Origin of the sequence: Streptomyces sp. NPDC058001 (assembly GCF_042886315.1) — a bacterium.
Lineage (GTDB): Bacteria > Actinomycetota > Actinomycetes > Streptomycetales > Streptomycetaceae > Streptomyces.
This window is the reverse complement of the sequence record NZ_JBHVQT010000015.1, coordinates 1-332,892: the sequence shown is the minus strand read 5'-3', so window position 1 is coordinate 332,892 and position 332,892 is coordinate 1. Positions and strand designations below refer to the sequence as shown.

The following is a 332,892-nucleotide window of genomic DNA, read 5'->3' as shown; positions in this document are numbered from 1 at the left end:
ACCCGTCACCCGGCCGCCCCCGCCCCGGGGGCGTGGCCGGCCGTTTCTGTCGCGGTCCGTAGTGCACCGCGCTGACCAGCACGCATGTGCCGATCCCGATAATGATCGTCCGTTGTCGGAGGGGGCGGGTAGGCTCGAAAGCACGATGACAGAGGACCTCTCACCGGCCGAGCGGTACGCGGCGTCACGCCGGCGCGCCGCCGAGCAGGCCACCGCACTCGCCGGATTCCGCGAGATGTACGACTTCGGCCTCGACCCCTTCCAGATCGAGGCGTGCCAGTCACTCGAAGCGGGCAAGGGCGTGCTGGTGGCGGCGCCCACCGGCTCGGGCAAGACGATCGTCGGCGAATTCGCCGTCCATCTGGCGCTCGGCCAGGGCAAGAAGTGCTTCTACACGACGCCCATCAAGGCGCTCTCCAACCAGAAGTACTCCGACCTCTGCCGGAGGTACGGCGCGGACAAGGTCGGCCTTCTCACCGGCGACAACAGCGTCAACTCCGACGCCCCGGTCGTCGTCATGACGACCGAGGTCCTGCGGAACATGCTGTACGCGGGCTCGCACACCCTCCTCGGCCTCGGCTATGTCGTCATGGACGAGGTGCACTACCTCTCCGACCGGTTCCGCGGCGCCGTCTGGGAGGAAGTGATCATCCACCTCCCCGAGTCGGTCACCCTGGTCTCGCTGTCGGCGACCGTGTCCAACGCCGAGGAGTTCGGCGACTGGCTCGACACGGTCCGCGGCGACACCGAGGTCATCGTCTCCGAGCACCGGCCCGTCCCGCTGTTCCAGCACGTCCTCGCGGGCCGCCGGATGTACGACCTGTTCGAGGAGGGCGAGGGCCACAAGAAGGCCGTCAACCCCGACCTCACCCGCATGGCGTCCATGGAGGCGGGACGACCCTCGTACGGCAGGGACAAGCGGCGCGGCAGGAACATGCGCGAGGCCGACCGCGAGCGGGAGCGCCGGCAGCGGTCACGGGTGTGGACGCCCGGCCGTCCCGAGGTCATCGAGCGGCTCGACTCCGAAGGGCTCCTGCCCGCGATCACGTTCATCTTCAGCCGCGCGGCCTGCGAGGCGGCCGTACAGCAGTGTCTGTACGCGGGGCTGCGGCTCAACGACGAGGACGCGCGCGCCACGGTCCGCGAGATCGTGGAGGAGCGCACCGCGTCCATCCCCTCCGAAGACCTCCATGTCCTCGGGTACTACGAATGGCTGGAGGGCCTGGAGCGCGGCATCGCGGCGCACCACGCGGGCATGCTGCCCACCTTCAAGGAAGTGGTCGAGGAACTCTTCGTACGCGGCCTGGTGAAGGCCGTCTTCGCGACCGAGACCCTCGCCCTCGGCATCAACATGCCCGCCCGCTCGGTCATCCTGGAAAAGCTCGTCAAGTGGAACGGTGAGCAGCACGCCGACATCACGCCCGGCGAGTACACCCAGCTCACCGGGCGCGCAGGCCGCCGCGGTATCGACGTCGAGGGCCATGCCGTCGTGCTCTGGCACCGCGGCATGAACCCCGACCACCTCGCGGGGCTCGCCGGCACCCGTACGTATCCGCTGCGCTCCAGCTTCAAGCCCTCGTACAACATGGCCGTCAATCTGGTCGACCAGTTCGGGCGGCACCGCTCCCGTGAACTCCTGGAGACGTCGTTCGCGCAGTTCCAGGCCGACCGGTCGGTCGTCGGGATCTCCCGCCAGGTGCAGCGCAACGAGGAAGGGCTCGACGGCTACAAGGAGTCGATGACCTGCCACCTCGGCGACTTCGAGGACTACGCGCGGCTGCGCCGTGAACTCAAGGACCGTGAGACCGAGTTGGCGCGGCAGGGCGCCACGCAGCGCCGGGTCGCCGCCGCCGCGGCCCTGGAGAAGCTCAAGCCCGGCGACGTCATCCACGTCCCCACCGGGAAGTACGCCGGTCTCGCGCTCGTCCTCGACCCCGGACTGCCCGCCGGGCGGTCCAACGGTCACCGGGGGCTCGACCAGCACGACGGGCCCCGGCCGCTGGTGCTGACCGCCGAGCGGCAGGTCAAGCGGCTGGCCTCGATGGACTTCCCCATCCCCGTCGAGGCGCTGGAGCGGATGCGGATCCCCAAGTCGTTCAACGCGCGCTCGCCGCAGTCCCGTCGTGATCTCGCGTCCGCGCTGCGCACCAAGGCAGGGCACATCGTTCCCGACCGGCACCGCAAGCAGCGGGCCGCCGCCGCGGACGACCGTGAGATCGCCCGGCTGCGGACGGAGATCCGCGCCCATCCCTGCCATGGCTGCTCCGACCGTGAGGACCACGCGCGCTGGGCGGAGCGGTATCACCGGCTGCTGCGGGACACCGGCCAACTGGAGCGGCGGATCGAGGGCCGCACCAACACCATCGCCCGTACCTTCGACCGGATCGTCGCGCTCCTCACCGAACTCGACTATCTGCGCGGCAATGACGTCACCGAGCACGGCAAGCGGCTCGCCCGGCTCTACGGCGAGTTGGACCTGCTGGCCAGCGAATGTCTGCGGGCCGGTGTCTGGGAGGGGCTGAACCCGGCGGAACTCGCCGCGTGCGTCTCCGCGTTGGTCTACGAGGCGCGGGTCGGGGACGACGCGATGGCGCCGAAGCTGCCGTCCGGTCAGGCCAAGGCTGCGCTCGGCGAGATGGTCCGGATCTGGGGGCGGCTCGATGCCCTGGAGGAGGACTTCAAGATCAGCCAGGCCGAGGGGGTCGGGCAGCGCGAGCCCGATCTCGGGTTCGCCTGGGCCGCGTACATGTGGGCGTCGGGCAGTGGCCTGGACGAGGTGTTGCGCGAGGCCGAGATGCCGGCGGGCGACTTCGTCCGCTGGTGCAAGCAGGTCATCGATGTGCTGGGGCAGATCTCGGCGGCGGCGCCGGTGGGTTCGGAGGGGTCGACGGTGGCGAAGAACGCGCGGCGGGCCGTGGATGGGTTGCTGCGGGGTGTGGTGGCGTACTCGTCGGTGGGGTGACGTTGGTTGGGCGGGTGTTGGGCGCCGGGGGTTCGGGGTCCGGGGGGTCCGGGGCGGGGGGAAGGGGCGCCGGGGGCGGCGAGGGAGCGGGGCGGGGGCCGGGGGCAGGGGAGAGCGGCTGGGCTGCGGCGTGCCGGGGAGTTGGTCGGGTGATCGCGGGTTCCGTCAGCGTGGCGAGGGAGGGGCCGGATGAAGGCGGTGGGGATGAGCCGCGCGCAGGCGGTCGGGCTGGTGCGGCGGATCATGAGCGCGGACTGTTCCGACGAGGACGTGAGGCGTTGGCTCGCCGGGCTCGACAGAGCCTTGGTGTGTCCGTCCGGTCATGTCGGGGACTTGATCTATGGGCCGTCGGAGCGAGAGCTTTCCGCTGAGGAAGTCGTTGATCAGGCTCTGGCGTATCAGCCGATCGGTCTGTGAGGCCGGGAGTTCTCGCTCGACGGCCCCGGTCGCTCTTACTTGGCGTCCGGGGCATGCTGTTTCGGGAAATGGCCAGATCGGGGGTAGGTGTTGGCGATCTGGCCATTTTGTGAGGATGGTGCCAGGGCTCAGGTCGGGTCTGTCCGGGGCAGGGTTCGTTCGGCCACCAGTTGGGTGCCGCTTGTTTTGCCTGTGGGGTGGAAGCCGAGGGTGCGGTAGAAGGGTTCGGGGCCGCCCTGGCGAGGGTTGTACGTGACCGTGGCCGTCGTGCCGCCACGGCGGATGATCTCCTCGCACACCGACTCCACGGCGAAACGGCCGTACCCGTTGCCCTGTTGGTCCGCCGCTATGTTCAGGCGCCAGATGCCGTCGCGCGGGGTGTCGGTCGGGTCGTCCGGGTAGAAACGGACACCGAAGAAGCCCATGACGAAGCCCACGAGCCGGTCGCCGTCGAGGATCAGGCGGGGCCAGGCGACATCGGGCTGGGCGTATGCCTCGGCCAGGGACCAGGCGACAGGGGAGACCAGATCCTCCTGGTCGGGGTGTACGGACAGACGGCACGCGGCCTCGACGGTGGCCGGGGTGACCTTCTCCAGGCGGGGTGATGAAGACATGACCGGACCTTAGATTTCCCCGAGAGCGGAACGCCACGGACTTTCCGTCGGGCGCCGCGCTTCTACCCTGGACAGGTGACCCATCACGCGCCGAACCCAGTCCGTGTCGTCCCGCTGCGCCCCGCCCCGGTGGCCGCCGAGCCGGACCCGACGCCCGCCCCGCGAGAACCGCTCTGGAGGGACCTCGTCGGAGACGTCCTGCGGCGCGAACGGCTCGCCCAGGAACGCACGCTCAAGGATGTCGCCGAGGTGGCCCGTATCTCCATGCCGTACCTCTCGGAGCTGGAGCGAGGGCGCAAGGAGGCGTCGTCCGAAGTGCTCGCCGCCGCGGCCCGCGCGCTCGGGCTCGACCTGGCCGATCTGCTGGCCCTGACCCACGGCGAGCTGGTACGCCTCACCGCCGTGAGGCGTACCACGGGCCGCGCACACCAGGGGGTGCGGAACACCTCGCGGTACGGCGGGATGTGCCTGGCCGCATAGGGCCTCGTCCGGGCGAAAGACCCTGGAGGTCAGGCGGGCTGGATGACCCGGCGGCGCAGGACCTCGTCGGCGAGGCCGTAGGCCACGGCCTCCTCGGCGCTGAACACCTTGTCCCGGTCCATGTCCGCACGGAGGGTCGCCACTTCGTGCGGTGTGTGCCGGGACAGCACCTCCTCGACCTGGGCGCGGATACGGAGCATCTCCTTCGCCTGAAGGCTGAGGTCCGAGACGGTGCCCTGCCGGCCACTGCTCGCGGGCTGGCCGAGCAGCACCCGCGCGTGTTCCAGGACGAACCGGCGCCCCGGGTCGCCGCCCGCCAGCAGCACTGCCGCGGTCGAGGCGGCCTGGCCGACGCAGAACGTCGAGATGGGCGCGTGCACGAAGGTCATCGTGTCGTAGATGGCCATCAGCGAAGTGAACGAGCCGCCGGGGGAGTTGATGTAGATGGCGATCTCGGACTCGGGACTGGACGACTCCAGATGGAGGAGCTGGGCGATGACGACGTTCGCGACGCCGTCATCGATCTCGGTGCCGAGGAAGATGATCCGCTCCGAGAGAAGCCGGCTGTAGACGTCGTAGGAGCGTTCGCCCTGGGTGGTCCGCTCGATGACCGTCGGGATCGTGTACTGGCCCATGTCAGAGCCCCATCCGTCGCCGGTCGCCCGCGGGGCGGACCGTGTCGAGTGAGTCGACCACGCGGTCGACCATGCCGTACTCCTTGGCCTGTTCGGGGGTGAACCAGCGGTCGCGGTCGCCGTCGCGGGAGATCGTCTCGACGGACTGGCCGGAGTGTTCGGCGGTGATCCGCTCGATGGACTTCTTCATGAATTCGAGGTTCTCCGCCTGGATCGCGATATCGGCGGTGGTTCCGCCGATGCCGGCGGACGGCTGGTGCATCATGATGCGGGCGTTCGGCAGGGCGAACCGCTTGCCCTTCGCGCCGACTGTGAGCAGGAACTGCCCCATGCTGGCGGCGAATCCCATGGCGAGCGTCGACACGTCGTTCGGGATGAGCTGCATCGTGTCGTAGATCGCGAGACCGGCCGTCACCGAGCCGCCGGGGCTGTTGATGTACAGGCTGATGTCGGTACGGGGGTCCTCGGCGGAGAGCAGCAGCAACTGGGCGCAGACCCGGTTCGCGGAGACCTCGTCGACCTGGGTGCCGAGGAAGACGATCCGCTGGGTGAGGAGTTGCGCGGCGAGGTGGTCGTCGAACCGGGTCGCGGGCGTGTCGCCCTCCTCGGCTCGTGGGTTGTGGGCCGGGTTCCGGCCGGCCGTCAGTGGCGCCATGGGTCCTCCTCGTGGGGGCGCGGCCCCTGATCGCCGCGCGCTCACTCCACTGTTGACCAGGAGGTGCCGTCGGGGGAGGCGTCTCGGCCCGCAGCAGATTCGCCGACGGCAGAGCGGGCGCCGGGGGCGGCCGGGCGGGCGGCGATCAGGGCGGACGCCAGGTCCCGTACCGTCGCCGCGAGTGGGTCGGGGCGGCCGTCCGGGCAGAGGAGACGGACAAGGTCGGCGTCGAAGGAGTGGCGACCTGTTCGCGCTGGGCGCGGCGTGCACCATCAGCTCGTTCGGCGACGCGGGGCGGCCGGGGCCGGACATCGGGATCCTGCTGGAACTCGCGGCGCGGGGCCGGTTGGCGGCCGAGGTGGGGTGGCGCGGGTCCTGGGAGCGGGCGGGGGACGCGTTCCGGGCGCTGCTGGCCCGGGAGGTCGTGGGGAAGGCGGTTCTTGACGTGCGGGCGTCCTGAGCGGGGTCGTCGGGGCGGGTACGAGGGTCACGCCGGCCGGTGTTGTCACGTCGGCCCGTGTCGGAGTGCCGCGCGCCAGCCTCCGTGCGCCGTGATGTCCTCGGCGTCGTCGAGGGCGGCGGGTTCGCAGAGGAAGCCGGGGACGGAGGTGCCGTCGGCGAGTTCGACGCGGCCGATGGTCATCGGGCGGGGGAGCGCGGCGGCCAGTCGGCCGAGCCCTTCGGCGGGCAGCCGCCACACCTCCGCCTCGATCGGCGCACCGCCCGGACCTACGTACACCAGACCCGGCTTGGGCGGTGTGGTGGCGAGGGCGTGCAGGCGGTAGACGGGTGCTGTCCGCGTGGTGCGCTCCCAGCGTGCGCCGAGGGCGAGGAGTTGGGGGTTGAGGGGCTGGCCGGTCAGGTGGGCGCCGACCACCGCGAGCCGCGTGGGTTCCGCCAGCAGTCGGGCGAGGCGCGTGAGGCGTTCGTCGGTGTGGGCGGGGCCGATCAGCATCACGCCGAACGGCAGCCCGCGTACCTCGCCCGCCGGGACCGCCACGGCCGCCAGGTCGAACAGGTTCGTGGAGTTGGTGAAACGGCCCAGGCGGGCATTGGCGCCGAGCGGATCGGCGGCGACCTCGGCGAGCGTCGGATGACCCGGCGCGGTCGGCAGCAGCAGGGCGTCCGCGTCGCCGAGCGAGGCCAGGGCCCGTGCGCGCAGGACGGCGAGGCGGTCCCGGTCGGCGTAGAGGCGGTGTGCGGGGATGGTGCCCGCGCGGGTGATGATCCCGGCGACCGTGGGATCCAGGTCCGCCGATCCCTGGTCGACGAACCGGCCCACCGCCGTGTACCGCTCGGCCACGAACGCGCCCTCGTACAGCAGGAGCGCGGCCTCGGTGAACGGCGCCGGATCGATTGTCCGCACCTCGGCGCCGGCCTCGCGCAGCCGGTCGACCGCCGCCGTGTACGCCTCCGCCCAGCCGTCGTCCAGCTCGCCGAGCCCATCCGGTTCGGCGACGGCCACGCGCCAGGGACCCGGGGTGCGCGGTGGCGGCGCGGGGGTGGGGCCGGTGATCAGATGGGCCAGGGCCTGTTCGGCCTCGGGGAGCGTACGGGCGAGGACGGATACGCAGTCCAGTGACGCGCACGCCGGGACGACGCCGTCCACCGGGACGAGGCCGCGGGTCGGTTTGAGGCCGACGATGCCGTTGAAGGCGGCGGGGACCCGGCCCGAGCCCGCGGTGTCGGTGCCCAGGGCCAGATCGGCGATGCCGAGGGCCACGGCGACCGCCGAACCGGAGCTGGAGCCGCCGCTGACGCGGGTCGGGTCGTGGGCGTTGCGGACGGCGCCGTAGGGGGAGCGGGTGCCTACCAGGCCCGTGGCGAACTGGTCCAGGTTCGTGGTGCCGAGGACCAGGGCGCCGGCCTCGCGGAGTCGGGCCACTGCCGGGGCGTCCGTCGTGGGGCGGTACGCGTAGGAAGGGCAGCCGGCGGTGGTGGGGAGGTCTGCCACGTCGATGTTGCCTTTTACGGCGAGGAGGCTGCCCGCCAGGGGGAGGTGTTCGCCTGCGGCGAGTCGGCTGTCCAGGGATTCCGCTTCCTTGGTCAGGGTGGCTTCGTCGCGGAGGGTGATCCAGATTTCGGGGCGGTTGGCCTCTCGGAGGCGGGTGTAGGCGGCGGTTACTCGGTGAACGGTGCGGCTGGGCATCGCGGGGTCCTTGGCTGAGGTGGGTCTTTCGGGTGCGGGTCGGTGGTCGGTCTGTGCCCACCCGTCCCGCCGTGCGGGACGCCTGCCCACAGACGGGTCACAGATTTATGGGCCGAGGACCATGAGGGGAGTGCCCGGTTCTACCTGGTGGCCTGGGGCTGTCAAGACCTGGGTCACCACGGCTGGGTGGGGGGCGTGGATGTGGGATTCCATTTTCATTGCTTCCAGGGTCAGGAGGGGCTGACCCGCCGTCACCGTGTCGCCGGGCGCCACGTTCACCTGCCAGACCGACGCCGCGAACTCCGCCTCGATCAGCCGGCCGCCCTCCGGCACCGTCACCTCGGCCGTGGGCGGCGCCGGGGCTGTCGCCGAATCGGCGCGCGCGAACTCCCCCGCCGCCTCCCACGCCTCCCGCTCCCTGCCGAACGCGATGGCCTGATCGGCGCGGAAGGCGAGGATCTCGTCCCGATGCGCGGCGAGGAAGCGGTGGTGCTCCGCGAGCGAGAAGGTTCCCTCCTCGATTCGGGGGACGAAACGGCCGGACACCAGGTCGGCGCGCAGGTCGAGGAGTTCGTCGGGGCCTACCGGGTACCACTTGACGCGGTCGAAGAAGCGCAGCAGCCAAGGGGAGCCGGGGACGAAGGCGCCGCGCTGCTGCCACCCGGACCACACCTGCGTGGTCCGGCCGACGAACTGGTAGCCGCCGGGCCCCTCCATCCCGTAGACGCACAGATAGGCGCCGCCGATACCGACGGAGTTCTCGGCGGTCCAGGTGCGTGCCGGGTTGTACTTGGTGGTGACCAGCCGGTGGCGCGGGTCGAGCGGGGTCGCCACCGGAGCGCCCAGGTACACGTCCCCGAGACCGAGGACGAGGTACTCGGCGTCGAAGACCGTGCGGTACACGTCGTCCACGGAGGCGAGACCGTTGACGCGACGGATGAACTCGATGTTCCAGGGGCACCAGGGCGCGTCGTCACGTACGCCCGCCATGTAGCGGGCGATCGCGTCGCGGGTCGCCGGATCGTCCCAGGACAGCGGGAGATGCACGGTCCGCGACGGCACCACGAGCGCGTCGTCCGAGGGCAGCCCGGACACGATCCGCCGTACCGCGTCGAGGAGTTCGGGCTGCGTGACGGCATCCGGGTCGAGCTGGATCTGAAGGGAACGGATCCCGGGCGTGACCTCGGTGACGCCGGGCAGCCGCGCGGCCTCCACGGCCCGCATCAGGGCGTGTACGCGCATCCGCAGGGCGAGGTCCAGTTGCATGGGACCGAACTCGACGAGGAGGTTGTCGTCGCCACTTCGCCGGTACGTGACGTCGTCGTGCCGGGCCAGGATCCCGCCGTCGGTGAGGGCGGCTCGGTCCGCGACGGGCCGGGCGGCGGGTTCGGCGCGCAGCCGGGCCGCCGCGTCGACGGTCACCGGCACGAACCGCACGGTGTCCCCGGGGCGCAACTGCCCCAGCTTCCAGCGCTGCCCCTTGACGACGGTCGCGGGACAGACGAAGCCGCCGAGCGACGGCCCGTCGGGGCCGAGGAGCACCGGCATGTCGCCGGTGTAGTCGACGGCGCCGACCGAGTAGGGCGTGTCATGGATGTTCGACGGGTGCAGGCCCGCCTCGCCGCCGTCGGCACGCGCCCAGCGGGGCTTCGGGCCCACCAGCCGGACCCCGGTGCGGGCCGAGTTGAAGTGGACCTTCCAGTCGGCCGCATAGAAGGCGTGGATGTCGTCCTCGGTGAAGAACTCCGGTGCCGCGTGCGGGCCTTCGACCGCGCCGATCTCCCAGACCGCCCCGAACACGGGCCGCCGGTCGAGCGGTACGGGCGCCCTGGCACCGTCGCGCACACCGTCCCCCGGCAGAAAAGGGCGCAGGACGTCGCCCGTCCGCAGTGCCCGTCCGCCGTGTCCCCCGAACCGGCCCAGCGTGAATGTCGACGCCGACCCCAGGAAGTCCGGCACGTCGAGTCCGCCGCCCGCGAACAGCACATAGGTCCGCAGCCCGTGCTCCGAGGGCGCCCCGACCGCGAGGCTCGCCCCGGCCGGTACCGTCACCGGCTCCCACCGCGCCACCGGCACTCCGTCCACCGTCACCTCGGCCGGGGCGCCCGTGACACACACCGTCGTGGTGTGGGTGAAGCGGAGCGTGGGCCCCTGAAGGGTGCATTCCAGGCCCGGGGCACCCTCGGGATTGCCGAGCGCGCGATTGCCGAGCCGGAACGACAGGTCGTCCATCGGCCCGGACGGCGGAACCCCGACCTGCCAGTACCCCGTACGGCCCGGCCAGTCCTGGACCGTCGTCAGCGTGCCGCCCGCCGTCACCTCGACCCGGGGCGTCGGATCGGTGACGCCCGCCAGGGTCGCCGTCGAGTGCGTGGCCGTACGGAACGAGCCGTCGGCGAGCGCGGCCCGGACCAGACCGAGGTTGGTCTCGACGCCGTCCACACGGGTGGCGGCCAGCGCCGTGTCGAGCCGGGCCAGCGCCTCGGTCCGGTCGGCGCCGTGCGCCACGACCTTCGCGAGCATCGGGTCGTACGCCGTCGTCACCTCGGTGCCCGTCTCGACCCAGCCGTCGACCCGGACGCCCTCGGGGAACGCCACCCGGGTCAGCAGACCCGCGCTCGGGCGGTGGTCGCGTGACGGGTCCTCGGCGTAGATCCGGGCCTCCACGGCGTGCCCGCGCGGCGGACCCGGGTCCCGTACCACGCCGGTGTCGCCCTGGGCGAGGCGCAGCATCCAGGCGACCAGGTCGACGCCGTAGGTCTCCTCGGTCACCGGATGCTCGACCTGGAGCCGGGTGTTGACCTCCAGGAAGTACGCCTCCTCGCGCGCCGCGTCGTACACGAACTCGACGGTCCCCGCGGAGCGGTAGCGCACGCTCGCGCACAAGTCGCGGGCTGCGGTGGTCAGTCGGTCGCGGACCGCTTCGGGCAGGCCGGGGGCCGGGGCCTCCTCGACGACCTTCTGATGGCGCCGCTGGAGCGAGCAGTCGCGGTCCCCGAGGGTGACGACGCGGCCTTCGCCGTCGCCGAACACCTGGACCTCGACATGCCGGGCCCGCTCGACCAGCCGCTCCAGGAACACCCCGGCCGACGCGAAGGAGGCGGCGGCCACCCGGTGCACCCGTTCCCACGCCTGCGCGAGATCGCCGGGGGAGTGGCACGCGGACATCCCGATGCCGCCGCCTCCGCCGGTCGCCTTCAGCATCACGGGGTAACCGATCCGGTCCGCCGCCGCGAGGGCCTGGGGCAGCCCGTCGAGCAGACCGGTGCCCGGGGCGAGGGGCACGCCCGCCGCCTCGGCCGCCGCACGCGCCGTGTGCTTGGCGCCGAACAGCTCCAACTGACCGGGTGTCGGGCCCACGAATACGATCCCGGCGTCCTCGCAGCGCCGTGCGAAACCCGCGTCCTCGGAAAGGAAGCCGTACCCCGGGTGCACGGCCCCCGCACCGGAGTCCTTCGCCGCGCGCAGCACCGAATCGGCGTCCAGATACGACTCCTTGGCGGGCGCGGGACCCAGCCGCACCGCCGTGTCGGCCAGCCGCACGTGCGGGGCGCCGCGATCCGCGTCGGAGTACCCGGCGACCGTACGCAGCCCCAGGTCACGGGCGGTACGCAGCATCCGTACGGCGATCTCACCGCGGTTGGCGACGAGCAGCGTGTCGAAGGTCATGCGATGGCCCCACGGTCGTCGGTGGTCGGGTCGGTGGCGCTCGGGTCGGTGGCGGTCGGATCGGTGGTCGTCCCGGTGGTCGTCTCCGCGGTCACGGTCATCTCCACCGCCGTCGGCTCGAAGCCGTTGCACGGGTTGTTGATCTGGGGGCAGTTGGAGACCAGGACGAGGACATCGGTCTCGGCGCGCAGGGTCAGCCGCAGGCCCGGCGCGGAGATGCCGTCCACGATGCCGAGGGTGCCGTCCTTCTCGACGGGCACGTTCATGTACCAGTTGACATTGGGGACGAGATCGCGGGCGCCGAGCCCGTACCGCGAGCCCTCCGCGAGGAAGTTCTCCACGCACGCGTGCTGGGACCAGGTGTGATGCCCGTACCGGAGCGTGTTCGACTCCTTCGAGCAGGCGCCGCCGACCGTGTCGTGCCGGCCGACCTGGTCCTCGACGACGGTCATCAGCGGCGTGTGCTCGTTCGACATCAGGACGCTGCCGGTGGTGAGGAAGAGGGAGCCCTGCGCCTGGAGGGTGTCGGGGGCGCTGTAGCGGACGGCGGTGTCCAGGACGTCGTACACCAGGAAGTCGACGGCCTGGTTGCCGTGCAGATCGGTGACGGTCAGCGACGCGCCCGCGGGCAGCACGGCCGACCAGGGCGCGCGGGCCGGGACGACGACGGATCGCCGGCTCACGGCGACCGGACGGCCGGTCATGCGATCCCCCTGGCGGCGAGGATCCCGGCGGTATTGAGGAAGGCCCGGCGGCCCTCCGGTGTGGCCTCCCACAGCGGATCGCCGGGCGCGGTCGGCGCGGCCCGCCAGGCGAGCACCTCCAACGGGCCCGCGACATAGGCGGTACGGGGGTCGAGGGGGTGCGGCACATTCGCGAGGAGCACGGTGACGTCCTGTTCGGCGCGGAGCGTGACACTGCCACCGGGCCCCACCGAGCCGGTGAAGTCGAGTGCGCCGTCCTCGCGTACCGTCACGCCCTGGAAGAAGGAGACCGACGGCGGCAGATCACGTGCCGACAAACCGCTCTTGGCCGCCGCCAGCTTGAACAGTTCACGTCCGGCCGGGTAGCCGGACTGCGGCGAACCGTCCCCGTACCGAACGGAGTTGCGGGCCGACGTGGAGGTGCCGCACAGCGCGTCGTGCCGGCCCGAGGTGTCCGTGGTCACCGAGGCGAGGACACGGCCCTGGCCGGAGAGGAGCAGCCGGTTCTCGCCGAGGTAGGCGTTCCACTGCACCTTGACGGTGTCGGCGGTGTTCAGCCGCTCCCAGGGGCGGTCGGCGGCGAACAGCAGCAGATGCGCGCAGGCGTCACCGGTCAGGTCCGTCAGCCGCAGTTCTGTGCCCCGGGCCAGTACCCGGTGTGTGTAGCCGCCGCCCGCGACCGTCTCGGCCCAGACCAGTTGACCGGCCGCGCACGGGGGATCGGGCCAGGCGCTCGCCGGGACGACCGGCATGGCGTCGGCGCGGGCGCCCTCCTGGGCGCGGGCGTGGTCGCGTGCTCCGTGGGTGGTCGCTGTCGCCATCGCGTGACCTTCCGGCTCGGCATTTCTGTCGCTCGACAGAAATTAGGAGCGGGTCGGGTCGCCGCCGTTGCCCCGGCGTTGCCGCTCGGTTACCGATCCCTCACGGGTGCGGCCGGGGGGTCGCCGGTCGTGCGGCGGCACCGTCCTGATGTGCGAGGATCGGCGGCATGGGGACCAGTGACGCGGAGTCCGAAAACACGGGAGCCGAGAACGCGGCGGCCGGAGATTCGGGGACCGGGGACACGGGGACCGGAGATTCGGTGACTGGAGACGCGGGGGCCGCGGTCGGCTCCCGTGGACGTCGCGTCGGCCGCCCCCGCGCCGCGCGGCGCCCCGACACCGGCCTGTCCCCCCGCGATGAACTCCTCACCGCGGCCGCCGAGTTGTTCACCACCCGTGGCTACGCGGCGACCACCACCCGGGCCGTCGCCGAACGCGCGGGCATGCGCCAGGCCACGATGTACCACTACGTGTCCGGCAAGGAGGACCTCCTCGCCGACCTCCTGGACTCCACCGTCACGCCCTCGCTCACCCTGGCCCGGCAGCTCCTCGCCGACGACACCGCACCGGCGGCCGAGCGGTTGAGGCTGCTGTGCCGGTCCGACGTGGAACTGCTGTGCGGCGGCCCGCACAACCTCGGCGGCCTCTATCTGCTGCCCGAAGTGCGCGCCGAACGCTTCGCCGGGTTCCACGCCGTACGGGCCGAACTCAAGGACGCCTACCGGCAGTTGCTCGCCGACACCGGGCCGGGCGGTGCGCTCGCGAAGAGTGAGTTGGAGCTGCGGACCGACCTCGTGTTCGGGCTCATCGAAGGTGTCATCCTGGTCCACCGGTCCGACCCCGAGCGCGCCGTGTCGGCGTTCGCCGAGGCCACGGCGGACGCGGCCCTGCGTATCGCGGGGCTCTGAACGCCCCACCCTTGAACGGCCCCTCAACAGCACTCAGGAGTCACTCAACAGCCCCGCGACATCCCCTCAATTCCCACACAACTCATCCGCACCACCCTTGGTCCCCCCCTTGCTCGCTCACCCGGGGGACCCGCTATCGTACGACCGGACTTCACTACTCCATGTGTGCGATTCGTCTCCCAGCGTGTAAATGGCCCGAGTCTAGTCGCCCGCACACCGGCATTTCAGGCGCTTGCGGAATATGACACGGTGATGATCCGGCGGGACTAAGCTCGCCCGCAGCGCGCTGAGTTGAGAAAAGTTCGCGCGTTGCCAGTGACGCAACCAACCCCCTGAAGCACACCCCTGATGCAACCCCCGATTCCTCCCGTACACCTCCCCCAGCCGACTGTCTTAGAGGGCATACATGGTGAGTGTTCAAGCGCCTCCCGGTGGCCGAGAAGTTCCTTACGCCCGCGTGCTGTTGCTGCCTGCCGTCCTGATGGCCGCGGTGACCGGAGGCTCCGTCGCCGTGGTGACGGAGCCGGCCCGGATCGCCGTCGGACTCTGCGGCGCGATCGGCACGCTCCTGGTCCTCGCGGTCGCCGCCCAGGTCGTACGCCGCGGGCGCGCGCTGCGGGACCTCCGCGCCGAGCACGCCCGGCAGATCGAGCACCTCGAAGGGCGGATCGCCGCCCATGACGCCGAGACCGCCCACCTCGGCCGGCAGCTCATGCCCGACGCGCTGTTCCGGCTCCGCCAGGGCGAGTCGCCCAACGAGGTCATCGCCGCCGTGGTCGACGGCGACCCGGCCTACCGCGACCTTCCCGACGCCCAGCGCCGACTGCTGCGCGACGTCCTGACCATCGTCGACAACGAAGAGGCGATGCGTGAGTCCACCCAGCGCGCCTTCGTCAACGTCGCCCGGCGCGTCCAGGCCATCGTCCACCAGCAGGCCGCGGAACTCCGCGAGATGGAGGAGGACCACGGGCGCAACCCCGAGGTCTTCGACGACCTGCTGCGCATCGACCACGGCACCGCGCTGATCGGTCGGCTCGCCGACTCCATCGCGGTACTCGGCGGCGCCCGCCCCGGCCGTCTGTGGCCCAAGCCCGTACCGCTGTTCAGCGTGTTGCGCGGCGCGATGTCCCGCATCCTCGAATACCGGCGCATCGACCTGCACTCCATCGCCAAGGTCGCCATCAAGGGCACCCATGTGGAACCCCTGATCCACGCCTGCGCGGAACTCCTCGACAACGCGACGCGGTACTCGCCCCCGCAGACCCGGGTACATGTCACCGCCGTCGAGGTGCAGACCGGTATCGCCATCGAGATCGAGGACGGCGGCGTCAGCCTCAGCGAGGAGGCGCGGCTGCGCGCCGAGCGCATGCTCGCCCAGGCCCAGGCAGGTATCGACCTGAAGGACCTCGGCGAGACCCCGCGCCTGGGTATGGCCGTCGTCGGCCGGCTCTCGCAGATGTACAACATGCAGATCTCGCTGCGGCAGTCCGCGTACGGCGGTGTCCGCGCCGTCCTCATCGTGCCGCGCGACATGCTCACCACCGGCCCCGCGCCCGGTCTCGCGCACGGCATCGGCGCCACCGCCGTGCCCCGCGTGAACGACGACGGCTCGCCGATGGAAGAACTCCAGCGCAAGGCCAAGAAGCGCCGTCCCACGACGGGCCCCCGGCGCCCCGTGGACGACCTGCCGATGACGGCGACCATGGACGACGACGTACCCGTCGTCACCGAGTGGACACCCAACGGGCTGCCGCAGCGCCGCAGCCGCGTGAAGACCCCGCTCGCCCAGCGGTACGCGGAGGCCGCCGCCGCCGAGGCCGCGGAGGCCGCCGGTGAACCCAACCCGTGGAATGTGCCGTCGCCCTCGTCGCAGCGGGCGGACGACCCCGAACCTGGCCTGTGGGTCGAGGCGTTCATGAACGGCATCAAGGGTCCCGGTGACATCGGGCGGGACCCATGGGACGACCCGCATGCGCCGGGACGCCCCCAGACCGACGACGTGGTGGACGAGGGGGACCGCAAGTGATCCAGCAGCGAGCCAATTTCGACTGGATGCTCAAGGAACTGGCGGACGGCGTGCCGCAGACCCGGCAGGTCGTGGTGCTCTCCGCCGACGGCCTCCGGATCGCCCGCTACGGCGGCGAACCCGACGCGGCCGACCGGCTCGCCGCCGCCTGCGCCGGGCTCCAGAGCCTCGCCTCCGCGGTCGCCGCGGAGATCCCGGACAGCGACGGCCGGATGCGGATGGTGATCATCGAGGTCAGCGGCGGCTACTTCTATCTCATGGCCGCGGGCGCCGGCGCCTACCTCGCCGTCCTCGCCGACGAAACCGTCGACGCCGGCCTCATGAGCAACCGGATGCGTGATCTCGTCGTCCGGATCGGCGCCCACCTGACGAGCCCGCCGAGGCGTGACGGGCAGACCGTATGACTCCTCCGCAACGCGCACGCCGCACTCCGTTACCCGGTCAGGAAAAAGACCCTGAACGGCTGTACGTCATCACGGGCGGCCCGGAGGGTGCGGAACGGGCAGAACTCGACCTCGTCACCCTGATCGTCGCGCGCGCCGATCCGCCGCCGACCGCCCAGCCCGAGCAGGCCACTGTCCTGAGGCTGTGCAAGTCCCCCTTGTCCGTGGCCGAGTTGTCGGCCTACCTCAATCTGCCGTTCAGCGTGGTGACCGTGCTGCTGACCGAGCTGCTGGCAGCCGAACTGGTCCAGGCGCGCGCCCCCATCGTGCGTTCAGCGCTGCCCGACCGTTCCCTTCTCGAAGCGGTGATGCATGGACTTCAAAGGCTCTGAGACGATCACGGGTCCCCGCGTGGAGGACCATCTGCCGGACACCGCGTCCGCCGCCGTGAAGATCGTGATCGTGGGCGGGTTCGGGGTCGGCAAGACCACCATGGTCGGTGCCGTCAGCGAGATCCGCCCGCTGACCACCGAGGAGACGATGACGCAGGCCGGTATCGGAGTCGACGACAACTACGGCTCCGACACCAAGACGGCGACCACCGTCGCCATGGACTTCGGACGGATCAGCATCACCGACCAGCTGGTGCTGTATCTGTTCGGCACGCCCGGTCAGGAACGCTTCTGGTTCCTGTGGAACGGCCTCTTCGAAGGGGCGCTCGGCGCTGTCGTACTCATCGACACCCGGCGCCTCGAAGTGAGCTTCGACGTCATAGGGCGACTGGAGGAGCGGGGCGTTCCGTTCGTCATCGCGGTCAACGACTTCCCGGACGCGCCGCGGTATCCCGTGGAGGAACTCCGTACCGCGCTCGATCTGTCCCCCGACATCCCCATCGTGAAATGCGACGCCCGGCGCAAGGCGTCCAGCCGGGATGTCCTGATGACGCTGATGCACTTCCTGCACTCGCTGACGGGGACTCCCGCCTGAGCGCCACCCGGATCCCACCGACCCACCCCGAACCACCCTGCCCTGACTCCCCATCCACCGGACCCCGGAACCTCGGAGCGACCCCCGTGACGACTCCCACCCCTCGCTTCCCCGGCATGGACGACACCGGCCAGAGTCCGCCGCCGGGCTGTCCCGCGCACGGCCTGGCCCCCGGCGGCCGGCGCCGGCTGTACGGGCCGGAGGCGGACGCCGACCTGGCCGGCCTCTACGAGAAGCTGCGCGCCGAGCACGGCCAGGTCGCGCCCGTGCTCATCCACAACGACGTCCCGATGTGGGTGGTCCTCGGGCACAGCGAGAACCTCCACATGACCAGTACGCCGTCGACGTTCAACCGCGACGCTCGCACCTGGTCGGCCGTCCTCGACGGCACCGCGGGGCCCACCCACCCGCTGGCGCCCGTCTTCTCCTGGCAGCCGATCTGCAGCTTCGCCGAGGGCGCCGAACACCAGCGGCTGCGCGGCGCGGTCACCGGCGCCATGTCGACGATCGACCACCGGGGCGTACGCCGCTACATCAACCGATACAGCCAGCGCCTCGTCAACGACATCTGCCAGGAGGGACGGGCCGACCTGGTCAGCCAGTTCGCCGAGCAGCTGCCGATGGCCGTCATGTGCGAGATCCTCGGCATGCCCGAGGAGTACAACGAACGCATGGTGCAGGCCGCCCGCGACATGATCAAGGGCACCGAGACCGCCATCGCCAGCAACGAGTACGTGATGGGCGCGATGATGCATCTCGTCGCCCGGCGCCGCGCACGGCCCGAGGAAGACTTCACCAGCGCGCTCATCAGCCACGAGTCCCGCCTCACCGACGACGAGGTGGCCCAGCATCTGCGGCTCGTCCTCATCGCCGCGTACGAGGCGACGGCCAACCTCATCGCCAACGTCCTGCGCATGGTCCTCACCGACCCGCGGTTCCGCGCCCAGCTCAGCGGCGGTCAGATGACGGTGCCCGAGGCGGTGGAGCAGACCCTGTGGGACGAGCCGCCGTTCACCGCGATGGTGGGCTACTTCGCCAAGCAGGACACCGAGTTGGGCGGCCAGCACATCCGCGCGGGCGACGGCCTGATCCTCGGGATCGCGCCCGGCAACGTCGACCCCGCGGTACGGCCCGACCTCGGCGCCAACATGCAGGGCAACCGCTCGCACCTCGCCTTCAGCGGCGGGCCGCACGAGTGCCCCGGGCAGGACATCGGACGCGCCATCGCCGACACCGGTGTCGACGCGCTCCTGATGCGGCTGCCCGACGTGCAACTTGCCGTGGACGAGGACGACTTGACGTGGCGGTCGTCGATCCTCTCGCGGCACCTGGTGGAGCTGCCCGTCACCTTCGCGCCGAAGCCGCCGCAGGACGTGATGACCCGGCCCAGTATCGGCAAGGCGCAGTCCGCCCGCGCCGACTGGCAGGTGTCGAGTTCCGCTCCGGCCGATGTGCCCCGCCAGGAGCAGCCCGCCGCGCCCGCGCCGCTGCCGCCGCAGGCCGCGACGCCCGCGCCCGAGCCCGAGCCCGCACCCCAGGTCCCCGCGCCGCGTGGCGCCTGGGCGCGGCTCGTGCGGTGGTGGCGCGGCTACTGACCGGTGTCCGTCCCCTGGCGCGTGGGCCCCTGGTGCGCGGGCCACGCCGCCAGGGTCCGGCCGCTGACGAACCGGTGGGCCCGCCCCGTGACCGGATCCGTGAACTCCAGTACCCGTGCGAGGAGTTGCAGCGGATGCCGGAAGTCACCGTCCGGCACGGGGCCGGCCACCACCGGGTACACCGGGTCGTCGACGATCGGCACGCCCAGCGCACTCATGTGCACCCGTAGCTGATGGGTGCGCCCGGTGCGGGGCAGCAGCCGGTAGCGGCCCAGTCCCGCGCGGTGCTCCAGCAGCTCGATCCGGCTCTCCGCGTTCGGCTCCCCGGGCACCTCGCGGGCGGCGATCACCCCGCGCTCCTTCTCGATCCGGCTGCGCACGGTACGCGGTAGCGCGAGAGCTTCGTCGTACGGGGCGATCGCCTCGTACTCCTTGTGGATCCGTTTCTCCGCGAACAGGCTCTGGTACGCGCCGCGTTCCCCGGGTCGCACCGTGAACAGGACCAGGCCCGCCGTGAGCCGGTCGAGGCGGTGCGCGGCGCCGATCTCCGGGAGCCCCAGATCGCGCCGGAGCCGGGCAAGCGCCGTCTCGGTGACATGACTGCCGCGCGGTGTGGTGGCGAGGAAGTGCGGCTTGTCCACGACGACGATGTGCCCGTCCTGATGGACGACGTCGAGCGGGAACGGCACCGGCACCTCGGGCGGCACGTCCCGGTGGAACCACAGCCACAGACCGGGCGCGTAGGGCGTGTCGGGCCGGACGGGGCTGCCGTCGGCGGTCACGAACGCGCCGTCCCGCAGCATGCCGTCGATCACCTCGGCGGGCGGCGCGAGCCGCGCCACCAGATGGTCACGGACGGTGTCCCACACCCCGTCGGCCGGAAGCCGCAGCCGGGCGGCGTCGACACCGTCGCGCTGGGCGAGGGGAGCGGGGGGAACACGGCGGGAACGGGTCATCGGGGTCCAGGGTAGTCACCGGGGGCATCCGAAGGCCGGTGCAGGCCGTGCAGGTCGTGCAGGCCGGTGCGGCGTGGTCAGCGCGGAAATTCGGTGTCGGGTGGTCGTGGCCCGGTGGCACGATGCCCGTATGCCGTCCTTGATCCCCGACGTGATCCCCACCGGAACGTTCGCCGCCCGTGAGCAGCCCACGCTGCCCGTGGCGTCGGGACTGCGGGTGCGTCCCTGGGAGCCGAAGGACGCGCCGGCCGTGTTCACGGCCTTCCAGGACCCTGTGATGCAGCAGTGGCACGCGCGCGTGGCGCACTCCGAGGACGAGGTACGCGACTGGATCGAGGAGTGGCGTACGTCGTGGCACGGGGAACGGCACGCGTTCTGGGCCGTCGCCGACGCGGAGTCCGACGAGATCGCCGGCCGGATCGCCTTGCGGGGCATCACCCTGGCGGACGGCGCGGCCGAGATCGCGTACTGGACCATGCCGGCCGCCCGGGGACGCGGTGTCGCCCCGACCGCCGTCACCGCACTGTGCCGCTGGGCCCTCGACGACATCGGTTTCCACCGGATCGAACTCCTGCACGCCACCGGTAACAACGCCTCGTGCCGCGTCGCCGACAAGACCGGCTTCCTCCTGGAGGGCACCAAGCGGTCCGCCCTGCTCCACCCGGACGGCTGGCACGACATGCATCTCCACGCGCGCGTAGGGGCTGACCCGACACCCCCGGTCAACTACGGTGAATCCATGCCAGGTTGACGCTGACACCACGCCTCTGCCCGCCCTCGGGCGCCTCCTGCCCGGTGCACACCACCGACACCCAGGAGACGAACCCGAGAAGGAGCAGCACACATGAACACCGGAACACTGATCCGGCGCATCACCGAGAGCGAGGGGCCCGCCGTGGCCGCGCTCTGGAACCGGATGGTCCAGGAGATCCCGGACGGCGGCCCGCTGCCCCCGGGCGGCGAGGCCCGTATCGGCCGCATGCTCAGCACGGCCGCCTGGCACCACCAGGCGTTCTGCCTGGTCGCCGTCCTGGACGGCGACGTCATCGGCTATGTCAACGGCGCCCTGGACCACGGCGACGGGCTGCTGCCCCCGCCCATGGGCCGCCTCGAATGCCTCTACGTCGTACCCGCGCACCGCGGACACGGCACCGGCCGCGCCCTCGCCCGTGCCGCCTTCGCGCATCTCAAGGCGTGCGGCGCGGGAACCCTGCGGATCGACGTCGGCGCGGACGATCCGCGGGCACGCGCGTACTGGGAGGGGTTCGGCTTCGAGGCGGACACCGTGACCCTGTCGCGCTACGAGGACGACGCCGCCGGGTCCGGGGTACCGGGTGTGGGTCCGGCCGGCCCGGCCGACCCGGCGGAGAGCTGAGGCACCGTAGGCGGACGATGGTCGCCTGAACGGCGGTCGGCGCGGCCCCGGTACATCCGGTAGGCCGCGCCGGCGGCGAGCGTCACGGCCAGGAACAGCACCGTGAACCACTGGAAGTACCAGTGCCCGCCCGCCGGGTCGTACACCTCCGCGCGCGGCCACGCCAGGTTCACGGTCATGAACAGGCCGTACAGCAGGGCGAGTACGTTGACCGGGACGCCCCAGCGGCCCAGGGAGAACAGCGGGCGTCCTGTCTCGTCGGTGCCGTCCGTGCCGCGCCCCGCGTAGTCGCCGCGCAGCCGCCGCAGCAGGAGCGGGCCCGTCACCATCGCGTACGCGAGGTACAGCATCACGATGCAGGTGGTGCCGATGGCCAGGAACGCCTCCGGAGACGCGAAGTTGAGCAGCAGCAGCGCCCCGGCGACCGTGCCGACGGCCAGGGCGGGTCCGCTCGGCATCCCGGTGCGCGGATCGACCTTCGCGAGCAGTCGGGAGCCCGGCAGTTGACCGTCGCGTGCCATCGAGAACAGCATCCGGCACGCGGCGGTCTGCATCGCGAGGGTGCCGACCGTGATCGCCACCACCACATCGGCGAGCAGCACCCGGCCGACGCCGTCGCCCAGACTGCTCGTCAGGACATAGCTCATACCGTCCACGCCGAGCCGACCGTCGGTGAGGCTGGGCGCCGCGAGCAGCCCGCCGAGCACCAGGAGCCCGCCGAGCAGACCCGCCGCGCCGAGCGCGATGAGGATCGTCCGGGGCGCGGTACGACGGGGATGCCGGGTCTCCTCGCTCATCTCGCCCGCGCTGTCGAACCCGATCATCACGTACGCGGCCGTGAACGACCCCACCAACAGCGCCCCGAACAGGCCCGATTGGGCCGCGCCCGAGGTATGGAAGGTGATGCCGGGTGAGCGTTCGGTGTGCGTGAGGAGCAGGGCGGCGATGAGGACGGCGCCGACGATCTCGGCGGTGACCCCGACCCGGTTGATCACGGACATCACGCGGTTGTCGACCACGTTGACCAGCGTCGTCAGCGTCAGCAGCACGACGCCGAGTATCGCCGCGTTCGCCGCTCCCGAGGGCGAGGTCGGCGAGGGATCGCCGCCGACGAACTGGAAGCCGGACCACAGCGGCGGCATCACCATCTGGAGCGCCAGCGCGGCGGCGGCCACCACCACGATCTGCCCGATCACCATGATCCACCCGGCGAACCAGCCGAAGGTGAGGTTCGAGAGCCGGGACGCCCACTGGTAGATGGCGCCCGAGAGCGGATAGCGCGCCGCGAGTTCGGCGAAGCACGCGGCCACCGCCAACTGGCCCACCAGGACGGCCGGCCAGGCCCAGAAGAACACCGGGCCGCCGAACGCGTAGCCGACCGCGAAGAACTGGAACACCGTCGTCAGAACGGAGATGAACGAGAACCCGGCGGCGAACGAGGCATAGCGGCCGAGACTGCGGTGCAACTCCTGGCGGTAGCCGAACGCGCCCAGGGAGCCGTCGTCGTACGCGGCGGCGGCCTTCGCGGGCGCGGACTCGGGCGCGGACTCGGGCGCGGACCCGGGTGCTGACTCGGGCGGGTCGGGGCGTACGTCAAAGGGAGCGGTGGACGTCACGGCGGCACCTGCTTTCGGCGATTCCTGTCGGTTGACAGAAATTAGGGAGACGCTGTTTCGACCGCGTATCCCTTCCGTGTCGGGTCGGCGCCCAAGTCCTCACGCCAGGCGGGCGGCGCGGGCCTCCAGGTAGCGGCGCTCGGCCAGACTGGAGGTGCCGCGGGCAGCACGCCGGTAGAACTCCCGCGCCGCCGCGTCGTCGCCCGCCCGCTCCAGCAGATGCGCGCGGACCGCGTGCAACCGGTGGTGGTCGGTGATCCGTTCGTCCGCTGCCAGTTCGTCAAGGAGGGCCAGGCCGGCCCGTGGCCCGTCGATCATGGCGACCGCCACCGCCCGGTTCAGACCGGCCATCGGGTTCGGTGAGATCCGCTCCAGGATCTTGTACAGCGTGTTGATCTGGCGCCAGTCGGTCTCGCCGGTGCTCGGCGCCTCGTCGTGCAGCGCGGCGATGGCCGCCTGCAACGGGTACGGGCCGAGCGTCGAGCGGGCCATCGCGTCGCTGACCAGCGCGACGCCCTCGGCGATGCGACCCCGGTCCCAGCGCGAGCGGTCCTGCTCGTCCAGCGGGATCAACTCCCCGTCCGGTCCCGTACGGGCGTCCCGGCGGGCGTCGGTGAGCAGCATCAGGGCCAGCAGACCGGTCACCGCGCCGTCGTCCGGCAGCAGCCGGTGCAGCACACGGGCCAGCCGGATCGCCTCGGCGGCCAGGTCGTCGCGGCGCAGCCGGTCACCGGAACTGGCGGTGTACCCCTCGTTGAAGATCACGTACAGCACATGCAGCACGACCCGCAGCCGCTCCGCCCGGTCCTGCCCGACCGGCAGGGTGAACGCGCTGCCGGCGGCCCTGATCCGCTGCTTGGCCCGGCTGATCCGGACCGCCATGGTCGCTTCCGGCACGAAGTAGGCGCGGGCGATCTCCGCGGTGGTCAGACCGCCGACCGCGCGCAGCGTCAAAGCGACCTGCGAGGCGGGGCTCAACGCCGGGTGGCAGCACAGGAACAGCAGCGTGAGCGTGTCGTCCCGGTCCGCCGGGCTGTCCTCGCCGGGACCGGGCGTCGTCGGATCCGGCTCCCGCGCGGCCACCGCGTCCTCGCGCCGGCGCCGGGCCCGTTCGCTGCGCATCTGGTCGACCATGCGGCGGTCGGCGACCGTGGTCAGCCAGCCGCGCGGATTGCCCGGGACACCCTCGGCCGGCCAACGGGTCGCCGCGGTGAGCAACGCCTCCTGTACGGCGTCCTCGCTGAGGTCGAACTGCCCGTACCGGCGCACCAGCACGCCGAGGACCTGCGGCGCGAGCGCGCGCAGCAGGCCCTCGACGGTGGTGCGGTCGGCGCTCAAGCGGACGGGCCGCCGTCGTCGGAGAAGATCACCTGGCGGACCTCGATACCCATGCCGTCGACCCGGGCGTCCGGGATCAACGCGGCCAGTTCCAGGGCGCGGTCCCTGCTCGCGACGTCGACCAGGTAGTAGCCGCCGAGGAACTCCTTGGCCTCCAGATACGGGCCGTCGGTGACGACCGGCACACCGTCGCGGACGCGGACCACCGCGCTCTGGGACGGATCGGCGAGCGCCGCGGTACCGATCATCTCGCCGGACTCGCGGACCGTCTTGATGAAGTCACCGTGACCGTCCATGATCTCCCGTCGCTCGGCCTCGGTCAGCTCCTCCATGATGGCCGGGTTGATGTTCATGATCAGCAGGTACTTCATGTCTGCTCCTCACCTTCGTGGCGCCCGGTCGGGCCCCGTCATCAGGTGGTCGTCGCGGGTCGGCCGTCCTTGACATGCCGGAGGGACTTTACGGCGGGACATCCCGGCGGCGGGTTCGGCGGACCGGCCGAATCCGCCGGGGCGCGTCAAGATCCGCCGATCGGCTCCGACCTCAGGTGACGACCACCTGGAGGAGGCTGCCCCATGACCACGACGAGGACCAAGAAGGCGACCAGGAAGACCGCTGGGAAGGCGGCCAAGAAGGCGACCGAGAAACCGTCCCCGGCCGAGGATCGCGCCGGGCGGCGGGCCTGGTGCGGACTGGCCCTCCTCGCGCTGCCCACGCTGCTGGTCGGTGTGGACATCAACGTCCTGCTCCTGGCACTGCCCAGGCTGACCGCCGAGCTGCGGCCGAGCGGCACCGAGCAGTTGTGGATCACCGACAGCTACGGGTTCATGACGGCCGGGTTCGTGATCACGATGGGCACCCTGGGGGACCGGATCGGCCGGCGCAGGCTGCTGCTGATCGGCGCGGCCGGGTTCGGCGCCGCGTCCGTACTGGCCGCGTTCTCGACGGGCGCGACGATGCTGATCGGGGCGCGGCTGCTGCTCGGACTGGCGGGCGCCGCCCTGATGCCGTCGACGCTGGCGCTGATCACCAGCATGTTCGCCGAGGGCCGGCAGCGCGGGCGGGCCATCTCGATCTGGGCCACCTGCAACTTCACCAGCGCGGCCCTCGGACCGGTGCTCGGCGGGTTCCTGTTGCAGCACTTCTGGTGGGGCTCGGTGTTCCTGGTGGCCGCGCCGGTGATGCTGCTCGTACTGGTGGCCGGTCCTCTACTGCTGCCGGAGTACCGCAACCCGGCCCCGGGCAGGGCGGATCCGGTCAGTGTGGCGCTGTCGCTGGTGGCCGTGCTGCCGATCGTCTACGGGATCAAACGGCTGGCCGTGCCCGAGGGCGGCGGCGGCCCGGCGCTTCCGGTGGCCGCGATCGTGGTCGGCGGCTGCGTCGGCGCGCTGTTCGTCCGGCGGCAACTGCGCCTGCCCACACCGCTGCTGGACCTGCGGCTGTTCCGGAACCCGACCTTCACCGCGGTCCTGTGCGCACTGGTCCTCGCGGGCTTCGCGATGGCCGGCACCGGACTCCTCGGCACCCAGTTCCTACAGAGCGTGCTCGACCTGTCGCCGACCACGGCGGCGCTGTGGTTCGCGCCCATGGGGCTGGCCGTGGGCCTCGGCACGCTGCTGGCGCCGACGCTCGGCCGGAAGCTGCCGCTGCCCGCCGCGATCGCGGCGGGGCTCGCCGTCTCGGTACTGGGCTGCCTGCTGATCACGCGGGTCGGCGCCGGAGGCGGGCCGCTGCCGTTGGCGCTCGGGGTCGCGGTGCTGGCCTTGGGCACCGGTCCGCTGTTCGCGCTCGGTATCGGCGTGGTCCTGGGCGCGGTACCGGCGGAGCGGGCCGGCTCGGCCGCGTCGATGTCGGAGACCGGCAACTTCTTCGGCGCGTCACTCGGCATGGCGGTACTCGGCGCCGCGGGCACCGGCCTCTACCAGCACCGGATGGCAGGCCCGGTGGCGGACGCGACGGCGGCCGGGCTGCCCCCGGGCGCGGCGCACTCGGCCCGGGAGACGCTGGCCGGTGCGGTCGGCGCCGCGCACCGGCTGCCCGAACGGGCCGCGGCCGATCTGCTGCGCGCGGCGCATGACGCGTTCACGGGCGGGCTGCATGTGGCCGGTGTCGCCGGAGCGGTCATTTTCGCGGGCCTGGCGGTGTGGTTCCTGCGGGTGCATCGCCGGTCCCGGCGGGTGTGATCGGCGCGGGTCCCACCGGAGTGGGTCCCACCGGTGTGGGTCCCACCGGTGTGGGTCCCACCGGTGTGGGTCCCACCGGTGTGGGTCCCACCGGTGTGGGTCCGACGGGCGGTCGGAGTGCGTCCTGCGGCGGTCGGGGTGCGTCCTGCGGCGGTCGGGGTGCGTCCCGCGTGACCGCTTCGAGGGTGTCGGGTTCGCTCAGGGTGCGGAGGAGGAGCCAGCCGAGGGCGGGGAGTGCGATCAGCGGGACGAGGGCGGTCTGGAGCGAGGTGGCGTCGGCGGCGGCGCCGATGAGCGGGGTCGCGATGCCGCCGATGCTGACGGTCAGGCCCAGCGTGACGCCACTGGCGGTGCCCACGCGCCGGGGCAGATAGTCCTGGCCGAGGGTGATGTGCAGGGAGAAGGGCAGATACAGCCCGGCCGAGGTCAGCGCGATGAACCCGTAGAGGAGCGGGCCGGGGACAAAGACCGCGCCGGCCACCGCCGGGACGGTCAGGGCGTAGGACCACCGGACGACCGGGAGACGGCCGTAGCGGGTGGCGAGTGTCCCGCCGGCGACGGTGCCCAGCGCGCCGCCGAGGTAGAGCACGACCAGCGCGGCCGTACCGGAGGCTTCTCCGCCGCCGGTGCGTCGGCGCACGTACAGCGAGACGAACGCGCTGAGGCCGACGAAGACGATCGAGCGGCAGACGATGGCCCCCGACAGCTTCAGGAAGGATGTCCAGTCGTCCTGGGCGGGGGGTTGGCCTGCGTGGGGGGTGGCGACTTCGGAGGTGGCTTCGCCCGTGTGAGGGGCGGCGGCCTGGTCTGCGTGAGGGTCGATGGTATGGCCCGTGTGAAGGGTCGCTGTCGTCGTGGTGCGGGCCTTCATTCCCCGTAGCGCCGCCACACTCAGCGCCGCCCCGGCGAGTGCGGGGACGATCAGCAGGGGCGAGGCGCGCAGGCCGCCCACGGCCATGACGCCCCAGACCAGCAGAGGCGCCGCGGCGAAACCGAGGTTGCCGCCGAGGGAGTACCAACCCATCGCGGAGTGACTGCCACGGCTGACGCGTCGTGCCACGCGGGCCGCCTCCGGGTGGTAGGCGGCGACACCGATCCCGGAGATCGCGACGACCACCAGGGTCACGGTGTAGGAATCGCTGACCCCGGCGAGCGCGACCCCGGCGCCGCCCGCCATCGTGCTCACCGGCACCAGCCACGGCATGGCCCACTTGTCGGTGAGGACCCCGAACAACGGCTGCACCACCGAGGACAGCAGGGAAGCGGCCAGGACGACGGTGGACGCGGCGGCGTAGGAGTAGGCGCGCTCGGACACGAAGAACGGCACCAGGGCGGCCACGGCGCCCTGGTAGATGTCCACGCAGGCGTGGCCGAGGGAGAGGGATGTGATGGAACCGGCAGGTGACGTCCGGTTCGTCGGGCCCTCGTGGTTCGTTGACACCTCGTTCGTTGACACCTGGCCATCGTCGCGAGGGCACGATCTGGCGCGCTTCCAATAAAATGCCAAGGTATGACGGACATCCGCCACAGCGCCCGCCACATCCGCCACACCCCCGAGGCGCCCACCCGTACCCAGGCACTGGCGCCCGGGGAGAGCATCGACGCGCACCGTCACGACGACCACCAGATCATCTACGCGGGCTCCGGCGTCCTGGCCGTCACCACCGAGGTCGGCACCTGGTTCGCTCCCGGCAACCGGGCCATCTGGGTACCCGCCGGCTGCGTCCACTCCCATCGCGCCCACGGTCACCTCGCCCTGCATCTGCTCGGCCTGCCCCCCGAGGTCAACCCGCTCGGCCTCGACGCCCCCACGGTCCTCTCCGTCGGCCCCCTGCTGCGCGAGCTGATCCTTGCCTGCACCAGGGACCCGCACGACGACACCCCTGAGCGGATGCGGCTGCGCGCGGTCCTCCTCGACCAACTCCGCGCGTCCCCACAGGAACCCGTTCAGCTGCCCGCCCCCACCGACCCCCGCCTCAGGGCCGTCTGCGACCTGCTGCACGACGACCCCGCCGACCCGCGCACCCTGGCCGCCCTGGCGTCCACCGCGGGCGCGGGCGAGCGCACCCTCAGCCGTCTCTTCCGCCAGGAACTCGGCATGACCTTCCCCCAGTGGCGTACGCAACTGCGCCTCTACCACGCCCTGCGCATGCTGGCCGACGACCTGCCGGTGACCACGGTCGCCCACCGCTGCGGCTGGTCCTCCACCAGCGCCTTCATCGACGTCTTCCGCCGCGCGTTCGGCTACACACCCGGGACCCACAAGCGTCGCGCTTGACGGGTTGCCAATCGATTCATATACGCGATACATCGTGTATTGACGGAAGTCGCGTACTCACGATATGTTCGTTCACGGATATTCGGTTACGAGGGTTCCGTACGGGTGTCAGGTGCCGTGCTGTGTGTCGGGGTGAGGGAGTGAGGTGTCACGGATGGCGTCGAAACGCCGCAAGCTGAGCAATCCACTGGCGCTGACCGTGATGGTCGCGCTCACCGAGCGGCCCATGCATCCCTACGAGATCGCGCAGACCCTGCGGCGCCAGGGCAAGGACCAGAGCACGAAGATCAACTACGGCTCGCTGTACACGGTGGTGCAGAACCTGGAGAAGCACGGCTTCGTCGAGATCACCGACGTACAGCGGCAGGGCAAGCGCCCCGAGCGCACCCTGTACGGCCTCACGGACGCGGGGCGCGAGGAGATGACCGAGTGGCTGTCGGACCTGCTGGCCCTCCCCGCGCGTGAGTACCCGATATTCGAGACCGCCCTCTCGCTGATGGGCGTCATCCAACCCGACGAGGTCGCGCGGCTCTTGCGGGAGCGGCTGGCCAAGCTGGAGGTGGAGGCGGCCGGAGTCCGGGGCGGCCTGGAGAAGCTGTACGAGACAGTGCCGCGACTCTTCCTGGTGGAGGTCGAGTACCAACTCCACATGATCGAGGCGCAGGTGGAGTGGGTCGGCGGATTCCTCAACGAGATCCACACCGGCTCGCTGGACGGCGTCGACGCGTGGCGCCGCTTCCATGAGACCGGCGAACTGCCACCGGAGTTCGCCGAACTCCAGGACCCGACCTGAGGCAGGCTCGCTCCAGGATCCGAGCTGAAGGAGGCCCGGCGAGGCCCAGAGTTTCCAGAGTTTTCAGAGGTCCTTCGGGTCCCGTGAAAAAGACCCCGGCAGGAGCTGTTGCAGCAGTTCCCGCCAGGGTCACGAACCCCGGACCGGACCCACGGTGAAGCAGGCCAGGCGATCGAGGTGCGGCACACCCAGGATAGCCCGGCGCTCTTCCCGCGGTTTCGGCTCGGCCCTTCCGAGACAACCGCTCACACAGGAGAGCCGTCGACATGAGTACCACTGCGCCCGCGGTCGAGGCGCGTCAACTGATCAAGACCTATCCCGGTGAGGTCACCGCCCTGGCCGGGATGGACATCACCGTCGAGCCGGGCACGGTCTTCGGACTCCTCGGGCCCAACGGCGCCGGGAAGTCCACCACCATCAAAATCCTCACCACCCTCGCCCGCCCCGACTCGGGCACGGCCACCGTCGCGGGACACGACGTGCTGCGCCACCCGGACCGGGTGCGTCGCGCGATCGGCGTCGTCGCCCAGAAGTCCGGCGCCGACCCCGTCGCCACCGGCCGGGAGAACCTCCGGTTGCAGGGCAGGCTCTACGGAATGCGGGGCGCCACCCTGAACCACCGCGTCGACGAACTGCTCGACCGCTTCACCCTCGTGGAAGCGGCGCACCGCCAGGTCAAGGGGTACTCCGGTGGCATGCAGCGGCGTCTGGACGTGGCGCTCGGACTGGTCCACCGGCCCGATGTGCTGTTCCTGGACGAGCCGACGACCGGACTCGACCCCGAGGCGCGCACCGCGATGTGGGACGAGATCGCCCGGCTTGCCGGGGACGAGGGGCTGACCATCCTGCTCACCACGCACCACCTCGAAGAGGCCGACCGGCTCGCCGAGCGCATCGCCATCGTGGACCGCGGCCGGGTCGTCGTGGAAGGTACCCCCGACCTCCTCAAGGGCGAACTGCGCGGCGACGCCGTCCACTTGGAACTGCGCGAAGGTGTCGGCGAGGGCGGGGAAACCGTGCTGCGTGGCGCGCTCGGCGGACTGTCCGGGGTGCACGAGGTGCTGATCGACGGGCGCCGGGTCAGCGTCCGCGCCGACGACGGAGCGGCGGCCGTGCCCGCGCTGCTCACCGCACTGGAACGGATCGGTGCCGCCGTCGCCGCGGCCACCGTCGCACGCCCGTCACTGGACGACGTGTATCTGCGGTATGCCGGACGCCGATACTCCGAGGCCGAGGCGGCAGCGGCGGCCGAGGCCGACGGGACCGGAGCCCTCGCCCTGACCCCCGCCGGAGGTGCCCGATGAGCACGGCGACCCTCACCCAGACCTGGTACATGACGCAGCGTCAACTCATGGCGGTGCTACGGCAGCCCGCGTATCTCGTGATGATGCTGATCCAGCCCGCGGTCTGGCTGTTCCTGTTCGGGAACCTCTTCAAGAAGGTCGTCGAACTGGGCGGCTTCGGCACCACCAGCTATCTCGACTATCTGGTGCCCGGCATCGTGGTGATGAGTGCCCTCAGCTCCAACATGTGGGCCGGTATGGGCACTCTGGAGGAGATAGAGCGCGGCACGCTCAACCGTTTTCTGATCACGCCGGTCAGCCGCAGCGCCCTGATGAACGCGAACGTCGTGCAACAGGGCCTCACGACCGCGCTCCAGTCCCTGGTGATCGTGCTGCTCGGCAAACTCGGCGGCGCCGACTACCCGGGCGGGGTCCTCGGCGTGGTGATCCTGATCGTCGCCTCGGTCCTGCTCGGCACGGTGTTCGGCGCGCTCTCCAACGCCATAGGCATGCTGGTGCGGCAGCGCGAGTCGATCATCGGCATCAACACCTTTCTGCTGTTGCCGCTGACGTTCCTGTCGTCCGCGTTCATGGCGCCGTCGCAGATGCCCGGCTGGATGCGGGACACGGCCGACTTCAACCCGCTCAACTGGGCGATGGTCGCCGGGCGTTCGGCGCTGGCCGCCGATGCGGACTGGGGAACCGTCCTCACCAGGGGCGGCGCGCTGCTCGCCCTCGCCGTGGTGGCGGTGTGGCTGTCGACACGGACCTTCCGCTCGTACCAGCGGTCCGTGTAGCGGCCCGGCGGTCCGTGCGGCGCCCGGGTGGTCCGTGCGGCGGCTCGGCGGTCCGTGCGGTGGCCCGGTGCCGGGTGCTGTTCAGGAGGCCGGCTGGTCGGCGGTCTCCTGTTCGGCCTCGACCTGTGCGTTCCAGTCCCGCTTCGACGCCTGCCAGCCGTCCTCGTTGTGCCCGACGCGCCAGTAGCCGGAGATCGACAGGTCCTCGCGGGGTACGCCGTGGTCGATCCGCAGCAGCCGGCGCAGTTCCTTCACGAAGCCGGCCTCGCCGTGCACGAACGCCTGGACCCGGCCCGCCGGGAAGTCCAGGGCACGTACGGCCTCCACCAGGGCCTCGCCGACCGGACGTTCGCCGCGATGCAGCCAGACGACCCCGGCCGCCGAGTCGATCTTCTGCTCCTCCTCAGGCCCGGACACCTCGATGAAGGCGCGGACATCGGCACCCTCCGGCATCGCCTCCAGGGCGGTGGCGATGGCGGGCAGCGCGCTCTCGTCACCGGCGAGCAGATGCCAGTCGGCGTCGGCGTCCGGCGCATAGGCACCACCGGGGCCGAGGAGTCGTACGGTGTCGCCGGGGCGGACGTTCGACGCCCAGGGGCCGGCGAGTCCCTCGTCGCCGTGGACGACGAAGTCGAGGGCGAGTTCCCGGGTGTCGGTGTCCCAGGAGCGCACGGTGTACGTACGGGTCACGGGCCACTGGTCGCGGGGCAGGTCCGCGCGGATGCGCTGGATGTCGAAGGGCTCGGGATAGGTCACGCCCTCCGGCGCGAAGAGCAGCTTCACATAGTGGTCGGTGCACTCGCCCGCCGAGAACTGCGCGAGCCCGTCACCGCCCAGCACCACACGCACCATGTGCGGGGTGAGCCGCTCGGTGCGCACGACCTGTCCCAGATGGGTGGACGGCGCCTTGCGTGCCGGACGCTCTGCCATGCGGCCTCCCCTGATCACGAACAACTTAGGCAAACCTAAGTTAACACCTCAAGCTGTGAGAGGGGAGGGTCAGGGGAGCGCCGGGGCCCGCTGTTACGACTGGAGTGTGGTGAGCAGCCGGTTGAGGGATCCGCCGAGGCCCCAGCGGGCCGCGAGCGCGTCGAGTGCCGCCGGGTCGCGCGGCGCGCGGGGGAGTGCCGTGTCGACCGGGGGCAGCGGCACGTCGTCGGCGACCTTCACGACCTTCGGCGCCACCGCCACATACGGCCGGGCCTCGTGCAGCCGCTTGCGCTGCGACGGGGTGAGCCGGGCCGTGGGTTTGTCGACGGCGGCCATGATCCCGGCCAGGTCGCCGAATTCGGCGAGGAGCTTCGCGGCCGTCTTCTCGCCGATGCCGGGCACCCCGGGCAGACCGTCGCTGGGGTCGCCGCGCAGGGTGGCCAGATCGGCGTACCCCGAGCCGTTCACGCCATATTTCTCGCGGAGGACCGCCTCGTCGGTGAGCTGGAGGGTGCCGACGCCCTTCAGGGGATACAGGACGCGGATGCCCCGCGCGTCGTCGACCAGCTGGTACAGGTCACGGTCGCCGGTGACGATGTCCACCGGGCCCTTGGCCTGGGCGGTGAAGGTGCCGATCACATCGTCCGCCTCGTACTCCGCGACGCCCACCCGGGCGATGCCCAGCGCGTCCAGGACGGCCTCGATGACCGGGACCTGCGGCGACAGGGTGTCCGGGACCTCCTCCGTGTCCGGGCCCGACGCGGTGACCTCGGCGACGCGGTGCGCCTTGTACGACGGGATCAGGTCGACCCGCCACTGCGGGCGCCAGTCGGCGTCCATGCAGGCGACCAGGTCGTCCGGATGGTGGTCCTTGACCAGCCGGTCGATGAATTCGAGCAGCCCGCGCACCGCGTTGACCGGAGTGCCGTCCGGGGCCCGCACGGACTCCGGGACCCCGAAATAGGCCCGGAAGTAGAGGGAAGCGGAGTCGAGGAGCATGAGCCGTCGCGTTCGCTGAGTCACCTCCGCATCATGCCGCAGCCCACTGACAGCCGCCCCCACCTGAGCCCCCACACGGGCCCTCACTCGACAGAACGGGACGAACTGTGAACTGGGCCACTCATGCGTTTGGGCCGGTCAAAGGGGGGCAGGCGCGCACCCGGAGCGAACCAGGACCGTTTTCAACCAAACGCGAGTCCGGTGAGGCGGGCGGAACCCGCGGCTCCACGGCCCGCCGGCGGGGGAGACGGGCCGTCATGGTTCAACCCGAGAGGTTTATGTGTCCAGGCTTGAAGCCGAACACCTGTTCAAGGTGTTCGGGAGACGACCCGATGCCGCCGTGGAGCGGCTCCGCGCAGGCGGAGACCGTGAGGAACTGCGCGCCGAGGGGACCACCGCCGCTGTCATCGACGCGTCCTTCACCGTGGAACCCGGCCAGATCTTCGTCGTCATGGGATTGTCCGGGTCCGGCAAGTCCACACTGCTGCGGATGCTGAACGGACTCCTTGAGCCGACCGCCGGACGCGTCCGCTTCGACGGTCAGGACCTGACGGGACTGAGCCCGCGCGAGCTGCGCGGTGTCCGCTCCCAGAAGATCAGCATGGTCTTCCAGCACTTCGCCCTCTTCCCGCACCGCAGCGTCCTGGAGAACGCCGCGTACGGCCTGGAGGTGCAGGGCGTCGCGCGTGCCCAGCGGGAGAAGCGGGCCACCGAGGCCCTGGAACTCACCGGGCTCGCCGGCTGGGAGAAATCCTGGCCCGACGAACTGTCCGGCGGTATGCAGCAGCGCGTCGGCCTCGCCCGCGCGCTCGCCACGGACGCCGATCTGCTGCTCATGGACGAGTCGTTCAGCGCGCTCGACCCGCTGATCCGGCGCGATATGCAGGACCAGCTCCTGGAACTGCAGAAGCGGCTCAAGAAGACCATCGTGTTCATCACGCACGACCTCAACGAGGCCATGCGCCTGGGCGACCAGATCGCCGTCATGCGCGACGGCCGCATCGTCCAGACCGGCAGCGCCGAAGACATCCTTGTCACCCCGGCCAACGACTACGTCGCCGCGTTCACGCAGGACGTCGACCGGTCCCGGGTGCTGACGGCCGCCTCCGTCATGACGACCGACCTCGTGGGCGACGAGGGCACCTGCGCCTGCGAGACGGCGGCCGTCGACACCCCGTTCGGCGAGCTGTGCGCCATCAGCGCGCGCGTGTCCCACGCCGTCTCGGTCCTCGACAAGGAACGGCACATCGTGGGCGTCGTACCGCAGCGGCGGCTCGTCGGCTTCCTCGGCGACCAGAACGGCGCCCCCAGCCCCTGCGACGCCCCGCGCGACCAGGGCAAGAAGGTGATCGCCGGTGCCTAGGATCCGCCTCGGTGACTGGGTCGACAGCAGCGTCGAATGGCTCGTCACCCATATGTCCTGGCTCTTCGACGCCGTCAAAGCGGTCGTCGAGGGCATGTACGACGGTGCCAACGCGGTGCTCACCGCACCCGAGCCGCTGCTCCTCGCGGGCATTTTCGCGCTGTTCGCCTGGTGGCTGCGCGGTTTGGTAGCGGGTGTCCTAGCCTTCGCCGGATTCGCGTTGATCGACTCGATGGACCTGTGGGAACGGGCGATGTCGACCCTGTCCCTGGTGATCGTCGCCACCGTCATCGCCCTGGTCATATCCGTGCCCCTCGGCATCTGGGCGGCCCGTTCGAAGACCGTCAGCGCCACCGTGCGCCCGGTGCTCGACCTGTTGCAGACGATGCCGTCGATGGTCCTGCTGATCCCGGCGATCCTCTTCTTCGGCATGGGCGTACCGGCCGGTGTCATCGCCACCCTGATCTTCGCGCTGGCGCCCGGTGTCCGGATGACCGAGCTGGGTATCCGGCAGGTCGACGCGGAACTCGTGGAGGCCGCCGACGCCTTCGGTACGACACCCCGTAACACCCTGGTACGGGTCCAACTGCCGCTCGCGCTGCCGACGATCATGGCCGGCGTCAACCAGGTCATCATGCTGGGCCTGTCGATGGTCGTCATCGCCGGCATGGTCGGCACCGGCGGCCTCGGCGGCGCCGTCAACGAGGCCATCGGCCAGCTCGACATCGGTCTCGGCTTCGAGGCGGGCCTCGGCATCGTCGTCCTCGCCATCTACCTGGACCGGATGACCGGCGCGCTCGGCAGCCAGATCTCCCCGCTGGGCCGCCGCGCCGCCGCCAAGGCGCGTGCCGCCGGGGGTCTGAAGATCTGGAACCACCGCCCCCGTCCCGCCGTCGCCGTCGTCGGTGTGATCGTCCTGGCGCTCGTCGCCGGTGGCATGGGCATCTTCGGCTCCAGCCCCTCGGCGACCAGCGAGGCGGCCACGAACGTCGGCAAGGGCAAGCAGATCAAGATCGGTTACATCCCATGGGACGAGGGCATCGCGTCCACGTACCTCTGGAAGGAACTCCTCGAACAGCGCGGCTTCAAGGTCGAGACCACCCAGTACACGGCCGGGCCGCTCTACACCGGTCTCGCCCAGGGGCAGATCGACTTCGAGACGGACTCCTGGCTGCCGGTCACACACGCCGAGTACTGGCAGAAGTATGGCGACAAGCTTGACGACATGGGCTCCTGGTTCGGGCCGACCTCGCTGGAGATCGCCGTGCCCTCCTACGTCGACGGCATCGAGTCGATGGAGGACCTCAAGGGCAAGGCGGACACCTTCAAGGGCCGCATCGTCGGCATCGAGCCGAGCGCCGGCATGATGGGCCTGCTCAAGAGCAAGGTCCTGGGGGATTACGGCCTCGACAAGGAGTACAAGGTCGTGGACGGCTCCACGCCCGCGATGCTCGCCGAACTGAAGCGCGCGTACGCCAAGAAGGAGCCGATCGCGGTCACGCTCTGGTCGCCGCACTGGGCGTACAGCGAATTCGACCTGAAGAAGCTGAAGGACCCGAAGGTCTCCTGGGGCAAGGGCGACGGCGTCCACACGCTCTCGCGCAAGGGATTCGCCAAGGAGAACCCCGAGGTCGGGGCGTGGCTGAAGAACTTCAAGATGACCGAGAAGCAGCTCACCGGTCTGGAGGCGGAGATCCAGAAGGCCGGCAAGGGCAAGGAGCAGGACGCCGTCCGCACCTGGCTGAAGGCGAACCCGGGCCTGGTCGACACGTGGGCGCCGCTGCCCGGCGGTTCGAAGGCGGCGGGCAAGGGCCAGGGCGAGGCGGCCCGCCCGCTGAACGTGGCGTGGTTCCCCTGGGAGGAGGACATCGCCGTCACGTATCTGTGGAAGGCGGTCCTGGAGGAACGCGGCTACCGCATGAACCTGAAGCAGTTCGCGGTCGGCCCGATGTACACGGCACTGGCGGCGGGACAGCTGGACGTCCAGTTCGACGGCTGGCTGCCGTACACACAGAAGAAGTACTGGGACAAGTACGGCGACAAACTCAACGACCTCGGTACGTGGTACAGCCCGACCTCCCTTGAGGTCGCGGTGCCCTCGTATGTGAAGGGCGTGAAGTCGCTCGAAGATCTCAAGGGGCGCGGCGGTGAGTTCAACGGCAGGGTCATCGGGATCGAGCCCGGCACCGAGACCATGAACATCCTCAAGAACAAGGTCCTGCCCGGCTACGGCCTCGACAAGGAGTACAAGGTCGTCGACGGCTCCACGCCCGCGATGCTCGCCGAACTGAAGCGCGCGTACGCCAAGAAGGAGCCGATCGCGGTCATGCTCTGGACCCCGCACTGGGCCTACAACGAGTACGACCTGACCAGGCTGGCGGACGGCAAGGGCCTGTTCGGCAAGGGCGACACCATCCGTACCGTCGCCAGCGAGAAGTTCCCCGAGCAGTATCCGCAGCTCACCGAGTGGTTCAAGAAGTTCAAGCTGAGCGAGGCCGAACTCGCCGGTCTGGAGAACGAGATCCACCAGCGCGGCGCCGGCAAGGAGGAAGAGGCCGTCAGGGCCTGGCTGGACAAGCACCCGGACATGCCGGAACGCATGGCACCGACCGCCTGACCCGCACAGACCCGCAGGGGTGGCCCGCCGCACGGCGGGCCACCCCTCCGCGCTTTTCCCGGGCGCCACCCGGACCGGCCGGAGAGCTGCTGTACTGGCGACGGCTGTTTGCCGAACATGCGTAGGGTGCAGAACACGTGACAGGACCTGACGCGGACCCCACGGCGCGACAGCGGTACGGCGGCAGCGGCACGATGGCAGAGGAGGGAGCCGGAGCGATGGACGACAAAGAGACACCACGGGTGGGCGCGGCCGTGCGGCGGCGGCGCCGGGCCCTGGAACTCACCCTCGCCGTCGTCGCCGCGCGCAGCGGTCTGTCGGTGCCCTTCCTGAGCCAGGTCGAGAACGAGCGGGCGCGCCCGAGCAGGCGCTCCCTGGAGAAGGTCGCCGACGCCCTGGGCACCACGGCTGTCGAACTCCTCGCGGCCGGTGACCCGGCGGCCACGGTCGACGTCGTACGGGACGAGGACCAGGGCACCGCAGGGGACGCCCGCGCCCGTTCCCTGGTGCGCGGCCACCATCAGCTGCAGGCGATGGAGTTCACCGGAGACCACGACGCGGGTCGCGAATTCCAGCACCGCAACGACGAGTTGCTGTACGTGGCCGACGGCGCGGTGGAGATCGAGGCCGAGGGCAGGGCGTACCGGCTCGGGCGCGGTGACACCCTGTATCTCACCGGCGGGGTGCGGCACCGCTGGCGGGCCACGGTCCCGGACACCCGGGTCCTGATCGTCGCGGTCGCCGAGCACATCGACGCGGTGTCCGAGCGTCACCGTCCGTGAACGGCTACCGTGCGTGAACTGTCACCGCTCGTGAATCGTCACCTCGTGAACCGTCACCGTCCGTGAATCGGAGCGCCATGCCCTCGCCGGACCGTCCCCGTGTCGTCTCCCTCGTGCCCTCGCTGACCGAGGCGGTCGCCGTGACCCTGCCGGGCACCCTGGTCGGCGCGACCGACTGGTGCAGTCACCCCTCCGACCTCGACGTGACCCGGATCGGCGGCACCAAGAACCCCGATGTGCCGGGGATCCTCGCGCTCGCCCCGGACCTCGTGATCGCCAACGAGGAGGAGAACCGCGCGCCCGACCTGGACGCCCTGCGCGCGGCCGGGACCGAGGTGCTGGTCACCGAGATCCGCACGCTCCCGCAGGCGTTCCGCGAACTGGAACGGGTGCTGACGGCATGCGGCGCCGACACCCGCCCCGGCTGGCTCGACACCGCCGAGGACGCCTGGGCGCGGCTGCCGGAACCCGCCGGGCGCACCCGCGCGGTGATCCCCGTCTGGCGCCGCCCCTGGATGGTCGTCGGCCGGGACACCTTCACCGGTGACCTCCTGGCCCGGCTCGGCGTCGACAACCTCTACGCGGGCCACGCCGAGCGCTATCCGAAGATCCCGCTGGACGAACTGCGGGCGAGCGGCGCCGAGTTGGTGGTCCTGCCGGACGAGCCGTACCGGTTCACGGCCGAGGACGGTCCGGAGGCGTTCGAGGTGCCCGCCGCGCTCGTCAGTGGACGCCATCTCACCTGGTACGGGCCGTCGTTGACGCGGGCGCCCGATGTCATCCGCGCGGCGCTGCGACCTGCGCTGAGGGCGGCGGCGGAGCGCTGAGCAGCCGGCCGGCCGCCAGCCCCCGCACGGTCTGCACGGCCGCCACCGCCCAGGCCGCCACCAGCGCCGCGTACAGCGCGACCGCGAGCGCGTCGTAGAACGCCAGGCCGGTGTGCGCGCCCAGCGCCTCGGCCCCCGTGACACAGGTGCCGACCGGGAACGTGAACGCCCACCACGTCATCGCGAACCGCATACCGCGCCGCCGCGCCCGCAGCACCAGCGCCGCCGCGAGTGCCAGCCACAGCAGCGCGAATCCCATGACGGGTATCCCGTAGAGCACCGCGAAGACCGAGAACCCCTGCGCGTACGGGCCCGGGACCACGCCCGGCGCCGCGTCGGCGATCTTCTGCACGGCCGTCGTGGACTGCCCCAGCGGCCCCAGGACCAGGAACAGCGTGGGCGTCAGCGCGAGCGGCAGCGGACCCGCCGTCACCAGCCGGGCGAAGATCACCGGAAGCATCACCAGGGTCGCCAGCAGGCTCAGCCCGAACAGCGCGAAGCACGCGAGCAGCAGCGTCTCGCGGGGCTGCCCGGCCGGCAGATACGGCACCAGGAGCGGGCCCAGGGCCGCCGACACCATCGGCGCCACCACCGGGAGCAGCCACACCGGGGTCGCCTGTCCCGGTTCGATCCGGTGCCGCGCCACCATCAGATACGGGATCGCCACCGCCGCCGCCAGACCGATCGCCGTCCCCGCGCCGAACAGCACCATGTCCAGGGCGACCGCGGCCCGCTCCCCGATCCAGTCCCGGCCCACCACCAGGGAGCCGCCGCCGACCGCGAGGAGCGCCATCGCCAGACAGCCGTAGAAGGGCGCCATCGCCGGGTCGAGGAGATGCGCGCGGGCCTGGTCGCGGTGGTGCGCCCAGTGCAGGGCGCGGGCGGTCAGCAGTGCCAGGAGCATCAGCAGGGACAGCGCCCACACCCCGGTGAGTACGGTCCGCAGCCCCGGCACGCTCACCGGCAGGCCCGCCCCTGCGGTGGCGACGATCGCGGTGCCCATGACGGAGGCGTACCAGTTGGGGCCGAGATACCGGACACCGGTGCGCAGCCGGAACAGCGGGCCGGGGGTGACGGCGAGGGCGCGGGGGTGGGCGACGGTGACCATGGACTCCACGGTCCCGCGCGAACGGGACCCGCACCAGGGAGCATGCCGCTATGAGGGCATAACCTGACCTTATGACCGGCCGCCCCGACCCATCACCCGACCCATCACCCGACCCGTCGCCCGCCACGTCACCCGAGCCTGCCCGCGGCACGTCACCTGCCAAGCCACCCGTCCCGGCCTCCGCACCCGCACTCGCACCCGACCGCCCCCCGCTCGCCCATCGCGTGCCCGATCTCGGTGCCCTGGAGCTGCTGCTCGCGGTCGCGCGGCTCGGGAGTCTGGGGCGGGCGGCGCGGGAGCTGGGGATCACCCAACCGGCGGCCAGCGGCCGGATCCGGTCCATGGAGCGGCAGCTCGGCCTGGCCCTGGTCGACCGGTCGCCGCGCGGCTCCCGGCTCACGGACGCGGGCGCCCTGGTCACGGACTGGGCGCGCCGCGTGGTCGAGGCCGCCGAGGTGTTCGACGCGGGCGCCCAGGCGCTGCGGGCCGACCGGGAGTCCCGGCTCCGGGTCGCCGCGAGCATGACGATCGCGGAGTATCTGCTGCCCGGCTGGCTGATCGCCCTGCGCACCGGGCGGCCCGACACGGCCGTCTCGCTGCTCGCGGGCAACTCGGCCGCCGTCGCCGCCCGCGTCCTGTCCGGCGCGGCCGACCTCGGGTTCGTCGAGGGCCTGAGCCTGCCGCCGGGCCTGGACACCGTGGTCATCGCGCACGACCGGCTCGTCGTCGTCACCGCGCCCGGACACCCCTGGGCCCGCCGCGGCCGGATCCTGGACGGTACGGAACTGGCCCGCACCCCGCTGATCCTGCGCGAGGAGGGCTCCGGAACGCGGGAGGTCCTGGACACCGCGCTCGGCGGTCTTGCGCGGCCCCTGATCGAGCTGTCGTCGACCACGGCGGTGAAGTCGGCGGCCGTCGGGGGAGCGGGTCCCGCGGTCCTCAGCGAACTCGCCGTCGGCGAGGAACTGGCGGCCCGCCGACTGGTCAGGATCCCCCTGGAGGGCGTACGCCTCGCCCGGGACCTCAAAGCGGTCTGGCCCACCGGACACCGCCCCACCGGCCCGGCCCGCGACCTGCTGTCGCTGACCCGGCGACGGCCGGGCCCGACCGACCTGGCCTGACCCGCCGACCGGTGGGCCCGACCCGTTCCCGGCGGGCCCAAGGCGGTGCGTCCCGGGCGAAATTCGATTGGCGCGGACCCCGGGGACGAAGGACGATGCGTCCATGACCCCTTCCGCGCCACCGGCCACCGGCGTCCGCATCCCCTGGGAGGATCTCCCGGGCCGGGTCCGGGATGCCGTGGCGGACATCCTCGGTGACCCGGTCGCGACCTCGGTGACCCAGCGCGGCGGTTTCTCGCCGGGCGTCGCCGCGCGGGTGAGCACGGCATCGGGCAGGGCCGCGTTCGTGAAGGCGGTGAGCACGGAGTCCAACCCGATCAGCCCCACCATGCACCGCGCCGAGGCCCGGCACGCCGCGGCGCTCCCCGACGACATCGCGGCGCCCCGGCTGCTCGGTTCCTACGACGACGGCACCTGGGTCGCCCTCGTCTTCGAGGACGTCCCCGGACACCAGCCCCATGTCCCCTGGCGGGACGACGAGTTCGGGCGGGTCCTGGACGCCGTGCACGACCTGTCGGCCGCCCTGACCCCGTCCCCGGTCGACGCCCCGCCGGTCGCCGACCGGGTCGCGGACGACTTCCGGGGCTGGGCCGACCTCACCGGCGCCGACGACATCAGCGGACTCGACCCGTGGGTCGCCCGGCATCTCGGCCCGCTCGCGGAACTCAGCGCGCCGTGGCGCGAGGCGGTGGCCGGCACCACCCTCGCGCACGGCGATCTGCGCGCCGACAACATGCTGCTCACCCACGACCGGGTGGTCTTCGTCGACTGGCCGCACGCCTCGCTCGCCGCGCCCTGGTTCGACCTCCTGGTGATGCTGCCGTGCGTACGCGCCCAGGGCGGGCCCGAACCAGAGGCGACGTTCACCGGGCATCCGCTGGGCCGCGCCGCCGATCCCGACGCGGTCACCACGGCCCTCGCGGCGCTCGCCGGCTTCTTCGTGTCGCACGCCCGCAGGCCCGCCCCGCCGGGGCTGCCGACGGTACGGGCCTTCCAGCACGCCCAGGGCGTCGCCGCCCTGGACTGGCTCAGGACGCGGCTGGCGCGGCGGCCCGTACCAGGGCTCGCATCACTCTGAGGTCCTCGCCCATCTCCGGGTGCCACTGCACACCGAGCACCCAGTGCGCGCCCGGCAGTTCGACCGCCTCCACCGTGCCGTCGAGGGCGTGCGCCGACGCCACCAGACCGGAACCGAGCCGGTCCACGGCTTGGTGGTGATAGGTCGGTATGGCCGACTCCGCCGGTACCAGACCCCCGTACAGCGTGCCCGGGACCGGCGTCACCGGGTGGGTGCCGAAGACGCCGGTGTCCTTGATGTGCCCGTCGAGGTGCTGGACGAGGGTGCCGCCGAGGGCGACGTTCAGCAACTGCATGCCCCGGCAGATCCCCAGGAGCGGAGTCCCCGACGCCAACGCCGCGTCGATCAGGGCGAGTTCCCAGGCGTCACGGTCCCGCGCGGGCGGTCCGGTGCGGGGCTCGGTCGCGGCGCCGTAGCGCACCGGCTCGACATCGGGGCCGCCCGCGATCACCAGGCCGTCGAGCCGTGCCACCGTCGCGGCGGCGGCGTCCGGGTCGTCGGGCGGGAGCAGCGCGGCGAGCCCGCCCGCGGACTGCACGAGCCGTGGATAGCCGATCGGCAGCAGCGCGGCCTCCAGCTCCCACACCCCCCAGCGCGCGTTCTCCCGATACGTGCTGACTCCGATCAGCGGCCTGCTCACGCGGTTCTCCTCCACTCGGCCCTCCACACGGCCCTTCACCCGGCCCTCCCTCAGCGGTCGGTCACCGGTCGCGTGTCAACTCTGCCTCGGCAGCGGCCAGCGCCGCGAACTCTTCCTCCGGGGCGCGCGCCACCAGCCGCTTACGGCTGTACAGGCCGAAGTAGGCGACGGCGACCGCGTACACCCCGAGCGCGATGAACGCGGCCACCACATCCACCAGGAACGTCGCCACCAGCGCCGCACACGCGAGCACCAGCGCCACCGACGAGGTCAGCGCCCCGCCGGGCGTACGGTACGGCCGCGCGAGCCCCGGCTCACGGCGCCGCAGCACGATGTGCGACAGCGACATCAGGGCGTACGAGATGGTCGCGCCGAACACGGCGACGTTCAGCATCCGGGCGCCGTCGCCGGTCGCCGCGGCCAGCGCGAAGCCGATCGCGCCGGGGACCAGGAGCCCGAGCCAGGGTGCCTTGCGGCTGCTCGTCAGGGACAGGAAGCGGGGCAGATAGCCCGCCCGGGAGAGCGCGAAGAGCTGGCGCGAGCCCGCGTAGATGAGCGAGAAGAAGGACGCCACCAGGCCCGCGAGCCCCGCGTAGTTGACGATCCGGCTCAGCACGGTCGCCTCGCCGTCCGGCTGGAGCGCCTCGACCAGCGGATTGCCCGCCTCCTGGAGGGCGTCCGCGCCGCGCGCGCCCGCCGACGCGAGGAACGTGAGCAGCGCCAGGACCACCAGGATGCCCATGGACCAGCGGATCGCGCGGGGCAGTGTCCGCGCCGGATCCTTGGTCTCCTCGGCGGCCAGCGGCACCCCTTCGACGCCCAGGAAGAACCACATGCCGAACGGGAACGCCGCCCAGATCCCGAGCAGCCCCATCGGCAGCCACGAGTTGGCGCCGAACGCGTCCGGCTCCACGGCGATGTCGTTCAGCCGGGACGCGTCGAAGTCCATGAAGGCGCCCACGGCGAAGATGAGCAGCGCCGCCACCGCGATCCCGGTGACCACGAAGCTGAACCGCAGTGCCTCGCCGACACCCCAGAGGTGGATGCCGATGAAGATGACGAAGCACGCCAGATACACCGGCCAGTCCGAGGTGAGCCCGAACAGGCCGAGCGACTCGACGTAGTCACCGATGAAGATGGAGATCGCGGCGGGCGCCAGCACGTACTCGATGAGGATCGCGGTGCCGGTGAGGAAGCCGCCCCAGGGGCCGAGGGCGCGGCGGGCGAAGCCGTAGCCGCCGCCCGCCGTGGGCAGTACCGACGACAGTTCGGCGAGCGAGAACACCATGCACGTGTACATCACGCCCATCAGTGCCATCGCGATCGCCAGGCCGCCGAAACCGCCCTGCGCCAGGCCGAAGTTCCAGCCGGAGTAGTCGCCGGAGACGACATACGCGATGCCCAGGCCGGTCAGGAGCAGCCAGCCGGCGCTGCCGCGGCGCAGGGTTCTGCGGTCCAGATAGTCGTCCGCCGGTTCGGCGGAACGCTCTCGGGTGGAATCCAGAGACATGGCACGACTCCCCATGGGGCGGGCGGTGGACGCGGCTCAATGGAACGGAGCCATACCTTTGCGTCGCCGGACGGCAGAAAGCAAGACCTGTGCGTTACGTCGCCGTAAACCGCCGTTGTGTCGCGTCGTGCCGGGTCAGTCGTACCGGGCCACTCGTACCGGCTCACTCGCATCGCGGCTCAGGTCAGAAAACCCCGCAGCAGTGCCGCCGTCCCCGCGCAGTGCTCCCGCATCATTTCCCGCGCCCCGTCCGCGTCCCCGTCGAGCACCGCCTCGACCAGCGCGGTGTGCTGACGCTGCGAATGCTCCAGGTTCCTTACCAGGAGCGGGATGCAGTCGAGCAGGTCGTTGACCGTCGCCCGTACCGCCGCGTACTGCGCGGTCAGCGTCGGGGACCCGCTCAGCTCGGCCAGCGTGAGATGCAGCAGCGTGTCCAGGCGCCGGTACTCGGCGAGCGGCGCGTCGTGCGTACGGGACAGGGCATCGCGCAGCCGCGCGGCCTGTTCGTCGGTCAGGCCGTGCGTCGCGCACAGCCCCGCCGCGCCGACCTCCAGGACCTCCCGGAAGCGCAGCGCGTCCTCGACGTCGATCTGCCCGGTCCTGCGCCGCAGTTCCTCCTCGCCCGGCGTCTCGGTCCTCGGCAGTACGAACGTCCCTCCGTACCGCCCGCGCCGGGACTCCACCAGGCCCTGGTCCTGTAGCACCTTCAGGACCTCGCGCAGGGTGACCCGGCTGATGCCGAGCCGCTCGGCCAGTTCGCGCTCCGCCGGCAGCCGCTCCCCGCCCGGCACCAGGCCGAGCCGTACGACCTGGAGGATCTGTTCCAGCGCCTCCTCGAAACCGTTCCCGGCGCGCACCGGCCGGAGTATCGGCGTCAAGCGGTCCTCGGCATCCGGACGCATTCGCCCGCACCCCCTTCCCAAGCAAAGGTTCTCGGCAATACCTTATGTTGCCTCGGCTGACCGAAGGAGGCCCGTCCCGTGGCAGACCGCACACCCCCGCTCGGCGTCGAGGAGCTGCACGCCCTCGTCATGAGCGGTGAGATCGACACTGTCGTCCTGGCGTTCCCCGATATGCAAGGGCGACTCCAGGGCAAGCGGTTCGCCGCCCGCTTCTTCCTCGACGAAGTGCTGGAACACGGCACGGAGGGCTGCAACTACCTCCTCGCCGTCGACACCGAGATGAACACCGTCGACGGCTACGCGATGTCGTCCTGGGACCGCGGCTACGGCGACTTCGCCATGCACCCGGACCTCAGCACCCTGCGCCGCGTCCCCTGGAACGAGGGCACCGCGCTGCTCGTCGCGGACCTCGCCTGGAACGACGGCAGCCCCGTCGTCGCCGCCCCGCGCCAGATCCTGCGCCGCCAGCTCGACCGGCTCGCCGCCCTCGGCTGGACCGCGCAGGTCGGCACCGAGCTGGAGTTCATCGTCTTCAAGGACACCTACGAACAGGCGTGGGACACCGGCTACCGCGGCCTCACCCCGGTCAACCAGTACAACGTCGACTACTCCGTCCTGGGCACAGGCCGCGTCGAACCGCTGCTGCGCCGCATCCGCAACGAGATGGCGGCGGCGGGCCTGACCGTCGAGTCCGCCAAGGGCGAGTGCAACCCGGGCCAGCACGAGATCGTGTTCCGCTACGACGAGGCCCTGGTCACCTGCGACCAGCACGCGATCTACAAGACCGGTGCCAAGGAGATCGCCGCCCAGGAAGGTGTCTCACTGACCTTCATGGCGAAGTACAACGAGCGCGAGGGCAACTCCTGCCACATCCACCTCTCGCTCACCGACGCGGACGGCCGCAACGTGATGGCGGGCCACGGGCCGGACGGCATGTCCCGCGTGATGCGTCACTTCCTCGCCGGACAGCTCGCCGCGCTGCGCGACTTCTCCCTGCTGTACGCGCCGAACATCAACTCCTACAAGCGCTTCCAGCCCGGCTCGTTCGCGCCGACCGCCGTCGCCTGGGGCCACGACAACCGCACCTGCGCCCTGCGCGTCGTCGGCCACGGACCCGGCACCCGCTTCGAGAACCGGCTCCCCGGCGGCGACGTCAACCCGCACCTGGCCGTCGCGGGCCTCATCGCGGCCGGTCTGTACGGCGTCGAACAGAAACTGGAACTCCCCGACGCCTGCGCGGGCAACGCGTACGCCGCCGACTACGCGCAGGTCCCCACCACGCTGCGCGAGGCCGCCGACCTCTGGGCGAACAGCCCGGTGGCACGGGCCGCGTTCGGTGACGAGGTCGTCGAGCACTACCGCAACATGGCCCGCGTCGAACTCGACGCCTTCGACGCCGCGATCACCGACTGGGAACTCCGCCGCTCCTTCGAACGCATGTGAGGAACGTCTTGTCGAACCCGTACGACCTCCAGGTGCTCAACCCGGCCACCGAGGAGGTGATCGCGACCGTCGCCGGCGCCACGGCGGCCGATGTCGACGCGGCCGTGGTCCGCGCCACGGCGGCCCAGCGCACCTGGGCCGCCCTCGCCCCCGCCGACCGGGCCCGGCTGCTGCGCCGCTTCGCGGCCACCGTCGACCAGCACATCGAGGAACTGGCCCGTCTTGAGGTCCGCGAGGCCGGCCATCTCATCGGCAACGCCCGCTGGGAGGCCGGCAACGCCCGTGACCTCCTGGACTACGCGGCCGGGGGAGTGGAACGCCTGAACGGTCGTCAGATCCCGGTGCCCGGCGGCCTGGACATCACGATCCTCGAACCCCTCGGCGTGATCGGCGTCATCGCACCCTGGAACTTCCCGCTGCCCATCGCGGCCTGGGGCACCGCGCCCGCGCTCGCCGCCGGAAACGCCGTCCTCCTCAAGCCCGCCGAGACCACCCCGCTCACCGCCCTGCGGCTCGCCGAACTCGGCCTGGAATCAGGGCTTCCCGAGGGACTGTTCCAGGTGCTGCCCGGCACGGGCGACATCGCCGGCGAGGCCCTGGTCGAACACCCCGGCGTCGCCAAGATCGTGTTCACCGGCTCCACCCGCGTCGGCAAGCGGATCATGGCCAAGTGCGCCGACCGCGTGAAGCGCGTGACCCTCGAACTCGGCGGCAAGAGCCCGAACATCGTCTTCGCCGACGCCGACATCGAGGCCGCCGCCACCGCCGCGCCGATGTCCTTCCTCGACAACAGCGGCCAGGACTGCTGCGCCCGCACCCGCATCCTCGTCCAGGCATCGGTGTACGAGCGCTTCCTCGACCTTCTCGCCCCCGGGATCACCTCCGTCGTGGTCGGCGACCCGTCCGACGAGAAGACCCAGATGGGCCCGCTGATCTCCCGCGCCCAACTGGACCGGGTGCGCTCCTATCTCTCCGACGACCAGCCCGCCATCCGGGGCACCGCACCCGACGGCCCCGGCTTCTGGTGCGCCCCGACCGTCCTGACCGGCCTCGGCCCCGACGCGCCCGCCGCCCGCGAAGAGGTCTTCGGCCCGGTCGCCGTCGTCCTGCCCTTCACCGACGAGGACGACGCCGTACGCCTCGCCAACGCCACCGAGTACGGGCTCGCCGGCTCGATCTGGACCCGGGACGTGGGCCGCGCCCTACGGGTCTCCGGGGCCGTCACCGCCGGGAACCTCTCCGTCAACTCGCACTCCAGCGTGCGCTATTGGACCCCCTTCGGCGGTTATAAGCAGTCCGGGCTCGGCCGTGAACTCGGACCCGACGCCCTCACCGCCTTCACCGAAACCAAGAACGTCTTCATCAGCACGGAGGTCTGAACGACCATGACCGAGACCGAGAACATCTGCCGCCGCCTGGTGGGCCGCACCGCCGTCATCACCGGCGCGGGCAGCGGCATCGGCCTGGCCACCGCGCGCCGCCTCGCCGCCGAGGGCGCGCACGTCGTCTGCGGCGACATCGACGAGACGGCGGGCAAGGCCGCCGCCGACGAGGTCGGCGGAACCTTCGTGAAGGTCGACGTCACCTCAGCCGACCAGGTCGAGGCGCTGTTCAAGGCGGCGTACGACACCTACGGCTCGGTCGACATCGCCTTCAACAACGCCGGTATCTCACCGCCCGACGACGACTCCATCCTGGAGACCGGACTCGACGCCTGGAAGCGCGTCCAGGAGGTCAACCTCACCTCCGTGTACCTGTGCTGCAAGGCCGCCCTCCCCTATATGCGCCGCCAGGGCAAGGGCTCCATCATCAACACCGCCTCCTTCGTGGCCCGGATGGGCGCGGCGACCTCGCAGATCTCGTACACCGCGTCCAAGGGCGGCGTCCTCGCGATGTCGCGGGAACTCGGCGTCCAGTTCGCGCGCGAGGGCATCCGCGTCAACGCGCTGTGCCCCGGGCCGGTCAACACCCCTTTGTTGCGGGAACTGTTCGCGAAGGACCCTGAGCGGGCGGCTCGGCGGCTCGTGCACATTCCGGTGGGGCGGTTCGCCGAGGCCACGGAGATCGCTGCCGCGGTGGCCTTTTTGGCCAGTGACGATTCGTCCTTCGTGAACGCGACGGACTTTCTTGTGGACGGGGGGATCTCCGGCGCGTACGTCACTCCGCTGTAGGGCTTTGCCGGGAGGGGTGGTCGGTCGGGTGCGGGCCCGCTGTGGCTGGTCGCGCAGTTCCCCGCGCCCCTGACGGGGCGCGTCCCGCATCGCCTCCCGGCCGTGAACCCTTGACCCGTGTACGGTCCCGGCCCATGCGTAACGGAAAAGTCTTCGCGCTGGTCCTGGCCACGGCCGCCTCGCTGGCGGCCGTGGTTCTCCCGTCATCGGCCGCGGCCGTCGCACGTCACTGCCCCCGCCTGTCCACGGACCTCGCCTGGTACGGGGACAACCGTGACCGGCTCCAGCAGGTGATCGACGAACGGGGGAGCTGCTCCGGTGGCGGACGGAGCCGGCCGGTCGCCGCCTTCGACTGGGACAACACCGTCACCAAGAACGACGTCACCGACGCGACCCTCGGCTGGGCGCTGCGGCACGACAAGATCCTCCGCCCGAAGAGCTGGCGCGACTCCAGCCAGTGGCTCAGCGACGCGGCCGACCGGGCGCTCACCCGGGCCTGCGGCACCTCCGTGCCCGTCGGATCGCCGCTGCCCACCGCGACGAACACCCGCTGCGCCGACGAGATCTGGGAGCTGCGCGAGAACGGCCGCACCATGAGCGGCGCCGCCGGATTCGCGGGCGACTGGAACCACCGGCACACCGTGCCGCAGTACGCCTGGGTGCCGCAGCTCTTCACGGGCCGTACCGTGCGCGAGCTGACCGCGTACACCGAGAAGGCCCGTACCGAGGCGCTGGCCGCGCCCGTCGGGGCCACCCGGACCGTCGGCACCCACGAGATCCCCGGCTATGTCCGCTACTACGACCAGCAGCGCGACCTCATCCGCACGCTCCAGCGCGCCGGGTTCGACGTCTACATCGTGTCGGCCGGTTCGGAACCGGTGACCGAGGTGTGGTCCCGGGGTGTCGGCGTCGACGCGAACCACACCATCGCCATCCGCTCGGTCCTCGACCGCCGGGGCCGCATCACGCCCCGCAACGAGGGCTGCGGCGGGGTACCAGCGGGCCGGGGCGACGCCATCCCGTACATCGACGGGAAGCGGTGCTGGATCAACCAGGAGATCTTCGGGGTCCGCGGCGCCGCCGCCTGGGAGGCGCAGCCGTGGCACCAGCGCATCGCGCTCGGCGCCGGGGACGCCGACACGGACGTCACCTTTGTCGGCGACGCGACCGGCGCGCACCTCGTCCTCAACCGGAACAAGGCCGAGGTGATGTGCCGCGCGTACGACGACGAGGACGGCCGCTGGATCGTCAACCCGATGTTCATCGCACCGCTGCCCCGCAAGTCCGGCACCTATCCGTGCGCCACGACCGCGTACAACGAGCCCCGGGGCGGCGGCGGTCCGCTGCTGCGACGCGACGGCTCCACGGTGCCGGACCAGAGGGACACCGTGCACTGAGGTCGCGTACGGGTACGGGTGCCGTGTACCGGCGCTTGGGCGCACGTCCTAGAGTGCCGGGATGAGCATGACGCCTCCGCCCGGCTGGTACCCGGATCCGTCGGCACCGTCCGTACAGCGCTGGTGGGACGGGACCGGATGGACGGAACACCGTCAGCCACCTGCGGAGGCACCCATTCCGGCGCCGGTGCCCGTGCCCGTGCCGGGTGGTGACGGGTCCGGGCGGCGGGCCAGGCTGGTCGCGCTCACCCTCGCCGGAGTCGTCCTCGTGGCGTCGATCGTCACCGGCGTCGTGGTGCTCGGCGGCGGCGACGGCACCACCGACCCGAAGGCGAGGGACAGCACGTCGGGGGAGCCGTCGTCCTCCGGCGCGTCCCCGCACGAGAACACGCCCTCGCCGTCGGCGACTTCGGAACCCGCGGCCGACGACCCGGCGGTGGTCGTCGACGAACTCAACGGCATCACCCTGCCCCTGCTCGACGGCTGGGTCCGGCCGAAGTTCACCACCGACGACTCCATGGTGATGTCCACCGACGGCACCTACGACTGCCCCGGCGACAGCGGTGTCTGCCGCCACGGCGCGGTGATGTCCCGCACGGTCACCGCCAATGACGAGAAGTCCCCGCGCGTCCTCGCCCTGAAGGACATCGAGGACGCCGCCGACGACTGGTACGACCGCGACAGCATCGACCGCCGCCCGTTCAACGGCATCACCTCGCACCAGCGGGTGAAGGCGGGCCAGGTCGCGGTGGCCGGACGGACCGGCTACTACGTCCGCTGGCGCGTGAAGACCGAGCTGGGGCCCGGCGGTTACGTCCAGTCGCTCGCGTTTCCCTCAAGCGTGGGCACCGAGTCGATGGTCATCGTCCGGTACGTCTTCGACGCCGGATCCGACGGACCGCCGCTCGCCGACATGGACCGGATCACCAAGGGCATCCGGTCCGTGAACGACGCGGACACCGGCGGTGGCGTCGGCCAGAGCATGGAACCCCTGCCGACGCCGTAGCCCCGCCGGGGAGGCCGGGTCAGAGAAAGGTGTGTCCCTCGCCCCGGTACGTCGGCACGGTCGCCGTCACCCGGTCGCCCTCGATCAGCGCCAACTCGTCGAACCGCTCGCACAGTTCGCCGGCCTTCGCATGCCGGAACCACACCTTGTCGCCGATGAGCAGATCGTCCGCGGGCGACCCGATCAGCGGGGTCTGCACCTCACCGGCCCCCTCCTGCGGGTCGTAGCGCAGCCCTTCCGGCAGATACGGCACCGGCAGCCGGTCGGCACCCGCCGCCCCCGACGCCGGATAGCCGCCGCCGAGCACGGTCACCACACCCACGCCCGGCCTGCGGACCACCGGCTGAGCGAAGAGCGCGGCCGGACGCCCGCTGAACGACGTGTAGTTGTCGAACAGTCGCGGCACATACAGCCCCGAGCCCGCCGCGATCTCCGTGACCGCGTCCTCGGCCGCCGTGTGCTGCACACTGCCCGTACCGCCGCCGTTGACGAACTCCAGATCCGGCGCCACGGCCCGCACCGCCCGCACCACCTCCGCCCGCCGCACCGCCAGTTCCCGGCGCGCGGTGGCCTGCATCAGCCGGATCGCGCGCGACCGCAGCGGCCGACCGGCCACCGCGTCACCGACGCCGGCGACATGCCCCTCGTACGCCATGATGCCCACCAGCCGGAAGCCCGGCGTACGGGCCACCGAGCGGGCCAGGTCGGCGAGTTGGGCGGGGGAGCGCAGCGGGGAACGCAGCGCGCCGATCCGGACCCGGCCGCCGAACAGCCGTAGCGAGGTGTCGAGTTCCAGACAGACCCGCACCTCCTCACGCCCGCCGTCACGTGCCGCGTCGATGAACCGCAGATGCGCCGGGTCGTCGATCATCACGGTCACGGCCGCCGCGAGCTTCGGGTCGCCCGCGAGTTCCGCGTACGCGGCGCGGTCGGCCGACGGATAGGCGAGCAGGACGTCCTCGAAGCCGGACCTGGCCAGCCACAGCGACTCGGCCAGCGTGAACGACATGATCCCCGCGAAACCGTCCCGGGCCAGCGCCCGTTCCAACAGGGCGCGGCAGCGCACGGACTTGCTGGCGACCCGGATCGGCTTGCCGCCCGCCCGGTGGACGAGATCCGTGGCATTGGCGTCGAAGGCGTCCAGATCGACGATCGCGACGGGGGCGTCGAGATCGGCGGTGGCCCGGTCGTAGCGGGCCCGATCGGCGGCACGGACAGTCATGAACGCAGCCTGCCAGACGTGATTACCCCAGGGTAGGGGGACGTTCCGGGCAGATCACCCTGGCCTGCGGACTGGTTCCCGCACAGTGGGGCTCAGCCCGTAGAGTGACGCGCACGTGGGAACGGAACCGGCCTGTCGGAGCGGTCCCTCGCGGGCGCGCCACCTTCGCGTCCCGCGTGCGGACGCCCGGACGCGGGAAGCCTTCGACGTGGGGCCCGATCCGGCGCCCGGTACGGGTTCCGGGCAGGGCGCCCGGGGCCAGGAGTCCGGCCGGGTGGAGGCCCGGACGCGAGAAACGGGGGGTGCATGAGTACGGAAGCGCGTCGGCCCCCCTTCCCTCCTCGCCCCGCGACCCCGCCACCGCCGCCCAGGCCACCCCGGGTACCGCCGCCCCCACCACCGTCCCGCACACCCGTCACATCCGTCTCACCCGACACATCCGGTGACACCGATCCGTCCCGCACATCCGGTGACGCGGTCGAGACCGAGCACGGAGACACCCCTTCGGTGCCCCGCTTCCCGACGCTCCTCCCGCGCCCCAGCACCCCGGTCGACGAGACACCCCCCGCGCCCCCCAGGCCGCCCGCCCCGCCCGCTTCGTCCACGGCGCCATCTTCCGCGCCGGTCCCGGGCCCCACCCCGCCCCCGCCGTCGCCCTCGGCCCGCTTCCCCGACCTGCCGCCGCCCGCGCGCCGCCCGGCGGCCGACGCCGCGCCGCCGCGTCCCGTGGTGGCGCCGCGCCGCCCGACCGACGACCGGGTCACCGACAGGCTCACCGGCCGTCCCGTAGGCCGCCCCAGCCCCACACCGCCGAGCGGCACCCCGCTGACCGCTCCGCCCCCGGTCCGTCCCGCCGCCCGCCCGTTCCGCCGTCCCGTCGGATCCGTCGACCTGACCCCGGGCCCCGGCGCCGGACGGCCCTTTGTGACGTTCGCGCCGCCCGAGACCGGACCCGGCGCCCCCACCGACGACGACACCACCCGACTGCGCCCCATCGGGCCCCGGGTGCGCCCCCGCGCTGCCGCAGCCGCTGCCTGCGTCGTCCTCGGGCTGGGGCTCATCGGCGGCGCCGTGACCGGGAGTTGGCTGACCGGCGACAGCACCGCCGCGTCGGACACCCGGAACGCGTACGCCGCCGCCGACAGCCTCTGGCACAGCACCCCCGTCGACCAGCTCTTCCCGCCGGTGCTCAAGGGCGAGGGCGCGGGACCCGGCGGCGCCGACCGCACCTGGACCCGGATCGCCGTCGCGCCGGACAGCACCTGCGAGAAAGCCTTCGACCCGCTGCTGCGCAAGGCACTCGACCCGGCCGGCTGTCTGCGGCTGCTCCGCGCCACGTACACGGACGCGACACGCAGCCATGTCACCACCGTGGGACTGCTGTTCACCAAGGCCGACGCCGACGGGATGCGGACCCTGCGGGAACGCTTCGCCGACGAGGGCCTCGACCGCCGCAAGGATCTGATGCCCCGCCCGTACGCGGCCAAGGGCACCGTGGCCGAAGGATTCGGTGACGAGCAGCGGGCCTCCTGGACGCTGTCCGTACTCACCGACGTCCCCGTCGTCGTCTACGCGATCTCCGGCTTCGCCGACGGACGGACCGTGACCGACCCGCAGCCCGCCGACGACGCCATGAAGGCCGGCGCCGGCACCGCCCCGGCCCAGGCCGGCCTCGGCCACGAGGCCCAGGGCATCGCCGACCGCGTCGAACGCGGCCTGCGCAAAACCGTCGCAGCGGCCACGGAGAAACACACATGACCGTCCTCACCCGTACCGCACGCCGCGCCCGGCCCGCCGTCACCGGCACGGCCGCCGCCCTGCTCGCCACCGTCGTCGCGCTGCTGCCCGCCACGGCCGCGCACGCCGACAGCATCCGCGCCCGCGAATGGGGCCTGGAGGCGCTGCACGCCGAGCAGGCATGGCGGACCACCAAGGGCAAGGGCATCACCGTCGCCGTCCTCGACACCGGCGTGGACGACCAGCATCCCGACCTTGAGGGCAACGTCCTGCCCGGCAAGGACATCGTGGGCTTCGGTGCCTCGCGCGGCGACGCGTCCTGGGCCGGCCACGGCACCGCGATGGCGGGCATCATCGCCGGTCACGGCCATGGCGCCGACGCTGCCGACGGCGTCATGGGTATCGCGCCCGAGGCCAAGATCCTGCCGGTCCGGGTGATCCTGGAAGACGACGATCCGTCCCGCAAGAAAGCCCGCGAAAACCGGGGCGGCGCCCTCGCCGAAGGCATCCGCTGGGCCGCCGACCAGGACGTCGACGTCATCAACCTCTCCCTCGGCGACGACTCCGAGTCCGCCCACCCCGAACCGGCCGAGGACGCCGCCGTCCAGTACGCGCTGAAGAAGGGCATCGTCGTCGTCGCGTCCTCCGGCAACGGCGGCGAGAAGGGCGACCACATCTCGTACCCCGCCGCCTACCCGGGCGTGATCGCCGCGACCGCCGTCGACCGCTACGGCACCCGCGCCTCCTTCTCCACCCGCCGCTGGTACGCGACCGTCAGCGCACCCGGCGTCGACATCGTCCTCGTGGACCCGGACCGCCGCTACTACGAGGGCTGGGGCACCAGCGCGGCGTCCGCCTTCGTGTCCGGCGCGGTCGCCCTGGTCCGCGCGGCCCACCCCGACCTGAACCCGGCACAGATCAAACGGCTCCTGGAGGACACGGCCCGCAACGCCCCCGCCGGCGGCCGTGACGACTCACGCGGCTTCGGGCTCGTCGACCCGGCCGCCGCGATCACCGAGGGCGCCAAGCTGAAACCCGAACTGAAGGCCGCCGCGTACGGCGAGCAGTACTTCGGAGCAGGCCCCGACGACCCGTCCGACGCCTCCGTCACCGGCTGGGCGGGCCCCCTCGCGGGCGGCCTGGGCGTCGCCCTGCTCGCCACGGCGGTCTACCTGTGGCGAGGCCGCCGAGCCCGGCGCTGACCCAACCCGGCACCGCTACCGAACCCAGGGACCGCTACCGGAACCGTCGCCGGGATCCGCCGTCATGCCGCTCGGTCCGGGGAGCCGTCGGACGCGTCAGACCTTCGCCTTCGCCAGCGCACCGACCGCCGTGACCGCCGCCCGCTCGACCAGCGCGACACCCTTGTCCTTCGACGCGTTGCCGTCCGACAGGACCGCCAGCAGATACGGGTGTCCGTTCACCGTCACATGGCCGATGCTGTTGATGTCCCACAGGCCGGTCGTCGTCCGGGGCAGCCAGCCGTTCTTCAGCGCCCAGTCGGTGTCGGCAGCCGCCGAGACCCCCCAGTCCTGGTCCGTCACGATCCGCCCCATCAGATCCTGGACATACACGCGCGACGCCTCACTCAGCACCGTGCCGATCGTCCCGGTCGTTCCGGTCGCGAACACCGCCCGCAGCAGCTTGAGTTGATCGTCCGCCGTGGTCCGCGTCAGCCCCCACCGGCCCGCGTCGCCGCCCTTCGTACCGGTCAGACCGAGCCGCGCGTTCGCCGCGTTCAGGCCCGGCGCCCGGCCGATCGCCTCCCACAGCGCGCTCGCCGACGCGTTGTCGCTGCTGCGGATCATCGCCGTCGCGTACGTCCGCTCCTGGTCGGTGAGCCGGCGCCCCGCGTCCTGCGCCCGCAGCAGAACCGCCGCCAGGATGTCCACCTTCACGATGCTCGCCGTGTCGTACGCCGTCCCGCCCCCGTACCGCGCGACGCCCCCCGCCCCGTCCAGCGACGCCACCGCCACCGAGAACCGGGCGTCCCCCTCGGTCGGCACATCCGCCAGCGCCTTCGCGAGCACCTTGTCCGGATCCACCGCACTCACCTCACCCGCCGCCGTGGTCGCCCCCGCCCCTGCTGGGGCCGACACCCGTGTGACCGCCGACGACGGCGCCATGGAGGTGGCCGCCACCGACTGGGTGCGGTCCATGGCCGAGCAGCCTATGAGGGAGCCGAGAAGAACAGCGAGCGCGCACGCCGCGAGGGGAAACCGGTGACGGTACATGCCCGGATGCTTGGCGGTGTTCCTGTGTAAATGATGAGAGTCGGATCAGGACCGTCTGAGAAAAATGAGGGAGCCACCGGGACAGCTCCCCCGAAATACCCCCGGGCGCCGGCCTCGGTAGGGTCGACCACCGTGGCGAACAAGAACATCCCCGACCCCGGCTTCTCCGACGACGACGGCTCCGCCGACCCCCGGCTGACCTCGGCCCTCGCGGCCTGGTCCGAGGACCGCACGGCCCACGGACCCGTCCTGGCCGCCCTTAGGGGCGCCCGCCTGCTCGTGCCCGTGGTCGCCGTGCTCGGCGAGGTCGAGGAGGACGCGAACGTGCTGCGCCGCGAGAAGACCAGCGACATGGCCGTCCCCACCCTCAAGGCGGGCACCCGCACCGCCCTGCCCGCGTTCACCTCGACCGAGGCACTGGCCCGCTGGGACCCCGAGGCCCGCCCCGTCGCCGTACCGCTGCACCAGGCGCTCCAGGCCGCCGCGCACGAGAAGGCCGACACGGTCGTCCTCGACCTCGCGGGACCCGTCACCTACGAACTCACCGGACCCGCCCTGCTCGCCCTCGCCGAGGGCCGCACCAGCAGCGACCCGCTCGCCGACCCCGCCGTCACCGACGCGGTCCGTGCCGCCGTCGCCGCCGAGCCCGCCGTGCTCCGCGCCCACCTCGGACGCGGAACCGCCGACGGCACCCTGGCCCTCGTCCTCGACCCGACGGCCGCGCCCGCCGAGGCCGTTCACCGCGTCGCCGGGCTGCTCGCCGCCGACGAGACACTGAGGGCCCGCCTGGTACGCGGCCTCGACCTGGCACTCCTGCCGGCCGGCAGCACCCCACCGGGCGAGCCCTTGTATGTCAGATGACGGGTAGGTCGGACGGCGGGCTACCCGTAGAGCGGGCCCGTGTACTTCTCGCCCGGACCCTGACCCGGCGCGTCCGGAACGAGCGACGCCTCACGGAACGCCAACTGGAGCGACTTCAGACCGTCCCGCAGCGGCGCCGCGTGGAACGAGCTGATCTCCGTGCCGCCCGCGTCCATCAGACCGGCGAGCGAGTGGATCAGCTTGCGCGCCTCGTCCAGGTCCTTGTGGGCCGCGCCATCCTCCGCGAGGCCCAGGTTCACCGCGGCGGCGCTCATCAGATGCACCGCCACCGTCGTGATCACCTCGACCGCGGGAACGTCCGCGATGTCACGGGTCATACTGTCGAAGTCGGGGGCCGGACCATCGGTGCCCTCGGTCTGGCTCTCAGGGGTGACGTCACTCATGCCCCACACGATAGGCCCAGCCCCACAGGGCATCCGAGTGAGGTCCTGGCGTACGGGTGAAGGCCCGGCGCCGTCGATTGGCCCGTCCTGACCCGAACTGCTAACCTGGTGTAACGACCGGTCGGACGCCCCAGAAGCATGCCGAGGTGTCCGGCCCACAAGTGGAGGCTCCGCTCTCCCACCTGACGGCCCTCACGGGTGTCGGGTCACCGGTCAGGCGGCCCCGTCCCATGCGACGTGGCCCGCCCGATGTACGCCCCGCGACCGCGCGGCGGTGTTCCGGTAAGCAAGGAGCCCCGCTGTGATCGTCCGGGGCATTTTTCATGCGCCGGCTCGGTCAGGTCTTTTACGAACACAGACGTTACGCGGCTGTCCGCCAGACCGTCGCGTGGTGCTACCGAGGAGGATCCATCAGCGCCGAGCCCCGCATCAACGACCGGATTCGCGTTCCCGAGGTGCGACTTGTCGGTCCCAGCGGCGAGCAGGTCGGGATTGTCCCGCTTGCCAAGGCCCTGGAGCTTGCGCAGGAGTACGACCTGGACCTGGTCGAGGTCGCGGCGACCGCCCGCCCGCCCGTGTGCAAGCTCATGGACTACGGGAAGTTCAAGTACGAGTCGGCCATGAAGGCCCGTGAGGCGCGCAAGAACCAGGCGCACACGGTCATCAAGGAGATGAAGCTCCGGCCGAAGATCGACCCGCACGACTACGACACCAAGAAGGGTCACGTCGTCCGGTTCCTCAAGCAGGGCGACAAGGTCAAGATCACGATCATGTTCCGTGGTCGTGAGCAGTCCCGGCCGGAACTCGGCTACCGACTGCTCCAGCGGCTCGCGGAGGACGTCCAGGACCTCGGCTTCGTGGAGTCGAACCCGAAGCAGGACGGCCGGAACATGATCATGGTTCTCGGTCCGCACAAGAAGAAGACCGAGGCGATGGCCGAGGCCCGTGAGGCTCAGGCGGCCCGCAAGGCGGACGCGAAGGCCCACCCGGGTCGTTCGCAGAACGCCGCCGAAGAGGAGATCGCCGAGGCTTCGGCCGAGGAGATCGCCGAAGCCCCGGCCGAGGCTTCAGCCGACGCATGACCCCGGGGCGCACACCCCGGGTGCCCAGGACGCGAGTCCCGGGAATCCAGGGACATCAGTCCAGGGATGCCCACCGATCCACATGACGTTCCACCGTGCCCGGTTTCACGACCGGGCACCGGAACGCCCCTGACGAGGAGAAACGGCGCCATGCCGAAGAACAAGACGCACAGCGGTGCCAGCAAGCGCTTCAAGGTCACCGGCTCCGGCAAGGTGCTCCGCGAGCGGGCCGGCAAGCGCCACCTGCTTGAGCACAAGTCGTCCCGTGTGACGCGTCGCCTCACCGGCAACGCCGAGATGGCCCCGGGCGACGCCAAGAAGATCAAGAAGCTTCTCGGCAAGTGACGTCGCGGCCCCCGGTGACGGGGGCACCGCGACGCCAGGACCGGGACCCAATCGATACCGGGCCGTGTGACCACCACCACGGCCCCGCTACAAGGAGTTAACAAGTGGCACGCGTCAAGCGGGCAGTCAACGCCCACAAGAAGCGCCGGGCGATCCTCGAAGCCGCCAGCGGCTACCGCGGTCAGCGTTCGCGCCTGTACCGCAAGGCCAAGGAGCAGGTCACCCACTCCCTGGTCTACAACTACAACGACCGCAAGAAGCGCAAGGGCGACTTCCGTCAGCTGTGGATCCAGCGCATCAACGCCGCTGCCCGCGCCAACGGCATCACCTACAACCGCTTCATCCAGGGTCTGAAGGCCGCCAACGTCGAGGTGGACCGCAAGATCCTCGCGGAGCTGGCGGTCAACGACGCCAACGCGTTCGCGGCCCTCGTCGAGGTCGCGCAGAAGGCCCTGCCGTCGGACGTCAACGCCCCCAAGGCTGCCGCCTGACGCTGCGCTGGGCTTCAGCAGAGAAGACGAAGACGTACACGGACCCGTGGGCTCAGTACCTGCGGGTCCGCTGTGTTGTGCGGTGCGGGTTGTCTCGGCACCGTCGAGATCCGCCGTCGTGGCCGACCGCCGTCGCGACGGACACAGTTGAGGTGACTTCCGATGCCCCGCGCCACCCCCGAACTGATCTCCCCCGGCTCCGCCCGGGTGGCCGCCGCCCGGCGGCTGGCCCGGCGGAACTTCCGCGGTAAGGAGCGGCTGTTCCTCGCCGAAGGGCCGCAGTCCATACGGGAGGCCGCCGGGCACACCTCGGCCGCCGGCGCGACGCTCGTCGAACTGTTCACGACCGTCGAGGCCGCCGAACGGTACGCCGACATCGTCACCGCGGCCCGCTCGGCGGGCGCCCGGGTGCACCTCGCCGACGAACACGTGATCGCCGACATCTCCACCACCGTCACCCCGCAGGGACTCGTCGGGGTCTGCCGCTTCCTCGACACCCCGTTCCCCGAGATCGTCGCCGCCCGGCCCCGGCTCGTCGCCGTACTCGCCCATGTCCGCGACCCCGGCAACGCCGGCACCGTACTGCGCTGCGCCGACGCGGCGGGTGCCGACGCCGTCGTCCTCACCGACGCCTCCGTCGACGTCTACAACCCCAAGGCCGTCCGCGCCTCCGTCGGCTCGCTGTTCCATCTGCCCGTCGCCGTAGGCGTCCCCGTCGAGACCGCCGTCCAGCGGCTGAAGGACGCCGGCGTACGGATCCTCGCCGCCGACGGCGCCGGCGAGGACGACCTCGACACCGAACTCGACCGCGGCACCATGGGCGGCCCCACCGCCTGGATCTTCGGCAACGAGGCATGGGGACTGCCCGAGGAGACCCGCGCCCTCGCCGACGCCGTCGTCCGCGTCCCCATCCACGGCCGCGCCGAGAGCCTGAACCTCGCGACCGCCGCCGCCGTATGTCTCTACGCCTCCGCACGCGCCCAGCGCACGGGCGACGGCTGCCGGGCCTGAGCACACCACCGGACCCCACTTCAGGGCCCGTACCGCACCCGGCTACGTGACTGGTAGGAGACGACCGGTGACCAGGGCCTGTCCGGCGGATCATGTCGGAGACGCGGGGTCTGGCACGCACATCTGCGGCGTTGTCGTCGGTTGCCGACGCTCCGCGTCGACGCCCTCCTCCGCCTTGCACCTGCACGCACCAGACCCCGCTCCCCGGCACTACCAGGATGCTGTTACATTCCTCCGACCTGATCCGCCGGACAGACCCTAGTAGGGTGACCAACTCGGGGGCCCACTGCACCGGTTCGAGAGGTGGGGTACGGGAACATGTCAGTCGGCACCAGTGGCGCCACGCAGGCCCACGCTGCCTCCACGGCACTCGGCATCGCGCCGGACGACCTCCCCGACGGACTGGTCGTCGCCGACGAGAGCGGCCGTGTCGTCACCTTCAACGCCGCCGCGGCCCGGATCACCGCCGTCCCCGCCGCCACCGCGCTCGGCACCCTCCTGGAACGCGCCCTCCCGCTGGAGGACCTCGAAGGCCGCCGCTGGTGGCAGCTCACCGACCCCTACGGCGGCCTCGCCATCCGCGTCGGACAGCCCGAACGTAACCTCCTGCTGCCCGGCGGCCGGGAAGTCCTCGTCTCCGCCCGCTACCTCCGCGCCGCGCCCAACGGACCCGTCCACAAGGTCGTCGTCTGCCTGCGGGACACCGAGGCCCGCCGCCGTACCGAACGCAGCCACGCCGAACTCATCGCCACCGTCGCCCACGAACTGCGCTCCCCGCTGACCTCCGTCAAGGGCTTCACCGCGACGCTGCTCGCCAAATGGGAACGGTTCACCGACGCCCAGAAGCGGCTCATGCTGGAGACCGTCGACGCCGACGCCAACCGCGTCACCCGGCTCATCGCCGAACTCCTCGACATCTCCCGCATCGACTCCGGGCGCCTGGAGCTGCGCCGCCAGCCCGTCGACATCGGGACCGCCGTCGGCCGTCACATCCAGGCCCACGTCGCCGCCGGACAGCCCGCCGACCGCTTCCTCGTCCGGCTCCAGCAACCCCTTCCCGACCTGTGGGCCGACCCCGACAAGGTCGACCAGGTACTGAGCAACCTGCTGGAAAACGCGGTGCGCCACGGCGAGGGAACCGTCAGTATCGATGTGGAGCCCGCACCGAGCCCGCGCGAACCCGGCAGCGCCGATACCGCGGTCACGGTCAGCGACGAGGGCCCAGGCATCCCGGAGGAATCCATGAACCGTGTCTTCACCCGCTTCTGGCGGGGCAGCAAGCGCGGCGGCACCGGGCTCGGCCTGTACATCGTCAAGGGCATCGTGGAGGCCCACGGCGGCACCATCACGGTCGGCCGAGGGCCCGCCGGAGGTGCCCAGTTCCGATTTACGCTGCCCGTGAGCGCTCCGGCCTATCTGAGCTGAGCCGCCCACGGGCTTCGTCGTCCACGAGAGAGCCCGCACACCGGGCCCACCCCGCCCGTTCCGTGGGGGCCTCTCACCCCCGTTAGACTCGGCCTTTGGCACCTTGGCGTCCCCAGATCCGAGACGAAGCGTCTCCAGTTCGGGACGGCGCGCCCATGAGCCGGGACGGGGACCATCCGCCAGCCAATCGGAAGCACGGGAAGAGATGTCGGCACCGAACAAGTCGTACGACCCTGTTGAGGTCGAGGCACTGAAACCGGAAGAGATCGAGCGCATGCGGGACGAGGCGCTCGCCGCCTTCGCCGCCGCCGGTGACCTCGAACAGCTCCAGGAGGCCAAGGTCGCCCACACCGGCGGCACCTCCCCGCTGGCCCTCGCCAATCGCGAGATCGGCGCACTGCCCCCGCAGGCCAAGGCCGAGGCGGGCAAGCGCGTCGGACAGGCCCGCGGCGCCGTGAACAAGGCGCTCGCCGCCCGCCAGGTCGAGCTGGAGGCGGAGCGGGACGCCCGCGTCCTCGTCGAGGAGGCCGTCGACGTCACGCTGCCCTACGACCGCGTCCCGGCCGGCGCCCGGCACCCGCTGACCTCGTTCATGGACCGCGTCGCCGACGTCTTCGTCGCCATGGGCTACGAGATCGCCGAAGGCCCCGAGGTCGAGGCCGAGTGGTTCAACTTCGACGCCCTCAACTTCACGCCCGACCACCCCGCCCGGCAGATGCAGGACACCTTCTTCGTCCAGGGCCCGGCGGACACCCACGGCGACGAGTCCGGTGTGGTGCTGCGCACCCACACCTCACCCGTGCAGGCCCGCGCGCTCCTCGACCGCGAGGCGCCCGTCTACATCGTCTGCCCCGGCCGCGTCTACCGCACCGACGAGCTGGACGCCACGCACACCCCGGTCTTCCACCAGATCGAGCTGCTCGCCGTCGACGAGGGCCTGACCATGGCCGACCTCAAGGGCACCCTGGACCACATGGTCCAGTCGCTCTTCGGATCGGACATGAAGACCCGGCTGCGCCCGAACTACTTCCCCTTCACCGAGCCGTCCGCCGAGATGGACATGCTCTGTTACGTGTGCAAGGGCGCCTCCGTCGGCCACCCCGACCGGCCCTGCCGCACCTGCTCCAGCGAGGGCTGGATCGAACTCGGCGGCTGCGGCATGGTCAACCCGCGCGTGCTCGTCGCCTGCGGGGTCGACCCCGAGAAGTACAGCGGATTCGCCTTCGGGTTCGGCATCGAACGGATGCTGATGTTCCGCCACAACGTCGAAGACATGCGAGACATGGTCGAGGGTGACATCCGGTTCACCCGGCCGTTCGGGATGGAGATCTGATGCGGGTCCCGCTTTCCTGGCTGCGGGAGTATGTCGACCTCCCCGCCACCGAGACCGGCCGCGATGTGCAGGCCAAGCTCGTGTCCGCAGGGCTTGAGGTCGAGACCGTCGAGCAGCTCGGCGCCGACCTCAAGGGCCCCCTGGTCGTCGGCCGGGTGCTGACCATCGAGGAGCTGGAGGGCTTCAAGAAGCCGATCCGCTTCTGCACGGTCGACGTGGGCCAGGCCAATGGTTCGGGTGAGCCGCAGGAGATCGTCTGCGGCGCCCGGAACTTCGCCGTCGGCGACAAGGTCGTCGTCGTGCTGCCCGGCGCGGAGCTGCCCGGCGGCTTCGCGATCGCCGAGCGCACGACGTACGGCCATGTCTCGCGCGGCATGATCTGCTCCAGCGACGAGCTGGGCATGGGCGACGACGGCACCAAGGGCATCATCGTGCTGCCGCCCGAGTACGAGGTCGGCGCCGACGCGGTCGAGCGGCTCGAACTGGTCGACGAGGTCCTCGACATCGCCGTCACCCCTGACCGCGGCTACTGCCTGTCACTGCGCGGAGTCGCCCGGGAGATCGCCACCGCGTACGGCCTGCCGCTGCGCGACCCGGCGCTCCTCGACGTGCCGGGCCCGAACGCCTACGGCTACCCGGTCGAGGTCGCCGACCCGCACGGCTGCGACCGCTTCACCGCGCGGACCGTCACCGGACTCGACCCCGAGGCCCGCTCCCCGATCTGGCTCCAGCGGCGCCTCCAGAAGGCCGGGATGCGGCCCCTGTCGCTCGCCGTCGACATCACCAACTACGTGATGCTGGAACTCGGCCAGCCCCTGCACGCCTACGACCGGACCCGGATCCAGGGCACCATCGGGGTGCGCCGCGCCACGCCCGGCGAGCAGCTCACCACCCTCGACGGCACCCGGCGCACCCTCGACCCCGAGGACCTGCTGATCACGGACGACCGCGGCCCGATCGGCCTCGCCGGCGTCATGGGCGGCGCCGACACCGAGATCGCCGACCCGGTCACGGACCCGGAGACCGGTCGGACCACCGGCACCACCGAGGTCGTCATCGAGGCGGCCCACTTCGACCCGATCTCCGTCGCGCGCACGGCCCGCCGCCACAAGCTGGCCTCCGAGGCGTCCAAGCGCTTCGAACGCGGCGTCGACCCGCTCGCCGCGTCGGCCGCCGCCCAGCGCACCGTCGATCTCCTCGTCCTGCTCGCCGGCGGCACCGCCGACGCGGGCGTCACCGAGGTCGCCGCACCCGCCGCGCCGCGCACGCTGACCATCCCGGCCGACCACCCGGACCAGGTCGCGGGCGTCGCGTACGGCCGGGAGACCGTCGTACGCCGACTTCAGCAGGTCGGCTGCGACGTGTACGGGCAGGACGAGCTGGTCGTCACCCCGCCGTCCTGGCGGCCCGATCTGACCGACCCCAACGACCTCGCCGAAGAGGTCATCCGTCTGGAGGGCTACGAGAACCTGCCCTCGACCCTGCCCAAGCCCCCCGCGGGCCGCGGTCTCACCGACCGGCAGCGGCTGCACCGCCGCGTCGGCCGGGCGCTGGCCGGAGCCGGATACGTCGAGGCGCCGAACTACCCCTTCATCGGTACCCGGGTCCTCGACCAGTTCGGCCTGGCGTCCGACGACCCGAACCGCCGGGTCGTCACGCTCGTCAACCCGCTCTCGGACGAGGAGCCCGCCCTCCGTACGACGCTGCTGCCGGGTCTGCTCGGCGCGCTGCGGCGCAACGACGGGCGCGGCAGCCACGACCTCGCGCTGTTCGAGACCGGCCTGGTCTTCCACCCGCGCGAGGAGCAGCGGATCGCGGGGCGGCTGCCCGTGGACCGCCGGCCCACCGACGAGGAGATCGCGTCGCTCACCGCCGCGCTCCCCGACCAGCCCCGGCATGTCGCCGTCGTCCTCGCGGGCGCCCGTGAGCAGGCCGGCTGGTGGGGCAAGGGCCGTCCCGCCGACTGGGCCGACGCCGTCGAGGCGGCGCGGACCGTCGCCGTCGAGGCGGGCGCCGAACTGGTCGTGCGCCAGGGGCAGTACGGTCCGTGGCACCCCGGCCGGTGCGCCGAACTGGCCGTCGTCGTGGACGGCGCCGAGCGGATCGCCGGACACGCGGGCGAACTCCACCCGCGCGTCGTGAAGGCCCTGGGCCTGCCCGACCGCACCTGCGCCATGGAACTCGACCTGGACCTGATCGAGGAGGCGAGCGCCGGTGTCCCGCAGGGGCCCCGGATCTCCACCTTCCCGGTCGCCACCCAGGACGTCGCCCTGGTCGTGGACTCCTCGGTGCCCGCCGCCGACGTCGAGCAGGCGCTGCGCGAGGGCGCCGGTGAACTCCTGGAATCCCTCCGCCTGTTCGACGTCTTCACCGGCGAACAGATCGGCGCCGGCAAGAAGTCCCTGGCCTACGCCCTCCGCTTCCGCGCCCCCGACCGCACCCTGACGGTCGAGGAAGCGACAGCGGCCCGTGACACGGCGATCACGACGGCGACGGACCGCTGCGGCGCGGTACTGCGCGGCGCCTGACCCGACCACACATGAGCGCGCCCCGCACAGCTTGTGCGGGGCGCGCTCACGTTTCGACCAGGGGGATGTGACGGCGGAGCCCTCGAAGCACCGGAATCGCCGCGTGTGAAGGCTGTTCATTCCTTCGGGTGACAAGTCCGGGCGATCTGTCCCGATCGGGGCATGTGGTCGACACAATCGATCCGGCCGTAAGGCTCGGCCTTCGCGCTGTACAGGGCCTACGAGGGGGGCCGGCCGCATGATCCGTATCAGGGCTGGGGCTTTGAGGACACGGACGAGGACCCGGGCCACCTTCCGGGCCCGCGTCCGCGCGGGACCCCTCCGGTTCCTGGCGTTCCCGGGAGACCCCCGGCGGCTGCGCCGAGGAATCTCGCTGGGGCTGCCGACTCTCTGGGGCGCCGTCGCGATCACCTACAAACTGGTCTGCCCACTCGCCCAGGAGACGGGACTCGGCGCCCGTATCGTCACCAGCGCCGTCTTCTTCGCCGTCGGCACCGCCCTCGTCGTCCACATCCGGCACACCCTGCTCAGAGAACTACGGCAGATGCGGAAGATCGCACACGCCGCCCAGAACGTCCTGCTGCGCCCCCTGCCACCCCGCGTCGACGGGCTCGCCGTCGCCGGCGGCCAGCTCTCCGCCGACCCGGGCGCCGGAGTCGGCGGCGATCTGTACGAGGTCCTGACCACCGAGCACGGCGTACGTGTCGTGATGGGCGACGTCCGGGGGCACGGGCTCGGCGCCCTGTCCACCGTCGCCGCCGTACTCGGCAGTTTCCGCGAGGCCGTGCACGACGAGGCCGAACTCGCCGGCGTACTGCGCCGCCTGGAACGCGCGCTCGCCCGGCACCTGCGGGAGCGCTCACGCGCCGAACACCCCGCGGGCGGCGGCGCGGAGCCCGACAGCCCGCTCGCCGAGGAGTTCGTCACCCTGCTGCTCCTGGAGATCCGGCCGGACGGCGAGGTCGTCGCCCTCAACTGCGGCCATCCATGGCCCTATCTGCTGTCGTCCACACCCGGACCGCGCGGCCCGCGCGGACGCGTGGAACGGCTCGACGGGGGCGAACCCCTGCCACCGCTCGGCCCGTTCCCGCTCCCCGCCGACCTGCCCCTGGTGCGCTGCGGACGGCTCCGCCCCGGTGAGGCGCTCGTGCTGCACACCGACGGTGTCGAGGACGCCCGGGACCGGCGCGGCCGGTTCTTCCCGCTGCACACCGCGCTCGCCGAGGCCGTACGGGTCAGGCCCGTCGTCCCGCAGGCCCTGATCCACGCATTGTTCGCCCAACTCCTGCGGCACGCGGGCGGGTTGCCCGCCGACGACGGGGCGCTCCTGGTCCTGGCCAACGACCGCAGACGCCTCGTCGTCCAGCAGGGTGAACCGATACGGCAGCCCGCGCAGCGGGCCACCTGAGGGCGGGGCGCGCCGTCCGCCCGGCCGCGTGTGTCGGGCAGGCGGCGGGGGGCGGACGGCGCGGAGGGCGGGCCGCCGCACTGTACGAGGGGGAGCCGGCGACCCGGCCGGCCTCTCTGACGAGGTGCTTCAGTCAACCGCCCCCGACACCCACCGCGACAGCGTGCGCACGCTGCGGATACGCGCACTCGGTTCACACCCCGTGTGAAGTCCCGTGTGAAGTCCCGTGTGACGTCCTTGTGTGAAGTCCGCTCCGCTCCACGGCGAAGCTCCACTACGCTGTCCGCACCGAGGCACCGGAGGGCATCATGCAGCCCAACACCCTGCTCGACGCCATACTGGACGAGGCCGGTGTCTCGCACGCGGGACTCGCCGCGCACGTCAACCAGGCGGGCCGGGCCAGAGGACTCGCCCTGCGGTACGAACACACCGCCGTCGCCCGGTGGTTGAAGGGCCAGCGGCCCCGGGGCCAGGTGCCCGACCTGATCTGCGAGGTACTCGCCGCCCGGCTGCACCGGCCCGTCACGCTCGACGACATCGGCCTCGGTGTACCCGGCCGGCCGGCCGCCGTGCACGGCTCGACGCTGTCCGGGTTCGTGGAGCGGGCCACCGCGCTGTGGCGCTCCGACGAACAGCAGCGCCCGCATCTCCTCGGCGCCCCCGCCGTCACCGGAACGCCCGCCGTGATGCCGGTGTGGGAGTGGGAGAACCCGCCCGAGGACGTCGATGTGTCCCGGGGCGGACGCCACCCCGTCGGCATGGCCGACATCGAGATGCTGCGCGCCGCCCGCGCCCACTACGAGCAGATGTACCGCAAGGCCGGCGGCATAGCGACCCGCACCCGCATCGTCGGTTTCCTCAACGCCGAGACCGCGCCCCTGCTGCGCGGCGGCTACACCGACTCCACCGGCCGTCAACTCCACCGCGCCACGGGCGGGTTGGTCGCCATCGCCGGGATCTGCGCGTACGACTCCGACGCGCACGGGCTCGCCCAGCGCTACTTCCACCAGGCGTTGCGCCTGGCCAAGGCGAGCGGTGACCGGGGCCTCGGCGCCTATGTCATCGCGCTGCTCGTCAACCAGTCGCTGTTCATGCGTGAGCACCGGCAGGCCGTCGCCTTCGCGGAGGCCGCCCTGCGCGCGGCGGGCCGGCACATCACACCGGCTCTCGCGTCCGACCTGTACGCGATGCAGGCCAAGGCGTACGCGCACCTCGGCGACGGGGCCGGCGCCCTGTCCTGCATCCGGCGCGCCGAGTCGGCGGCCGACCGGATCCGCCGGGGCCATGAACCCGACGAGACCGGATATGTCCAACCCGGCCTGGTCAACGTCCAGGTGGCCGAGGCGCTGCTGAGCCTAGGCGATCTGCGGGCCGCCGCCGAGCACGCCGCCGCGGCCGTGGACACCCCCGCCCATGACCGGGGCCGGGTGCACCGGCTCGCCATGCTCAGCCAGATCGAACTGCGCCAGGGCCACGCGGACAAGGCCGCCGCCACCGCCGTCCACATGACCGAACAGGCCCGGGGCATGGAGTCCCAGCGGCTGCGCGACCGGCTGCGCGAGGTGCGCGCCCAACTCCTGCGCGGCGGCTGCGCGGGCACCGCCGAGGCCGCCGAACTCATCGACAGGGCGCTACGCGTACCCCTGTGATCACGTTCCTGCTGCGATATTGCCACTTACTTCCAGGAAGGTGGCAGAACCGTGCAGTGGACGAAACAAAGCGAACAACCTGTGTATGCGAACCGCTGGTTCAGCGTGAACCTGGCCGACGTCGAACTGCCGGACGGCCGGCATCTGGACCACTTCCTGATACGCCTGCGGCCCGTCGCCGTCGCCACGGTCGTCAATGACGCCAACGAGATCCTGCTGCTGTGGCGGCACCGCTTCATCACCGACAGCTGGGGCTGGGAACTCGCCGCGGGCGTCGTCGAGGACGGCGAGGACATCGCCGTCGCGGCGGCCCGCGAACTGGAGGAGGAGACCGGCTGGCGGCCGGGACCCTTGCGGCATCTGATGAGCGTCGAGCCGTCGAACGGGCTCACCGATGCCCGGCACCACATCTACTGGGCCGACGAGGGGGCGTACGTCGGCCATCCCGTGGACGACTTCGAGTCGGACCGCCGTGAGTGGGTCCCGCTCAAACTCGTCCCGGACATGGTCGCCCGGGGCGAGGTCCCGGCTGCCAACATGGCGGCGGCCCTGCTGCTCCTGCACCATCTGCGCCTGGGTCAGGACAGCGCACCGTCACCAGGGGGCCGGAACACCTAGGGCCTATCGTCACATTCCCGCCGTTCGCCCGGAGGGCGGGCCTCGCGGCGTCTGGTGCGTGCGATCGCAAGGCGCGGGAATGGTCTCGTAGCGGAGCTACTAGGGCATTTCCGTAACGCCGCGAGCGTGCGTGCCAGGCGTCGCGAGGCAGGCGGGAATGTGACGACAGGCCCTACCGGCCGAGGGCCTGCCATACGGTCACGACGAGGGCGCCGAAGGCGGTGAGTGCGGCGATCGCGGGCAGCGGCCATCGGGTGTGCTCCAGGGCGGCGACCCGTACGCTCAGATCGTCCTGGTCCTTGGCGGTCTGTTCATCACGCTGGGTGAGCAAGGCCAGCCGTCCCTCCATATGGGCGAGGCCCACATCGAGACGGCGACGTAATTCCGCCACGTCTTCCGCGGCCAGGGGATGGTCCTGATCGGTGGTCACGAGTCCGCTCCTTTCGGTGGTCGTCACATCCCTTTCACGCACATCGGAAGTCAACACGCCTGGTGGGCACGGCGGGAGCGTGTGCGGAGGGCATATGCGAGCCCGGTGCCCACACCCCGTGCGAACGGCGCGGGCCCGGCACTCGCGAGAGCGCCGGGCCCCAAGGGGTGAGAACTACGGAGCGTGTCCGGAACCGGAGGCCGAAGCCCCGTCAGCCTCCGGGTCAGTCGTCCGGATGGGTCAGGTGTACGGACGGGTCAGGCGTACGGATAGAAACCCGAGCCGGACTTCCGGCCCAGGCGGCCCGCGTCGACCATCCGCTGAAGCAGCGGGGGAGCGGCGTACAACGGCTCCTTGAATTCCTCGTACATGGAGTCCGCGACCGACGCGACCGTGTCCAGACCGATCAGATCGGCCAGCTTCAGCGGGCCCATCGGGTGGGCGCAGCCCAGCTCCATGCCGTTGTCGATGTCCTCGCGGCTCGCGATGCCCGACTCGAACATCCGGATGGCGGAGAGGAGATACGGGATCAGCAGCGCGTTCACGACGAAGCCCGAGCGGTCCTGGGCGCGGATCGCGTGCTTGCCGAGCACCTTCTCGACCAGCGCCTGCGCCCGGCTGATGGTGCCCTCGGACGTGGTGAGCGCCGGGATCAGCTCGACCAGCTTCTGTACCGGGGCCGGATTGAAGAAGTGGATGCCGATCACCTGGTCGGGCCGCGAGGTCGCGACGGCCAGCTTCACCAGCGGGATGGACGAGGTGTTGGAGGCGAGGATCGCGTCCTGCCGGGTCACCACCTGGTCGAGCACCTGGAAGATCTCGGTCTTGACCTGCTCGTTCTCGACGACCGCCTCGATCACCAGATCACGGTCGGCGAACTCGCCCAGGTCGGTCGTGAAGCTGAGCCGCGCCAGCGTCGCGTCCCGCTCGGCCTCGCTGATCTTGCCCCGCTCGGCGGCCTTGGACAGGGAGTTGTGCAGCCGGGTGCGGCCGATCTCCAGGGCTTCGCCGGTGGTCTCGGCGACCTTGACGTCCAGTCCGGCGCGCGCGCAGACCTCCGCGATGCCTGCCCCCATCTGGCCGCAGCCCACCACTCCGACGCGTGTGATGTCGGTGAGAGTGTCGGTCACTTCGTCCCTTTCGTGAACGTGTTAGCAGGCAGGACCCTCGTAGGGTGACCGCGCCTGCCCCGGCCTGCACCGTACTCCGGATCTCCGGGTGGACGTCCCGCCGGGTCGGGCATGCTGTCCGACGGGACCGACGTGAGACCGGGTGAGACCGACGCGAGACGGCAGGAGTGATGTATGGGGTGGCTGACCCGAAGGGGCTTCACGGCGGCGGCGGTGGCGCTGACCGGACTCACGGCCGCCGGGGACGCGGCGGCCGTGAGAACCGCCGTCACGGAGCGGCGACGGGCCAGTCCGGGGGCGGCGGGCGGTGTCCCGCGCGGCGGGGAGCTGCGCGGCATGTGGCTCGCGACCGTCGCCAACCGGGACTGGCCCTCGCGCCCCGGGCTCCCGGCCGCCGAGCAGCGCGCGGAACTCCTGCGCTTCCTCGACGGCGCGGTGGAGCGCCGGCTGAACGCCGTGATCTTCCAGGTCAGACCGACCGCCGACGCGCTGTGGCCCTCGCCGTACGAGCCCTGGTCGCAGTACCTCACCGGGGTCCAGGGCGGTGACCCGGGCTGGGACCCGCTCGGCACCGCCGTCACCGAGGCACACCACCGGGGCCTGGAACTGCACGCCTGGTTCAACCCGTACCGGGTGGCCAACCACACCGATCCCGCACGGCTGATCGCGAGCCACCCCGCACGGGTGCATCCGGACTGGGTGGTGCCGTACGGCGGCAAGCTGTACTACAACCCGGGGCTGCCCGAGGTACGCGGCTTCGTCCAGGACGCGATGCTCGACGCCGTACACCGCTATCCGGTGGACGCCGTGCACTGGGACGACTACTTCTACCCGTATCCGGTCACCGGGCAGGTCTTCGACGACGACGCCGCCTTCGCCGCGTACGGCGCCGGCTTCCCGGACCGGGCGGCCTGGCGGCGCGACAACATCGACCGGCTGGTGACGGAGACGGCGGCCCGGATCCGGCGGATCCGCCCTGGCGTCCAGCTCGGCGTCAGCCCCTTCGGTATCTGGCGCAACGCGTCCACCGACCCGCTCGGCTCGGACACCCGCGCCGGCGTCCAGACCTACGACGACCTGTACGCGGACACCCGAAGCTGGGTCCGTAACGGCTGGATCGACTACATCTGCCCGCAGCTGTACTGGAACATCGGCTTCGACGCCGTCGACTACGCGAAGCTGCTGCCGTGGTGGGCGAAGGTCGCGGACGGCACCGGCGTCGGCCTGTACGTCGGGGAGGCGCTGTACAAGGCGGGCGACCCGGCGCAGCCCGCGCCCTGGCAGGACCCGGCCGAGCTGTCCCGCCATCTCACCCTCGCCGCCCGGCACCCGGAGGTGCGCGGACATGTCTACTTCTCGGGCAAGGAAGTGCTCACCGATCCGAGCGGGGCGATGGCCCGCGTGGTCGCCGACCACTACGGGCGCCGGGCCCGGCCACCGGTCGTAGACTGACGCTTACGGACAGGCCACGGAACACCGGCAACGGGCGGGCCACCCCAGGGCCCCTCGAACGGTACGAGGAGGGCGCTCCGATGCATGCAATCAAGGGTGACCGTCTGCTGGTGCACGGCAGGATCGTGGGCCAGCACGACAAGGTCGCCGAGATCGTCGAGGTCATGGGCAACCAGGGCAATCCGCCGTACCGCGTCCGCTTCCCGGACGGGCACGAAGCGGTCATGTCCCCGGGTCCCGACTGTGTCGTCCAGCACCGGGACACGGCTCAGTAGGACTCCTTCCCTCCGCGTCAGCCGCGCGCCCGCTGGGTGACCGCGATGCACACCAGCACCGCGAGCGCCGTCAGCGGCGCGGCGGGCGTGAGGTCTTCGCCGAGCAGGAACACCGACCACACCAGGGTCAACAGCGGCTGCGCGAGCTGGAGTTGACTCGCTTTGGGGATGCCGATCACGGCCATGCCCCGATACCAGACGAGCAGACCCAGGAACTGTGACCCGGCCGCCACCCAGAGCAGTCCGGCGACACTGTGCGCGGTGAGGTGGACCGGCTCCAGCGAGAGCGCGACCAGCGCACCGGGCAGGGTCAGCGGCAGACACAGCACGAGGGCCCAGGCGATGACCTGCCAGCCCGGTATCTCCCGCGCGAGCCGGCCGCCCTCGGTGTATCCGGCGGCGCAGATCAGCAGCGCCCCGAACAGATAGGCGTCGGCGCCGGTCAGCGCGCCGCCGCTCTGCTGGACCGTGAACGCGATCACGGCTGCGGCGCCCGCGAACGCGGCGATCCAGAAGGTACGGGACGGCCGGGTGCCGATCCGCAGTGCCGAGAACAGCGCCGTGGTCAGCGGCAGCAGTCCCACGACGACCGCCGCGTGCGCGGTGCTGGACGACTCCAGGGCGAGCGTCGTGAGCTGCGGGAAGCCGAGCACCGTACCGGCGGCGACAACGGCGAGCCCGGCCCAGTGCCGTCGTGGCGGTACGGGCACCCGCAGCGCGAGCAGACAGCCGCCCGCGATCAGTGCGGCGAGGACGCTGCGCACGGTGACCAGGGACCAGGGACCGAATCCCTCCAGGCCCCAGGCGGTGGCGGGGAAGGTGAGCGAGAACGCGATGACGCCGAGAGCCGCCAGAACGGTGCCGCCGCGCCGGGACGCGCGGTCGGGGGCTCCGGTGCCGGAGGACCGCGGGCCGACGGGTGCCGCTCCCGCTCCTGCCGTACCGCCGCCACCGTCAACTGCTATCGGCCCGGCGGGAGTAGCGCTATCCTGTGCTGTCATGCAAGAGCGTAGCAGTGTGGCTGAACTGGCGAAACAGCTCCGACAGGAGCTGGACCGCTACTCACCGGACGAGAAGCTGCCGTCGAGCCGGTCCCTGGTCGAACGGTTCCGCGTCAGCCCGGTGACCGTCTCGCGCGCCCTCGCCCGGCTCGCCGCCGAGGGTCTGGTGGTGACACGGCCGGGCGCCGGTGCCTTCCGCGCGGGGCCCCGTACCCCGGTGGCGCGGGGCGGCGACACCTCCTGGCAGGAGGTCGCGCTCAGCGCGGACGCGGCCACCGAGCCGGTACCGCGCACCGTCGACGCGTCCGGGGTGCTGGTCACGCTCGCCGCGCCGCCCGCCGGAGTCGTCGAGTTCAACGGCGGCTATCTGCACCCGTCGCTGCAACCCGAGCGCGCGATGGCCGCCGCCCTGGCCCGCGCCGGACGCCGGCCCGGCGCCTGGGGCCGCCCGCCCGTCGACGGACTGCCCGAGCTGCGCGAATGGTTCGCGCGGGGGATCGGCGGCGCGATCACCGCCGCCGAGGTCCTGATCACCTCGGGCGGCCAGTGCGGACTCACCACCGCCCTGCGGGCCCTGGCACCCCCCGGCGCCCCCGTCCTGGTCGAGTCGCCCACCTACCCCGGCATGCTCGCCATCGCCCGCGCCGCCGGGCTGCGTCCGGTGCCGGTCCCGGTCGACACCGACGGCGTACGGCCACGGCTCCTCGCCGACGCGTTCCGGGCGACCGGCGCACGGCTCTTCGTCTGCCAGCCGCTGTTCCAGAACCCGACCGGCGCCGTCCTCGCGCCGGAGCGCCGGGCCGAGGTCCTGGGGATCGCCCGCGCCGCCGGGGCGTTCGTCGTGGAGGACGACTTCGCACGCCGGCTCGTCCACCGGGACGCCGGGCCGCTACCGCCCCCGCTGGTCGCCGACGACCCCGACGGTGTCGTCGTCCATGTCTGCTCGCTCACCAAGGCGACCTCACCGAGCTTCCGGGTCAGCGCCCTCGCCGCCCGCGGCCCGGTCCTGGAGCGGCTGCGCGCCATCCAGGTTGTCGACCACTTCTTCGTCCCCCGGCCCCTTCAGGAGGCGGCGCTCGAACTCGTCGGCTCGCCCGCCTGGCCCCGCCATCTGCGCGCCGTCTCCGAGGAGTTGCAAGGCCGGCGCGACCGGATCACGGCCGCGCTGCGCATGGCGCTGCCCGACCTCACCGTCCCGCACATCCCGTCCGGCGGCTACCACCTGTGGCTGCGCCTGCCCGACGGCACCGACGAGGCCGCCCTGGCCGCCGCCGCGCTGCGCCGAGGCGTCGCCGTCGCCCCCGGCCGCCCGTACTTCTGCGCCGAACCACCCGCCGCCCACCTCCGGTTGAGCTTCGCGGGTGTCGCGGGGCCCCCGGAGATCACCGAAGGGGTACGGAGGCTGCGCGCGGCATGGGACGACGTACGGGGCGCTCAGGCGCCCGCCCCTTACCATCCGTGAAGCCTTGACCTGGACGTTTCCCCGGCCCCACGATCACCGCATGCAGGTTCGCGTCACACTCATCGCCACCGCCCGCAGTTCCTCGCTGCTCGCGGAACGCTTCGATGACGACCGGCCGCTCGACCAGGCCGGATGGTACGAGGTGCAGGTCGCCGCCCATGCCCTGGTCCCGCTCGGTGTCGCCGAGCTGCGCTACTGCTCACCGACCCCGCGCAGCCGCGCCACCGGCACCGCACTCGGCTTCGCGCCCCTCGTCCAACCCGCCCTGAGCGACTGCGACATGGGCCGCTGGCGCGGCTGCACCCTGGCCGAGGTGACCGTCCATGAACCGGACGCCGTCGACCTGTGGCTGGGCGACCCGCGCGCGGCTCCGCACGGCGGCGAATCGCTCCTTGCCTTCATCTCCCGGATAGGGCACTGGCTGGACACCCGCCCCGCCGAGGACGGGGTCCGTATCGTCGCCGTCGCCGAACCCACGGTGGTCCGGGCGGCCCTCGTCTACGCGCTCAAGGCGGCGCCGACGACGTACTGGAGCATAGACGTGCTGCCCCTGTCGACGGTGACGCTCACGGGGAGCCCGGGGCGGTGGAGTCTGCGGCTGGACGGGGGTCCCTCGATGTAGCGCGGCGGGAGCATTACGCGGTGTCGCGGCGGTACACGGTGCTCAGGACGAGGTCCTTGGCCGGGCCTCGTACCCGCCACTCGGTGCGCCAGTCGTCGTCGCCGTCGACCGTGAACACGCCCCGGTACAGATCCGCCACGCAGGGGTGGTCGGCGACCCAGTGGCCCGTACGCAGGTCCAGGTCGTGGAAGGGGCGTCCGTCGGCGAACTCGACGCGGGCCGTGCCGGACGGTTCGCCCGGCAGAAAGCGGAGGGTGCGCTCGGCGGGGCGGGCGACACCTTGCCAGACGAAGGTGCCGGACTCGTGGTGCAGCAGCCCGCGTACGGTGGCGCCGGTGAGGGCGCCGGGCGTGTCCGTGGCGGCCGGTTCCAGGGGCCGGAAGTCAGTGGTGCCGGTGAACCGGCCCTCCGCCCCGCCCGCCAGATCACGGACCACCCGCTCCACCCGCCACCGCCCGCCGAGATACGCCAGCACATCGGGCACGCCTTGGAACTCGCCCACGATCCCTTCCGTTTCCCCTGCTCGTGCCGCGTAGCGGTGTACGCGGCACGATCGAGCTTACGCACGAGGGTGGCGGGGCGGGACCGGGGCCGGGGATCAGCCCGCGTAGTCGCGGACGACCTGCTGGGCCGACCGGGCGCGTGCGGCGGCCAGTTCACCGGCCACCGCGTCCGCCGTCGCGTCCTCGATCCGGACCAGGCCCGCGCACTGCTCACCCTCGGTGAGGCACCGGCGGCGCAGATGGGTCGGCGGATGTGTCGCGTCCACACTGTGGCCACGCAGGGCACCGACCCGGCGCAGCCGCTCGAACTCGTGCTCCGGCACCGACGCGGTGTGCGCGGCCAGCCGCTCCCACAGTCCGTCGGCCACCTCGGTGCGGCCCCCTGTCCCCCTCCTGGTCTGCGCCGAGACCGACGCGCGCCGCAGCTCGGTGCCGACCGCGCTGCCGAGCAGCAGCACATCCATCACCTCGGTGGCGGCGGCGGCCGAACCGGCGCGGGCGGCCGTCCGGTCGGCGAGGTACTCGGCGCGCTGCGAGGCCCGCAGCGTCAGATGGTCGAGCAGCAGCAGAAGGCCCCGTACCGCACAGCGCGGCAGGAACATCAGGGCGTTGGCGAACCGCTCGATCAGGGTCGGCGACGCGATCGGCGAGAGCATGTGCAGCCACAGCGCGAGCGACCGCAGGGCGCCGCCGATCACCTGCTGGTGCCGGATGTCGCCGTGCGCGTAATGGCCCACCTCGTGCCCGAGTACGGCGACGCGCTGCTCCCAGCTCATCACCTCCCACAGCCCGAGCCCGACCCGCAGCACCCGCCGCTGCCGGATTCCGTACGTGGTGACACTCGCGTTGAACTCGGGGCCGACCGCGACCGCGTCCACGCCACGGGTGCCCGCGACGGCCGCGATCTCGTCGATCAGCGCGAACAGCCGGGGCGCCTCGGCGCGCGAGAGGACGGGGGTGTCGTCGGGCAGCCGTCCGAAACGGGGCCGCAGCGCGAAGGCGACGATCAACAGCACGGCCCCGATGATCGGTTGGATCACCGTGCTCCAGCCCAGGACCACCAGCAGCACCCCGGCAACGGTCAGGACCACCGTGACCAGATGCACGGCCAGCGCGATGCCGTACGCGACGACGCCCGCCGTGTCCCGGCGGGGGCGCGGATCGGTCGCCGTCGTCATCTCGGTCAGCAACTGCTCGCCGTGCCGGTGCGCGAGGCGTCGCCGCACGGCCTCCACCCGGCCCGGCGCCGCGTCCTCGGGACTCGGGTCCACATTCCATCCGCACCCGGCGCACCAGGCGACGAACCGGGGATCCTCCGGCACATCCGCCCCGCACTCCGGGCAGGCTCTCGCCCGTCCCACGGCAACACTCGACTCCGCCACGACAGTCCCCTCCCCTTGAACGGCCCCTTCCCGGAACCGCCCCCCAACAGCCCGCTTGAGCGGCCCCGCAGCGTAGCGCGCCGGTGACCGCCGGGCGGACGGTCCCACCGCGCCGTCCGAACGCCCGTTGTCGTACCCCTGTGGCAGGGTGCCGGGAGGATGCCGACCGAAGGAGCGCACCCATGTCGGGCACCGATTCAGTCCGTACGTCCCTGGCCGCCATGGCGGCCCTGCTGGCGCCCGCGCATCCCGACGTGGCGCAGCGGGTGCTGCGCGCCCATGACGACCCGGAGGGCTATGTGCGCGCGTACGCCGACGAGTTGGCGGACCGGGGTATCGACGAGCCGATCCCGGACCTGGCCTGGATCGCGCTCTGCGACGCCCTCGCGGGGCACCGGCTGCTCGCCGAGTTCGACTGGAAGGAGGATCCGCACGAGATCCGCGCCCAGCTCGGACACCTCGCGTCCCGCCCCTCCGTCGACCCCTGGGTGCTGCTTGAGGACGGCGACACGGAACTGCCGACCTTCGAATTCCTGGAGGTCTGCGGCCGGCACCACCAGGCGATCGGCGCGGCGCTCGCCGTCCTCGACATCGAGTCGGACTGCTATCCGGTGGTGTGCCTGCGCGCCGCCCACGCGAAGGAACTGACCTCGCTCGCGACGAGCGCGGGCTTCCGCGCCTGGACGCTGGGTGACGGCGTCAGCTGATTGCGTCAGGAGTCGGGGGCGGGCTCAGTCGCGCCACGCCTTCGCGGACGCGTCGGCGTACTCGGAGAAGTCGCGTGCCGGTCGGCCGAGGGCGCGCGGCACGCCGTCCGACAGGCCCGCGTCCAGGCCGCGCCGGATCGGGCCCACCGCCTCGGCGTACTCCTCCGCTTCGGCGGCGGACCAGCCAAGGCCGATGAGTTCGGTGACGAACTCCCGGTGCGAGAGCGGGACATAGCGGATCGCGCGGCCCGAGGCCCGGGAGATCTCGGCGACGGCATCGGCCATGGTCAGCGCCCGGGGCCCGGAGAGTTCGTACGTCTGCCCGGTGTGGCCGTCCTCGGTGAGCGCCGCGACCGCGACCTCGGCGATGTCCTCGGCGTCCACGAAGGAGGCCGCGCCGTCTCCGGCGGGCAGCCTCAACTCACCGGCGAGGATCGCGTCCCTGAAGAAACCCTCGCTGAAGTTCTGCGCGAACCACGCGGGGCGCAGGATCGTCCATGCGAGACCGCTGTCGCGCACCGCGCTCTCACCGTCGACGTGCGTGGCACCGGCGGAGTTCGCCTCGCCCGAGTAGCCGGGGACGTCGACGCCGCGCCCCGACAGGAGGACGACGCGTTCGACACCGAGCCGGGCGGCCCGTTCGACGAAGGGGCGGGTGAGCAACTCGCCGTCCAGCGGCACGAGATAGACGGTCCGTACTCCGTCCAGCGCGGCATCCCAGGTGGTGCGGTCCCGCCAGTCGAAGGGCGGTTCGGCGGAGCGGGCGGCGATCCGGACCGGGGTCCCCAGGGCGCGGAGCCGGGACACCACCCGGCGTCCGGACTTGCCGGTACCGCCGGTGACGAGAATCGGGTGCTTGGTCGGGTGCGGGGCTGAGTGGGTGGCCCGGTGCTTGGTCGTGGACGTGGTCGACTGTTCGGTCAGGTGCTTGGTCATGGGTCCAGTCAAGTCGCCCCATGTGAGACGATCCATGGCTGTTCCTCTCACTCCGATGTCCACGCGTCTACAGTGAAGGCGTGGATGTGCTCTCCGAACTGCTGGACGGTGTGCGGGCGCGGGGTGCCCTGTTCCAGCGGACGGTCATGAAGCGGCCATGGTCCCTGCGGTTCGCCAGTGGTTCACCCCTGACGCTCGCCACGATGCTGCGCGGCCGGGCATGGATCGTCCCCGCCGGCGGTGCACCCGTCCCGGTCGGCACCGGGGACATCGCGGTCATCAGCGGCCGGACGCCGTACAAGGTCGCGGACGACCCGGCCACGCCACCGCGCGCCGTGATCCACAGCTCCGACTACTGCGTGCGGGTCGGCGGCGCGACCGGCGATGCCGGAACCGATGGTGGGCCGGAGGGCTCGGCCCTGCTGCTCAGCGGCGCCTACACCGGCCGGGGCGAGATCAGTGAACGGCTGCTCCAGGCGCTGCCCGAGGTCCTGGTGGTCGCCGACGCGGCGTGCCACCGTCCCCTGCGGGATCTGGTGATCGAGCAGATCGTGACCGAGCAGCCCGGACAGCAGGTGATGCGTGACCGGCTTCTCGACCTGATGCTCCTGTCCACGCTGCGCGCCTGGTTCGACCGGCCCGACGTACGGGCGCCGGCATGGTACGGCGTGACCGACGATCCGGTGGTGGCGCGGGCCCTGCGGCTGCTCCACGAGGATCCGGCGCACCCGTGGACCGTGCAGAAACTCGCGGCCGGGGCGGGCGTGTCCCGCGCCGCACTGGCCCGCCGCTTCACCGCGCGGGTCGGCGAACCGCCGATGACGTACCTCACCGCGTGGCGCATCGGTATGGCGTCCGACCTGCTGCGCGCGTCGGACGCCACGGTCGGCTCGATCGCCCGCCGGGTCGGCTACGCGAACACCTTCGCCCTGAGCGTCGCGTTCAAGCGCGTACGGGGCACCACTCCGACCGAGCACCGGGCCGAGCACCAAGCCGAGCACCGCGCCATCGCGCCGGATTCAGAGGTGTGAGTGTCTTTGGGGTGGGGCGTGAGGTGCTAGTGAGCGTCGCGTTCCGCGGCGGCGTGCCACCATCCGGGCGGGGATGAGCCGGTGACCTCGGCGGTGGGCTGGTCGGGACGGAGTCCGAGCCGCCGAAGGGCATCGGCACGTACGCGGACGGTGAACCAGCCGTGCCAGTGGCCGTCGGAACCGATACCGCAGGACAAGTCCCAACGGATCTCGCCCTGTTCGAAGGGCATCCAGTCGATGCCGCGGTCACGCAGTCAGGCGCGTACGGCCGCCATCGGCCGGGGGCGGCCCGGCAGGTTCTCGTAGGCCGCGACGGTGATCCATTCGGCGCTGGGGTTCTGCATGGGGCTCATGATGCCGGGCGGTGGCACGGGTGTCATGGCCATTCATGCGGTCCGCCCGACGGTGTCCAGTGCCGGGGCGATGACGGTGAAGGCCCGGTCGAGCAGGGCGAGGGGGTCCTCGGTGGCGTCGCTGCCGCTCCATCGGTGCAGTACGGCGTCGAAGGCGGTCAGCGCCATTCCGGCGGCCAGCCGCGGGTACAACTCGGCGTCGGGGTCCAGCTCCAGGCGGTGCGCCAACTCCGCCGCCAGATCGTCGCGCCACTGCGCCTGACGCTCCAGGAAACGCGCGAGCAGAGCCGGCGTACGCAGAATCAGCTGGACCACCCGCAGGGCCCGATCGGAATGGTCGGCGCAGGCGGCGACGGGGACCGACACGGCGTGCAGCAGCGCCTGCGACGGCCGCTCCCCGGCGGGCCGGTCCGCCAGTTCCGCGCGCATCCCGGTGCCCATGTCGGCCAGGAACTGGACGACCACGTCCTCCTTGGACGCGAAGTACCGGAAGAACGTGCGCTTGGAGACGCCCGCGGTGGCCACGATCTCGTCCACCGTGACCGTGTCGAACCCTTTCAGGGCCAGCAGTTGCAGCGCCGCCTCGGTCAACTCGTTCGAGACGAACTGGCGTTTGCGCTGGGCGAGGCTCACTTCGGAGCGGGGTTCGGGGCGAGCTTCGGAGCGGGCTTCGGGGTGGACCTCTGAGCGGACCTCTGGGCGGGAGTTCACGGCGTCATGGTAACGCCATGCCTTGCGTGACACCTAGGCGCATGTTGACACCATGTGCCACCGAGGGCAGCATGTGCCGCATGACGCAGCAGCAGTGGACCGTGGACCGGATTCCGGACCAGACCAAGCGGGTGTTCGTCGTCACCGGGGCCAACAGCGGTCTCGGTCTGGCGACCACCCGGGCGCTCGCCCGGCGCGGCGGGCACGTGATCCTCGCCGTGCGCGACGAGAGGAAGGGGCGCCGGGCGGTCGCGGAGATCACCGCCGAACAGCCGGATGCCGACCTGGAGGTACGCCACCTCGACCTGGCCGACCTCGACTCGGTCCGGGCCTTCGCGGACCGCCTGCACACCGACCACCGGCACCTGGACGTGCTCGTCAACAACGCCGGAGTGATGGCGCCGCCCCGCTCGCTGAGCGCACAGGGCCATGAGCTGCAGTTCGCCTGCAACCATCTCGGCCACTTCGCGCTCACCGGGCTACTCCTCGACCTGCTGGCCCTCGGTGACAACCCCCGGGTGGTCACGGTCAGTTCGGTCAACCACCGCTCACGCTCGGCCCGGCTCCGCTTCGACGACCTCCACGGCGAGCGCCGCTACTCGCCCATGGGCCAGTACAACCAGTCGAAGCTCGCCAACGCCGTCTTCGGACAGGAACTCCACCGGCGCCTGACCGAGGCCGGCAGCCCGGTACGCAGCCTGCTCGCCCACCCCGGATATACCGCGACCAACCTTCAGAGCGGCACGCCGGTCGGCCTGTATCGGGTGGTGCTCGGCCGAATCGGCAACCCGCTGTTCGCCCAGCGCCCGGACCGCGGCGCGCTGCCGCAGCTCTACGCGGCGAGTGAACCGGGGCTGGAGGGCGGCCAGTTCATCGGTCCTGACGGTCCGGCCGAACTGCGCGGTGCGCCGACCCAGGTGCGCCCGTCACCCACGGCGTCCGACCCCGAGACGGGCCGCCGTCTGTGGGAGGTGTCGGAGCAACTGACCGACGTACGCTTCACGTTCCCGACCCGGGCCTGAGCGGTACCCGGCCGGGGGAGGGTCAGTCGCGGGCGGCCAGTGCGTCGAAGAGTGGCCAGCCGTCGATCTCCTTCACCCCGCGCGGAACGGGCAGGATCTCCCGTGCCACCGCCTCGTCCACGAACCGGCGGACGACACCCGGCTCGTGGAGGTTGAGTGTGAAGGGGCCGTCGCTGATCGCCCCCGAATGCAGCGGATAGGTCGCGATGGCGCGGCCGGGACCCCCGTAGAAGACGATCCGCAGGGCCGCGTCACTTCCTTCCGCGCGGAGGTACAGCACTTCGCGGCACTCGCGGCACCTGTGCCTCACGGACCACAGCCAGGTCACCTCGCCAACTGTCAGACGGCGCAAGCGGCGTTGATTCCTCACCCTCCCCACCCTACGGGCGAGGCAGGGCGAGGCAGGATGCCTCTGTGAACCATCTCCTGTGCGGGCTCGCCGCCCACCCGGCCCTGCCGTCCGAACTGGTCGACCGTCTCATCGCGGTCGCCGACGCCGACATTGCCTCGGACCTCGCCGCTCGCGCGGACCTCACCCGTGAACAGGCGGTCGCGCTGGCCGCACGCGTCGAGGAGAGCGCCGTACGACTCGTGTACGAGGGCCGGTTGACCGACGCCGACATCGACCCGGCGACACACCCGTACGCCGCTCTCGCGCTGCTCCACGAGGGTGCCGGGCGACCGGAGTGGGCGCGCCTGTTCGCGGCGGATCCGGACGCCGAACGCCGCGAGAAACTGGCGGCCTGCCCCGGCCTCCCGTCCGACGTGGTGCGGACGCTCGCGGCGGACACGGATGTACGGGTGGTCGCGGAACTGGCGCTGTGGACGACGCCGGAGGTGGCTGCCGGACTCGCCGCGCATCCCCACGCCGAGGTCCGCCGCGCGGTGGCCGTCAACGAAGCGACGCCCCCGGACATCCTGGCGGCGCTGATCACCGGCGAGGGGCTGCCTCCCGCCCGGCGATGCCTGGTCTGCGACCGCGAGGAGACACCCTTCACGCACGATCCGTACTGCCCGAGCCTCAACTGCGATTTGCTTCCGGGCGCCGCCTGCGGCGGTTCCCATGAGTCCACCGTGCACGACACGCAGGTCGCGGCCCTGCGGAACCCGGCCACGCCCACCGGGGCCGTCGTCGGATTCGCCGACCACCCTTCGATGATCGTGCGGTGTGCGCTCGCGGGCCGACCCGACCTGCCCCCGGAGGTGGGCGCGCGGCTCGCCAGGGACCCGATGCCCGGTGTCCGGGCCGAACTCGCCGGGAATCCCGCGATCGGCGACGCCCTGATCCGCGTACTGGCAGGCGACCGGGACCACGACGTGCTGCGCGAACTCGCCCACCATCCGCGGGTGCCGCTCGACGTCCTCACCGCGGACCTGGCCGGTGCCGTCAAGATCCGTGCCACCCTGCTGCCGCGGATCGCCGCCGCCTCTCCCGCCGAGGTCGAGACGCTGACCCAGGCACCGAACCCGGCCGTACGGATGCTCGTCGCCCAACGGCGCGACCTGCCCGCCGGAATCCGCGACGCGTTGGCCGGCGACCCCGACGCGAAAGTGGTCAAGTCCGTCGCGCCGCACCCGGGCCTCTCCGAAGCACGGCTGCGCGCCATGGTCGCCCGGCACGGAGCACGGGTCGTGGCCAAGGTGGCGGCCAATCCGGACGCATCTCCGGCGCTCCTTGAGGACCTGACCCGGTACGGGCGGGCGGTACACAAGGCGCTTCGCGAGGTCGCCCGGCACCGCAACGCGACGGCCCCGGCGCTCCTCGCCTGCCTGGCGGACCGCGAGGCAAGGCCGCACGCCGCAGGGCACCCGGCGCTCCCGCCCGAGGTCATCGCGGGGCTGCTGACCGACGCCGACTGGCAGGTGGTGGAATCGGCAGCCGCCAACCCGTCACTGCCGGCCGGTGTGGCGGCGGATCTGATACCCCGCCTGCCTATCCCGCGTGCTTACCCCGGCCGTACTCCACCCGCGTCCGTGAGCGGTGATCTCGCTGAGAGCAGTGATTACAACAGGAGTGGTGCAGGAGGCACCGGTGGGGAGCAGTGATCTCATCGAGAGCGGTGCACCGGATCAGGATCGGAGAAGCGCGGTCGGCCGCCGGCCTCGTAGCCTCGACGGCACACCCTGCACGGTAGGGTCGCGGCCCCGCTGTTCACCTGGACACCGGACCCTCGCGAAGGCGGCCCCGCAGCCACAGATGGAGAGACGATGAGCAAGGCCCAGAGAACGGACCCCCGGTCGCCCGTACGGCACGGCGCCGACAGCCACGATGTGATCCGCGTGCACGGCGCGCGCGTGAACAACCTCAAGGACGTCAGCGTCGAGATCCCGAAGCGCCGGCTGACGGTGTTCACGGGCGTCTCCGGCTCGGGGAAGAGTTCGCTGGTGTTCGACACGGTAGCGGCCGAGTCGCAGCGGCTGATCAATGAGACGTACAGCGCGTTCGTCCAGGGTTTCATGCCGACGCTGGCGCGGCCCGAGGTCGACGTACTCGAAGGGCTCACGACCGCGATCATCGTGGACCAGCAGCGGATGGGCGCCGACCCCCGCTCCACGGTCGGCACCGCCACCGACGCCAACGCGATGCTCCGCATCCTCTTCAGCAGGCTCGGCAAGCCGCACATCGGCCCGCCCAGCGCGTTCGCCTTCAACGTCCCGTCGGTCCGGGCGAGTGGTGCGATCACCGTCGAGCGCGGTGCCAGGAAGGCGGTGCGGGCGACCTTCAACCGCACCGGCGGCATGTGTACGCGCTGCGAAGGCCGTGGCACGGTCTCCGACATCGACCTCACCCAGCTCTACGACGACGCGAAGTCGCTGGCCGACGGCGCGTTCACCATCCCCGGCTGGAAGTCGGACAGCTTCTTCACCGTCCGGGTCTACGCCGAGTCGGGGCTGCTCGACCCGCACAAGCCGATCCGTGAGTTCACCGAGCAGGAGATGCGGGACTTCCTCCACCGGGAGCCGACCAAGGTGAAGGTCGAGGGGGTGAACCTCACCTTCGAGGGGCTGATCCCGAAGATCCAGAAGTCGTTCCTGTCCAAGGACCGGGAGGCGATGCAGCCGCATATCCGGGCGTTCGTGGACCGGGCGGTCACCTTCACCACCTGCCCCGAGTGTGACGGCACCCGGCTCAGCGAGGGGGCCCGCGCGTCGAAGATCAAGCGGATCAGCATCGCCGACGCCTGCGCGATGCAGATCAGTGATCTCGCGGAGTGGGTCCGCGGCCTGGACGAGCCGTCGGTGACACCACTGCTCACGACACTGGGACAGACCCTCGACTCGTTCGTGGAGATCGGCCTCGGCTATCTCTCCCTCGACCGGCCGGCCGGCACCCTGTCGGGCGGTGAGGCGCAACGCGTCAAGATGGTCCGTCACCTGGGCTCCTCGCTCACCGACACCACCTATGTCTTCGACGAGCCCACCGCGGGCCTGCACCCCCATGACATCCAGCGGATGAACAACCTGCTCCTGCGGCTGCGGGACAAGGGGAACACGGTGCTCGTCGTGGAGCACAAGCCGGAGACGATCGTGATCGCCGATCACGTCGTGGACCTCGGTCCCGGGGCCGGTACGGGGGGCGGCACCGTCTGCTTCGAAGGCACCGTCGAGGGGCTGCGGACCAGCGGCACCGTCACCGGCGGCCACTTCGACGACCGGGCCGCGCTCAAGGAGACCGTGCGGAAGCCCACCGGCAGCCTGGAGATCCGCGGTGCGACGACGCACAACCTGCGCGATGTCGACGTCGACATTCCGCTCGGGGTCCTGGTCGTCGTCACGGGTGTCGCCGGGTCCGGCAAGAGTTCGCTCGTCCACGGATCGATTCCCACCGGCGACGACGTGGTGTCGATCGACCAGAGCGCGATCAAGGGCTCACGGCGCAGCAACCCGGCGACGTACACCGGACTGCTCGACCCGATCCGCAAGGCGTTCGCCAAGGCCAACGGTGTGAAGCCGGCCCTGTTCAGCGCCAACTCCGAGGGTGCCTGCCCCACCTGCAACGGCGCCGGTGTCGTCTACACCGACCTGGCGATGATGGCCGGTGTCTCCACCGTCTGTGAGGACTGCGAGGGCAAGCGGTTCGAGGCATCGGTCCTCGACCACCACCTCGGTGGCCGCGACATCAGCGAGGTGCTCGCCATGTCGGTGACCGAAGCGCGGGAGTTCTTCGGCGCGGGCGAGGCGCACACACCGGCCGCGCACCGCGTCCTCGACCGGCTCGCCGACGTCGGGCTCGGCTACGTCAGCCTCGGCCAGCCGCTCACCACGCTGTCCGGCGGCGAGCGGCAGCGGCTCAAACTGGCCGCGCGGATGGCGGAGAAGGGCAGCGTCTACATCCTCGACGAGCCGACCACCGGCCTTCACCTCGCCGATGTCGAGCAACTGCTCGGCCTGCTCGACCGGCTGGTGGACTCCGGCAAGTCGGTCATCGTGGTCGAGCACCACCAGGCGGTCATGGCGCACGCCGACTGGATCATCGATCTCGGACCGGGCGCGGGTCACGACGGCGGCCACATCGTCTTCGAGGGCACCCCCACGGACCTGGTCAAGACCGCTTCCACCTTGACCGCCGAACACCTCGCGACGTACGTGGGCGGCTGACCGGGCGGCGGCCCCGGAAGCCACGGGAGTCGGGGGCGTCCGGGGAGTCCGGGGCCTCGGGGGAGTCCGGGCCCCTGGGTCTGGAGCCTGGAGCCTGGGTTCCGGAGCCCGGGGCTCTGCCGAAAAATGCGCTGCACGCGCGCCGGGCGGGCGTCTAGCCTCACGTCCATCGGCGTGTAGCTCAGCAGGAGAGCACCGGGCTCGGGACCCGGAGGGCGCAGGGGCGGTACCTGCCACGTCGGCGCTATGAAAGACGACGCTGAGCAGCAGCCTTCCGCCGGAATCAACCCGCCCGCCGGAGCCGATACATCCTTCGGGGCCGATCCGTCCTTCGGAGCCGATCCGTCCGCCGGAGTCGATCCATCGGGCGGAATCATTCCATCCGCGAGCTACCCGCAGCGGCTGCCGGCCCGTGCCTTCCTGACCGCGTCGACCCACGCCGACGAAGCGACCCGGCGCCGTGCCGAGACCCGGGTCGCCCGCTGGCGTGCCGTGCTCCCCGGGATGGCCGACGGCCGCCTGACCATCGGCTCGCGTACGCTGGCGTCCGCACCCTGGCGACAGCCGAGATAAACGAGACGCGGCCCCCTGCTCAGGGGCCTCGAACCTCTCCCGGATTCGCGGAGCTGTGCGCCCGCCGGGCCGGCGTGTCCGGAGACTGGTCGGTCGCGGCCAACGGAATGGTCATCGAACAGGCCCAGATCCTCACCACCCACAACCTGGCCACCCTGGTCACCCGGGTCGGCATCGACCCCGAACCCGGCTGGGACGACCTGGCCCGCCGCAGCTTCACCACCGTGTGCCGGACGACGGCCCGCGTACACAACAACCCGTGGCCCCTGCCCACGATCAAGGACGCGGCGTACGCCTGGCGCCAGATGGTGTTCCACCTGTCGCTGTGCGACCCCGAGACGCAGGCCGAGGTGATCGCCGGCCTCTACGAGGAGGCGACCCGTCACCCCACCCATGTCGCGTCCCGCCTCGCCCCGGCCCTGAACGGCCTGCGCCAGACCGCAGCGGGCGGCACCCCGAACACCAAGCCCGGCCGCCGCCTCCTCGCCTGGACCACAACCCACCACTGGCTCCAACCGAACCCCCACCTCTGACCGCCCCCCGCCTTTGGCGTGACACGAGCGCTCCGGTCGGCCCCGCTCACCACCTCACATGCTCAGACCGTTCACGTCAGCGGCCCGTACGCATGCCACGGCTGGTCATCCATCAATGGCCGGGTCACCTTCCAGGGGCAGGCGGTCGCGGTAGTACTCCGATTCCAACCACTCCTCCTTCACGAAGAGCGGACGCGTCAGGCGTGCTTCCCCAACCTGCTGTGAACGCATCAGAAGCCCCAGATCAGTCAGGGAAAGAGAGTCATCGAGGGTGTACAGCAGACAGTTGCCGTGCTGGGCGGCGTGATCAAGGAGGTACTGGTGCGCATGCTCGGGATCACGCCCCGCCAGCGGGAAGCCGGCCAAAGACCTGCGGTCCGGTCATCGCATCCAGCGCGACGCACGCAAGCCTGCCCGCGTCGTAGAACACCTGCACCCCGTCGGGGAAGTCTTCCTGCCCGTACGGGCCGCCGCCCCGTTCCAGCGGCCCAGAGACATGAAGCGCCTCGGCAACCTCTTCCGGGCACATCCCGAACCGGAGAGGTCCCACACCACCTTCGGACAGGATCTCCCAGCGCTCCCGTTCCTCATCTGCACTCACGATCGCCCCTCCTTCGTCCGGCCGGCCCATGGCCGTGTCCACGGTTCTGGCCGGGCACAGCGTGCACGCGACCGGCGCCCAAGTTCCAACTGAGCTGCTCAAGTGCCAGCTACAGTGCTCAGCCGCTCCAGGTCCGCACTCCCACCCGACGGCGTTGCATAAACGTGCATTCCTGCGTATAGTCATGCTCTCCAGGAGGAGGATTCATGGTGGTGCGTGTGGCGGTGGCTGGGGCCAGTGGGTATGCGGGTGGGGAGGTGCTGCGGCTGCTCCTGGGGCATCCCGGGGTCGAGATCGGGGCGCTGACCGGGAACTCCAACGCGGGACAGCGCCTGGGCTCCCTGCAGCCGCATCTGCTCCCGCTCGCCGACCGCGTTCTCGCCGAGACCACCCCCGATGTCCTCGCCGGGCACGACGTCGTGTTCCTGGCGCTGCCGCACGGCGCGTCCGCCGCCGTCGCCGAACAGCTCGGCCCCGATGTCCTCGTCGTGGACATGGGCGCCGACTTCCGGCTGCGCGACGCCGCCGACTGGGAGCGGTTCTACGGCTCGCCGCACGCGGGGACCTGGCCCTACGGCCTGCCCGAACTGCCGGGTGGCCGCGCCGCGCTGGAGGGGTCCAAGCGCATCGCGGTGCCCGGCTGCTACCCCACGGCCGTCTCGCTCGCCCTGTGCCCCGCGTACGCGGCCGGTCTGGTCGAGCCCGACGCGGTGATCGTCGCCGCCTCCGGCACCTCCGGCGCCGGCAAGGCCCCCAAGACCCACCTCCTCGGCAGCGAGGTCATCGGCTCCGTGTCCCCGTACGGAGTCGGCGGAGGGCACCGGCACACGCCCGAGATGATCCAGAACCTCAGCGCGGCGGCCGGCGAACCCGTCACCGTCTCCTTCACGCCGACGCTCGTCCCGATGTCCCGCGGCATCCTCGCCACGTGCAGCGCCAAGCCCCGGGCGGGCGTCACCGCCGAGTCCGTCCGCGCCGCGTACGAGAAGGCGTTCGCCGACGAACCGTTCGTGCGGCTGCTGCCCGAGGGGCAGTGGCCCGCCACCGCGTCCGTGTACGGCTCCAACGCCGCGCAGATCCAGGTCGCGTACGACGCCGCCGCGCACCGCGTCATCGCGATCAGCGCCATCGACAACCTCACCAAGGGCACCGCGGGTGGTGCCGTCCAGAGCATGAACATCGCCCTGGGGATCGAAGAGACCACCGGACTTTCCACGATCGGAGTCGCACCGTGAGCGTCACCGCTGCCAAGGGCTTCACCGCCTCCGGCATCGCCGCCGGGATCAAGCAGAACGGCAACCCGGACCTGGCCCTCGTGGTCAACACCGGGCCCCGCCTGTCCGCCGCGGGCGTCTTCACCTCCAACCGCGTCAAGGCCGCCCCGGTCCTCTGGTCCGAGCAGGTACTCAAGGGCGGCCAGGTCTCCGCCGTGGTCCTCAACTCCGGTGGCGCCAACGCCTGTACGGGACCTCAGGGCTTCCAGGACACCCACGCCACCGCCGAGAAGGTCGCCGAAACCCTCGGCCTGAGCGCCGGTGAGGTCGCCGTCGCCTCGACCGGCCTCATCGGCCTGCTGCTGCCGATGGACAAGCTGCTGCCGGGCGTCGGGACCGCCGCCGCCCAGCTCAGCGAGCACGGCGGCGAGAAGGCCGCCATCGCCATCAAGACCACCGACACCGTCCACAAGACGGCCGTTGTCAGCCGCGACGGGTGGAGCGTCGGCGGTATGGCCAAGGGCGCCGGCATGCTCGCCCCCGGCCTCGCCACCATGCTGGTCGTCCTCACCACCGACGCCGACGTCGACACCCCGGCCCTCGACACGGCCCTGCGCGCCGCCACCAAGGTCACCTTCGACCGCGTCGACTCCGACGGCTGCATGTCCACCAACGACACCGTCCTGCTGCTCGCCTCCGGCGCGTCCGGCGTCACCCCCGACCAGGAAGCGTTCGCCGAGGCGGTACGGGAGGTCTGCGACAACCTCGGCCGGCAGCTCATCGGCGACGCCGAGGGCGCCAGCAAGGACATCCGGATCGACGTGATCAATGCGGCGAGCGAGGACGACGCCGTCGAGGTGGGCCGCTCCATCGCCCGTAACAACCTCCTCAAGTGCGCCCTGCACGGCGAGGACCCGAACTGGGGCCGAGTCCTGTCCGCCATCGGCACCACCTCCGCCGCCTTCGAACCCGACGAGCTGAACGTCGCTATCAACGGCGTCTGGGTCTGCAAGAACGGCGGCGTCGGCGAGGACCGCGACCTGGTCGACATGCGCTACCGGGAGGTCGTCATCACCGCCGACCTCGCCGCCGGCTCCGAGACCGCCACGATCTGGACCAACGACCTCACCGCCGACTACGTCCACGAGAACAGCGCGTACTCCTCATGAGCGCCCGTAAGCACACCGCGCTGCCCAAGGCGCAGATCCTCATCGAGGCGCTGCCCTGGCTGACCCGGCACCACGGCAAGACCGTCGTCGTGAAGTTCGGCGGCAACGCGATGGTCGACGAGGACCTCAAGGCCGCCTTCGCACAGGACGTCGTGTTCCTGCGCCACGCGGGCCTCAAACCGGTCGTCGTGCACGGCGGCGGCCCCCAGATCAGCGCCCAGCTCGACCGGCACGGCCTGGTCAGCGAGTTCAAGGCGGGCCTGCGCGTCACCACACCCGAGGCGATGGACGTCGTACGGATGGTCCTCGCCGGACAGGTCCAGCGCGAACTGGTCGGACTGCTCAACCAGCACGGCCCGTTCGCCGTCGGCCTCACCGGCGAGGACGCCCACACCATCACCGCCGTCCGGCACCGCCCCGAGATCGACGGGGAACGCATCGACATCGGCCGGGTCGGCGAGATCACCCGGATCGAGACCGGCGCGATCACCGCCCTACTCGACGACGGCCGTATCCCCGTCGTCTCGTCCATCGCGCGCTCCGGCGACGACGGACACATCTACAACGTCAACGCCGACACGGCCGCCGCCGCCCTCGCCGCCGCCCTGAACGCCGAGACGCTGATGGTCCTCACCGATGTCGAGGGCCTCTACGAGGACTGGCCGAACAGCGACGAGGTCATCAGCAGGCTCACCGCGAGCCAACTGGAGAAGCTGCTGCCCGAACTGGCCAGCGGCATGGTCCCGAAGATGGAGGGCTGTCTGCACGCCGTCCGTAACGGCGTCCGCACCGCCCGCGTCATCGACGGGCGGGTCCAGCACTCGATCCTGCTGGAGATCTTCACCGACGAGGGCATCGGCACGATGGTCGTGCCGGACGAGGAGGGGGACGCATGACCGGCAACGACAACCTCACCCGGCGCTGGCAGGCCGCGCTCATGGACAACTACGGCACCCCGCGCCTGCCCCTGGTCCGCGGCGAGGGCACCCGTGTGTGGGACGCCGACGGCACCGCGTACCTCGACTTCGTCGGCGGGATCGCCGTGAACGCGCTCGGGCACGCGCATCCCGCGGTCGTCGGGGCCGTCAGCGAGCAGATCGCCTCGCTCGGCCATGTCTCGAACCTGTTCGTCGCTCAGCCCCCCGTCGCCCTCGCCGAACGCCTGCTCCAACTCTTCGGCCGCGAAGGCCGGGTGTACTTCTGCAACTCCGGTGGCGAGGCCAACGAGGCCGCCTTCAAGATCGGGCGGCTGACCGGGCGCCGCCACATGGTCGCCACGCAGGGCGCCTTCCACGGCCGCACCATGGGCGCCCTCGCCCTCACCGGCCAGCCCGCCAAGCAGGAACCTTTCCGCCCGCTGCCCGGCGACGTCACCCATGTCCCGTACGGCGACGTCGAGGCCCTGCGCGCCGCCGTCACCGAGGACACCGCACTGGTGATCATCGAGCCGATCCAGGGCGAGAACGGCGTCGTCGTCCCCCCGGCCGGCTATCTCAGGGCGGCCCGCGAGATCACCCGCGCCACCGGCACCCTGCTCGTCCTGGACGAGGTGCAGACCGGCGTCGGCCGCACCGGACACTGGTTCGCGTACCAGGCGCACGAGGGCGTGGACCCCGATGTCGTCACCCTCGCGAAGGCGCTCGGCGGCGGACTGCCGCTCGCCGCGACCGTCGCCTTCGGGCCGGCGGCCGACCTGCTGAAGCCGGGCCACCACGGCACGACGTTCGGCGGCAACCCCGTCGCGTGCGCCGCCGGACTCGCCGTACTCGACACCGTCGCGGACGACGGCCTGCTGGAGAACGTGAAGCGGACCGGCGAGCGGCTGCGGGGCGGAATCGAGTCCCTGGGGCACCCGTTGATCAGCCATGTCCGGGGCGCGGGCCTCCTGCTGGGTATCGTGCTCACCGAGCCGCTCGCGTCGCAGGCGCAGCAGGCGGCTCAGGACGCCGGCTTCCTCGTCAACGCGCCCGCACCCGATGTCGTACGGCTGATGCCGCCGCTGAACGTCCGCGACGACGAGGTGGACGCGTTCCTGGGGGCCCTGGCCGGCGTTCTCGACACAGTCCACGGGGACGGACGAGCCGGAGAATGAAGCGACGATGAGTCAGGCGCAGCAGGACAACGATCACGCGGGACCCGCCGTGCCGCAGACCCGCACCGCACGGCATCGGCGGATCGTGGACATCCTCAACCGGCAGCCGGTCCGCTCCCAGAGCCAACTCGCGAAGCTCCTCGCCGACGACGGGCTGAACGTCACCCAGGCGACGCTCTCCCGGGACCTGGACGAGCTGAACGCGGTGAAGATCCGCAACAACGACGGCGACCTCATCTACGCGGTGCCGAGCGAGGGTGGTTTCCGCACCCCGCGCGCGCCGCTGGGGGAGTCGGCGAAGGAGGAGCGGATGCGGCGCCTCTCCGGAGAGCTGCTGATCTCGGCAGAGGCATCGGCGAACCTCGTCGTCCTCCGCACACCCCCCGGCGCCGCCCAATTCCTGGCCTCAGCCATCGACCAGGCCGAACTCCACGGAATCCTGGGCACGATCGCAGGCGACGACACGTTGCTGCTGATCAGCAGAGAGGCGACGGGAGGCCAGGCACTCGCCGACCACCTGCTGAGACTGGCGCAGAAGGATCACTGAATATTTCCGGGTGGCCGGGGCGCTCAATACCGGGTCAGCGCCGTCGCGCCAGACCTCGTTCCGATGGCAATATGCGGCGCCCGATCCAACCTCACCCAGGACAGAACCTCCCGCATGGAGCCCAGCGGCAGCGACACGCACCCCGCTGTCGCGCCCTTCCCGTTGACATGGAGGAAGATGCCGGCCCCCCGGCCCCGTACCGGACGGTGGTAGTTGAAGCCGATGACCAGGGCGTGGGCGTACTGGGTCGCGTAGCTGACGAGGTGTTCCGACTCGGTGGCGCGGCAGTCCGCCGGGCGCGGTTCGGTCCAGCGGTTGTACGCGCGCGAGTCGTTGTCCTGGCACCACCAGGAGGTCTCGCGGACCGGCCGGTACGGGATCGCCGTGCCGGCCGGCGCGCGCTTGATGCCGAAGGCGAACGGCAGGTCGTACAGACCGGTGGGCGTCGTGTTGGTGCCCTGTCTGCGGGAGCCGCCCTCGGTGAGCCCCTTGGCGCCGAAGCGTGCCTTCGCCGACCCGGCCGCGACCCACTGTCCGTCGCGCAGGTCCCACCAGGTGACCGTCCCGGTCGTCGCGTCCGCGCGCGCGGCCTGGGCGGTGATCAGCTGGCTGCCGCCGCCGGTGTCCGCCATCCGCGCGGGCAGCGGCACCGGGTGGGACATGGGGCCGGGCGGGGCGGCGCCCAGGGTGAGCAGGGCGGCGGACAGGATCGCGGTGACTGCGAGGCGCATGCCTCAGAACGTACGGCCCGGCAGCGGCAACGGCAGCCCGGGTAGGCCGTCCAGGCTCGTCGCCACATGGTCCTTCTTCTCGAAGTAGGCGCCCAGCGACGCGTCGTCCTCGCGCGCGAACCGCTTGGCGTGCAGATCGCGGTCCTCCTCGTACGCCATGAACGGCACCGCGTATCCGCAGGTGTCGCGGACGAGTTCGGCGGTGACCACGATGACGGCACGCAGTCCGTGCGGGGTGGGGTCGATGTCCGGGAAGTGCCCGACCAGCTCGGGGAAGCGGGGGTCGTCGCGGAAGACGGGCTCCCCCCGGCCATGCACCCGGACGATGTTCGGCGGGCCCTGGAAGGCGCACCACATGAGGGTGATCCGGCCGTTCTCGCGGAGGTGCGCGATGGTCTCCGCGTTGCTCCCCGCGAAGTCGAGATACGCGACCGTGTGCTCGTCGAGGACCACGAAGGAGCCGCTCAGGCCCTTGGGCGAGAGATTGATGGTGCCGTCGCCCGAGAGGGGTGCCGTCGCCGTGAAGAAGACGGGCTGCGCCTCGATGAACGTGCGGAGTCTGCCGTCGATGCGTTCATAAGTCTTTCCCATGTCCACCGATTATCGACGGAGGTCATTCGGAAGTCTAATGATTTGGGCGCCTAAGTATTCGTGTCCCCGGACGCATCCCTCGGGTGAATTGACGAACCATGCAGGGCAGTGCATACTCATGCATATCAGCGAATGCACTTGTAAGGAGAAACCCGTGACCGAGCGCGTCGTACTCGCCTACTCGGGCGGCCTGGACACCTCCGTCGCGATCGGTTGGATCGCCGAGGAGACGGGCGCCGAGGTCATCGCCGTCGCCGTGGACGTCGGCCAGGGCGGCGAAGACCTGGACGTCATCCGCAAGCGCGCGCTCGCCTGCGGTGCCGTCGAGGCCGAGGTCGCGGACGCGAAGGACGAGTTCGCCGAGGAATACTGCCTCCCGGCGATCAAGGCCAACGCCCTCTACATGGACCGCTATCCGCTGGTCTCCGCACTGTCCCGGCCCACCATCGTCAAGCACCTGGTGGCCGCCGCGAAGAAGCACGGCGCGTCGATCGTCGCCCACGGCTGCACCGGCAAGGGCAACGACCAGGTCCGCTTCGAGGCCGGTATCGCCTCCCTCGCGCCCGACCTCAAGTGCATCGCCCCGGTCCGTGACTACGCGATGACGCGTGACAAGGCCATCGCCTTCTGCGAGGAGAAGAACCTCCCGATCGCGACCACCAAGAAGTCCCCGTACTCCATCGACCAGAACGTCTTCGGACGCGCCGTCGAGACGGGCTTCCTGGAGGACATCTGGAACGCGCCGATCGAGGACATCTACGAGTACACGCAGAACCCGGCCGTGCAGCGCGAGGCCGACGAGGTCGTCATCTCCTTCAAGGAGGGCGTCCCGGTCGCGATCGACGGCAGGCCGGTCACCGTGCTCCAGGCGATCCAGCAGCTCAACGAGCGCGCGGGTGCCCAGGGCATCGGCCGGATCGACATGGTCGAGGACCGCCTCGTCGGCATCAAGTCCCGCGAGGTGTACGAGGCGCCGGGCGCCATCGCGCTGATCACCGCCCACCAGGAGCTGGAGAACGTCACCGTCGAGCGTGAACTCGCCCGCTACAAGCGGCAGGTCGAGCAGCGCTGGGGCGAGCTGGTCTACGACGGCCTCTGGTTCTCGCCGCTCAAGCGCGCCCTGGACGGCTTCATCGACGAGGCCAACCAGCACGTCACCGGCGACATCCGGCTGACCCTCAGCGGGGGACGCGCCGTCGTCACCGGTCGCAGGTCCGAGGAGTCGCTGTACGACTTCAACCTCGCCACCTACGACTCGGGCGACACCTTCGACCAGTCCAAGGCGCAGGGCTTCATCGACATCTTCGGCCTGTCGTCGAAGATCGCCGCCAAGCGGGACCTGGCGTAACCGGACCAGGCACCACCGGATCTGGCGTAACCGGTGGAAGCCGGCGCAGCCGATAGCGTTTCCCCCGCCTCCCCGCCGTGCGTCAGCGCCCGGTAGGGGAGGCGGTCGCACATCAACTGCCGTGAGGAGCAGAGCACGTGAGCAGCAACAGCGGTGACGTCCGGCTGTGGGGTGGCCGGTTCGCCGACGGCCCCGCCGAGGCCCTGGCGAAACTCTCCGCCTCCGTCCACTTCGACTGGCGCCTCGCCCCGTACGACATCGCCGGATCCCGTGCCCACGCGCGCGTGCTGCACCGGGCGGGTCTCCTCACCGCCGATGAGCTGGAGCGGATGCTCGACGGACTCGACCGGCTCGAAGCGGACGTCACCGACGGCTCCTTCACCGGGACCGTCGCCGACGAGGACGTGCACACCGCTCTGGAGCGCGGTCTCCTGGAGCGGCTCGGCCCGGACCTCGGCGGCAAGCTGCGCGCGGGCCGCTCCCGCAACGACCAGGTCGCCACCCTCTTCCGGATGTATCTGCGCGACCACGCGCGCGTGATCGGCGCTCTGATCGCCGACCTCCAGGAAGCCCTGGTCGCACTCGCCGACGCCCACCCGGACGTCGCCATGCCGGGCCGCACCCATCTCCAGCACGCCCAGCCCGTGCTGTTCGCGCACCATGTGCTCGCCCATGTGCAGGCTCTCTCCCGGGACGCCGAGCGGCTGCGCCAGTGGGACACGCGGACCGCCGTGTCGCCCTACGGCTCCGGCGCTCTCGCGGGGTCCTCGCTGGGCCTCGACCCCGAGGCCGTCGCCCGTGACCTCGGCTTCGAGCACGGCTCGGCCGCCAACTCCATCGACGGCACCGCATCGCGTGACTTCGCCGCCGAGTTCGCGTTCATCACGGCGATGATCGGCGTCGACCTCTCCCGGATCGCCGAGGAGGTCATCATCTGGAACACGAAGGAGTTCTCCTTCGTCACCCTGCACGACGCCTTCTCCACCGGCTCGTCGATCATGCCGCAGAAGAAGAACCCGGACATCGCCGAGCTGGCGCGCGGCAAGAGCGGCCGGCTCATCGGCAACCTCACGGGCCTGCTCGCCACCCTGAAGGCCCTCCCTCTCGCGTACAACCGCGATCTCCAGGAGGACAAGGAGCCCGTCTTCGACTCCTGCGACCAACTGGAGGTCCTGCTGCCCGCGTTCACCGGCATGATGGCGACGCTCACCGTGCACCGGGAGCGTATGGCGGAGCTGGCGCCCGCCGGGTTCTCGCTCGCCACCGACATCGCCGAGTGGCTGGTCAAGCAGGGCGTCCCGTTCCGTGTCGCGCACGAGGTGGCCGGCGAGTGCGTCAAGGAGTGCGAGGCGCACGGCATCGAGCTGGACCAGCTCACCGACGAGCAGTTCGCGAAGATCTCCCCGCATCTGACCCCCGAGGTCCGCTCGGTCCTCGACGTACCGGGCGCCCTGGCGTCCCGCGACGGGCGCGGCGGTACGGCGCCGTCCGCGGTGGCCGTACAGCTCACCGAGGTCAGGGCCGACCTCGCGGTCCAGCGGACCTGGGCCGACACCCGCCCCGGCCAGAGCACCGCTTCCTGAATTCAGAGATCGTCACCGCGTCCCGAGTTCAGTGATCGCCTAACCGAGGTGCTCGTCGGCCCATCCGGCGAGCACCTCGAAGTCCGTCCGGGTCAGCCCCGTCCCTGGATGCACCCACCGCAGCAGCGCCGCGCCGCCGTGATGGGCCGTGACCCACCCCGTGTCCCGTGCGGTGATCTCGTCGTCCACCCAGGCGAACGGCCGCCCCGCCGCGTACGCCACCACGTACTGCGTCTTCCAGTACGTCCCGTCCGGCGCCGGACCGTGCATCTCCGGCCAGTCGATGAACGGCAGCCGGGGCAGCCCCAGACGCGGTCCGATCCAGTCGTTGGCCTCGTCCTTCCAGGTCGTCGCCCAGGCCAGCTCGAAGTGCGTGGTCAGACCGAGCAGCCGCGCTCCGTGGTCCGGATTGAGCAGCACCGGCAGATACGGCGACTGGGTCCAGCTCTCCGGACGCGTCCGGAACCGCGTGTAGCCGTCCGGCACCGGGCCCGAGAGCGCCAGATAGGGGTTGAGTGGTCCGTCGATGTCGAGCAGCAGCAGCGGTTTCAACGGCTTCATACGCTCAGCATCCCCGCAACAGCCCGGCTCCTCTCCCGCCGGTGCGTAAAACTGATGAGACAAAGATGTCTCATGTGCGTTACCGTTGTCTCATGTCCGTCGATCGCGACCAGATGCTGCGCAACGCCGCCGCCCTGCTCACCCGCAAAGCCACCGCCACCATGGACGAGGTCGCACGGGCCGCCGGGATCAGCCGTGCGACCCTGCACCGGCACTTCGCCGGGCGTGACGCCCTCGTCCGGGCCCTCGAAGACCTGGGAATCCGGGAGTGCGAGGCCGCCCTGGACGCGGCGCGGCTCGACGAGGGGACGGCCGAGGACGCGTTGCGGCGGCTGGTCACCCAGGTGGAACCCGTGGCCGGTCTGGTCGCCTTCCTCATCACCGAGAACCAGCTCTTCGAGGGCGACGCGCAGAACGAGGGCTGGGCCCGGCTCGACGCCCGGATGGCCGCCCTGTTCCAACGCGGCCAGGAATCCGGTGAGTTCCGGATCGATCTGACCCCGGCCTGGCTGACGGACGCGCTCTACGGCCTCATCGGTTCCGCCGCCTGGTCCGTCCAGGACGGACGGGTGGCCGCGAAGGACTTCCCATTCATGATCGCCGAGCTGTTGCTCGGTGGCGCACGACGGAGAGTGACACCATGACCAGCACGCAGCAGCGGACGCCCGGGACGGAGGCGGTGGAGTACCGGCCAGGGCGCTGGCTCGCGCTCTCCGTGCTCGTCCTCGCGGTGCTGCTCGTCGCGGTCGACGCGACCGTACTCGGTCTGGCCACGCCCTACATCAGCGAGGACCTCAAGCCGACCGGCAACCAGCTGCTCTGGATCGGTGACGTCTACTCGTTCGTGATCGCCGGTCTGCTCGTCTCCATGGGTAGCCTCGGCGACCGCATCGGCCGCAAGAAACTGCTGCTCGTCGGCGCGCTCGCGTTCGGTGCCGTCTCCGTGCTCAACGCGTACGCGACCACCCCCGAGATGATGATCCTCGCCCGTGCGCTGCTCGGTGTCGCCGGTGCGACGCTGATGCCGTCCACGCTCGCGCTCATCCGCAACCTCTTCCACGACCCGCGCGAGCGGAGCCTCGCCGTCGGTATCTGGGGCGCCATGGCGTCCGCCGGTACGGCCGTCGGGCCCGTGGTGGGCGGATTCCTGCTCGAACACTTCTGGTGGGGTTCGGTCTTCCTGATCAACCTGCCCGTGATGGCCGTCCTGGTCGTCGTCGGCTTCAAGCTGCTGCCCGAGTCGAAGAACCCGAAGCCGGGCCCGTGGGACCTGATCAGCGTCCTGCTGTCCCTCATCGGCATGGTCGCCGTGGTGTACGCGGTCAAGGAAGCGGCCACACACGGCCCGAACGGGGTCGCCGGGGCGACCGGGCTGCTCGGTGTCGTCGCGCTGGTCTGGTTCGTACGGCGTCAGCTCACGCTGCCGGCGCCGCTGCTCGACATGCGGCTGTTCCGGCACCGGGGCTTCTCCGGAGCGGTGCTCGCCGATCTGCTGACCATTCTCGGTCTGTCCGGCCTTGTCTTCTTCCTCTCGCAGTTCCTGCAACTGGTGCAGGGCAGGCGGCCGTTCGAGGCGGGCCTCGCCGAACTGCCCGCCGCCGTGGGCGCGGTGGTCGCCGGTCTCATCGCGGGCCGGGTGGCGCGGCGGTACTCCGTACGGAGTGTGGTGTCCGCGGGGCTCGCGGCGATCGGGCTCGCGCTGGCCGCCCTGACCGTGCTGAGCAAGTCCACCGGGTACCCGATGCTCGGCGCGGTGCTGCTCATGGTCGGTGTCGGTGCGGGATTCTCCTTCACGGTCACGGCCGATGTGATCCTCTCCAGCGTGCCCAAGGACCAGGCCGGTGCCGCGTCCGCCGTCTCGGAGACGGCGTACGAACTCGGCGCGGCACTCGGTATCGCGCTGCTCGGCTCCATTGTCACCGGTGTGTACCGCGACTTCGCGGTCCCGGCCGGGACACCGGCCGACGTCTCGTCGGCGGCACACGAGTCACTCGGCGGTGCGGTGGAGGCGGTACGAGGTCTTCCCCCGCACACGGCGGAACCTCTCCTGTTCGCGGCCCAGGACGCCTTCGTGAACGGCATGAGAATCGCCGCGGGCGCCGGCGCGGTGGTCCTGCTGGCGACGGCGGTGGCGGCCTGGTTCCTGCTACGGGGCCAGAAGCTGGAGGACAGCGCGGAGCCCGTCGAGCACTGACCCCCACCGTGGCGCTCCGCTCGGGGGCGGGGGTCGTCCCGCTGCCAAACGGAGCAGTGATCTGCCACCCGACCACGACGAAGCCGTGGGCCCCGCCGCAGCGGCGCCGGGCCACGATGGCGAGGGTCCGGCGAAATGGCTCGCGGGCGGAGCGCGTCGGGCGATTCCTTACGGCGTAGCCGTGATCCCGCCGCGATGGCGACAAGCCACCGTGGCGAGGGTCCGGCGGAATCGGGGACGGGTGAAGCGCGTCGGTCGCTTCCTCACGGCGCAGCCGTGGTCCCGCCGCAGCGGCGCTGGGCCACGACGGTGAGGGTTCGGCGGAATGGGGGACGGCCGGGAGTGGACCGGTTCAGGCAGCCTTGGCCTTTGTGGCGTACATGTCCACGTACTCCTGGCCCGACAGGCGCATGACCTCTGTCATGACCGAGTCGGTGACCGCGCGCAGGACATAGCGGTCCCGGTCCATGCCGTCGTATCGGGAGAACTCCATCGGCTCACCGAAGCGAACCGTCACCCGTCCGGGGTGCGGCAACCCACTGCCGCCCGGCTGAAGCTTGTCCGTGCCGATCATCGCGAACGGCACCACCGGCGCCCCCGTCATCAGGGTGAGCCGGGCGATCCCCGTGCGCCCCCGGTACAGCCGCCCGTCGGGGGAGCGCGTGCCCTCCGGGTAGATGCCGAAGATCCGGCCCTCGTCCAGGATGCGACGTCCCGTCATGAGGGCCGCGACCCCGCCCCGTCCACCGTCCCGGTCCACCGGGACCATGCCGACGCCCGTGAAGAACCAGGCCATCAGCCGCCCCTTGAAGCCCTTCCCGGTGACGTACTCGTCCTTGCCGATGAAGAAGACCTGCCGGTCGCACACGAGCGGCAGGATCATCGAGTCGATGAACGTCAGATGATTTCCGGCCAGGATCACCGGACCGGTCGCGGGGATCTTCTCGGCCCCCTCCACCCGGGTACGGAACATCAGGCGCATGATCGGTCCGAGCACTGCCTTGATCAGTGCGAAACGGGACAACGGGCCCTCCGGGGTCGGGTTCGACGGCTGCGCCGGTCGCGGTCTGTCGAAGTCTGTGCAGGTGAGGACGATACTCGCGAGCGCGGGCGGTTTGCACATCGGGTTCACGGAGTGGTTACGCACTGTTGACCTGTTCTCGCACGGCGTCGCGTCCCCGTCACCTCCGTGATATGACGCAGAACCACTACGCCGGATCGGCCGTTGGCGCGTACCTGACCCTCACGCCGTCCCGGGCGTGTCCCCTGGTCGGCGCCGCAGGGCGCGTGCGATGCGCCACACCGCCGACGGATCCCGCATCGGCGAGTTCCGCGAGCGCCACTGACACGCCGTCAACGGGTCCCGCGCACATGGCCGATACATACGGATCGGCCACCTGACATCACCCGTCCGTTCCGGCTCACGTCTCCCTCCGGTCACGCCCCGGCACCTACGATCGCAGCGCAGTCGGCGGAACAGGCGTTCGGGAGGAGTACTCATGGGTACGCAGGGGTCGGACGAGCAGGGGCGGGCGACACGGCGCGCGGTGCTGGGTGCCGCGGCGGCGCTCGGCGCGGCGAGTGCCGTCGCGGGGCTGCCCGCGGTGGCGAGAGCCGACGAACGGCACGACCAGGGCGGCTTCAAGGGCCTGCCGGTGCCGACGATCATCGGGCACCGGGGCGCCAGCGGCTACCGCCCCGAGCACACCCTCGGCTCGTACCAGCTCGCCCTCGACATGGGCGTGCACGTCGTCGAGCAGGACCTCGTCCCCACCAAGGACGGGCATCTGGTGTGCCGTCACGAGAACGACATCACCGGCACCACCGATGTGTCGGCGCACCCCGAGTTCGCGGGGCGCAAGACGACCAAGACGATCGACGGTGTGAAGCTCACCGGCTGGTTCACGGAGGACTTCACGCTCGCCGAGCTGAAGACGCTGCGTGCCAAGGAGCGGATCCCCGGCACCCGTCAGCACAACACCCTCTACGACGGCCGCTGGGAGGTGCCCACGCTGGAGGAGGTCTTCCAGTGGGCCGACCGTGAGGGCCGCAAGCGGGGCAAGCCGGTCTGGCTGCACATCGAGACCAAGCACCCCACCTACTTCCGTGACCTCGGCCTCGGCCTGGAGGAGCCCCTCGCCAAGCTGCTGCGCAAGTACGGCCGTCAGCGCCGCACCGCGCCCAACTTCCTGCAGTCCTTCGAGCCCAGCAGCATCGAGCGCCTGGCCCGCCTGGTGGACGCGCCGGGCGTGGTCCTGCTGTCCGGCGCGGGCAGCAAGCCCTGGGACTTCGTGGTCTCCGGCGACCCCCGCACCACCGACGACCTCGTCAAGCCCGAGGGCCTGAAGTGGATCGCGTCCTACGCCCAGGGCATCGGTCCCACCCTCGACCTGATCATCCCGAAGGACGCGAGCGGCAAGCTCACGCAGCCCACCACGCTGGTACGGGACGCGCACAAGGCCGGGCTGATCCTGCACCCTTACACCCTGCGCAACGAGAACGCCTTCCTGCCCGCCGACTTCCGCAAGGGCACCGACCCCAACGCGTACGGCGACGCCTTCGGCGCCTTCCAGGCGTACTTCGCCACCGGCATCGACGGCATCTTCTCGGACAACGGCGACACGGCACTCCTCGCCCGCGCCGACTTCGTCAACCGCTGAGCACCCACCCCCGATGGGGGTGACGCACCGCCGCCCCGGCAACCTTCTGCCGGGGCGGCGGCGTCCCGCCCGACATGACACCGACGTGCGCACAGACGGTTACTGACGACCCGTACGAGCTGGTCCGCGCCCTGCGCCCGCTGCTCGCCGCCGAGGCGTCCGCCGAGGCCCACGCCTCCGGCACCGAACCGGGCGACCTCGAACAGGCCGTGTGGCTGCGCCTCCTGGAACGCCTCGCGAGCGACGGGCCGCCCACCGACCCGCCCGGCTGGCTCCGCCGCGCTGTCCGCTCCGAGGCCCGCCGGCTGCGCCGCCCGGCCCGGCACGAACAGCCGTACGCGTCCGAGCCCGCCGCCGACATCCGATCGGGGCCCGAGCAGCGCGCCCTGACGGCCGACAGGACGCGTGCCCTGTACGCAGCCGTACGTAGACTGCCCGGCCGCTGTCCCGGACTGGTGGCTGCCTTTCTGTCGCCCAAGGACCTCACCTACCGGGAAATCGCAGGAGAGTTGGGTATGTCACAGGGCAGTCTGGGGCCGGAACGTTCCCGATGCCTGGGATGTCTGCGCAGAATGCTCGCGGCGGAGGTTGCAGCTCCTGAACGACGGGGAAAGGAGCGTTAGACAACCGGTGGAGCAGGTGAGCGGGAGGCATGCACACATGGGCATGAGCGTGACCATCTCTGCGGCGGCCGAGCAGGACGCCGAACAGATCCTCAAACTGCAATATCTGTGCTACCAGCGCGAGGCCGAGCTCTACGGCGACTATTCGATCGAGCCGCTCACGCAGCCGCTCGACTCCATTCGGGCGGAGCTGAGCGGCGGCAGTGTGCTGGTCGCCCGGCTCGGTGACGAAGTGGTCGCCTCGGTGCGCGGCACCCTCGACGCGGACGGCACCGCGCACATCAGCAAGCTCATCGTGCACCCCCGGATGCAGCGGCACGGTCTCGGCGGGCGGCTGCTCGCGGCGATCGAGGACCGGCTGGGATCCATCGGTACGGCCAAGCGCTACCAGCTCTTCACTGGGCACCGCAGCGACCACAACATGCGCCTGTACCGCAAGCACGGGTACGCGCCGGTCGGTTCGCGGCAGGTCGACGAGCGGCTGACCGTGGTCACCCTGTCGAAGACGATCGAGGCACCCGCCTTCGCCGCCAGCGCCTGAGCCGCCCGAGCGGTGCGGGTTCCTACGCGGTGGCGGGGCGGGCGGTGCGGAGCCAGAACATCGCCGTGATGGGGAGGAGTACCGGGATGAACAGGTACCCCATCCCGTAGTCCGACCAGACCGTCGTGTCCGGGAAGGCCGAGGGGTCCGCGAGGGTCCAGGTGCCCACGGTCAGTACGCCCACGAGTTCGGCGGCGCAGCACACCAGCGCCGCCTTCCTCGCCCGCTCACCGCCCCGCACCAGCGAGTACGTGATGAAGCCGTAGACCACGCCGGCCGCCGCCGACAGCGAGTACGCCAGCGGCGCGTGGTCGAACTCCGTCGCGATCTGTACGACGGACCGCGACACGGCGCCGACGACCATCACGCCGTACAGCCACACCAGGAGCGTGCCCGGCCCGGAGATCAGCTTCCGCGCACCGCCCTCGCGCCGCTCCACCTGCTCGTCGTTCGGCGTCACCGTCACCTCAGCCTCCCCAGATGTCGTAGAGCCGTACTTCGAGGACGGCGAGGACGACTCCGCCGGCCGCGACCGTCACCGAGCCCCACCGGGTGCGCTCCCCGAGGGACATGAACCCGGCCGCCGGGACACAGGCGAAGGCGCCGATCAGATACGCCACGAAGATCGTCGTGCCCTGCTCCGGCTTCTCGCCCCGCCCCAATTGGACGATGCCCACGACCAGTTGGACGGCGGCGAGCAGCGACACCACGGCCATGGCGAGGAAGTGCCAGTCCTTGGTCGGCTGGTCCCGGTAGGCGGCGAAGCCGCACCACGCGGCGAGCACGAGCGCGGCCACAGCGGTCGCGATCGTCAGGGCATCAAGCATGCGGCGACCCTATTACGGGCCATACGGATCGAAGCCCTCGGCCCCGGGACCCCCGTCCCGGCGTCCGGGTCGCTCGCTCGCCGGGGCCCTCGATCGCCGTGGCGTTGGCCACACGCTTGATCCACCGGAGCCCGTGGCCGACCCGCTGCCAAGCCCGCCCTTCCCTGTGTCCGCGCAGGTCAGGAGCGGGGGAGCGGGGCCGGTGACGGTGTCCAGATGCTGTCCACGTGTGTCCACGATACGGACAGCGCTGCCGGGTGCCGTACTGACGTCTGCTTTACTTGCCCGCATGACCACAACGAGCAGCCGCACCCTTGCGACCGAGGCGATGACGACGCCCGGTGCTCGCTGTATGTGTCGAATGTGCGCCTTCTGAGGGCCCCCGCACCGCAGCCGACCTCGCGCCCCGAAGCGAGACCGCTGAGCTGTGCCCCGGACCGTACGTCCCCTGACCGGACCCCCGAGGTCCGCCGGGGCTGACAGGTCCGCCCCGACCGCACGGCTCCCCTCCGGTTCACCCGCCCCGTGCGGGATCCGTGCCGTGCCCCGAAGACGAATGCCCCGTGCCCGGTGCTCCACAGAGCGCCGCGCACTCGACAGTGACGGAAACCCAGTGATCACCACTCAGGGCCTCACGAAGGTCTACCGCTCGCGCGACCGCGAGGTCACCGCCCTGGACGGCGTCGACCTCCAGGTACGCGAAGGCGAGGTGTACGGCGTCATCGGCCAGAGCGGCGCCGGCAAGTCCTCGCTCATCCGCTGCGTCAACCTCCTGGAACGCCCCACCTCCGGCACCGTGACCGTGGACGGCCGGGACCTGACCGCCCTCGCCGGGCGCGGCCCCCGCGCGGGCCGCGAACTCCGCGCGGCCCGCAGCCGTATCGGCATGGTGTTCCAGCACTTCAACCTGCTGTCCTCACGCACCGTCCACGACAACGTCGAACTGCCCCTCGAAATCCTTGGCGTCTCAGGGAAGGAACGTTCCCGCAAGGCGCTGGACCTGCTCGACCTCGTCGGACTCGCCGACCAGGCACGGGCCTACCCGGCGCAGCTCTCCGGCGGCCAGAAGCAGCGCGTCGGTATCGCCCGCGCCCTGGCCGGCGACCCCAAGGTGCTGCTCTCCGACGAGGCCACCAGCGCCCTCGACCCCGAGACCACCCGCTCGATCCTGCATCTGCTGCGCGACCTCAACCGGCAACTCGGTCTGACCGTCCTGCTCATCACCCACGAGATGGACGTTGTTAAGACGGTCTGCGACTCGGCCGCCCTCATGGAGGACGGCCGGATCATCGAGTCCGGCACCGTCGGGGAACTCCTGGCCACGCCCGGCTCCCAACTGGCCGAAGCGCTCTTCCCGCTGAGCGGCGAGGCATCCGGCGACGACCGCACGGTGGTCGACGTCACCTTCCACGGCGACGCCGCGACCCAGCCCGTCATCTCGCAGCTCTCCCGCACCTACAACATCGACATCTCGATCCTCGGCGCCGCGATGGACACCGTCGGCGGCAAGCAGGTCGGCCGGATGCGGATCGAACTGCCCGGACGCTACGAGGACAACGTCGTACCGGTCGGCTTCCTGCGCGAACAGGGCCTCCAGATCGACATCGTCGCCCAGCACGCGCTGGTGAAGGAAGGTGCCAAGTGACCTGGTCGGAGATGCGACCGCTGCTGGAGCAGGCGTGTTGGGACACCCTCTACATGGTCGGCTGGTCCACGCTGATCGCCGTCGTCGCCGGACTGCCGCTCGGCATCCTGCTCGTCCTCACCGACCGCGACGGGCTGCTCCAGAACACGGTGGTCAACAAGGTCATCGGGCAGGTCGTGAACGTCGCCCGCTCGATGCCGTTCATCATCCTGATGGTCGCCCTGATGAGCTTCACCCGGCTGATCACCGGCACCACCATCGGCCGCGAGGCCGCCATCGTGCCGCTCGCCATCGGCGCCATCCCGTTCTACGCGCGCTTGGTGGAGACCTCCGTACGCGAGGTGGACGGCGGTCTGGTCGAGGCCGTGCAGGCGATGGGCGGCTCCACCTGGAAGGTCGTCCGCAGCGTCCTCGTACCGGAGTCGCTGCCGTCGCTGATCTCCGGCGCCACCACCACGGTCGTCGCCCTCATCGGCTACTCCGCGATGGCCGGCACCGTCGGCGCGGGCGGACTCGGCGACATCGCCATCCGCTACGGCTACCAGCGCTTCGAGACCGGACTGATGTGGATCACGGTGGGCATCCTCGCCGTCGTCATCTCCGTCATCCAGTTCGCCGGTGACCACGCGGCCCGCAGGCTGCACCGGCGCGGCGGACACTCCGGGCCCGCGCCCCGGCTGCGGCTGCTGCGCGGCCCGGCCCCGGCGAAGACCCCGCCCGCCCCGACCCAGGGCGACGCGGTCGCCGAACCCGACCCGGTGAAGGTCCCCTGAGCACCCTCAGGGCCGCCCCTCACCACACCCCCCGAACTCGCCCCGCACCATCAGCGCGGGGCAGGCACCACCCATGAGAAAGGCACTTTTCGTGCGGAACACCACCAAGATCACCACCGCTGTCCTCGCCGCCGGAGCCCTCACCCTGGGCCTGTCCGCGTGCGGCTCCGACAAGTCGTCATCGACCGGCGCCGGAGCCGACTCCGACGCGGTCCTGACCGTGGCCGCGACCCCCACCCCGCAGGGCGAGATCCTCACCTACGTCAAGGACAACCTGGCGCAGAAGGCGGGCCTCAAGCTGGAGGTCAAGGAGTTCACCGACTACGTCACGCCGAACACCGCCGTGCAGCAGGGCGAGGTCGGTGCGAACTACTTCCAGCACAAGCCCTACCTGGACGACTTCAACAAGAAGAACGGCACCGACATCGTTGCCGTCCCCGGCGCCACGGTCCACCTGGAGCCGCTCGGCGTGTACTCCAAGAACGTCAAGAAGCTCACGGACCTCAAGGACGGCGCCAGCGTCGCCCTGCCGAACGACACCACCAACGAGGCCCGCGCCCTGAAGCTGCTCGCCGACAACGGCGTCATCAAGCTCAAGGACGGCGTCGGCTTCGAAGCGACCCCCAAGGACGTCGTCGACAACCCGAAGAACCTCAAGTTCAAGGAGTTGGAGGCGGCCCTGGTGCCGCGGTCCCTTGAGGACGTCGACGCCGCGGTGATCAACGGCAACTACGCCATCGAGGCCAAGCTCAACCCCGCCAAGGACGCCATCGCCGCCGAAAGCTCCCAGAACAACCCGTACGGCAACTTCCTCGCCGTCAAGAAGGGCAACGAGGACGACCCGCGCGTGCGGAAGCTCGCCAAGCTCCTCACCTCGCCCGAGGTCAAGAAGTTCATCGAGGACAAGTACGACGGCGCCGTCGTACCGGCGTTCTAGTCATGCGCGTTGTCCAGCGCTCCCGGTCACTGACCCTGCTCGCGTCCGGCGTCGCCCTGGCCCTGGGCCTCACCGCCTGCGGCTTCGAGTCGGGCTCCGGCTCGGACTCCGGCTCCTCGGACGGCGGCGGTGACGGCGGCGCACTCGTCGTCGGCGCCACCGCCGTCCCGGCCGGCGAAGTCCTCGCGTACGTCAAGGACCACCTCGCGAAGAAGGCCGGACTCGACCTGGAGATCGAGGAGTTCACGGACTACGTCCTGCCGAACACCGCACTCCAGGAAGGCTCGCTCGACGCCAACCTGTACCAGCACAAGCCGTTCCTTGACGACTTCAACCAGTCCAAGGGCACCGACCTGACAGCGGTCACCGAGGTGTACCTGCCGCCCATGGGCGTGTACTCCAAGAAGACCGGCGACATCACGGCGCTGCGCGACGGGGCCACGGTGGCCGTCCCCAACGACACCACCAACGAGGGCCGCGCCCTCCAACTCCTCGCGGACAAAGGCGTCATCGGGCTGAACAAGGACGCGGGACCGGACGCGAGCCCCGCCGACATCGCGGACAACCCGAAGAAACTCGTCTTCAAGGAACTCGACCCGGCCCAACTGCCGCGCTCCCTCGACGACGTGGACGCCGCCGTGGTGAACAACAACTACGCCCTCGACGCGGGCCTCAGCCCCAAGAAGGACGCCATCCTCCTGGAATCCGTCCAGGGCAATCCCTACAACAACGTCCTCGCCGTCAAGGAGGGCAACCAGGGCGACCCGCGGGTCAAGAAGCTGGCCGAGCTGCTCACTTCACCCGAGGTCGCGCGGTTCATCCGGGACACCTACCAGGGTTCCGTACTGCCCGTCACAGGCACCTGAACCCGCCCGTTCCACGGGGTCCGGCACCGGTCGGTGCCGGACCCCGTGGTGCGATCCGGCGCCCGGATGCTGCATGCTGGGGCATTCAGCAGAGACCTGAAGGTTCCTGAGGGTTACGGAGCGGCGCCATGACTACCACCTTCCCCGACATCTCCATCAGCACGGAGCGGTTGGTGCTGCGCCCCTTCGAGGAAGCGGACGTCCCGGCCCTCACCGAGATGATGAACGACGAACTCGTCACCATGTGGACCACCGTGCCCCAGCCCTACACCGAGGCCGACGCCCGTGCCTGGGTCACCGAACTGGCGCCCGCCGAACGCACCGAGGGCCACGGCATCGTCTTCGCCGTCAGCGAGTTCCTCACCCAGCGCCTCGTCGGCATCGTGCACCTGCGCAACACCGACTGGAGCATCCGCGCCACCGAGATCGCCTATGTCGTCGCTCCCTGGGCACGCGGCGAGGGCTACGCGTCCGAGGGTTCCCTCGCCGTCGCCCACTGGCTCTTCCACGACCAGAAGTTCGAGCGCCTCGAACTGCGGACCGCCGCCGCGAACACCGCGTCCCAGCAGGTCGCCCAGCGCATCGGCTCCATCAGCGAAGGCGTCCTGCGCAACGCCTGGATAGCGCGGGTCAGGACCGACGACGGCGCCTGGGTCCAGACCCGTACCGACCTCATCGTCTGGAGCCTGCTGCCCGAGGACCTGGACGGCGTCCCCGACCACTTCGCCGACGCGGACGGCTTCACCGCCTACGCCGACTGGAACTGAGCACCCCGCCCGTCACCAGGAGATCCGCCCCCGGCCCGAGTGGCGCCCGCCCCTCCCTGCCCCACCACAGCCGCGCCCGGTACCCTCAGGTGCCCGCACGCACCTCCATCACCTGCCGGAACACCCGGCCGAACCCGACCCGGACAGCGGACGACCCGAGACCCCCTGGAGACTGACGACGATGGCGGACCGGGTCACGGTGATCGGCTGGGACGGCTCGCCCCTGACCGACGCGGCACGCTCCGCACTGGGCGCCGCGACCCTGGTCGCCGGAGCCGCCCACCACCTCGCGCTCCCCGAGGTCCCGCCCGCCGCCGAACGCATCCGGCTCGGCAGTGTCGCCCTCGCCGCCCGCCGGATCGCCGCCCACCGCGGCACCGCCGTCGTCGTCGCCGACGGCGATCCCGGCTTCTTCGGTGTCGTCCGCACCCTGCACGGCCCCGAGTTCGGCCTGGAGGTCGAGGTCGTCCCCGCCGTGTCCTCCGTGGCGCAGGCGTTCGCCCGCGCCGGAATGGCCTGGGAGGACGCCGAGGTGGTCGTCGCCCACCGCCGGACCCTGCGGCGCGCCGTGAACGTGTGCCGCGCCCACACCAAGGTCGCCGTCCTCACCTCACCCGGCGCGGGCCCCGCCGAACTCGGCCTCCTCCTCGGAGGCGTTCACCGCACCTTCGTCATCTGCGAGGAACTCGGCACCACCCGCGAGCGCGTCACCGTCGTCACCTCCGACAAGGCCGCCGACCACGCCTGGCGCGACCCCAACGTCGTCATCGTCATGGGCGGCACCCCCACCGCGGCACCCGAACCCGCCTGGATCGCCGGACGCGAACCCGCCACGGCCGCACGCGGCTGGGCCCTGCCGTCCGCCACCTACGGCGCGGACCCGCACGAGGGCGAGAACGACCTGCTGCGCGCCGCCCAACTCGCCCGCACCGGGCCCCGCGTGGGCGACCTCGTCTGGGACATCGGTTCGGCCAGTGGCGCCTTCGCGACCGAGGCGGCCCGCTTCGGCGCCGCCGTCATCGCCGTCGACAGCGACCCCGACGCCTGCGCCCGCACCACGGCGACCGCCCGCCGCTTCGGCGTCCAGCTCCAGATCGTGCACGGCGCGGCCCCGCACATCCTCGAAGACCTGCCCGAACCCGATGTCGTACGCGTCGGGGGCGGGGGAGCCGAGGTCGTCTCGGCCGTCGCTGACCGGCGCCCCGCACGCATCGTCACGCACGCCGCGACGCGCGACGCCGCCGAACTCGTCGGCAGGGGCCTGACCGAACACGGTTACGACGTCGAATGCGCACTCCTCCAGTCCGTCGAACTCGACACCAGGGCCTGGTCCGAGAAGGAACGCACCGTCGCCTTCCTGCTCTGCGGACGCCTGCCGGACCGCGCCCCGTGATCCTCCCCGGGCGGGGCGCGAGGTAGGCTGGCCGATCGTTGTACCGCTCCGGACCACCCAGGGCTTCGTGGCCCAATGTCCGGAAAACCCGCCCGTTTTGGGTGGTGTGTGGTACAGCGGACCGGAGGACGCGCGACGTGGCGCAGTCCACAGTGGACCGTGCCGGAACCGGGTGCCGAGGTGGGGGCGAACCGGGACAATGGCTGTGGCCGGACCTGCCGGCACGGGCGGCGCCGTTCACGGACCGTTCGTGCCGCGTGGCGTGCCCGCTCGTTCTTGAAGAAGGGCGGTCGGTGCGCCGCCCCCGGGCAGGCGGGCCACCCCGGCAAGGCCGGGGACGGTCGAAGAAGCACTACCGATGGGCGAGGGGTACGCATGACCGACACCGGCCAGATCCCGGGCGAGGGACTGCCGGAGAGTGCCGGCGGGGGGGTCGCTGCCGGGTCCGTCCAGGACCTGGGAGCGGGGCAGTCGGGCGTCCAGGCGCCGAGTGCCTACACCTACCTCGACCCCGCCGAGCCTCCCGCCGAAGACGACGACCTCCTGCTGATGCCGGGCGCCCAGGGCGCCTGGAGCGACGGCCCGTCCACCTCGGGCGCCGGCCTGCCCGGCGTACCGGACGGGGCCGTGGCGTACCCGCCGGTGACGCACACGACCGTGGTGCCCTCGATTCCGACCTCGCTGGAGCCCGAGTCGTTCGAACCGGACCCGTTCGAAGCGGATCCGTACGCGGCCCCGCAGGTCACCGGTACGGAGTCGGTCGTCGTGCCGGACCCGGCAGCGGCTGAAGTGGCTTTCGAACCGGCCGTCATGCCCGAACCGGCCGCCGTCGAGCCCCCGGTCACCACCGCCGAGACTCCGGTCACCGGCGACACCTCCGCCGAGACTCCGGCCCCGCAGGAGCCCGCGGCGCAGGAGCCCGTGGCGCAGGAGACGGCCGGACGGGACACCGGTTCCGTCGACCTGGGGGACGTCCGCGCGTCCGGAGCCCCCTCCGGTCCGGCCCGCCGTCCGCTGCATCTCGGCCCGCCCCTGCCCGACGCCGCAGCGAGCCCCGTGCGCTCCCTGTCCGACCGGGGCCCCGCCGGAAGCCGCCGAGGCGCCGTCAAGGTCCGCCGGCAGAGCCCTCCGACCATCGGCCCCGAGTACCTGGACGTCCCGAGCGACGCGACCCCGCTGCCCGGACCGCAGCTCGGCGAGATCCCCGTGCAGGGCGGCGCGCCCTGGTCGCCGCTGCCCCCGAACGGCATGCCCGGCGCCCTCGGTGACGCACCGGCAGAATCGGTCGCTCCCGACCTCGACCCCGCGCCCGCCTCGGCGCCCGCCTCCGCGACCCCTCCCGCGACGGCTTTCCCGCCCGCTCCCGCTCCGGAGCCGGCGTACGCCACGCAGACCATGGACGTCGGACAACTGGGCGACTTCTCGTCCCCGGCGAACGGAGCGCCGTCCGGCGACGGTACGCAGCGACTTCAGGGACCTCAGCAGGTACTGGTCCCCGGGGCCGACGCCCACCTCGGCGCCCCCTCCGACGCACCGTCCGGCGAGACGTCCGGCGCCTCATCCGGCGTCGACTTCACGCGCCCCGCCGAGGCGCCCGACTCCGGCGCCTTCGGCCAGTTCGTACCGGTCGACGGGACCATTCCGACCACGCCCCATCTGGCGCCCACGCCTCCGCACGCGCTACGGGTGCCGCCGGTGCCCGAGAACGGGACCGGCGGCCTGCCGATCGCGCTGCCGCCCGCCGCGGTACCGGTGCCCGAGGCACAGGTACCCGTCACGGAGGCCGGTGCGGAAGCGGGCCTGTCCGAGGAGGCGTTGGCCGAGCAGCCGGTTGCCGAATCGTCGGCTGCCGAGGAAGCGGCGATTGCGGAGGCGGCGGTTGCGGAAGCGGTAGTCGCGGAAGTGCCGCTCGCCGAAGCCGTGGTGACCGAAGCCACGGTGACCGAAGGGCCGGTGACCGAGGAATCCGTCACCGATGTCGCGGTTGCCGAGCAGCCCCTCCCCGAGCCGGTGCCCCTCGCGCCCGCATCGGCAGCGGCGCCCGACGCCCCGGCCGAGGCCACCCCCGACCCGCACGAAGCCGCACCGGACCTGCCCCAGGCGGCACCTGACGCACCCGAGGCGACCGAAGCACCGGAGCGGTCCGACGTACCCGAGGGGACCGACGCACCCGACGTACCCGAGGCGTCCGAAGCACCCCGGACGTCCGAGGCGCCCGACGCCCCCGCACCCCTGGCGGCCTCCGCGCCGCAACCGCCGGCAGATCTCGGGACCCCCGAAGCACCGGACGGCCCGGACCACCCCGACGCACCGGACGCCCTCGAAACCCCCGGCGCCCCCGCCCCGTCGGACCTCGCGGACCCGGCCGACGTATCCCTGCCGGCCCCCCGTACCGGCGAAGCCCCCCTCCCCGCAACGGACCAGGACAACGCCCCGGAACCCCTGGCGGCGCAGTCCCCGGACGGCATGGACACCCGCTTCGCCGACGAGGGCGGCGCGCCCGGAGACGTCTCCGGCGCGGACCCCGACCGGGGCGCCCCCGCCCCGGCCTACGACGACGCCGAGCGCGAAGCCGTCCTCCGCGTGATGCGTGAACGCCGCGACATCCGCAACGGTTTCCGCCCCGACCCGATCCCGCACGAGGTACTGCTGCGGGTCCTGGAGGCCGCCCACACCGCGCCGTCCGTGGGGCACTCGCAGCCCTGGGACTTCGTCGTCATCCGCTCCGCCGACACCCGGCGGGCGATGCACGAGCTCGCGATGCGGCAGCGCGACGCCTACGCCAAGTCCCTGCCCAAGGGCCGCGCGAAGCAGTTCAAGGAACTCAAGATCGAGGCCATCCTCGACACCCCGGTGAACATCGTCGTCACCGCCGACCCCACCCGTGGCGGCCGGCACACCCTCGGCCGGCACACCCAGCCGCAGATGGCGCCGTACTCGTCGGCGCTCGCGGTCGAGAACCTGTGGCTCGCGGCCCGCGCCGAGGGACTGGGCGTCGGCTGGGTCAGCTTCTTCGACGAGCGTGAGATGGTCCGCGCGCTCGACCTCCCGGAGCACCTGGAGGTCGTGGCGTATCTGTGCGTCGGATACGTCGACGAGTTCCCGGAGGAACCCGAGCTGGCGCAGTCCGGCTGGTCCAAGCGGCGCCCGCTGTCCTGGGTCGTCCACGAGGAGACGTACGGACGGCGCGCGCTGCCCGGTGAGGAGCCGCACGATCTGCTCGCCGAGACCATCGCCGGAATCCGGCCGCTGGACGCCAAGGCGCTCGGCGAGGCGTGGGAGCGGCAGAAGCGGATGACCAAGCCGGCCGGTGCGCTCGGCATGCTGGAGATCATCTCCGCGCAGCTCAGCGGCCTGTCCCGGATGTGCCCGCCGCCGATCCCGGAGCCCGCGGCCGTCGCGATCTTCGCGGGCGACCACGGGGTGCACGCCCAGGGCGTCACGCCCTGGCCGCAGGAGGTCACCGGCCAGATGGTCGCCAACTTCCTCGGCGGCGGCGCGGTCTGCAACGCGTTCGCGCACCAGGTCGGCGCCGAGGTCTGCGTCATCGACGTGGGCGTGGCGTCGGAGCTGCCCTCGACCCCGGGGCTGCTGCCGCGCAAGGTCAGGGCCGGTACGGGTGACATGACGACCGGGCCCGCGCTCACCCGCGACGAGGTCAAGGCCGCCATCGAGGTCGGCATCGAGACCGCCCGCGATCTGGTCGCGGCGGGCAACAAGGCGTTGCTCACCGGCGAGATGGGCATCGCCAACACCACCGCGTCCGCCGCGCTCATCGCCGTCTACACGGGCGCCGACCCGGCCGAGGTCACCGGCCGCGGCACCGGCATCAACGACGAGACGCTGGCCCGCAAGACCGAGGTCGTACGGCGCGCCCTGGAGTTGCACCAGCCCGATCCCGCCGACCCGATCGGGGTACTCGCGGCGATCGGCGGCCTCGAACACGCCGCCATCGTCGGCCTGTTGCTGGGCGGCGCGTCGCTGCGCACACCCGTCGTCCTCGACGGGGTCAGCGCCGGTGCGGCGGCCCTGGTCGCCCGCGCCATCGCGCCCGAGGCGCTCGCCGCGTGCATCGCGGGCCACCGCAGCGCCGAGCCCGGCCATGTCGCCGCGCTCAACAAGCTCGGCCTGCGGCCGTTGATCGACCTCGACCTCCGGCTCGGCGAGGGCACCGGCGCCCTGCTCGCCCTCCCGCTGGTGCAGAGCGCGGCCCGCGCGATGCACGAGGTGGCGACCTTCGACTCGGCGGGAGTCACCGAGAAGTAGCCCCGGCCGCCGGCCGGACCACGGACCGCCGCCCGCGCACCCCACGCCGGGTGCCGGGCGGCGCCGTATCGTGGAGACACCGCCACGACATGCCACCACGACACACCGCCACGACACACCGCGACCGCACGCCGCCCCGCCCCCGCACGTCACCCCCGCTCCGGCGCCGCAGCGGGCCGCACGAGGAGCCGCACCGCCATGCCAGCGAACGCCCCGCACCCGCCCTACCCGGTAGGACTCCGCCTCACCGGCCGCCGTGTCGTCGTGCTCGGCGGCGGCCAGGTCGCCAAGCGCCGGCTCCCGGCGCTGATCGCGGCGGGCGCCGACCTCGTCCTCGTCTCCCCGGCGGTCACCCCGTCCGTCGAGGCGATGGCGGACGCGGGCGAGATCACCTGGCTGCGCAGGCCGTACGCGGACGGCGACCTCGCCGACGCCTGGTACGCCCTGATCGCCACCAGCGACCACGCGGCGAACGTCCGCGCGTCCGCCGAGGCCGAGGCCCACCGCGTGTGGTGCGTACGCTCGGACGACGCCGACGCGGCCACCGCCTGGACCCCGGCGACCGGGCACAGCGAGGGCGTCACGGTCGCCGTGCTGACCACCGACGCCCAGGGCCGCGACCCGCGCCACACCGCCGCCGTACGGGACGCCGTGGTCGAGGGCCTGCGCGACGGCACCCTCGTCGCCCCGCACCACCGCACCCGCACCGCCGGGGTCGCCCTCGTCGGCGGCGGTCCCGGCGACCCCGACCTGATCACGGTCCGGGGCCGCAGGCTGCTCGCCGAGGCCGATGTCGTCATCGCCGACCGGCTCGGCCCCCGCGACCTGCTCGCCGAACTCCCGCCGCACGTCGAGGTCATCGACGCCGCGAAGATCCCGTACGGCCGGTACATGGCGCAGGAGGCCATCAACGACGCGCTCGTCGAGCACGCCAAGGCGGGCCGGTCCGTGGTGCGGCTCAAGGGCGGTGACCCGTTCGTCTTCGGCCGGGGCATGGAGGAGGCCGAAGCGCTCGTCGCGGCCGGGATTCCGTACACCGTCGTGCCGGGTATCTCCAGCTCGATCTCCGTGCCGGGCGCCGCGGGCATCCCCGTCACGCATCGCGGGGTCGCCCATGAGTTCACGGTCGTCAGCGGCCATGTGGCACCCGACGACGAGCGCTCCCTGGTCGACTGGCCCGCGCTCGCCCGGCTGCGCGGCACCCTCGTCGTCCTGATGGGCGTCGACAAGATCGGCCGGATCGCCGAGACGCTCATCGCGCACGGCAGGCCCGCCGACACGCCGGTGGCCCTGGTCCAGGAGGGCACCACCGCGGCGCAGCGCCGGGTCGACGCCACCCTCGCGACCGTCGCGGACACCGTCGTCGCCGAGGAGGTACGCCCGCCCGCCGTGATCGTCATCGGCGAGGTCGTCAACGTCGGACCCGCCGCCCCGAACGACCCCGCACGTAACCACGGGTAACACAACCCCCGTCCAGCCGTTGGCACCGCACCCAGGACAAGGCAGTATCACTCTGTGGCCGATCTCATCACCGTCGAGGACCCCGACGACCCGCGCCTGCGTGACTACACAGGTCTGACCGATGTCGAGTTGCGGCGCAAACGCGAGCCCGCCGAGGGACTGTTCATCGCCGAGGGCGAGAAGGTCATCCGCCGTGCCAAGGACGCGGGCTACGAGATGCGGTCGATGCTCCTGTCGTCCAAGTGGGTCGACGTCATGCGCGATGTCATCGACGAACTCCCCGCGCCCGTCTACGCGGTCAGCCCCGAACTCGCCGAGCGGGTCACCGGTTACCACGTGCACCGGGGTGCCCTCGCCTCCATGCAGCGCAAGCCCCTGCCGACCGCCGACGACCTGCTCCGCACCACGCGCCGTGTCGTCGTGATGGAGGCCGTCAACGACCACACCAACATCGGCGCCATCTTCCGTAGCGCCGCCGCCCTCGGCATGGACGCCGTCCTGCTCTCACCGGACTGCGCCGACCCGCTCTACCGCCGTTCCGTGAAGGTCTCCATGGGCGCCGTCTTCGCCGTCCCGTACGCACGTCTGGAGTCCTGGCCCAAGGGCCTGGAGTCGGTGCGCGGCGCAGGCTTCAACCTGCTCGCGCTCACTCCCGACGAGAAGGCGGCGACCCTCGACGAGGCCGCTCCGCATCGGATGGACCGGGTGGCCCTGATGCTCGGCGCCGAGGGGGAAGGGCTCTCCACACAGGCCCTGGTGGCCGCCGACGAGTGGGTCCGTATCCCGATGGCGCACGGCGTCGACTCCCTCAATGTGGGCGCGGCGGCGGCCGTCGCCTTCTACGCGGTGGCGACGGGACGGCCCCGGCTCTAGGCCCTGTCTGACCCCCACCCGTTGCCGCGCCGCAGGTTGGCTCGTTGGGCCGAGGAACTTGGACGCAACAACGGAAAGGGCGTTCATCGGTGCTTCAGGCCCCCATCGCAGAACTGGATGTCGCACCCGGGCGGGTCGTGGAATGGCGACTGCGGTCCACGAGGACCCGCGCCGCCGTGCCCACGACCACCCCCACCGCGACCGCAAAGGCACCGGCATCGGCATCCGCACCGGCATCCGCATCGGCATCCACACCGGCATCCGCACCGGCTCCCGTCCCCGCGCAACAGCGCAGGATCGCCTCGTACAACCAGGAGAAACATTTCACTACCGCCCAGGACTGCCGTACCACCGGTGACCCGATCGCCTCCTATGTCGCCGGCTCCTTCGAGATCGACGGCCCGCTCGACCGCCCGGCCCTGGACGCCGCGCTGCACCACTTCGTACGCCGTCACGAGGTGCTGCGGTGCGAGTTCCGGCAGCTCGCCGGGGATCTCACCTGCGAGCCGCTGGGCCCGGACGAGGTCACCCTCGAACCGTTCGACCTCGGACATGTCGACTGCTCCGACAAGATCCGGACGTATCTGTCCGAGTCCTTCGAACGCATCGACACCCTGTCCTGGCCGCTGTTCGTGATGGGCGCGGTGATCAGGGACACGTCCACGACGGTGTATCTCGCCTTCGACCATCTCGTGTCGGACGGTATGTCGACACCGATCGCCGTGCACGACATCGCGAGCGCGTACGAGGCGTTCTCGTCGGATCGCGAGGCGGAGTTGCCCGAGACCGGCAGCTATCTCACCTTCGGGCAGGAGCAGCGCCGTCTGGGCCGGTCGATCGACGTGGACGACAGCCGCCTCGGCTACTGGAAGACGTTCATGGCGCACAACGGCGGCTTCTTCCCGCCGTTCCCGCTCGACCTGGGCGTCGAGCCGGGCCGGATGTATCCGACGCTCAACGAGACCGACGCGCTGTTGCCCGCCGCTGCCGTCGACGCCCTGGAGGCCCGCTGTCTGGCGGCCGACGGGAGGCTCTACATGGGCGTACTCGCGGCCGTGGCCGTCGCCCTCAGGAAGGAGGGCGGTCCCGATGTGTACCGGGGGCTGATGCCAGTCAGTGAGCGTGGTCGGGGCTCCTACGCGCACGCCATGGGCTGGTTCGTGAACACCTTGCCCATCGAATTCTCGGTCGCGGGCGACGACTTCACGGAGGTCATCGGCCGGGTGCGGGCCGCGTCCACCGAGATGCTCCGCAGTGTCGGCGTCCCGTTCGTCAAGGTGTGGCACCTGCTGGCCCCGGAGTACGCGTCGCTGCGCTCCTGGCCGTTCGCCGTGAACTTCTTCTCGTACCTCGACTTCCGCAAGGCCCCGGGAGCGCGGAACCACACGGCACTGAAGGCGAGAAAACACATCTGGGCGTCCAGCACCAACGGCATCTGCTTCTGGTTCCACTGCAACGACACGGGCCTGTACGTCAATTCGCTGTACGTCGACACCCCGCAGGCCCGGCGGACCAAGGCCGCGTTCGTACGGACCCTGTCCGCGACGATGGCGACCATGGCGCACACCGGAGAGTTCTGACCCGCGGGCTCCGCCTCCCGGCCGGCCGGCGAACGCGGCGCCGCGTCACTCAAGCGGTGCGGCGCCCGCCGCCTGCTGCGACCACGGCAGTACGTCCCGTACGTCACCGTCACCGAGCCCGCGCGCGGGACCCTGGCACCCCTGCGCCGCCGCGATCCCCAGCGCCACGAGCAGCGTCACCACCACGAAGACGATGAGCCGCTGCCGCAGCAGCCTCGGGTTGGCGGGCCGCCGCCCCGTGCCCGTGGTACGCGGCCCCGGGCGCCCGGCACCACTGCGCGGCGCGGGACGGCCGCCGGACCGGGTGGAGCGCGGCGCGGGCGGCCGGGCACCGGACCGCGACGAGGACGACGACGAGGGCGACGACGGGTGGGGCCGCGAGGAACCGGTACGCGGCGGGGGCGTGCCGCCCTGGGTACGCCGCTGGGTGCGCTGCTCCGCGTACTCCTCGGCGAGCCGACCCGTGGGACGGTCGGGCTCGTTGCGCGGATTTGGCGGCCGGGTGTCCGTCAGGCCCTGTGCCTCGCGCGCCGCGATCTCCTTGAGCCGCAGCGACAGTTGGAGGGTGCTGGGTCGCTCCTCGGGGTCCTTCGCGAGGCACGCCCGTACCAGCGGCGCGAGCGCGTCCGGCACGCCCTGCAAGTGCGCCTCCTCGTGCACCACGCGGTACAGCATCACCTCCGAACCGCCGTGCCCGAAGGGCGAGTCGGCGGTCGCCGCGTACGCCAGCGTGGCGCCCAGCGAGAACACGTCCGTCGCCGGCGTCACGGGCGCGCCGCGCACCTGCTCGGGCGCGAGGAAACCGGGGGAGCCGACCGCCGTACCGACATGCGTGAGCGTGCTGGCACCGGTCGCCCAGGCGATACCGAAGTCGATGATCCGCGGCCCCTTCGGGGACAGCAGGATGTTGGACGGCTTGAGGTCCCGGTGGACGACTCCCGCCTCGTGGACCGCGACCAGGCCCTCCGAGAGCGCCGCCCCGATCGAGGCCACGTCGGCGGCCGTCAGCGGACCCTCCTCGGCGACCTTGTCGTGCAGCGACGGGCCCGGCACGTACTGGGTGGCGAACCAGGGACGGTCGGCGTCCAAGTCGGCCGCCACCAGCCGCGCGGTGCAGCCGCCGCGGATCCGCCGTGCCGCCGACACCTCGCGTGCGAAGCGCGACCGGAACTCCTGATCCTCCGCCAGGTCCGGCCGGATCACCTTCAACGCGACCCGCTGGCCACGGCGGTCGGACCCCAGATAGACGACGCCCATGCCGCCCGCGCCGAGCCGCCGGTGAAGCCTGAACGAGCCGACGACACGCGGGTCCTCGCGCCTCAGGCGCATCATCGCCATCTTCATCCCCGCTGCCCGGTCCGTTTGACGAGCCACAGCTTACGTACCGCGGGCCGGGTGCGCGCAGAGGCCGCGCCCTCGCGCTCGGATCGATTGTCAGTGCCAGGTGGGAAACTTGAAGGGTGGTCAGGTGACACGGGGACGGGCCTCCTCACCGAGGTCGTGATTCCCAACCGTCCGTCGCAGAAGGGGGATTGGACCTGTGAAGGGTGACCGGGTGGAGATAGTCGTGGACGCCGGGGACACGACGCGCACGTATGAGGTGGTGGCCAGTCGAGCGGGCCGCAGGGTGGAGACAGCGGTGCGAAGGGGAGTGGTCGAAGTGAGCGAAGTCACGCGTAATGGGAGTGTGGTGCGGACGGCCCGTTTCATGGCGACCCGGGTGCTCGCCCTGGTCGAGCAGCCCGTCCCGAGGGAGGACGGCTCGGAGCGGGCGGCCTCCTAGCGCGTCCCCTCCGGGAAGACCCCGAGACCCGCGCCCGCGTCTCCACCCAGGGGAGTAGGCGGCAGGTGATCGGTCATCCTCCGGGAGGCCCGCCAATCGGTACGAGGGCATGACGACCCCGGCGGCCCGCGCACCTAGATTTGTTGTCAAGCGGCGGGTGCGGTACTCGTCCCCCGAGGTCAGGCACTCGCCGCTGCCAGACAGAAGAGCTGTGACCGGGTGCGTGAGCCCCCGGGAAGAGCTTCGGAAATGACTTGATCAGGAGAGGGATCATGGCGGACACAGCACCGCGGGCACTGATCCGCACCCAAGGACGCAAGGCGTACGCCGCGTTCGGGACCCGCCGATCCGGCCAGCGTCACCCCTTGGTGGCGACGGCCATGGTCCTTCCCCTGGCGGCCCTGCTCGTAGTCGTCTTCGGCGGCTGGGACGCAGTGGTCACACAAGCGTCGTCCGTGGGCGTGATGCTGGGGCGCTGAGCGGCGCCCCAGGCCCGGAAGAGCGGTCCGGGCGGGGACATCCGGCCATGAAACCCCGTGGGGACGGGGGTGCGGCGGACGGCACAAATGCCCGCGCAGCTGGGGAGCTGCGCGGGCATTGCTTTGCCCGGACGTGGCTGCCCGGGACGGTGCGTAGGCTCACGGCATGCCCGGCCGCGCCGGCGCGGGGCATGACCGAGGGGGAGGGATCCGGTGGCCGCAGAGGTGCTGCGCGCGCTCCAGGCCACGGTGCGCGGCGCCGTCCATCGCGAACACGATGTCCGTCGCGAACACGATGTCCGTCGCGGGAACGATGTTCCTCGCGGGGATGACGTCCGTCGCAGGGATGACGGATGCGTCTGCGGGACGGGGGACGCCGTCCTGGCCGACCGTGACGACGCGACCGTGGTCCGGCACGGCGACGCGGTGGCCAAGGCCCACGCCCCCGGCACGGATCCCGCGCCGCTCGCCCTGCGCACCGCCGTCGCCGCCCATCCCTCGCTCGCCGGCGTCCTGCTCCCACCGCTGCGGCCCGACCCGGTCGACCTGCACGGCAGACTCGTCACGCTCTGGCCGTACGGCGCCCCCGTCGACCCGAACGCGCCGGAGCACGCGCCCTGGGCCGAGGCGGGCGCCCTTCTCGCCAGGCTCCACCGCACCGACACGGCCCGCCTCGCTTACGACATCTCGCCCGGCGCCCCTCAACTTCCGGGCGCCGGGGGCCCTTTGCCGCCCATGCGGGGTCCCGTCAAGGCGGCCCGCGCGCTCACCCGGCTCCGGGCGGCGGGCCCGCATCCGGCCGCCGGACCGGTGCGGCGGGCCTGGTCGACGCTGCCGGCGTGGGCGCGCGACGAGGCGCCGATGCCGCCGTCACGGATCCTGTGCCACGGCGATCTGCACCTGGGACAGCTGGTGCGGAGCCCGGTGGGCGGCGGTCCCTGGCTGCTCATCGACATCGACGACATCGGGCTCGGCGACCCGGCGTGGGACCTCGCCCGCCCGGCGGCCTGGCACGCCTGCGGACTGCTGGCCCCCGAGGAGTGGAACCGCTTCCTCACCGCGTATCAGCGGGGACGCGGCCCCGCCGTGCCGGGGATCGGCGAGGGCGACCCGTGGCCCGCGCTGGATGTCGCGGCGCGCGCCCTCACCGTGCAGACCGGTGCCCTCGCCGTCGGCAGGGCGGTCACCGAGGGCCGCGAACTGGACGAGATCGAACAGGCCGTGATCGACACCTGTGTCCGAATGGCCACGGTCCCGGTGGAGTTGGCACGGACCGCCACGAAGTAGGGTGCGGACGACCGGATCCGGGAAAGGTTCCGGCGAAGTCGTACCGACCGGGTGGGAGTTGAGCCGACCATGCAGTGTCCCAAGTGCCATGCGCCGATGCACACGTACAACCGCAATGGCGTCCAGATCGAGCAGTGCAGTGGTTGCCGGGGGATATTCCTCGACTACGGCGAGCTGGAGGCGCTGACCCGTCTGGAGACCCAGTGGTCGCAGCCCGCCCCGCCGCCGGCGGCACCGCAGGCGTACCCGTCGGCTCCCGCGCCCGCCTGGGGCGCCCAGCACGGCGGCCACGGCTCGCACGGCGGCCACTACGGTCACCACCGTCAGAAGAGCTTCGGCCGGATGCTGTTCTCCTCCTGACGCTCATCTCCTCCTGAGCATCCTGAGCACGCGCACGACGAAGCCCCCGGCCGTCTGGGACGACCGGGGGCTCTCGGCTGGTGCGCGATACTGGGATTGAACCAGTGACCTCTTCCGTGTCAGGGAAGCGCTCTCCCGCTGAGCTAATCGCGCAAGGCTGTGACCTGCGGTTCCTACGTGTGCGTGCGCGATACTGGGATTGAACCAGTGACCTCTTCCGTGTCAGGGAAGCGCTCTCCCGCTGAGCTAATCGCGCGGGGACCCCTCGCGGGGTCCAGTGGACGATACTGGGATTGAACCAGTGACCTCTTCCGTGTCAGGGAAGCGCTCTCCCGCTGAGCTAATCGTCCTTGGAGGTGGAGACGGGATTTGAACCCGTGTAGACGGCTTTGCAGGCCGTTGCCTCGCCTCTCGGCCACTCCACCAGGAGTCGCGGGGCCCGGGAAAGATCCCCACTTCCTGAGCGGACGACGAGGTTCGAACTCGCGACCTCAACCTTGGCAAGGTTGCGCTCTACCAACTGAGCTACGTCCGCCTGTCGTTTCGGGTCCGCTCGCGCGGGCCCGGCGACGTGTTGAACTCTAGCGGATTCCGGGGCCAGCACAAAAACGCGTTTACGCAGCGTGCTGCCCTGCGACCGCCCCCGGGCACCCGCAGGTCACCGCCCTAGACTGGCAGCCGTGTCCCACCCCGATCCGATGGCCCGCTTCGGTGGCCTCCTCGCCACCGGCCTTCGCGATGTCACCAGCGACCCCGCCGCACTGGACTCCGCCGGCTTCTGGGCGGTGTCCGCGGACTTCGAAGGGCGCCTGGTGTGCGCGCGGTTCGCCGAGGTCAGGGCGGTGCCGGTGCCCGCTCCGGTGCCGGGCGCGTGGCGTGGACCCGGGGTCGGCGACTGGACGTCGTCGCTCGACCGCGCCGCGTACACGGCCGGTGTTCGGCGGATACGGGAGCACATAGCCGCGGGCGACGTGTACCAGGCCAACCTGTGCCGGGTGCTGTCCGCCCCGGTCGCCCCGGACGCCGACGTCGACGCCCTGACCGCCCTCCTCGCCCGGGGCAACCCGGCACCGTACGCGGGCACGATCCGGCTGCCCGAGCACGGCGTGGAGATCGCCACCGCGTCACCGGAACTCTTTCTGCGCCGGACCGGCAGGACCGTCGAGTCCGGGCCGATCAAGGGCACCGGACGCACCGAGGCGGACCTCCTGGAGAAGGACCACGCCGAGAACGTGATGATCGTGGACCTGGTCCGCAACGACCTCGGAAGGGTTTGCGTGACCGGTTCCGTGACCGTGCCCGACCTGTGCGTGGTCGAGAAACACCCGGGGCTCGTCCATCTCGTCTCGACGGTCCGGGGCGAGCTGCCCGACGGTGCCGGCTGGCCCGAACTCTTCGCCGCGGCCTTTCCGCCCGGCTCCGTCACCGGTGCCCCCAAGTCCAGTGCGCTGCGGATCATCGACGTCCTGGAGACCGCTCCCCGTGGCCCGTACTGCGGAGGCATCGGCTGGGTCGACGCGGATCGCGGCACGGCAGCGCTCGCGGTCGGCATCCGCACCTTCTGGCTCGACCGGGCGGCGGGCCTGCTCCGCTTCGGCACCGGCGCGGGCATCACCTGGGGCTCGGACCCGGAGCGCGAGTGGCGCGAGACCGAGCTGAAGGCGTCCCGGCTGCTGGCGGTAGCGTCGGGAAGGTACACGGAAAACGGCGCGTACGGCGCGTACACAGAAAGCGGAGGGACCCTTTCGTGAAGATCTGGCTCGACGGAGGGCTCCGGGAGTCCGCTTCCGCCCGCGTCTCCGTCTTCGACCACGGACTGACCGTGGGCGACGGCATCTTCGAGACCGTCAAGACGGTCGACGGACGGCCGTTCGCCCTGACCCGGCACCTCGACCGGCTCGCCCGCTCGGCGCGCGGCCTCGGTCTGCCCGAGCCCGACCTCGACGAGGTACGCCGGGCCTGCGCGGCCGTCATCGACGCCAACCCGATATCCCTCGGCCGACTGCGGATCACCTACACCGGCGGCGAGTCACCGCTCGGCTCCGACCGTGGCGCGCACGGCCCGACGCTCCTTGTCGCGCTCGGCGAGACCGCCCGCCGTCCCGACGCGACCGCCGTGATCACCGTCCCGTGGACCCGTAACGAACGCGGTGCGCTGACCGGACTCAAGACGACCTCGTACGCCGAGAACGTCGTCGCGCTCGCGCGCGCCCGTGAACAGGGCGCGTCCGAGGCGCTGTTCGGGAACACCGCAGACCGGCTCTGCGAGGGCACCGGATCCAATGTGTTCGTCGTCCTCGACGGCGAGATCCACACCCCGCCCGTCGCGTCCGGCTGCCTCGCGGGCATCACCCGCGCCCTGACCGTCGACTGGACGGGCGCCAAGGAGACCGATCTGCCGCTGGACGTCCTGGACCGCGCCGACGAGGTCTTCCTCACCTCCACGCTCCGCGACGTCCAGGGTGTGCACCGGGTCGACGGACGTGAACTCCCGGGCGCGCCGGGCCCGGTGACCGCCAAGGCGATGCGGATCTTCGACGAGCGCGCCGGGAACGACCTCGACCCGTGACGCGGTAGGGAAGCGGTGGAAAACACGCCCCCGTAATCAGGATGACGACCGGGGGCACGGCGGGTACAACTCCCCTGATGACCACCACCCTGCGGCCGACCGGGCCGCTCGAACGCGCCGCCGACGGAGCGCTGTCACGCCACTACCAGGTGTGCGTGAACAGCCGTCCCGTGGGAGAGGCGGACCTCAGCACGGACGAGCGGTTCGGGCCCACCGTGGCCCGCGTCGGCAACCTGAGCATCGATGAGCCCGACCGGGGCAGGGGCCGCGGCACGGTCGCCGCGCTCGCCGCCGAAGAGATCGCGCGCGGCTGGGGCTGTACACGGATCGAGGCGTCCGTACCGGCCGGCGCCGAGACCGCGCTGGGCCTCGCCGGCGCCCTCGGCTACGTCGAGCGCAACCGCGGCATGAGCAAACACGTCGGCCCGACCGCTCCCGCCCTGCCGGACGGTGTGCACGCCCGCCCGATGACGGACGCGGAGTTCGAGGTGTGGGAGGCGCGGGCCATCAAGGAGTACGCGCGCTCCTGGATCGCCCGAGGCGTTCCCGAGGCCGAGGCCCGCGCCATGTCCGAGCGCGCTCACGCCCGGTTGTTCCCCGACGGCGCGGGCACCCCCGGCATGGTCGTCAGCGTCCTCGAACAGGACGACGAGCCCGTGGGCACCCTGTGGGTGGCCGTCCGTGACGACGACGCCTATGTCTACGACGTAGAGGTCGCCGAACAGCACCGCGGCAAGGGCCACGGCCGCTCCCTCATGCTGCTCGCCGAGCGCGAGGCCCTGACCGCCGGCCGCACCACCCTCGGCCTCACCGTCTTCGCGGACAACATTCCGGCCCGCCGCCTCTACGACTCGCTCGGCTACGAGACCCGGGTGATCCACCTGTACAAGGCGCTGTTGTAGCGGACCGGGCGGACCAGGCGGACCGGGTGGGGTGGCACGGGCCGTGGTGGGTTCTAGGCGTGCGCCAGCAGGCGGTCCGCGATCGTCTCGATCCGCCCGCGCAGGCCCTCCTGGCTCTTGCCACCGTCGAGCCGCTCCCCGTCGATGACGTACGTGGGGGTGCCGGTGACCCCGATCGCCTTGCCCTCGGCCTGGTCCGCGTCGACGATCAGGATGTGCCGGCCGTCGATGAGCGCGGTCTCGAACTCGTCGGCGTCCAGGCCCAGTTCGCGGGCCACGTCCAGGAGAAGGGCCTCGCCCCGGCGGTCCAGGTCCGCCACCCGGGCCAGCACGGCTTCGACATATGCCCAGCCCTGTCCCTGCTCGGTGGCTTCCTCCGTCGCCTGCGCCGCCGCGAAGGCGTACTTGTGCTTCTCCAGCGGGAAGTGCCGCAGCCTGATCTCCAGCCGGTCCCCGTAGCGGGCGCGCAGGGCGTGGACGTCGTCGAGGGCGGTGGTGCAGTCGGGGCACTGGAGTTCGCACCAGACGTCCAGGACGGGACGGGGTTCGGTGCTCGGGATGCTGGGGTCACTCATGGGGCCAGTCTCCCAGCCCGCCGCGCCGCGCCCCAACCGGGACCTGGGGATGATCCCGTACCCGGAGATCTCCCTGAGCTGTCGCCGGACCGTGGCCCGAGGTGCCCGTGACGGTGCAGGATGGAGGGGGACGAACCGTCCCAGCCCGACCAGCCGCCAGGAGGACCGGATGATTGCCGAGACCGTGTGTTCCGCCGTGGCCGTGGCCGGCCTCGGCATCGCCGCGGTGACCGCCTACCGCAAGCGTTTCCTAGCGGCGACCCGCCTGGCCGCGTATGCGCTGGTTCCCGCCGGTCTGGTGATGACCGGTGCCGTGAAGTGGGTGGTCGACACCGCGTTCAGCCCCACCGCCTGGGCGGGCTTCGGGGTGCTCGCGATCGCCTGGCTGCTGTTCATGACGACCCGCGCCGTCGAGCGCCGCCGTGGCGGTACCCGCAAGGAACGCAGGGCCGCGGCGAAGGCCGCCAAGCGGGAGGCCGTCGCACCCGCCGCCTCCGCGCCCTCGCTGGGCCAGGCCACCGGCCGGTCCCCGGCGACCCGCCCCGAGGCGCAGCCGGCCACGAAACCGGCTTCGAAGCCCACATCGGGCGGCACGGACGACTTCAGCGACATCGAGGCGATCCTGAAGAAGCACGGCATCTGACGAAGCACGGCATCTGAAGAAGCGCGGCGTCTGAGGAAGCCGGGCAAGAGGGTGTGCGTCTCAGTATGTGAGAAGTAGGCGGTTCACTAGGGCCTGTTCTCTCTGCGGCGTCTCACGATACGGTCACGGATACCTGCGAACTCCCTGCCATTCCGGGCGTGTTGATCGCCGAGCGGGGCCGCGCTACGTCATCATCGGCCCGAGATGCTCGACACCACACTTAGCGGCGCCGCCCCCATCGAAACGGCTCCCCACGACACGATTTCCCGGGGCGACGCGGTCACTCGGACCGCCACGGTCCCCCCGCCGCGTACCGCCCCGACGACACGTACCGTCACGCCGACGGATCCCGGTACCCCGCCGCGTACCGTCGCACCTCCGGTCGCCGTGGCCCGGCCGCCCGCGCCCCCGCTGGAAGAGCGGCGAGGGTGTCTGTTCGCCCTCTCGCAACCGCCGCTGATGATCTTCCTGACCGTGATCGGGATCCTGCTGATGATGGGCGCGCTGCACGACCTGTTCCTGCTGTGACCGGACCGGTCAGCCGGCGGCTTCCTTGCGGCGCGCCCGGTACGCGGCCACATGCAGGCGGTTTCCGCAGGTACGGCTGTCGCAGTAGCGGCGCGAACGGTTGCGCGAGAGATCCACGAAGGCCCGCCGGCAGTCCGGCGCCTCGCACCGCCGCAGCCGCTCCTGCTCACCGGCCACCACGAAGAACGCCAGCGCCATCCCGCAGTCGGCCGCGAGGTGGTCGGCGACGGACGCGCCCGGCGCGAAGTAGTGCATGTGCCAGTCGTAGCCGTCGTGGTCGGTGAGCCGGGGCGTGGTGCCCGCCGCCGCGACCAGTTCGTTGATGAGCCCGGCCACCGTCCGCGGATCGGGCTCGACGAACACCTGAGCGAACCGGTCGCGCACCCGGTGCACCCCGGCGAGGTCACGCTCCGTGAGCGTCCCCACATCGCTGAAGTCGTGCTTTCGTACGAACTCGCCCAGGGCCGTCACATCGGCGAGCCCGTCGGTCTTGTCGCTCCCCGACGTGCCGCGGTCGCCGCCGGTCTTGCCCTCCGGTACGGATTCCGGCGCGGACTCCGGTGCGGAGTTCACCAGATCGACCACGATGTCGAGCGCGCACCGGGTGTCGTGGGTGATCAGCACGATTCGCTCCCTGGCATGGGGGTCGGGCGCACGCCCGCCGATGCGAGCCGATGCTAGCGGCTTTGCGACACGCCGTAGGGGCCCGCGTGCGCCGGACCGGCACGACGCACCGGCGCCGCCGCCACGGAAATCCGCGGCGACGGCGCCGGTGTCTGCCGTATTCGGTTGTCGTGGCCCGCGCCGCCTCCCCGAGTCGGGCGGCGTCGGGCTGATCGCGTGGCTGTCCGCAGGCGGTGCCTAGCTTTCGGCCAGGATGTGGGAAAGCTCGGTGTCGAGATCGAAGTGGCGATGCTCCGTGCCGGGTGGCACGGCGGCGTCCGTTCGCTTCAGGAACGATTCCAGGGCCCGCGCCGGGGCCTCGAGCAGAGCCTCGCCTTCCGGGGAGCTGAGGGCGATGCAGACGACGCCCTGGCCGTGGCTACGGGACGGCCAGACACGGACGTCTCCGGTGCCGGTGGGCCGATGGAGGCCCTCGGCGAGGAGGTCGCGGGCGAACACCCACTCGACGGTCTCCTCGGCTCCGGTGTGGAAGGTGGCGTGCACGGCGTAGGGATCGGCCGTGTCATACCGCAGTCCTGCGGGTACAGGCAGTGAGGACTCGCTCGACACAACGAGGCGCAGGTGCAGCTCGCAGCTGACCGTGGTGTTCATAAGCGCCAGGGCCTTTCGCTCAGTGTGCGCTCGGGGATTCGCACGTCGGCGAAATCGACATGCCACCTACGGTGCCGTTGTAAACCCCTCTGGGAGTTTTGCGTGTCTTTAGGTACCTCGTACGGCGGAGTGATTGTTCGTCCTGTGGGACCATTCCGGTGACCGGATTCGCTCCGGTAGGTTTAGGCGTATGAATACGGGGAGTGACGGAACGGGGGAGGTCGCCTTGGCGGTCGACGAAGCCGACGGGACGAAGGCGGAGCGGGAGCTGGGCTCCCGGGCACCGGGGTTCATCCAGGCCCGCAGAACCCTGCACCTGAGCTGGCAGGTCGGGGTGTTCGTCGTCGGCCTCGCGGTGGTGGTCGCGGGCATCGTGATGCTGCCCCTGCCGGGGCCCGGCTGGCTGGTGATCTTCGGGGGCATGGCGATCTGGGCGACCGAGTTCGTCTGGGCGCAGCTCGCGCTCCGGTGGACGAAGCGCAAGGTCACCGAGGCGGCACAGCGTGCGCTCGACCCGAAGGTGCGCCGCCGCAACGTGATCCTCACGACGATCGGTCTGGTCATCGTGGCGGTGCTCGGCGGGATCTATCTCTGGAAGTTCGGCCTGGAGATGCCCTGGAACATCAAGGAGTGATCACCCCCTCGCGGGGGTCCGCTCCGGTGTCCGCGGCCCGCCTCCGACGTGGCTCCGACCCGCCTCGGGGCCGGTCGGAGGCAGCGGCTGACATGCGGTAATGTTCTCCGTGCGTCCGGGCGATTAGCTCAGTGGGAGAGCGCTTCGTTCACACCGAAGAGGTCACTGGTTCGAACCCAGTATCGCCCACCCGGACCTGCGGCCCGGAGGTTTCAAGCCTCCGGGCCGCGGGCTTTTGTGCGGAACTTCCTCGTCCGTGCGGGTAACGAAGCGGGTATCGACGCGGGTGTCGAATAGGCCGGAACTCATTTCCTGTCAATTCTGGAATGGGGAACTTCGGTTACCACCCGGGAATCTGACCGCTAATCAGCTGACCGGTAATCAGCTTGACCACCGGTTCATCCGGACGGGGCACGCGTCAGCGAAGCCTGCCGAGCGCGTCCCGCATCCGCCGTGCGTCCCGCAACCGCTGCTCATAGGTGGCCCCGAGTGCCAGCAGGACCAGACCCGCGACGGCCGGTGGCAGCCAGCGGGGGAGCGCGCCGACCATCTGGACGATGTACGGGGCGAGTTCGTGCAGGGCGACCAGGGCGAGGACACCGCCACCGAGCATCAACGGCGCCTGGAGACGCTGCCGGGCACCGATCAACGTGACCATGAGGGCCGCCGTGCCGAGCAGCAGCGGACGCGGCCAGTCGCCGTCGCCCCAGGCCGCCGCGAGGCTGGGCAGCAGCGTCGCCGCGAGCCCCGGCCCGTACGCCACCCAGGACGACGCCTCGGGATCGCGCCGCCGGCGCAGGACGCCGACCGCCAGCGCCAGGACCGTCACCGGGAGCGTGTACGCCTCCGTGGTCCGCACGTCCCACGCTCCCAGCCGCACCCAGGTCGCCAGGACGAACAGGGCCCCGGCCGCGTACCCGACGCCGCGACGGTCGTCCCGGAGGGCGGTCGCCGCGCAGATGACCCCGCACAGCGCGAGGACGAGGGCCAGCATCGGCGTGTCCTCGGCGGCCAGACCGATCGCGAGGAAACCCGCCACCGCTCCCGCGCACTCCACGACCGGCGTCAGCGGGTGCCCGGCGAACCGTGCCGCGAGCAGTGCGGCGGCCACCGGAACCACCAGCACGAGCAGGGCCGTCGAGGAGGGGGCCCACCCGGCCGAAGCTCCTACGGCACAGGCCAGTCCGGTGGCGTACGCGACCGCGCCGGCCGCCGAGACCTGCGCCGGGCGCGGGTCCGCGCTGCGTCCCGTACGCAGGCACGCGAGGGCGAACAGCACCGTCAGGGCGGCCAGGGTGCCGAGGGTCGCCGCCTCGGTCGCCAGCGCGAGACACGCGACGCTGAGCGAGGTGCCCAGGGCGAGGAGGTGGGCGGTGAGGGGGAGAAGAGGGAGGGAGGGAGTGGTTGCCCGGGGCGGGGAGTTGGGGGGCGTCGGCGCCGTGGCGTCCGTACCGGTACTGGCGCCGGTCGAAGTACCCGTACTCGTGTCCGTGCTCGTCGCGATCGCCAGTACTGCCGCCGTCAGGGCGACCTCCGCCACCACCACCGCCGGGTACGGCAGGGAAAGTGCCGGGGGCAGGAGGAAGAGGGTCGCCCAGGCGAGGGTCAGCGTTCCGGCGGACAGGGCCGGGTGCCAGGCATGTTGCCGTCCGGCGCGGTGCGCGAGGGCGTACAGCACCCCGGCGACGACCGCGAGGGTCACGCACACGGCGGTGCCGTCCGGCAGGGGGACGCCGACCGCCGACCCGTCCAGGAGGTCCGATGGCACACCCGACCACACCGCGTCGGTCAGGTTCACCGGTCCCAGTGCCGTCACGGCGAGCCGGGGCAGCGTCCACAGCACGGCGACCACCTGCACGACGGCCGAAGCGGTGGCGAGGCCGCGCCGGAACGCGCCGTCGGGGAAGGGGAGTTCGGCCGGTGCCCACGGCCGCAGCGCCACCGCGCCCACCGCGAACCCGCAGAGCAGATACACGGGGACCGTCCACGACAGGGCGCCCGTCAGCATCTCGGCCGGTACGCCACCGAGCGCCGCCACCGACAGGAGGCCGCCGGAGAGAGCCGTACCGAAGGCGATGCCCGAGTGCGTCACCCGGTACGCCACCGCGAAAGCGATCACGGCGGCCAGGGCGAGCAGCGCACTGGCACCGGCCGCGTCCGCGAGGTCCGAGGTCACCCAGGACAGCCAACTCGCCGCCAGCACACCCCACGCGCCGGTCACCAGCGCGCCGACGGCCGCCGCGATCCGAGTCGCCCGGTCGTCCGTCCGCAGGGCGAGGGCCGCGTCGAACGCGCAGGTCGCCAGCAGAGCCGCCGTCAGCGTGTGGGCACCGGCCCCGGCCGCCGTACCCCACAGGAACAAGGGGAGTTGGACCGCCGCCACGGCCGAGGGCAACGGCAGCCGCAGCTCCCGCAGCCACAGCCCGTACCCCGCCCACACCACGGCGAGGACGGTCATCGCGGCGGCCGTGAACCCGGTGCCGGACGTTCCGGGCAGTGCCACCTCGTGCAGCGCGTACGCGTCCAGCACGGTCAGGGCGAGGCCGAGCGCCGCCACCGTCTCCGCCGTCGCCCGCAGCCCGCGCTTCAGCAGGAGTACGGGGGCGCCGAGTGCCGCGAGCGTCACCGCGCCGAGCACCGCCGAGCGGCCCGTGATGCCGAGATGGCCCCAGCTCACCACGGTGAAGGCGATCGCCGCGATGGTGAGGAGGCTGCCGCCCAGGGCGAGCAGCAGGTTCTGCACGCTCGGCGCGCCCGCCTCCGGCCGGGCCCCGTCCCGCGTGCCGGGCGCGGGCGCGCCCCACGCGGGCGCCGCCTGCCGCGAGGCAGCCTGGAGGGCGCCGAGCAGCCAGGCCCGGCGGGCCAGCAACTGGGTTCTGCGGACGTCGAGTTGCCGCAGTTCCAGGTCGAGGATCCGCAGCTCCTCGGCCGGTGGCGGAAGGTTCGTCATGCCGAGGAGTGTGGCGCGGGTCACGGCGCGCGGCATGAGCGCGGATACTCAGGGCGTACTCAGATTCCCGCCCCGCGTTCCGGTCCCGGGTCCCGTCCCGCGTTCCGGTCCCACGTTCTCGACCCGCGCGGGTGTCTGCCCCTTGTCGCGCCGTCGGCGGGTCAGACTCGGCGTATGAACTGGAGCCACTACCGCTTCCGCAGCGTCTGGGACCTCCCGGCCGGACCGGCCGCCGTTTACGCCGTCCTGGCGGAGGCCGAGGCGTACCCGGGCTGGTGGCCGCAGGTCCGCGAGGTGACACCCGTCGACGACCGCAGCGGCACCGCCCGCTTCCGCTCCCTGCTGCCGTACGACCTCGTCGTCACCGCCACCGAAACGCGCCGTGACCCGGCCGCCGGCGTCCTGGAGATCGCGATGGGCGGCGATCTGGAGGGCTGGGCCCGCTGGACCGTCCGCGCCGCGGGGACCGGCACCCGCGCGCTCTACGATCAGGAGGTCGAGGTGCGCAAGGCCCTGCTGCGGCGGCTCGCCGTGCCCGGCCGGCCCGTGTTCCTCTTCAACCACGCCTGGATGATGCGCGCGGGCCGCCGTGGGCTCACCACGCGGCTGAAGCGGCTGAAAGCGGTTTGAAGGAAACCCGCCGAGACCTGTATGGTTCAGTCCGTTCCCGGGCGATTAGCTCAGTGGGAGAGCGCTTCGTTCACACCGAAGAGGTCACTGGTTCGAACCCAGTATCGCCCACCGGGACAAGCCGGTCCGTCAGCAGACGGACCGGCTTTCCGCTGTTCGCGCCCCTCCCCAGGACTCAGGCCGCCGCCGGGAGTTCGGGCCGCAGCGGCCACGCCGGATCCACGGCCTCCTGGGTGCCCGAGCGCGCGAACCACGCCTGTAGCCCACGCGCCTGCGCCGCATGCCACACCGCCTGCAAGGTGTGCAGCTCGCCAGGGGCCAGCCGGTCCAGGCGGGTGGCGAAACGGCGGCCCACCGCCCGTACGACATCCAGCGCCGCGAGGGCGTCCGCCGCCGCCTCGTGCGCGCCCCGCAGCTCCACGTCGTAGTGCGCGCACAGGTCGGTCAGGGTGCGGCGGCCCTTGCGGTAGCGGTCCAGATGTTTGTCCAGGACCCGGGGGTCGAGCACCCACATGGGTGACCGCTCGAAATAGTGGGCGAGCGACGACGCCCGGTGGCGGCGCAACTCGCGGTCCAGCAGGGTCAGATCGAACGGAGCGTTCATCACCACGAGCGGGCGGCCCGCCGCGCTGTGCTCGCTCAGTTCCTTGGCTATCTCCTCCATCACGGGCGACGGCCAGCGGCCGTTGCGCCGTAGCTGTTCGTCCGTCAGCCCGTGTACGGCCGTCGCCGCCTCGGGCACCGGCACTCCCGGATTCACCAGCCACCTGCTCACCCGTGGGCGCAGCCCCGCCGCGTCCTGAAAGACGACGGCGGCCGACACGATCCGGTCGGTCTCCACATCCACGCCGGTCGTCTCCGTGTCGAAGGCGACCAGAGGGCCCTCGTACCAGCGCGTCATACCTACACAACTCCTCGTTCACCTCAGGCAGTTGACCTGCCTTCTCTGCCCGTTTCGGTGATACCCGGGCTGTTTGTTCCGTACGCCGCACGGAGACAACACAGATACAGGCCGGAGGAGTTCAAGGGCCCGGCCGCCCAACCACCGGACGCGGAAGGCTTGTTGGATATGGCGATCGCGCAGCCCGAAAGGGGCGGGCTGCTGCCCGAACGGACAGCACGACGTGGCACCCTCGCCGCCACCGCGTGCATGGAGACCTTGCAGGTGGGATATCTGCACGCCGTCGCGGCGGCTGCCGGATGCTCCCTGTCCCAGCCCTTTCCCGACAACGGCATCGACTGGCACGTCAGCCACAGCGCCCCCGGGCACACGGTCGACGACGAAGTCACCATCAAGGTGCAGCTCAAGTGCACCTACCAGATACCGCCGAACCCGCCGGGTCCCGCGTTCTCGTTCACGCTGGACAACGCGCATCTGGCGAAGCTCGCGCGGACACCGGTCTCCGTGCACAAGATCCTTGTCGTGATGCTGGTGCCGCGTTCCCAGGACGACTGGCTGCGCGCCGGCCACGACCGGCTCGACCTGCGGCACTGCTGCTACTGGATCAACCTCGCGGGCCACGCCGTCACCGGCCGGACCAGGACCACCGTGCGCGTGCCGACCTCGCGCATCTTCGACGACCGGGCGCTCTGCGAGATCATGACGCGGGTCGGAACGGGAGGCAGACCGTGACGTACCGACCGCCCGGCGAACCATCCGGACCCCCACCCTTGAAACCCGCGACACCCGTGAAGTCCGCGACGCCCGTGAAAGCCGTGAAGCCCGTGAATGCGGTGCCGCACGCCCTGCCGCACCCCGTCGACCTGGCGAGCGCCTGGTCCCAGCCACCGCCACCCGACCAGGTCGACCCCGCCGTGCTCGGTGCGCTCCTCGACCGGCACGGCTGGCGGCGACGTGGCGGCGACCCCGGTCGGTACGCACGCTGGACCCCGCCAGGACCCGGCGCCGGACGCACCAGCCTGCTCGTGCCGGAGACCCGGGCCTTCCCCGACAGCGACGATCTGCTCGCCGAGGCCCTGGACGCGTTGCAGCGCAGCGGTACGCCCTCCGCGCGCGAGGTGCTCGTCGGCCTCTCCGTGCCCAGCGACGAGATCCGCTGGTGGCGGGATGTGCCGGCAGGGCCCGCGGGCGCCGGCACCTGGCCCGAGGAGGAGCGGTTGCGTACGGCGGCCCGGCTGATGCTTCTCGCGGGCGCGCTCGCCGCACGTGGACGCGCCGGTTACTACGGCGCCCGGCACCGAGGGCCCGCCGCCGCGTCCCTGGACACCGTCCTGGTCGGCGCCGCACCCGGCGGGCGCCGGCTGACCGCCTTCGTGCCGGTGAGTACCGGGCGCCCGCTCTCCGTCCGGCTGCACCAGGCCCTGTACGCGGCCCGCGAGGCCATCGACTACCGGCGGGCGACCGGCGGCATGGACGCCTTCGACGGCGCAGTCGAAGCGGGCGTCAGCCATGAGCTGACCGAGGCCCTGATCGCCCTGGTCCGGGGCACCGAGGGCGCCAGGATCGCCGTCGAATGGGCACCGGCGATCGGCGTGCCCGACGATTGCGCGGCCACCGTCGAACCCGTCGAGTTCTCGCCAGGTGACCTGCCCGCGCTGCGGGCGGCGAGCGAGCGCTATCTGCGCGACGAGCCCTCGGTACCGGTGCGCCTGACCGGCGCCGTGGTGCGGATGCGCCGCTCGGGACCGCGCGGCGAGGGGAACGTACGGCTGCGGGTGCTCGCGGGCGCGGAGGTGCCGCACGTACGGCTGACCCTGGACGAGGAGTCGTACCGGATTGCGGGCCACGCCCATCTGGTGGGGCTGCCGATTCGGGTGCACGGGCGCCTGGAGAGCCGGGGCGGCTTCCGCAGGCTCACCGGGGCGTCCGGCGTCGTCCCCGTCCAGGTGGACGAGGCCGAGCGCGACCGGCTGATGAAGGCGCTCCAGGAGAACCTGGACTTCTTCGAGGAGGCGTGCAGCGGCGACTAGGGGGCTTCTGATGGATCTCCGTGGCGTCGCGACGCCCGGCACGCCCTCTCGCCGCACCGGGCGAAAGCCCAAGTACGCCCAGTACGAGGGCTTCCGCCCGGCACGCCGAGAGCACGCACCGAACGCCGCTCCTTCTTCCACGGAGATCCATCAGAAACCCCCTAGCGCCCAGGGCAGAGGGGCTGCCCGGCCGTTTCGCGGTGGGGTCCTCGCGATCGGTACGATTCCTGGTGCGCGCGCACCAGGGTTCGGTGCCGCGCCCACCTTCAGTCAGGAGAGACCGGTGTCAGACGTCCGCGTGATCATCCAACGCGATTCCGAGCGGGAAGAGCGCGCGGTGACGACGGGCACCACGGCCGCCGACCTCTTCACCGGCGAGCGCACCGTCATCGCCGCGCGTGTGGGCGGCGAGCTGAAGGACCTGGCGTACCCGGTCGCGGACGGCGACGAGGTCGAGCCCGTCGAGATCTCCTCCGAAGACGGCCTGAACATCCTGCGGCACTCCACCGCGCACGTCATGGCGCAGGCCGTCCAGGAACTGTTCCCCGACGCCAAGCTGGGCATCGGGCCGCCGGTCAAGGACGGCTTCTACTACGACTTCGACGTCGAGAAGCCGTTCACGCCCGAGGATCTCAAGGCCGTCGAGAAGAAGATGCAGGAGATCCAGAAGCGCGGACAGCGGTTCGCGCGACGCGTCGTCACCGACGACGACGCGCGCGAGGAACTGGCCGACGAGCCGTACAAGCTGGAACTCATCGGCATCAAGGGCTCCGCGTCGCACGACGACGGCGCCGATGTCGAGGTCGGCTCGGGCGAGCTGACGATCTACGACAACCTCGACCCCAAGACCGGCGACCTGTGCTGGAAGGACCTCTGCCGGGGCCCGCACCTGCCTACCACCCGGAACATCCCGGCGTTCAAGCTGATGCGTAACGCCGCCGCGTACTGGCGCGGCAGCGAGAAGAACCCCATGCTCCAGCGGATCTACGGCACCGCGTGGCCGTCCAAGGACGAGCTGAAGGCCCATCTGGAGTTCCTCGCCGAGGCCGAGAAGCGCGACCACCGCAAGCTCGGCCAGGAGCTGGACCTCTTCTCCATCCCGGAGCAGATCGGCTCGGGCCTCGCCGTCTTCCACCCCAAGGGCGGCATCATCCGCCGGGTCATGGAGGACTACTCGCGCCGCCGCCACGAGGAGGAGGGGTATGACTTCGTCTATACCCCGCACGCCACCAAGGGGAAGCTCTTCGAGACCTCGGGGCACCTCGACTGGTACGCGGACGGCATGTACCCGCCCATGCAGCTCGACGAGGGGGTGGACTACTACCTCAAGCCCATGAACTGCCCGATGCACAACCTGATCTTCGACGCGCGCGGCCGGTCGTACCGTGAACTCCCGCTGCGCCTCTTCGAGTTCGGGACCGTGTACCGGTACGAGAAGTCGGGCGTCGTGCACGGTCTGACCCGCGCGCGCGGCTTCACGCAGGACGACGCGCACATCTACTGCACCAAGGAGCAGATGGCGGACGAGCTGGACTCGACGCTGACCTTCGTGCTGAACCTGCTGCGGGACTACGGTCTGACCGACTTCTATCTGGAGCTGTCCACCAAGGACCCGGAGAAGTTCGTGGGGTCGGACGAGGTGTGGGAAGAGGCCACCGAGACACTGCGGAAGGTCGCCGAGAAGCAGGGGCTCCCGCTCGTCCCGGACCCGGGCGGCGCCGCCTTCTACGGGCCGAAGATCTCCGTCCAGACCAAGGACGCCATCGGCCGGACCTGGCAGATGTCGACCGTGCAGCTCGACTTCAACCTCCCGGAGCGCTTCAACCTGGAGTACACGGGTCCGGACGGCTCCAAGCAGCGGCCCGTCATGATCCACCGTGCGCTGTTCGGCTCGATCGAGCGGTTCTTCGCGGTGCTCCTTGAGCACTACGCGGGCGCGTTCCCGGCCTGGCTGGCGCCGGTGCAGGCGGTCGGTATCCCGGTGGGCGACGCGCACATCCCCTACCTCCAGGAGTTCGCCGCCGAGGCCAAGCGCCAGGGGCTGCGGGTCGAGGTGGACGCGTCGTCGGACCGGATGCAGAAGAAGATCAGGACCCAGCAGAAGCTGAAGGTCCCGTTCATGATCATCGTCGGTGACGAGGACATGCACGCCGGTACGGTCTCCTTCCGCTACCGGGACGGCTCCCAGGAGAACGGCATCCCGCGCGACCAGGCGCTGGCGAAGCTGGTGGACGTGGTGGAGCGGCGCGTCCAGGTGTGACCGGCCGATCGTGCGGGGTGATCGGCTGATCGCGCGCATGCGACCGGCTGATCGCCGTCGGCCCCCGGGAAGCCTCGCCTCCCGGGGGTCATATGCTGCTCAGCATGACGACGAGTGAGCCGGAGCGGCAGAGCGGCGTAGGGACGCCCGACGCGTTCCAGCGGCTGTGGACACCCCATCGGATGGCGTACATCCAGGGGGAGAACAAGCCGACCGGACCGGGAGTCGACGACGGGTGTCCCTTCTGCTCCATCCCGGCCAAGTCCGACGAGGACGGCCTGATCATCCGCCGGGGCGAGCATGTCTACGCGGTGCTCAACCTCTACCCGTACAACGGCGGACATCTGATGGTCGTGCCGTACCGGCATGTCGCCGACTACACCGAACTCACGCCTGTGGAGACCGCCGAACTCGCGCTGCTGACCAAGCAGGCGATGACGACGCTGCGGTCCGCTTCGGGGGCGCACGGCTTCAACATCGGCATGAACCAGGGCACGGTCGCGGGCGCGGGGATCGCCGCGCATCTGCATCAGCACATCGTGCCGCGCTGGGGTGGCGACACGAACTTCATGCCGGTGATCGGCCATACGAAGGTGCTGCCGCAGCTACTCGCGGATACCCGTAAGTTGCTGGCCGACGCCTGGCCCACCGAGGCATAGCGCGGCTCCGAAGGAGCGCCCCCGAAGGGGGCGCGGGGAACTGCGCGGCCAGCCACAGCCGACCCGCAGCTCCTTACGTACCGTTCTCCGCCCCGCTCGCTCCCAGCGGAGCGCTCACGCATCGTAGACGTCTGCCTTCCTAGGTGCCGGGTCCTGGACCGCTCCGCTCAGGAAGCCCGAGCGGGCGCCGAACTTCTCGGTGTCCACGCCGTTCTCTTCGAGGACCTTGATCGCCGCCGTGTGGACGACGCGCAGGACCGGCGTTGCCGCGCGCAGCGCGTCGTCGGCCATGAAGCGGTGCCGCCAGGGCTTGTCCGCCCAGGCGTGCCGCAGTCCGAAGGGCTCGGGCAGCGACAGCGATCCGCCGAGGAAGTCCAGGACCGGCGGATACCAGGTGAAGGGGGCGCGCGCCGCGAGCCGTACCACCTCGTCCGTCTCGACCAGCGGCAGATTGCGGGTCCTGGTCTCCCAGAACTTGATCGCCTTCGGTATGTCCTTGGTCTTGGCCGCGGGGCCGCTGGTGAACAGGGAGTGCACCGGGCCCAGGGCGTGCCCGGTGACCTCGATACGCAGCGTCTGGTGGAGCACGGTGACCGTGATCAGCATCGTGATCACCAACTGGCCGTCCCAGAGGGTGAACTGGACGCCCAGATAGTGGCGGTCGCCGCTGCCGAACTGCTGCTCGTTGCAGATCCGCTGTATCTCGTGGTTCTTGATCTGGAACGCCTCGACGTCCGTGCCCGACGGCCGGGACACCGCTTTCGCGCCCTCCCCGATGGGCGTCACGATCCAGTGCCGGATCGACGGTGTGGGGAAGCCTCCGGTGTGCAGGGGGCCGCGCTCCAGCATCCGGAGCTGGTCGTGCACCGAGCGGATGACGTCCCAGCTGCGGAAGGGGTGGATCTCGGTGCCGGGCTCGCGGGGCAGCAGGTCCTCGGCGAGCTGCCAGCTGCCCCAGCGGGTGCCCATACCGAGAATGCCCTTGGGACCGGCGTAGAAGACCGAGTTGGACTGCTGCTCGGCGCTGAGCCGGGCGAGGCTCTGGCGGAGCTGCTCGGCCGCCGTCTCGTTCGGATGGGTGGGCACCGCCTCCGGGATCTTCGGACCGATGCCGCCGCCCGACAGCAGGCCGTCCCACCGCGCGCGCAGATCGCGCGCGGTGCGCTCGCAGATCTGCTTCGCCCAGACCCAGCCGACGACCGGCATGACGACCGCGCCCCGCGTGTACCACGCCCAGAAACCGCCGAAGGGGAGCCGGATCAGGAAGATCACGGCGAACACGCCCGCGGCCACCAGGACCGCGGTGGCCAGCGCGGACGCCCGCTTGTTGGTGGCCTTGGCGATCATCCTGCGGATCTGGAAGACCAGCAGCCACATCACCAGACCCGGCAGGAAGATCAGCCCGCAGAGCACCATGACGGCGGTCAGCCAGCTGTCGCGCTCCTTGCGGATGCGGTTGGCCGCCAGGCAGTGCTCCACGACCGTCTGCGGCTCGGTCCCGAAGGACTGGATGAGCGGCTTGCGCCCACCGCCGAGCATGCGGAGCTGGACGGCCCGCGCGAACGCCTCACCGAGGTTCGGCTCGAACAGGGTCGCCCACTTGGGACCCTTCGAGACCTTCGACTGATGCCAGTCGCTGTTGGCGTCGAGGATCTTGTCGACCTTGTCGTCCCGGTACGCCGCCGACGCGAGCGCCTGGGTGGCCGCGGTCTGGCCCGCCGAACCCGCGAGCGGAACCTGTGCTCCGGGCCTGAAGTCGAATACGTCCGCCACTGCCGCCCCCATCGCCGCCGTGCACCCGCTGCTGCGGCTCTTCCCGACTTCCCTGGCCCGCACACCTGTTGATCCGGTCATCGAGTTGATCAGGTCATCAGCGTATCCGGGGAGACCGGCATCCGTCAGGGGTACCGGGATCCCGTACCCGGACCGGACCCGCCCGCCGGGTACGGGAGTTCGGCGGGCGGCGCCGGCCATGGGCTCCGGCCACGCACGGGCCGCGGGCCCCGACTACGGGGTGTCCTGCGCCTGTTCGCGGATCCGTTCCGACAGGTGCGCCGGCATCGGCTCGTGCCGTGCGTACGCGCGGCTGAAACGAGCGGTGCCGTGCGACAGCGACCGCAGATCCACCGCGTACCGGCCGATCTCGATCTCCGGGACCTCGGCCCGTACGAGGGTGCGCCCGCCCGGTGTCTGTTCGGTGCCCACGACCCGGCCGCGCCGTCCCGACAGGTCACTCATCACCGAGCCGACGTCCTCGTCGCCGATGAGGACCCGTACCTCCACGACCGGTTCCAGGAGATGGATCGTGGCGTCCCCTGCGGCGTCCCGCAGGGCCAGCGCGCCCGCCGTCTGGAACGCGGCGTCCGACGAGTCCACCGAGTGCGCCTTGCCGTCGAGCAGGGTGACCCGCACATCGATCAGCGGATAGCCCGCCGCGACGCCCTTCGCCGCCTGGGCGCGGATGCCCTTCTCGACGGACGGGATGAACTGCCGCGGCACCGCGCCGCCGACGACCTTGTCCACGAACTCGATGCCGGAACCGCCGGGAAGCGGCTCCACCTCGATCTCGCAGATCGCGAACTGCCCGTGCCCGCCGGACTGTTTGACATGCCGCCCGCGCCCCGGCGACCGGCCCGCGAACGTCTCGCGCAGGGACACCTTGTGCGGCACCACGTCGACCTGGACGCCGTAGCGGTTGCGCAGCCGTTCCAGGGCCACGTCCGCGTGCGCCTCGCCCAGGCACCACAGGACCACCTGATGGGTGTCCTGGTTCTGTTCGAGGCGCATCGTCGGATCCTCGGCGACCAGCCGCGACAGCCCCTGCGACAGCTTGTCCTCGTCGGCCTTGCTGTGCGCCTCGATCGCCAGCGGAAGCAGCGGGTCGGGCATGTCCCACGGCTCCATCAGCAGCGGGGCGTCCTTGGCGGACAGCGTGTCACCGGTCTCGGCGCGGTTCAGCTTGGCCACGCACGCCAGATCGCCCGCCACGCACTGAGTGAGGGAACGCTGCTGCTTCCCGAACGGCGCGGTCAGGGCGCCGACCCGTTCGTCGTGTTCGTGCACGTCCTGCGGGACGTGCGGGTCGCCGTTCGCGTGGACCCGGTCCGTCAGCCCGTGCCCGGAGACATGGACCGTCTCGTCGGGGCGCAGGGTGCCCGAGAACACCCGTACCAGCGAGACCCGGCCCACGTACGGGTCGGACGCCGTCTTCAGGACCTCGGCGACCAGCGGCCCTTCCGGGTCGCAGTCGACGGCCGGGCGGGACGCGCCCTGCGGTGTGAACACGGCCGGAGTCGGGCGTTCCAGCGGGGTCGGGAACCCTCCCGTGACCAGTTCCAGGAGTTCCACCGTGCCGAGCCCCTGCTTGGCGCCGTCCGCCGCCGGCGCCGCCGCGAGGACCGGATGGAACGCCCCGCGCGCGACGGCCCGCTCCAGGTCGTCCACGAGGGTCTTGACGTCGATGTCCTCGCCGCCGAGATACCGGTCCATGAGGGTCTCGTCCTCGCTCTCCGCGATGATCCCCTCGATCAGGCGGTTACGGGCCTCGGCGAGCAGCGGCAGCTGTTCGGGGCCCGGCTCCGACTCCTTGCGCTCCCCGGACGCGTAGTCGAAGAGCCGCTGCGAGAGCAGCCCGATCAGGCCCGTCACGGGCGCGTGCCCGTCCGGCGCCGGATCGCCGTGCAGCGGCAGATACAGCGGCAGCACGGCGTCGGGGTCGTCCCCGCCGAAGGTCTCCGCGCAGACCCGTGTCATCTCCTCGAAGTCGGCGCGGGCCGCCTCCAGGTGCGTCACCACGATGGCGCGCGGCATGCCGACGGCCGCGCACTCCTCCCAGACCATGCGGGTCGAGCCGTCCACACCGTCCGCGGCCGAGACGACGAAGAGGGCCGCGTCCGCGGCGCGCAGACCGGCCCTCAGCTCTCCGACGAAGTCGGCGTATCCGGGGGTATCGAGAATATTGATCTTGTACCCGTCCCAGGCGACGGGCACCAGGGAGAGCTGCACCGAGCGCTGTTGCCGGTGCTCGATCTCGTCGTAGTCCGAGACGGTGCCGCCGTCCTCGACACGGCCCGCCCTGTTCACCGCCCCCGCGGTCAGCGCGAGGGCCTCCACCAGCGTGGTCTTGCCCGATCCGCTGTGGCCGACCAGCACCACATTCCTTACGGACGCGGGGTGGTCGGCCGTTACCGCCCTGCCGGCGGCTCCGGGGTGTGCGTTCGTCTTGTCGCCCATGACTTGCCTCCCGAGTTCGTGCACGGTGAGGTCCCTGTGGGGCGCGGACAGGCGAGGCCGCGTCGACGGCGGCTCCAGCGACGCCCGCGGTGCTTTCGAGCTTTCCACTCCCGTCATGGTGCGTCCATACGTCGTACGCGGCCATACGGTCACGGTGCCCGGCGGTCGCGCCCCCGCGCGCGTGACTACGATGGGCCAGCCGGTGGCCAGTAGGGGCCGCACGGCCCACCGACCCTCGGGAAGGCCATGCTGAACAAGTACGCGCGTGCATTTTTCACGCGTGTCCTCACACCGTTCGCCGCGTTTCTGATCCGCCGGGGGGTGAGCCCCGACACGGTGACCCTCGTCGGCACGGCCGGGGTGGTGGCGGGAGCGCTGGTCTTCTTCCCCCGGGGCGAGTTCTTCTGGGGCACCGTCGTCATCACCCTGTTCGTGTTCTCGGACCTCGTCGACGGCAACATGGCGCGCCAGCTCGGCCGCTCCAGCCGCTGGGGCGCCTTCCTGGACTCCACCCTGGACCGGGTCGCGGACAGCGCCGTCTTCGGCGGCTTCGCGCTCTGGTACGCGGGCACCGGCGACGACAACATCCTGTGCGCGGTGTCGATCTTCTGCCTGGCCAGCGGTCAGGTCGTGTCCTACACCAAGGCGCGCGGTGAGTCGATCGGGCTGCCCGTCGCCGTGAACGGTCTGGTCGAGCGGGCCGAACGGCTGGTGATCTCCCTCGTCGCGGCAGGTCTGGCGGGTCTGCACGCGTTCGGCGTCCCCGGTATCCAGGTGCTGCTGCCGATCGCCCTGTGGGCCGTCGCCGTCGGCAGCCTGGTCACGCTCGTCCAGCGCGTCGTCACCGTCCGCAGGGAGGCCGCGGAGGCCGACGCCGCGACGGCGTCGCCGAGCGGCGGGGCGTCCTCGTGAGCCGTCTCGGTGAGCAGATGACGGACCGGCTGTACGGAATCGGCTGGAGCACCGTCAAGCGACTTCCCGAGCCGGTCGCCGTACGTCTCGGCCGCAGCGTCGCCGACCTCGCCTGGAAGCGGCGCGGCAAGGGCGTGCTGCGCCTGGAGGCCAACCTCGCGCGCGTGGTGCCCGACGCGGGCCCGCAGGAGCTGGCCGCGCTGTCCAAGGCGGGGATGCGCTCGTACGTGCGCTACTGGATGGAGTCGTTCCGGCTGCCCGCGTGGAGCGACGAGCGGATCAGGACCGGTGTCGAGATCAAGGGCCTGTCACACCTGACGGACCAGCTCGCCTCCGGACGCGGTGCCCTCGTCGCGCTGCCGCACCTCGGGAACTGGGACCTCGCGGGCGCCTGGGTCACCAGGGCGCTGGACATCCCCTTCACGACCGTCGCCGAGCGCCTGAAGCCCGAGACGCTGTACGACCGGTTCGTCGCCTACCGCGAGGGACTGGGCATGGAGGTGCTGCCGCACACCGGCGGCTCCGCGTTCGGGACGCTGGCACGGCGCCTGCGCGCGGGCGGCCTGGTCTGTCTCGTCGCCGACCGTGATCTGTCCGCGTCGGGCGTCGAGGTCGACTTCTTCGGGGCGACGGCGCGGATGCCCGCGGGACCCGCGTTGCTCGCGCAGCAGACCGGCGCGGCGCTGCTGCCGGTCACCCTCTGGTTCGACGACTCACCGGTCATGCGGGGCCGGATCCATCCGCCCGTCGACGTACCCGCGTCAGGTACGCGCGCGGAGAAGACGTCTGTCATGACACAGGCGCTGGCCGATGCCTTCGCCACGGGGATCGCTGACCATCCGGAGGACTGGCACATGTTGCAGCGGCTGTGGCTCGCGGACCTCGACCCGGCGAAGGAGCCGGCCGGGGACACCGCGGAGGGGTCGGGCAAGGGGACACCGTGAAGATCGGGATCGTCTGCCCGTACTCCTGGGACGTGCCGGGCGGCGTCCAGTTCCACATCCGTGACCTGGCGGAGCATCTGATCCGCCTCGGGCACGAGGTGTCCGTCCTCGCGCCCGCGGACGACGAGACACCGCTTCCCCCGTACGTCGTCTCGGCGGGCCGGGCCGTCCCGGTGCCCTACAACGGCTCGGTGGCGCGGCTCAACTTCGGGTTCCTGTCGGCCGCGCGGGTACGGCGCTGGCTGCACGACGGGACCTTCGACGTGATCCACATCCACGAGCCGGCCGCGCCGTCGCTCGGGCTGCTGGCGTGCTGGGCGGCCCAGGGACCCATCGTGGCCACCTTCCACACCTCGAACCCGCGCTCCCGCGCGATGGTCGCCGCGTACTCCATCCTGCAAGCCGCCCTGGAGAAGATCAGCGCCCGGATCGCGGTCAGCGAGTACGCCCGCCGGACCCTTGTCGAACACCTGGGCGGGGACGCGGTGGTCATCCCCAACGGCGTCGACGTCGACTTCTTCGCCGACGCCGAGCCCCGCGAGGAGTGGCAGGGCGGCACCATCGGCTTCATCGGCCGGATCGACGAGCCCCGCAAGGGCCTGCCCGTCCTCATGAAGGCGCTGCCCCGCATCCTCGCCGAGCGGCCCGGGACCCGGCTGCTGGTCGCCGGGCGCGGGGACGAGGAGGAGGCCGTCGAGACCCTGCCGCGCGAGATGCGCGCCCGGGTGGAGTTCCTCGGCATGATCAGCGACGTGGACAAGGCGCGGCTGCTGCGCAGCGTCGATCTGTACGTGGCGCCCAACACCGGCGGCGAGAGCTTCGGGATCATCCTGGTCGAGGCGATGTCGGCGGGCGCGCCCGTACTCGCGTCCGACCTGGACGCCTTCGCGCAGGTCCTGGACCAGGGCGCCGCCGGTGAACTCTTCGCCAACGAGGACGCCGACGCCCTCGCGACCGCCGCCGTCGCCCTCCTGGACGACCCGCGGCGCCGCAAGGAACTGCGCGAACGCGGCAGCAAGCACGTCCGCCGCTTCGACTGGTCGACGGTCGGCGCGGACATCCTGTCCGTCTACGAGACGGTCACGGACGGCGCCGCCGCGGTCGCCGCGGACGAACGCACCACGGGCCTGCGGGCCCGCTTCGGCCTGGGACGGGACTGACCGTGACCACCACTCTGATCCTGATCGCGGTCGTCCTGTTCGCGATCGGGCTGTACCTGAGCTGGACCGCCGGGCGGCTCGACCGGCTGCACGCCCGGATCGACGCGGCCCGCGCCGCGCTCGACGCCCAACTGCTGCGCCGCGCCTCCGTCGCCCAGGAACTCGCCACCTCCGGCGTCCTCGACCCGGCCGCCTCGATCGTGCTGTACGAGGCGGCGCACGCGGCCCGGCAGGCCGAGGAGGAGCAACGCGAGGTCGCCGAGAGCGAGTTGAGCCAGGCGCTGCGTGCCGTCTTCGGCGAGGCCCAGCAGGTCGAGGCGGTCCGCGAGGCACCCGGCGGCGAGGCCGCGGCGGGGGAGTTGGCGCAGGCCGTCCGCCGGGTCCCGATGGCACGGCGCTTCCACAACGACTCGGTACGCGCCGCGCGGGCCCTGCGCCGGCACCGCAAGGTGCGCTGGTTCCGGCTCGCCGGACACGCGCCGTTCCCGATGGCCTTCGAGATGGACGACGAGCCGCCGGTGGCCCTCGCGGACCGCGCGGGCGCGTAGCGGGCGGACCGCGTCGGCGCGGCAGGGGGACTGTGACCTGGGCCTCACGCGCGCGTGGGGCGGGACAAAACGATCCACCGGCTGTTCATTGGCCCTTGTAGTGGACTGCCTGGCGAAGGTTTCCTCGGTCGTGCAGCAGCCCTCGTCACAGAGTGAGGTCACCCGTGTCCAGCACGCTTCCCCGTAACGACCAGCCCACCGAGACCCCCGCCACCGGCACCGCGCGCGTGAAGCGCGGTATGGCGGAACAGCTCAAGGGCGGCGTGATCATGGATGTCGTCACCCCGGAGCAGGCGAAGATCGCCGAGGACGCGGGTGCCGTCGCCGTCATGGCCCTGGAGCGGGTCCCGGCGGACATCCGCAAGGACGGCGGCGTGGCCCGTATGTCCGACCCGGACATGATCGAAGGCATCATCGAAGCGGTCTCCATCCCCGTGATGGCGAAGTCCCGCATCGGCCACTTCGTCGAGGCCCAGGTCCTCCAGTCGCTCGGCGTGGACTACATCGACGAGTCCGAGGTGCTGACCCCGGCCGACGAGGTCAACCACGCCGACAAGTGGGCGTTCACCACCCCCTTCGTCTGCGGTGCCACCAACCTCGGCGAGGCCCTGCGCCGTATCGCCGAGGGCGCGGCCATGATCCGCTCCAAGGGCGAGGCCGGCACCGGCAACGTCGTGGAGGCCGTCCGCCATCTGCGACAGATCAAGAACGAGATCGCCCGGCTGCGCGGCTACGACAACAACGAGCTGTACGCCGCCGCCAAGGACCTGCGCGCCCCCTACGAGGTGGTCAAGGAGGTCGCCGAGCTGGGCAAGCTGCCGGTGGTCCTCTTCTCCGCCGGCGGTGTCGCCACCCCGGCCGACGCCGCCCTGATGCGTCAGCTCGGCGCCGAGGGCGTCTTCGTCGGCTCCGGCATCTTCAAGTCCGGTGACCCCGCCAAGCGCGCCGCCGCGATCGTGAAGGCGACCACCTTCTACGACGACCCCAAGATCATCGCGGACGCGTCCCGCGACCTGGGCGAGGCCATGGTCGGCATCAACTGCGACACCCTCCCCGAGGCGGAGCGCTACGCCAACCGCGGCTGGTAGTCCACCCATGACCGACGCACCCGTCATCGGTGTCCTTGCCCTCCAGGGCGACGTACGGGAACACCTGATCGCCCTGGCCGCGGCCGACGCCGTGGCCAGGCAGGTCCGGCGGCCCGAGGAACTCGCCGAGGTCGACGGCCTGGTCATCCCCGGCGGCGAGTCCACCACCATCTCCAAACTGGCCGTCCTCTTCGGCCTGATGGAGCCCCTACGCGCGCGCGTGCGCGAAGGTATGCCCGTCTACGGGACCTGCGCGGGCATGATCATGCTCGCCGACAAGATCCTCGACCCGCGCTCGGGCCAGGAGACAATCGGCGGCATCGACATGATCGTCCGCCGCAACGCCTTCGGACGGCAGAACGAGTCCTTCGAGGCCGCGGTCGACGTCACCGGTGTCGCGGGCGATCCTGTGGAGGGAGTGTTCATCCGCGCCCCCTGGGTGGAGTCGGTCGGCGCCTCGGTCGAGGTGCTCGCCGAGCACGAGGGGCACATCGTGGCCGTACGCCAGGGCACCGCCCTCGCCACCTCGTTCCATCCGGAGCTGACCGGTGACCACCGCGTGCACGGCCTGTTCGTCGCCATGGTGCGCGAGAAGCGGATGCCGCGATCCTTGTAGGATCTCTCGGAGTTCGTACAGAGACGGGTTACGCGAAGGAGACAGGCAGATGTCCGGCCACTCTAAATGGGCCACGACGAAGCACAAGAAGGCCGTGATCGATGCCAAGCGCGGCAAGCTCTTCGCGAAGCTGATCAAGAACGTCGAGGTCGCCGCGCGGATGGGCGGCGTCGACCTCGAAGGCAACCCGACGCTGTACGACGCCGTGCAGAAGGCCAAGAAGCAGTCGGTCCCGAACAAGAACATCGACTCCGCGATCAAGCGCGGCGGCGGACTCGAAGCCGGCGGCGCCGACTACGAGACGATCATGTACGAGGGTTACGGCCCCAACGGGGTCGCGGTGCTCATCGAGTGCCTCACCGACAACCGCAACCGTGCCGCGTCCGACGTCCGGGTCGCGATGACCCGCAACGGCGGCTCGATGGCCGACCCGGGCTCCGTCTCGTACCTCTTCCACCGCAAGGGCGTCGTGATCGTCCCCAAGGGCGAGCTGGCCGAGGACGACGTCCTGGGCGCCGTGCTCGACGCGGGCGCCGAGGAGGTCAACGACCTGGGCGAGTCCTTCGAGGTGCTGAGCGAGGCGTCCGACCTGGTCGCCGTGCGCACCTCCCTCCAGGCCGCCGGGATCGACTACGACTCGGCCGAGGCCAACTTCGTCCCGACCATGCAGGTCGAGCTGGACGAGGACGGCGCCAAGAAGATCTTCAAGCTGATCGACGCCCTGGAGGACAGCGACGACGTGCAGAACGTCTTCGCCAACTTCGACGTCTCGGACGAGATCATGGAGAAGGTCGACGCCTGACGCGGGCTCAAGTCGCGTACCTGGACGGGCCGAAGGGGACACGCCCCCGTCGGCCCGTCCACGCGTTGTCGGTGCGAGCCGATAGCCTGCACAAACAGGTGAGCGAAGGAGGGGTGGGGATGCGCGTCCTTGGCGTGGACCCGGGTCTGACCCGGTGCGGCATCGGCGTCGTCGAGGGGGTTCCCGGCCGTCCGCTGACGATGCTCGGCGTCGGTGTGGTCCGCACCCCGTCGGACGCCGACATCGGCCCCCGCCTCGTCGCCGTCGAAGAGGGCATCGAGCGGTGGCTCGACGAGTACCGGCCCGAATACGTCGCCGTGGAGCGGGTGTTCAGCCAGCACAACGTGCGGACGGTGATGGGCACCGCCCAGGCCAGCGCCGTCGCCATGCTCTGCGCGTCCCGGCGCGGCCTGCCCGTCGCGCTGCACACCCCCAGCGAGGTCAAGGCCGCCGTCACCGGCAGCGGTCGCGCCGACAAGGCACAGGTCGGCGCCATGGTGACCCGGCTGCTGCGGCTCGACGCCCCGCCGAAACCGGCCGACGCCGCCGACGCCCTCGCCCTCGCCATCTGCCACATCTGGCGCGCCCCCACCCTCAACCGCCTCCAGCAGGCGCACGCGGCGGCCCGCAAGGCACCGACATCCGTACGGAAGGTCATCCGATGATCGCGTTCGTCAGCGGCCAGGTCACCGCGCTCGCCCCCGACGCCGCGGTGGTCGAGGTGGGCGGCATCGGCATCGCCGTCCAGTGCGCGCCGAACACGCTCTCCCGCCTGCGCATGGGACAGCCGGCGAAGCTCGCCACCTCACTCGTGGTGCGCGAGGACTCCCTCACCCTCTACGGCTTCGCGGACGACGACGAGCGGGGGACCTTCGAACTGCTCCAGACCGCCAGTGGCGTCGGCCCCCGGCTCGCCCAGGCCATGCTCGCCGTGCACAGCCCCGACGCCCTGCGCCGCGCCGTCAAGACCGCCGACGAGAAGGCCCTCACCGCCGTCCCCGGCATCGGTAAGAAGGGCGCCCAGAAACTCCTCCTGGAGCTGAAGGACCGCCTCGGCGAACCCCTCGGCACGGCCACCGGCGTCGGCGTCCCCGTCACCACCGGCTGGCGCGACCAGCTCCACGCCGCGCTCATCGGCCTCGGGTACGCGACCCGCGAGGCCGACGAAGCGGTCACCGCCGTCACCCCGCAGGCCGAGGCCAGCGACGGCACCCCCCAGGTGGGACAGCTCCTTAAGGCCGCACTCCAGACCCTCAACCGCACCCGCTGACCGGCGACCCTCAACCGAATCCGCTGAGCGCGACCCGCACCGCACCCGCTGACCGGCGACCCGCACCGATCACCGTAAGACCGCAGAACAGACCGCCCACCGACCCGCGAGGCACACCTGATGAACTGGGACGAGACGCCCGCCGACACGGACGGGACGGCCGACGCCGACCGGCTCGTCGGCTCGTCCGCCGACCGCGAGGACCAGGCCGTCGAGGCCGCGCTGCGGCCCAAGGACCTGGACGAGTTCATCGGCCAGGAGAAGGTCCGCGAACAGCTCGACCTCGTCCTGCGGGCCGCCCGCGCGCGGGGGGCCACCGCCGACCATGTCCTGCTCTCCGGCGCCCCCGGCCTCGGCAAGACCACCCTCTCGATGATCATCGCCGCCGAGATGGGCGCCCCGATCCGCATCACCAGCGGCCCGGCCATCCAGCACGCGGGCGACCTCGCCGCCATCCTGTCCTCGCTCCAGGAGGGCGAGGTCCTCTTCCTGGACGAGATCCACCGGATGTCCCGGCCCGCCGAGGAAATGCTCTACATGGCCATGGAGGACTTCCGCGTCGACGTCATCGTCGGCAAAGGCCCCGGCGCCACCGCCATCCCCCTCGAACTGCCCCCCTTCACCCTGGTCGGCGCCACCACGCGCGCGGGACTGCTGCCACCCCCGCTGCGCGACCGGTTCGGCTTCACCGCCCACATGGAGTTCTACGAGCCGGTGGAGCTGGAGCGGGTCGTCCACCGCTCCGCGAGCCTCCTCGACGTGGAGATCGACACCGAAGGCGCCGCCGAGATCGCCGGACGCTCCCGCGGCACCCCCCGTATCGCCAACCGCCTGCTACGCCGCGTGAGGGACTACGCACAGGTGAAGGCCGACGGCGACATCACCCGTGACATCGCCGGCGCCGCCCTCGCCGTGTACGAGGTGGACGCCCGCGGACTCGACCGGCTCGACCGTGGCGTCCTTCAGGCCCTGCTCAAGCTCTTCGGCGGCGGACCCGTCGGCCTGTCCACCCTCGCCGTCGCGGTGGGTGAGGAGCGTGAGACCGTCGAAGAGGTCGCCGAACCGTTCCTCGTCCGCGAGGGCCTGCTCGCCCGCACTCCCCGTGGCCGGGTCGCCACTCCCGCGGCCTGGGCCCACCTCGGCCTCACCCCACCACCCCGGGCCCCGGGCGGAAACGGACAACCGGACCTGTTCGGGGCGTGACGGCCAAGGCACTCGCCGGGTCAGGAACCCCGGTGCCATGCTGAGCGTTGTTCCATCCGTGCGGACTCGCTTAGACTCCGCCGATGCCGCCCTTGCACGACGGTGTACACAACCCCCGACCATCAGGCCGCTCAGCAGCGCGGTCGCTTGAAGGAAGTTCCGACCCGTGAGTCTCGTGACCCTCCTCCCGTTCATCGTGCTCATCGGGGCCATGTTCCTGATGACCCGGTCCGCCAAGCGCAAGCAGCAGCAGGCCGGCCAGATGCGGGACCAGATGCAGCCCGGATCCGGCGTCCGCACGATCGGTGGCATGTACGCCACCGTCAAGGAGGTCAGTGACGAAACGGTCCTCGTCGAGGCGGCCCCGGGCGTCCACCTGATCTTCGCCAAGAACGCCATCGGTGCCGTCCTGGAGGACGACGAGTACAACCGCCTCGTCCACGGCACCACCGAGGACCTCGACGTCGACGGCACCCTCGTGCCGGACGACGCCTCCTCCCTCACGGAGAGCGACGAGCACGCCGACGCTGCCGCCGACCGCGACGACGACGCGCGCATCGACTTCGACAAGAAGGACGACGCCCCCGCGGAGGCCGCCGAAGCCACCGCCGCCGAGAAGGCCACCGCCTCCGACGAGGCCGACGCGGACGAGAAGGCCGACGCGGACAAGACCGCTGACAAGCCCGTCGCCGACAAGGCGGAGCCGAAGAAGACCGACGGCGAGTCCGACGCGAAGTAGTCACGCCCGGAGACCGCGGCGCGCCCGCTCCTGCGCCGTGGTCACCGGATCGTGCGGGTTTCGCGCCGTATCTCCAGACCAGTGACCGGCCGCAGGCGCCCACCCCGCGCGAGGCGGCCGAAGAGGGAGAACGAGAAGGTGGCAGCACCCAAGAAGGGCCGGAGTGCGAGCGCTCAGAGCAGGCCGGGACGCTCACTGGTCCTGATCCTGATCGCCATGGTGGCGCTCACCGGGGGGATGTTCCTTTCGGGGCACCACACCCCGCGCCTCGGCATCGACCTCGCCGGCGGTACGAGCATCACGCTCAAGGCGAAGAACGAGCCGGGCCAGAAGAACGCGGTCAACAAGACCAACATGAACACGGCGGTCGGCATCATCGAGCGCCGTGTCAACGGCCTCGGTGTCTCCGAGGCCGAGGTGCAGACCCAGGGCACCGACAACATCATCGTGAACATCCCCAAGGGGTCGAACGAGAAGCAGGCCCGTCAGCAGGTCGGCACCACGGCCCAGCTCTACTTCCGGCCCGTTCTGACCCTCGCGGCCGGCGAGCCCGCGCCGGACCCCTCCGCCAGCCCGTCCGCCTCCTCGTCGGGCGACAAGGCCACCTCCTCCGAATCGCCGTCGGGGAAGCCGTCCGACTCCGCGTCCCCGTCGACCAGCGCCACCACCCAGGGCCGCGCCGTCACCGGCGCCCTGAAGGCCGACGCCTCGCCGACGCCCGGAGCCTCGGACAGCCCGCCCGCGACGCCGTCGAGCGACCCCGCCGCCGAAGCGGCCTCGGCCAAGCTGGAGCAGGAGTTCACCGCGCTCGACTGCACCGACGCGGCGGCCCGAGCCAAGGCCGGCGAGGGCGTCAAGCCCACCGACCCGACCGTGGCCTGCGGCAAGAACTCGCAGGGCCAGTGGCAGAAGTACATCCTCGGCCCCGCCGAGGTCGAGGGCACCGACGTCAAGGGCGCCAAGGCCGTCTTCGACACGCAGGGTGCCGCGGGCTGGAAGGTCACCATGACCTTCACGGGCAAGGGCTCGGACAAGTTCGCGAAGATCACCGGCGCGCTCGCCGCGAAGCAGTCCCCGCAGAACCAGTTCGCCATCGTCCTGGACCGCGAGGTCGTCTCCGACCCGTACGTCAACCAGGCGCTGACCGGCGGCAACGCCGAGATCTCCGGCAGCTTCGACCAGCAGTCCGCGCAGGACCTGGCCAACATGCTGTCCTACGGCGCCCTGCCCCTGTCCTTCGAGGAGCAGAGCGTCACCACCGTCACCGCGGCCCTCGGCGGCGAGCAGCTGCACGCGGGCCTCATCGCCGGTGCCATCGGCCTCGGGCTCGTCATCATCTACCTGGTGGTGTACTACCGCGGTCTTTCCCTCATCGCGATCGCCTCGCTGCTGGTCTCCGCGGCTCTGACGTACGTCCTGATGGCGCTCCTCGGCCCGACGATCGGCTTCGCGCTGAACCTCCCGGCCGTCTGCGGCGCGATCGTCGCGATCGGTATCACGGCGGACTCGTTCATCGTGTTCTTCGAACGGATCCGGGACGAGATCCGGGAGGGCCGCACCCTGCGGCCAGCCGTCGAGCGCGCCTGGCCGCGCGCGCGGCGCACCATCCTGGTCTCCGACTTCGTGTCGTTCCTCGCCGCCGCGGTGCTGTTCGTCGTCACCGTCGGCAAGGTCCAGGGCTTCGCGTTCACGCTCGGTCTGACCACGCTGCTCGACGTCGTGGTGGTCTTCCTGTTCACGAAGCCGCTGATGACGCTGCTCGCCCGCAAGAAGTTCTTCGCCAGTGGCCACCCGTGGTCCGGTCTCGACCCGAGGCGGCTCGGCGCCAAACCACCGCTGCGCCGGACCCGTACCGCCGCCCCAGCCGCCCCCGCCGACCCGAAGGAGGCGTGACATGTCGCGACTCGGCCACATGGGCGCCAGGCTCTACCGCGGCGAGGTCGGCTACGACTTCGTCGGCAAGCGCAAGATCTGGTACGCGGTCTCGATCCTCATCACCATCACGGCCATCGTCGGCCTGGCGGTGCGCGGCCTGAACATGGGCATCGAGTTCCAGGGCGGCGCCGTCTTCACCACCCCGAAGACCAGCGTCTCGGCCTCCCAGGCCGAGCACACGGCGGCATCGGCCTCCGGGCACGACGCGATCGTGCAGGAGCTGGGCACCGGCGGTCTGCGTATCCAGATCAGTGGTGTCGACCCCGCCGCGTCCGACCAGATCAAGGCCGAGCTGTCCAAGGAACTCGGCGTCAAGTCGGACGACATCAACGCCGACCTGGTCGGCCCCAGCTGGGGTGAGCAGATCGCCAACAAGGCATGGACCGGCCTCGCCGTGTTCATGGTCCTGGTGGTGATCTATCTGGCGATCGCCTTCGAGTGGCGCATGGCCATCGCGGCGCTGATCGCCCTGATCCACGACATCACCATCACGGTCGGGATCTACGCCCTGGTCGGCTTCGAGGTCACACCGGGCACGGTGATCGGTCTGCTGACCATTCTTGGATATTCGCTGTACGACACGGTGGTCGTCTTCGACTCCCTCAAGGAACAGACGAAGGACCTCACCAAACAGACCCGCTGGACCTACAGCGAGGTCGCCAACCGCTCCATCAACAGCACCCTGGTGCGGTCCATCAACACCACGGTCGTGGCGCTGCTCCCGGTCGCCGGTCTGCTGTTCATCGGCGGCGGTGTCCTGGGCGCGGGCATGCTCAACGACATCTCGCTCTCGCTGTTCGTCGGCCTCGCGGCCGGCGCGTACTCGTCGATCTTCATCGCCACACCGCTCGTCGCCGACTTCAAGGAGCGCGAGCCGCAGATGAAGGCCCTCAAGAAGCGGATCCTCGCCAAGCGCGCGGCAGCCGCCAGGGACGCCGAGAGCGCGCGGGTGCGGACGCCGCAGGACGGTGACCCGGAAGGGCCCGAGGACGCCGGTCTCGATGACGACGACGACGCGGCGCCCGCCGTGGTGGGCCCGCGCGCGCAGCGCGCTCAGCCCTCCTCGCGCGGCCGTGGTCGCGGCCGACCGTCGGGGAAGCGTCGATGACCGAGATCAGCGACCTGCTGCTCAGCCGGATCCGTGACGTCGCGGACTATCCCGAGCCGGGCGTGGTGTTCAAGGACATCACGCCGCTGCTCGCGGACCCGGCGGCGTTCACGGCGCTGACCGACGCGCTGGCCGACTTCACCGTGCGCCAGGGCGCCACGAAGATCGTGGGCCTGGAGGCCCGTGGCTTCATCCTGGGCGCCCCGGTCGCCGTCCGCGCGGGCGTCGGCTTCATCCCGGTCCGCAAGGCGGGCAAGCTCCCGGGCGCGACGCTCAGCCAGTCCTACGACCTGGAGTACGGCTCGGCGGAGATCGAGGTGCACGCCGAGGACCTGTCGGCGGGCGACCGTGTCATGGTCATCGACGACGTCCTGGCCACCGGCGGCACCGCCGAGGCGTCGCTGTCCCTGATCCGCCGTGCGGGTGCCGGGGTGGCCGGCGTCGCGGTCCTGATGGAGCTGGGCTTCCTCGGCGGCCGAGCCCGACTGGAACCGGCACTCGGGGGCGCTCCGCTGGAGGCCCTGATCACCCTCTGAGCACATCGCTCACACGCACGCGAGGCGGGTCCCGGAGGAATCCGGGACCCGCCTCCCGCGTTTCACTCGTACGAGGCCGCCAAAGCGGCCCTCAGAGGCCCTGAATCCCGCCCGAGGGGAGCGGGTGGCCCGAGGTCGATACCATGGGCTCTCCGGGGCCTGACCGGTGGACCCGGATCGCGCACGAGGAGCGCTCTTGCCAGACGAGGCCCAGCCAGTTGCCGCCAAGCCCGATCAGCAGGCAGCGGCACCCGTAACCGCCCCCGTCCAGCACGCGGAGAACGCGCAGCACGGGACGTCCGTGGAGCACACACGGAACGGCCAGGCGGTGGAACCGTCACGCCCGAAGCCGGCCGCCGAGCGCCCGTCCGCCGCGACGCCCCCGGCTCCCGAGGCCCCGTCTCCCGCCGCCGCTCCGTCTCCCGCCGCCCCGGCGCCCGCACCCACTCCCGCCACCCCGCCCGCCAAGCCCCCGGTCCGTTCCGGCGGCAGCGGCCAGGCGACGCCCCGCTCCGGCTCGTCCAACCGCGTACGGGCCCGGCTCGCCCGTCTCGGTGTGCAGCGCTCCAACCCGTACAACCCGGTCCTGGAGCCGCTGCTGCGGATAGTGCGCAGCAACGACCCGAAGATCGAGACGGCGACCCTGCGGCAGATCGAGAGCGCCTATCAGGTCGCCGAGCGCTGGCACCGCGGCCAGAAGCGCAAGAGCGGTGACCCGTACATCACGCACCCGCTCGCCGTGACCACCATCCTCGCCGAGCTGGGCATGGACCCGGCGACCCTGATGGCAGGGCTGCTGCACGACACCGTCGAGGACACCGAGTACGGCCTGGACACCCTGCGCCGCGATTTCGGTGACACCGTCGCGCTCCTCGTGGACGGCGTCACCAAGCTCGACAAGGTCAAGTTCGGCGAGGCCGCGCAGGCCGAGACCGTGCGCAAGATGGTCGTTGCCATGGCGAAGGACCCCCGCGTCCTGGTCATCAAGCTCGCCGACCGCCTGCACAACATGCGCACCATGCGCTACCTCAAGCGCGAGAAGCAGGAGAAGAAGGCCCGCGAGACCCTGGAGATCTACGCCCCGCTGGCCCACCGGCTGGGCATGAACACCATCAAGTGGGAGCTGGAGGACCTCGCCTTCGCGATCCTCTACCCGAAGATGTACGACGAGATCGTGCGGCTCGTCGCCGAGCGCGCCCCCAAGCGGGACGAATACCTGGCCATAGTGACCGACGAGGTCCAGGCCGACCTGCGTGCCGCCCGGATCAAGGCGACTGTCACCGGCCGCCCGAAGCACTACTACAGCGTCTACCAGAAGATGATCGTCCGCGGCCGTGACTTCGCGGAGATCTACGACCTGGTGGGCATCCGCGTCCTGGTCGACACCGTCCGCGACTGCTACGCGGCCCTGGGCACCGTCCACGCGCGCTGGAACCCCGTTCCGGGGCGCTTCAAGGACTACATCGCGATGCCCAAGTTCAACATGTACCAGTCGCTGCACACCACGGTGATCGGGCCCAACGGCAAGCCCGTCGAACTCCAGATCCGCACCTTCGACATGCACCGCCGCGCCGAGTACGGCATCGCCGCGCACTGGAAGTACAAGCAGGAAGCGGTCGCCGGGGCCTCCAAGGTGCGTACCGACGCGCCCCGCGGCTCGGCGGGCAAGTCCGGCAAGGACAGCGCCGCCGTCAACGACATGGCGTGGCTGCGGCAGCTCCTCGACTGGCAGAAGGAGACCGAGGACCCCTCCGAGTTCCTGGAGTCCCTGCGCTTCGACCTCTCGCGCAACGAGGTCTTCGTCTTCACCCCCAAGGGCGACGTGATAGCGCTGCCGGCCGGCGCGACGCCCGTCGACTTCGCGTACGCCGTGCACACCGAGGTGGGCCACCGCACCATAGGCGCCCGCGTCAACGGACGCCTGGTCCCCCTCGAATCGACTTTGGACAACGGCGATCTGGTGGAGGTCTTCACCTCCAAGGCACCCGGCGCCGGACCCTCACGTGACTGGCTCGGCTTCGTCAAGTCACCGCGCGCCCGCAACAAGATCCGCGCCTGGTTCTCCAAGGAGCGCCGCGACGAGGCCATCGAGCAGGGCAAGGACGCCATCGCACGGGCGATGCGCAAGCAGAACCTGCCGATCCAGCGCATCCTCACCGGCGACTCCCTGGTCACCCTGGCGCACGAGATGCGCTACCCGGACATCTCGTCCCTGTACGCGGCGATCGGCGAGGGTCATGTCGCCGCGCAGAACGTCGTACAGAAGCTCGTCCAGGCCCTCGGCGGCGAAGAGGCGGCCAACGAGGACATCGCCGAAAGCGCACCTCCCGCGCGCGGGCACGGCCGCAAGCGCCGTTCCAACGCCGACCCGGGCGTCGTCGTCAAGGGCGTCGACGACGTGTGGGTCAAGCTGGCCCGCTGCTGTACGCCGGTGCCGGGCGACCCGATCATCGGGTTCGTCACCCGGGGCAGCGGCGTCTCGGTGCACCGGGCGGACTGCGTCAACGTCGAGTCGCTGTCCAAGCAGCCCGAGCGGATCCTGGACGTCGAGTGGGCGCCGACGCAGTCGTCGGTCTTCCTGGTCGCCATCCAGGTCGAGGCGCTGGACCGCTCCCGGCTCCTGTCGGACGTCACGCGCGTCCTGTCGGACCAGCACGTCAACATCCTGTCCGCGGCCGTCCAGACGTCCCGTGACCGCGTCGCCACGTCCCGCTTCACCTTCGAGATGGGCGACCCCAAGCATCTGGGACACGTCCTGAAGGCGGTCAGGGGCGTGGAGGGCGTGTACGACGTGTACCGGGTGACGTCGGCCCGCAGGCCCTGACCCGCAGGCCCTGACCCGCACGTCGTACCCGGCCTGACGGGCGCCCGAGTCCCGTGTCATGAGGGTGGCCCCGGCGCGTATCGCGCCGGGGCCACCCTCATGAGTCTCAGGAAACCGGCGCGTCAGCCGCCGAACTCCTGGAGGCCCTTCAGCGCCTGGTCCAGCAGGGCCTGGCGGCCCTCCAGCTCCTTCTGGAGCTTGTCGGCCCTGGCGTTGTTCCCCTGGGCGCGGGCCGTCTCGATCTGCCCGCTCAGCTTGTCCACGGCGGCCTGGAGCTGACCGGTCAGACCCTCGGCACGCGCCCGTGCCTCCGGGTTCGTCCGGCGCCACTCGGTCTCCTCGGACTCCTGGAGCGCCCGCTCCACGGCGTGCATCCGGCCCTCGACCTTCGGGCGGGAGTCGCGCGGCACATGACCGATCGCCTCCCACCGCTCGTTGATCGAACGGAACGCGGCACGCGCCGCCTTGAGATCGGAGACCGGGACGAGCTTCTCGGCCTCCTCGGCCAGCTCCTCCTTGAGCTTCAGATTCTCCGACTGCTCGGCGTCACGCTCCGCGAACACCGAGCTGCGGGCCGCGAAGAACACGTCCTGGGCGCCGCGGAAGCGGTTCCACAGATCGTCCTCGTGCTCCCGCTGCGCGCGCCCGGCGGCCTTCCAGTCCGACATCAGCTCGCGATAGCGCGCCGCCGTCGGACCCCAGTCCGTCGATCCGGAGAGCGCCTCGGCCTCGGCGACCAGCTTCTCCTTGGCCTTCCGGGCGTCCTCGCGCTGCGCGTCCAGCGACGCGAAGTGCGCCTTGCGCCGCTTCGAGAACGCCGAGCGCGCGTGCGAGAACCGGTGCCACAGCTCGTCGTCCGACTTGCGGTCCAGGCGCGGCAGCCCCTTCCAGGTGTCCACCAGGGACCGCAGCCGCTCACCGGCCGCCCGCCACTGCTCGCTCTGGGCCAGCTCCTCGGCCTCGACGACCAGGGCGTCCTTCGCGTGCCGTGCCTCGTCGGACTGCTTAGCCTTCTGCGCCTTGCGCTCCTCGCGGCGCGCCTCGACCGACTCCACGAGCTTGTCGAGGCGGGCCCGCAGCGCCGCGAGGTCACCCACGGCGTGGTGCTCGTCGACCTGCTGACGCAGATGGTCGATCGCCGTCTGGGCGTCCTTGGCGGACAGATCGGTGGTCTTCACCCGACGTTCGAGGAGGCCGATCTCCACGACCAGGCCCTCGTACTTGCGCTCGAAGTAGGCCAGTGCCTCGTCGGGAGAACCGGCCTGCCAGGAACCGACGACCTGCTCGCCGTCGGCCGTACGCACGTACACGGTCCCCGTCTCGTCGACGCGGCCCCACGGGTCGCTGCTCACAGCGCCTCCTCCACATGATGCCCGCGGGGACCTCCGCGGCCCCCGGGCATCGTCCACAGTTTCGTCACGGCCAATCTAGGCGACCGGCGGGGCGGCTGTCCGCATCCCGCGCGACCGAAATTGAGCGGTGACCGGTCAGGATTTCGTGACGGTCGCCTTGTCGATGACCACCGTCGCGTTCGGGCCACCGTCGCCCTGGCCGGTGTTCTCACCGGCGTCCGCGATCTTCTTCAGGACCTTCATACCCGAATCGGAAATGGTCCCGAACGGTGTGTAGTCGGGCGGGAGCTGACTGTCCTGGTAGACGAGGAAGAACTGGCTGCCACCGGTGTCGCGGCCCTCCTTCGTCTGGCCGTTGTACTGGTTGGCCATCGCGACCGTGCCCGCCGGGTACACATTGCCCTTCAGACGCGAGTCCTTCAGGTTCTCGTCGGGAATCGTGTAGCCGGGCCCGCCCATGCCGCTGCCCTCGGGGTCACCGCACTGGAGCACGAAGATGCCCGCCGTGGTGAGCCGGTGGCACTTCGTGTGGTCCAAGTACCCCTTGCCGAGCAGGAAGTCGAACGAGTTCACCGTCCGGGGCGCGTCCTTCGCGTTCAGCGCGATGTCGATGTCACCGCACGTCGTCCCCAGCTTCATCGTGTACGAGGCCGACTTGTCGACGGTGAGCGCCGGCTCCTTCTTGTAGCTGAGCTTCTTCACCTCGCCCGGTGCCGCCTTCTCGCACGGGTCCGGAGCTTTGGTCGTCGGACTCGCGCTGGGCTCGGAGCCCGCGGTGTCCTTCTTCTTGTCGGCGTCGAACGCTCCCGCGGCATACGAAGCCGCACCGCCCGCGACGACCACGGCCAGGGCCGCTCCGATCACCGCGTTACGGGTGTGCGCCCTGCGTCGCGCGCCCTCGCGCCGCTGCTGCTGCCGCAAGAACTTCTCCCGGGCGAGCTGCCGCCGCCGCTGATCCTGGCTGACCACCGGGTTGTCTCCTCGTACGTCTCGAAAGCCTGACCGCCTGCTGGTGTCCCGTACCGTATATGGGTTCGCTGTGTAATCGGCAGCGCCGGTAGGCTCTGATCCGCCGCACCCTCTCCGAGAACCGAAGGACGATCGTGCTCATTGCCGGGTTTCCCGCCGGGGCCTGGGGCACCAACTGCTATCTGGTCGCCCCCGCCGCAGGCGAGGAGTGCGTGATCATCGACCCGGGCCATCAGGCCGCCCAGGGAGTCGAGGACGCACTCGCCAAACATCGGCTCAAGCCCGTCGCCGTCCTCCTCACCCATGGCCATATCGACCATGTCGCCTCGGTCGTCCCGGTCTGCGGAGCGCATGACGTCCCGGCCTGGATCCACCCCAGGGACCGGTTCATGATGAGCGATCCCGAGAAGGCACTCGGCCGCTCCATCGGGATGCCGCTGATGGGCGAGCTGACCGTGGGGGAGCCCGACGACGTGCGGGAGCTGTCCGACGGCGCCGCGCTGAAGCTCGCGGGCCTCGACTTCTCCGTCGCGCACGCGCCCGGCCATACCAAGGGGTCGGTGACCTTCCGGATGCCCGAGTCCACGGACGTGCCGTCCGTCTTCTTCTCGGGCGACCTGCTGTTCGCCGGCTCCATCGGACGCACCGACCTCCCCGGTGGTGACATGGACGAGATGGTCGCGTCGCTGGCCCGTGTGTGCCTGCCGCTCGACGACTCGACCGTGGTGCTGCCCGGTCACAACGACCACACGACCATCGGCCGTGAGCGCGCCGCCAACCCGTATCTGCGGCAGGTGGCGGCCGGCCAGGGAGCCGGCGACCCGGCTCCTCGACGAGGAATGTGACGAGACCTTCCGTGAGCACCTTCAAGGCCCCCAAGGGCACGTACGACCTGATCCCGCCGCAGAGCGCCGCCTTCCTCGCGGTCCGCGACGCCATCGCGGCGCCCCTGCGGAACTCGGGATACGGCTACATCGAGACACCCGGCTTCGAGAACGTCGAACTGTTCGCGCGCGGTGTCGGTGAGTCCACCGACATCGTGACCAAGGAGATGTACACCCTCACCACCAAGGGCGGCGACGAACTCGCGCTGCGCCCCGAGGGCACCGCGTCCGTCCTGCGCGCGGCACTGGAGGCCAACCTCCACAAGATCGGCAACCTGCCCGTCAAGCTCTGGTACTCGGGCTCCTACTACCGGTACGAGCGCCCGCAGAAGGGCCGTTACCGCCACTTCTCGCAGGTCGGTGCCGAGGCGATCGGTGCCGAGGACCCCGCACTCGACGCCGAGCTGATCATCCTGGCGGACCAGGCGTACCGCTCGCTTGGCCTCAGGAACTTCCGCATCCTGCTGAACTCGCTCGGCGACCAGGAGTGCCGCCCGGTCTACCGCGCCGCGCTCCAGGAGTTCCTGCGCGGACTCGACCTGGACGAGGACACCCGGCGCCGGATCGAGATCAACCCGCTGCGGGTCCTGGACGACAAGCGCGACGACGTCCAGAAGCAGCTCGTGGGCGTACCGCTCCTTCGGGACTATTTGTGCGACGCGTGCCGCGCCTACCACGACGAGGTCCGCGCGCTCATCACGGCCGCCGGTGTCGCGTACGAGGACGATCCGCGGCTGGTCCGCGGGCTCGACTACTACACGCGCACGACGTTCGAGTTCGTCCACGACGGACTGGGCGCCCAGTCCGCGGTGGGCGGCGGCGGGCGGTACGACGGTCTGTCCGAGATGATCGGCGGCCCCTCGCTGCCGTCCGTCGGCTGGGCGCTCGGCGTGGACCGCACGGTCCTCGCCCTGGAGGCCGAGGGCATCACGCTCGAACTCCCCGCCGCGACCAGCGTGTTCGCGGTACCGCTCGGGGAGGAGGCCCGCCGGGTCCTGTTCGCCACGGTGACGGAGCTGCGCCGGGCCGGGGTCGCCGCCGACTTCTCGTACGGGGGCCGCGGGCTGAAGTCGGCGATGAAGAGCGCCAACCGCAGCGGCGCGCGGTACACCGTCGTGGCCGGTGAGCGGGATCTCGCCGAGGGCGTCGTCCAGCTCAAGGACATGGAGTCCGGGGAGCAGGAAGCGGTCGCGCTGGACGCGGTCGTGGACAAGCTGCGCTCACTGCTTGCCTGAACGGCGTTTTCTGCGAGAGCTGGGCGGCGCGTGCCGCCCGGCCCTTCGCGTACGTGGGTCCGGTCAGAGCAGACCGTGGCGCATGGCGCTGGTCACGGCCGCCGTCCGGTCGTCCACGCCCAACTTGCCGAAGGCGCGCAGCAGATGCGTCTTCACCGTCGACTCGCCGATGTGCAGCCGGCGCCCGATCTCCGCGTTGGTGCAACCCTCGGCGACGAGTTGGAGCACGGCCGTCTCACGCCCCGAGAGCCGGGGCCGCTGCGGTCTGGTGCGGAGCTGGTCCACGAGGCGGGCCGCGACCGACGGCGCGAGAACGGTCTCACCGCGCGCCGCGGCCCGTACCGCGTCGGCGAGTTCACCGCGGGCCATGTCCTTGAGCAGATAGCCCGCGGCCCCGGCCTCCACCGCCCGCAGGATGTCCCGGTCCGACTCGTACGTCGTCAGGACGATCACCCGGCACGGCAGCCCGGCCTCCGACATCCGTACGATCGCGTCGACGCCGTCACCGCCGGGCATCCGCAGATCCATCAGGACGATGTCCGGCCGCAGTTCGGCCGCGAGCGCCTCGGCGCGCGGCCCGTTCGACGCCTCCCCGACGACATCGAGATCGGGCTCGGCGCTCAGCATGGCGCGCAGCCCCTCACGGACGACGGGGTGGTCGTCGGCCAGGACGACACGGATCATGGCGCGCTCCCTTCCGGTGCGGGCTCCGGCGCGGATGTCACGGGAACCGGGAGCCGGACGATCACGGTGGTGCCCTCACCCACCACGCTGAACACATCGGCCCGGCCGCCGACCTCGACGGCGCGGGCCCGCAGCCCCCGCAGACCGTATCCCGCGCGCGTGGCGGCCACTTCGGTGCCGTCGTCGTCCCCGGTGTCGTGGTCGCCGCCGCCCTCGGCGGGTACGAAGCCGCAACCGGTGTCGCGTACGCCGACGGTGAGGGCGTCGTCCGCGTAGTCCAGGGTCAGGGTCACGGCGGCGCCGGCGCCCGCGTGCTTGCGCACATTGGCCAGCGCCTCCTGACAGGACCGCAGCGCCACCACCTCAAGTCCGGCCGGTACGGGACGTGCCCGGCCGGTCACCTCGACCCGGGCCGGGGCCTCGTGCCGGGCGGCGAGGCGGCGCAGCGCGTCCGGCAGGGAGCCCTCGTCCAGGTCGGCGGGGGCCCGGCCGGCGACCAGCGCACGGGCCTCGGCGAGGTTCTGCCGCGCCGTCTCGGCCATCAGCCCCAGATGGCGGCGGGCCTGCGGTACGTCGTGGTCCAGCTCCGCCTCGACGGCCTGCACCAGCATCAGCAGGCTGGTGAACCCCTGCGCGAGCGTGTCATGGATCTCCCGGGACATCCGCTCCCGCTCCGCCAACGCCCCCTGCACCGCCGAGAGCCGCACGATCTCCTCCCGGCTCGCCGCCAACTCGGCGATGAGATCGGCGCGATGGATGCTCTGGTCGATGATCCGGATCACCCAGGCACCCATCACCGCCGAGAAGGTGAGCGCGACCAGCGCGAAGAGCGAGTTGAAGAAGACGGACTCCCACGGCGGGCGCCACAGCAGCGCCCAGCCCGTCACCGGCACCACATTGATGACGGTCACGGCCATCAGTCCCTGACGGAGCGTCAGCAACATGAAGCACTGCGGGCCGAGCGCGAAGGTCGCGAGCCGGGTCTCGCCGACCAACGCCGCCGCGATCACGAACGGGACCACCGCCCCGACGATGTACCGCACCGCGCGCTCCGGGCGCCGCGGGTCGCTGTCCGGCATGCCGAGCGTGCGCCGCCCGGCCACCAGGTACCAGGGCACAAGGAGGGCGAAGAAGCCCAACGCGGCCAGCCGGACCGGAAGATCCGGCTGGGGCGCGCTCAGCGTGAACACCACCGTGGCGAGCCAGACGACGGCGAAGTAGGCGTCCCAGGGCCGCAGACGCAGCCCGTACGCGTCGGGGGCCGGGGGAGCGGCCGGGGCCCCGGCGCATGTCGGTGCCGGGTCCCCGTAGCCGTACCTCTTCCTCTCCCGGTCCTCGGACGTCAGCTCTCGCCCCGGTTCTTCCAGCGGAAGGTCAGTAGACACAGCAGCAATCCTCCGACGCACCAGGCGCCGAGCACCAGAGCGATATGGCCGAACTCCCAACTGCCCGCCGGTTCCAGGACGGCGGCGGTCTCGGGCAGGAACACCCCGCGCAGCCCCTGGACCATCCACTTCAGCGGGAACAGCGCCCCGATCCCCAGCATCCAGTGCGGGAGGGTGTCCACCAGGATGTAGACGCCCGAGATGAACTGGAGCACCAGGAACGGCAGGACGACGACGGAGTTCGCGCTCTTCGCCGACTTGGCCACACTGCTCACCGCGATACCGAGCAGCGCGCACGCGGTAAGACCCAGGACGAAGATCCAGCCGAAGGTCAGCCACTTGTCCGCGGTCGACGGCAGCTCCAGGTCGTACACGGTCGTACCGAACAGCAGCAGCAGCGCCGTCTCCAGGACCCCGGTCACCAGGACCAGCCAGATCTTGCCCAGGAAGTACGCGGCCGGTGGCATCGGCGTACCCCGGAGTCTGCGCAGCACCTTCTCGTCACGCTCCACCGCGATCGAGATGCCGAGCGACTGGAAACTCGTCGCCATGATGCCCGAGGCGATCATCGACGCCACATAGTGCTGGGACGCCGTGGAGCCCGTGTTCTCCATGCTGTCGGCGAAGATCGACGCGAACAGGAACAGGAACACGATCGGGAACGCGAACGTGAACACCACCTGTTCCCGCAGCCGGAAGAACTGCTTCACCTCCAACGCGCCGCGCACCAGACCGAGGCTCCAGGCACTCGGCAGCCGCTCCGTACGGCCGGTACCGGCCGCCGTGTCCATGGCGGTCGTGCTCATGACCGCGCCTCCTGTCCCGTCGGCGCCGCCGCGCCCCCGTCCGTGACCTGTCCGCTCAGCGCCCCGGCGTCCCCGTCCTGTCCCGTGAGCCGCAGATACACGTCCTCCAGCGTGGGACGGCTCACCCGCAGCCCCGGGATCTCCCCGTCGAACCGGCGCGCCAGCTCCGCCACCGTCCGGGTCGGCGTCGTGGTCCGCTCGGCACGCGGTGAGCCGTCGTCCGCCTGCCACTGCACGGTGGCATCCGACCCGTACCGCCGGCGCAACTCGGCCGGCTCGCCCTCGGCGACGACCCGGCCCTTCGCGATCACCGCGAGCCGGTCGGCGAGCGTCTCCGCCTCCTCCAGGTAGTGCGTGGTCAGGACAATGGTGGTGCCCTCGTCAGCGAGCCGCCGGATCAGCTCCCAGAACTGCCGGCGGGCCGCCGGGTCGAACCCGGTCGTCGGCTCGTCGAGCAGCAGCAGATCGGGCCCGCCGATCACCCCGAGCGCCACATCGAGCCGGCGCCGCTGGCCGCCCGAGAGCGCCTTGACACGGCTGCCCGCCTTCGCCTCCAGACCCACCAGCGCGATGACCTCCTCCGGGTCGCGCGGCCGTGGGTAGTAGCGGGCGAAGTGGCGCACGGTCTCGCGGACGGTCAGTTCCGCGGGCGCCGACTCGTCCTGCCAGACGACGCCCACCCGCGAGCGCCACCCCCGGCCCGCCGTCCCCGGATCACTCCCGAGCACACGCACCTGCCCCCCGTCGCGGGTGCGGTTGCCCTGAAGGATCTCGACGGTGGTGCTCTTGCCCGCGCCGTTCGGGCCGAGGATGCCGAACACCTCCCCCTTCCGGATCGCGAGGTCGACGCCGTCCACGGCGGTCACCTCGCCATAGCGTTTGATCAGTCCCCGTACGTCCACCGCGAGGTCCGTCGCGGTCCCTGTGGCGCGCTGCTCGGCGCGCCCAGCGGCGCGTTCCGTGGCGCTTCTCATGGCGCTTTCCGTCATGTCCAGGAGCCTCCCGCCGAACCCGGGGTTCCGGGACCTCCGGTCGTACCTTCTTATGTCCATCGAACGGTGGACACCCGACCGGGTACGGCACAATGACCGTGCCCCGGCCCCCCACTCGAATGACGGAACGGCGTGATGACCAAGACGACGACCGCAGGCAACAACGTCTCCTCCACCTCCGACGGACCGGACACCCCGTCCGGTGCGGTGGGTGGGAGTCGTGCGTTGGCGCTGCTTCTGGTGATCTCGGGGGCGGCGGGGCTGCTCGCGGCCTGGGTGATCACGCTGGACAAGTTCAAGTTGCTTGAGGATCCGAACTTCACGCCGGGGTGCAGTCTGAACCCGGTGGTGTCGTGCGGGAACATCATGAAGAGTGAGCAGGCGTCGGCGTTCGGGTTCCCGAACCCGATGCTGGGTCTGGTCGCCTACGGCATGGTGATCTGTGTCGGCATGAGTCTGCTGGGGCGGGCCCGCTTCCCGCGCTGGTACTGGCTGACGCTGAACGCGGGCACCCTGTTCGGCGTCGGGTTCTGCACCTGGCTCCAGTACCAGTCGCTGTACCGCATCAGCTCCCTGTGCCTGTGGTGCTCCCTGGCGTGGGTCGCCACGATCGTCATGTTCTGGTACGTGACCTCCTTCAACGTCCGCAACGGATTCATCCCGGCACCCCGCTGGCTGCGCAGCTTCTTCGGCGAGTTCACCTGGGTTCTGCCCGTCCTGCACGTCGGGATCATCGGGATGCTGATCCTCACGCGTTGGTGGGACTTCTGGACCAGCTGAGCCGACCGCCCCACGCGCGTGGAACGCCCCGGCCGGGCCCCGAATCCGGGGCCCGGCCGGACTGTCAGTGGGGTGACATAGGGTTCAGGACGTGGAGCCCGATCTGTTCACCGCCGCAGCCGAAGAACGCCAGGAGAAGGACCCGGCGAGCAGCCCCCTGGCCGTGCGTATGCGCCCCCGTGTCCTCGACGAGGTCGTCGGCCAGCAGCATCTGCTCAAGCCCGGAGCCCCCCTGCGCCGTCTCGTCGGCGAAGGCGGCGGCGGCCCCGCCGGACCCTCGTCGGTGATCCTCTGGGGCCCGCCCGGCACCGGCAAGACGACCCTCGCCTATGTCGTCTCCAAGGCCACCCACAAGCGCTTCGTGGAGCTGTCCGCGATCACCGCGGGCGTCAAGGAGGTCCGCGCCGTCATCGAGGGCGCCCGCCGCGCCACGGGTGGGTACGGCAAGGAGACGGTCCTCTTCCTCGACGAGATCCACCGCTTCAGCAAGGCCCAGCAGGACTCCCTGCTGCCCGCCGTCGAGAACCGCTGGGTCACCCTCATCGCCGCGACCACCGAGAACCCGTACTTCTCGGTGATCTCCCCGCTCCTGTCCCGCTCCCTCCTGCTCACCCTCGAACCGCTCACCGACGACGATCTGCGCGGACTGCTCCACCGCGCCCTCTCCGACGAGCGCGGTCTCGGTGACGCCGTCGCACTCGCCGCCGACGCCGAGGCCCACCTCCTGCGCATCGCCGGTGGCGATGCCCGGCGCGCCCTCACCGCCCTGGAGGCCGGCGCCGGAGCCGCACTCGCCAAGGGCGAGCCCGAGATCACCCTCCAGACCCTGGAGGAGTCCGTCGACCGGGCCGCCGTGAAGTACGACCGGGACGGCGACCAGCACTACGACGTGGCGAGCGCCCTCATCAAGTCCATCCGGGGCTCCGACGTCGACGCGGCCCTGCACTACCTGGCCCGCATGATCGAGGCCGGCGAGGACCCCCGGTTCATCGCCCGGCGCCTGATGATCTCCGCCAGCGAGGACATCGGCCTCGCCGACCCCACCGCCCTGCCCACCGCGGTCGCCGCCGCCCAGGCCGTCGCCCTCATCGGCTTCCCTGAAGCGGCACTCACCCTCAGCCACGCGACGATCGCGCTCGCCCTCGCCCCGAAGTCCAACGCCGCGACCCTCGCCATCGGCGCCGCCATGGAAGACGTCCGCAAGGGCCTCGCCGGACCCGTACCGCCCCATCTGCGCGACGGCCACTACAAAGGCGCGGCCAAACTCGGCCACGCCCAGGGCTATGTGTACCCGCACGACGTCCCGGGCGGCATCGCGGCCCAGCGGTACGCCCCCGAGGCCGTCGACGGCAAGCGCTACTACCGGCCCACGCGGTACGGCGCTGAGGCACGGTACGCGGATGTGGTCGAGCGGGTCCGTGACCGCCTCAAGGGTGAGCAGCCCCTCAAGGGCGACCAGTCGGGGACGACGGACGAATGACGGGCACCCGGTCCCCAGCACCCCCGCCGACCCGGTAAACTCTGTTGAAGCGCTGCGTCCCGTGTCCGGTTCCGACCGGCATCACCAGAACGGGACAAGCAGCCGGAGCCCCGGCCTCCGGGCCGGCGATCCAGGAGCGTCGCGCACCGTCGAACGGTGTCGCGGGCAGCCCACCACCCCGTACCCACGGCGGTCGGTGGGCCACTCGCGTGCTGCACGTATGTGCCCAGACCAGGGGAGCGGCTGCCCGCCCGACCGGCCCGAAACGGCAGGTCACGGAGGGTTTCCCCAGGCTGCGGATGCGACCTCCCCTAACCCTGGTGAAGCCGATTTCACAGAGACAGAGAGGTTCGGTAAGTGACGAACCAGTCCCGCCCCAAGGTCAAGAAGTCGCGTGCCCTCGGCATCGCGCTGACCCCGAAGGCCGTCAAGTACTTCGAGGCCCGCCCCTACCCCCCGGGTGAGCACGGCCGTGGCCGCAAGCAGAACTCGGACTACAAGGTCCGTCTGCTGGAGAAGCAGCGCCTTCGCGCCCAGTACGACGTCTCCGAGCGTCAGCTGGTCCGTGCCTACGACCGCGCCAGCAAGGTCCAGGGCAAGACCGGTGAGGCCCTGATCATCGAGCTGGAGCGCCGCCTCGACGCGCTCGTGCTGCGCTCGGGCATCGCCCGCACCATCTACCAGGCCCGCCAGATGGTCGTCCACGGCCACATCGAGGTCAACGGCAAGAAGGTCGACAAGCCGTCCTTCCGCGTCCGCCCCGACGATGTCGTGATGGTCCGCGAGCGGTCCCGCGAGAAGTCGCTGTTCCAGGTCTCCCGCGAGGGCGGCTTCGCCCCCGACGGCGAGACCCCGCGCTACCTCCAGGTCAACCTGCGCGCGCTCGCGTTCCGTCTGGACCGCGACCCGCAGCGCAAGGAGATCCCGGTGATCTGCGACGAGCAGCTCGTCGTCGAGTACTACGCCCGCTGACCCGGACGCGGTACCGGGCCGACAGGCCCCGGCGCCTCAGCCCGTCGTCTCCTCGCTCTTCGGAGCCGGGGAGGCGGCGGGTTCTCGCGTTCCCGGCGGCGTCGGCACCTGCGCACGTGGTCCGGGCAGCCGCTTGCCGCTCCCGCCCAGCGCACGCGCCACCGCCGCGTCCGTACCGAGCCGCGCCCCCGCGCGTACGCACTCCTCGTACCGGACGTCGCCCAGCCGCTCCCGGGCCCGCGCCTCGCACAGTTCGTGCGGCGCGTTGTAGTGCTCCGAGCCGAACAGCGGCAGACCCACCGACGGCCAGATGAGGCCCGCCGCACCCTGGAGCATCGCCGCCTCCGCCGGGTCGCCCTCCGACTCCGTGATCAGCGCGAGCAGTTCCAGGGCCAGGACCGTGCCGAGCAGATCGTGGAACGTGTGGTCGATGACCAGGCACTCCTCAAGCAGCCGCCGGGCCTGCCCCAGGTCGTCCGACGCCCACGCCGCGTACCCGAGGACGAACAGGGCGTACGCGAGGGTCCACCGCTCCCCGTGGTCCTCGCACACCCGCCGCACGTCCTCGCACAGCCCGACCGCCTCGCTGATGTCCCCCTGGAAGACGAGCGACATCGCCAACTCGACCTGCGCCATCAGTACATTGCTGTTGAGTTCGCCGATCTCCCGGTACTGACCGAGAGCCGACCGCAACAGCTCTTCCGCGCGCCGCGCGTCGTCCGTGACCAGCGCCAGGCAACCCGTGCGGTGCTCGGCATACGCGACCGCCGTGGCGTTGCCCGTCAGCTCCGCCTCCGCCCGGCACTCGTGCAGCGCCGCGAGCGCGGGCACCATGTCCCCCTGGAGAATCGCGACATAACCGAGCACCCACAGCGCCTTCAGCCGCGCCTCCGTGTAGTCGTCGGCGCCGGCAGGTCCGGACCCGTCGTCCGGTTCCACACTCCGCTCCAGCCAGTGCCGGCCCTCCGACAGCCGGCCGCAGCCCACCCAGTAGAACCAGAGCGTCCCCGCCAGATGCTGCCCCAGATGCGCCTCGCCCGGCTCGCTCAGCGAGAACTCCAGGGCGATCCGCAGATTCGGCAGCTCCGCCTCCACCCGCGCGGCGATCTCCGCCTGCCGGGGCGAGAACCAGTCCAGCTCGCACCAGGTGGCGAGCCCCATGAACCAGTCCCGGTGCCGGCGCCGCAGCCGGACCGCGTCCCCGGTCGCCTCCAGCCACTCGGCGCCGTACGCGCGCACCGTGTCGAGCATGCCGTAGCGCACCCCCGCCGGACACTCGTCGCGGCTCACCACGGACTGCGCGATCAGCTCGGTCAGCACATCGAGCACCCGGTCCGCGTGCAGCCCGTCACCGCTGCACACGTACTCCACGGCCTCCAGGTCGAACGGCCCCGAGAACACCGAGAGCCGCGCCCACAGCAACCGCTCCTGAGGCGTGCACAGTTCATGGCTCCAGCCGATCGCCGTACGCAGCGTCTGATGCCGCGGCAGTACATCCCGGCCGCCGCCCGTCAGCAGTCGGAACCGGTCGTCGAGGCGGTGCAGCAACTGACCGGGCGACAGCGCCGACAGGCGGCCCGCGGCCAGCTCCACCGCCAGCGGAATGCCGTCGAGGCGACGGCACACGTCCCGTACGTCAGGACCGTTGCCGTCGTTCAACGCGAAACCCGGCACCACCGCCACCGCGCGCCGCACGAACAGCGCGACCGCGTCCCGCTCCGGCAACGGACCCACCGGGAACACCTGCTCGCCGGCGACCGCAAGCGGCCTGCGCCCGGTCGCAAGGACCCGCAGCCCCGGCGCCCGGCTCAGCAACTCCCGCAGCAGCGCCGCGCACGAGTCCACCACATGCTCGAACCCGTCGACGAGGAGCAGCAGTTCACGGTCGGCGAACCAGTCGAGTAGAACCTGACGGGCCGGACGCGACGTGTGATCGGTGAGCCCGAGCCCTTCCAGGACCGCGTACTCCACCAGCTCCGTACCGCGTACCGGCGCCAGTTCGACCAGCCGGACACCGTCTCTCGGAGCGAGGTCGGCCGCCGCGCGCGCGGCCAGCCGCGACTTGCCGACCCCGCCGACCCCGGTGACGGTCACCAGGCGGGAGGCCGTCAGCGCTTCGGCCAGGCCCGCGAGTTCGGTGGAGCGTCCGACAAAGGCGTTGAGTTCCAACGGGAGACCGCTGTTCATCGTGGAGATCCGTGAAGTCCCTGAAAGCCGTGCGGAATCGTTCGTCCGGGAGCCTGGGCGCCGAGAGCGTGGCATGAGGTACGGAGCGTACCCGCGTGTAAACACTCCGTACAATCGCTTCGCGGCAATCCCCGCGCCGACGGACGGTAATCCGGTACGGAGCGGCGGCCCCGGCGCGATAGGCTCGGGAAACACTTTTCGATGTTCGGGGCGCCCTGGATCCCAGGTTCCGGGGCCCATGTCTCAAGGAGCGGTGCACAGTGTCGGGTGGAGAGGTTGCCGGGATCCTGGTGGCCGTCTTCTGGGCGATCCTGGTCTCCTTCCTCGCCGTGGCGCTGGGGAGGCTGGCCCAGACGCTCAGGGCGACCACCCAACTCGTCGCGGACGTGACCGACCAGGCCGTCCCGCTGCTCGCCGACGCCTCCGCGGCCGTGCGCTCCGCACAGACCCAGATCGACCGCGTCGACGCCATCGCGTCCGACGTCCAGGAAGTCACGTCGAACGCCTCCGCGCTCTCCACCACCGTCGCCTCCACCTTCGGCGGCCCACTGGTCAAGGTCGCGGCGTTCGGCTACGGAGTGCGCAGGGCCATCGGCCGCAGGAGCGCGCCCGCGACGAACCCGCCCACCGAGCCGTCCCGGCGTACCGTGATCGTGGGCCGTGCCGTCCCGACCGGGCGGCGGGGCAAGCGGAAGAAGGACTGACGCAGCGATGTTCCGCCGTACGTTCTGGTTCACCGCGGGCGCAGCCGCCGGCGTCTGGGCCACCACCAAGGTGCACAGCAAGCTCCGGCAGCTGACCCCGGAGAGCCTGGCCGCGCAAGCGGCGAACAAGGCGCTCGACGCGGGCCACCGCCTCAAGGACTTCGCCCTCGACATCCGCGACGGCATGGCCCAGCGGGAAGCGGAACTGGGCGAGTCGCTCGGCCTGGACACACCGGTCGACCGCGAACTGCCCTCGCAGCGCGCCACCGCCGCACTCCAGGGCCCGGCCGTCGGAAGCACCGAGCACACCGAGCACGTGGCCAGGGCGACGTACTCGCACAAAGGAACGACCAGAAATGGGGACCACTGATGGAGTCGGCTGAAATCCGCCGCCGCTGGCTGCGCTTCTTCGAGGAGCGCGGGCACACCGTCGTGCCGTCGGCGTCACTGATCGCGGACGACCCGACGCTGCTCCTCGTCCCCGCGGGCATGGTCCCCTTCAAGCCCTACTTCCTCGGCGAGGTCAAGCCGCCCTTCGACCGCGCCACCAGCGTGCAGAAGTGCGTCCGCACCCCGGACATCGAAGAGGTCGGCAGGACCACCCGGCACGGCACCTTCTTCCAGATGTGCGGCAACTTCTCCTTCGGCGACTACTTCAAGGAAGGCGCCATCACCTACGCCTGGGAGCTGCTCACCAGCTCCGTGGCGGACGGCGGGTACGGCCTGGACCCGGAGCGGCTCTGGATCACCGTCTACAAGGACGACGACGAGGCCGAGCGCATCTGGCGTGACGTCATCGGCGTCCCCGCCGAGCGCATCCAGCGCCTCGGCATGGGCCCGAACTTCTGGTCCATGGGCGTCCCCGGCCCCTGCGGCCCCTGTTCCGAGATCAACTACGACCGCGGCCCCGAGTTCGGCGAAGAGGGCGGCCCCGCCGTCAACGACGAGCGGTACGTAGAGATCTGGAACCTCGTCTTCATGCAGTACGAGCGGGGCGAGGGCACCGGCAAGGAGGACTTCGAGATCATCGGGGACCTGCCGAGCAAGAACATCGACACCGGCCTCGGCCTCGAACGCCTCGCGATGATCCTCCAGGGCGTCCAGAACATGTACGAGATCGACACCTCCCGTGTCGTGATCGACAAGGCCACCGCCCTCACCGGTGTGCGGTACGGCGAGAACCACGGCAGCGATGTCTCGCTGCGCGTCGTCTCCGACCACATGCGCACCTCGGTCATGCTCATCGGCGACGGCGTCACCCCCGGCAACGAGGGCCGGGGCTATGTCCTGCGCCGCATCATGCGCCGCGCCATCCGCAACATGCGCCTGCTCGGCGCCACCGGACCCGTCGCCGGCGAGCTGGTCGACACCGTCATCCGGTCGATGAGCGAGCAGTACCCCGAGCTGGAGAGCGAGCGGCCGCGCATCGAGACCGTCGCCCTCGCCGAGGAGGCCGCCTTCCTCAAGACCCTCAAGGCCGGCACCAACATCCTCGACACAGCCGTCACCGACACCAAGGCCGGCGGCGGCAAGGTGCTCGCCGGCGACAAGGCGTTCCTGCTCCACGACACCTGGGGCTTCCCGATCGACCTCACCCTGGAGATGGCCGCCGAACAGGGCCTCTCCGTGGACGAGGACGGCTTCCGGCGCCTGATGAAGGAGCAGCGGGAGCGCGCCAAGGCCGACGCCCTCGCCAAGAAGACCGGCCATGCCGACCTCGGTGCCTACCGCACCATCGCCGACGCCGCCGGCGAGACCGACTTCATCGGGTACGCCGACACGGAGGGCGAGTCCACCGTCGTCGGCATCCTGGTCGACGGTGTCCCCTCGCCCGCCGCCACCGAGGGCGACGAGGTCGAGATCGTCCTCGACCGCACCCCGTTCTACGCCGAGGGCGGTGGCCAGATCGGTGACACCGGCCGTATCCGGCTCGACTCCGGCGCCGTCGTGGAGGTACGCGACTGCCAGAAGCCGGTCCCCGGGGTGTACGTCCACAAGGGCGTCGTCCAGGTCGGCGAGGTCACCGTCGGTGCCTCCGCCCAGGCCACCATCGACACCCGCCGCCGCAAGTCCATCGCCCGCGCCCACTCCGCCACGCACCTCACGCACCAGGCGCTGCGCGACGCCCTCGGCCCGACGGCCGCCCAGGCCGGTTCCGAGAACCAGCCCGGCCGCTTCCGCTTCGACTTCGGCTCCCCGTCCGCCGTGCCGGGCGCGGTCCTCACGGACGTCGAACAGAAGATCAACGAGGTGCTCGCCCGCGACCTGGACGTCCAGGCCGAGGTCATGAGCATCGACGAGGCCAAGAAGCAGGGCGCCATCGCCGAGTTCGGCGAGAAGTACGGCGAGCGGGTGCGGGTCGTCACCATCGGCGACTTCTCCAAGGAGCTGTGCGGCGGTACGCATGTCCACAACACCGCCCAGCTCGGCCTGGTCAAGCTGCTCGGCGAGTCCTCGATCGGCTCCGGAGTGCGCCGGATCGAGGCCCTGGTCGGCGTCGACGCCTACAACTTCCTGGCCCGTGAGCACACGGTCGTCGCCCAGCTCCAGGAGCTGGTGAAGGGCCGCTCCGAGGAACTGCCCGAGAAGATCGCCGGCATGCTCGCCAAGCTGAAGGACGCCGAGAAGGAGATCGAGAAGTTCCGCGCGGAGAAGGTCCTCCAGGCCGCCGCCGGTCTCGCCGACAGCGCCAAGGACGTACGGGGTGTCGCCCTGGTGACCGGCCAGGTCCCCGACGGCACCACCGCCGACGATCTGCGCCGCCTGGTCCTCGACGTCCGCGGCCGTATCCAGGGCGGACGCCCGGCCGTGGTCGCCCTGTTCAGCACGGTGGGCGGCAAGCCGCTGACCGTCATCGCCACCAACGAGGCCGCGCGCGAGCGCGGACTCAAGGCCGGTGACCTGGTCCGTACGGCCGCGAAGACCCTCGGCGGCGGCGGTGGCGGCAAGCCCGACGTCGCCCAGGGCGGCGGCCAGCACCCGGCCGCGATCGGTGAGGCCGTCGACGCCGTCGAACGCCTCGTCGCGGACACCGCCTCCTGATGCGCCGCGGCCGTCGCCTCGCGATCGATGTCGGGGACGCCCGGATCGGCGTCGCCTCGTGCGACCCCGACGGGATCCTCGCCACACCGGTGGAGACCGTGCCGGGACGCGATGTGCCGGCCGCCCACCGGAGGCTGCGCCAACTCGTCGAGGAGTACGAGCCGATCGAAGTCGTGGTCGGACTCCCGCGCTCCCTCAAAGGGGGCGAGGGACCGGCCGCGGTCAAGGTCCGCTCGTTCGCCGGGGAACTCGCCCGGGGGATCGCGCCGGTCGGGGTCCGGCTCGTGGACGAGAGGATGACCACGGTGACGGCCGGCCAGGGACTGCGCGCCTCGGGGGTGAACGCGAAGAAGGGCCGGTCGGTGATCGACCAGGTGGCGGCCGTTGTCATCCTTCAGAGCGCGCTGGAGTCCGAACGGGCGTCAGGCAAGCCGCCGGGTGAGGGCGTCGAAGTGGTCATCTGATCGCGATACGGTAACGTTCCGCGCGATGCGGCGGTGTTCGAACAGCCGCCGCACAGCAAAGAGGTGGATGCGATGCCGTGCCACGAGCCCAGCAGCCGCCGCCTCGCGGCTCTAGGGGATCGATGACTGAGTATGGCCGGGGCTCAGGCCCCGAACCGTGGCATCCGGAGGACCCGTTGTACGGGGACATCGGATGGGGAGGGCAGCAGGTGGCCGACGGCCAGGCGCCCTACGGCGGCCAGCCGCAGCAGCAGTATCCGCAGCAGCCGCAGCAGCCCCAGGGGCAGTACCCGCAGCAGGGGCATGCCCAGCAAGGTCACCCGCAGCAGCAGCCGTACTACCAGCAGCCTCAGCAGCCGGAGCAGTACGACCAGCAGCACTACGGTCAGCAGCCGCATGCCCAGCAGCAGCATGGTCAGCACCAGCAGCCGCAGGGTCAGCAGCCGCATCAACCCCAGCACCCCCAGCAGGCGCAGCACCCCCAGCACCCTCAGCAGCAGTACGACGAGTGGGGCACCGGGCAGCAGCAGGTGCAGGGGCAGCAGCAGGTCCAAGGACAGCAGACCGGGTACGACCAGCAGTACCAGGGCACCTGGGACACCGGAAGCCACGGCCAGCTGCCGTACGGTGCCGACCCCGCCGACCCCTACGGCGGCCGGCACCCCGGGTACACCGGTGAGCACCCCGACTACTACGGCACCCCCGACGCGTACCCGCCGCCCGAGCCGCCCGCCCGGCGTCGAGCCGCTCCCGAACCGAAGCCGGACTGGGATCCGGGACCGGACCAGGGCGAACACGCCTTCTTCTCCGGCGGGGACGATGACGACGACGCCGAGGAAGAGTCCCGCAGTCGGCGCGGCGGACGCGGTGACCGGCGCGGACGCGGCGGCAAAGGGAAGAAGCGCCGCAGCGGCTGTGCGTGCCTGGTCGTCACCCTGGTCTTCGCGGGTGGACTCGGCGGTGTGGGCTATTTCGGCTACCAGTTCTACCAAAACAAGTTCGGCAAGGCCCCGGACTTCGCGGGTGACGGACTCTCCTCGACCGTCATCGTGGAGATCCCCAAGGGTGCGGGCGGCTATGCCATCGGGCAGAAGCTCAAGGAGGCCGGCGTCGTCAAGAGCGTGGACGCGTTCGTGGCCGCGCAGGCGCAGAACGCCAAGGGCAACACGATCCAGGCCGGCGTCTACACGATGAAGAAGCAGATGTCGGCCGACAGTGCTGTCGCGCTGATGCTCAGCCCCAAGAGCCGTAACAACCTCATCATCGCCGAGGGCCGCAGAAACGCCTGGGTGTACGAGCAGATCGACAAGCGGCTCGAATTGCCCGAAGGTACGACGAAGGATGTCGCGAAGAAGGACCTGAAATCTCTCGGGCTGCCTTCCTGGGCGAATACGAACAAGGATATAAAGGATCCGCTGGAAGGATTCCTCTTCCCCGCCAGTTATCCCGTGGCCAAGGGTATGAAGCCTGCCGATGTCCTGAAGAAGATGGTGGCGCAGGCCAAGTCGAAGTACGACGAGTACGACCTGGAGAAGAAGGCCAAGGACCTCAATCTCAAGGATCCGTTGCAGGTCGTCACGGTCGCGAGCCTGGTGCAGGCCGAGGGTATGACGCACGACGACTTCAAGAAGATGGCCGCCGTCGTGTACAACCGCCTCAAGGACACGAACACGGCCACCAACCAGAAGCTCGAATTCGACTCGACCTACAATTACGCCAAGGGTCAGAGCAAGATCGATATTTCGGTGAAGGAAATCCGGAACTTCGACGACCCGTACAACACCTACGTCTACCGGGGCCTGCCGCCGGGGCCGATCGGTAACCCGGGCGATGAAGCGATGAGGGCGGCCATCGAACCCGACGGCGGTGGCTGGATGTTCTTCGTCTCCGTCGACGGAAAGACGACCAAGTTCACGACGGACTTGGCCGAGCACGACAAACTGGTTCAGGAATTCAATGAACGACGGCAGAACGACGGCTGAGCGGGAGCGGGCGCGCGGGCAGGCGCGGGCGGAGAGTCGCCGTGCGGCGGTTCTCGGCTCACCGATCGCGCACTCCCTCTCCCCGGTGCTGCACCGGGCCGCGTACGAGGAACTGGGCCTCGACGGCTGGACGTACGACCGTTTCGAGGTGGACGAGACCGGGCTGCCCGGGTTCTTCGACGGGCTCGGGGACGACTGGGCGGGACTGTCACTGACGATGCCGCTCAAGCGGGCCGTGATACCGCTGCTCGACACGGTCAGCGCGACCGCGGCGTCCGTCGGGGCCGTCAACACCGTCGTCTTCACCGACGACGGGCGCCGGGTCGGAGACAACACCGACGTCCCCGGAATGGTCGCGGCGCTGCGGGAACGCGGGGTCGAGAGCGTGGAGAGTGCCGCCGTGCTCGGGGCGGGGGCCACCGCGTCCTCCGCGCTCGCCGCGCTGGCCCGGATCTGTACGGGCGAGATCGTCGCGTATGTCCGGGGGCCCGAGCGCGCCGCCGAGATGCGGCAGTGGGGCGAGCGCCTCGACCTCGATGTGCGGACGGCGGACTGGGCGGACGCCGGGCGCGCCCTGCGGGCTCCTCTGGTGATCGCGACGACCCCCGCGGGGGCGACGGACGCCCTGGCCCTTGAGGTGCCCGCCCGACCGGCCACCCTCTTCGACGTGCTCTACGAGCCGTGGCCCACGGCGCTCGCGGCACGGTGGTCCGCCCACGGCGGGGCCGTCGTCGGAGGGCTCGACCTCCTGGTCCACCAGGCGGTCCTCCAGGTGGAACAGATGACGGGCGTGTCGACCGGCCCGCTGGCGGCGATGCGGCACGCAGGGGAACGAGCCCTGAAGGACCGCTGACCGGTCCTGACGGGAAGAGGAGTACCGAGGCGAGCGGATCCCGTCCGGCGTCCGCCAGGACCCGGCGCTGTCCGCGTGGTGGACCTTGCGCGTGGGCAATTCGCCGGACGTGGGAGGATCGAAGGGGCGGGGCAGGGGTGCGTACCCCGGCCGCGCCGCCGCACGATCCAGGCGCGAGCAAGAGGAGCACCGTTGAGCAGGTTGCGCTGGCTGACCGCGGGGGAGTCGCACGGCCCCGCACTGGTGGCGACATTGGAGGGACTTCCCGCCGGTGTCCCGATCACCACGGAGATGGTGGCCGACCACCTCGCCCGCCGCCGCCTCGGCTATGGACGCGGCGCCCGGATGAAGTTCGAGCAGGACCAGGTCACCTTCCTCGGCGGCGTCCGGCACGGCCTGACCATCGGCTCCCCGGTCGCCATCATGGTCGGCAACACCGAGTGGCCCAAGTGGGACCAGGTCATGTCCGCCGACCCGGTTGACCCGGCCGAACTCGACCAGCTCGCGCGCAACGCCCCGCTCACCCGCCCCCGCCCCGGCCACGCCGACCTCGCGGGCATGCAGAAGTACGGCTTCGACGAGGCCCGTCCGATCCTGGAACGCGCCTCCGCACGGGAGACCGCGGCCCGGGTCGCCCTCGGCGCGGTGGCCCGCTCCTTCCTCAAGGAGACCGCCGGTATCGAGATCGTCAGCCATGTCGTGGAGCTGGCGTCCGCGAAGGCCCCGTACGGCGTCCTGCCCGTGCCCGGCGATGTCGAGAAGCTCGACGCGGACCCGGTGCGCTGCCTGGACGCCGACGCGTCGAAGGCGATGGTCGCCGAGATCGACCAGGCCCACAAGGACGGCGACACCCTCGGCGGCGTCGTCGAGGTCCTCTCCTACGGTGTGCCGGTCGGCCTCGGCTCGCATGTGCACTGGGACCGGCGCCTGGACGCCCGGCTCGCCGGCGCGCTCATGGGCATCCAGGCCATCAAGGGCGTCGAGGTCGGCGACGGCTTCGGACTGGCCCGGGTCCCCGGCTCGCAGGCGCACGACGAGATCGTCTCCACGGCCGACGGCATCCGGCGCTCGACCGGCCGCTCGGGCGGCACCGAGGGCGGCCTGAGCACCGGCGAACTCCTGCGTGTACGGGCCGCGATGAAGCCCATCGCGACCGTGCCCCGCGCCCTCGCCACCGTCGACGTCTCCACCGGCGAGGCCACCAAGGCCCACCACCAGCGCTCCGACGTGTGCGCCGTGCCGGCGGCCGGCATCGTCGCCGAGGCGATGGTGGCGCTGGTCCTCGCCGACGCGGTCGCCGAGAAGTTCGGCGGCGACAGCGTCCCGGAGACCCGGCGCAACGTCCGCTCGTACCTCGACAACCTGCACATCCGGTGACCGCCGTGACCGGGCCCACCGTCGTCCTCGTCGGGCCGATGGGCGTGGGCAAGTCCACGGTCGGCGCACTCCTCGCCACCTGGCTGGACCGCGCGTACCGCGACACCGACGACGACATCGTGGCCGCCGAGGGCCGCAGCATCTCGGACCTCTTCCTGGACGAGGGCGAGCCCTACTTCCGCGCCGCCGAGAAGGCAGCCGTCCGCACCGCGCTCGCCGAACACCCGGGCGTCCTCTCGCTCGGCGGCGGCGCCGTCCTCGACGCCGACACCCGCGCCCTGCTCGCCAGTCACCCGGTCGTCTATCTGTCGATGGACGTCGAGGAGGCCGTGAAGCGCACCGGCCTGAACGTCGCCCGGCCGCTGCTCGCCGTCAACCCGCGCCGCCAGTGGCGCGAGCTGATGGAAGCCCGCCGCCACCACTACACCGACGTCGCACGGGCCGTCGTCGCCACCGACGGCCGCACCCCCGAAGAGGTCGCCCACGCGGTCCTCGACGCCCTGGAGCTGAAGGCGGCGGGCCCCGGCGGCCGGAGCCCGGACCAGGACCAGGACCCCCGGCAGGAGAAGGCATGAACGAGCAGGCACTCACCCGGATCCAGATCGGCGGCACGGCGGGCACCGAGCCCTACGAGGTGCTCGTCGGACGCCAACTGCTCGGTGAGCTGGGCGCGTTGATCGGCGACCGGGTCAAGCGTGTCGCCGTGATCCACCCTGAGGCGCTCGAAGGCACCGGCGAGGCACTGCGCGCCGACCTCGCCGAGCAGGGCTTCGAAGCCGTCGCCATCCAGGTGCCCAACGCCGAGGAGGCGAAGACCGCCGAGGTCGCCGCGTACTGCTGGAAGGCGCTCGGACAGTCCGGCTTCACCCGCAGCGACGTCATCGTCGGGGTCGGCGGCGGCGCCACCACCGACCTCGCCGGATTCGTCGCGGCGACCTGGCTGCGCGGGGTGCGCTGGATCGCCGTACCGACGACCGTGCTCGCCATGGTGGACGCCGCGGTCGGCGGCAAGACCGGCATCAACACCGCCGAGGGCAAGAACCTCGTCGGCTCCTTCCACCCGCCGGCCGGGGTGCTGTGCGACCTCGCCGCGCTGGACTCGCTCTCCGTGAACGACTACGTGTCCGGGCTCGCCGAGATCATCAAGGCCGGATTCATCGCCGACCCGGTGATCCTCGACCTGATCGAGGAGGACCCGGAGGCCGCCCGCACCCCCTCGGGGCCGCGCACCGCCGAGCTGATCGAACGGTCCATCAGGGTCAAGGCCGAGGTGGTCTCCGGTGACTTGAAGGAGTCCGGGCTGCGGGAGATCCTGAACTACGGTCACACCCTCGCGCACGCCATCGAGAAGAACGAGCGCTACCAGTGGCGGCACGGCGCCGCCGTCGCCGTCGGGATGCACTTCGCCGCCGAACTCGGCCGTCTCGCCGGACGGTTGGACGACGCGACGGCCGACCGGCACCGCACGGTCCTCGAAGCCGTCGGACTGCCCCTCAGTTACCGCTACGACCAGTGGCCCAAGCTCCTGGAGACCATGAAGGTCGACAAGAAGTCCCGGGGCGACCTGCTGCGGTTCATCGTCCTCGACGGTCTCGCCAAGCCCACCGTCCTGGAGGGGCCCGACCCGGCCGTGCTGCTCGCCGCGTACGGCGAGGTGGCCGAGTAACCGGCGGTACGTGACGAATTGACCGACGGTACGTGACGAATTGGCCGACGGCAGGCGACCGAACAGAACGAGCCACCCCGCACCCGGGCACTCCCCGGTCTCCCCGGCCGTTCACACAACGGCGGCCGGGGAAGGTACCGTTCGGTAGCAGACCGGGGCTGTACGGCCCTTCCGCCCAGCGCCAGTCGCCTGTACGAGACGGAGTGGCACCGGATGCAGCACGCAGTGGGGTCTCCGCTGCCGCCGCCCCACCGACCGGGGCACGGACCGGCCGACGGCTGGTCATCGGCCGCGCATCACCCGGGAGGACACCCGGGCCCCGCCCCCGCGGGCCCGCCCCCGGGAGTCGCCGGAGCACCCGGCAGCCCCACGCCACCCCTCTCCCCGGCACCCCAACCGCACGCCCCGACACCGCACCCCCCGGCACCGGGCACCCCGCCGCAGACCCGGGCCCCGCAGCACGCGCCCGCACCCCAGCACGCGCCGCAGCACGCCCCCGGCCGCCCGCCCGCGCCGGGTGCCCCGCCGCAGTCGGCGGCCCCGCAGCAGCACGCGGGCCCGCCGTACGGACCGATACCCCCCTCGCCCGAGACCACCGGGCATATGCGGCTGCCGCCCGGCGGACCCGTCGCCGTGCCGAGCCCGCCACCGGCTCCGGGCGGCACCGACCTGGCCGGGATCACCCTCGCGGTGCTGCTCATCGGGCCCGCGGGCGCCGGCAAGACCAGCGTCGCCAAGTACTGGGCGGACCACCGCCGCGTCCCCACCGCGCACATCAGCCTCGACGACGTCCGCGAATGGGTGCGCTCGGGCTTCGCCGACCCCCAGTCCGGGTGGAACGACCACTCGGAGGCCCAGTACCGCCTGGCCCGTCGCACCTGCGGCTTCGCCGCCCGTAACTTCCTGGCCAACGGCATCTCGTGCATCTTGGACGACGCCGTCTTCCCCGACCGGCCCGTCGTGGGGCTCGGTGGCTGGAAACGGCATGTGGGACCGGGGCTGCTGCCCGTCGTCCTGCTGCCGGGCCTTGAGATCGTCCTGGAGCGCAACGCCGAGCGCAGTGGCAACCGCCGTCTCACCGACGAGGAAGTCGCCCGTATCCACGGCCGGATGGCCGGGTGGTACGGATCGGGGCTGCCGATCATCGACAACTCCCAGCTCGACGTCCCGGCCACCGCCCGCGTCCTCGACGGCGTACTCGCCCGCTCCATCGCCAGCCCCCCGCAGTGGTGACACCGCACCCCTGACCGCCTTCCCGGCCGCACCTCTGAGCGCGCTCCGCACCCCGCTCCACCGCGCTCCCCACGGCACTCGCCGCCGCCCGGTCGGACGCGCTGACCGGGCCGACCTCCGCCCGCGCTCGTACGCTCGGGTCATGTCAGAGGTGTACGCGGTCCGGCGGGAGCGGCTCCGCGAGCGGTGCGCGGCGGGCGGCAGTGCGGCGGCGCTGGTCTCCCGGCCCGCCAATGTCCGCTATCTCGCCGGACCGGCGCCCGAGGGTGCCGTCCTCCTGGTGGGCGGGGGAGAGGACCTGCTGATCTGCGCGGCCCCGCCCTCCGGACAGACCGGGGCCGCCCGTCCCGACGACGCGCTGCGCACCCAGCTGCTGCCCGCGCCCGCCGGTGACCCGGCCGTTGCCGCCGCCGGCGCCGCCGTGTCGCTCGGTGTGGACTCGCTTGCCGTCGAGGAGCACCATCTGACCGTCGCCCGGCACCGCGCCCTCGGCTCCGTCGCGCCCCGGCTCCGCCTCGGCGACCTCGGCGGCGCCGTCGAGCAGCTGCGGCTGGTCAAGGACGAGGAGGAGATCTCGTGTCTGCGGATCGCCGCCGAGATCACCGACCAGGCCCTCGGTGAACTCCTCGAATCGATCCTCGTCGGCCGCACCGAACGCCATCTCGCACTGGAACTGGAGCGCCGTCTGGTCGACCACGGCGCCGACGGCCCGGCCTTCCCCACCGCCGTCGGAACCGGGCCCAACGCGGGACGCGGCGGCCACCGCCCCACCGACCGCCGGGTCGAGGAGGGCGATTTTCTCTCCGTCTGCCTCGGCGCCACCTACCGCGGCTACCGCTGCGAGATCGGCCGTACCTTCGTCATCGGCACCTCGCCCGCGGACTGGCAGATCGAGCTGTACGACCTGGTCTTCGCCGCTCAGCGCGCCGGTCGGGAGGCCCTGGTGCCCGGCGCGGCCTGCCGGGACGTCGACCGCGCGGTCCGCCATGTGCTGGGCTCGGCGGGGCACGGTGAGGGCCTCGCACCCGTCACCGGACATGGTGTCGGACTCGAAATCGACGAGGAGCCGCAGTTCGCCCCCGCGGCCATGGGTAAACTGGACGCTTGTGTGCCGGTCACCGTCGAACCGGGGGTTCACCTCCCTGGCCGGGGCGGAGTCCGGATCGATGACACGCTCGTCGTCCGCCCCGAGGCGGACGGCGGACCCGAGCTACTCACCATCACGACCAAGGAGCTGCTCGCGCTCTAGCCTCAGCCATCGCTGAGGAGCCGGACGCGGGTCCCCGGGTCGTCCACGTCAGTCCAGGAGATTCCGCAACCGTGGCTTCCACGAACGACCTCAAGAACGGCATGGTGCTCAAGCTCGAAGGCGGCCAGCTCTGGTCCGTCGTCGAGTTCCAGCACGTCAAGCCCGGCAAGGGCCCGGCCTTCGTCCGCACCAAGCTGAAGAACGTGCTGTCCGGCAAGGTGGTGGACAAGACGTTCAACGCCGGTGTCAAGGTCGAGGCGGCCACTGTCGACAAGCGCGGGATGCAGTTCTCGTACATGGACGGCGACTACTTCGTCTTCATGGACATGGACACGTACGACCAGCTGCATGTCGACCGCAAGTCCGTCGGCGACTCCGCCAACTTCCTGATCGAGGGCTTCGAGGCCGTCGTCGCCCAGCACGACGGTTCGGTGCTCTACGTCGAGCTGCCCGCCGCCGTCGAACTGGTCATCGCGGAGACCGAGCCCGGTGTCCAGGGCGACCGTTCCACCGGCGGCACCAAGCCCGCCAAGCTGGAGACCGGGTACGAGATCCAGGTCCCGCTCTTCATCACCACCGGCGAGAAGATCAAGGTGGACACGCGCTCGGGCGACTACCTCGGCCGGGTGAACAGCTAACCGTGGCTGCCCGTAACACGGCCCGCAAGCGTGCCTTCCAGATCCTCTTCGAGGGCGACCAGCGCGGTGCCGACGTCGTCACGGTCCTCGGGGACTGGATCCGGCACTCGCGGACCGACACCCGGCAGCCGCCGGTCAGCGAGTACACCATGCAGCTCGTCGAGGGGTACGCCACGCAGGCGGCCCGGATCGACGAGCTGATCGCGCAGTACGCGGTCGGCTGGACGCTGGACCGGATGCCCGTGGTCGACCGCAACATCCTGCGGCTCGGGGCGTACGAGCTGATCTGGGTCGACGAGACCCCCGACGCCGTGGTGCTCGACGAGGCCGTGCAGCTCGCCAAGGAGTTCTCCACGGACGACTCACCCGCCTTCGTCAACGGACTCCTGGGCCGGTTCAAGGACCTCAAGCCGACGCTTCGGCGCGAGGAAGCCTGACCGGGACCACGGGAGAACGACCAGGGAGGGCCCCGCAGCGATGCTGCGGGGCCCTCCCTGGTGGTTACGCCGAACGGGTGACTGGTCTCTCCCGGGCGGCACGTTTCTTCAGTGGTGCGGTGGGGTGTCAGCCCTCCTCGTGGGCCACCGCGCGGCGCGCGTCCGCGTCCAGCACGCCCCAGCTGATGAGCTGCTCGGTGAGGACGGACGGCGACTGGTCGTAGATGACGGCGAGGGTGCGCAGGTCGTCCTGGCGGATCGACAGCACCTTGCCGTTGTAGTCACCGCGCTGGGACTGGATCGTCGCCGCATAACGCTGGAGCGGGCCCGCCTTCTCGGCCGGCACATGCGCCAGCCGCTCCAGGTCCAGGACGAGCTTCGGCGGCGGCTCGGCGGCCCCGCCGGGAGTGGTGCCCGGCAGCAGCTCCTGCACCGGCACACCGTAGAAATCCGCCAGCTCGGCCAGGCGCTGCACGGTGACGGCACGGTCCCCGCGCTCGTACGACCCGACCACGACGGCCTTCCAGCGTCCCTGGGACTTCTCCTCGACGCCGTGGAGTGACAGGCCCTGCTGGGTGCGGATGGCCCGGAGCTTGGCCCCGAGCTGTTTGGCGTATTCGCTGGACATATAGCTCCCGGACACTGTGTCTCGAGCGGCTGTGCCGCGCGGCTGGTGACTCACTGTGAGGTTACGCAGCGTGACTTGCATGCGTCAAGCCGAAGGGTCAGCACCGACTCTTCCCTGCGCGGGCCCGAGGCGCACGGTGAGGGGGGTTGAACAGGGGGAACGGGCGGCCTGCTAATCTGAGTGGCGCAAATCCGACGTCCTTTAAGATCCGTCCCGTGAGGCGGAGAAGGAGGTCTGTTTCCCATGGCTCCCATGGACATGAACAGCCCTGATGCCGCACGCCCCGTTCTGGAGGCCCCCGACATCGCGCGGGTCCTGACCCGCATCGCCCACGAGATCGTCGAACGTGCCAAGGGCGCCGACGACGTGGTGCTTCTCGGCATCCCGACCCGCGGGGTCCACCTCGCGCGACGGCTCGCCGCCAAGCTGGCCGAGATCACCGGTGCCACCGTGCCGGTCGGCTTCCTCGACATCACCATGTACCGCGACGACCTGCGCATGCATCCCCCGCGCGCGCTGGCCCGCACCGAGATCCCCGCCGACGGCATCGACGGCCGCCTGGTCGTCCTCGTCGACGACGTGCTCTTCTCGGGCCGCACCATCCGCGCCGCGCTGGACGCGCTGAACGACATCGGGCGCCCCCGTGCCGTCCAGCTCGCGGTCCTGGTCGACCGCGGCCACCGCGAACTGCCCATCAGAGCCGACTACGTCGGCAAGAACCTCCCCACGTCGCTGCGCGAGACCGTCAAGGTCCAGCTCGCCGAGGAGGACGGCCGCGACACCGTCCTGCTCGGTCTGAAGGCGCCCGCGCCGGTCGGCGAGCAGTAGCTCCGCAGCCGCGCGCGTACGGGCCGCCCGGCCTGTCCCGAGCCGGACCGCTCGCACCGTACGCGCCCGCCGCACGCACTCGCCGCACGCGCCCGTCCGCCGTGCCCCACCGGGGACGCCCCCGGGCCCACGATGTCCTGAACCGTCTTACGGAGCCTGAAAGATGCAGCGTCATCTCATCTCGGCCGCCGACCTCACCCGCGACGACGCCGTCCTGATCCTCGACACCGCCGAGGAGATGGCCCGGGTCGCCGACCGGCCGATCAAGAAACTGCCGACCCTGCGCGGCCGTACCGTCGTCAACCTCTTCTTCGAGGACTCCACCCGTACCCGGATCTCCTTCGAGGCCGCCGAGAAGCGGCTCTCCGCCGATGTCATCAACTTCACCGCCAAGGGCTCGTCGGTCTCCAAGGGCGAGTCCCTCAAGGACACCGCGCAGACCCTGGAGGCGATGGGCGTCGACGCCGTCGTCATCCGGCACGGCGCCTCCGGAGCGCCCTACCGGCTCGCCACCTCCGGCTGGATCGACGCCGTCGTGATCAACGCGGGCGACGGCACCCACCAGCACCCCACGCAGGCCCTGCTCGACGCCTTCACCATGCGGCGCCGGCTCGTCGGCCGGGACGAGGGGATCGGCCAGGACCTCACCGGCAAACGCATCACCCTCGTCGGAGACGTCCTGCACAGCCGCGTCGCCCGGTCCAACGTCGACCTGCTGCACACCCTCGGCGCCGAGGTCACCCTCGTCGCGCCGCCCACCCTGGTGCCGGTCGGCGTCGGCCACTGGCCCTGCCAGGTCTCGTACGACCTCGACGCCGTGCTGCCCAAGTCGGACGCCGTGATGATGCTGCGGGTGCAGCGCGAGCGGATGAACGCCGCGTTCTTCCCCACCGAGCGCGAGTACGCGCGCCGCTACGGGCTCGACGGCGACCGCATGGCCAGGATGCCCGAGCACGCGATCGTGATGCACCCCGGGCCGATGGTCCGCGGCATGGAGATCACCGCCGAGGTCGCCGACTCCCCGCGCTGCACCGTCGTCGAGCAGGTCACCAACGGCGTCTCCATCCGTATGGCGGTCCTCTATCTGCTGCTCGGCGGCAATGAACCCGCCGTCACCCACACCCGTACCGAGGAGAAGTAAGCGACATGAGCAAGACCCTGATCCGTGGTGCGAAGGTGCTCGGCGGCGAGCCTCAGGACGTCCTCATCGACGGCGGGACCATCGCGCGCGTGGGTGACGCCGTCGAGGCCGACGGCGCCACCGTGGTCGAGGCCGAGGGACACGTCCTGCTGCCCGGCCTGGTCGACCTGCACACCCATCTGCGCGAGCCGGGCCGGGAGGACTCCGAGACCGTCCTCACCGGCACCCGGGCCGCCGCCACCGGCGGCTTCACCGCCGTGCACGCCATGGCCAACACCTTCCCCGTCGCGGACACCGCCGGTGTGGTCGAGCAGGTCTGGCGCCTGGGCCGCGAGTACGGCTACTGCGACGTCCAGCCCGTCGGCGCCGTCACCGTCGGCCTGGAGGGCAACAAGCTCGCCGAACTCGGCGCCATGCACGACTCCGCGGCCGGCGTCATGGTCTTCTCGGACGACGGCAAGTGCGTGGACGACGCCGTGATCATGCGGCGCGCCCTGGAGTACGTGAAGGCGTTCGGCGGCGTCGTCGCACAGCACGCGCAGGAGCCCCGGCTGACCGAGGGCGCCCAGATGAACGAGGGCACCGTCTCCGCCGAACTGGGCCTCGGCGGCTGGCCCGCCGTCGCCGAGGAGTCGATCATCGCCCGCGATGTCCTGCTCGCCGCCCATGTCGGCTCCCGCGTCCACATCTGCCATCTCTCCACCGCCGGATCCGTCGAGCTGGTCCGCTGGGCCAAGTCCAAGGGCTGGGACGTCACCGCCGAGGTCACCCCGCACCACCTGCTGCTCACCGACGAACTCGTCCGCAGCTACGACCCCGTGTACAAGGTCAACCCGCCGCTGCGCACCGAGGCCGATGTGATGGCGCTGCGCGAGGCCCTGGCCGACGGCACCATCGACTGCGTCGCCACCGACCACGCCCCGCACCCGCACGAGGACAAGGACTGCGAGTGGGCCGCCGCCGCCATGGGCATGGTCGGTCTGGAGACCGCGCTCTCCGTCGTGCAGCACACCATGGTCGACTCCGGCCTCCTCGACTGGGCGGGCGTCGCCGACCGCATGTCCTTCAGGCCCGCCGAGATCGGCCGCCTGAGCGGACACGGCCGCCCCGTCTCGGAGGGTGAGCCCGCCAACCTGACCCTGGTCGATCCGGCATACCGTGGGGCCGTGGACCCCGCGGGCTTCGCCTCCCGCAGCCGCAACACCCCCTACGCGGGCCGTGAGCTGCCGGGGCGCGTCACCCACACCTGGCTGCGGGGCCGCGCCACGCTCGTCGACGGGAAGCTCGCGTGACACCTCACACACCCCTCCGCACCGTAGAAGCGTTCGCCGCGCTCGCCGCCGAGCAGAAGTCGGCCGATGTCACCGACTGGGCCGCGCGCGTCGGCTGGCTCGTCGGACTCGCCCTCTTCGTCGCGCTCGTCTACTGGCTGATGCGCGAGGGCTGGAAGTGGCGCGGCACCCTCCAGGGCGACCTCCCCGAGCTGCCGACCGTGCCGTCCGAGCCCGGCCCGGTGACACTGGGCATGAGTGGCCGCTACCACGGCTCGACCACCGCCGGGCAGTGGCTCGACCGGATCGTGGCGCACGGCCTCGGCACCCGCTCGCGCGTCGAGCTGACCCTCACCGACGCGGGCCTCGACGTCGTACGCCCCGGCGCCGCCGACTTCTTCGTCCCGGCGGACCGGCTGCGCGGCGCCCGGCTCGACAAGGGCATCGCCGGCAAGGTCCTCACCGAAGGCGGACTCCTCGTCGTCACCTGGGAGCACGGCGACCGGCTGATCGACTCCGGATTCCGCTCCGACCGGGCCGCCGAGCACCCCGCCTGGGTCGAAGCCCTCACCGCCCTGAGTCCCACCACGGACCACACCACGAACCGAACCATGGAAGGCGCCGAACGATGACGCAGCCGACCTCCACCCGAGGAGCCAAGGCTCCCGCCGTACTCGTCCTGGAGGACGGCCGCGTCTTCCGGGGCCGCGCCTACGGAGCCGTCGGCGAGACCTTCGGGGAAGCCGTCTTCAACACCGGCATGACCGGTTACCAGGAGACGCTCACCGACCCCTCGTACCACCGCCAGGTCGTCGTGATGACCGCCCCGCACATCGGCAACACCGGCGTCAACGACGAGGACCCCGAGTCCCGGCGCATCTGGGTCTCCGGCTATGTCGTCCGCGACCCCGCGCGCGTGCCGTCCAACTGGCGCGCCCGGCGCTCCCTGGACGAGGAACTCGCCGCCCAGGGCGTCGTCGGGATCTCCGGCATCGACACCCGCGCCCTCACCCGGCATCTGCGCGAGCGCGGCGCCATGCGCGTCGGCATCTTCTCCGGCAACGCGCTCCCCGACGAGGGCACCATGCTCGCCGAGGTCCGCCAGGCCCCCGAGATGGCGGGCGCCGACCTCGCCGCCGAGGTCGCCACCAAGGAGCCGTACGTCGTCCCGGCGCTCGGCCCCGACGGCGCGCCCCTGCCGCTCGGTACCGCCCGCCTCACCGTCGCCGCCATCGACCTCGGCATCAAGGGCATGACGCCCTACCGCATGGCCGAGCGCGGCATCGAGGTGCACGTCCTGCCCGCCACGGCGACCGCCGACGACGTGTACGCCGTCGCCCCCGACGGTGTGTTCTTCTCCAACGGACCCGGCGACCCCGCCACCGCCGACCACCCCGTCGCCGTCATGCGCGAGGTCCTGGACCGCGGCACCCCGCTGTTCGGCATCTGCTTCGGCAACCAGATCCTCGGCCGCGCCCTCGGCTTCGGCACGTACAAGCTGAAGTACGGGCACCGGGGCATCAACCAGCCCGTGCAGGACCGGACCACCGGCAAGGTGGAGGTCACCGCGCACAACCACGGCTTCGCCGTCGACGCGCCCCTCGACCGGATCAGCGACACCCCCTACGGCCGCGCCGAGGTCTCCCACGTCTGCCTGAACGACCAGGTGGTGGAGGGGCTGCGGCTCCTGGACCGGCCGGCGTTCAGCGTCCAGTACCACCCCGAGGCCGCAGCGGGCCCGCACGACGCGGCCTATCTGTTCGACCGCTTCACGTCTTTGATGGACACCGTCCTGATGGAGGGCCAGCGTGCCTAAGCGCACCGATATCCAGTCCGTCCTGGTCATCGGTTCCGGACCGATCGTCATCGGACAGGCCGCCGAGTTCGACTACTCCGGCACCCAGGCGTGCCGCGTCCTCAAGGCCGAGGGCCTGCGGGTGATCCTCGTCAACTCCAACCCGGCGACGATCATGACCGACCCGGAGATCGCCGACGCCACCTATGTCGAGCCGATCACCCCCGAGTTCGTCGAGAAGATCATCGCCAAGGAGCGGCCCGACGCGCTGCTGCCCACCCTCGGCGGCCAGACCGCCCTGAACACCGCCATCTCGCTGCACGAGGCGGGCACCCTCGACCGGTACGGCGTCGAGCTGATCGGCGCCCATGTCGAGGCCATCAACAAAGGCGAGGACCGCGAGCTGTTCAAGGAGGTCGTGGAAGCCGTCCACGCCAAGATCGGGTACGGCGAGTCCGCCCGCTCGGTGATCTGCCACACCATGGACGACGTCATCGGCGGCGTCGACACACTCGGCGGCTACCCCGTCGTCGTCCGCCCCTCCTTCACCATGGGCGGCGCGGGCTCCGGCTTCGCGCACGACGAGGAGGAACTGCGCCGCATCGCCGGCCAGGGCCTCACCCTGTCGCCGACCACCGAGGTGCTCCTGGAGGAGTCCATCCTCGGCTGGAAGGAGTACGAGCTGGAGCTGATGCGCGACAAGCACGACAACGTCGTGGTCGTCTGCTCCATCGAGAACTTCGACCCGATGGGCGTCCACACCGGCGACTCCATCACGGTCGCCCCGGCGATGACGCTCACCGACCGCGAATACCAGATCCTGCGGGACATCGGCATCGCCGTCATCCGTGAGGTGGGCGTCGACACCGGTGGCTGCAACATCCAGTTCGCGGTCGACCCCGAGGACGGCCGGGTCATCGTCATCGAGATGAACCCGCGGGTCTCGCGCTCGTCGGCGCTCGCGTCGAAGGCCACCGGTTTCCCGATCGCGAAGATCGCCGCGAAGCTCGCCGTCGGCTACACCCTCGATGAGATCCCCAACGACATCACCGAGCAGACCCCGGCCTCCTTCGAACCCACCCTCGACTATGTCGTGGTGAAGGCCCCCCGCTTCGCGTTCGAGAAGTTCCCCTCGGCCGACTCCACGCTGACCACCACCATGAAGTCGGTCGGCGAGGCCATGGCCATCGGCCGTAACTTCACCGAGGCCCTCCAGAAGGCCCTGCGGTCCCTGGAGAAGAAGGGCTCGCAGTTCACGTTCGTGGGCGAGCCGGGTGACAAGCGGCTGCTCCTCGAAGAGGCCGTACGGCCGACCGACGGGCGCATCAACTCCGTCATGCAGGCCATCCGGGCCGGCGCGACAGCCGACGAGGTCTTCGACGCCACCAAGATCGACCCCTGGTTCGTGGACCAGCTCTTCCTGATCAAGGAGATCGCGGACGAGCTGGCCGCCGCCGAGAGACTCGACCCCGAACTGCTCGCCGAGGCCAAGCGGCACGGCTTCTCGGACGCCCAGATCGCCCAGATCCGCGGCCTGCGCGAGGACGTCGTCCGCGAGGTACGGCACGCCCTTGGCGTCCGCCCGGTCTACAAGACGGTCGACACCTGCGCCGCCGAATTCGCCGCGAAGACCCCGTACTTCTACTCCTCCTACGACGAGGAGACCGAGGTCGCGCCCCGCGAGAAGCCCGCGGTGATCATCCTGGGCTCCGGGCCCAACCGCATCGGCCAGGGCATCGAGTTCGACTACTCCTGCGTGCACGCCTCCTTCGCGCTGCACGACGCGGGCTACGAGACCGTGATGGTCAACTGCAACCCGGAGACCGTCTCCACCGACTACGACACCTCCGACCGCCTGTACTTCGAGCCGCTCACCCTCGAAGACGTCCTGGAGATCGTGCACGCCGAGTCCCTCGCCGGACCGATCGCCGGAGTCATCGTCCAACTCGGCGGCCAGACCCCGCTCGGCCTCGCCCAGGCACTCAAGGACAACGGCGTCCCCGTCGTCGGCACCCCGCCCGAGGCCATCCACGCCGCCGAGGACCGCGGCGCCTTCGGCCAGGTGCTCGCCGAGGCGGGCCTGCCCGCGCCCAAGCACGGCACCGCCACCACCTTCGCGGGCGCCAAGGCCATCGCCGACGAGATCGGCTACCCGGTCCTGGTCCGGCCCTCGTACGTGCTCGGCGGACGCGGCATGGAGATCGTCTACGACGAGACCCGTCTGGAGTCGTACATCGCCGAGTCCACCGAGATCTCGCCGATCCGGCCCGTCCTGGTCGACCGTTTCCTGGACGACGCCATCGAGATCGACGTGGACGCCCTCTACGACGGTACGGAGCTGTACCTCGGCGGTGTCATGGAGCACATCGAGGAGGCCGGGATCCACTCCGGCGACTCGGCGTGCGCCCTGCCCCCGATCACCCTCGGCGGCTTCGACATCAAGCGGCTGCGCGCCTCGACCGAGGCCATCGCCCGCGGGGTGGGCGTCCGGGGCCTGATCAACATCCAGTTCGCGCTGGCCGGTGACATCCTCTACGTCCTGGAGGCCAACCCGCGCGCCTCGCGCACCGTCCCCTTCACCTCGAAGGCGACCGCCGTGCCGCTGGCGAAGGCCGCCGCCCGGATCTCGCTGGGCGCCACCGTCGCGGAACTGCGCGCCGAGGGACTCCTGCCGGCCCAGGGCGACGGCGGCACGCTCCCGCTGGACGCGCCGATCTCCGTCAAGGAGGCCGTCATGCCGTGGTCGCGGTTCCGCGACATCTACGGCCGCGGCGTCGACACCGTCCTCGGACCCGAGATGCGCTCGACGGGCGAGGTCATGGGCATCGACTCGGTCTTCGGCACGGCATACGCCAAGTCGCAGGCCGGCGCGTACGGGCCGCTGCCCACCAAGGGCCGCGCCTTCATCTCGGTCGCCAACCGGGACAAGCGCTCGATGATCTTCCCGGCGCGTGAACTCGTCGCCCACGGCTTCGAGTTGCTCGCCACCTCCGGCACCGCCGAGGTTCTCAAGCGCAACGGCATCAACGCCACCGTCGTACGCAAGCACAGCGAGGGCGAGGGGCCGAACGGCGAGCGGACGATCGTCCAGCTCATCCACGAGGGCGAGGTCGACCTCATCGTCAACACGCCCTACGGCACCGGCGGCCGACTCGACGGATACGACATCCGGACGGCCGCCGTGGCGCGCTCCGTACCGTGTCTGACGACCGTGCAGGCGCTCGCCGCGGCCGTCCAGGGCATCGACGCGCTCAACCACGGCGACGTCGGGGTCCGCTCCCTCCAGGAACACGCGGAACGCCTCACCGCGGGCCGCGACTAGCCGTTCCCCAGGGGGACACCGGAAACGGTGTCCCCCTCTCCACGAGGCCCCTCTCCCGAGGCCACCACGAGGCCACCCCTCACGAGGACACCGCCATGTACCGACTCTTCTTCGACCTCGTCTTCCGCCGGATGGACCCCGAGCGCGCCCACCACCTGGCCTTCCGCTGGATCCGGCTCGCCGCCCGCTTCCCCGTGCTGCGCACCCTTCTCGCCGCCGTTCTCGCCCCCCGCCACCGGGAGCTGCGCACCGAGGCGTTCGGGCTGCGGATGCACGGCCCGTTCGGACTCGCCGCCGGCTTCGACAAGAACGCCGTCGCGATCGACGGCATGGCGATGCTCGGCTTCGACCACGTCGAGATCGGCACCGTCACCGGCGAACCGCAGCCCGGCAACCCCCGTACGCGACTGTTCCGGCTGGTCCCCGACCGCGCCCTCGTCAACCGCATGGGCTTCAACAACGAGGGCTCCACCGCCGTCGCCGAACGCCTCGCGAGCCGCGCGCCCGTCTTCCGGACGACGGTCGGCGTCAACATCGGCAAGACCAAGGCCGTCCCCGAACAGGAGGCCACCGCCGACTACGTGAAGTCCACCGAACGTCTCGCGCGCCACGCGGACTACCTCGTCGTCAATGTCTCCTCACCGAACACGCCGGGGCTGCGCGACCTCCAGGCCGTCGACCATCTGCGCCCGCTGCTCACGGCCGTCCGCGAGGCCGCCGACCGCAGTGTGCCGGGCCGCCGCGTACCGCTCCTGGTGAAGATCGCGCCCGACCTCGCGGACGAGGACATCGACGCCGTCGCCGACCTCGCGGTCGACCTCGGCCTGGACGGCATCATCGCCACCAACACCACCATCGCGCGCGAGGGACTCGGTCTGACCTCCGACCCCGCGCTCGTGCGGGAGACGGGCGGGCTCTCCGGCGCCCCCCTCAAGGCCCGCTCCCTGGAGGTCCTGCGCCGCCTCTACGCGCGCGTGGGGGACCGCATCACCCTGGTCGGGGTCGGCGGCATCGGGAACGCCGAGGACGCCTGGCAGCGCATCCTGGCCGGCGCGACCCTCGTCCAGGGCTACAGCGCCTTTGTGTACGAGGGCCCCTTCTGGTCCCGCGCGATCCACCGCGGCCTCGCCGCCCGTCTGCGCACCTCCCCGTACGCCACGCTCGCCGAGGCCGTCGGCGCCGACGTAAGGACCCCGGCATGAGCCCCTTCGACCCCTCCGACCCCTCCGACCCGGCCGGCTCCCCGGACGCCTCCGCGCCGTTCGGTACGCGGCTGCGGCACGCCATGGACGCGCGCGGGCCGCTGTGCGTCGGCATCGACCCGCACGCGTCACTGCTACGCGACTGGGGGCTCGGTGACGACATCGCCGCCCTGGAGCGGTTCAGCCGGACGACGGTCGAGGCACTGGCCGACCGGGTCGCCGCGCTGAAGCCGCAGAGCGCGTTCTACGAGCGGTTCGGCTCCCGTGGCATCGCCGTCCTGGAACGCACCGTCGAGGACGCGCGCGCGGCGGGCGCCCTCGTCGTCCTGGACGCCAAGCGCGGGGACATCGGCTCGACCATGAGCGCCTACGCGGAGACCTTCCTCAGCAAAGGCGCCCCCCTGTTCGCCGACGCGCTCACCGTCTCGCCCTACCTCGGCTACGGCTCGCTGCGGCCCGCCGTCGACCTCGCGCGCGAGAACGGCGCAGGGCTGTTCGTGCTCGCCCTCACCTCCAACCCGGAGGGCGCCGAGGTGCAGCACGCGCGCGGTGCGGACGGCCGGACCGTCGGGGCCGGCGTCCTCGCCCATCTCGCCGCCGAGAACGCCCCCGAGATCGCCGGCGGCGCGCCTTTGGGCTCCTTCGGCGCGGTCGTCGGCGCCACCCTCGGAGATCTGTCCTCGTACGACCTCGCCGTCGACGGACCGCTCCTCGCCCCCGGCATCGGCGCCCAGGGCGCGACCCCGGCCGACCTCCCGGGGGTCTTCGGCCGGGCGGTCCGCAATGTCGTGCCGAGCGTCAGCCGGGGTGTCCTGCGTCACGGTCCGGACGTGACCGCGCTGCGCACGTCGGCCGCCCGGTTCGCGGAGGAGATCCGGGAGGCGCTGGGGGAGGGGTGAGATCCGGGAGGGGCCGGGGGAACGGTGAGACCGGCCTCGGCGGGTCGCGTTTCGGGGGGTTCGGGGGTGGGCAGTCTTCGGAATTCGCGTGCTGTCGGACCCGCTCGGCCCGCGTCGCACGGCTTTCCTGGTCGGATCCCTTCACGAATCCGTGGCTTTTTGCCCCAGAATGTCCAGCTAGATTGAGGCTGACCAGGACTTTTCCGCTGTTCTCGCTGACTCCGAGGGCCCTGGCCGCTAGTCTCCGTCGAGTGGGGGCGCCTCCCACGCCCTTCAGGCAGTGGGGGGTGAGCGGGCAAGCGCGTTGCTCGTTGCTCCCCAGGTGTGGGGCGACTAGGTTCCTCACCGGTCCGTATCCGACAGTTCGACATCCGAGGTGACGTAGGCGTGGCTCTTCCGCCCCTTACCCCTGAACAGCGCGCAGCCGCGCTCGAAAAGGCCGCCGCGGCTCGCCGGGAGCGGGCCGAGGTGAAGAATCGACTCAAGCACTCCGGCGCCTCCCTTCACGAGGTCATCAAGCAGGGCCAGGAGAACGACGTCATCGGAAAGATGAAGGTCTCCGCCCTCCTGGAATCCCTGCCCGGCGTGGGCAAGGTCCGCGCCAAGCAGATCATGGAGCGGCTCGGCATCTCCGAGAGCCGCCGAGTACGGGGCCTCGGCTCCAACCAGATCGCCTCCCTGGAGCGCGAGTTCGGCGGAGGCCCCGCCTGACGTTCCCGGGCACTCCCGAGAACCTGGATAATCGCTCCATGGCTGCAACATCCCGGGGGACGTCCCCCGTACCCCCGGACGCACGTCCGCGGCTGACCGTGCTCTCCGGCCCCTCAGGGGTCGGCAAGAGCACGGTCGTCGCACATCTGCGCAAGGCACACCCCGAGGTATGGCTTTCGGTGTCGGCCACCACCCGTAAGCCCCGCCCCGGTGAGAAGCACGGCGTGCAGTACTTCTTCGTCGCCGACGAAGAGTTCGACAAGCTCATCGCCAATGGCGAACTCCTCGAATGGGCCGAGTTCGCGGGCAACCGCTACGGCACCCCGCGCGGCGCCGTCCACTCACACCTCGACGCCGGCGAGGCCGTCCTCCTGGAGATCGACCTCCAGGGTGCCCGCCTGGTCCGCGAGTCGATGCCCGAGGCCCAGCTCGTCTTCCTCGCGCCGCCCTCCTGGGAGGAACTGGTGCGCCGGCTCACCGGGCGCGGCACCGAGGCGCCCGACGTCATCGAGCGCCGGCTCGCCGCCGCCCGGATCGAGCTGGCCGCCGAATCCGAGTTCGACATCACCCTCGTCAACACCTCCGTCGAGGACGTGGCCCGCGAGCTGCTAGCCTTGATGGACGTAGTGTGATCTTTTCGGATCTCACCCCCCCCTGTCGGAAGGTAGAGCGTGTCCTCTTCCATCACCGCGCCCGAGGGCATCATCAACCCGCCGATCGATGAGCTGCTTGAGGCCACGGACTCGAAGTACAGCCTCGTGATCTACGCGGCCAAGCGTGCGCGTCAGATCAACGCGTATTACTCGCAGCTCGGCGAGGGCCTGCTCGAATACGTCGGTCCGCTCGTCGACACGCATGTCCACGAGAAGCCGCTCTCGATCGCCCTGCGCGAGATCAACGCGGGTCTGCTGACCTCCGAGGCCGTCGAGGGCCCCGCCCAGTAGACAACGCAGCCGACCGCGAGGGTCGGCGGCGAACAGCACCTTCCCACGGGCCCGGCGGCGCGACCGCCGGGCCCGTGGTGTGTCATGGGTAGGTACCGCGTCACCGCGTGCGTACGCGAAGCCGAGTCCGGGGAGAGACGGTGGACCAACCGAAGGTCGTTCTGGGGGTCAGCGGTGGCATCGCCGCGTACAAGGCGTGCGAACTGCTGCGCCGGCTCACCGAGTCGGGCCACGACGTAAGGGTCGTACCGACCGACGCCGCGCTCCACTTCGTCGGCGCCCCGACCTGGTCGGCGCTCTCCGGGCACCCCGTGTCCACCGAGGTCTGGTCCGACGTCCACGAGGTCCCGCACGTCCGCATCGGCCAGGGCGCCGACCTCGTCGTGGTCGCCCCCGCCACCGCCGACCTGCTCGCCAAGGCCGCGCACGGCCTCGCCGACGACCTGCTCACCAACACCCTCCTCACCGCCCGCTGTCCCGTCGTCTTCGCGCCCGCGATGCACACCGAGATGTGGGAACACCCCGCCACCCAGGAGAACGTCGCCACCCTCCGCCGGCGCGGCGCCGTCGTCATCGAGCCCGCCGTCGGCCGCCTCACCGGCGTCGACACAGGCAAGGGCCGCTTCCCCGACCCGGCCGAGATCTTCGAGATCTGCCGCCGGATCCTGGTGCGCGGCGTCCGCGCACCCGACCTCGCGGGCCGCCATGTCGTCATCAGCGCCGGCGGCACCCGCGAACCCCTCGACCCGGTCCGCTTCCTCGGCAACCGCTCGTCGGGCAAACAGGGCTACGCGCTCGCCCGTACCGCCGCCGCCAGGGGCGCCCGCGTCACACTGATCGCCGCCAACACCGCACTGCCCGACCCCGCGGGCGTCGATGTCGTCCCCGTCGCCACCGCCGTCCAACTGCGGGAGGCCGTCCTCAAGGCCGCCGCCGACGCCGACGCCGTGGTGATGGCCGCCGCCGTCGCCGACTTCCGCCCCGCCGCGTACGCCGCCGGGAAGATCAAGAAGAAGGACGGCCAGGAACCCGAAGCCGTCGCGCTGGTCCGCAACCCGGACATCCTCGCCGAGATCTCCGGGGACCGCCCCCGCCCCGGACAGGTCGTCGTCGGATTCGCCGCCGAGACCGACGACGTCCTCGACAACGGCCGCGCCAAACTCCGCCGCAAGGGCTCCGACCTGCTCGTCGTCAACGAGGTGGGGGAGCGCAAGACCTTCGGCGCCGAGGAGAGCGAGGCCGTCGTGCTCGGCGCCGACGGCACCGAGACACCCGTCCCGTACGGGCCCAAGGAAGACCTCGCCGACATCGTCTGGGACCTCGTGGCGCGCCGGCTGCCCGGCGCGCCCGGTGCGTGATCGACCCGTCCTGGGTGAGAATCGTGTCCGCTCCGCCGGATACGGGTGACCCCCCTAGAATCCGGGTTCCGCCCTGGTGGCGGAGTGCGCAGTACCGCAGAATGCCAGTGCCGCAGGTCACAGGGCTCCCACGTGGCGAGACACCTGGTCCGGCGGACGAGCCCGACCGATAAACTGGTGTCGGACCACGCCGGGCGCAGCTCCCGGCCGGTCCGCCAATGAACAGCCAGCAGCCGCTGCAACCTCAGGGAGCGATGTGTCCCGCCGTCTCTTCACCTCGGAGTCCGTGACCGAGGGTCACCCCGACAAGATCGCTGACCAGATCAGCGACACCATTCTCGACGCGCTTCTGCGGGAGGACCCGACCTCCCGGGTCGCCGTGGAGACGCTGATCACCACCGGCCAGGTACATGTGGCCGGTGAGGTCACGACGAAGGCGTACGCGCCGATCGCACAGCTGGTGCGCGACAAGATCCTTGAGATCGGCTACGACTCATCGAAGAAGGGCTTCGACGGCGCCTCCTGCGGCGTGTCGGTGTCCATCGGCTCCCAGTCCCCCGACATCGCCCAGGGCGTCGACACGGCGTACGAGAAGCGGGTCGAGGGGGCCTCCCGCGGCGCGTCATCCCTTGGAGAGGACGACGACGACCTCGACAAGCAGGGCGCCGGCGACCAGGGCCTGATGTTCGGCTACGCGTGCGACGAGACGCCCGAGCTGATGCCGCTCCCGATCCACCTCGCGCACCGCCTCTCGCGGCGCCTGTCCGAGGTCCGCAAGAACGGGACCATCCCCTACCTGCGCCCCGACGGCAAGACCCAGGTCACCATCGAGTACGACGGCGACAAGGCCGTCCGGCTCGACACGGTCGTGGTGTCGTCCCAGCACGCCTCCGACATCGACCTCGACTCGCTGCTCGCGCCCGACATCCGCGAGTTCGTGGTCGAGCCGGAGCTGAAGGCACTCCTGGACGACGGCATCAAGCTGGAGACCGAGGGCTACCGGCTCCTCGTCAACCCGACCGGGCGCTTCGAGATCGGCGGCCCGATGGGCGACGCCGGACTCACCGGACGCAAGATCATCATCGACACCTATGGCGGCATGGCCCGTCACGGTGGCGGCGCATTCTCCGGCAAGGACCCGTCCAAGGTCGACCGCTCCGCCGCGTACGCGATGCGCTGGGTCGCCAAGAACGTCGTCGCCGCCGGTCTCGCGTCCCGCTGCGAGGTCCAGATCGCGTACGCCATCGGCAAGGCCGAGCCCGTGGGCCTGTTCGTGGAGACCTTCGGCACGAACAAGGTCGACACGGAGCGCATCGAGTCCGCGATCACGGATGTCTTCGACCTCCGCCCGGCCGCGATCATCCGCGACCTCGACCTGCTCCGCCCGATCTACGCCCAGACGGCGGCCTACGGCCACTTCGGCCGTGAACTGCCCGACTTCACCTGGGAGAAGACGGACCGCGTGGACGCCCTGCGCAAGGCGGCGGGACTGTAGCCGAAGCGACCACGGTCAGCACGGGAGGCCCGGCAACCCTTGGAGGGGGGCCGGGCCTCTTCGCGTCCCGGGATCAGGCCGTGCGTCTGCGTCGTTCGGCGGGTGGTCGTGGCAGGTCGCGGCAGGTCGTGGTGTCGGAGGGGTCTGGTAGGAATGCTGGTGTGAGCGGTCAGGACGGGGAGGGTGACGGGGGCGGACGGGGTGTGCCCGAGCAGTTGGCGTTGATTCGGGACAGTGTGCGTCAGGCCAAGGTGCCCCGGGCCAAGCCGCGGACCTGGCGGGGTGCCGCGCTCGCCGGTGAGCTGCCCGTCGCGCGGGTGCTCGTGGACAAGGGCGTGCTGCATCTCGACCGGTACTTCGACTATGCCGTCCCCGCCGAGCTGGACGAGCAGGCGCAGCCCGGGGTGCGGGTGCGGGTGCGGTTCGGCGCCGGGCGGCATCAGGTGCGGGACGGGCGCCGCGAGGGCGGCGGTCTGGTCGACGGATTCCTGGTGGAGCGCGTCGCCGAGTCGGAGTACTCCGGGCCGCTGGCCGCGCTCGCCCAGGTGGTGTCGCCCGAGCCGGTGCTCGGGGACGAACTGCTCGGCCTGGCGCGGGCCGTCGCCGACCGGTACGCGGGCAGCCTCGCCGATGTGCTCCAGCTCGCGGTGCCGCCGCGCAACGCCCGCGCGGAGGGCAAGCCGTCGCCCGAGCCCCTGCCGCCGCCCCCCGCCCCTGACCCCGGATCCTGGGTGCGGTACGGACGGGGGCCCGCCTTCCTGGACGCCCTCGCGACGGGGGGTGCGCCACGCGCCGTGTGGAACGCGCTTCCGGGGCCCCTGTGGGCCGACGAACTCGCCCGTGCCGTCGCCGCGACGCTCGCCTCGGGGCGCGGCGCGCTCGTCGTCGTACCGGACGGGCGGGTCGTCGCCCGGGTCGACGCCGCGCTGACCGCGCTGCTCGGGCCGGGACGGCACGCTGTGCTCACGGCCGACGCCGGGCCCGAGAAGCGGTACCGGCAGTGGCTCGCCGTGCGGCGCGGCGCGGTGCGGGCCGTGGTCGGTACCCGCGCCGCGATGTTCGCGCCGGTACGGGACCTCGGCCTGGTCGCGATCTGGGACGACGGCGACTCCAGCCACAGTGAGCCGCACGCGCCCCAACCCCACGCGCGCGAAGTGCTGTTGCTGCGCGCCGCGCACGACCGGAGCGGATTCCTGCTCGGCGACGTGGGCTGCACGGTCGAGGCCGCCCAGCTCGTCGAGAGCGGCTGGGCGGGGCCCCTCGTCGCCGACCGGGAACAGGTGCGGGGCGCCGCGCCGCTGGTACGGACCGTCGGCGACGTCGACCTCGCGCGCGACGAGGCCGCGCGCGCCGCCCGGCTGCCCAGCCTCGCCTGGCAGGTCGCCCGTGAGGGGCTGCGCCATGGGCCCGTACTGGTCCAGGTGCCGAGGCGTGGCTACGTACCTCGGCTGGCCTGCGAGCGGTGCCGGGAGCCCGCCCGGTGCCGACACTGTGCCGGGCCGCTGGAGGCGCGGGACGGCAGCGCGGCGCTGCGGTGCGGGTGGTGCGGGCAGGAGGAGGGCGCCTGGCACTGTCCCGAGTGCGGGGGGTTCCGGCTGCGGGCCCAGGTCGTCGGCGCGCGGCGTACGGCCGAGGAGCTGGGCCGGGCCTTTCCCGCGGTGCCGGTGCGGACGTCGGGGCGTGAACAGATCCTGGACACCGTGCCGGACGCGCCCGCGCTGGTCGTGAGCACACCGGGCGCGGAGCCCGTCGCCGAGGGCGGGTACGCCGCGGCGCTGCTGCTCGACGGGTGGGCGATGCTCGGGCGGCCCGACCTGCGCGCGGGCGAGGAAGCGCTGCGGCACTGGATCGGCGCCGCCGCGCTGGTACGGGACCAGGGCGCGGGCGGCACCGTCGTGGTCGTCGCCGAACCGACGCTGCGGCCCGTACAGGCGCTGGTGCGGTGGGACCCGGTGGGCCACGCGGTACGGGAGTTGGCGGAGCGCGCCGAGCTGGGGTTCCCGCCCGTGTCGCGGATGGCGGCGGTTTCCGGGCCGCCCGACGCGGTGGCCGAATTCCTCGCCTCGGCCGAACTGCCCGGTGACGCCGAGGTGTTGGGGCCGGTGCCGCTGCCCGTCGTGGAGGCCGGGCGCCCCGCGGCCCGGCGGATCGGGGCGCCACCACCGGGGGAGCGATGGGAGCGGGCGTTGATCCGGGTGCCGCGGGGGAGCGGGGCCGCGCTGGCCGGCGCCCTGAAGATCGCCCAGGCCGCGCGAGCGGCGCGGGGCGCCGGGGGCAGTAGAGGAACGGTACGGGTGCGGATCGATCCGCCCGACATCGGGTAACGGCCGCTGCGCGGGGCTTTGGCGGGCGACGGCCGCTGCGCGGTGCTCGGTCGGGTGGGGCTTCAGTGGCCGGTGCGGTCGCTCGGCACCGCCGGGCCGCACCGTCCCGGTTGCTGGCCGTCGCGCCCGTCGCGCCGAGAAGGAAACCCGAACCGGTGGTGGGAGTGGAAACCCGGCGGTGACGCTGACCGTGCGCAGCTGCTGGGCGTCGCTCCCAGCAGCTGCTGCGCGGTGGGGTCAGCCGTTGCGCGGGCCCGGGAAGACTCCCGGTTGGGGGGCGTCGCGGAGGGTGGGGCTGCCGGCCAGGGGCTGGGTCGGCATGGAGCGGGCGGCGGGGACCGTGGGGAGCGGGGACCCGACGCCGACCGGCTGCGAGCCGGACGGCTCGGTGGCCCGCTCGGCCTCCGCCGCCGCCTGCGCCGCGGCCCGCCGTGCCCCGTACCGCCGGTGCACCGCCTGCTTGGTCACGCCGAGCGCCGAACCCACCGCGTCCCACGAGAAGCCCAGCGAGCGGTCGAAGTCCACGGCCGCCGTGACCAGGGTCTCGACGCTGTCCCGGAGTTCCTGGGCGAGCCGGACGGTGGGAGCGGGGGCCCGGCCGTAGACGACGAAGCCCGTGGACGGGCCGGAGCGGCGCGGGCGGTAGACGTTGCCCAGCTGGGCGGTGAGGGTGCGCAGCGCGTCCACCTGCCGGCGGACCCGCTCGATGTCCCGCACCAACAGGTGCAGGCTGGCCCGTGCCTGTGCGTCGTGGGTTGCGTGGTCGGCCATGAACAAGCCTCTCGAACCGGCGGTGAAAGGGGATCGGGCCGCGACCGCGGCCCGCTGTGGTCAACTCTCTCTTGACCAACGCGTCACGCGGTATGTGGTCACGGTGCCGGGGCGCAAGGGCATACGCGCAGGGCGCGCGGGCGCCTGTACGCCCCCGGCGTACCCCGCGTCCGCCGCCCATAGACTGGTGCGCTGCCCGTCACGAACCTTGCCCGAGAGGCCGACAGTCACCGATGAAGCTCGTCTTCGCAGGCACCCCCGAGGTCGCCGTACCCGCCCTGGACGCCCTGATCGCCTCCGACCGGCACGAGGTGGTGGCCGTCGTCACCCGTCCCGACGCACCCGCGGGACGCGGTCGCCATCTGGTCGCGAGCCCCGTCGCGCAGCGCGCCGAGGAGGCCGGGATCGAGGTGCTGCGGCCCGGGAAGCCACGGGACGAGGCGTTCCTCGCGCGCCTGCGGGAGATCGCCCCCGACTGCTGCCCCGTCGTCGCGTACGGTGCCCTGCTGCCCCGCGTCGCCCTCGACATCCCGACGCACGGCTGGGTGAACCTGCACTTCTCGCTGCTGCCCGCCTGGCGCGGCGCGGCGCCCGTGCAGCACGCGGTCATGGCCGGTGACGAGATCACCGGCGCCTCCACCTTCCTGATCGAGGAGGGCCTGGACTCGGGACCGGTGTACGGCACGGTCACCGAGGCGGTCCGGCCCACCGACACCAGCGGCGATCTGCTCACCCGGCTCGCGTTCGCGGGCTCCGGGCTGCTCGCCGCGACCATGGACGGCATCGAGGACGGCACCCTCAAGGCCGTACCGCAGCCCGCCGACGGCATCACGACGGCACCGAAGATCTCCGTCGAGAACGCCCACGTCGACTGGGCGGCGCCCGCGCTGCGGGTGGACCGTGTGGTGCGCGGCTGCACGCCCTCGCCCGGCGCCTGGACGGTGTTCCGGGGCGAGCGGCTCAAGCTCATCCACGTCGCCCTCGCCCCGGACCACACGGATCTCGCGCCCGGTGCGCTGTCCGTCGGCAAGAACCATGTGCACGTGGGCACGGGTTCGTTCGCCGTGGAACTGCTGTGGGTCCAGGCACAGGGCAAGAAGCCGATGCGCGCGGCGGACTGGGCCCGGGGCGTACGCATCGCCGAGGGTGAGGTGCTGGCGGCGCGCTGACGGCTCCGGCCGCCGGGGTGCCCGTAATTGAGTTGCCGGGAAGGGCGGGTCCGGGGTGTCATCGGATTCTGACCCGAACCAGAAGGTGGTGTTGTATGCCCCGGGCCCCACGGGACCGTTCTCGCGTCCGAGGAAGGGAACCCGTCAGCGTGGCGTGAACTCCCCAACTCCCCGGGAGCGAGACGGATTTGAGCATGTGCCGGAAGGCAACTGCCGTGTCCGTTCCGTATCGCCCAGGAGTCGTTTCCACGATGTCCCGCACCACCAGAAGAACCCGAGAGACCTCGGGAAGAGTCCGTAACACCTCAGGAGGAGTGCGTAACACCTCCGCGAGAGCCCGTGCCGAGGGGCGCGCCGAGTCCTTCCGCTGTCTCCACTGCGGTCTCGACGTACCCATGACCGCGGCCGGTACCGATTACCGCAACCACTGCCCGAACTGCCTGTGGAGCCGTCACCTTGACGACGCCCCCGGCGACCGGGCCGCGGACTGCGGCGCCCGGATGGAACCGCTCGCCATATCCGTGCGGGGGACGGCGAGTGGGTGCTCGTGCACCGCTGCACCGGCTGCGGTGTCCTGCACGCCAACCGCACCGCCGGCGACGACAACGCACTGCCGCTGACCCGGCTCGCGGTGCTGCCACTGGCCCGGCCACCGTTCCCGCTGGAGCGGCTGGGCTCGCTGTAGGAAGCAGCAAGTAGGGATTCGGGGGAGAGCGGGCGGTGCCCGGCCACGACGTACGCTGGTCGGTGCACCTCCCTCTCTTCCCCGGAGCACCTTTTCGTGAACGAGCAGCCGCGTCGCCGTCCCGGCAAACCGGGCGGCAAGCCCTACCGCCGCCCCAAGAAGGACCCCGTACGGATCCTCGCCTTCGAGGCGCTGCGGGCCGTCGACGAGCGGGACGCGTACGCCAACCTCGTCCTTCCACCGCTGCTGCGCAGGGCCCGCGAACAGGGCGGTTTCGAGGACCGTGACGCCGCCCTCGCCACCGAGCTGGTGTACGGCACACTGCGCCGCCAGGGCACCTACGACGCCGTGATCGCCGCCTGTGTCGACCGGCCGCTGCGTGAGGTCGACCCACCCGTCCTGGACGTCCTGAGCCTGGGCGCCCACCAGTTGCTCGGCACCCGTATCCCCTCGCACGCCGCCGTCTCCGCCTCCGTCGAGCTGGCCCGGGTCGTCCTCGGCGACGGTCGCGCCAAGTTCGTCAACGCCGTGCTCCGCAAGATCGCGCAGGAGGACCTGGACAGCTGGCTGGAGCGGGTCGCGCCCCCGTACGACGAGGACCCCGAGGACCATCTCTCCGTCGTGCACTCGCATCCGCGCTGGGTCGTGTCGGCGCTGTGGGACGCGCTCGGCGGTGGCCGGGCCGGCATCGAGGAGCTGCTCGAAGCCGACAACGAACGTCCCGAGGTCACCCTCGTCGCCCGGCCCGGCCGAATCGGCGCCGATGCACTGCTCGAAGGGCTCGGCGACCAGGCGCTGCCGGGCCGCTGGTCGCCGTACGCCGTGCGGCTCACCGAGGGCGGGGAGCCCGGCGCGCTCGACGCGGTGCGCGAGGGCCTGGCCGGCGTCCAGGACGAGGGCAGTCAGCTCGTCGCGCTGGCCCTCGCCCATGCGCCCGTCGAAGGCCGCGACGAGCGGTGGCTCGACGGCTGCGCGGGCCCCGGCGGCAAGGCCGCGCTGCTCGCGGGGATCGCCGCCGAGCGCGGCGCCGTCCTGCTCGCCGCCGAGAAGCAGCCGCACCGCGCCGGACTCGTCGCCCAGGCACTCGCGGGGAACCCGGGCCCGTATCAGGTCGTCGTCGCCGACGGGACCCGTCCGCCGTGGCGGCCCGGCTCCTTCGACCGGGTCCTGGTCGATGTGCCGTGCACCGGGCTCGGTGCCCTGCGCCGCCGCCCCGAGGCCCGCTGGCGGCGGCGCCCGGACGACCTCGCCGGGTTCGCGCCGCTTCAGCGGTCCCTCCTGGAGAAGGCGCTGGACGCCGTCCGGGTCGGCGGGGTCGTCGGCTACGCGACCTGCTCCCCGCATCTCGCGGAGACCCGGGCCGTCGTGGACGACGTCCTCGCGCACCGGGGCGGCGCCGAACTTCTCGACGCCCGCCCGCTGCTGCCCGGCGTCCCCGCGCTCGGCGACGGACCCGACATCCAACTGTGGCCGCATCTGCACGGCACGGACGCGATGTACCTGGCCCTGCTGCGCCGCACCGACTGAGCGACGGCGACCGGTGCGGTCCTCTGCGGTGCGGCTCTCCGTGCCGTCCGCTCACCGGTGCTACCAGGTCACCGGCAGTTCTAGGGGGAAGCGGCGGATGGTGTCCGTGTCCCAGCGGATCTCCTCCGGCGGTACCGCGAGCCGCAGCCCCGGGAACCGTTCGATGAGCCGTCCGACGGCCACTTCGAGCTCCGCCATGGCCAGCGGGACGGCGATGCACCGGTGTCCGCCCCAGCCGAAGGTCATGTGCGGGGCGGGCGTCCGCTCCGGGTCGACGGCGTGCGGGTCCGCGTAGCGCGCGGGGTCGTGGTTCGCCGTCAGATACGAGACGTGCACGAAGTCGCCCGCCCGGATCCGTACGCCGTCCAGCTCCACGTCCTCCAGTGCGACGCGGGGAATGCCGACGCCCTTGCGGAACGGGATGACGCGGAGCAGTTCGTTCAGGACGCCCGTCAAGGTCTCCGGCCGGTCCCTGAGGTGCCGCATCAGTTCGGGGCGGGTCAGCAGCACATAGGCGATGTTGCTGATCTGGCAGGTGGCCGTGTCCTGTCCGCTGAGCACCAGCGTCAGGGCCATCACCGCCACCTCCCCGTCATCGAGCGCGTCCTCGCCGTCCCCGGCCGCGGCCAGCGCGCTGATCAGGTCCTTGCCCGGCGAGCGCCGCCGCTGTTCGACCAGTTCGCCGAAGTAACTCCGCAGCTCCGCCTTGGCGTTCGCGGCGCTCTCGCGGCTGCCCGGACCCGTGGCGAGCAACTCATGGGTGTACCGCTGCATCCGTGGCCAGTTGTCCCGGGCGATGCCGAGTACGTCGTAGATCGTCTGCTGCGGGAGTTGGTTCGACAGTTGGCGGGCCAGGTCGGCGGGCGGACCCTGCGCGGCCATCTCGTCCAGGAGGTCGTCGGCGAGCCGGATGATCCCGCGCCGCATCCGGTCCACGTGCCGTGTGGTGAACGCCTGCGCTGCCAGATGCCTGAGGCGGCTGCTGCCCGGCGGGTCCATCACATTGATCGACTCCGGCGAGACGATGGGCTCCGGCGTCAGCCGCGGATAGTCCGAGCCCATGATCCCCGCCCGGCTGAAGCGTGGATCGGTGGTCACCTGGCGCACACCGTCGAACCCGGTGACCAGCCAGGCGTCGCCGTCGCCGTAGGGGAGTCTGATCAGGGGGAGTGAGTCGCGGGCCATCAGCGCCGCGAGCGAGGGATCGAAGTCCAGTCCCTCGCTGAAGTCGAACGGACACGGGGTCGCTTCACTGCTTCGGGGTGTCACGCGGTTCTCCATTTCCAGCGGCCTTCGCTGGCTCATGGATATGCCTTTGGCGACTTGCCGAACCGTCGGGACGCTTCGGCGTGCGCCAATCGGCCGACGGCCGCTGCGCGGGGCTTTGGCGGGGTGGGGGTGTCCGGGGGTGTTGATGGGGTGTTGATGGAGGGGGATGTGGGTGGGGTGGGGTGTTGATGGGGTGCGGTCGCATGGCACCGCCGGGCTGCGCCGTCCCGGCCGGTCGCCGTCGCGGCGGAGAAGGGATCCCGGCGGTGCTGCCGGGTGGTCGCCGTCGTGGTGGAGAGGGAAGCCGGGTGGTGCTACCGGGTGGGTTCTCGGCGGCTGTGGGTCGCTGGGCGGGGCTTTGGCGGGGTGGGATGGGTGCGGTCGCTCGGCACCGCCGGGCCGCTCCGTCCCGGGTGGTCACCGTGGCGGCGGATAGGGAACCCGGCGGTTCTAGCGGGAGGGGTGCTCTGCGATGCCCGAGCGGTTCCGAGGGCCCCGCTTCGCGCTCCGTGGTGGGCGGCCGTTGCGGGGCCCGGGAAGGCTCTGGGGGCGGTGGGGGCGTCCTCTGCTTGCCCGTCACCATCCGCGTGCCCGTCGAGCTTGCCCGTGCACCACCCGCGTACCCGTCGAGCCCGGCGGGCGCCCGTGTTCCGGATTCGGGGCCGACAGGGCCCTGTCGTGAGTGGGTGGGGGTCGGGATATCTTGATGTCGAGCAATGTTGCAGACGTGGAGTGGAGCGGAGCACCCGGTGACTGACTCGACCATCATCTATACGCACACCGACGAGGCCCCGGCCTTGGCGACGTATTCGTTCCTGCCCGTCATTCAGGCGTACGCCTCGACCGCCGGCGTCACGGTGGACAGCCGTGACATCTCGCTGGCGGGGCGGATCATCGCCGGCTTCCCGGAGTACCTCCAGGAAGGGCAGCGTATCGATGACGCTCTCGCCGAGCTGGGCGAGCTGGCCAGGACGCCGCGGGCCAACATCATCAAGCTGCCGAACATCTCGGCGTCGATCCCGCAGCTCAAGGCGGCCGTCGCCGAGCTTCAGACGCAGGGCTACGCGCTGCCGGACTACCCGGACGATCCGAAGACCGACGAGGAGCGCGACATCCGCGCCCGCTACGACAAGGTCAAGGGCAGCGCCGTCAACCCGGTGCTGCGCGAGGGCAACTCCGACCGCCGCGCGCCCGCCTCGGTGAAGAACTACGCCAAGGCGCACCCGCACCGTATGGGTGCCTGGTCGGCCGACTCGAAGACGAACGTCGCCACCATGGGCGCCGACGACTTCCGCTCCACCGAGAAGTCCGCGGTCGTCGCCGAAGCCGGTGCGCTCCGCATCGAGCTGGCCGGGGACGACGGCACCACCACCGTGCTGCGCGAGTCCGTACCGGTACTCGCGGGCGAGGTCGTCGACGCGTCCGTGCTGCGCGTCGCACCGCTGCGTGAGTTCCTCACCGCGCAGATCGCCCGCGCCAAGGCCGAGGGCGTCCTGTTCTCGGTGCACCTCAAGGCGACGATGATGAAGGTCTCCGACCCGATCATCTTCGGCCATGTGGTGCGCGCGTTCTTCCCGAAGACGTTCGCCGCGTACGGCGAGACGTTCGCCGCCGCCGGTCTCTCCCCGAACGACGGCCTCGGCGGCATCCTCAAGGGCCTGGAGTCACTGCCCGACGGCGCCGCGATCAAGGCGTCCTTCGAGGCCGAGATCGCCGAAGGTCCCGACCTCGCGATGGTCGACTCCGACCGCGGCATCACCAACCTGCACGTCCCCAGCGATGTCATCGTGGACGCGTCCATGCCGGCCATGATCCGCACCTCGGGGCACATGTGGGGCCCGGACGGCGAGGAGGCCGACACCCTCGCGGTGCTCCCCGACAGCAGCTACTCCGGGATCTACCAGGCCGTCCTCGACGACTGCCGCGCCCACGGCGCGTACGACCCGTCGACCATGGGCTCGGTGCCGAACGTCGGTCTCATGGCGCAGAAGGCCGAGGAGTACGGCAGCCACGACAAGACCTTCGAGATCGCCACCACCGGCACCGTGCGCGTCGTCGACGCGGCCGGGAACGCCGTCCTGGAGCAGACCGTCGGCGCCGGTGACATCTTCCGGATGTGCCAGACCAAGGACCTGCCGATCCAGGACTGGGTCAAGCTCGCCGTCACCCGCGCCCGCGCGAGCGGCGACCCGGCCGTGTTCTGGCTCGACGCGGGCCGCGCGCACGACGCACGGCTGATCGAGAAGGTCGAGCGCTACCTGCCGGAGCACGACACCGAGGGGCTGCGGATCGAGATCCTGGCCCCGGTCGACGCGATCACGTTCTCCCTGGAGCGCATCCGCCGGGGCGAGGACACGATCTCCGTCACCGGCAATGTGCTGCGTGACTACCTGACCGACCTGTTCCCGATCCTGGAACTGGGCACCAGCGCGAAGATGCTCTCGGTCGTCCCGCTGATGAACGGCGGTGGACTCTTCGAGACCGGTGCCGGCGGCTCCGCGCCCAAGCACGTCCAGCAGCTCGTCAAGGAGGACTACCTGCGCTGGGACAGCCTCGGTGAGTTCCTGGCGCTCGCGGTCAGCTTCGAGCACCTGGCGACCACCACCGGCAACGCCCGCGCCCAGGTCCTCGCCGACACCCTGGACCGCGCGACCGGCACCTTCCTCAACGAGGACAAGTCGCCGAGCCGCAAGCTGGGCGGCATCGACAACCGTGGCAGCCACTTCTACCTCGCCCTGTACTGGGCGCGGGAGCTGGCCGGGCAGACCGGCGACGCCCAGCTCGCCGAGGCGTTCGCGCCGCTCGCCAAGACGCTCGGCGAGCAGGAGAGCACCATCGTCGACGAGCTGATCGCCGTCCAGGGCTCCCCGGTCGACATCGGCGGCTACTACCAGCCCGACCCGGCCAAGGCCGCGGCCGTGATGCGCCCGTCGAAGACGTTCAACCAGGCGATCGACTCGCTCTGATCCTCCTGGGACACCCGATACACGTCCGCCCCGGCCGCGCACCGCCTGACCGGGGCGGACGTGTACCGGCGGCGGCTGGGCCGGAGGCGGATCGGCCACGGCCGGGCGCTCGGTTCCCGACCACCGCACCCCCATCCCCATCCCCATCCCCACCGCCGCCGTCTCCTTCGCCGCCGCGACGGCGACCCGCCGAGACGGCGCATTCCGGCGGTACCGGGCTTGCCATCCGACCAAGGCACCACCCGGCCGGGCCGGAGGCGGATCGTGGCCACGGGGGCTCGGTTCCCCCATCGCCGGGCGCCCCTCCCCACTGCGGCCGTCCTCTTTCTCCGCCGGGGCGGCGTCAAGCATTCCGGGGGTGCCGGGCTTTCCATTCGATCAAGGCGCCACCCGGCCGGGCCGGAGGCGGATCGTGGCTGCGGCCCGGGGACTCGTTTCGCCCATCGCCGGGCGCCCATCCCCACCGCCGGCGTTTCCTTCTCCGCCGCGACGGCGACCAGCCGAAATGGTGCATTCCGGCGGTGCCGAGCGACCGAACCCGCAACAAGCCTTTTACCGCGTTTGCCAGTGCGGCGGCACCCCGTGCCATTCGCCTCGCCATATCTACCCGTACCAGCCGGAGGCCCCGGCACCGCGTGCCTTAGTAAAGGATTGGTACGGACCGACGCCGGTGAGGTCCGTCAGGCATGGCAGGCTTGAGGCATGGCCGCGCAGATCAATCCCAGTATTCTCTCCGCCGACTTCGCCCGTCTCGCCGATGAGGCGCGGGCGGTGGAGGGCGCCGACTGGCTCCATGTCGACGTGATGGACAACCACTTCGTCCCCAATCTGACCCTCGGGGTCCCGGTGGTGGAGTCCCTGGCGCGGGCCACGGACACCCCGCTCGACTGCCATCTGATGATCGAGGACCCCGACCGCTGGGCCCCCCAGTACATCGAGGCGGGCGCCGGGTCGGTCACCTTCCATGTCGAGGCGGCGGCGGCGCCCGTGCGGCTGGCGCGGGAGATCCGCGCCAAGGGCGCGCGCGCCTCGCTGGCACTGAAGCCGGCCACCCCGATCGAACCGTACGAGGATCTGCTCCCGGAACTCGACATGCTCCTGATCATGACGGTGGAGCCGGGCTTCGGCGGGCAGGCGTTCCTCGACATCATGCTGCCGAAGATCCGCCGGACCAGGGAGCTGATCACCAAGCACGGCCTGGAGCTGTGGCTCCAGGTCGACGGAGGAGTCTCGGACTCCACCATCGAGAGGTGCGCCGAGGCGGGCGCGGACGTCTTCGTGGCGGGCTCCGCTGTGTACGGCGCCGCCGATCCCGCCGACGCGGTACGTGCACTGCGCACCCGGGCGGAGACGGCCACGGCCGCCGCGGCCTGGGCATGCGACCACTGAGCCACGGGAACGTGAACGGCCGTCCATCGGGACTGATCAAGTACGCCGGATCTGCAAGGATGAACGGCGAATCCAGGTTGTGAACAGCAGTGAGTGAACAGCAGTGAGGAGAAAGCCGTGACTGGCTTGTCGGCGGGCCGATCAGCTCTGCGGATGGGACCCGCTGAGCTGGTGCAGGCGGCGGCCATGGCCCGCCGCTTCTACCTTGAGGGCAAATCCAAGATCCAGATCGCCGAGGAGTTCGGCGTGAGCCGCTTCAAGGTGGCCCGGGTCCTGGAGACCGCTCTGGAGCGCGATCTCGTACGCATCGAGATCCGTGTGCCCGCCGAGCTGGACGCGGAGCGCTCCGACGCGCTGCGCGCCCGCTACGGTCTGCGGCACGCCGTGGTCGTGGAGTCCCCGGCCGAGGCCGAGGAGTCGCCCGACCCCGAGAACCTCGGCGAGGTCGCCGCCGACCTCCTCGGTGAGCTGGTCGCGGAGGGCGATGTCCTCGGCCTGGCCTGGGGCCGTTCGACCATTCACATGGCGGCGGCGCTCGACCGGCTGCCGCCCTGCACGGTCGTGCAGCTCACGGGTGTGTACGACGCCGGGACCGCCGAGCGCGGCTCCGTCGAGGCGGTCCGCAGGGCCGCCCAGGTGTCCGGCGGCGACGCCCACCCCATCTACGCGCCCATGCTGCTGCCCGATGTGGCCACCGCCACCGCGCTGCGCCGGCAGACCGGGATCGCCCGCGCCTTCGAGTACTTCGACAAGGTGACCGTCGCCTGTGTCTCCATCGGCTCCTGGGAGGCCGGTATCTCCACCGTCCACGACATGCTCACGGACGAGGAGCGCTCCCACTACGCCTCGCTCGGGGTCGCCGCCGAGATGTCGGCGCACCTCTTCGACGCCGAGGGCCGACGGATCGGGCGGGACCTGGGGGAGCGCTGTATAACGGTCGAGGCCGACCGGCTGCGCCGTATCCCCGAGGTCATCGCCATCGCGGGCGGGCAGCGCAAGGCGCCCGCGATCGACGCGGTGCTCCGCTCGGGCCTGGTCACCAGCCTCGTCACGGACACCGCCGCGGCGGACTTCCTGATGGCGGCGGGACCCCCGCCGCGCCCCGCGCTGGCCCGCGAGGACCCCGACGGCGAGGGATGACGGGGGACGACGCGGCGAGGAGTACGGCCCTGGCCGCGACGACAGGCCGGGTGCCGGGGGGCGTGACAGCATCGGTGCCATGCCGCTGACGCCTGTCCGGCGCGCGCTCACCGCGCCGCTCGTCCGTCGCCCTCTCCTCCTGATCCCACTGGGCCCGCTGGTCGCCCTGGTCGCCCTGATCGGTCTGCTCGGCTCCCTCGCCGGGTGCGCCGGCACCGACAGCGGCACGAGTACGCGGCCCACCGTCGCCACTGCCGTCACCACCCCCGGCTGGGCGCACGGCATGGTCACCGTGACCGCCGAGCGGCTGCCCGCCGAGGCCCGTGACACCCTCCGCCTCATCGACCAGGGCGGCCCGTTCCCGTACACCAGGGACGGGGTGGTCTTCGGGAACTTCGAGCGACTGCTGCCGCAGCATCAGCGCGGCTACTACCACGAGTACACGGTCCCCACGCCCGGCTCCCGCGACCGGGGCGCGCGGCGCCTGGTCAGCGGCGACGGCGGCGAGATCTACTACACCGACGACCACTACGCGTCCTTCAAGGCGGTACTGCGATGACGGCCGGGCCCACCCTGACCCAGGCGCTGCGCGCCAGCGGCTGGACCACCACACGGCTCGACCTCCGGGGCGTCGCCGACAAGGCCGCCTTCATGGAGCGCTGCGCCCGCGCCCTGGACCTGCCCGACTGGTTCGGCCGGAACTGGGACGCGCTCGCCGACTGCCTCACCGATCTGTCCTGGGCCCCGCCCGCACAGGGCAGGGTCCTCCTCGTCACGGGCTGGCAGACGTACGCCGGTACCCGGCCCGACGAGTGGGGCACCGCCCAGGAGGTGTTCGCGGACGCCGTCACGTACTGGCGCGGCCGGGACACCGGGATGGAGATCCTGCTCACCATCGGCGATGGAGGATCCGACGACGCCGGGGCCGGGACGCCTGGGTGATCGTCCCGGACCGGGCATTCGCGCCGTCATGGGACACTGAAGTACGTGCTCTTCCCCCCGGCTGACCTGTCCGGGGGCCACCTCTGATCGACTGGGATGAGCGGCACGTGCGTTTCCTCAATGACCTCCAGCCTCCGTACGACCTGACGTACGACGACGTCTTCATGGTGCCGAGCCGTTCCGCGGTGGGCTCGCGGCAGGGCGTCGACCTGGCGTCGCCGGACGGCACGGGCACCACCATCCCGCTTGTCGTGGCGAACATGACCGCGATCGCGGGCCGCCGGATGGCCGAGACCGTCGCCCGGCGCGGTGGCCTCGTCGTCATCCCGCAGGACATCCCGATCGAGGTCGTCACGGACGTCATCTCCTGGGTCAAGCAGCGGCATCTCGTCCTGGACACCCCCATCGTGCTCGCCCCGCACCAGACCGTCGCGGACGCGCTCGCGCTGCTGCCCAAGCGCGCGCACAACGCCGGCGTGGTCGTGGACGGCGACCACCGCCCGATCGGTGTCGTCACCGACGAGGACCTGACCGGGGTGGACCGCTTCACCCAGCTCACCGAGGTCATGTCCCGGGACCTGGTGATCCTCGACGCGGACATCGAGCCCCGCGAGGCGTTCCACCGGCTCGACGGCGCCAACCGCCGCTACACCCCCGCCGTGGACGCCGACGGCCGCCTGGTCGGCATCCTCACCCGCCGGGGCGCGCTGCGCGCGACCCTGTACACACCGGCCACCGACGCCGGAGGCCGGCTGCGGATCGCCGCCGCCGTCGGGATCAACGGCGATGTCGCGGGCAAGGCCGCGCAGCTCCTCGACGCCGGGGTCGACACCCTCGTCGTGGACACCGCGCACGGCCATCAGGAGTCGATGCTCTCCGCGATCAAGGCCGTCCGGGCGCTCGACCCGAAGGTCCCGCTGGTGGCCGGCAACATCGTCGCCGCCGAGGGCGTACGCGACCTGATCGAGGCGGGCGCCGACATCGTCAAGGTCGGCGTCGGTCCCGGTGCCATGTGCACCACGCGCATGATGACCGGGGTCGGCCGCCCGCAGTTCTCGGCGGTCCTGGAGTGCGCGGCCGAGGCGAAGAAGTACGGCAAGCACGTCTGGGCCGACGGCGGGGTGCGGCACCCCAGGGACGTGGCGATGGCGCTGGCCGCCGGGGCGTCCAACGTCATGATCGGCTCCTGGTTCGCCGGTACGTACGAGTCCCCGGGCGACCTTCAGCAGGCCGCCGACGGGCGGCTGTACAAGGAGTCCTTCGGGATGGCGTCGGCGCGGGCGGTCCGTAACCGCACCAGCGAGGAGTCGGGGTACGACCGGGCCCGCAAGGCGCTGTTCGAGGAGGGCATCTCCACCTCGCGGATGTTCCTCGACCCGGGCCGTCCGGGCGTCGAGGACCTGATCGACTCGATCATCGCGGGCGTCCGCTCCGCCTGCACCTACGCCGGCGCGAACTCGCTGGAGGAGTTCGCCGAGAAGGCGATCGTCGGGGTGCAGAGCGCGGCCGGGTACGCCGAGGGGAAGCCGCTGCACGCCAGCTGGAACTGAGTCGCGAGCGCTACCGGCGGACACCGACCGGCAGGTCTGTCAGGGTCGCCTGACGTCAGGTCCTCTTGACGTCAAGTGGCCCTGACGCGATGCTGAGGGCATGACGACACCGCAGAGCATCGAGCCCGCCCACACCCTGCGTACCGCGGTCACCCGCCTCGACGAGCTGCGCGGCCGTGACTCGCTCGCCGACGCCGGTGCGGCCGGCGAGGCACTGAACCGTCAGGAGCTGCTGGAACTCCTCGCCCTCAGCGAGGTCGTGGCCCGCAAGGCGGCCTACGGGCGGCAGCTCTCCGTCCGCGCGGCCCGCGCCGCCGGCGCCTCGTGGACCCAGATCGGCGCGGCCCTCGGCACCAGCAAGCAGGCCGCCTGGGAGGCCCACCACCGCTGGATCGACGAGCAGGCCGCGCGCCACCGCGACGAGGGCCTGGAATTCGACGCGGACATGGAGGCGGCGGCCCGGGGGCTCGCGGACCGGCCCGGCGACGACCCCTCCTGACCACCGGCGACGCGTGTTCTACTTCCTGTACGGGCCACCCCCGCCTCTTCCTGTACGGGCCACTCCCGCGCCCGGCCCGCCTCCGAGAGAAGTGATCCACGCTCCGTGCGACTGAACGATCTCGACGAACGCATCGTGCACGCCCTCGCCGAGGACGCCCGCCGCTCCTTCGCGGACATCGGCCAGCAGGTGGGCCTCTCGGCGCCCGCCGTGAAGCGGCGCGTCGACCGGCTGCGCGCCATCGGCGCCATCACCGGGTTCACCGTGCGCGTGGACCCGGCGGCGCTCGGCTGGGAGACCGAGGGCTTCGTGGAGATCTACTGCCGGGGCAAGACCTCGCCCGAGACCATCCACCGGGGTCTTGAGCGCTATCCGGAGGTCGTGTCGGCGTCCACCGTGACCGGTGAGGCGGACGCGATCGTGCAGGTCTTCGCCTCCGACATGCGGCACTTCGAGCGCGTACTCGAACGGATCGCGGGGGAGCCCTACGTGGAGCGCACCAAGTCCGTGCTCGTACTGTCGCCGCTGCTCAGGCGCTTCTCGTCCGGGGCGCCCGGCTAGGAAGTCCTGCGGGTGCGGGTGCCCGTTCGCGTCAGTCGCCGGTGAGTCCGAGTCCCGGTCCCGTCTGCCGCGCCAGCGCGTTGTTGCCGATCGAGTTGTGGACGCTGAAGGTGACCGTGTCCGACCGGTAGCGGTCGTCGGACCACTCCACCGGGCGGCCCTCGCGGGTCGTGGTGATCCGCCGCACCCGCAGCAGCGGACTCGTCCGGCGCACCCCGAGCAGCTCCGCGTCCCGCGCCCCCGCCGCGACCGCGTCGATGAGATGTTCCCCGTACGCGAACACCAGGCCCGTGTCCTCGAACAGACGCTGTGTCACCGACGGGCAGTCCGGCTCGATCCGCTCCACCGCGGGCGCGATCCAGTCCGCGTACACGGTCCGCTCCAGGAGGACCGGCTCGCCGTCCAGACCGCGCAGCCGCAGTACCGACAGGACCCTTGCCCCGGGCGCCAGTTGGAGGCGCAGCGCGTCCGGTGCCGTGGCCTGGCGGTACTCCGATTCCACCACCCGGCCCGTCGCCGTACGCCCCATCGAGCGGGCCCACTGCGCGAAGCTGCGGAGTTCGGCGAAGCTCTGGCTGCGGCGGCTGGCCAGGACCACGCGGCGCGCGCCCTGCCGGGACCCGATCAGCCCCTCGGCGGTGAGCGCGGCGACGGCCTGCCGGACGGTGCCGCGCGAGACGGCGTACCGGGCCGCGAGTTCCGTCTCGGGCGGCAGCAGTCCGCCCACGGCGTACTCCTCGCGGTCGATCGCCCGGCGCAACTCCTCGGCGATCTCCTCATGTCGGGCCGTCATGCTCCCCCTCCCATCGGCGGCTGTCCCTCGGCGGCTGTCCTTGGCGGCTGTCCCTCAGTGGCTGTGCACACCACGCACCACGCGACCACGATAAACGAGGCCCCGGTGTGCCCCGTACCGAGAACGAGTGTCCGGGGAACAGGCGGGAACGGTTCGCCCGGAGTTAACCGACGAGACATCGCCACCGGGCCTACTGAGGGCAACTTGTTCGAACAAGTTCTCTGTCCCGCCCGTGCCCGCACCGCTGAGCCGGGCAGCACCCCAGGAGAGATCGTGACCGTGTCCCTGCCGAGAAGCGCCGTCCTCGCCGGCGGCCTGGCGGCCGTCGCCGCCCTCACCCTCAGCGCCTGTGGCGCGGCCCCCGACAAGTCGACCTCGGCCGGCGACGGCAAGAGCGCGGCCACCGCGACCTCCGCCGAGGACTTCGGCGGCATGGACGCCCTGGTCACGGCGGCGAAGAAGGAAGGCACGCTCAACGCCATCGCGCTGCCCCGCGACTGGGCCAACTACGGTGCGCTGATCGACGGGTTCACCAAGAAGTACGGCATCAAGATCGAGGTCGAGAACCCCGACGGCAGCAGCCAGGACGAGATCAACGCGGTCACCTCACGCAAGGGCCAGAAGCGTGCCCCCGACGTCCTCGACCTCGGCAGCTCCTTCGCGCTCAGCGCCGCCCAGCAGGACCTGACCGCCCCGTACAAGGTGGCCGCCTTCGGTGACATCCCCGAGGGGCAGAAGGACCCGGAGGGCCGCTGGTTCAACGACTACGGCGGCTATGTCTCCATCGGCTGCGACGCCAAGCGGGTCAAGGTCTGCCCGACCACCTTCAAGGACCTCCTGAAGCCCGAGTACAAGGGCAAGGTCGCCCTCAACGGCAACCCGACCAAGTCCGGCTCCGCGTTCGGCGGCGTCTACGCGGCGGCCCTCGCCAATGGCGGCTCCTTCGACGACATCCAGCCCGGCCTGGACTTCTTCGCGAAGCTGAAGAAGAACGGCAACTACACGCCCGTGGAGTCCACGCCGGCCACCGTCGAGAAGGGCGAGACGCCCATCTCCATCGACTGGGACTACCTCAACGCCGGATACGCCGACGAGTTCAAGAGCAAGGGCGTCGACTGGAAGGTCGCCGTCCCCGAGGACGGCACGTTCGCCCAGTACTACTCGCAGGCCATCAACAAGGACGCCCCGCACCCGGCCGCTGCCCGGCTGTGGCAGGAGTACCTCTACAGCGCCGAGGGCCAGAACCTGTGGCTGAAGGGCTACGCCCGCCCGGCGCTGATGGTCGCCATGGACAAGGCCGGAACGCTCGACAAGGACGCCGCCGCCCGGCTGCCGAAGGTCTCCGGCACGCCGACCTTCCCGACCGAGGCCCAGCAGAACAAGGCCAAGGGCGTCCTCGCCCAGGGCTGGGGCAAGGCTGTCTCCGGGTGACGTCCGACCTGACCGCCGGCTCGCCGCCGCGCCGCGCCGCCGCAGCGCCCGCCGCCCCCTCGGGGCGGCGGCGCCGCGGGGCCGGCGGGCTCGCCGTCGTCCCGCTCCTCGTGTTCGTGGCGCTCGCCTTCGGGATCCCCGCGCTCGCCATGCTCGACGGCGCCTTCACCGTCAAGGACCCGGTCACCGGCGCCGGTTCGTACAGCACCGAGAACCTCAGCGCCTCGCTGCGGGGCGCCTATCTCACCGCCCTGCTCGGCAGCGTCAAGTTGTCCGCCGTCTCCGCGATGATCGCCACCGTCCTCGGACTGCTGCTCGCCCAGGCCGTGGTGACCTCACGCTTCCGCGCCCTGCGCGAGGCGGTCCTCACCGCGTCCGGTGTCCTCGCCAACTTCGGCGGGGTCCCGCTCGCCTTCGCGTTCGTCGCCACGCTCGGCAACTCCGGTGTCCTCACCCGCCATCTGGGCCTCGCCGACAAGGGCTGGAACCTCTACAGCTTCACCGGTCTGACCCTTACCTATCTGTACTTCCTCATCCCGCTGATGGTCCTCACCATCACCCCCGCGCTCGACGGACTGCGCACCCAGTGGCGCGAGGCCGCCCAGAACAACGGCGCCACGCACACCCAGTACTGGCGCCATGTCGCCCTGCCGGTGCTCACGCCCTCGCTCCTCGGCGGCTTCGTCCTGCTCTTCGGCAGCGCCTTCGCCGCGTACGCGACCGCAGCCGCGATGGTCGGCAGCTCCGTCCCGCTGGTGACCCTCCAGATCGCCGACGCCATCTCGGGCAACGTCCTGGTCGGCCAGGAGAACGTGGCGCTGGCCCTCAGCCTCGACATGGTTCTCGTCGCGGCCCTCGTGATGGCCGTGTACCTGCCCCTGCAACGACGGAGCGCGCGATGGCTCGCCTGACCTCCCGGCGGCCCTGGCGCGCAGTCGTCCTCGCCGTCGCCGCCCTGTACTTCCTGCTGCCGCTCGCCGCCTCGGTCGTCTTCACCGTCGACGTGCCGAACCAGGGCGTGAACCTGGACGCCTACGGCCGCATCCTCGGCACCGAGGGCTTCCTCACCAGTCTGCTGCTCTCCCTCGAACTCGCCGCCGCCACCATCGCCGTGGTGCTGCTCCTGATGGTGCCCGCGATGGTCGCGCTGCGGCTCGGCGCGCCCCGGCTGCGGCCCGTGGTCGAGGTCGTCTGCTCGCTGCCGCTGGTCGTCCCGCCGATCGCGTTCGTCGCCGGCATCGGCACCGTCCTCAAGTGGGGACCCGAACACCTCTCCACCACGCCGCTGTTCCAGACCTTCGTGGCGATCCAGGACCCGGACTTCCCCGTCGTGCTCGTCCTCGCGTACGTCGTGATGGCGCTGCCGTTCGTGTACCGGGCACTGGACGCGGGACTGCGCGCCATCGACGTGCGCACCCTGATGGAGGCCGCCCGCAGCTGTGGCGCGAACGGGACGCAGGCCCTCGTCCGCGCGGTACTGCCCAATCTGCGTGGCGCCCTGCTCAACGCCTCCTTCCTCACCCTGGCGCTGGTGCTCGGCGAGTTCACCGTCGCCCAGCTCCTGGGCTTCAGGCCGTTCGCCGTGTGGATCGTCAACATCAGCGGCTCGCAGGCCCAGATGTCCGTCGCCGTGTCCGTGCTCAGCCTGCTCGTGACCTGGGCGCTGCTGCTGGCGCTCGCCGCGTTCGGCGGACGCCGCGCCCCCTCCCTCACCGACTCGCAGAAGTGACCCCACCATGACGCTCACCGCCCCCGCCACCCAGGCCGAACCGGCCGGCACCTCCGCCGCCACCGTCGAATTCCGCGGTCTGCGCCGCGCGTTCGGGAGCACCGTCGCCCTCGACGGGTTCGACCTCACCGCGCGGCCCGGCGAACTCCTCGCCCTGCTCGGCCCGTCCGGCTGCGGCAAGACCACCGCGCTGCGGATGCTCGCCGGGTTCGAACACCCCGACTCCGGCGACATCCTGGTCGACGGCGAGGACGTCACCCGGGTCCCGGCCCACCGCCGCGACGCCGGCATGGTCTTCCAGTCGTACAGCCTCTTCCCGCATCTCAGCGCCCTCGACAACGTCGCCTTCGGGCTGCGGATGCGCAAGATCCGTACCGGCGAGCGGCGGGCCCGCGCCGCGGAACTCCTCGACCTGGTGGGCCTCGCCGACCGGGGCGACCAGTATCCGCACCAGCTCTCCGGCGGCCAGCAGCAGCGGATCGCGCTCGCCCGCGCGCTCGCCCTGCGCCCGCGCGTCCTGCTCCTCGACGAGCCGCTGTCCGCGCTGGACGCCAAGGTCCGGCTGAACCTGCGTGAGGAGATCCGCCGGCTCCAGCAGGAGTTGGGCATCACCACGCTGTTCGTGACCCATGACCAGGAGGAGGCCCTGTCCATGGCGGACCGGGTCGCGGTGATGCGCGCCGGACGTCTGGAGCAGTGCGCGGCGCCCGCCGAGCTGTACGCCCGGCCCACGACGGCGTTCGTCGCCGAGTTCGTCGGCACGATGAGCCGGGTCCCCGGCCGGCTCGCCGAGGCGCGGGACACGGTCGAGGTGCTGGGCCGGCGGCTGCCCCTGGACGGGGACGCGCCCGAAGGCGCCCTCGACGTGGACGTGCTGGTCCGTCCCGAGGCCGTCCGGGTCGCCGCCGACGCCGAGGGCACCGCGCGGGTCGTCGCGACCGCGTTCCTCGGCTCCGCGATCCGGCTCACCGTGCGGCTCGCCGGCGCCACCGAGGTCAAGGCGGACCTGCCCACGCACGAGGCGGCGGCGCTCGCGCCGGGCGCCCCGGTGACGGTGACGCTGCCGGAGCGGCCGGTACTGGTCGCGCCGCGTACCGCCTGACCCCCCGCCCGACGCCCGCCTGATCACCTGCGCGCCGGATCCCGGGGCGGCACACCGCCGCCTCCCTTCCGCGCGCCCTCGCACGCCCCACCCCCCACTTCACCCGCCCGAAAGAAGACCTCCGTGACCCACCGCAGCACCCCGGCCCCGGCCCCGCTCCTGAAGGCCGTTCTGTTCGACATGGACGGGACCCTCGTGGACACCGAGCGGCTGTGGTGGGACGCGGTGGACAAGGTCGCCGTCGGGCTCGGCCGCCCGCTCACCGGCGCCGATCAGCCCGATGTGCTCGGCCGCCCCGTCGAGTACACCGCCGGGGTGCTCAGCCGGGCCACCGGTGCGCCCCTCGACGGCGTCGCCGCCGCGCTGCACCGGGAGTTCGCGGCCCGGGTGCGGTCCGGGGTCGTGCCGCGCCCGGGTGCCGTCGCCCTGCTGCGGGCGCTGCGCCACGAGGGCGTTCCCACGGCCCTGGTCACCGCCTCACCGCGCCAGGTCGCCGACACCGTGCTCGCCGCACTCGACGCCGCGGGCGCGGGCGGCTTCGCGACCACCGTGACGGCCGACGACACCGCCGACACCAAGCCCGCGCCCGATCCCTACCTCGCCGCGTGCCGTGCCCTCGGGGTCGAGCCGGGCGCGTGCGTCGCCGTCGAGGACACCCCGACCGGCGTCGCGTCCGCCGAGGCGGCGGGCTGCCATGTCCTCGCCGTCCCGTCGCTGGCGCCGATTCCCGGGGCCCCCGGCCGTACCGTCCTCGCATCCCTGGAGGAGGCGACGCCGGACCGGCTGCGCGCCCTGATCACCGGTACGACGGGTCCCCGCTTCGTCGTACGGGAGCTGACCACGCGACGGGCCCGGGTGGGCGAGGAGTTCACGGCGACGGTTCGAGGGCTGGTGCGCGGGCTGGTACGAGGGCCGGTGGGGGAGACGCACCCGGGTCACGGATTCACCTTCGCCAAGGCTGAGGGGCCCGACTGGGTCCGGGTGTCCGCCGACGGCCGTCTCTCCGGTACGCCGACCGGCCCCGGCAGCGCCAGGGTCACCGTCACCGCCGCCGACCCCGAGGGCCGTACCGCCCGGCTCACCGTCCGGGTCCCCGTGGCCGCCGCCGGGGAACCCCTCGTACCGGTGCTGCGCGTGATGAGCTGGAATCTCTGGCTCGGCGGCGCCGCCGTCGACGGGCACCGCGACAAGCAGCTCAAGGCGCTGATCGACGCCGACGCCGATGTCGTCGGCCTCCAGGAGACCGGTCCGACGTCCGCGCGGGAACTCGCCGACGCGCTCGGCTGGGACCACCACCGGGCGGGCACCGACCTGGCCGTCCTCAGCCGCTACCCGATCACCGCCCGCCACGGCGACCCCGCACCCGGCTTCTACGGCGCGGTCGGCGCCCGGGTCCGGCTCGACCACGACACCGAGGTCGTCCTGTGGAGCGCCCATCTCGACTGCGCTCCCTACGGCCCGTACGACGCCTGCTTCGAGGGGCTGCCGGAACCGGAACTGGTCGCCCGCGAGGGGGAGTCGGGGCGGACCGGCCGGATGCGCGGAATCCTCGACGGGCTCGCCGCCGGGCTCGCGGCGGCCGACACCGTGCCCGTGCTGCTCGTCGGGGACTTCAACACGCCCTCGCACCTGGACTGGACGGCCGACGCGGCCCGCCTTCACGGCGACCGCGGCCCGGTCGCCTGGCCGGTCACCCGCGCCGCCGAGGACGCCGGGCTGCGTGACGCGTACCGGGTGGCCCATCCCGACCCCGTACGGGAGCCCGGAGCGACCTGGTCGCCGATCCACCGGGACCACGAGGACGGCTCGGGGCGCCCGGAACCACAGGACCGGATCGACTACGTCCTTTTCGCCGGGGACCGTCTGGAGGTCCGCGACGCCACCACCGTGACCAGCGGATTCAACGCTCCCTGGCCGGATGTCGCGGACAATGACTGGCCCTCCGACCACGCGGCCGTGGTGACCTCGTTCACGGTGCGCAAGGAATCGCCGCGAAACCCTTGAGAGGCGCAATGGATCGCGGGTGTACGCGCAACGGAGGCGCCTTGTCCGGGCGGAACGGCGAAACGTACGGTCTAGGCGTCCCCCGTATGACCCCTTTTCTCACCGAGGTCCGCCCATGCCGTCGTTGCGTGTCGCCCTGCTCCAGAGTTCCGGACGCCCCGGATCCGTCGCGGCGAACCTGAAGGCACTCGACGAGGCCGTGGCCCGTGCCGCCGACGCCGGGGCCGGTCTTCTGGTGACCCCGGAGATGTTCCTCACCGGGTACGCGATCGGCGCGGACGTGTCCCGGCTCGCCGAGCCCGCCGACGGTGAGGGCGCGGACGCCGTCGCCGAGATCGCGTCCCGGTACGGCGTCGCCGTCGCCTACGGCTACCCCGAGCGCGGAGAGCGGGACGAGCAGGCGGTGGTCTTCAACTCCGTGCAGCTCATCGGCCCCGATGGCACCCGGCTCGCGGGCTACCGCAAGACCCATCTCTTCGGCTGCTACGAACACGACCTGTTCACACCCGGCGAACAGACCGTCGTACAGGCCGAGTTGGGCGGAATCCGGGTCGGCCTGATGATCTGCTACGACGTCGAGTTCCCGGAGAACGTCCGCGCCCACGCCCTCGCCGGCACCGATCTGCTGCTGGTGCCGACGGCCCAGATGCACCCGTTCCAGTTCGTCGCCGAATCCCTCGTGCCGGTGCGGGCCTTCGAGAACCAGATGTATGTCGCGTACGTCAACCGGACCGGGCCCGAGGGTGAGTTCGAGTTCATCGGGCTCTCCACGCTGGCCGGTCCCGACGGGATCGCCAGGACCCGGGCGGGGCGCGGTGAGGACCTGGTCGTGGCCGATGTCGACGCCGAGTTCCTGGCCGCGTCGCGCGAGGCCAACCCGTATCTGCGGGACCGGCGCCCCGGGTTGTACGCGTCCCTCGTCTGAGCCCGCCCACTTTTCGGCCCTTTTCATGCCAGTTCGCGCAAGGAGTTCCACCCCATGACGTCCACGGTGCCCCCCGCGGTCCCGCACACCGGCGCGCAGCCGCCGATCACCATGTTCGGACCGGACTTCCCGTACGCCTATGACGACTTCCTCGCGCATCCCGCCGGGCTCGGGCAGATTCCGGCGACCGAGCACGGCGCCGAGGTCGCGGTCGTCGGGGGCGGACTCTCCGGGCTCGTCACCGCGTACGAACTGATGAAGATGGGCCTGAAGCCCGTCGTGTACGAGGCCGACCAGATCGGCGGGCGGCTGCGGACCGTCGGGTTCGACGGCTGTGACCCGTCGCTGACCGCCGAGTTGGGCGCCATGCGCTTCCCGCCGTCCTCGACGGCGCTCCAGCACTACATCGACCTGGTGGGCCTTGAGACGCGGCCGTTCCCGAACCCGCTCGCCGAGGCGACGCCGTCGACCGTCGTGGACCTCAAGGGCGAGTCCCACTACGCGCGCACCCTGGACGAACTGCCCGACGTCTACCGGCAGGTCGCCGACGCGTGGAACGCCTGTCTCGAAGAGGGCGCCGACTTCTCCGACATGAACCGGGCGATGCGCGAGCGCGACATACCGCGTATCCGGGAGATCTGGGCGCGGCTCGTGGAACGCCTCGACCACCAGACGTTCTACGGTTTCCTCTGCGCGTCGGACGCCTTCCGGTCCTTCCGGCACCGCGAGATCTTCGGCCAGGTCGGCTTCGGCACCGGCGGCTGGGACACCGACTTCCCGAACTCCATCCTGGAGATCCTGCGGGTCGTCTACACCGAGGCCGACGACCACCACCGGGGCATCGTCGGCGGCAGCCAGCAGTTGCCGCGGCGGCTGTGGGAGCGGGCGCCGGGCAAGATCGTGCACTGGGCGCAGGGCACCTCGCTCGCGACGCTGCACGGCGGGACGCCCCGGCCCGCGGTGACCCGGCTGCACCGCACGGCGGGCAACCGTGTCACCGTCACGGACGCGTCGGGCGACATCCGCACCTACCGGGCCGTGGTGTTCACCGCCCAGTCGTGGATGCTGCTCTCGAAGATCGCGTGCGACGACGCGCTGTTCCCGATCGACCACTGGACGGCGATCGAGCGCACCCACTACATGGAGTCCAGCAAGCTGTTCGTGCCGGTGGACCGGCCGTTCTGGCTGGACAAGGACGAGGCCACGGGACGCGACACCATGTCGATGACCCTGACCGACCGGATGACCCGGGGCACGTACCTCCTGGACGACGGGCCGGACAGGCCCGCCGTCATCTGTCTCTCGTACACCTGGTGCGACGACAGCCTCAAGTGGCTGCCGCTGTCCGCGCACGAGCGGATGGAGGTCATGCTCGCGTCGCTCGGCGAGATCTATCCGAACGTCGACATCCGGCGGCACATCATCGGCAACCCGGTGACCGTCTCCTGGGAGAACGAGCCCTATTTCATGGGCGCGTTCAAGGCGAACCTGCCCGGTCACTACCGCTACCAGCGGCGCCTGTTCACCCATTTCATGCAGGACCGGCTGCCCGAGGACAAGCGCGGCATCTTCCTCGCGGGCGACGACGTGTCCTGGACGGCGGGCTGGGCCGAGGGCGCCGTACAGACCGCGCTCAACGCCGTGTGGGGCGTCATGCACCAGTTCGGCGGATCGACCGACGCGGGCAATCCGGGGCCGGGTGACGTGTACGACTCGATCGCGCCGGTGGAACTGCCCGAGGACTGAGGTCTTCCGTTCGGTTCGGGCCGGCGGTTGCAGGTCGGCGGTTCGGGTCGCCGGTTCAGGTCGGCAGTGGGGTCAGCAGCATCCGGCCCACCAGACCCACCGCCGCGTCCAGGCGCTGTGCGAACTCCTCGGCCAGGTCGGGGAAGTTCCGCAGCGCCCACAGGGCCCGCGCCGCCGACCACGCGCCGTCACGGGCCCGGTCCAGGCTCCACGCGCCCATCAAATGGGTGAGCGGATCGGCGATCTGGAGCAGGTCAGGTCCGGGCATCACGTCTTCGCGGATGCGTTCCTCCAGGAGGACGAGGAGATCGCCGACGCGGTCGAACTCGTCCTCCAGCGCCTCGGGTTCGCAGCCGAGGTCATGGCAGGTGTCCACGACGGCCAGGGCGAGATCGTGACCGATGTGCGCGTTGATGCCGGCGAGCGCGAACTGAAGGGGACGTACGCCGGGGTGGCGTCGGTACTGGAACAGGGGCCGCCAGCAGGCGGGTGGTCGGCGGTCGTCGGCCACCGCGTCCAGGGCCGCGAGATAGCGCTCCGCGAACCGGACGTCCAGCGTCGCGGCGGCCCGCGCGTCGGTGAAGTGGCCGCCGGCGATGCGCCGGACGACCTCCTGGGTGACAGTCAGGTAGACACCGTGGAAGACGGCGATTCCATCGCCTTCCGGCCAGCCGTCGCCGAGCGCCCGCATCCGCCGCAGCACCGAGTCGACCTGGTCGGCGGGGGTCGTGAACTGTTCCAACTGCGCCATGGGGGCAGCGTGGCAGCCCTTCGGTGACGCCGGGTATGTGTCGCCGGTGCTTCCCCGGAATGGGGTAACGGTTCGCGACGACCCGCGTCGGCCGACCAGGTCCTTCGACCGGGCTTACGCCCCGGGCCCGTTGGTGGGGCGGTCGTCGGTGTCGTAGGTCGACGTTCCCTCGTCCAGGAGCGGGGTCCGGGCCTTCAGATGGGCCGGTGCCAGGGCCCTGAGGGCGTGATATCCCGTGATCACCACCAGGGTGCCCAGGGCGATTCCGCTCAGGGAAAACGTGTCCGTGAAGCGGAGCGTCACGTCGCCCACGCCGATGATGATGCCCGCGGCGGCCGGTACCAGATTCAGCGGATTGCGCAGGTCGACCCCGGCGCTGATCCAGATCTGGGCGCCGAGCAGCCCGATCATGCCGTACAGGATCACGGTGATGCCGCCCAGCACCCCGCCGGGGATCGCCGCGACGACCGCCCCGAACTTCGGGCACAGGCCGAAGAGCAGGGCGAAACCGGCGGCGGCCCAGTACGCGGCGGTCGAGTAGACCCGTGTCGCAGCCATCACACCGATGTTCTCCGAGTACGTCGTGTTGGGCGGACCGCCGACCGCCGTGGACAGCATCGACGCGGCGCCGTCGGCGGAGATCGCGGTGCCCAGCTTGTCGTCCAGCGGGTCGCCGGTCATCTCGCCGACGGCCTTCACATGGCCCGCGTTCTCGGCGACCAGGGCGATGACCACCGGAAGCGCCACGAGAACGGCGGACCACTCGAACGACGGGCCGTGGAACGACGGCAGGCCGACCCAGTCCGCCGAGCCGACGCCCGACAGGTCGAGGCGCCAGTGGTCGGTGAGCTTTCCCGCACCGGTGACCGAGTGGATCCGGCCGAAGACGAGGTCGAACAGCCAGGAGATCCCGTACCCGAAGAGCAGTCCCAGGAAGATCGCGATCCGGGACCAGAATCCGCGCAGGCACACCACGGCCAGACCGGTGAACAGCATCGTCAGCAGGGCCGTCCACTGGTCCTGGGGCCAGTACGTCGAGGCCGTCACCGGGGCGAGGTTGAAGCCGATCAGCATGACGACGGCGCCGGTGACGATCGGCGGCATCGTCGTGTGGATGATCCGCGCGCCGAACCGCCGTACCGCGAGCCCCACCAGGAACAGGGCGACGCCGACCACGAAGACCGCGCCGGTCACCGTCGCGCTGGTGCCGCCCTGCGCCCTGATCACCGCGGCGACGCCGACGAAGGAGAGGGAGCAGCCGAGGTAGCTGGGCACCCGGCCCCGGGTCGCGAGCAGGAAGATCACGGTCGCGACACCGGACATCATGATCGCGAGGTTCGGGTCGAGTCCCATCAGGACCGGCGCCACGAAGCTGGCCCCGAACATCGCCACCACATGCTGGGCGCCGAGCCCGATCGTGCGCGGCCATGTCAGCCGCTCGTCGGGGCGGACGACGGCACCCGGTGCGGGCGTCCGGCCGTCGCCGTGCAGCCGCCAGCGCACGCCGAGATCCATGATGCGTTCCGCTTTCTGTCGGCGTGGAGGCGGTGGCGATCACCGCGAAGTCGATCACCGTCATCGTAAAGGGAGCTCATGGGGTCGCATCCATGAATCCCTGCGCGGGGCATTGCCAGGCGTACCGGTCACCCCTACGCTCGCGTGGTCCTGTTCGTGAATGCTGTTCATGTATGTGTGTGAGGTGGACTCGATGACGCGTGTTCCCACAAGGAGGGTTCGATGAGCGGAGGACACCGCCGGCGCCTCGGTGTGCTGATGACCGCCACGGCCGCGCTCGCCGCGCTGCTCGTACCCGTCACCTCGTCCGTCGCGGACGCGCACGGCCACTCCCACGGCTACTCCCCGCCGAAGGCCCCGAACACGCCGGTTCTGGACGGCAAGCGGCTGCGGGACACGAAGATCCGGCTGGACCACGGCGACGCCCGACTGAAGCGGACGCTGCGCGATCTGACCGCGCGCGCCGACACCTGGCTCGACCAGGGCCCCTGGACGGTCGTCGACAAGCCGAAGCCCGCGCCCAGCGGCGACCCGCACGACTATCTGAGCCAGGCCCCGTACTGGTGGCCGTCACAGCCCCGCACCGCGGACAACCCCTGGGGCTGCCCGTACGTCCAGCGGGACGGCGAGCGCAACCCCGAGGTCGACACCGGCACCGACCGGCCCGACATCGGCAAGGTCGTCAACTCCGTCACCAGCCTCAGCCTCGCCTGGTACTACACGGGCGAGAAGCGGTACGCGGAGCACGCGTCGGAGATCCTGCGGACCTGGTTCGTCGACCCGGCGACACGGATGAACCCGAACCTGAATCACGGCCAGTTCATCCCCTGCAAGTACGACGGCCGGGCCATCGGGATCATCGACTTCTCGCAGCAGTACACGAGCGTCCTCGACGCGATCGCCATCCTCGACACGGGCGCCCCCGGCTGGAGCGCGGGTGACCGGTCCGGCATGGCCGCCTGGAACAAGCAGTTCCTGGACTGGCTCGTCAACAGCCCCTTCGGCAAGGAGGAGTCGGCGGCCAAGAACAACCACGGCACCTTCGCGGACCTGCAGATCGCCGCGCTCGCCCTGGCCACCGGCGACAAGGCGCTCGCCCGCGGAACGGTCCTCGACGCCCGCTCGCTGCGGATCGACCCGCAGATCGCCCCCGACGGCAGCCAGCCGCAGGAACTCGCCCGTACCCGGAGCTGGCACTACTCGACCTTCGATCTGGTCGCGTACACCCGGCTCGCGGCGGTCGGCGAGCACGTCGGCGTGGACCTGTGGAGCTACCGGGGACCGCGGGGGCAGAGCCTGTTCAAGGCCGTCGACCATCTGCTGCCCGCCGCGACCGGCGCCGCTCCCTGGCCCCATCCGGAGCTGGAGTTCTACCGGTACGCGGCGAGCGACATCGTGCACGCCGCCGCCGACGCGGGCGACCGCGCGGCGAAGGCCGCCGTGCCGAAGCTGGAGACACCGCCCGGCGGGGACCTGTGGGCGCTGCGCCCGGCGGCGGAGCAGTTGGACTCGATCGCGGGCTGACGAGGGCGGTGCCGGGTGCCGGGTGCTGGGGTGCTGGGGATTCAGGGCCGCGGGTCGGGAGCCGGGGCCTCCTGGGGGGTGACCTTCGCGGTCTGCCGGGACGCGGTCCGCAGCACCCCGGCGAACGCCACGAGCCCGAACGCCAGCACCGTGACCACCCCGAAGGACACCACCAGACTCGTCAGGTCGGCGAGCGTCCCGATCGCCGACGGCGCGACCAGACCCGAGGTGTACGTGATCGTGGCCACGCCCGCGATCGCCAGACTCGCGTTCGGACCGCTGCGCCCGGCCGCCGCGAACGCCAGCGGCACGACCACCGCGATCCCCAGGCCCATCAGCGCGAACCCGCCCATGGCCACCGCCGGATGCCCCGCCGTGACCACGAGCAGTCCGCCGATCGTGGCGAGCACCCCGCCCACCCGGACCACCCGCACCGCGCCGAAACGGTCCACGACCTTGTCGCCCGCGAGCCGCGCCACCGCCATCGTCAGCGTGAAACCGGTCGTCGACGCCGCCGCGAGCCCCGCCGACGTGTCGAGGACGTCCCGCAGATACACCGCCGACCAGTCCAGGCTCGCGCCCTCGGCGAACACCGCGCAGAAGCCGACCGCGCCGATCAGCAGCGCCGATTTCGGCGGCAGCGCGAACCGGGGCGGCGGCTCCTCGTCCTCGGCGGGCCGCAGATCCAGCACCCACCGGCACGCCAGCAGGCCGATCGCGGTCAACGACACGGCGGCCAGCGCGTGATGGATCCGGGCGTCGGCGCCCATGTGCGCGGCGAGGGTGCCCGCCGCCGAACCGATCAGGGCGCCCGCACTCCACATGCCGTGCAGCCCGGACATGATCGATTTGCCGAGCAGGGTCTCGATCTCGACGCCGAGCGCGTTCATCGCCACGTCCGACATACCGGCCGTGGCCCCGTACACGAAGAGCGCGCCGCACAGGGTCAGCAGGTTGGGGGCGAGGGACGGGAGGATCAGGGCCAGGGTCCACAGGGTGAGCAGGACCCGCAGCGCCGTGCGCGCGCCGAGGCGGTGGCTGACCCAGCCCGCCAGCGGCATCGACACCGACGCGCCGATCGCCGGGAAGGCCAGGGCGATCCCGAGCTGGCCCGCGCTGACCGACGCGTGGTCCTGGATCCATGGCACGCGCGTCGCGAACGAGCCGGTGACCGCGCCGTGCACACAGAACACGGCGGCCACCGCGTACCGTGCGCGCCGCACCGCCCCCCGGTCCTGGATCACTTCACTCATCAGGTGCTTCCTCCCCGTTCCTGCCCGTCCCTGCCCGTTCCCGCCCGCCGCCGCGTGTCATGTCGGCCTGGGTTTTCAGCGTCGGCGCGTAAACTATCAGGAACCCTGCCTGATAAATAGGCGTCGATCTGGAAGGATCTCGCCCATGCCCGCATCACCGAGCACCGCCCGGAGAATCAACGACCGGCTGGCCCTGCGTCTGCTGCAGAGCGAAGGACCCCTGACGGCGGGGCAGTTGAAGCAGCTCACCGGTCTGTCCCGGCCCACGGTCGCCGATCTGGTCGAGCGCCTCCAGGACTCCGGGCTCATCGCCGTCGTCGGCGAGACGGGCGCCGACCGCCGGGGCCCCAACGCCCGCCTGTACGGCCTGGTCGCCGACCGCGCCCATCTCGCCGCCCTCGACGTCCGCACCGAGGGCGTCACCGTCGCCGTCGCCGATCTGCTCGGTACGGTCCTCGCCGAGGCGTCCGCTCCGATCGGCGGCGACACCGGCACCGGACACGCCGTCGAGCGCGCCGTCGCCCTGGTGGAGCGCGCGGCCCTGGACGCGGGCGCGGGTCCGCTGCACAGCGTCGGCATCGGCGCACCGGGTCTGATCGACCCGGCCACCGGTGAACTGCGCCGCACCTCCGGGCTGCCCGCCTGGCACCGGCGCCTGGTCGCCGCGCTCCAGGAGCGGCTGCCGGCCCGGGTCCTGGTCGAGAACGAGACCAACCTCGCCGCACTCGCCGAACAGCGCGAGGGCGCCGCGACCGACCGGGACACCTTCGTCCTGCTCTGGCTCGGCCACGGCGTCGGCGCGGCCGTCGTCCTCGACGGCGCCCTGCGGCGCGGCGCGTCCGGCGGCACCGGCGAGATCGGCTTCCTACCGGTGCCCGGCACGGACGGACTGCCCTCGGCGACCGCGTGCGACGGCGGGTTCCACTCGCTCGCCGGGTCCGCCGCCATCGCCGAACTCGCCGCCCGGCACGGCCTGGTGGCCCCCGCCGAGCCGTACGAGCCGCCCGCCGCCGCCCTCGTCCGGGAGGCCGTCGCCACCGGCGCCGCACCCTTCCTCGACGAACTGGCGGCGCGCCTCGCGGTCGGCGCCGCCTCCGTCACCGCCGTCCTGGACCCCGGCTGTGTAGTGCTGGGCGGCGAGATCGGTCACGCGGGCGGCGACGCGCTCGCCGCCCGGGTCGCCGACCGCCTCGCCGCCATGTCACCGCTGCCCACGGAGGTAAGGGCGGGGCTGCTCGGCGGCGCGGCGGTGTTGCGCGGCGCCCTGTTCACGGCCCGGGACGCGGCCCAGGACGACGTGTTCGACCCGACCCCTGGCCAGACCCCCGCCCAGGCGCCTGCCCGTAGCCCACGAACCCCCCGTACTCCTCATACCCCTCTCCGGACCCCGGCCGCGCCCACCACCCCCCGCCCGCTCCGGGTGGCCGCCCGCGACTGACTCAGCTCGCCGGACCGAACCGCTTCGCCAGGTACTCCGCGAACGTGCCCCGGCCCACGGCCCGTTCCGGCGTCAGATGGCGTCCCGCACGCAGCGCTTGGTACGTGGCTCCGGCGAGCCGTACCGGCACGATCCGGCGCCGGCGCCCGGTGGCCCTCAGATACGCGCGGGCCAGTTCCGGGAAGCCCAGCACCTCGGGCCCACCCATGTCGGGCACCCGGCCTGCCGGTGCTCCCTCGGCGAGCGCGGCGAGCCGGTCGGCGACCTCCGCGACCTCGATCGGCTGATCGGCGACCCCGGCGGGCACCGGCATCAGCAGCGGCGTCCTCGCCAGCCCCTGGAGCACGGAGACGACCAGATCGTGGAACTGCGTCGCCCGCAGCACCGTCCAGCCGAGCCCCGACTCCTCCACGATCCGCTCGACCGCGTACTTGTGCTTGTAGTAGCCGAGCGGCACCTCGTCCACGCCGACGATCGAGATGTACACCAGATGCCCGACGCCCGCCTGCCGCAGCGCCGCCACCAGATTCCGCGCCGCCTCCTCGTCCCCGCGCGGCGCGCTCGCGCAGTGCACGGCGGTGTCCACGCCCGCCACCGCCGCGTCCAGACCGGCACCCGTGCGCAGATCGACCGCGTACGGCTGTGCGTGGCGGCTCAGCACCCGCACCTCGTGGCCCCGTGCGCCGAGCCGTTCGGTGACGAGCCTGCCGAGCGTGCCCGTGCCGCCGGTCACCAGGATCGTGGTCATCGCAGGTCAGCCCCTTCTCTCACAGTGCGATGCTCCCCCGCGGAGCGCCGCCTCACCACTGGGGACGGATCAGGGACCCGATGTGTGACACGGCACGGGGGCGGAGGTAGTCCGACTGGGGGAGCCCCTATACCGTGGGGCCGTGGCACGCATCGTGATCGTCGAGGACGACGACACCATCGGGGCCAGGCTCGCGGCGACGCTGCGCACCCTGGGCCACGACAGCGAGTGGTGTCCGGACGGCGGCACGGCCCTGGCCCGCGCCGACCGGGGCCCCGCCGATCTCGTCCTGCTCGACCTCGGACTGCCCGACGCCGACGGCTTCGAGCTGTGCCGCCGGCTGCGTGAGCGGCTGCCGGACGCGATCCTGGTCGTCCTCACCGCCCGCACCGGCGAGATGGACGTCATCCAGGCCCTGGAGTCCGGCGCCGACGACTATCTGACCAAGCCGTTCCGGCTCGCCGAACTCCAGGCCCGGATAGCCGCCCATCTGCGCCGGGCCGCCCCACGCGGCAACGGCGACGCCGACTCCGCCCGGACCCGGCACGGCACCCTCCTCATCGACCGCACGGCCCGGCGCTGCTTCACCCCGACCGAGGAGGTCGAGCTGCGGCCCAAGGAGTTCGACCTGCTGGCCCGGCTCGCCGCCGCTCCCGGTGAGGCGGTGAGCCGCGAGGACCTGATGAGCGACGTCTGGGACGAGAACTGGTTCGGCTCCACCAAGACCCTCGACGTCCATGTCGCCGCGCTCCGCCGCAAGCTGGGCGACCGCGTCCGCATCACCACCCTGCGGCACTTCGGCTACCGCCTCGAACCACCCAAGGAGCGCTGACCGTGCGCCGCCGGATCCTGCGGGCGACCGTCGTCGCGGTGGTGTGCGCGGTGGTCCTGTTCTCGGTGCCGCTGGCCGTCGCCACACTGCGCCTGTACCGGCAGGACGAGGTACGCGAACTCCAGCAGCTCGCCGACCGCGTCGCCGTCAGCGTGCCGGCCGACGTCCACGCGCCCGGCGACCCGATGGAGTTCCCGACCGTCGAGTCCGGCACCCATATCGCCGTGTACGACGAGGGCGCACGGCTGGTCGCCGGCTCGGGACCGGCGCGCGGGGACGGTCCCGTCACCCACGCCCTCGGGGGCGGCGCGTCCTCGCGGAGCGTCGGCGATGTCCTGGTCGCCGCCGTCCCGGTCGGCTCCGGCGAGCAGGTGCGGGCGGCGGTCCGGGTCAGCTCCCCGGCGTCCGAGCCACTGCGCAGGGCCGCCCTGACCTGGGCGGGCATGCTCGCCCTCGCGGCGGTCGCGGTCGGTGTCGGCGCGGTCCTCGCGATACGGTCCAGCCGCCGGCTCGCCCGCCCCCTGGAAGCCCTCGCCGCCACCGCCGTACGCCTGGAGACCGGCGACCTGACCGCACGTGCCACGCCCTGCGGACTCCCCGAGGCCGACGAGGTCGCCACCGCGCTCAACCGTGCCGCCGGACGGATCGAGGGACTGCTCCGCCGCGAACGGGCGTTCAGCGCCGACGCCTCGCACCAGCTCCGGACCGCGCTGACCCGGGCACGCCTCGAACTGGAGAGCGCGCTCACCCCGGGTGCCGCGCCGCAGGACCCGTATGACGCGATGCGGGCCGCGCTGGCCTCGCTCACGCACATGGAGACCACGCTCGGCGACCTGCTGTCGCTGGCCCGTGACGCGCCCGAGCAGGCACCGCTCGACGTGGGCGTACTGCTCGCCGACGCCGAACGGCGCTGGCACGGTGAACTCGCCGCCGCCGGGCGCCCGTTGAGGATCGTCGTCGAGGACGGGCTGCCCGCGGCGCTGGGCTCGCCGCGCGCGGGCCGGCAGGTCCTGGACGTGCTCGTCGCCAACGCCGTCGCACACGGCCGGGGCGCCGTGACCGTACGGGCCAGGGACGCCGCCGGGGCCCTCGCCGTCGATGTCGAGGACGAGGGCCCCGGGCTCCCCGACGACCTGGACGTGTTCGCCAGACGGCAGGACGCCGGAACCGGTCACGGGATCGGACTCGCGCTGGCCCGTTCCCTGGCGGAGGCGGAGGGCGGTCGCCTGATGCTGTCCCGCAGCTCCCCGCACCCCCGCTTCACCTGGCTGATCGCGAGCGCGGAGGAGGACCCGGTGTACGCGGAGCAGGAACCGGTGTAACTGCCTCCGGCGGTTCGGTCACAGCTCCTTCAGTTCCGTGAGTGGTGGCTGCTTGGCGTGGCGTGCCGCTGTCCAGGCCGCCGTGGCCAGGGCCGCGACGACCGCCGCGGCGAGGATGCCCAGGTAGCCCCACGGCACGGCGAGCGTCGCCGGTGGTGGGTCGAAGACACCGGTCAGGACCTTGACCAGCATCTGCGACAGCGCCCACCCGAGTACCGCGCCGCAGGCCGCGCCCGCGACGGCCACCAATGCCGCCTCGCTCCACACGAACCCGGACAACTGCCGTCCCCGGGCGCCCAGTACGGAGGCCAGGGCCAGGGTGCGACGCCGTTCCGTCAGCCCCAGCGCGAGGACCAGACCGCCCGCGGCGGCCCCGATGACCAGCGCGAAGCCGAGTTCCACCCGGGTGAGTCCGCTCAGGTCCACGGCCGTGAGACTGGAGCCCGTCACCGTACGCGTCGAGGGCAGATCGGTGACCTGCGCGGCCGGTCCGAGCGCCGACCGCACCTGCCGCGCCACCCCGCGCTGACCGCTGCCACCGGTGTCGACCAGCAGCGTGCCGACCGCGTCACTGCCGGTCGCCTGCGCAACGTATGTCGAGTTGGCCACCAGGAAGCTGTCCTTCGGCGCCGTCGGGAACTCCTTGACGATGCCCACGAAGTGGAAGGCCACGGTACGGAGTTGATGCGTCCGGCCGTCCTGGAGGCGCAGCCGCACCTGGTCACCGGGGTGCAACTGGAAATCGTGCGCGGTCTCGGCGCTCACCAGCAGCCCGTCCGGTCGCGCGGTCAGCCGGTCCATCAACTGCCGTGCGGTGCCGCCCGAGAAGTACGCGTCCTGGAGCTGCCCCGCGCCGATCACGGTCGACGGCCGTACCCCGTACAGGTCCTGGAGGTCGGGACCCACATACGCGAACCGGTGCTGCAAGGGCTCCACGCCCCGTACCCCCGGCAGCTTCGCGACCTTCGCGGCGTCCGCCGGGCCCGTGGTGGAGCCGGGGGACTCGGTGACGGTGACGTCGGCGCCGTTGGTGAGCACCGAGTCGACCTCGGCCTGCTGCCGGTAGGTGGAGTTGAACACCGCCGTCGACGCGGCGAACGCCGTCGCCAGCGCGAGCAGCACCACCGCCCGCAGCACCGTGCCCCGCTGCCGCGACAGACTCGCCGCGACCGTCCCGGACAACGGTCCCGCCGCCGGCCGCAGCAGCCGCGCGAGAACCGGCCGGCCCCGGCGCAGCAGCAGATCCACCAGCAGCCAGGCCAGCAGCGCCCCGCCCGCCCACAACAGGGCAGGACCGGCGAACGCCCAGTAGTCCACCGACAGTGTCGGGGTGCCCTCGGGCGCCAGGACCAGCGCGTAGTTCGTGCCGCTGGTGACCCGGAACACCGCGAGCGACGCCCCGAGCAGCCCGGCAGCCAGCGCCCACCAGGCGGTACGCGGCACCGGACGCCGCTCCATCGACGCCCGCCCGGCGACCACCGTCGCCGCCTTCAGGTCCCGGCGCACCGGCAGCAGCACCGTCGCGCCCGCGATCAGCGCGCCCACGCCGAGCGCGACGCCCGCCCACGCGGCGTCGAAGGTTCCGGCCGTGCCGAAGGCGGTACGCCCGAGGAGGGCGGCGACGCCGAGGCCGACCGCACCGCCGGCGACGGCCACGATCGCGGCCTCCACCGACGCCAGAGCCAGCAGCCGTCCCGACGACGCGCCACGGGTCCGCAGCAGGGACTGCTCCCTGCGCCGCCGTGCCGCGCCCGCACCGGCGACCGCCGCCGTCAGCGCCCCGGCGAGCAGCGCGCCGGGCACCCCGAGGAACAGGAACAGCAACTGCGCGTACAACGCGTCCGAACGGGCCGCGTCCAGGACCGCGCCCAGGTTGTCCCCGACGACCCCGGCCCCGGCGAGCCGCACCTCGGTGTGGTGCGCGCTGCCGGTCGCCGCCGTGTACGCGGACGCCGGGTCGTGCGGCAGGGTGTGGTCGCGGCGGGCGTGCACCTGGTCGTGGACCAGGTCGGGCCGGGCCTTGGCCAACGGGTCGAAGAGTGAGTGCCAGTCGGCCTGCGGCAGCAGCAGGACGTTGTCCGGCGGCGCGGACGGCTGCGACTGCGGCGGCGCGCCGACCTTCTGGAACAGCGAGTCCGCGTGCGGCAGGTCGACGACACCGTCCACCCGGACGTCGACCGGGGGCAGCCCGGCCCGGCCGACGGACACCGTGTCGCCGGGCGCCGCACGCAGGTTGGCCGCGGTCTGCTGGGCGAGGAGCACGCCGTCGCCGCGCCCGGCCAGCACCCGGACCTCGCCCGGGAAGGACGCCGCGTATCCCGGCGGCAGACCGAGCACCGTGCCGGGGCCCGTGGTCTGCGCGGTGCCTCCGGTGGTCGCCGTCAGGCCGCTGGTGTCGGCGTATCCGACGGGCAGCGCGGTTCGGGTGCCGGGGTCGGCGCGCACGGTGTCCAGAACGGCGCGCGTGTCGGCGCCGGTCGTCACCTGCACCTGCCAGTCGACCGGGACACCGCGTACGGACTGCGAGGTCATCGTGGCGCGGGTCGCCCCGAGGAATCCGCCGAGCGCGGCGAGCAGCGCCACCGCGGTGGCGACGCCGACGGCCGCGCCGAGCAGCCGTCCGCCGCGTCGCCGCAGCAGACCCGAGAGCCAGATCCTGATCATCGGGGGTGTCCTCCTTGGCCGTCCCGGCCTATGTGGTCGTCCCGGCCGTCGTGGTGGTCCCGGTCGACGCGGTGGTCCTCGTCGTCGTGCGTCGCGCGCCCGTCGTGTGCGGCGCGCCCCTCGCGTACCGGCCCGTCCGCGTCGCCGCCGCCGGAACCTTCGTGGTCGTGGATCAGCCGTCCGTCCGCCATGTACCAGCGCTCGTCCAGCTCCTGGGCGACCCGCTGGTCATGGGTGGTCACCAGTACGGCCGCGCCCAGTTCCGCGGCGGCGGCGAGCAGCACCGTCAGCACCTGATGGCCCGTCTCACGGTCCAACTGGCCGGTCGGTTCGTCCGCGAGGACGAGCCGGGGGCGGCGCGCGAGGACCCGGGCCACGGCGACCCGCTGGGCCTGGCCCGCGGAGAGTTCGTCGGGGAGCCGCGCGGCCAGCGGGCCCAGCTCCAGACTGTCCAGGGCGGCCCGCGCCCGTGCGTCGGCCTCGTCGCCCGGCACCCCGTCGATGCGCAGCGGAAGCGCCACGTTCTCGGCGGCGGTCAGCGGCGGCAACAGGCTCGGGCCCTGGAAGACGACCCCGATGTGCCGCGCGAGAACCTCGGTCGCGGGACCCCCGTTGCCGCCGGGGGAGCCGTTCGCCCCGGAGCCGACGAGACCCGGATGGGTCACCCGCCCCGCCGTCGGCCGGTCGAGACCCGCCATCAGATGCAGCAGCGTCGACTTGCCCGAACCGGAGGGGCCGACCACCGCGATCCGTGCGCCCGGCGCGACCTCGCAGGTCAGCCCGTGCACCGCGACGACCGCGCCGGGCCCGCTCCCGTAGGTACGGGCCGCCTCGTCGCACCGGACCAGCGGCGTCCCGACGGCACTCATCTCCGGCGTGTACTGCGCGTCCAGCGCGTCCATCACGTCCACCTTCCGTCCCGCATCCGCAACACCCGGTCCGCCGAACCCGCGACGGCCCGGCTGTGGGTGACCACGACGACCGCCGTCCCGGCGGCGGCACGTTCCCGCAGCAGGGCGAGCAGCCGCCGTTCGGTCTCGCCGTCGACCTCGCCCGTGGGTTCGTCCGCGAGCAGCACGTCGGGCGCGTTGGCCAGCGCGACCGCGAGACCCGCGCGGGCCGCCTCACCGCCCGACAGCTCACGCGGCAGGGCGCCCGCCCGCGCGCCGATGCCCATCTGGTCGAGCAGGTCGTCCGGCGCCACCGGGTCCTTGCCGGACGCGAGGCGCTGCACCAGCGCGATGTTGTCCCGCACGGTCAGGTGCTCCAGCAGGTTCCCCGACTGGAACAGCACCCCGATGTGCCGCGCCCGGACACCGCCGCGCTCCCGCTCGGCCCGGTGACTCAGCCGCTCACCGGCCACGTGCACGGTGCCGCCGTCCGGTTCGTCGAGCCCGGCGAGGCACGTCAGCAGCGTGGTCTTGCCGGACCCTGACGGGCCGGTCACCGCGACCGTCTCGCCGCGCTCCACCGTCAGACCGACGCCCTGGAGAGCGAAGGTCTCCTCGTCGCCCGCGCGGAAGAACCGGTACAGGGACCGCGCTTCGAGCACCGGCGCGGCCATCAGGACCACCGGAACGAGTCGGTGACGATCCGCCAGGGGTCGACATTGTCCGCGCCCACCGCACCGGACAACGTCAGCACGGCCGTTCCCTGGCCGGCCCGGTAGAACACGTACCGCTGCACATCGAGCTGGACGGACTTGCCGGTGACCTGGTCGGGCGGCGAGTCGACCCGGTACTCGGCGAGTACCGCGGACCCGCCCGCGCGCCGCACATCCGTCACCTTGACCAGGCTGAAGTTCTTGCTCGCGGATCGCACGGCCGGAATGTCCTGCGAACGCACCGAGTTCACGGTCGGCGCCGAGGTGGCCGCCACACGCTCGACCTTGACGGTGTTGAACTTGTCGCTGAACACGGTCGCCCCGCCCTGCGCGGTACGGGACCACCCTTCCGGCACCTTCACGGTGAGACCACCGCCGGACGGGGCGTACGGCACGAACACCTGGGTGTCCGGGATGTCACCGGGTGGATTGGACTCGGCGGGTACGGCGCCGGGCGACGACGAGGACGCCGGGGCATCGGCCCCGGACGAGGAAGCCGCCGACGAGTTCGCCGACGTGTGCGACGACGAGGAACAGGCGGCGGCTCCGGCAGCGGTGACCAGGACAAGACCGGTCACGGCGGCGGCGAGCGGACGACGCATGGGACGGCACCTCCACAGGGGTGCGGGACGGCGGAGGCGCCGGCCCGCTTTCGACCTTCGCCCCGACGCTAGGAGCCCGCCGGACAGCGCCCGCCCTGCGCCCGGTTAGCGCCCGGTTAACACCCGCACCCCGCCGGTGCGACGCCCCGATTTCCTGGCCGGCCGGCTGCCAACGGGCGCCCCACGAAGCCGAGTTCGTCCGGGTGCGCCACTGGGTGGACCGGCAGCCCGACAGAACCCCGCGCCACCACGGACCCGGCGGCGGGCAAGGGCCGGAGAGTCCGCCGCCGGGCGTTCCGCCGGACGCGTTCGCGCGTCCATGGGCAGGGTCTTCTCCTTGGGGGTGACGCCGAGGCTAGGGACGATCCGCTCCCGCCGTCAATAGGTATGGACCAGTCGACGGGAGCGGCCTTGTGAGCCAGCCCACACAGTGTCGCCCGCATGGCCGGATATCAGCCGTGGCAGACTGGTCGTGTACCAAAAGCAGCGCACTCCGGGGTCGGTGAAAGTCCGAACCGGCGGTTACAGTCCGCGACCCGGCCGCCTCCAGCGGCCGGTTGACCAGGTGAAATTCCTGGACCGACGGTTAAAGTCCGGATGGGAGGCAGTGCGCGGCGGACGGGCACAGGTGTGCGCGTCGCGTCGGTTTTCGTCCATGGCGGACGAGCGCCGTCCGGCGTCCCCGGTGTCATCACGTCCGCTTCTCTGTCGTCATCGACAGGCCCCGGAGTCCGTGCCCGAAGAGGCAGGAGGACCCGGTGGCCACAGCGGCCGAAGTGAACGCCATGCGACGGGCCGTCGCGCTCGCCGCCCGCGGACTCGGCTCCACCAGCCCCAACCCGGTCGTCGGCTGCGTCCTTGTCGACGCACACGGCGAGACCGTCGGCGAGGGCCACCACCAGCGCGCCGGAGGCCCGCACGCCGAGATCCACGCCCTGCGCGCGGCCGGCGACCGGGCCCGCGGCGCCACCGCCGTCGTCACCCTCGAACCCTGCGCCCACACCGGCCGCACCGGACCCTGCGCACAGGCCCTCATCGACGCCGGCGTCACCCGCGTGGTGTACGCCGTGGGCGACCCGAACCCCACCGCGACCGGCGGCGCCACCGTGCTGCGCGCCGCCGGGATCGACGTCGAGGCCGGACTCCTCGCCGCCGAGGCCGAGACCGGCAACACCGCCTGGCTCACCGCCGTACGCCTCGGTCGGCCCCATGTGACCTGGAAGTACGCCGCCACACTCGACGGACGCACCGCGGCGGCCGACGGCACCAGCCGCTGGATCAGCTCCGCCGCGTCCCGCGCCGATGTGCACCGGCTGCGCGCCGAGAGCGACGCCGTCGTCGTCGGCTCCGGCACCGCACGCGCCGACGACCCGCACCTCGCCGTACGCGGCCACGACGGCGTGACCCAGCCCCTGCGGGTCGTCGTCGACACCACCGCCACCGCCGTCAAACCCGGCGCCAGGGTCCTGGACGACGCGGCGCCCACCCTCATCGCCGTCGCCCAGGACGCCGACACCCGCCACCTGACCACGACCGGCCACCGTCCCGAAGTCGTACGCCTGCCGCACGCCACGACAGGCCACGGCGGACTCGACGTCCACGCCCTCCTCGACGCCCTGTACACCCGCGGGGTCCGCTCCGTCCTCCTCGAAGGCGGCGCGACCCTCGCCGGGGCCTTCGTCACCGCGGGCGCCGTCGACCGTGTCATCGGCTATCTCGCACCCGTCCTACTCGGCGCCGGACCCGCCGTGCTCACCGACGCAGGAATCAGCACCCTCACCGAAGCGTTGCGGCTCGACGTGACCGAGACCCTGCGCATCGGATCCGATCTGCGCATCACCGCCGTCCCCGTACCGAAGGAGCACTGACGTGTTCACCGGAATCGTCGAAGAGCTGGGCGAGATCACCGCCGTCGAGGAACTCGGCGACGCCTCGCGCTTCCGTCTGCGTGGCGCCGTCGTCACCGAAGGCGCCCGGCACGGCGACTCCATCGCCGTCAACGGCGTCTGTCTCACCGTCGTGGACCTCGAAGGCGACGAGTTCACCGCCGACGTCATGGCCGAGACCCTCAAGCGCTCCAGCCTCGGCGCCCTGCGGCCCGGCTCGCGCGTCAACCTGGAACGGCCCACCGCCGTCGGCGCCCGCCTCGGCGGCCATATCGTCCAGGGACATGTGGACGGCACCGGCACCGTCGTCGCCCGCGAACCGTCCGAACACTGGGAGATCGTGACCGTCTCCCTCCCCGAAGGGCTCGCGCGCTACGTCGTGGAGAAGGGCTCCATCACCGTCGACGGCGTCAGCCTCACCGTCGTCGACGCCGGATCCGACCACTTCACCATCAGCCTCATCCCGACCACCCTCGCGCTGACCACGCTCGGCATCAAACAGCCCGGCGACCCGGTCAACCTGGAGGTCGACGTCATCGCCAAGTACGTCGAGCGGCTGCTCGGCGACCGTGCGCGCGGGGCATCCGGCCCCGAGGGGGGCGCCGCGTGAACTGGCTCAACTCCGTGGCGTTCACCGCCTTCGGACAACACGTCATCTGGTCCGACATGATCGGCAACACCGTCGGCCTGATCGCCCTCGCCCTCGGCTGGCGTCGCTCCCTGTGGACCTGGCCCGCCCAGTTCCTCTCCGGCGCCGTCCTGATCGCCGCCAACATCTCCGTGCAGCAGGCCGGTGGCGTCGGCAAGCAACTCGTCGTCATGGCCGTTGCCGTATGGGGCTGGCGGGCCTGGACCCGCGGCAGGCGGGACACCGAGGACGGCTCCGTCGCCGTACGGTTCGCCACCTGGCGCGAGCGCGCCTACCTGGTCGGCGGCGCCGCCGTCGGCACCCTCGCGGTCGGCGGCCTGTTCACCGCCTACCCCTCACTCTCGTGGAGCCCGTGGGCCGACGCGTACATCTTCGTGGGCACCCTCGCCGCGATGTACGCCCAGGCCCGCGGCATGGTCGAGTTCTGGTTCGCCTGGCTCCTCGTCGACCTGGTCGGCGTGCCGCTCAACTTCCACAGCGGCCTCGCCTTCTCCGGTCTCGTCTACATCGTGTACGGCGCACTCGTCCTGTGGGGCATGCGCGACTGGTGGCTGCGCTCACGTGCCGCCGCACGGCCCGTCCTGGAAGGAGCCACGGCATGACCGCGACACCCGTCTGGTACCGCACCGGGCACGACGAGGACCTCTCGGACTTCGCACTCGACCCCGTCGAACGCGCCGTCGCCGACATCGCGGCGGGCCGGCCCGTCGTCGTCGTGGACGACGAGAACCGCGAGAACGAGGGCGACCTCGTCATCGCCGCCGAGAAGGCCACACCCGAGATCATCGCCTTCATGATGAGCGAGTGCCGGGGCCTCATCTGCGCCCCCATGGAGGGCGACGAACTGGACCGCCTCCAGCTTCCGCAGATGGTCGAGCACAACACTGAGTCGATGCGCACCGCGTTCACCGTCTCCGTCGACGCGAGCGGCGCGCACGGCGTCACCACCGGCATCTCCGCCGCCGACCGCGCCACCACCCTGCGGCTGCTCGCCGACGGCACCGCGGGCCCCGACGACTTCGTGCGCCCCGGCCATGTCTTCCCGCTGCGCGCCAAGCCCGGCGGCGTCCTCGTCCGCAACGGCCACACCGAGGCCGCCGTCGACCTGGCCCGGCTCGCCGGACTGCGACCCGCCGGGGCCATCGTGGAGATCGCGGGCGAGGACGGCCGGATGCTGCGGCTGCCCGAACTCGTCCCCTTCGCCCGCAAGCACGGCCTGTCGATCATCTCCATCGAGGACCTGATCGCCTACCGCCGGGCCTCCGAACCGACCGTCCGCCGCGAGGCCGAGGTCCGGCTGCCCACCGCCCACGGCGACTTCACGGCGTACGGCTACCGCTCCACCGTCGACGGCGTCGAACACGTCGCCCTCGTCCACGGCGACATCGGCGACGGCGACGACCTGCTCGTACGGGTCCACTCCGAGTGCCTGACCGGCGACATCTTCCACTCGCTGCGCTGCGACTGCGGACCGCAGCTCCAGGCGTCCATGGAACGCATCACCGCCGAGGGCCGCGGCGTCGTCGTCTATCTGCGCGGCCACGAGGGCCGCGGCATCGGACTCCTGTCGAAGCTACGCGCCTACGAACTCCAGGAGCGCGGACGCGACACCCTCGACGCCAACCTGGAACTCGGCCTGCCCGCCGACGCCCGCGACTACGGCGCGAGCGCCCAGATCCTCCAGGACCTCGGCGTCCGCAGCCTGCGCCTGCTGACCAACAACCCCGACAAGACCCGGGCGCTGGTACGCCACGGGCTCGACGTCACCGGCCGTGAACCGATGCCCGTCCAGGCCGGCGAGCACAACCTGCGGTATCTGCGCACCAAGCGCGACCGGATGGGCCACGACCTGCCCTGGCTGGACACCCCGGTGACCTCGGCCTGCGGCAACCAGTAAGCACCCCAACACCAAGGAGCAGCGCGTGAGCGGCAAGGGCGCACCCGAACTGAGTGTGAAGAACTGCGGTGACCTGCGGGTCGCGGTCATCGCCGCCCAGTGGCACCAGCAGGTCATGGACGGGCTCGTGGACGGCGCCCTGCGCGCCCTGCGCGAACTCGGCATCGACGAACCCACCGTCCTGCGGGTCCCCGGCAGCTTCGAACTCCCCGTCGTGGCCAAGGTCCTGGCGGGCCGTGGCTATGACGCGGTCGTCGCCCTCGGCGTCGTCATCCGGGGCGGCACCCCGCACTTCGACTATGTGTGCCAGGGCGTCACCCAGGGCCTCACCCAGGTGTCCGTCGACACCGGTGTGCCCATCGGGTTCGGCGTCCTCACCTGCGACACCGAGCAGCAGGCCCTCGACCGCGCGGGCCTTGAGGGCTCCATCGAGGACAAGGGCCACGAAGCGGTCACCGCCGCCGTCGCCACCGCGGCCACCCTGCGTACGGTGTCGGAACCGTGGCGCTAGAACCCTGGCGACAGAGGGGCACCCACGGCCGCGTAAAGTAAGCCCCACCATGTCCAAGAAGACGTTCGAAGAGCTGTTCACCGAGCTTCAGCACAAGGCCGCCCACGGCGATCCCGCCACCTCGCGCACCGCCGAGCTGGTCGACAAGGGCGTCCATGCCATCGGCAAGAAGGTCGTGGAGGAGGCCGCCGAAGTCTGGATGGCCGCCGAATACGAGGGCAAGGAAGCCGCCGCCGAGGAGATCTCACAGCTCCTGTACCACGTCCAGGTGATGATGGTCGCCCGGGGGATCTCCCTCGACGACGTGTACGCCCATCTGTAGAGCGCACACCACCGGCTTCCCGTACCGCAATCACACAACGTCTCCCACGCAAAGGAATGGGCCTCATGCTGCGCATCGCCGTCCCCAACAAGGGTTCACTGTCCGGACCTGCGTCGGCGATGCTCCATGAGGCCGGCTACCAGCAGCGCAGGGAGTCCAAGGAACTCGTCATCGTCGACCCCGGGAACCAGGTCGAGTTCTTCTATCTGCGCCCCCGCGACATCGCGATCTACGTGTCGTCCGGCCGCCTCGACATCGGCATCACCGGCCGTGACCTGCTGATCGACTCGGGCGCCAACGCCGAGGAGATCCTCCCCCTCGGCTTCGCCCGCTCCACCTTCCGCTTCGCCACCAGGCCCGGCACGGCCCAGGGCGTCACGGACCTCGGCGGCCTCACCATCGCCACGTCCTACGAGGGCATTGTCGACAAGCACCTCGCCGACAACGGCATCGACGCCTCCGTGGTCCACCTCGACGGCGCCGTCGAGACCGCGATCGAACTGGGCGTCGCCCAGGTCATCGCCGATGTCGTGGAGACCGGCACCTCGCTGCGCAACGCCGGTCTCGAAGTCATCGGCGAGCCCATCATGACCTCCGAGGCCATCGTCATCCGCCGCACCGGGGCGGACAGTTCCGAGGACGCCGAGCCGAAGGTGCAGCAGTTCCTGCGCCGCCTCCAGGGCGTCCTCGTCGCCCGGACCTACGTGATGATGGACTACGACTGCCGCGCCGAGCACCTGGAGCAGGCCGTCGCCCTCACCCCGGGTCTTGAGTCCCCGACGATCTCGCCGCTGCACAACGAGGGCTGGGTCGCCGTCCGCGCCATGGTCCCCGCCAAGGAGGCCCAGCGCATCATGGACGACCTCTACGACCTGGGCGCGCGGGCCATCCTCACGACCGCCATCCACGCCTGCCGTCTCTGACGGCAGCCGCAGCCGACCAAGGTCCCGGAGCCATGCCCCCGTCACCCGCGCCCCTCGCGCCGCCCGCCCTGCCCGTCACCTTCCGGCCGTCCCGTACCCGGGTCGTCCTGATCACCTCGGGTATCGCCATCCTCGTGGCGCTCACGGTGATCGCGCTGATCCTGCCCGACCTCGGCCCGGGGGAGCGGCTCAGTTTCGTCTTCGTCGGGGTGCTCTGCCTGGCCGGTCTCGCACTGCTCGCCCGGCCCAAGGTCAGCGCCGACCCGTCCGGTGTGACCGTCGTCAACATCGCCTCCAGCCGGCGCCTCGACTGGGCGGAGATCCTTCAGGTGAACCTCCGCCCCGGCGACCCCTGGGTCTTCCTCGACCTCAGCGACGGCACCAGCCTGGCCGCCATGGGCATCCAGCCCGGCATCGCCAGGGAACAGGCCATCCGTGACGCGCGGGCCCTGCGCGCCCTCGTCGAGTCCCGTGGCGGCTCGACGGGTGAGGGCGTCGGGCATCAGGGTTGACTCGGCGACATCGCGGCTGACTCGTACCCTTCCGGCCTGACCATCCCGGCCCTGTCTTGATTAATCTGGTGGCGGGGCGCTCTCTTCGGAGCGTCCCGCCCCGGCATCGGCCCGCCCGGACCGCGCCGGGGCTCCTGCTACCCGAGGAGTGACTCCCTCCGGCGATGGACGGATCGTCCTGTAGTACCTGCGCCACCCCCTCCCGACATAGCGCGGACCCGTTCCGCGCCGGTGTGGAGGCGGTGGCATGAGCGTCTCCCTGCTGCTCCTCGGAGCGGCGTTCCTGTTGATTCTCGCCAACGGATTCTTCGTGGCCGCCGAGTTCGGCCTCGTCACCGTCGAGCGCCCCGACGCCGAGCGGGCCGCGGCCGACGGCGACCGGCGGGCCCGTACGGTCGTCAACTCCCTCAAGGAGTTGTCCTTCCAGCTCTCCGGCACCCAGCTCGGCATCACCATCACCTCGCTCGTCGTCGGCATGCTCGCCGAACCGGCGCTCGCCGAGCTGCTCGCCGGACCGTTCACCGCCGTCGGACTGCCCGAAGGCGCCGTGCCCGGTGTCTCCGTGGTCGTCGGCATGCTGCTCGCGTCGGCCGTGCAGATGGTGGTCGGGGAACTCGTCCCCAAGAACTGGGCGGTGTCGCGCCCCCTCCAGGTCGCGCGTTTCGTCGCCGGACCGCAGCATGTGTTCGCGCTGCTGTTCCGCCCGGTGATCTCCGCGCTGAACGCCGTCGCCAACCGGCTCGTCCGGGTCCTCGGCGTCGAACCCACCGCCGAACTCGCCTCGGCCCGCACCCCCGGCGAACTCGTCTCGCTCGCCCGGCACTCCGCGCTGGCCGGCACCCTGGAGCAGGACACGGCCGACCTGTTCGTCCGCACCCTGTCCCTCGGCGACCTCACCGCCCAGCATGTGATGACCCCGCGCGTGAAGGTCAGCGCCCTCCAGTCCTCGGCGACCGCCGAGGACATCGTCAACCTCACCCGGGCCACCGGACTGTCCCGCTTCCCGGTCTACCGTGACCGGATCGACGAGATCGTCGGCATGGCCCACCTCAAGGACGCTCTCGCGGTGCCCGCGCGGGACCGGCTGCGGACCCCCGTCGACCGGATCGCCGGACCGCCGCTCATGGTGCCCGAGACGATGCCGGTGCAACCGCTCCTGGAACTCCTGCGCAGCGAGCAGCCGATCGCCGTCGTCGTCGACGAGTACGGCGGCACCGCCGGGGTCGTCACCCTGGAGGACATCGTCGAGGAGATCATCGGCGAGGTCCGCGACGAGCACGACGGCCAGGACCTGCCGGAACTCGCCCCCGCGTCGCCCGAGGACGGGCGGCCCGCGTGGGACGTGGACGGCAGCTGCCGCGTGGACACCCTCCTGCGTATCGGCCTCGAAGCGCCCGAGGGCCCCTACGAGACCGTCGCCGGGCTCGTCGCGGATCTGCTCGGGCGGATTCCGGCGCCGGGCGACCGTGCCGAACTCCCCGGCTGGCGGCTCGCCGTACGGCAGGTCGGGCACTACCGCGCCGAGCGGGTACGGATCGTCCGGACCGTCGACGTGCCGGCGCCCGGATCACCCGTACCGGAGTCGGCGTACGGGAAGACCCTGACCGGCGCGAAGGCTCTGACCGGTGCGGAGGCGTCCCGATGAGTCTTCTTCAGCTCTTCTTCGCCGGGCTCCTCGTCCTCGTCAACGGCTTCTTCGTCGGCGCCGAGTTCGCGCTCGTCTCCGTGCGCCGCAGCCAGATCGAACCGCTCGGGACGGCACGGGCGCGGCAGGTGCTGTACGGCCTTGAGCATCTGCCGCAGATGATGGCCGCCGCGCAGTTCGGTATCACCGTCTGCTCGCTGACGCTCGGCGCCGTCGCCGAACCGACCGTGGCGCACCTCCTGGAGCCGCTGTTCGCCGGGATGCATCTGCCGGAGGAACTGATTCACCCCCTCGGGTACGTCATCGCGCTTGCCCTCGTCGTCTTCCTCCACCTCGTCATCGGCGAGATGGTGCCGAAGAACCTGGCGATGGCGGCGCCCGAGAAGACGGCACTGTGGTTCAGCCCCGGCCTGGTGGCCTTCGCCCGGCTGTGCCGCCCGGTGACGGTGGCGCTGGGGGCGTGTGCGCAGCTCATCCTGAAGCTGTTCCGCGTCGAACCGAAGGACGAGGTGGAGGCCGTCTTCACCAGCGAGCAGCTCAACCGGCTGGTCGAGGACGCGGGGCAGGCGGGGCTCCTGGAACCGGAGGAGCGGGAACGCCTGGGGGACGCGCTCGAACTGGGCTCCCGCCCGGTCACGGACGTCCTCCTGGACCGGCCGTCCCTGGTCACCGTGGACCCGTCGGTCACGCCCGGCCAGGTCGTCGACCTCACGGCACGTACCGGGTTCTCCCGGTTCCCGGTCTGCGCGGAGAGCGGCGCCTTCATGGGGTATCTGCATGTCAAGGACGTCCTGGACCTGATCGGCCCGGCCGACAGCGATCGGGCGGTGCCGCAGCAGATCTGGCGGCCGATGACCACCTTGCGGGCCGAGCTGCCGCTCGATGACGCCCTCACCGTGATGCGCCGGGCGGCGACGCATCTCGCCCAGGTGGCCGACGCCCAGGGCCGAATCCTGGGCCTGGTGGCCTTGGAGGACGTCCTGGAACTCCTGGTGGGAGAGGTAAGAGACCCCACGCACCGCCCGCTGCCCGCACCGGCCCAGCCGGTGACCCCACCCCGCTCGATCCCCCAGGAGGCCCTGACTTCCTGACCGACCCCCCCACCTCAACGAGTCCCGTCTCCACGAGGTGGGGGGCAGGGCCGCCCCTCTCGGCGGCCGCGTCCGGCTATGGCGTGCTGGGGCCCCGGCCCGAGAGGACTTCCCCGTATGCCTGCATCAGGTCCGGCAGGCGAATCGTGGCGAGGTCGTCGCGGGTCGGCGCGCTGGTGTAGCCGGAGAGCCGCAGATCCCGGTACGCACAGCTCTTCTCGTACAGGGTCCGCAGGAACCGGCCGTTGCCCAGCTCGTCGATCCACCCCTGGTCGATGACATGGCCACTGATCGAGCGCAGCTCGTCCCGTGCCTCCTCGTCCCAGACGTCCCCGTTCTCCGCGGCGAGCACCTCGCCGATCGCCGTGAGTTCCAGCGGCCGGTACGAGGGGAAGTCGACGCGCGTCGTGAAGCGGGACGACAGGCCGGGGTTGGCCGCGAGCAGCCGGTCCATCCCCTCGGGATATCCGGCGAGGATCACCACGAGGTGGTCCCGGTTGTCCTCGGCCCGCTTGAGCAGCACCTGAAGGGCCTCGTCGCCGTACGCGTCGCCCTTGCCGTACCCCGAGTTGGAGAGCGCGTACGCCTCGTCCACGAACAGGACACCGCCGATCGCGGAGTCGATGAGTTCATTGGCCTTCACGGCGGTCTGCCCCAGATACTCGCCGACGAGGTCCGCCCGCTGGGCCTCCACCAGATGGTCGCCGCCGAGCAGCCCGAGTGCGTAGAACACCCGCCCGAGGATGCGCGCCACCGTGGTCTTGCCCGTACCGGAAGGGCCCGAGAAGACGAAGTGTCGTTTCGGCGGCTGCACGGGCAGCCCCTGCCCGACCCGCAGACGGGCCATGTTGAGCTGCGCGGACAACGCCTTGACCTGCCGCTTCACCGGTTCCAGGCCGACCATCCGCTCCAGCTCGGCCAACGCCTCCTCCAGGAGCGCCGGATCCGCGGGCCCCGGCGGCATGGGCGGCACCGGCACTCCGGCCTTCTCGCGGAACGCGTCCGTGACGTCCGCCGCCTGCGGCAGATCCGGGTCGCTCACCTTGAGGTCCCGGCCCTCGCCCCCGAACAGCGGGTCCACACCGGAGGGACCGTCCATCATGTCCTGCCCGAACCCGGCGAGCGTGATCGACGCCAGGTCCACCGAGTCGTCGTACCCGTCGCCCTCGGATATCGCGGCGAGCCGCGCCGAGGTGTCCATGAACACGGGGTCCACCCGGTGCACGGCCCGGTACAGCGGAAGCGCGGCGGCGCTGCGCCCGGTGCCCTCGTGTGCCCGCGCCAGCCAGTACCGCAGCTCCTTGCGCTGCGGCTGCTCGCTGCGGCAGCGCATCAGCGAGGCCGACAGGAGCGGTTCGGCCTGCCCGAACATCTCAAGCCGGACCCGCGCCATCCCGCCGAACAGGCCCGCCTCTATGCCGAGCATCGCGTCGTCGATCAGCGGGTCCGTGTGGCGCACCAACTGGTCCCAGTCCTTGACGAGATAGGCCCGGCACGCGTGCAGGAACCGCACCTGCGGATCCGCGTCGACCGGCGGCAGCCCGGCCAGCGCCCGGTCCAGCTCGGGCACATGGCGGCCGTCGAGCCAGTGCGAGGCGTGCGCGAGCAGCAGGTCGCGCGGTGATTCGAGCACCGGCTGCACCCACCAGCCCAGCCAGTACCAGGAGTTGAGGGTGCGTCGATGTCGTGTGCGCTGCTCGCCGAAGCGGTCGCGGTGCCGGAACATCCGCAGCAGCGCGGTCGTCGTGTCGACCCGCAGCGCGTGCAGCCCGAGCCAGCCGTCGGCCAGTCCCGGATCGATCCGTACCGCCGCCCGGAACTCCTCCTCGGCCTGCGGATACGCGCCCATCGTGTAGGCGTCGACGCCTCGCAGCCAGGCGAGGTCGGCAGGGCCCGGTGCGCCCTGGGTGCCGAAGTCCATCACGTCCCCCACAAACCGTGCCCCCGTGGTGGGCCGCCGGGCCGGTGCCCGCCGGCTGTCCTTCGTCGAACCGCTGTGCTCTGGACGGGAGTTGACTCGGTGCGGGTGTGCCGTCGTCCGTATATCGCACCGCAGGCATCGTACCTGCGGTGCCGTCGTCGGCCGAAGGGTGCCGTCCGCGCGGGTCGCGCGGGCGGAAGCACACGGGGCGCACGCCGCACGGTGACCGAGGGTGAGCGATCATGGGCTCACGGCGGTGGGGGAAAGGGCGCGAAGGGGGCGCAAAGGACAGAACGAAGCCCCCGATCACGGGGGAACAATCGGGGGCTTCGCGTCCTGGGGCGACCCGAAAGGCCGCACATTGAGAACGTAAGTCCTGTACGGCCCCTCGGTCAAGCCGAGTTGAGGCACTCCTGGGAGCGGTTTCGGGGCCGCCCGGCCCACCGCCGAGTGCCGCTCACGGTCCGTGACGGAATGCGTCCCTCACGCAGTCTCAGCAGGTCCCGAACGCACCTCGTACCCCTCCGGACCCTGGCGGATCAGTCGGTGCGCGCCGGGACGCGAGGGGTCGTCCGCGAAGTGCCGTCGCTCGGCGGCGACCCAGGCGTGCCAGAAGTCACGCTGCTGAGCCCCGTCCCGGCCGCGCCCCCGGTCCCACGACTCCTCGGGCGGGAGATCCATCCACAGCAGCCGCGCCAGACTGGGCCGCAGCTCCCGCCGCCCGGCGCCGACCCCCTCGACGAGGACCACCGGCGCGGGCGCGAGGTCACGTGCGGGGCCGAACGCGCGGGCGTGCCAGTCGTACGGCTCGTAGCGCGCGCGCTCACCGCGCCGGAGCGGTGCGAGGACCTGCCGTTCCAGGCGTCCGGTCCAGTCGAAGAGTTCGTCGTGGGTCGCGATGTCGTCCAGATGCAGCACCGGCGCACCGCCCAGCGCGGCGGCCAGATGTCCGGCGAAGGTGGTCTTCCCCGAGCCCGCGTGCCCGTCGACGGCGACCAGCCGTACGGGACCGCACGAGGGCGGCAGCCGTCGCAGTTCGTCGGCGAGGCGGGCCACGGCGCCCAGGGGGTCGCCGGCGGCGGAAGGTCCGGGGTGGGAGGTGCGCGCGGTCATCACGGTCAGCGTAGTGGCGCGGTCCTCCGGCGCGCCGCCGCAGGTCATGCCAGTGGTCGAGTCCAATATTGGTCGGCGTGGCGGTGCCCGTAACGCTGGCCGAAGTCCGCCGGGACCGGCCATAGTTGGCCCACTGCCGGGCACTGACCCGCCTCCTAGGATCCGAGTCGACTGGGGGTTCCCCGTCCATGACCAGACCAGCCGAGACGTCCCGCCGCACCCTGCTCGCCGCCGCCGCGGGCGTCGCCGTGGCCACCACGGCGGGCGCCTCCGCCCCCGCCGTCGCCGCCGCGCCCGGCGCTCGCCCCCGCCACCGTGGACCCGGGCGGCCCGTGGACAACCGCGCCTGGACCTCGTACACCGACTGGCGCGGTGGTACGGACGCCGGTACCCGTGCGGTGTCCGGGCGCAGGCCCGGCCTGGTGATCGCCAAGGCCGCCGGCCGCCGCGACTACACCGACCCGCACACCGGCGCGACCGCGACCTGGGAGTACGCGACCTGGACCGCGCCGAAGCACCGCCTCGCCGTACCGTCGACGGAGGTCATAGCGTCCTGGAACGCACACACCCCCGCCGGGACCTGGATCCAGGTAGAGCTGTCGGGCACGTACTCCGACGGCACGGACACACCCTGGTACGTGATGGGCCGCTGGGCGTCCGGTGACCAGGACATCCGGCGCACCTCGGTCGACGGCCAGAGCGACGACAAGAGCAGTGTGTGGACCGACACCTTCGCGATCGACAACCCGGCGACAGGGCTGCGTCTCGTCTCGTACCGACTGCGGCTCACGCTGTACCGGGCCCCGGGGAGCAAGGCCACGCCGACGGTGTGGCGGCTCGGCGCGATGGGCTCCGACATCCCGGACCGCTTCACGGTGCCCGCGTCGGTCCCCGGCCTGGCGCGCGAGCTGACCGTGCCGCGCTACTCGCAGAACATCCACGCCGGGCAGTACCCGGAGTACGACAACGGCGGTGAGGCGTGGTGCAGCCCCACCTCGTCGCAGATGATCATCGAGTACTGGGGCCGGAAGCCCACCGCCGACGACCTGGCCTGGGTGAATCCGGACTACGCGGATCCGCAGGTGTGCCACGCGGCGCGGTTCACCTACGACTACCAGTACGAGGGCTGCGGCAACTGGCCGTTCAACGCGGCCTACGCCGCGACGTACAAGGACCTTCAGGGCGTCGTCACCCGGCTCGGGTCGCTGACCGACCTGGAGACACTGATCGCGGCGGGCATCCCGGCCATAACGTCCCAGTCGTTCCTGAAGGAGGAGCTGACCGGGGCCGGGTACGGCACGTCCGGGCATCTGATGACGGTCATCGGCTTCACGGCGGACGGCGACGTGATCGCCAACGACCCCGCGTCGCCGAACGACCCCGCCGTGCGGCGCGTCTACAAGCGCCGTGAGTGGGAGAACATCTGGCTCAGGACCAAGCGGTACAACGCTTCCGGCAAGGTCTCCTCCGGCACCGGCGGTGTCTGCTACCTGTACTTCCCCGCGCAGCTCACCGACCGGCAACGCAAGGCATTGGCGGCCGTCGGTATTCGCTGACGCCCGCGCGCGGGACGGCCCCGCTTCCCCGACGAGTACTGGGGGAGCGGGGCCGTCGCCGTGTCACCCCTGGGCGAGGGCGGAGGCGGGGGTGGGGGTCACGACCCAGTCCGGATGCCCCGGCATCGGCGGTGTCTTCGCGCCGTACAGCCACGGACGCAGGAACCCTTCGAGGTCCTGGCCGGCGATCCGCGACGCCAGCGCGACATAGTCCGCCGTGCCGACCGTTCGGCCGCGGTACCCGGTCGCCCACGCCTTCTCGATCTTCCGGAACATCGCGTCGCCGACCTGCTCGCGCAGCGCGTACAGGACCAGCGCCGAACCGTCGTACCGCATCCGCTTGAAGAGGTTCGGCTCGGTCGGCTCGGCGGGGGCGCCGTAGTCGCGGCGCCACAGGTCGTGGTTCTCGTACGCCGTGCGCATGGCGGCCTCGAAGCTGTCGCCGCCGTGTTCCTGGGAGTAGAGCCGCTCGTAGAAGCGGGCGTGGCCCTCGCTCAGCCACAGGTCGGACCAGGTGCGGATCGCGATGTCGTCGCCGAGCCACTGGTGCGCCAGCTCGTGCACCAGGTTCCGCTCGGCGTCGACCCGGGTGCCGAGGAGGTCGGCCTTGGGGACCAGCGAGAGCGTCTGGGTTTCCAGGGCGACCCCGAGGTCGGTGTCGCCGACCAGGACGCCGTACCGGTTGAACGGGTAGGGGCCCAGCCGCTGTTCGAGCCATGCGATGTGCTCGGCGGTGAGCTTGCGGTAGGCCGCGGTCGGCTCCACCAGGTCGTCGGGGACGACGTCCCGGATCGGCAGGCCGTGCGGTCCCACGCTGTCGACGAAGGTGAACTTCCCGACCGCGAACTGCGCGAGCTGGGCGGCGACCGGCTGCTCCGAGTCGTACGTCCAGCGGACCCGGCCGTCCTTCTGCTGGGCGCGGTGCACCAGCTTGCCATTGGCGACAGCCGACAGACCCGGCGGTGTGGTGATCCGGAAGGTGATCGGCGCCCGCCGGCTGGGATGGTCGTTCGCCGGGAAGATCATCTTGGCGCCGCCTGGCTGCGGATACAGCACAGTGCCGTCGGGCGTCGGGATCCAGCCGTAGTCCTCGATGGCGTCGTCGCGGTGGCGAATCTGCGTCGGGTCGGCGGTGTAGGCGACCTCGACCGTGAAGTGGCTGCCCGGGATCGGCTTCGCGGGAGTGACGACGAGTTCGTCGCCGTCCCGCTCGGTGCGTGCCGTGACGCCGTTGACGAGGACCTTCCGCAGCGTGTTGCCCGCGAAGTCGAGGTGGAAGCGGGACAGCGACTGGGTGGCGCCGGCCTTGATCGTGGCGGTCGCCCGGAACGGCGTCCTGGGTGCCTGCCAGTCGAAGTCGAGGACATAGCGGTTGACCTTGTAACCGCCGTTCCCGTCGAGCGGGAAGAGAGGGTCGCCGAGCCCGGCCGCGCCCGGGGACGGCGACCCGGACCCGGCGGTGGACGGGCCGGCGGTGGACGGTGTGGCGTGCGAGACCGGGCCGATCAGCGCGGCCGTCGCGGTGATCGCGGCGGCCAGGGCGACCCGCCTTCCCCGACGGGACGTCCGGAACGTACTCATCACGTGCCTTTCGGTCGAGAGCGGCCCCCGGCGGTGCGCCGGGGGCGCCATGGGCGAGGCGAGCGGCCCCGGCCTGGTCAGGGGCCGGGGCTTGGTCGGGGGCGGGAAAGCCACTCGGTGAGGAGACGCGCGAGCGCTCGTCACCGTTGTGCCGTGACCAATGTCTCCGAAGATTCCTCCGGAACCGGTGCGAACCGGTGGCAGAGTGGGCGGATCAGTGGGGGGACATCCACTGCCGGACGACTGTCAGCGAGACACCCATGACCGCGACCTCATCGACCGCGACATCCCGCCACGCCCGCGCCCGCACCGGCGGCCCGTCGGACGGCCGGCCGAAGATCCTCGAACATCTCGCGGGCTGGACCCTGGTCGTCGTCCTCGCGATGCTCGTGACCCAGCTCGGCCTCGTCTGACCCGGCTCGGCCCCCTTTGACCCGGCCGGACCGGCGAGTGACCCGGCCGGACCGGCGAGTGACCCGGCCGGACCGGCGAGTGACCCGGTCGACCGACGAGTGACCCGGCCGGACCGGCGATTCCACGGGTGAACCGGAGATTCCACCGCTGAACCAGCGGTTCCGCGGGACCCCGTGGCCGGCGGATCCCGTTCTGCCATACTGCGCGCGCATGTTCCGCTGCCAGTCGGGGAGACCAGGGCCGGATTTGAATACCACTCAGCACCGCGTCGCCGACCGTCCACGGGCGGGCGCCACCGACCGTTCCCTCGCGCGCCGCGCCGAACTCATCGCCATCGGGCGGAAGTTGTTCGCGGACACGTCCTACGACGCCCTGTCCATGGACGACATCGCACGCCACGCCCATGTCGCCAAGGGCCTGATCTACTACTACTTCAAGTCCAAGCGCGGCTACTACCTCGCGATCATCGAGGACTCCGTGGCGGATCTCGTCGCACGGGCCGGCGGCGAGACCGAGCTGCCGGGGGTGACCAGGGTCCAGCGCACCATCGAGGGCTATCTCCGCTACGCCGAGCAGAACCAGGCCGCGTATCGCACGATCATCAGCGGTGGTGTCGGCTTCGACACCGAGGTGCACGCGATCCGGGACGGTGTGCGCGAGGCGATCACGGACACCATCGCCATGGGCGCGTACGGCCGCACCGACATCCCGCGCCTGGCGCGGTTGGCGCTGCTGGGCTGGCAGTGCAGCGTCGAGGGCATCACGCTCGACTGGATCGGCCGGGGCGACCCGCCGCGCGAGACGGTGCGCGACCTGCTGGTGAAGCTGCTCGGCAGCACCCTGCGCACCATCGAGGAACTGGAACCCTCCTGCCCGGCGCCACCGCGCCCCGCCGCCTGACGCATCTGCCCGTCCCGCTCGCCGACGCCACGCCAAGGGGGCGGAACCCGAAACCGGATTCCGCCCCCCAGGACGACAACTGACGTACAGCTGAGCCTAGTTGATCGACTTGATCAGCTCGCCGTTCGACGTGTCACCGCTCAGCTCCCAGAAGAAGGTGCCGCCAAGACCCTGCTGGTTCTTGTAGGCCATCTTCCCGGCGATGGTCGCGGGGGTGTCGTAACTCCACCAGTTGCTACCGCACTTGGCGTACGCGGTGCCGCCGACGGTGCCGGTGGCCGGGCAGGAGTTCTTGAGCACCTTGTAGTCGTCGATGCCCTGCTCATAGGTGCCCTGCGCCGGGCCGGTGGCGGTGCCGCCGGGCGCCGCCTGGGTGACTCCGGTCCAGCCGCGGCCGTAGAAGCCGATGCCGAGCAGCAGCTTCGACGCCGGGATGTTGAGCGCCTTGAGCTTGGCGATCGTCGCGGACGAGTGGTAGTCGGCCTTCGGAATGCCGGGGTAGGAGGCCAGCGGCGAGTGCGGGGCCGTCGGACCCTGCGCGTCCCAGGCGCCGAAGAAGTCGTACGTCATCGGGTTGTACCAGTCGACGTACTGGGCGGCGCCCGCGTAGTCGGCGGCGTCGATCTTGCCGCCGGTCGACGCGTCGGCCGGGATGGCGGCCGTGACCAGCTTGCCGGCGCCGAACTTCGCCCGTACCGCGGACATCAGGTTCTTGTACGCGGCCCGGCCACTGGTGTCACAGGTCAGACCACAGGCGTTCGGGTACTCCCAGTCGATGTCGATCCCGTCGAACACCCCGGCCCAGCGCGGGTCGCCCAGCAGGTCGTAGCAGGACTGCGCGAAGGCCGCCGGGTTCTGCGCGGCCTGCGTGAAGCCACCGGACCAGGTCCAGCCGCCGAAGGACCACAGGACCTTGAGGTTCGGGTGCTTGGCCTTCAGCTTCTTGAGCTGGTTGAAGTTGCCGCGCAGCGGCTGGTCCCAGGTGTCCGCGACACCGTCCACGGACTGGTCGGCGGTGTACGCCTTGTCGATCGCGGCGTAGGAGTCGCCCATCGTGCACTTGCCGCCCTGGACATTGCCGAAGGCGTAGTTGATGTGGGTGAGTTTGGCGGCCGAGCCGGACGTCTCGATGTTCTTGACGTGGTAGTTCCGGCCGTAGACACCCCACTCCGTGAAGTAGCCGACGACCTTCGAGCCCGCGGCTGCGGCCTTCGTGGTGCCGGTCTCCTGGGCGGTCGCGCCGGTCGCCCCGGCGAGCAGGCCGGCACCGAGCACGGCACAACACACGGCGGAGATCAGCGCCCGGAAACGGGCGCGAGGACGGTGCGGTTCGAGCATCGTGTCACCTCGTGGGGGAGGGGAGCGTGGGGGAAATGGTGCTGTGGGGTGCGTACCTGTTCCGCATGACTGTTCGGCATGGCTGTTCGGTACGGCTGTTCGGTACGACTGTTTGGCATGAACGCGGTGAAGCGTTCGGGGGGAACAGTAGGAGGACTAGACCAGTGGGGTCAATGGTTCGGACCAATTTCCCGGGTCCCCGGACCCCCGGCCACCCCGTGACGTACTGCCTCCGATCGGGCATACTCAACGCGCCACAGCCGCTGGTCAGCAGCTTCCGAGACCCGGGAGGGCACCATCGGCCGGTGAGTGCTGGATTTGTCCCGGGTCCGTGGTCCGACGGCTGTCGCCGACGACTCCGGAGCCACCCCGGCGGCGCCGCCACACCCTGCGCGCGCGACCGCCGAACTGCCCGACAGGGAGGACCGCCATGCCCGACCGCGCCCCGCAGCCGGTGGACCGTCCGATGCCGACGGACGAGGCCAGGGATCTGCTCTCACTCGTCCGCGACCTCGGCCGCCGTGAGATCGCGCCGCACGCGGCCGACGAGGAGGACACCGGGCACTTCCCCCGCGATGTCTTCACCCTCCTCTCCGAAGCGGGCCTGCTCGGTCTCCCGTTCGACGTGGAGTACGGCGGCGGAGGCCAGCCGTACGAGGTCTACCTCCAGGTACTCGAAGAACTCGCCGCGGCCCGGCTCACCGTCGGCCTCGGCGTCAGCGTCCACACACTCGCCTGCCACGCGCTCGCGACCTACGGCAGCAAGGAGCAGCGGGCGGAGCATCTGCCCGCGATGCTCGGCGGCGGTCTCCTCGGCGCCTACTGCCTCTCCGAGCCCGCCTCCGGTTCCGACGCCGCCTCGCTGCGCACCAAGGCGGTACGCGAGGGCGACGACTGGGTGATCAGCGGGACCAAGGCATGGATCACCCACGGCGGGGTCGCCGACTTCTACACCGTGCTCGCGCGCTCCGGCGGCGAGGGCGCCCGGGGGATCTCGGCGTATCTCGTCCCCGGTGACGCGGCGGGACTGAGCGCCGCCGCCCCCGAGCGCAAGATGGGCATGAAGGGTTCGCCGACCGCCCAGGTCCACTTCGACGGAGTACGGGTCCCCGACGCGCGCCGCATCGGCGACGAGGGCCAGGGCTTCGCCATCGCCCTGTCCGCGCTCGACTCCGGCCGGCTCGGCATCGCGGCCTGCGCGATCGGCCTGGCCCAGGCCGCCCTGGACACGGCGCTCGAATACGCCACCGGGCGGCGGCAGTTCGGACGGTCCATCATCGACTTCCAGGGGCTGCGCTTCATGCTCGCCGACATGGCGACCCAGATCGAGGCGGGGCGTGCCCTCTATCTGGCCGCCGCCCGGCTGCGGGACACGGGCCGGCCCTTCTCCAAGCAGGCGGCCATGGCCAAACTCCTCTGTACGGACGCCGCGATGAAGGTCACCACCGACGCCGTCCAGGTACTCGGCGGCTACGGCTACACCGCGGACTTCCCCGTCGAGCGGTACATGCGCGAGGCCAAGGTGCTCCAGATCGTCGAGGGCACCAATCAGATCCAGCGCATGGTCATCGCGCGCCATCTCGCGGGTCCCGCCCCGCACTGACCAGCGGGTCCCGCCCCGCACTGAACTGCCCCGACCGCACGGTCGGCGCCGCGAGCCGGGTCCACTCCGGATCGTGGCGCCCCGGCAGCGTCCGGCCGCGCTCCGTCCACTCCCTGAGCAGAGCGCGGTAGAGGGGCGGATCCTGCGGCGCCGACGGCGGGGGTGGCGGAGGCTGCTCGGGTGCCTCGGGCCCCGGGGTCCCGGACGGCTGCCGTGGCAGTGCCGACAACGGCTGCTGAACCGATTCTGCACGGTGCTGGACGAGGATCCGGCGGCGCCCGGTGACGAAGTGCGTGGGGGTCATGCCAGGCCAACGCGAACCCGGGGCGAGTGGTCACGGCCGGGGTATTCGGGCATCGGTTCGCGCGGTGCCCCGGACGCCCGTACCGCTGACGGCGGCAGACACCCGCCACGGTCCGGCTACGCCCCCGCGCGACCCGTCCCGCGACCTCCCTCACCCCGCGACCTCGCCATCCCCGCCGCCGGCCGCCACGGTCTGGCCACCCACGGCTGTCTGACGTACCGTCAACTCCGCCGCCGGGGGCCGCACCCCTCCAGGTGACGTCAACTGCCGTGCGCCCTGGGAGGCTGCCGTGGCCGACGACCGACCCGTACCGCCCGACGACCGGCCCCGCACCACGGACGACCGGCCCGTCCCGCTCGACGAGTACCCCGTGCACCAGGTCCCGCTGTCGATGAAACACGTCGCCACCGGTGACCGGAACGCCTACGACCGGTGCATCTTCCACGTCGTCGACCACGCGGGGCGCTTTCTGCTCGTCCTCGGTCTGGGTGTCTACCCGAACGTCGGCGTGATCGACGCGTACGCCACGCTCCGCGTCGGTGACACCCTGCACGCCGTGCGGGCCTCCGACGCGCTGGACGACGCCGAGCGGATGCGGCTCGCCGTCGGGCCCCTGCGCATCCACGTCGAACGGCCCCTGAAGAACTTCCTGCTGTCCTGCGCCGCCGACCCGGACGACCCCGGGGGACTCTCGTACGACATCAGCTGGACGGCGGCCTTCCCCGCGCTCTGGGAGCCGCACCACCTTCAGCGCCGGGGCGGCCGGCTCACCCTCGAAGGGCGGCGCTTCGTCCAGGCCGGCACGGTCGAGGGCACCATCCGCGTGGGCGGCGAGGAGATCGCCGTACGGGCGGGGGAGTGGACCGGGACCCGCGACCGGAGCTGGGGCGTACGCACCCTGCCCGGTGAGGAGGGCGGCCGGCTCGCCGACGAGCACCGCACCGAGGGCTTCCACTGGATCTGGTGCCCGGTCCGCTTCGACGACCGCTTCCTGATGATCGTCACCCAGGAGGACGCCGACGGCTACCGCACCCTGAACGACGCCACGCTCGTCCGCCCCGGACACCGCGACCGCCAACTCGGCTGGCCCCGGGCCGACATCGCCTACCGCCCCGGCACCCGCCACCCCGACCACGCCGTCCTCCATCTCGCCGACCCCGTCGACGGCACCCCGCTGGAACTCGGCGTCGAGGTCCTCACCTCCTCGCCGCTCGCCGTGGGCGCCGGCTACCCGCCCGCCACCGACTGGCAGCACGGCACCTGGCAGGGCCGCGGCTGGATCGACCGCCGCGCCTACGACCTGGCGGACCCAAGCGCCCACCCGCTCGCCGCGTACGGCGTCATCGACCACGCGGCCCGCTTCACGCTGGACGGCAGTGTCGGCCACGGCATCTTCGAGCACGGCACCTTCGGCCGCCACGACCCGAGCGGCTTCACGGGACACGACGCCGTCGCCCCGGGCGGGGGCGTGCGCTCATGACCACGGCACCCCGCCCCCGCACCAGCACCCGTGACCTCGGGGAACTCGCCGACCGGCTCACCGGCTGGCTCTCCGCACGACTGCCCGGCGCCCGTGCCGTGCGGGTGTCCGCGCCCGCGTCCAACGGCATGTCGAGCGAAACCGTCCTCTTCGACATCGAGTCGGGTGCCGGGCAACCCGAACCACCCGTCCGCGCCTGCGCGTTGCGGCTCGCGGCCGACCCGGCCGCGTACACGGTCTTCCCGGTCTACGACATGCCACGGCAGTACCGCACGATGCGCCTGGTCGCCGACCGCACCGATCTGCCCGTACCGAAGGTGCTGTGGCTGGAGGAGGACCCGGGGCCGCTCGGCGCCCCCTTCTTCGTCATGGAACGCGTCGACGGGCGCGTGCCACCGGACGTCATGCCCTATACGTACGAGGGGAATTGGCTGCACGCGGCGAGCGGCGAGGAACGCGCCGCACTCGAAGCGGCCACGGTCGGCGTCCTGGCCCGGCTCCACGACGGCGTCCCCGCGCGCGAGGCGGCCTTCCTCGCGGCCCCCGGCGACGGCAGCCCACTGACCCGGCACGTACGGGCCGGGCGCGCCTACTACGCCTGGGTGGTGGACGGACTGCCCCGCTCACCGCTGATCGAGAGCGCCTTCGACCGGCTGACCGAACTCTGGCCCGACGACGAGGGCGAGCCCGTCCTGAGCTGGGGCGACGCCCGTATCGGCAATATCGTCTACGACGGGTTCACGCCCGCGGCCGTACTCGACTGGGAGATGGCGGGCCACGCCCCGCGCGAGGTCGACCTCGCCTGGACCATCTATCTGCACCGCTTCTTCCAGGACCTCACGGTCCGCTCCGGACAGCCGGGGCTGCCCGGATTCCTGCGCCGCGACCGCGTGGAGGAGCGCTACGCCCGGCTGACCGGACACACTCCGCGCGCGATGGACTTCCACCTGCTGTACGCGGCCCTGCGGCACGCCGTCGTGATGCTGCGCGTGGCGTACCGCCAGGTGCACTTCGGTGAGACGGAGGTACCCCGGGACCCGGACACGCTGATCCTGCACCATGCCGATCTCGCGGCCATGGTGCGCGGGGACTACGGGGATGCCGTGCGGTGACGGTGGGGTGACCGGCCGGTGCGGGCGGCCGTTCCCGGTGGTGTGCGGTGGCGCTCAGGCCGCGTCGCTCCGCATCTGCGGGACCTGCATCGGGCGCGAACCCGGGCCGCCGGCGTGGGAGAAGGGCTGCGTACGCCAGTTCAGGCCCTGCGGGAGCGTCAGCAGCAGCGCGGTGTCCTGCTCCTGGGCGTCCCGGGACGCGTCGGCGGGCTGCGCACCGGCCGCCGAACGGCCCGTACCGGCACAGACCTGGAGGCCGAACGGGTTCCACGGCGTGGGGCACAGCGCGTGCTCCGGCAGGACGTCCTCGTCCGCCAGGAGGGCGATCGGCTGCGCGCAGTCCGGGCAGATCACCCGGTACATCTCGAAGGTGTCATAGGCGTCGAACTCGTCCTCGCCGGGTTCGACACCCTCCGGCGCGGCACTCGACACGTCGGCGAGCGGCTGCCTGCCGCGGGCAGCACGGCCGGGGCGCTTCAGACTCTGCATATTGGGACTCTCCCCCTCGATGGGACGGCCGGGCGCTGTGGCCTCGGCCACAGCAAGCACTTCCCGTCCCGTCATGGGGGTAATCGCCCAGTGCCCCCGGACGCCCCCCGAGCGCTGTGGTGTTCGTCACATGCCGGGCGGGGATGCCGGAGCGCGGTGCCCGGCCCTTGGCCGCTCCGGTATCCGAGGGGATCAAGCGCACTGTAGGTTCTGCCCATGGAGGAGCTGGATCGTCAGATCGTGGAGCTGCTCGTCAAGGACGGGCGCATGAGCTACACCGACCTGGGCAAGGCCACGGGTCTGTCCACATCGGCCGTGCACCAGCGGGTACGCCGTCTGGAGCAGCGGGGGGTGATCCGCGGCTATGCCGCCGTGGTCGACCCCGAGGCCGTCGGACTGCCGCTCACCGCCTTCATCTCCGTGAAACCGTTCGACCCCAGCGCCCCCGACGACATCGCGGAACGCCTCGCGGGCGTACCGGAGATCGAGGCGTGCCACAGCGTCGCGGGCGACGAGAACTACATCCTCAAGGTGCGCGTCGCCACCCCCCATGAGCTGGAGCACCTGCTCGCCCGCCTCCGCGGTCTCGCCGGTGTCTCCACGCGGACGACGGTGGTCCTGTCGACGCCGTACGAGGCCCGCCCGCCCAAGATCTGAGCCGACCCGGGCGCCGACCCGGGCGCGCCGACCCGGTCCCGACGGGGTACCCCCGGCGCGGCGCACCCCGCGACCACGGGAAACTGGCCCCATGAACAGCCCCACCGCCCCCAGGCGAGACGAGCGCACCCTCCTGCTCCGCGGCGGAGACGTGCACAGCCCGGCCGACCCCTTCGCGACGGCGATGGTCGTGGAGCGCGGCCAGGTCGCCTGGGTCGGCTCGGAAGGCGCGGCGGACGCCTTCGCCGACGGCGTCGACGAGGTGGTCGACCTCCAAGGCGCCCTGGTCACCCCGGCGTTCACCGACGCCCATGTCCACACCACGTCGACCGGGCTCACCCTCACCGGACTCGACCTCACCGGCGCCCGCACCCGCGAGGAGGCCCTCGCCGAGGTCCGCGCGCACGCCGCCGCGCACCCCACCGACCGGGTCCTCCTCGGCCACGGCTGGGATGCCGCCCGCTGGCCCGACGGCCGCCCGCCGACCCGCGCCGAACTGGACGACGCCACCGGCGGACGTCCCCTGTACCTCTCCCGTATCGATGTGCACTCGGCGGTCGTCACGACGGCCCTGCTCGACCTCGTCCCAGGCGTCACCGACCGCCCCGGATACGCGCCCGACGCGCCCCTGACCCGTGCGGCGCACCACGCCGTCCGCGCGGCGGCGTACGCGGCCGTCACGCCCGAACAACGCACCCGCGCCCAGCGCGCCGCCCTACGGCACGCCGCCTCGCTCGGCATCGGCTCCGTCCACGAGTGCGCGGGCCCCGACATCTCCGGCGAGGACGACCTGACGGGACTGCTGCGGCTCGCCGGCGAGGAACCGGGGCCCCGGGTCGTCGGGTACTGGGCCGAACAGGTCGCGGGCGCGCGGGACGCGGACCGGATCCGCGCACTCGGCGCGCTCGGCGCCGCCGGTGACCTCTTCGTGGACGGCGCACTCGGCTCGCACACGGCCTGCCTGCACGAGCCGTACGCCGACCGCGACACCACCGGAACCGCCTACCTGGACGCCACCGCCGTCGCGACCCATGTCGCCGCCTGCACCGAGGCGGGCCTCCAGGCCGGCTTCCACGCCATCGGCGACGCGGCCGTCAGCGCCGTCGTCGAGGGCGTACGCGCCGCCGCCGAGAAGACCGGACTCGCCCGCGTCCGCGCGGCCCGCCACCGCGTCGAACACGCCGAGATGCTCACCCCCGAGACCGTCGCCGCCTTCGCCGAACTCGGCCTCACCGCCTCCGTGCAGCCCGCCTTCGACGCCCTGTGGGGCGGCGACGACGGCATGTACGCCCAGCGGCTCGGCGCCGAACGCGCCCGCACCCTCAACCCGTACGCCGCGCTGCTGCGCACCGGGGTGCCGCTCGCCTTCGGCTCCGACAGCCCGGTCACCCCGCTCGACCCGTGGGGCACCGTCCGCGCCGCCGCCTTCCACCGCACCCCCGAGCACCGGGTCTCCGTACGCGCCGGGTTCACCGCGCACACGCGCGGCGGCTGGCGGGCCATCGGCCGGGACGACGCGGGCATCCTGGTACCGGGCGCCCCCGCCGACTACGCCGTATGGCGCACCGATTCACTCGTCGTACAGGCCCCCGACGACCGGGTCGCCCGCTGGTCCACCGACCCCCGCTCCGGCACCCCCGGCCTCCCCGACCTCACCCCGGGCGCCGACCTGCCGGTCTGTCTGCGCACCGTGGTGGACGGACGGACGGTGTTCGTACGGCCGGACGAGTGATGTGCCGGGTCGCCCCGGGTCCTGTCCCGCCCCGGCCCGTGCTCGCACGACCTGGGAATCCTCGGCGCCGGCCGGCTGAACTCCGGAGACCCCGCAGGTGTCCGGACTGTTGACAGAAAGCCGTCGCGGACGGGTAGGTTCGGCCGGGTCCACCACTGGACGTCCGACCGGCGAACATCCCCGCAGTCGTCGAACGCCGCTCTGGGTCATGGGGTGCGGTGCCGTCCGGCGCAGCACCACTGGGAGCCAGTCCCAGCGCCCGCGCCACGAGGGCGAGGGAACGTTCCGGCCGGTCGGGGGTCCCCCCTGCTCCGCAAGAGCGTTCGGGGGAGGGTGGGACCCGGGTGGGGCCCGGACGCTCAGTAGACAACGGCTTTCGGTCGACCCGCAGCCAGCGGGTCCCAGGTCGGCCCGAAGGGCGCCGGGCCCCGTTCCGCATCACCTCCTCCGCACCCCCGCGCGGGCGGTGCCGCCCTGTCCCGCCACCGCTGCGGATCCCGCGTGCCGCGCCGACACCCCTGGGGCCCGTGGCGTCACTGCGACGCAGGCCGAGGCCACTATGGTTGGTCATCTGCGTACGACATGAAGGGGCTCCAGTGAACGACGGCGATGAGGTCTCCTCGGCTGGTGCCGATGGGGAGCGGCGGTTCGGTCCGCTCGGCACGGCCTTGGTGATCATCCCGACCTACAACGAGGCCGAGAACATCAAGTCGATCGTCGGCCGCGTCCGGAAATCCGTGCCCGACGCGCACATCCTCGTCGCCGACGACAACAGCCCCGACGGCACCGGCAAGCTCGCCGACGAACTCGCGATCGGCGACGAGCAGGTGCACGTCCTGCACCGCAAGGGCAAAGAGGGTCTGGGCGCCGCGTATCTCGCGGGCTTCCACTGGGGCCTGGAGCACGGGTACGGCGTCCTGGTCGAGATGGACGCCGACGGCTCCCACCAGCCCGAGGAACTGCCCCGGCTGCTGACCGCGCTGAAGGGCGCCGACCTGGTCCTCGGATCGCGGTGGGTGCCGGGTGGACGGGTCGTCAACTGGCCCAAGTCCCGCGAGTTCATCTCCCGTGGCGGCAGTACCTACTCGCGGCTCCTGCTCGATGTGCCGATGCGGGACGTCACCGGCGGCTACCGGGCCTTCCGGCGCGAGACCCTGGAGGGCCTCGGGCTCGACCAGGTCGCCTCGCAGGGCTACTGCTTCCAGGTGGACCTGGCGCGCCGCGCGATCCGGTCCGGCTTCCATGTCGTCGAGGTGCCCATCACCTTCGTGGAACGGGTCCACGGCGACTCCAAGATGAGCCGTGACATCCTCGTCGAGGCGCTGTGGCGGGTCACCCTGTGGGGCGTGGGCGAGCGGGTCGGGCGTATCCAGGCGCGCAGGAAGACCGACCGTCCCGACTGACCTGTCCCGGGTGACCCGTCCCTCTTGATCATCCGCTTATGCGGGACTGAGGGAGCGCCAGGCACACTGGCTGTATGACGACCGGTGCACCGAACCCGCCGAACCAGCCGTACCAGCCCCCTTCCGCCCGCCCCCGGCCCTCCCGGCTGCGGAGGTTCCTGCCACTGGGCCTCGCCGCCTGGCTGGTCCTGGAGATCTGGCTGCTGATCCTGGTGGCGGAGGCGGCCGGCGGCTTCACCGTCTTCCTGCTGCTGCTCGCCGGGGTGGTGTGCGGCGCGGTGGTCATGAAGAGCGCCGGACGCCGGGCCTTCCGCAACCTCAGTGAGGCGCTCCAGAAGGCCCAGCGCGGCGAGAACCCGGAGACGGGGGCCCGCAGCGAGGGCAACGGTCTGGTGATGCTGGCCGGGCTGCTGCTGATCATCCCCGGCATGATCTCGGACGCGGTGGGTCTGCTGCTGCTCGTGCCGCCGGTGCGCAAGGCGCTGAGCCGGTACTCCGAGAAGGCCCTGGAGCGGCGGATGCGTGCGGCGTCCCCCGGTTCGCTCGGTGACGCCTTTCAGCAGGCGCGTATCCACCGGCCTGACGGCAAGGTGGTGCAGGGCGAGGTCATCCGCGACGACGAGCCCTCGGGTCCCCGTCCGCCCACGGGCCCGCGTCCGCCGTTGCAGCCCTGAGCGGGAAAGCCAAGAGCCGCGGGCGGTGCCAACCTGAAAATGGCACCGCCCGCGGCTCTTGTACTGTCTCTGCCGCCATCCCCGGAGGGGACAGGACCCTTGAGGGGGACCAGACCCCTGAAAGGCCCGTCCCGGAGGGGTCAGGCGGACTTGCGGCTGTCCCGCGGATGTACGGCGATGTTCATCGCGCCGGAACGGAGAACGGCGAGCCGCTCTTCGAGGACCTCTTCCAGCTCCTCGCGCGTGCGCCGCTCCATCAGCATGTCCCAGTGCGTGCGCGCAGGCTTGGCCTTCTTCTCCTCCGGTCCGTCGCCGTCCACGAGGAGTGCCTGGGCCCCGCAGACCTTGCACTCCCACTCCGGCGGGATCTCCGCCTCGACCGAGAAGGGCATCTCGAATCGATGCCCCTTCTCGCATGCGTACTCCACGGCCTGGCGCGGGGCCAGGTCGATGCCGCGGTCCGTCTCGTAGCTGGTCACCACGAGGCGCGTGCCGCGAAGAGCTCGCTCACTCATGAATCGTGCCTCCCGGGCTTGTCGCCCACAGGACAGGTGTCGCTGTCGTCGTCATCCGGTCAACGTCCGGTCGGCTCTAAAGATTCCCGTTCCGGGTCCTGCGTCGCCGTCGTAGCCGCAGCCTTGTTGCCCAATGCAGTACCCACCGGCGCCCGGTTTGTCACATCTGCCAGGAGATGTCACCCAGCGTTTCGGCTGGTTTGGCGCGCAGTAACGGTACGCCTGGCAGGCCAAAGGCGTACACTACCGGCCTTTGCCTCCTGGCGCTAAATCCTTTCGGGTACGGGATTGCCCGCGTCGCCCACCGCCCGCCTCACCGGCACCCGCGCGAGGAGCCCGAAACCGATGACGAAGAAGGCGACCAGCGAGATGATCGCGTCCCGATAACTTCCGGTCAACTGGTACGTCAGACCGAACAGCAAAGGCCCGAGCCAGGACATTCCGCGGTCGCTCATCTCGTACGCGGAGAAGTACTCGGCCTCCTTTCCCGGCGGCACCAGATGCGAGAACAGGGACCGGGACAGTGCCTGGGTACCGCCGAGCACCAGTCCGATGCCCGCCGCGAGGACGAAGAAGAACACCGGTGCGTTCGCGGGCAGGAAGTATCCGGCGCAGAGGGTGACGATCCAGCCGAGCAGACCGCCGAGGATGGTGCGCTGCGCGCCGTACGTCCTGGCCAGCCGGCCCATGCCGAGCGCGCCGGCCACGGCGAGGATCTGGACCAGCAGGACCGCCACGATCAGCGTCGACTGGCTGAGCCCGAGTTCCTCGGAGCCGTAGACGGACGCCTGGGAGATGACGGTCTGGACGCCGTCGTTGTAGATGAGGTAGGCCAGCAGGAAGGACAGGGTCAGGGGGTGGCGGCGCATGTCGCGGACGGTCGCCGCGAGCTGGCGCCAGCCGGGCGCCGTCGCCCCCGCGCGCGGGAGGGTGCTTTTGCGGTCGCGCAGCCGGCGCAGCGGTATGAGCGTGAAGGCGCCCCACCAGACGCCCGCCGAGGCCAGACAGATCCGTACCGCTGTGCCCTCCGAGAGGCCGAAGCTGTCGTGGGCCGTGAACAGCACCAGATTCGCCAGCAGGACCAGCGCGCCCGCCATGTAACCGAAGGCCCAGCCCCGCGAGGACACCGCGTCCCGCTCGTCGGGGGTGGCGATCAGCGGCAGGAAGGAGTTGTAGAGCACCATCGACACCGCGAGTGACGCGTTGGCGATCACCAGCAGGAGTCCGCCGAGCAGATACCGGTCGCCGTCCAGGAAGAACATCCCGGCCGTCGCCCCGGCGCCCAGATACGCGGCCACGCCGAGCAGCGGCTTCTTGCGGCCCGTACGGTCGGCCGCGGCGCCCGCGAGGGGCATCACCACGATCGCCACGATCACCGACAGCGACACGGAGTACGCGAAGAACGACCCCGCGCGGACCGGGATGCCCAGCGGGTGGACATAACCGTCGGCGTCCGCCGCCGACTTGGCGACCTCCGTCAGATACGGCCCGAGGAAGACGGTGAGGACCGTCGTCGAGTAGACCGAGCAGGCCCAGTCGTAGAAGTACCAGCCGCGCTGTTCGCGCTTGCGCTCGTCGGCGCCGCCCGGTGGGTCGGCCCCGACGGCTCCGTCAGCCCCGTCGGCTCCGTCAGGCCCTTCGTCCCCGTCGTTCTGATGCGCCCGCACCGTCTCGGCCCCCACCGGTGCCCTCTCTTCCCCGTAGCTTCCGCCGACGCGCGCGGGACCGATTCCCGGGCCCGCGACCCGCTCAGACCCAGGTGCCCCGGTCCTGGAGAACCGACCGCAGCGTCTCGATGTGATCGGTCATGATGCCATCCACGCCGAGGTCCAGGAGCGCGTGCATGCGAGAGGCGTCGTTGACGGTCCACACATGCACCTTCAGCCCGCGCGCGTGGGCGGTCCGCACGAAGCGGCGGTCGACCACGCGGATGCCCGACTGGGTCTCCGGGACCTGCGCGCACACCGCGGAACGGCGCACCGCCACGGGTATCCCGTACGAGCGCAGACGCAGGCCGAGGACCCCTCGCACGCCGTACGACGTCGCCAGGCGGGGTCCCGCGACGCGCTGGGCGCGGCGCACGCGTGCCTCGGAGAACGAGCCCACGCAGACGCGGTCCCAGGAGTCGGTGCGGCGGATCAGTTCCAGGAGCGGGAGCAGGGCGGGCTCGGCCTTCGCGTCCACATTCCAACGGACCTCGGGGAAGGTCTCCAGCAACTCCTCGAAGAGGGGGACCGGTTCGCTGCCCGCCACGCGCGCGTGGCGCACGTCCTCCCACGGCAGGTCCGCGATCCGGCCCGCGCCGTCCGTGACCCGGTCCAGGGTCGCGTCGTGGAAGGCGACCAGCCTGCCGTCCGCCGTGGTGTGCACGTCCGTCTCCATGTAGCGGTAGCCCGCCGCAGCGGCGCGCCGGAACGCGACCAGGGTGTTCTCCAGGCCGTCCGCGGCCCCGCCGCGATGGGCGAAGGCTATGGGTCCCGGCTGGTCGAGATACGGATGGCGTGCGGGTGTGGTCACGGCCGCAGTATGGCTCCTTCCGGTGACCCGCCGGCAACGGGTGCGCTGCTCGCGGATGCCTTCGGGACGGCGAAGACCCGTAGGAAGAGCTGAGCGAGCGGGCCGATGGACAGGGCGTACAGGACGGTGCCCGCGCCGAGCGTGCCGCCGAGTACGAAGCCCGTCGCCACCACCGCGATCTCGATCGCCGTGCGCACCAGGCGGATCGAGCGGCCGGTGCGCCGGTGCAGGCCGGTCATCAGCCCGTCGCGCGGTCCGGGGCCGAAGTTCGCCGCGATGTACAGCCCGGTCGCCACCCCGTTGAGCAGGATGCCGACCACCATCAGCGGAATGCGTACGCCCAGCGTGTGCGGGGCGGGGACGAGGGCGAGCGTGGCGTCCATCGCGATACCGACCACGAAGACGTTCGACACCGTGCCCAGCCCCGGGCGCTGGCGGATGGGGATCCACAGGACCAGCACGGCGGCGCCCACCACGATCGACACCACACCGATGGTCAGCCCGGTCAGCTCGGCCAGGCCCTGGTGCAGCACTCCCCACGGCTCCAGGCCGAGACCGGCCGCCACGAGCAGGGCGGAACTGATGCCGTACAGGGCGAGCCCCGCGTAGAGCTGGACCAGTCGGCGGGCGAGTCCGGACGAACCTCGCGATATCGACAAAATGGTGCCCCCTGTGGTGATCGTGGCCTGACTCGTGTCACTCTGTGGCTTGTCGAAAGACTTCATCCATGGCCAATTCCAGGAAGGTGGACTGAAATCATGGCCCAGTGGACCTCCGCGGTGGGTTCGGCGCAGCTCGCCCGTCTGCTCTCCTCGCAGCAGGCACGGCCCGCCGGTCCCGGCACCCGCAGGCCGCCCGCCTATCGCGCGCTCGCCGACGGCATTCGCCTGCTCGTCCTGGAAGGCCGTGTCCCCGTCGGCGCCCGACTGCCCGCCGAACGGGAACTCGCCCTCTCTCTCGCCGTGAGCCGGACCACCGTGGCCGCCGCCTACGAGGAGCTGCGGACCGAGGGATTCCTGGAGTCCCGCAGGGGAGCGGGCAGTTGGACCTCCGTCCCCGCCGGAAACCCCCTCCCCGCGCGCGGGCTCGAACCCTTGCCGCCCGAGGCGCTCGGTTCGATGATCGACCTCGGCTGCGCGGCACTGCCCGCCCCGGAACCGTGGCTCACGCGCGCGGTGCAGGGCGCCCTGGAGGAACTGCCGCCCTACGCGCACACGCACGGCGACTACCCCGCCGGACTGCCCGCCCTGCGGGCCATGCTCGCGAGCCGCTACACCGCGCGCGGGATCCCCACCATGCCCGAACAGATCATGGTGACCACGGGCGCGATGGGCGCGATCGACGCGATCTGTCATCTCTTCGCCGGGCGCGGTGAACGCATCGCCGTGGAGTCGCCGAGTTACGCCAACATCCTCCAGCTGATGCGTGAGGCGGGCGCCCGTCTGGTGCCCGTCGCCATGGGGGACGGGCTCGACGGCTGGGACCTGGACCGCTGGCGCCAGGTCCTGCGGGACGCGGCGCCCCGCCTTGCGTATGTGGTCGCCGACTTCCACAACCCGACAGGGGCGCTGGCCGACGAGGACCAGCGGCGCCGACTGGTGGACGCCGCGCGCTCGGCGGGGACCGTCCTCGTCGTGGACGAGACCATGAACGAACTCCACCTGGAGGACGGCTTCACCATGCCCCGGCCCGTCTGCGGTTTCGACCCGGCGGGTTCGACGGTGATCACGGTCGGCTCGGCGAGCAAGGCGTTCTGGGCCGGAATGCGCATCGGCTGGGTCAGGGCCGCGCCCGATGTGATCCGCAGTCTGGTGGCCGCCCGTGCCTACGCCGACCTGGGGACGCCGGTCCTGGAACAGCTCGCCGTGAACTGGCTGCTGAGCACCGGCGGTTGGGAGGAGGCCGTCGAGCTGCGCAGGGCCCAGGCCCGGGAGAACCGTGACGACCTGGTCGCCGCCCTGGAACGCGAGCTGCCCGACTGGGAGTTCGAGGTGCCCCGGGGCGGACTCACCCTCTGGGTGCGCACCGGCGGGCTGTCCGGTTCGCGGCTCGCCGAGGTGGGGGAGCGCGTGGGAGTACGGGTGCCGTCCGGACCGCGGTTCGGAGTCGACGGTGCCTTCGAGGGGTATGTGCGGCTGCCGTTCACGGTGGGCGGCGCGGTCGCCGACGAGGCGGCGACGCGGCTCGCCGCGGCGGCCCGGTTGGTGGAGGGCGGGGCGACGGGGGTGTCGGAGCCGCCCAGGACGTTCGTGGCGTGAGGCAGGACGGCGCCCGCCGGGCGGGCGCCGTCCTGCCGTCAGGGCCGCCGTCAGCCCTCCGCCGCCAGCGCCCGTACGTCGTTCACGGGGACGTGCTCCCTGGGGGCGTCGGCCCCAGGGATGCCGCCCATCGGCAGCTCGTGCACCGGTAGTTCGTTCAACGGCCTCTCGTGCACCGGTAGTTCGTCCGCCGGCAGTTCGTTCACCGGCGGTTCGGCCCGCGGGGCGTCGTCGGCCGGGGTGATCCGCTGCGGGAGGAGGCTGAGCACCGCCTGCCGGTGTGCCTCGCTCGTCGCGTCGTCGTACGGGTCCGGTGTGGCCGGCACCTGGAGGCGGTGCACGGGTCCCGTGCCGAGCCGGGCGTACCCGCGGCCCGGCGGCACCTGCCGGATGGGCGTGGTGTGCGGCGGCAGCCCGAGTACGTACTCGAACTGGGCGGAGGGCGCGGGCCCGAGGACGACCCGCGCGGGGGTGTGCTGCCGGACCGTGTCGCTCAGCGCGTCCACACCGTCGTGCTGCTCGGCGACGACCACCGTGACCTGCGCCGCCCGCCCGTGCCGCAGCGGGATGTGGAGCAGGTCCTGCGGGTCCGGGCGCCCGTCGGCGGCGGCCAGATGTCCGAGCACGCTCGGCCGGTCGAGCAGGATCCACAGGGGGCGCTTGATGTCGTCCGGCGGCGGGTGTCCCGCCTGCCGCGCGCGATTGGCCGCGATCAGCCGGCGCTCGGTCTCGTGCGCCGCCCACTCCAGGCTCGCCAGCGCGCCCGCGAGCCCGCATTCGACGGCGAGGACTCCTTCGCGGCCTGTCAGACAGGCGAACTCGCCGGTGCCGCCGCCCTCCACGATCAGGATGTCGCCCTGCTGGAGGGACTGGAGGGCGATCGAGCGCAGCAGACTCGTGGTGCCGCTGCCGGGCTGCCCGACGACGAGTAGATGCGGCTCTGTCGACCGGGGGCCGGTGCGCCACACCACGGGCGGTTCGTCGCGCCGCCGGGTGCCGTCGTCGACCGGGAGCGTGCGCTGTACACCGGTGGGGTCGGTGAAGCCGAGCACGATCTCTCCGGGCGCCGTGACGAAACGCTGGGCGGCGATGTCGGTGGGCAGCGGCGGCAGCACGGCGACCGTCAGCTCATTGCCCTCCTCGTCCCAGTCGAAGCGGTACTCGCGGCCACGGCCCGACTTGGCGTGCAGCAGGTGCTCGATCCGCGCGCGGCAGTCGGCCTCGCCGTCCGTGAAGTACGCCGGGTAGCGCAGTACCAGCCGGGAGATCCGGCCGCCGTCGTCGAACTCGTAGGTGTCGAACGCCTTCTCCCAGTCGCCGCCGTGCGCGTACAGCGGGCTGGGGTCCTCCGGGACGGAGAAGTACGGGACCAGCGCGTCGTACAGCGAGGTCAGCCGCTGGATCTGCGACTCGTCGGGGCCCGCGGGGGCGGACGGGGTGCGGTCGCGGCCCTGCCAGGCCGCCGCGCCCATCACCGAGATGAGGGCGAGCGTGGGCCCGTACGGGATGAGTGCCACCACCAGGACCACCGAGGCCACCAGGAACAGCAGCGGCCCGCGCCGGTCCTTGGGGGTCTCGGCCCACTTGCGCCGTCCGGCCGTGGCCAGCCGGCGCAGTCCACGAGTGATCGTGATCAGTGGGTGGAGGACATCGGTGGCGTTGTCGGCCGCCGTCCGCGCCAGCTCCCGGCTTCGGGCGATCTGTGCGCTGCCGTTGCTCAGAATGCGGGGAAGGGGGCGCCGTGCCACATCTGTCTCCTGAAGGTGCGTACGGGAGGAAGGGGCGTCAGAACTTGATGCCGCCGAGCAGGCCCGCGAGGCTCGCTCCGCCCGCCTTGATGCTCGGCGCGATGGCCGTACTCGCCAGGTAGAAACCGAACAGGGCGCAGACCACCGCGTGCGACCCCTTGAGGCCGTCCTTGCGGAAGAAGAGGAACACGATGATTCCGAGCAGCACGACGCCTGAGATGGAGAGGATCATGAGGGGTTTCTCCTGGTCGGGTGGGGACAGTCACCATGAGTTCTGCCAGGTTCACAGCATGTATCCATACGATAAAAGGTGCAACCGGGTGTAATTCATTGAATTTCGCCCAGATGGCAGAGGTCTGGCTGGCCATCGGAGCCGGGGTGGGGGAGTCGTGCGGGTGTCCGCACCGACCGGAATACTTGCCTCCGCCCGGTCCTGTCATGTGCCGGTGCGAGCAGTACCCTGGCGATTCACCCGTACGGCGCACGGACCCGAAGGCCCACGGACATGACGGCCTGCGGATCCGAGCGTGCGGGCCCCCACCCGAACGCGAAAGGCGGAACGGCCGATGAGCGAAGCCCCCGACCCCGAGGTCGTGGAGCTGGCGACCAAGATCTTCGATCTGGCGCGCCACGGTGACGCCGACGCCATCGCGGCCTACGTCGACGCGGGCGTCCCGGCCAACCTCACCAACGACAGCGGCGACTCCCTGGTGATGCTCGCCGCCTACCACGGCCACGCCGACGCGGTACGGGCCCTCCTGGCCCGGGGCGCCGAGCCGGACCGGGCCAACGACCGGGGCCAGACCCCGCTCGCGGGAGCGGTCTTCAAGGGCGAGGACGCGGTGATCCGGGCCCTCCTGGACGGCGGCGCCGACCCCACGACCGGGACGCCGTCGGCGGTCGACACGGCCCGCATGTTCGGCAAGGTGGAACTCCTGGAGCTGTTCGGTGCTTCTTGAGCACCCGCTCTGACCAGGTACGACGGGGGTGTACGAAATGTGGTCGCGGCAGCGAGAACCGCTGGGTCATCATGACGAGGTGGTTCACGGACGCGACGGCTGGGCAGGTGTTGCCGCACCGCGCGGGCCGTGAACAGCCCGGCACGGGCATCGACGAGAGGCAGAGGAAGATGGTCTACAGCAAGCAAGAGACGACGGGCGCCCCGACGTGTTGTCGCGTGACCTGGTAGTGCACGTCCCCCGGTTGCGTCGACGCTTGATGTGAGGCTGTTTCCCATGTTCGATTCGGTCATAGCGCCCAGCGGTACGCTGCTCGGCCTGCTCCAGCGGGGCCGCGGCGACGGCACGCTGCACGCGCTCACCGCCCCGCGGGCCGAGGCGCTCGCGGCACTGCACCACTGTGTCCTGCGCGACCCCCGCCACGACTGGCAGGTGGAGAACCGCTCCCTGTACTACGCCAGGCTCTATCTGGACCTGCACGGTGGCCTGGACGAGATCGAGCGGCATCTCTTCGACGCCGAGGACATCCTCGACACCGACGAGAACCGCACGGGCCTCGCCCTGGCCGTACTCGGCCATCTCGCGTCCTACGGCAGACGGGACGCCCTGCGCCTGCTGCGGCGGTACGCGGCCTCCGGTACCAACTGGGCCTGGGCACTCGACGAACTCGCGCTGCGCGACGACGACCGCGGACTGCGCGCGCTCGCCGCCTCCGTACTCGCCCGGTTCCCCGCCGACGCCGAGGGCGACGCCGAGCTGACCGCCGCCGTACGCGACGCCTTCGAGCCACGGCCCTGGCGGCTGTGGGCCGACGATCCGCGCCCCGCGATCGGCGCCCGGGTGCGGGCCGCCCAGGAGCGGGGCTCCTTCGACCGCTGGCAGCGCCAGCTCAGTCCCACCGGACCACGGCCCGGCTGGAGTGTGCGGGCCGTCTTCGACTGGGCCGACAAGGGCATCGAGCGCGGCGCGGCCCTGCACGTCCCGGCCGCCCGCTGCCTGACCGCCGTCGCCGGACCCGAGGACCACGCCGAGATCCTGGACGCCGCCCGCAACGGCACCGACGGGGCCCGCTCCACCGCCATCCGCTATCTCGCCGACTCCCACGACCCCCAGGCGCTCGACCTGATCGAGGCCGCCGTGACCTCACCGTCCGCCGGTGTCGTGGACGCCGCGGTCGCCGCGTTCGAACGGATGCGCAGCGTCGCCGCCGTGGAGCGCGCCCGCGCGTGGGCGCGGCGGCCCGATGTACTGGGCGCCGCGGCCGGCCGGATGCTCGCCTGCCGGGGCGGCACCCGCGACACCGAACTCGTCCTGGAGGCGCTGCGCGAGGCGGTGCGCGGCGAGGGCCCGGACGCTCCCGGCCTGTGGACCCTCGTCGACGGCGCCGGACGCCTCGGCATCGTCTCCGCGGCACCCGTACTGCGCCATGTGTACCGCGAGACCGCCTCGTCCCATCTGCGCGGCCGTGCCGCACGCGCGCTGGCGGCCACCGACCCGTCCTTCCCCGCCGGATTCGCCGTCGAGTGCCTGTGGGACTGCGAGGAGACCACCCGGGAGATCGCCGCCCGGCACGCCGAGACCGGTGACGCGCGCGTGGTCGAACAACTCAGAAGGCTGGCGGCCGATCCCGCCGAGGAGGACGAGGTGCAGACCGCGGTCCGCAGCCGGATCGGGCCGGACGCGCCGGCGGTGTAGCCCCCGGGGTGACGCACGCCTTCGGGCCCCGGACGGCGATCGCGGCGCCGGGGTCCCCCGGCATCGGGTTCCCGGCACCGAGTTCCGTGCGCTGAGTTCCCGGCACCGAGGACCCGGCACCGATCGGTCCCCGCGTCGAACGGTCCCCGCGTCGGCGGTCTTGGCCGATTGGCCCCCGTACGCCGTTCGACGTGCCGTTTGGCCCTGGTGAGAGGCAACGCTCACGGGACGTTCCCCGCCTGGAAAGATCCACGTTGACGCGGGCACGTCCAGCACGACGACAACACGGGTATGCGTGTCGTCATCGTGACTGAATCCTTCCCCCCTGACGTCAACGGCGTGGCGCACTGCGCCCTCCAGACAGCTCGGCATCTGGTCGCCCGTGGACTCGAACCGCTCGTTGTCGCCCCGGCCACCGCGGCCGGGGCCGGGGACGACGCATCGGCGCCCTGCCCGGTCGTCCGCGTCCCGTCCCTTCCCCTCCCCGGCTATCCCCAGGTCAGGGTGGCACTCCCCAGCCGCCGCGTGGCCGCCGCACTCACCGATCACCGCGCGGACCTGGTCCACCTCGCCAGCCCCTTCGTCCTAGGCGTCCGGGGCATGGCGGCGGCGACCCGGCTGCACCTGCCCGCCGTCGCCGTCTACCAGACCGATCTGGCCGGATACGCGCGTACCTACATGGGAGCGGGCGAGGCCACCGCGTGGCGTCGCATCCGCAGCGTGCACAGCGCCGCCGACCGCACCCTCGCGCCCTCCACGGCCGCCCTGAAGGACCTGGAGGACCACGGAGTGCCCCGGGTCAGGCTCTGGCCGCGCGGCGTCGACACGGCCCGCTTCCGGCCGGAGCTGCGCGACGAGGCACTGCGTCGCGAACTCGCCCCGAACGGCGAGATGATCGTCGGCTACGTGGGTCGGCTCGCCCCCGAGAAGCAGGTCGAACTGCTGGCCGGCGCCTGCCGTCTCGACGGTGTACGCGTCGTCGTGGTGGGTGACGGGCCCAGCGGCGACGGACTGCGCGAGGCGTTGCCCGGCGCGGTGTTCCTCGGCCGCCGCACCGGCGACGAACTCGCCCGGATCTTCGCCTCCTTCGACGTGTTCGCGCACACCGGACCCTTCGAGACGTTCTGTCAGACCGTGCAGGAGGCCATGGCCAGCGGAGTGCCGGTCGTGGCGCCCGCGGCGGGCGGCCCGCTCGACCTGGTCGACCACGGCAGGACCGGCTTCCTGGTGCCCCCGCGCGACGAGAACGCCGTACGCGACGCCGTACGGGCCCTCGCCGTCGACCCGGCGCTGCGGGCCGCGTTCGGCGCCGCGGGCCGTGCCACCGTCGAGGGCCGCACCTGGGCGGCCGTCGGCGACCAACTCATCGACCACTACACCGATGTCCTCACCTCCCGAACGGTGGTCGCCGCGTGAACGCCAGGGATGTCATGAACAGTGCAGGGCCGGGGGACGAGAACGGACGGCCGCTGCGTCTGGTGCGGCTCGCGAACTTCGTCGCCCCCTCGTCGGGCGGGCTGCGCACGGCCCTGCGCGAACTGGGCACCGGATACCGCGCGGCCGGTCACCACCCCGTCCTGATCGTCCCCGGCGCGCGGTACGAGGACAAGGACACCGCGCAGGGCCGGGTCATCACCCTCCCGGGCCCGCTGCTGCCCGGCACCGGCGGCTACCGCGTCCTCACCGACCGGCGGCGCCTGACCCGCGTCCTGGAACGGCTCGCCCCCGACCGCCTGGAGGTCTCCGACCGCACGACCCTGCGGTGGACGGGGGAGTGGGCGCGCCGGGCCCGGGTGCCCGCCGTCATGGTGTCCCATGAGACGGCACACGGTGTGCTGCGCACCTGGGGCCTGCCCGAGACCTCCGCCCGGCGGGCCGCCGACACCCTCAACCGGCGCACCGCGCGCGCGTACGCACGCGTGGTGTGCACGACGGAGTGGGCCGAGCGCGAGTTCGTCCGCATCGGCGCCCGCAATGTCGTACGGGCCCCGCTCGGCGTCGACCTGGAGCGCTGCCGTCCGGATCTGCGGGACCCGGCCGTACGCGAGCGGTACGCGCGCGTGGGCGACGCGTTGCTCGTGATGTGCTCCCGGCTGTCCGTCGAGAAGCGGCCCGGGACCGCGCTGGATGCCCTGGAAGCGCTCCTCGCGCGTGGGCAGAAGGCCGTCCTGGTCGTCGCCGGGGACGGTCCGTTGCGCGGCCGGCTCGAACAGCGGGCCCGCGAGCGGCGGTTGCCCGTCACCTTCCTCGGCCATCTCAACGACCGGACCGCGCTGGGCGCCCTCCAGGCGAGCGCGGACGTGTGCCTGGCCCCGGGACCCGCCGAGACGTTCGGGCTCGCGGCCCTGGAGGCGATGGCCTGCGGGACGCCCGTGGTGGCGAGCGCGTCGTCCGCGCTGCCCGAGATCGTCGGCGCCGCCGGTGCCACGGCCGCCGACACCGGGGACACCTTCGCGGACGCCGTGCAGGAACTCCTGGAGCGCTTCGAGCCGGAGCGCAGGGACGCGGCACGCGCGCGTGCCGAGTGCTTCGGCTGGAGCACCGCCGTCGAGGCGTTCCTGACGGCCCATGACGCGCCGGTGCGGGTCATGGAGGCACCCGTGACGGGCGCTTTTGGTGCCCGTACGGAACCGGGGGCGCGGGGGGACGCGGTATGAGACCCGTGCGGTTCGTCGCGCTGGGCGACTCGCTCACCGAAGGGGTGGGCGATCCGCTCGGCGACGGGTGGCGCGGCTGGGCGGCGCTGCTCGCCGAAGGTCTCGGCCCGGCCGGCGCGCCCGCCGAGTTCCGCAATCTGGCGGTCAGCGGCGCCCAGACCCGGGACGTCCTGGAGCGGCAGACACCGGACGCGCTGGACCTGGAGCCCGATGTGGTGTCCGTCGTCGTCGGCGTGAACGACACCCTGCGCTGCACGTTCGACATCCCCTCCGTGGCGTCCCGCCTGGACGCGGTGTACGCGCGCTTCGCGGAGCGGGGCACCACCCTGCTCACCGCCTGCCTGCCCGACCCGGGGGCGATGCTCGGGCTGCCGGGCTCGCTGGCCCGTCCCCTCGCGCGGCGGCAACGGGCCGTCAACACGGTCGTGCACGCCCTGTCCGAGCGGTACGGGGCGGTCCATCTGCACGCGGCCGAGGGCGCCTGGCTCACCGACCGCGCGATGTGGAGCGCGGACCGGCTGCACCCCGGCGAGCGGGGCCACCGCCAACTCGCCGTCCGCTTCCACGCCCTGCTGGCCGCCGAGGGGGTCGCGACCGGTGCGGTGCCTTCGGCCGAGCCCGAACTGCCGCCTCCCACCCGGTCCGCGAGCCTCCTGTGGCTCGCCACCGCGGGCACCGGATGGGTGGCCCGCCGGTGCACCGACCTGCTGCCGCAGCTGCTCACCCTCGCGGCGGACGAGATGCGGCACCGCGCGCGGGGCACCAGCGCGCGCCTCGATCTGCGGGCGTCGCACGCGGTGGCGCAGGCGCTGGCCGCGCTGACGCCCGCGGATCAGCCGGAGACGGCGTGACGCTCTTATGGCGGGGGTGAGTTGCGATGGCTGGGGTGAGTGCCGATGCCTGGGGTGAGCCCCGGTGGCTGGAGTTAGTCCCTATAACTGTTCTGACGATTGCTTACGTCTGCGGTGAGGCTTAGGTCCGCGGTGAGGGTTACGGCTGGGGCGAGTCCCGCAGCGCCGCGTGCCCGTGCCGTCCGGTGACGATGAACCGTACCGGTGTCCCCGGCACTGCCTGGGCCGCCGCCGCCAGGTCCGCCTCGCGGACGACCGCGACCACCGGGTAGCCGCCGGTGGTCGGATGGTCGGCGAGGAACACCACCGGGCGGCCGTCCGGTGGGACCTGTACCGCCCCCAGGACCAGACCCTCGCTGGGGAGTTCACCCCGCACGGCACGCTCCAGGGGCGGCCCCTCGGTGCGCAGGCCGATGCGGTTGCTCGCCGACGACACCCGGTACGCGCGCGAGGTGAGCGTCCTGACGGCCCGCTGCGTGAACCAGGCGTCGCGGGGCCCGAGCGTCACCCTCAGCACCAGCTCCGCCGGAGGGCCGGGGCGCGGAGCGACATCCACGCGTGCGGGGGTGCCGTGCGCGACACCGATCGGGAGGACCGTCCCGTCGGTGAGGGGGGCGGGGCCCAGGCCCGACAGCAGATCCGTCGAGCGGCTCCCGAGCACCGGCTCCACCGCGACACCGCCCGCGAACGCGACGTAGCCGCGTACCCCCGACACGGCGGGCCCGATGTCGAGCACCGCCCCGGCTGGTAGGTGCACGGGCGCGCCGAACGCGACCGGGCGCCCGTCCACCGACACCGGGGACGGGGCGCCGCCCACCGCGACGGTCAGCGCGCACCGGGCGCGTACCGCACAGCCGTTGAGGGTCGTCTCCAGGACGGCGGCGTCCAGGGGATTGCCGACGAGCCGGTTGACGAGGGCCGCGGCGGGCGCGTCGAGCGCACCGGAGCGCGGCACCCCGAGATGGGCGTGGCCCGGCCGCCCCCGGTCCTGCACGGTCGTCAGCGCGCCCGCCCGGACGACCCCGACGGCACGATCGGTCACCTCGGCGCCTCCGGCAGGAAGCGGACCCGCGTTCCGGGCGCGAGGAGCGCGGCGGGCACCCGCGCGGGGTCCCACAGCACGGCGTCCGTCGTCCCGATGAGTTGCCAGCCGCCCGGCGACGACCGTGGATACACGCCGGTGTACGGGCCCGCCAGCGCGACCGAACCCGCGGGAACCGTGGTCCGGGGCGTGGCCCGGCGCGGCACGTCGTACCGTTCGGGCAGCCCCGTCAGATAGCCGAATCCGGGCGCGAACCCACAGAAGGCGACGCGGAATTCGGCCGCCGCGTGGACGCGTGCCACCTCGTCCGCGCCGACGCCCCACAGCGCGGCGACGTCCGCGAGGTCCGGGCCGTCGTACCGCAGCGGGATCTCCACGACGTCCGACGCGTGCGCGCGCGGGGGCGGCACCTTCCAGGACGGCAGGTCGGCGGCGAGCCCGCTCGGGTCGTCGAGCCCGTCGAGGAGCACCGTGCGCGCGGCCGGGACGATCTCCCGTACGCGCAGGGTCCCGGCGGAGCGGCGGCGCAGCAGTTCCGCGTGCAGCGCCTGCGCGTCGTCGCCGCTGTCGAGTTCCACCAGCAGGGCCCGGTCACCGACCGGCAGCGGTCTCATACGAACGCCTCCACACGGACCCCCGCGGCCTCCAGGCGCGCGCGTACGCGTGCGGCGAGTCCGACCGCTCCCGGGGTGTCGCCGTGCAGACACAGCGACCGGGCCCGTACCGGGATCTCCCGGCCGTCCCGCGCGGTGACCGAGCCGAACCGGGCGATGCCCAGGGACCGTTCGACCACCGCCTCCGGATCCGAGACGACCGCCCCTTCGGTGCCGCGCGGCACCAAGGTGCCCCGGGAGGTGTACGCGCGGTCGGCGAACGCCTCGGTGACGACGGGCAGCCCGGCCTTCCCCGCGACCTCCAGGAACCGCGACCCGGGCAGCCCGAGCACGGGCAGCGAGGCGTCCGCGATGAGTACCCCGTCGACCACCGCGCGGGCCTGGTCCTCGTCGTGCACGATCCGGTTGTAGAGCGCGCCGTGCGGCTTCACATAGGCCACGCGCGCGCCCGCCGCGCGCGCGAAGACCTCCAACGCACCGATCTGGTACGCCACTTCCGCCGCCAGTTCGTCGGGCGGCACGTCCATCGCGCGCCGCCCGAAGCCCGCCAGGTCGCGGTAGGAGACCTGGGCGCCGACGCGTACCCCGCGCGCGGCGGCCAGCTCGCACACCCGCCGCATGGTGGACGCGTCGCCCGCGTGGAAGCCGCAGGCCACATTGGCGCTGGTGACGACGGACAGCAGCCGCTCGTCGTCGGTGAGCGTCCAGCGCCCGAAGCCCTCGCCGAGGTCGGCGTTGAGATCGATGGAGACCACGGTCATGGCGTCCTCCCGGTCAGGCCACGCGGTACTGCGCGTCGCGGGCGTCGGTGATGAACATCTGCCCCGGCGCGTGGGTGATCGCGAACGGTGGCCCGGAGGCCATGACCACCGCCTGCGGGGTCACTCCGCACGCCCAGAACACCGGGATGTCACCCGGCTCGGCGGTCACCGGGTCCCCGAAGTCGGGACGGCCGAGGTCCGCGATGCCGAGTCCGTCCGGATCCCCGCAGTGCACGGGGCTGCCGTGCACCGCGGGCAGCAGCGAACTCTCCCTGATCGCCGCCGAGAGGTGCTCGGGCGGCACCGGGCGCATCGACACGACCATCGGTCCGTGCAGCCGCCCCGCGGGCCGGCAGCGGCGGTCGGTGACGTACATCGGCACATTGCGGCCCTGCTCGATGTGGCGCAGCGGGACGCCCGCGTCGGCGAGCGCCCACTCGAAGGTGAAGCTGCACCCGATCAGGAACGACACCAGGTCGTCGCGCCAGTGGTCCCGGGCGTCCGTGGGCTCGGCGACGAGTGTGCCGTCCCGCCAGACGCGGTAGCCCGGCAGATCGGTGCGCAGATCGGCACCGCGCGCGAGGGGGGTGCTCCACGAACCGGCGTCGGTGACGTCGAGCACGGGACACGCCTTCGGGTTGCGCTGGCAGAACAGCAGCATGTCGTACGCCCAGTCCGCCGGCACCGCGATCAGGTTCGCCTGGGTGTGGCCGGCCGAGTACCCCGCGGTCGGTCCGGTGAGTCCCGCGCGAAACCGCGCGCGTGCCGTCGCGGGACTCCACTCGCGCGCGTGGTTGTCGGTCCTGCCGATCTCGTCGATCTCGTCGATCTCGTCGATGTCCTCGATGGGACGCTCCTTCGTACGGTTCACAGCAACTCCCTCCCCCGGGTCTCGGGCAGTCCGAACAGCGCCAGCACGGCGAGGGCATACCCCAGCGCGCCGAAGATCAGCGCCCCGCCGACACCCCAGCTGTCGGCGAGGAATCCCACCAGCGTGGGGAACACGGCACCCACCGCACGGCCCGTGTTGTACGTGAAGCCCTGACCGGTCCCGCGTACGGCGGTCGGATACAGCTCGCTCAGGTACGAGCCGAAGCCGCTGAAGATCGCCGACATGCAGAAGCCGAGCGGGAAACCGAGCACCAGGAGCACGGTGTTCGCGCCGCTGGGGATGTTCGTGTACGCGAGGATCGCGGCGGCGGACAGGAACGCGAACAGGGCGATGTTCCGTTTGCGGCCCAGCTTGTCGGTGAGATAGCCACCCGTCAGATAGCCGATGAACGCGCCCGAGATGAGGAAGCTCAGATAGCCGCCCGTACCGACGACGGAGAGGCCGCGCTCCGACTTGAGGTACGTGGGCACCCAGGTGGCCAGCGTGTAATAGCCGCCCTGCACACCGGTGGAGAGCAGCACCGCGAAGAACGTCGTGCGCAGCAGGCCCGGTTCGGTCGCCGTGCCCCGCCGGAAGATCGCCGTGAAGGAACCCTTCTCCGGGCTGTTCTGCCGCTCCAGGGCCGCGCCGGGCGCGTCCTGCACATGGCGGCGCACATAGATCACGAGCAGCGCGGGCAGAGCGCCCGTCCAGAACATCACGCGCCAGGCGAGGTCCGCGTCGAGGAACTGGAACACCAGCGTGTACACGACCGCGGCCAGTGCCCAGCCGACCGCCCAGGAACTCTGGATCGCGCCCAGCGTCCGACCGCGGTGCTTGGCGCTCGCGTACTCGGCGACCAGGATCGCGCCCACGGCCCACTCGCCGCCGAAGCCGAGTCCCTGGAGCGCGCGGAAGACCAGCAGGGTCTCGTAGTTGGGCGCGAAACCGCAGGCCACGGTGAACACGGCGTAGGTGATCACTGTGATCATCAGGGCCTTGACCCGGCCGATGCGGTCCGCGAGGACGCCCGCGACGGCGCCGCCGATCGCGGACACCACCAGCGTGACCGTCGTGAACAGTCCGGTCTGTCCGCTGCTCAGACCGAAGTAGGCCGCCAGCGCGACCATGCTCAGCGGCAGCGTGAAGTAGTCGTACGAGTCCAGCGCATAGCCGCCGAACGCACCGGCGAACGCGCGCCTGCCGCGCGGCCCGAGGGCACGCAGCCAGCCGAACGCGCCACCGTCGTCGGTGGGTTCACCCGGGGCGGCGGGGTCGCCCGATGCGATGGGGCCGCCCGGGACGGAGCCGTCGTCGGCCTTCAGGGCCTTGGGTGGAGGAGTCGTGCTCATGTGCACCTCGCAGTACTCGCGGAGCGGTTGGGGGACGGAGGGTGCGGAGGTTCTGAGCCGTGCGGACGTTCTGAGCTGTGCGGAGGTTCTGAGCCGTGCGGGCGTGCTGTTTCGACAAGGTAGAGGATCGTTGAACAATCCCTCAATACTCATGTTGTTTCGTTCTTGTATCTACGCTTGAATTCGGACATGGCAGAACTGACCGGCCTCGCGGACGACCGCGCCCTCCTGGGTCGCACCAGCACCGCCGAGCGGGTGGCCGACATCCTCCGCAGCCGTATCGCCGAGGGGTACTTCCCGCCCGGGACCCGGCTCTCCGAGGACAGCATCGGCGGCGCACTCGGCGTCTCCCGCAACACCCTGCGCGAGGCGTTCCGGCTGCTCACCCACGAACGTCTCCTCGAACACCAGCTCAACCGGGGCGTGTTCGTACGCATCCTGAGCATCGAGGACGTCGAGGACATCTACCGCACCCGCAGACTCGTCCAGTGCGCCGTCGTCCGGGGCCTCGGCCGGCCGCCGTACGCCGTGGACGGGCCCGCCGCCGCCGTCGCGGAAGGCCGGGAAGCGGCGGCCGAAGGCGACTGGAAGGGCGTCTCGACCGCCAACATCCACTTCCACCGGGAACTCGTCGCCCTCGCCGGCAGCGAACGCACCGACGAACTCATGCGCAGCGTCTTCGCCGAACTGCGCCTCGCCTTCCATGTGGTGGACGACCCACGGGCGCTGCACGAGCCCTACCTCGCGCGAAACCGCCGCATCCTGGAGGCTCTTGAGGCCGGCGAGGGCGCCGAGGCCGAACGGCTGCTCGCCGCCTACCTGGACGACTCACGACGGCGGATGGTCGAGGTGTACGGGCGTCGCGTCGCGGACGCGGAGCAGACGGACGGGTGATCCGCGTTGCCGCTTGCCCGATCCCGATCCCGATCCCGATCCCTGTCACGCTCCCGCGCCCGCTGCCTTGCCCTGGGCCGACCGGAACCGGGGTCGCGTGGCGGGCGTCCGGCGGTCGCATCTGCGTCGTTTCGACCGTTGTCAGACCGAGGACCTAGGCTGTGCAGCGTGACTTCGCCTGCCACCACGGACTCAGCTCCGCCCCAGCTCAGCGCGGGGCCGCGGCCCGCCCTGGGCCCGGCCGCCGACGAGGGACTGGCGCGGCGGCTGCGGGCGCTCGCCTGCACCGCCCCGCTGCACGACCTGGACGTACGCAAGGCGAATCTCGCGGGCGAGTACTCGGTGTACGGCATGGCGGAGGTCGCCCTGTCCGCCATCGACCTGGTCACGCTCAACATGGACTTCGACACGGGCGCCGACCACGAGCAGATAGTGTCCCGGCTGATCCCGCGCGTGGCGGCCCAGGCCCCGCGCCGCCCGAGCGAGGAGCACGAGCGCGTCGCCCGCTGGGTCCTGGAGAACCTGATCAACGTCGGCAGCGTCGACCGGGGCTTTCGCGCGGTGTACGGCACGTTCGCGCCCGATGGCAGCTATGTCCGCCGTGACTACGACTTCAAGCTGATCGAAGAAGTCCCCGGGTACGGCGGAGGGGTCTATCTCCGGACCACCGACGAAGCCGTCAACGTCCTGGTCGGCGCCCTCGACACGGATGTGACCAGCGCGCAGATCGCCGCCGAGGTCAAGCTGGAGGTGCTGATCAGCCGTGGCCGGCTCGCCGACGCCCAACTCGCCGCCGAACAGGCCCGCTACCGCACGGTGCAGTACTCCGAGACCCTGCGCCGCGCCCTCGACGCGACCCGGCGCAATGTCCGCGCGGTCGACTGGTTGCACACCGTCCCCGACATGATCACCGAGGCCCTGGACCATGTCGCCGACCGCTACCGCCACGAGAACGCGATCCTGACCAACATCCGCAAGGCCCGCGACGAGTCCGAGGACCCCGAGCACAAGCGCCGCGCCGCCGAACTGGTCGACATCGTCAAGGACTGCATCCGCCGCCACACCCAGTTGCAGTCCCGGCTCCTCGAAGCCGGCCCCCTGTTCCGCGCCGAGCAGGACCGGCAGGCGTTCGCGGCACCCTCCGCGCGCGCGGGCCTCGATCTCTACGGACAGCTCGTCGCGCCGGTCCTCCCGCTGCCCGTCGAGCGGGCGATCCGGGTCACGGACGCCTTCTTCGCGCGCGGGACGGGCCTGCGGACCCCCGTGTCCGTACGCGTCGGGGACCTCGTGGACCTGCTGCTGACGCCCCCGCTGGAGCGGGAACACCTCGGGGCCGAGATGCCCGAGCCTGACCTGATCGCCACCCCCGACGACAGCCGGTTCAGCGAGGACCAGCTCGCCCGCGCGACCGACCTGCTCGACCTGCCCGCCGACGCGCCCCGCCGGCTCTCCGGACTGCTCGCCGAGGCCCGCCGGGGCGGCGACGGTGAACTGCCGTATCTCGTCGCCCTCCTGGCGGTCCATGCGGCCAGCCCGCCCGTCGGTACCGCCTACCGGCAGGGTGAGCAGAAGCTCCTGTTCGCCGTGGACGACGGCACCGAACTGGACGACCCCGAATTCGGCGGCGCGGACCTCATCGTCGGCACCGCCCTGCTCGACGCGGCGGGGATGGCCGCCGGGCGGACGGAGAACGCATGACCGCGTCGTACGGAGACCGCATGACCGCGTACGGACATCGCGCGACGGCGTCGTGCGGAGACCGCACCACCATGTACGGACATCGCGTGACCACATCGTACGGACGCCGCATGACCGTGACCGCCGACGCGGGCGCGACCTTCGTCCCACCCCACCCCGACGCCCCGACCACCCGTCACCGCAGCAAGGAGCAGCAGCCGTGAGCGACCACCACGCAGACACCGCCGCGTGGGGCGAGCCGGACGAACGGCCGGTCCCCGCGGCCCCCGCGCCCGTCACCCCGGCCGACGCCGCCGACGCCGCGCGGCTCGTCGCCTTCGGCCTCCAGCCCAAGCTGCAGCCCGCCCGCGACGCCGAATACGCCGAACTGCTGCGCCGCTACGGCGAGGACCCCCCGTTCGCCCGGCTCGCCGACGCCGTCGCCACCGGTCTCGGTCTGATCGTCCTGGAGGTCTCCCCGCGCGCGGGGATGGCCGTCACCGCCGCCGAGGACTCCGTCTTCGCCGTCCGCATGGGGGACTACGCGCGGCGGGCGTCCGCCGACTCCACCGACCGCTTCCTGCACGGCCTCGCCCATCTCGCCGTGGCCGCGCTGGCGTTCCCGAGACCCGAGGACCTCGCCGACGACGGCTACATCGGCCGCGTCACGGTCAACGGCGTCGACGGCTTCGTACGCCAGGCGTGCCGCAGGCTGGAGGAGCGCGCCGAGGAACAGGGCGAGAACACCGACCCGGCGACCGAAGCGCCCGGCCTCGAAGCGGCCTGGCGGATCTGGGCCCGGCGCAGCTCCACCGGCGCCACCAAGGACGCCCGCAGACTTGCCGGTTCGACCACCGGCATCGTCGGCAAGGCCGCCGCGTTCCTCACCGAGTCGGGCTTCCTCCAGCGCACCGGCGACGACGCGGGCGGTACGTACCGGACGACCGCGCGTTATCAGTTGCAGGTCCGCGACATGGCGGGCAGCGCCGCCATGGGCGAACTCCTCGACCTGGGGGTCGTACCGGTCACCGACGGCACGGCGACGCTGCTGCCCGCCGACGACACCGACGCCCTGGAGCTGGTGGCCGACGCCGGACTGCCCTTCCACTCCTGACGCTCACCCGCCCCCCACACCTTCGAACACCGACGACTTGTCGAAGACTGAGAGTCCGCCGCCATGTACGAGCTGTCCCGGGTCCGCCTCTACTCCATCGGGCCGGCCGGTGCGCGCTACGCCGACACCGTGCTGGACCTCCGTGGCGTGGGCACCGTCGTGCCCCACCCCGCGCCCGCCCAGGCGGAGTTCTTCGCGGCGGAACCCGTAGGACCGCCCCGCCGCCCGGCCCCCGCGGGCGTGCTCTTCCTGGAGAACGGCGGCGGCAAGTCCGTCCTCCTCAAGCTGATCTTCTCCGTGATGCTGCCCGGACACCGCAACACCCTGGGCGGCGCCAGCTCCGGCGTGCTGCGGAAGTTCCTGCTCGCCGACGACTGCGGACATGTCGCCCTGGAGTGGCAGCACACCCTCACCGGCGAGTGCGTCGTCGTCGGCAAGGTCAGCGAATGGCGGGGCCGCCAAGTCTCCAACGACCCGCGGAAGTTCGCCGAGGCGTGGTACTCGTTCCGGCCGGGCCCCGGGCTCAGCCTGGACAACCTCCCGGTCGCCGAGTCCACCGCCGTACGCCCGCCCGTCGAGGGCGCCTCCGGCGCGCAGGGCCGCCGCCGCACCATGAAGGGCTTCCGGGACGCCCTCACCGACGCGGGCAAGGCGTACCCGCACCTCGACGTGCACTGGGAGGAGATCCACGAGCGCTGGACCGAACACCTCGGCGACCTCGGGCTCGACCCCGAACTCTTCCGCTACCAGCGGGAGATGAACGCCGACGAGGGCGAGGCGGCCGGACTCTTCGCCGTCAAGAAGGACTCCGACTTCACCGACCTGCTGCTGCGCGCGGTCACCGACACCCGGGACACCGACGGACTCGCCGACCTCGTCGGCGGATTCGGCAACAAACTGGGCCGCCGCTCCGAACTCATCGCCGAACGCGACTTCACCGCGGGCTCCGTCGACCTCCTGGGACGCATCGTCGAGGCCGCCGACGCACGCTCCCGCGCGCGGGACATCCACGCCGCCGCCGAACGGCGCACCCGCACCCTCGCCCGCCGGCTGTCCGCCCGGGGCACCGAGGAGCGCCGCCGCGCCGCCGACCTCGCCCAGCAGGTCACGGCCGCCGCGCACACCGTCACACGGGCCGAGCAGGACCGCGGCCACACCGCCCTGATCGCCGCCGAACTGGCGTACCGGCACGCCTCCCTGGCCCGCGCGGGCGCCGAGAAGGCCGCCGCCGCGCAGAAACGGGAACTGGCCGACGCCCGCACCCTGTACGCGGCGTGGCAGGCCGCCGAAGCCGTGCTCCGCCACCGGGCCGCCGCCGACCGGTCCGCGCGCGTGGCCGTCGTCATCCGCGAGGCCGAGCGGGACGCCGCCCCCGCGCTCGCCGCGCGCGCCAAGGCCGCCGCCGAACTCGTCCGCGCCCTCCAGGCCGCCGCCGACGACGCCGAAGGGCTCGCGAACGAGGGCGAGGAGCGCTCCGCGACCCTCCAGGAGGCCGGGGAAGCCGCCCACCGCGACGCGACGGCCGCCGCCACCGAGGCCCAGCGCGCCCGCAGTGAGGCCGGGCATCTGCGCCAGCGCCTGACCGAGGTCGAACAGGAGACCGCCGAGGCCGTCCGCGCGGGCTGGCTCGACGACGCCGCGCCCGACGCCGACCCGGCACGGGCCGCGCTCGCCGCAAGCGACGCCGAGAAGTCCGCCGTCGCCGCCTGGGACACCGCACGCGAGGCGTCCCACCGCGCCACCGAACACGCCCGCGAGGCCGCCGCCACCGAGACCCGCGCCGAACTGACCGCGGCGCGCGCGGCCGACGCGGCGGGCGCCGCGCAGCGGGCGTACGAGGGCGAGGTGCACACCGCCGAGGCCCTCGCGCGCGAGGAGCGGCTCGCGGAACTCCTCAGCCTCCCGGGAGCGGCGGGGTCGCGCGCGGACACCGGTGTGCCGCAGCCCCGCGTCGCGTCCAGGACCGCCCGCCCGGGGACGGAGGGCGCCACCGACCCCGCCGACCGGCCCGCCCCGGACGACCGGGCCGCCACCGAAGGACCCCTCACCCCCGAGGAACTCGACCGCGCCGCCGACGACCTCACGCGCCTCCTCGAAGACGGAGTCGCCGCCGCCGAACGGCAGTTGTTCGAGCTGCGCACCGCCGCCGCCGACGACTCCCGGATCCTCGGAGCGCTCGGCGACGGCGGCCTGCTGCCCCCGGGCCCCGACGTCCTGGCCACCGTCGAGTACCTCGGGGAGCACGGCATCCCCGCACTGCCCGGCTGGCGCTACCTCGCCCAGGCCGTCGACCCCACCGACCACGCGCGCGTGCTCGCCGCCCGGCCCGAACTGGTCGACGGCGTGATCATCACCGACCCCGACTCGCACGCGCGCGCCCGCGAAAGCCTCGGCAACGCCGCCCTGCTGCCGCGCTCCGCCGTCGCCGTGGGCACCGCCGCCGCCCTGCTCGCCCCGACCCCGGCACCCGGTACGGGCGAGGACCACGGCGACGTGTTCCTCGTACCGCCGAACCCGGCCATGCACGACGAGCACGCCGCCGACGAGGAGCGGCAGGCACTGCGCACGCGCGCGACCGAGCGCGACGAGGACATCCGCGCGCTGGCCAGCCGGCTCGCCAAGGACCGGGAGCTGGCCGCCCGCCTGGCGTCCTGGCGTGGCGGCTGCCCGGCGGGACGGCTCACCGAACTCGCCACCACCGCGCGCGATGCGCACGCCTTCGCGGACACGGCCGAGGCCGAACTGGTGGAGGCGCGGACCGTGCGTACGGAGGCGGACGAGGTCGCCGCCGACGCCGCACGCCTGCGTGAGGAGCGGCAGGACACCGCGCAGCGCGCGCGGCGCGCGGCCGACGCGCTCGCCGGGCTCGCGTTCCGGCTGCGCGAGCGGGCCGGCTGGCAGGTGCGGCTGCGGGAACTCGCCGACGAGGCCGTCGAGTCGGAGGCCCGCGCCCAGTCCTGCCTGGACCGCGCCCGCGCGGCCGACGAGGACCGCCGCGCCGCCCAGCGCGCCGCGGACGACGCCCGGCGCACCGCCCGCGCCCTGCGGGCCGAGCGCGCCGAGATCGCGGGCGCGCCCGACGACGTACCGCAGGTGGCCGACGCGCGCGAGGGGGACTCGGCGCCGCGGCCGTCGCTGCCCGCCCTGCGCGAGGCGTACCGTGCCGCGTCGCAGCTGTACGAGAAGGTCGGCGTCGGCGCCGATCTGCGCGCCGAGCAGGCGCGGGCCGAGAGCGACGAGAGCGCGGCGGTCGCCGAACTGGACCGGCTCAGCAACAAGGTCCGTACCCGCGCGGCCCAGCTCCTGGAGTCCCCGGACGGCGCCGACGGGCCGTCGCGGCAGGCCGCCGCCGCGCGCGCGGAAGAGCTGGTGCAGCTCCTGGAGACCCGCGTGTCGACCGCCAGCGAACAGCTGGGCCGGCTGCGCGGCGAGGCCGAGCGGCACGCGCCCGATGACGGCGCCGCCCACACCGAACTGCCCGACGACACCGTCCCCCGGGACGTCGACCACGCGCAGGCACTGCTGCGCACCGCGACCGGTGAACTCGCCGCGCGCACCGAGGCATTGGGTACGGCACGCGACGCGCACGCGCACCTCCTACAGGCGCACCGCGCGGCCGAGGACGGCGCCGGCGGCTTCGACGAGACGGCTGCCCTGCTGCGGGACCTGCTGCGCGACCACCAGGACGACGAGGGCGCCGAGACCCCCGAGCCGTACCCCGGCGATCTGGAGGAGGCCCGGCGCGCCGCCGCCGAGACCCGGCGCTCGCTGCGTGGCTGCGCCGCCGATCTGTCCGTCGCCGAAGCGGCCGTACGCGAGGCGAGCGACGTGCTCGTCCGGCACGCCAACGCCACCCGGTACGAGCAGGTCCGCACGCCCGCCCGTCAGCAGATCCGCGAACTGCCCGCGTCCGCCCTGTCGGAGCACGCGCAGAAGTGGGCCGACGCCTTCGCGCCCCGACTGCGGGTGCTGACGGACGAGTTGGCGCAGCTGGAGCGCAATCGCGGCTCGATCGTGGACCGGCTGCGCGGCCTCGTCGAATCGGCGCTGGCCACTCTCCGGTCCGCCCAGCGTCTGTCCCGGCTGCCGGAAGGGCTCGGCGAGTGGTCGGGCCAGGAGTTCTTGCGGATCCGCTTCGAGGAGCCCGATCAGGCGACCCTGACCGAGCGGCTCGGCGAGGTCGTGGACGAGGCCACGCGCGCGGCCGTGCGCAAGAACTCCGACATGCGGCGCGACGGCATGTCCCTGCTGCTGCGCGGTGTCGCCGCCGCGCTCCAGCCGCGCGGGGTGTCCGTCGAGATCCTGAAGCCGGACGCCGTCCTGCGCGCCGAGCGGGTCTCCGTCGGGCAGATGGGCGACGTGTTCTCCGGCGGCCAGCTCCTCACCGCCGCCATCGCCCTGTACTGCACGATGGCCGCCCTGCGGTCGAACGACCGGGGCCGCGACAAGCACCGGCACGCGGGCACCCTGTTCCTCGACAATCCCATCGGCCGCGCCAACGCCACCTATCTGCTGGAGCTTCAGCGGGCCGTGTCGGACGCGCTCGGGGTGCAACTCCTGTACACGACGGGACTGTTCGACACGACGGCGCTCGCCGAGTTCCCGCTGGTCATCCGGTTGCGCAACGACGCCGATCTACGGGCGGGACTGAAGTACATCAGCGTCGAGGAGCACCTGCGTCCGGGGCTCCCGCAGCAGGCCCCGGACGAGGAGACGGTGCACGGCGAGATCACGGCGACCCGGATGTACAAGCGGCCCGCCGCGACCGACTGAGGAGCCTAGGGCGGCGACGCCGCCTCCCCGGGGGCGGCGCCCAGCGCCCGGGTCACCCAGGCGTGGAAGGCGCCGATGTGGTGCTCGCTGGGGACGAGCACCCCGCCGTGACGGTAGGCGCGGGACGACATCGCGGGCTGGGTGCGCTCACAGGCGGCGAAATCCTGCTCGTTGACCCGGTGGAACAGCTCCACCGACTTCGACAGGTCCGCGCCGGACTCGACCACATCGCGCGCGTACAGCCAGTCGCACTCGACCACCGTACGGTCGGCCGCGAGCGGGAACATCCGGTGCACGATCACATGGTCGGGGACCAGGTTGACGAATAACGTCGGCTTCACGGTGATCGCGTAGTAGCGCCGGTCCTGCTCGGCGGTGACCTCCGGCAGTTTCCCGAAACCCGCGCTGCCGTCCACCGTGAAGCCCCGCACCCCGGCCCCGAACTCGGCGCCGTGGCCCACGTAGTACTGCGCCGCGTAGCCGTCCGCGAACTCCGGCAGCACATCGGTGAGTTCGGGGTGGATCGTCGCGCAGTGGTAGCACTCCATGAAGTTCTCGACGATCAGCTTCCAGTTGGCCCGCACGTCGTAGCTGACACGCCGGCCGAGCGCGAGGTCCTGTGCGCGGTAGTGCTCGACGGACGCGGCGTCGCCCAGACGTTCGACGGCCGCACCCATCACCGTCTCCTCGAACGACGGCGGCTCGTCCGCGAGGCACACCCAGGCATAGCCCAGCCACTCCCGCAGCCCCACGCCGACCAGGCCGTACGCGACGCGGTCGACGTCCGGCATCCTCACCAGGTGGGGCGCCGCGACGAGCCGGCCGTCCAGGTCGTACGTCCACGCGTGGTAGGGGCACTGGAGCGTGCGCCGGACCTCACCGGACTCGGCCACGCAGAGCCGGGCGCCCCGGTGCCGGCAGATGTTGAGGAAGGCACGCAGCTCGCCGGCGCGGTTACGGGTCACCAGGACGCTCTCGCGGCCGATGTGCACCGTCCGGTAGGCGCCGGGCTTCGCCAGATCGGCGGAGCGAACGGCACAGAACCAGCCGGACTCGAAGATCCGTTCCTGTTCCTGACGGAAGATCTCCGGGTCCGTGTACCAGCGGCCGGGGAGGGTGGCGATGAGGCTCGGGGGGAGTGGGGGCGGGCTCTGCGAAGGAGGCGCCCCGGTGGAGGCGGGGGGTGTGGTCACGTGCGGACTCCTGGGCGGACGTGTCGAAGTCGGGTTGCGGTGTCGCGCCCCGCAAGGGGCGCGGGGAACTGCGCGACCAGCCACGGACGGCCCGCGGCAGATCTACCGCGGTTCCGGCGGAGCGCATCGGTGCGGGTCGAACAGGTCGATGGGGTGCCGGGTGGAGCCGTCCAGGGCGAGATCGGCGGTGATCTCCCCGACGACGGGCACGAATTTGAATCCGTGCCCGGAGAACCCGCAGGCCACGGTCACGGACCCGGGATGCGCGGGGTGCCGGGCGATCACGAAGTGCTCGTCGGGTGTGTTCGAGTACATGCAGGTGGCGGCCTTGAGGAAGGTGCCGGGGAGCGACGGGATCCGGTGGGACATGTCGGCGGCCATCGCGGCGACCTCGTGGTCGTGCACGGTCCGGTCGATGGTCTCCGGGGTGCAGACGGTGCCGCCCTTGCGGAAGAAGGCCACCTTCGCGCCGAGATCCGGCCCGTCGATCGCCGGGAACCCGTACACCTGGACCCCGTCCGCGTCCTCCCAGATGTAGATGGGATGCCGCTCGGGCACGAAGGGCGCGGTGCCTCCGGTCGGCTGGAACCAGTACATGACCTGCCGCTCGATCGTGAACGGCACCCCGAGGTCGGCGAGCAGACGCGGTGCCCACGCGCCGGGACAGATCACCAACTGGCCCGCCGTGTACGTGTCGTCGGGCGTGTGCACGCGCACCCCGTCGCGATACGGCGTCCAGTGGGTCACCGGCTCCTGGAAGTGCAGATCGGCGCCCTGCCGTGTGGCCAACTGGAGGTGCGCGGCGACGGTGTTCTCGGGCCGGAGCAGTCCCGCGCGCGCCTCGTACAGCGCCACTTCGTCGTCCCGGGGCGTGAGCGTCGGGAAGCGGCGGCGGATCTCGCGGGCGTCGAGCAGTTCGTGCGGCAGGTCCCATTGACGGGCCGAGAGCAGCGATCCGGCGACGGTCCGCGACTCGGGCCGCCCGACCATCACCCCGCCGCACAGCGTGGCCACCTCACGCCCGGTGTCCCGCTCCACCTGCTCGTACAGCTCGTACGCGCGCAGCAGCAGGGGGACGTACGCGGGGTCCTCGAAGTACGACTGCCGGGTGATCCGCGAACCCCCGTGACTGGAGCCCTTGTTGTGCGCCGGGCCGAACTTCTCCAGGCCGAGGACGCGGGCCCCGCGCGCGGAGAGATGATGCGCGGCGGCACTGCCCATGCCGCCGAGACCGATCACGATCACGTCGTACGTCGGGGACAACAGGGCCTCCTAGCAGCGGATACGGGTCATCTTCGGGTCGAACAGCGGCTCGTCGGCGACCGTCGCCGCCACCTTCTCGCCGAAGTACTCGATGTGCACGCCGGTCCCGCTCTCCAGCGCCGGCAGCCAGGCGTACGCGACACAACGCCCCAGCGTGTAGCCGTACGCCGCGCTCGTCACATAACCGGAGGGCGCGCCGCCGATGTGCACGGGCTCATGGCCGAGGACGACGGCGGACGGGTCGTCGAGGAGGAGAGGGGTGAGTCTGCGGGTGGGTGCGCCGCCGGATGACAGGGCCGCCAGGGCGGTGCGGCCGACGAAGTCGCCGCGGTCCATCCGGACGGCGAAGCCGAGTCCCGCCTCGTAGGGGGTGTCCTCGGCGGTCATGTCCTGGCCCCAGGCGCGTAGCCCTTTTCCAGGCGCAGGCTGTTGAACGCCGACCGCCCGGCCGCGACGACCCCGAGCCGCTGCCCCGCCTCCCACAGCGTGTCCCAGAGCCTGAGCCCCAGATCGGCCGTCGTGTACAGCTCCCAGCCCAACTCGCCCACGTACGACAGCCGTAGCGCGGTGACCGGCACATGACCGACGTAGGTCTCCTGGGCGCGGAAGTAGCCGAAGCCCTCGTGCGAGAAGTCGTCAGGGGTCAGCGGCTGCACCAGGTCCCGGGCGAGCGGGCCCCACACGCCCACGCAGCAGGTGCCGGAGGTGATGTCCCGGACCTGGACGCCAGCGGGCGCGTGCCGCAGGAGCCGGTCGAGATCGGCGGGGGAGTTGGCCCCGATCTGGAACCGGTCGTCGCCGAGCCGCGCCACGGTCAGATCGGAACAGATCCCTCCGGCCTCGTCCAGAAGCAGGGTGTACGTGACCGCGCCGGGCTTCTTCGCGAGGTTGTTGCTGGTCATCCACTGGAGGAAGGCCAGGACGCCCGGACCGGTGACCTCCAGCCGGCGCAGCGGTGTCATGTCGTAGAGGGCGACCCTCTCGCGGGTCGCGCGCGCCTCGGCCGCCGCGATCGGTGACCAGTACCGGGCCGACCAGGCGTCCCGCGCGGGAAGGTCGAGCCCCTCGGCAAGCGGGGCGTTGGCCTCGTACCAGTGCGGGCGCTCCCAGCCGATGCCCTCCAGGAAGTACGCCCCCAACTCCCGCTGCCGGGTGTGGAAGGGGCTCACCCGCAGGGGGCGCGGCTGCTCCAGGGGCTGAAGCGGGTGCAGTACGTCGTACACCTCGACGAACTGCTGGGCTCCCCGGTCGTGGACATAGGCGGGCGAGCGCTGGGCGTCGTCGAAGCGGGTCAGGTCGCACGCGTGGACGTCGAGCGAGGGCCGTCCGTCGACCATCCACTCGGCGACCGCCTTGGCGACCCCCGCAGAGTGCGTCACCCAGACCGCCTCCGCCAGCCAGAATCCGCGCAGCGCACGGGACTCGCCGAGGAGGGGCATGCCGTCGGGCGTGAACGAGAACACGCCGTTGAACCCCTCCTCGATCCGCCGCCCGGTCAGCACGGGCATCAGCCACTGACAGTCCCGCCAACTCGGCTCCCAGTCCTCCTCGGTGAAGGGATACGAGGACGGCATCGCGCGCCCGTCCCGGCGGGCCTCGTCGTATCCGGGAACGGTGAACGGGTCGACGGGCAGCGGCCGGTGCGCGTACGAGCCGATGCCGAGGCGGTCTCCGTGCTCACGGAAGTAGAGGTCGCGGTCCTGGAAACGGAGGATGGGCAGGGGGGCGGGGGTGCCGGGGGTGCCGGGTGCGATGCGGGTGTCGGTATCGGGGGAGGTGTCGGTTCCGGTGCCGGAGGTGGGGGCGGTGCCCGGGGTGGGGGCGGTGGTGAGGGCGGGGATCGGGCCGGTCTTCGCGTACTGATGGGCGAGCGGCAGCAGCGGAACGTGCACACCGGCCATCCGCCCGATCACCGGCCCCCAGAATCCGGCGGCCGACACGACATGGTCGGCCGGGAAGGTTCCCCGGTCGGTGACGACGGCGCTGACCCGGCCCGCCTCCCGTGCGATACCGGTGACGGTGTGCCGGCCGAGGAACCGTGCGCCGCGCCGCTCGGCCCGTTCGCGCAGGGCCCGGGACGCGAGCAGGGCACGGGCCACTCCGTCGTCCGGGGTGTGGAAGCCCCCGAGCACGACGGATTCATCGATGAGCGGCCAGAGTTCCTTGCAGCGCGCGGCGTCGACCAGTTCGCCGCGCACACCCCAGGACGTGGCGAGCCCGGCCCTGCGGTGCAGATCCGCCCAGCGCTCCGGGGTTGTGGCGAGTTCCAGGCCGCCGACCCGGTGGAAGCAGGAGAGGCCGTCCACCTCCAGGGCGGAGAACGTCTCCACGGTGTGGCGGGCGAAGGCGGTGAGCGTCCTCGACGGGTTCGTCTGAAACACCAACCCCGGCGCGTGCGAGGTGGAACCGCCCGGAGCGGACAGCGGCCCCTGGTCCAGCACGGTCACATCGGTCCAGCCGCGCGCGGTCAGCTCCTCGGCGAGACAGCAGCCGACGATGCCGGCCCCGATGACGACGACCCGCTGACCTTCATGACCTCCAGGATCTCCATAGGGCACGACCTACTCCTCTGCTGTTGCGCAGTGCAAGTTGGGTTGCGCTATCGGAGACATAGTGAGAACGCCATCAACAGGCCGTCAAGGGGTACGGGTTAAGCCTGGGCAAAACGCGCCGGCGCCCCGAAACGTGTCGGACACACCGGCTCGATTCCGTCAGAACCCGTACCCCATCCGCCGGGACAGCTCCGCCCCCGCGGCCACCGTGCGCTTGGCGAGTACCGGCAGCCGCTCGTCCGCCAGCCGGTACACCGGCCCCGAGACGCTGATGGCCCCGATCACCTTCCCGTCATGCGCGCGCACCGGCGCCGCGACCGCCGTCAGGCCGACCTCGAACTCCTCCAGCGCGATCGCGTACCCCTGCTCGACCACGGCCTCCAACTCACCGCGCAGCGCTCCCGTTCCGGTCACCGTACGGTCCGTGTACCGCGGCAGCGGCCGGGCGAGCAGCCCTTCACGCAGCGTCGGCGGGAGATGTGCGAGCAGGACCTTTCCGCTGGACGTGGCGTGCAACGGGGTCCGTCGGCCGAGCCAGTTCTGCGCGGTGACGGCGGCCGAGCCCCGCGCCTGCATGATGTTGACCGCAGCGTCGTCGTCGAGAACCGCGATGTTGACCGTCTCACCGAGTTCGTCGGCGAGTTCACGACAGACCGGCATGCCCTCCTGGGAGATGTCCAACCGCACCGCCGCCGACCCCGCGAGGCGCAGGATCCCCGCGCCCAGGTAGTACTTGCCCCGGTCCTTGGCCTGCCCGACCAGACCCCGGTTCTCCAGCACACCGAGCAGCCGGAACGCCGTCGACTTGTGCACATCCAGCTCGTCCGCGACCTCCGTGACACCGGCTTCGCCGTGCCGGGCGAGTATCTCCAGCACGCTGACCGCGCGGTCCACCGACTGGACGGCACCCGCCACACCCTTCGGCTGCCTGCCCCGGGGCTCCGCGGTCCGCTCGGCCTGTTCCTTCGGAGGGGTCATAGCCCAACTCTCTCCACCTGGCGGCCCGTTCCGGACCGTGTCTTCGGGGAGCCCTTGACGCGGCGGGCCCCCGATCGGATTCTGTTGCGGACAGCGCTCCCTCGTGCGTCATGTGAAACGTCATGCTATCGATCTGCCCTGGATCAGAGGGGGGCCCGTGATTCCCGTTTGCCGCCTCGAAGACCTCCCCGCGGGCGAATCCGTCCGCGTCGACACCACACCACCCATCGCCGTGTTCAACGCCGACGGCGAGCTGTACGCGATCGACGACACCTGCACCCACCAGGACGCGTCCCTGTCCGACGGCTGGCTGGAGGGCCCTGTGATCGAATGCCCGCTGCACGCCGCCTCATTCGACCTGCGTACCGGCCGCCCCCTGTGTCTGCCGGCCCGACGTCCCGTCCGCACCCACCGGGTGACCGTCGAGGACGGCGTGATCCATGTCCATCCGGAGGCGAAGGAAAGCACCGCGGCCCCCGCCACTCCCGCACCTGGGCAGAACAAGGGGGCCGCGGTACCCGGCGGCGTCATCGCGCCGTCGACGTAACCGACGGCGTAACCGACGGCTGCCGGCTCCGCCCTATATCCCGGTGGTTGTCCCGGGGGCTTCCCCTAGCCCCCTCAGGAGTGCGACAACTGCCGTGCCCCGCCGGTGTCCCTGAGCGCCCCGGCCTCCCGCAGGCCCCCGCTCTCCCGTGTGCCTCCGGTCGACCCGCTGTCCTGTACACCCCCGCCGGCCGCGCTCTTCCGCGCACCGCCCTCGCGCGCGCCGCTCTCCCGCACGCGGCTCTCCCGTATTCGCCCGTGCCCCCGCTCCCGGCCCCGCCCCCGCTCCGCACGCCGTGCCTGCTTGCGGGCGCGGCGGCGCTCACGGCGCAGGGCGCGGGCCGTGCTCGCGGGGACCGAGATGACACCGTTGCGCTGGCGCCATACCTGTCGGGTCACCCAGACGTCGAGGACTCCCCAGGTGGCGACGACGGTGCCGGCCACGCTGCTGATCACCATGGGGAACGCCAGCCAGGACCCGGCCAGCGTGCACAGGAACGCCGTCATCGCCTGGATCAGGGTGATCGCCACGATGATCACCGCCCGCACGGCGGCCGTCCGCACCGGATCCGGCATCCGGAACCGGGTCGCGGGCTCCTCGATCCACAACGGCTTGTAGTGCACCGAACTCTCGCGCTCCGAACTCTCGCGCACCGAACCCGTACTCATCGACCTTTCCCGCGCTGAACCTTCACGCACCGAACCTTCGCGCGCCGCGCCGCCCCTACGCCACGTCAACTCGTGCCGCTCTGCCGTGCCCATCAACCCGTCACTCCCCACCGTTCAGCAGGCCATCCGCCGGGGTGCCGTCGGAACCGACTCACTGTGGCTGCCCGGCTTGCTCTGCTTTACGCCACCTGGAAGCGGCATGCGGCACATGTGACCGCATTCCGCTCCCAACTCCCGTACGAAGGACGAACGAGCGGGCCGGAAGATTCCCGCCCACCGCACGATTTCGGCCAACTGATGGGCAGAGGGGCACAGATCAGGCCGCCGGGACTCCGTCCGACGGCGGGAGGCAATCTCCCCCAATGGGGGGACAACTCCCGACGTCGCCGTCCCGCCCCGGCTCAAATGTGTGCGGACACGCCTTCGAGTTGTTCCCACGTGAGTAGTAGGCTCGCCGCGTTTGTTGACGCACGTTCGAAGAAGACGCACGTTGCACCCCCGTCGGCGGGGGGTCGATCTGGGGGAGGCCATGCGCTTTCGCGGGAAGTCGATCCGCCGGAAGATCGTGGCACTGCTCCTGGTGCCCCTGGTCTCGCTGACGGCTCTGTGGGGCTTCGCCACGGTGCTCACCGGACAGCAGGCGTACCGGCTCCTCAGTGTGGCCAGGGTCGTCGACCGGATCGGGTACCCCGTCGAGGACACCGTCCGCGTCATTCAGCAGGAACGCCGTCAGTCCCTCGTCTATCTCGCCGACCCGCGCGGCTCGGACGCCCTGACCGACCTCCGCAACACCCGTATGCGGACCGACGGACTCGTGGCGGACATCCGGTCCGCGGCCAAGGACTCCGGACTGCGCGGTGAGATGGACGCCGACTCCCGCAGCCGTCTCACCTCGCTGCTCGACGCGCTCGACGGCATCTACTCCCTGCGCCGCACCGTCGAGGAGGGCACGGTCACCCGGGCCACGGCCCTGGACCTCTACAACCGTCTCGTCGACCCCTGCGACGCCTTCCTCCTCACCCTCCAGGGCCTCGACAACGCGGAGATGGACAAGCAGGGCCGCGCCCTCGTCGGCATCTCCCGCGCGCGTGAACTCCTGTCGCGTGAGGACGCGCTGTACGGCTCGGCCCTCGTCGTGGGCCGCCTCACCCGGGACGAGATCCGCGGTATCTCCGACCTGGTCGCGCAGCGCACCCTCCTGTACGAGTTGAACCTGGCGATGCTGCCCGCCGACGAGCGGGAACGCTTCGAGGGCTACTGGAAGAGCGCCGACACCACACCCCTGCGCGTCGCGGAAGCCTCGGTCGGAGACGCCGTACCCGGACCCACCAGCGGTATCGGCGCGGGTGACTGGAACCGCGCCACGAGCCAGGTCCTCAACGGTCTCGGCGACCTCAACACGGCCGCGAGCGACCACTACCAGGACCGCGTCCACCCCATCGCCGTGGGCGTCATCGTGCGCGCGGTCGTCGCCGGCGTACTCGGCCTGATCGCGCTCCTCGTCTCCCTGGTCCTGTCGGTACGCGTGGGCCGCGGCCTCATCCGCGACCTGCGCCGTCTGCGGCTTGAGGCGCACGAGGCGTCCGGTGTGCGGCTGCCCGGCGTGATGCGCCGGCTCGCGGCGGGTGAACAGGTCGACGTCGAGACCGAGTCGCCCCGGCTCGACTACGGCAAGGACGAGATCGGGCAGGTCGGCCAGGCGCTCAACACCCTCCAACGGGCAGCCGTCGAGGCCACCGTCAAACAGGCCGAACTCCGCCAGGGCGTCTCCGAGGTGTTCGTCAACCTCGCCCGCCGCAGCCAGGTGCTCCTGCACAAGCAGCTCACGCTTCTCGACAGCATGGAACGCCGCACCGAGGACACCGACGAACTCGCCGACCTCTTCCGTCTCGACCACCTCACGACCCGGATGCGCCGCCACGCCGAGGGCCTGGTGATCCTCTCCGGGGCCGCGCCCTCACGGCAGTGGCGCAAACCCGTCCAACTGATGGACGTCGTACGCGCCTCGGTCGCCGAGGTCGAGGACTACGAGCGCATCGAGGTACGGCGCCTGCCCCGGCTCGCCATCACCGGCCCCGCCGTCGCCGACATCACCCACCTGGTCGCCGAACTCCTGGAGAACGCCACGGTGTTCTCGCCGCCGCACACAGCCGTCCAGGTGCACGGCGAGCGCGTCGCCAACGGCTTCACACTGGAGATCCACGACCGCGGCCTCGGTATGGCGGCCGACGCCCTCCTCGACGCCAATCTGCGGCTCGCCGAGACACCCGAGTTCGAACTGTCCGACACCGACCGGCTGGGCCTGTTCGTCGTCAGTCGCCTCGCCCAGCGGCAGAACGTCCGTGTCTCCCTCCAGCCGTCCCCGTACGGCGGCACGACCGCGGTCGTGTTCATCCCCGACGCGCTGCTCACCGACGCCTCCGACACGGACGGCACGGGCCTGCGCCTCGACCGTTCCCTCGCCGACGGCAAGGAACTCGACCGCGTGGACACCGACCCGACGGCCGCACTCGCCCAGGTGCCCGTGCAGCTGCCGGGGTTGCCCGCGTCCGTCCTCGATGGACCTGTGGAGCTGGAGGCGGCGATCGGACCCGTGGACGACCTCGACGCCTTCCCGGGCGCACTCGGCGACGACGACAGCGAGCGCGGTGGCCTGTTCCGGCGCCGCCGCTCCGTGTCCGCCGTCCCGCGCGAACAGCACCAGCAGACGCCCGACGCGCACGACCCGCCCGACCAGCACTCCCGCCCCGACGGCGCGGACATCCCCGACGGGGCCCCGCTGCCGCGCCGCCGCGCGCCCAAGCTCGTCAGCTCCCACGGCCGCCCCGTCACGGACCCCTCGGGTGACGACCGCGAGCGGACCGCGTCCGCCGGCGGCGACCGAGCCGACAGCCGCGCGGAATCCGGCGTACCGGACCTGCCCCGGCGGCGCCGCTTCACCGACCCACCCGCACGCACCGGGACCCCCGCCGGCGAGGCGTCCGGCGGCGACGCCGACACCGACGGCCTCCCGCGCCGCGTACGACAGGCCAGCCTCGCACCCCAGCTCAAGGAGGGCCCCGCGCGTCGCACCGAGCGCGAGGCCGCCCGGCAGCGCCCGGAGGACCGGGACGCCGACGAGGTACGCAGCCGGATGGCCTCGCTCCAGCGCGGCTGGCGGCGGGGCCGCGAGGAGAACGCCGTGGGCGACGACGCCCAGGACGGCACCGCACAGCGAACAACATCTGAGGGGGACGGTCGATGACCGCACCGAAGGCCACCGACCGGACGACGACCGGGGCGACGGCGACGACCGGCACGAGCGCCGATCTGAACTGGCTCCTGGACGACCTGGTCGAGCGCGTCGCCAGCATCCGCAAGGCACTCGTCCTCTCCGGGGACGGCCTGCCCACCGGCGTCTCCGACGGCCTGACCCGCGAGGACAGCGAACACCTCGCGGCCGTCGCGTCCGGCTTCCACAGTCTGGCCAAGGGCGTCGGCCGCCACTTCGAGGCGGGCAGCGTCCGCCAGACCGTCGTCGAACTCGACGACGCCTTCCTCTTCGTCACGGCCGCCGGCGACGGCAGTTGTCTCGCCGTCCTGTCCGACGCGGACTCCGACGTCGGCCAGGTCGCCTACGAGATGACGCTCCTGGTCAAGAGGGTCGGTGTGCATTTGGCCGCCGCGCCACGCACCGATCTGCCCTCGGGAGGGTAGTGGGATGACATGAGCGGAGACGGTTTCGGGACCCCCCACTGGTTCGACGACGACGCAGGGCCGGTGGTGCGTCCGTACGCCATGACACGCGGTCGCACCACGAGCGCCGCCCAGCACCGCCTCGACCTGATCGCGCTGGTCGTCACCGAGCGGCACGCGGACGACCCGGAGGCCGACCAGAGCCTGTCCCCCGAGCATGTCGACATCGTCGAACTCTGTCGCGACACGCCCCAGTCCGTCGCGGAACTCTCCGCCGAACTCGACCTCCCGATCGGCGTGGTACGCGTCCTCATCGGCGACCTGGTGGACGAGGAACTGGTCCATGTGACCCGGCCCGTACCCCCGGCCGAACTGCCGGACGAGAGTATCCTGCGCGACGTGATCAACGGCCTCCGGGCGCTCTGAGCAGCGCGAAAGCGGGGAGAACGACGTGACGGGCTGGCAGTTCTGGGTCGACCGAGGCGGCACCTTCACCGATATCGTCGCGCGGCGGCCCGACGGCCGTCTCCTGACGCACAAACTCCTCTCCGAGCAGCCGTCCCGGTACGCCGACGCCGCCGTCGCGGGCATCGGGGAACTCCTCTCCGGGCAGCCGGACCCGGTGATCGACGCCGTCCGTATGGGCACCACCGTCGCCACCAACGCCCTCCTGGAACGCAAGGGCGAGCGCACCGCCCTCGTCATCACCCGGGGCTTCCGCGACGCCCTGCGCATCGCCTACCAGAACCGGCCGGACATCTTCGCCCGCGAGATCGTCCTGCCGAGCCTGCTCCACGAGCGGGTCATCGAGGTCGACGAGCGCGTCACCGCCGACGGCGAGGTACTGCGCCCACCCGACCTGGACGCCCTCGAAGGCCCGTTACGCCAGGCGTACGACGACGGGATCCGCGCCCTGGCCGTCGTCTGCCTGCACAGCCATCTGCACCCCGACCACGAACGCCGGATCGGCGCACTCGCCACCCGAGTCGGCTTTCCGCAGATCTCGCTCTCCAGCGAGGTCAGCCCCCTCATGAAGCTCGTGCCACGCGGTGACACGGCCGTCGTCGACGCGTATCTCTCGCCCGTACTGCGCCGCTATGTGCGGCAGGTCGCGGACCAACTCCACGGCGTACGGCTGATGTTCATGCAGTCCAACGGCGGTCTCACCGAAGCCGGACAGTTCCGCGGCAAGGACGCCGTCCTCTCCGGGCCCGCCGGCGGCATCGTCGGCATGGCACGGATGTCGCAACTCGCCGGCTTCGACCGGGTCATCGGCTTCGACATGGGCGGCACCTCCACCGATGTGTCGCACTTCGCCGGCGCCTACGAACGGGTCTTCACCACACAGCTCGCCGGGGTCCGGCTGCGCGCCCCCATGCTCGACATCCACACCGTGGCCGCGGGCGGCGGGTCCGTGCTCCACTTCGACGGCAGCCGCTACCGCGTCGGCCCCGACTCCGCGGGCGCCGCCCCGGGGCCCGCCTGCTATCGCGGCGGCGGACCGCTCACCGTCACCGACGCCAATGTGGCACTCGGCCGCATCCAGCCCGACCACTTCCCGCATGTCTTCGGGCCCGGCGGAGACCAGCCGCTGGACGACACGCTCGTCCGGGACCGCTTCGCCGCACTGGCCCGTGACATCCGGGAACGCACCGGTGACGACCGCACACCCGAACAGGTCGCCGAGGGCTATCTCCAGATCGCCGTCGCCAACATCGCCAACGCCGTCAAGCGGATCTCCGTCCAGCAGGGCCACGACGTCACCCGCTACGCCCTGACCACCTTCGGCGGGGCGGGCGGCCAGCACGCGTGCCAGGTCGCCGACTCGCTCGGAATCCGCACCGTGCTCGTGCCGCCCATGGCCGGCGTGCTGTCCGCCCTCGGGATCGGCCTCGCCGACACGACCGCCATGCGCGAGCAGTCCGTCGAGGCCCCACTCGGACCCGGCGCGATGCCCCGCGTCCGCGAGATCGCCGACGACCTGGAGAGCGCGGCCCGCACCGAACTCCTCACCGAGGACGTACCGGCCGACCGCATCCGGGTCACCCGCCGCGCCCAGCTCCGCTACGACGGCACCGACACCGCCCTGACCGTCGAACTCACCGAACCCGACGCGATGACCCGTGCCTTCGAGGACCGTCATCGCGCCACGTACTCCTTCACCCTCGACCGCCCCCTGGTCGTCGAATCCCTCTCCGTGGAAGCCACCGGCCTCACCGAACCCCCCGATCTCTCCGCGCTCTCCGCCTACTCCACCCCGGCCGACGGCACGCCCGGCACACCCCCGGCCGTCCGCCTCCACACGGGCGGCGCCTGGCGTGACGTACCCCTGCTGAGGCGTGCGCAGCTCCCGCCCGGCGAGTCCGTCACCGGCCCCGCGATCGTCACCGAGGCCGGCGCCACGACGGTCGTGGACGACGGTTGGCGAGCGGCCCCGCGCCCCGACGGCCACCTGGTCATGGAACGGGTGAGGGAGCCCGGAGGTTCCGCCGCGACGGCGGAAGCCGATCCGGTGCTCCTGGAGGTCTTCAACAACCTCTTCATGTCCATCGCCGAACAGATGGGCGCCCGCCTGGAGTCCACGGCCCAGTCCGTCAACATCAAGGAACGCCTCGACTTCTCCTGCGCCCTCTTCGACCCGGACGGCAGCCTCGTCGCGAACGCCCCGCACATCCCCGTCCACCTCGGCTCCATGGGCACCAGCGTCAAAGAGGTCATCCGCCGCCGCACCGGTATGCGCCCCGGCGACACCTACGCGGTCAACGACCCGTACCACGGCGGCACCCACCTGCCCGATGTCACCGTCATCACGCCGGTCTTCGACGCGGCGGGGGAGCGGATCCTCTTCTACGTCGCCTCGCGCGGCCACCACGCCGAGATCGGCGGTATCGCCCCCGGGTCCATGCCCGCCGACAGCCGCACGATTGACGAGGAGGGCATCCTCTTCGACAACTGGCTCCTCGCCGAGAACGGCCGGTTCCGCGAGGCCGAGACCCTGGACCTGCTCACCGCCGAGCCGTATCCGTCCCGCAACCCGCGCACCAACCTGGCCGATCTGCGCGCCCAGATCGCCGCCAACCAGAAGGGCGTCGACGAAGTCGCCCGTATGATCGACCACTTCGGGCTCGATGTCGTCCAGGCGTACATGAAGCACGTCCAGGACAACGCCGAGGAAGCGGTACGGCGCGTCATCGACGCCCTTGAGGACGGCGAGTTCCGTTACGAGACCGACTCCGGTGCCGTCATCCGGGTCCGGGTCACCGTGGACCGTGCCGCCCGCGGCGCGACCGTCGACTTCACCGGCACGTCACCGCAGTTGGCGACCAACTTCAACGCGCCCTTCGCCGTCGTCAACGCGGCCGTCCTGTATGTGTTCCGCACCCTTGTGGACGACGACATCCCGCTCAACGACGGCTGTCTGCGCCCGCTGCGGATCGTCGTCCCGCGCGGCAGCTTCCTGGCGCCCGAGCCGCCCGCCGCCGTCGTCGCGGGGAATGTGGAGACGTCCCAGGCCATCACCGGAGCCCTCTACGCGGCCCTGCGCGTGCAGGCGGAGGGCTCCGGGACCATGAACAACGTCACCTTCGGCAACGACCGGCACCAGTACTACGAGACGGTCGCCTCGGGGTCGGGTGCCGGAAACGGCTTCCCTGGGGCGTCCGTCGTACAGACCCACATGACCAACTCGCGCCTCACGGACCCCGAGGTCCTGGAGTGGCGACTGCCCGTCCTGCTCGAAGAGTTCACCGTCCGCCACGGCAGCGGCGGGGCCGGGCGGTGGCACGGCGGGGACGGCGCCGTGCGGCGCATCGCGTTCCGTGAACCCATGACCGTGTCCACGCTCTCCCAGCACCGCGTGGTCGCGCCCTACGGTCTCGCGGGCGGTGAGCCGGGAGCCCTGGGCGCCAACCGGGTGGAGCGCGCCGACGGCACGGTCCTGCGGATGAGCGGCAGCGACTCGGCGGACGTCGGCCCCGGCGATGTACTCGTCATCGAAACCCCTGGCGGCGGCGGATACGGTCCACCGGCGCGTGACACCAGTGAGGCAGGAGAAGAGAGCGATGATCTTGGGGCGTACTGAGCGCGGCAAGGCCCCTGTGGAGCCTGTCACGCTCAAGATCCTCGTGGCCGGCGGCTTCGGCGTGGGCAAGACGACCCTCGTCGGCGCGGTCAGCGAGATCAAGCCGTTGCGCACCGAGGAGATGCTCAGCGAGGTGGGCCGCCCGGTCGACGACACCAGCGGTGTGGAGGGCAAGCACACCACCACCGTGGCGATGGACTTCGGCCGGATCACGCTCCGCGCGGACCTGGTGCTCTATCTGTTCGGCACGCCCGGACAGGACCGCTTCTGGTTCCTGTGGGACGAGCTGGCGACCGGCGCGCTCGGCGCGGTCGTCCTGGCGGACACCCGCCGGCTGGAGGACTGCTTCGCGGCGGTCGACTACTTCGAGCGCAGATCCATACCGTTCGTCGTCGGCGTCAACTGCTTCGAAGGCGCGACCCGTTACCCCGTCGACTCGGTACGGCGGGCCCTCGATCTCGACGAGCGGGTCCCGGTGGTGCTGTGCGACGCGCGCGACCGGGAGTCGGTGAAGGAAGTCCTCGTCGAGGTGGTCGAACACGCCGTGGCGCGCGTGGCCGCGGCCCGGGAACACGCCACTCCCTGACAGCGCGTCACGCGCCCCCCGAGCCCCCGCGACCCACGGCCCGCACCCCCACCGACCGGGGTACGGGCCGCGGGCCCTCCGCGCGCGTGCCGCACGGGCGGGGTCCACGCGCGCGTGCCTCAGCCCTCGGCCTCCTCCCAGCCGAAGCTCTTCTCCACCGCCTTGCGCCAGTTGTGGTACTCGCGATCCCGCGCGCGTGCCTCCATCGCGGGTGCCCACTCGGCGTCCTTCTGCCAATGCGCCTTGAGCTGGTCCAGGTCGTTCCAGACCCCCGTCGCGAGCCCGGCCGCGTAGGCGGCGCCCAGACACGTGGTCTCGGATACCCGGGGCCGGATGACGGGCACACCGAGGACGTTCGCCTGGTGCTGCATCAGCAGATTGTTACGGGTCATCCCGCCGTCGACCTTGAGCGTGGTGATCCGTACCCCCGAGTCCTGGTACATCGCGTCGACGACCTCACGGGTCTGCCAACTCGTCGCCTCCAGGACGGCGCGCGCCAGATGCGCCTTGGTGACATACCGGGTGAGCCCGGTGATCACCCCGCGCGCGTCGGCGCGCCAGTACGGCGCGTACAGGCCGGAGAACGCGGGCACGATGTACGCGCCGCCGTTGTCGTCGACGCTCGCGGCGAGTGGCTCGATCTCGTCGGCGGAGCGGATGATGCCGAGCTGATCACGGAACCACTGCACAAGAGCGCCGGTGATCGCGATGGACCCTTCGAGACAGTAGACGGGTGCCTCACCGCCGATCTTGTACCCCATGGTCGTGAGCAGACCGTTCTTCGACGCCACGGGACGGTTACCGGTGTTGAGCAGCAGAAAACTGCCCGTGCCGTACGTGTTCTTGGCCGTCCCCGTGTCGTAGCACGCCTGGCCGAACACGGCGGCCTGCTGATCGCCGAGCGCCGACGCCACGGGCACCCCGGACAACTGGCCCACCGCCGTCCCGTACACCTCTGCGGACGACCTGATCTCCGGCAGCACGGCCTCGGGCACATTCATCGCGGACAGGATCGACGGGTCCCACTGGAGGGTCTCCAGGTCCATCAGCATGGTCCGTCCGGCATTGGTCACATCGGTGACGTGCACGCCGCCGTCGATACCGCCGGTGAGGTTCCAGATCAGCCAGGAGTCGATCGTGCCGAAGGCGATCTCACCGCGCTCGGCGCGGGCCCGCAGACCGGGGACGTTGTCCAGGAGCCAGGCCGCCTTGGGGCCCGAGAAGTAGCTCGCGAGCGGCAGCCCGGTCCGCTCACGGAAGCGGTCCTGCCCGTCCGCGCCGCCGAGTTCCACGCACAGGGCGGCCGTACGGGTGTCCTGCCACACGATGGCGTTGTGTACGGGTTTACCGGTGGCACGGTCCCAAAGGACCGTCGTTTCGCGCTGGTTGGTGATGCCGAGCGCGCTCAACTGCTCGGCGCGCAGCCCGGCCTTGGCGAGGGCACCGGCCACGACGGCCTGGACCTTGGACCAGATCTCGGTGGCGTCGTGTTCCACCCACCCGGGCTTCGGGAAGATCTGGCGGTGTTCCCGCTGGTCGACGGCGACCATGGCGCCGTCCTGGTCGAAGATGATGCAGCGGCTCGACGTGGTGCCCTGGTCGATGGCGGCGACGTACTTCACGGAGCTGTCGGGCATGGCCGGATCCCTTCCTCGGAAGCTGCGGAAGCTGCGGAAGCTGCGGAAGTTGCGGAAGCTGTGGAGGCTGTGGTCAGAACGCCGCGTTGTAGAGGACCCCCGCGATGGCCGCGCCGATCAGCGGCCCGACGACCGGGACCCATGCGTAACTCCAGTCGGACGTGCCTTTGTTGGGGATCGGCAGGAAGGTGTGGACGATGCGCGGCCCCAGGTCACGGGCGGGGTTGATGGCGTAGCCGGTGGGTCCGCCGAGCGAGAGCCCGATGCCGACGACCAGCAGGGACACGACGAGGATCTGGGTGCCCGACTCGCCGAGGCCCTTGGTCATCCCGAAGGCGAGGATCGGCAGCACCAGGGCGACCGTGGCGATGACCTCGGTGAGCAGGTTCGCGACAGGGTTACGGATCTCGGGGATCGTGGAGAAGATGCCGAGCGTCGGCGTCGGCCCGTCCGGGTCGCCGTCCTGCCCGGTGTTGGCGTTGAACTGTGCGAGATACACCAGATAGGCGAGGACGGCGCCGATCATCGCGCCGATCATCTGGCCCAGCAGATACACCCAGACCTTGTCCCATACGCCGGTGTCGACGGCGATGCCGAGGGTGACGGCCGGGTTGAGATGGCCGCCGGACAGCGGCGCGGCCGTGTACGCCCCGGCGAGCACGCCGAAGCCCCAGCCGAACGCGATGACGATCCACCCGGAGGCTCTGGCCTTGGAGTGTTTGAGGGTGACGGCGGCGCATACGCCGGCGCCGAAGAGAATCAGAATCGCGGTGCCGATGACTTCGCCGAGAAATATGTCTCCGTTGCTCATGGCGGCTCCTTTGCCCTGGTCCGGAGCGGTCCGCCCCGGTCCTTCGTGCAGGGTGCGTTTCCCATGGCTGGTCGTGTGGCTGGTCGTGCGGCCGGTCGTCGCGACGTCACGTCGGCCGAGGCGGGGGAGTCCCGCGCCCCGCCCCGCATCCGCGACGAGCGTGCCCTGGCAGCCGGATCGTCTGTCGCCCGTGGAAGTACGGTCCCGGCCCGTTGACGCACGGCAGGGAGAGGGCCCGACGTCCCGGTGGGGCCCGCGCGGCGATGAGCCGAAGTGCGGCGATGCCGACTGACACGGGAAGTGTTCACCGGTGCTGAGGGAGCGTCAAGGTCGCGGACCGACGAACGGCGGCCCCGGCTCCGGCTCACCCTCCGGTCGCACACCCCGCCCCGGCCGCCGCGGCCCCGGAACCGCGCCGGATCTCGTGCCCCGGCAGATCCGCGTGTCCCAGTACCCAACTGGCGCCCCGCAGCGCCTTCGCGGCCCGCTTCAGGGGTGCGAGACAGGCCGCGGCCTGCCGGTGGTCCCGTACGGTTCCGGGCCCGCACAGCACGGTCGCCAGGGAGACGGTCACCGCGCGGCCACCGGCCGACCAGGGCACGTTCAGGATCTCGGCGGCGAGCGGATCCAGTGCCTCCGGATCGGTCAGGACCAGGAAGTCGTCGCCTCCGATGTGCCCCACGCGCGTGGTGCCCGACGCGGTCCTGCGCAGGAGGTGTCCGATCTGACGGATCAGGTCGTCGCCCGCGGCGAAACCGGCGCCGTCGTTGACCTGTTTGAACCCGTCGACATCCAGCCAACTCAACGTGAACGCCCGCCCGTCCGCGATCCGGCGGTCCACCTCGGCGGCGACGGTGTCGGAACCGGGCAGCCGGGTCAGCGGATTGAGGCGCACGGCCTCCTCGACCCTGCTCTCGGTCAGCGCCCGTACGAGGTCGGTGAGGCGTACGACCCCGACACAGCGCCCCCTCCGGTCGACGACGGCCACGTCCTCGCCGCTGCGGCTGTGCTCGCCGCCCGCGACGACGTCGAGCACCTCCCACGCGGTCGCGTCTATGCCCACCGTGCGCGGTACGTCCCCCAGGCGCACGGCGGGCCGGTCGGCGTACAGGGCGTGCCCGTAGCGTGCGGAGAGGGACAGCAGGAAGCGGTCCCGGTGCACCGACCGCACGGGCACACCGTCGGGGTCGACCAGGAGTGCCCCGGAGACATCGGGGGAGCCGGTCAGCAGGGCCCGTACGTGCCCTGCGCGGGCCGTCACGGGCAACAGCGGGGCCGGGCGCAGGAATTCCCGTACGGACGGTCCCGCGGGCCCCGGTGGGGTGCTCCGCGCGATCTGCGGCGGGAAGTACACCTCGGCCGACGGCAGCCGCGCCGGCGGCCCGAACAGATCGCCCTGCGCCAACTGGGCACCCGCCTCACGCGTGGCGGCGCACTGAACCTCGGTCTCGATGCCCTCGACGGCGAGCAGCGCCCCCAGGTGCTCCGTCAGTGTCCGCATCGCCCGTACCGCCGACCCCCGCGTCAGCAGGGACGCGTCCAGCTTGACGATGTCCGGCGCGAGATCGGTGAGCAGCCGCATGGGCACGTCGCCGTCCCCGACGCCGTCCGCGCACACCCGGAAGCCGTCCGCGCGCAGCGCCGTGACGCCCTCCAGGAGCGCCCGGTGCGGCACATGCGTGAACGGAGGACACAGATCCACCGTCACCTCCCACGGCAGCCGTCCGACGTCCCGCACGGCCTGCCGCAGCGCACCGAGCCCGCCGAGATCGGCCAGCGTCCCGGCGAACACGTTGACGTGCAGCGGCAGCAGCGTCCCGCGGTGGGCGGCGCAGCGGACCGCGAACGCGGCGAGGCGCCCGTCGAGTTCGGCGTCACGACGCGCCTCGGCGAGGATGTCACCGGCTTCGGGCCGGGCGAGTATCTCCACGGCCGCGACGCTGCCGGTCGTCAGGTTGACGACCGGTTGGAAGGCGAAGCGGAGGGTCTCGGACCACGAGCGCACGGGAAGCATGATGCTGCGACCGGCGCACGCCCAGGGCCAGTTCATGAGCTGTTCACGCAGGATTCCCGGGCGGTCACGGAGCGTGGCTCCGGCGCGGAAAACCGGCGCGAGGACGCGGTGGCGACGACCGGTGATCGCTCCACCGTGATCACCGCACGGCGATCACCGACGACCCGTGCCCGAACAGCCCCTGGTTCGCGGTGATCCCGACCCGCGCGCCCTCGATCTGCCGCTCACCCGCGACCCCACGCAACTGCCACGTCACCTCACAGACCTGCGCGATGGCCTGCGCGGGCACCGCCTCCCCGAACGACGCGAGACCTCCGCTCGCGTTCACGGGTATGCGCCCGCCCGGGGCCGTCGCGCCCTCCCGCAGCAGCTTCGCGCCCTGACCTTCGGCGCACAGCCCGAGATCCTCGTACCACTGCAACTCCAGGGCGGTCGACAGGTCGTACACCTCCGCCAGCGACAGGTCCTGGGGGCCGATACCCGCCTCCTCGTACGCGGCACGCGCGATGGACGCGCGGAACGTCTCGGACTCGGCACCCGGGTCCACGCCGGCCGCCGAGTCGGTCGCGATGTCGGGCAGGTCCAGAACGGTGTTCGGATACCGCGGTGTCACGGTGGAGACCGCGCGGATCCGGACCGGGTCCGCGACGCCGTGCCGCCGCGCGAAGTCCACGCTCGTCAGCAGCAGGGCCGCCGCACCGTCCGAGGTGGCGCAGATGTCGAGCAGCCGCAGCGGATCGGCGACCACCGCGGACGCGGCGACCTCGTCGGCGGTCACCCGCTTGCGGTAGCGGGCATACGGATTGAGCGCTCCCGCCGCCGCGTTCTTCACCTTGACCTGCGCGAAGTCGTCGAGCGTGTCGCCGTGCACGGCCATGCGCCTGCGAGCGTACAGCCCGAAATACGTCGGGTTGGTCGCCCCCAGCACCCGGAACCGCAGCCAGTCCGGGTCGTCGGGACGGTCCCCGCCCGCCGGGCGGAAGAACCCCTTCGGCGCGGCATCGGCGCCGACCACAAGGACGGTCTCCGCCAGCCCCGAAAGGATCTGCGCCCGCGCGGCCTGGACGGCCTGCGCACCGGACGCGCACGCCGCGTAGACGCTGGACACCCGGGCGCCCTGCCAGCCCAGCGCCTTGGCGAACGTGGCCCCCGCGACATAGCCCGGATAGCCACCCCGGACCGTGTCGGCGCCGACGATCGCGTCCACGTCCCGCCAGTCGACACCGGCGTCCGCGAGCGCCGCGCGCGCGGCCACCGTGCCGTACTGGACGAAGCCGCGGCCCCACTTGCCCCACGGGTGCATGCCCGCGCCGAGCACCGCCACGTCCGCCGTCATGCCGCCACCCCCGTCGGCCGCCAGTGCCAGGTCGTCCAGGTCGTCCCGCTGTCGCCGCTCTCGTCGAGCACGCCGGGGACGGCCTCCACCTCCATGCCCACCGCCAGATCGCCGACGGTGATCCCGGGAACCGACTGCCCGAGCACGATCATTCGCTCGGCGGCCAGCTCCACAGCGATCAACGTGTACGGCTCCCAGGGAAGTTCCGGGTCCGAGACATACGGCGCGGGCGGACGGTAGCGACTGTCCGTGTACGACCAGATCCGGCCGCGCCGCGACAGCGGGACCTCGGCGAGTTCGCCACCCGGGCAGTGCGGGTTGCGGCAGAAGACGTCCTCGCGCGGGAAGAACACGGACCGGCAGCCCGAACAGCGCGTGCCCAGCAACCGGAAGTCCTCCCCCTCTCCCGTGAACCAATCGGTCACCACGGGTGTGCGTGTACGTGCCACGGTCCCCTCCCCGGCCAGATCTGACGGAACGTCAGAAGTGTGCCACGGGCCGCCGGATTTCGGCAGGGGAGGGGCGGCCGGTGTCCGGGAGAACCACGGGAGCCCGAACTGCGTCCCGAGTAAGCGGTGAGGGTGGCCGGGGCCGACGGGGGTGGTTCCGGCCACCTTTCACCGCTTTCGTACTGCCCGTTCGGTGTCCGCTCGGTGCCCGCTCCGTGCCCGTTCAGCGCCCGCCGGTCAGCGAACGGCGCGAGACGGGGAAGTCGAAGTAGGTGTCGGGGAACAGTTCCGGCTTGTACGTGAAGTGCCACCACTCCTCGGGCAGGTTCACGAACCCTTGCCGGGACAGGGCGTCGCGCAGCAGATCACGACGGGCACGCTGCGAACCGGTGACCCGCGGATCGTCGGTATGGGACAGGGTGTCGAAACAGTCGAAACCGGTGCCCATGTCGACGGAGTTGTCCGGGAACCGCTGATCGCGCGGCCCGTAGCAGGGCGTGAGCGGTTCACCCGGGATGTACGCGCGCGTGGGAAGCGCCGGCAGCTTCGCGACGGTGAGGTCGACCGTCGACCCGCGACTGTGCCCGGACTTCTCCGCGATGTACCCGTCCTCGAACAGACGCGTCTTGTCGACGAGGGGGTAGAACTCGGCCTTCATCCGCTGGTCGTCGAGATCCTTGGCCCACCGCACGAAGTGGTCGACCGCGCGCTGCGGGCGGTAGCAGTCGTACACCTTGAGGGAGTAGCCCTGGCGCAGGAGCGCGCGCTGAGCCTCGCGCAGTGCCCGCGCGGCCGGCTCGGTCAGGATGCACATCGGCTTTCGGTAGCCGTCGATCGGCACCCCCACGAAGTTGTGCGGCGTGATGTACCGGATCTCCTGGACGATCGTCCGATCGACGTCCCGCAGCGCGACGAACTGCGGCGGCGCCTTGGGCTCGGCACCGTCCCGCGCGGGTGCCGCGGTAGCGGACGTTCCGGTGGCCGCGAAGGAGAGCAGCGCGACACCGACGACGGCCGGCTTCCAGGGAGCGGTACGCGGATTCAGGGTTCGGTGGGTGCGGAAGATGTTCCTGAGGCGGGCGAATCGTGTCATGCCCCCTCCATCTACCAGCCCCGAGGGGGACGACGGAAGACGCACCCCGGGTGATCGGATACAGTCCGCGACGTGTCCGCATCCCAGCACCGATCCGCCAACGCCGTACCGGAGTCCCACTGTTCGAGTTGCGGGGCCCGCTACAGGGCCGACGGGACCGATGTCTCCGGCTGGCCCAGGACCTGCGCGGCCTGCGGCAGCGTGGCGTACCGTAACCCGCTGCCCGTCGCCGTGGCCCTCCAGCCCGTGTACGACACGCAGGGCACGGCCCTGGTCGTGATCACCCGAACCATCGCTCCCGCGCGCGGGGGTGTCGCTCTGCCCGGCGGCTTCGTCGACCACCACGAGGACTGGCGGCACGCCGTCGTCCGGGAACTCAAGGAAGAGACGGGCATCGACGCGGCGAGCCGCGACGTGCGCCTCACCGACGCCATGAGTTCACCGGACGGGCATCTGCTCCTGTTCGGCGCCCTGCCCGAGCGTCCCGTGTCAGATCTGCCGCCGTCCGCGGCCACGGACGAGACCGAGGGCTGGCAGCTCCTGCGACGCCCGACCGAACTCGCCTTCCCGCTGCACACGTTGGCGGTCCGTGCTTGGTTCGAGGGCCGCTACCTCTGAGAGAGCCGCCGCATCCGAATCCGGCACCCCGCGCGCGGGGTGCCCCCTTCATTTCCCCCGTACCCGCACCGCGTACCCCGGCTCACCGCCACCGTCCCGCCGCACCACGACCGCGTCACCGTCCCGGTGCGTCGTGAACCGTTCGACGTCGGGCTCGTCCCAGCCGTCGCCCGTGTCGGCGACCACAAGCCCGCCCCCCGTGCGCCCACGCGCGGGGGCCCACACCTCAAGCTCAAGCTCCCCGTCGGCGGCCCGGACGGGCAGCACGGCGCCGGCCCGCGCCAGCACCGGGATCCTGGACAGCGGCGCGTCCACCAGCACCTGCCCGGGACCCTCGTACGCCTCCTCGGTCACCACGTCGTACCAGCGGCCCCGGGGCAGCCGTACGGCACGCCGGTCCGTGCCGGGCTCCAGGACGGGCGCGACCAGGAGCGCGTCACCGAGCAGGAACGCGTCCTCGCACGCGCGCAGCGCCCGGTCCTCCGGATTGCCCCACCACAGGGGACGCACATAGGGCGAGCCCGTACGCCGCGCCAGATGCGCCAGGGTCATGAAGTACGGCAGCAGCCGTCCCCGTTCGACGAGCGCCACGCGCGCGTGCTCCAGGACATCGGCACCGAACTCCCATGGCTCCCGGCGCCCCGCCCGCAGCGCCGCATGGGTGCGGAACAGCGGCATGAAGGCGCCCAGTTGGAACCACCGCAGATACAACTCCGGTGAGGGGCTGCCGGTGAACCCGCCCACATCGGGACCGGAGTACGGCACTCCGCACAGACCCAGGCCCAGCACCAGCGACAGCGAAGCGCGCAGTCCGGGCCAGCCCGTCGCCACGTCCCCCGACCACGTGCCCCCGTAGCGGTGCATGCCCGCCCAGCCGGACCGGGAGAACAGGAAGGGCCGCTCGTCGGGACGGAGCCTGCGCAGCCCCTCGTATCCGGCCTGCGCCATCGTCAGGCCGTACACGTTGTGGGCCTCCCGGTGGTCGCCGCCCCGGCCCTCCAGCGCGTGCCGTGCCGACCGGGGGAGGGTCGTGTCGCCGAACGCCGCGAAGGACACCGGCTCGTTCATGTCGTGCCAGAACCCGGCGAACCCCTGCGCCAGGCGCTCCTCGTAGAAATCGCCCCACCACGCGCGCACGCGCGGGTCGGTGAAGTCCGGGAACACCGACTCACCCGGCCAGACCAGGCCCCGTACCTGCCGCCCGGAGGCGTCCCGCACAAAGGCGTCGGCGGCCTGTCCGGAGTCGAACACGGCGTTGCCCGGCTCGGCCTTCACGGCCGGGTCCACGATCGACACCAGCCGCACCCCGTCAGCGCGCAGCTCCCGCGCGAGCCGCGGCAGTTCGGGGAACCGCTCCCGGTCGACGGTGAACACCTGGTGCGCGTCCAGGTGGTCGATGTCCAGATGCACCGCGTCCAGCGGCAGTCCGCGCTCCCGGTATCCGGCGACGACGCGCCGCACCTCCTGGGCGCTGCCGAAGCCCCACCGCGCGTGATGGTGCCCCAGCGCCCAGGCGGGCGGTAGCGCCGGCGCCCCGGTGAGCGACGCCCAGACGTGCAGCACGCGCGCGGGAGTACCCACGACGACCCAGCAGCGCAGCGGCCCGCCCTCGGCGCGCAGCTCGGACATCCCGGCCCTGTCGTGCCCGGACCCCGCCCCTTCCTCGCCCTCCCACAGCGTCACCGAGGCATCCCACGTGGTGTCGTGGAACACGAGATGCGTGCCCGCGTCGGACACCACCAGCTGGACCGGCATGGTGATGTACAGCGGATCGTCACCGGGCTCGAACGAGCCGCCGGGATCGGTGTTCCACAGCCGGTACGTACCGTCCCGCAGCCGGGGCCCCGACGCGCGCCCGCCGAGGCCGAAGAACCGGGCGTCCGCCGCCACCTCCGCGCGCTGCACCCAACGTGCCCGCCCACCGCCCACCGGCTCCCACCAGCGCGGCGGCAGCTCCCTGCGGAGCACCACGCCACCGGGCGTCGAGACCTCCACGGCGCCGTGCCGGGACACGACGACCGTGACCCGTTCCGACACGACCCGCCAGCCGCCGTCCTTGTCCGGCTCCAGGACGGCCCGCGGATCGGCCTCGGGGCTCGTTCCGGACAGCGCGTACGAGGGCTCGGGGGCGGCGCCCTCCCAGCCCCAGAACACGGCTCCGGTCGTCATCACGGTGATCCGCAGCTCGGAGCGGGTGAACCGGACGACGCCACCACCGGGACCCGGTTCGACACCCGCCACGGCACCGGGGACCCGGGCCCGCTCGGCACCGCGCGCGGGGAGCCCCACCGCGTCGGTCCGCCTGCGTCGCCACGCCGCCCGTACCGTCCGCAACCCCTGTGCCGGACCCACCAAACCGACCGCCTTCACCGAACGCACCAGGTCACGACCGTCCATGCTGCCCCACCCTGCCATCCACCGGGCCGGTCACGTGCGTCGTTCAACTTCCGTTCACCTGTGGTGGCAGCACATCTTCACGACGCGGACTATGTGCGGGGTGCCCTGGTGCACCAGTCGATCACATGGCATCGTCCGTGTCAGTCGCGTCGCGCGCACACCAGTACGTGCGCGAGGGGCGCACACGACGCGCACAGTACGGGAGCCGCACCATGTCCTCAGCGAACCCCTCGCCGCTCTGGCAGCCCGGCCAAGGCGCCATCGACGGCGCGCGGATCACCCGCTTCCAGACCTGGGCGTCCGAGCGGTACGGCGCCCCCGCGGACGGCGGGTACGCGGCCCTGCACCGCTGGTCCGTGGACGAGCTGGAGACGTTCTGGAAGGCCGTCGCCGACTGGTTCGACGTACGGTTCTCGACGCCCTACGCGCGCGTGCTGGGCGACCGTGCCATGCCGGGCGCCCAATGGTTCCCCGGAGCGACCCTCAACTACGCCGAACACGCCCTGCGCGCGGCGGCCGACCGTCCCGACGAACCGGCACTCCTGCACGTCGACGAGACGCACGAGCCGACCGAGGTGACCTGGGCCGAACTGCGGCGCCAGGTCGCCTCGCTCGCCGCCGAACTGCGGGTCCTCGGTGTCCGCCCGGGGGACCGCGTGAGCGGCTACCTGCCGAACATCCCGCAGGCCGTCGTCGCCCTCCTCGCCACGGCCGCCGTGGGCGCCGTCTGGACCTCCTGCGCCCCCGACTTCGGCGCCCGCAGTGTCCTCGACCGCTTCCAGCAGGTCGAACCCGTCGTCCTGTTCACCGTCGACGGCTACCGCTACGGCGGCAAGGAGCACGACCGCCGCGAGACCGTCGCCGAGCTGCGGGCCGAACTGCCCACCCTGCGCGCGGTCGTGCACATCCCGCTCCTGGGCACCCCGGCCCCCGCGGGCGCCCTGGAGTGGTCCGCGCTCACCGCCGGCGACGGTGACCCGATCTTCGAGCAGGTGCCCTTCGACCACCCCCTGTGGGTGCTCTACTCGTCGGGCACGACCGGCCTGCCCAAGGCCATCGTGCAGTCCCAGGGCGGCATCCTCCTGGAGCACTACAAACAGCTCGGCCTGCACTGCGACCTCGGACCCGGAGACCGGTTCTTCTGGTACACGTCCACCGGCTGGATGATGTGGAACTTCCTCGTCTCCGGCCTGCTCACGGGCACCACGATCGTCCTGTACGACGGCAGCCCCGGCTATCCGGACACCGGTGCCCAGTGGCGCGTCGCCGAACGCACCGGAGCGACCCTGTACGGCACGTCGGCCGCGTACGTCATGGCCTGCCGTAAGGCCGAGGTCCACCCGGCACGCGACTTCGACCTCAGCCGCGTCAAGTGCGTCGCGACGACGGGTTCCCCGCTGCCACCCGACGGATTCCGCTGGCTGCACGACGAGTTCGCGCAGAGCGGCATCGACCTGTGGATCGCGTCCGTGAGTGGCGGCACCGACGTGTGCTCCTGTTTCGCCGGCGCCGTACCGACGCTGCCCGTGTACATCGGCGAACTCCAGGCCCCATGCCTGGGCACCGACCTCCAGGCATGGGACCCGCAGGGCAAGCCCGTCATCGACGAGGTCGGTGAACTCGTCGTCACCAACCCGATGCCGTCCATGCCGATCCACTTCTGGAACGACCCGGACGGCCACCGCTACCACGACAGCTACTTCGACACGTATCCCGGAGTGTGGCGCCACGGCGACTGGATCACCGTCACCGCGCGCGGGTCCGTCATCATCCACGGCCGCTCCGACTCGACCCTCAACCGGCAGGGCGTCCGCATGGGTTCCGCCGACATCTACGAGGCGGTCGAGCGGCTCCCGGAGATCAAGGAATCCCTCGTCATCGGTGTCGAACAGCCCGACGGCGGGTACTGGATGCCCCTCTTCGTGCACCTCGCCCCCGGCGCCGCACTCGACGACGCCCTCCGGGCCCGCATCAAGACGACCATCCGCGAACAACTCTCACCGCGCCATGTGCCCGACGAGGTCATCGAGGTCCCCGGGGTCCCGCACACCCTCACCGGCAAGCGCATCGAAGTTCCCGTGAAACGCCTCCTTCAGGGCACCCCCATGGAGAAGGCCGTCAACGTCGGCTCCGTCGACAACGTCGAACTGCTCAGGTTCTACGAGGAACTGGCCCGCGAACGCGCCTGATCCCCCCGTACGCGCGCGATCAACCGCCGTAGGTGGCCTCGGACTCGCCCAGGACGGCGGCGAAGTCCGAGGCCAGACGCGCCCCGTCGGCCGGTACGAGCGACGCCGTGCTGATCCGCACCCCGGGCCCCGTCCCGATCCGGAACCGGGCGCCCGCCGCGACCCACCACCCGTACGACCGCAGCCCGTTGACGACCGCCGACTCGTCCCCGACCGGTACCCATACGTTCATGCCGCTCACCCCGTGCGCGGCGATCCCACGGCTCGCGAGCCCGTCGAGCAGCGCCCGCCGCCGCTCCCGGTACGCGGCCTCCGCCCTGCCGATCAGCACGCGCGCGTGGTCGTCGGCGTACAGCGCGAGGACCGTCTCCTGAAGCAGATGGCTGACCCACCCCGAGGTGAGCAGCATGCGCCCGTCGTGCCGGGCCTGCGTCGTCGCGTCGCACGCCGCCGCGGCCCACCGCAGGTCGGTGCCCAGGGACTTGCTCGCGGTCCGCACATGCACCCACCGGGGAAGGCCACCCGACGTGAGCGTGTACAAAGGCGCCCCGCAGACGTCCGCCGCGTGGTCGTTCTCCACGACCAGCACTTCGGGCGCGTCCCGCAGCACGGCGACGAGCGCGTCCCGCCGGGCCGCCGAGAACGTCCCGCCGTAGGGGTTCTGCGCGCGCGGGCTGTACACGACGGCCCGCGCACCCGCCCGCAGGGCCTCCTTGAGCGACTCGGGCCGCATCCCCTCGTCATCGACCAAGACGGGCACCGTACGCAGCCCCAACGCCGTGACCAGGTCGAGCAGATGGTGATATCCGGGGTCCTCCATGGCCACCGCGTCCCCGGGGCGCAGCTCCACGGAGAGCAGCCGCCCGATCATGTCCAGGGCGCCGTGCGCGAAGGCCACGTGCCCCACCGGCACGTCATCGCGCGCGAAGCGTTCCCTGACAGCCGTCTCCAAGGCCGCGAGGCGAGGCGTCCCCCGATGCGAACGGGGACCGGCACGAAACGGCCGGGGCGGCATCAGATCGGGCAGCAGTGCGGAATCGGGATGACCGCCCGCCAAGTCCCGCAGCCCGTCCGGCATCTTCGGCGGACGCCGTGACGCGACCGAGGGCGCGGACGCGACGACGGTGCCGCCCCTCCCGCGCGTGACGACGATGCCGCGCTGACGCAACTCCTTGTACGCCGTCGCCACGGTGCCCGGACTCACGCCCAACTCGTCGGCGAGCCCCCGCACCGGAGGCAGCGCCGCGCCGGGCGCCAACACGCCTTCGGCCACCGCATGTTCGACGGACGCGGAAATACCTCTGGCCGTCGTTCCACTGATCCCATATTGTGTTGCCACATAGAAAATTATGTACCAGTACATAAGAAATCTCAAGGGGGAACGGTGAACCTCGTCCGCCGAGCAACCGCGTGGACAGGACGCGTCCCGGGAGGCACCGACGGGCGCCGGATGCTGGGGATCGCCCTCGTCGACCGCGTCGGAAGCGGCCTCTGGGCGACCGTCTCCGTCCTGTACTTCACGTTCGTCACCGACCTCACCGTCGCCGAGGTCGGCACCCTGGTGGCCGTCTCAGGAGCCATCGGCATCGCCGGAGCACCCCTCGGCGGACGCCTGGCCGACCGACTGCCCCTCACCCGCGTACTCATCGCCCTCCAGATCCTCCGAGCCCTCGGCGCCCTCGCTCTCCTCACCACCCACAACTACGCACTCCTGCTGATCTTCTCCGCCGTCAGCAGCCTCGGCGACCGCTCCGCGAACGTCATCACCAGGCTCTACGCCACCCGCGTCGCCGGACCCGAACGCGTCCGCTACCAGGCCGTCCAGCGCACCGTCGCCAACGCGGGCTGGGCCATCGGCGGCCTCACCGCCGCGGCGGCCCTCGGATTCGGCCCGACCGCCTACCCCTGGCTCCTGATCGGCGACGCCCTCTCCTTCGCCGCCGCGGCGGCCCTCACCGTCCGCTGCGGCGAACCCCCGTCGCCCTCACACGTCGTCACCGCGTCCGGACACCCCACCCCCACCACCGAACGGGCCACCCCCTGGCGGGACCGCACCTACCTCGCCTACGTCGCCACCGACACCGTGCTCTTCCTCGACGACGCCGTCTTCAAGGTCGGCCTGCCCCTGTGGATCGTCCACGCCACCGAGGCACCGCATGGCCTCGCACCTCTGCTCATGGTCCTCAACAACGTCCTGGTCGTCGCCCTGCAAGTCCCCATGGCCCGCTTCGGCGCCACCACCCACGCGGCCCGCGCCCTCCTGCTGCCCCTGTCGGTGATCTTCGCCGCGGGAGGCGTCACCATGGCACTCTCGGCCACCGGAGGACCCACCCTCGCCGTCGTCTTCCTCACCCTCGCGGCCACCACCTTCACCCTGGCCGAGATCATCCACGCCACCATCTCGTGGGAACTCTCCATCGCCCTCGCCCCGGACCACGCGCAGGGCGCCTACCTCGGCGCCCACGGGCTCGCCCAGTCCGTCCAACGCAGTGCCGGCCCCCTCGCCGTCACCGCCGCCATCGCCACCGGCCCCCTCGGCTGGACCGTCCTCGGCGCGACCGTCGCCGCCACCGGCCTCCTCCAGCACCGCCTGGTCCGCCATCGGCTGCCCCGACCGGCGTTGTCAGTGCCACCGGTTACGGTGAGTGAGCATTGATCGACCGCACGCACAGGGGGAAACATGGCGCACACACACCGCAGGACGACCATGCGGCAGGTACTGCGCCGCGAAATCGCCGGAACCATCGGCCTGTTGGCCGACGAGGCGGACTTCACGGCCATGCGGCGCTACCGCAGCTTCACCTTCGACGACCACCCGGCCTATCTGCGACAGGTGGAAGCCCTCCTCAGATCACGGGCCGCCGAGGGCCGCCACACGGCCATCGCCCTCTTCAACCCCGAGGAGTACGAGGACTACTGCGCCGACACCGGCCTGGACCCTGACACCCCGGACAGCCGCACCCGCTTCACCGCCGAACTGGCCACCGTGGGCCCCACCGTGCCCTACGACGGACAACCACTCTCCGACCTCGTCCCCGACCTGGTCGACGAGGCCGTCCGCCAGGCGACCTGGGAGTACGCGACGATGGTGCTCGCCCGCATCGGAGCCTGCGCCTCCTGCGGCGAGGACAACGGCCGGGCCGCCTTCGCCCGCGCCTCCGACCTCGTCCTGCGCATCCTGCACGCCGCCAACCCCGGCGCACACCACCTCGTATGCAGCATCACGGCCCCGTCGGAAACGCTCCTGGCCGCACTCAACGCCACGAGCGACAGCACCGGTATCACCGCCCTCGACCAGACCGAGGCCCTGGAGTTCGCCACCGTCCTCGCCGTCGGATTCGCGACCGACAGCTCCGGCGGCCTCGTCATGCGCACCAGCAGAACCGGAGAGCCCGACCGCGTCCACGGCTGGCGCATCCGGGGCGACGGCCTCGAACCCCTCACCGCGGCCGAGGTCTTCGACGCCTACTGCACCGACGTCGAATCCGGTGACCTGGTCTCCCCGGAATCCGGCGTGGACTACTGCGCACCACCCGACCTTGGCCCCGACACAGGAGGACACACCCACTGACACACCCACACACGAGGGGCGCCCCACCCGAAGGCGGAGCGCCCCTCACACCACCTGCCGGCCCCTACTCGCCGGACAGCACCGCCTGCGCCGCCGACCGCGCCTCATCGGCGGTGTCCGAGGCACGCGCCGCAGCCGCCGCCCGCTCACACTGCGCCAGCGTGTACTTGGCCAACGTCGCCCGCACATACGGAATCGACGCCGCACCCATCGACAAGGAGGTCACCCCGAGCCCCGTCAGCACACACGCCAACAGCGGATCCGACGCGGCCTCACCGCATACGCCACAACTCTTGCCCTCGGCCTTCGCCGCCTCGGCGGACAGCGCGACCAGGTCGAGCAGCGCGGGCTGCCACGGATCCTGAAGCCGCGACACCGCACCCACCTGACGGTCCGCGGCGAACGCGTACTGCGCCAGGTCGTTCGTCCCCAGCGACAGGAACTCGACCTCCTGGAGGATCGACCGCGCCCGCAGCGCGGCCGACGGGATCTCCACCATCGCGCCGAACTTCGCCTTCAGCCCCGCCGCACGACACGCGTCGGCGAACGCCTTCGCGTCGATCCGGTCGGCGACCATCGGCGCCATGACCTCCAGATACACCGGAAGCCCCTCGGACGCCTTGGCCAGCGCGGTCAACTGCGTGCGTAGCACATCCGGGTGGTCGAGCAGCGACCGCAGCCCCCGCACACCGAGAGCGGGGTTGGGCTCATCGGCCGGCGTCAGGAAGTCCAGCGGCTTGTCCGCACCGGCGTCCAGCACCCGTACGACGACACGCCCCTCCGGGAACGCCTCCAGAACCTGCCGGTACGCCTCGACCTGCTTCTCCTCGGACGGCGCCTTCGTACTGTCGTCCAGGAACAGGAACTCGGTACGGAACAGACCGACACCCTCGGCGCCCGCCTCCACCGCGGCCGGGACATCAGCGGGACCGCCGACGTTCGCCAGCAACGGCACCTTGTGCCCGTCGGACGTCGCGCCCGGACCCGTCGACGCGGTGAGCGCCGCCTTGCGCTCGGCCGCCGCGGCCTCCATCTCCGCCCGCTTCTCCGCGCTCGGATCGACGAAGATCTCGCCCGTGGACCCGTCGACCGCGATCATCGTGCCCTCGGCCAGTTCACCCGCGCCCGGCAGCGCCACCACGGCGGGCACCCCGAGCGCCCGCGCCAGAATCGCGCTGTGACTGGTCGGCCCGCCCTCCTCGGTGACAAAGCCAAGAACGAGCGTGGGGTCGAGCAGTGCCGTGTCCGCAGGAGCGAGATCCCGGGCAATGAGGACATACGGCTCATCACTGTCAGGCACACCCGGCATCGGAACCCCGAGCAGCCGCGCGACGATACGATTCCGCACGTCGTCGAGGTCGGCCACGCGCCCGGCGAGATACTCACCGGCACCCGCCAGCAGCGCCCGGTACGAGGCGAAGGCGTCGTAGACCGCACGCTCGGCCGTGCTGCCGACCGCGATACGCCGGTCCACATCCGCCATCAGCTCAGGGTCCTGAGCCATCAGCGACTGCGCTTCGAGCACAGCCTGGGCCTCGCCGCCGGCCAGATTGCCGCGTGCCATCAGGTCGGCCGCCACAGCGTCGACGGCCTGACGGGCGCGCCCCTGTTCGCGCTCCGCCTCTGCCGCCGGGATCTGCTTGGCCGGCGGCTCAAGCATCGCCGTCCCCATGTGCCGAACCTCGCCGATCGCCACACCGTGGCTCACGCCGACGCCTCGCAGCGTTGTCTCCATCTCACCGTCTCCGATAGTGCGGCGGGCCCACCCGCCGCGGTGGTTGTCTACCTGCCGCCGACCGACGGCACCGACATCACTGCCAGCCGAAGAGAGTGTCGCCGACCTTCACTTCGCCGTCCGAGACCACGTCGGAGAGGGAATCGGTCGTCGCCTCCAGCGCCACCACGGGGCACACCGGGGACTTGCCCGCCGCCTCGACCGCCGCTGGGTCCCAGCGGACGATCGCCTGGCCGCGCTGCACGGTGTCGCCCTTGTTCACGAGCAGCTCGAAGCCCTCACCGTTGAGCTGCACCGTGTCGATACCGAGATGCGTCAGCACTCCGTGCCCCTCATCGTCGACCACGACGAAAGCGTGCGGGTGAAGAGAGACGACGACGCCCGAGACGGGCGACACGGCCTCGGAAGGCTCACGTACAGGGTCGATCGCCGTGCCCGGACCGACCATCGCGCCGGAGAACACCGGGTCCGGCACAGCGGCGAGCCCGATGGCACGGCCGTCAAGAGGGGATGTCACGCTGGTCATGAGTAAGCCTCCCAGGGGCGGAGATGCATCCACGCCGTCACCACTTGTCCTGGGACGACGCACTGTTCAGCAGACTAGGTCATGGAAAGTCCCGGTTCCGTACGAAGGTCCCGGTTGGCTGGCGTAGGGGCACCGCACAAACGATTTGCGCCCGCCGTGACGGCCCCTGTAGAGTCGTACTCCTGCCTGAGGCCAAGACGCCACCAAACGTCCGAGTTCGGCAGCACTTATCACGTCGGATCCTATCGCTGGGTCGGCTTCCGCATGCCTGCGGGGACCGCGGTCAGAGAGCGGAAAAAGACCTGCTAAGGTTTGGAAACACCGAAGGGAAGCCCGGAGGAAAGCCCGAGAGGGTGAGTACAAAGGAAGCGTCCGTTCCTTGAGAACTCAACAGCGTGCTAAAAGTCAA

At 71.6% G+C, this 332,892-nt stretch carries 294 protein-coding genes, 8 tRNA genes, 2 pseudogenes and 1 riboswitch; of the genes and pseudogenes, 202 read left to right on the top strand and 102 right to left on the bottom strand.

The genetic code is table 11. The features are described from left to right. Positions 1-145: 145 nt before the first annotated feature. On the top strand, positions 146-2,962 hold the full coding sequence (locus ACFVT5_RS34715) for a DEAD/DEAH box helicase (RefSeq protein WP_389896345.1): 2,817 nt from the start codon (positions 146-148) through the stop codon (positions 2,960-2,962). Between the two features lie 189 nt (positions 2,963-3,151). Next, positions 3,152-3,379: an e9imm peptide gene (locus ACFVT5_RS34710; protein WP_389896342.1), complete on the top strand. Its 228-nt coding sequence runs from the start codon at positions 3,152-3,154 to the stop codon at positions 3,377-3,379. Between the two features lie 128 nt (positions 3,380-3,507). Here ACFVT5_RS34710 and ACFVT5_RS34705 read toward each other — a convergent pair whose 3' ends face one another. Further along, positions 3,508-3,993 (bottom strand): GNAT family N-acetyltransferase, encoded by a 486-nt coding sequence (locus ACFVT5_RS34705; RefSeq protein WP_389896339.1) that lies wholly within the window; start codon positions 3,991-3,993, stop codon positions 3,508-3,510. A gap of 75 nt (positions 3,994-4,068) precedes the next feature. On the opposite strand from ACFVT5_RS34705, the gene ACFVT5_RS34700 reads away from it, so the two are divergent. After that, positions 4,069-4,473, top strand: coding sequence for a helix-turn-helix domain-containing protein (locus tag ACFVT5_RS34700; protein ID WP_389896336.1), 405 nt, complete (start codon positions 4,069-4,071; stop codon positions 4,471-4,473). Between the two features lie 29 nt (positions 4,474-4,502). On the opposite strand, the gene ACFVT5_RS34695 is transcribed toward ACFVT5_RS34700, so the two are convergent. Beyond that, complete coding sequence (locus ACFVT5_RS34695; protein ID WP_389896333.1) at positions 4,503-5,108, bottom strand: ClpP family protease; 606 nt, start codon at positions 5,106-5,108, stop codon at positions 4,503-4,505. A gap of 1 nt (position 5,109) precedes the next feature. Then, entirely contained in the window at positions 5,110-5,763 is a 654-nt protein-coding gene (locus tag ACFVT5_RS34690; protein ID WP_389896331.1) for a ClpP family protease, read from the bottom strand. Between the two features lie 181 nt (positions 5,764-5,944). On the opposite strand from ACFVT5_RS34690, the gene ACFVT5_RS34685 reads away from it, so the two are divergent. Further along, on the top strand, positions 5,945-6,223 hold the full coding sequence (locus ACFVT5_RS34685) for a hypothetical protein (protein ID WP_389896329.1): 279 nt from the start codon (positions 5,945-5,947) through the stop codon (positions 6,221-6,223). 45 nt (positions 6,224-6,268) lie between these two features. Here ACFVT5_RS34685 and atzF read toward each other — a convergent pair whose 3' ends face one another. The 4 genes from atzF to ACFVT5_RS34665 all read right to left on the bottom strand — a co-directional run bounded on the left by atzF (position 6,269) and on the right by ACFVT5_RS34665 (position 13,106). Further along, on the bottom strand, positions 6,269-7,912 hold the full coding sequence (gene atzF / locus ACFVT5_RS34680; protein WP_389896327.1) for an allophanate hydrolase: 1,644 nt from the start codon (positions 7,910-7,912) through the stop codon (positions 6,269-6,271). 105 nt (positions 7,913-8,017) lie between these two features. Beyond that, positions 8,018-11,581, bottom strand: a complete 3,564-nt coding sequence (gene uca, locus ACFVT5_RS34675; RefSeq protein ID WP_389896325.1) for an urea carboxylase — start codon at positions 11,579-11,581, stop codon at positions 8,018-8,020. Further along, complete coding sequence (locus ACFVT5_RS34670) at positions 11,578-12,285, bottom strand: urea amidolyase associated protein UAAP2 (RefSeq protein WP_389896323.1); 708 nt, start codon at positions 12,283-12,285, stop codon at positions 11,578-11,580. The genes uca and ACFVT5_RS34670 overlap by 4 nt, the downstream gene beginning before the upstream one ends. Then, the gene (locus ACFVT5_RS34665) at positions 12,282-13,106 is read right to left on the bottom strand and encodes an urea amidolyase associated protein UAAP1 (RefSeq protein WP_389896321.1); all 825 of its coding nucleotides are present in this window, start codon (positions 13,104-13,106) and stop codon (positions 12,282-12,284) included. Before ACFVT5_RS34665 ends, ACFVT5_RS34670 begins: the two co-directional genes overlap by 4 nt. A gap of 260 nt (positions 13,107-13,366) precedes the next feature. Between ACFVT5_RS34665 and ACFVT5_RS34660 the strand changes: the two genes are divergently transcribed. From ACFVT5_RS34660 to ACFVT5_RS34635, 6 genes are all read left to right on the top strand, one after another. Further along, positions 13,367-14,014, top strand: coding sequence for a TetR/AcrR family transcriptional regulator (locus tag ACFVT5_RS34660; RefSeq protein WP_389896319.1), 648 nt, complete (start codon positions 13,367-13,369; stop codon positions 14,012-14,014). A 406-nt stretch (positions 14,015-14,420) separates the two neighbouring features. Continuing rightward, entirely contained in the window at positions 14,421-16,040 is a 1,620-nt protein-coding gene (locus ACFVT5_RS34655) for a sensor histidine kinase (protein WP_389896317.1), read from the top strand. Then, positions 16,037-16,444: a roadblock/LC7 domain-containing protein gene (locus ACFVT5_RS34650; protein ID WP_389896315.1), complete on the top strand. Its 408-nt coding sequence runs from the start codon at positions 16,037-16,039 to the stop codon at positions 16,442-16,444. Before ACFVT5_RS34655 ends, ACFVT5_RS34650 begins: the two co-directional genes overlap by 4 nt. Further along, entirely contained in the window at positions 16,441-16,815 is a 375-nt protein-coding gene (locus tag ACFVT5_RS34645) for a DUF742 domain-containing protein (RefSeq protein ID WP_389896313.1), read from the top strand. The genes ACFVT5_RS34650 and ACFVT5_RS34645 overlap by 4 nt, the downstream gene beginning before the upstream one ends. Continuing rightward, complete coding sequence (locus ACFVT5_RS34640; RefSeq protein WP_389896311.1) at positions 16,796-17,410, top strand: ATP/GTP-binding protein; 615 nt, start codon at positions 16,796-16,798, stop codon at positions 17,408-17,410. Before ACFVT5_RS34645 ends, ACFVT5_RS34640 begins: the two co-directional genes overlap by 20 nt. Positions 17,411-17,526: 116 nt before the next feature. Further along, positions 17,527-19,005 carry a cytochrome P450 gene (locus ACFVT5_RS34635; RefSeq protein ID WP_389896392.1) on the top strand — a complete coding sequence of 493 codons (1,479 nt, stop codon included), beginning with the start codon at positions 17,527-17,529 and terminating at the stop codon, positions 19,003-19,005. Here ACFVT5_RS34635 and ACFVT5_RS34630 read toward each other — a convergent pair. Next, entirely contained in the window at positions 18,999-19,961 is a 963-nt protein-coding gene (locus tag ACFVT5_RS34630) for a pseudouridine synthase (RefSeq protein WP_389896309.1), read from the bottom strand. The two genes, ACFVT5_RS34635 and ACFVT5_RS34630, sit on opposite strands and share 7 nt — an antisense overlap. A gap of 130 nt (positions 19,962-20,091) precedes the next feature. Here ACFVT5_RS34630 and ACFVT5_RS34625 point away from each other — a divergent pair, with 130 nt between their 5' ends. Together ACFVT5_RS34625 and ACFVT5_RS34620 are read left to right on the top strand one after the other, a co-directional pair. Beyond that, entirely contained in the window at positions 20,092-20,712 is a 621-nt protein-coding gene (locus ACFVT5_RS34625) for a GNAT family N-acetyltransferase (protein WP_389896307.1), read from the top strand. A gap of 93 nt (positions 20,713-20,805) precedes the next feature. Further along, the gene (locus ACFVT5_RS34620) at positions 20,806-21,336 is read left to right on the top strand and encodes a GNAT family N-acetyltransferase (protein ID WP_389896304.1); all 531 of its coding nucleotides are present in this window, start codon (positions 20,806-20,808) and stop codon (positions 21,334-21,336) included. Here the strand turns inward: ACFVT5_RS34620 and ACFVT5_RS34615 are convergent. The 3 genes from ACFVT5_RS34615 to ACFVT5_RS34605 form a co-directional block, all read right to left on the bottom strand. Next, positions 21,261-22,952, bottom strand: coding sequence for an amino acid permease (locus ACFVT5_RS34615; RefSeq protein WP_389896302.1), 1,692 nt, complete (start codon positions 22,950-22,952; stop codon positions 21,261-21,263). The genes ACFVT5_RS34620 and ACFVT5_RS34615 overlap by 76 nt on opposite strands. Before the next feature lie 99 nt (positions 22,953-23,051). Next, positions 23,052-24,290: an RNA polymerase sigma factor gene (locus ACFVT5_RS34610; protein ID WP_389896300.1), complete on the bottom strand. Its 1,239-nt coding sequence runs from the start codon at positions 24,288-24,290 to the stop codon at positions 23,052-23,054. Beyond that, positions 24,287-24,661, bottom strand: coding sequence for a YciI family protein (locus tag ACFVT5_RS34605; RefSeq protein WP_389896298.1), 375 nt, complete (start codon positions 24,659-24,661; stop codon positions 24,287-24,289). The genes ACFVT5_RS34610 and ACFVT5_RS34605 overlap by 4 nt, the downstream gene beginning before the upstream one ends. A gap of 204 nt (positions 24,662-24,865) precedes the next feature. Here ACFVT5_RS34605 and ACFVT5_RS34600 point away from each other — a divergent pair, with 204 nt between their 5' ends. Next, positions 24,866-26,473: an MFS transporter gene (locus ACFVT5_RS34600; protein WP_389896296.1), complete on the top strand. Its 1,608-nt coding sequence runs from the start codon at positions 24,866-24,868 to the stop codon at positions 26,471-26,473. On the opposite strand, the gene ACFVT5_RS34595 is transcribed toward ACFVT5_RS34600, so the two are convergent. Then, positions 26,412-27,863: an MFS transporter gene (locus tag ACFVT5_RS34595; protein WP_389896390.1), complete on the bottom strand. Its 1,452-nt coding sequence runs from the start codon at positions 27,861-27,863 to the stop codon at positions 26,412-26,414. The two genes, ACFVT5_RS34600 and ACFVT5_RS34595, sit on opposite strands and share 62 nt — an antisense overlap. Before the next feature lie 120 nt (positions 27,864-27,983). On the opposite strand from ACFVT5_RS34595, the gene ACFVT5_RS34590 reads away from it, so the two are divergent. From ACFVT5_RS34590 to ACFVT5_RS34575, 4 genes are all read left to right on the top strand, one after another. Next, positions 27,984-28,751, top strand: a complete 768-nt coding sequence (locus ACFVT5_RS34590) for an AraC family transcriptional regulator (RefSeq protein WP_389896294.1) — start codon at positions 27,984-27,986, stop codon at positions 28,749-28,751. Positions 28,752-28,905: 154 nt separating this feature from the next. Beyond that, positions 28,906-29,544: a helix-turn-helix transcriptional regulator gene (locus tag ACFVT5_RS34585; RefSeq protein WP_389896292.1), complete on the top strand. Its 639-nt coding sequence runs from the start codon at positions 28,906-28,908 to the stop codon at positions 29,542-29,544. Between the two features lie 266 nt (positions 29,545-29,810). Further along, positions 29,811-30,848, top strand: a complete 1,038-nt coding sequence (locus ACFVT5_RS34580) for an ATP-binding cassette domain-containing protein (protein ID WP_389896289.1) — start codon at positions 29,811-29,813, stop codon at positions 30,846-30,848. After that, the gene (locus ACFVT5_RS34575; RefSeq protein WP_389896286.1) at positions 30,845-31,624 is read left to right on the top strand and encodes an ABC transporter permease; all 780 of its coding nucleotides are present in this window, start codon (positions 30,845-30,847) and stop codon (positions 31,622-31,624) included. Before ACFVT5_RS34580 ends, ACFVT5_RS34575 begins: the two co-directional genes overlap by 4 nt. Positions 31,625-31,705: 81 nt before the next feature. Here the strand turns inward: ACFVT5_RS34575 and ACFVT5_RS34570 are convergent, their stop codons facing one another. Further along, complete coding sequence (locus ACFVT5_RS34570; protein WP_389896283.1) at positions 31,706-32,554, bottom strand: siderophore-interacting protein; 849 nt, start codon at positions 32,552-32,554, stop codon at positions 31,706-31,708. 93 nt (positions 32,555-32,647) lie between these two features. Next, the gene (locus ACFVT5_RS34565) at positions 32,648-33,553 is read right to left on the bottom strand and encodes a 5'-3' exonuclease H3TH domain-containing protein (RefSeq protein ID WP_389896387.1); all 906 of its coding nucleotides are present in this window, start codon (positions 33,551-33,553) and stop codon (positions 32,648-32,650) included. 280 nt (positions 33,554-33,833) lie between these two features. Between ACFVT5_RS34565 and ACFVT5_RS34560 the strand changes: the two genes are divergently transcribed. The 4 genes from ACFVT5_RS34560 (at position 33,834) to ACFVT5_RS34545 (ending at position 39,142) form a co-directional block, all read left to right on the top strand. Continuing rightward, on the top strand, positions 33,834-34,916 hold the full coding sequence (locus tag ACFVT5_RS34560) for a glycine betaine/L-proline ABC transporter ATP-binding protein (protein WP_389896280.1): 1,083 nt from the start codon (positions 33,834-33,836) through the stop codon (positions 34,914-34,916). Between the two features lie 52 nt (positions 34,917-34,968). After that, the gene (locus tag ACFVT5_RS34555) at positions 34,969-37,533 is read left to right on the top strand and encodes an ABC transporter permease/substrate binding protein (protein WP_389896385.1); all 2,565 of its coding nucleotides are present in this window, start codon (positions 34,969-34,971) and stop codon (positions 37,531-37,533) included. A gap of 194 nt (positions 37,534-37,727) precedes the next feature. Further along, a complete protein-coding gene (locus ACFVT5_RS34550; RefSeq protein WP_389896383.1) occupies positions 37,728-38,315 on the top strand; it encodes a helix-turn-helix domain-containing protein in 588 nt (195 codons plus the stop codon). A 77-nt stretch (positions 38,316-38,392) separates the two neighbouring features. Further along, positions 38,393-39,142, top strand: a complete 750-nt coding sequence (locus ACFVT5_RS34545) for a helical backbone metal receptor (RefSeq protein WP_389896380.1) — start codon at positions 38,393-38,395, stop codon at positions 39,140-39,142. On the opposite strand, the gene ACFVT5_RS34540 is transcribed toward ACFVT5_RS34545, so the two are convergent. Beyond that, the gene (locus ACFVT5_RS34540; protein WP_389896278.1) at positions 39,093-40,250 is read right to left on the bottom strand and encodes a TDT family transporter; all 1,158 of its coding nucleotides are present in this window, start codon (positions 40,248-40,250) and stop codon (positions 39,093-39,095) included. The genes ACFVT5_RS34545 and ACFVT5_RS34540 overlap by 50 nt on opposite strands. A gap of 224 nt (positions 40,251-40,474) precedes the next feature. Between ACFVT5_RS34540 and ACFVT5_RS34535 the strand changes: the two genes are divergently transcribed. Both ACFVT5_RS34535 and ACFVT5_RS34530 read left to right on the top strand, forming a co-directional pair. Then, the gene (locus tag ACFVT5_RS34535) at positions 40,475-41,371 is read left to right on the top strand and encodes a LysR family transcriptional regulator (RefSeq protein WP_389896276.1); all 897 of its coding nucleotides are present in this window, start codon (positions 40,475-40,477) and stop codon (positions 41,369-41,371) included. A 103-nt stretch (positions 41,372-41,474) separates the two neighbouring features. Continuing rightward, positions 41,475-42,449: an aminoglycoside phosphotransferase family protein gene (locus ACFVT5_RS34530; RefSeq protein ID WP_389896274.1), complete on the top strand. Its 975-nt coding sequence runs from the start codon at positions 41,475-41,477 to the stop codon at positions 42,447-42,449. Here the strand turns inward: ACFVT5_RS34530 and ACFVT5_RS34525 are convergent. From ACFVT5_RS34525 to ACFVT5_RS34515, 3 genes are all read right to left on the bottom strand, one after another. Further along, the gene (locus ACFVT5_RS34525) at positions 42,400-43,089 is read right to left on the bottom strand and encodes a gamma-glutamyl-gamma-aminobutyrate hydrolase family protein (protein WP_389896271.1); all 690 of its coding nucleotides are present in this window, start codon (positions 43,087-43,089) and stop codon (positions 42,400-42,402) included. The genes ACFVT5_RS34530 and ACFVT5_RS34525 overlap by 50 nt on opposite strands. 61 nt (positions 43,090-43,150) lie before the next feature. Further along, positions 43,151-44,599, bottom strand: a complete 1,449-nt coding sequence (eat, locus tag ACFVT5_RS34520; RefSeq protein ID WP_389896268.1) for an ethanolamine permease — start codon at positions 44,597-44,599, stop codon at positions 43,151-43,153. Between the two features lie 179 nt (positions 44,600-44,778). Beyond that, on the bottom strand, positions 44,779-45,501 hold the full coding sequence (locus ACFVT5_RS34515) for a FadR/GntR family transcriptional regulator (protein ID WP_389896265.1): 723 nt from the start codon (positions 45,499-45,501) through the stop codon (positions 44,779-44,781). A 78-nt stretch (positions 45,502-45,579) separates the two neighbouring features. Here ACFVT5_RS34515 and ACFVT5_RS34510 point away from each other — a divergent pair, with 78 nt between their 5' ends. From ACFVT5_RS34510 to ACFVT5_RS34490, 5 genes are all read left to right on the top strand, one after another. Then, positions 45,580-46,944 (top strand): glutamine synthetase family protein, encoded by a 1,365-nt coding sequence (locus ACFVT5_RS34510; protein WP_389896263.1) that lies wholly within the window; start codon positions 45,580-45,582, stop codon positions 46,942-46,944. An 8-nt stretch (positions 46,945-46,952) separates the two neighbouring features. Then, a complete protein-coding gene (locus tag ACFVT5_RS34505; protein WP_389896260.1) occupies positions 46,953-48,323 on the top strand; it encodes an aldehyde dehydrogenase family protein in 1,371 nt (456 codons plus the stop codon). Between the two features lie 6 nt (positions 48,324-48,329). After that, positions 48,330-49,115: a 3-oxoacyl-ACP reductase gene (locus tag ACFVT5_RS34500; protein ID WP_389896258.1), complete on the top strand. Its 786-nt coding sequence runs from the start codon at positions 48,330-48,332 to the stop codon at positions 49,113-49,115. A gap of 134 nt (positions 49,116-49,249) precedes the next feature. Beyond that, positions 49,250-50,512, top strand: a complete 1,263-nt coding sequence (locus ACFVT5_RS34495) for a haloacid dehalogenase-like hydrolase (protein WP_389896256.1) — start codon at positions 49,250-49,252, stop codon at positions 50,510-50,512. 67 nt (positions 50,513-50,579) lie between these two features. Beyond that, a complete protein-coding gene (locus ACFVT5_RS34490) occupies positions 50,580-51,518 on the top strand; it encodes a DUF2510 domain-containing protein (RefSeq protein ID WP_389896378.1) in 939 nt (312 codons plus the stop codon). A 19-nt stretch (positions 51,519-51,537) separates the two neighbouring features. On the opposite strand, the gene ACFVT5_RS34485 is transcribed toward ACFVT5_RS34490, so the two are convergent. Then, a complete protein-coding gene (locus ACFVT5_RS34485; RefSeq protein ID WP_389896254.1) occupies positions 51,538-52,740 on the bottom strand; it encodes an amino acid deaminase/aldolase in 1,203 nt (400 codons plus the stop codon). A gap of 507 nt (positions 52,741-53,247) precedes the next feature. Here ACFVT5_RS34485 and ACFVT5_RS34480 point away from each other — a divergent pair. Together ACFVT5_RS34480 and mycP are read left to right on the top strand one after the other, a co-directional pair. Continuing rightward, positions 53,248-54,498 (top strand): hypothetical protein, encoded by a 1,251-nt coding sequence (locus ACFVT5_RS34480; RefSeq protein ID WP_389896252.1) that lies wholly within the window; start codon positions 53,248-53,250, stop codon positions 54,496-54,498. Then, positions 54,495-55,679, top strand: coding sequence for a type VII secretion-associated serine protease mycosin (gene mycP / locus ACFVT5_RS34475; RefSeq protein ID WP_389896249.1), 1,185 nt, complete (start codon positions 54,495-54,497; stop codon positions 55,677-55,679). Before ACFVT5_RS34480 ends, mycP begins: the two co-directional genes overlap by 4 nt. 96 nt (positions 55,680-55,775) lie before the next feature. Here the strand turns inward: mycP and ACFVT5_RS34470 are convergent, their stop codons facing one another. After that, positions 55,776-56,636 carry a serine hydrolase gene (locus tag ACFVT5_RS34470; protein ID WP_389896247.1) on the bottom strand — a complete coding sequence of 287 codons (861 nt, stop codon included), beginning with the start codon at positions 56,634-56,636 and terminating at the stop codon, positions 55,776-55,778. A gap of 207 nt (positions 56,637-56,843) precedes the next feature. Here ACFVT5_RS34470 and ACFVT5_RS34465 point away from each other — a divergent pair, with 207 nt between their 5' ends. After that, complete coding sequence (locus ACFVT5_RS34465) at positions 56,844-57,572, top strand: SseB family protein (RefSeq protein WP_389896244.1); 729 nt, start codon at positions 56,844-56,846, stop codon at positions 57,570-57,572. A gap of 20 nt (positions 57,573-57,592) precedes the next feature. Here the strand turns inward: ACFVT5_RS34465 and ACFVT5_RS34460 are convergent, their stop codons facing one another. Continuing rightward, a complete protein-coding gene (locus tag ACFVT5_RS34460) occupies positions 57,593-57,976 on the bottom strand; it encodes a DUF1844 domain-containing protein (protein WP_389896242.1) in 384 nt (127 codons plus the stop codon). Between the two features lie 323 nt (positions 57,977-58,299). Here ACFVT5_RS34460 and infC point away from each other — a divergent pair, with 323 nt between their 5' ends. From infC to ACFVT5_RS34410, 10 genes are all read left to right on the top strand, one after another. Further along, complete coding sequence (gene infC / locus ACFVT5_RS34455) at positions 58,300-59,058, top strand: translation initiation factor IF-3 (protein ID WP_389896240.1); 759 nt, start codon at positions 58,300-58,302, stop codon at positions 59,056-59,058. 150 nt (positions 59,059-59,208) lie between these two features. Beyond that, positions 59,209-59,403, top strand: coding sequence for a 50S ribosomal protein L35 (gene rpmI, locus ACFVT5_RS34450; protein ID WP_055574739.1), 195 nt, complete (start codon positions 59,209-59,211; stop codon positions 59,401-59,403). Between the two features lie 104 nt (positions 59,404-59,507). Next, entirely contained in the window at positions 59,508-59,894 is a 387-nt protein-coding gene (gene rplT / locus ACFVT5_RS34445; RefSeq protein ID WP_114626556.1) for a 50S ribosomal protein L20, read from the top strand. Positions 59,895-60,056: 162 nt separating this feature from the next. Continuing rightward, complete coding sequence (locus ACFVT5_RS34440; RefSeq protein WP_389896238.1) at positions 60,057-60,905, top strand: TrmH family RNA methyltransferase; 849 nt, start codon at positions 60,057-60,059, stop codon at positions 60,903-60,905. A 318-nt stretch (positions 60,906-61,223) separates the two neighbouring features. After that, a complete protein-coding gene (locus ACFVT5_RS34435; protein ID WP_389896235.1) occupies positions 61,224-62,330 on the top strand; it encodes an ATP-binding protein in 1,107 nt (368 codons plus the stop codon). Positions 62,331-62,535: 205 nt separating this feature from the next. Continuing rightward, positions 62,536-63,663 carry a phenylalanine--tRNA ligase subunit alpha gene (pheS, locus tag ACFVT5_RS34430; protein ID WP_389896232.1) on the top strand — a complete coding sequence of 376 codons (1,128 nt, stop codon included), beginning with the start codon at positions 62,536-62,538 and terminating at the stop codon, positions 63,661-63,663. Continuing rightward, a complete protein-coding gene (gene pheT / locus ACFVT5_RS34425) occupies positions 63,663-66,191 on the top strand; it encodes a phenylalanine--tRNA ligase subunit beta (RefSeq protein ID WP_389896229.1) in 2,529 nt (842 codons plus the stop codon). The genes pheS and pheT overlap by 1 nt, the downstream gene beginning before the upstream one ends. 238 nt (positions 66,192-66,429) lie before the next feature. After that, entirely contained in the window at positions 66,430-67,599 is a 1,170-nt protein-coding gene (locus ACFVT5_RS34420) for a PP2C family protein-serine/threonine phosphatase (RefSeq protein ID WP_389896226.1), read from the top strand. A gap of 308 nt (positions 67,600-67,907) precedes the next feature. Continuing rightward, complete coding sequence (locus ACFVT5_RS34415; RefSeq protein WP_389896223.1) at positions 67,908-69,248, top strand: transcriptional regulator; 1,341 nt, start codon at positions 67,908-67,910, stop codon at positions 69,246-69,248. 51 nt (positions 69,249-69,299) lie between these two features. After that, positions 69,300-69,866, top strand: a complete 567-nt coding sequence (locus ACFVT5_RS34410; RefSeq protein ID WP_389896220.1) for an NUDIX hydrolase — start codon at positions 69,300-69,302, stop codon at positions 69,864-69,866. A 172-nt stretch (positions 69,867-70,038) separates the two neighbouring features. Here the strand turns inward: ACFVT5_RS34410 and ACFVT5_RS34405 are convergent, their stop codons facing one another. After that, positions 70,039-70,296, bottom strand: coding sequence for a hypothetical protein (locus tag ACFVT5_RS34405; protein WP_389896218.1), 258 nt, complete (start codon positions 70,294-70,296; stop codon positions 70,039-70,041). Between the two features lie 257 nt (positions 70,297-70,553). Next, the gene (locus tag ACFVT5_RS34400; RefSeq protein ID WP_389896216.1) at positions 70,554-71,426 is read right to left on the bottom strand and encodes a 3-hydroxybutyryl-CoA dehydrogenase; all 873 of its coding nucleotides are present in this window, start codon (positions 71,424-71,426) and stop codon (positions 70,554-70,556) included. Positions 71,427-71,600: 174 nt separating this feature from the next. On the opposite strand from ACFVT5_RS34400, the gene ACFVT5_RS34395 reads away from it, so the two are divergent. Continuing rightward, positions 71,601-72,878: a glycoside hydrolase family 10 protein gene (locus ACFVT5_RS34395; RefSeq protein WP_389896213.1), complete on the top strand. Its 1,278-nt coding sequence runs from the start codon at positions 71,601-71,603 to the stop codon at positions 72,876-72,878. 80 nt (positions 72,879-72,958) lie between these two features. Continuing rightward, the gene (locus ACFVT5_RS34390; RefSeq protein ID WP_389896210.1) at positions 72,959-73,153 is read left to right on the top strand and encodes a DUF1918 domain-containing protein; all 195 of its coding nucleotides are present in this window, start codon (positions 72,959-72,961) and stop codon (positions 73,151-73,153) included. A 17-nt stretch (positions 73,154-73,170) separates the two neighbouring features. Here the strand turns inward: ACFVT5_RS34390 and ACFVT5_RS34385 are convergent, their stop codons facing one another. Continuing rightward, complete coding sequence (locus ACFVT5_RS34385) at positions 73,171-74,154, bottom strand: DMT family transporter (protein WP_389896208.1); 984 nt, start codon at positions 74,152-74,154, stop codon at positions 73,171-73,173. Between ACFVT5_RS34385 and ACFVT5_RS34380 the strand changes: the two genes are divergently transcribed. Together ACFVT5_RS34380 and ACFVT5_RS34375 are read left to right on the top strand one after the other, a co-directional pair. Then, positions 74,153-75,616 (top strand): PLP-dependent aminotransferase family protein, encoded by a 1,464-nt coding sequence (locus ACFVT5_RS34380; RefSeq protein WP_389896205.1) that lies wholly within the window; start codon positions 74,153-74,155, stop codon positions 75,614-75,616. The genes ACFVT5_RS34385 and ACFVT5_RS34380 overlap by 2 nt on opposite strands. Before the next feature lie 40 nt (positions 75,617-75,656). Beyond that, positions 75,657-76,238 (top strand): histidine phosphatase family protein, encoded by a 582-nt coding sequence (locus tag ACFVT5_RS34375; RefSeq protein WP_389896203.1) that lies wholly within the window; start codon positions 75,657-75,659, stop codon positions 76,236-76,238. Between the two features lie 13 nt (positions 76,239-76,251). Here ACFVT5_RS34375 and ACFVT5_RS34370 read toward each other — a convergent pair whose 3' ends face one another. Then, complete coding sequence (locus ACFVT5_RS34370; RefSeq protein WP_389896201.1) at positions 76,252-76,740, bottom strand: DUF6314 family protein; 489 nt, start codon at positions 76,738-76,740, stop codon at positions 76,252-76,254. 96 nt (positions 76,741-76,836) lie between these two features. Further along, positions 76,837-78,012: a M48 family metallopeptidase gene (locus tag ACFVT5_RS34365; RefSeq protein ID WP_389896198.1), complete on the bottom strand. Its 1,176-nt coding sequence runs from the start codon at positions 78,010-78,012 to the stop codon at positions 76,837-76,839. A 293-nt stretch (positions 78,013-78,305) separates the two neighbouring features. Between ACFVT5_RS34365 and ACFVT5_RS34360 the strand changes: the two genes are divergently transcribed. Further along, positions 78,306-78,830: a DUF6630 family protein gene (locus ACFVT5_RS34360; protein ID WP_389896196.1), complete on the top strand. Its 525-nt coding sequence runs from the start codon at positions 78,306-78,308 to the stop codon at positions 78,828-78,830. A 24-nt stretch (positions 78,831-78,854) separates the two neighbouring features. Here ACFVT5_RS34360 and ACFVT5_RS34355 read toward each other — a convergent pair whose 3' ends face one another. After that, the gene (locus ACFVT5_RS34355; RefSeq protein ID WP_389896194.1) at positions 78,855-79,766 is read right to left on the bottom strand and encodes an NAD(P)H-binding protein; all 912 of its coding nucleotides are present in this window, start codon (positions 79,764-79,766) and stop codon (positions 78,855-78,857) included. Between the two features lie 80 nt (positions 79,767-79,846). Here ACFVT5_RS34355 and ACFVT5_RS34350 point away from each other — a divergent pair, with 80 nt between their 5' ends. Further along, positions 79,847-80,797 carry an AraC family transcriptional regulator gene (locus ACFVT5_RS34350; protein WP_389896192.1) on the top strand — a complete coding sequence of 317 codons (951 nt, stop codon included), beginning with the start codon at positions 79,847-79,849 and terminating at the stop codon, positions 80,795-80,797. Positions 80,798-80,823: 26 nt separating this feature from the next. Here ACFVT5_RS34350 and ACFVT5_RS34345 read toward each other — a convergent pair whose 3' ends face one another. Together ACFVT5_RS34345 and ACFVT5_RS34340 are read right to left on the bottom strand one after the other, a co-directional pair. Continuing rightward, a complete protein-coding gene (locus ACFVT5_RS34345; protein WP_389896190.1) occupies positions 80,824-81,027 on the bottom strand; it encodes a hypothetical protein in 204 nt (67 codons plus the stop codon). Between the two features lie 156 nt (positions 81,028-81,183). Next, positions 81,184-81,783 carry a TetR family transcriptional regulator gene (locus ACFVT5_RS34340; protein ID WP_389896375.1) on the bottom strand — a complete coding sequence of 200 codons (600 nt, stop codon included), beginning with the start codon at positions 81,781-81,783 and terminating at the stop codon, positions 81,184-81,186. Positions 81,784-81,941: 158 nt separating this feature from the next. On the opposite strand from ACFVT5_RS34340, the gene ACFVT5_RS34335 reads away from it, so the two are divergent. Beyond that, positions 81,942-82,883: an oxidoreductase gene (locus tag ACFVT5_RS34335; protein WP_389896188.1), complete on the top strand. Its 942-nt coding sequence runs from the start codon at positions 81,942-81,944 to the stop codon at positions 82,881-82,883. Positions 82,884-82,905: 22 nt separating this feature from the next. On the opposite strand, the gene ACFVT5_RS34330 is transcribed toward ACFVT5_RS34335, so the two are convergent. Next, positions 82,906-83,193 carry a hypothetical protein gene (locus tag ACFVT5_RS34330; RefSeq protein ID WP_389896185.1) on the bottom strand — a complete coding sequence of 96 codons (288 nt, stop codon included), beginning with the start codon at positions 83,191-83,193 and terminating at the stop codon, positions 82,906-82,908. Positions 83,194-83,297: 104 nt separating this feature from the next. On the opposite strand from ACFVT5_RS34330, the gene ACFVT5_RS34325 reads away from it, so the two are divergent. From ACFVT5_RS34325 to ACFVT5_RS34305, 5 genes are all read left to right on the top strand, one after another. Then, positions 83,298-84,929: a hypothetical protein gene (locus ACFVT5_RS34325; protein WP_389896182.1), complete on the top strand. Its 1,632-nt coding sequence runs from the start codon at positions 83,298-83,300 to the stop codon at positions 84,927-84,929. Positions 84,930-85,091: 162 nt separating this feature from the next. Further along, entirely contained in the window at positions 85,092-87,482 is a 2,391-nt protein-coding gene (locus ACFVT5_RS34320; RefSeq protein WP_389896179.1) for an ATP-binding cassette domain-containing protein, read from the top strand. Between the two features lie 170 nt (positions 87,483-87,652). Continuing rightward, positions 87,653-87,724, top strand: a tRNA-Pro gene (locus tag ACFVT5_RS34315). Positions 87,725-87,728: 4 nt separating this feature from the next. Beyond that, positions 87,729-88,055 carry a hypothetical protein gene (locus ACFVT5_RS34310; protein ID WP_389896176.1) on the top strand — a complete coding sequence of 109 codons (327 nt, stop codon included), beginning with the start codon at positions 87,729-87,731 and terminating at the stop codon, positions 88,053-88,055. Between the two features lie 74 nt (positions 88,056-88,129). Further along, positions 88,130-88,588: a hypothetical protein gene (locus ACFVT5_RS34305; RefSeq protein WP_389896174.1), complete on the top strand. Its 459-nt coding sequence runs from the start codon at positions 88,130-88,132 to the stop codon at positions 88,586-88,588. Positions 88,589-88,693: 105 nt separating this feature from the next. Here ACFVT5_RS34305 and ACFVT5_RS34300 read toward each other — a convergent pair whose 3' ends face one another. Together ACFVT5_RS34300 and ACFVT5_RS34295 are read right to left on the bottom strand one after the other, a co-directional pair. After that, on the bottom strand, positions 88,694-88,954 hold the full coding sequence (locus ACFVT5_RS34300; RefSeq protein ID WP_389896172.1) for a hypothetical protein: 261 nt from the start codon (positions 88,952-88,954) through the stop codon (positions 88,694-88,696). Beyond that, the gene (locus ACFVT5_RS34295) at positions 88,926-89,189 is read right to left on the bottom strand and encodes a hypothetical protein (protein WP_389896169.1); all 264 of its coding nucleotides are present in this window, start codon (positions 89,187-89,189) and stop codon (positions 88,926-88,928) included. Before ACFVT5_RS34295 ends, ACFVT5_RS34300 begins: the two co-directional genes overlap by 29 nt. Before the next feature lie 206 nt (positions 89,190-89,395). Here ACFVT5_RS34295 and argC point away from each other — a divergent pair, with 206 nt between their 5' ends. Genes argC through ACFVT5_RS34270 form a run of 5 tightly spaced genes read left to right on the top strand, consistent with a single transcriptional unit; the run spans position 89,396 to position 94,211 of the window. Then, positions 89,396-90,424, top strand: a complete 1,029-nt coding sequence (argC, locus tag ACFVT5_RS34290) for an N-acetyl-gamma-glutamyl-phosphate reductase (protein ID WP_389896167.1) — start codon at positions 89,396-89,398, stop codon at positions 90,422-90,424. Continuing rightward, complete coding sequence (gene argJ, locus ACFVT5_RS34285) at positions 90,421-91,572, top strand: bifunctional glutamate N-acetyltransferase/amino-acid acetyltransferase ArgJ (RefSeq protein WP_389896164.1); 1,152 nt, start codon at positions 90,421-90,423, stop codon at positions 91,570-91,572. The genes argC and argJ overlap by 4 nt, the downstream gene beginning before the upstream one ends. Beyond that, positions 91,569-92,468, top strand: coding sequence for an acetylglutamate kinase (gene argB, locus ACFVT5_RS34280; RefSeq protein WP_389896162.1), 900 nt, complete (start codon positions 91,569-91,571; stop codon positions 92,466-92,468). The genes argJ and argB overlap by 4 nt, the downstream gene beginning before the upstream one ends. Further along, complete coding sequence (locus tag ACFVT5_RS34275) at positions 92,465-93,664, top strand: acetylornithine transaminase (protein ID WP_389896160.1); 1,200 nt, start codon at positions 92,465-92,467, stop codon at positions 93,662-93,664. Before argB ends, ACFVT5_RS34275 begins: the two co-directional genes overlap by 4 nt. A gap of 7 nt (positions 93,665-93,671) precedes the next feature. Further along, the gene (locus ACFVT5_RS34270) at positions 93,672-94,211 is read left to right on the top strand and encodes an arginine repressor (protein ID WP_389896158.1); all 540 of its coding nucleotides are present in this window, start codon (positions 93,672-93,674) and stop codon (positions 94,209-94,211) included. A gap of 23 nt (positions 94,212-94,234) precedes the next feature. Here the strand turns inward: ACFVT5_RS34270 and ACFVT5_RS34265 are convergent, their stop codons facing one another. Together ACFVT5_RS34265 and ACFVT5_RS34260 are read right to left on the bottom strand one after the other, a co-directional pair. Next, complete coding sequence (locus ACFVT5_RS34265) at positions 94,235-94,942, bottom strand: L,D-transpeptidase (protein WP_389896156.1); 708 nt, start codon at positions 94,940-94,942, stop codon at positions 94,235-94,237. A 3-nt stretch (positions 94,943-94,945) separates the two neighbouring features. Further along, on the bottom strand, positions 94,946-95,533 hold the full coding sequence (locus ACFVT5_RS34260) for a pyridoxamine 5'-phosphate oxidase family protein (RefSeq protein WP_389896154.1): 588 nt from the start codon (positions 95,531-95,533) through the stop codon (positions 94,946-94,948). A gap of 154 nt (positions 95,534-95,687) precedes the next feature. Between ACFVT5_RS34260 and ACFVT5_RS34255 the strand changes: the two genes are divergently transcribed. Next, a complete protein-coding gene (locus ACFVT5_RS34255; protein WP_389896152.1) occupies positions 95,688-96,881 on the top strand; it encodes an argininosuccinate synthase in 1,194 nt (397 codons plus the stop codon). Positions 96,882-97,018: 137 nt separating this feature from the next. After that, complete coding sequence (gene argH / locus ACFVT5_RS34250) at positions 97,019-98,464, top strand: argininosuccinate lyase (RefSeq protein WP_389896149.1); 1,446 nt, start codon at positions 97,019-97,021, stop codon at positions 98,462-98,464. Positions 98,465-98,503: 39 nt separating this feature from the next. Here the strand turns inward: argH and ACFVT5_RS34245 are convergent, their stop codons facing one another. Continuing rightward, positions 98,504-99,016 carry a hypothetical protein gene (locus tag ACFVT5_RS34245; protein WP_389896372.1) on the bottom strand — a complete coding sequence of 171 codons (513 nt, stop codon included), beginning with the start codon at positions 99,014-99,016 and terminating at the stop codon, positions 98,504-98,506. A 101-nt stretch (positions 99,017-99,117) separates the two neighbouring features. On the opposite strand from ACFVT5_RS34245, the gene ACFVT5_RS34240 reads away from it, so the two are divergent. Then, positions 99,118-99,669: a TetR/AcrR family transcriptional regulator gene (locus ACFVT5_RS34240; RefSeq protein WP_389896146.1), complete on the top strand. Its 552-nt coding sequence runs from the start codon at positions 99,118-99,120 to the stop codon at positions 99,667-99,669. After that, positions 99,666-101,219, top strand: a complete 1,554-nt coding sequence (locus tag ACFVT5_RS34235; RefSeq protein ID WP_389896144.1) for an MFS transporter — start codon at positions 99,666-99,668, stop codon at positions 101,217-101,219. Before ACFVT5_RS34240 ends, ACFVT5_RS34235 begins: the two co-directional genes overlap by 4 nt. A 352-nt stretch (positions 101,220-101,571) precedes the next feature. On the opposite strand, the gene ACFVT5_RS34230 is transcribed toward ACFVT5_RS34235, so the two are convergent. Then, entirely contained in the window at positions 101,572-102,342 is a 771-nt protein-coding gene (locus ACFVT5_RS34230) for a lysophospholipid acyltransferase family protein (protein WP_389896142.1), read from the bottom strand. A 376-nt stretch (positions 102,343-102,718) separates the two neighbouring features. Here ACFVT5_RS34230 and ACFVT5_RS34225 point away from each other — a divergent pair, with 376 nt between their 5' ends. From ACFVT5_RS34225 to ACFVT5_RS34215, 3 genes are all read left to right on the top strand, one after another. Continuing rightward, a complete protein-coding gene (locus ACFVT5_RS34225; protein ID WP_389896141.1) occupies positions 102,719-103,879 on the top strand; it encodes a glycerophosphodiester phosphodiesterase in 1,161 nt (386 codons plus the stop codon). A 74-nt stretch (positions 103,880-103,953) separates the two neighbouring features. Further along, on the top strand, positions 103,954-104,502 hold the full coding sequence (locus ACFVT5_RS34220; protein ID WP_389896138.1) for an RNA polymerase sigma factor: 549 nt from the start codon (positions 103,954-103,956) through the stop codon (positions 104,500-104,502). A gap of 37 nt (positions 104,503-104,539) precedes the next feature. Further along, a complete protein-coding gene (locus ACFVT5_RS34215) occupies positions 104,540-105,043 on the top strand; it encodes a GNAT family N-acetyltransferase (RefSeq protein WP_389896136.1) in 504 nt (167 codons plus the stop codon). 22 nt (positions 105,044-105,065) lie between these two features. On the opposite strand, the gene ACFVT5_RS34210 is transcribed toward ACFVT5_RS34215, so the two are convergent. Then, positions 105,066-105,509: a hypothetical protein gene (locus ACFVT5_RS34210; protein ID WP_389896134.1), complete on the bottom strand. Its 444-nt coding sequence runs from the start codon at positions 105,507-105,509 to the stop codon at positions 105,066-105,068. A 1-nt stretch (position 105,510) separates the two neighbouring features. After that, on the bottom strand, positions 105,511-105,870 hold the full coding sequence (locus tag ACFVT5_RS34205) for a hypothetical protein (RefSeq protein WP_389896132.1): 360 nt from the start codon (positions 105,868-105,870) through the stop codon (positions 105,511-105,513). 613 nt (positions 105,871-106,483) lie between these two features. Here ACFVT5_RS34205 and ACFVT5_RS34200 point away from each other — a divergent pair. From ACFVT5_RS34200 to ACFVT5_RS34155, 10 genes are all read left to right on the top strand, one after another. Then, positions 106,484-107,515: a methionine ABC transporter ATP-binding protein gene (locus tag ACFVT5_RS34200; RefSeq protein WP_389896130.1), complete on the top strand. Its 1,032-nt coding sequence runs from the start codon at positions 106,484-106,486 to the stop codon at positions 107,513-107,515. Further along, a complete protein-coding gene (locus ACFVT5_RS34195) occupies positions 107,512-108,288 on the top strand; it encodes a methionine ABC transporter permease (protein ID WP_389896128.1) in 777 nt (258 codons plus the stop codon). Before ACFVT5_RS34200 ends, ACFVT5_RS34195 begins: the two co-directional genes overlap by 4 nt. Before the next feature lie 91 nt (positions 108,289-108,379). Then, positions 108,380-109,225, top strand: a complete 846-nt coding sequence (locus ACFVT5_RS34190; protein ID WP_389896370.1) for a MetQ/NlpA family ABC transporter substrate-binding protein — start codon at positions 108,380-108,382, stop codon at positions 109,223-109,225. Positions 109,226-109,227: 2 nt separating this feature from the next. After that, positions 109,228-110,091, top strand: coding sequence for a MetQ/NlpA family ABC transporter substrate-binding protein (locus ACFVT5_RS34185; protein WP_389896126.1), 864 nt, complete (start codon positions 109,228-109,230; stop codon positions 110,089-110,091). A 128-nt stretch (positions 110,092-110,219) separates the two neighbouring features. Further along, positions 110,220-110,858, top strand: coding sequence for a GNAT family N-acetyltransferase (locus ACFVT5_RS34180; RefSeq protein WP_389896124.1), 639 nt, complete (start codon positions 110,220-110,222; stop codon positions 110,856-110,858). A 181-nt stretch (positions 110,859-111,039) separates the two neighbouring features. After that, the gene (gene cbiE, locus ACFVT5_RS34175) at positions 111,040-112,251 is read left to right on the top strand and encodes a precorrin-6y C5,15-methyltransferase (decarboxylating) subunit CbiE (protein WP_389896122.1); all 1,212 of its coding nucleotides are present in this window, start codon (positions 111,040-111,042) and stop codon (positions 112,249-112,251) included. A 375-nt stretch (positions 112,252-112,626) separates the two neighbouring features. Further along, on the top strand, positions 112,627-116,517 hold the full coding sequence (cobT, locus tag ACFVT5_RS34170; RefSeq protein WP_389896119.1) for a nicotinate-nucleotide--dimethylbenzimidazole phosphoribosyltransferase: 3,891 nt from the start codon (positions 112,627-112,629) through the stop codon (positions 116,515-116,517). 198 nt (positions 116,518-116,715) lie between these two features. Next, positions 116,716-117,978: a uroporphyrinogen-III C-methyltransferase gene (gene cobA / locus ACFVT5_RS34165; protein ID WP_389896117.1), complete on the top strand. Its 1,263-nt coding sequence runs from the start codon at positions 116,716-116,718 to the stop codon at positions 117,976-117,978. A 54-nt stretch (positions 117,979-118,032) separates the two neighbouring features. Then, positions 118,033-118,851: a TrmH family RNA methyltransferase gene (locus ACFVT5_RS34160; protein ID WP_389896115.1), complete on the top strand. Its 819-nt coding sequence runs from the start codon at positions 118,033-118,035 to the stop codon at positions 118,849-118,851. 176 nt (positions 118,852-119,027) lie between these two features. Beyond that, positions 119,028-120,431: a condensation domain-containing protein gene (locus ACFVT5_RS34155; RefSeq protein ID WP_389896113.1), complete on the top strand. Its 1,404-nt coding sequence runs from the start codon at positions 119,028-119,030 to the stop codon at positions 120,429-120,431. Between the two features lie 45 nt (positions 120,432-120,476). On the opposite strand, the gene ACFVT5_RS34150 is transcribed toward ACFVT5_RS34155, so the two are convergent. Beyond that, positions 120,477-121,775 carry a serine/threonine-protein kinase gene (locus tag ACFVT5_RS34150; RefSeq protein WP_389896111.1) on the bottom strand — a complete coding sequence of 433 codons (1,299 nt, stop codon included), beginning with the start codon at positions 121,773-121,775 and terminating at the stop codon, positions 120,477-120,479. 196 nt (positions 121,776-121,971) lie between these two features. Here ACFVT5_RS34150 and ACFVT5_RS34145 point away from each other — a divergent pair, with 196 nt between their 5' ends. From ACFVT5_RS34145 to ACFVT5_RS34130, 4 genes are all read left to right on the top strand, one after another. Continuing rightward, a complete protein-coding gene (locus ACFVT5_RS34145; protein ID WP_389896109.1) occupies positions 121,972-122,214 on the top strand; it encodes a hypothetical protein in 243 nt (80 codons plus the stop codon). Positions 122,215-122,486: 272 nt separating this feature from the next. Next, complete coding sequence (locus tag ACFVT5_RS34140; RefSeq protein WP_389896107.1) at positions 122,487-122,693, top strand: hypothetical protein; 207 nt, start codon at positions 122,487-122,489, stop codon at positions 122,691-122,693. A 381-nt stretch (positions 122,694-123,074) separates the two neighbouring features. Further along, complete coding sequence (locus ACFVT5_RS34135) at positions 123,075-123,980, top strand: phosphotransferase (RefSeq protein ID WP_389896367.1); 906 nt, start codon at positions 123,075-123,077, stop codon at positions 123,978-123,980. A 69-nt stretch (positions 123,981-124,049) separates the two neighbouring features. After that, the gene (locus tag ACFVT5_RS34130; protein WP_389896105.1) at positions 124,050-124,340 is read left to right on the top strand and encodes a zf-TFIIB domain-containing protein; all 291 of its coding nucleotides are present in this window, start codon (positions 124,050-124,052) and stop codon (positions 124,338-124,340) included. A gap of 78 nt (positions 124,341-124,418) precedes the next feature. Here ACFVT5_RS34130 and ACFVT5_RS34125 read toward each other — a convergent pair. The 5 genes from ACFVT5_RS34125 to ACFVT5_RS34105 all read right to left on the bottom strand — a co-directional run bounded on the left by ACFVT5_RS34125 (position 124,419) and on the right by ACFVT5_RS34105 (position 124,875). After that, positions 124,419-124,493: transfer RNA gene (locus tag ACFVT5_RS34125), tRNA-Val, on the bottom strand. A 31-nt stretch (positions 124,494-124,524) separates the two neighbouring features. Further along, positions 124,525-124,596, bottom strand: a tRNA-Val gene (locus tag ACFVT5_RS34120). Positions 124,597-124,618: 22 nt separating this feature from the next. Further along, positions 124,619-124,690 (bottom strand) — tRNA-Val (locus ACFVT5_RS34115). A gap of 1 nt (position 124,691) precedes the next feature. Next, a tRNA-Cys gene (locus ACFVT5_RS34110) sits at positions 124,692-124,765 on the bottom strand. A 37-nt stretch (positions 124,766-124,802) separates the two neighbouring features. After that, positions 124,803-124,875, bottom strand: a tRNA-Gly gene (locus ACFVT5_RS34105). A 163-nt stretch (positions 124,876-125,038) separates the two neighbouring features. Here ACFVT5_RS34105 and ACFVT5_RS34100 point away from each other — a divergent pair. From ACFVT5_RS34100 to ACFVT5_RS34090, 3 genes are all read left to right on the top strand, one after another. After that, on the top strand, positions 125,039-126,091 hold the full coding sequence (locus tag ACFVT5_RS34100; protein WP_389896364.1) for a chorismate-binding protein: 1,053 nt from the start codon (positions 125,039-125,041) through the stop codon (positions 126,089-126,091). Continuing rightward, positions 126,088-126,909, top strand: a complete 822-nt coding sequence (locus ACFVT5_RS34095) for an aminotransferase class IV (RefSeq protein ID WP_389896103.1) — start codon at positions 126,088-126,090, stop codon at positions 126,907-126,909. Before ACFVT5_RS34100 ends, ACFVT5_RS34095 begins: the two co-directional genes overlap by 4 nt. A 77-nt stretch (positions 126,910-126,986) precedes the next feature. Further along, positions 126,987-127,811: a GNAT family N-acetyltransferase gene (locus ACFVT5_RS34090; protein ID WP_389896101.1), complete on the top strand. Its 825-nt coding sequence runs from the start codon at positions 126,987-126,989 to the stop codon at positions 127,809-127,811. Between the two features lie 53 nt (positions 127,812-127,864). Here ACFVT5_RS34090 and ACFVT5_RS34085 read toward each other — a convergent pair whose 3' ends face one another. Next, complete coding sequence (locus tag ACFVT5_RS34085; protein ID WP_389896098.1) at positions 127,865-128,386, bottom strand: DsbA family protein; 522 nt, start codon at positions 128,384-128,386, stop codon at positions 127,865-127,867. 169 nt (positions 128,387-128,555) lie between these two features. Between ACFVT5_RS34085 and ACFVT5_RS34080 the strand changes: the two genes are divergently transcribed. Both ACFVT5_RS34080 and ACFVT5_RS34075 read left to right on the top strand, forming a co-directional pair. Next, positions 128,556-129,029, top strand: a complete 474-nt coding sequence (locus ACFVT5_RS34080) for a hypothetical protein (protein ID WP_389896096.1) — start codon at positions 128,556-128,558, stop codon at positions 129,027-129,029. 204 nt (positions 129,030-129,233) lie between these two features. Further along, positions 129,234-129,557, top strand: a complete 324-nt coding sequence (locus tag ACFVT5_RS34075) for a hypothetical protein (protein WP_389896394.1) — start codon at positions 129,234-129,236, stop codon at positions 129,555-129,557. A gap of 9 nt (positions 129,558-129,566) precedes the next feature. Here ACFVT5_RS34075 and ACFVT5_RS34070 read toward each other — a convergent pair whose 3' ends face one another. Both ACFVT5_RS34070 and ACFVT5_RS34065 read right to left on the bottom strand, forming a co-directional pair. Beyond that, positions 129,567-130,181: a CGNR zinc finger domain-containing protein gene (locus ACFVT5_RS34070; protein WP_389896094.1), complete on the bottom strand. Its 615-nt coding sequence runs from the start codon at positions 130,179-130,181 to the stop codon at positions 129,567-129,569. A 237-nt stretch (positions 130,182-130,418) separates the two neighbouring features. After that, on the bottom strand, positions 130,419-130,832 hold the full coding sequence (locus ACFVT5_RS34065) for an SsgA family sporulation/cell division regulator (protein ID WP_003959770.1): 414 nt from the start codon (positions 130,830-130,832) through the stop codon (positions 130,419-130,421). Positions 130,833-131,022: 190 nt separating this feature from the next. Between ACFVT5_RS34065 and ACFVT5_RS34060 the strand changes: the two genes are divergently transcribed. Together ACFVT5_RS34060 and ACFVT5_RS34055 are read left to right on the top strand one after the other, a co-directional pair. Then, positions 131,023-131,466 carry a TIGR02611 family protein gene (locus ACFVT5_RS34060; protein ID WP_389896093.1) on the top strand — a complete coding sequence of 148 codons (444 nt, stop codon included), beginning with the start codon at positions 131,023-131,025 and terminating at the stop codon, positions 131,464-131,466. 117 nt (positions 131,467-131,583) lie between these two features. After that, a tRNA-Val gene (locus tag ACFVT5_RS34055) sits at positions 131,584-131,655 on the top strand. A gap of 229 nt (positions 131,656-131,884) precedes the next feature. Here ACFVT5_RS34055 and ACFVT5_RS34050 read toward each other — a convergent pair. Continuing rightward, the gene (locus ACFVT5_RS34050; RefSeq protein ID WP_389896090.1) at positions 131,885-134,416 is read right to left on the bottom strand and encodes an SCO7613 C-terminal domain-containing membrane protein; all 2,532 of its coding nucleotides are present in this window, start codon (positions 134,414-134,416) and stop codon (positions 131,885-131,887) included. A gap of 174 nt (positions 134,417-134,590) precedes the next feature. On the opposite strand from ACFVT5_RS34050, the gene ACFVT5_RS34045 reads away from it, so the two are divergent. After that, positions 134,591-135,046: an SRPBCC family protein gene (locus ACFVT5_RS34045; protein ID WP_389896088.1), complete on the top strand. Its 456-nt coding sequence runs from the start codon at positions 134,591-134,593 to the stop codon at positions 135,044-135,046. Positions 135,047-135,085: 39 nt separating this feature from the next. Then, a tRNA-Val gene (locus ACFVT5_RS34040) sits at positions 135,086-135,157 on the top strand. Positions 135,158-135,221: 64 nt separating this feature from the next. On the opposite strand, the gene ACFVT5_RS34035 is transcribed toward ACFVT5_RS34040, so the two are convergent. Next, entirely contained in the window at positions 135,222-135,947 is a 726-nt protein-coding gene (locus ACFVT5_RS34035; protein WP_389896086.1) for a 3'-5' exonuclease, read from the bottom strand. A gap of 168 nt (positions 135,948-136,115) precedes the next feature. Between ACFVT5_RS34035 and ACFVT5_RS34030 the strand changes: the two genes are divergently transcribed. The 4 genes from ACFVT5_RS34030 (at position 136,116) to ACFVT5_RS34015 (ending at position 140,896) form a co-directional block, all read left to right on the top strand. Then, positions 136,116-136,679, top strand: coding sequence for a DUF4365 domain-containing protein (locus ACFVT5_RS34030; RefSeq protein WP_389896083.1), 564 nt, complete (start codon positions 136,116-136,118; stop codon positions 136,677-136,679). 56 nt (positions 136,680-136,735) lie between these two features. Next, complete coding sequence (locus ACFVT5_RS34025) at positions 136,736-137,977, top strand: hypothetical protein (protein ID WP_389896081.1); 1,242 nt, start codon at positions 136,736-136,738, stop codon at positions 137,975-137,977. Positions 137,978-138,260: 283 nt separating this feature from the next. Then, positions 138,261-140,237, top strand: coding sequence for a threonine--tRNA ligase (thrS, locus tag ACFVT5_RS34020; RefSeq protein ID WP_389896078.1), 1,977 nt, complete (start codon positions 138,261-138,263; stop codon positions 140,235-140,237). A 104-nt stretch (positions 140,238-140,341) separates the two neighbouring features. Then, the gene (locus ACFVT5_RS34015; protein WP_389896075.1) at positions 140,342-140,896 is read left to right on the top strand and encodes an HIT family protein; all 555 of its coding nucleotides are present in this window, start codon (positions 140,342-140,344) and stop codon (positions 140,894-140,896) included. Between the two features lie 114 nt (positions 140,897-141,010). Here the strand turns inward: ACFVT5_RS34015 and ACFVT5_RS34010 are convergent, their stop codons facing one another. Continuing rightward, a complete protein-coding gene (locus tag ACFVT5_RS34010) occupies positions 141,011-142,681 on the bottom strand; it encodes a hypothetical protein (RefSeq protein ID WP_389896362.1) in 1,671 nt (556 codons plus the stop codon). Positions 142,682-142,903: 222 nt separating this feature from the next. Further along, positions 142,904-145,129: an elongation factor G-like protein EF-G2 gene (locus ACFVT5_RS34005; protein ID WP_389896072.1), complete on the bottom strand. Its 2,226-nt coding sequence runs from the start codon at positions 145,127-145,129 to the stop codon at positions 142,904-142,906. A 190-nt stretch (positions 145,130-145,319) separates the two neighbouring features. Between ACFVT5_RS34005 and pgsA the strand changes: the two are divergent. From pgsA to ACFVT5_RS33930, 15 genes and pseudogenes are all read left to right on the top strand, one after another. Beyond that, a pseudogene (gene pgsA, locus ACFVT5_RS34000) lies at positions 145,320-146,041 on the top strand (phosphatidylinositol phosphate synthase). Further along, positions 146,038-146,985 (top strand): phosphatidylinositol mannoside acyltransferase, encoded by a 948-nt coding sequence (locus ACFVT5_RS33995; RefSeq protein ID WP_389896070.1) that lies wholly within the window; start codon positions 146,038-146,040, stop codon positions 146,983-146,985. The pseudogene pgsA and the gene ACFVT5_RS33995 overlap by 4 nt, the downstream one beginning before the upstream one ends. After that, positions 146,982-148,145 carry a glycosyltransferase family 4 protein gene (locus tag ACFVT5_RS33990; protein WP_389896067.1) on the top strand — a complete coding sequence of 388 codons (1,164 nt, stop codon included), beginning with the start codon at positions 146,982-146,984 and terminating at the stop codon, positions 148,143-148,145. The genes ACFVT5_RS33995 and ACFVT5_RS33990 overlap by 4 nt, the downstream gene beginning before the upstream one ends. Positions 148,146-148,147: 2 nt before the next feature. Next, positions 148,148-148,693, top strand: a complete 546-nt coding sequence (locus ACFVT5_RS33985; protein ID WP_389896065.1) for a hypothetical protein — start codon at positions 148,148-148,150, stop codon at positions 148,691-148,693. A 164-nt stretch (positions 148,694-148,857) separates the two neighbouring features. Then, positions 148,858-149,781, top strand: a complete 924-nt coding sequence (gene pdxS, locus ACFVT5_RS33980; protein ID WP_389896062.1) for a pyridoxal 5'-phosphate synthase lyase subunit PdxS — start codon at positions 148,858-148,860, stop codon at positions 149,779-149,781. A 7-nt stretch (positions 149,782-149,788) separates the two neighbouring features. After that, on the top strand, positions 149,789-150,397 hold the full coding sequence (pdxT, locus tag ACFVT5_RS33975; RefSeq protein WP_389896059.1) for a pyridoxal 5'-phosphate synthase glutaminase subunit PdxT: 609 nt from the start codon (positions 149,789-149,791) through the stop codon (positions 150,395-150,397). Positions 150,398-150,446: 49 nt separating this feature from the next. Next, the gene (locus ACFVT5_RS33970) at positions 150,447-151,199 is read left to right on the top strand and encodes a YebC/PmpR family DNA-binding transcriptional regulator (RefSeq protein WP_389896057.1); all 753 of its coding nucleotides are present in this window, start codon (positions 150,447-150,449) and stop codon (positions 151,197-151,199) included. A gap of 119 nt (positions 151,200-151,318) precedes the next feature. Next, entirely contained in the window at positions 151,319-151,864 is a 546-nt protein-coding gene (gene ruvC, locus ACFVT5_RS33965) for a crossover junction endodeoxyribonuclease RuvC (RefSeq protein ID WP_389896054.1), read from the top strand. Beyond that, positions 151,861-152,469 (top strand): Holliday junction branch migration protein RuvA, encoded by a 609-nt coding sequence (gene ruvA / locus ACFVT5_RS33960; protein WP_389896051.1) that lies wholly within the window; start codon positions 151,861-151,863, stop codon positions 152,467-152,469. The genes ruvC and ruvA overlap by 4 nt, the downstream gene beginning before the upstream one ends. Before the next feature lie 120 nt (positions 152,470-152,589). Next, positions 152,590-153,672 (top strand): Holliday junction branch migration DNA helicase RuvB, encoded by a 1,083-nt coding sequence (gene ruvB / locus ACFVT5_RS33955; protein WP_389896048.1) that lies wholly within the window; start codon positions 152,590-152,592, stop codon positions 153,670-153,672. A 166-nt stretch (positions 153,673-153,838) separates the two neighbouring features. Beyond that, positions 153,839-154,411 carry a preprotein translocase subunit YajC gene (gene yajC, locus ACFVT5_RS33950; protein ID WP_389896045.1) on the top strand — a complete coding sequence of 191 codons (573 nt, stop codon included), beginning with the start codon at positions 153,839-153,841 and terminating at the stop codon, positions 154,409-154,411. A gap of 138 nt (positions 154,412-154,549) precedes the next feature. Further along, entirely contained in the window at positions 154,550-156,304 is a 1,755-nt protein-coding gene (secD, locus tag ACFVT5_RS33945) for a protein translocase subunit SecD (RefSeq protein WP_389896042.1), read from the top strand. Between the two features lies 1 nt (position 156,305). Further along, positions 156,306-157,454, top strand: coding sequence for a protein translocase subunit SecF (gene secF, locus ACFVT5_RS33940; protein WP_389896039.1), 1,149 nt, complete (start codon positions 156,306-156,308; stop codon positions 157,452-157,454). Continuing rightward, positions 157,451-157,990: an adenine phosphoribosyltransferase gene (locus ACFVT5_RS33935; RefSeq protein WP_389896036.1), complete on the top strand. Its 540-nt coding sequence runs from the start codon at positions 157,451-157,453 to the stop codon at positions 157,988-157,990. Before secF ends, ACFVT5_RS33935 begins: the two co-directional genes overlap by 4 nt. 196 nt (positions 157,991-158,186) lie before the next feature. Further along, a complete protein-coding gene (locus ACFVT5_RS33930) occupies positions 158,187-160,814 on the top strand; it encodes a RelA/SpoT family protein (RefSeq protein ID WP_389896034.1) in 2,628 nt (875 codons plus the stop codon). A 122-nt stretch (positions 160,815-160,936) separates the two neighbouring features. Here ACFVT5_RS33930 and ACFVT5_RS33925 read toward each other — a convergent pair whose 3' ends face one another. Both ACFVT5_RS33925 and ACFVT5_RS33920 read right to left on the bottom strand, forming a co-directional pair. After that, positions 160,937-162,166, bottom strand: coding sequence for a DUF349 domain-containing protein (locus tag ACFVT5_RS33925; RefSeq protein WP_389896032.1), 1,230 nt, complete (start codon positions 162,164-162,166; stop codon positions 160,937-160,939). Between the two features lie 135 nt (positions 162,167-162,301). Beyond that, the gene (locus ACFVT5_RS33920; RefSeq protein ID WP_389896029.1) at positions 162,302-163,135 is read right to left on the bottom strand and encodes a peptidylprolyl isomerase; all 834 of its coding nucleotides are present in this window, start codon (positions 163,133-163,135) and stop codon (positions 162,302-162,304) included. Between the two features lie 134 nt (positions 163,136-163,269). Here ACFVT5_RS33920 and ACFVT5_RS33915 point away from each other — a divergent pair, with 134 nt between their 5' ends. After that, positions 163,270-163,980, top strand: a complete 711-nt coding sequence (locus tag ACFVT5_RS33915; protein WP_389896028.1) for an MBL fold metallo-hydrolase — start codon at positions 163,270-163,272, stop codon at positions 163,978-163,980. 11 nt (positions 163,981-163,991) lie between these two features. Beyond that, on the top strand, positions 163,992-165,254 hold the full coding sequence (gene hisS, locus ACFVT5_RS33910; RefSeq protein ID WP_389896025.1) for a histidine--tRNA ligase: 1,263 nt from the start codon (positions 163,992-163,994) through the stop codon (positions 165,252-165,254). A gap of 63 nt (positions 165,255-165,317) precedes the next feature. On the opposite strand, the gene ACFVT5_RS33905 is transcribed toward hisS, so the two are convergent. The 4 genes from ACFVT5_RS33905 to ACFVT5_RS33890 are packed head-to-tail and all read right to left on the bottom strand — an operon-like array spanning position 165,318 to position 169,103. After that, positions 165,318-165,938 (bottom strand): response regulator, encoded by a 621-nt coding sequence (locus ACFVT5_RS33905; RefSeq protein ID WP_389896023.1) that lies wholly within the window; start codon positions 165,936-165,938, stop codon positions 165,318-165,320. Next, positions 165,935-167,323: a sensor histidine kinase gene (locus ACFVT5_RS33900; protein WP_389896020.1), complete on the bottom strand. Its 1,389-nt coding sequence runs from the start codon at positions 167,321-167,323 to the stop codon at positions 165,935-165,937. The genes ACFVT5_RS33905 and ACFVT5_RS33900 overlap by 4 nt, the downstream gene beginning before the upstream one ends. Next, positions 167,281-168,129 (bottom strand): ABC transporter permease, encoded by an 849-nt coding sequence (locus tag ACFVT5_RS33895; RefSeq protein WP_389896017.1) that lies wholly within the window; start codon positions 168,127-168,129, stop codon positions 167,281-167,283. The genes ACFVT5_RS33900 and ACFVT5_RS33895 overlap by 43 nt, the downstream gene beginning before the upstream one ends. Beyond that, positions 168,126-169,103: an ABC transporter ATP-binding protein gene (locus ACFVT5_RS33890; RefSeq protein ID WP_389896015.1), complete on the bottom strand. Its 978-nt coding sequence runs from the start codon at positions 169,101-169,103 to the stop codon at positions 168,126-168,128. The genes ACFVT5_RS33895 and ACFVT5_RS33890 overlap by 4 nt, the downstream gene beginning before the upstream one ends. Before the next feature lie 153 nt (positions 169,104-169,256). On the opposite strand from ACFVT5_RS33890, the gene ACFVT5_RS33885 reads away from it, so the two are divergent. From ACFVT5_RS33885 to rpsD, 3 genes are all read left to right on the top strand, one after another. Further along, positions 169,257-169,901 (top strand): vitamin K epoxide reductase family protein, encoded by a 645-nt coding sequence (locus tag ACFVT5_RS33885; protein ID WP_389896013.1) that lies wholly within the window; start codon positions 169,257-169,259, stop codon positions 169,899-169,901. Between the two features lie 91 nt (positions 169,902-169,992). After that, on the top strand, positions 169,993-171,381 hold the full coding sequence (locus ACFVT5_RS33880) for a replication-associated recombination protein A (protein WP_389896010.1): 1,389 nt from the start codon (positions 169,993-169,995) through the stop codon (positions 171,379-171,381). A gap of 357 nt (positions 171,382-171,738) precedes the next feature. After that, positions 171,739-172,353, top strand: a complete 615-nt coding sequence (gene rpsD, locus ACFVT5_RS33875) for a 30S ribosomal protein S4 (protein ID WP_389896008.1) — start codon at positions 171,739-171,741, stop codon at positions 172,351-172,353. Between the two features lie 36 nt (positions 172,354-172,389). Here rpsD and ACFVT5_RS33870 read toward each other — a convergent pair whose 3' ends face one another. Beyond that, positions 172,390-174,540 (bottom strand): ATP-binding protein, encoded by a 2,151-nt coding sequence (locus tag ACFVT5_RS33870; protein ID WP_389896006.1) that lies wholly within the window; start codon positions 174,538-174,540, stop codon positions 172,390-172,392. Positions 174,541-174,800: 260 nt separating this feature from the next. Here ACFVT5_RS33870 and ACFVT5_RS33865 point away from each other — a divergent pair, with 260 nt between their 5' ends. From ACFVT5_RS33865 to nusB, 13 genes are all read left to right on the top strand, one after another. Continuing rightward, positions 174,801-175,244: a DUF948 domain-containing protein gene (locus tag ACFVT5_RS33865; protein ID WP_389896003.1), complete on the top strand. Its 444-nt coding sequence runs from the start codon at positions 174,801-174,803 to the stop codon at positions 175,242-175,244. 7 nt (positions 175,245-175,251) lie between these two features. Next, positions 175,252-175,614 carry a DUF6167 family protein gene (locus ACFVT5_RS33860; RefSeq protein WP_389896001.1) on the top strand — a complete coding sequence of 121 codons (363 nt, stop codon included), beginning with the start codon at positions 175,252-175,254 and terminating at the stop codon, positions 175,612-175,614. Next, complete coding sequence (gene alaS, locus ACFVT5_RS33855) at positions 175,614-178,286, top strand: alanine--tRNA ligase (RefSeq protein ID WP_389895999.1); 2,673 nt, start codon at positions 175,614-175,616, stop codon at positions 178,284-178,286. The genes ACFVT5_RS33860 and alaS overlap by 1 nt, the downstream gene beginning before the upstream one ends. Continuing rightward, complete coding sequence (gene ruvX, locus ACFVT5_RS33850) at positions 178,286-178,750, top strand: Holliday junction resolvase RuvX (protein ID WP_389895996.1); 465 nt, start codon at positions 178,286-178,288, stop codon at positions 178,748-178,750. Before alaS ends, ruvX begins: the two co-directional genes overlap by 1 nt. A gap of 122 nt (positions 178,751-178,872) precedes the next feature. Next, positions 178,873-180,732 carry an endolytic transglycosylase MltG gene (gene mltG / locus ACFVT5_RS33845; RefSeq protein WP_389895994.1) on the top strand — a complete coding sequence of 620 codons (1,860 nt, stop codon included), beginning with the start codon at positions 178,873-178,875 and terminating at the stop codon, positions 180,730-180,732. Then, positions 180,707-181,585, top strand: coding sequence for a shikimate dehydrogenase (locus ACFVT5_RS33840; protein WP_389895991.1), 879 nt, complete (start codon positions 180,707-180,709; stop codon positions 181,583-181,585). Before mltG ends, ACFVT5_RS33840 begins: the two co-directional genes overlap by 26 nt. Positions 181,586-181,777: 192 nt before the next feature. Then, positions 181,778-182,962: a chorismate synthase gene (gene aroC, locus ACFVT5_RS33835; protein WP_389895989.1), complete on the top strand. Its 1,185-nt coding sequence runs from the start codon at positions 181,778-181,780 to the stop codon at positions 182,960-182,962. Between the two features lie 5 nt (positions 182,963-182,967). Beyond that, positions 182,968-183,537: a shikimate kinase gene (locus ACFVT5_RS33830; RefSeq protein WP_389895987.1), complete on the top strand. Its 570-nt coding sequence runs from the start codon at positions 182,968-182,970 to the stop codon at positions 183,535-183,537. Further along, positions 183,534-184,628, top strand: coding sequence for a 3-dehydroquinate synthase (gene aroB, locus ACFVT5_RS33825; RefSeq protein WP_389895985.1), 1,095 nt, complete (start codon positions 183,534-183,536; stop codon positions 184,626-184,628). Before ACFVT5_RS33830 ends, aroB begins: the two co-directional genes overlap by 4 nt. A 213-nt stretch (positions 184,629-184,841) precedes the next feature. Further along, positions 184,842-185,861: a Pro-rich N-terminal domain-containing protein gene (locus tag ACFVT5_RS33820; RefSeq protein ID WP_389895983.1), complete on the top strand. Its 1,020-nt coding sequence runs from the start codon at positions 184,842-184,844 to the stop codon at positions 185,859-185,861. 142 nt (positions 185,862-186,003) lie between these two features. Continuing rightward, a complete protein-coding gene (locus ACFVT5_RS33815) occupies positions 186,004-187,110 on the top strand; it encodes an aminopeptidase P family protein (RefSeq protein WP_389895981.1) in 1,107 nt (368 codons plus the stop codon). 71 nt (positions 187,111-187,181) lie between these two features. Next, positions 187,182-187,748 carry an elongation factor P gene (gene efp / locus ACFVT5_RS33810; protein ID WP_389895979.1) on the top strand — a complete coding sequence of 189 codons (567 nt, stop codon included), beginning with the start codon at positions 187,182-187,184 and terminating at the stop codon, positions 187,746-187,748. Positions 187,749-187,750: 2 nt separating this feature from the next. After that, a complete protein-coding gene (gene nusB, locus ACFVT5_RS33805; RefSeq protein WP_389895977.1) occupies positions 187,751-188,185 on the top strand; it encodes a transcription antitermination factor NusB in 435 nt (144 codons plus the stop codon). Positions 188,186-188,312: 127 nt separating this feature from the next. Here nusB and bldD read toward each other — a convergent pair whose 3' ends face one another. Continuing rightward, positions 188,313-188,813 carry a transcriptional regulator BldD gene (gene bldD / locus ACFVT5_RS33800; protein ID WP_017945577.1) on the bottom strand — a complete coding sequence of 167 codons (501 nt, stop codon included), beginning with the start codon at positions 188,811-188,813 and terminating at the stop codon, positions 188,313-188,315. Between the two features lie 252 nt (positions 188,814-189,065). Here bldD and pyrR point away from each other — a divergent pair, with 252 nt between their 5' ends. The 14 genes from pyrR (at position 189,066) to ACFVT5_RS33730 (ending at position 206,103) form a co-directional block, all read left to right on the top strand. After that, positions 189,066-189,641, top strand: a complete 576-nt coding sequence (gene pyrR / locus ACFVT5_RS33795) for a bifunctional pyr operon transcriptional regulator/uracil phosphoribosyltransferase PyrR (RefSeq protein ID WP_389896360.1) — start codon at positions 189,066-189,068, stop codon at positions 189,639-189,641. 163 nt (positions 189,642-189,804) lie between these two features. Beyond that, positions 189,805-190,782, top strand: a complete 978-nt coding sequence (locus ACFVT5_RS33790; protein WP_389895975.1) for an aspartate carbamoyltransferase catalytic subunit — start codon at positions 189,805-189,807, stop codon at positions 190,780-190,782. Positions 190,783-190,787: 5 nt separating this feature from the next. Beyond that, a complete protein-coding gene (locus ACFVT5_RS33785) occupies positions 190,788-192,074 on the top strand; it encodes a dihydroorotase (protein WP_389895972.1) in 1,287 nt (428 codons plus the stop codon). Next, positions 192,071-192,685, top strand: coding sequence for a hypothetical protein (locus ACFVT5_RS33780; protein WP_389895970.1), 615 nt, complete (start codon positions 192,071-192,073; stop codon positions 192,683-192,685). Before ACFVT5_RS33785 ends, ACFVT5_RS33780 begins: the two co-directional genes overlap by 4 nt. Continuing rightward, complete coding sequence (gene carA / locus ACFVT5_RS33775) at positions 192,682-193,869, top strand: glutamine-hydrolyzing carbamoyl-phosphate synthase small subunit (RefSeq protein ID WP_389895968.1); 1,188 nt, start codon at positions 192,682-192,684, stop codon at positions 193,867-193,869. Before ACFVT5_RS33780 ends, carA begins: the two co-directional genes overlap by 4 nt. Next, on the top strand, positions 193,862-197,170 hold the full coding sequence (gene carB / locus ACFVT5_RS33770) for a carbamoyl-phosphate synthase large subunit (protein WP_389895966.1): 3,309 nt from the start codon (positions 193,862-193,864) through the stop codon (positions 197,168-197,170). The genes carA and carB overlap by 8 nt, the downstream gene beginning before the upstream one ends. A 95-nt stretch (positions 197,171-197,265) precedes the next feature. Then, positions 197,266-198,372, top strand: a complete 1,107-nt coding sequence (locus tag ACFVT5_RS33765) for a quinone-dependent dihydroorotate dehydrogenase (protein ID WP_389895963.1) — start codon at positions 197,266-197,268, stop codon at positions 198,370-198,372. After that, a complete protein-coding gene (gene pyrF / locus ACFVT5_RS33760) occupies positions 198,369-199,271 on the top strand; it encodes an orotidine-5'-phosphate decarboxylase (protein ID WP_389895961.1) in 903 nt (300 codons plus the stop codon). The genes ACFVT5_RS33765 and pyrF overlap by 4 nt, the downstream gene beginning before the upstream one ends. Before the next feature lie 387 nt (positions 199,272-199,658). Continuing rightward, on the top strand, positions 199,659-199,982 hold the full coding sequence (locus ACFVT5_RS33755) for an integration host factor (protein ID WP_003956414.1): 324 nt from the start codon (positions 199,659-199,661) through the stop codon (positions 199,980-199,982). A 38-nt stretch (positions 199,983-200,020) separates the two neighbouring features. Beyond that, on the top strand, positions 200,021-200,614 hold the full coding sequence (gene gmk, locus ACFVT5_RS33750) for a guanylate kinase (protein ID WP_389895959.1): 594 nt from the start codon (positions 200,021-200,023) through the stop codon (positions 200,612-200,614). Between the two features lie 39 nt (positions 200,615-200,653). Beyond that, entirely contained in the window at positions 200,654-200,926 is a 273-nt protein-coding gene (rpoZ, locus tag ACFVT5_RS33745) for a DNA-directed RNA polymerase subunit omega (protein WP_003982715.1), read from the top strand. Between the two features lie 140 nt (positions 200,927-201,066). After that, a complete protein-coding gene (gene coaBC / locus ACFVT5_RS33740) occupies positions 201,067-202,284 on the top strand; it encodes a bifunctional phosphopantothenoylcysteine decarboxylase/phosphopantothenate--cysteine ligase CoaBC (protein WP_389895957.1) in 1,218 nt (405 codons plus the stop codon). A gap of 256 nt (positions 202,285-202,540) precedes the next feature. Then, positions 202,541-203,779 (top strand): methionine adenosyltransferase, encoded by a 1,239-nt coding sequence (gene metK, locus ACFVT5_RS33735; protein WP_389895955.1) that lies wholly within the window; start codon positions 202,541-202,543, stop codon positions 203,777-203,779. A gap of 161 nt (positions 203,780-203,940) precedes the next feature. Next, positions 203,941-206,103, top strand: a complete 2,163-nt coding sequence (locus ACFVT5_RS33730) for a primosomal protein N' (RefSeq protein ID WP_389895953.1) — start codon at positions 203,941-203,943, stop codon at positions 206,101-206,103. Positions 206,104-206,340: 237 nt separating this feature from the next. On the opposite strand, the gene ACFVT5_RS33725 is transcribed toward ACFVT5_RS33730, so the two are convergent. Further along, positions 206,341-206,874, bottom strand: coding sequence for a hypothetical protein (locus ACFVT5_RS33725; protein ID WP_389895951.1), 534 nt, complete (start codon positions 206,872-206,874; stop codon positions 206,341-206,343). Positions 206,875-207,107: 233 nt separating this feature from the next. On the opposite strand from ACFVT5_RS33725, the gene fmt reads away from it, so the two are divergent. The 3 genes and pseudogenes from fmt to ACFVT5_RS33710 all read left to right on the top strand — a co-directional run bounded on the left by fmt (position 207,108) and on the right by ACFVT5_RS33710 (position 210,255). After that, complete coding sequence (fmt, locus tag ACFVT5_RS33720) at positions 207,108-208,043, top strand: methionyl-tRNA formyltransferase (protein WP_389895949.1); 936 nt, start codon at positions 207,108-207,110, stop codon at positions 208,041-208,043. Between the two features lie 194 nt (positions 208,044-208,237). Continuing rightward, positions 208,238-208,728 (top strand): annotated as a pseudogene (locus ACFVT5_RS33715) (RNHCP domain-containing protein). A gap of 96 nt (positions 208,729-208,824) precedes the next feature. After that, complete coding sequence (locus ACFVT5_RS33710; RefSeq protein WP_389895946.1) at positions 208,825-210,255, top strand: RsmB/NOP family class I SAM-dependent RNA methyltransferase; 1,431 nt, start codon at positions 208,825-208,827, stop codon at positions 210,253-210,255. A 60-nt stretch (positions 210,256-210,315) separates the two neighbouring features. Here ACFVT5_RS33710 and ACFVT5_RS33705 read toward each other — a convergent pair whose 3' ends face one another. Continuing rightward, positions 210,316-211,536 (bottom strand): cytochrome P450, encoded by a 1,221-nt coding sequence (locus tag ACFVT5_RS33705; protein ID WP_389896358.1) that lies wholly within the window; start codon positions 211,534-211,536, stop codon positions 210,316-210,318. A 737-nt stretch (positions 211,537-212,273) separates the two neighbouring features. Between ACFVT5_RS33705 and ACFVT5_RS33700 the strand changes: the two genes are divergently transcribed. The 8 genes from ACFVT5_RS33700 (at position 212,274) to ACFVT5_RS33665 (ending at position 220,571) form a co-directional block, all read left to right on the top strand. Then, positions 212,274-214,490 (top strand): NADP-dependent isocitrate dehydrogenase, encoded by a 2,217-nt coding sequence (locus ACFVT5_RS33700; protein ID WP_389895944.1) that lies wholly within the window; start codon positions 212,274-212,276, stop codon positions 214,488-214,490. A 702-nt stretch (positions 214,491-215,192) separates the two neighbouring features. Further along, positions 215,193-215,879, top strand: a complete 687-nt coding sequence (gene rpe / locus ACFVT5_RS33695; protein ID WP_389895942.1) for a ribulose-phosphate 3-epimerase — start codon at positions 215,193-215,195, stop codon at positions 215,877-215,879. Positions 215,880-215,972: 93 nt separating this feature from the next. Next, positions 215,973-217,019, top strand: a complete 1,047-nt coding sequence (locus ACFVT5_RS33690) for a sugar-binding transcriptional regulator (RefSeq protein ID WP_389895940.1) — start codon at positions 215,973-215,975, stop codon at positions 217,017-217,019. Between the two features lie 79 nt (positions 217,020-217,098). After that, complete coding sequence (locus ACFVT5_RS33685; protein WP_389895939.1) at positions 217,099-217,578, top strand: ribonuclease domain-containing protein; 480 nt, start codon at positions 217,099-217,101, stop codon at positions 217,576-217,578. Next, a complete protein-coding gene (locus tag ACFVT5_RS33680; protein WP_389895937.1) occupies positions 217,575-217,961 on the top strand; it encodes a barstar family protein in 387 nt (128 codons plus the stop codon). Before ACFVT5_RS33685 ends, ACFVT5_RS33680 begins: the two co-directional genes overlap by 4 nt. Positions 217,962-218,068: 107 nt before the next feature. Then, positions 218,069-219,511, top strand: a complete 1,443-nt coding sequence (locus tag ACFVT5_RS33675) for a GuaB1 family IMP dehydrogenase-related protein (protein WP_389895935.1) — start codon at positions 218,069-218,071, stop codon at positions 219,509-219,511. Between the two features lie 100 nt (positions 219,512-219,611). After that, positions 219,612-220,010: a hypothetical protein gene (locus tag ACFVT5_RS33670; RefSeq protein ID WP_389895933.1), complete on the top strand. Its 399-nt coding sequence runs from the start codon at positions 219,612-219,614 to the stop codon at positions 220,008-220,010. Between the two features lie 105 nt (positions 220,011-220,115). Continuing rightward, positions 220,116-220,571, top strand: a complete 456-nt coding sequence (locus ACFVT5_RS33665) for an Lrp/AsnC family transcriptional regulator (protein ID WP_389895931.1) — start codon at positions 220,116-220,118, stop codon at positions 220,569-220,571. A 31-nt stretch (positions 220,572-220,602) separates the two neighbouring features. Here the strand turns inward: ACFVT5_RS33665 and ACFVT5_RS33660 are convergent, their stop codons facing one another. Then, complete coding sequence (locus tag ACFVT5_RS33660) at positions 220,603-221,364, bottom strand: GntR family transcriptional regulator (protein ID WP_389895929.1); 762 nt, start codon at positions 221,362-221,364, stop codon at positions 220,603-220,605. Positions 221,365-221,637: 273 nt separating this feature from the next. Between ACFVT5_RS33660 and ACFVT5_RS33655 the strand changes: the two genes are divergently transcribed. The 7 genes from ACFVT5_RS33655 to ACFVT5_RS33625 all read left to right on the top strand — a co-directional run bounded on the left by ACFVT5_RS33655 (position 221,638) and on the right by ACFVT5_RS33625 (position 230,301). Further along, positions 221,638-222,795 carry an ABC transporter substrate-binding protein gene (locus ACFVT5_RS33655; protein WP_389895927.1) on the top strand — a complete coding sequence of 386 codons (1,158 nt, stop codon included), beginning with the start codon at positions 221,638-221,640 and terminating at the stop codon, positions 222,793-222,795. After that, positions 222,792-223,706 (top strand): ABC transporter permease, encoded by a 915-nt coding sequence (locus ACFVT5_RS33650; protein ID WP_389895925.1) that lies wholly within the window; start codon positions 222,792-222,794, stop codon positions 223,704-223,706. Before ACFVT5_RS33655 ends, ACFVT5_RS33650 begins: the two co-directional genes overlap by 4 nt. Beyond that, on the top strand, positions 223,694-224,524 hold the full coding sequence (locus ACFVT5_RS33645; protein ID WP_389895923.1) for an ABC transporter permease: 831 nt from the start codon (positions 223,694-223,696) through the stop codon (positions 224,522-224,524). The genes ACFVT5_RS33650 and ACFVT5_RS33645 overlap by 13 nt, the downstream gene beginning before the upstream one ends. A gap of 7 nt (positions 224,525-224,531) precedes the next feature. Further along, positions 224,532-225,626, top strand: coding sequence for an ABC transporter ATP-binding protein (locus ACFVT5_RS33640; protein WP_389895920.1), 1,095 nt, complete (start codon positions 224,532-224,534; stop codon positions 225,624-225,626). Positions 225,627-225,749: 123 nt separating this feature from the next. Then, on the top strand, positions 225,750-227,630 hold the full coding sequence (locus tag ACFVT5_RS33635) for an HAD-IA family hydrolase (protein WP_389895918.1): 1,881 nt from the start codon (positions 225,750-225,752) through the stop codon (positions 227,628-227,630). A 115-nt stretch (positions 227,631-227,745) separates the two neighbouring features. Continuing rightward, complete coding sequence (locus tag ACFVT5_RS33630; RefSeq protein ID WP_389895916.1) at positions 227,746-228,555, top strand: carbon-nitrogen hydrolase family protein; 810 nt, start codon at positions 227,746-227,748, stop codon at positions 228,553-228,555. Between the two features lie 54 nt (positions 228,556-228,609). Further along, a complete protein-coding gene (locus ACFVT5_RS33625; RefSeq protein ID WP_389895914.1) occupies positions 228,610-230,301 on the top strand; it encodes a flavin monoamine oxidase family protein in 1,692 nt (563 codons plus the stop codon). Between the two features lie 55 nt (positions 230,302-230,356). Here the strand turns inward: ACFVT5_RS33625 and ACFVT5_RS33620 are convergent, their stop codons facing one another. Together ACFVT5_RS33620 and ACFVT5_RS33615 are read right to left on the bottom strand one after the other, a co-directional pair. Then, positions 230,357-231,052 carry a DUF5995 family protein gene (locus ACFVT5_RS33620; RefSeq protein WP_389895912.1) on the bottom strand — a complete coding sequence of 232 codons (696 nt, stop codon included), beginning with the start codon at positions 231,050-231,052 and terminating at the stop codon, positions 230,357-230,359. Between the two features lie 114 nt (positions 231,053-231,166). Then, positions 231,167-232,567, bottom strand: a complete 1,401-nt coding sequence (locus ACFVT5_RS33615) for a uracil-xanthine permease family protein (protein ID WP_389895910.1) — start codon at positions 232,565-232,567, stop codon at positions 231,167-231,169. A 222-nt stretch (positions 232,568-232,789) separates the two neighbouring features. Between ACFVT5_RS33615 and ACFVT5_RS33610 the strand changes: the two genes are divergently transcribed. Beyond that, positions 232,790-234,091: an alginate lyase family protein gene (locus tag ACFVT5_RS33610; protein ID WP_389895908.1), complete on the top strand. Its 1,302-nt coding sequence runs from the start codon at positions 232,790-232,792 to the stop codon at positions 234,089-234,091. A 41-nt stretch (positions 234,092-234,132) separates the two neighbouring features. Here ACFVT5_RS33610 and ACFVT5_RS33605 read toward each other — a convergent pair whose 3' ends face one another. After that, positions 234,133-235,344: an MFS transporter gene (locus ACFVT5_RS33605; RefSeq protein WP_389895906.1), complete on the bottom strand. Its 1,212-nt coding sequence runs from the start codon at positions 235,342-235,344 to the stop codon at positions 234,133-234,135. A gap of 145 nt (positions 235,345-235,489) precedes the next feature. Here ACFVT5_RS33605 and ACFVT5_RS33600 point away from each other — a divergent pair, with 145 nt between their 5' ends. Next, complete coding sequence (locus ACFVT5_RS33600) at positions 235,490-236,782, top strand: ROK family transcriptional regulator (RefSeq protein ID WP_389895904.1); 1,293 nt, start codon at positions 235,490-235,492, stop codon at positions 236,780-236,782. 1 nt (position 236,783) lies between these two features. On the opposite strand, the gene ACFVT5_RS33595 is transcribed toward ACFVT5_RS33600, so the two are convergent. Continuing rightward, positions 236,784-237,530 carry an SDR family oxidoreductase gene (locus ACFVT5_RS33595; protein ID WP_389895901.1) on the bottom strand — a complete coding sequence of 249 codons (747 nt, stop codon included), beginning with the start codon at positions 237,528-237,530 and terminating at the stop codon, positions 236,784-236,786. Positions 237,531-237,672: 142 nt separating this feature from the next. Here ACFVT5_RS33595 and ACFVT5_RS33590 point away from each other — a divergent pair, with 142 nt between their 5' ends. Both ACFVT5_RS33590 and ACFVT5_RS33585 read left to right on the top strand, forming a co-directional pair. After that, complete coding sequence (locus tag ACFVT5_RS33590; protein ID WP_389895898.1) at positions 237,673-238,362, top strand: response regulator transcription factor; 690 nt, start codon at positions 237,673-237,675, stop codon at positions 238,360-238,362. Between the two features lie 2 nt (positions 238,363-238,364). Next, on the top strand, positions 238,365-239,684 hold the full coding sequence (locus ACFVT5_RS33585) for a sensor histidine kinase (protein WP_389895896.1): 1,320 nt from the start codon (positions 238,365-238,367) through the stop codon (positions 239,682-239,684). A gap of 18 nt (positions 239,685-239,702) precedes the next feature. Here the strand turns inward: ACFVT5_RS33585 and ACFVT5_RS33580 are convergent, their stop codons facing one another. The 4 genes from ACFVT5_RS33580 to ACFVT5_RS33565 are packed head-to-tail and all read right to left on the bottom strand — an operon-like array spanning position 239,703 to position 244,553. Next, positions 239,703-242,348, bottom strand: a complete 2,646-nt coding sequence (locus tag ACFVT5_RS33580) for an FtsX-like permease family protein (RefSeq protein ID WP_389895893.1) — start codon at positions 242,346-242,348, stop codon at positions 239,703-239,705. Further along, positions 242,345-243,250, bottom strand: coding sequence for an ABC transporter ATP-binding protein (locus tag ACFVT5_RS33575; protein WP_389895890.1), 906 nt, complete (start codon positions 243,248-243,250; stop codon positions 242,345-242,347). Before ACFVT5_RS33575 ends, ACFVT5_RS33580 begins: the two co-directional genes overlap by 4 nt. Further along, positions 243,250-243,912 (bottom strand): ABC transporter ATP-binding protein, encoded by a 663-nt coding sequence (locus ACFVT5_RS33570; protein WP_389895888.1) that lies wholly within the window; start codon positions 243,910-243,912, stop codon positions 243,250-243,252. Before ACFVT5_RS33570 ends, ACFVT5_RS33575 begins: the two co-directional genes overlap by 1 nt. Then, a complete protein-coding gene (locus tag ACFVT5_RS33565; RefSeq protein WP_389895885.1) occupies positions 243,912-244,553 on the bottom strand; it encodes a hypothetical protein in 642 nt (213 codons plus the stop codon). Before ACFVT5_RS33565 ends, ACFVT5_RS33570 begins: the two co-directional genes overlap by 1 nt. Before the next feature lie 484 nt (positions 244,554-245,037). Then, positions 245,038-245,168: riboswitch (FMN riboswitch) on the top strand. A gap of 143 nt (positions 245,169-245,311) precedes the next feature. Here ACFVT5_RS33565 and ribD point away from each other — a divergent pair. The 10 genes from ribD to ACFVT5_RS33515 all read left to right on the top strand — a co-directional run bounded on the left by ribD (position 245,312) and on the right by ACFVT5_RS33515 (position 253,989). Continuing rightward, positions 245,312-246,421: a bifunctional diaminohydroxyphosphoribosylaminopyrimidine deaminase/5-amino-6-(5-phosphoribosylamino)uracil reductase RibD gene (gene ribD, locus ACFVT5_RS33560; RefSeq protein WP_389895882.1), complete on the top strand. Its 1,110-nt coding sequence runs from the start codon at positions 245,312-245,314 to the stop codon at positions 246,419-246,421. Position 246,422: 1 nt separating this feature from the next. Then, a complete protein-coding gene (locus tag ACFVT5_RS33555; RefSeq protein ID WP_389895880.1) occupies positions 246,423-247,049 on the top strand; it encodes a riboflavin synthase in 627 nt (208 codons plus the stop codon). Between the two features lie 56 nt (positions 247,050-247,105). Continuing rightward, the gene (locus ACFVT5_RS33550) at positions 247,106-247,690 is read left to right on the top strand and encodes a nicotinamide riboside transporter PnuC (protein WP_389896356.1); all 585 of its coding nucleotides are present in this window, start codon (positions 247,106-247,108) and stop codon (positions 247,688-247,690) included. Further along, positions 247,687-248,985, top strand: coding sequence for a bifunctional 3,4-dihydroxy-2-butanone-4-phosphate synthase/GTP cyclohydrolase II (locus ACFVT5_RS33545; RefSeq protein ID WP_389895878.1), 1,299 nt, complete (start codon positions 247,687-247,689; stop codon positions 248,983-248,985). Before ACFVT5_RS33550 ends, ACFVT5_RS33545 begins: the two co-directional genes overlap by 4 nt. A gap of 25 nt (positions 248,986-249,010) precedes the next feature. Further along, on the top strand, positions 249,011-249,496 hold the full coding sequence (gene ribH, locus ACFVT5_RS33540) for a 6,7-dimethyl-8-ribityllumazine synthase (RefSeq protein WP_389895875.1): 486 nt from the start codon (positions 249,011-249,013) through the stop codon (positions 249,494-249,496). A 49-nt stretch (positions 249,497-249,545) separates the two neighbouring features. Beyond that, positions 249,546-249,818: a phosphoribosyl-ATP diphosphatase gene (locus ACFVT5_RS33535; RefSeq protein ID WP_004990764.1), complete on the top strand. Its 273-nt coding sequence runs from the start codon at positions 249,546-249,548 to the stop codon at positions 249,816-249,818. Between the two features lie 65 nt (positions 249,819-249,883). After that, entirely contained in the window at positions 249,884-250,741 is an 858-nt protein-coding gene (gene hisG / locus ACFVT5_RS33530; protein ID WP_389895872.1) for an ATP phosphoribosyltransferase, read from the top strand. Positions 250,742-250,773: 32 nt separating this feature from the next. Further along, complete coding sequence (locus ACFVT5_RS33525) at positions 250,774-251,253, top strand: PH domain-containing protein (RefSeq protein WP_389895870.1); 480 nt, start codon at positions 250,774-250,776, stop codon at positions 251,251-251,253. Positions 251,254-251,500: 247 nt separating this feature from the next. Further along, the gene (locus tag ACFVT5_RS33520) at positions 251,501-252,898 is read left to right on the top strand and encodes a hemolysin family protein (protein ID WP_389895867.1); all 1,398 of its coding nucleotides are present in this window, start codon (positions 251,501-251,503) and stop codon (positions 252,896-252,898) included. Further along, complete coding sequence (locus tag ACFVT5_RS33515; protein ID WP_389895864.1) at positions 252,895-253,989, top strand: hemolysin family protein; 1,095 nt, start codon at positions 252,895-252,897, stop codon at positions 253,987-253,989. Before ACFVT5_RS33520 ends, ACFVT5_RS33515 begins: the two co-directional genes overlap by 4 nt. A gap of 76 nt (positions 253,990-254,065) precedes the next feature. Here the strand turns inward: ACFVT5_RS33515 and ACFVT5_RS33510 are convergent, their stop codons facing one another. Next, positions 254,066-255,910, bottom strand: coding sequence for an AAA family ATPase (locus tag ACFVT5_RS33510; protein ID WP_389895861.1), 1,845 nt, complete (start codon positions 255,908-255,910; stop codon positions 254,066-254,068). Between the two features lie 483 nt (positions 255,911-256,393). Further along, positions 256,394-257,023 (bottom strand): uridine kinase, encoded by a 630-nt coding sequence (locus ACFVT5_RS33505; RefSeq protein ID WP_389895859.1) that lies wholly within the window; start codon positions 257,021-257,023, stop codon positions 256,394-256,396. 188 nt (positions 257,024-257,211) lie between these two features. Here ACFVT5_RS33505 and ACFVT5_RS33500 point away from each other — a divergent pair, with 188 nt between their 5' ends. Continuing rightward, positions 257,212-258,579, top strand: coding sequence for a peptidase C39 family protein (locus tag ACFVT5_RS33500; RefSeq protein WP_389895857.1), 1,368 nt, complete (start codon positions 257,212-257,214; stop codon positions 258,577-258,579). A 63-nt stretch (positions 258,580-258,642) separates the two neighbouring features. On the opposite strand, the gene ACFVT5_RS33495 is transcribed toward ACFVT5_RS33500, so the two are convergent. Further along, a complete protein-coding gene (locus ACFVT5_RS33495) occupies positions 258,643-260,160 on the bottom strand; it encodes a M1 family metallopeptidase (protein ID WP_389895854.1) in 1,518 nt (505 codons plus the stop codon). Positions 260,161-260,420: 260 nt separating this feature from the next. On the opposite strand from ACFVT5_RS33495, the gene ACFVT5_RS33490 reads away from it, so the two are divergent. Next, positions 260,421-260,573 carry an SCO1431 family membrane protein gene (locus ACFVT5_RS33490; protein ID WP_389895851.1) on the top strand — a complete coding sequence of 51 codons (153 nt, stop codon included), beginning with the start codon at positions 260,421-260,423 and terminating at the stop codon, positions 260,571-260,573. 247 nt (positions 260,574-260,820) lie between these two features. Further along, complete coding sequence (locus tag ACFVT5_RS33485; RefSeq protein WP_389895848.1) at positions 260,821-261,474, top strand: TetR/AcrR family transcriptional regulator; 654 nt, start codon at positions 260,821-260,823, stop codon at positions 261,472-261,474. 96 nt (positions 261,475-261,570) lie between these two features. On the opposite strand, the gene ACFVT5_RS33480 is transcribed toward ACFVT5_RS33485, so the two are convergent. Beyond that, a complete protein-coding gene (locus ACFVT5_RS33480) occupies positions 261,571-262,812 on the bottom strand; it encodes a glycoside hydrolase family 18 protein (protein WP_389895845.1) in 1,242 nt (413 codons plus the stop codon). 430 nt (positions 262,813-263,242) lie between these two features. On the opposite strand from ACFVT5_RS33480, the gene ACFVT5_RS33475 reads away from it, so the two are divergent. The 3 genes from ACFVT5_RS33475 (at position 263,243) to ACFVT5_RS33465 (ending at position 267,311) form a co-directional block, all read left to right on the top strand. Continuing rightward, complete coding sequence (locus tag ACFVT5_RS33475; protein WP_389895842.1) at positions 263,243-264,415, top strand: acyl-CoA dehydrogenase; 1,173 nt, start codon at positions 263,243-263,245, stop codon at positions 264,413-264,415. 695 nt (positions 264,416-265,110) lie between these two features. Next, positions 265,111-266,199: a hypothetical protein gene (locus tag ACFVT5_RS33470; protein WP_389896353.1), complete on the top strand. Its 1,089-nt coding sequence runs from the start codon at positions 265,111-265,113 to the stop codon at positions 266,197-266,199. After that, positions 266,196-267,311: a phosphotransferase family protein gene (locus tag ACFVT5_RS33465; RefSeq protein ID WP_389895840.1), complete on the top strand. Its 1,116-nt coding sequence runs from the start codon at positions 266,196-266,198 to the stop codon at positions 267,309-267,311. Before ACFVT5_RS33470 ends, ACFVT5_RS33465 begins: the two co-directional genes overlap by 4 nt. Positions 267,312-267,365: 54 nt before the next feature. Here ACFVT5_RS33465 and ACFVT5_RS33460 read toward each other — a convergent pair whose 3' ends face one another. Continuing rightward, positions 267,366-267,800, bottom strand: coding sequence for a hypothetical protein (locus tag ACFVT5_RS33460; protein ID WP_389895837.1), 435 nt, complete (start codon positions 267,798-267,800; stop codon positions 267,366-267,368). 216 nt (positions 267,801-268,016) lie between these two features. On the opposite strand from ACFVT5_RS33460, the gene ACFVT5_RS33455 reads away from it, so the two are divergent. The 4 genes from ACFVT5_RS33455 (at position 268,017) to fxsA (ending at position 272,266) form a co-directional block, all read left to right on the top strand. Continuing rightward, the gene (locus ACFVT5_RS33455) at positions 268,017-268,457 is read left to right on the top strand and encodes an Lrp/AsnC family transcriptional regulator (protein WP_389895834.1); all 441 of its coding nucleotides are present in this window, start codon (positions 268,017-268,019) and stop codon (positions 268,455-268,457) included. A 91-nt stretch (positions 268,458-268,548) separates the two neighbouring features. Continuing rightward, positions 268,549-270,189, top strand: a complete 1,641-nt coding sequence (locus ACFVT5_RS33450; RefSeq protein WP_389895832.1) for an amidohydrolase — start codon at positions 268,549-268,551, stop codon at positions 270,187-270,189. A 596-nt stretch (positions 270,190-270,785) separates the two neighbouring features. Further along, the gene (locus tag ACFVT5_RS33445) at positions 270,786-271,592 is read left to right on the top strand and encodes a polyprenol monophosphomannose synthase (RefSeq protein WP_389895830.1); all 807 of its coding nucleotides are present in this window, start codon (positions 270,786-270,788) and stop codon (positions 271,590-271,592) included. A 74-nt stretch (positions 271,593-271,666) separates the two neighbouring features. Continuing rightward, positions 271,667-272,266, top strand: a complete 600-nt coding sequence (gene fxsA / locus ACFVT5_RS33440) for an FxsA family membrane protein (RefSeq protein ID WP_389895827.1) — start codon at positions 271,667-271,669, stop codon at positions 272,264-272,266. Between the two features lie 140 nt (positions 272,267-272,406). Here fxsA and ACFVT5_RS33435 read toward each other — a convergent pair whose 3' ends face one another. From ACFVT5_RS33435 to ACFVT5_RS33420, 4 genes are all read right to left on the bottom strand, one after another. Next, on the bottom strand, positions 272,407-272,781 hold the full coding sequence (locus ACFVT5_RS33435; protein WP_003977404.1) for an RNA polymerase-binding protein RbpA: 375 nt from the start codon (positions 272,779-272,781) through the stop codon (positions 272,407-272,409). A 266-nt stretch (positions 272,782-273,047) separates the two neighbouring features. Continuing rightward, positions 273,048-274,463, bottom strand: coding sequence for an MFS transporter (locus tag ACFVT5_RS33430; RefSeq protein ID WP_389895824.1), 1,416 nt, complete (start codon positions 274,461-274,463; stop codon positions 273,048-273,050). Between the two features lie 67 nt (positions 274,464-274,530). Next, on the bottom strand, positions 274,531-275,298 hold the full coding sequence (locus tag ACFVT5_RS33425; RefSeq protein WP_389895822.1) for a glycerophosphodiester phosphodiesterase: 768 nt from the start codon (positions 275,296-275,298) through the stop codon (positions 274,531-274,533). Next, on the bottom strand, positions 275,295-276,023 hold the full coding sequence (locus ACFVT5_RS33420; RefSeq protein WP_389895819.1) for a YitT family protein: 729 nt from the start codon (positions 276,021-276,023) through the stop codon (positions 275,295-275,297). The genes ACFVT5_RS33425 and ACFVT5_RS33420 overlap by 4 nt, the downstream gene beginning before the upstream one ends. Positions 276,024-276,056: 33 nt before the next feature. Between ACFVT5_RS33420 and ACFVT5_RS33415 the strand changes: the two genes are divergently transcribed. Beyond that, positions 276,057-277,556 (top strand): PLP-dependent aminotransferase family protein, encoded by a 1,500-nt coding sequence (locus ACFVT5_RS33415; protein WP_389895816.1) that lies wholly within the window; start codon positions 276,057-276,059, stop codon positions 277,554-277,556. A 50-nt stretch (positions 277,557-277,606) separates the two neighbouring features. On the opposite strand, the gene ACFVT5_RS33410 is transcribed toward ACFVT5_RS33415, so the two are convergent. Both ACFVT5_RS33410 and ACFVT5_RS33405 read right to left on the bottom strand, forming a co-directional pair. Beyond that, the gene (locus ACFVT5_RS33410; protein WP_389895814.1) at positions 277,607-279,304 is read right to left on the bottom strand and encodes a hypothetical protein; all 1,698 of its coding nucleotides are present in this window, start codon (positions 279,302-279,304) and stop codon (positions 277,607-277,609) included. Positions 279,305-279,341: 37 nt separating this feature from the next. Further along, entirely contained in the window at positions 279,342-279,536 is a 195-nt protein-coding gene (locus ACFVT5_RS33405) for a hypothetical protein (protein WP_389895811.1), read from the bottom strand. 334 nt (positions 279,537-279,870) lie between these two features. Here ACFVT5_RS33405 and ACFVT5_RS33400 point away from each other — a divergent pair, with 334 nt between their 5' ends. From ACFVT5_RS33400 to ACFVT5_RS33380, 5 genes are all read left to right on the top strand, one after another. After that, positions 279,871-280,263, top strand: coding sequence for an ankyrin repeat domain-containing protein (locus tag ACFVT5_RS33400; RefSeq protein WP_389895808.1), 393 nt, complete (start codon positions 279,871-279,873; stop codon positions 280,261-280,263). Positions 280,264-280,539: 276 nt separating this feature from the next. Next, positions 280,540-281,958, top strand: a complete 1,419-nt coding sequence (locus tag ACFVT5_RS33395) for a HEAT repeat domain-containing protein (RefSeq protein WP_389895805.1) — start codon at positions 280,540-280,542, stop codon at positions 281,956-281,958. Between the two features lie 291 nt (positions 281,959-282,249). Next, positions 282,250-283,374, top strand: coding sequence for a glycosyltransferase family 4 protein (locus ACFVT5_RS33390; protein WP_389895803.1), 1,125 nt, complete (start codon positions 282,250-282,252; stop codon positions 283,372-283,374). 14 nt (positions 283,375-283,388) lie between these two features. Next, positions 283,389-284,615: a glycosyltransferase gene (locus tag ACFVT5_RS33385; protein ID WP_389895799.1), complete on the top strand. Its 1,227-nt coding sequence runs from the start codon at positions 283,389-283,391 to the stop codon at positions 284,613-284,615. Further along, positions 284,612-285,466: an SGNH/GDSL hydrolase family protein gene (locus ACFVT5_RS33380; RefSeq protein ID WP_389895797.1), complete on the top strand. Its 855-nt coding sequence runs from the start codon at positions 284,612-284,614 to the stop codon at positions 285,464-285,466. The genes ACFVT5_RS33385 and ACFVT5_RS33380 overlap by 4 nt, the downstream gene beginning before the upstream one ends. Positions 285,467-285,605: 139 nt before the next feature. Here the strand turns inward: ACFVT5_RS33380 and ACFVT5_RS33375 are convergent, their stop codons facing one another. From ACFVT5_RS33375 to ACFVT5_RS33355, 5 genes are read right to left on the bottom strand one after another with little or no spacing between them, the layout of a single operon-like run. Beyond that, positions 285,606-286,508 (bottom strand): biotin-dependent carboxyltransferase family protein, encoded by a 903-nt coding sequence (locus ACFVT5_RS33375; protein ID WP_389895794.1) that lies wholly within the window; start codon positions 286,506-286,508, stop codon positions 285,606-285,608. Then, positions 286,505-287,122: an allophanate hydrolase subunit 1 gene (locus ACFVT5_RS33370; protein WP_389895791.1), complete on the bottom strand. Its 618-nt coding sequence runs from the start codon at positions 287,120-287,122 to the stop codon at positions 286,505-286,507. The genes ACFVT5_RS33375 and ACFVT5_RS33370 overlap by 4 nt, the downstream gene beginning before the upstream one ends. Next, positions 287,119-287,877, bottom strand: coding sequence for a LamB/YcsF family protein (locus ACFVT5_RS33365; RefSeq protein WP_389896350.1), 759 nt, complete (start codon positions 287,875-287,877; stop codon positions 287,119-287,121). Before ACFVT5_RS33365 ends, ACFVT5_RS33370 begins: the two co-directional genes overlap by 4 nt. A 19-nt stretch (positions 287,878-287,896) precedes the next feature. Beyond that, on the bottom strand, positions 287,897-288,754 hold the full coding sequence (locus ACFVT5_RS33360; RefSeq protein ID WP_389895789.1) for a putative hydro-lyase: 858 nt from the start codon (positions 288,752-288,754) through the stop codon (positions 287,897-287,899). Then, positions 288,751-290,106, bottom strand: a complete 1,356-nt coding sequence (locus tag ACFVT5_RS33355) for an MFS transporter (protein WP_389895786.1) — start codon at positions 290,104-290,106, stop codon at positions 288,751-288,753. The genes ACFVT5_RS33360 and ACFVT5_RS33355 overlap by 4 nt, the downstream gene beginning before the upstream one ends. 189 nt (positions 290,107-290,295) lie before the next feature. On the opposite strand from ACFVT5_RS33355, the gene ACFVT5_RS33350 reads away from it, so the two are divergent. The 5 genes from ACFVT5_RS33350 (at position 290,296) to ACFVT5_RS33330 (ending at position 298,564) form a co-directional block, all read left to right on the top strand. Beyond that, positions 290,296-291,000: a GntR family transcriptional regulator gene (locus tag ACFVT5_RS33350; protein WP_389895784.1), complete on the top strand. Its 705-nt coding sequence runs from the start codon at positions 290,296-290,298 to the stop codon at positions 290,998-291,000. A gap of 168 nt (positions 291,001-291,168) precedes the next feature. Beyond that, positions 291,169-292,698 carry a hypothetical protein gene (locus tag ACFVT5_RS33345; protein ID WP_389895781.1) on the top strand — a complete coding sequence of 510 codons (1,530 nt, stop codon included), beginning with the start codon at positions 291,169-291,171 and terminating at the stop codon, positions 292,696-292,698. After that, positions 292,695-292,901 carry a hypothetical protein gene (locus ACFVT5_RS33340; protein WP_389895778.1) on the top strand — a complete coding sequence of 69 codons (207 nt, stop codon included), beginning with the start codon at positions 292,695-292,697 and terminating at the stop codon, positions 292,899-292,901. Before ACFVT5_RS33345 ends, ACFVT5_RS33340 begins: the two co-directional genes overlap by 4 nt. Next, entirely contained in the window at positions 292,898-293,791 is an 894-nt protein-coding gene (locus tag ACFVT5_RS33335) for a hypothetical protein (protein WP_389895775.1), read from the top strand. Before ACFVT5_RS33340 ends, ACFVT5_RS33335 begins: the two co-directional genes overlap by 4 nt. A gap of 63 nt (positions 293,792-293,854) precedes the next feature. Then, positions 293,855-298,564 (top strand): hypothetical protein, encoded by a 4,710-nt coding sequence (locus ACFVT5_RS33330; protein WP_389895772.1) that lies wholly within the window; start codon positions 293,855-293,857, stop codon positions 298,562-298,564. Positions 298,565-298,569: 5 nt separating this feature from the next. On the opposite strand, the gene ACFVT5_RS33325 is transcribed toward ACFVT5_RS33330, so the two are convergent. The 5 genes from ACFVT5_RS33325 to ACFVT5_RS33305 all read right to left on the bottom strand — a co-directional run bounded on the left by ACFVT5_RS33325 (position 298,570) and on the right by ACFVT5_RS33305 (position 304,550). Next, positions 298,570-299,757 carry an aromatic ring-hydroxylating dioxygenase subunit alpha gene (locus tag ACFVT5_RS33325; protein ID WP_389895770.1) on the bottom strand — a complete coding sequence of 396 codons (1,188 nt, stop codon included), beginning with the start codon at positions 299,755-299,757 and terminating at the stop codon, positions 298,570-298,572. Between the two features lie 102 nt (positions 299,758-299,859). Continuing rightward, entirely contained in the window at positions 299,860-301,020 is a 1,161-nt protein-coding gene (gene solA, locus ACFVT5_RS33320; RefSeq protein WP_389895767.1) for an N-methyl-L-tryptophan oxidase, read from the bottom strand. Positions 301,021-301,029: 9 nt separating this feature from the next. After that, positions 301,030-301,407, bottom strand: coding sequence for a glycine cleavage T C-terminal barrel domain-containing protein (locus ACFVT5_RS33315; RefSeq protein WP_389895765.1), 378 nt, complete (start codon positions 301,405-301,407; stop codon positions 301,030-301,032). Next, positions 301,404-303,578: an FAD-dependent oxidoreductase gene (locus ACFVT5_RS33310; RefSeq protein WP_389895763.1), complete on the bottom strand. Its 2,175-nt coding sequence runs from the start codon at positions 303,576-303,578 to the stop codon at positions 301,404-301,406. The genes ACFVT5_RS33315 and ACFVT5_RS33310 overlap by 4 nt, the downstream gene beginning before the upstream one ends. A 153-nt stretch (positions 303,579-303,731) precedes the next feature. Next, the gene (locus ACFVT5_RS33305) at positions 303,732-304,550 is read right to left on the bottom strand and encodes an IclR family transcriptional regulator (protein WP_389895760.1); all 819 of its coding nucleotides are present in this window, start codon (positions 304,548-304,550) and stop codon (positions 303,732-303,734) included. A gap of 157 nt (positions 304,551-304,707) precedes the next feature. On the opposite strand from ACFVT5_RS33305, the gene ACFVT5_RS33300 reads away from it, so the two are divergent. Beyond that, positions 304,708-305,097, top strand: coding sequence for a bifunctional 3-phenylpropionate/cinnamic acid dioxygenase ferredoxin subunit (locus ACFVT5_RS33300; protein ID WP_389895758.1), 390 nt, complete (start codon positions 304,708-304,710; stop codon positions 305,095-305,097). Between the two features lie 74 nt (positions 305,098-305,171). Here the strand turns inward: ACFVT5_RS33300 and ACFVT5_RS33295 are convergent, their stop codons facing one another. Next, complete coding sequence (locus ACFVT5_RS33295) at positions 305,172-305,858, bottom strand: hypothetical protein (protein WP_389895755.1); 687 nt, start codon at positions 305,856-305,858, stop codon at positions 305,172-305,174. A gap of 436 nt (positions 305,859-306,294) precedes the next feature. Between ACFVT5_RS33295 and ACFVT5_RS33290 the strand changes: the two genes are divergently transcribed. The 5 genes from ACFVT5_RS33290 to ACFVT5_RS33270 are packed head-to-tail and all read left to right on the top strand — an operon-like array spanning position 306,295 to position 314,107. Beyond that, positions 306,295-309,009: a nitrate- and nitrite sensing domain-containing protein gene (locus ACFVT5_RS33290; protein ID WP_389895752.1), complete on the top strand. Its 2,715-nt coding sequence runs from the start codon at positions 306,295-306,297 to the stop codon at positions 309,007-309,009. Further along, positions 309,006-309,461 (top strand): roadblock/LC7 domain-containing protein, encoded by a 456-nt coding sequence (locus ACFVT5_RS33285; RefSeq protein WP_389895749.1) that lies wholly within the window; start codon positions 309,006-309,008, stop codon positions 309,459-309,461. Before ACFVT5_RS33290 ends, ACFVT5_RS33285 begins: the two co-directional genes overlap by 4 nt. A gap of 9 nt (positions 309,462-309,470) precedes the next feature. Continuing rightward, complete coding sequence (locus ACFVT5_RS33280) at positions 309,471-309,866, top strand: DUF742 domain-containing protein (RefSeq protein WP_389895746.1); 396 nt, start codon at positions 309,471-309,473, stop codon at positions 309,864-309,866. Between the two features lie 25 nt (positions 309,867-309,891). Next, positions 309,892-313,521 carry a hydantoinase B/oxoprolinase family protein gene (locus ACFVT5_RS33275; RefSeq protein WP_389895744.1) on the top strand — a complete coding sequence of 1,210 codons (3,630 nt, stop codon included), beginning with the start codon at positions 309,892-309,894 and terminating at the stop codon, positions 313,519-313,521. Further along, positions 313,502-314,107: an ATP/GTP-binding protein gene (locus ACFVT5_RS33270; RefSeq protein ID WP_389895741.1), complete on the top strand. Its 606-nt coding sequence runs from the start codon at positions 313,502-313,504 to the stop codon at positions 314,105-314,107. The genes ACFVT5_RS33275 and ACFVT5_RS33270 overlap by 20 nt, the downstream gene beginning before the upstream one ends. A gap of 119 nt (positions 314,108-314,226) precedes the next feature. On the opposite strand, the gene glpK is transcribed toward ACFVT5_RS33270, so the two are convergent. From glpK to ACFVT5_RS33240, 6 genes are all read right to left on the bottom strand, one after another. Beyond that, entirely contained in the window at positions 314,227-315,744 is a 1,518-nt protein-coding gene (gene glpK, locus ACFVT5_RS33265) for a glycerol kinase GlpK (protein ID WP_389895739.1), read from the bottom strand. Between the two features lie 73 nt (positions 315,745-315,817). Then, the gene (locus tag ACFVT5_RS33260; protein ID WP_389895736.1) at positions 315,818-316,555 is read right to left on the bottom strand and encodes an MIP/aquaporin family protein; all 738 of its coding nucleotides are present in this window, start codon (positions 316,553-316,555) and stop codon (positions 315,818-315,820) included. A 364-nt stretch (positions 316,556-316,919) separates the two neighbouring features. Further along, positions 316,920-318,560, bottom strand: coding sequence for a GGDEF domain-containing protein (locus ACFVT5_RS33255; protein WP_389895734.1), 1,641 nt, complete (start codon positions 318,558-318,560; stop codon positions 316,920-316,922). A 148-nt stretch (positions 318,561-318,708) separates the two neighbouring features. Beyond that, positions 318,709-319,905 carry a lipid-transfer protein gene (locus ACFVT5_RS33250; RefSeq protein WP_389895732.1) on the bottom strand — a complete coding sequence of 399 codons (1,197 nt, stop codon included), beginning with the start codon at positions 319,903-319,905 and terminating at the stop codon, positions 318,709-318,711. Continuing rightward, entirely contained in the window at positions 319,902-320,333 is a 432-nt protein-coding gene (locus tag ACFVT5_RS33245) for a Zn-ribbon domain-containing OB-fold protein (protein ID WP_389896347.1), read from the bottom strand. Before ACFVT5_RS33245 ends, ACFVT5_RS33250 begins: the two co-directional genes overlap by 4 nt. Positions 320,334-320,577: 244 nt before the next feature. Continuing rightward, complete coding sequence (locus tag ACFVT5_RS33240) at positions 320,578-321,447, bottom strand: M15 family metallopeptidase (RefSeq protein WP_389895729.1); 870 nt, start codon at positions 321,445-321,447, stop codon at positions 320,578-320,580. A 72-nt stretch (positions 321,448-321,519) separates the two neighbouring features. Here ACFVT5_RS33240 and ACFVT5_RS33235 point away from each other — a divergent pair, with 72 nt between their 5' ends. Then, positions 321,520-322,065, top strand: coding sequence for an NUDIX domain-containing protein (locus ACFVT5_RS33235; protein ID WP_389895726.1), 546 nt, complete (start codon positions 321,520-321,522; stop codon positions 322,063-322,065). 48 nt (positions 322,066-322,113) lie between these two features. On the opposite strand, the gene ACFVT5_RS33230 is transcribed toward ACFVT5_RS33235, so the two are convergent. Then, a complete protein-coding gene (locus ACFVT5_RS33230; RefSeq protein ID WP_389895723.1) occupies positions 322,114-324,462 on the bottom strand; it encodes a glycoside hydrolase family 31 protein in 2,349 nt (782 codons plus the stop codon). Positions 324,463-324,674: 212 nt separating this feature from the next. Between ACFVT5_RS33230 and ACFVT5_RS33225 the strand changes: the two genes are divergently transcribed. Then, positions 324,675-326,651 (top strand): acetoacetate--CoA ligase, encoded by a 1,977-nt coding sequence (locus ACFVT5_RS33225; protein ID WP_389895720.1) that lies wholly within the window; start codon positions 324,675-324,677, stop codon positions 326,649-326,651. 19 nt (positions 326,652-326,670) lie between these two features. Here the strand turns inward: ACFVT5_RS33225 and ACFVT5_RS33220 are convergent, their stop codons facing one another. Continuing rightward, positions 326,671-327,990 carry an aminotransferase class I/II-fold pyridoxal phosphate-dependent enzyme gene (locus ACFVT5_RS33220; RefSeq protein ID WP_389895717.1) on the bottom strand — a complete coding sequence of 440 codons (1,320 nt, stop codon included), beginning with the start codon at positions 327,988-327,990 and terminating at the stop codon, positions 326,671-326,673. Positions 327,991-328,035: 45 nt separating this feature from the next. On the opposite strand from ACFVT5_RS33220, the gene ACFVT5_RS33215 reads away from it, so the two are divergent. Both ACFVT5_RS33215 and ACFVT5_RS33210 read left to right on the top strand, forming a co-directional pair. After that, a complete protein-coding gene (locus ACFVT5_RS33215; protein ID WP_389895714.1) occupies positions 328,036-329,307 on the top strand; it encodes an MFS transporter in 1,272 nt (423 codons plus the stop codon). 24 nt (positions 329,308-329,331) lie between these two features. After that, on the top strand, positions 329,332-330,222 hold the full coding sequence (locus ACFVT5_RS33210) for a hypothetical protein (RefSeq protein ID WP_389895712.1): 891 nt from the start codon (positions 329,332-329,334) through the stop codon (positions 330,220-330,222). Positions 330,223-330,286: 64 nt separating this feature from the next. Here the strand turns inward: ACFVT5_RS33210 and ptsP are convergent, their stop codons facing one another. Together ptsP and ACFVT5_RS33200 are read right to left on the bottom strand one after the other, a co-directional pair. Next, entirely contained in the window at positions 330,287-331,957 is a 1,671-nt protein-coding gene (ptsP, locus tag ACFVT5_RS33205) for a phosphoenolpyruvate--protein phosphotransferase (RefSeq protein WP_389895710.1), read from the bottom strand. A 76-nt stretch (positions 331,958-332,033) separates the two neighbouring features. Continuing rightward, complete coding sequence (locus ACFVT5_RS33200; protein WP_389895708.1) at positions 332,034-332,483, bottom strand: PTS glucose transporter subunit IIA; 450 nt, start codon at positions 332,481-332,483, stop codon at positions 332,034-332,036. Between the last annotated feature and the right edge of the window lie 409 nt (positions 332,484-332,892).

Excerpts from the sequence above, each read along its gene's own strand:
- ACFVT5_RS34565 (WP_389896387.1), bottom strand. The coding sequence starts at position 33,553 with ATGCTCCTCGACTCCGCTTCCCTCTACTTCCGGGCCTATTTCGGGGTC.
- ACFVT5_RS33625 (WP_389895914.1), top strand. The coding sequence starts at position 228,610 with ATGACGTCCACGGTGCCCCCCGCGGTCCCGCACACCGGCGCGCAGCCG.
- ACFVT5_RS34010 (WP_389896362.1), bottom strand. The coding sequence starts at position 142,681 with ATGGGGGCGGCAGTGGCGGACGTATTCGACTTCAGGCCCGGAGCACAG.
- ACFVT5_RS33895 (WP_389896017.1), bottom strand. The coding sequence starts at position 168,129 with ATGAGCACGACCGCCATGGACACGGCGGCCGGTACCGGCCGTACGGAG.
- ACFVT5_RS33575 (WP_389895890.1), bottom strand. The coding sequence starts at position 243,250 with ATGGACGCGCTGGACGCGCAGTACACGCCGGAGATGAGTGCCGTCGGG.
- ACFVT5_RS33285 (WP_389895749.1), top strand. The coding sequence starts at position 309,006 with ATGACCGCACCGAAGGCCACCGACCGGACGACGACCGGGGCGACGGCG.
- ACFVT5_RS33520 (WP_389895867.1), top strand. The coding sequence starts at position 251,501 with ATGAGCGTCTCCCTGCTGCTCCTCGGAGCGGCGTTCCTGTTGATTCTC.
- ACFVT5_RS34320 (WP_389896179.1), top strand. The coding sequence starts at position 85,092 with ATGAGCAAGGCCCAGAGAACGGACCCCCGGTCGCCCGTACGGCACGGC.
- ACFVT5_RS33355 (WP_389895786.1), bottom strand. The coding sequence starts at position 290,106 with ATGAGCACGACTCCTCCACCCAAGGCCCTGAAGGCCGACGACGGCTCC.
- ACFVT5_RS34015 (WP_389896075.1), top strand. The coding sequence starts at position 140,342 with ATGACGACGAGTGAGCCGGAGCGGCAGAGCGGCGTAGGGACGCCCGAC.
- ACFVT5_RS34640 (WP_389896311.1), top strand. The coding sequence starts at position 16,796 with ATGGACTTCAAAGGCTCTGAGACGATCACGGGTCCCCGCGTGGAGGAC.
- ACFVT5_RS33840 (WP_389895991.1), top strand. The coding sequence starts at position 180,707 with ATGAACGACGGCAGAACGACGGCTGAGCGGGAGCGGGCGCGCGGGCAG.
- ACFVT5_RS34230 (WP_389896142.1), bottom strand. The coding sequence starts at position 102,342 with ATGTGCAAACCGCCCGCGCTCGCGAGTATCGTCCTCACCTGCACAGAC.
- fmt (WP_389895949.1), top strand. The coding sequence starts at position 207,108 with ATGAAGCTCGTCTTCGCAGGCACCCCCGAGGTCGCCGTACCCGCCCTG.
- infC (WP_389896240.1), top strand. The coding sequence starts at position 58,300 with ATGCGCCGGCTCGGTCAGGTCTTTTACGAACACAGACGTTACGCGGCT.
- ACFVT5_RS34555 (WP_389896385.1), top strand. The coding sequence starts at position 34,969 with ATGTCCTGGCTCTTCGACGCCGTCAAAGCGGTCGTCGAGGGCATGTAC.
- ACFVT5_RS33765 (WP_389895963.1), top strand. The coding sequence starts at position 197,266 with ATGTACCGACTCTTCTTCGACCTCGTCTTCCGCCGGATGGACCCCGAG.
- ACFVT5_RS34605 (WP_389896298.1), bottom strand. The coding sequence starts at position 24,661 with ATGAAGTACCTGCTGATCATGAACATCAACCCGGCCATCATGGAGGAG.
- ACFVT5_RS34035 (WP_389896086.1), bottom strand. The coding sequence starts at position 135,947 with ATGACGCGCTGGTACGAGGGCCCTCTGGTCGCCTTCGACACGGAGACG.
- ACFVT5_RS33395 (WP_389895805.1), top strand. The coding sequence starts at position 280,540 with ATGTTCGATTCGGTCATAGCGCCCAGCGGTACGCTGCTCGGCCTGCTC.
- ACFVT5_RS33870 (WP_389896006.1), bottom strand. The coding sequence starts at position 174,540 with ATGAACAGCGGTCTCCCGTTGGAACTCAACGCCTTTGTCGGACGCTCC.
- eat (WP_389896268.1), bottom strand. The coding sequence starts at position 44,599 with ATGTCTCTGGATTCCACCCGAGAGCGTTCCGCCGAACCGGCGGACGAC.
- ACFVT5_RS33645 (WP_389895923.1), top strand. The coding sequence starts at position 223,694 with ATGGCTCGCCTGACCTCCCGGCGGCCCTGGCGCGCAGTCGTCCTCGCC.
- ruvC (WP_389896054.1), top strand. The coding sequence starts at position 151,319 with ATGCGCGTCCTTGGCGTGGACCCGGGTCTGACCCGGTGCGGCATCGGC.
- ACFVT5_RS34310 (WP_389896176.1), top strand. The coding sequence starts at position 87,729 with ATGAAAGACGACGCTGAGCAGCAGCCTTCCGCCGGAATCAACCCGCCC.
- rpmI (WP_055574739.1), top strand. The coding sequence starts at position 59,209 with ATGCCGAAGAACAAGACGCACAGCGGTGCCAGCAAGCGCTTCAAGGTC.
- ACFVT5_RS33885 (WP_389896013.1), top strand. The coding sequence starts at position 169,257 with ATGACCAAGACGACGACCGCAGGCAACAACGTCTCCTCCACCTCCGAC.
- ACFVT5_RS33935 (WP_389896036.1), top strand. The coding sequence starts at position 157,451 with ATGACCGAGATCAGCGACCTGCTGCTCAGCCGGATCCGTGACGTCGCG.
- ACFVT5_RS33450 (WP_389895832.1), top strand. The coding sequence starts at position 268,549 with ATGAACAGCCCCACCGCCCCCAGGCGAGACGAGCGCACCCTCCTGCTC.
- ACFVT5_RS33400 (WP_389895808.1), top strand. The coding sequence starts at position 279,871 with ATGAGCGAAGCCCCCGACCCCGAGGTCGTGGAGCTGGCGACCAAGATC.
- ACFVT5_RS33295 (WP_389895755.1), bottom strand. The coding sequence starts at position 305,858 with ATGGGCACGGCAGAGCGGCACGAGTTGACGTGGCGTAGGGGCGGCGCG.
- ACFVT5_RS34575 (WP_389896286.1), top strand. The coding sequence starts at position 30,845 with ATGAGCACGGCGACCCTCACCCAGACCTGGTACATGACGCAGCGTCAA.
- ACFVT5_RS33620 (WP_389895912.1), bottom strand. The coding sequence starts at position 231,052 with ATGGCGCAGTTGGAACAGTTCACGACCCCCGCCGACCAGGTCGACTCG.
- ACFVT5_RS33705 (WP_389896358.1), bottom strand. The coding sequence starts at position 211,536 with ATGGAGAACCGCGTGACACCCCGAAGCAGTGAAGCGACCCCGTGTCCG.
- ACFVT5_RS33970 (WP_389896057.1), top strand. The coding sequence starts at position 150,447 with ATGTCCGGCCACTCTAAATGGGCCACGACGAAGCACAAGAAGGCCGTG.
- uca (WP_389896325.1), bottom strand. The coding sequence starts at position 11,581 with ATGACCTTCGACACGCTGCTCGTCGCCAACCGCGGTGAGATCGCCGTA.
- ACFVT5_RS34355 (WP_389896194.1), bottom strand. The coding sequence starts at position 79,766 with ATGACCAAGCACCTGACCGAACAGTCGACCACGTCCACGACCAAGCAC.
- ACFVT5_RS33270 (WP_389895741.1), top strand. The coding sequence starts at position 313,502 with ATGATCTTGGGGCGTACTGAGCGCGGCAAGGCCCCTGTGGAGCCTGTC.
- gmk (WP_389895959.1), top strand. The coding sequence starts at position 200,021 with ATGGCTGCAACATCCCGGGGGACGTCCCCCGTACCCCCGGACGCACGT.
- ACFVT5_RS33610 (WP_389895908.1), top strand. The coding sequence starts at position 232,790 with ATGAGCGGAGGACACCGCCGGCGCCTCGGTGTGCTGATGACCGCCACG.
- ruvX (WP_389895996.1), top strand. The coding sequence starts at position 178,286 with ATGCGCCGCGGCCGTCGCCTCGCGATCGATGTCGGGGACGCCCGGATC.
- ACFVT5_RS34270 (WP_389896158.1), top strand. The coding sequence starts at position 93,672 with ATGAGTCAGGCGCAGCAGGACAACGATCACGCGGGACCCGCCGTGCCG.
- ACFVT5_RS34345 (WP_389896190.1), bottom strand. The coding sequence starts at position 81,027 with ATGCCCTTCGAACAGGGCGAGATCCGTTGGGACTTGTCCTGCGGTATC.
- ACFVT5_RS34240 (WP_389896146.1), top strand. The coding sequence starts at position 99,118 with ATGTCCGTCGATCGCGACCAGATGCTGCGCAACGCCGCCGCCCTGCTC.
- ACFVT5_RS33505 (WP_389895859.1), bottom strand. The coding sequence starts at position 257,023 with ATGACCGCGCGCACCTCCCACCCCGGACCTTCCGCCGCCGGCGACCCC.
- ACFVT5_RS33385 (WP_389895799.1), top strand. The coding sequence starts at position 283,389 with ATGAACAGTGCAGGGCCGGGGGACGAGAACGGACGGCCGCTGCGTCTG.
- ACFVT5_RS33230 (WP_389895723.1), bottom strand. The coding sequence starts at position 324,462 with ATGGACGGTCGTGACCTGGTGCGTTCGGTGAAGGCGGTCGGTTTGGTG.
- ACFVT5_RS34140 (WP_389896107.1), top strand. The coding sequence starts at position 122,487 with ATGGCGGACACAGCACCGCGGGCACTGATCCGCACCCAAGGACGCAAG.
- ACFVT5_RS33405 (WP_389895811.1), bottom strand. The coding sequence starts at position 279,536 with ATGATCCTCTCCATCTCAGGCGTCGTGCTGCTCGGAATCATCGTGTTC.
- ACFVT5_RS34585 (WP_389896292.1), top strand. The coding sequence starts at position 28,906 with ATGGCGTCGAAACGCCGCAAGCTGAGCAATCCACTGGCGCTGACCGTG.
- ACFVT5_RS34235 (WP_389896144.1), top strand. The coding sequence starts at position 99,666 with ATGACCAGCACGCAGCAGCGGACGCCCGGGACGGAGGCGGTGGAGTAC.
- ACFVT5_RS34580 (WP_389896289.1), top strand. The coding sequence starts at position 29,811 with ATGAGTACCACTGCGCCCGCGGTCGAGGCGCGTCAACTGATCAAGACC.
- ACFVT5_RS33615 (WP_389895910.1), bottom strand. The coding sequence starts at position 232,567 with ATGGATCTCGGCGTGCGCTGGCGGCTGCACGGCGACGGCCGGACGCCC.
- ACFVT5_RS33225 (WP_389895720.1), top strand. The coding sequence starts at position 324,675 with ATGTCCTCAGCGAACCCCTCGCCGCTCTGGCAGCCCGGCCAAGGCGCC.
- ACFVT5_RS33495 (WP_389895854.1), bottom strand. The coding sequence starts at position 260,160 with ATGAGTACGTTCCGGACGTCCCGTCGGGGAAGGCGGGTCGCCCTGGCC.
- ACFVT5_RS33580 (WP_389895893.1), bottom strand. The coding sequence starts at position 242,348 with ATGATCAGGATCTGGCTCTCGGGTCTGCTGCGGCGACGCGGCGGACGG.
- ACFVT5_RS34275 (WP_389896160.1), top strand. The coding sequence starts at position 92,465 with ATGACCGGCAACGACAACCTCACCCGGCGCTGGCAGGCCGCGCTCATG.
- ACFVT5_RS34545 (WP_389896380.1), top strand. The coding sequence starts at position 38,393 with ATGCCCTCGCCGGACCGTCCCCGTGTCGTCTCCCTCGTGCCCTCGCTG.
- ACFVT5_RS33420 (WP_389895819.1), bottom strand. The coding sequence starts at position 276,023 with ATGAAGTCTTTCGACAAGCCACAGAGTGACACGAGTCAGGCCACGATC.
- ACFVT5_RS34590 (WP_389896294.1), top strand. The coding sequence starts at position 27,984 with ATGACGGACATCCGCCACAGCGCCCGCCACATCCGCCACACCCCCGAG.
- ACFVT5_RS33670 (WP_389895933.1), top strand. The coding sequence starts at position 219,612 with ATGACGACACCGCAGAGCATCGAGCCCGCCCACACCCTGCGTACCGCG.
- ACFVT5_RS34375 (WP_389896203.1), top strand. The coding sequence starts at position 75,657 with ATGCAGGTTCGCGTCACACTCATCGCCACCGCCCGCAGTTCCTCGCTG.
- pdxT (WP_389896059.1), top strand. The coding sequence starts at position 149,789 with ATGACCGACGCACCCGTCATCGGTGTCCTTGCCCTCCAGGGCGACGTA.
- ACFVT5_RS34335 (WP_389896188.1), top strand. The coding sequence starts at position 81,942 with ATGACGCAGCAGCAGTGGACCGTGGACCGGATTCCGGACCAGACCAAG.
- rpe (WP_389895942.1), top strand. The coding sequence starts at position 215,193 with ATGGCCGCGCAGATCAATCCCAGTATTCTCTCCGCCGACTTCGCCCGT.
- aroB (WP_389895985.1), top strand. The coding sequence starts at position 183,534 with ATGAACGAGCAGGCACTCACCCGGATCCAGATCGGCGGCACGGCGGGC.
- alaS (WP_389895999.1), top strand. The coding sequence starts at position 175,614 with ATGGAGTCGGCTGAAATCCGCCGCCGCTGGCTGCGCTTCTTCGAGGAG.
- ACFVT5_RS33480 (WP_389895845.1), bottom strand. The coding sequence starts at position 262,812 with ATGCTCGAACCGCACCGTCCTCGCGCCCGTTTCCGGGCGCTGATCTCC.
- ACFVT5_RS33565 (WP_389895885.1), bottom strand. The coding sequence starts at position 244,553 with ATGCGTCGTCCGCTCGCCGCCGCCGTGACCGGTCTTGTCCTGGTCACC.
- ACFVT5_RS34100 (WP_389896364.1), top strand. The coding sequence starts at position 125,039 with ATGGCCCGCTTCGGTGGCCTCCTCGCCACCGGCCTTCGCGATGTCACC.
- ACFVT5_RS34635 (WP_389896392.1), top strand. The coding sequence starts at position 17,527 with ATGGACGACACCGGCCAGAGTCCGCCGCCGGGCTGTCCCGCGCACGGC.
- mltG (WP_389895994.1), top strand. The coding sequence starts at position 178,873 with ATGACTGAGTATGGCCGGGGCTCAGGCCCCGAACCGTGGCATCCGGAG.
- ACFVT5_RS34550 (WP_389896383.1), top strand. The coding sequence starts at position 37,728 with ATGGCAGAGGAGGGAGCCGGAGCGATGGACGACAAAGAGACACCACGG.
- ACFVT5_RS34150 (WP_389896111.1), bottom strand. The coding sequence starts at position 121,775 with ATGAAGATGGCGATGATGCGCCTGAGGCGCGAGGACCCGCGTGTCGTC.
- ACFVT5_RS34440 (WP_389896238.1), top strand. The coding sequence starts at position 60,057 with ATGCCCCGCGCCACCCCCGAACTGATCTCCCCCGGCTCCGCCCGGGTG.
- ACFVT5_RS33905 (WP_389896023.1), bottom strand. The coding sequence starts at position 165,938 with ATGATCCGTGTCGTCCTGGCCGACGACCACCCCGTCGTCCGTGAGGGG.
- ACFVT5_RS34460 (WP_389896242.1), bottom strand. The coding sequence starts at position 57,976 with ATGAGTGACGTCACCCCTGAGAGCCAGACCGAGGGCACCGATGGTCCG.
- ACFVT5_RS34220 (WP_389896138.1), top strand. The coding sequence starts at position 103,954 with ATGACACCGACGTGCGCACAGACGGTTACTGACGACCCGTACGAGCTG.
- ACFVT5_RS34705 (WP_389896339.1), bottom strand. The coding sequence starts at position 3,993 with ATGTCTTCATCACCCCGCCTGGAGAAGGTCACCCCGGCCACCGTCGAG.
- ACFVT5_RS33860 (WP_389896001.1), top strand. The coding sequence starts at position 175,252 with ATGTTCCGCCGTACGTTCTGGTTCACCGCGGGCGCAGCCGCCGGCGTC.
- ACFVT5_RS34485 (WP_389896254.1), bottom strand. The coding sequence starts at position 52,740 with ATGACTGTCCGTGCCGCCGATCGGGCCCGCTACGACCGGGCCACCGCC.
- ACFVT5_RS33630 (WP_389895916.1), top strand. The coding sequence starts at position 227,746 with ATGCCGTCGTTGCGTGTCGCCCTGCTCCAGAGTTCCGGACGCCCCGGA.
- ACFVT5_RS34625 (WP_389896307.1), top strand. The coding sequence starts at position 20,092 with ATGCCGTCCTTGATCCCCGACGTGATCCCCACCGGAACGTTCGCCGCC.
- ACFVT5_RS33250 (WP_389895732.1), bottom strand. The coding sequence starts at position 319,905 with ATGACGGCGGACGTGGCGGTGCTCGGCGCGGGCATGCACCCGTGGGGC.
- ACFVT5_RS34050 (WP_389896090.1), bottom strand. The coding sequence starts at position 134,416 with ATGACGAACCTTCCGCCACCGGCCGAGGAGCTGCGGATCCTCGACCTG.
- ACFVT5_RS33545 (WP_389895878.1), top strand. The coding sequence starts at position 247,687 with ATGACCGCGACACCCGTCTGGTACCGCACCGGGCACGACGAGGACCTC.
- ACFVT5_RS33415 (WP_389895816.1), top strand. The coding sequence starts at position 276,057 with ATGGCCCAGTGGACCTCCGCGGTGGGTTCGGCGCAGCTCGCCCGTCTG.
- ACFVT5_RS33515 (WP_389895864.1), top strand. The coding sequence starts at position 252,895 with ATGAGTCTTCTTCAGCTCTTCTTCGCCGGGCTCCTCGTCCTCGTCAAC.
- ACFVT5_RS34090 (WP_389896101.1), top strand. The coding sequence starts at position 126,987 with ATGACCACCACCCTGCGGCCGACCGGGCCGCTCGAACGCGCCGCCGAC.
- ptsP (WP_389895710.1), bottom strand. The coding sequence starts at position 331,957 with ATGGAGACAACGCTGCGAGGCGTCGGCGTGAGCCACGGTGTGGCGATC.
- ACFVT5_RS34265 (WP_389896156.1), bottom strand. The coding sequence starts at position 94,942 with ATGCGCCTCGCAGTCACCGCGATCCTGTCCGCCGCCCTGCTCACCCTG.
- ACFVT5_RS34690 (WP_389896331.1), bottom strand. The coding sequence starts at position 5,763 with ATGGCGCCACTGACGGCCGGCCGGAACCCGGCCCACAACCCACGAGCC.
- cobA (WP_389896117.1), top strand. The coding sequence starts at position 116,716 with ATGCCAGCGAACGCCCCGCACCCGCCCTACCCGGTAGGACTCCGCCTC.
- ACFVT5_RS34080 (WP_389896096.1), top strand. The coding sequence starts at position 128,556 with ATGATTGCCGAGACCGTGTGTTCCGCCGTGGCCGTGGCCGGCCTCGGC.
- ACFVT5_RS33535 (WP_004990764.1), top strand. The coding sequence starts at position 249,546 with ATGTCCAAGAAGACGTTCGAAGAGCTGTTCACCGAGCTTCAGCACAAG.
- atzF (WP_389896327.1), bottom strand. The coding sequence starts at position 7,912 with ATGCCCAGCCGCACCGTTCACCGAGTAACCGCCGCCTACACCCGCCTC.
- ACFVT5_RS33790 (WP_389895975.1), top strand. The coding sequence starts at position 189,805 with ATGCAGCGTCATCTCATCTCGGCCGCCGACCTCACCCGCGACGACGCC.
- ACFVT5_RS34665 (WP_389896321.1), bottom strand. The coding sequence starts at position 13,106 with ATGGCGACAGCGACCACCCACGGAGCACGCGACCACGCCCGCGCCCAG.
- bldD (WP_017945577.1), bottom strand. The coding sequence starts at position 188,813 with ATGTCCAGCGAATACGCCAAACAGCTCGGGGCCAAGCTCCGGGCCATC.
- ACFVT5_RS34715 (WP_389896345.1), top strand. The coding sequence starts at position 146 with ATGACAGAGGACCTCTCACCGGCCGAGCGGTACGCGGCGTCACGCCGG.
- ACFVT5_RS33210 (WP_389895712.1), top strand. The coding sequence starts at position 329,332 with ATGGCGCACACACACCGCAGGACGACCATGCGGCAGGTACTGCGCCGC.
- secF (WP_389896039.1), top strand. The coding sequence starts at position 156,306 with ATGTCGCGACTCGGCCACATGGGCGCCAGGCTCTACCGCGGCGAGGTC.
- ACFVT5_RS34500 (WP_389896258.1), top strand. The coding sequence starts at position 48,330 with ATGACCGAGACCGAGAACATCTGCCGCCGCCTGGTGGGCCGCACCGCC.
- pyrR (WP_389896360.1), top strand. The coding sequence starts at position 189,066 with ATGGACATGAACAGCCCTGATGCCGCACGCCCCGTTCTGGAGGCCCCC.
- ACFVT5_RS34385 (WP_389896208.1), bottom strand. The coding sequence starts at position 74,154 with ATGACAGCACAGGATAGCGCTACTCCCGCCGGGCCGATAGCAGTTGAC.
- pheT (WP_389896229.1), top strand. The coding sequence starts at position 63,663 with ATGCGGGTCCCGCTTTCCTGGCTGCGGGAGTATGTCGACCTCCCCGCC.
- ACFVT5_RS33725 (WP_389895951.1), bottom strand. The coding sequence starts at position 206,874 with ATGGCCGACCACGCAACCCACGACGCACAGGCACGGGCCAGCCTGCAC.
- ACFVT5_RS34490 (WP_389896378.1), top strand. The coding sequence starts at position 50,580 with ATGACGCCTCCGCCCGGCTGGTACCCGGATCCGTCGGCACCGTCCGTA.
- cbiE (WP_389896122.1), top strand. The coding sequence starts at position 111,040 with ATGGCGGACCGGGTCACGGTGATCGGCTGGGACGGCTCGCCCCTGACC.
- ACFVT5_RS33640 (WP_389895920.1), top strand. The coding sequence starts at position 224,532 with ATGACGCTCACCGCCCCCGCCACCCAGGCCGAACCGGCCGGCACCTCC.
- ACFVT5_RS33570 (WP_389895888.1), bottom strand. The coding sequence starts at position 243,912 with ATGGCCGCGCCGGTGCTCGAAGCGCGGTCCCTGTACCGGTTCTTCCGC.
- fxsA (WP_389895827.1), top strand. The coding sequence starts at position 271,667 with ATGACGACCGGTGCACCGAACCCGCCGAACCAGCCGTACCAGCCCCCT.
- ACFVT5_RS33390 (WP_389895803.1), top strand. The coding sequence starts at position 282,250 with ATGCGTGTCGTCATCGTGACTGAATCCTTCCCCCCTGACGTCAACGGC.
- ACFVT5_RS33475 (WP_389895842.1), top strand. The coding sequence starts at position 263,243 with ATGCCCGACCGCGCCCCGCAGCCGGTGGACCGTCCGATGCCGACGGAC.
- ACFVT5_RS33435 (WP_003977404.1), bottom strand. The coding sequence starts at position 272,781 with ATGAGTGAGCGAGCTCTTCGCGGCACGCGCCTCGTGGTGACCAGCTAC.
- ACFVT5_RS33460 (WP_389895837.1), bottom strand. The coding sequence starts at position 267,800 with ATGCAGAGTCTGAAGCGCCCCGGCCGTGCTGCCCGCGGCAGGCAGCCG.
- ACFVT5_RS34185 (WP_389896126.1), top strand. The coding sequence starts at position 109,228 with ATGCGCGTTGTCCAGCGCTCCCGGTCACTGACCCTGCTCGCGTCCGGC.
- ACFVT5_RS33350 (WP_389895784.1), top strand. The coding sequence starts at position 290,296 with ATGGCAGAACTGACCGGCCTCGCGGACGACCGCGCCCTCCTGGGTCGC.
- ACFVT5_RS34530 (WP_389896274.1), top strand. The coding sequence starts at position 41,475 with ATGACCCCTTCCGCGCCACCGGCCACCGGCGTCCGCATCCCCTGGGAG.
- ACFVT5_RS34695 (WP_389896333.1), bottom strand. The coding sequence starts at position 5,108 with ATGGGCCAGTACACGATCCCGACGGTCATCGAGCGGACCACCCAGGGC.
- ACFVT5_RS33465 (WP_389895840.1), top strand. The coding sequence starts at position 266,196 with ATGACCACGGCACCCCGCCCCCGCACCAGCACCCGTGACCTCGGGGAA.
- ACFVT5_RS34380 (WP_389896205.1), top strand. The coding sequence starts at position 74,153 with ATGCAAGAGCGTAGCAGTGTGGCTGAACTGGCGAAACAGCTCCGACAG.
- ACFVT5_RS34260 (WP_389896154.1), bottom strand. The coding sequence starts at position 95,533 with ATGGGAAAGACTTATGAACGCATCGACGGCAGACTCCGCACGTTCATC.
- ACFVT5_RS33525 (WP_389895870.1), top strand. The coding sequence starts at position 250,774 with ATGCCCCCGTCACCCGCGCCCCTCGCGCCGCCCGCCCTGCCCGTCACC.
- mycP (WP_389896249.1), top strand. The coding sequence starts at position 54,495 with ATGACCGTCCTCACCCGTACCGCACGCCGCGCCCGGCCCGCCGTCACC.
- ACFVT5_RS33200 (WP_389895708.1), bottom strand. The coding sequence starts at position 332,483 with ATGACCAGCGTGACATCCCCTCTTGACGGCCGTGCCATCGGGCTCGCC.
- ACFVT5_RS33510 (WP_389895861.1), bottom strand. The coding sequence starts at position 255,910 with ATGGACTTCGGCACCCAGGGCGCACCGGGCCCTGCCGACCTCGCCTGG.
- ACFVT5_RS33290 (WP_389895752.1), top strand. The coding sequence starts at position 306,295 with ATGCGCTTTCGCGGGAAGTCGATCCGCCGGAAGATCGTGGCACTGCTC.
- ACFVT5_RS34540 (WP_389896278.1), bottom strand. The coding sequence starts at position 40,250 with ATGGTCACCGTCGCCCACCCCCGCGCCCTCGCCGTCACCCCCGGCCCG.
- ACFVT5_RS33340 (WP_389895778.1), top strand. The coding sequence starts at position 292,695 with ATGACCGCGTCGTACGGAGACCGCATGACCGCGTACGGACATCGCGCG.
- ACFVT5_RS33330 (WP_389895772.1), top strand. The coding sequence starts at position 293,855 with ATGTACGAGCTGTCCCGGGTCCGCCTCTACTCCATCGGGCCGGCCGGT.
- ACFVT5_RS33280 (WP_389895746.1), top strand. The coding sequence starts at position 309,471 with ATGAGCGGAGACGGTTTCGGGACCCCCCACTGGTTCGACGACGACGCA.
- ACFVT5_RS34225 (WP_389896141.1), top strand. The coding sequence starts at position 102,719 with ATGGGTACGCAGGGGTCGGACGAGCAGGGGCGGGCGACACGGCGCGCG.
- ACFVT5_RS34570 (WP_389896283.1), bottom strand. The coding sequence starts at position 32,554 with ATGGCAGAGCGTCCGGCACGCAAGGCGCCGTCCACCCATCTGGGACAG.
- ACFVT5_RS34620 (WP_389896304.1), top strand. The coding sequence starts at position 20,806 with ATGAACACCGGAACACTGATCCGGCGCATCACCGAGAGCGAGGGGCCC.
- argC (WP_389896167.1), top strand. The coding sequence starts at position 89,396 with ATGGTGGTGCGTGTGGCGGTGGCTGGGGCCAGTGGGTATGCGGGTGGG.
- ACFVT5_RS34130 (WP_389896105.1), top strand. The coding sequence starts at position 124,050 with ATGCAGTGTCCCAAGTGCCATGCGCCGATGCACACGTACAACCGCAAT.
- ACFVT5_RS33470 (WP_389896353.1), top strand. The coding sequence starts at position 265,111 with ATGAAACACGTCGCCACCGGTGACCGGAACGCCTACGACCGGTGCATC.
- ACFVT5_RS34395 (WP_389896213.1), top strand. The coding sequence starts at position 71,601 with ATGGGGTGGCTGACCCGAAGGGGCTTCACGGCGGCGGCGGTGGCGCTG.
- ACFVT5_RS33240 (WP_389895729.1), bottom strand. The coding sequence starts at position 321,447 with ATGACACGATTCGCCCGCCTCAGGAACATCTTCCGCACCCACCGAACC.
- cobT (WP_389896119.1), top strand. The coding sequence starts at position 112,627 with ATGACCGACACCGGCCAGATCCCGGGCGAGGGACTGCCGGAGAGTGCC.
- ACFVT5_RS34085 (WP_389896098.1), bottom strand. The coding sequence starts at position 128,386 with ATGAGTGACCCCAGCATCCCGAGCACCGAACCCCGTCCCGTCCTGGAC.
- ACFVT5_RS34065 (WP_003959770.1), bottom strand. The coding sequence starts at position 130,832 with ATGAACACCACGGTCAGCTGCGAGCTGCACCTGCGCCTCGTTGTGTCG.
- ACFVT5_RS34045 (WP_389896088.1), top strand. The coding sequence starts at position 134,591 with ATGAACTGGAGCCACTACCGCTTCCGCAGCGTCTGGGACCTCCCGGCC.
- ACFVT5_RS34670 (WP_389896323.1), bottom strand. The coding sequence starts at position 12,285 with ATGACCGGCCGTCCGGTCGCCGTGAGCCGGCGATCCGTCGTCGTCCCG.
- ACFVT5_RS33260 (WP_389895736.1), bottom strand. The coding sequence starts at position 316,555 with ATGAGCAACGGAGACATATTTCTCGGCGAAGTCATCGGCACCGCGATT.
- ACFVT5_RS34435 (WP_389896235.1), top strand. The coding sequence starts at position 61,224 with ATGTCAGTCGGCACCAGTGGCGCCACGCAGGCCCACGCTGCCTCCACG.
- ACFVT5_RS33600 (WP_389895904.1), top strand. The coding sequence starts at position 235,490 with ATGCCCGCATCACCGAGCACCGCCCGGAGAATCAACGACCGGCTGGCC.
- ACFVT5_RS34645 (WP_389896313.1), top strand. The coding sequence starts at position 16,441 with ATGACTCCTCCGCAACGCGCACGCCGCACTCCGTTACCCGGTCAGGAA.
- ACFVT5_RS33455 (WP_389895834.1), top strand. The coding sequence starts at position 268,017 with ATGGAGGAGCTGGATCGTCAGATCGTGGAGCTGCTCGTCAAGGACGGG.
- ACFVT5_RS34600 (WP_389896296.1), top strand. The coding sequence starts at position 24,866 with ATGACCACGACGAGGACCAAGAAGGCGACCAGGAAGACCGCTGGGAAG.
- ACFVT5_RS34180 (WP_389896124.1), top strand. The coding sequence starts at position 110,220 with ATGACTACCACCTTCCCCGACATCTCCATCAGCACGGAGCGGTTGGTG.
- ACFVT5_RS33305 (WP_389895760.1), bottom strand. The coding sequence starts at position 304,550 with ATGACCCCTCCGAAGGAACAGGCCGAGCGGACCGCGGAGCCCCGGGGC.
- ACFVT5_RS33815 (WP_389895981.1), top strand. The coding sequence starts at position 186,004 with ATGTCAGAGGTGTACGCGGTCCGGCGGGAGCGGCTCCGCGAGCGGTGC.
- ACFVT5_RS33685 (WP_389895939.1), top strand. The coding sequence starts at position 217,099 with ATGCCGCTGACGCCTGTCCGGCGCGCGCTCACCGCGCCGCTCGTCCGT.
- ACFVT5_RS33820 (WP_389895983.1), top strand. The coding sequence starts at position 184,842 with ATGCAGCACGCAGTGGGGTCTCCGCTGCCGCCGCCCCACCGACCGGGG.
- ACFVT5_RS34390 (WP_389896210.1), top strand. The coding sequence starts at position 72,959 with ATGCATGCAATCAAGGGTGACCGTCTGCTGGTGCACGGCAGGATCGTG.
- ACFVT5_RS33380 (WP_389895797.1), top strand. The coding sequence starts at position 284,612 with ATGAGACCCGTGCGGTTCGTCGCGCTGGGCGACTCGCTCACCGAAGGG.
- ACFVT5_RS34030 (WP_389896083.1), top strand. The coding sequence starts at position 136,116 with ATGGCGATCGCGCAGCCCGAAAGGGGCGGGCTGCTGCCCGAACGGACA.
- ACFVT5_RS34060 (WP_389896093.1), top strand. The coding sequence starts at position 131,023 with ATGAATACGGGGAGTGACGGAACGGGGGAGGTCGCCTTGGCGGTCGAC.
- pheS (WP_389896232.1), top strand. The coding sequence starts at position 62,536 with ATGTCGGCACCGAACAAGTCGTACGACCCTGTTGAGGTCGAGGCACTG.
- ACFVT5_RS34495 (WP_389896256.1), top strand. The coding sequence starts at position 49,250 with ATGCGTAACGGAAAAGTCTTCGCGCTGGTCCTGGCCACGGCCGCCTCG.
- ACFVT5_RS34005 (WP_389896072.1), bottom strand. The coding sequence starts at position 145,129 with ATGGGCGACAAGACGAACGCACACCCCGGAGCCGCCGGCAGGGCGGTA.
- ruvB (WP_389896048.1), top strand. The coding sequence starts at position 152,590 with ATGAACTGGGACGAGACGCCCGCCGACACGGACGGGACGGCCGACGCC.
- ACFVT5_RS34415 (WP_389896223.1), top strand. The coding sequence starts at position 67,908 with ATGCAGCCCAACACCCTGCTCGACGCCATACTGGACGAGGCCGGTGTC.
- ACFVT5_RS33660 (WP_389895929.1), bottom strand. The coding sequence starts at position 221,364 with ATGACGGCCCGACATGAGGAGATCGCCGAGGAGTTGCGCCGGGCGATC.
- ACFVT5_RS33680 (WP_389895937.1), top strand. The coding sequence starts at position 217,575 with ATGACGGCCGGGCCCACCCTGACCCAGGCGCTGCGCGCCAGCGGCTGG.
- argB (WP_389896162.1), top strand. The coding sequence starts at position 91,569 with ATGAGCGCCCGTAAGCACACCGCGCTGCCCAAGGCGCAGATCCTCATC.
- glpK (WP_389895739.1), bottom strand. The coding sequence starts at position 315,744 with ATGCCCGACAGCTCCGTGAAGTACGTCGCCGCCATCGACCAGGGCACC.
- ACFVT5_RS33490 (WP_389895851.1), top strand. The coding sequence starts at position 260,421 with ATGACCGCGACCTCATCGACCGCGACATCCCGCCACGCCCGCGCCCGC.
- ACFVT5_RS34215 (WP_389896136.1), top strand. The coding sequence starts at position 104,540 with ATGGGCATGAGCGTGACCATCTCTGCGGCGGCCGAGCAGGACGCCGAA.
- ACFVT5_RS33785 (WP_389895972.1), top strand. The coding sequence starts at position 190,788 with ATGAGCAAGACCCTGATCCGTGGTGCGAAGGTGCTCGGCGGCGAGCCT.
- ACFVT5_RS33370 (WP_389895791.1), bottom strand. The coding sequence starts at position 287,122 with ATGAGACCGCTGCCGGTCGGTGACCGGGCCCTGCTGGTGGAACTCGAC.
- ACFVT5_RS33605 (WP_389895906.1), bottom strand. The coding sequence starts at position 235,344 with ATGAGTGAAGTGATCCAGGACCGGGGGGCGGTGCGGCGCGCACGGTAC.
- ruvA (WP_389896051.1), top strand. The coding sequence starts at position 151,861 with ATGATCGCGTTCGTCAGCGGCCAGGTCACCGCGCTCGCCCCCGACGCC.
- ACFVT5_RS34360 (WP_389896196.1), top strand. The coding sequence starts at position 78,306 with ATGTCGGGCACCGATTCAGTCCGTACGTCCCTGGCCGCCATGGCGGCC.
- ACFVT5_RS34515 (WP_389896265.1), bottom strand. The coding sequence starts at position 45,501 with ATGCGTCCGGATGCCGAGGACCGCTTGACGCCGATACTCCGGCCGGTG.
- ACFVT5_RS33315 (WP_389895765.1), bottom strand. The coding sequence starts at position 301,407 with ATGACCGCCGAGGACACCCCCTACGAGGCGGGACTCGGCTTCGCCGTC.
- ACFVT5_RS34710 (WP_389896342.1), top strand. The coding sequence starts at position 3,152 with ATGAAGGCGGTGGGGATGAGCCGCGCGCAGGCGGTCGGGCTGGTGCGG.
- ACFVT5_RS33500 (WP_389895857.1), top strand. The coding sequence starts at position 257,212 with ATGACCAGACCAGCCGAGACGTCCCGCCGCACCCTGCTCGCCGCCGCC.
- ACFVT5_RS33890 (WP_389896015.1), bottom strand. The coding sequence starts at position 169,103 with ATGAGAAGCGCCACGGAACGCGCCGCTGGGCGCGCCGAGCAGCGCGCC.
- ACFVT5_RS34075 (WP_389896394.1), top strand. The coding sequence starts at position 129,234 with ATGCTCGACACCACACTTAGCGGCGCCGCCCCCATCGAAACGGCTCCC.
- carA (WP_389895968.1), top strand. The coding sequence starts at position 192,682 with ATGACGCAGCCGACCTCCACCCGAGGAGCCAAGGCTCCCGCCGTACTC.
- ACFVT5_RS33550 (WP_389896356.1), top strand. The coding sequence starts at position 247,106 with ATGATCGGCAACACCGTCGGCCTGATCGCCCTCGCCCTCGGCTGGCGT.
- pyrF (WP_389895961.1), top strand. The coding sequence starts at position 198,369 with ATGAGCCCCTTCGACCCCTCCGACCCCTCCGACCCGGCCGGCTCCCCG.
- ACFVT5_RS34655 (WP_389896317.1), top strand. The coding sequence starts at position 14,421 with ATGGTGAGTGTTCAAGCGCCTCCCGGTGGCCGAGAAGTTCCTTACGCC.
- ACFVT5_RS33595 (WP_389895901.1), bottom strand. The coding sequence starts at position 237,530 with ATGACCACGATCCTGGTGACCGGCGGCACGGGCACGCTCGGCAGGCTC.
- ACFVT5_RS34470 (WP_389896247.1), bottom strand. The coding sequence starts at position 56,636 with ATGGACCGCACCCAGTCGGTGGCGGCCACCTCCATGGCGCCGTCGTCG.
- ACFVT5_RS34205 (WP_389896132.1), bottom strand. The coding sequence starts at position 105,870 with ATGCTTGATGCCCTGACGATCGCGACCGCTGTGGCCGCGCTCGTGCTC.
- hisG (WP_389895872.1), top strand. The coding sequence starts at position 249,884 with ATGCTGCGCATCGCCGTCCCCAACAAGGGTTCACTGTCCGGACCTGCG.
- ACFVT5_RS34420 (WP_389896226.1), top strand. The coding sequence starts at position 66,430 with ATGATCCGTATCAGGGCTGGGGCTTTGAGGACACGGACGAGGACCCGG.
- ACFVT5_RS34630 (WP_389896309.1), bottom strand. The coding sequence starts at position 19,961 with ATGACCCGTTCCCGCCGTGTTCCCCCCGCTCCCCTCGCCCAGCGCGAC.